Raw genomic sequence first — 455,678 nt, 5'->3', positions numbered from 1 at the left:
TCGGACTCCTCCAAGAGGATGTCGCGACTGCGCTGGACATCCCCAGGGCGAGCGTGTCGGCGATCGAGTCCGGAAAGCGTCGCGTCTCGTCGCTTGAGCTCAGGCGTCTCGGCCGTCTGTATCGCCGGCCGGTGGCGTGGCTGCTCGGAGAGGAGGGTGCTGGGGTCGATATGGATGCGCCCCTGTATCGGGCGACAGCGGCCCTGTCAGATCAAGACAAGGAGCAGGTCTTGCGCTTCGCTGAGTTCCTCGCCGGGGCGGGACGACCCGGGGCCACCCGAGCTGAGCCAACGGAGTAGCCCGTGCCTTCCGAACACACGCGACGACTCATGGCTGCAAGCTCTGCTAACCGGCTCTTGAACGAGGCGGGCGTGGATCAGGCGCGCCAGGTGGACGTGTTCGGTTTGGTCGAAAGCCTCGGGTTGTGGCTCGCTTTTTTTCCGCTCGATGGGCTCTTGGGGGCGTATCTGCCAGAGGGCACAGGCGGCATCCTCATCACTACCGAACGTCCAACGACAATCCAGCGGTACACGGCGGCGCATGAGCTCGGTCACTGGCGACTCGATGATGGGCACGATGCTGCACTCGATACGGAAGTGGACGTGCTGGGACGCTCTGAGATAGAGCGGGAGGCTCTAGCGCAGGTATTCGCTGGGGCTCTGCTGATGCCACCCCCGCTCATTCACAGCACCCTGTCGCGCCGCAATGCAACGTCACTGGGCCCGTTGGACGTCTACACCGTCGCCCGTGAAGCAGGCGCCAGCTATGAGGCAGCTGCGAGGCAGTTGTACCACCTCGACCGGATCACGCAGCACGAACTGCGGGAGCTGCTCAAGGTGCAGCCGCTAAAGGTCAAACAGACGATTGGCGCCGGACGCCGACCTGTCGTCGGCATTGCGGACGTTTGGCCGGTCGACATGGCTTGGCGCGACCAACAACTCAACGTCCGGACCGGTGACGAGATCATCATTTCGTTGCCCGAAGACCGCAGCACCGGCTACAGGTGGTCGATTCCAGGTACCGGCCCAAATCCACGACGCTCCGCGACACAGCCGCCTCCCCCCTTTGCCGACGGCGAACTCTTGGGCCGGGCAAAGATAGCGATGGCTGTACCGAAGGCGGAGTCACGTCGCAAGCCCCCAAGCCAAGCCGTCAACAGAGCGCGTCAACCCTCGCCCGCGGAGAAACCGGAGCCACTTCCCATTGCCGGTGGGCGAGCAACCGTGGTCGGTGATGTCTACATTGCGGATGGCACCTCTCAGGTGATGACCGGCGCTGCCATCCGAAGTCGCCGTCTCGCAAGACTAGGTGCCTCCGAAGCTTGGGAAGCCGTGCAGCAGGTCCGCAACGAGGATTTTGTCGTGGGTGCGGTGGGCCGCCGAGTCTTTGGCATTCGGTTGGATGAACCCGGCAAGACGGAGCTCCGGCTGGTGCTGCGCAACGAGTACGGAGATGCCGATCCGGTCGACGAGTATCGAATCACGGCGGCCGTCGAAGCGCGGCGAGAGGCGTTCACCATCGATCAGATCAGCGATGGCGATGACGGCTGGGCGGACGCAGCGAGGGATCGCTGGCGCTCGGCCGCCGCAGCATCAGTAGATGAACACCGCTAGGCGATGGCCGGGTACGACGCAAGGCGGCAGCGCAGCTTGGATCGGCCACCAGTCGATTTGAGACCGATGTTCGCGCCCGCGATCGACCAAGGAACCCGACCACTCTGTATCCCCATCGTGGTGACTGCCGCACATGAAGCATGTCGCACGCAGCCTCCCGAACCACTCGCACCCGATGCCTTGTGGTCAAGCTGCGTCGCAAGCGGCACAGCATCTCGTGAAGGCACAACACTGGAAGCGGTCGCCGACGCCCTCCGGACAGATGGCCAGCCCAGTTTGGCGGACTGGCCATTCAATTCTGTGATCATCCACGAAGCCGATCAGATCCCGTTAGCGGCTCAGGCGTCTATTTGGCACCAAGCCGATCTGTCCTCCGTGCCGGTCGCCAACGACGGCATCGAAGATGGCATCGAAGACCAGTTGGAGTTCGGCCTCGCTGTTGCGTTGATAGTTGAAGTCACAACGGAGTTCGAGCAAGCCACGTCCAATGGCACTATCGAAGTGCCTCCGTTGACGGCTCCGCAGGGTTCCTACCACGCAGTATTGGCGGTTGGAGCTCGAACGAGCGAACGGGCCCGAACTCTCCTAGTACGCAACAGCTGGGGTCCCGGATGGGGAGCGGGCGGGTACGGCTGGCTGCCGCTGGACTATCTCATCGCGTTCGGGGCACGCGCTGGCGCGATAGATCCCACGAGCCTCACAAGTAGCCCACAACCAAGCACATGGGGGACCGACACCTGATGACGCACGAATCACTCACCCTTGCCGAGTACCAGCGCCGATCCCAACGAACAGATCACTTCCCGCATCTCAGCGACGACGAAATCGACCCGCTGCTAGGTCCGTTGCTCGGACTCGCGGGTGAAACCGGAACGTTGCTCGCCGGCTACAAGAAGCGGCTTCGAGATGGGGCCGCGTATGAGCTGTTTGAGGACAACGTTGCAGAAGAACTCGGGGACATCCTTTGGTACACGGCAAACGTCGCCGAGAAGGCCGGCCTCTCGCTCGACGAGATCGCCCGACGCAACCTGGCCAAGACTTCCGATCGATGGGCGGCTTGCGGCAGCGAATCGCCGAGGCGCCGGCAACCATCAGACCACTTCGACGCAGGGCTACCCCGGCGACATCAGCTTCCCCGCAAGTTCACCGTAACGATTCGACCAATACCCAGCGACGGACCCGAACCGCTGATCGAAGTGATCTGGAATGGGAAACCCGTCGCCAACAAACTTGGAGACAACACCTACGACGGCAGTGGCTACCGGTACCACGATGCATTCCACCTGGCCAACGCCGCAGTCCTGGGTTGGTCGCCCGTGGCCCGGAGCAGGATCTTCAAGCGCAAGCGTCCAAAGGGAACAATGGCTGATGCCATCGAGGACGGCGGTCGGGCAATCGTGATCGAAGAGGCGATCGCCGCATTCATGTTCGCGTACGCCCGCGAGCACAATTTTCTCAACAACGTGCGCCACCTCGACTACCACGCACTCAAGACATTTCAGACCTTCACAGCTGGCCTTGAGGTTGCACAGCGCCATCTCTGGGAGGTCGAGCAAGCCGTGCTCCAAGGTTTCGCCGCATGGCGGCAACTCCGTGAGAACGACGGCGGTGTTCTGCGGGGTGACCTTGCTGCCAGAAAGCTCAGCTACGTGCCGTTGGCGTAGACGTGAGTTGGCACGCGCTACCGCGAGCACTCTCGCCGAGCTAGTTCGCTTCTTGCATGATACCTGTGTTGGTTAGCAGCTGATGTCCACCGATAGAGCTTGCCCACGTTTTCGCGGCACTATTTTGCTGCGGTCGCCTGGTGCTCAGTCGCGGAGGTCGTGGTCGATGTCGTCGAGAAGTATCGGGTGTGGGGCGATCGGGATTTCCAGGACGCCTTGTTGAACTCCGTTGACGCTTGTTGACGTCGCAGACCACGCAATTGGGAGATGGTTCGAATCATGCGGGGAGTCCACGAGGATGCACAGCTCGGCGGAATCGACTGATCCCATCGGTCGCAGGTGTCCCGCATCCCACACAACCTCAACGGTGCCCTCGAGCTGGGTGATGGAGAACTCGGGCTGGTCGAAAGGTGTAGCGAAGTCGACTCTCGGCATCAGAATGGCCTGGTTGAAGTCCCCAAAATCGAGCAGGCTGGTGCCTGTGCCGAACGGCCTGGGCCTTTTTGGCAACTCGACTGCTTCGGGTCGAAGATCGTCCTCTACCCGAACTCCCTCGATACGTAGCCGCGCTTCGACGCTTGCGAAGTTCTGATCGGTCAGGTTGCGCAGCCGCAGCGAGTAGATTCCATGACCAGCGAGCATGTAGTTCTCGACCCAGTGCTGCGGTGCGTTGTGGGTCCAGTTCGCATGCCATTCGTCCACCTCGGACTTGTACTCATCAAGCGAGCGCTGTTCTTCTCTGTACACATTGGCGAACGCGCGACGCACGGTTTGTGCAAGGGCGATCTCTGGTTGGCCTCTTGTGCTGTAGCCGCGAGCGTGTTCGAGTTGGGAATCTTGTGAACTGTCCGCGATGCGCGTGATCTCAGCCTCGACCGCGGTGCGGTCGAACCAACTCATGGTCTCCGCTCCGATGAGCAGCAGGTCGAGATCAAGACGGGCGCCCTTGGCGCGTTGGACGAGGTTTACGACATCTTGATCATCAGCGCGGTGGGTCTTGCCGTTCTTCCTGACGAAGATCGTGCCTCGCTGAAAGCCGTCACACTCCTTGCGGAGAGTGTGAACAGGATCGCCAGGCCGAGGAGGGACGACTTCGATGACGGCAATGGTCTTGTCGTCAACCGTCACGTAGCGAGGCTGCCAGGCGGGGCCTATCGCGCCAATGTAGGGATCAATCCAATCATGAAGTTGAGCAGGATCCACGGGGTTCACGCCCACGATTGACCCCGGCTCCGCTCCAACGAGAATGTATCCGTATCCTCCGAGATTGCGAAGTGCGATCTCGGGCATACGATTCGCCATGCCAAGCACATTCTTGGCCAACGGGAATCGACCCCCGTCAGTTGAGAAATCAAGCGAGCGCTTCCACTCCACCCAATCGGTCTCGGCAGCTATTGCCCCATCTCGGATCTCTTCTGCCAGCGCTCTGATCTGAGCGTCACTCAATGCCTCATGTTGCATCTGAGCATCCTCCCATTGGCCGGTCACCTCGGTTTAGGGGTAGCCATGCCATTGATGGAGAGGGACAGGATGCCCGTCCACAGCCGAATGGACCAAAAAACGGGATCCGGTCAATTCCATATCGACATAGCCGTGTCAATCTGAATGGTCGACGATCGCCCGAGCGTGGTCTTGAATCGCCTTTGCAATTGCTTTTGCGTCTTTGCTCTCCGCAGAGCCGCTGGTCGTCACAACCGGCTTGCGCATGAACACGCGCCCTTTGGCCAACTCTGGCCCGCCAAATTCGTAGGATCTGCTACGGGGAAGCCCCGCAATCCCCCTCCATCTGATCTTCACCGAAACACCTGCCATCAAGTGTCTTTCTCTGATTCCATCGCAGGAGTACTTTTGCCCTGGACCCATATCAGCCAGCCCCCACTTCCAAGTGCCCTCAGGCAGAGCAAGGTCGGAATTGGAGAACGGTTCGTCGCACCTCATCTCAACGGTGACCTGACGGGCCGTAGTTCGGCTGAGGTTTTCTATTTCAAGATCCATGAGACTTCTCAGCCGGAGTCGGGCTGCCACCAGCGGCATCCTCGCCCATCCGAATGCGCCGAGCGCTCCCACGACTGCGATTATCTGGAACAGAGCGCTCCATGCCTCAGACCGCATTCGCGATACCTCCTGTCCAGTGCTTCAGGCGGGTTCTCTTGCCCATATCCGCATTCTAAGGAAGGGGAATGACACTTCCGTCTGACTTGGAGACAAGGTCAGGCCTGCCGTCACCCCTGCATGGAGCGAATCTTGGGATGGGGCGCGGGCGTGTGGTTTGGGCTGAAATGGGGGGTGATGATCACGGGGGAGTTGAAGAGCAGGATCGATGCTGTCTGGAATGACTTCTGGTCGGGGGGGATATCGAATCCGCTGGAGGTGATGGAGCAGCTCACCTACTTGCTGTTCATCAAGGCGCTGGACGAGCGGCAGACGCTGGCTGAGAACAAGGCGAACCGGACTGGGGAGCCGATTGACGAGGTCATTTTCCCGGAGGGGGAGTACTTCCATCCTGAGGGGCGGGCCAGGGGGCGGCCGTATGGCGGTCTGCGCTGGTCGAGGTTCAAGAACATGGCGGCTGCGGAGATGTACGAGGTGGTTGACCAGTACGTATTTCCGTTTCTTGAAGACCGGGCAGAGGACAGCACGCATGCCAAGCACATGGGCGGGGCCCGGCTTTCGATTCCCACTCCGGCGTTGTTGCAGAAGGCGGTGGACGGCCTCGATGCCATCGCGATGGAGGACCGCGACACCAAGGGCGACGTCTATGAGTACATGCTCTCCAAGATCGCCACCGCGGGGCAGAACGGGCAGTTCCGGACGCCGCGGCACATCATCCGGCTCATGGTTGAGATGGTGGCGCCCCAGCCGGATGACACCATCTGCGATCCCGCCAGCGGGACGTGCGGGTTCTTGGTGGCGGCTGGGGAGTACGTCCGCGACAATCATCCGACCGCATTGACGGATGACGCGCAGTCGAAGCACTTCCACAACGGGATGTTCTCCGGGTACGACTTCGACAACACGATGCTTCGCATCGGGTCGATGAACATGCAGCTCCACGGGGTGCAGAACCCGGACGTCAGCTATCGGGATTCGTTAGCTGAGGACCACTCCGGCGACGTAGAGGGATACAGCCTGATCCTCGCCAATCCGCCCTTCGCAGGGTCACTGGACTACGAGGGGACGGCGAAAGACCTTTTGCAGATGGTCAAAACCAAGAAGACCGAGTTGCTGTTCTTGGCGTTATTCCTGCGGCTTCTCAAGCCGGGTGGCAGGGCGGCGGTGATCGTGCCCGATGGAGTGCTGTTCGGCTCGACCAAGGCCCACAAGGAGCTTCGACGGATCCTGGTTGAGGAGCAGAAGCTGGACGGGATCGTCTCGTTACCTTCAGGCGTGTTCAAGCCCTACGCCGGCGTTTCCACCGCGATTTTGTTGTTCACCAAGACCAACTCCGGTGGGACCGACCACGTCTGGTTCTACGACCTCGAAGCGGACGGCTACAGCCTCGACGATAAGCGCACCCCTCTTCTGCATGAGGACAAGCTGGGGCTTGGACCCGAGCTGCACAGCGATGAAGAGCATGAAAAGAACAACCTGCCCGACGCTCTTGCCCGATGGCGGGCGCGGGATGGCGCGGAGCTGAAGCGTACTCGAACTGAGCAGTCCTTCTGCGTACCGAAGGACGACATCGTCATCAGCGACTACGACCTCAGCATCAACCGGTACAAAGAGGTCGTCTACGACGAGGTGGACTATGCCTCACCGACTGAGATCCTGGATGAGCTCGCTGCGCTGGAAGAGGGTATTCAGAAGGGAATCGAGGACCTAAGGATGATGCTCCTGTGACATTCCAGAGGGTAAAGCTGGGCGAGGTAGCCACTATTGATCGAAGGACTGTATCGCCAGGCGAGATCCAGGGGCAGGAGCAGTATGTCGGTTTGGATAACATCACTAGTGGTGGAGATTTCCAAAGAATATCTACCTCTGGCGAATCTGGATTGAAGAGCAACAAGTTTGCATTCACCGGTGGCCACATTCTCTATGGGAAACTCCGCCCATACCTTGCAAAGATCGCTGCTCCTGACTTTGAAGGTATCTGCAGCACAGACATATTGCCGATCCGGCCGGGTCCCAATCTAGATCGACGCTACTTGCTGCACTACTTGCGGACACCAGAAATGATCGCCAGTGCATCGAGCAAAACTGTGGGTATCAATCTCCCGCGTCTAAGCCCGAAAGTCTTGGAGGTATTTCAGATCCCCCTTCCCCGAGTCGAGGAGCAGCGGCGGATTGCGGGGGTGCTGGATGCTGCCGAGGCGCTCCGGGCGAAGCGCCATCAGGCCCTGGAGAGGCTCGACTCCCTGACCCAAGCCATCTTCATCGAAATGTTTGGCGATCCTGTCTCCAACCCTTGGGGATGGAGGGATGATCGGGTATTGGCCGATGTCTCCGAAGTCCGGTCTGGAATCACCAAGGGCCGCAAGACCGGTAGCGATACATTGACTGCTGTTCCCTATCTCGCTGTTGCAAATGTCCAAGATGGTTTCATCCAACTCGAACCGTTGAAATCGATCGAGGCCACAGGAGCGGAAATCAGCAAATACTCCTTGCAGATTGGTGACATCGTGCTGACAGAGGGCGGTGACCCGGACAAACTTGGCCGAGGTGCCGTGTGGAACGGACAAGTTGATCCTTGCATTCACCAGAATCATGTGTTTCGTGTACGGCTCATTGATGACAGCATGACGCCAGAATTCCTGAGTCGCCTCCTAGGAAGTCATCGTGGCAAGCGGTACTTCCTTCGCATGGCGAAGCAGACCACTGGCATTGCTTCGATCAACATGACGCAACTTCGGGCATTCCCTCTTTTAGAGCCACCGCGTGCCGCCCAAGACGAATTTCTCAGTCGGCTTCTACGCATCCAAGAGGTTGAAGCGACTATCCAGCATTCGAGAAAGCAGCTTGATGTGCTATTTGCCTCGCTTCAGCAGCGGGCATTTCGAGGCGAGCTGTGAGCGGGTCGCAGTTCTCGTTTCTTGAGGCTGAGTTCCTCGATGAGTTCGAGATGGCGGCGTGGGCGGAGGGGCATGCGTTGTCTGATCCGGGGCCGGCGGTGATTTATGCGCGGAAGTGCTTGGAGTCGGGGGTCAGGTGGGTGTTTCGGCATGATGGGTCGTTGCCTCAGCCGTATGAGGAAAAGCTGAACGCGTATCTGAATGAGCCGGGGTTCAAGGCGTTGGCTGATGGCCGGGTGTTTGATGTGGCGAGGAAGATCCAGCGGGCGGGGAATCGGGCGGTGCATGAGTCGAAGGCGCCGTCGAAGTTGGAGGCGGTGGAGATCGTTTCGGCGCTGTTCCAGTTCTGTTTCTGGTTGGCGTTCGCCTATGGGCGGTCTTCCAAGCCTGATGCGTCGTTGCGGTTCGATCCGCACAGGCTGGTGGACGCGGGGCGGGTGGAGCGGGCGTCGCTTCGGGAGCGGCGGGAGCTTGAGGATCGGCTTGATCGGGAGGCCGCCGACCTTGAGCAGGCCCGCCAGCGGTTGGCGGAGGCCTCCCGGACCGCTGAGGAGCTTGAGGACGAGTTGGCCGAGCTGCGCCGGCAGGTGGCAGTCGCGAAGAAGGCGGCTGAGTCGATTCCGGCTGAGGCCCATGATTGGTCGGAGGCCGACACTCGCCGGTTCAAGATCGATGCGCTGTTGGCCGAGGCGGGGTGGTCGGGATTCGTCGAGGGCCGTGACGTCGAGTACGAGGTGCAGGGGATGCCGTCGGGCTCGGGGGTCGGCTATGTGGACTATGTGCTCTGGGGTGCTGATGGGTTGCCGTTGGCGGTGGTGGAGGCGAAGAGGGCCCTGGTCGATCCCAAGGTGGGACAGCAGCAGGCCAGGCTGTATGCCGATTGTTTGGAGGCGGAGTTCGGCCGGCGCCCGGCGGTGTTCTGCTCCAACGGCTATGAGCACTGGCTGTGGGACGACACCCAGTACCCGCCTCGGCGGGTGCAGGGCTTCTACACCAGCGACGAGTTGGATCTGCTGATTCAGCGCCGGGAGTCCCGCTACGAGCTGTCGTCGCTGGACGCGGGCGAGGGAATCGTGGATCGCCACTATCAGCAGCGGGCGATCCGGTCGATTTCCGAGCACTTCGACCGCGATAAGCAGCGAAAGGCGCTGTTGGTGATGGCCACCGGGGCGGGCAAGACCCGCACGGTGATCGCGCTGGTCGATTTGTTGATGCGGGCCGGCTGGGTGAAGCGGGTGCTGTTTTTGGCCGATCGAACGGCGCTGGTGAACCAGGCGGTGAACGCGTTCAAGGCCCACCTGCCGGATTCCGCTCCGGTGAATCTGGTGACCGAGGGCACCGAGGACGGGCGGGTGTGTGTGTCGACCTATCAGACGATGGTCAACAAGATCGACGAGTACCGGGCCGACGGCACCCGCCGGTTCGGCGTCGGGCACTTCGATCTGGTGGTGATCGACGAGGCGCACCGGTCGGTGTACCGCAAGTACCGGGGCATCTTCGACTACTTCGACTCGCTTTTGGTGGGGCTGACCGCTACCCCCAAAGACGAGGTGGACAAGAACACCTACGACCTGTTCGACCTGGAGACCGGCGTGCCCACCGACGCCTACTCGCTCGACGACGCCATCAAAGACGGCTTTCTGGTGCCGCCCCGGGGCGTGTCGGTGCCGTTGAGGTTCGTGCGCGAGGGCATCCGCTACGACGAGCTGTCCGAAGACGAGAAGGACGAGTGGGACGAGCTCGACTGGGGCGAGGACGACGATGGCCAGCCGCTCGATCCGCCCGATGAGGTGGATGCCGCCAAGCTGAACAAGTGGCTGTTCAACAAAGACACCGTCGACCGGGTTCTTGAGCACCTCATGGCTGAGGGCATCAAGGTGGCCGGGGGCGACCGGTTGGGCAAGACGATCATCTTCGCCAAGAACCAGCTCCATGCCGACTTCATCAAAGAGCGGTTCGACGCCAACTATCCGGCGCTCGATGCCGGGAACTTCGCCCGGGTGATCACCCACCAGGTGAACTACGCCCAGAGCCTGATCGACGACTTCTCCAACAAACACAAGGCACCCCACATCGCCATCTCGGTGGACATGCTCGACACCGGCATCGACGTGCCCGAGGTGGTCAACCTGGTGTACTTCAAGCTGGTCCGGTCCAAGACCAAGTTCTGGCAGATGCTGGGGCGCGGCACCCGGCTGTGCGAGAACCTGTTCGGGCCCGACGACCACAAGACCTGCTTCAAAGTGTTCGACTTCTGCCAGAACCTCGAGTACTTCAGCCAAGAGCTCGACTCTGCCGAGCCATCCGGCACCAGGCCGCTGAGCGAGGTCTTGTTCACCGCGCGCCTGGAGCTGCTCGAAGCCCTCGACGGCATCGAGGCTCTCAGCGGAGAGCGGGCGGACGTGGCTGCTGTGCTGCAAGAGACCGTGGCGTCGATGAACGAGAACAACTTCCTGGTGCGCCCCCACCTGGAGCTGGTGGAGCGCTTCCGCACGCCAGATGCGTGGGAGAAGGTGACGCTGGCAGACCTAGCGGCGCTCAGAGAACGGGTGGCCAAGCTGCCCGACCAACTCGAGCCCGAACACGAGGAAGCCAAGCGGTTCGACGTGGTGATGCTCAACGCCGAGCTGGGCCTGCTCCGCCACGAGCCCTTCGAGCGCCAGCGCAACCGCATCATCAACATCGCATCCGCGCTCGAAGACCTCGGGACCGCGATTCCGGCAGTAGCGGAGCAACAGGAGCTGATCGCCGGCATCCAAACCGACGAGTGGTGGGCCGACGTCAGCTACCCCATGCTCGAAGACGCCCGCAAGCGACTGCGCAACCTCGTACCCCTCATCGAGCGCACCCGCAAGAACGTCCTGTACTCAGACTTCACCGACGAGCTCGAAGAGAGCACTGAGGTCGACCTACCCGGAACCGGCGGCAGCGTCGTCGGCAACGAGTTTGAGCAGTTCCACAAAAAGGCCCGCCGCTTCCTCAACGAGCACCTCGCCGACAACATCGTGGCCAAAGTCCGAAGCGGCGAGCCGATCACCGCCGCCGACATGGACGAGCTCCAGCGAGTGCTCGTAGCCGCCGGCATCGGCGACACCGACACCTTCGCCCAAGCCTCACAACGCGCCGGCAGCTTCGGCCTGTTCATCCGCTCCATCGTCGGCCTCGACCGAGCCGCCGCCAAACAAGCCTTCGCCAATTTCCTCGACGACAAGCGCCACACCCGCAACCAGATCGAATTCGTCAACCTCGTCATCGACTACCTCACCCAACACGGCGCCATCGACCCCGGCCGCATCTACCAATCCCCCTTCACCGCCGTCGCCCCCCAAGGCCCCGAAGCCATCTTCCCCGCCCCCGACCTCGACGAGTTCTTCAACATCGTCCAACACCTCCACGACACAGCCGCGGCGTGACCGGCCGCTAAACGCCTTCGGCCAAGCGGTTCTCGGTCCAGTCGATTTGTAGCTCGCGGACGGCAATGCGCCAGCCCTCGTCGAGGCGGACGAACTGGTCGTGATAGCGGATGAACATGATGAAGTCGATGGTCGGGGTCCCGTCGTCGGGAACCGTCAGGTGATGGGCTATGCAGTAGGTCTCGCCGGTGGCGGTGTCGCCGGTGATCTCGGTCTGCTGCTGGCCCAGGAAGTGGAAGGTGGCGTTGTAGCTCATCCGGGAGATGGCCCGAGCGATCTCCTCTCGGCCCGTTCTCTCGCTGAGTATCGTTCCCCCGCTGGACAGGTCGACACGGCGGAGAACTCCGTCGGGGGCGAAACAGGCCGCAACCCCCTCGGGATCCCCCCGGTCCACACAGCGGGCGTAGTCAGCGGCCAGGTCGGCCAAAGCAGCTCGATCAGACATGGCCCCATGTTGGCACCTTTTCGACACCCTTGGCGATGGGGATAGGCTGGCGGCTATGGCTGTAATCGATGCTGTTGATCTGGACGTGCGCCGGGTAGCGGGAGCGCTGGGCGCCGAGGTGCGGGGTCTGTCGCTGGCCTCCGTGTCCGATGCTGAGTTCGCCCTCATCCAAGAGCTGCTCGACGAGCATTTGGTGCTGTTCTTCCCCGACCAGCACCTCACCCCCGACGAGCACCGGGCTTTCGCCGTTCGCTTCGGCGAGCCCGAGATCCACCCCTACATCCCCAAGCTGGATGAGGACCACCCCGAGATCGTGGTGCTGAGGGGCGAGTCGGGCTACGTGGCCGACGTGTGGCACACCGACTGCACCTTCGAGCAGTCCCCGCCCATCTGCTCGGTGCTCAACGCCATGGTCATGCCCCCCGCGGGCGGCGACACCATGTGGTCGAACATGTACAAGGCCTATGAGACGCTGGCCGAGCCCACGAAGCAGATGATCAACGGGCTCACCGCCATCCACACCGCGGCCAACTACGGGCAGCCCGATCACAAGGCCGAGCATCCCATTGTCCGCCACCACCCCCGCACCGGCCGCCCGTCGCTGTACGTGAACAAGCAGTTCACCCGGCGCATCCCCCAGCTCAGCCGAGACGAGTCCGAGTCGCTGCTAGAGATGCTCACCGCCCACGCCTCCAAGACCGACTTCACGTGCCGCTATAGCTGGAGCGAGGGCACCATCGGCATCTGGGACAACCGGGCCACCCAGCACTTCGCGGTGAACGACTTCGACGGCAACCGGGCCATCAGCCGGGTCACCATCCTGGGCGACCACCCCGAACCGGCCTTCGACACAACCCAGTGGGCCCCCTATAAGTACGAGAGGGTCTCCGCCGCCGCCTACGGCCTCGACCGCGACTAGCGGAAATCCCCACCTCTCACCTCGAATAAGACGACCTCTATTTGTCTCGCCGCATCTCGTCCAGCGATCCTGACCGGACCCCGTTTTTTGGTCCATCTGTTATGAGAGTTTGTTTGGGTTGTTTTTCGCCCATTGGTCTGCGTATTCGGCTGGTGTGAGCATGCCGAGCGCGGAGTGGGGGCGGTAGTAGTTGTAGTCGTCTCTCCAGTCGGCGACAAGTACTTGGGCCTCCAGGAGGCTGTCGAATTGCTCGATGGCCAGCAGCTCGTCGCGCATTCGGCTGCCGTAGGACTCGACCCACGGGTTCTGCCAGGGCGACCCGGGCTCGATGTAGCTGGTCTTTGTGCTGGTGAACCGGCACCAGTCCCGCAGCGCGTTCGCGGTGAGCTCGGGCCCGTTGTCGCACCGGAGGAACTCCGGGCCCTGGCCCCTGGCGGAGGTGGCCTTGTCCAAGCAGGCCACCGTGGCGTCGGCGTCGATGCTGTGGTCGACGACGTCGGCGAGCGACTCGCGGGTGAACTCGTCTAGGACGTGCAGGATCTTGATCTTGCGGCCTGCGGCGGTGACGTCGAACTGGTAGTCCAGCGCCCACACGTGGTCGGGGCGCTCGGCTTTGAGCAGGCCGGCTTCGGCGTCGGAGTCGCCCGTGCGCTGGCGCTTGCGCTTTTTGGGCGGGACCCGCAGGCCCTCCTCGCGCCAGATGCGCTGGATTTTCTTGCGGTTCACCGCCCACCCCCGCCGCTGCAAGACTGCGTGCGCCCGCCGGTATCCCCATCGGGAGTGGTTCTTCGCGAACTCGCGCAGCTCGGCCCGCAGAGCCCGGTCCGGGTCCGCCGCAGCCGGCTCGTAGCGCTGCGTGGAGCGGTGCTGTCCGACGATCTGACAAGCCCGCCGCTGCGACACCCCGAGCCGCTCCTGGAGCAGCTCGACGGCTCTGCGCCGCTGCGGCGGGCCTACCATTTTGCCCGGCTGATCTCCCGCAAAGCGTCGATCTCCAGCTCCTTGTCGGCCACGATCCGCTTCAGCCGCGCGTTCTCGGCCTCCAGCGACTTGAGCCGCTTCACGTCGTCGGCCTTCAAACCGCCGTACTGGTTGCGCCACCGGTGAAACGTGGCCTCCGACACCTCCAGGTGCCGGGCCACATCCGCGATCGATGCGCCCTCGGCCAACAGCCGGTCAGCCTCCCGGAGCTTGCGGACAATCTGCTCGGGCGTGTGCCTCCGCCTAGCCATACTCGTGATCCTCCTCCATCCAGCAATACTGGACAACGGACTCTCACAACAGGTGGACCAATCTCAGGGGGTCACGCCAATCCCTCCCATTGCAGCTTCCCCCGTAGTCTGCGAATGCGCGCTTGGTAGCGAATTCGCACCAGCAACCTGAGTGCTTCTTTCGCGTCAATAGGGAGAGGACGGTAAGACACGATCGTCTTTCTCATCGTCGGACTACTTGCTGCCAGCCTACGCTGCATGGCCGATGGGGAAGCAGTGAGGGGGTGAGCCGGTGAGCGAGAAGGTCAACCATGTCGGGTTGGCGGTGGCCGATCTGGATGCTGAGGCCGAGTTTTGGACCGGGGCGCTGGACTTTGAACGGGTAGGGGCGCTGGATGCTGACGACGGTGCTACCGGGCAGCTTCTGCAAATGGAGCGGCCCGGGCTGCGGGCGTTGTATCTGCGCCGGGGCGAGTTCGTGCTCGAGCTGTTGCAGTTCCGCGGCACCGGGCTAGTCGAGCGGCCGACCCGGGTGATGAACGAGCCTGGCCTCACCCATCTATCGCTGAACGTCTCCAATATGGATGCCGCGCTTGAGCGGGTGAAAGCCCATGGGGGCGAAGTGCTGGACGACACCCGCCTGTGGGATGTTGCGGTGATGATCCGCACCCCGGCTGGACAATTGGTAGAGCTGCTGGTGGGCTTCGAAACCCCGACCAACGACCTGGGAGAATGACCCGGTGATAGGAAATCCCAGAACTTATTGGGAGGCGATCGAGGCCCGGGCCGCCGCTTCCCCCGACTCCCCGCTCACCATCGAGCCCGACGGCACGGTGATGACCTTTGCCGGGTTCCGGGATTCCGCCGAGCGGGCCGCCGCCGGGCTGGCCGACATGGGCATTGCCGCCGGCTCCCGGGTGTCGTGGCAGCTTCCCAATGGCCGGGCGTCGCTCATCTTGTCGGCTGCTCTGGCCCGGCTGGGGGCCGTCCAGAATCCGATCATCCCCATCTACCGGGAGCGGGAGGTGGGCTTTGTGGCCCGCCAAACCGGGGCCCGGCTGCTGGTGGTGCCGTCGGTGTGGCGGGGCTTCGACTACCAGGCCATGGCCGAGGCCGTGGTGGCCACCACCGAGAACTGCGACGTGCTGGTGTGCGACGGCGACCTGCCCGAAGGCGATCCCGCCACGCTGGCCCCGTTCGAGGCGCCTTTGGACGACGACGGACGGCTGCCGGTGCGGTGGATCTACTACACGTCGGGCACCACCGCTGACCCCAAAGGGGCCAAGCACGGCGACGACTCGGTGATCGCCGCCGCCCGCCACGTGTGGGAGAACCTGGACCTGCGGGCCGACGATGTGTGGCCGCTGGCCTTCCCGTACACCCACATCGGCGGCATCAGCCTGCTCATCGCCACTCTGGTGTGCGGCACTCCCATGTTGATGGTGGAGAGCTTCAGTCCCGAAGCCGATACCCGCTTCTTCCGGGAGCACGGTCTGACTTTGGCCGGCTCGGGCACCCCATTTTTCATCGCTTTTCTGGCCGAGCAGCGCAAGACCCCCGACCAGCCGATCTTCCCCAAGATGCGGGCGGCCATCGGCGGGGGCGCCCCCAAGCCGGCTGGGCTGCACATGGAGGTCAAGAACGAGATGGGCGGTGTGGGGATCATCTCCAGCTACGGGCTCACCGAGTGCCCCATCGTCACCTACTGCTTCCTCGATGATCCCGACGGCAAGCTGGCCACCACCGAGGGTCGGATTCTGGACGACACAAACTGGAAGCTGATCGACGGGGAGCTGCTGTTGAAGGGCCCGACCCTGTGCCGGGGCTATCTGGACGACGCGCTGAACGAGGCCGCTTTCGACGATGAGGGGTTCTTCTTCACCGGCGACCTGGCCGAGATCGACGACGAGGGGTTTGTGACCATCGTCGGGCGCAAAAAGGATGTGATCATCCGCAAGGGGGAGAACATCTCGGCCAAGGAGGTGGAGGACGTGTTGTTCTCCCACCCCAAAGTGGGCGATGTGGCCGTCATCGGGCTGCCCGACGCGGTGTCGGGAGAGCGGTGCTGCGCCGTGGTCGCTCCCAAGGCCGGGGAGGCGTTCGGCTTCGTCGAAATGGTGGAGCATTGCAAAGACGTCGGGCTGATGAACCAGAAGATCCCCGAGCAACTGGAGATCGTCGACGAACTGCCCCGCAACCCGGTGGGCAAGGTGCTCAAAAAACAGCTCCGGGAAACCTACGGAGGGTGACCGCGATGGCGTCACAACAGCCCAACATCTTGCTGATCGTGTCCGACGAGGAGCGGCGCAACCCGTGGCTGGACGGCATGGTCGATATGCCCGCCCACGACCGGCTGCGCGGCGACGGCTTGGACTTCAACCGCTACTACACCCATTCCTCGCCGTGCTCGCCGTCTCGGGCCAGCCTGTACACCGGCAGCTACCTGGCCGAGCACGGCGTGGTGGACAACGTGAGCTTCCCAGCCCACACCGCGCTCGATCCGGCCATTCCCACCGTGGGACGGCTGATGCGCGACGTCGGCTACGAATCGGCCTACCTGGGGAAATACCACCTGACCCATGAGCCGATGCCCGACATGGAAGCGTTCGGCTACAGCGGCTGGCAGGGCGATGACCGCCACTACATCGGCGGGCCGTGGACCGGGCGGCACTTCGACCCGATTATCGCCGATCAGGCGGTGGACTGGCTGCAAACCCACGGTGCCGACCCTTCCATCGGCCCGTGGTTTCTGACCGTGGCGTTGGTGAACCCCCACGACGTGATGTGGTACCCGCTGGACCAGCCGTCATTCCAGGAGTCCAACCCCGACTTGATGGGCGTGTTCAACTTCCTCCACGAGCACATGCTGGGCGGCAAAGTCGATCTCGAACCCCTCGATGAGATCTACCCCCGCCGCTTCACCCGGCTGCCCGACAACTTCGACGACGATCTCCACACCAAGCCCGAGGTGCAGCGGGCCTGGCGACATGTCCGAAACCGGGAGCACATGGTGGGCCACATGGCCCTCGACGACGTGGACTCCTGGCTGCGCCAACTCGACTACTACGCCTGGCTCCACGAGCTGCTGGACCACAGCATCGCCTCGATTCTGGGCGCTCTCGACGACATCGGGGCATACGAAGACACCGTGGTCATCTACACCTCCGACCACGGCGACGCCTGCGGGTCGCACGGGCTTCGGGCCAAGCTGCCCTGTGTGTACGAGGAGGTCATGGGGGTGCCGCTCATCGTCAAGGCCCCCGGACTCACCCCGCAGGGAGCAGCCACCGACGCGCTGGCCACCCACGTGGACTTGGCCGCCACCGTCGCTGCGCTCGGCGGGGTGGACATCGACAACGCCCCCACCCTGTCGGGGAAGGATCTCTCCCCGTCGCTGGCCGATCCGTCGACGTCGGTGCGGGACTACGTGCTGTTCAGCCAGGACAGTGCCCAGTCGGAGCTGCTCCGCCACAGCCGGTATGCGGTGCGGGGTTTCTTCGACGGAGAGACCAAGTACGCCCGCTACTACGGCGTGGGCGGGGGCATCGACCGCACCGGCAACCTCGCCCCCGAACCGAAGCTGTTCGACACAGACGCCGACTTCGACGACCACGACCACGAGTGGTACTCCCTGGCCGACGACCCCCACGAGGTGGTCAACCTGGCCAACGACCGCTCCCGCCGGTCCGAGCTGCGCGATCTGTTCGGCCGACTTCTGGAATACGAGGCCGCCGAGCTGGGCGGCTAGCAGGAGACTCTCGCTCATTGCGGCCTCGCCCGGGTAGGGTGGCCGTCTGACGGTTGCCACCTCCTTTGTTCCCAAGCCGGTTTTCCGGGGCTGGTCCCACGCGCTGGCCGCGGTGGCCGCCACCGTGCTCTGCCCCATTGTCGTCGCCTTGGGCCCGGGGGGCGCCGACCGGGCCATCGTGGCGGTCTATGCCATCGCCGTGGTCTTCATCTTCGCAGTGAGCGCGGCCTACCACGCGGGCAACTGGACCCCGAAGGTGAAGGAGATGTTCCGCCGCCTGGACCATTCGATGATCTTTGTGTTCATCGCGGCCAGCTACACCCCGGTGGGCTTCTTCGCGCTGGGAACCGGTTCAGCAACCCTTGTCCTGAGCGTGGTGTGGTCGGGTGCCGCCCTGGGCATCATCGGCCGGGTCGCGTGGCTCCACGCTCCCCGTTGGGTGTTGGTCGCCCCCTACCCGATTGTCGGGTGGGCCGCGCTGCTGGTCATTGGCGACATCTGGCGGGGATTGGGCGTAGCGGGCTCGACGCTGCTGTTCATCGGCGGAGGCTTATACACCCTGGGCGCCCTCATCTATGCCTTCCGGCGTCCCGATCCATGGCCCCGCTGGTTCGGCTACCACGAGATCTTCCATTTGCTGGTCATCGCCGCGGTGGCTGTCCATTACGTGGCCATCGCCTTTTTCGCCCTGCCGCTGGCCTAGCCGTTTACTCCCGCTTCCAGCCGCCGGACTGAATCTGATTCCAGAATTCGGCGTCGCGCTCATCGGCGGGACGGCCGACCCGGGTCACCACATCCACATCGGGCGACTCGGTCCGCAGGGCCGCCGCGGTACACATCTTCGGCGGGCGGTGGGCGAAGGGGTCGAACCGGTAGTGGCGCATGGCGTTCTGGTGGGTGATCTTGGCCACCACGTCGGCGGGCAGATCGCCCATCAGCTTGGCCACATACTCGGGGGACTGGGGCCAAGTGCCGTCGGAGTGGGGGTAGTCGGACTCCCAGCACAGGTTGTCCACGTTAAATTCGTCCAGCAGCTTCACCCCGATGCGGTCGTTGATGAAGCAGCACAGGATGTGGTTGCGAAACACGCCGGTGGGGCTGCCGTCGACACCGAACTCATGCTTGGTCCAGCCCGAGTGGCGGTCTTGCACGTGCTCGGCCCGCCACAGGAAGTAGGGGATCCAGCCGATGTCGCCCTCGGTGAGCGAGAACTTGAGGTCGGGGAAGCGATCCCAGAACTCGGCCCACACCAACTCCACCAGCGTCGAGATGGTTAGGGCCGACGAGAGGGTCATCGGCACACTGGCCGGGGCATCGGGCGAGGCGCCCATCGACCGAGACGACGATCCCAGATGGCAGCACAGCACCGTGCCCAGGTCGCTGCACGCCGCGAACAGCGGGTCCCAAGCCCCGGAGTGGATCGACGGCATGCCCAGCATGGCCGGGTTCTCCGAGAAGGTCACTGCATGGCAGCCCTTGTCGGCCAGCCGCTTGACCTCGGCTACTGCCCGGTCGATGTCGTACAGCGGGAGGATGCCGCAGGGGATGAACCGGTCGGGATAGGCCCCGACCCACTCGTCGATATGCCAGTCGTTGTAGGCCTTGATCATGATGTCGTTGAGGTCGGGATCGGGGCCTTCATTGAGTACCTGGCCGGAGAATCCGGTCCAGTTGGGGAAGTTCAACCCGGCCAACTGCCCGCCGGCGTTCATGTCCCGCACCCGCTCGTGTACGTTGTAGCAGCCGGGCCGCATCTCGTCGTAGCGGCTGGCGTCGATGTTGTAGTGCTCCCGGGGCTTGCCGGCCACTGCGTTCAACCCCAGATTCCGGCCGGGCAGCTTGCCGTAATACCACTGCTCCCGCCCGTTCTCGTCGGTGACCACCTTTGGGGCGTGCTCCTTGTACTTGTCGGGCACATGAGCCTCGAACATGTCGGCCGGCTCGGCGATGTGGTCGTCAACGCTGATCAAGATGAGATCGTCGGGGTTCATGGGGGTTCCTCTGAGGTGATTCCTAGGACTTTCTAAGGTTCAACGGTAATGGAGACGGCCTTGTGGCTGCACCTAGGACACCTATGGCCCTGACCACTAGGTTTGGCCCCGCCGCCAGCCCTTCGGCATCCCTTCACCCCCTACTCCTAAGGTCATCGTGCTCGCCTCCTATGCCTGCGCCAGCTTCCGCCACCCGTGGCGGGCCGTGCTCGTTGGCATGGTCGTTTTGGCCGCCATGTTGGCCGCCATCGGGGTCATCGGCTCGTCGTTCGACAGCCAGCGAGAGATCCCTTCCACCGAGAGCGGAGATGGGTTCGACATCCTCGAAGCGCACTTTGAGGAGTTTGGCTCCGGCCTGACCGGCTCGATCGTCTTCGAGGCCGAGGCGGGAGCTCGCGACCCCAGGGTCGAAGCGGCCATGTCGGCGCTGTTCGAGGATGTGCGGGCCCTCGACGATGTGACCCTCGTCTCCCCCTATGAGCCCCAGGGCTTCCGCCTCGTCTCGTCCGCCGGCAATGCTCCCGGCACCATCGCCTACGCCCCGATCACCCTCGACCCCAGCGTCGACGACAACGAATCGGGCGATATTGGCGCCGAGATCCGAGCCCTGATCGACGATGCCGGGCTGAACGACACCCCTGGATTGCGAGTGGAGATCGGAGGGAATGCCCTCGCCGGGTTCGACCCTCCCGAGGCCGAGACCATCGGGCTGGCCTTCGCCATAGTCGTGCTGATTCTGGCGCTCGGATCGGTCGTGGCCATGGGCACCACTGTCTTTGTTGCGGTGCTGGGGGTGGGCGCGGGGATCGGGCTGATGATCTTGTTGACCAACGTCGTGCAGATCCCCGATCTGGCGCCAACCCTCGGCCTGATGATCGGCCTCGGGGCCGGTATCGACTACGCGCTGTTCATCGTGACCCGCTACCGGGAGTCGCGCGGCCAGGGACTCGATGCCGAGTCGGCCGCCGTTGTGGCGCTCGACACCGCGGGGCGCTCGGTGGTTTTCGCCGGCATGACCGTGGTCATCTCGCTGCTCGGGCTCTCTTTCATCGGCGTGAAGTTCATTGCCGGGGTCGGGCTGGTGGCCTCGGTAACCGTGGCCATGGTGGTCATCGGCTCGATCACGCTGCTGCCAGCCGTGCTGTCGCTGCTGGGGGACCGGATCGACGTCACCCGATGGCGGGGCATCGCGGTAGCTGGCCTAGTAGCTGTCGCGCTACTAGGCGTCGGGTTCGGGTTCCGCCCCTTGCTGGTGGGCTTGCCTATCGCCTTGGTGGTCGCCGTCCTCGGCTCGATTCGCACCCGACGCAACCCCCTGCGCCGACCGCTGGCGCCGCCTGCGCCGAAACCGCTGCGCCAGACCCTGTGGTACCGCCTCAGCCGGACGGTGCAGAACCGCCCCTGGTCGTTCGCCATCGGGGGAGCGGCCCTCCTTTTGCTCTTGGCGTCGCCGGTGCTCGACCTCCGCCTCGGCTTTTCCGACGAGGGCAATTTGGCTGAGGACACGTCGGCCCGGCAGGCCTATGACCTTCTCGCCGAGGGGTTCGGTCCGGGGGCCAATGGCCCCGTGCTCATCGTGGCCGAGGTGGACGGCCCCGCCGATCTGGAGGTCCTCAACCGGCTGTCGGGAGACTTGAACCAGGCCCCGGGCGTAGCGTTTGCGTCGCCTCCCCGACCCAGCAGCGATGGCGCGGCGGCATTGTTGCTGGTCCAGCCCGCGACTGCGCCTCAAGATGTCGAAACCGAAGCTCTCGTAAATGCCCTGCGAGACGAGGTTGTGCCGAGCGCAGTGGCGGGCTCGACTCTCCGGCCACTGGTGACGGGGGCAGTGGCCGCCGACATCGACTTCTCCGACTATCTGGGAGGTCGGCTCATCGTGTTCTTCTTGGCCGTGCTGACCCTGTCATTCCTCCTGCTGATGATGGTCTTCCGGTCTTTGGTGGTCCCCCTCAAGGCGGTGATCATGAACATGCTGTCGATAGGCGCGGCGTATGGCGTCATGGTCATGGTGTTCCAGTGGGGCTGGGGCGGCTGGCTGATCGGCGTGGACTCCGGACCGATCGAGCCGTTCATCCCGATGATGCTGTTCGCGGTGGTCTTCGGGCTGTCGATGGACTACGAGGTGTTCCTGCTGTCTCGGATCAAGGAGGAGTACGACCGAACGGGCGATCCCGTGAACTCCGTGGCCGACGGCCTCGCCGTCACTGCGCGGGTCATCACCGCGGCGGCCGCCATCATGGTGGTGGTGTTCCTCAGCTTCGTGCTGGAGGACGATCGCGTTCCCAAGGTTTTCGGGCTGGGCCTGGCCACCGCGGTGTTCATCGACGCCACCTTCGTGCGCATGCTCATCGTGCCGTCGACCATGGAGCTGCTCGGCGCCCGCAACTGGTGGCTGCCGGGGTGGCTCGACCGTCTGCTGCCCAATCTCTCCATCGAAGGAACCCGCCAGCCGGCAGAGACAGACGGCTGAGTAGACCGCTCCCGCAAGAGGATCAACCGATGCCGAGCCCACATCCAAGCTGGCCTCTTTCCCGTCGCCTGCACCCTAGGCACCAACTTCCGCCCCGCCCTCCTCCACCCCGTCCAAGAAGTAACCGCCTACAACCACTGGAACCCGGATTGGGAGTAGCTACCGCCTGAAGATTTGCCCAATGGAGTGTGATGTAGCGCGGTCAGTCTGGTTCGACGAAGTTGACGATCAGGGGGCCAACTTCGGCTGTGTCGGCATTGAACCACAGGGCAATGGCGTCTCGGGCGGTTGCCTCGATCTTGTGGCGGTACCGTGCCTGTGAATGACAGCCGGGGAGGTTGACTGCCTTGATCGCCCACCATTTGCCGGAGCGGACGACAGTTAGGTGGTGGGTGTCACTCACTGATGGGTGAGCATCAGTGTGGCGTGCTACCGACATGGTCGCTCCTTTTGCGCGTCCTTGATCAGCCCTTCAGCGGTGAACCGAGAAATCTCCCTATGACGGGGGATCGTCAGTGTGGTGTCGCCCAAGCGCCAGACTTCATGTTTGGCTCCTTTGCGCCGCAGTTCAAGCATATGCCCTTTATCTTGGGCAATTCGTCTGAGTTCCTTCAAGAGGTCCACCCTCTTCACAGCACGCACATTAGTGCGTTGTAACTAGTGCTATGTTATCTCAATCACTATTATAGTATAACAAAATGAAGGTCTCCTGGATCTAGCGCCAGGTGATGTGGGTGGGGAGGTCGCTGTAGGCGAGGTTGGCGGGGAGGGGTGGGTACTCGAAACCGTCCACCGGGGTTAGAGCGGCCACCCGGTCGAGCAGGGTTTCGATGGCGGTGACTCCTTCGAGGCGGGCCAGGCTGGCGCCGGGGCAGACGTGGGCGCCGGCGCCGAAGGCCACGTGGTTGAGGGGGTCGGGGCGGTCGAGGCGGAAGTCCTCGGGGTCGTCGTACTGCTGCTCATCCCGATTGGCCGAGGCCAGGCCCACCTCCACCCAGTCGCCCTGTTGCATCTCCACTCCGCCCAGGGCTGTGTCCTTCAAGCACCGCCGGGCCACTCGGGGGGCGGGCGAGTCGTGGCGCAGCGACTCCTCCACGAACACCGGGATCAGCTCCCGGTCGGCCTCCAAAGCGGCCCAGGTGTCGGGCTCGACAATGAGCCGGTGCATGGAGTGGGCCAAAAGGCCCCGGGTGGTGTGTACCCCGCCCAACACCATGGTCTGGAGTTGGTGGGCGATCACCGTGTCCCTGAGGGGCTCGCCTTCGATCTCGGCGTCCAAGAACACCTTGTAGGTGTGTGAGCTGGGCTCGTCGGCTAGGCGCTCTTGGGCCACCAAGTCCCGCAAGTAGCCGGTGATGGGCGGGCCGTCGGGGGCGTACTGGGGGCACACGGCCCGGAACATGACCGAGCCGTCCGACGACCACACCTTCAACTTGTCGGCGCCGCCTTCGGGGAGCCCGATGATGTGGGCGATCACCTCGCAAGGAATGGGCACGGCGTAATCGGCGTGCAGGTCGACGGGATCCCCGCCCGCCAGCGCGTCGAGCAGCGCCTCACAGGTATCGCGCACGAAAGGCTGAATCCTCATGGTGCGGTGGGGCCCCAGCGCCGAGTTGTACAGCCGGCGGATCTGCCCGTGGACCGGCTCGTCGATCTCAGGCAAGAACAATTGCTCTTGGGGGACTTCCTCCACGCCACCGAGCCCGGTGCCCGGCGTCATGTCGGAGCCGTAGGTGTCCACCGCATACAGCAGCTCGTCGGCCTCTAGGCGACGGGTCAGGTAGTAGCCCAGCGGCGTCTTGGCCACCGGTCCTTGCTGGCGCAGCTCGGCCAAAAGGTCGAAGGGCAGGCCAGTCTCGAAGTACTCGGGATTGTGGGGGTCGAACGGGGGCAGGGTGTCGGTCACGGCTCTGTCCTCCGCTATTCCTCGAAAGAATCCCGCCACGGGCCGGCCAGGTGCCCGCCGTCGATCACAAACTGGGCACCGGTTATGTAGCCGGCCTCGTCGCTGGCCAAGAACAGGGCCAGCGAGGCGATTTCGTCGGGCTCGCCCATGCGCTTGATGGGCTGCATGTCCATGAGCCGGTCGAGCCGGGCCCGGGTCTCGGGCGGGGCCTCCTGCACCATGGGGCTGTTGATCACGCCCGGATGGATGGAGTTGACCCGCACCCCCAGCGGCCCAAGCTCGATGGCCGCCGAGCGGGTCATGCCGGTGACCGCGAACTTGCTGCCCGAGTAGCTGGTCATGCCCAGCACGCCGACTATGCCGTCGATGGAGGAGATGTTCACGATGGCCCCGTTGCCGGTGGCCACCAGCGCGGCCTTGGCCACCCGCATACCCAGATACACGCCGTGGAGATTGACGTCGATCATCTCGTGGTGGGTCTTCAGGTCGAGTCCCTCCAGCGTGCCGAACGCCCCGATACCCGCGTTGTTCACCAAGATGTCCAGCTTGCCGAACCGCTCCACCGTGGCGACCACCGCGGCGTCCCAGTCGTCCTCCCGAGTCACGTCGAGTTGCTGATAGAACGTGTCGGGCCCCAATTCGGCGGCCAGTTGTTCGCCCAGCACGTCCCGCAGGTCGGTGATGGCCACCTTGGCCCCCTCGGCCACAAACCGGCGGGCCTCAGCCTTACCCTGCCCTCGGGCGCTGCCAGTGATGAGCGCCACCTTCCCTTCCAGTCGTCCGCTCATTGCCGATGCCTCCTGTGGGTCCGGGTGCTGTTTGTTGCTCTGGCCGGGTTCAGTCCGCCAGGGCTGCGGCCTCGTAGGCATCCTCGTCGATGGCCGCGGTCTGGTCCTTGAAGGTGGTCATGTTGTGGGGCCACTGGGTGACGATGCGGCCGCTGGGGCTGCGGTAGTAGCCGTTGCAGCTGGCGTGCCAGGGTTCGATGCCGGCGATGCCCTCCTGGACCCACTCGTTGTACTGGGCCATGGGCTCGGCCTTCACGTCCACCCAGGCCAGGCGCTGGGAGGCCAGGCGCTGGATGTGGGCCAGGGCGTATTCCACCTGGTACTCGATCATGGTGATGATTGAGCCGTTGTTGGTGTTGGGGCCGTACAGCATGAACAGGTTGGGGAACCCGGTGGTGGTGATGCCCATGTAGGCGGTGGCGCCGTCGTTCCAGGCGTCCTCGATGTCCAGGCCACCTCGGCCGATCACCTCGATGGCCGACAGGTACTTGGTGGTGGAGAACCCGGTGGCCAGCACCATGGTGTCCATCACCCGCTCGGTGCCGTCGGCGGTGAGCACCCCCTTGGGGGTGATCCGCTCGATGGCGTCGGTCACCAGCTCCACGTTCGGGCGGTTGTAGGTGGCGTAGTACTCATTGTGGAACAGCGGACGCTTGCAGCCCCACATGTGGGTGGGGGTGAGCTTGGCCCGCAGCTCGGGGTCGGCCACCTCCTCAAGGGCACGAACGCCCAATGCCTCCATCTCGGCTCGCCGGTTGGGGTCTTTGAACGCCATGCCGGTGTCCACCTGCTCGAACAGCTCGTCACGGCGGGCCACCACGATGCCGGGGTCGGCCTGGCGGGCGGCCATCTCCTCGGGGGTGTAGGGCTCGTCCTCTTTGGGCAGCACCCAGTTAGCGGTGCGCTGGAACACCTGGAGATGGCCCACCTCTAAGGCGATCTCCGGAACAAGCTGCACCGCGCTGGCCGCCGAGCCGATCACTCCCACGGTCTCCCCGGCGAGGTCGTGGTCCCAGTCCCAGCGGGCCGAGTGGATGGTGGTGCCCTCAAAGGAGTCCAAGCCCTCGATGCCGGGCAGGGGCACGTCGTTGAACATGCCCAGCGCGCTGATCACCACGTCGGCTTCAACCTCGGCGCCCGACTCGGTGGTCAGTGTCCACGCGGCGGAGTCGTCATCCCAGCGGGCCGACTTAACCGCGTCGTTGAACCGGCAGTGGGGGAGCACCCCGTACTTTTCGGCGCAGTGCTCCATGTAGCTCAGGATCTCGGGCTGGCGGGCATAGGGGCGGGTCCAGGTGGTGTTGATCTCGAAGGAGAACGAGTAGAGCTCCGACTGGATGTCGCAGGCACAGCCGGGATAGCGGTTGTGGTACCAGGTGCCGCCCACGCCGCCGCTCTTCTCCAGAACGGTGAAGTTCTCGAAGCCCGACTGGCGCAGCCGGATGGCGGCGCACAGCCCGCCCGGTCCGGCGCCGATGATGGCGATCCGCAGGTCTCTGGCGCCGTTGCCGCTGGCTGCCTCAGCATGCTGTGTGCTCATGTCCACCCCTCTGCGTGCGTTCGGAAAACGCTACCCTCAGTGCTGCCCTCAATAGAAGACGGAGGAATCATGGGACGCTTGGACAACAAGGTTGCGTTTGTCTCCGGTGCAGCCCGGGGGATGGGACAGTCCCACTGCCGGGTGTTCGCCGCCGAGGGGGCCAAGGTGGTGGTGGCCGAAGTTCTCGACGACGAGGGCGCCGCCGTGGCCGCCGACATCGGTGCAAACGCGGTTTACCAGCACTTGGACGTGACCAACGAGGACGAGTGGGCCACCGCCATGGACATGGTGATGGACACTTTCGGGCGATTGGACGTGCTGGTCAACAACGCCGGAATCGCCGAGCCATCCCCTCTGGCCGACCTGACGCTGGAGAGCTACCGCAAGGTGACCGAGGTGAACCAGACCGGCGTTTTCTTGGGGATGCGGGCCGCCATAAGGCCGATGACCGAGTCGGGCGGCGGGTCGATCATCAACATCTCCTCCATTGACGGGCTGATAGGCATGAACAACCTCACCTCGTACATCGCCAGCAAATGGGCGGTACGGGGGATGACCAAGACTGCGGCCATGGAGCTGGGCCCCGTGGGCATCCGGGTGAACTCCATCCACCCCGGATTCATTCGAACCCATATGGGTTCGAGCGATGTGATGTCTCCCGAGGAGGTACACGAGCACCTCGAGGAGTACTCGGCTCGGATGGCCCCCATGGGGAGGGCCGGAGGACCGGAGGAGATTTCCCGGTTGGCGCTGTTCTTGGCCTCCGATGAGAGCTCGTACTCCACCGGGTCGGAATTCGTGTCCGACGGCGGGTACACCGCCGGCTACCCCTCGCCGGGGGTCCAGCCCATCTAGGGGATCTGGAATCTCGTAGTTGCCCGGCTGGCAGGCACAACGCACATCAGGGATTCCAGCCCATCTAGGGAATCTCGAGTTGGATGGCGGCCCGGTCGGTGATGGCCGGGCGGATGACGTCGAAGACAATCCGCTGGTGCTCGGGATGGTCGCGGTAGGTCTTGTAGGCGGCCTGGTCGGCGAAATCCCCGACAACCGCAAAGTCGAAGTTGCCCTCGGCCAGGCCCAGGTCAGGGCCGATGGCGTAGGCCTCGGTCACGCCAGTGGCCTCCGGCATGGTGGCGATGGCGTCGTGTACCGCTTGACGTTGGTCGGCGTCGGCGTCGTCTCGGAACTTGAACATCACAACATGTCGGATCATCTCTGTTTCCTTTCGCCTATTGCAGTCCAGCGCAGAGTCCGCCATCCACTGGCAGCGCTGCTCCGGTAATGAACCTGGCGTGCTCGGAGCACAAGAAGGCGGCGATTCGTCCGAAGTCGGAGGGGTCGCCTACCGAGCCGGTAGCAGCCGTTGACTCCAGGTCGGCCATGCGTTCTCCAAAGAGCTGCCGGAGCCGATCGGTGGCGTGGTAACCGGGCTGGAGGGAATTGACGGTCACCCCGTCGGCCGCCACCTGGTTGGCCATGGTCTTGAGGTAGCCGGTGACCCCGGCCCTGGCAGTGTTCGACAAGATGAGCATGTCGAGTGGCTGGCGCACTGACACCGAGGTGATGGCCAGCACCCGGCCCCAGCCCTGGGCTTGCATGTCCGGCACGGCCGCCTTGGTCATGGCCACCACCGACATCAGGCTCAGGTCTAGCGCGGCCGGATACAGGTCGGTGTCGGTGTCGACCCAGTTCCCTCCGGGCGGGCCGCCGGCGTTGGTGACCAGGATGTCGATGCCGCCCAAAGCCTCGGTGGCGGCGTCGGCCAGCGCAGCAGCACCGGCGGCGTCGGACACGTCGCCGACGATGGGAATGGCACCCGGCACGCTGCCGGCCGCGTCGTTGAGTCGGTCGGAGTCGCGCCCGTTCATCGCCACCTGGCATCCCTCTTCGGCCAGCGCCACTGCGGTGGCCAATCCCAACCCCGCCGAAGAGGCGGCCACCAAGGCCCGACGTCCGCTGATTCCTAAATCCACGGGGCGAGGTTAGTGGCTACTCGACCGGAGTCAGGCTGCCGTCGTTCACGTCGTAGATGTAGCCCTCCAAGCGGGTGGTATCCACCAGCGGTGACGCCTTGAGTTGCTCCATGGCGATCCGGGCCCGCTGAAGCGGGTTGCCCACCGGCACCACGTCCCAATTTGGCGAAACCCCAGTGCCGGTTTCCACCATGGCCCGGTAATCCTCGGCGGTCTTTTCGGAGGCTCGGCAGTCGGTGTGGTGAAGTACCACCACCCGGCGAGTTCCGGCGAGCTGCTGCGACAGGCACAACGACCGGATGGCGTCGTCGGTGAGGTAGCCCCCGGCGTTTCGGACCACATGGGCTTCGCGTGGTTCGAGCCCGAGGATGGGGAGTGGGTCCAAACGGTGGTCCATGCAGGTCAACACCGACGTCAGTAATTCAGAAGGTTCGCTCATGATTCCTCTAGCCGGGAAGGCCGTGTCCGATTGGCTTGGTCACCCCGACATCGTGCAGTCGGGTGATTTCCTCGTCATTGATACCAAGTTCACTCAAGATTTCCTTCGTGGCCCAACCCAGGGGGAGTGCAGGGGCCAAAGGGGTGGGGGCAGACGAGAATTGCATGGTTGGCGCGGCTCGCCAGTAGGCACCAAGCCCGTCTTGTTCAGCCTCAACGGCCGCGCCGCTTGTCCTCATGTGGCTTTCGTTCAGCATATTGTGCAAGAAGTCTCCCCGGTCGGCTTGGGCCGCGGGTATCCCGGCGGCCAGCAACCGAGTCTCCCAAGCCTCGGCTGCGTCCTCCCGGAACAATTTGGCCAGGTGGTCCGCAGTTTCGGCGGTCGGCGTCTCGGGAAGCTCACTCCCCAGTGCCGCGCCCAGAGCCCGGCGCGCGCGGTCCTCATGCGCATCCAAAACCAGCCAGCCCTCAGCGGTTTCATAGAGCCGCTGGTAGGCGTGGAAACCGTATTGCCCAGAATCCACCGCGGGCGCCTGGGGGCCCGTGTGCTGGATACCCCATTCGGCCACGGCGTAGGCGGTGGCGGTGAGCATGGTGGTCTCCAGCTTTTGGCCCCGCCCGGTGCGACGGCAGGCCAGAACGCCGGCCATGATGGCCGCCGCGGTGGCCAAGGCGGCGGTGGGATCGCCGTAGGTGCGGTTGCGGGGCGGGTTCTGGTCACCCGACTCCACCACGCCGGCCCCGGCGATGGCATTGGGGGACGAGTGGAACCCGGCCTTGTGGGCCCACGGCCCCCGGCTCCCGAAGCATGAGGCATACACGTAGAGCAGGCGGGGGTTGCGGGCCATCACTGTGTCGGAGTCGATGCCCAGCCGCTCGGGGGTTCCCGGCCGGAAGTTGTGCAGGAACACATCAGCCTGGTCGACAAGCCGATACAAGATGTCGAGCCCCTCGGTGGTCTTGAGGTCTAAGACGATGGATTCCTTGCCCACCTGCGACTTCACGTAGTCGGTGGTCCAGTTGCGACGTCCGGGATCGCCGGTGGGCGGCTCCACTTTGATAACCCGAGCCCCCGCCTCAGCCAGCAGTGTGGCCGCGAACGGGCAGGCGTAGAAATAGCCGACATCCAAGATGGTCACATCGGCCAGGGGCAATCCATCGGTGGGGTCGGGTCGGCCGGTGCTGCGGGCGGGGGAGGCAGCAGACGGCCAGTTGCCCAGCACTTCGCCGGTGTGCTCGCCGAGGCGGGGAGCGGGCGACCCGACCACCGACGGCGTGTTGGAGTAAAGCCCGAGCGGGCCGATCTGCACCGTTGGGCCCAGTTCGGCGTCCAGCACTTCTTGGCGGCGGCCGTTGTCGATGCACTGGGGATGATCCAGGAACTCCCGGGGCGCCAGGAACGGATCGCCGCCTATGTCCTTGGCGGAGAAGACATCCATCCACTCATTGGCGGTACGCTTTTTCATTCCGGCCTCGATGGCATCGATGGCCTCGGCCAGCCGCTCTTCGCTGGGCCACAGGTCGGGGGCATTGGCCAGGTCAGGGTCGTCTAGCAGCGCCTCAAGGCCCAACTCGGCCAGCCACCGGCGGTAGTGGCGGGCTTGGCGGCTGCACATCTGGATGAAGCGGCCGTCTTTGGTGGGCGCGGTCATGAACGGCACCCGCATGATTCCGTAGACCCTTCCCGGCTCCGGCGGAATGTTGGTGCGGTTCCCGTGACCGCTGGTCATGTCGTACACGCTCAAGGCGTGGAGCAGGCTGGTGTGGACCCGCTGGCCACGGCCCGAGCGGGCCCGGGCCGAGATACCGGCCATCAAGCCCACTGCGGCCAGCATCCCCGCCCCGAAAGCGGCGATGGGCACCGGGGTGAACACCGGTCCGGGGCGCACCCCTTCGTAGGTGGTCATGCGCCCGCTCTTGGCCGCCACAATCTGCTCGTAGCCGGGCAGGTCCCGCCACGGCCCGGTCTCGCCGAACCCGGTGATGGAGGCGTACACAAGTTGGTCGTTCAGCCGGTGCAGGGTCTCATAGTCGACGCCGAGCCGTTCGGCTGTCGACGGGCGGAACGCCTCGATAACCCCGTCGGCCACTTGGGCTAATGCGCAGAATCGCTCCCGGTCACCGGCGTCCGACAGATCAAGCACGATGCTCTTCTTGCCTCGATGCCAGACAGCGAATCCGGGTTGCCCCCGACAGGGGTCGCCGCGTGGTGGCTCGATCTTGACTACCTCTGCCCCGTTCTCAGCTAGGACCATGCCCGCCACACCCGCGGCTGCTCCCGAGCCCAGTTCAAGAACCCGCAAACCTTCCAGTGCAGTGGCCATGGCTAGATCTTGGTACCTGCCACCCCTTGAGGCCTATCGGGGCGCCAACGAGTCAAGCCCGGCCACCTGGCCGAGATAGCGTCGGGCCATGCCGCCGAGAGCCATCGATTGCTGGGTAAACGTGAACATGGGCGACTATGAGCCCCCCGAGCACCTGATCCGGGTGAAGGAGGACTACCTCCACGGCGGGGCCGACTTCTTCCGCAGCTTCACCCCCGAGGAGCTGATGCCGCTCATGGACGAGCTGGGAGTGGAGAAGGCCCTAATTCAGGTGTCTGTTGGCGAGGACAACCCCCGGCCCTTCGATTTCGTGGAGCGGTACCCTGAGCGGTTTGCCCTGGCCGTCCACGTCGACCCCCGGGGAATGATGCCGGTGCTGTGGAAGCTGGAGGAGATGGTCAAGCAGTATCCGGTGGCGCTGGCCCGGGTGGTGCCCTTCGGGGTGGATGTGCCCCCCAGCGACCCGGTGTACTACCCCCTCTATGCCAAGTGTACCGAGCTGGATCTGCCGCTCTCCATCAACACCGGCATCCCCGGCCCGCCCATGCCCGGCGAGGGCCAAGACCCGATGCTGCTGGATCGGATCTGCCTGCGCTTTCCCGACCTGAAGCTATGCATGGCCCACGGGGCCGACCCGTGGTGGGGAGTGGCTATGCGGCTGATGATCAAGTACAAGAACCTGCACCTGATGACCTCGGCCTATAGCCCCAAGCGGCTCCCGGCTGAGTTCGTCCACTTCATGAACACCCGGGGCCAGGACAAGGTGATCTTCGCCTCCGACCACCCGGCCCTCGACATGCGCCGCTGCATCACCGAGGCCTGGGACCTGGACCTGCGCGACGGTGTGCTCGACAAATACCTCTACGCCAACGCCGACCGCCTGTTCTTCGGCCCCCGCAATCCCCGCTACTGAGATCGCTTGACGGCTAGGCCCCTGCGTCTGCGTAGGAGTCAGGCAGGTCTTCCGGGCTCAGCTTGGTGATGCGCTCGGGGGTGAACATAAGCCCGTCGGAGTAGCTGTCCTCTCCGGTGAGCTTGCCGTCGTCGTCGTAGGGCCAGAACAGCACCAGCCGCATGGTCAGGGCGTAAGGGCTGGACGGATCGTCCACCTCGAGGCCCCTGTCGACCAGCACCCGCCCCGGGTACACCTGGTGGAACACCCCCTCGGTCACGACGCAGTAGTCGTCCACCACGATCCGCTCGATGTCGTACTGGACGGTGTTGCGGCCCTCTTCATAGAGCTGGGTGTAGTGGGCAGTAACCGCGTCGTAGCCCTTGGGACCGGCATCGAATCCGGCATCGGGAATCCAGAAGTGGTACTGGGGATCGTCCGACAAGGTGGACACCAGCCGGTCAAAGTCCTTGGTGGCCTCCGCTTCCAGATGGTCCAGTAGCACTTGCAGGAGCTGGCGGTGTCGGGGGCTGTCGGTGGACGCCAAACGTTCCTCGACGGCCGCCCAGCTGCGAGTGGGATCGATCTTCATGTTGCCCTTTCTGGTCGGTCTTACGGGGTCAGCTATCGCTGATGGCTATGGCCCGCTCGTCGGTGCCGAGGTAGCTGGCGATCACCAGGGGGTCATTGCGAACCTCCGAGGGCGACCCTTCGGCGATGACCCTGCCGGCTTCCAGGCAGTACACCCGGTCGCTGATGCTCATGATGAGGGGCATGTCGTGCTCGATGATCAGCATGGCCGCGCCCAGTTCCCGGCGGATATTGACGATGAGCGGGCCAAAGGCCTCGGTCTCCCGCTGGGCCACCCCAGCGGTCGGCTCGTCAAGGCACAGCACCCGGGCGCCCAGAGCCAAAAGCCCGGTGATCTCCACGATGCGCCGGGTACCGGTGGACAGGTCGCTGATATAGGAGTCGGCGTAGCGGCCCAACCCGAGGTAATCAATCAGCTCGTCGGCCTCAGACCGCCGCCGCCGCTCCAGGAAGAATGTGTGGGGAAGGTGCAAGGCAGTGCTGATGATCGGCGTCCTTCCCCGGGCCTCCAGGGCCACCTGCACGGTTTCTCGCACCGAGAGCTCGGCGAACAGGGCCGCGGCCTGGAACGTGCGGCCCATTCCAGCTCGGGCCCGTCGGGGCGCAGAAAGCCGGGTGATGTCGGCGCCGAGCAACTCCACCTGGCCGGTGGATGGCACATAGCCGCCCACTGCGTTCATGAAGGTGGACTTGCCCGCCCCGTTGGTGCCGATGAGGCCGACGATCTCATCGGGGCGCACAAGCACGGTGGCTTTTGACACCGCCTCTACGCCGCCGAACCGCACGCTGATTTCGCGGCCGGCGAGTATGGGGTCGGTGGCCGGCCGGGGATCGTCCGGCCGAGTCAGGCTGACCGGCGCGGCCTGAACGGTCTTGCCGCCGGGATCGGGTCCTAGTCGCCGCTCGGCCACCCCGATGAGGGCATTGCGGGCGCTGTAGCCGATCTGCACCAGTCCGCCGGGGAAGTACATGAGCACCAAGAGCAGCCCGATGCTCGAGGAGAACAGGGCCACGGTTTCGGCGCTGTCGAACAGGTTGGGAAGGCCGTATACCCAGATTGCCCCCAGCACGGCGCCCACCGAGGAGCCGAGCCCTCCGATAACCACCATGCCGATGAGGTCCAATGAGTCGCCCACCTGGAAGAACCGCTCGCTGATCGGGACGTTCTGCACCAGTCCGGCCAACAGCGCTCCGCCCAGTCCGGCGATGCCCCCCCCCAGTGCGAAAGCCGAGAGCTTCGAGCGCACCGGCCCCACCGTGTAGCCCGAAGCGGAGTCGGCGTTGTCGCGAACTGCGATGATGGAGCGGCCGACGCCTGAGCGTCGAAGTCGGCTCACGATGATCACCACGATCAACAAGAAGACCAGGCAGACGTAGTAGTAGGCCTTTTGCGACCTGAGCTCGAGGCCGAACAGCTCGCCGCGGCGAAACGACACCGACGAGGAGCTGCCTCCGGTGAAGAACGGCCGCCGGTAGAGGTACTGCTGGGCGCCCAGGGCGAACACAAACGTGGTCACCGCCAGGTAGAGGCCGCGGACCCGAAGCGACCCAACTCCGATCACTGCTGCTATCAGCGCTGAGAACAGCGCGGCCAGCGGTATGGCCACCAGGAACGGGATTCCGCTGGTCTCGAACCGGATGTCGAAGAAGTCGTACGAGAGGGCGTCGCCGGGCAGAAACCCGGTGCCCACGGTGAAGTCCATGGACAGTCCCCGCTTGAGACCGGCGGCGAACAAGGCGCCCATGCCGGCAAAGGTCATCTGGGCCAAGGAGAGTTGACCGGCCCAGCCGGTGATAATGGTGACCGACACGCCGCATACCGCAAAGCACAACACGGTGGCGTACAACAGTTGGCGAGACGGCAGGTCGGTGATTCCGGGGAGCTGCACCAAGATGGCGCCGAGAACCAACAGCGCTACGAGCGCGATCCGAGACAGATGTCGCAACCACCACACTTGTCGCAGCCGCTCGGGGATCGGCCGTACCTTGGGGGTGAACGAGAAGACCCCGGTTTCGCCCTGACTGCGGCTTTGGAAGTAAACGGCCACCAGCACGGCCAAGAAGATGACGAAGTCGATGAGCCCGGTTTCAGTGAAGAAGTTGAACCTAAACAGGGCGTCGAGGACGCCGATCAGCACCCCGGCCAACATGGCCCGGGGGAAGGAGACCATGGCGGCCAGCACCGCGGCCACCATCGCCTTGCCCAGTGTCTGCGGCCCCAGGTTGGCCAGCCCGGCCACTTGCCCGCTAGACCCCGAGAGCATGATCATCGACACCGAGGCCAACAACCCGGCCATCACCCACACGAAGGTGGACACCGTCTTGGGGTTGATGCCCGACAGGCGGGAGAGGTCGCGATTGTTGGCCGAAGCGGCCACCGACTTTCCGAACGCAGTCCGGTTCATCAGCCAGCCCAGCAGCAGGGCCAGCAGCGGTACCGCTATGAGGATGGTGAGCTGCGGGCCCCGCACTCGGATCTCGGTAAACCAGACGTCATGCCAGTCCCTGCCGACGGGTACCGGGTATTTCTTGCCGGCGGCCTTGATGTCGGGGAGTTGGGAGACCACCAGCTGGGCAAGCTGGGCAATGCCCACGGTGGCCACCAGCACGATCACCCGGGGCGAGGTGAACAGGCGGCGGATCACGGTCAGCTCCACCGCGGCGGCGAACAAAACACCCAGTGCCAGCGAGAGCACCAGAGCCAGCCAGAACCCCCAGCCGTAGTTCAGCATCAGCAGCGCCATCATCGAGGCCGCGATGATGCCCATGTTGCCCACCGCGAAGTTGATGACCCGGGTGGACCGGTAGATCAGCACGATCCCCATGGCCACCAGGCCCGTCACCAGGCCGTTGACCACCCCGTCGAACACCAACTGCTGGGTAACCCATGTTCCCAGCACCGAGACGGGGGCAGAACCCATTAGCCGCCCTCAGTGCCTAGGAACACTGCCCGGGCCAGGTCATCGCGCTCAGCCAGTTCTTGGGCCGGGCCCTCGAAACGCACCTGCCCCTTCTCCAGAAACACGGCGCGGTCGGAGATGGCCAAAGCCACATTCAGCGACTGCTCCACGATGATCATGGTCTGGCCCTGCTCTTTGAGTTCCTCGATGGTCTCCAGCAAAGATTGAACCACCACCGGGGCCAGTCCCAGAGAGAGCTCGTCGATCATCAGCACTTCGGGTTCGTGCAGCATCACCCGGGCCAACGCCAACATCTGCTGTTGCCCGCCCGACAGGTTGCCAGCCCGTTCCTTGGGCCGCTTGGCCAACTCGGGGAACATGTCGAACACCTTCTCGATGCGCCGGTCCCGGTCGTCGGGGTCCTTGCGGTAGGCGTAGGCCCCCATGAGCAGGTTGTCGCTGATCGCCAGGTCGCTCCACACCCCGGCCCCGCCGGGCAGCATGTGCAATCCCATGGCCGCCCGCTGCTCGGGGGTGGCGAAGGTGATGGTCTGGCCGTGCAGGCGCACCACGCCCCGCTCGGGGGTAACCAGGCCGGTGATCACCTTGAGCGCGGTGGACTTGCCCGCGCCGTTGGTGCCCAACAGGGCCAGAGTCTCTTGTTTGCGCACATTGAAGCCGAGATCGAACAGCACCTGCACCTGCCCATAGCTGAAGTCGACATGGGCCACCTGGATGGCCGGAATATCGTCGGGATCGCTTTCGGCTTGGCGACGCTCTTCGTCTTGTTCCTCTCTCAATTCGCCAACGACCAGTGAGAGATCGCGCCGTAACCGACCAGCTCCCCGGAGCACGAAGTAGGCGCCTATGGGCATGGCTACCGCAGTGATGATGGTGATGGCAGCCTGTTCGCCGATTTCGTTCTGGAGGAAGCCGGCAATGATGCTGCCCCCAACTCCGCCCACCATGACCATGAAAAAGGTCAAGATGGCGGTGCCCATGCCTCGCAGGCGGTAGGGGAACACCGCTTGGATGGCCGGTTGCACCATGGCGAAGGCCCCGCCCAAGAGCGTGGAATTGATCGCGGAGAACACCATGAACAAAGCCAGGTTGGGCATGGCGTACTGGATGGGCACCAGCACCCCGATGGGCACCAACAGCACGCCTATGAGCAGCAGCGCCCGGTTGGGATCTTTGCGGAAAGTGGCGTCGAACCGGCGTCCGACGAAAGGAAGGAACAGCAACAGGCCGACCCCCGCTGGTGCCACCGCCAACCCGCGCCCCAAGGCGTCGAGACCGAACTCTTCCTCCAAGAAGAACGACTGAATCGAGCCGGCTGGGAAGAGGGCGAAGCCCATGGCCGCGAACGCGATGGTCATGTTGCGAATGGAGTCGATGTTCCAGATGCGGGTGAAGGCGGCCTCCACTGAGATGGGCATCTTGTTGTCCTGTTTGAGCCCGGCGCCCAGCACGTGCTTTTGTTCCCACTGGCCCCGGGGCGGCTCCCGCAAGAAGAAGGCGAAGAAAGCCAATGCCGCGGTGGGAAGCCCGAGCAGATAGAACGCCCACCGCCAGCCGTCGTCGCCGCCGATCCACACCGCGATGCCTCCGGCGAGGATTGGGCTGACTGCGGCGAAGACGCGCCCCACGCCAGCATTGGTGGCGTACATGCGGCCCCGGGTCTGAAGCGGATAGGTGTCGGCCAGAATGCTCGGATGCACGGTGATGGTGTTGGCCTTGGACATGCCGGCGAAGAACCGCATGAAGAAGAACATCAGGGCGTTGACCGCGGCGCCCGACAGGGCGCTGAAGGCGGCGAATGCCCCGCTGGCGATGCCCACGATGGGGCCCCGGCGGAAGCGGTCGGCCAGCCATCCCATCGGGCCGGCACCGAGCACGAAGAACATGAGCGATGCGGTGCTGATGGCGGTGATGGCCCCGTCGCTCACCCCGAAGCTCTCGCCGATGTCGGGCCCCAGGATGGCCACCGCGCTGTTCTCCAACTCGTCGAGGCTGTTCAGCGCCAGCAGAACGATGAAGGTTTGGAAGCCGCCCTTGCGCAGGCCCTCCTTGAGGGTGGTCTGCTCGCCGCCCACACCGGGCAGCAGATCGTCGGGGAACAACACGTCGGCCTTTTGGGCGTCACGCCGAGCGGCCTCGCCCTCGAGCACCGTTGTTGCCAGCGCGTCCATGGACTCTCTCTGTGTCTGCTCGTTGTCCACGGGTCCCCCGTTTGCCCGAGGCCTATTCTGCCTGCGCTGGCCCATGAGAGTAGCGTGAGTGGCTCGAAGAGATGCCAGAGGCTAGGCAGGAGATGTGATGAGCGCACCGTCCAATGTCGCGGTGGTCCTGTTGGACTCGCTGAACCGGCACATGCTGGGCAGCTATGGGGGCACCGAGTTCGAGACGCCGAATTTGGATCGGTTTGCGGCCGAGCGGGCCACTCGGTTCACCCGCCATGTGACGGGGTCGCTGCCGTGCATGCCGGCCCGCCACGACATCCTGTGTGGAGCATTGGACTTTCTGTGGAAGCCGTGGGGATCGGTCGAGCTGTGGGAGGAGACCATCACCCGGGCGTTGCGCCGCCAAGGCGTGACCACCGCGCTGGTCACCGACCACCCCCATCTGTTTGAGACCGGCGGCGAGAACTACCACACCGATTTCGGTTGCTGGGACTACCTGCGGGGCCACGAGGGCGATCCGTGGCGCACCTATTACGACCCCTCCTGGACCGGCACGCCGACAATGCCGGCCCGAAAGGGCGGCTGGTGGTGGTCGAAGATGTGGGGGATCAAGGAGATGGATCGGGCCTACGACCGGTCGCGCACCTTCTTCCGGGCCGAGGAGGACTATCCGGGGCCGATGACGATGAGCTCGGCAGCCCGGTTCTTGGCTGAGGACACCCCCCATCACGACCGTTGGTTCATGTTCGTGGACGAGTTCGATCCCCACGAGCCGTTCGACACGCCGGCGCCGTGGGCCGGCCGCTATCACGACGAGCCGTGGGATGATGAGTGGATCATCTGGCCCCCCTACATCGACGGGGGCATCGCCTCAGGGAACTTCTCGGAGAGGGAGGCCCGCCATTTGCGAGGCAACTACGGGGCCAAGCTGTCGATGATCGACCACTGGTTCGGGCAGATCCTGAACCGGTTCGACGAGCAGAACCTGTGGGACGACACCGCGCTGATCGTTTGCACCGACCACGGCCACTACCTGGGCGACGAGCGGGAGGGCCGCGACATCTGGGGCAAGCCCGGCGTTCCCCAGTACGAGCCGTTGGGGCATACACCGCTTTTGATGTCGTGGCCCGGCAAACCCGGCGGAGAGGTGTGCGACGCTCTGACCACCAACGTGGACATCTTCGCCACCGTCGCCGACATCTTCGATGCCGAGGTGATGCAGACCACCCATGGCCGGTCGGTGGTGCCCCTGCTCGCGGGCGAGGCCGAGTCCATTCGGGAATGGGCGCTGGGCGGGGTGTTCGGCGGCTGGGTGCAGGTCAACGACGGCCAGCGCAAGTACGCCCGGGGGGCAAGCGGGGAGAATTTCCCGCTGTCGATGTGGTCCAACCGGTGGTCCACCATGCCGTTCGGCGACATCGGCATGCCGGGCTTGCCCGCCCCCGATCACCGGGCCTGGCTCGACCGGATGCCGGGCTCGGAGATCCCGGTGATCCGCCAGCCCTATCAGCCGGGCGACACGCTGCCGCTGTGGGCGACGACGAATGCCTGCAACGACCGCCACTTCTTGTTCGACCTCGACGTCGACCCCAACGAGCAGGAGAACCGCAGCAGCGAGACATCAGCCGATGAGATGCTCGACCTGCTTCACACCGCGCTCAACGAGGTGGACGCCCCCGATGACCAATTCGCCCGGTTGGGGCTCAAATGACGTACCTTCGCCTATCCGGCCACAACATTGGAGAAAGAGCATGACCGGAACGAATAGGGGTTCCAAGGCCGTGAGGAGAGGGTGGTGGCTGCTCGTCGCTCTGGCGTTGGTGGCCGCGGCCTGCGGCGGCAACGACGATGACGGCGCGGCCGACACCGCTGAGCCGGCCGCGGCCGAAGAGCCAACGGCTGCTCCTGCCGAGGCACCCGCCGAAGCACCGGCGGAGGAGTCCGGCGATGCCCCCGCGCAGCAGCCTGCCGACCAACCGGCGGAGGAGCCCGCGCAGCAGCCTGCCGGCGAACCGGCTGAAGAATCGGCCGAGGCCCCCGCAGAGCCGACTCCGACTCCCACCCCGGTTGTGTTGACCAACAGCTACCAGGGGGTAACGGAAACCGAGATCGCCATCGGGGTGGCCGCCATCGATCCGGTGCAGATCAATGAGATGTTCGGCATCGACCTCGGCATCTTCCCGGTGCAGGACCTATATGCCGCCATGTCCGCAGATCTGAATGAGCAAGGTGGCATCCACGGCAGAAACGTCGCAGTCCATGTGGTCCCGTTCCTGCCCATCGGGTCCACCGACAGCGAGCGGGTGTGTACCGAGTTGATCGAGGACAAGAAGGTGTTCGTGGTGATCGGCCAGTTCCTCGAGGACAACGCCCTGTGCATCACCGAGCTGCACGGGCATCCCTATGTGGGCCATTTCGGGGAGAACACCGAGCGCCAGGAGCGGTCCAACGGCCTGTTCTTCGCTACTGAGATGAAGCAGACCCGACAGCGGGTCGGCGGGACCACCGAGATGATCCGGGCCGGCGATCTCGACGGCTACAACGTGGGCGTTTACTACGAGGCGCCCCCCGACAAGGAGTATGCCGATGCTGTGCAACCGTTGCTGGAGGAGGCGGGCATCAACGTCGTCGGCGTCTATTCCCCGGGTGCGACCACCACTGACACCGTTCAGAACGAGCAGAATACCGACGCCATCTCCACGCGAATGGAGGCCGACGGGGTTGATCTGATCCTCAACTTGTCCAACGTTTACGGCATCATCTCGTCGGCGCAGCGCATTGGCTGGGAGGTGCGCATTGCCCACACCAATGGTCAGGCGGCCGACCGCTTGGACATTGCCAACGATCAAGGCATTGAAGACGAGTACATGGCCCGCACTTTTGCGGTAACCACCAACAAGCCGACCAGCGAAGAAGCGCTGGCCGATCCCGGCGTGCAGCAATGCCTTGCCATATTTGAGGAGAGATCCAGCGACGAGCCTCTCGACCTCACCGACGACGACATAGTCAACGGCGTGGTCAACCACTGCCGGGCTTTCGCTCTCACCGTGAAGATCCTGGAGGCAGCCGGCGGCAACATCACCCCGGAGACATTCAAGGCCGCGGCTGAGGGGCTCGGGACGTTCGACCTTCCCGCCATGATGGGCGCCACCCTCTCGCCCGATAAGCACTCGGCTGGCTCTTTGGTGCGCCGCTACGAGTACTTCCCCGAAGTCAGAACCTATCTGCCGGTCGGCGAGCCAATTCCGACCCAGCCTGTTGAGTAAAAGGAGTTTCCGCTATGACAATGATCACCGTCCTTGGCGATGAGGTTGCCACTGCTTCAGGAGAGTGGGTTGATGGCCGCCCGCTTGTCGAGCCAGGTGGCCTGTCGGCCGCAATCGGGTGGACGCTCAAGCCCGAAGGGCTGTGCCGCGACGATCAGTGTGTGCTGGTGGGAGACGGCTCGGCCATCCGGGTGGGCGACAAGCTTGATCTGGCCGCGGTGGCCAATGTCCTGGACCGGCCCACCGTGGTTGATCCCGACGCCGGCATCGTGGTGCTGGGCCAGCCCAACGGCACTCGCCGGGCTGCCCTGCAAGATCGTCAGGCACCCGACTTCACCCTCGCCGATCTCAACGGTGTGGACCGGCGCCTGTCGGATTACGCCGGCAAGAAGCGGCTGCTGGTCGCCTTCTCCAGTTGGTGAGGATGCGCCTTCGACCTGCCCGGGTGGCAGGAACTGCACGATGAGCTGGCCGATGACGGCTTCGGGGTGATCGCGGTGGCCATCGACGAGGCCATCGATGAGGTACGGGTTCTGGCCGAGGGCATCACGTATCCGGTGCTCATGGATCCCGACCACACCCTTACCGAGTCGTACGCCATCAGCAACGTGCCTGCGGTGGTGTGGATCGACGAGCACGGTCGCATCGCCCGCCCCAACGCCAATGAGTTCGGCACCGACATGTTCAGCGAATTCACCGGCCGCACTCGCGAGGGTCATTTCGATCAGATTCGCGCCTGGGTCCGGGAAGGCGTGGTTCCCGATGACGCCAGCAGCGAGATCGCCGACCTCGACGACGACGAGTTGGCCGCCCGCTTGCACTTCCGCCTCGCCGCCCACCTTCGGCGCGCCGGCGACGAAGAAGGCGCCGCTCGCCACTTCGACGCCGCCGCGCAGTTGGCACCGCTGGATTTCACCATCGTCCGGGCAGCCATGCCGCTTCGGGGTGAGAGCCCCTTCGGCGAGGAGTTCTTCAAGTTGCTCGAGGAGTATCAAGAAGCCGGCAGCCCGTTCCACGGAATCACCCCTGCTCCCTAAAACCCAGTGATTGTCCACTCCAGCCCGCTTCCCGATGAGCCCCTGAGCTCGCAGCCGGTCACCGGATTCGTGCTGGAGCGGGCCGCAGAGCTGGCCGACCAGCCCGCGGTGATCGACGGGCCGGGGGAGTGGTCGCTCACCTTCGGCCAACTGGCCCAGTCGGTACACGCCCTGGCCGGGGGCATAGCCGCCGGGGGATTTCAGCGGGGCGATGTCGCCGCCCTCATCGCGCCCAACTCCCCGTGGTATCCGGTGGTGTTCCACGCGGTGGCGGTGGCCGGCGGTGCGGTCACCACGGTCAACCCCACCTACGGACCAGAGGAGATCGCCTATCAGCTCACCGACTCGGGGGCGAAGGTGGTTTTGGCCGCCGAGGGGTTCGCGGCCCAAGCCCGACAGGCCATGGGCCAAGCCGGGGTGGCGGGCGATGTTGTGGTGATCGACGCCGACAGCCCATCGCAAGGCGTGCCCATGCAATCGCTGATGGGCGAGCCGATCACCCAGGTCGAGGTCGACCCCCACGACGACGTGGTGGTGTTGCCCTATTCCTCGGGGACCACCGGCCTGCCCAAGGGGGTGATGCTCACCCACGCCAACCTGGTGAACAACATCGAGCAGTGCGCCTCGTCGATCGCCTCCCAGTCCGGCGATGTGGTGTTGGCGGTGCTGCCGTTCTTCCACATCTATGGGATGCAGGTGCTCATGAACGACCAGCTTCACCACGGGGCCACGCTGGTGACCATGCCCCGCTTCGACTTGGCCCAGGTGCTGTCGCTCATCGAGCGCCACCAGGTGACCCGGTTCTTCGCCGTGCCCCCCATCGTGCTGGCGCTGGCCAAGCACCCGGCGGTGGCCGACTTCGACCTCTCGTCGCTGCGCCAGGTTCTTTCGGGCGCGGCACCGCTGGGGGCCGAGGTGGCCGCAGAGGCGGCGGGGCGTGTCGGCTGCGAGGTGGTGCAGGGCTACGGGATGACCGAGCTCAGCCCGATCACCCACGCCACCCCGCCGGGGAACTCCAAGCCGGGGTCGGTGGGCCTTACGGTGGCCAACACCGAGGCCAGAATCGTCGACCCCGACTCGGGAGAAGGTCAGCCCACCAATGTCGAGGGCGAGCTGTGGATCCGCGGTCCCCAGGTGATGAAGGGCTACCTCAACAACCCCGAGGCCACCGCCGAGACCCTCGACGGCGACGGCTGGCTTCACACCGGCGACATCGCCCGCATAGATGGCGACGGCCACGTATACATCGTCGACCGGTTGAAGGAGCTCATCAAGGTCAAGGGCTTCCAAGTGGCCCCCGCCGAACTGGAGGCGCTGTTGGTAGAGCACCCCCAGATTGCCGATGCCGCCGTGGTGGGATTGCCTGACGACGAGAGCGGTGAGGTGCCGTTGGCGTTCGTGGTCGCCGCTCCCGATGCCGCTATCGACGAAGAGGCGGTCAAGGCCTTCGTCGCCAAGCAGGTGGCCACTTACAAGCAGCTCGGCGAGGTCCGATTCACCGAAGCCATCCCCAAGTCGGCCTCGGGCAAGATCTTGCGCCGCGATCTGCGGGCATCGATGGAAGGAAGCGATGGCTGACAACAAAGCCAAGCCCACGGTGCGGATGTCGACCGAGGAGTGCTGGGAGATGCTGGAGACCTCGGTGAATGGGACCCTCACCACGCTGCGGGCCAACGGCCAGCCGATATCGCTCCCCGTCTGGTATGTGGTGCTGGATCAGAAGATCTACATGGTGACCAGGGGCAAGAAGGTGGTGCGGGTTCGCAACGATCAGCGATGCTCGTTCTTGGTGGAATCGGGCGAGCGGTGGGCCGAGCTGCGGGCGGTGCATGTGGAGTGCGTCGGCCGGATCATCGAGCCCACAGAGGAGTTGGCCCAGCGGATCGCCCAGGCTCTCGACGAGAAGTACGCCCCGTACCGAACCGCCCGCGACGCGATGCCCGAGCAGACTCGGGACTACTACGAGAAGAACCTCAACTTCACCATCGAGCTCACCCCGGTGGGCAAGATCCTCAATTGGGACAACGCCAAGCTCTTTTGAGGCCCCTCGCCGTCCACCGCTAGAGCTGGTCGATCTTGTCGGGCGTTTTGTCCTTGGAGGCGTGGGCTTACGCAGACATGAGCTCTGCCTCGCGTCGAAGCGCCCATTCCATCTGGAATCGTCGGCTAACGAGAGGGCCTCTTGTTGGTCAGGGAGCAGCAGCAGGAGGCATGAAGGTGAACATGACGCCGGTGTTCGCCTTCCAGCTTCGTCTCTCCCGCAGGATCAACCCTGCCTTGGCCAGCCGGTTGAGGTCCCGGCTCAGAGTCCGGGGGCCGGTATTGGCGTAATGGGCAGCCAGGGCCGGGGTTAGGACAGTTAGATCCTCGCGAGGCATGGCAGTGTTCGGGGGCATGGCCAAGACCAGGTCGCGTTGGCGGTTGCTGGCTTGGCTGGTGGGGAACTGGTCCATAACCTCATTTACGTAGTTGGTCCAAGAGACTTCCATTTGCTGTTCGCGGACCAACTCGATTTGCTCTCGTAACCCGTCCAACAGTCCTTGAGTGGCGTATGCCACAAAGCGGTGGGTCAAGCGTGATCGGCTGGCGGCCTCCAATTCTCTGAAGTACTGGTCGCGGGTGAGGTTGTAGTGGTTGGACAGCAGATGTGCGGCCAACAGGGGCATCTGCCCCGATCGGGCCAAGAGCATGAATTCCAGCAACCGGGCGGTACGCCCGTTGCCGTCTCCAAACGGATGGATCCAGGCAATGTAGAGATGGGCGTAGATAGCTTGAATGACAGTGAGCGCGAATTCGGTCTCAGGGTCATCGGAGCGAAACATGTCACTTTCCAACCACTCGGCCAGACGGCGGATCAGGTATTGGCAGTCTTCGGCTGGTGCCCCCCGGTAGTTGCCCACCACGACTGAATGATCTCGCAGTTCACCTGGTCTGGCATCGGGTGCGTGTTCGGTGGCGTTGAGAACCAGATGGTTGTAGTCGCAGATCAATTCGGCGGTGAGGTGTTCTAGGGTCCCGTTTCTTGCCTGTTCGTCAATATCGGTGAGAGCGTCGAGAACGTTGCGTACCTCCCGTTCTTGGTATGCCCGCGAAGGGGGCGCGGTGTACTCCCCGCGGTGGATGCCTGCGACTTGCTCCTGGTTGAGCGTGTTGCCCTCGATGGCAGTCGTGGCTTGTGCCCCCTTGATCAGTGCGACCTCGTTCAGGTGTTCGGCAATGCCCGGCTTCAACGGGGTGTTGGTGACTTGTTGGCAGATTGCCCGAGCCTCCCCCAGGAGCATCCATGTTCGCGGCGGCAGGTCTTTGATGTCTGAGGCCCTGAACGTGATCCACGGATGAGACTCCTCGTAGGCCTTCATCAGCTGAACCGTACTTATAGGCATCTATTCTGTCCACTAGAGTGTCCAATAAATTGTCCACGCTCCTGTCCGTCAGCGGGCTGAGTGCGCCGTCACTTTAATCATTGAGCGGCAGAGAACTCGCCGCCCTGTCAAGGTGTTCGACGGCAGCGGCTGCATGGTCGTCTTGCGCGCCTAAAGAGCCTGCTGGTCCACACAGCCAACCTTTCTGCGATTAGGGGGAAGCTCGGATTGGGGGCTGGCGGTTCGTTGCTATTGCCACTTGTATTCGGGGTCGCGCCTTTCCATGTGGAGGTCGGACACTGGCTGCTCCAAGCTGACGGTCAGGCCGCGGTGAGACGAGCAAAGCGGCCGGAGTGCTGGAGACCTCGGTGAACGGCACCTTGACGACGCTGCGGGCCAACGGCCAGCCGATCTCGCTGCCGGTGTGGTATGTGGTGCTGGATCAGAAGATCTACATGGTTACCCGGGGCAAGAAGGTGGTGCGGGTGCGCAACGACCAGCGGTGCTCCTTTTTGGTGGAATCGGGCGAGCGGTGGGCCGAGCTGCGGGCGGTGCATGTGGAGTGCGTCGGCCGGATCATCGAGCCCACAGAGGAGTTGGCCCAGCGGATCGCCCAGGCTCTCGACGAGAAGTACGCCCCGTACCGAACCGCCCGCGACGCGATGCCCGAGCAGACTCGGGACTACTACGAGAAGAACCCCAACTTCACCATCGAGCTCACCCCGGTGGGCAAGATCCTCAATTGGGACAACAGCAAGCTCTTCTGAGGCTCTGCGTAGGTACGGTGATCCACCCCTGGGCGACAGCGAAGGCCACGCCTTGGGCAGTGGTCTCCACGCCGAACTGATACCATGTGTCGGCCAGGATTCGTTATTTTTTGGTAATGGAAGAGATGCAATGGTCCTTGAAATAGACGACAATCAAGCGTCAAATAAATTGGCTCATTGTCACTGGGGAGTGTGCCAAAAAATTACTGGCTATAAGACGAACTCAGATATAGTCTAAAGATGAGAAATTCATAATAGGCCAATGGCACTAGTAAATTACCGCAAGAGAATTGTTTTCGCTGTGGTAGCTGTGGGGCTAATATTTCTAGGAATAATTTTGGTAGCTCGCCTTAGAGATAGAGGCTTTGAAGTTCGCGGAGATGGGAGGGGAATTGTTGAGTCGTTGGACGTTCTATCAATCGATGGGGATAGTGGTCGTCCTACATCGCCAGAGTTGGCTGAACTATTCGATGCAAGAGATTCAATGCTCAAACTCGAACAATTTGGCTGTCAGGTTGTTGTTTCGTCACAGGTTCAACAGCTAATTTATAGTCGTGGCACAAGTTGTCCTGTAATGGTCGTCAACGAATTGCCACAGTATGACTTGCTCATCGCCTTTTACGATAGCGTTTGCAAATATCCTCCAAGACTCATTGTAGACAAAGTTGATGGCCGATATCGATTCGCGATAGAGGACAAGAGCAACCGAGGCGGATGTGATAACGTTGCCGTGCCAAATGCAATTGGCATTCGCTTTGCCGATTCATATACAGAAACTGGGGAAGGTCAAGACAGCGTTGGGCTTCCAGTAGTTGGCACACAGCCTGTAGTCACGGTTGATGTGGCGCAGTTGGGTTGGAGGCTTATCGAAGAGTATGACTGCGAGCAGCAGCAGGAGGATGGTTACCGATGGGATGTCGAGTTGGGTTATGGACCTCTTAGTACGGCGTCTATTGTGACGGCGACGAGAGCTGAAAGAGATAGTTTTGTGGCGGGGTTGTACAGCGGTGAGCACCGGGAGCCGTTGGATGAGGGGTGGCTCACCTCGGCGCGGTCGCCTCATTTTCGGGTGGAGACGCTTCCCGATCGCAGCCTGCTTGTCGTCGAGGGGGTGCCTGGTGCCGCGGTGGATCAGCGGGTCCGGCAAGACAGCCCTGAATTGGCCACGTTGGATGTGCTGTGTTGGTGGCAACGCTGGGACCGCCGGGTAACCGGGGATGAATTGTCTGACGTGGACGTCTTGTACGGGGATGCTGCGTTGGTGCGCCTGGTTCGAGACCGGGCTGCGGGTGTGGGACTGGTGGCCGATGCCCGACATTCCAATATCTACCGATATACCAGCGGCGATGAGGATGTTGTGCTCATGGACCTGAGGCCGCGGGCAGTCGTCATGCTGACTGCTTATCATGAGCATCCGCTTCCAGAACCAGAAAAGCTTATCGAACTCGTAACCGGGTGATTCCCACATCTTCAACTATCGAACTGATGGGCTGTTGGCTCGTTGCTATTGCCACTTGTATTCGGGGTCGCGCTTCTCGCGGAAGGCGCGGCGGGCTTCTCGGGAGTCGTCGAAGCGCATCAGGCGGGCGGTGTAGTCCTGTTCGGTTCGGTAGGCCTCGCGGAGGGGGAGGTCTTCGATCCGGTTCATGGACTCCTTGGCCAGCCGCATGGCGATCGGGCTTTTGGCGGCCAGCTCTTGGGCCAGTTCGAGCGCGGCATCCATGAGCTTGCCGGGGGCGGTCACCTCTCGGACGGCGCCGATGCGGTGCATCTCCTGGGCGGAAACCTGTTCGCCGGTCAAGAACATCTCCCGGGCCTTGTGGCGGCCCATCATCAACGAGAGATGGGCGCTGGCCCCTAAGAGGCCGACGTTGATCTCCGGCGTGCCGAAGCGGGCGTTCTCCGAGGCCACCAGAATGTCGCAGCAGGCGGCATAGGCCAGCCCCGCGCCCAGCGCGTAGCCGTTGACGGCCCCGATAACCGGGACGGCGCAGTCGATGATGGCCCACATGGCCTCTCGGGCTACCAAGCCGGGATCGGTGAGCTCGGTGGGAGGCCGCTGGTCGCGGGGCCCGGTTCCTGGGGTCTTCAGGTCGACGCCCGCTACGAACGACTTGTGGCCGGCGCCGGTCAAGATGGCGACCCGCACGTCGCGGTCGTCGCCCAGCGTGGCGAACACGTCTCGGATCTCGGCCATGGTCGCGGTGGTGACCGCGTTCACCGGGGGCCGGTCGATGGTGACGGTCACGACGTGGTTGCGCTTTTCTACCTGGAGGTCCGACACTGGCTGCTCCTAGTCGAGGGTCAGTCTCACAGTACAGGGGGAGGGGGTCGATCAGCGCAGGCGGGTTTTGGCCTGCTTTTTGAAGGCGGCGAGCTGGATGCGCTCTTCCTTTTGGTTGTAGAAGTCGTCCAGCGGGTAGCAGCCTGAGATCAGGCCGTTGCGGGGGGCGGTGGTGCAGTCGGAGAAGGTGCGGCAGATGAGCCGCCGGTCGAGTTCTCGGCCGTCCAGCACGGTGGCGGGCATCTCGGGATACGACAGGGCCATGCGGCCCAGCCCGATGGCATCGGCCATGCCCCGAGCCACGAGGGCCTGGCCGACATTGGGCAGCCAATCCTGGAGGTACGACAGGCCGGCGGCTACCACGGCCATGTCTGGGTGCCGGCGGGTTATCTCGGCGGTAGCGGCAATCAGCCGGGCAACTCCAGCCAAGGGATCCTCCGGCGGTTGGTAGCCGTCGGAGGGGGGGAAGTAGGCGGGCCGCTGGATATGGTGCACGTAGTACGGGCTGCCCGCGGAGGCGCACACCAGACCCACGCCCAGATTGCCCAGCATCTCCAGCAACCGGTGGGCTTCGTCGAGGTCGAATCCAAGGCCCGACCCGTCGCCCCCGAAGGCCAAGCGGTAGGGGCCGGGAGCCTCGGGAACCCCGACGCCTCCTTCACCGGCGGTATGGGGGACAAAGTCGAACAGCGACAGACGGACCGCCACCCCCAGGCTGGGCGACTTTGCGCGGATCCCGCCAATGATGGATCGAAGAAAGTGGGTGCGTCCTCCCAGGTCGCCGCCGTAAGGGCCGGGGCGGTCGACCGCCGACAGGAACTCGTGGCCCAGATAACCGTGACACGCCTTGACGTCAACGAAGTCGAACCCGGCTTGGTGGGCCAGCACCGCCCGATCGACGAATTGCTCGACCAACTCGTCGATATCGTCGTCGGCCAGCACCTCGGAGGCGCCCGAACCCGCACGGGCATCCAACAGCGGGTGTTGGTACACCGTCTTGGGGGCCGGTCCGGCGACGGTGGGCCGGGCATAGCGGCCGGAGTGGGTGAGCTGGAGCACCGTCACCTGTGCTGGGTCCAGTCGATTTCGCAGCGCGGCGAGGTCATCAACAGTGGTTCGGTCGAGCACCAGTTGACGGGGGTTGGCCCGGCCGTCAGGCCGAACCGCGGTGGCCTCGCCCCACACCAGCCCGGCCCCGCTGGCCGCGAACCGGTCCCACCGGCGGCGGACCAGATCGGACGGCCGCCCGTCATCCTCGCCGTCCCAGCCCTCCATGGGCAGCACTGCCCAGCGGTTGGGCGAGGTTTTGGTCCCGGCGGTGCCGTCGGCGATCACCATTGGCTGGGCCAGCTCACCTGCGGGGTCCACTTCGTCGTCTATGGGGATCTCCACCCCGAGGTCTTCTAGGCAGTTGCGCAGCGCGGCCACACTGGTCAGGTTCTTCACCTGCTTCCACCGGGGCATCAGCTACACCACTCCTAGCCGCTCGCCGATGTCGCGCAGCACGGCGCGGTCACTGTCGAGCAGCTGGAGGTAGCCGGTGTCCATGATAACTGCGGGGGTGAGTCCCGCCTCCCACCAGCACGTGGTTCCCAGCATTTCCATGTTCTAGGTGTATCAACGGGGTGAGGTCGCGGCAACTGTGGGGGTGGAGACCGTCGGCGTCTGCGGGTTAGTGTTGTGGGGCTGGTGTTCCCGGTTCGCCGGGGTCCGGCGAAGATCCAGCGAGGGAAGAGGAACTATGTGGAGCTCAGCGAGTCGCTCGAAGGTCGGGGGGGGGGGGGGCTTAGGGGCCTTTTGACGGTGGCGGTGTTGGCTGCGTTGTTGGCTGTGTCGCCGTCGTCGCCTGTGGGGGCGCAGTCGCCGACTTCGCTGGTGAGCAATCTCGGTCTGACGGCCAGTGCCTTTGGTGGCCCGGGCGCCAGGGATTATGCCCAGGCGTTTACTACGGGCGGCAACGCGTTGGGTTACTCGTTGAGCAGTGTTGATGTGCATTTCGCGGGGTTGACGGATGCTGGTTGGGCTTCGAAGCTGACGGTCACGGTGAATGCTGCTGCGTCCGGGAGTCCGGGCGCGGTTCTCGGGACTTTGACGCCGTCGTCAACCGGCACGTTCTCTACCGCCCAGAATTTGAGATTCGCGGCGCCGGGGAGCGGCATCAGCCTCGCGGCGGACACCACCTATTTCGTTGTGCTCGACAGCATTGCCGGATGGATCGGCACAAACAACCTGCGGACCACCAATGAGGACGGCGAGGATGCCGGCGGGGCACCGGGTTGGAGCATCGCCGACACGAGCCTGAACCGCTGGAGGCAGACGTCCGTTGGCTGGGCGTTCACAAGCAATGATTCCCTCAGGATCGGGGTGAACGGGTCGGTGAATGAGGTGTCGGATCTGTTGGTGTCTGCGCCTTCGGTGGTGTTTGTGGGTGAGGGTGAGACGGTGTCTGTGCGTTTGGATTTGGCTAAGGAGGTGACTTCGCGGGTGCCGGTGACGGCTGCGTCGTCTGATCCGTCGCGTTTTTTGGTGAATCATCCTGAGGCCTTGTTCATGGGCCGCAAGTATGTGAATGGCCACAACGGACGCAATGGTGTTGTGGGCGAGAAGGTGCAGGATGGTTTTGTCGGGGGCCCTGGTCGTCTGCATGAAAAGACTACCGGTACTGGGGTTAGCAGAGAGTGGGTGTTTACCGAGAGGCGTGCGCGGTCCGAGTCGGTCAGTTTCGATTTCACTGCTGCGGACTGGGCGGGCTATAGGTCTATTGAGGAGCCTGCGCTGCATAAGGGCTTTCGGGTGGTGGAGGTGACTGGTGTGGCTTCTGGCGCGGGTGGCCTGCCGGCGAATGGGCCTGATGCGAAGTTCCAGTTGTTGTTGTCGTCGTCTGATGCGTCGGTGGCGTTCGCGCCGGTCACGGTGGTGGTGAAGCGCTCGCGGGGGTTGGATCCGGTGTTCGACCCTGATCCGCGTTTCAGTTTCCATTGTCGCGAGCGGGAGTGTCTGCGCGTCGGGGAGGGCGGTTCGGTTTCCTACACGGTGCGGAACTCCAACGTTCCGGCGCCGGGGTCGCCGTTGACGATCACCCCGGTGGGCGAGGGGCTGTCGTTCGACCCGGCGGTGGTGTCGTGGACGCACCGGGACCACGACGAGGTGCGGACGGTGACGGTGACTGCCGCTCATGATGATGATGTGAGGTCTGATACCCGCATCATCCGTCATGTGTTCAGCGAGAACTGGGACACGTCGGGGTCGCTGTCGAAGCTTTTGCGGCGCAGCGAGTCCAAGGCTCAGGCGGAGTCGGACTTCAACATGGCGGTCGCGGTCGTCGACGACGATCTGAGGAGCTTCGATGCTGTGGGCGCCGATGGGGCGGTGATCGGTCAGGTCAGCGTGTTGAGCCGTGCGGGCGAGACCCGTTCGGGGCTGGGAAGGTTCTGGCTCAGGGTCGACGGGCCGCCCGACTGCACGACGGGCTACGGCCGGTCTGCGGGGTTGTGCTGGGATACGTTGCGCATCCGGCTGCGCACCGGCCGCCCCGACGGGTCGTGGGACAACGCGCCGGTGACCGCGACTGTGCATCGCGCCGATCAGGCGGGTTCCGGCCCGTCGTCGTACACAAAGGTCGCGGGGCCCAGGCACTGGTTCGCCATGCATATCAAGCCGGGCCACTGGGACAGGCTGTTGCGGGTCGATTTGACGCTGGACCCGGCGTTGTACGGTTCCACCGGCACCTATGACATCTCGATGAGCCTGGAGCGCGACAACGGCGAGCCGTCAGCGCACCGCCGCCTCACGGTCAGCTACGGGCCGAACCTGGAGACCTCTCCCAGCGTCGACGACAACAGCGACCCGGTGTCCGACGGCCAGCAAGCACCCCCCCACGACCAGGACGGGGCCGACCAGCAGCAGGCCCTCCCCGACGCGGACAGCGGCGACGGCGCGGGCATCTCGCCGGCGCTGGTCGCGGAGGTCGAAGCGCACATCGCGTCGTTCAGGGCGCGCCGCCACCAAGCAGGGGTGCGCGACTGGACAGCGGTGCTCGACCGGCTCGAGGGCCGCAGCGGCGGCATGGGCGACGAGGACATAGCGGCGTGGCTCGCCCGGTCGCGCCGTCACGGCTGGGCCGACGGCGTCGGCACGCTCCCCAAAGTGCAGGCAGCCCTCACCGCCCAGGCAGCCGCCCAAGCCCAGCAGCAGCAGGATCCCCCGCCGGTCGTAGTGCCTTCGGTGACCGTCAGCGCCGGCGGCGACGTTACTGAGGGCGACCCGGCGACGTTCACCGTCACCGCGGATGCTGCGCCGGCAGCGGACCTGGCTGTGAGGGTCACGGTTGCGGCGTCGGGCGACTACGGCGTCGCTGCCGGTTCTAGGACGGTCACGATCCCCGCAGGCGCTACCGACAAGGTCCTGTCCGTGTCCACGACCGGCGACTCGGTCGACGAGGCTGACGGGTCGGTCACCGCGACCGTCGCCAACGGCGACGGCTACGACGTGGGCACCGCCAACTCGGCGACAGTGGTCGTCGCAGACGACGACGACCCGCCGCCGATCGCGCCCGACACCGGCACAGCCGACAGCGACACCGGCACAACCGGTTCGTATGCCGCGGACCCGCAGGTCGTCGCGGCGGTGCAGTACCTGGCGTCTCAGACCCACCACGGCTTCGCCCACGTCAACCGCTGGCAGCGGGCGCTCGCCGCGATCGGCGCACTGGATCCCGCCGACGTCGCCGGCGGCGCGCTCACCCTCGCCGAAGCGAGGCAGAACGCCCAGAGATACAGCAGCCCCGTGTGGGACCAGGTAGTCGCCGAGATCGAAGCCAAACAAGCCCACGACACATAGCAACAGCAGCCCCAACAGCAGGTGCCCCGACAACCACATCAGCCGCAGACGCGGCAGCCTGCCGGTGCCGGTGGTTGTCACCCCGGTGGTGAGCATCAGCGCGGGCAGTGGTGTCGCCGTGGCCGACGACGACGATCCCCCGCCGCCGCAGACCACGGCGGCCATAACGGTGGAGGACGCATCGGGCCCCGAGGGCGGAAAGGTGGTGTTCCGGGTTACCCTCTCTGAGGCGTCAAGCCACGAGGTCGCGGTGAACTGGGTTCCCATGACCGCCTGGCACCTGATGGACGCCCGGGCCCACTCGACCGACTACTTCTACGGGGGCGGCACGCTGGTGTTCGCGCCGGGAGAAACCGCCAAGACCGCAGAGGTATGGCTGCGACAAGACAGCGACGACGAGCCGGACGAGTACTTCGCAGTCGAGGCCCACTTCCCCGACAGGTTCTTCGAAAGCAGAACCCAGGGAACCATGACCATCATCGACGACGACTAACCCGCCGCAACCGCAAAGCCCGAACCGCCCCTGGCCCAGGGCGGTCGCGCCCAGCGAACTTGAGGTTTTTCACCTGCTTCCAGCGGGGCATCAGCTACAGCACTCCTAGCCGCTCGCCGATGTCGCGCAGCACGGCGCGGTCGCTTTCGGGGCGGGTGGGCACGCTGGCGGGCACCGCCGAGCTGTCAACCCATCCCCGCATTTGCAAGAACATGGCCGCGCTGTGGCGGTAGGCCGGCACCGGTGGCCGGAACGTGAACTGGCCCAGGTACTGGAGAGTGTCGTTTAACTGGTGGAAGCCGGGGTCGCCGGTGGCCCACAGGCGGTCGCGCTCGGCAAACTTGTCCGGCGCGAATGTGGAGAGGCCCAGCAGGTAGTCGGCGCCGTACATCACCATGTCGATGGCCAGGTCGTTGCCGGTCAGCACCAGGAAGTCGGGGCGCACCTCATCGCGCAGCGCCAGACGATCCCACTCCAGCATCCGGTTGAGCGATGAGTGCTTGGCCCCGATGCACTGGGGGATGTCCAGCAACCCCCGGTAGGTGTCCAGCGACACGATGCGGCCGTAGGGCACGAACATGGGGCCGAGCTCGAACCCGAGGAACCGGTCGATGTGTTCGGCCAGTCGGCCGTGGGCGTCGAGCCAGGCGGCGTCGCCGTGGCCGTTCAGCCCGTGCGAGGGGAACACCACCGGCAGGCCGCCCCGGGCGGTGACCTCGGAGGCGGCTCGCCGGTAGGCGTCGAGGTCGAACACCGCCCCCGGCTCGTCGGCCACAAACGCCCCCGCCACGAAATCGCCGCCGGTGATGGCGGCCGCCCGGTCGAGCACTTTCGTCCGGCTGTCTTTATCGAGCAACTGGACGTAGCCGGTGTCCATGTTAACTGCCGGGGTGAGCCCGGCCTCGTGGGTGCGGGCGATGTGGGTGTCGAGCGAGGCCCAGTCCACCGTGGTCGGGTTGAGGTGGGGCAGCAAGATGGCCGACATCCCGACAATGGTCCGACCGGGCAGTATCTGCATCAATCGCCGACTCCGAGGCTCTCACGCACGTCTTTGGGGATCCCCGAGAGGCCGGTGGGCATGTGCTCGACTTGGTGGCGCTTTTGCAGCGTTGCCGCCGCGCTGGCCCGGCCGGTGGTTTCGAGGCGCTCGAGGTACTCGGGCAGGTGGCCCTTGCAGTGGAAGGGGCCGCCCTCGGCCAGCACGATCTTGAGGGGATCAACAGGGGAGTAGCTGCGGGTCATCTGGTCTTCGGTCCATGACGCGAGCTTGTCCCGGCCGTCGGCCAGCGCCGAGGGGGCCCGTTCGGCCAGATCGGCGGTCTGGTGGGGGTCGGCGCCGATGTCGAACAGCATCTCGTCGTTCCAGTCGGCGTGGTAGCCGTCGTGCCAGGTCCGCAGGTAGAGATGGTCGCCCCAGCGGACGCCCCGCTGCACCGACCACGCCCCCTGCGACAGCACCAGGAACTCCCGACCGCCGTGGTGGCCGGTGCCGATGTCTTCGGCCACCGACATGCCGTCCCAATTGAGGGGGATGTCGATGCCAGCCATGTCCACCACGGTGGCGCCCACGTCGAGGTGGTAGAGCAGCCCCCCATGCACCTGGGGCTCGATCCCCGGCCACCGCAGCACCGAGGGGATGTGGCAGGTGCTCTCGTCGGCGGCCTGGTGGTCGGCGTACACGCCCAGTTCGCCGAAGGCCTCGCCGTGGTCGGAGGAGACCAAGATGGCGGTATCGTCCAGCACGCCGCGGTCGGCCAGCTTGTTCATCAGCGTGCCCACCGCGTCGTCGGCGTAGCGGATGCCGGTGTCGTAGCCGTCGAAGGTCTGCTTGACCTCGTCCATGGTCGACAGGTTCCACGGCTGGCGGGGCGGGGGAGGGCCCCACTCATCGGGCTTGAACCCCCAGGGCTCCTGGGCCGAGTGGGGGCCGGCCAGGGTCCAGTTGTGGGCCCGCACTTCCTCGGTGTGCCAGGCTGGCGCGGGGTCGCCTTCGAACGGATTCCCGTAGTCGTCCGGCGCGTTGTAGGGGGTGTGGGGATCCCACAGGTGGACGTGGAAGAACCAGTTTTCCTGGTTGGCATTGTCGTCCAGCCAGCGCAGTGCTCCGGGCAGCACCTCGTCGGCCCTCTCCCCGCCGAATCCCCGCATGAGGTTCATGTTCTCCATGAACCCGCTGGTCCACCAGGAGGCCGAGTGGCGGAACGGGAAGCTGGAGACCGAGGCGGTGTGGTACCCCGACCAGTAGAAGCGCGACGCCCAGGAGTTGGCCGCGATCGCAGAGAAGAAGCTGCGATCAGCGCCTTGGGGCCTCAGGTCGGCCGCCATGCCCCCGTGGTTGGCCACCCCGTTGCGGATCCCGAACATGCCGGTGCTGAGGGCGGTGCGGCTGGGCAGGCAGGGAACATCGGAGGCGTATACGTTGGCGAACCGCACTCCTTCAGCGGCCAGGGCGTCGATGTTCGGGGTGGTGTTGCGGTGATACCCCGCGCACCCCAGGTGATCGGCCCGGAGGGTGTCGATATCGATATAGAGGATCCGCATCGGGAGCGTCCTTTCGAGAGGCGGTTCCAGTATGGGCGCTCGGTGGCCTAGTCGTCTGATTCAACAACGAACCCGGCCACCGGCTCAGGGCCTCGCCGGTAGCCGAGGCAGTGGGCGATGACCTTGATTTTGGTACGGTCGGGGTGATGCATGTGGCCGACCCGCCGATTCTGCTGACCGACGTGCTCGACGACGTGGGCGCCGCGGTCAAACTGCTGGCCCAGGAGGCCCCCTATGCGCCGTTGGGCGGTTGGTACAACCCCGGCGCTGATCCCCACGCCCGCACCCGTCCGCTGTGGTTCCGGGACGACTGGGTGAACGAGACCATCGCCGTTGCGGGTTCAGAGGTGTTTCTGCACCATCCGGCGTATATCGAATCGGCCAAGGCCTACTACAGCGCTGAGATCGTCGAGCCCCACAGCGTGTATGTGAACCAGATGATGGCCATTCCCGAGGCGGGGCCGGCCCACACCGACAATCCCCGGTTTGCGGGCCGCGACCGCACCAACACTCCGATGTGGCTGCTGCGGGCCATGCTGTGGTCGGGCCTGTTCGACGACCTGTCGTTCCCGCAGGCCACCGCCATCTGGTGGCTCAACGACGTGGAGGGCGGCGGAATCCGCTACTGGCCCCACGGACCAGATCAGCCGCCCGAAGAACATGTGGGCAACATGGCCAACACCGCGCTGATGGGCGACAACCACGGCATGTTCCACCAGGTCAACGCCATCGGCCCCTTCGACATCGGCACCCCCCGGGTCACCCCCATGGCCCAGTTGGCCCCGGCGGGCAGCCCCGATGGCGATTGGGTGGTCACCGACCACGGCGAAGAGGTGTACCGCACGCCGCTGGCCGCCATCCGCATCAGCGTGCTGTGGAAGGCCGACGTGTACATCGACGCCGACCACAAGAACCGTCTGGCTTCCAACCCCATGAGCCGCGACGACATAGCGGCCCGATTCAACGCCGACCTCGAACAGCGGGGGATCGACCTTCGCTTCGATCCCAACCGCGTCGACGACCCCGACCACGCGGCGCAGATCAGCGAGCACTTTCCCGAGGCCCGCCCCGTGGAGGCACTGCCCTCGGTCTTCGACTACTGATCAGCCACTGATCTCGCGTCAGCCCAAGTCGGAAAGGCGCACCAGCTTCGTCACGATCTCAGGAATCGACTCGTGCTCGACGAAGCGCAAGCCCATCACGCCGTGGTCGCGGCCCGCGGTGTCCACCCAGGTTCCCGACGTCGGTTTCTCGGCCGCCACCACCAGCAGCACCACTCCGTCGGCGTCGGCCTGCACGTCTTGGGACGATGCGTAGCCCTGGCCGGTGAAGTAGTTGGCCAGGTTCTCCATCCAGTGGTTGCACAACTGGAAGTTCCAGTGGCGGCACACCGGGGGTTTGAACTCCACCACCAGCGCCTCGCCGTCGCCGATGCGCCAGTAGCCGAACTCGAAGTGGCGGTCATCGGGGGAGCCGCCCACTCGGAGGTAGTGCTCGGTGGTGAGCTGCAACTGGTTCTCGGCTTTCGCCAGCGTGTCGGTCCAGTCGGCGTAGTCGGACTGCACCGAAAGCACCATCTGGGCCGCGATGGCCAGCCGTTTCGACATGTCGGCCGCGTCCGGCGTGTGAATCACCGGGGTGGGCTCGAGTGGCTCGATCACCAGCCGAGGCGACGACTGCGCGTCGCGGTCGTCATAGACGATTCGCATCATCAGCTCCCGGGTCTCCGGTGCGACCGGCATCCAGTTGTCGACCCCGGGATTGTCCGCTGAGAGCACGAAATCGACGTTTCCGGCGCCGTCGGTGAACTCGTCGAGCAGGGCGGTGAACGGCGTCTGCGACCAACTCGGATTGAACTCTTCCAGCACCGCTACGGCCCGGTCGCCCACCGAGTCGACCCCAACCCAATCGGGCACCTTCGGCGTCCACGCCGACATGTGGACATAGGGGGCGGAACCCCTTTGGCCTGTGACTCGGTACCGCTTGGCCGCGTCGATGGGCTGCACCACATGATCCTGGTCGGGCGACTGCACCCCCTGGCCGCCCTTCATGGGTGGCGGGATCACCCAAATCGACCTCTTCTCCATCGGGGGGAGGTTCTCGATGCAGCGCATATAGGCCATCAACGACATGCGGGTCAGATAGCGGAACCCCTCCACCCGATCTTGCTCGTCGGCGTCGGGGGTGCGGTCGATCACCACCTGCCCGGCCGCTCGCATCGTGTCGCAGAAGTCGTTCCACGCCTCTCCGGCCATCAAGCGCTCGCGTGCGGCTGCATTGTCCGTCATGGCAAACCCTTCCTCAAGTTCCCGCCCACTCTAAGCGGCCCGATAGCGATAGTAAGAAGCATCGAGGGCACCCCATGAAGGATCAGATTCGCAGCTGTTGAAACAAGCTGAATGTCACCGTCGGGCGTCGACGACTCGGGCGGGGCCGCTCCAGGCGATCATTTCGGCGTCGATGGTCACCAACTGGCTGTTGGTTAGTAGGGCAGTGGCCATGATGAAGCGGTCCGCGGGGTCACTGTCGGCCCATTCGCTGCGGAGTTGCACGGCTCGGGCGGCGATGTTCCCGTCTATGGGGATGGTGATTATTCGGTCATCCTTAAGTCCATCCAAGAATGCGGCATAATCGACTTGGATCCTTCCCTTGGCGGCTTGTTCCCCGATCTCCCAAATGGTGGCTGCGCTGATGGCAGCCTCACCTCGTCGCTGAGCGTCTACCACGAAGTCCTTGGCCCCTTGCGAGACTTCATCTACACCCCAATTGGCCGATACGCGCAGAATCACATTGGTGTCTAGGATGAGCACGTCAGGTGGTCGCCGGCTTTTCGGCGGTAACTGGGGGCCAAACACCTTCAGAACGAGCCCAGCTGGCGTCCATCTGCTCCTCCCAGTCGTCGTCAAAGGCGCTTAGGTTGTCAAGGTCGACTCCGTCGGGAATGCGAATGATGTCCTTGAGAGAGCCTTCGAATGACGGCACCAGGTATTTGGGGGGGAGGATGTGGGCAATGACCTTGCCGTTATTGGTGAGGGTGATCTCCTTGTAGTCCTCCCCGAGGTCGTCGAGCATTTGGGAGATGTTGGCCCTGAACTTGCTCACTGGGACGCTGAGCACCTCGATCATGAATTTCGAGGTTTCAGCCTGGTTAGTGAAATCGCTATCCATAAGCCAAATTGTACAACGTGTACATACTTGCAACAGCTTGGTTTTCTCCCGGTGCCGGATCACCGGGTAAGGAAGGTCGTTAGGTACAGTCCCAAGCGTGCCTGAGGCTGGAGCGATCACCGATGAGGCCATTGCCCGGTTGCGGGGGCGGATCGGGATTGCTCAGCCGCATCCACAGCGTCCGTGGTATCGCGAGCCCAACACCGATGCGTTCCGGCAGGTGGCAGAGGCATTTGGCGACGACAATCCGCTGTGGTGCGATCCCGACTACGGGGCGGGCACGGTGTGGGGAGGGCCGATCGCCTCGCCGAACATGAACGGGGGCGACACCCTCATCGGGGAGAACGAGGTTCAGAAGCTCGACGCCGAGACCAAGGCGCTGCTCAAAGGCGATCCGCTCAAGGGTGCCCACGCCTACTACTCGGGGAGCTATCGGGAGTGGTGGGCACCGCTGCGTCCGGGGATGCGGGTCACCAGGCGGAATGCTCTGGTGGGCGTTCACGACAAGAAGAGCGAGTTCGCGGCCCGCACTGTTCACGAGTGGACGGCAGAGGTGTTCGCCACCGTAGGCGCCGTGCTGTCGGCCCAGTATCGGCTGATGATCCGCACCGACCGGGGGGCGGTGGAACGCAGGGCCGACGAGGGTGCGGGAAAGTACGACGACATCGTGATCGAGCCCTACACCGAAGAGCAGATTGCTGAGATCACCGAGGCGGTGAGCACCGAGGCCGAGCGCCGCCGGGGGGCTGAGCCCCGCTGGTGGGAGGACGTCGAAGAGGGCGACGAGTTGCCTCCGCTGGTCAAGGGGCCCATGCGGGTGACCGACATGGTGGTGTGGCACACCGGCATGGGCATGGGCCTCTACGGGGTCAAGGCGCTTCGGCTCGGGGTGCAGCAGCGCCAGCGGGTGCCGGGATTCTTCCGTCCCGACGACCTCAACATCCCCGATGTCCAACAGCGGGTCCACTGGGATCCCGAGTGGGCTCGGCGGGCGGGCAACCCGGCTATCTACGACTATGGCCGGATGCGCGAGACCTGGTTGGTACACCTGTGTACCGACTGGATGGGCGACGACGCCTGGCTGGCCGCCCTCGATGTGGAGTTCCGCCGGTTCAACTACGTGGGCGACACCCACTGGATGCGGGGCACGGTGACCCGCAAGTACCTCACCGACGAGGGCGCGCCGGCGGTCGACCTCGACATCTGCGGCGAGAACCAGCGGGGCGAGACCACCTGTCCTGGGCACGCCACGATCTTGTTGCCCAGCCGAGAGCATGGCCCAGTGCGACTGCCTACGCCGCCGGGAGGGGCGACGACCGCCGCTGAAGCACTCGACGCGCTGGTGGCGCGGTTCGAGAATATGTCGGCGGAATGACTTCTGACCGCCTCCGGATCGACTCCTCTAGCAGCGATGAGGAAATTCGCACTGCCGTGTCAGCATGGGTAGCCGAACACGTCCCTCTGGCGTGGCGCGACGCGGCACCCCGTGGGCGGCGGGCCATCCGAGAGGTGCGACCGCGAGCCGACTACGAGGCCTGGTATCCCACCTTCGCCGCCTCGGGGCTGGCGGTAGCCACCTGGCCAATCGAATACAGCGGCCTCGACCTCCCTCCGGCCAAGGCCCGGATGGCCGAGGCAGTGCTCGCCCCGCTCAACCTGGGGCGGCTGAACCCCTTGGGGCTGCACAACACGGCCCCGGCACTGTTCGCCCACGGCACCGAGGAACAGAGGATGCGCTTCCTGCCCCCCATGGTGGCCAACCAAGAGCGATGGTGCCAGATGTTCAGCGAGCCCGGCGCCGGCTCCGATCTGGCCTCGCTGGCCATGCGGGCCGAGAGCGACGGCGACGAGTGGATTCTCACCGGCCAGAAGGTGTGGAGCACCTGGGCCCATGAGTCTGAATTCGCCATCTGCCTGGCCCGCACCGACCCCACCGTCCCCAAGCGCCGGGGCATCACCTATTTCCTGGTCGATTTATCGTCGCCGGGAGTCGAGGTGCGACCCTTGCGCCACATCGGCGGCGAGGTCGACTTCAACGAGGTGTGGCTTGAAGAGGTACGAGTACCCGATTTCCATCGGGTTGGGGCCGCGGGCGACGGGTGGCGGGTGGCCGCGGCCACCCTGGCCGGGGAGCGCCAGATGGTGGCCGGGTCGGGATCGGGAGGTGTCGACCGCATCGGGGGAGGGGGAATCGAGAGCCTGCTCCAACAGGCCCGCCAGATTGGCATCGATGGCGTCGGGCGCGACCGGCTCATGCGCCTATATTGCCAGGAGATGGTGAGGGGCTGGACCAACGAGCGGGTTAGGGCCACGGTCAAAGCAGGGGGAACGACGGGACCGGCCGCATCCATCGGCAAGGTGCAACAAAGCCAGCTCAACCAGGCCCTTCAGTTGGCCGCCGCCGATTTCATGGGCATGGCGTCGGTGGCGTGGATGCCGGGAGAGCCTGCCCTTGGGCAAGACTCCATCGAAGCCTGGGCCGCGGCCATGCCCTATGCCGCCAAGGGCATGCTGCGGAGCCGGGCCAACACCATCGAGGGGGGAACCACCGAGGTCAACAAGAACGTGATCGGCGAGAAGGTGCTCGGCCTGCCCCGCGAGCCCGACCCCTACCGCGACATGGCATGGCAAGAAGTTCCGAGATAGCCAGGGGCTAGAAGCGAAAGGAGCCACACCCATGTTCGAGCTCAACCAGAAGACGGCGCTGGTAACCGGTGCAGGCCAGAACGTTGGCGCAGGGATCGCCCGCGCGCTGGCGTCCCAGGGCGCCCGCGTCCTGGTCAACGACATCGTCGCCGACCGGGCTGGTGAAGTGGCCGACCAGATTGCGGCTGACGGCCACTCCGCAGATGCGCTGCCCTTCGACGTCACCGACGGCGACGAGGTGCGGGCGGCGATCGCTGATCGGCCCATCGACATTTTGGTCAACAACGCCGGCAACGGGGGGGCCGAGATGATGCAGGTCAAGCCCTTTGCGGAGACCGAGCCAGCCGACTGGGCCGGACCCCTGGCCGTCAACCTCGATGGCGTCATGAACTGCACACACGCTGTTCTGCCCGGGATGATCGAGCGGGGCTGGGGCCGCGTCATCGGCGTCGTCTCGGGGGCGGGCACCGTGGGAGTGAACATCGGCGTGGCGGCATACTCAGCGGGCAAGGGCGGCGCGGCAGGGCTGCTCCGCTCAGTGGCGCTTGAGGTGGCCAAAACGGGGGTTACGGTGAACTCCATCGCCCTTGGCCTGATGTCGAACACCGGCGCCACCGGCGTCACCGACCACCTGGCCAGGGCCATCCCGACCCGGCGGTTGGGCACCCCCGAAGACGTCGCCGCCCTGTGCGCCTACCTCGCCTCCGAGGAGGCCTCCTGGATGACCGCCCAGACCATCCCCCTCGCCGGCGGCTCCATCACTAGCTAAGGCTCGCTACGGGCCCGGGGTGGTGTGGTCTGACGGGATCGGCGCCGCTCTGCGGTCATCCTCACCGCCCGGGTAGCTCGAAGGCAACGAGGGCGGCGTCGGTGCCGCGGCCGGTGGCGATGACCACGAGCTGCTGCCCGGATTGCGTTTGGTAGGTCATCGGGTTGGCGTTGGTTGGGAACGGCGTTGCGCCCCGCCAGAGTTCGGCGCCGGTGACGCTGTCGAAGGCATACAGGTAGGGGTCGCCGCCGCCGAGGAATACCAGTCCGCCCTTGGTCACCAACGGGCCGGAGTTGCCGAGCGTGCCCAGACGCTCCGGCAGGTCGACGCCGCGAAGCAACGGGTGGGTGCGGATCTCGTCGCTGCCTTGGCCGAACGGCGCCTTCCAGACGATTTCGCCCGCGTTGAGGTCGATGGCCACCAAGTGCGCGTAGGGCGGTTTGGTGAGCGGTATCGGGCCGAGTTCGCTCTCCAGGGGATCCACTGTGCCCGGTCCTCCGGCCTCCCGGAACATGACCCGGGTGGCGCCATAGGGGCAGTTGTTGCTGTATTCGACGTCGACGCGGGGGTCGTCGCCCAAGTTCTGACAGACCTGGTTTGTGTCGGCTTCCTCCGACGTTCTCACGTAAAGAATCCCGGTCTCGGGGTCGAACGCCGCCCCTCCCCAGTTGGCGCCGCCGCTGGCGCCCGGGCGCTGGAGTGTTCCTTGAAGGCTCGGCGGGGTAAAGAGCGGCCCCAGCCGGAACCGCTCCATCTCCGCTGTCGCCAGCGCATGAATCTCGGGAGTCAGATCGTTGGCGTCTTCAAGCGATACCCCCTGGCGGGCGAACGGCGGGGGCTTCGTCGGGAATGGCTGGGTGGGATACGGCTCCTCGCCGGGGACGTCGGTGACCGTGTCCACGGAGCGCTCGGTGATCGGCCACACCGGTTCGCCCGTCACCCGGTCGAACACGAACGTGAAGCCATGCTTGGAGACCTGCGCCACCGCGTCGACCTCCTGGCCGTCCACCTTGATCGTCACCAGGTTGGGCGCGGCCGAGAGGTCGTAGTCCCACAAGCCGTGATGCACCGTCTGGAAGTGCCATCGCCGCTCGCCGGTGCGGGCGTCGAGACTCACCAACGACTCGGCAAACAGGTTCGCCCCCTTGCGGCGTCCACCCCAATAGTCGCTACTCGGCGTGCTCGTGGGCACATAGAGGAGGCCCCGCTCGGCATCGAGCGACATCAAACCCCACACGTTGGCGTGGCCGGTGATGCGCCACGACTCGTCCTCCCAGGTGTTGGCCCCGACCTCGTCGCCCGACTGCGGGACGGTGAAGAACACCCAGCGCCGCTCACCCGTTCGGGTGTCGAATGCCTGAACCGTGCCGGGAGGGTCGAATTCACGCTGCACCCCGTCGGGGATGCGGCTCCCGACGATCACCAAATCCTGGAACACCACCGGCGGGGAGGTCTGGTCGAACTCGAAGCGGCTGACCGGGCGGCCGTGCCCCTCGGTTAGCAACACACTCCCGCTCTCGCCGAAATCGGCGTCGAGCTCACTGGTGGCGGCGTCGATCGCGAAGAGCCGGTCGCGGCTGTTGAGGAAGATGCGGGCGTCGTCCCCTTCGCTCCAATAGGCGACTCCCCGGTGCTTGAAGCCAGTCGGCCCCGCGCCGACCGGTCCGCCCTCGTAGGCCTTCGGGTCGAACGTCCATATCTCTGCGCCTGTTTCGGCGTTTAGCGCCACCACCCGCGTGTACATGGTGGAGAGGTAGAGGACGCCGTCGACCATGATGGGAGTGGCCTGGAAAGGACCCGGCTGCGTGTCGAACTCCTCGAGGGGGGTCTCGTTCGGCGCCCATTTCCAGGCGATCTCCAGTTCGCCCACGTTGGCGGCCGTGATTTCCTCGGCCGTCGAGTACTTGGTGTGGGCCTGGTCGGAGCCGACGAACGGCCAGCCGGTTGTGGTGCCCGTCCCTTGGCCGCATGCCAATGCGACCAATGCCAATGCAGCCGTGGCAACAAGAGTCTTCACGAACCGGGTTCTTGGCATCAGCCGCTGCTCTCGACCTGCACCGTCACGATGTCCACTCCGTGGTACTTCTGGTGGCGCACCGCGGAGGCGTGGAAGCGCAGCAGTCGCAGTGAGAGATCATCGACTGATGGCACGGCAACCTCTTCGGCCAAGAACGCCAGTTGGTCCTCGATGTTCTCCTGGCGTGTGGTGGCGACGAACTCCAGTTCCACCATCGTTCCCTGCGGTCGCGCCGTGATGTTCAGGCGGGGCCGCTTCGAGCCCTCTGCATCGTCGTCTTGCGCCAGCAGGCTGGCCAGTGTCTCCTCTCCCGCTGATCGCAGCCGAAGCGTTGATGCCTCATTCCATCCGAGTTTGGAAGCCAATCGAGCAAGGAAATCGTCGATCACCGGTATCGAGGCTGTGTCGAGCGTGACTTCCAGGCGCGATCGGCGCATGCTCAACGCTTCGACCAGCAGTGTCATGGCAATGGCGGCGATGGCGCCGATTGTGACGCCGCTTCCGAGCAGTTCGCCGTACTCTTCGCCGAAGAGGACCCGGGTGAGATGGTGCCTGTGCAATCCCAAGCCCAGTGCAATGGCTAGCGCAACCACCAGCATGCGCCGAGAGTCCAAGCCGTCGCGCAGCACTGTCTGACATCCGCTCACGAAGAGCATGCCCATGGCGAGCATGAGGTTGGCACCCAACACCGGTCCGGGAATTGTCAGCAATACAGCGGTGAACTTGGAGAACAACGCCAGAGTAAACGCGGTGATGGCCACGCCAACTCCCACACGGCGAGCCGCGACACCGGTGAGTTTCACCAGTGAGAGGCTGTATGAGGAAATTGCCATTGAGGGCAGCGTGCCCGCGAGGCCGGCGAGCGCCATGCCGACTCCGTTGACGCTCACCATGCCCTGGATCCGGCGGAAGTCGATTGCCCGAGGCCGGCGGCGGGAGCCCTGCTGAATCGCCACACCGTCACTGATCGTCTTGAGCCCGAGCACCAGGGTGAGGATCGCGAACGATGGCAAGAGCGCCCAGAACTCCTTGCTCGGCGTGAGGTCGATGCTGAGGGCCGGCACATCGGGGACGCCAAACCAGCCGGCGCTGGCGATATGGTCGCCGTCGAGCACGCCGAATGCCGCGCCGACCGCGCATCCGGCCAGGATGCTGCTGAACGGCGCGATCAGTCGCCAGCGTCCGCTGGCCCGCAGCGCTGCTATCACCGCGACCAGCAATGTTGCTCCTGCGATCACCGGTCCGGCCGCCCTTGGTGCGTTGGCTGGCAGGTTTTCGACAGAGTCGAACGCGATGGGCAGCACGCTGATCGCGATAAGCATCGTTACCGTGCCCGAGACAGTCGGCGTGACGATTCGCCTCAGCGTAGGCAGCCACCAGGCGAGCGCTACCTGAACCAAGCTGCATACGATCATCAGGCTTGCGAACGTCTCCAGTCCAGCCGCTGAGATCGTCGTCACCATGATGGCGATGAACATTGCCGCCGGCCAGGACAGCACGATATGGCCGGCCCCGAAAAACCGCAGCCGCAACGCCTGCAACGCTGTGATGCCGCCGCAGATCACCATGGAGGAGAACACGCCCCAGGTGAGATAGCTGTCGTCTAGTCCCGAGGATCGAATGGCGATTGCTGTATTCAGCACCGTTGGCGCCAGCAGCAGCACAGCCCCCTGAAACCCGGCCAGCAGCGCAATGGGTGGAGGACAGGACTCCTCAGGCTCAAATCGAATGGGCTGTTCTCTGCTGCCGGAAGTCACTAGTCAGCCAATCTCCCACAACGAGCCTATTTCCACCCGCCTCCCAGAGCGGCCTTTCGCCGCTGAGGAGGCTCTTGAACTCCTACTGATGGTTATAGGGAAGCTCACGATCGTATACGGGGGGTAGAACGTATACGGGGGGTAGAATTATTGCACTCGGATGAGAGGTCCGGTGCTCTTATGGCAGGGATTGCAAAGGTGGCTCACTGGCTCCGGCTGGGCGACCCCGACCCTGATGTCGGGTTCTGGTGTTCTCGTCCTGCCGCCGAGCGGATCGCACACGTTCGAGAATTGCAAGCGTGCTATTACGGCTCGAATGGCGAGGGGAGGCAGCCAATGCTGCTGGGGAAGGACCTGCACGAATTCACCTCGCTGTGCCTGGAGCACGGGGTTCGGTTCCTAGTGGTGGGTGGATATGCGGTGGCCGCACACGGCCATCCCCGCTTAACCAAAGACTTGGACGTCTGGGTTTGGGTCGAACCCGAGAACGCCGCCCGGTTGGTCGGGGCATTGCAAGAGTTTGGCTTCGGTTCGCTGGGATTGGCCGCAGAAGACTTTCTTGAGGAGGGCCAAGTGGTGCAGTTGGGGTATCCGCCGAACCGCATCGATATCTTGACCAGCATTGCCGGCGTCGATTTCGAGTCGTGCTGGGATCGGCGAGCTGAGATATTGCTGGACTCATTGGCGGTTCCCTTCATCGGGTTGGAAGATCTTGAGAAGAACAAACTGGCCGCTGGCCGAGCCCAAGATCTCGCCGACGTGGAGGGTCTCCGCCGCAGCCGCTCGACGTAGCTCCGCTGAGTGCCCGGGGTGGGGATTATTTCGGGTTCTTGGCTGGTCTCATTACTTGCCGAAAGTTCTGACAAACCGTATTTGACCTGGGATTTGCTGGCTTGGGTGTTGCTGCCCGGTATCGTCCATTGCAGTTCAGAAAGTGATACGGGAGGTGGTTATGCCACGTCCCAAAACCCTCAGCGCGGCTGCCCCGGCGTCGTACCTCAGAAAAGCCGTGCGCAGCAAGAATGCGGCAAACCTCCCGCCCGGAGAGGACGCGCAAACTAGCCAACCGCGACCTCGATTTGGGTCACATAGATCTCCTCGCTCAGCCGCCGCTCGACCTCTTCGGCAGATGCACTGGACAGATCGTCGGCCTCGGGTATCGGCAGTCCCTTCAGCCGGTAGCCCAGAGATGGATGGTCGTGGCACAACAACACGTCGGTCGGCCCCTGGTTGATGGCCCGCTCGGCATCTGAGGCAGACGGGACCTCGGCGGCTGGGAACCGGTCGTGGCCCGGCGTGCGCGCCATGTGGTCCACGCTGAACGCCCCGCCCAGTGCCCGGAACCGCACCCTGTGCCATTGCCACACACAGCCTCGCGGCAAGTACCAGAGGCTGGGAAGCATCTCCACCGGATCGACACGGCCGCGCTCGTCGAGACACAAACGCCGTGCCATACTGAAACCTCCACCGGTCGGTTGCGTTGCATGCTGAACGGCCATCATGGCCGATCTGACGCAACCACCGGTGGAGTTCGCCCTCCATCGCTGTTCGATTGACCCAAAACGCCGGAGTACCGAACACGTCATAGTTGCCCCACTCGACTTCCCATGACTCTCCATTCACCGTGAAGCCGATTCGGTCGTAGGTGCTGCGCCCGCAGTGAGGATCACGCACTGGTTCCAACGATGTCGCTTCCGCCACGGCCGCAACAATATCCCTGATTGTTCATGTGAATTCCTGACAGTCCCTAGGCCGGGTCAAACCAGACGGTTCAGTGCCGGATTCCATATCGCCTTGGCGAGGTCCAGGTAGAGTTCTTGGCGGGACTTGATGTCGGCCTTTGTGAAGGAATCTGGGTAAGCCTGGAATGCGAGGCCGTGGGTTTCACGTAGTCGGCGAAAACTTGGGTTGTTCTCGTATGCCCTCGGGTGTAGTGACTGGGCTAGCGGGTTCTGCGCGTGGTAGTGCTCGACTTTCTTCTCGTACGGCATGTCGCCGTAGCTGGCGTTGAAGTCCTTCGGCAGGAGCACAAGGCCACCAAGTTTGTTTCGCTGTTCCTGGAATTCGAAGCTGTTGGAGAACTCATCGGTGTGCCGATCGAATTTGTCGGCCCAGATGTGCTCGACCTCGAATGGGTGTCTTCTCGACCTGTCCAGATAGTCGGTGAGCGTCACACCGGTTCCCAGTTCGCTGTCAAGCCATGCCGTCATCCGGGCCAGGATGTAGTGGATGTATCTTCGGTTTCGCTGCGTGAGGCTGTATGTCCTGATCCCGTCGAGCTGTTCATGTTCTCTCGCAAGCCAGTCAGCTAGAGCGGGCCGGATTTCGTCGACAGGTTGGTTGCGTACTTCCTTGATCAGGTTGAACATTGTGTAAACGACTGTCGAGTAGCCGAAGTTGCGGTAGTTCACCATCCTCCGCACGACGTAGATGTCGAGGGCTCCGGCAACTAGAGCAGCCTTCTGTTCGAATGTTGCGTCGTCGTCATCGGGCGTGATCGCAGCGAGGATCACCGGGATCTGGAGCGTGAAGCCGGTTCTGGCGTTGCAGTAGACGGCTTCGAGCCCAGTCTGGAGCTCGTCTGATGCGTGGAGCAGTTGGAGGTAGCGCCTGCTGAGCTCGAGGAACTCCACCTCCACAAAGCGGCGGTATTCGCTTTCGTGCTCGAGTCCGATGGCGCCTGCGTTGTCGCGTACCCACTTGTGGAAGGCAGTACCGATGATGTCGAAGTCGCCCGGCGCCGCGTTGGCCTTGCGCTCTCGCTGGGTTTGTGCGTAGTTGCCCCGAAGCCATGCCTTGACAAACTCGGCATCAGCATTTTTTTCGGCATCGACCAGTTCGGTGACTCGTCTGCGCCAGGAGTCATTGAGATCGCAGATGACATCTTCGCCCCCGACGCGTGCGAGAAGATAGCTCTTGAGCATGTCGGTGTTGCTCAGACGAAGACCCCGGTCATTCATCGTCTCAAAGATCTCTAGGGCCATGTCCTGGTTGGGAGCGCCGATGTCCACGAGGACGACCCGGTGCTGTAGCCAGTCGGCGAAGTAGGGCAGCGTTTCACCTTGGAGGTCGCTGGGAAACCGCTCGACGATCGTCTGGTACCTGTTCCAGAGGTTGCGGACAGAGTCTGGTTGGCCGCTTGGGTCGAACTCTTTGCCCTCATAGATGGCGTCCATGCATCCCTGTCGCTCTTCAACGTCGATGTTGAATGTCTTCCTTCCGTATGCCGTCGAGAAGATCAGCGAGTTGAGGGCCTCCGCGTCCTCTCGGAAGTCCTCATCCAGCAGTTGGCGGACGTAGATCAACAACAGGCTGAGGGTCGTGATGCGCTGCTGGCCGTCCACCAAGTACCGGATGCCATCTCGGTGGGCAGTAACGATCGGCCCAAGGAAGTAGGGCCGGTATGAGTTGACCAATGACCGCTCGCGGGACGAATCGAACTCGTCCAGGAAACGGCCGGCAAGGTCGTCAATCAACTCGCCGACCTGGGCGTCTTCCCAGCTGTATTCCCGCTGGTAGAAGTCAAGACCATAACGCCTGTTCGCCAGAAGCTGAATCACAGGCTGAGCAATCCCGGTGATCTGTTGCACATCGACATCCACTACACGATCCCCAATCTGTCCGACCTGAATGACCGGACCCACTGACTCGGCCCGCACACTGTACCCAGACTCAACAACACCGGATCTTCTCCTAGCTGCCGCTTCATGGATCGACGCGGCACTGAACGGCCCTGATATGGCTGGAGGGTTTGGCGGTCCTCGGGTCTGGGCTGCAGGCACACACCGAAACCCCCGTGCCTTTTTCGTCCTGGGGTGGATGGCGTCAGCTCAGGATTGAACTGCGTCCGAATGCGTCGATTGTCTGTCTGACGAATTGGGGAGTGGGCGCATTCCTCACGCGGTATACCGGCTGTCCCGCACGGCGCCCCACGGTCTCGATGTCAGTGGACTCCACCGGCGCTTGGGCATGACCGCTGAAATAGACTTCAAGAACATGCATTCGCCGACCGCTGGGTGGTCGACGGCAACCTGGTCACCGGCCAAAACCAGAATGCCGCCCCCATGGTGGCCCGCGAGATGATGCAGCCCGTCGCCAAAATGCACAGCGGAGCCTGATGTCGGATTCGCCTCTCTAGCAACAGCAATAGGTGGAACTCTCACTCGAGACGAGCAATAGGCGACCGGTCTAACTCATCGAGGTGGATACTGATTCTGGTCCTCGATGACTTCACCCCAAACGCTTCGCGAGTGAACTCCCGGCGCGCTGTGATCAGGCCGTAGTGTTTCAATTCCCTCATTGCACGCTGCCTGAGGTACGGGCTGATTGCGTACTTCTTCGATGTCTGACCCTCCGACAGACACACGGCGTCAGCCTTCGCACCATTGTTCGACTCGTCCATTAGGACGAGCCAGAAAGCCAGCGCCCGCCCGCTCATGGCGGCCAGCCATGCGTTCGTCCACCATGAAGATTGGAGCCGGCGGTACGTCGGCGCTTTACCCTTGGCAGTCCGCGACGATGGCTTGGCGTATGGCGCTCCCAGCCCAGACTCATGCAGAACAATGACTGTCGACGGACGGCCAGGCCTCTCCTGCTTCTCGATGAAGCGGTGAGTTGCGAGCCAACTGAGAGCTTCGTACACACGCCGCTTGCCGTTGGTCGAGTATCGGGGTAGTCCCAGAAGCTGGGCCCAGTCGGTCGCCACGAACTCCGTGTCGTGATTCCCGCCGGGGCTTGCCCATAGGAGCGACAGGTACAGCTTGAGGCGCACGTCGCCGCCGCGACCGCCGCCAGAGCCAAGCATCACCATCATCGGAGGCACGGCGTCTCGTTCGCTTCTGCGCCGAAGGAACTCTGTGCGGATCGGGCAGTCGCGGAGGTTGCGGTTCCTACGACTCAATCGCTGCGCCAGGTTGGCGCTCGCTGATTGTGCGAGTTCCAGCTGCCGCTGATCATCTGTCGACAGATAGGGATTCGGAGACTGATCATCAAGTTGAAGCTTCATCTCACCCGGATTCTTGGTCGCCTGCGTTGGTCGGGCCAGGGCTCATACCGCAGTGAAACATGAGTCATTACGTTAACCATTACACAAGCCCAAGCCTGTACCCGGGGTGCAAACGACGCACTCAGGACCAAAGCAAACGTTTCGGTTGGCCAATAGCCTAGTGTAGCACCCGCAAGCGTTCCATGGCATAGTTGGGTCCCCACCGACCTCTTCCCCACGATTGCCAGGATGCCACCTGTGTGCCCACCATCCCCCGACACCAACCCAAACAATCCTGTACCGAGCGGTCTGCTCGATACGACGTACCTCGTCTACGTTGATGACTCGGGAGACGAGACCCAGGACCTCCTCACCGCGCTGGCGATCCCCACCCCAGTGTGGGCGAAAACACTGCAAGACTGGAAGAAGTACAGGCGCTGGGTTGCGCGGGGCTTTGACATCCCGACCAACACCGAGCTTCACGCCCTGGACCTTGGCACCAACTCCAATGCGGGACGGGACAGGCTGTCTGCGCTCCGACCGGGCGATCGAAACAAGATCACGACGGCCGCCTTCAGCATGATCGGGTCGATTGCGGAACTGCGAGTCCTGACTGTGTTCGCGCCAGTCCCGGAGGGATCGGGGAAGCTCTACCCGCAGCTCGTCGCATTCGTCGAGGAGTTCTGCGCGTTCCACCACTCACATGCCGTTATCTGGTACGACGGCACAGCAGAGAACCTGGCTCGATCTACCCGAGCCGCCCACCGAGCTCTCCCGTACTCACGCCGAGTGCTCGAAGATCCGAGGGGCTATGCCAGCTCCGAGAGCCATCTGATTCAGATGACAGACTTCATTGCCCACTGAGCGCACCACGCGGTGCTCAACGACCGTGGAATCGGCCCCGCAGACTCATACCTACGCCAACGTGCCTACTCCAAACTGCTGCCCGCAGACGGCGCCCCAGGCCACGTCTGGCCTGGCGGCATCGATGCCGCCGGCTTCCCGTGCTTCACACACAAGCTTGGTATCCGCGGCTACCCCTAAAAGCACGATGAGCCCCCAATGATGGGGGCCCTCGCAAGCTACTTTCGTAGCTCAGACCACCGGTATGAGCACTTGGTGCTCCGGTGACCTCAACGAAAAGAAGGATACACGAAGCACCGACAAAAGCACAAGCGATTCACCACGGGCATTGCGCGGCCCCTGGGAGGTTCCCATGTCCCGCGACATCACACAGTGCCCGGGGTGGGAGTCGAACCCACACGCCCCCTTGGGGGCTGGGGGGTTTAAGCCCCCTGCGTCTGCCTATTCCGCCACCCGGGCTAGGCCCTCACGGTACCGGGCGGGGCGGGGGGCGGCTTCGCAATTGCTGCCGCGGCCCTAGACCACGCGAAATACTGCTGAGCCGGTGGTGATGGTGCGGTCGTCACGGCCCTCGTCGAACAGGGTGAGGTTGACGTTGATGCGCCCGCTGCGGCTGCTGACGGCCTCGGCCTCGCAGCGGAATGGGCCGATGAGGCCGGGTTTCACGAACATCACGTACCAATTCTCCACCTGGACGCGGTCGGTGCCCGCCGCGTGGGCGGCCAGTTCGTGGGCTGTGACGTCGAACACGATGTGGATGGGGCCGATGTGCAGGGCGGCGTGGGGAGCGGAGAACTCCTTGGTGAGCACGGGGAGCCGATACCAGCCGTCGTCGCCCTTGGCGGCGCCGAACACCTCGTGCAGCCGGGGCATGTCGGGGGAGTCCTCCACCGGGATGGGCGGGTTGTCGACCGCCTCGTAGCCGTCGGGCACATCGCCCAGGCTCACCCCCATACCGGCGGAGGTGGCGATCACCCGCGAGTGGTCGGCAGCGTCCACCACCGTCGATCGGGTGAACCCCATCTGGCGGCCGAAGTTGATCACCTCGCGGATCACCTCGATCCGGCTCACTCCCCGGGCATCGTCGAGGATCTGGGTGAACGACACCACCGGGGCGGGCACCACCAGGTCGTCGTTCCAACTCGGCTCGGGGCATCCGATGGCCAGCGGGGCGGCCATGATCCCGCCGTGGGCGTTGCGCATGTCGTGGCGCAGCGGCATCGACTCCAGCTCGTCATCGTCGAATCCGATGTCCAGCGACGGGGTGGTCTTGTTGAGATACCGGTACGACATGAGCCCGGTCCAGACCTCCTCGAACGTCTCCCAATGCTCCTCGGAGCCCACATCTCGGATGTCTTGCACCATGGGCAGCAACTCTAGGACAGGTGAAAGCAGAGCGAAGTCACTAGCCCTGATTGTTCATGAGAATTGAATAGTCCCGGGTTGGGACTGTCAGGAATTTTGTGTATCGGGCGTGATCTGAGGGTCCGCGGTTTGGTGCTGCGGGCCGGGAAGGATCATGTCTGTGACTGATCAGGATATGCCGGCTGTGCCGGCGAACGAGGCCGCCGGTGAGGCGGCGATGCAGGACTGGGCCGAGCTGTTGGTCGAGCGTGCCCGCGCCGAGGGCGTGGAGCTGACCGGCGACGGCGGGCTGTTGACGGGGCTGGTACGCCAGGTCCTCCAGACCGGGTTGGAGGTCGAGATGGCCGGCCATTTGGGCTATGAGCGCCACGCTCCGGAGGGCCGCGGGTCGGGGAACTCGCGCAACGGCTCTTCGCCCAAGCGGGTCACCACCGAGATCGGCGAGATCGACCTTCGGGTGCCCCGTGACCGGGCGGGGACTTTCGAGCCCGTCGCGGTGCCCAAGCACAAGCGCCGCTTGGACGGCCTGTCGGGCAACGTGATCAGCCTCTACGCGAAGGGGCTCACCACCGGCGAGATCCAGGCGCACCTCGAAGAGATCTACGACACGTCGGTGAGCCGGGAGACGATCTCCAAGATCACCGACGAGATCGTCTCCGACATGGCCGTTTGGCAGAACCGGCCCCTCGACGCGGTGTACCCGGTTCTGCTGATCGACGCGATAGTGGTCAAGGTCCGCGACTCGCAGGTCGCGAACCGGCCCGTCTATGTCGCCATCGGCGTGGATCTGGCTGGCGAGCGAGACGTTTTGGGCCTGTGGCTGGGCCCATCGGGAGGCGAGGGCGCCAAACAGTGGGCGGCGATGCTGGGCGAGCTCCGCAACCGGGGCCTGGCCGACGCGTTGATCGTGTGCTGCGACGGGCTGAGGGGCCTGCCGGAGTCGATCCGCATGACCTGGCCCGAGGCGACGGTGCAGACCTGCGTGGTGCACATGGTCCGCAACAGCCTGCGCTACGCGGCCAAGACGCACTGGGGGCCGATCACCCGATCAATGCGGGAGATCTACACCGCCCCCACCGTCGGGGCCGCCGAGGCCCGCTTCGAGGCGTTCGCCCAAGACTGGGAGGACACCTACCCGGCCATGATCCGAGCCTGGCGCAACAGCTGGGACGAGTTCACACCGTTCCTGGAGTTCCCCGCCGAGCTGCGCCGGGTGGTCTACACCACGGATGCAATTGTCAAGCAGGGGGTGCGGGTTTTTGGGGCTGCCAGTGGGAGACGAGGACCTCGTAGGCCCGCTCTTGTTGCTCGACGAGGGCTTTCTCGGCGTCTCGCAGCTCTTTGATGTGGTAGTCCCGCGACGGCCCGGCGGTCGGCCCGCGGCGGGATTCGGATCCGGCGGCGAGCTCGAGGCCGCGGCGCTTGTGCGCGACCAGGCTGGGGCGGGCGAACGCGTAGTCCTCGCCTTTGGTGACCAGGTGCCAGCACAGCACCGCCATTTTTCGGGCGGTGGCGACGGTGGCGATTTGGAAGCCGCGGCGCTGATGGATGCGCCGGTGGAACGCCCGCAGCGGCCCGGGGGCTCGCGCCGCGGAGAACGCTGCCTCGACCAGCATGCCTCGGGCCTGGCCGCGTCCGGCTTTGGTGATCCGCCCGTGGGCGGCCGGGCTGTTTCCCGACTGGGACACCCTCGGGTTCAACCCGAGGTAGGACACCAGGCGGTCCGGCGACTCGAACCGTGAGAAGTCGCCGACCGCGGCAACAATCGACATCGCCGCGGTCACGTTGATCCCCGGCACCGTCATCAGCCGGGCGATCACCGGATCATCCAGGGCGTCGGCGGCGATGTCCTGCTCAACCTCGGTGAGCTCTGCGCCATGGAAGTCGATCTGGCGCAAGAGCGCCTCGACGCTGCGCCGCTCGTCGCCCGGCAGGTCCTGGCCGGCGAGCCAGCGGCGGCCGGCGCTTCCGAACAGATCAGAGTGCGGGCACGTCGCCACCAGGTTCCGCGACAGGATCGCATGCACCCTGTTCTTCAGCCTGGTCCGCTGCTTCACCAGATTTGTCCGCTGGGCGACCAGACGCCGGCGGCGGCGGGTCCGGTCGTCGGCCACCCACGTCTCCGGCAAGAAATCCGCCGCCAACAGCTGCGCAAGGATGCGGGCATCCACCTTGTCGGTCTTGACTTTCGCCTCCGCTATCGCCCGAGTCTTGCGCGGGTTCGACACCACCACCCGGGCCACGACCCCGCGCAGCATCACCGCGATCGCGTCCGAGTTCGTCGTCGCCTCCAAAGCCACCTCGTCGCCAGGCTCCAAGAACTCCTCCGCCCAAGCCCGCAGGTCCTCCGGACGCACACCGATCCTCCCCTCGTCGCGGCACACCCCCGCTTCGACGACGGCGATCTGCGCAAACGAACGATGCACGTCCATCCCAATCCACCGCATATGACAGCTCCTCTCAGACATCAATGAGGAACCGCCGGGCGGACACGACAAAAACGGATTCGCGCTCACAGCGCAGCCGGGCCAGTCGCAGGGGCGGCCAAGTACTAACACGAGCTCGCAGCTCACTGTGTAAGGACGGCCTGCCCTAGCTGTTCCTCCTCAGCACCCCGAACCCGGCAACCCAGACCCTACCGGCCAAAGCAGCAAGCGCCCGAGACGCCGCAGATTTCATACCCGATACCAACGCCGTAGAGAGCCTCAACGCCAGGTTCCGACGAGCGGTACGCCACCGAGGGCACTTCCCCAACGAGCAGGCCGCCATGAAAATCCTCTACCTTGTCGCCACCACCAAACGAAAGAACCGCAGCAACCTCACCGGCAAGACCAACGGCTGGAAAGCCATACTGAACACACTGACCATCCACTACGGCGACCGGATCGCCGACCACATCAAATGAAAACCATCACGACCTGTTACACAAAAAAACTGACAGACCCGAACTTCGCGCCCAGCGCAGCCAGTGTGTCAGAGCCCACGCCATCCTCATTGAAGGGCAGTAGGTCTCCTTCCGCGGGCCGCTGACCCTGCTTAGCGGAAAATTCCCGTTCGGTGCCTATGTGGCTCTACGCGTCTGAGCGGGGACGGCCTACTTGCCCCAGAAGGCAGGCGAGGTGGCGTCTTTGGGGATGTCGGTGATCTGGGCTTCCCTCTGTTGGCTGGACACTTGTTTTGTGCTTGCTGCACATTTATCTATGCTTCTCGTATGCATATTGGTTTCAGAACTTCAGGTGGTGGGCGCGGCGAGTACGAGCTTGTAGGCCATCATGGATCACTCGGTGCAGCAGATCTTGTCGGTTGGGATGTGAAATGGGATTTGCCGGGTATTGGAGAGTGTGAAACTGGAATTTGGATAGATTCAGGTGCTAGCGGAAAACCACGTCTTCGTAGCAGAATACTACATGACCGACCACAAGTAGGGCGCCAAATTGCCGCTATTCTCCTCCTGCCTCGGCCCGTAAGAGAGAGAAATAGTCTTGGTGTTGGTTTCCCTATACTTGGGGATCGGGAGTACTTTCTAGCGAAGATAGGGTTTAAGGGTAGCAGCACCTTTGATGAAGACCTCAAAGTGATCGTCATGAAACCAGCTTATATAGCGGTGGAAAATGAGACTGATAATGATATCATGTATTTTGATTCAAGATGGGATAGAGTCAGAAGAATCCATGATTCACATATGGTCGATGAAAACTATAGGGCCTTATTGTCCATTCTTCAAGAACATCAAGACAGTCTTGAAGGTCGAGACATTTCTCGCTCGAGTGTTGCTTCTGCTGAAAAATTGACCAAATATTTCAATGAAAAAGGTGATGCCGTCCCAATTATTGAAGATACGTTTGGTATCATTGTTGAAGATTCTTCGATTCTGACTTTGGAAGACATTGAGGACGACGACATCGAAATGCGTGTAATCTCTACTTCTAGAATGCGTAAGCTTAGAGCGAGGCCGTCTTCATCCAGAGAATTTTCTCCTGACGTTCGTAAAGCATGGAGGCACACCTGTGCGTTTTGTGGCTTGAAATTGCCTGGTCAGAAAGGAAGTATAGATTCGGGGGTTGATGCTGCTCATATATTGCCATGGGCGGAATATGACTTAGACAATACTCGGAACGGAATTAGCCTGTGCAAGATTCATCATTGGGCATTTGACCAGGCCGTGCTCATATTGCGTTGTGAGGGGCAGCAGTACTTCATTGAGCCTTCTTCTCGAATGGATGCATTTGAAGCTTCGACTCAAAATAAATTGCGAACGGCCGTTGGGCCCATTCCAGAAGATCGATTGCCTATTAATGCCGGTGATCGCCCGAGTCCTCAATATATAGAAAAACTTAATACTGATATCGATGTATCCAAGTTGGCTTCTTGACAGATTACCTAAATTGATCTTGCCTAGGAAGTCAGATAGCAAAGTGAATTCTCTCGCCAATCCACTTTGCTACTGGTACGGAAACGGCGTTGCCACAAGCATGATAGCGGGCACTGTCAATTTTGTCTGTATCTCCACTATGACGTTTTGGAAATGTCCAGTTGTCTGGAAATCCTTGCAATCGTTCAGTCTCAATAGGAGTGAGGCGTCTCACACGTCCATCTGGATAAGAGACGTAGTTTCTTGACCAATCTGTGCCAGTATGTCTAGCTGATTCTGCATAGAGACAATGTGCAAGCTTCTTTACGTATCCTTTGACAGAATCTCCAGTGCAGACCTTAAAGGGGGAAAGAGGTTTCTGCCCATTCTGTCGACCCTTCTCAGAATCCCTGTCGCCGCGTTCGGACTCAAAAAGTACCGATCCGGCACTGGAGCTTCCTCTAAGAGATCCGATAATGAAGACTCTTGAACGCGACTGGGGGATGCCGAAGTATCGACTGTCAAGCACTCGCCAGGCGATGCCATACCCGAGTTCGGCCAACGACCGTATGACGATTGCGAAATCTCTTCCCTCGTTGGAAGAGAGAAGAGCCGCAACGTTTTCGATGACAATAACAGAGGGGCGACGCGCCTCAATGAGGTTGACAAAGACGTGGAGGAGTCCTGACTGTCGTCCTCGCAACCCTTTTCGAGGGCCCATCCTGGCGAGGCTGACGTCTTGGCAGGGGAATCCTCCGGCCCAAATATCTGCTTCTGGGATTTCATTTGGTTCCACTTCCTCTATATCCGAAACACGGGGAACGTGTGGCCAATGCTGTTCCAAAATGTCTTGACAGAAAGGGTTGATTTCGCATTGCCATACTGTTTCTAGCCCAGCACGTTCAAAGCCGAGATCAAAACCACCGATTCCAGCGAAAAAGCTGGCAAGGCGAACTGGAAAAGCGGCGGGTGACTGCTCTAGCAGGTCCACTATGCCACCTTAGACCTTTGACGTTGCCGAGTTGTGCATGGTCGCCGATGGTAAATGACATGAGTGACAGTTTGCGAAGGAGGGCTCTTTGGTAGAGCCAAAACCAGGCGGCGGCCTACTTGCCCCAGAAGGCGGGGGAGGTGGCGTCTTTGGGGATGTCGGTGAGGGGCTCGGCGATCTCGGCCACGGTGGGGCCGTGATCGGCGGCCAACGGGGCCAGGGCGTCGAGGTCGAAGCCGTACACGTCGGCGGCGTTGCCGGCCAGGATGCGGCGCATCGACTCCTCGTCGCGGTCGTGGAGGGCGTAGCGGATGCCCTCGCGGCTATAAGGGTAGGTGCCCTCCACGTGGGGGTAGTCGGATCCCCACATCACCTTGTGGTCGCCCACCCTGTCGAGCAGGCGCATCTCGTTGGGGCCGGGGAAGCTGATGCCGATCCAGATGTTGCGCTCGAAGTAGAAGCTGGGCTTCTCGGGCAGCACCGAGTCGGCGGAGAAGCCCAACTCGCCGCTGCGCCCGGTCATCGACATCTGGGCGTGGAGCCCGTCTAGGCGGCGCAGGATGTCGGGCACCCAGCCGAAGCCCTGCTCGGTGAACACCGCTTTGAGGCCGGGGTACCGCTCGAACACCCCGCCCATGATGAGATGCCACATGGAGCGGTTGGAGAAGAACGGGGTCTCGATCACGAACATCGGCCCGGCGGCGGGGGAGTCGCCGTAGTCGGGCATCCCGGTTCCGCCTGAGTGCAGGGTCATAACCACCTCGTGCTCCTCGCAGGCAGCCCACACCGGGTCGTAGCGGGGGTGGAACAGCGGGGGCAGATCGGAGTTGGGGGCGATGCTGGGGATCAGCGCCCCGCCCCGCAGGTTGTGCTCGGCGATCCAGGCCACATCGGCCACCGCCTCGTCGATGTCGTTCAGGAATATCTGGCCGATGCCCGCCCGGCGCTCGGGATACTCGGCGCAGAAGTCGGCCAGCCAGCGGTTGTGTGCCCGAATCCCGGCCAGGCGGCGGGGGAGGTCGTTGTCGGTGGGCTGGGGGGCGATGAGGGTGCCGGTGGGGAAGAACGGGGGCACGGTGTTGGGGAAGGTGATCTCGGCCACCACGCCGTCGGTGTGCTGCTCGGAGATGCGTCGGTCGTTGTCCCAGTTGCGCGAGCGGCCGTCGTCTTGCAGGTCGCGGAACGGGTTGCGGTACTTGCCCCGCCATGCATCGAACTCGTCATGCCAACTCGACTCCAAGTATTCCCTATACGTCTTGTGGTTGGCCCCGGCGTGGCAGTCGGAGGAGATGATGGTGTAGCGGTCGGCGGTGGCGGTGGTCATACGCTGGTGATCCTACCGGCCTCTGCCACCCCCCAGCCTGCCTACCCGGTTTCTCCAACTGCCCTTGGGCTATGGGTTAGGAGTTCGTCGCGGACTTGGCGCTTGAGGTATTTGCCCGACGCGTTGCGGGGGAGGGGGGTTTGGGGGAACCAGATGTGGGCGGGGATCTTGTAGGGGGCCAGGCGGCCGTCAAGGTGGGCTCTCAGGCTCTCGGCGTCGAGGATGCGGCCGGGGCGCAGCACCACCGCGGCGCCGGGCACCTCGCCGAGGCGCTCGTCGGGCACGGCGAACACGATGGCCTCGGCCACCGCGTCGTGCTGGTAGATGGCGTTTTCCACTTCGGCGCAGGCGATGTTCTCTCCGCCCCGGATCACCTGGTCTTTGGCCCGGTCTACGATGGCGATGAACCCATCCCCGTCGATGGTGGCGATGTCTCCGGTGTGCAGCCAGCCGTCGGCAATGGCCGCAGCGGTGGCCTCGGGCTTGTTGAGGTAGCCCCGGATGACGATGGGGGATCGGATCAGCAGCTCTCCCGGCTCACCGGACGGCAGCTCAGCGCCGTTGTCGTCCACCACCTTCGCTTCGACGGTGGGGAGCGGCTGGCCCACGGTGGTGGGCTTGTCCACGTAGATCCGCCCGACGTTCATGGCGACCACCCCGCTGGTCTCGGTCAGGCCGTAGCCGGTGCCGGGGTTTCCGCTGGGGATCGACCGGGCGATCTTGTCCACCAAGTCGGGGTGCAGCGGCGAACCCCCGCCGCCCAGCGAGCCCAGGCTGGAGGTGTCGTAGCGGTCGAAGTCGGGGTGCAGCACTATTTCCCGCGACATGGCCGGCACCGCGGCGAGGGTGCTGGGCCGCTCGGCGTGGATCAGCTTCAGCGCCTCGGTGGCGTCCCAGCGGTACATGAGCACCAGCTTTCCGCCCACCGCGGTGGTGGGGTGCAGGTAGCAGTTGCAACCGGTGACATGGAACAGCGGCACGCATACCAGCCCGGCCGGCTGGTCCCGCTGGTCTTTGGGCACGAGCCCGCTCTCGTTGAGCATTCCCAGTGCTGTCGAGTAGAAGGCCATGTTCATCACGTTGTGTACCGCGGACCGATGGGTCATCACCGCACCCTTGGGGAACCCGGTGGTGCCCGAGGTGTAGAACACGCACAGGTCGTCGTCGGGGCCGATGGCGACGTCGGGCAGCTCGGGCGGGTCGGGGTCGCCTGCCGCGTCGGCCCAGCGGGTCGCCTCGTGGGGCCGCGCCTCGTCGCTGCGGGTGACGACCACGGGGATCTGCGGGCGATCGTGGAGCGAGGCCAGGCGCTCCCCGCGCTCGCCGTCCACCACCAGGGCGTTCGGGGCGCTGTCGTCCAAGCCGTAGGCCATCTCCGCCGCCGTCCACCAGGCGTTCAGCCCCACCACCACCGCGCCCATCGACACCACTGCCCAGTAGGCGATGATCCACTCGGGGTAGTTGCGCATGGAGATGGCCACGCGGTCGCCCTGAACGACGCCGTTTCGGGCCAGCCAACCGGCCAGGGATCTCACCTGGCGGTGGGCCTCGGCATAGGACAGGCGCTCATCGCGGAATACCAGGTAATCGGCCTCCCCGTGGGCCGCGGTGCCGGCGAAAAAGTCCCGCATGGAGTCGGGCGCATTGTCGAAAATCCGCAGGGGGACGTCGTTCACCTCGCGAACCGACCAGGAGAAGGGCTGGCTTGGCGCGGTGATCTGCGCCGCGGCCTCATTCCAGGCGGCTAGGGACATTACGAGGCCAGTCCCCAGCTCTCCATCACGATTGGGAGCAGATCCTCGAACAGTTCGTCCATGTCGGGATCGGGGTGCAGAAGGTTGGCCGACGCCGCCAGCGTCAAGTCCAACTCGGGGAAGTAGGCCACTCTGGAGCGGAAGCCGGGGACGCCGCCGCCGTGGCTGAAGAACCTCTGTCCGCCGGCATCGCCCAAACCCACGCCGAGGCCGTAGCCGAGGTTGACGCTTGGGGTGGTCATCTCGGCCATGGATGCGTCGCTCAGCAGCCCCCCGGCGAACAGGCCCCGGAAGAGCCGGGGGACGTCTCCTATCTGGGCCTCTAGCCCGCCGCCGGTCCAGCCGGCCGACTGCAAGAACTCCTGGGGGTAGCTCAGCGTGGCGATGTATTCGCTGCCCATGAAGTTGGCGCGGGCCTCGTCGGGGACTCTGGTCAGCGACTCGAATGCCGAGGCCAGAATGCCCCGGTTGTAGCCCTCGGTCACCGGTTCGGGCGGAAGCTCGCCCGGCGTCAGGTAGGTGTTGTGTACCCCGAGCGGCTCCAGGATGCGAGATCGGATCTCGGCGTGGGCGGCGTTGCCGGTAACCGCCTCGATGATCATTCCGGCCACCACGTGCCCGGCTGTGCTGTAGTTGTAATCGTCGCCGAATTCGGCCACCGGGCCGTAGGCGGTGGTGAACCGCACAATCTCGTCGGGAGCGATGGGCACCCCCAGCCGGGCGGCGCCCAGGATGAAGAACCCCGGGTCGAAGGCGTACTCCACAAATCCGGCGGTGTGGCCCATGAGGTGTCGGAGGGTGATGTCGGGGCCGTGCTCGTAGGTGCCGTACCAGTCGTCGCCCAGATAGGCGGTGACCGGGGTGTCCAGGTTGAGGAGTCCTTCCTCTACCAGCGACAGCACGGCGGCGGTGGTGACCGATTTGGTGATGGAGCCGATGCGAACGTAATCGTCGGGGGTCATGGGCTCGCCGGTGGCGAGGTTGCGCTCGCCCCAGCCGAATGTCCAGGGCTGCTCGTTGTCCTGGGCCGCGGCCAGCACCAGGCCGGGCACCCGGGCCTTTTCCATCCAATCGGCCACTGCGGCTTCAACGGCGTCGATGTCCAGCCCCGATGGATGGGGCTCAGATTCGGTGGGTTCTAGGGTGGCTTCTTCGGTTGGCTCTGGTTCGGGGGCGGTTTCGGGGCCCGCGGCCTCGGTGGGGGCGGGGGTTGGGATTTCGGTGGGTTTCGGGGTGGCTTCTTCGGTTGGCTCTGGTTCGGGGGCGGCTTCGGGGACCGCGGCTCCGGTGGGGGCGGGGGCAGCCTCGGCAGTCGTTGGCGCCGGTTCGGCGGTGTCGCCGCCGCCGTTGCCGCAGGCCGCGGCCACTAGGGCCAGCACCAGCAAAAGCGCCCAGAGAAGCTTGGCGGCAGAGGATCGTGTCATCGCTTCAGGCTACGCTGCGGCATGCCCAAGATGCGCTTCAACCACATGGAGCTGACGCTTCCCCTGTGGACCCTGACCGACGACTACCGGGCCGAGGTGCGCGAGTTCTACGGCGATGTGTTCGGGTGGACGGCTGTCGACACCCAGATCCTCAAGCAGACTGCGCTGCTGTTGTCCACCGATCCCGCTACCAGCCAGTTCATATTGCTGGCCGAGCACAGCGAGCCCATGGCCCCGCCGCCATTCGACCACCTGGGCCTGCTGTTCGACACCCGGGAAGAGGTGGACGCCGCGCTGGCCAAATGCGAGGCCTGGCAGGAGAAGGATCCCCGGGTGGAGATCAAGCGCTACAGCGATCTGGTGATGCCCACCGTGGTAGTCCACGCCTTCTACGTCCGCCATCTGCTGCCCATCCACTTGGACGTTCAGTGCCAGGAGCGCCCCGAGGGCGTGGCCGCGCCGAAGGGGCGTTGGGTTTGGGTTGAGGACTGACCGGCCTGTTGCCCCCGACGGCAGAGTGCCGGCCCCAATTGTTTTGAGAAGGAGAAATGATGGCTGACGAGCGGATTTCTGATCTGATCGGGGTGGACGCCCCGGAGGCTGCGCTGGAGGTGACCGACCGGATCTGGATGGCGGTCGGCACGGCCAACGCCTACAAGGTGGCCACGCCCGAAGGCAGCGTGATGATCGACGCCGGACTGGCCGGCGACGCTCGTCGCTTCCACCACCAGCTTTCGGCCGTTCCCGGCAATCCGGTGCGGTACATCGTTTTGACCCACGCCCACGAGGACCATATCGGCGGTCACCGGCGCTGGGCGCGGGAGGGCGCCCAAGTGGTGGCCCACCGCCTGTGCATCCAGCGAGATGAGCAATACCGCCAGCTCACCCAGTTCCGGGTGGATCGGGCCAAGATCCTGTGGGGGGCGGCCATGAACCTCCGCACCGATTCCGGCCGAGTGGAGCCCACCCCGCCCATCGAGGCCGACATCGTGGTCGACCGCCGCCACACCCTCGAGGTGGGCGACCTCACCTTCGAGGTGATGCACACCCCCGGCGCCGAGGGCCCCGACGGGCTCACGGTTTGGGTTCCCGAGCTGAGGGCCGCTTTTGTGGGCGACCTGTGGGGCCCGATCATCGACGCCTTCCCCAACCTGTTCACCCTGCGCGGCGAGCCCTACCGCGACGCCCAGCAATACCTGGAGTCGCTGCGCGAGGTTCGCGACCTGGAGCCCGAGATCGCCCTGGCCGGCCATTTCGAGCCGGTGGTGGGCAAAGAAGAGGTTAGAGGGGTGCTCACTCGGATGCACGACGGCGTGGAGTGGGTATGGGACCGGGTGGTTGAGGGCATGAACGAGGGCAAAGACCCGTACACGCTGATGAAGGAGGTCAGCCTGCCCGAGGACTCCCCCCTCCACGAGATGTACGGCAGGGTGGACTGGGGTGTCAGGGCCATGTGGGAGGGATTGGCCGGCTGGTTCACCTATCGGTCAACGCTGGATCTCTACCCCACGCCGCCGGCGGCGGTCTATCCCGACGTGGTGGATCTAGCCGGGGCTGAGGCCTTATTGGCCCGGGCTGAAGAGCGGCTGGCCGCAGGCGACCGCTTGGAGGCGCTGCATCTCGTCGAGATGGTTCTGGTCGCCGACGCCGGCCATGCCGGTGCGCTGGCTGCCAAGCTGGCCGCCCTTGGGTCGCTGTTCGATGAGTACGGTCAGCGCAACTTCCAGGAGGCAGGGTGGTACCGGGCCGAGATAGCCCGAGTCGAGAAAGAGCTGGAGGGGGCGGAGTCCTGAGGCGGCGGTATAGACGCGCGTCGGCGATTCGCCCCTAACCTGTCACCGTGGATTTCGGCGATACTCCCGCGCAAGCAGCGTTTCGGGCCGAGGCCCGGGCCTGGCTGGACGCCAACGCGCCGTCCAAAGGCTCCCCCGAGGCGTTCGACCAGATGAGCAGCCCGGGGCGAAGCGCGCAGGAGGAGCAAGAGCTGGCCGGTCGGGCCCGGGCCTGGCAGGCACGGCTGGCCGCAGACGGCTGGGCCTGTCTGGACTGGCCGCCGGAGTACGGAGGGCGTGGCGCCTCCGCGGTGGAGGCGATCATCTTCGATGAGGAGCAGAGCCGTTACGGCGTGTCGATGTCGATTTTCATGGCTGCGCTGTCGATGGCCGCCCCCACGCTCATGGCATGGGGCACCGGCGAGCAAAAGCAGCGGTTTTTGAACCCGATCCGCCGGGGGGAGATGGTGTTCGCCCAGTTGTTCAGCGAGCCCAATGCCGGTTCCGATCTGGCCGGGCTTCAGACCAGGGCGGTGCGAGACGGTGACGAGTTCGTGGTGAACGGCCAGAAGGTCTGGAACTCCTACGCCCATATGGCCGACTGGGGCATCCTGTTGGCCAGAACTGATTCCGATGTTCCCAAGCATCAGGGGCTCACCTATTTCCTCGTCGAGATGCACAGCGAGGGCTTGGACCCGCGGCCGCTGCGCCAGATGACCGGAGGGGCTGAGTTCAACGAGACTTTCCTAGACGACGTGCGCATACCGGCGGAGAACGCCATCGGCGGGGTCAACAATGGGTGGGCGGTGGCCCAGACCACCTTGAACAGCGAGCGCGCCGCGGTTGGCGCCCAGTCGTCGGCAGTGGACGTCGGTGCCTTGGTGGACCTGGCCCGCCACCAGGGCCGATGCGGCGACCCTGCGGTCCGCCAGGCTCTGGCCGAGGCGTGGATCAGATCTGAGGTGCTTCGGTATCTGGGCATGCGGGTGTACACCGCGCTGAGCCGGGGAACGGAGATCGGCCCGGAGGCCTCGATCATGAAGATCCTGACCGGGGACCACATCAGAGACACCAGCCAGACGGCCATGGAGTTGCTGGGCCCCGGCGGAATGCTGAGCGACGACAGTTGGGTGTCGCTCATGGTCAGCCATTTCGCGCACAAGATCGGCGGGGGCACTCCTGAGATCCAGCGCAACGTGATCGGCGAGCGCATACTCGGCCTGCCCCGCGAGCCGCGAGCCGACAAAGGCGTTCCCTTCCGCGAACTCAAAGTGTGATGAGGCCGCCCGGCATCCGGCCGGTGTTGCTGGTCGCATCGGTGCTGGTGGCCTGTGCCGGGTGCGGCCTGTTCAGCGGGGGGACGGTGGTCAGCCCCGCGCCGCCCACCGACGATGAGGGGAAGCCGTTGGCCGAGAGCTCCCCGTTGCCCACAGCCACTCCAGACGGTGTGCCCCTGCCCGCTGATGCCGTCGTGGTCGGCGCCCTGATGGCCACATCCGGGTTTCTGGCCGATTTCGACGAGCCCGCCCTGGTCGCCGCCCGGAATCGGATCGACGCCTTGAACGAAGCCGGCGGACTGCTGGGACGGCCGGTGGTGCTCCGCCACATCGACAGCCACACCGAGCTGTCCTCCATGCGCAACGGTGCCGATCGCCTTCTGCTGGACGGTGTTGACCTGGTGCTGATGACATGCGACGCCGCTTATGCGGCACCGGCCCTCAGTGTGCTGGAGGGCGCGGGGACCCTGGTGATCAGCCCCTGTGGAACCGACGACGCCTGGATCACCGGAGAGCTGGGCCAACGGGTCTTCTCCATGGCCACACCGGTGAGCACCGAGGCAAAGCTCCTGATCTCAGTGCTGGCCGATCGGGGCTTCACCTCCGCAGCGGTGGTCATCGACCAAACCAGCTCAGAAGCGGTGGCAGTGTGCGAAGCCTTCGCCCGGGGATTCGAGGCCTCAGGGGGCCGGGTGTCGGGCCTGTACCGATATCAGCCGGCCGACCCAGGCCTTCTTGAGCCCATCTTGGACGGGTTGGGCGATGCCGGCACCAAGTCCATCGTGTTATGCGCCACCCGGCTGGTTGCCCCCGAGGAGATCCTGGCTCCGATTCGCGCCGCGGGCCATCTCCAGCCCATTGTTGCCAGCTCCACCATGGACGGCGACCATTGGATAGGCAAGGTTCGCGGCATCGGCGACTTCACCATGCTCTCGTATGCCTCGGTTTACACCGACTCCCCCGATCCCAGCCCTGAAGTGCGACAGGTGCTGGCCGACTATCTGGCCACCACCGGACACATAGCCAGAGACGGCCGGGCGGTTACCGGGGCTGACGCCGTCGAGGCCTACATCAGGGCGGTCGAGCGGGCCGGCACCCTTGAGCCCGGGGCGGTGGCCGCGCAATTGGAGCGGTTCGACGGCGAGGAGCTGATCGTCGGCCCCATCACTTTCGGCCCCGACGTCCACGCCGCGGTCGACCGCCCCATGAGGGTGATCACCATCGAGGATCCATACGCCCGGTACGACCGCACCATCAGCCCGTAGACCGCGGCCCTGCGCCGGTCAATAGCCCAGGTCGACGTCCACGGGGCCGAGCAGCTCCTCATCGGCGATGTAGCGGCGGACGTTCTCAGCAACCCGGCGGGCGAGGAGCTCCAGCCCCATCTCAGGGGTGTTTCCCACATGGGGGGTGATGAGGCAGTTATCCATGCTCCACAGAGGGTGTCGGTCGGGGAGGGGCTCGGGATCGGTCACGTCTAAGGCGGCGCCGCCGATGGTCCCGGTGGTCAGCGCTTCCACCAGGTCGTCGGTGGCCACGTGTCCGCCCCGGCCCACGTTGACAAGCCAAGCATGGGGCGCCATGGCGCCTAGCGCGTCGGCGTCGATTATGCCGGCCGTGTGGGGAGTCAGCGCCAGGGCCACCACCACCACATCGGCGTCGCCCAAAGCCTGGTGCAGCCTCTCTGGGCCGACGACTAGGTCGACGCCGACCATCGACTGGGGATGGCGGCGCATGACCGTGATCCGGCAGTCCCACGGCGCCAGCAGCCGCACCAGAGACCCGGTGATACCGCCGCCGCCCAGCACGGTAACCCGGCTGCCGAGCAGGTTGCGGCCCTGGGGCGGCGACCAGTGGCGGGCTCGGGCGAAGCTCCCCATTCCCCTCAGTCCGGCAAGGGCCAGCATCAGCGCATGCTCGGCCACCGGCTCGGCGTAGACCCCCTTGCCGCAGGTCCAGCGGTGGTGGCGATCTAGCAGGTGGGCCAGGTTCTCGATGCCGGCGTAGGGGAGTTGCACCCACTCGATGCCCGGTCCTGCGGCCAGCACCTCGGGCAGCCGATCAGGGGCGGCGGGCTCGGCCCAAACCAGGGCCTCGGCTTCGGACGGGCCGCCCACCCGTCCCCCGCCGGCTTCGACGGCGTCGACCAGCGCCGGCCGGCGCCAGCAAACCGGTTCCACTGCGATGCAAGGCGGCTCCATACCGCCGGGTAGTTTATGGGCGTGGAGGTCAAGGGGAAGCAGATCATCGGGCCGATCGGCAACGAGGAGTAGCTTAGGCCCGTGGAGGTCGCAGACTCGATCCTCGATCTCATCGGCAACACTCCGCTGGTGCGGATGAAGCGCATCGCCGATGGGGCGTCGTGTGAGGTCTTGGCCAAACTGGAAATGCTGAACCCGGGCGGCAGCGTGAAGGACCGTCCCGCGGTGGCCATGATCGACGCGGCCGAGCAGGAGGGGCTGCTGAAGCCCGGCGGGACCATCGTCGAGCCCACCTCGGGCAACACCGGGGTGGGTTTGGCCCTCGTGGCGGCCCAGAGGGACTACCGGTGCATCTTCGTCATGACCGACAAGGTGAGCGATGAGAAGGTGCAGCTCCTGCGGGCGTACGGGGCCGAGGTGGTGGTGTGCCCGGTAGCGGTGGACCCTGAAGACCCCGAGTCGTACTACTCCACCGCCGAGCGGCTGGTGGCCGAGACTCCCGGCGCCTACCGGCCCAACCAGTACTTCAACCAGGTGAATCCCCTTTCGCACGAGCTGAGCACCGGTCCCGAGCTGTGGAAGCAGACCGGCGGGCGCATCACGCATTTCGTGGCCGGGGCGGGCACCGGGGGCACCCTCAACGGGGTGGGCCGCTTCCTGAAGCAGCAGAACCCTGAGATCCAGATCGTTGCCGGCGACCCCGAGGGGTCGGTGTTCAGCGGCGGATCGGGACGGCCCTACCTCGTGGAGGGGATCGGCGAGGACTTCTGGCCCGAGACCTACGATCCCGGGGTGGTCGACCGGGTGATCCCCATCTCCGACCAGGATTCCTTCGACATGGCCCGTTTGGTGACCCGGCGGGAGGGCCTGTTGATAGGAGGCTCGGGCGGTACCGCGGTGTGCGCCGCCTTGGAAGTGGCCCGAGACTGCGGGCCAGACGACGTGGTGGTGGTGATGTTGCCCGATGCCGGCCGGGGCTATCTCTCAAAGGTGTTCAACGACGACTGGATGGCCTCGTATGGCTTTTTGATCGGCGACCACCCTTGCGTGAAAGACGTGCTCGATGCCAAGGGAGGGGCGCTGCCCCCGCTGGTGTATGTCAACCCCGAGGATCCGGTTGGCCTGGCCGTGACGCAGATGCGCGACCACGGGGTGAGCCAGCTTCCGGTGGCCAAGGGGGAGATGCCCTTGGCGGCGGCCGAGGTCATGGGGTCGGTACACGAGCTTCAGCTCATGGCCCTGGCCTTCAGCGGCGACCTGCTGGGCCAGCCGGTGGAGAACGTGATGAGCCGCCCCCTGGAGCAGATCGGCATTGGGGAACCGGTGGCGCTGGCGGTTACCAAGCTGGAGCGCTCACCGGCGCTGCTGGTGCTCGACGGCGGTCGTCCCCGGGCGGTCATGACCAGCACCGACGTGCTGGGCTTTTTGTCTTCGGGCCCCGCCGGCCCAGAGTCATGAGCGGCGCTGATCCCGGCGAGTGGGGATTCGACACCAGGGCCATCCACGTCGGCCAAGAGCCTGATGAGGCTACCGGCGCCATCACCGTGCCCATCCATCTGGCCACCACCTTTGTGCAGGAGGCACCGGGCCGGCACCGGGGCTTCGAGTATGCCCGCACCTCCAACCCGACCCGAGTGGCGCTGGAGCGGTGCGTGGCCGGGCTGGAGGGGGCCGAACACGGAATGGCGTTCGCCAGCGGCATGGCCGCAGAGGATGCTTTGATCGGACTGATGCGCCCCGGCGACCACGTGGTTCTGGGCACCGACGCCTACGGGGGGACGTTCCGGCTCATCGCCGGGGTGTACGGCGAGTGGGGTATCGATTGGTCGGCGGTGGATCTGACCGATATGGCCGCCTTGGCCGCAGCCATTCGCCCGGAGACCCGCCAGGTGTGGGTGGAGACGCCCACCAACCCGATGCTGACCGTGGTGGACATAGCCGCGGTGGCCGAGGTGGCCCACGCCGCGGGCGCCGATGTGGTGGTGGACAACACCTTTGCCACGCCGTACCTCCAGAACCCGCTCGAGTTGGGCGCCGACGCGGTGGTTCATTCCACCACCAAGTACCTGGGCGGCCATTCCGACGTGGTGGGCGGGTTCGTCGCGGTGAACCGGGACGACCTGGCCGAGCGGCTGTCTTTCGTTCAGAACGCGGTGGGGGCGGTGCCCGGCCCGTTCGACTGCTATCTGCTGTTGCGGGGGATAAAGACGCTGGGGGTGCGCATGGACCGCCACTGCGACAACGCCCAGGCGGTGGCTGAGTTCTTGGCCGGCCATCCTGCGGTGGAGCGGGTGCTGTTTCCCGGGCTGCCCAGCCACCCCGGCCACCAAGTGGCGGTTGCCCAGATGCGCCGGCCGGGCGGCATGGTGTCTTTCATCCACGCGGGGGGTGAAGCGGCTGCGGTGGCCGCGGCGGGCGCCACTCGGGTGTTCCGCCTGGCCGAATCGCTGGGCGCGGTGGAATCGCTGATAGAGCAGCCATCCACGATGACCCACCTGTCGGTGGCCGACTCCCCGTTGGCGGTGGACCCTGGGCTGGTGCGGCTGTCGGTGGGCATCGAGACGGCAGAAGACCTGCTGGCCGACTTGGACCAGGCCCTCGGCTAGTCCTGCAAGGCGAGGAGGTCATCAGCCAGGGCTTCGATTTCCTCCCCCCAGTGGGGCGGCTCGCCCAGGGGCATGACCACGAACTTGGAGGCGCCGGTCTCGATGAAGGCCTCGATCCTGGACCGCAGCTCCCGGCGGCTCGACGCCACCAGGTCGCCGGGGTTCTTGTCGGGCTGGCGAAGTTTGATGAGCTCGAGGAACCGGTCGGGCAGCGGGCCGTCGGTGTAGGTCAGCAGCGCCCCGTAGTGCTCGGGGTCGATGTGCCGCCCGGCTTCGCCGGCATGCCGGGTGACGGCCGCGATTCCCGAGCGCACGTCGTCGGGGGTGACGAACGAGGGCAGCCAGCCGTCGCTCAACCGGCCGACCCGACGGAGTTCTGAGGGGGCAATGCCCCCCATCCACACGTCTAGGGGCTGCTGCACTGGCTTGACGTCCACCCGGGCGGCGTCGAGGTGGAAGCGGGGGCCGTGGTGCTCCACCACGTCTTCGGCCCACAGCCGGCGCATGAGCGGCAGGGCTTCGTTGAACCAGGCCGCCCGGTCCATGCGGGCCACTCCGAAGGCCTGGTGCTCGGCGGCGTCGGCCACGCCGAGTCCGAATGCGGGCAGCAGCCGGCCGTTGGAGATGCGATCCAGGCTGGCCATGGCCTTGGCCAACAGCACCGGGTTGCGGCCGGGCAGCACCATCACGCTGGGCCCGAACTTGAGGCGAGTGGTTCGAGCCGCGGCGAAGCTCATGGCCACCACCGGGTCTAGCGCCGGCCCCGCGGCCCGCTCGGCCACCCACAGCGAGTCGAACCCCAGCCGCTCCAAACCGTCTACCACCGCGGCGAACGCCTCGGGGTCGCCCGAGGCCACCCCGCCTCCCACGCCAACGCCGATTCGGATCTTCATGGCTTCTGCTACGCGAGCTTGGCGATCTGGGGAGACTCGTCGGGGTCGGGCTCGGTGTCCAAGAAGGCGCTGATCATCTCGGCGGCCACTTCGGCAGACACCAGGCGCAGGCTCATGGCCAAGACGTTGGCGTCGTTCCAGCGGCGGGCGCCGCGGGCGGTCTCCGCATCGGTACACAGCGCGGCCCGCACGCCGGGCACCTTGTTGGCGGCGATCGACACCCCGGTGCCGGTCCAGCAGCACACCACCCCCACCTCGGCGCTGTCGCCGACCACCGCCTCGCCCACCGCTTGGCCTACGTCGGGCCACGGCGCACCTTCTGCGGCCGCCTCCACCACAGCGTGGCCCCCGTCGGCTAGGAGCTGTTTGATCGCCTCGGTAAGGGGAGTGGGCTCGTCGGTCCCGAACGCTATTCGCATGGCGTCATTCCGGTGGATCGGCCTCGAGGAGCGCGAGGTCGAAGCCGTAGAGGGAGGCGCAGTTGTCCCGAAGGATCATCTGCTGCTCGTCGGCCGGCACGCCGGCCAGGGTTTCGGCCACCACCTCCCGGGAGCGGGGGAAGGTGGACTCGGTGTGGGGGTAGTCGGAGCCCCACATGAGGGCGTGGGTGCCGAAGGTGTCTCGCACCCTCACGCCCACCGCGTCCTCCTGGAAGCTCACGAAGCAGTTGGAGCTGAAGTAGTGGCTGGGGCGGGCGTCGGGATCGGCGAAGCGGTGCCAATCGCCTCGCAGCGGCCGGTCGGTGTAGCAGTAGTCCATCTGGAACAGCCAGAACGGGATCCAGCCCACCTCGTGCTCCACCGATCCCACCTTGAGGTTCGGGTGGCGCTCGAACACTCCGGCGAAGATCATCTCGCCCAGCGACTTCCGCACGAAGTGGTCTTGCAGGTAGAACGCCGCCTCTGTCACCGCCCGGATGTCGTTCTTGGCCTGGCCGCCGGCGCTGGTAAGCGCCCGGCCGGTGGCCACGTGCATCGACAGGGGCACGTCGAGGTCGACCGCGGCCGACCAGAAGGGCTCGTAGCGGGGGTTGTCGTAGCCCTGGTCGGCGGGGGGCATCACGCTGATCATCGCCCCGGCCAGTCCCATGTTGCGGCACCGGGTCAGCTCGGCGATGGCCTCGTCGATGTGGTCCACGTTGATGAGGGCGATGCCTTTGAGCCTCTCAGGGTCGTGGGCGCAGAACTCGGCGATGAAGTCGTTGTAGGCGGCCATGGTCGCCGAGCACAGTTCGGAATCGGCGATGCTGTAGGCCAACAGCGCCTCGCTGGGGTAGATGACCGAGGCGGCCACCCCGTCGGTGCGGTTGTCGGCGATGAACTTCTCCGGGTCGTAGGCACCGGGGCGCACCTCGTCGAACGACGCCTCGATGCGGAGCTTGGTGGGGTCTTGGTCGAACCGGTTGCCGGCTTGGAACCCCAGAAACGACATGGAGCGCTGGCCGTCGATGTACCACCAGTCGCCTCCCGGCTCGCGGCGCACCTGCGGGACCCGCTCGGCCATCGGCCCGGTGGCTACCCGCTCGGTCCACAAGTCGGGCGGCTCGATGATGTGGGAATCAGACGAGATCATCATGTTGGTGGGGCTCATGGGGCTCCTTTGGTCTTGTTCCTCTTGCAGTCAGTGGCCATCAGTCCTCGAATGGCAGGTGCAGCATCTTGATGGCGTTGCCCCGCATGATCTTGTAGATCACCTCGTCGGACAGCCCTTCGCACAGCTTCTCGGCGATCTCCTTGGTGTGGGGCCAGGTGCTGTCGGAGTGGGGGTAGTCGGTTTCGAAGGTCACGTTGTTCACCCCGATGGCGTCGAGGTTGGCCAGCCCGAAGCGGTCGTCGAAGAAACACCCGTACACATGGTCGGCGAAGTAACTGCTGGGCGGCTCGGGGATCACCCCCCACACCCGGTTCCAGCCCCGGTTGTGCTCCCACACCACATCGGCCCGCTCCAAGATGTAGGGGATCCAGCCGATCTGGCCCTCGCTGTAGGCGATCTTGATGTCGGGATAGCGGATGAACGCCCCGGAGAACAGCCAGTCGGCCAGCGACCCCATGGTGTTGTTGAACGTGAGCGTGGAGGGCACCGCGGGCGGGGCATCGGGCGAGGTGGACGGCATGCGAGATCCCGAGCCGATGTGCATGCACAAAACGGTGGCCGTCTCCTCGCAGGCCGCGAACAACGGCGCCCAGTGGCCGTCGGCGTCGTGGATGGACGGCAGCCCCAGATTGGTGGGCAGCTCGGTGAAGGCCACCGCATGGGTTCCCCGGTCGGCGTTGCGGCGCACCTCGGCGGCGGCCAGTTGGGGATCCCACAGGGGGATGAGCGGCAGCGGGATGAGTCGGCTTCCGGTGCCGCCGCACCACTCCTCGATCATCCAGTCGTTATAGGCCTGCACGCACAACAGGGCCAGTTCCTTGTCGTTGGCCTCCATGAATGTCTGTCCGCAGAAGCGGGGGAACATCGGGAAGCACATGGCGGCCTCGACGTGGTTGAGATCCATGTCGTCGAGGCGGGCCTTTTGCTGCCAGCAGCCGGGGCGCATCTCCTCGTAGTTGATGGGCCGGGCGTCTACCTCCTCTCTGGGATAGCCGGAGGCCGCGCTCAGCCGGGTGAGGGCGCGCTTGAGATCCTCGTAGAGCCAGAAGTCCACCGTCCGCTCCATGTCGCTGTCCACCCACACCGGCTCGTGGTCGTGGATTACCAAGTCTTTCCGAACGGTCTCGCGCACCACCCGGGGCCCGATGTCGAGGTATTTGCGGGGCAGGCGGTCGGTCCACAGCGTTGGGGGCTCCACTATGTGGTCGTCTACCGAGATGATCCGGGGGATCTCAGGCATGGGCCGAGCGTACTCTGCGGCAGGGCAGCGACGGCCTGCTGTGGGGCTTGTCAGAGGCGTGGCCTAACCTGTGCCCATGCTTGATCTGATCATCAAAGGCGGCACCGTGGTGGACGGCACCGGATCGCCGGGGTTCGTCGCCGATGTGGGCATCAGCGACGGGAGGATCACGTCCGTCGGGGCGGTCGATGGGGCCGCAGCCCAGGTGATCGACGCCGATGGGCTGGTGGTGGCGCCGGGATTCATCGACGCCCACACCCACTACGACGCCCAACTGTTCTGGGATCCGCTGGCCTCCCCCTCCAATGAGCACGGGGTGACCACCGTGCTGGGCGGCAACTGCGGGTTCACGCTGGCCCCCCTCAAGGCCGACGACGCCGACTACATACGCCAGATGATGGCCAAGGTGGAGGGGATGCCCCTGCCCGCCCTGGAGCAGGGCCTGCCGTGGAGCTGGTCGAGTTTCGCCCAGTACCTGGATGCCCTTGATGGGCGCATCGGGGTGAACGCCGGGTTCCTGGTGGGCCACTCGGCGCTGCGCCGTTATGTGATGGGGGCCGAGGGCACCGGCAATGCGGCCTCGGGCGAGCAGGTGGCCGAGATGGTGCGGGTGCTGCACGAGGCGTTGGCGGCCGGAGGGCTGGGGTTCTCCTCGTCGCAGTCCACCACCCACTCCGACGGCAACAACGACCCGGTGCCGTCGTATTTCGCCGACCGCGACGAGATGCTGGCCTTGTGCGGGGCAGTGTCTGAGCATCCCGGCACCTGGCTGGAGTTCATCATCACCGGCTGCAATGCCTTCTTCAGCGACGAAGAGATCGACTTGATGACCCAGATGTCGGTGCAGGCCCAGCGGCCGCTCAACTGGAACGTGCTCTCGCACGCCTCCACCATGATGGACCGCACCCGCCATCAGCTCAGCGCGTCGGATGCGGCTGCTGAGGCCGGGGGGCGCATCGTGGCCCTGTCGATGCCGTCCATCGGCGGGCTGAAGATGAGCTTCGCCAGCTATTGCGCCCTGTATCTGCTGCCCAACTGGGGCGACGTGTTGTATCTGGACCACGACGAGAAGAAGGCCAAGCTGGCCGACCCCGCAGTGCGGCGGTGGCTGGATGAGCAGGCCCGCAGCTCGGAGGGTCCGTTCCAGTTCATCTCCACCTGGGCCAACATGGAGATCGGCGACACCTACGCCCCGGAGAACGCGGGGCTCACCGGGCGCAAGGTGGGCGACATCGCCGCGGAGCGGGGGATCGATCCGTTCGACGCCCTGCTCGACATCGTGGTGGCCGACGACCTGCGGACCGCGCTGTGGCCCCAGTCGTCCGACGACATCGACCTGGCCTGGCAGCAGCGGGCCGATCTGTGGCGGGACCAGCGGGTGCTGGTGGGCGGCTCCGACGCCGGCGCCCACCTCGACCGCATGTGCGGTGCCCGCTTCCCCACCGAGATGCTGGCCATCGCAGTGCGCGACCGGGGACTGCTGTCGATGGAGGAGTGCGTGCAGCTTCTGACCGACGAGCCCGCCCGCCTGTTCGGCCTCAAGGATCGGGGCCGGGTGGCCGAGGGGTACTGCGCTGATGTGGTGGTGTTCAACCCCGACACCGTGGCCTCTGAGCCCATCGTGGAGCGCACCGACCTCCCCGGCGGCTGCGAGCGCCTCTACGCCGGCGCCGTGGGCGTAGAGCACGTCCTGGTCAACGGCACCGAGATCATCACCGCAGGCGACCCCACAGGAGCCACCCCCGGCACCCTCCTCCGCTCCGGCCGCGACACCGAAACCGTGCTGCCGTAGGGGGTGTCGATGTCGATTGGAGTGTCTGGGATGGTGATCTCGCTACGGTGATGATGCTAGGCCTCGTCTGGATCGAGGAGCCGCAGTATGGGGAGGCCGTTGAAAATGGAGTCCTCAGTGGCGAGTGGGAGTTCTCCGGCAATGGCGACAGCGGCGACCCATCGGTCAGCTTCGTGGCTCTTGGTGCTCAGACCATGTCCATTGCGAACACTCCAGGTTCGCAGGTTGACATATGCGTCAGTGATGTCTTCAAGCGGGGGCATTACTCCGGTGCGCGCTATCACATGCTCCAGCCTCGCTCGGCGTCGGGGACCCCATCCGGCGACCTCAGCCCCGAAGCGCATTTCGGCAACGACTACGAAGGGAAGTACCCACAGAGCCTGCGTCAGAACCTTCAACCAGCGAACCTGGCGCTCTACTTGACGGTTGGCGAGCCAAGCACTGGCCACCATGGTGTCAACCACTACTTGCTGGGGCATGCAGTCAGAGGTCTTCGATGATGGCGAAAAACGCGTCCTCTTCCTCGAGGGTCAAGTCCCCGATAGCGAACTGACTCGGATCGCCCATTGGCTCCAAGTCGCGGGTGATCTCTGTGATCGTGGTTGGGACAGGCACGCTTGGCACTTGGTTTGCTGTGCTGTCGGACATAATCACCTCCACGAGTGGGCAGGATCCCAGACTACCCTGCCTAGAGGCCTGATTCGTCACCCCATTTCCACTCTGAATTGAACAAGCTGTCCACTGACCGCTGATTGCGCGGCCTCGTGGGTACCCTTGCCCCTTTTTGTCCAAGCAGTAATGCTATTTTTGTCTGCCACCTGATGCGTGTTTTGTCCCAGTGCCGTTGGGTCAGAATGAAGCCAACCCCGCCGGGGTGAGCAGCCCCGGCCCGACGGCCCCGACCCCGGTCGGGGCCGTTTCGCGCTGGGAAGATCGTGGGCCGGGCAGTTCATGGCGCAAAAAAAGGGACCCCGTGCGTTCCGGGGTCCCGTCGCCGCGATATGTCGGCTGCATTCGGCTTACACCTACTAACCGGACCGCAGGCAATGGCCAATGTACCGATGCCGCTACGGGGATGTCAACGGTTTTTCAGGTCAGAGTGATCCTGTTGACATTGGACCTAAATTCGTGGATGGCGGCGGCTGTGTCTTGAGACAGTGCGTGGACGGCAGTAACGGCGTCCCTCTGAGCGGCTCTTTCCTATGTCTCCTTGTTCTCGGTGCCTAGAGTGAGAGCGCGGAGCTCGCGGGCGATGGTGTCGATTTCCAGGTGTTCTGTGGCAACGCGGAGCACCAAATCCACAGCGTCAGATGACGTGATGTGGCTGGTTGAGTATCCAACTCGGGTGAGAAAAGCCGTTGCAGCGAGCCAGCCCAGTCGTTTGTTGCCGTCAACTAGTGGGTGGTTTGAAACGATTGTTCTGAGCAGCACAGCGGCCTTGTCCCAGGGACTGGGGTAGGCGTCTTCACCGAAAACCGTGACATAGGGCTGGGCAGCCGCGGACTCCAAGAGGCCGATTTCACGTATCGGCAATGGTGATCCAAAGTACTCCTCGGCGATGGCCAGCAGTTTCGGGAGGTTGAGGGGGCCGGGTGGGCTGGTCATTCTCCAAGGAGTCGCAGGGTCTCCGCGTGGTCGGCAACATTTTGACGAGCGGCCGCACGCCATTGCTCCAAGTCTTGCTGCTCGACGAAGGCTTCGATGGCTAGGTGAACCGTCTCATCCACGGTACACCCCGCTTGTTGGGCAGCGGACCGCAACGCCGCTTCGCAGTCAGGGCTTAGGTCTAGTTCCACGACCATGCGACAACTCTACTGGTAGCCCCCTAGTTTCGGTAGGCCCATTTCGCCAGGGGATTTGTCACGGGGCGCGCCTACTGTGGGGGGCATGTTTGATTTGGTGATTCGGGGCGGCACGGTTGTGGATGGGACCGGGGTGGCTCCCGTGGTGGCTGATGTGGCTATTTCTGACGGGCGCATCGCGGAGATCGGGCAGGTGGACGGGGCGGCGGCCCGGACGGTGGATGCCAACGGGCTGGTGGTGGCTCCGGGGTTCATCGATCCCCACACCCACTATGACGCCCAATTGTTCTGGGATCCGGCGGCCACTCCGTCGCCGATGCACGGGGTGACCACAGTGCTGGGGGGCAACTGCGGGTTCTCGCTGGCTCCGGTGAATCCCGACGACGCCAGGTACCTGCAAGAGATGATGGCCATGGTGGAGGGGATGCCCCTGCCGGCGCTGGAGCAGGGGTTGCCGTGGGATTGGGAGACGTTCGGAGAATTCCTCGACCGCCTCGACGGCCGCACCGCGGTCAACGCGGGATTCCTGGTGGGCCACTCGGCCCTGCGCCGCTATGTGATGGGTCCCGACGCCGATAAGCCGGCAAGCCCTGACCAACTCGGCCAAATGGTGAATGCCCTCCACGAAGGGCTGGCCGCCGGGGGACTGGGGTTCTCCACATCGCTGTCCAGCACCCACTGGGACGGCGACAACGAGCCCGTGCCCAGCCGGTTCTCCTCCACCGAGGAAGTACTGGCCCTGGCCGGGGCAGTGTCCGACCACCCTGGCACCTGGCTGGAGTTCATCACCTCTGGATGCCTGAGCACCTTCAGCGACGAGGAGATCGAGCTGATGAGCCAGATGTCGGCCCGGGCCCAGCGGCCCCTCAATTGGAACGTGCTGACGGTGAGCGCCGACACCAAAGACCGGACCAACCACCAACTCGGGGCAGCCGATGCCGCGGCCGAGGTGGGTGGGCGCATCGTGGCGTTGTCGATGCCCACCATCGGCGGGCTGAAGCTGTGCTTTGCCACCTATTGCCCGCTGTACAACATGCCGGGGTGGAAGGACACCATGAACCTTCCCCACGCAGAGAAGATGGCCGCGCTGTCCGACCCGGAGAAGCGGCGGTGGCTCAACGAGCAGGCCCAGACCGGCAGCGGTGGCTTCTACCACATGGCCCAGTGGGAGAACATGGAGATCGGCACCACTTTCGCCCCTGAGAACGAAGGGCTGACCGGACGGCGAGTGGGCGACATCGCTGCTGAGCGGGGCCAGGAACCGTTTGACACCCTCTGCGACATCGTTCTGGCCGACGATCTGCGCACCGACTTGTGGCCCATAAATGCCGACGACTCTGCCGAGAGTTGGGCCCACCGGACCGAGCATTGGCGGGACCCCCGGGTGATCGTGGGCGGCTCCGATGCCGGGGCCCATCTCGATCGCATGTGCGGCACCCGATACTTCACCATCATCTTGGGCGACATCGTGCGCAATCGGGGGCTGCTTCCGCTGGAGGAGGCGGTACGGCTGATGACCGACGTGCCTGCCCGTCTGTTCGGGCTGAAGGATCGGGGTCGGGTGTCTGAAGGCTGGCACGCCGATCTGGTGGTATTCGATCCGGCCACGGTGGCCTCTGACCCCATTGAGGCCCGCACTGACCTGCCCGGCGAATGCATGCGTCTTTTTGCCGGCGCCCAGGGCGTCCACCGGGTGCTGGTGGGCGGCACCGACATTGTGGTCGATGGCCAGGTGACCGGCACGGCTCCCGGCACTGTGTTGCGGTCTGGCCGCGACACTGAGACCGTCCTGCCCTGACCCGACTCAACGCCCCGCAGGGCGAAGGGGCCACCAGGGGCCCGGCCACGGTGATGGGCGCCCTGCCACCCCCGGCCGCGCGGGGGTTGATCGGCATTGCCATCGCCGCGGGGAGCAACGCCCCTGCCACCCCCGGCCGCGCGGGGGTTGACGCGGCCGGGGACGGAGGGTGGGGTGGTCAGGCGGCGAAATGACCTTGGCGGGAGCGGTAGAGCTCGGCTAGGCCGGACAGAGCAGGGTGACGCAGCTCTGAGGGACGGAACCGTACTGCCTCGCCGATGCGGTAGGCGGGCACGATGCCGTCGTTGATGCCTTGCAGCAAGCCGTGAAGGTCAATGCCAAGGATCTGGCAGGCACCGGCCGGGCCGACAAGGTTTTCCGCAGGGTAGTTCATGAGTGTGCTCCTTCCTCTTTGCCCCGCCTGAGCCATGGGCCATGGCACTGGCGGAGATGGGGCAGGCATTCTCGCGAGTGAAACTCTCAAATAGTTCCCACCTGATCGGGATCTCAGGTGGGAATTTGCGGGTAGCTTCTCCCCGTCTCTGCACTTCTAGCCTGTGTATATCTCAAATCATGCAGCTGACCTGCGACTTTGGAATGGTGCATTGTGGAAAACAATGTGGAGAAAGGGGTGCCAAGATTTGTTGGAAATTTTCGGAAATCTCGCGGAATGGCGGGCCTTGGAACAGCAGGAGTAGCACCCTGCGGCCAAGATCGGGGTATCACCACCGGATCGGCATGTCACGCCACGGGCGCCCCTACCCTGGTTGAGCCATGTCTGCCCCGCCTGTCCTCGGTGACTTCATGCCCGATGGGGGCGATCCCGATGAGTTGCTGGGCGCCCTCTGCGATTGGGCGGAGGCAGCCGGGCTGGAGCTGTACCCCCATCAGGAGGAGGCGGTGCTGCGGTTGCTTTCGGGCGACAACGTGGTGCTGGCCACCCCCACCGGGTCGGGAAAGTCGCTGGTGGCGCTGGCCGGTACGTTCGCCGCGCTGGCCCAGGGCCGGCGGGCGGTGTACACCGCGCCGATCAAGGCGCTGGTCAGCGAGAAGTTCTTCGAGCTGATGGCCGCCTTCGGGGCCGAGCGGGTGGGGATGGTCACCGGTGACGCCACCGTGAACGGGAATGCGCCGGTGATCGCCTGCACGGCCGAGATATTGGCCCAGCGGGTCCTGCGGTCGGGAAGCGACGCCGAAGCCGACCTCGTGGTGATGGACGAGTTCCACTACTACGGCGACCGGGACCGGGGCTGGGCCTGGCAGGTGCCGCTGCTGGAGCTGAGCCGCCCCCAGTTCCTTTTGATGTCGGCCACCCTGGGCGACACCACTGCCCTGCGCCGGGATCTCAGCCAGCGCAACGGACGACCCATTGCGCTGGTGGCGTCAGCGCAGCGGCCAGTGCCGCTGGACGTCGAGTACCGGGAGACGGCGCTGCACGTGTCCATCGCCGAGTTGCTGGCCGTCGACAAGGCGCCGGTTTACATTGTCCACTTCACCCAGCGGGAGGCCACCGCCCAGGCCCAGAGCCTCACCAGCCTCGACGTGCTGGATCCTCACGCCAAAGCGGATGTGAAGGAGGCGATCGGCGGATTCCGCTTCGACACCCCGTTCGGCAAGGACCTGCGCCGCTTCGTGCTGGCCGGGGTGGGGGTACACCACGCCGGGCTTTTGCCCAAATACCGGCTGCTGGTGGAGAAGCTGGCCCAACAGGGGCATCTGAAGCTGATCTGCGGCACCGACACTTTGGGCGTGGGGGTGAACGTGCCCATCCGCACCGTGCTGTTCACCCGCCTGTACAAATACGACGGCCGCCGCACCCGGGTGCTGTCGGTGCGGGATTTCCAGCAGATCGCGGGCCGGGCCGGACGGCGGGGGTTCGACGAGGAGGGCAGTGTGTGGGTTCAGGCGCCCGAGCACATCATCGAGAACCGCCGGGCCGAGGCCAAGGCCGCTTCCGATCCGGTCAAACGCCGCAAGCTGAGGAAGAAATCGCCGCCCGATCACAACTATGCCCACTACGACGGCGACACCTTGAACCGGCTGTGGCATGGGCGCCCGGAGACCCTGGAGTCGAGCTTCGCGGTGACCCACTCCATGATGCTCAACGTGCTCGACCGGCCCGGCGACGGCTGTGCGGCCATGAAGCGCCTGTTGACCGACAACCACGAGCCCCGCGCCCGCCAGCGGGCCCACATCCGCCGGGCGGTGGGGGTATTCAGATCGCTGATCGACTCCGAGATCGTGGAGGTGCTGGATGCCCCCGATGGCCGGGGCCGCCCGGTGCGGGTGAACCTCGACCTGCAAGACGAGTTCCGGCTCAACCAGCCCCTCGGGCTGTTCGCGGTGGAGGCGCTTGACGCGCTCGAAATGGACGCTCCCGACTATCACTTCCAGGCCCTCAGCGTGGTGGAGTCGGTGTTGGAGGATCCCTCGCCGGTGCTGTTGGCCCAGCGGGACAAAGCCCGCGACGACCTCATGGCGCAACTGAAGGCCGAGCGGGTGACCTACGAGGAGCGCTTGGAGCGGTTGTCGGAGGTCACCTGGCCCCGCCCCGAGGCCGGGTTCATCGAGCCGGCCTTCGCGGTGTTCGCCCGCTACCACCCCTGGGTAGGCCACCACCGCCCCAGCCCCAAGTCGGTGGCCCGCGACCTCATGGAAGTAGGCGACACCTTCAACCAGTACGTCTCCCGATACGGCATCAAGCGCTCCGAGGGCGTGCTATTGCGCTACTTGTCCGACTGCTGCAAGGCCCTGGTCCAGACCGTTCCCCCTGCTGCCGTCAATGACGCCCTCGCCAGCCTCACCGACGAGCTCCGCAACCTGGTGCGCTCCACCGACTCCAGCCTTCTCGACGAATGGGAGCATCTGCGCGAGGGATGAGTTGGCGACCGGTAGCCCGGAGGCTGTTCAAGGCCGGGCAGCACACGGCTACCGCAGCGGCACGATCTCCAAGCGGCCGGTTTGGTCCGCCCACGCTCGTATTCGGTGGTCGGCGGTGGCCAAGGGGAGGTTCGCGCTCAGTGCGGTGGCCACGATCATCTGGTCCATCGGATCATCGTGGAAGCCGCTGTCAGAGAGTTCGATGCCATTTATGAGGATGTCGCCCGTGAGCGGAATCTCACGCAGCCCGCTGCGCAGCAGGTCTTGTCGAAGCCCGGCAATCGGAGGCAGCGCGACCGCCGGATTGCTCTTGCGGCGCGCGTGTCTCATCTCCCAGAACGTTATTGCTGAAACTGCGGCATCGCCGGTGGACACCCGAGCATCGATCTCTGCTTGCACTTCACGGCTGACTTTGGACGTGTCGCCGATAACGCTCCACAACAGGGCGTTGGTGTCGAGAATCATTCGGTGTCGTCTGCCCCGGCGCTGTCGATGATGTCGGCCCACTCTGTGGCGGTGAATGCCTTGGGAAGCCCTTCGTCGGGTATCCGCACCCTGTCTTTGTAGCGGCCGCAGATGCCGGGAGCTTCCGATGTGACCGGCATCAAGATCGACACGGGCCTGCCCCGCTTGGTGATGAGGATCGATTCACCGGTCTGATCCACCTCATCCATGAGCTGGAGGCACTTGGCTTTGAACTCTCCCGCAGGAACAACCCGGGCAGCATTTGTCGGTGTCACGGCCAACAGACTAGCAGTGTTGACCATAGACAGCGACTATGGTCGAATAGGATCGTCTTCGGGACTAGTGCTTCAGTGGCTCTCAATAGCCCATGGTGAGAGGAGGATGTGCTCCTCTCCATAGGCTTGACCCTGGTTGTACTGCTCGATTGCCTCGTAGACATTGGCTGGCATGTCCTTGTGGCCGTTCACCCAGGCTTTGCGGAGATACCGATGAGCAGCTTTCGTTGCAGAGGTCTCGTCGTGGAACAAGTGAAGGTTGGCACCATCACGTATGTCCCGCTCGACCAGAAGGACCCAGACGCGGTGGTGATCATCAACGGCGGTGGTCATAGGGCTCAATTGTGCCTTAGCCCGCCGCTGGGAAGGTGGCACACTGTAGCGGTGATCGCCGATCGGATTGTGTGTGTGGACTGCGGGGGGCAGTGCCACCGGATCACGCACTGGCCCGAGGATGACCCGCCTTTGCCCGGTGACTCGGTGGCCTACCGCTGCTCAGACTGCGGCGACCGCTGGGACATGGTGCTGGACCCCGAGGATTTCGACGATTGATCGTCTTGGTTGCCTCGTCACTGGTAATTCGTATGATCTAGTGTCGAGTTCAGTTACACTTTTGGTTACAGGTGATCATATGCCGGGCAGCACGCCTCCATTCCCCAACCCGCCTCTGGTCCTGACCGTGCTGGAGATCCGCTATCCCGAGATTGCAGACGGGCTGGGAGACAGCGAGCGAGCGGGCCTCAAGAGCGCACTTAACGAGTATCTGCCCCTGATGGAGTCCCAGATCGAGGAGCAGTTCGCGGTGGCGGTCGGGGCGTCGGCCCCGGCGTCTGTTCAGCGCCGGATGTTCCCGCGGTTCGGCACTCGGGATCGGACCACAGCCCTGCTGGTCAAGCAGGATGCACTCGTGTTGGAGACCACGGCCTATGCGGGTTGGGAGGAGCACTTCCGCCCCCTCGTGAGCGAAGCGATTGTCGCACTGGAGCGGGTGAGCCGACCAGACGGTGTGCTGAGAGTTGGACTTCGCTATATCGACGAGATCCGAGTTCCCGGCATCGAGTCAGCGCCTGGCGATTGGCGGGGCTACATCGACAAACATCTGTTGGCAGGGGCTGCCCCCGAATTCATCCCCGAACACATGCGACCATCCGTTTGGCAGGGAGTCGCGCAGTACCAGACGACGGCCGGCTCGACGCTGGTCGTCCGCTACGGTCCACAAGAGGGCTACGCAGTGGATCCCCAGATTCCGACACGCCGCAAGAACCCGTCTCGTTCGGGACTCTTCTTTCTGCTGGACTCAGATTCATTCTGGCTGGGGGAGGAGCAAGTGCCGGAGTTCAACGCAGACTGGATTCTTGAGCGTTGCGACCTGCTGCATGCACCGGTTCGAGAGTTTTTCCAGATCGCAGTTACCGACAAGCTGCGCGATGAGGTGTTTAGCCGACTAGAGGGGGATGAGCAATGGGAAAAGCTGACTTGATCGGGCAGTCACCGACTGGTGCATCGATCGGCCGCTACTGGGACATCGATCCTCCTACTCGAACGATCAGCGATGTGGCCGAAGAGGCTGGCCATCTCAGGAACCGGACGAAGATGTTGGCTGACGACACGAGCCAACTGCACTTGTCTGTAGATGTGCTGCATTCTGATGCGTTGGCGGTCGAGTTGCAGGCTTCAGCCAATCAGCGGGCCAGGGAAGATCTAACCAGGCTGCTTCAGGAACTGAACGGGTTGGGGTTCTCGTGGCGGGCGATCGCCCGTGTTGCCCAAGTATCAGTCCCTGCTCTGCGAAAGTGGCGCATGGGATCGCCTGCTACTGGCGAGAACCGCAGGCGGGTCGCCCAGATGGTGGCCCTCTGCCAAATAGCCAGTGACAAATATCTGATTGAGGACGTTGCTGGTTGGCTGGAAACGCCTTTGCATGCTGACGCACCGACCACAGGGTTGGATCTGCTGGCAGGAGATCGTTCAGACCTTGTGCTGCGGTTGGCCTGCAACCGTGGGGAGAACCCCTCGCAAGTATTGGATGAGTTCGAGCCGGGGTGGCGAGGTCGCTACGCGTCAGCAGTCGAAGTGTTCACCGCGCCTGATGGTTTGCCAGGAATGCGGCTTGTCGAGCAAGAGAGTTGAAGGAGCGAGTTGTCACAGGAGGAACTCGAGTGCCCAGCCTCAGCTTCAGACCTCTACCTCGCCGCATCGCCAGAAGAGGTGGAGGCTGCCCGCCCTGTGCTGACAGGTGATGTCTTTCCCGGTGTTACCGTGCCGGGAGCGGATGGCGAGGGTCTTGCGATCGTGCTGACCCACCCCTGCTCCATGAGAGTGGACGGCGTGAGGCTGACGAAGCGGCTAATCATGGTCCGGGTAGCACCCGGCGAGGAGATTCGCTTCAATAGGTGGAGGACGGGCTATTTCAAAGTAATGCCCTTGCCTGGATTGACGGGCGCGCATCACTCGGCGCGCTTTGACGAGATGGGGCTGGTGGAATCGGCGGCATTGCCAACGACAGAGCGGGTGGCCTGTATGACGCCGTATGGTGTCAACCTTTTGCAGCAGCGGTTCATCTGGTATCTCACCAGGTTTCTTGTGCCTACGTATCGGTTGGGCGAGGCTTCCGATGCAGTCTTCGAAGAGGCCGACATGGAAGAGGAATGGGTGGCACACGCCATTGACAAAGGCGAAGACCCAGGCAAGGCAGCCCAAGCGTTCCATGATTGGATTCGGTCTTCAGATGAATCAGGGGCAAATCGACAACATCAGATCAAGGCACCGCAGCGGCGGGCCGGTTTACGGCGGCAGATGAGGAGTCATCTGCGGGACTAGGACAGCAGCGAGGCGATCCAGGTGTCGATGCAGGCGGCGTGGACTTTGGCCATCCCATAGCCTCATCGGCTGCTTCTGTCTGGTTGGGTGGCGGCGTGTCGCCGGCAGTTTCGCCTCGTGACCCCGCACTAGGCGGTACTACCTTGCAGGCTTCGTGGGCGATGATGCCATTTTCTACCTGGACGGCGGCGCCGTTGTCCCCACCATCAAGGCCCAGGGGCCGTGGGATCCCGGCGTTCAGCACGGCGGCGCGGTGGCCGGGGTGCTGGCCCGGGCCGTAGAGCAGGTGCCCACGCCGGTGCCCATGCGAGTGACCCGCTTCACCCTCGACATGCTGCGCCGGGTGCCGTTGAAGCCGCTGGCCGTCTCCACTGAGGTGCTCCGCACTGGCAAGCGGATCCAAACTGTGAGGGCCGAACTTCACGATGGAGACCTGCTGGTGGCCTCGGCGATGGCGGTTTCGGTGCGCACCGGAGCTGAGATCGAGGTCTCGTCCGACCGCCAGCCCGACGCACCGCTGCCCCCTCCGCCGGGCAGCTCCGAGCGGCCCCTGGCATTCAACCCCCGGGCGGTGATGCCCGATGGCTTTCCCCACGTGGTGGAGTTTGACCGGGTTGTAGGCAGTCCACTTGGAGGCACCCCCAGCAAGACATGGGTTCGCCTCTTGGTGCCCTTCATGCGGGGCGAGGAGACATCGCCGCTGGTCAACCTGATGGCCATGTCCGACTTCACCAGCGGTTTGGGCTCGTTCTTGCCCTTCGATCAATTCGTGTCGATAAACACCGATTTGAGCATCCACGTGCTGCGCTATCCGACCAGCAGCCGGATCGGCATCGACGCGGAAACCTGGGCCGACGCCGACGGAATCGGCCAATCCCGAGCCCGGCTGTTCGATGAGGCCGGCCTCTGCGCCCTCAGCAACGCCTCCCTGTTCATCGAGTCCCGCAGCCGCTACTGAGCGGGTTGCACCATCAGGGTCAGGGGCCGCCGAGGGCGGTGATGTCGTCGAAGCCGACCACGTGGCCGCTCCAATCTCCGGGCTGGCGGATCATCCAGTCGTCGCACTGTGCGGTGTGCTCCGGGGTTTTCAGGGTCTCGAGGCCGGCCCCGCCGGTGGCGATCTCGGCGCCTTGGGTGTTGTAGACGTGCCACCACCCCTCGGTGGACACGATGGTGTCCACCCGCAGCACGTTGAACGCTACTCCCCGGCCGCCCAGTTCCAGGTGCATGGATGCGTTCCACCGCTCCATGGCCTGCTTGGAGGTGGAATACAGGGCAAGGTTCGGGCTGATGGCGGTGGCCGACCCCGAGCTCACGCTGAGCACCCGGCCCGAACCCCGCTCCAGCATCCCCGGCACGAAGCCCTGGCAGAGCTGCATCGGCCCCACCACCTGCACCCGGAAGGCCCGCTCCCAGCGCGACCAGGGCACCTCGATGATCGGCCCGTTGGAGGTGTAGCCCGCATTGTTCACCAGAATGTCGCAGCCGCCGTACCACTCCAGGGTTTGGTCCACGATTCGGGCGGTTTCGTCGGACGAGGTCAGGTTGGCCTGCACGCTGCGGGCCTCGATCCCCTCGGTGCCCAGAGCAGCCACCACTTCGGGCAGCGATCCCGGCAGTATGGCGTCGGGATCGTCGGTCCCGGTACGGCCCACCACCAACAGTCGGGCGCCGGCCCGGCCCAACCGGAAGGCGATTTGGCGGCCGATGCCTCGGGTGGCCCCGGTGACCACGGCCACGGAGCCTTCGATGGAAAACGACATGCCCGGACACTAGCGGTGTGCCTGCGAAGTGGCAGTACGGCGAGATTTAGGAGGTCAGCCGGTGTCGGAACGAGCTGCGTCTCCGCCGACCGACGCCATGGCCGCACCGACTATCCCGGCGTTGTTCCTCATCTCGGCAACCACGAATTCAGTGTCAATGTCCAGCAACGGGCCCCACACGTCGAAGTTCTTGCTGATTCCCCCGCCGAGTATGAACAGGCCGGGCGAGATGATCTTCTCAAGATGCTCCAAGTACTCCTGCACTCGACCCACCCACGCTGGCCAGTCCAAATCATCCCGTTTGCGGACCCTGGCCGCCGTGTACGACTCCACGTCGTCTGCATGACCAGCGAGATAGAGGTGGCCGAACTCGGTGTTGGGCACCAGGCGCCCGTTCACGAACACCGAACTGCCGATCCCCGTGCCGAAAGCGGTGAAGCACACCGTCCCCGGCCGGCCCACCCCGGCGCCGTGGGTCATCTCGGCGACCCCCGCGGCGTCGGCGTCGTTGATGATCGTCACTGGGGCGCCGATCCGGACGCTCATCGTCTTGGCGACATCGACGCCGGCCCATGAATCGTCCAAGTGGGCCACCCACTTGACGGTGCCCCCGGTAATGGGCGCGGGAAAGGCGCAGCCCACCGGTCCATCCCACCCGAATGATGTCACCAGCTCAGCCACCACCTCGGCCACCTCGCCGGGAGTGCCAGGTTTGGGAGTGGGAATCCGGTAACGCTTGTCGAGCAACTCGCCGGTGTCCACATCCACCGGCGCGGCCTTCATGCCGCTTCCCCCTATGTCGATGCCGAATGCTGCGCTCATTGCCGTCACCGGTCTCCCGCCCGACGAAAATACCAGCGACCCTCCTCAGCAGGGGAGTCGAGCGCGGGTTGCGCGAAGCTGGAGAGAACAGAGCTGATGGTTGGGACACACCTGAAGCCGATCGCGGGGACGGAGGAAGAGCAATGGCCGACATGCTTGCTGGACGGGTGGCGCTGGTGTCGGGCATCGGGCCCGGTCTGGGTATCGAGATCGCCCGGATGTTCGCCCGGGAGGGGGCCGACATCGTTTTGGGCGCCCGCCGCACCGAGTTGATGGAGTCGCTGGCTGCCGAGATCGAGGCGATGGGCCGGCGTACCGTGTGGCAGTCCACCGACATAACCGACCCCGACCAGTGCCAGGCGCTGGCCGATGCCGCGGTGGAGGGGCTGGGGCGTTTGGACATCTGTGTGAACAACGCCTTCAACGACGGCTTTCCCGTTGTCAACGTGGAGGACGCCGACATGGACCGCTGGCGGAGCGTGTTCGACGTGAACTTCTTCGGATCGCTGAACATGACCCGGGCTTGCATTCCTGCGTTGCGGGATACCGGGGCCGGGCGGGTGATTTTCGTCAACACCATGTCGATCCGCATACGGCAGGCGGGCTGGGGGGCCTACAGCAGCTCCAAGGCCGCCTTGGAGAACATCACCAAGATTCTGGCCAAGGAACTGGGGCCCGACGGCATCCGGGTGAACAGCGTTCTGCCCGGCTACATCTTCGCCGACGCGGTCCGCAACTTCCTTCAGTCCCAGGCCGACGCCCGGGGGGTGGACTACCAGGTGGTCTACGACGAGACCGCCGGCGAGACCGCGCTCAAGTACCTCCCCGACGCCGCCGAGATCGCGGGGGCGGCCCTGTTCTTCGCCTCCGACCTGGCGCTGCCCATTACCGGGGCGTCTCTGGACGTGAACGCCGGGCACTGGATCGGCGGTTCATGATCGGCGAGCGATTGTTCTCCGTCCTATGAGCGACGGCACTCCCGCCGGCATCGCCATCGCCGAGGTGCTGGCCGACGCCGGCATCACCCATGTGTTCGGGGTGCCGGGGGGCTATTCGATCAAGGTGTTCGACGGGCTGCGGTCGGTGGCGAGCCGAGTGCAGAGCGTGAGGGCGGCCCATGAGCACCAGGCCTCGGTTATGGCCGACATGTACGGCCGGCTCACCGGGCGACCCGGCGTTTTCACCGGCCAGGGGCCGTTCGCCGCCTCGTCGGGCGGGTTCGGCCTCATGGAGGGGTACCTGTCGGGCACCCCCATGCTGGTGCTCACCGAGATGACCGACCACGGCATCCCCCAGCACGCTCCCACCCAGGGCACCACCGGCGACCACGGGTCGGTGGATCTGCCCCGCATCCTGTCGGGGATGACCAAGTACATGAGCGTGGCCACCACCCCCAACGAGGCGGTGCATGCGGTGGAGCTGGCCATCCACCACGCCACCTCGGGCCGTCCCGGCCCCGCGGCCGTGGTTTTCCGCCTCGACGCCATCTTCCGGCGCACTGATGACTCTCGCCATCCCCGCCTCTACCGGCGGTCCCGGGTGGCTTCGGCCTCCCCACCGCGGCCCGATCCTTCGGCGGTGGCTGCGGTGGCCGATCTTTTGGCCACGGCTCGGCGTCCGGTGGTTGTGGCCGGCAACGGCATCCACCAGGCCCAGGCCTACGACCACTTGGACGCCCTGGCCCGCCGGGCCGCCGCACCGGTGGTTACCACGGCCAAGGCCCGCGGGGTCATCGCTGATGACCACCCGTGGGCAGGAGGACCGCTCAGCCCGTTCGGCTGGCAGGGGGCATTCGAGCTGCTGGCCCGAGCCGACGCTGTGGTGGTGTTGGGCTCGCGCCTCAATCCCCACGACACCCTGGTGGAATCTCCCACTTGGCTGGACGCCGACCGCCAGCGCATCGTGCAGGTGGACATCGAGGCCGCCAACTTGGGGGTTAGCTACCCGGTGGAGTTGGGGGTTCACGCCGAGTTGGGCGCCCTGCTGGGCGAGCTCGTTCCCGCGGTGGGCGTTCACGAGGATCTGGCCGCCGACCGATGGGCCGATTTGGCCGACATCAAGTCGAGGGCCGAAGAGCCCCCAGTGCTGCACGAGTCAGCCCAACCGGTGCCACCCCAGCGGGTGATGCAGGTGCTGAACGAGATGTGGCCGGCCGATGGCCGGATCACCCTGGATGCGGGCAACAACCGGATCTTCGCCTACCACTTCCTCAAGGCCCGCACCCCCGGACGCCTGCACCTGCCCGGCGGGCACCTGGGCATGGGCTGGGGTCCGCCCGCGGCGCTGGCCGCTGCCATGGTTCATCCCGGCGAGCGGGTGCTGTCGATCAGCGGCGACGGCGGGTTCCTCATGTCGCTGCACAACCTGGCCACCGCGGTCGAACACAGCCTGCCGGTCACGTTTCTGGTGCTCAACAACCAGATGCTGGGCAACGTCTACGACTTCCAGGGCCCGGATCGCCGAACCGCAGTGGACATCGCCGACCACGACTTCGCCGCGGTGGCCCGAGCCTTCGCCATGGAGGGCCATCGGGTGGACGACGACGCTGCGCTGGCCGACGCCCTGGCTTCCTCGCTTGCCGCCGACGGCCCAGTGCTCATCGAAGTGGCCACCGACCACGACCACTCCTCGGATCTGGTGCGGGTCAAGGACTCTCATCGGCCGTGAGCGTCACCCTCGAAGCGGAGATCAGTCCGGGAATGAGCACCGCTGACGCGGTGGGGCTGGCCCGGCTGGCCGAGGAGGCCGGGTTTGCCCGGCTGGGCATCTCCGATGTGGTGTATTGGCCGGATTGCTTCATGCTCCAGGCCCTGTGCGCACAGGGCACCCGCCGAATCGCGGTGGGGGCCATGGTGACCAACCCCTACACCCGACATCCGGTGGTATTGGCCGGGGCCTTGGCCACATTGGACGACATCGCCCCCGGCCGGGCGTTCTGCGGGTTGGGGGTAGGGGCAGGGCTGGAGTCGCTGGGGATCGACTACCCCAAGCCGGTGGCTGCCCTTCGCCAAGCAGTGGCCGACATCCGCACCCTGTTGGATGGGGGAGAGGTGGGTGGTGAGCGGCTGATACGCCCCGCCGCCAATCCGGTGCCCATTTCCATTGGCACCCGCAGCCCCCAGGTGATGCGCCTAGCCGGCGAGGTGGCCGATATCGCCCTGGTCGGAGGTCGCTTTCTTTCCGCTGATCTAGCTGACACCTACCGGACGTGGCTGGCTGAAGGTGCGGCTGGGGCCGGGCGCACTCTGGACGACTTCGAGACCGCCCCCCGGCTTACGTTGTGCTGCTCACCCGACGGCGACCTGGCTCGGCGCAGCGTCAAGCGCTACGCCGCTCACTATCTGACCATCATCCGCCCACCCGAACTGGATGTGGCCTCCGACCGCATGACTGCCATTGAGGCTGCGTTGGCCCGCAGCCGGGGCTGGTACTTTGACCACAACCGTTTCGACGATCCCGCGCTCGACGATCTGATCGACGATCGGCTGGTGCAGGCGTTCACCATCGTCGGCACCCCGGACGAGTGCGCCGACCAGCTTGGTGGCGTACTGGACATGGGGTTCACCAGTGCAAGCCTCAACTTGGCGGCCACCGCCCGCTCCAGTGCTGCTGAGGGATTGGCCGAGACCATCACCAGTTTCGCCCCGGTGGTGGCCTCGATCAGCCGCCGATCAACCGGCTGAAGGCCTGGCGGTAGAAGCCCAGGGCAACCCCGCAGGGGTGCGGGTCACCTGCCAACGCGGCGAAGGGCAGCGACGCACCGGTGAATGCAGTGTCGTTCCAGAACGGGTCGCCCGGATCAACTGGCCCCCATGGCCCCACATACAGATAGGGCTCGGGATGGGCTGCGTCTCCGGTCGACGCCCCGTAGGTGGCCCGGGTGATCCGCTCGGACTGGGCATCTCCGATCTCCACTGCAATGTCGAAGTGGCCCGGCCACAGCTGCACCCGACTGGGATCGGGTGCGCCCGGAGTGCAGCGCAGTTCCTCTAGCGCCGCGGTGGCCATGCCGAACCAGTCGCCGATGAACGCCACCAACTCCTCGTCAACGGTCAGCGGGCGGTCCAAGTCGCCCAGCGCCACGGTGTCGTGTTCGGCCTGGTCGCTGGTGGCCTCGACGCCCAGGAACTCGGCCGCGTCTCGCAGCGTGGTGATCGGCCGGCTGTCCACGCGACTTCCCTGCTGGATCACCAGCAGGCGGCCTTCTACCCGCACCTGGGTGTCATCACCGAAGAACGGGGTTCCGAAGCCGCCCATCGTCCAGCGCAGCCCGAACTTGCCGTTGGCTTCCTTGCGGGCGTTGGACACCACCCCGTAGGCCAAGCGGTGCAGGTCGTCTCGCCGCACCGGATAGTGGTCGGGCACCGATAAAAGAGACCGGTAGTTGGCCAGCCATCGGGGCTGGCAGAAGGCGGCCACCGTCTCGTCTGCGGAGGCAAGATCAGCCCAGCGAAGATCACCGGCGCTGGTCGGGGTCACCACCCGTTCAGTCGCCTGGTCGGAGTTGCCTACCGCAACAGGGTCGTCGGCAAACCATGGACCAGAGTGGACGGCGGGCGGAGACGGCTCCAGCACCCTGGTGGATAGACCGCCGCCCACAATGGCGTCGGCCTCAGTTTGTGGGTTTCGGTATCGGGGTGCCATGGTGCCAAACTGAAATTTATCTGCGAATAGCAGCAATCACACCACTACTCGAACAGTCGGCAGTGCCTTGCCGGCGACCACGACGAGGAGGACATGCTCATGGGAAGACTGGACGGCAAAGTGGCCCTGGTAACTGGAGGCGGCGGGGGGCTGGGAACGGCCATTAGCGTCTTGTTCGCCGGCGAGGGCGCCAAGGTGGTGGTGCAAGACCTGAACGAGGCCGCCGCGGCGGCCACTGCCGATCAGGTGATTGCCAACGGGGGCGAGGCCATGAGCGCGACCTGCGACGTGTCTGACAGCAAGGCCATCGAGGCCATGTTCGCCGACATCGACGCCCGCTTCGGGCCGGTCACCGTGTTGGTGAACAACGCCGGGGTGGACAGCACCCCCGGCGACGGCTCCGGCGAGGGCAACACCGGCGGCGATCGCCAGATCGTGGACATGAGCGACGACGGCTGGCAGCGGATGCTCGACATCCACCTCAACGGCGCCTTCTACTGCACTCGGGCCATGTTGTCCCGGATCATCGACACCGATCTGAAGGGTTCAGTCGTCTGCATGTCGTCAATCGCCGGTCTGGCCGGTTGGGGGCCAGTGCATTACGCCACCGCAAAAGCCGGGCTCTTGGGATTCATGCGGGCGATGGCCCGGTTCTGCGCCCCCCACGGCATCCGGGCCAACGCAGTGTGCCCCGGCGTGATCGACACCCCCATGGTGGCCGGAGTGGACACCGCCATGATCGAGGGCCTCAAGATGATCACCCCCGCCGGCCGCATCGGCGTCCCCAACGACATCGCCTATGCCGCCCTCTACCTGGCCTCCGACGAGAGCGACTTCGTCACCGGCGAAACCATCACCCCCAACGGAGGCCTCGTCATCGGCTGACCGACGTGGCCAGCTGAGGCCATCTGGAAAATGTCGACACCCCTAGTCCAAGAGGCGCTGGGTACAGTAGGAGCATGAGCGTGGTCTTTGACCTGTCTGAGGAAGCAGTCAAGCGGCTCCGGGAAGAAGCCTCGCGTCAGAACTGTTGGCAGAGGATTTCGACCGGTTCTTGGGGCAGAGCAACTTGGCCAGCGGGGAGTCGCCTAGGCAGGCTCAACGGGTTCTTAAGGCAAATCTAGAGGCTGATCGCCTCAAGACCGAAATGCCGAAGATCTGGGATCGGATGCTCAAAGAACCTGACAACGAGCTGGTGGAGCTGATCAGCAGGCGGGTATACGACAAGGTAAGCATCCGCCCGAGCAACGAGCAGGTTATGGCGGTACTGAGTGATCAGCCTGTGCCGCTCGTCGCATCTCCGACCGCAGAACAGTCAACCCGCCAATTTGGCAGCAGAGGAACGCACAAACGGTTGGCTCCCTCGCCAGTGGTCCAGCCCACAGCGGTCGTACTGTGGTGCAGCCGACATGCGGTGGGATCGCACGCCGACGTCCTTCGCACCGCCGCCGATCAGCTCTACGCGCGACACGCAGACAACTTGAGCCTTCGCGGAAGAACCCCCATTCGGTGAGATGAGGGCCGGTGATGCGGTTCAAGGCGGTCACCATGTCCTAGCCGGGAACCGGCTTCACATCTGGGATATGGTCGAAACATGAATGCGGAGTTCCAGTCCAGCGCGAGTCGGCAAGGCCGAGCGTTCGAGATCCAAGCCCGTTCCTACACGTCCGCCCAGTATCTCAGCGGAGCCTGATGCCTGGGACTAGCTCTTCTGTCGGTTGGTGGAGATGGTTTGCAGGCAATCGGATGCTCTTTGCTTGAGCCGATCTTTGAATAGTTCGAGCGCGCCAGTGGTGGGGACGCCGGAGGGCAGTGCGCTGATCTCACTTTCCGTGGCCGTGACGACTCCTGAGGCGATCTCTTCGGCGCGGTTGATTGTCTCGTCCAGCGGGATCATCAGATATGCGGCCAGGCTGGCCAGCGAGTCTTTGGCCCCGGCTCGGTAGACGGTGAAGTCCGACCCGAAGCGCATGGCCATCTCCAACGAACCGATTCTCTTGTTGGCGAATGGCAGGGCCGAGCTGATGTCGTAGAGGGGAGCGAGTTTGATGCTCCTTGAGTCAATGGTGATGCTGTAGTTGCGGGCATGGCCGTCGCGGTTCACGATTATCCAGTAGTAGAGCAGTGCGTCGCGGAATCTGCGGAGGTCGGCGTCGGGATCGGCTGAGAACCGCTGGATGGCATCGCCGATAGGCGCAATGCCCGGTCCACCGTGCTTCTCATACTTCTGCTGCGGAGAGCCGCCCAAGGCTTGGCACATATCCTCCTGGTGGACACGCTCCCAGCCGGTGTCAGTCTGTACCCGGTCATAGCGGGTGACGATGGCTGTCGGGTGCTCGGCGTAGACGGCGATTTCTGACTCAGCAGCGTGCAGCCCAAGCCGCCGGGCAACCGCCAAGCAGAGATGCTCTGCAACCGCCTGATCGGGCCGTCCTGCGGGCGAGGGTTTGAGTATGTGCGTCGTGGGGATGTTCCCATACGGTCTTGCCCACCCGTCGGCCAGCCAGTGCAAGGCAGTCTTCGCTTGGAATCCTCCGAGGCTGAAGTAGGCGCTCTCATCGTCGGGCAGCAGGCTGTCGATCCACCGCATTGTTGCTTCCGAGGAGAATGGTTGATCGCGAAACGGCAGGGACATGGACAGAGGGACTGATGCTCTGTTGAGCAGATAGTCGTAGTCGTAGCAGAACTCGGCACGGCCAGTGCCGGTGACGTGCAGCTTCCCGGCGGGGACACCGTTGAGCAGCACCGTGAGTGCTTCAATGGTGTTGCTCATCTGTTGGGCTCTGGTGGGCGGTCGAAGCGCAACTCCAACCCCAGGGAACGCACCACTCGCATGAGGTTTCCCAGTTCGCCGCCCCCGTGCCCTCTTTCGGCGAGGCTGATCCATCGGCGGGATACCCCAGCTTGTTCTGCCAGCTCAGCCTGAGTCAGGCCTGCGGTCATTCTGAGTCGGCGCAGCTCCATTCCGAGATGCCCAATTGTGCTGAATCCTCGGAAGAACTCCGGTTCCATTCCCCAAGCATAGGATGTAACGGAACCGCGCCACGAAGAATTTGAGAAGAAACCCTCACATCAGATGCGTGTAAGGATATCCTAGCTTTCGGGCAGGGGCACCTCTAGGGCGCCCATTTCGACTAGGCGGTTGACTTCGGCGGGGTCCATGGCGAGTTCTTCGATGCAGATTTGGCGGGTGTGCTCGCCGAGCAGGGGGGCGGCGTGGACGGGGGGTGTGGGCATCTCGCTGCCGTAGAAGCAGGGGCCCTCGAGCACGAGGTTGCCGGCGCCGGGCTGGAAGACCTCCAACGGGAAGCCTCGCTGGGTTAGTTGGGGATCGGTCATGTGGTCGAGGGCCGTGAGCATGGCCGCGCCAGGGACGCCGACGGCTTGACAGGCGTCTTGGACTTCGAGGGGCGAGAGGTCGGCGGTCCATTGGGCCACCCCGGCATTGACTGCCTCTCGGGCGGCCATGCGGCCCGCTGAGGTGTCGTAGGCCGGGTTGTCGGCCCACGGCGGGTTGCCCATGGCCTGTTTCAGCGCAGCCCAGTCGGCGTCGTTGCGCACGCACACCACGCTCCACTGCTGGTCGCCGCCACACTGGAACACTCCCCACGGGGTGCCCTGGTCGGAGTCGTTGCCCACCGGCTGCACCGATCCGGGGCTGAGCGACTCGGCCATGAACAGGTCGCCCAGGGTGTTGACCAGCGCCTCGGCCTGGCTGATCTCGGCATGAGCCCCTTCGCCGCCCCGGCGCTCCCGGCTCAGCAGTCCGGCCAGGGCGCCCAGCGCGCACAGCCGGCCGGCCAGGTGGTCGGGGTGGATGGCGTTGGAGCCCGGTGGCGGGTCGCCGTCGGTGAAGTTCCACAGGTACTTGATGCCCCCCACCGTCTGGATGGTGGGCCCGTAGCCGATCCAGTCGGCGTAAGCCCCAGTCGAGCCCATGAGCTGGCTGCTGGCCATGCACACACCGGGGTTGATCTCTTTGAGGGTCTCATATCCCACCCCCATGGCATCCATGGTGCCGGTGGAGTTGTTCTCGATCACTATGTCGGCCGTCTTCACCAGTTCCTTCAGCACGGCTAGGCCCTCGGGGATCTTGGAGTTGACCCCGAAGCTGCGCTTGGTGCGGCTCGAGGAGGCGAATGATGCCGTCATCTCCGTGCCGGTCACCAGCCGCATGAAATCTGGGTAGGTGCGGGTCTCGATCTTGATGACGTCGGCGCCGTACTCGGCCAGCATCCGCCCGCCCTCAACGCCCACACCGCCGTGGCCGAAGTCGAGCACCCGCAACCCCGCCAGCGGCTGGCCGGCCTCGGAGGCTGCCGGGACCGGGTCGCGAGGCTCGGCTGCCGCCGATTCGGCCAGTACTTCGGCGCTGTGCTCGCCCACCGCAGGCGCTTCGAACCGAAATCCTTGGCGCTGGCGGTTGATCTCCATGAACCCCGAGGCCACCTCGGCCTCAGTACCAGGGGCAACCTCCACCGGTACGAACGTTGAACGCGACACATAGTGCTCGTTCACCAGGATGTCGGATGGCTTGAGCATCGGGGTGACAACCACGCCGCGGCGCTGGGCCTCGGCCGCGGCCTCCTCCATCAGCATGGGGGCGAAGTGCTCGGCGATCACCGGGTTGAGCACATCCCCGTTCATCATGCGGGTGAGGGTCTGGCCCCACATCTCGTCGGCAAACGCCTCGGGGCGGCCCATCCACTCCCACATGGCGGACCACTGGCGGGGGCTGAGGATCACCATAGTGATGAAGCCGTCGGCCGTCTTGAACAGGGGATACACCACGGTGGTGCCCGACCGGACGACGGGCGGGTCGAGCCCGGCGTCCAGGGTGGGCTGCATGTTGGCCAGCTGCCAGGTGTTGAGGTGGATGGCCGCCTCCAGCACGGAGAAGTCGAGGTGCTGGCCCCGCCCGGTGCGCTGCTTGGCCACCAGGCCGATCAGCACCGCCAGCGCGCCCACCACTCCAGCGGCGTCGTAGGCGAAGGCGCCGGGGATGAGCAGAGGGGGCTTCTCGGGAATGCCCGAGGCGGCCAAATGCCCGCTCATGGCCTGGATGACCTCGTCGGTGGCCTCGAACTGGGCGTAGGGGCCTTGTTGGCCGAAGTCGGTGACCGACAGCACCAAGAGGTGCTCGAATTCAGCCGATACCGCCTTTGGGTCCAGCCCGAACGGGGCCAGCGCCCCGGGCTTGGCCGACTCGATCCACACATCGGCGCCGGCCAGCAGCCCTCTCAACTGGGCCTGACCCTCGGAGGTGGCCGCGTCTACGGTGATGCCCCGCTTGTTGAAGTTGCGGAATGCGAAATAAAGGCTGGTTGCGCCACCAGGGGCGAACGGGGGCATGAGACGCGATGCGCCCCCGCCGGGTGGCTCCACCCGGATCACATCGGCGCCGAGGTCGGCCAAGAGCCGCCCGGCCAGCTCGCCCTTGACGTCGGCCATGTCGATGACCCGGATGCCGCTCAGCGGCAGTTCATTTGAAGACACGGTTCGCGACACTACCGCCAGCGTTCACATGGATTCGAAGAACGTGGTCAACTGGTGGCATGAGCGCGCAAAGCAACCTGGAAATCCTCCGGTCGGTGTTCGACGCCATGGGCGACGCCGATGCGGTGGTGGCCCATTACACCGACGACTATGTGCTGGAGCTGCCCTACTTCCGCCCCGAGGGGCCCGATCGGGTGGAGGGCAAAGAAGTGGTGCGGGAGCGCCTGGTGCAGGCCTTCAAGATTCTCAGCTTCACCTTGCACATCACCGAGGTGTATCCCTGCACCGACCCCGACCTGGTGATCGCCGAATACACAAGTCAGGGTGAGGTGCTCCCCGCCGGACGCCACTACTCCAATCGCTATATCGGCCTTTGGCGCTTCCGCGACGGCAAGGTCTGCTTCACCCGGGAGTACCTCAACCCGGAAATCATCCGGGCTGCGCTAGCGCCGCCTGCTGAGGACTAGAACCGCCTGCCGCCTAAGCCCCCGCCACCCAAGCCTCGCATCAGGGGCCCCTGGGACCGCTCATGGAAGGTGTCGTTTATGCCGGAGCTCTCGAAGCCCATGGGCACCTGGCCGGTGGTGGCGTAGAGGTAGAGGGCCATCTGGAAGATGGCGGTGAGCGTGCTGATGATCACCGAGACAAAGGCGATCCATGTCAGTCCGACCGCGATCCCTATCACCGCCCCGGCTGAGCCTGCGGATGCTCCGATGACGGCGATGAGGATGCCCGGAATAGCAGCCACCAAGCCGATTATGCCGAAGCCCACCTGGGCGATGAGGTTCTCGCCCCAAGTATTTCTCAGCAGATCGCCCGAGCGCTTCAACGAGTTGAACGGCCCGGTCTGCTCCACCACCAGGATGGGCACCACCAGGAAGGTCAGCACTCCCCAGGCCATGTTGAGGAGGCTGCCCACAATTCGGGCGACGATGTTGTCGGAACTCTGGATGGCCCGCAGGATCATGCCGACGGTTAGGGCCAATATCGCCCAGGGCACGATCACGTGCAGGCGGGAAAACGCCCCCTTGATGGCGCTGGAGATGGTCGGGTCGCCGCCGCTGAACCGCTCTCGTGCTCCCGACACAACTGCGGCGTTGAAGAACACGGTGATGACGGTGATGGCGAACAAGATGATGATTCCGCCGATCCACAGCATGGGCTCGCTGCCGGTGCTGCTGCCGCCGTCGTCGATCCCGTCGGTTGACAGCCAGATGGGAATGCCGATCGCGGCAATCACCGCAAGCGAGGACAACGCCCCCAGAATCGGCAGAACCGCCAACTCCCTATCGTGCTGCAAAACCGCCCAAGAAGCCTTGGCAGTGTCCAATGTCCGGCGAAATCGACCCATAGCCCAAACGCTACCAGCGAATGCCGAAAGTCTTGCGTCGATGGGATCGGGGCCTATTGAGCCGGCATCACCGACGGCAATTCGCAGGCCTGGTCGAGGCCGATCTCCGCGGTGACGTGGCCGTTTCCGTGGGGGCCGGCGCCCCAGGATGGCATGACGGAGGAGTACAGGCCGGTGCCTCCGGCCACCAGGATGAGCAGGGCCTCGGGGCTGCTCAGGGCGTGTACGACCAAGTCCGGGTCATCGCCTTGGCTGCGCAGGTGGCGGTTGATGCCTGAGCCCCGGGCCCGCACGGTGGACAGCTCCGACCAGGAGCGCTTGGCCCGCTGGTGGAGCGCCTCGGCGATGGTGGCGCGGTCGTAGCCCACATCGGCCAGGGCGACGGCGTGGTCGGGGTTGAGCACCAAAACCTGGGTGCCCCGGGCGAAGTGGGTGTTGTTGGCGCCCAGCCCCGACAGCGAGGCAGCCAGCACGTTCAGCAGGTGGTCGGCATACACCTCGGGGTCGTCGTCGGGGAAGCAGAGCACCGAGTGCGGCCCCTCGGTGCAGGCCACCGTCACCGTGCTCTGTTCGATGTCGTAGCCCAGTGAGGTGTGCAGCGGCGGCCAGGGGCTGGCCTCCTCGTCCTCGCCCAGACAGAAGGTGAACTTGCCAGGATGACCGAGCAGGGCCATGTCGGAGGTGCCCGGTCGCCCGCCGCCGATGTTGATCATGGCCAAGCGCACTGCTCGCCCGATGGAGGCGTTGGCCCGGTGGCCGGGACCCAGCGCGCCGAAGCCCGAGGCCACTCCACAAGCGCTCACCGCCGGGCCGTTCACGATGAGCAGGGGCCCCAGGTTATGGGTGGTCGACTGCACCTCGGTCATGTCCAATCGGGGATCGCACACCGCCCGCACCGCGGCCACCGCCACTGGGAAGTAGTCGGGCAGACAGCCGGCCATCACCGCGGCGACGGCCGCCTTCTCCACGGTGGCCTCGCCCAGGTTGGGGCCGATTTGCCCCAGCGACGCATCGGCGTCGAGGCCCGAGGCCAGCACCATCCGCTCCACCCGGGCCGGGGTGGGTACCACCACCGGGAGCCCGTCGGTGCAACCGTCGGCGTGGAGCTGCTCGAGGGCGACCTCCTCGGAGAGGGCCGAGAGCCGTGGGCTCATCCGGCGGCGCCCAGCGCCCGAAGCACTTCGTCGGCGATGTCGTCGGCCACCATTTTCATGGCCTTCTCCCCGGTGCCGGCCACCGGGTGGGGGAGGATCACCCGGGGGATGTCGGGCATGCCCGCCGATCGGGACACAAAGTCGCCCTGGGGGGAGAACTTGGCGGTTACCAGGGCCACCGCCGGTGTGTCCCGGCGGGCGGCTGCGATGGCGTCACGCACGGTGCCGCTGGTGCAGCTTCCTCAATGTCCGTAGGCGGCCACCACCGCGTCGCAGCCGTCGGTGATCTCGCCTATGAGCTGTTCGTTGGCCACCATCGAGGCATTGCCCTTGTTCCAGGCCCGCACCTCGAGGCCGGGGCGCACTCGGCGCAGACTCTCGCCCACCGCCTCAAGGAACGGTACTGAGTCGGGAAAACCATTGGCCAACAGCCCGATGGTGAGGGCGTCACCGCCAGCCGACAGGTCGTAAGGAGTCACCGATTCGGCCGGTTCAGCCCGTGGGTCCAGATATTCGATCGCCATGGCTCTACGGTAGTGCAAGTGCAAGCGTGGAGAATATGGGCGGCGACCGCGGCAGTGGCCGCAGCAGTCGGGGTGCTCGCGGTGGTGATAGCGGTGTCAGCCGACGTGCGGTTCTTCGGCGACTCCGATACCGAGCTGACCACCTCTCCGGTCTCCAGTCCCTTGCCATCCACCGCCGCCCCGACCCTCACCGCAACACCGCCGCCCAGCCCCACCGCCGCCCCGACCCCTGTTGCCCCTCCCTCCCCCACCCCGACCCCGGCGCCCATCCCCACGCCCACGCCCTATCCGGGGTGGGTGGACCCCACCACTGTCGGTCAGCCGCACGGCTCAGTCGCCGGCCTGCTCACCTTCCGGGGGAACCCCACCCGCACCTTCTACGGCACTGGGCCCGCCCCTCTGACACCCGAGGTGCTGTGGCGGTTCACCGGCGCCCCTGAGCGAGACCTGTGCTCGCTCACCTCGTGGGCCGCGGGCACCACCACATGGTGCGGCACTGGCTGGACCGGCCAGCCCGCGGTGGTCGAGTGGGACGATCGCACATGGGTGGTGGTGGGCTCGTTCGCCCCCGCGGTCCATTTCCTGGATGCCGATACCGGTGAGCGCCTGCGGCCCGACTTCGTGGTGGGCGACCTTGTCAAGGGCTCGGTTACCGTCGACCCCGACGGCTATCCCCTGGTGTACTTCGGCTCGCGGGACGACTACTTCCGGATCCTCGCCTTCGACCGGGACGAGCCCGTCGAGCTGTGGTCGTTGCACGCCTACGCGGTGTCTCCGGTGCGCTGGAACAACGACTGGGACGGGGCGGCCCTCGTGCTGGACGACTACCTGTTCCAGGGCGGGGAGAACAGCCATCTCCACATTGTGAAGCTGAACCGCCGCTATGGCCCTGACGGGCTGGTGACGATCGACCCCGAGCTGGTGTTCAGCGCCCCCGGCTGGGACGACGAACTGCTCGCCGCGGTGCCCGACGGCAACGTGTCCATCGAGGGTGGCATCACCGTGGTGGGCAACACCCTGTACTTCGGCAACTCCGGCGGCCTGGTGCAGGGGTGGGACATAAGCGGGCTGGCCGACGGGCAGGATCCCGTGCGGGTGTTCCGCTACTGGGCAGGCGATGATGTGGACGCCACCGTGGTGGCCGACGCGGAGGGCTATCTGTACGTGGGGGTGGAATACGAGCGGGAGACGGTCCGCAGCCAGGAGACGGGCCAGGTCATCAAGCTCGACCCCACCGCCGACGATCCCCTGGTTTGGGGGGCCCAAATCCGCAACGCCCTTCCCGACGGGGTATGGGCCACCCCGGCGCTCACCGAGCAGATGGTGTACGCGCCCACCAACGCCGGCTACCTGTACGCTCTTCGCCGCGACACCGGCGAGGTGGTGTGGTCCAAGCGGATCACCGCCCCGGTGTGGGCATCGCCGGTGGTGATCGACGATGTGTTGATCCAGGCCGACTGCGGCGGGGCGATTCGGGGCTACGACATCTCCGACCCCTTTGTGGAGCCCCCCGAGCTGTGGCGGGTGACCCTGGGGGCCTGCGTGGAGTCCACCGCCGCAGTGTGGGACGGCATCATGTACGTCGGCGCCCGCGACGGCGGCTTCTACGCCATCGGCGACCGCTGACCGGGCGAGCAGGAGGCAGATCAGCAATGACCCGACTGGGAATAATCGGACTGGGCGACATGGGCGGCGCCATCGCCGAGGGCGTACTGGCCGGCGAGTGGGATGACGACGTGGTTGTGGTGGGCTACGACATCTCCGAGGAGGCCATGGCCCGGTTTGCCGAATTGGGGGGCACCCCAGCGGGCTCGGCGGGGGAGTTGGCCCGACAGGTGGATGTGGTGGCGGTGGTGGTGATCGATGATGCCCAGGTTGGCCAGGTGTGCATGGGCGACGACGGGGCCATCGCCGGGGCCGCCGAGTCGGGCGCGCTGGTGGCCATCCACTCCACCGTGTTGCCCGCCACCGTGATCGAGTTGGCCGCCAGGGCGGCCGAAGTCGGTGTGACGGTGATCGACGCCCCGGTCACCGGCGGAGCCGCGGCGGCCAAAAGCCGGGATCTGGTGGTGTTCTGCGGGGGCGATGAAGTCCACACCGAGCGCGGTCGACCTCACTTTGAGCGCTATGGCGGCTTGGTGGTCAACGTCGGACCGCTGGGGGCCGGGCTTCAGGCGAAGGTGGTCCGCAACCTCATCAGCTACGCCGAATTTGCCGTGGCCTACGAGGCCATCGCGTTGGCCGCAGCCGCCGGAGTGGATCTGAAAGCGTTCGCCGACATCGTGAGCTATTCCGACCGCAACATCGGGCCCCACATGGGCGTCTTCAGTCGTCCGATCGTCTATCCGCCCCCGGCGTTCGGCGGTAGCTTCACCCGCATCGCCCACAAAGACCTGGGCGGCGCGCTCGCTTTGGGCGAGCAGCTAGGCGTCGACTTGCCCATCACCGCGCTGGTCGATCAGCACATCGACGCCGCTTTCGGCGAATAGCCGCGGCGCTGCTCTTGGTATTGGGCTATCGCCCTACGATTATTCGTAGGCCACAGTTCCAGCGTCGAGCACCACCCGATCGCCCACCCGGGTCTGGAACCGGGCCGACCCGCCACCTTCGTCCCAGATGTGGACGTCGAGGGTCTCGCCGGGCAGCACCGGGGAGGAGAATCGCCCGTGCATGGCCTTGAAACGGGCTGGATCGCTGTCGCACAGGGTGTGGAGCAACGCCCGACCGGTGAAGCCGTAAGTACACAGGCCGTGCAGGATCGGGGTGTCGAATCCACCGGCCGCGGCGAACGACGGGTCGGAGTGCAGCGGGTTGCGGTCGCCGTTCAGACGGTACAAAAGCGCCTGATCGGAGCGGGTGGCGTAGGTGACAACATGGTCGGCACCGCGCTCGGGCACTTTCGACGGGCCGGACGGCCCCCGGTCGCCTCCCCAGCCGCCTTCGCCCCGGATGAACAGGGAGGTGGTAGTGGTGAACAGGGGCTGGTCGTCGGCGGTGTCGGTGGCATTGCTCTCTAGCACCACCAATGCGGCCTTGCCCTTGTCGTAGATGCCGGTGATGCGGCTCACCGAGCTGACCGTGGCCTCCACCGGCAGCGGCTTGTGGAGGGCGAATCCCTGCTCACCGTGAACCAGAAGAGCCGGGTTGTAGGTGCCGATCTTGGCCATCGGGCTGTCGGGACCGGCGCCCACGCCGCCGCCCAGCACCACGCACATGGTGGGCAGGGCCTTCTGCTCGACGCCCTTGGTGTTCTCGGTGGTGTACTCCAGCTCAAAGCCGGTTGGGTCGGTCACGCCGGCGCCGACGCCCAGCGCGTAGAGAAGGGCGTCCTTCGAGCGCCAACTGGAGGTATGCGCGGCGCTCTCAGCGCCGACGGCAGTGGGGTCGAGGGGCATGGGGGCTCCTAGGGGGGTATGGGTACTTGGACGCCTGGTTGCGCCGTGATGCTGTTTGCACCATACCGTTGCCGTCGTGGCCCATATCAATCAGCCGGACGGCCCATTCCAGCCCATCGACCATCCGGCGGTGGCCGGTCGGGAGCGGGAGCTGAGGTCACTGGCCGACGCGGTGCGCCGACTGGTGGCCGCCACCGCCACCAACATGGCGTCGCCCGCCGAGACCGCCGCTTTGGCCGCAGAGGCCCATGGGTTGGCCGACCGCCTCGAAGCCCATGTTCCCGCCGAGCCTCCTCCCCGCTACGGCCCCGACATCCCCCGCTTCGAGGGACCGCCCATAACCCACAAGCGGGCGCCTTTCGACCTGGTTACCGGCATTTACAACCCCGCCGCGCTGCCCGTGGAGATGGTGGTGGACAACGATGCCGACCCTCCGGTGTCCAGGGGACGAGCAGTGTTCACCACCGTCTATGAGGGTCCGCCCGGCTGCGTCCACGGGGCTGCCATCGCGTCGGCGTTCGACATGGTGTTCACCAGCGCCTGCTCGGCCAGCAACGCCAGCGGTCCCACCATGATGCTGTCGGTGCAATATCGCAGGCCCACGCTGTTGGGGGTGGAGACTGTTTTCGAGGGGTGGGTGGAGAAATTCGACGGCGAGATCACCGAGGTCAAAGGCCAAGCACGGCAAAACGACCATGTCACCGCCCGAGCCGATGGCGTATTCCGCCACCTCGACCTCGACGACATCCGCAGGCTCTCCGAACAAGGCAGCTAACGAGAAACGGCCTAGCCGGCGCGGCCCAATGGCGGTCTAAGCCGATGCGCCCACCATCCTCGTCGGTGTGAACTCGGCGGGCAGGTGCTTGATGCCGTGGATGAAACCCGACGAGAGCGGTACGGGCTCGCCGGTGGCGTGGATGTCGCCGATGCGACTGAACAGCTCTCCGAACATCACCTTGATCTGCCTCCGGGCCAGGTGGGCGCCGAGACAGAAATGCGGGCCCGGACCGCCGAAGCCGATATGGGGATTCGGGTCGCGCAATACATTGAATTCGTCGGGGTTGTCGAATACCGAATCATCCCGGTTGGCGCAAATGTAACTCATTGCCACCATGTCGCCTTCGTCGATCTTTTGACCTTCGAGTTCGGTGTCGCAAAGAGCGGTGCGGCGCATATAGGAAACGGGGCTGGCCAACCTGACTATCTCTTCCACCGCGCTGGCGGCCACCCCGTCGAAATCCTCTGTCCAAATGCGTCGTTGGTCGGGATAGTCGGTGAGGTAAACCAGTCCCCAGCTGGTGGAGTTCCGGGTGGTCTCGTTGCCGGCCACCACCAATAGGACGAAAAAGCTGGCCAACTCGGCACGGGTGAGCCGTTCGCCGTCTACTTCGGCGTTGACGAGAATGCTGGTCAAATCGCCAGTGTCCACTCCCACCTTCGACTCGGCCACCTCGTCCATCAGCTCGGTCAGGGCCGCGCCGGCCTCGAGAATGGCGGTGACCAGGTCGGTCGCCTCGGGCACGTACTCTTCATCGGCTGCTCCGAGGATCACGTTCGTTTGGTCGAACACGAAGTCGTGCTCGGATGCAGGGATTCCCATGAGGTCGCACACGATCCGAAGCGGCAGCCGGGCCGCGACATCAGTGACAAAGTCGCATTTGCCCTGCTCGCACACTTCGTCCACGATGAGCTTGGCCTGTTCATGGATCGAGTTCTCCAGACGGTCGAGCATCCGGGGGGTGAAGCCCGCCGACACGAGCCGCCTCAGGCGGGCATGGCGGGGATCGTCCATGGCGATGATCGAGTTGAAGTATTCGTTGAACTCCGGCGGGAAGTCGTTGATGGTTACCCCCGATGAAGAGGAGAAGACCTGCGGGTTGCGCGACACCTCGAGGATCGTCGCATGCCGGGTTACGAGCCATGCGCCCGGGGTTCGGACACTTTCCAGCTCGCCGGTGAATTCGAACCCGGGATAGAAGGTGAGCGGCCGGGGGCAAACCTGCTTCAGATTGGCATCCACCACTTTTCGGTCACGTCTCCAAAAGGCGTTGTGCAGCGGGTTGGCGGGGTCTGCCTCCGTTGCCGGCGGCGGTTTGGCGACAGTATTGGCAACGGTTTCGGAATCGGGCGTGACGGCGACCATGGAAGCAATCTAGTGGTTCCAAGACGGATTGGGTTCCGGTGGAGCAGCCTTTGCCCCGAGAGTTCTATTGGAAGGATACGAATACTGGGGTGGGGGTGAGTTCCAGTACTTGTTCTGGGGTGGCGTTGGGGTGGTCTTCGTCATAGAAGTTCTTCCAGCCCCAGTGGAACTGGCCGGCGTCGGACAGGCTGGTCAGGGAGTTCCAGGAGGCGTACTTGGCCCTCATGGAGCCTTGGCCGTCCATTTGGATCAGCACCGCCAATTCGGGGGGAGTGTCGATGAGCTTGCGGTTGGTGATCATGGAGGTTTGGAATTGGTGGACGATCAGCAGCTTCTGGGGGAGGGCGTTCTCGCGGACGACGCCGGCCAGCCAGTACACAACCTGGTTGACCTCAGCCGCGTCCACGGTGCCGACTTGGCCCAGGTGGACCTGGTGGGGCTTGAGCCTCCACTCCGGATCGAGCGCTAGTCCGACATGGGGCAGGCGGAGGAACTCCTCGTAGACCTTCGCCTGCGCCAAGAAGTCGGTTCGCCCCGGCTGGAGGTCGAGCACCACGTACATGTCGTTGGCCGCCGCGGTCTCTACCCAGGGCCGGATGGCATCCCGAGCGGTCATGGCCGAATAGTCGCCGTCGGCGCCGGCGCCGGCCGACGCAACCGTGGCAATGATCTCGAAGGTGGGCAACACCACCGAACCGTCGGCGCGGTATCCGAGAGCAGCGGATTGGAGGCGCTTGACACCTCCAATGGGACCCTGTTCTCCCAGCACGCCGAGGCCCGATGTGGATGGATGCCCGTATAGGGCCACCAACCGGCGGTCAAAGCCTGAGTCGAACATGAGCAAGCCGCCCCCGGGAATCTGGTGTCCCCGGCGAATCGCCTCCAATTGCCAGCTTGCGCTTTCGCCGAGGCCCGGGTCCACTTCCACCTCAGTGGCGCTGAAGATCGCTTCCCGGGCCGCGGGGGGGAGGGCTCGGAGGTCGCCGGGCACAACTATCACCCGCTCTCCGGCTTGGTGGCCGAGGGCCGTCGAATTCGAGGCCGGTTCCCCATCCGCGACAAGCCAAACGCGATATTGCGCCGCCTCTGGAGGTGGGGATGCCACAGGTTCCACTGCGACCTGCTCGGAGTTGGCATAGGCCAGGGCAGCCCGGGAGGCGGCAGACGAAGAAGTTGTGCCGATGTGGTTCCCAGTTACGTCTTCGACTGGGAGGGACGCGTAAGTGCTCGTCGATGCTGTGCCGACCGGGAGGCACGACGATGCGGCCGCAGCTAGCGCGACAGCACCGACGAGCCGGGCTGCACGGCAACCGGCCCTGCTCTGGGAATCGGGGGTTTTCGTACCCCTCAGGCGTCCCAAACCCCAAGGGTTGGGACGAGGGCGAATAGGCAACTAGGGCTCCTTGATATACCACCAGGCATTGGCGCCAATACAGCGCAATGCCTGCCTTGATATCCGCGTGCCCTAGTCCAAACCCGACTCGACGGATCAGAACCCCTACATGGCGGCAGCCCACATGCTAGCCAAGCAACCGCCCTCTCGGGTAATTTGCGAGATCTCGACCGCCCGATCGGCATTCGGCTCGAACGGGCCAAATGAGCAGCCCCGTCGGAATGAACCGCCCAGCCATATGGGCTGGGAGCGCTGAACTGATGAGCCTTACTTCAGCGAGAAGGGGGGATAGCGGTCGGTGATTAGCAGCCACATGTAGGCCCAAACCCGCAGCCCCCAGCGGTTTACGCCGACCACGAAGTCGAAGAGACTGCGCGGGTAGCGGCCGGTGAAGATGATCGCGAACCACGCGATCACAACGCTCAGTATGGCTCCGATGCCCAGGATGGCCAGAACGATGTAGTGCGGGATGGCCAGAATCCATTTGACCAGGGGCAGCCAGCGATTGAGGTCGCGGGACGCGTCGGGGTAGTCCAAGTCGAGGCGGACGGCCTGTTCCTCATCGGTTGAGGGGTATTCCTCTCGCAGTAGCCCCAAGTAGGCCCCCACACGGGTGGTGAATCTCGTGAGTTCGAAGTTCCAGTCGAACCACCACCGCGGATACTTGCGGCGGAACAGGAGCATCAGCAGTGTGGGCAGGAACAGAGCGCCCCCGACCAGCCCCCGCCAGCTCTCGCTATCGTCCAGCCCGATGCCGCCGATCTGGCCGGTGACCAGTCCGGCCACGATCGCGATGGGGATGATAAGCACGATGCGAAACAGCGTCTTCACCCGGTTGAGGCCCGATTCGGGGTACTCGATGTCCAACCGCGCCGGGTAACCGGATTCGGTTCCGCCTGCCATCTCTTGTGTATCTGACATGTCTGCCTCCTAGAGAACTCGCCTGCCGAGGACGATCCTCCGCCCGATCTCAGCGGGCCGCCCGAAGCTGGCAGTGATCGTAACAGGCAGAGCGCAACACGGCCGCGAGAAAGCTGTGAGCCAACGCCCGGTGAGAACAGCCCCGATACAGGTGCTCGCACTTGCCGGCTGCGGATAGGGAGTCGGGGGTTCCCCAAGGGATCCCCGCGGGGCGGACTAGACCAGCGTTGAAAGGTTCTGGTCGGGGGCGGGGCCGGGGTTGGCCTTCTTGCCTGGGGTCCAGGCCACGGGGAGGTGCTTGACGCCGCCGATGAAGTTGGAGCGCAGCCACTCGGGCTCGCCCACCCGGTGGATGTCGGGCATGCGCTCGATGATCTCCTGGAAGATCAGGCGCAGCTCCATCTTGGCCAAGTTGGCACCCAGGCAATAGTGGGCCCCGCCTCCGCCGAAGGCGATCTGCTCGTTGGGTGTGCGGTTCACGTCGAAGGTGAACGGCTCGTCGAACACCTCCTCGTCCCGGTTGGCCGAGACGTGCCACATGACAACCTTGTCGCCTTTGTCGATGTGCTGGCCCCTTATCTCGGTGTCGGTGGTGGCGGTTCGGCGGAAGTGCAGCACCGGGGTGGCCCAGCGGAGGATCTCGTCGATGTGGGTGTCGGTCACCCCATCGGAGGAGCTCTTGATGATGTCGAACTGCTCGGGGTGGTCCATCAGCGCCAGCATCCCGTGGGCGGTGGCGTTGCGGGTGGTTTCGTTGCCGGCCACGGTGAGCAGCAGCATGAACATGTCGAACTCCAGCTCGCTCAACTTGTCGCCGTCGATCTCGGCGTTGATGAGCTTGGTTACGATGTCGTCGCGGGGGTTCACCGCCCGATCCTTGGCCAGCTGGTTGGTGTAGGCGTACAGCTCCATGGCGGCAACCGTGCCCTCATCGCTTTTTTCGGCGTATTCGGGGTCGTCGATGCCGATCAGTCGGTTGGACCACTCGAAGAGCATCATGCGGTCTTCCTGGGGTACGCCCATTATCTCGGCGATGGCCTGGAGGGGCAGTTCAGAGGCGATGTCCACAACGAAATCAGCCTCGCCCTTCTCGATCACGTTGTCCACGATCAGGACGGCTCGGTGCCGCAAGTACTGTTCGATCAGGCCGATCATGCGCGGAGTGAAGCCCTTGTTCACCAGCCTCCGATAGCGAGTGTGCTTGGGAGGGTCGGTGGTGAGCATCATCACGCCGCGGGTGTCCATAGCCCCCTCGTCGGTGCGGTTCTCATAGTCGGGGATGGAGGTGCCGCCTATCTCCGAGGAGTAGCGCTCGGCGTCGCGGTTCACGTCCACCAGATCGGCATGCTTGACCACGTTCCAGAACGCCGCTCCATTGGGGTCTTGGTGAAGCATGACGGGCTCCTGCTCCCTCAGCACCTTGAACATCTCATGGTGCTCTTGGCGCACAAATCGGTCGGGGTCGAGCAAGTTGACTTCGGTGAGCTTCACGGTGACTTTCCTTTGCTGCTATCGCTTGTCGGGTGTGGGCCAGTGTACGGGAACCTCGGATGCGACAATATATCGGGGTGCCAAACGACCGAGTTGCGGTGGGAAAGCGATGAATGCGGGACCAAACCAGGGTGTAGATAGGGCCCAAGGCGATAGCGCGAGCGAGGGCGTTCTCATGCAGGCATCAGCTCTGGCCGGATTCCGGGTGGTGGACTTCTCCACCGGGGTGCCCGGCCCCTATGTCACCAAGCTCTTGGCCGACGCCGGGGCCGACGTGGTCAAAGTCGAGGGGCCTGAAGGCGATCCGGTTCGCCGCTGGTCGGCCACCAGGGCCGACTTCGAGGGCGACAGCGCACTGTTCCAGCTGCTCAATGCCGCCAAGCGCGGCGTTGTCGGCCAGCCGGGCGATCCCGAGATCGAGGAGTTGGTAGCCACCGCCGACGCCGTGGTGGAGTCGTTCCCAGCCGGCTCGGGCATCGGTCGGGCCTGGGCCGAGCGGCATCGGCACCTTGTGGTGCTGTCGGTAACGCCCTATGGGCAGGACGGGCCGCTGGCCCAGCATCCGTCTACGGAGTACACCGTACAGGCACAGTGCGGGGCCATCGCCTGTCGGGGGCGGCCCGACCAGCCCCCGATCCACGCCGGAGGGGCCATCGCCGAGTGGACCGCGGGGGCCTACGCCGGCCCCGCGTTGCTGTCGGCAATGCTGCGGGCTCGGCGCACCGGGCGCGGCGAGCACATCGATTTGGCGGTGGCCGACGTGATGGGCATCGCCGCCACCACGTTCAGCGATCTCGCCCACTCCATGAGAGGCGGAGGCCACGACTTCGACCGGGTGGCCCGGTCGGTGGAGGCACCCTCGATCGAGCCCGCCCTCGACGGCTGGGTGGGGTTCAACACCAACACCGCCCTGCAATACCAGGGCTTTGTGCTGATGATCGAGCGTCCCGACCTGATCGACACCGAGTGGAGCCAGATCGGGGAGCGGGCCAATCGGTTGGACGAGTGGAATGCCATGGTCCGTCCGTGGACCTCCCGCCACACCGTGGCCGAGATCATCAAGGCGGCCTCCGACCTGCGGGTGCCGGTGGCCGAAGTGAACGACGGTCGCAGCGTGCTCGACAATGAGCAGTTCGCCGCTCGGGGGGCATTTGTGAGCAACCCCGGTGGGTTCCTCCAGCCCCGGCCGCCCTATCTGATGGACGACGACGGCGAGCGGCGCCCGGCCACGCCCGCGCCCCGGCTGGGCGAGCACACCGGCACGGTGGAGTCTCGCCCTCAGCCCGTGCCGTCGTCTCCCGGTGCCGACCCTGATCTGCCGCTGGCCGGCATCAAGGTGGTGGACCTGACCAGTTGGTGGGCCGGGCCGTCGGCCACCGGAACGCTGGCCATGCTGGGCGCCGATGTGGTTCACATCGAGTCCACCGGCCACCCCGACGGGATGCGCATGACCGGGTTCATGTTCGGCGCCGAGGACTGGTGGGAGTGGGGGTCGATGTTCGTGGCCATCAACCACAACAAGCGGGACCTGACGCTCGACTTGGACACCGAGGCGGGCATGGACCTGCTGTGGCGGCTCATCGGGGAGGCCGACGTGATTGTGGAGAACTTCTCCCCCCGGGTGGTGGAGAAGTGGGGCCTCAGTTGGGAGGCCGTCTCAGCCCGCAATCCCCGGGCGGTGTTCACCCGGATGCCCGCGTTCGGGCTGAGCGGGCCGTGGCGGGATCGGGTGGGGTTCGCCCAGACCATGGAGCAGCTCACCGGCATGGCCTGGGTCACCGGGCATCCCTACGACCAGCCCCGCATCATGCGAGGCCCGTGCGACCCCATCGCCGGGATGCACGGCGCATATGCCGCGATATTGGGCTTGGCGGTGCGGGAGCGCACCGGGCGAGGGGTGTTTGTGGAGTCCACCATGGTGGAGGCCGCGCTGAACTGCGCGGCCGAGCAGATCGTGGAGTACACCGCCTACGGCAACGTGATGGAGCGGGCCGGCAACCGGAGCCCTTACGCCGCACCACAGGGGCTGTATCCCTGCCGGGGCTATGAGCAATGGCTGGCGTTGGCCGTGGCCACCGACGAGCAGTGGCAGGCGCTGGTGGAGGTGCTGGGGTCTCCCGAGTGGGCCGACCGGCCGGAGTATGCCACCGACGACGGCCGCCGGATGGGCCACGACGCCATCGACGAGGGGCTATATGCCTGGGCTGCCCAGCAGGACCTGGATGAGGCCGTAGCCCGGCTGGTGGGAGGGGGTGTTCCTGCCGCCCCGGCGTGGGATCCCCGCCTCCAGCACGAGAATCCCCAACACGCCCATCGGGGCCTGTTCGAGATGGTCGAGCATCCCGCGGTGGGCACCCACCCCATGCCGGGCATGCCCTATCGGTTCGCCTCGGTGGACCGCTGGATTACCTCGCCGTCGCCCACCCTGGGCCAGCACAACCACGAGATTCTGGGCGAGCTGGGCCTGCCGGGCGACGAGATTGCTGCCCTCGAGGCCAACGGCGTCATCGGCACCCGTCCCAAAGGGCTCTGATCCTGGCCTGCTCCGCCGGCCGCAGGGAAAGCGCTGCCTGCGACCACTCTGAATGTAGCCGTCTGTGGACATCAGGGCTGTTGTAAACGTTTCTATTCAAAATTGTTGTTATTGTATTTTGAATAGGAACATATACAGTGATGTCATGCGCAGACACTCCCAACTCCGGTCGCCCGGCCAAATCGGACGCATTCTCCGCGAGCGCCGCGCGGAGTTAGGATTTTCCCAGGACGAGGTCGCTCGTCGGGCCGGGGTATCGCGTCCATGGCTGAGCGCGGTGGAGAACGGCAAGACGTCTTCGCAGATCAATGAACTGTTACGCCTTGCCCATGCCCTGGGACTCGCCTGGGAACTGGCTCCTCGGAGGATGACCTCGATCGAGCAGGCAGAAGCCCAGCGCAGGGCCGCGTTCGCCCAAGCTGGGGCAGCGGTGGCGAAGAAGACCCGTTCACGCAGGCGACAACGACGGTCTGAGCAATACACCGCACCTGAAGGGATGCCCATTGGTTGAAAGCGATGAATTGGCCGTGCTCTTGCACGACGTGGAGATCGGACGACTATTTCGCGCCATAGACGGTGCTGGGTTTGCCTACAACAGCAATTACATGGATGAGGGAGAGGTCCCGCTGTCGCTGTCTATGCCGCTACGCGGCGAACCGCCCAGCACGGCAAAGGCAACTGCCTGGATGAAGGGACTGTTGCCCGACAATCCCGACACTCGGGAGATCATGCGCCGCGAGACGGGGGCGCGCTCGTCGGAACCGTTCGACCTGCTGGCAACCCGAGCAGGGCACGACTGCGCGGGAGCGGTCCAATTCTGCCACCCCGAGGAGATCAGCAGCCTTAGCGGGCGGGGGCGGGCGGTGGCATGGCTGTCGAGTGGTGAGATGGCAGAGATTATGGACCTGCTTGTAGCCGGACGTGCGCTCCCCAATAGCCTGCCGGGAACCAGGGAGTTCACTTTGGCGGGATTCCAGTCGAAGATCGCTCTTTGCTGGGACGCGGAGAAGGGTTGGGGGATGCCGCTGCGGGGACAGCCGAGCACCCACATCCTGAAGCCGACCATCCCTCGGGCTTATCTGCCCGACCAGGCCGTCGTGGAGCACCTGACCCAGAGGGCCGCAGACGCACTGGGCATCGCGTCGGCATTCACCGAGATCGAGGAATTCGGAGACGTCGTCGCGATCGTCGTCACCCGGTTCGACCGCCGACAGTCCGAGGGCTGTATCGCCCGTCTCCACCAGGAGGACATGTGCCAGGCGATGGGCTTGCCGCCCGAACTGCGCCGCGAGGCAGCCAATGGTCCGAGTCCTCAGCAGATTGCCAACCTCATCTGGGCCAACAGCCGACAAGCCAACCATGATGTGGAGCAGTTCTTCATGGCGCTTGCCTACAACTGGGTGATCGTCGGTACTGATGCCCACGCCAAGAACTACGGGATGCTGCTGGACGATACTGGTGCGGCACTGGCCCCGATGTACGACATGTGTGCATGGCTGCCATTCGAGCGGGACGGCTTCAATGAGTGGGATTCTGTGGAGATGATGATGCGCATCGGCCACGACTTCACGGTCGGCGCGGCGTCGGGAGAACGGGCGTGGGCCGAAATGGGCGAGCGGATGGGACTGGATGGAGACGAAGCCGTGGACATCGTTCTAGACATCGCCGACGACGTGGCCGCGGCGTTCGATGAGGCAGCCCGACAACTCCCTTCGGAGTTCCGCCGGCTGGCCACCGTTCAGCGGCTGTTGGACCGAGTGGAGGACAGGGGCCGGCAGTGCGGATTGCAGGTAGGCGAGGGCGGCACGGACGCGGGACCAGGCGAATGGAGAGATGAGGATCGCGGCAACCTGACCGAATCGACTGTATCACCGGCTTCGCCAACCGCGCTGAGCGAGTGTGGGCGTATCGTGGAGCACTCTGGAGAGCCTTGCCGCCTGCTGCAAGGCCATGAAGGGGCTTGCAGCAGCACGAGCCGAGCGGGTTGGTGAGCGCGGGTCGTTCAATATGGCCGTCGATGCGGTCAACCCGCTATCGGGAGGTATTAGTGGGATGATGACGTGATGAGAGCAGTGCGATGTGTCGACGGCCGGCCTACGACGGTTGAGGTAGCGGCCCCCGAAGGCGAGGGAGTGCGCATCAAGATGGCCTCGGCGGGGGTGTGCGGCTCCGATCTGCACATGCTCGAGTTGGGGATGCTCAACACCTTCACCATTGGCCACGAGTTCGCCGGCTGGCTGGACGACGGCCGCCCAGTGGCCATCGAGCCCATCCACGGCTGTGGCACCTGCGAGATCTGCCTGGCCGGCGACTACAACCGCTGCCCCATCACCCTGACCGACATCGCCGGCATCTCCCGGGATGGGGGAATGGCCGACGAGGTGCTCATGTGGCCCGAGGCCATCGTTCCTCTGCCGTCGGGGGCGGATGCCCGGGACGCCTGCCTGGTGGAGCCGCTGGGCATCGCGGTACACGGTTTCCGCTTGGCCGGATTGCGGGGCGACATGCGGGTGGCCGTCATCGGCGGGGGTGCTGTGGGCCAGACCGCTCTGGCCGTGTCCCGCTTGGCCGGGTGCGATACCGCAATCTCAGCCCGCCACGACGCCCAAAAGGAGGCCGCCGAGCGCTTGGGGGCCTCCCCTCTGACCGATGAGCCCTACGACATCGTGGTGGAAGCTGCTGGTACCGCGTCAGCTCTGGCCGACGCCGCCAAGAAGTGCCGCCCCGGCGGCAAAATCGTCATCCTCGGCAGCTACTGGGAACCGGTGGAGCTGCCCGGTATAGAGCTGAGCATGAAGGAGATAACCGTGGTGCCCTCCTCAATGTACGGCCGCTACGGCCCCACCCGCGACATGGATGTTGCCGCCGCCGCCCTTGCCCAGATCCCCAGGCTCCCCGACGCCGTAATCACCCACCGCTTCCCCCTAGACGCCCCCGCCGAAGCCTTCGCCACCGCGGCCAACCGCGCCTCCGGCGCCATCAAGGTGGTGCTTGAGCCGTAGTGATGCTTGGACTCTAGACCTGGGGCATTTGCCACTCAGCGTGGATGGTGCAGGCTAAGAGATTGATTTGGGACTTATATCCGGTCTTAGCCACAGCGGGAACACCCAAAAATAGTTTAGAAATATATGATATATGCTGATAATAAACTGTCACGCCTGCCGGTACGATATGAGCATGGAGTACCTGACATCGGAGAAGTCGAAGAGCCACAGAGCGCCGGGGAGAGCCGAGCGCAGCGGCATCACCGTCATGGACGCGGTGCAGATGTTCGACACCGAGGACAAGGCCGAGGCGTGGTTCGTGGCCCAGCGCTGGCCGGGCGGCATGTACTGTCCGCACTGCGGATCTAAGAGCGTCGCGGACGTGAAGAACCGCAAGCCCCAGCCGTGGCGCCGCGGGGACTGCCGCAAGCACTTCTCTGTGAAGACCTGGACGATGATGGATTCAAGCAACATTCCCCTGTCGAAGTGGGCCATGTGCGTCTACCTGTACAGCACGAATCTCAATGGGGTTTCGTCTATGAAGCTGCACAGGGATTTGGGGATCGGCCAGAAGGCGGCGTGGTACATGGCAAATAGGATCAGACAGGCGCGGGATCAGCGCGAAGAGCCGTTTGTAGGCCCGGTTGAGGGGGATGAGACATTCGTGGGCGGCGAGGAGGCCAACAAGCACGAGTCGAAGAAGCTCCGTGCAGGGCGCGGGTCAGTCGGAAAGACAGCGGTGGTCGGTGTCAAGGACCGCGAGACGGGCAGGGTTCACGCCGAAGTGGTGGAGCACGCCGACGCTCCCACTCTGACCGGCATTGTCTCCGACAGCGCCGAGGAAGGGGCTACGGTGTTCACCGACGAGTGGAAGGGCTACAGGCCGTTGGGGAAAATGGGATTCGATCACGGCAAGGTGCAGCACTCCGTCGGCCAGTGGGTTGACGGCCAGGCCCATACGAACGGGATTGAGTCGTTCTGGTCGATGCTGAAACGCGGGTACCACGGCACGTACCACCAGATGTCGAGAGAACACCTTAACCGCTATGTGGCCGAGTTCCGGGGAAGGCACAACCAGCGCCCGCTTGACGCGCTGGCGCAGATGTCGGAGATGGTCCGGGGCGGCGACGGCAAGCAGACCACCTATGGGGAGTTGATCGCTGGTGGCGTTCGCGCCAACAAGATGAGGGGGGTGGCGGCGTGAGCGCCCTAAGGCTGGTCGAACCTGTCGCCAAGCGAAGCGCCGTACTGCGTTATCCGGGGTCGAAGTGGTCCATAGCGGTCAAGATTGTCTCCTGTTTCGGGGAGCATTACCACTATTTAGAGCCGTACTTCGGGAGCGGCGCTGTGTTCTTCACGAAGCCGGAATCTCCCCACGAGATCGTGAACGACTCGAACGGACTGGTGGTCAACTTCTTCCGAGTTCTGCGGGACCGCACCGATGATCTTTGCTGGGCGCTGGATGCGACTCCGTGGGCGCGCGATGAGTACGACGAGTCCGATGCAGTCACAGGTGATTGTCTTGAAGATGCTAGGCGGTTCGTGGTCAGGATTTGGCAAGCCCACGCCAGCGACTTGGCCAAGAAAACCGGCTGGAAGAACCGTGGTTCAAGGCAGCGTGCGCGCGGCATGTCGGATCGCTGGCAGCGAGTCCCCAACGAGCTAGCGGATGTGGCACTGAGATTGAAGAACGCCGAGATAGAGAACCGTCCAGCGTTGGATGTCATGCGGCGCTTCAATGCCGAAGACTGCCTGATCTACGCTGATCCTCCCTATCTGCCGTCAACCCGCACTCAGAAGATGTACGGCCAGGAGATGACCGAGGAAGAGCACAAGGAAATGCTTGAAGTGCTGTTGGGCCACGAAGGACCGGCGGTGCTCAGCGGATATGACAACGATCTCTACAACGATGTCCTGTCGGATTGGGAGAGGGTGTCGGTGAAGCCGCCGAAGGTGGAGAAGGCCGCTGTCAGGACAGAGATGCTATGGGTGAAGCGATGACCACTTTCCTGGGAAGTACTCTTCCACTTTCTCCAAGATGGTCTTCACCGGGGGAGTTTCCAGCGCGAATCTCGCTGACGACCACTCGGTCCATTCCAACGGCGGGTAGTACTTCAACTGCCCTCCCGATCCTTGGAAAAGCTGCCAGAGCCGATGGCGGCGACCCCCGTGTTGGATATATCCGGCCACTGTGCTCGGACCCTTGCCCTCACTGCACCACTCAACGTCGGCGTATGGATCGGCAATCACCAAGCTCAGCGGATAGCAGTGAAGCTGGAACTCTCTCCACTTGCTGTCGTGCGAGAGAACGAGATAGCGGCTGCTGGCGAGATCGAATTGCCGTGACTCCCGCTGGTGCCAGTTCGACACCAGTTCCACGACCGCTGGCCCTGCGTACTCAGGCTCAGTTCGCCAGTCCACTCCCAGGCTGTCGAACTCGTCTTGGAACGTCTTGTGCGCGTTGGATAACTCCATGAAGCCCGCCGTCTTCTTTTCGGTTGACATCTTGCACGAGATTCCGAACGGAAGCCCGTCCGGTGTCGGCACGACGACATCGAATATCGCCTTGCTCTCGGCGCTGTCTCCCCCGCACACGAGAGCCGTGACCCTCTCGAAGTCGCGGTAGTCCGGCATGTATTCCTCTATCGACTTCACGAACTGCCCGCTCCCGTCGCGGAACGTGCTGAGCGCCAAGCGCATGTTCTCGATCTCGAAAACAGTCATAGGGCGGTCTTTGATAGGCTGCGAGCGGCCTGGAACCGAGTCCATAAGGTGCCCTCATACTGGCACACAGCGGTATCGGCGTAGCGGACCTGCGTTTGGTTCGCCATGAGCCGCAGGAAGCTCCCGCCGAAGATAGACGCTCCCCGGAGCAGACAGCAGCGGCCATGTTCCGCTCTGACCTGCCAGAGCGGGACGAGCGCGCTCACGAGTGTTCATCGTGCTGCGTTGAACTCGCCTACCCCGACACGCTCCATAACGACGGACTGTGCTGTGACTGTCGTGGATGACAGTGCTCGGTTAAAACCGGATATAAGTCCCTTCTGATTGATGGCACCACCCGCTCCCGTCCCAACTTCACTCTAAATGCCAGTCATGAGTGGCTGAGCAGCAACTCATGACTGCGCCTCTGGGCAATTGAATGCTTACAACTCGATGATGGGTCGCTCGTCTACGGACGTCTCAAGAAGGTCGAGTATGTCGTCAAGGGGAAGGTGGGCATAGTTCACAAGTGATTCGACAGATACGCCAGCCTCAATCTCAGCTCTTCGCACCGAGCGTTCTAAGAGGATAGGGGCCTCTGGTGCTCCCATCTCGCGATCTCCAGGCTCTTGTGTACGCCATCCTTTGGAGGACATGTATCGCATGGCCGACTGGTAGGTGTCCGTGGAAATCATGCGTAGTGTGCGAGCCCGAAATAGCAGTGCGGCCATCGACATGCCCCAAGTGCGCTTTGCTTCGGCCAACTGCGACCAACCAGCGGCATCCAGCCGGGAAGGTAGTTCTATGCGAGCGCTATCTTCGGGAAGTAGAAAGGACGAGGCAAACTCCTGAGCTTGACGCTCCACCTCCTTTGTCCCTGGCTCCACCGGTTGATGCATGACGAGATGTCCTAACTCGTGACTGGCATCAAGCCTTGAGCGAACATAGTTGTCGTGCTTGTCATCTGTCAGGAAAACGAGAGGCCGGTGCCCAACCCGAGTAGAAAAGGCGTCGACGGCGGTGTTGCCCAGGGTAAGCCGAGCCACTGCGACTCCATGACGCTCCAGTTCCCGCACAACATGGGGGATTGGGTCGCTACCCAATTCCCACAATTGTCGAATATGCCTAGCAGAGTGCTCGATCTCGTCCCTCCCGGCATCCAGTGCACAGGGGAGGCTAGGTACTGATACCTCGGGGAGTCTGACAAATTGTTCCAATGCTGCGATGAAGTTGCTAAGGATCAGAGCTTGGGCTCCTGCCCGCCGGCGGTCCCTTGCGCTGGTAGAGCGGAGGTCACGAAAGTACGTGGCCGATTGGTTTTCTGAAGGCCACTGGGCCATGAAGAAAGACTGCGGTACATTGAGTGTGGCGGAGAGTTGTTTGACCACGGTATCGGAGGGCCTGAATTTGCCGGCTTCGATCTGACTGAGCGCAGGCGAAGAGATGGAGCCACCCAACTCGGCCACAACTTGCTGCTGTGTGAGCCCGCGAAGATCACGCGCCAGTCGGATGCGGCTTGGAATCACTGGGGTGGCCGGGGGGTCCGGATCGGTGCTCAACCTGTCTCCTCGAATGCAGTAGTTGTGGAAGAATGTAGCCTCTATTCGCAGAAACGACAATAAATTAAGTAATAAACGCTGATTTCGTTGAATGTATAATCGACCCCATGATACCCTGCGGGCGTACCGAGCGATAGCAAGATCATCTGATGGGAAGTCCAATGGATCATTGCACTCACAACATTCCAGAAACGAAGAAGGGCATCGGCCCCTGCCGCATTGAGGCCGAGGTCAAGAAGCGTAACGGTAAGCCCAACTGGTGGTGTCGCACACACGGACTTGAGGCAGCAGGGCCGGACGGTGCTCCTCTCGATCGTTGCTCGGGGGCATGGTTCGACCCCGTTCCTGACGAAATGCAGATCGACATCGATCTCTTGGTAGGCGAGGTGGCGGTCTGGGGCGAATTAACCCCTGCTATCGCAATTGGGAAGATTCCCGACCAGCCTGGTGGCGTGCATGTCCATCGTCGCCAGAATGCCGCTAGCGCGAAGGACATTGATAGCTCTTATGACATCGTCGCAGTGCGCAGGGGTGGAGTCACTGAGACGATCGAAGGGATGGCGGCCCGGGCTTTTGCCATTAGCGAACTGACCCAGCAGGAGGTGCAGCCCCTTACATGCCCTCACTGTGACGAGGTGCATATTGACGAACTGAAGTTTGCAACTCAACCCCACCGCAAACATCTCTGTAACTCCTGCGGCAGAAATTTCCGCCGGACGCCATCAATCTCGAATCCGTTAGGTGGTCTCCAGGCCCGCCTTGGCCTGCCAGAACCACCGCCAGCTCAACAAGTCGATCGTCGGCTTGACATCTCATCTCAAGATCATGCAGGTCTCGCTCTTTGGCCCTCCAACAAAGCCATCTTCTCAACGATGACCCGCCCCGAAGACAAGGGCATCCATGTGCATGCCTGGTCTGACGCATGCGAGATGGTGATTGACGAGACCTACTCTCCGGTCGTTCTTGACGGAGAGATCATCGACGAGCAAGCGTTTCGAATGTTGGCTGTTCAACGGGCTCTTTCGGCTGACGGGAGTATCCCCATTGTAGCCATGGCCTGCATTGGGTGCGGCCACTCGATCCTAAGCCCGACCGAGGGCTGGATTGAACCCTCTACTCGGCATGCCTGCAATGCCTGTGGAACTGAGAACCGCACCCGTCGAAAGTCGTTTCTAAACCCTCTCGCCCATAAGCATGTCTAGAGATCAGGTGGGGACAGCGCCTGTGGGCACATTCACTTCTTTCTCGGATGGCCAGGCTTAAGGGGCAAGTATCGATGGTAAGGGACTAAGGGGCCACGCGGATAGGCGCTGACCTGCGGAAACATCTGAACCCCGGACTACGGCTTCAGTTCCTTGACCTGCGGTCTTGCTGGGGCCCATCGCGGTCCGAACGAAATCCACCGAGATCCGTGTCGCCTATCCGCGCAGCCTCTAAGCCTGAATCACCTGAGGTTCCCCCCCCCCCCCCCCCTTTTTGTGGAGAGGTGCTCTATAAGGAGGAGCTATGTCTAGACCACGAAGAAGCTTTGGCCGGGAGTTCCGGGATGGGGCTGTTCGGATCGTCCGGGAGACCGGTCGTCCGGTCACGGTGGCCCACATTGCCCGGGAGCTCGGTATCAACGAGGGCACGCTCGGGAACTGGGTGCGCCGAGACCAGGCCGAACTGGCCCGGCTCCGCAAGCGGGTCGCCGAGCTGGAAATGGAGCGTGATGTGCTCAAACGATCCGCAATCGTTTGGGTCGCGAGGGGGTCTGTCGGAGGCTCCCTTGTCAAGCGGCGTGTGCGAGGGGTTGTTTTCGGGTTTGTTCGTCGCGCCGCATTCGGCGTATGACGCGGTTGGCGAGGTGGCGTTTGTGGGCTCGGCGGGCTTCTCGTCGGGTTTTGCCTTCTGTGGCTTTGCGGGCGAGGTAGGCGGCGGCTTGGGGATGGCTGCGCTGTTGGGTGACCGACGCGATGTGCAGCACGCTGTTGACGCGCCGGTTGCCCCTGAAGTCGAGCCGGTGCTTGATTGGGTTGCCTGTGCCTTCGTCCGATGAGAGCGCGACGGTGCCGGTGCCGCACCAGCGGGCGAATTCGGGGCTCGCTGCCGAACCGGTGGGGGTCTCCGACCTCGCACACCAGGGTGGCGGCTGAGATGGGGCCGATGCCCGGTTCGTCGCGCAGGGTCGTGCCGTGGCGGTCGAGCAGGTCGTCGATGAGCCGTTCCAATCGGCGGATCTCGCGGCGCGCGGCTCGGTCTTGGTCGATGAAGTTCTGGAGCCATTTGAGCCGGTGCGCGCCTGCGGGGGTCGTGCATGTGTCGGGGTCGATGTGTTCGAGGCGGCGCAGCCGGCCTTCGATCTTGCCGCCGGTGTCGAGCTGGTCGCGGACCTCGGTGGGGAGCTTGGAGATCTGGTCGGCGACGTGGTGCAGCATGAGTGTTATGGCTGCTACCAGGGCTCGGCGGTGCTCGAGCACCGCCTCGATCTCGGCCACCAGCGGGTCGTAGGCCTCCAGCGCCTGGACGGGCCCGAGGGTGGGCTCGGCCAACAGCGCGCGGGCCGAGGCGACCGCGTCGACGGCGTCGGTCTTTTCCAGACGCCGCGAGCGGCGCTGGGCCGCTGAGCGCGACGCGGGCACCTCGCGTGCGTCGAACCCGGCCGCCGACAGAGCGATCGCGATGTGGGCCCCCCACTTCGCAGAGCCCTCGACCCCGACCTGGCGGACGGCGTGAGAGTCGAGCAAATCGATCGCCTCGCCGTAGCCGGCCGCGGAGTTCGAGAAAGTCTCACAGACGGCCTCGACGCCGTGGCGGTCGACGATGCCGACGGTGAATGTGTCTTGGTGGGGGTCGATTCCCCCGACTGGTGGTGTCATGCTGTTCTCCTGCTGGAATCGATGCTCCGGTGGTCCGGGAACGGCAGGGGCGCTTCGTCACAACCGAGTCGAGATGATCAGGCTCCCTTCAAGACAAAAGCGCTCCTGCCGGCCCCACACCCGACGCGACACGTCTGACAACAGGCACAAGGCCAGAATTCTGAGGAGTCAACGCCGAGCGCAGGACCGGACCGTAACCCCCCGGCTGGAGGCCCCGGCAGACCCAACAGTGACACTCGGATTTTTTGTGTATGCGGGCGTGATGGTTTTCATTTGATGTGGTCGGCGATCCGGTCGCCGTAGTGGACGGTCAGCGTGTTCAGTATGGCTTTCCAGCCGTTGGTCTTGCCGGTGAGGTTGTCGCGGCCTTTGCGCTTGGCGGTGGCGACAAGGTAGAGGATCTTCATGGCGGCCTGCTCGTTGGGGAAGTGCCCTCGGTGGCGCACCGCTCTTCGGAACCTGGCGTTGAGGCTGTCTGCGGCGTTGGTGGTATAGACCACCCGGCGCAGCTTTGCGGGGAACTCCAAAAACGGTGTGAACTCGTCCCAGGACTGTCGCCAGGACCGGATCATGGCCGGGTAGGTGCCTTCCCAGTCTTGGGCGAAGGCCTCGAAGAGCGCCTCGGCGGCCCCGACGGTGGGGGCGGTGTAGATGGCCCGCATGGACTTGGTGATCGGGCCCCAGTGCGTCTTGGAGGCGTATCTGAGGCTGTTTCGCACCATGTGCACCACGCAGGTCTGCACCGTCGCATCAGGCCAGGTCATGCGGATCGACTCGGGCAGGCCTCTTAGCCCGTCGCAGCGCACGATCAACGCGTCGGCCAGGCCCCAGTTGCGGAGCTCGCCCAGCATCGCCGCCCACTGCTTGGCGCCCTCGCCGCCGGTGGGGCCCAGCCACAGGCCCAAGACGTCGCGTTCTCCTTGGAGATCGACGCCGATGGCGACATAGACGGGCCGGTTCGCGACCTGCGAGTCGCGGACCTTGACCACTATCGCGTCGATCAGCAGAACCGGGTACACCGCGTCGAGGGGCCGGTTCTGCCACACAGCCATGTCGGAGACGATCTCGTCGGTGATCTTCGAGATCGTCTCCCTGCTCACCGATGTGTCGTAGATCTCCTCGAGGTGCGCCTGGATCTCGCCGGTGGTGAGCCCGGTGGCGTACAGCGAGATCACGTTGCCCGACAGGCCGTCCAAGCGGCGCTGGTGCTCAGGCGCCCGTGACGGGCTCGAAGGTACCCGCCCGGTCGCGCGGCACCGCCAGATCGATCTGGCCGATCTCGGTGGTGACCCGCTTGGGCGACGAGCCGTTGCGCGAGTTCCCCGACCCGCGGCCCTCCGGGGCACAGCGCTCATAGCCCAAATGGTCGGCCATCCCGGCCCTCCAACCCGGTCTGGAGGACCTGGCGGACCAGCCCCGTCAACAAACCGCCGTCGCCGGTCAGCTCCACGCCATCGGCGCGGGCCCGCTCCACCAACAGCTCGGCCCAGTCCTGCATCGCCGCCTCACCGGCGGCCCCGCCCGCCGGCACAGCCGGCATATCCTGATCACCCACAGACATGATCCTTCCCGGCCCACAGCACCCGGCCGCGGACCCTCAGATCACACCCGACACACAAAATTCCGACAGACCCACCTCACCTCACCTCACCGTCTTTAGGGTGGCTACATGTGTGAAGCGGTCAAGAGACGGGTGCCCGATGTGTGCCTTGGCAATTTGGGGTGCGAAAGGGCTAGGGCAGGGCAGCGTGGCCCCGAGCAGATATAGCGAGTATGCTATGTCGGCGTGGGAGGTAGAGCTTGAGCCGGAAGTCCGGGATTGGTACTGGGCCCTTGATGAGGAGTTCCAGGGAAGGGTCGATTTCCGCATTGATCAGCTGGCGGACAAGGGATCGCTGTTGGGTGAGCCGCTTTCTCGGCAGCTTCATGGGAAGTTGCGGGAATTGCGCTTTTATCTGGGTGGTCGGCCTACTCGGATCACTTACTGGATCGCGCCAGGTCGCAGGATCATCTTGTTGACTGTGTTCGCGAAGAGTCGACGCCGGGAACGCCGCCAGGTTGAGCGGGCAAAGAGGGCGATGGAACGCTGCATGGCAGAAGGGCACAGGGTGGAGGATGGCGATGGGTGAGCGGGTTTCGTGGAAGGATGTGAGGGGCCTGAGGTCGGAAGAGGCAGATAGGGCCTATGAGGACGAGGCCCGGATCAGCGAGTTCCAGGGGTTGGTCTACCGGCTGCGCACCGAGGCGGGATTGACCCAGGCGGAGCTGGCTGAGCGCATGGGAACCACCCAGTCGGCGGTGGCGCGGATGGAAGGGGGCGGGACTCGGCCGACGCTGGAGACTCTCGAAAAGCTGGCTGTGGCAGTAGACCAAGAGCTGGTAGTGGGCTTTGGCGAAGACCTGAGACGGAACCGCTCGATTGCCAAGCTTGTGGTTGATGGCCACGCGGTCATTCGCCCGGTTGCTTGAGGAGCAGTGGTATAGGTCGAAGACCCGGCGCGTCGCTTCCGGTTCCCCCTCGATGCCGCCGCTGATTGGTCGTATGGCTGGTTCACTCGGCTACTCGGCGCTCGATTAGATCGGCGTAGGTGGGGTTCAACTCGATTCCTACCCAGTTGCGGCCGAGTTCCTGGGCGGCAAGCAGGGTGGTGCCAGAGCCGGCGTAGGGATCGAGGACGGTGTCGCCCGGCTGGCTCGTGATCTGGATGCAGCGGCGAGCCAGAGTAATCGGCATGACGGCTGGGTGGTCTTCGACGCCGCCAGCGTGTCTTTTTCGGGGTTCGGTGTTGATGTCCCACATGGTTCGGAGCCGGCGGCCGTTGGGGCCTTTTACCGCGGCTGTGTCGTAGTAGTAGTCCTGGTTCTTGGAGAGCAAGAACACCGTCTCATGAGATTTCGTTGGGCGGTCGGAGACAGACTCGGGGTGGGCGTTGGGCTTGTACCAGATGACTTCTGAGCGCAGCCACCAGCCGGCACCCTGGAGGGCGAATGCTAACCGCCATGGAACGCCGATCAGGTCTTTCGGCTTCAAGCCCTCTGGAGTGGGAGGCCGAACCGCCATAGCCCGAGCCCGATTCTTGCGGTCAGGCGCCCGATATCTGCGATTTCCCGAGGTATAGGAGTCGCCCACGTTCAGCCATACCGTGCCATCGTCGGTCAGCACCCTGCGCACCTGGTCGAACGCCATGACGATGCTCTTGACATATTCCCCCAAGGCATCGTCGCGCCCGATCTGCCCCTCGGCCGAGTAATCCCGCAGCGACCAGTAAGGCGGCGATGTCACCACCGTCTGCACACACCCATCTGGGAGCAATCCCAAGGCTTCGATCGCTGGGCCGCACACCAACAGGGGGCCACTCAGCTCATCCAGCGGCCCATCAACCCCCACATCCAGTTGAGCATGCAGACCTAGCTGGAGATTTGGCGGAATGGCAGCGGATTCGTTTCCAGGAAGAGGAATCTGGTGACCCTCAGTGCCCTCGGAGTTGCCTACTGAGCCCACAACACGACCCTACTTCCGGGCAGTGACAAATTCGGGGAATCCTGGAAGCCGCTTAGCAACCGCCCGCAGATGTGCGGAAGCCCCGGCTCCCGTCCTAGTCGACCCTCTCTCTGTAGGTCCTCGGCCTGGCACTCTGGGGCTTACGTCTACTCACTGGACCAGTACCAGTGGACACGTTCATTTTTCTGGGATGACATCCAAAACTACTTGAAACTCATATGATCTGCAAGTAATGTTCCCTGGTGTGGAGAATACAGGTCACCGGCCACTTCGAGGTCTGGTGGAATTCGCTCTCGGACAAAGACCAGGATCGGCTTCGAGGTGCCTTGGGGGTGCTGTCGCAGCGGGGTCCGGGGATGGGGCGCCCACTCGTCGAGACGCTGTCTGCCAGCCGTTACCCGAATATGAAGGAACTGCGTGTTGGGACCATGCGCGTCCTGTTTGCTTTCAACCCATTGCGACATGCAGTACTGCTTCTCGGCGGGAACAAGCGCGGCCGATGGAATCTTTGGTACAGGCAGGCGATTCCCAGGGCAGATGATCTCTATAACGAGCACTTGAACGAACTTCGAAACCAAGGACTAATCCCATGAACACCAAGGACTTCGATGAACTAGCCGCACCAATTGACTCTGATCCTGTCCGACGCTCCAGATCTGAGGGGTTCAAGCAGAAGGTTGAGGCGAAGCTCTTCGCCTTTCATCTGGCAGAGTTGCGCCGTGAGCTCGGCGTCAATCAGGTTGATCTGGCCGAAGGGCTAGGTATCACCCAGGGTGGGGTTTCGAGGCTGGAGCGGTCAGCTGATCCCAAGCTGTCCACTTTGTGCAAGCTCACCTCTGCTCTCGGTGGGACGCTCAGCATCGAAATCAGTGTTGGCGACCGCTCGGTCAATTTCACCTACCCATCGTTGCCGGAGTCGTCTTCTCTCGAAGGGCGAGATCGCACAAGAAGTTAGACGGTCTCGGTTCCTACTGCGAGAAGGTCTGATTAGTTGGAAAGCTAAGGTCGGTGAGTGATGGGGCGGCAGGAGGGTTTAGCGGGGCTCAACGGTGCTGAAGTAGTGGCCATGCTGGGGTTGGAGCCGCTGGCGGAAGAAGGGGGGATGTGGCGGGAGGTTTGGCGGGATGAGCGGAGCACGGCCATCTATTTCTTGATTCAGCCGGGGGACTTTTCAGCTATGCATCGGTTGGATCGGCCGGAGCTGTGGCACTACTACTGCGGGGCGGGGGTGAAGATGCTGTTACTGGGGCCAGATGGAGCGGTGGATAGGCCGGTGCTGGGTGTTGACCTAGCGGCGGGGGAGCGGCCTTGTGTGGTGGTCCCGGCTCATACCTGGATGGGGGCTTCGACTCGGGGTGAGTGGTCGCTGGTGGGGACCACGATGGCGCCGCCCTATCACCACGAAGGCTTCGAGTTGGGCGACGCCGACCAGCTCATCGAGCAGTATCCAGGGGCGGCAGCGGAGATTGCTGGACTGGTGCGGTCGTGACGGCATTGCCTGCTGACTTGTTGGACCTCACCGGCAAGGTAGTGGTGGTCACCGGTGCGGGCGGAGGTATTGGGGCAGGCATCGTTCGGCGCATGGCCGCGGACGGGGCCTCGGTGGTGGCCCACACTCGGTCGTCGGCGGTTGACCTGAGTGGGGGAGAGGCGATTGAGGTGCGTGCCGACCTCACTGCTGAAGATGGCCCTGCGACGGTAGTGAGCGCGGCCCGAGAGCACTTCGGCCGCATCGACGCGCTGGTCAACAACGCCGGGATCCAGCCGGTGGCTCCGTTCACCGAGCTCGACGACCAGCAGTGGGCCGAGATGATCGACACCAACCTCACCGCGGTGCATCGGTTGACCCGGGCGGCGGCCTCGGCCATGGCGGACCAGGGGACCGGCGGATCCATCGTCCACGTCGCCTCGATTGAGGCCCGCCACCCCACTCCGGTTCACGGCCACTACGCCACCGCCAAGGCTGGTCTGGTGATGCACGCCAAAGCCGCCGCTCTGGCCTGGGGCCCGCATGGCATCAGGGCCAACTCGGTGTCGCCGGGGCTGATCAACCGCCCGGGATTGGCCGAAGACTGGCCAGAGGGCGTGGGCCGCTGGATGGCCGCCGTCCCGCTGGGGAGGATGGGTACCCCCGAAGATGTCGGCGACGCCTGTGTGTTCTTGTGCTCCGATCTGGCCCGGTGGATCACCGGCGCCGACCTGGTGGTGGACGGCGGCATTCTCACCAACCCCACCTGGTGACCGGAGCCACCTCGCAGTCATTGGCTGAATCGGCCGAATCGGTTGAGTACGCCATCGAGCACGAACTCCTCGTGGATGATGAGGCGGTGGTGGTCGAACGCAGCTTGGAGCGTTGGATCCCACGGGGTTGGGCCGCATTCCTTGGGATCCGACATGAGCTGCACATCGGACTCCTTGGCCTGCCTGATGGCGTCGGCGTAGTCGCGGGCATCCATCATCCACGGGGAGCAGCCGAATTCGTGCATTCGGCGGCAGATGGCTATGCCCGGCGAGTCGAAGTCGCCGTGATACCAGAGGGATGCATCGGCTTGCTGGAGTTGGCGCAGCAGGGTGGTGACCGCGGTGGAGGGGTTGCCGTTGGAAGAGATCACGCAGGCTGGGAGGCTGCGCTCGGCTGCGGCCTCGACCAGTCTCGGATTCTCAACGACGAGCACGGGGGTGCCTGCATCGACGGAGATGGGGTGCCGTCGCAGGGCGAACAAGCTGATGTGAAGGGGCAGCCCGGCATGAAGGGCAAACCGGACGTGAACGTCCAAAGGGGAGGTGCCGGCGACCGGGAGCGACCAGACAAGTGCTGGGGCTGAGACTCGGTCGGGCAGGATGCCAGCCGCCTCCCAAAGTTCGCGCTCGACGAGCGGGCCGTTGCGACAGCGCAGGGCGTGGGTCACCGCGCTGGCTCGCCTTGTGCCCGAGTCGAGTGCGTGAGCTGACCCGTAGAGGGCGGCGGCAATCTCGGTGCGGCTGGAGGGGGAGAGTTGGTGGTGCTCGAGATGGTCGAGCAGGCGGCGAACATCATTGGCGAGACGGGCGGCGTTGCCACCGTCGAAATCTCGCAGCAGTCCGGCTCCCACAACCGCATCGGCCCAGGCCGCGGCCCACGGCTCGTCCCAGACTGTGATGGCGCAGTGCAATGACTCTCGGGCTTTCTGAGCGCGGGCTCGCTCGGACCGCCGATGGGCGGCTTCAGCCGATGGGGGGTGGCCGAGGCGGGTAAGCGCATCACAGAGATCGCGGCCTATGGCACGGGCCACCAGTGCCGCCTCCAACTCTTGGAGATCCAGACGCTTGGCCGGTTTTCGCCCTAGCAGCGATTCCATGGCCAGGGTGCTCGCCGGGTCGAGCGCCGGGCTGGCGATGGATCCCCGCCGCTGGGGTCCGTAGCGGTCGAGTCGGTGGCGGGCGGCGGACCAGACCTCGCCCAAGCCAGGGGAGAGCAGCGACTCTGGGACGGGGCGGGAACTCAAAGCAGCGACTCTTGTTGGTATTGGACGTCTATCGAGTACCGCCAGGCAGGTGGCAGCAGCCAGACCACATCGCCGTCCACCTCGGCCAGGCGGTGGTCGCAGAGCAGATCGAGGACATCGCCGGTGAGGCGTTCAGGGTTGTCGGCATCCTGTGACCAGTAGCGGCGGTGCTCAGCAGCCAGGCTGGCCACCACGTCGATGATATCGGTACGGAAGAACGGGATGCGGCCCGCCTCGACCGGGTCGCGGCCGTCGTCAGTCCGACTGTCGGGCGGCACTTCGGCTGGAGTTTGGTCTAGGTGGACAAGCCGGTCGATGAGCATCAGCGCGGCGTGGCCGAGGGTCCCGCCCCGCGGGAAGCGACTGTCGGTCAGTTCGTTCTCGGGGTCGATGACCATGATGCCCTCAGCGCGGGATTCGAGGTGCAGCCCGAACATGTCGTCGAAAAAGGCGGCTTCTTCTCCTAGCCGTTGTCGGAGCTCGGACCACTCGCGGTCGACGAGGTCGGTGCGAAAGAGCACCGGCTCTTCCAGCAAGACCGAGCGCATCCACGCCCGTGACGACAGCCGCTGATCGGACCGGTCAAGTACCTGCTCGGCAGTCTCCGATCGGGCCAGTGCCGGAAGCGGCAGCAGCGCGACGCGGTCGGGGCGGACGCTCAGCACGGCATCGGCGGCCTCGTCGGTGACATAGCGGTCGACATGATCGTGCATCTCATGCCCAATGCCGTTTTGGATCATCCACTTCAGGGCGGTGACCAGGGCGCGGCGGTCGGTCAATTCCTCGGTGAGGGTGATGTCGGCATCAGCCGCCGCTGAGCGGACTTCGTGAATCAGATCGCGCAGGCTGATCACACTCGGTCCGGCGGCAACCGCGGCCAGGGCTAGGGCGAGCATTGTGTACTCGCGCTGAGAAAACGGTCGTCCTTGGCTGGTTGCGGTCAGCAGCGGGCGCCGGTGGGCGACCGCCGATGATTTGAACAGGCGGGCGGTGTCGGCGGTCACTTGAAGGCGGTATCCGAACCGCTGGGTGAACAAACGATCGAGTGTTCGTTCGTGGCGGCGGATCAACAGGAGCATCTCCGGGTCGTTTTCGGCCAGCACGAGGGGATGTCGGACGAGATGCCGGGCCGCGGTGCGGATATCCAGCTTCTGCTGGGGGTCGGCCAAATTTGTTGGAGCAGACGCGGGGGTCATGGGGATGCCGAATTGGCAGCGCTGGTCTCTGCTGCCGGGGTGATGGTGACGATGAGTCCGTGCATCGAGAGCTTGCCCTCTGGACAGTGGACGACGGTGCGGGCGCCTTCGATCCGTTGTACCTCGCAACAGATTCCGACCTCGGTTGCAAAACGGCGGTCGGAGTCGATGCCGACCCGCAATCCCGAACGGCTGACGAGGTCGCGCAGCATCGAGAACGAGGCAGCCGACAACCGGGCACCGTTGATCTGGCCGTCATCGCCCGCACAGGCCAGCAGATCAGCTGCTGCGGTCTCGCGAGCGACGCGGTTGAGTTCTCGGCGGCGGCGCAACAGTTCTCGCTCATGCCTTCTATCTGTGATCGGCGTCGCCAGGCCACGCGTGGCGGTCTCCCCGCGCTCCCGCATTGCCACCGGGACGACGGCGCGGGGCGCATCCTTCCAAGGTGTGATTGTGGGAGCGGGGTCGTCCGAGTCGGTGGACAGATCCCCCAATCGACGGCACGAACCGAGTCCGAACGCAGCCGCCGCTATCTGATGGGCCTCGTTGGAGGAAGCGGCCTGGTCGAAGAAGCCCGCCAGTCGCACGAAGTCAGACCGCCTTGACGCCGCACCTAGTCCGACCCGCGACAGCCGGGTCACGTTGGCGGTAAGGGTGCGCACCGCGGCTACAGCCTGTCGAGTCAGCCCATCGAGCCTTGACGCCTGCCCCGGCTGTGCGGAGAACCATGCCTCAAGGTGCTTCCAGTCGGCAACCTCCGTGCCCGGAAGCCGCCGCACAGTCACGTTCTGGGCCAGTCCAGCCTCCTCCACCCGCACGGCCAAGCCGGATTGCAGCGCAGGAAGCAGGGCCGCAACCTCTGGGAGGATCTCCTCCAGTGTCCGGGCAATCGGCCGGGTCATGCGCTCGATCTCGGTGAGCTGTTCGTGGACGTAATCCACCAGCACGCCGGCGAAGAACTGGACCTCGTCGGCATTGAGGTCATAGCGGCTCTGCCATTGGTTGAGTTCGGTGAAGAACTGCGTCAGCTCGTTGGCGAACGCTTTGTGGAGATCGAACACCTTCCGAACCGCATCGGCCAGGTCTTGGCTGTCGACGCGGTCAAAGCCGACCTTGCTGTGCTCATTCAGCGCTTGGAGAGCGTGATGAAGATCGCGCAGGCGACCGGCCTGCACATCGCCGATCTCATCTGCTTTGGCTAGAACCTGCTCGACTAGCTCGAACACCTCCTGCCCGGCGCGGGTGATGAGGTAGCGGTTGCGCTTGCGGTAGTAGTCGTCGAGGTTCGAGGGGTTGCCCACTGATGATGACACCGTGAGGTTGCCCCAGCGGCGGAGGCTCTCCATCCGGTCGGCAACCACAGATGCATCGATGCCGACGGGGGCAACCGCCGACTCCACCTCCTGGGGGGTGAACTCGGCGAAGAACGTGCTGGCGAACACCTTGAGGATTGCCCGGTACTCAGGCCACTCGTCACCGCCCAGGTAGCGGAACAGGTGCCGGGCTTGAGCCGGATCGCCGCTGGGGCCGCTCAAACGGGCGGTGTCGGTCATGCAGTGTCCCGGCGCTCAAGGGTGGTGCCGTCCCATCGGAAGTGCTCGAGGAGGATCGCGTTGAGGGCCACATCCCGCACGACTTCGGTGATCGCCAGTTCGGGGATGCTTCGGTGCGTGCCCCACAGCCGCTCACTGGTGGCGATCAGGTCGAGGTCCAAGTTGACGAGAAGCCCGAACAACGCGTCATGGTTGTCTTCAGACACCTTGGAGAACGCGTCGTCAAGCAGGATGAACCGGGCGATGTCCGGTGGCGCGTCGCTGGGTGAGCCGCCCCGCTCAGCCAGGGCGTCGTAGGATGCCGCCACGGCAGCGAACAGCGGCAGGTAGGTGACCAGCTTCTTCTCGCCCTCTGACAGCGGGGTGTTGCGCCCGAGCTTGACGTCATTGCTGCCCGGTCGGCTCAGCATCACCGACAGTTCATGCCATTTCTTGTAGTCGAGAGTGTCGGCGATGAGCTGTCGATAGGGTACGTCGGGCTGTAGCGACCGGGCCTCGTCCAGCCGGTCGGACAGCGTGCGGCGCAGTTCCTGCTCGTCGTCGTCGGTTCGCAAGTCGGGGAGGGTCGCAAGCAGATCGACCATGCGGGCCGTCGCCTCGTCGAGTTCGGGGGAGCGCCGCCACCGCAGCCGCACTCCTACACGGTGGGCGGTCGTCACTGTGCCCAACCGCTGATTCATGAGCTCTACCAGCCGCTCAGCCCCGTGGACTTTCTCCGCCACCTCGCTGGCGACCAGCCCCTGCAACAGCTCGCGAAGGGCGGTGTCTTGCTTATGGCTGAGCAGGCCCGCGAGTCGTTGGTGCTGCTCAGCCACCGTCTGTGCTGCCTCGGCTAGCGGTGATTTGCCCAGTGGGCCGGTCACCTCTATGGAGAGCGGCTGTTTGGGATCGGGCTGGCGGGTATCTGCATCCCAGCCAGCGCCTAGTGCGTCTCTGCGCTGTCTCAGCGACTGCCGGACACCGTCGGCTGTGACCACGGCAATGTCGGCCTTGTCGGCAGACGCGGGGTCTTGTGACTGTGGCGAAGGGGATGAGGATGCCGCTGTAGCATCGTCGGCCGGATCGAAGGCCAGCAGGTCTTCGACCGTCTCGATCTGCTCGCCCAGACCCTCGCTGCCGGTCGCAGTCGAGGCAACCGGCCTGGCAGCCGGATGGTGGGGTCCGGCAACGGCAGCACGAAGTCCTGGCACCGACAATGTCGCGGCCAGTGATTGACGCATTTCCTCGCACGCCTGCTCGGCCGCGACTCGTCGGTCGGCGGCGGTGCTGGCTGCGGCTCGCGCGTCCGCTTGTCGTCCGACGGCTTCGTCGCGCTCATTTCGGATGGTTGGCAAGTGGGCTTCCGCCTCTTCCAGCTTGCTTCGACGGAGATCGCGGGCTTTCAAGACATCGGCGTACTTGGCACCGATGCTCTTCTCAATGGTGGTCAGGCGGGTGTGCTCTCGGTGGTATCTGGCCTGGATGGCGCGCTCCTCGGTTTTCTCGGCATCGAGGTCGTCGACTTCTGTCCGCCAACGGGTGACCGCATGGCGCCAGCCTTCGACTGAACGCCCCAGAGCGTCGAGCAGGGCACCGCACCGGTCCAAGGCCGTCTGAAGATCACCTAGCTCGGTGGAGACCTGAGCCAGGCCGCCGCGGTCTGCGGGCAGTGCCAACGTTGTCGCCGTTTGTTGCAGGGCATTTGATGCGCGGATCGAGCGGTCTTCGGCATCGGCAGCCCGCTTGGCTGCCGCGCCCCGTTCGCTCTCAGCCTTGTCGGACGCGGCGGTGGCGGCATCGACTTGAGCGGATGCGGCAACGATCTCGCTTGTGGGCGGGACACTTGACAGGTGCCGCCGAGCTTGGTCGAGCGACGCCTGGCACTCGGCCTTCTTAGCCTCGCTGGCGGAGACCACAGCCTGGGCTTGAGCTAAGTGATCGCCGGCTTCCCGGCGGGCGCGGCCCAGAGCAGCGCGGCGGGCAGTCACTCCGACGAATTCGGCTTGCTTCTTGGTATGGCGACCGCGGAGCGACCCCACCCAGAAGGCGCCGTTGAGAGAAATGGCGGTGGGAGCGTTGCTTGACAGATCGCATGAGATGGATTCGAGCAGCTTGGTAACCAAGCCCTCATCCACCTCTCCGATCAGCCGGTCGGGCACGGTCACCGTGAGATGCTCGCTGAGCGGGTGGGAAACGCCCCCGGCGATGAGGGCAACCAACTCGCCGTTGGCCAGCTCCACCGCGGAGTCGTCGCCCAGACTGGCTGAGAGCAGCCCGGAGGCGTAGAGAGCGGCTTCGAGAGATGCCTGCTCGCGTTCGTCGAGATGGGGCGCGAAATCGATCAGGTCGGCGAGGCAGTGATCGGCGCCAGTTTGCCACTCCAGCCGGGGTGGCTCGGGCTCGGATCGAGCGGCAAGCTCGTCGAACTGCGCCTGTGCCTCCTCGAGAGCCGCCCATTCGACGAGGAGCCGCTGATCGACCGCCGCCACTGCATCGCGCCAGTGGCCGACGAGAGCCTCGGCTTCGGCCAGCAGGACGGTTCGCTCGGCCTCTCGGACGTCTGTTTCTGGGCTGCTCGTTTCTGGTCCAACGCCGGAGGTCCCCACCGGATCGGATTGGCGGTCAACGGCAGTCGATTCGCGGTCGTCGGCACCGGACGAGGCAAACGCGGCGATAGTTGGAGCGTTGATACTGGCCTTGTCCAAAAGCGGCTGAATCGCGACCGCCCATTGCCGGGTTTGGACAGTCCACTCCCGCCGGGTATCGCCGAGGCGCTGATGCTGTTCCGCCAGGTACTGGGACGCGGCTTCGGACGCATTGGCCGCCATTTGCAAGGCCGATTCCGCATGGCTGAGCTGCTGCTCAGCGGACTCGAGGCCGGCTAGGGCCGCGTCAACTTTTTCGACATCGGCCCGCCGATTGAGCACCGATCCGTTGGCGGTGGCAATTAGGCGGCCGATCGCCTCGGGATCGAAGTTCTCGGTCGGATAAGACAAGTCGGCACCGTCCAGATCGGTTTCATCCAGTGCAACCGGGCCGGGTGGTTGCCGGTCGATCCGGCAGCGCTGTCCCAACCCGGTCGCGGTGGCCAATTCGGCGTTGAGCTTTTTGGCGTCGTCTCGGCCTTGCTGTCGGGCTTGGGTAAGCTCGTGGACGGCGCGTTCGACTCTCCGAGCGTGGGCGGCGATCCGCGTCGCAGCCCTCGCTTGCTGGTTTCCGAGGTTGGCTACGAGTTGGCGGAGGGCGTCGAGTTCTTGGCCGTCGCGGTAGATCTGCGATTCCTCTAGGGCTGCGATCTCACTGTTCAGCTGCCGGACATCGTCCTCCAGTCTGGAGATTTCATCATCGAGCCGGCCTACTTTTGCCTGGGCGGATGCCACCTCTTGTTGCGCTCCGGCCTCTTCTTGCGAGCGGTTCTGCTTGATATCGAGTCGGTTGTTGCCGTCGGCCACCCGTTGGCTGAGCTCGGTCACGCAATAGGCCCGGTACACGTCGAGCAGACCGCGGACCGACTTCAGCGTTCGGTCCAACTCGGCGACGTTGCCGCGGTGCTCCTCAAGGTCGTCGAGTGGCTGGGCGGCTTCGGCCAATGCCTGCTCGGACAACTGCGGTAGCGCATCGATTAGGTGTTGGGGGAGATCTACGTCGATGCGGTCGCCGACCCGGGGGTTGCGGACCACGTTGATGAGACCGATGTGCTGATCGATGGATGCCCCGTTGAACAGGCGGCGCTCAACTTCGGCTCGGTAGTCGCGGCGCTGGCGGTGGTTGAACACCAAGTCCCCGTCGAGGGCGGCTCGCAGTCCCTCGGCTGGTAGGGGGAGGTTCTGTTCGACCAGCCGGAAGTCGATGCCCGGCCGCTTGGGGGTGATGAACCACCAGGTGGTTACCGTGTCCGAGGATCGGCTGGCCTTGATGCCGCAGCCGCACACGAGGAATTTGCCCAGCCTTTTGAACTCGATCCACAGATAGCCGACCGGCTGGGCATCGTCACGGCCGTTCAGCATCCATGACTTGAGCATGCCGCTCTGCTCCCCGGCTGCGTCGATGCGGCCTAGCCGGGCGGTGAGCAGGAACGGCAGGAGCATGTTCATCGCGGTTGACTTGCCAGAGCCGTTCACCCCGCGCAGAAGCAGCCGACCGCCTCCGAAATCCAGCACTTCGTCTTGGTATTGGTACACGTTGACGATGCCGGCGCGGTTCAGCTGCCAACGCCGTTGGATTGCGTCAATGCCCGCAGAGGATTCGCCCACTACTCGCGTCCCTGCATCGGCCACACCGGGCAAGTTAGTGGAAAGGGGTGACAATTAGGCCAGGGCAAAGATATCTACCCGGTCTTCTATTGCCGAAGTGAGTTGGCATAATTAGTCTAGTCATCGGACTAAGTCATGTCCACAAGTGCAAACTACCAGGCAGGAGGATCAATCATGACCGCGATGGTCAATGTTCATGAGGCGAAGACCCATTTGTCGAGGCTGTTGGAACGAGCCCATAGCGGCGAAGAGATCATTTTGGCCAAAGCGGGCAAGCCCTATGCCCGGCTTATGCCATTGGCACCTCGCGAGCGCCGGCGTTTAGGGCAGCTAGCCGGCCTTGAGTTGGGCCCGGAGTTTTTTGAGCCCCTGCCAGAAGAGGAGCTTGCGGCGTGGGAGGGTGCGTACTCAGGTGAGTGACCTGTTGCTGGATACCCATGCACTTCTTTGGTGCTGGTCGGATAATCCGGTATTACCGCATTCAGTCAGAGATGCCGTCACCGATCCCGACAACGACGTTTTCGTTAGCGCGGCGAGCGCGTGGGAAGTGGCCACCAAGTTTCGGCTCGGCCGGCTGCCTGAATATGAAGGCGCTGTGTTGCGATTCAACGAGTTCGTGATAGACGCATCGATGCGGCATCTGCCGGTCACCTACCAGCACGGACTGCGCGCTGGCAGCTATACAGCCCATCGCCGGGACCCGTTCGACCGGATACTGGCAGCCCAAGCGGAGTTGGAATCACTTGTGTTAGTGACCAGAGATGCCGCGTTCCAAGAGTTCCCCGTCCAGGTTCTTTGGTGAACGCATGTCTCCAGCGATGACGACGAAAACCATTGGGGTAGTAGGTACAGGGGTAATCGGCTCGGGATGGGCGGTACGGGTGCTGGCCCGGGGGTGCGACGTGGTGGCCTGGGATCCAGCCGACGGGGCCGAGGACCGACTGCGAGAGGCGATCGAGCGGGCTTGGCCGGCGGCCACCGAACTGGGGTTGTTCCCGGGGGCTGATCCGGACCGGGTGCGGTGGGCCGAATCCCCTGAGGAGATCGCCGCAGCTGCCGACTGGATACAGGAAAGTGCCCCCGAGGACGAAGCGCTCAAGCGCTCGCTGCTGCACCGGCTGGACCTAGTGGCCCCGCCCCACACGGTGATCGCCAGCAGCTCCTCGGGGCTTTTGCCCACCCGCTTGGCCGAGGGCTGCGACCACCCGGAGCGAATGCTCGTCGGCCATCCGTTCAACCCGGTGTATCTGCTGCCGCTGGTGGAGGTGGTGGCCGGAGAGGCCACCAGTGCCGAAGCAGTGGCAGCGGCGGTGGAGCACTACGACGACTTGGTCATGCACCCCCTCGTGGTGCGCACCGAGATCGAGGGCTACCTGTCCGACCGGCTCCAAGAGGCGCTGTGGCGCGAGGTGCTGCACTTGGTGAACGACGGGGTGGCCACCACTGCCGAGCTGGACGACGCCGTGGTGTACGGCCCCGGCCTGCGCTGGGCGGCCATGGGCACCAATCTCACGTTTCATCTGGCCGGCGGCGACGGGGGAATGCGCCACATGCTGAGCCAGTTCGGCCCTGCGCTGAAGCTGCCCTGGACCCACATGGAGGCCCCCGAGCTCACCGGTGAGCTAATCGAGGCCATGGCCTCGGGCACCGAAGCCCAGGCGACCGGGCGTACGGTGGCTGAGTTGGAGCGCCAGCGAGACCAGAGCCTGCTGGGGGTGATGCGGGCGCTAGGCGAAACCGGGATCGGTGCCGGCCAGTTGATCACCGAAAGAGATGACCGAATCCAGGCCGCGAACCGGGTAGCCGACGACTGCTAGTTCACGACAGCCGCCTTCTCCCGCAGGCGGTACTCGGGCACCAGCACGGCCAGCAGCACGGCCAGTGCTGTTACCGGGATGGTCCACCAATAGACATCCGCTATGGCGTTGGCGAACGATTCGACGATGCCATCGCGCACTGCTGCGGGCTCGATGGCGCCGATTTGGGTCGGCACGGCGATGAGGGTCTCGATATCGAGTTGATCGCCACTCGGCACCAGCCGAGGGAGGTAGTGGTCAAGCCGGGCAGTGAATAGGACCCCCATTACCGCGGACCCGAAAGTCTGACCCAAGGAGCGGAAGAAGTTGGACGCCGACGTGGCCGCCCCCAAGTCGTCATGGGGAACGATGTTCTGTACCGCCACCAAGAGAACCTGCATGATGGCCCCCACCCCGCAGCCCATCGTGAACAGAAAGGCCATGGCCGTCAACGTCGACGTCTCGCTATTCAAGGTCGACATCAGCCACACACCCAGGGTGAGCACGGCAGCACCGACGATCGGCACCGGCTTGTAGCGCCCGGTGCGGGTGAGCACCTGCCCGGCGCCCACCGAGGTGAGAAGCATCCCCAACATCATGGGTACCAGCAGCAGACCCGAACGGGTGGCGTTCACATCGGTGACCACTTGGAGGAACAGTGGCCCGAAAATGCCCGCGCTGAGCATGGCCGCGCCCGCGATGAACTGGATCACGCACGAGATGTTGAACAGCCGCAGCCGGAACAGCCGGGGCGGCAGAATGGCTTCGGTTGCCCGTCGCTGCTGGGCGATGAATAGGGCCGCCCCGCCGACTCCCACCGCCAGCAGCCCGATCGACGGGGCCGACGCCCAGTCCCAGGAGTCTCCCCCCAACTCCATGGCCAAAATAATGGCGATCACCCACACCAGCAGCAGGCCCGCACCGGTGTAGTCCACCCGGGCCTCCCGCCGGGAGAAGGCCAGCTCGAGATGGGTGACCGACATCACCAGTGAGAATCCTCCGAGCGGCAAAACCATGAAGAAGACCCATCGCCAGTGGGCGTAGTCCACCAATAGGCCCCCGGCCAGCGGACCCAAGATGGTGGCCAGAGCAAATATCCCGCCCATGTATCCCTGGTACCGACCCCGCTCCCGGGGCGAAAGCACATCGGCCAAGATGGCCATCGACAGAGTGAACAGCCCGCCGGCCCCCAGGCCCTGGACGGCTCGAAGCACAATCAGCATGGTCATGTTCGACGAGACACCGGCCAATGCCGACCCAACCATGAAGATCACGATGGCGGTTTGGTAGAGGCCCTTGCGGCCCCAGAGGTCTGAGAGCTTTCCCCACAAGGGAGTAGACGAGGTTGATGCGATGAAATAAGAGGTGAAAACCCAGGTGTACAGATCCCGCCGACCCAGGTCTCCGATGATCGTGGGCAGCGCGGTGGACACCACCGTGCCCTCGATGGCCGCCATCATCTGGGCCAGCATCAGCGTGAGTATGATGACCAGTACTTGGCGTTTGGGCAGGTTGTCGCCCTCCGATGGGGGACTATCACTTATAGGGATGGATTTATCAAAACTATTCATATAGGATATCGTGACGGGCGCTATTCGGGCGTCTAACTTCTTGTATGGAAAGCAAGCGGATCACTAGGCAATTGCTTGGCGATCCGGTTGTGGAAGCAATAGCCAAACGGAAAATGCCCCCGGACTAGAACGGGAGGCAATGGGTGGAGATGGCAATGGAGCCTCGTCCTTGGTGGATGGAAAACGCGAACTGCAAAGGGAAGAGCGAACTGTTCTTCCCTCCGGCCGGCGAGCGCCCGTCGGCTCGTGAGCGGCGGGAGAACGCAGCCCGCCGCATCTGCGGTGAGTGCGTCGTGATTAGGGCGTGCCGCAGTTGGGCCCGCGACCAGCGCGAGCTCGGGTTCTGGGGCGGAGAGTCGGAGATCGAGCGGGCAGAGGCGGGCTTCGCCCCCTCCACTCCGGTCATCGGTCTGCGGCGCCACCGCACCGAGCGGGAATCGGCCTGAGCCGACTGCGCTGATCGGGTGCCGGGTTCAGCCGGTGCCGTCAATCTTCTCACTCCACAACGCGCCGAACGAAGGCCGCGAGGGCCTCGGTTCCCGCTATCGCCTCGGGGTAGTTGGGGTACATGATCTGGAAGTCGTGGATCATTCCCGGCCAGATGCGGTGATCCACCTCGACGCCCGCTGACGCCAGCGCGGCGGCAAATGCTGTGGCATCGTCCAGCAGCACCTCATGGTCTCCGGCATGGACCAGCATGGGCGGCATTCCCTCCCAGTCGCCGAAGAGCGGCGAGGCCAGCGGATCACGGGGATCGTGACCGTCCAGATACCAACGGGCCGCGGTCACCGCATCGTTGTGGCCGAACATCACGTCCAACTCGTCGCGCTCGGTGTGGCTCACCGAGGTGTTGGTCAGATCAACCCACGGCGACAGGCACACCCCTGCGCCGGGCAGCGGCCATCGGCGGTTGCGGGCGCCCAGCATGACCGCGCCGACCAAGCCCCCACCGGCGGAGTCGCCGATGAACGCGATGCGACCCGGAGCCATCCCGGTGTCCAGCATCCAGCGGTAGGCGGCCAGGCAGTCGTCGACCGCGGCGGGAAACGGATTCTCGGGGGCCAGGCGGTAGTCGATCAGTAGGATCCGGGCTGGGATCAGCGAGGCCAGGTGGGATCCGAAGCCCTGGTGCGAGATTATGGATCCCACTCGGTAACCGCCCCCGTGGAAGAACAGCAGCGCAGGCAGGCTCTCCAGATCATGGCCTTCGGGGTTCAGCCAGGCGGCGCCGGGCACACCGGCGATCTCGACGTCTTGTTTGACCACCCCATCGGCCAGCGGCGTGGCTGCGGCGTTGTCGTCCAACCGAGCTCGGCGCTGCGCCGCGGTCTCAGAGGGGTCGGGCTTGGGTGCGGACGCCAGCATGGCCCGCACGGCTTCGAATTCTGGACTTGGCATCCCCGGAGACTAACCCTTGCCCCGGAGGCTCACGGGTCTTGGAACGGGCAGAAAGCCATATCGGCTCGGGTTCCTAGCTGAGCTGAACCGGCGTTAGCCTGGGCGGGCGATGACCGGCGAACTTCGAATGCTCACCATTCACGCCCATCCCGACGATGAGTCGTCAAAGGGGTCGGCGACGGTGGCGATGTACACCGACAATGGGGTGGCGGCCTCTCTGGTGTGCTGCACCGGCGGTGAGGAGGGCGACATCTTGAACCCGGAGATGGATCGCCCGGAAGTGCGGGACAATCTGGACCAAGTCCGCCGCGACGAACTGGCCGAGGCGGCTGATGTGCTCGGCTACAGCAGCGTGTACTGGCTGGGCTACCGGGATTCCGGGATGCCCAAGAGCGAGGCCAATGCCGATCCCAGCAGCTTTGCCCAAGCCCCTCTCGAGGAGGCCGTCGGGCGCTTGGTGGCCATCTTCCGCACCGAGCGCCCCCATGTGGTGGTCACCTACGGAGAAGACCAGCAGGGCTATCGGCATCCCGACCACCTGAGGGTGGCCGAGATCAGCGAACCGGCCTTCGACGCCTCCGGCAGCCCCGACGCCTTTCCCGACGCCGGCGAGCCGTGGCAACCGCTGAAGATGTACTACGTGACGTGGTCTCGGAACCGGATCACCGCCCTGCACGAGAAGTTCGGCGAGCTGGGTCTGGAGTCGCCCTATGACGAGCGATGGTTCAGCCGGCCGTCCAACGACGACGCCATCACCACCCGGATCCAGTGCTCCGACTATTTCGACCGCCGTTCCAAGGCCCTGCTGGCCCACCGCACCCAAGTAGACCCCGACTCCAAGTTCTGGTTCGGCCTGCCCGATCACCATATGGCTGATGCCTATCCGTGGGAGGACTACGTGCTGGGGCGCAGTCTGGTGGACACCGATCTGCCCGAGACCGACCTGTTTGCGGGCATCGCCTAGCGATGATGGAGCGGGCCCGGTTCCTCAGCGAGAACTGGTTCGGGCTGAACCTGGAGGCCGCGTCAGGCTGGCCGGAGCGGCCAGGAGTGGACTGCTCGGCCAACATCGAGGTGACCGGCACACCTGACGGCAAGTTTCGCTACCACACCGTCATCCGCGACGGCCGTTTGGCGGAGATGGCCTCGGGCAGGCTGGCTGACGCCGAGGTGGGCATCGTCTACACCTACGCCGACGCCCGGGCCGAGGTGGCCCGCGGCGAGCACCCCGATCTGGCCTTCATGTCGGGCCGGATGAAGCTGGAGGGGGAATACGCCCGCTGGGTCTTCGGCCTGAGGCCGCTGCTGGACTCAGCGGAGTACGACGCCTTTAGATCGACTGTGGCCGAGTTCACGGATTTCTAGCGCCAGGCAGGCTTTGTCAGCTCCGGCGCTGGGCGTCGCGGAGGTCGGCGTAGCTCAGCAGCCGTGCGCCAGAGCGGTCGATGGCGGTGCGCAGCGAGGGATCGTGGGCCACCAGCAGGTATTGCTCCACTCGGCTGAGCCAGCCCGGATCCATCTCTCTCAACTCGGGGGTGTCGATGGCTGGCGACACCACCAACTCGGTCACCCCGGGGGCCAGGTTCTCCACCGCGTCCTCCAGCGTTCGCCGAGCAGGGCGGCCTCGGATCTGCACCAGGTGGTCGGGGGCCAGCACCCCCGCGTCTGCGGCCAAGCGGCGGAATGGAAACCCGGCCCGCCGCTCTTGGTCGCTTCCCCCCAGGCGCATAGGCAGCGCCATCTCGGCGGCCAACTCCAAGTACACGTCGAAGAACTCGGGGCGCATCAGCAGGGTGTGCAGGTGGGTGCTCAGGTGGGTCAGGTCGCAACCCCACTGGCCGGCCCGCTCGATTTGGGCCCGGCACTCCCGGTGGGCCTCGTCGAGATCGCTGTGGTCCCAGGAATCGGTCGGGGTGCGGGGGAAGCCGCCATCGCCGTCCAACAGCGACGGCGCCTGGGTGATCGGGCCCCATCTATAGTTGTCGAACTCGGCGTTGAGGGTGAGGTCGACCCCCACCGGAGTGGGGGTGAACCGTCCGGCAGCGTCCCGGGCCCATGGGCACGGCACCATCAGGCCGGTCGCGGTGGCCGCTCCGATGTCCAAGCACTCGGCAATGGCCGCGTTGGCCGCATGAGACTGACCCAGGTTGTCGCAGGTGATGATGAGGGCTCGATCCCGGGGGGAGCCGCCCAAGCGCTCCAGTAGTTCGCTCACTACTCGAAAGCTACCGCCCCCAACACCCAGAGGCGGTCACTGAAGGGCCACGTCGGCGCTGCCGCAGGCGCCCCACAGTCCCAATCCCTGGCCGCGGGCCGCGGCCGCGGCCGCGTGGAAGGCTTCGGCGTAGATGGTATTGGGCTCGATGACAAGTGCCTCGCCATAGCCGCGGGCGGCGATGTCGAGGTTGACGAACAGGCCGTCGCCTGCCCTGTACACGTAGGCGAGCAGGCGGTTGTAGCGGTCGCGGGCCTCGGTGTCTCGGGTGAGGTATACCCCGGTGCCTGGCGGCAGGAGCGATTTGGTGAAAGCACTGGCCTCGTCGCCGTAGCACTCTGCGGGCAAGAACCCGCCGGTGGCCTCGGGAGTGTCGATGCCGATCAGGCGCACCCGCTCGGTGCGGCCGGCCACCTCCAATACCACCGTGTCCCCGTCAACCACCTCCTTCACGATTGCGGCTGCGCCCGCCGGCCCCGCGGCCGCCTCGTTGGAATCGGCCGACTGGCTGGCGAGCCCACTTGAGCTCGGCGAGCAGCCGCCGGCCGCGAGCATCCAGCAGGCCAGCAATCCACAGGCCAGCAATCCGCCCGTCCCCCACAGGGGCGCCCGCACCTTGTTGGAGGTGGCAGTCTGCGGTTTCACGCAGCACGGGGAACGTTGTCGGAGGGCATAGGTGAGGGCCGGGCTGCGGGGGAGTGGCCCCGCAAAGCCGCTCGGGCCTGAGCTAGGCCCCGACGCCCGATCTCCTTGGTGCGCTCATCGATACGCCAGTCTGGCGGTGCGTCTAAAAGCGTGAGCTGTTGCTTCATGCTTCCAGTATCCCGGTGGGAGTGACAGTTTGGGCCGGAAGGGGGAGAATTGCTCCAGATTTTGCCTCTGAAGTGGGAAAAGGCGCGTTCTAGCTGACCTTGCCGCCGCCGGTCATGCTGCGGTACACCTCCAACAGAGCCGCCTTCTGCTCGTCGGAGAGGCTTGCGTCAGACCGAATGGTTGCCTCTGTGTCAGTGAAGCCTTCGGGGGCCTCGCCATTGGCGGCATCAATGCCGGCAGCCTGGGCTAGCAGGGTCTCGGCCGACAAGTTCAGCGCTTTGGCCAGCGACTTGATCACTCGCACCGACGGCTGGTGCATGCCTCGCTCCAGCTGGCTGAGGTAGGGGTTGGACACCTGGGCGAGATCAGACAGCTCCCGCAGAGTCAGCTGGGCCAGCTTGCGCTGGCTGCGCAGATAGTTCCCAAATGCTTCGATGGGGGATTGATCCATGGCTGTGCCTCAGTCGTACTCGTAGAATCCCTTGCCCGACTTCCGCCCCAGATGCCCGGCGGCCACCATTCGGCGCAGCAGCGGCGGCGGAGCGTTGTGGGAGCCCTTGAACTCCTCGTAGAGCACCTCGGCCACCGCCTCGATGGTGTCCAGTCCGATCAGGTCGCACAGCGTCAGCGGGCCCATGGGGTGCCCGCAGCCGTACATCATCCCGCTGTCGATGTCGGCTGCGCTCACCTTGCCCTCGTCGAACATGCGGATGGCATCGAGCAGGTAGGGGACCAGCAGCCGGTTCACCACGAACCCGGCTCGGTCGCGACAGCGGATGACCCGCTTGCCCAGAACCTCCACTGCGAAGCGGTCGACTCGGTCGATGGTCTCCAGGGAGGTGCCCAGCGAGCGCACCAGTTCCACTAAGGGTTGTATCGGGGCCGGGTTGAAGAAGTGCATGCCAAGCACCATGTCCGACCGACTGGTGATGGAGCCCAGGGTGATGATGGGAATGGAAGAGGTGTTGGTGGCGATGATGGCGTTAGGGGCCATCACCTTGTCCATGGCCCGAAATACCGACAGCTTTTCCTCCAGCGACTCGATGACCGCCTCAATGGCCAGATCCCGGTCGGCCAGGTCGCCCATGTCAGTGCTGAAGCTGAGCGAGTCCAAGGCCAGGTCTCGAGTTGCCGCCGGTACCTTGTTGCGGGACACCGCCTTGTTCAGGGAGTTCTCGATCGACTCCCGGGCGATGCTGACTGCGGTGTCGTCCACCTCGATTACCAGGGTGTCCAAGCCTGCTCGGGCGCACACCTCGGCGATGCCCGATCCCATTATCCCGCCGCCGACCACTCCGACCTTGTTGATCGGCTCTGCTGGCGATTCGAACTCTTGTGGCGGCAGCGCGCCAGCTTCCGTGCTCATTATTCCCTCCCACCGCCGGAAACCGACGGCCCCTAGTGGCTGTTCAGAATACTACGCAAGCGATAGAAAAATAAAACGGGGCCGGTCTAAGACCGGCCCCGTTTGCAGAGAAGAACTGAGGGGGGAATCAGCTCTTCTTGACGACTGGCTTGGCTGGGGTCGCCCCATTGGGGGCCGCCGCGGCCAGAAGGCTCTGGGCGAATTCCTTCTGGGTGTTGAGCAGTGCCTCGGCGAATCCGAAGCTGGCGTCCATCAACTCCTTGGGGTCGGGCAGGGCGTCGAGGCCGGGGATGGCCTCTGTCTTCAGGCTCTCGGGGGTGATGCTGCCCACCGTGTCGGTGAAGGTGCGGACACCTTCGACGATGGCGGTCTGGCTCACCTTGAGGGCGCTGAGAACCTGTTCTTGCATGGCTTCGGTGATTTCTTTGACTTCGGTCATGTTGCTTACTTTACTTAGCAACAGCTTGAAAGGCAACTCAAGGAAAGATTTTCTTGTGACCGCAGGCAGAATGCCCTCACACTGCGGCGGCGTCGCCAGGGCGCATCTTCACGTAGAGGCCCGGCGAGTCTTCCAATGGGGCGTATGCCCTGCTGCCCAACTGCTTGGGGGCATCCGTCTTTTCCCCAGCCCGCTCGCCGATCCACCGGGCCCAGTCCTCCCACCACGTCTGCTGGTGCTTCTCAGCGCCCCCCAGCCACTGCTCGGGTGTCTCCGCGATGTGGTCGTTGGTCCAGTGGCGGGCCTTGGGGCCGGGCGGGTTGACGATGCCGGCGATGTGCCCCGAAGTGCTGAGCACGAACCGGTTGTGTCCGCCCAACAGGGTGGCCGTGCGGTAGGCGGCGGTCCACGGGACGATGTGGTCGTCGATGGCCGACAGCACGTAGCTGTCCTGCTTGACGTCGGCGGGGTGCAGCACGGTGCCGTCAACCTCGAAGGCATCGTTGGCGAACTGATTCTGGAGATAGCACCGGCGCAGGTAGCTGCTGTGCATGCGGGCCGGCATCCGGGTGCTGTCGTTGTTCCAGGCCAGCAGATCGAACGCCGGGGGATCCTCACCCAGCAGCCAGTTGTTCACCACGTACTGGAAGATCAGGTCGTTGGCTCGGATGGCGTCGAAGGTGCGGGCCATCTCGCTGGCTTCCAGGTACCCCTGGTCGGCCATCTTCCGCTCCAGCCCGGCCACAGTGGGCTCGTCGGTGAACGCCCCCAGCACGCCGGGGTCGGAGAAGTCGGTCAGGGTGTTCAAGAACGTGGCGGAACCTATGGGCTGGTCGCCGGTGGCCGCGCCGTGGGCCATGGCGATGGCGGTGAGTGTGCCCCCCAGGCACACGTTGACGGTGTTCACCTTCTCCTGCCCGGTGATCTCCTGCACCACTCTGACGGCGTCGAGCGGTCCCTGGCGGAGGTAGTCCTCGAAACCGGTATCGCGCATTGACCCGTCGGGGTTGCGATAGCTGATGGCGAAGCAGGTGTGGCCGTGCTGCACCGCCCACTCGATCAGGCTCTTCTGGGGGGCTAAGTCCATGATGTAGTACTTGTTGATCCACGGCGGGCAGAACAGCAGCGGGGTCTCATATACCTGCTCGGTTTGGGGCTCGTACTGGATCAGCTCGATCAGGTCGCTGCGATACACCACTTTGCCAGGGGTCATGGCCATGTTCAGCCCCGGCTCGAACCCCGAGTCGTCCACTTTCGACGGCCATCCGTCGTTGTGGCGCAGATCGTGGAGCATGTTGGAGGCCCCCTTCACCACGCTGGCCCCGCCGGTGGCCGCCGCCTTGGCCAGAGCGTCGGGGTTGGTGAGCAGCATGTTGGTGGGCGCCAGGGCGTCGAAGGCGAAGGAGGCCGCGAAGGAGGCCTTGCGGTGGTCGGCCTCGCCAAGGTTGGCGGCACAGATGAGGTCGTCGGCCAGGTTCTTGGACAGCAGGTAAGTCTGCTGGAGGCCGAAGAAATAAGGGTTGTCCTGCCAGGCTGGCGATGACCAGCGGTGGTCCTTGGGCTGGGGCTGGACAGGGGCGGGGGCTTCGGGGTCGGCGGTCTTGGTCGCCTTGGCCATCGTGGCTGCCCCCACCTTCATGGCCCCGGCGGCTGCTTTCAACAAAGCGGTGCCCACCCCCACCGGGTTGGCCGCGGCTCTCATGCCCGCGTTGACCAGGGTGCGGGCGAAATAAACCGGGTCGAGCGAGTCGAGCACTTGCTCTCCGACCCAATTGGGGTCCAGGACATCGGACTCGCCTGCGGTAGCCCCGATAGATCCTGCTTCTACGTCGTCGCTCACGGTTGGGAACTTTACCAAGCAGGACACCATCGAGCGTCACCGTGGGGTCATAGAGTGGCGGGATGGCTTCACGACGTGACGGGATGACTGTTCCCCTGTTCGGCCCTCTGGATCAGCAGGCCGCGCGGATGGCTGAGCTGGTCGACCTGGGATACACCGATGTGTGGTCGTCGGAGTCCAACTCCCACGATGCCTTCACCCCGCTGGTGCTGGCGTCGCAGTGGGCGCCGTCGCTGCGGCTGGGCACCGCCATCGTTCCGGCCTACACCCGGGGTCCGGCGCTGGTGGCCCAGTCGGCGGCCACCTTGTCCTCGCTGGCGCCGGGCCGGTTCCTTCTCGGGGTGGGCAGCTCCTCGGATGTGATCGTGGAGCGGTGGAACTCTATTCCGTTCGAGGCGCCCTACCAGCGGGTGCGCGATCTGGTGCGGTTCCTCAAGCCGGCCCTGGCCGGAGAGAAGGTGAGCGGCGATTTCGAGACCTTCTCCGTGCAGGGATTCCGGCTGGGAATGGCACCCCCCGAACCGCCCCCCATCCTGGTGGCTGCGCTGCGATCCCAGATGCTGGCTCTGGCCGGGAAGGAGGCCGACGGGGCCATCATCAACTGGCTGTCGGCCGAAGACACCGCCCGGGTGAGCGAGATCGTCCACGCCCAAGGGCCGGGCAAAGAGGTGGTGGCCCGCATCTTCGTGTGTCCCAACCCCGACCGGGAGACGGTGATCGCCCAAGGGCGGCGGGCGGTGGCCGGCTACCTGAACGTACCGGTTTACCGGGCCTTCCACGAGTGGCTGGGCCGGGGAGAGCTGCTGGCCGAGCACTGGGAGCGGTGGGCGGCCGGTGACAGGGCCGGGTCGCTTGAGGCCATACCCGAGCAGGTGGTGGACGACCTGCTCGTACACGGCGCCCCCGAGGAGTGCCGAAAGCACATTGACCGCTATTTCGACAACGGCGTCACCACCTCGTCGCTCATGGTGATGCCGCTGGGCGGGATCGACCCCTGGGAGGCGGTCAGGTCGCTAGCGCCGCGGCCTGCCGGAGATGGCTGACGTAGTCGGCGAGCCGATAGCCGGCGGCCGCCCCGCTGGTGGAGGGCATGACGTACACCGGGCAACCGCCCAGTTCCCGGGACTGAGGGCCGGCCTGGGCTTTTCGGTCCACCGCGGCCCGCCAGCCGGCTAGCCCCACAAAGCACACTGCGGCAGGCTTGAGCCAACCCGCCAGCCAGCTAAGCCGGTCTAGGCCCTGGCGGTATTCCCTGCTGGTGAGAGCGTCGGCTCGAGGGGTGGCCCGCTTCACCAGGTCGGTCATGCCCATGCCGTGGTCGATGAGTGCCCGCCGGGGACTCCGGTCAGTGCTCACCAGGCCGGCGGCCAGCGCCGCGGGCCAGAACCGATTGCCGGGGCGGGCGAACCCCGCTCCCGCGTCGGCCGCATAAACGCTGGGGTTCAAGCCGCAGACCAGCAGGCGCATATCCGGTCCCACGGTGTCGGGCAGGGTCTGGGCTCTGCGGCCCCTTACGACGAGCGTGGCCGCTTTAGGGGGCCGCCCCATCCGCTCCATGCCGTCGAGGGCGAACCCGGCGCCTTCCATGAGGGGCGCGATCCAGTCTCGGGGCCACTGGGAGAAGCGGCGCCCCGGGAAGTCGTCGTCGGAGAAGGGCTCGAAATCGGCATCTCCCTCGAAAACGTGGAGCTCCACGGGGGCGCCGGGGGCCAGGGCTCGATGCAGGTCGGCCAGAGCCAGTGGGACATGGCGGCGGTCGAGGTGGACATAGCTGCGCGACGCCCATGCTCCGGCCAGTGACCCGGCAGCCAAGGGCAGCGCGGCCAGATCAGCCCGGCATCGCAGGGCATCCGGCGCATGATCGGAGACCATTTCCAGCATGGATCGGGCCGCGTCGACGGCCAGCGCCGGCTGGGGCAGGACCGAGGTGTGCCAGCCGGGCCCGCAGCCCAGATCAGCAGTGATCCCGGCGGGGCGGTCGAGGGCGGCGAACGCCTCAACCGCCGCGGAGGATTTGGGCCCTCGCTCGGCTCGCCACTGGGCAGCACGCTGTTCGTAGACGCTGACGGTGGCTTGATCGGCCATCAGCAGCGCATCTCAGCGAAGGGGCCAGATCTTCTTGACCAGTCGGGCGATCACTGCGCCCACCAGGGCGCCGACCATCACGTCGGAGGCGTGGTGGATGCGCACATGCACCCGGCTGGCGGCCACAACTGAGGCCGCGGCCCAGAAGGGCCAGCACCGGCGTCGGGACTCCGACAACAGCGCAGCGGCCACCACCGCCGCGCTGGCATGGCCGCTGGGGAAGCTGCTGGTGAGGGGCTGGCGCAACCGGTGGGGGTGGTCGTGTTCGGCCAGCGGGCGGGAGCGGTTGAAGGCCGACTTGATCGGTCCGTTGACCAGCGCCGACTCCACCGCCAAGGCCGCCGACACCCGCAAGGCCCGTCGGCGGCCCCGCTTGGATGTGGCCCCGGCCCAGGCCAAGGCATGCCACAGGATGCTGAAATTGCCCAGCTCCGAAGCGGTGTAGAACACCCGGTCGGCCACCGGATTGCCCCGCAAACGGGCGAAGGCCTGCTCAACGGCCTCGTCGAAGGCCTCTGCGGCAGCCCCCGACTGGGTCACTGCTGGGCAGTCCGGATCGTCTTGTAGGCCACGCCCACCTCGTGGTTGGCGTCGTTCAGCACCTTGTAGCCGGTCTCGTCGCGGATGTGGTCGAAGTTCTCGGCCACATCCTCGACGGTGAGGTCGGGGTTGTAGTAGCCCGGAGTCCGGCCGATGAAGAACCGGGCCACGGTGCCGCCGGCCGCGGAGTACACCTCGCCGGAGGCCGGGCAGTCCTCATGGGCCAAAAAGCACACCACCGGTGTGACCAGCGCCGGGTCCATGGCCTCTCGAATCTCCTCGCCGAAGATGGCCTCGGTCATGCGGGTGGTGGCCACCGGGGCGATGCAGTTGGCCTTGATGTTGTACTTGGCCCCCTCCAGCGCCAACGTGTTGGTGAGCCCCACCAGCCCCATCTTGGCCGCGCTGTAGTTGGACTGGCCGAAATTGCCCAGCACCCCGGCGTTGGACGTGGCGCACACGATGCGGCCATAACCCTGCTCTCGCATCTGCATGAAGGCCGGCCGGGTGACGTTGAACGCCCCTCGAAGATGCACTGCCAGCACCGGGTGAAGCTGCTCGTCCTCCAGTTTGTGGAAGGTCCTGTCCCGCAGGATGCCGGCGTTGTTGATCACGACGTCCACCCGGCCGAACGCATCCATGGCGGTAGCAGTGATGGCCGCCCCGCCTTCGGAGGTGGCCACCGAGTTGGTGTCGGCCACCGCCTCGCCGCCGCCGCCGTTGATCTCGTTGGCCACCAACTGGGCCGGCCCCTCGCTGGCCCCGGTGCCGTCGGCCGCCCCGCCCAAGTCGTTCACCACCAACCGGGCCCCCCGCCGGGCCAGTTCCAGGGCGTAAAGCCGCCCTAGCCCGCCTCCCGCCCCGGTGACGATCGCAACCCGGTTGTCAAAACTCAATGCCATGGCCTGAAGGTTAGGGCCAGCGGGCCGCGGTCGGCACCGTCAGCGATATGCCCCGGGGGTGGTGAGGGGTCTGCGGCGCCAGCGGCGGGGGGTGGTGATGATCGACCGGGGGTAGTCCTCGAAGAGCCAGCGTGCGAAGTTGCGCCGGGTCCAGGGGGTGAGGCCGGCGATGCGCACCGCGCCCCGGGCGCCGGGGCGGGTGGCCAGAACGCGGCCCAGCCGGCGGGCCATGCGGTGGTCGGCGAACAGCTCTCGGCGCACGAAGCGGCGGTATCCGGCCATCACCTGATCGGCGCCGTCGCCATCGAGCACGGCGTTGGCCGCGCCGATGCCGGTGAGCAGGGCCTGGGCGATGCCCTCGCCGCTCATGGGGTCGGTGGCCGCGGCGGCGTCGCCCACGAACATGGTTCGCCGGGCAGTCAGCGGGACTTTGTCGATGCGGGCCGGGATGGGCCAAGCCCGGTGGGAGGTCTCGGGGGCTGCGCTGTGGCCCAGCACGGCCCGGATGTGGTCTCGCTCCAGCAACTCCCGCCAAAGCCTGCCCATTTCACCTACTGCCACCGGACCGCCGCGGCGCACACCGAAGCCCACATTGGCCCGGCCGTCGGGAAGCGGAAACGACCAGGCGTAGCCCGGCAGGATCTCCTCCTCAAACCACACCCACAGGGCCCTACTGGCCGAGGAGTCTACTCCCGACCAGTACTGGCGGAACGCGTGCCAGTCACCCCGGTATCCTTCGGGCGCCAACCCCAGGAACTTGCGAGTCGGCGACCACATTCCGTCGGCGGCGACGGCGAACCGCGCCGTCATGGTGCCGTGGTCGTTCACCTCTAGCGCCACATGGCCGTCGTCTTCGACAACTCCCCGGCATGGGGCGCCCTCGACCAGCATCGCTCCCTCGGCCCTTGCCTGCTCAACCAAGGCGTTGTCCAACTCCGCCCGGGGCACCACCGCGGCGAACTGGCCCCCTCCCCGGGGCAGGGGGAACTCGACGGTGCGGCCGGAGGGCGACCGGATGCAGACGTCTTCCACCGGCATCCACGTCGAGATGGGGGTCGGGTCCAGCCCCAAGCCCTCCAAGAGCCGCAGCGCCCCGGCGGTGAGGCCGTCGCCGCACGCCTTGGGACGGGGAAAGCGAGCCCGGTCAACCATCACAACCCGCTGTCCGGCCCGGGCCAGGGTTATGGCCGCCGCACAGCCGGCCGGCCCGGCACCCACGATGGCGGTGTCCCACTCAACGGTCATTGGTTCGACTGGATCATGCGCTTTGGTCTCGCTCGGGGTCTAAAGCCTGGGTCTGCCCCGGTGTTGTCTCGGGGTCTTGAGGCGGAGTCGCCTCGGGCGTGGGCTCTTCAGGGGCGGCGTCCCCCGGCTCGCCCTCCTTGGGGCCAGTCTCGCCCGGCTCACCCTCTTCGGCCGGCGGCGGGATCGAGCAGAGATCGGGTCTGTTGTCCTCGTCGACGTCAATCGGCGCGTGGGTTCCGATGCAGTCTTCGGGGCTGACGCACTCCTGGTGCAGTCCCTCGTCGTCGAACTCCGCCTCGCCGTCGCCGTCGCCGTCCAACGGCAGCACCGAGGAGGTGCACACCCCGTCGCAGTTGATGCCCTCACGGGGCTGGTAGAGCGCGATCGCCGAGTCTCGCAGCACGGTGCCATCGGAGTAGGTTCGGCTGCGCTCGGTGGTTCGCAGGGTGCAGAACCGGCGCGGGGTGTCATAGCGATTGGTCCACTCCACCTCGGCATAAGCAGTGGAGTACACGCTCACGGTGATGCTGTCGTCGTTAACCGTGGGCCACAGCAGCACCGCGTAGGGATTGGGGTTGCGGAACTTGAAGTCGGGTTTCGGCCAGGAGATGGTGGCGTCCACCCCCTCCCGGTAGCGGGAGATGTCGATGCTGTGGGCTTGGTATTCGGGGAACTCCATCCCCGCGTTGAAGGCCGCGGTGAACAGGGTGGTTATGAACTGGGAGATGCCCCCGCCCACATCTGAGCTGTACACCCCGTCGTAGATCACGCCTGCGTCCACGAACCCCTTTTCCTCGGTGCGCTCGCCCACGAATTCGTTGACCGAGAACGTCTCGCCCGGATAGACCACCGCCCCCTGGATCAACTCGGCGATGCGATGGATGTTGGAGACCCGGTCTTGACCCGCCGTGTAGTAGGTGGTGAACCGCCCGGTCAGCTCCACAATGCCCCGATCGGCCAGCCAGCTCTGGTCGTTGATCTTGTCGGATTCCCGCAGCCCCAATTCCACAGCAGGCAGTCGGGTCTTCAGGGCCTTGAGCACCTCGCGGTATGCCGACTCATCGCAGCAGATTAGGGCGGGCACTTCGCTGACGAGTACCGGCGTATCGTCGGTCACCGTGAGCACTGGCTCGGACGCCACGGTGGCGACCTCGACGAATAGCTCGGCCAGGTCGTCTTCCAGCTTCTTCCGGTCGATGTCGTAGCTCCACTCGTTGTTGACGTTATAGAGGATCACCCACGATCGAAGCTGGGCTGGCTGCACCCTTTTGGTGACCTCCTCGACCGTGACCAAAAGGCCCTGAGCGGTGCGCTGATTCATCCAGTCGGCGGTCACGGCCATCGCCGACTCGGCAACCTCGGGCGGGATGAGTCTTACGTCGGCTTCAGCCATCAAGGGGCTGGCCCCACGGTTCGCCGCCCCCAGCAATTGGGGAAGCGCCCCGGACAGGTCCGCGACCTCGCCAGGCGTACCGGGGGTCACTTGGAATATGCCGTTTTCCAGAACGATGGAGGGGTCGACCGGCGGCTGGTGCAGTTCGGCTTCCAGCTTCGCCAGTTGGCTGGCGTCGGTTGACGCCTCGAACAAAAGCTCTGACTGAGAGTTCTCGAAAAATGACGCGGTCCAACCGATGGGGTTGCTTGCGTCGCCGTCCAGGGCCATGATCGCGGCGACGGTGCCCTCCACGTCAACCGCCAGTCCGATCTCCTGGGCGTTGAATGTGACGACCCGGCTGGGGGTGGTGATCTCTACCGGGGTTTGCTGAAAGCGCTCGGCCAATTCCGCCACCACTTCGGCGACGTCATTCTCGCTCAGTCCTCCGATGTCGATGCTGACGTCGGGGATGGCCGCACTTTCCAGCTTCAGCCCTCGGGGGGTCTTGTCGTCGTTGCTGGAGGAGTCAACCAGCCAGGAGATCAGCCAGATGGCCAAGAGAGCGACTGGGGCGACCATGAGGGCCCAGACCCAGAGGGGGCGGGGGGGTCGGCGCAGGCGGAGTGGGGAATGCGGATCCATGCCGGTTATCGGATGGTAGTGGGACCGGGTCGCCGACCGGGTTCAGGCTGGGGAGCGAGCATGGCCGGGTTCAGAACAGCTTGGCCTGGTTGGGCTCGATGCCTCGGAGCAGGTCGTAGTCGATCTCTGCACACTCGATGCCCCGGTCGGCGCTCAAAGCCCGGGCCTGAGGGCGGATGACTTGGGCAGCAAGCATGCCCCGCACCGGTGCTAGCGCCGGATCCTGGTTCAAGAACTGGAGATAGCGGGTGAGCTGTTCCACCCCGGCGATCTCCCCGCGCCGCTTCACCTCAACCGCGACGACGCGGCCGTCGGCGTCTCGGCACAGCAGATCCACCGGACCGATGTCGGTGGGGTACTCCCGCCGCACCAGCAGGAACCCGTCTTCCAGCACCTCGGGCGTAGCGGCCAGCAGCTCCTGAAGATGGGCCTCCACCCCGTCTTTGTCCAGCCCGGGGTCGTGGCCCAGCTCGTGGGCGGTGTCGGAGATCAGCTCGTGGATGGTGATGGTCAGCTTCTCGCCAGCCGGGTTGACCACCGTCCAGACACCGTCTTCCTCCGACAGCCGATTGGGGGCGTTCATCCAGTTCAGCGGCTTGTAGGCCCCGCCGTCGGCATGGATGGCCACGCAGCCGTCGGCTTTGATCATGATGAGCCGAACGGACTCGGGCAGACGCGCGGCCAACCGGCCGTCGTAGTCCACCGAGCAGCGGGCGATCACCAATCTCACAGCAGCTCCCAATCTACGGGGGGACGGCGGCGAAAATCACCGGGTGATGACGGCCGAGGCGAAATCGGGGTGGCAGATCACGAAATCGGACACGTAAGTGTCGGATTGGTTGAACCGCACCTCTGACCCATCTAAGTGGGAGACGTGCAGCCCGGCGGCGGCGGCCACCGCAGCGGGAGCGCACAAGTCCCATTCGTGCAGCCCCGACGCGTGGGCATACACCTCGGCCTCGCCGCCTATGACGGCGGCGGCTTTGGCCCCGGCCGAGCCGAGCTGGACGATTTCGGCCCCGATGGCATCGGCGATGCGGCGGGATAGGCGGCCGGGACGGCTTCTGCTGGTGATGACCCGGGGCGGGACAGCGGCCTCCGGTGTGGGCGGGGCCGGCTTGGTGGACAGGGTGATCCCCTGGGCGGGGAGGGCCACCGCGGCGGCGACAGGCGTGCCGTCGGCGACCAGGGCCACATGGACCGCCCAATCAGTGCGGCCCGGAGTGGAGAACTCCCGGGTGCCGTCCAGCGGGTCCACGATCCACACCCGGCGATGCTGAAGCCGGCGGCGGTCGTCCAGCGACTCCTCCGACAGCACCATGTCGTCGGGACGGTGCTCGTTGAGGGCGTCTTCGATAAACTCATGGGCGACGGCGTCGCCTCGCGCTCCCACAGCGAACGGGGCCAGGCGCTGTCCGCTCATCTCGGCCCGCAGCCCCACCAGCCGCTCTCCGGCCTCGGTGGCCAGCGAGGTGGCCAGTTGGTGGTCGTTCATCGCTTTTTCCCAGGTGAATGCGTTTCGAGCCGCCGAAACACGTTCACCGCTTTGAACGGATGCCGAGCAGGTCCATCACCTGATCGCTGAGGCCGGGGGCAACCGCGATGAAGCCGCCCATCAGCGGGTCGGCCCGGTTGAACCCCACATCGGCGCCGTCGGCCCCGAAAACCCGCCCGCCGCCGGCTCTTACCAGCGCGGCCCCGCCGGCCACATCCCACTCGTTCTTGGGCACCAGCGTCCACGTGGCGTCGGCCAGCCCGGCCCCCACCAGGCTCAGCTTGTAGGCCACCGAGCCCATGTTGCGCACCGCGATGGGTGCGGAGAAGAAACGCTCCCACTCTCCCCGCCGCACCTCGCTGCGGGAGGCCAGCACCAGCGCGCCCCGCAGGTCGGTGGTGGGCGTCGTCTTGGCCACGGCGCCGTTGCACACCACACCGGTCTCGTCCGATCCGATGATGAGGTGGCCGTTGGGCGGGCTCAGCACGCCGCCGGCCACCGGCACGCCGTCTTCCACCAGCCCCACCGACACGCACCATTCGGGGATGCCGTCGATGAACTCCCGGGTTCCGTCGATCGGATCCACCACCCACACCCTCCGCCGGTCCAACCGGTCGCCGACATCGGCGCTTTCCTCCGACAGCCAACCCTCGTCGCCCCCCCGCAGCGACTCGGCCAGCACCTCGTTCACCGCGGTGTCAGCCGCGGTCAGCGGATCGCCCCCGTCCTTCAACTCGGCCTCGACCTCGCCTGGCGTGAACCGCTCCAGCACTTCGGCAGCCGCAGCCAGAGCGTCGGCTATCCGGGCCAGATCTTCGGAGCGGGACATAAGAGCGGTCTAGCCGGTCGGATTGCCGGAGCGGGACATAGGAGCGGTCTAGCCGATCTGATTGTCGGAGCGCAGCATCCCGGTTGCCGGGCTATTCGAGATATCCCTCGGCCACCAGGTGGTCGACGATGGTCTGAGCCGCCTCATCGGGCGTCTGATCCACGGTGGGCAGCAAGATATCGGCGTCGATGGGCTCCTCGTAGGGGTCGGAGATGCCGGTGAACTCCTTGATGATGCCCGCCCGGGCTTTGGCGTACAGGCCCTTGCGGTCCCGCTGTTCGCACACTTCCAGCGGGGTGGACACATGCACCAGCACGTAGCCGCCGTTGGCCGAGATTGCCTCCCTATTGCGGCGCCGGGGCTCGGCGTAGGGGGCGATCGGCGCGCAGATGGCGATGCCGCCGTGCTTGGTGATCTCCGAGGCCACGTACCCGATGCGGGTGATGTTGATGTCGCGGTGCTCTTTGGAGAAACCCAGCTCCGATGACAGGTTGGTGCGCACCACGTCGCCGTCCAGCAGCGTTACCGGCCGCCCGCCCCGCTCCAGCAGCTTGGACATGAGGGCGTTGGCGATGGTTGACTTGCCCGAGCCGCTGAGCCCGGTGAAGAACACGGTGAAGCCCTGCTTCGACTTCTGGGGATGGGTCCGGCGCAGCTCGGCCACCACCTCGGGATAGCTGAACCACTCGGGGATGTCGTCGCCCGATGCCAACCGGTCGCGCAGCTCGGTGCCGCTGATGCTGAGGGTGGCCGTTCCCTCGTCCACCTCGTCGATCGGGTGGTAGTTGTCGCTGTCGGGGACGTACACCATCATCTTGAACGGCACCATGGCCACGCCCAGCTCGTCGGTGTAGTCCTGGAGCATGTCTTGGGCGTCGTAGGGGCCGTAGAAGGGCGTGCCCGACGCGTCGGCGCCAGGACCGGCGTGGTCGCGGCCCACGATGAAGTGGGACACGCCGTGGTTCTTGCGGATGATGGCGTGCCACACCGCTTCTCGGGGGCCGCCCATGCGCATGGCCAGCGGCAGCATGGCCAGCATGGCCGAGTCCTCGGGGTAGCGCATGATGATGTGCTGGTACACCCGGCCCCGGGTGTAGTGGTCCACGTCGCCGGGTTTGGTCATGCCCACCACCGGGTGGATAAGCAGGTTGGCGTCGGCCTCCACCGCGGCCCTCCTGGTGAGCTCCACATGGGCCCGGTGCATCGGGTTGCGGGTTTGGAAGGCCACCACCCGGCTCCATCCCGCCGCATCGAACGCGGCCCGCAGCTGGCCCGGGGTGCTCCGCAGTTCGGTGAAGTCGTAGTGGACGGGGAGTTGCAAACCCTGCACCGATCCGCCGAGATAAACCGGGGCGTTGCTCCGCATTAGGTGGCCAACGCCGGGGTGATCGGGGTCGGAGCTGGCGAACACTGCCTCGGCCTCCGACTGGACATCGGGTCGCCACGCGTCGCTCACCGTGAGCACAGCCAGCATGACCCCCTCCACGTCGCGCAGCGCCAGCCGACCGGCAGCCTGGGCCGCCTCAGCGGTCTTGGCATCCACATCCAGGGTTATGGGCATCGGCCACAGTGTCCCGTCGGCCAGCCGCATTTCGGAGCACACCCGGTCGTAGTCGCTTTGGCCCATGAATCCCCGCAGGGGGGAGAAGCCGCCATTCAGCAGAAGTTCCAAGTCGCACAGGTGTCGGGGTTGGAGGGTACACGACGGCAGGTCGCGCGATGTTGCTGTGAGTTCTTCGGCGGTGTCGTCGTCGACCAGCAGGTCGACCAGCTCGCCGCCGTGGGGTTGGATCAAGTTTGAGGCCACGGGGGTATTTAATATCGCAGGACGGCCGCGTTTGAGCCATCAAGCCGCCAATCCACCCCGCCAATTCACAGGAGGACCCCTAGCATCTAATTGGATGGATGGCGACGCGGTGCTCACCGTCGCGGTGTTGGCAGTAATGGGTGCTGGGCTCATCAGCAACCGGCTCTCACCCGCTGCTGGCTTGCTGGGAGCTGTCGGGGGGCTGTTTCTGCTTGGAGTCATCGGCGCCGACGCGGCTTTCAGCGGGTTCAGCAACCCAGCGCCCATCACCATCGGCGCGCTTTACGTGGTGGCCGGCGCGGTGACAAAGACCAACGCCTTGCAGCCGATTGTGGCCCGGGTGCTGGATCGGGGCTCAGGGAATCGGGCCGCGCTGATCCGGTTGCTGGCGCCGGCCAGCGCGGCATCGGCTTTCTTGGCCAACACCCCTATCGTGGCCATGCTGGTACCCGCAGTGCGGAGCTGGGCCGAGCGCTACGGCCGAGCCGCCTCCCGGTTTCTGATCCCGCTGTCTTACGCCACCATCCTGGGAGGGGCCATCACCGCCATCGGCACCAGCACCAACCTGGTGCTGGGCGGCCTGCTGCAATCGGTGGGCGAAGACGAGCTGGAGATGTTCGAGCTGGCCCGCTTCGGCCTGCCGCTGGCCGGTGCCGGGTTGGTGCTGATCGTGGTGGCCGCTCCCTGGCTGCTGCCCGACCGCCGGGATCCTGAGGCCACCGGCGAGGGGCGCTCCTACCTGGTGTCGATGGAGGTGGTCGAGCAGGGGGCCTTCGACGGGCAGTCCGTGGAGGCCGGGGGACTGCGCCATCTTCAAGGGGTGTTCTTGGTAGAGGTGGAACGGCAGGGAACGGTCATCGCCCCGGTGGCCCCCACGTTCGTACTTCGGGGCGGCGACCGGCTCACCTTCGCGGGGCGGGTCGACCTGGTTGTCGACCTCCAAGCCATGGCCGGGCTGGCATCCGCCGAGGATCCCCATCTGGAGGCGGTGGACTCCGACGACCACACCTTCTTCGAGGCGGTGGTGGGAGCGGCCTCGCCCCTCAGCGGGCGCACGCTGGCCGAGGCCGGGTTCCGGAGCCGCTACCAGGCTGCGGTGGTGGGCATCCACCGCTCCGGCGCCCCGGTGGAGGCCAAGTTCGGCCAGGTGCGGCTGAGGGTTGGCGACACGCTGCTGGTGCTGGCCGCCGACGGGTTCGACCAGCGGTGGAGCAACCACAGCGACTTCTTGCTGGTGTCCCGGTTGGGCGGATCGCCGCCCCGGGCCACTCGGCGGGCGCCGGTGGCGCTGGCTGCGGTGGTGGCGTTGGTGGTGCTGCCCGCGGCCGGTGTGTTGAGCGTGCTGGAGGCGGCGCTGATCGCCGCGGGAGCGGTGGTTGTGGGCGGGGTGCTCACCCCCCGCGAGGCCCGAGAGGCGGTGGACTTCAGCGTGCTGATCACCATCGGCGCGGCGTTCGGGCTGGGGGCCGCGCTGGACGAGGCAGGTTTGGCCGAAAACCTGGCCGATGGCATCGTCACCGGCTTCGACTTTCTGGGCGACGCCGGGGTGGTGCTGGGCATCGTGATCGCCGCCATGCTGCTGACCGAGCTGATCACCAACGTGGCCGCGGTGGCCCTGGTGTTCCCGGTGGCGCTGGAGGCGGCCGCTCAGGCCGGCTTGGATCCCCGCACCCTGGCGCTCGGCGTGGCCGTGGCCGCCTCGGCCTCGTTCCTCACCCCCATCGGCTACCAGACCAACACTATGGTCTACGGCCCCGGCCGCTACCGCTTCACCGACTACCTCCGACTCGGAGTGCCCATGTCGATCCTCACTCTGGCGCTGCTCACCACCCTGGTGGCCGCTGCCGCCTGACCTCGACGGATCTACAGCACCCCGGCAGCCATGTCGGCGGCGTGGGCCAGCATGGCGTCTACTCGGCGGGCGATGTCATCGACGTCGCCGGTGGTTCCCATGCCGCCGGTCATGCCCTTCAGGCGGCGGGCGTAGGCCCCTTCAACGATGCAGGCCTGCTTCCACCAGCTGAACACGGCGTAGTAGCCGAGGTCGGACAGGTCGAAGCCCGACTGGGTGGCGTAGCGCTCGGCCACCTCGGCGCGGCGGGCAAAGCAGTCCAGCACGGTGGGGGGATCGGTGAGGAAGCTCATCTCGTCGCCGGGGTCGGCCCAGTACTGGAGCGACCAGGCGAAGTCGGCGATGGGATTCCCGGTGGTACACAGCTCCCAGTCGAGCACTGCGGCGATGCGCCACTGGTCGTCGAGCACGGTGTTGTCGAAGCGGTAATCGCCGTGGGCCAGCGCGGCGGGGGCAACCTCGGCGGGCTTGGCCGCGCTCAGCCGCTCGTGCAACTCGATGAGCAGGGGCACCTCCCGCACGCCTGCGGCCTCCACCTGGCGGCGCCACCGCTTGAGCTGGCGGCCGACATAGTCCTCCCGGCGGCCCAAGTCGCCCAACCCCACCTCGTCGAGGTCGAGGGTGTGGAAGGCGATCTGCACATCCAGCAGGCTCTGGGTGGCGATCTCGGCCTGCTCGGGGGTAATGTCGGCAGCCGAGTCCTTGTCTCTGAGGATGCGCCCTTCCACGAAGCCCATCACGTAGAAGTCGGCCCCGCTCACCGAGTGGTCGTCGCAGAAGGCCACCATCTCGGGCACCGGCACATCGCCGGCCTCGCCCAAAGCCGCCATGATGCGCCACTCCCGGCCCATGTCGTGGGCGGTGGCCAGCGCCGACCCCACTGGGGGCCGTCGCAGCGCCCACTGCCGGCCCCCAGAGTCAGACAGACGGAAGGTGAGGTTCGACCCGCCCGCCGCGATCAGATCGAAGGCGAACGGGGGCTCGCAGTCGGCGATGCTGCCGGTCAGCCAGGCGGTGACCGCTTCTGCATCAATGCCTGGAAGGTCGGTGCTCGGGGACTCCCGCTCATTCATGAGATCTGGCTTTCACTGCACAAAGACTCCACCGCCTCAGTCTGGTATTCCGCTACGGTCAGTGCCATGTCTCCGACTGCGCTGCTGACCCGCAACGATTTCGCCCCATCTGAAGCCGATGACTTCGGGGTTGCCCTGGGGTCTCTGGACACGCCGATAGGTCAACTGAACTTGGCGGCCACACCGCAAGGGGTGGTGAGAATCGGCTTCGGCTACATGGAAGCCAGGGAGGACATGATGTCCGAGCTGGCCGAACTGCCGTGTTCGACAGGCCAGGGCGACCCCGCTTGGGTGGACGAGCCCATCGCCCAGCTTCGCGAGTATTTCGAGGGCCGCCGCCGACGGTTCGAGCTGGCCTTGGACTGGCGGCTGAGCCACGGGTTCTATCGCCGGGTTCTGGACGAACTTATGACAGTGGATTACGGCACCACCGTGTCGTATGGGGAGTTGGCCCGCATGGCGGGCTCTTCGAGAGCGGCACGAGCGGTAGGCACGGCCATGTCCACCAACCCCTTCCCGCTGATCGTGCCCTGTCACCGAGTAGTGCGAAGCGACGGCTCGGTAGGGGAGTACGGAGGCCGTCCCGAGGTCAAGACCTGGCTGATCGAGCACGAGCGCTCTCACTGCGGCTGATGGCCCGTCTCGGCAAGCTGGCAACAGGGATCGGGCGGGTGGACGTCCGGGGAAAGGGCTGATGGCCCGTCTCAGCAAGCTGGACCGCTCGGTGGCCGGGCGGGTGGCGGTGGTCACCGGCGCGGCCTCGGGCATGGGCCGGGCCACCGCGTGGCTGCTGGCCGACGAGGGGGCCAAGGTGGCTGCGCTCGATGTCAACCGTGATGGGTTGGACGCAACGGTTGATGCCATCATCGGCGCGGGCGGCACCGCATTGGCGTCGGTGTGCGACATGGCCGATCCCGGGGCCATCGAGGAGGCGGTGGCCTGGGTGCGGGCCGAGTTGGGGCCGATAGACATCCTCGTCAACAACGCGGGCGTGGCCACCGGCGCCCCAGTGGACGCTGCCGAGTACGAGGATGTGTGGGCCGCGGTCTTAGAGGTGAACCTGGTCGCCCAGATGCGCATGGTGCGGGCCTGTCTGGACGACCTGAAGCGCAACGGGGACGGGCGCATCGTCAACGTGGCCTCCACTGAGGGGATCATGGCCACCCCCGACAACTCGCCCTACACCGTGAGCAAGCACGGGGTGGTGGGCTTCACCCGGGCGCTGGCCGTGGAACTGGGCCGCTTCGGGGTGACCGCCAACGCGGTTTGCCCGGGCCCTATCCGCACCGGGATGACTGCCTCCATCCCCAATGAGGCCAAGGAGAAATATGCACGACGTAGAGTGCCGCTCCGCCGTTACGGCGATCCCGAGGAAGTAGCCCAGATCACCCTGTCATTGGTGCTGCCCGCCGCCTCGTTCATCAACGGCGCCGTGGTGCTGGTAGACGGCGGCCTCCACGCCAAGTCGAACTGATCAGCAGGATCAGGCGGTTTTGCGCCGCCTCCGGCTCCAGAAGACTTCCTCGATCTCGAACTCGTCGACCTCATTGAGAATCACATCGCCTTCGGTGTCCCAGAAGGAATGGCTCTCCACGAAGGCGGGGTACTCGGCCAGCTGCCTCGGGTCGGGGAGGTCGGGGACGTTGCGGAAGCGGCCGAACAGGTCTTGGCCTACACCGGAGGCGCGCAGAAGATAGGCGCCGAGCAAATGCACGACGAGATAAGCCCCTAACGCGATCCCGAGTGTCATGCTGTGCATGGCACTATAGATATGATCTGCGCTGCCCACAACTGGGTTCACCAGTAAATCCACTATTTGGCTCAGCCCATTCCATATACTTGCCGCCCACCCCCGGACTGGTCGGCTCGATGCGGTTTTGTGAGCAGGCATTTCAGGTTGAACGCGAGCCTCATGGCTGAACCCCGATGAGCACAACTGGGCTGGGTCGCAAACCCTGCTGGAACCCGTTGTAGGCTGCCGGATCGATGTTGGAGATCGAAGACCACGGTCGGGTGCGGTTGCTCAGGCTGAACCGGCCCGACGCCCTCAATGCCTTCAACGAGGCCCTGTACGACGCCACCGCCCAAGCGCTGATCGACGCCGCCGCCGACCCCGATGTGGCGGTAGTGGTGCTCACCGGCAACGGGCGGGCGTTCTGTGCCGGCACCGACTTGGTGGAGATGGGCGCTCGGAACCCCGGCGGCGGCGGCATCGAGTCCGGCGTGCACGGATTCGCCGGAATGCTCGACCAGATGGACTCATTTCCCAAGCCGTTCATCTGCGCGGTGAACGGCCTGGCCATCGGAGTGGGAACCACCATGCTGGGGTTCGCCGATCTGTCTTTCATGTCTACCGAAGCCCGGCTGCGGTGCCCGTTCTCCAGCCTGGGGGTGGCCCCCGAAGCGGCCAGCAGCTACACCTTCCCGCTGCTTCTGGGCCGACAGCAGGCCATGTGGACCCTGCTCAGCTCCGAGTGGATCAGCGCCGACGAGGCCAAGGTGATGGGCTTGGTATGGAAGGTGTGCCCGCCTGAGGAGCTGATGGAAATGACAATGGCCCACGCCCAGAAGCTGGCCGGGCTGCCGGTGTCGTCTCTGGTTGAATCGAAGGCGCTTATCACGCACGGATGGCACGACGGGGTGGCCGCGGCCCGCGAGCGGGAGAACGCCGCCTTCAGCCGACTTATGGGGGCGCCCGCCAACGTCGAGGCCATCACCGCATTCATGGAGAAGCGTCCCCCCGACTTCACCGGCCTATAGCCACGGTTTCGGCCTTTCATCTGCCTGCGCCTACCATCCTCCAAGCACTCACGCCGACTGGAGGACGCATGGCTGATACCGACGTGCTGGGGTTCTGGAAGATCGCCGAGGCTGACCCGCAGCGTTTGGCGGTAGTCGACCCCCATTACAACGAGATCACCTACGGGGAGCTAGCCGAGCTGACCAACCGCATCGTCCACGGCCTGCGGGCCGCGGGTCTCTCCACCGGCGACCAGGTAACCACCGTGCTGCCCAACGGGATCGAGCAGGTGGCCGCTTCGATGGCCGCCTACCAGGGGGGTTACTACCTCACCACCGTGAACTGGCACCTGGCCGGCCCGGAGATCGCCTACATCGTCAACGACAGCGAGACCAAGGCCTTCATCGTCCACGAGGACTTCGTCGACCAGGCCCTCAGAGTGTTGGAGGACAGCGACGTGCCCGCTGCCAACCGGTTCTCAGTGGGCAGCATCGACGGCTTCCGCCCCCTCTCAGAGTTGGTCGACGCCCAACCTGCCACCCGGCCCGACGATCTCACCACCGGCTCCTTTATGTTCTACACGTCGGGCACCACCGGGCGGCCCAAGGGGGTACGGCGGGCGCTCCCCGGCGTTCACCCCGACGAATCAGCCGCCGGATCCGGAGGGCTGTTCATGCTGCTGGGCATCATGCCCCACCAGGAAAATGTCCATATCACCCAGGCTCCGCTTTACCACACCGCGGTGAACATCTGGTGTACGACCTCGCTGCACATGGGACATCCCGCGGTGGTGATGGGCCGCTGGAACGCCGAGGGGGCGCTTGAGCGCATCGACCGCTACAAGGTCACCCAAAGCCACATGGTCCCCACCATGTTCCACCGCCTGCTCCAACTCCCCGACGAGGTGAAGGAGCGCTACGACGTGTCGTCGCTGCGGCGGATGATTCACGCCGCAGCCCCCTGCCCGGTCGAGACCAAGCAGAAGATGCTCGACTGGTGGGGCGACTGCATCTGGGAGTACTACGCGGCCACCGAGGGGGGCGGCACCTACATACCACCCGAGGAGTGGCGCCAGTACCCCGGCACGGTGGGCCGGCCCTGGCCGGGGTCGGAGGTCATCGTGGTGGACGAGGACGGCAACCGCCTGCCGCCCGGCGCCAGCGGAACCATCTACATGAAGATGCCCACCGGTCAGACATTCGAGTACTACAAGGACAAGGACAAGACCGACAAGGCCCGACTGGGGGAGGAGTTCTTCACCGTGGGCGACGTGGGCTACTTCAACGACGACGGCTACCTGTTTCTCAACGACCGGGCCAACGACATGATCATCGTGGGCGGGATGAACATCTATCCCGCCGAGATCGAGGGGGCGCTGCTCCAGAGTTCGTTGGTGGGCGATGCCGCGGTGTTCGGGATCCCCAACGAGGACACCGGCGAGGAGATCAAAGCGGTGATCGAGCCGGCTGCGGGGGTAGCTGCCGACGATGACACACGGGGAGCCATCATGGAGTTCCTCCGCGACCAGATCGCCAAGCAGAAGTGGCCCCGCTCCATCGACTTCACCGACGAGATGCCCCGCGACCCCAACGGCAAGCTCTACAAGCGACGGCTGCGCGACCCCTACTGGGAAGGCAAGACCCGAGCCATCTAGGCGGTGGACGGGTTGATCTGCTGGGCCGGATGAGATGAGGGCCCGCCTGTTCAATCCCGAGTTGGTGGAGGCGGAGGAACTCGCCCCCCGCCAGGTCCACATAATCATGATCGCCCTGATGACCGGAATGTTCCTGGCCGCGCTGGACAACTCGGTGCTGGCCACCGCGGTGCCCACCATCGCCGGCGAGCTGGGCGGCCAAGACCAAGTGGCCTGGGTCATCACCTCCTATCTGCTCACCGGCACCATCTCCACCCCGCTCATCGGCAAGCTCAGCGACCTCTACGGCCGCAAGCTGGTGTTCCAGATCACCATCGGCTTCTTCATCATCACCTCGGCGTTGGCTGGCCTGTCGCAGACCATGTTGCAGCTCGTGTTGTTCCGGGCATTGCAGGGGTTGGCCGGCGGCGGCCTTTTGGCCCTGCCCATGGCCATCGTGGGCGACATCGTCGCCCCCAACGAGCGGGGGCGCTACCAGGGCTATATCGCGGGCACCTTCGGCACGGCCAGCGTCGCCGGTCCGCTCATCGGCGGGTTCTTCGTCGACCATCTGAGCTGGCGCTGGGTGTTCTACGTGAACATCCCCGTGGGCCTGATCTCGATGGCGGCCATTGCCCTGCTGTTCAACGTGCGCCTCGACGTGGTGTCCCGCCCCATCGACTGGCTGGGCGCCGGGCTGCTCATCGCCGGATTCACCCCGCTGCTGATCGCTCTCAGCCTGGGGGGCAACCAGCTGGCTTGGTCGTCACCGACGATGGTCCTCATATTCATCATTTCAGCCGTCTTGCTGCCCGCGTTCTTCTGGTGGGAGACCCGAGCGGAGGATCCGATCCTTCCCCCTCGTCTGTATTCCAACGACGTCGTGCGCTGGTCGATGGTGGTCATGATGCTCATCGGGCTGGTCATGTTCGGGGCCACCCTGTTCATCCCGGTGTTCTTGCAGGTGGTGTCGGGGGTGAGCGCCACCGGCTCGGGGCTCAACATGATGCCCATGTTCATCGGCATCATCTTCACGTCGGTCGTGTCGGGGCGACTGCTCACCCTGTACGGGCACTACAAGGGGTTCTTGGTGCTCGGTACCGCGTTGATGACTACCGGGATGTTGCTGCTGGCACTGTTCTTGGACCAGGGCATCACCCAGGTTCAGGTGGGGCTCATGGTGTTCGTCATCGGCCTGGGGCTGGGCATGACCATGCCGGTGCTGGTGCTGGTGGTGCAGAACGCCAGCCCCCATCGCGACATCGGCATGGTGAGCGCGGCCACCAACTTTGTGCGGTCTCTGGGCGGCACCATCGGGGCGGCGGTCATGGGCGCCATCTATGCCGCCGGGCTCAACTCCTCCCTGGAGTCCAAGGTGACCCCTGACCAGTTGGCCACGCTGCCCGATCCCGAGAAGCTGCTGGGCAGCCCCCAGCAGATCCGGGCCATCCAGGATCCCTCCATCATCAACGCTGTGCTGGAGTCTTTCTCAGTGGGGGTGCAGCGCTGTTTCACGGTGGGCGCGCCAGTTATCGCCTTGGGCATTCTGGCTGCTCTGTTCATCCGCCAGATCCCGCTGCGCCAACAGATCCGCTCCGAGGAGGAGCGCGCCGAGGCGGCCGCCAATCGAGAAGCGCCTTCTTCTGGCCTGTGAGCAGAGCGCTGATGCTCCAGGGGACGGCTTCGGGCGTCGGCAAGTCTCTGCTCACTGCTGGGCTGTGCCGCCTACTGGCCCGCTCGGGTGTTTCCGTCGCCCCATTCAAGCCGCAGAACATGAGCAACGCCTCTGCTGCTTGTCCTTCGGGAGGCGAGATCGGCCGGGCCCAAGCCCTGCAAGCGTTTGCCAGTGGCCTTGAGCCGACGGTCGACATGAACCCGGTGCTCCTCAAACCCGAAGCCGACCGAAAGGCCCAGCTGGTGGTCTCCGGTCAAGTACGGGGGACGCTGTTGGCCAACCGGTTTCGGGAGGATCGAGAGGGGCTCTTGCCCGAAGTGCTCGCTGCCTTTAACCGCTTGTGCGAGGAGTACGACTTCGTGTTGGTCGAAGGAGCAGGCTCGCCGTCTGAACCCAATCTGAGGATTGGGGACATCGCCAACATGGGCTTCGCCCAGGCCGCAGAGGTGCCGGTTTGGCTGATCGGCGATATCGACCGCGGCGGCGTATTCGCGTCCTTGCACGGCACGATGGACGCGCTCGATCCGCCTGATCGCCGATTGGTCAAGGCCCTGGTGATCAATCGATTTCGGGGCGAAGCCTCTTTGCTGGGCGACGCGTGCGACTGGCTTACCGAGCGGACTCAGCGACCTCTGTTGGGCTGTGTGCCCTATCTTCACGATCTGGCGCTGCCGGAAGAAGATGCCCCGTATTCCTTTCTAGGGGGACGAGGCAGACATCACAGCGACGAGGCCTCTTCGAAGTTGAGGGTAGGGGGAGTCTTCTACCCGAGGGCCAGCAACACCTCCGACTTGGATCCGATTGCAGACGATCCCAGAATCGACTTCTGCTGGTTGGCCGATCCCGATTCTCTATCTGGACTCGACTTGGCGGTGCTGCCTGGCTCCAAGGCGGTGGCCGGCGATTTGTCGTGGCTTCGCCAGAACGGCTGGGTGGAGGCGCTAGAGCGCCATGTGCGCTACGGCGGTCGGGTCCTCGGTCTGTGCGGGGGATTGCAGATGCTCGGCCAGCGTATTCTCGACCCTCTTGGCATCGAGGGGCCCGCAAATACCGACGGGCTGGGTTGGCTGCCGGTGGAAGCCGAGCTCAAGCAGGAAAAACTCGTCCGCACTGTCTCTGGGCAGGCCCGGTGGCCAGATAAGTGTGAATTCGCCGGGTACGAGATTCGCCACGGCGAGAGCCCGCAAGATCCGATGCTCTATCCCTTCGCCGCCCGGTCGGAGGACGGCCGGGTGATGGGAACCTATGTGCACGGGCTCTTCGACCTAGCCGAATATCGCCATGCAGTGCTGGAGGAGTGGCTGGGATGGAAGGCAGACCCCGGTGAGGACCAGCATGGCCGTTGGTTGCGCGACTTGGATCGGCTGGCCGACTCCCTACGCGAGAGCCTTGATCTCCGTATGCTTGAGGAGCAGGTTGGAAGGCTGTCCTGACTGCTCTGGCCACATCTCTCTACTTGATGGCCACCGGGTTGACCGGTGATCCCAGCCCGCCGACGAACGGCTGCGGCGAAGCCTCCAGGAAGAAGTCGTATTGGCCGTCAGCGGCGCAGTCGGCGGCCAACTCCTCGAGGTCCCAGTTCTGGCCTTGGGTGAGGCCCATGTCCACCAGGTTGAGGCAGTGGATGGCGATGATCGCCCCCTCAAAGGCCGGGTCGAAGGGCAGCACTTCGAACACGATGTTGTCGGTGGCCACCGCGGCGATGTTGTGGTCGTAGAACCACTCACAGGCCGTCACCCCGATGCCGGCGGAGCGCACAACCCCCAACTCGGGAATGGGCTCGCCGTAGTAGTTGTCGAGGTCGCCGGCCTTGGCGTAGGCGAACAGCCCGGTGCGCACCAGGATGATGTCGCCGGTGTGGATCTCCACCCCTTGGGCTTCAGCCGCGTTGGTCAGGTCGTCGTAGCCGACGGCATGGCCCGGCTCCAGCACGTCCACCCCGTGGAGCTTGGCGATGTCGAGCAGCACGCCTCGCCCGGTGAGGCTTTTGACTTGCTCGATTCCGCACACCGACGCCCCCCACTCGGTGATGGTGGAGGCGTCGTGGCCGTTGTAGAGCTTGCCCCGGTACATGGCGTGGCACAGCCCGTCCCAGTGGGTGGCGCATTGCAGGCCCATGGTGACCACGTCGTCGCTAGTGTGGAACATGTCGGGGTCGCCCAGCATGGATGAGTTGAGCGACACCATGGTCTTGAGCGGGTTGACCCGACCGGGGATGACGCCGGTTTGGAGGCCGTCTTTGTGCAGGGGATAGGCCAGAGAGATGCGCTTGCCGGTGCGGATGCACTGCGCGGCCTCCTTCACCACCTCGTCGGTGAGGAAGTTGAGCGTGCCGATCTGATCGTCTTCTCCCCATCGTCCCCAGTTGTTGATGCGGGCGGCGATGTCCAGGACTGATTGCGGGTATGGCATGGCTGTGAACACTACTGCTAGCCGCAGTGAGCTGATCGGCTAGAACATCTGCCATGGGATGTCTTGACGGACGAGTGGCGATCATTACCGGGGCGGCTCGGGGACAGGGCGAGGCCGAGGCCCGAAAGTTCATTGCCGAGGGCGCATTCGTGGTGATGGGCGATGTGCTCGACGAGCAGGGGGAGGCGGTGGCCGCTGATATGGGGGACCAGGCTCTGTACCTGCACCATGATGTGTCCTCGCCTGATGACTGGGCTCGGGTGGTAGCCGCCGCGGTGGAGCGGGGGCCGCTGCGGGCACTGGTGAACAATGCGGCCATCCACTGGACCGCCCCTTTGATGGACGAGACCCCGGAGAGCTTGCACCGAATCTGGCAGGTGAATTACCTAGGCACGTTCCTGGGCATCCAAAGCGTGGTCAATCCCATGGCCGAGGCAGGAGGCGGAGGTATCGTCAACATCTCATCAATCGCCGGAATGGCGGGTATTGCCCAACACGCGGCTTACGGAGGCACCAAGTGGGCGGTTCGGGGCCTGTCCAAGGTGGCGGCCATCGAACTGGGTCCCAAAGGGATCAGGGTTAATTCCATCCATCCCGGCCCGATCGAGACCGCCATGTTGTCGGCCGATCGTCACGGCCGCCCCGAGTTGTTCGGCCATGTGCCGCTGCGCCGGGCCGGAGTGGCCGCCGAGGTGGCCGATCTAGCCTGCTATCTGGTGTCGGACGCGGCGTCTTACCAGACAGGCCACGAGTACATCATCGACGGGGGCTCCACCGCGGGCATCCCCTTGCGGACGGAGACAACATGAGCGTTGAGGGATTCGACCATCTGGCCATCACCGTGGCCGACGTGGAGGCCACCGTGGCCTTCTACTGCAAGGTGCTGGGGGCTGAGCCCATGTACCTAGAGGAGTTCCGGGCCGGGAAAATGCCGATCGTGATGATGCAGATGGGGGCCAATCGCATCAACGTGCATCCCGGCGCCTCCCCGGCCTCCCCCCACGCCCGACTGCCCACCCCCGGCTCGGTAGACCTGTGCTTCCGCTGGGGCGCAACCATTGCCGAAGCCCAAGCCCATCTGGCCGAACACGGCATCGAGGTCATCGAAGGCCCCGCCCCCCGCCCCGCCAGCAACGGCGAGCGCGGCCAGTCCGTCTACTTCCGCGACCCCGACGGCAACCTCCTCGAACTCCTCACCATCAAGGGCTGAAAAATATCGACAAGGGTGAGAAAAAGTAGTCTAAGTGAGAATTGGCAGCGTTCCGAGGTCTACCAAGTGCTTACGGTCTCCCGTAGGGAGGCGATGTCTAGCTTCCGGTCGTGGCACCACCACCAGGCGTAACTGCGGCAGGCGGCGTCGGTCAGGTCGTAAGCATCGGTGGCTTGCCTGAGGTGGTGGACAGAGAGGAACGCCTCGGTGTGGGCGTAGATGATCACTCCGAGATCCCAGCGGTCTTGATCGGAGCTGGCCCACTCCCAGGCATGGGCATAGGTGGCTGCTGCGAGGCCCCTCGCCGCGGGAATGACGCTCTCGTTCCAGTCGCGCAGAGCGGCAGCCACCTGGTCGGTCTCCGCAACGGTCGGGTCGGGGAGATTCGGGTTGTCACGAGCAGATAGGAAGGCATGCAGCTTGGCGGTGTATTCGTCTTGACTCAACAGCGCGGAATCAAGGGCCTCGCTCAAGGTGCGCCGGGCCGAAGCCAAGGCAGATGGAGCATCAGGAGGCGGCCATTCCACTGGGACCGGAGCAGCGTGAGCCAATCCGAGGCCAGTAGAGCTGTAGGCCGAGGCATGGTGGGCGAACTCCATCACCGCGTGGCTGGCGTAATGCAGTCCTGAGGGCCAGGGAGGTCCGTCCTTGCAGGCTTCTGACAGTCGAATGCTGTGGTCATACAGAATCTGATCCGGTGCTTCCGGCATGTCGGGGTCATTGGCACATTCGTCAAGAGCCAAGTCCCACAAGACGGGATATGCACTGCGACACATCTCGTCGTGTTCAGACGAGAATGACAATTTGCCGACCATCTCCCCCAGCAATTCCCCGGCCAAGGCCACGTTGAACTCATCGCCCGCCGGTCCCGCCTCAAGGCGGCGGGCCGACTTCGGGTCGCAAATCAGCGGATGGTTGTCAGATGCTTGGGTAGCCAGTGCCTGCATCTTGTCGCAAGCGTATGCAACCTTGTCGGGCCACTCTGTCCTGCCGTAGTCGGCGAATGAAGCCGAGGCGGCTTCTTTTGCAGCCTCGACCAACCACTTCGGCCGAGACGGCGAGTCAAATGTTGGGAGGATTCTTGGTGCGGTCTTGATCATCCCCCCACCCTAAGCAGGGGGTGTGACAGTTTCGGTCGGAGCAGCCTCAGCAGCTACTCCACCGTGTCAGAGGGGTCGGAGCCGTGACTGTAGTGCTGTCTCGAAGCGCTCTCGACTAACGGTTTCGGCGGCTTGGAGGCGTTTGTTGGAGTCTTCCAAGGTGAGCACCTCCCAGTGGTCTCGGGCTAGCTGCCAGGATCCAGCGGCTGCTCGTTCTAGACGTGTGACGAGCCAGATGATGTCGCTGATGTGAAGTCCTGTCCGAACCACTCGGCTATCCCGTATCGGGTTTTCAGCTCGTTGGGCATCGGGAGGATCGCTGGTTATCTGAAGACGGCTCGTCGGGTGATTACGAGTTCGGATATCTGGGCGTGGTGGGTGTTCTTCATGACAAATTCGACGGCGTGGAATCCGTACTCTGCAATGAGTTCGGCGATTTCCGGCGAGCGGTCGTAGGTCATCAGGAAGTCCACTGGAGTCTCGGCCAGGGTCTTGAATAACCGCCGGTGATCGATCTGGTGGTGGGTGTAGAGCCGGTTGCCGGCGCGCTTGCCGCCAGCGGTATAGGGGGGGTCGATGAAGGCCACCGTTCCGGGGGCTTCGGCAACCACCTCTAGGAGTTCTAGGCCGTCGGCCTCGCAGAAGGTGATCTGTGGGGCGTGGGCCTCGATGGTCTGCAATCGCTGGATGAGGGTGTCGGGATACCAGCGAGACGAAAGGCCCTTGTTGTTCTCGCCCGACTTTGTCAGAGCAGCGCCAGGGGCGAGGATGCCGCCGCGTCGGGTGCGGTTGAGCACCAGAGTTTGAAACCCGTGCTCTAGCAGGCTTCGAGGGGCCTGGTTGGCCAGATTGGAGACGGCTTCGCGTGTGGGCTCGAACGCTGACACGAGGTGGCATAGATCAGTGTTCTGGCGCAGTGCTGTGTGCCAAAAGGCAGCCACATCGTGGTCGAGTTCGGCCATGATGCTCTTCTCAACCAGGTCCTCACATACCGCGGTGAGCGCTACTGTTCCCCCGCCGCAGAACGGTTCGATGAGCGTCCTCGGTCTGGGATGTATGGGCGCGAGCCAAGCCCGTATGTGGGGAATGAGCCAGGTCTTGCCGCCTGGGTAACGCAGAGGTGAGCGCTGGGGGACTGAAGCGACGTTGACGGCAGGGATGGGGGAGACAGGGAAGTCTGGGCCGTAGTCGGGCACAGTCGATTCGGTCTCGGTTGGCTCCCTTTGCGCCATCATGGCGTTCGCGGCCTTGAACGAGTCGCCCTTCGCCTTTGCACTGCTAACCAGCATGTCACGAGGGCGATCCTCATCGGTGGACCTTCCAGCGTCGTGGAGGGCACTGCGATGTGGCTCTGCCGTCCAGGCTGAAATCTGCATTTGCTCGATCCTCGGATTTTTGTTCATCGTCCGAGAGTACGGATGGGTGTGACAGTTTCAGTCCGGAGGGCTGACTCCGATCACCTCGCCGTTTATCCAGGCCCAGAAGCCGTCGGGTTGGGCGGCCCACTGGCGGAAGGCGTCGGAGATCTCTTGTAGCTCATCGCGGGTGGCGAATCCGTTGCTCATCGCATGGTTGGCGAAGTCGCTATCGATCACCCGCACTGCCCACATCTGGCCCCACACAGTCCGACCCTCGTGGTCGGTGTGGGCGGTGGTGGTGGCGGTGGTCTCGATATCGGTGAAACCGGCTTCGGTCACCCACGACAGTAGGTATCGCCCGGCGTCTGCCTCGCCGCCATTGGCCGTAGCAACCTGGTGGTAGAGGTCTCGCCAGCGCTCGATGGCCGGGAACACAGGGGCGTGGACCATGGTTTCGTAGTCGGAGTCCCGCACCGCCACGAGTCCGCCTGGCCGCAGTACTCGCCGGGCCTCCTTCAAGGCCTGGACTGGATCGGAGAGGTGCTGGAGCACTTGATGGGCGTACACCACGTCGAAGCTGTTATCGCCCCACGGCAGCTCGTAAACCGAGCCCACCTCGAACGATGCGTTGGACAGACCGCAGTCGTCAGCGTGGGCCCGGGCTGCGTCCACCACGTCAGCCGACATGTCCAAACCCACCACCCGGCTAGCGCGGCGGGCCAGGCCAGTGGTGATGGTGCCCGAGCCGCAACCGATGTCGAGCACCTCGGCATCGGGCCGCAGTCGGGGTAGCAAGAAGGCGGCGCATGCCTCGGCAGTGCGCCGTGAGTGCCACCCCACGATTACTTGGTGGTATCCGTGGGTGTAGCGCTCTCCGCCGGAGCGGGCAATGTCTGAGATTGGCTGGCTGTCCGTCATGCCTGCGTCCACGGGTTCAAGACCTGAAGACTGTCGAAGCGCTCGAAGTCGCTGGAGTTGCGAGTGACGACGGCCATTCCGTTGGCCATGGCCGTTGCCGCAATCAGCGAATCGTTGACGGGAGCAGGGTTGGGGACATGAAGCGCTGCGGCCAATCGGGCGACCGTGGCGTCGATGGGCAGGATCCGCTGCTCGAATGCGCCGTATACGTCATTGTCGAGCCAGTTTCGCAGCGTTGACCCTGCGGCTGGGTCACGGCGCTCAGTCAAGAGCACGCCGTGCTCCAATTCTTGAATGGTGATGGCCGATATATAAGTGAGACCTGTTGCTACCCGGCGGGTCCATGCTGCAACCCCTGGATCGGCCTTTCCGGTTTTGATCTTGCGAATTTCGGAGACGATGTTGGTGTCGAGCACGTACATCAGTCGAAGACGGCGGGCTTGCCCGAATCGTCAAGCTTGGGAATCTCCAATTCGATGTCGCCTACTCCGGGGGTGAGGCTCAACAAGTCGACGAGGCTTGGTTGATCGTCGAGAAGCTGCTGGTAGTGGTCGTAGCTCATAAGCACGAAGGCGGGTCGGCCTCGGTCAGTAATGTAGACCGGCCCGTTGTACGCCGCTTTCTTGGCATTCCCCGTGCCCTGGTTGAACTCTCGACTGCTCATGGTGGTTGCAGCGGGGGGCATCAGCCGGACCTCCTCATTTGTAACAACGTTACTACATTATAGCCTGCTCAGTACCAGGCTGGTTGCCTTTGTTTAGTCAGCGGATTCCGGGGTCAAGTACGCGTCGAGGCGGTGGGGTCCGTTGGCCCAGAACACCGGGGTCTTCTTGCGGACGCAGCCGGGAGCCAGCTCGGCGGTTGCCACTCGGTCCAAGAACACCTCTAGTGCCACCCGGCCCTCGAGGCGGGCCAGGCTGGCGCCCGGGCAGATGTGGGGGCCGCCGCCGAAGGCGATGTGGTCTTTGGGGCGGTCCCGGTCGAGCCGGAATGCGTCGGGGTCTTCGAAATAGTCCTCGTCCCGGTTGGCCGACGACACGCCGAACACGATCTTGTCGCCTTCGCGCATGGGGGCGCCGAACACGTCGGTGTCGGCGGTGCAGTCTCGGATGAGCATGTGGGCGGGGGAGTCGATGCGCAGCGACTCCTCCACCGCCCGCTCGCACAGTTCCCGGTCGGCCTTGAGGGTGGCGAACAGCTCGGGGTCGCCGATGATGCGCCACAGCAGGTTGCCGATCAGGTGCCGGGTGGTCTCGTTGCCCGACATTATTAGGAAGGCCAACTGGGTGCGGATCTCCACGTCGGTGAGCCGGTGGCCCTCGATCTCGGTGGTGATCAGCCGGGTGACCAGGTCGTCGGGAGCATGATCGCTGGCCCGCCGCTCGGCGATCAGGGCGTCGATGTAGGCGCAGAACTCGGGGTGGGCGCCGGCCAGGCCCTCGCCCCGCTCGTTGCGGTTGGTGCGGGGGTAGTCGCCCAGCACCACCTCGTCGGTCCAGATGTGGAACTGCTCCCAGTCCTCGGCGGGCACCCCGATGAGGTGGGAGATCACGTTGATGGGCACCGGGGTTATGAACTCGGCCACCAACTCGCCGTGGCCCCGCTCCAAGATTGGGTCGAGGTATTGGTGGCACAGATCCCGCACGAATGGTTCGGCCCGCATCGACTTGTGATGGGCCACGGTGGCGTTGATGATCCGCCGCACTTTGCCGTGGCGTGGTTCGGGGATCTCGCTGATGAGCTTCTCCTCCTCGGGCACCACCACGCCGGGATCGCGGAAGCTGGACACGAAGGTCTCCACATCTCTGGTCGCGGCCAGCACATGGTCGAATTTGGTCAGATACCAGCCGGTGGGGGTGCGGGCCACCGGGCACTCGGCCCGAAGCTCATTCAGCGTGTCGTGGGGGACTTCTTCGGGATAGGCGAAGGGGTCGAACGCCTTGCCTTCTTCGGTATCGGGGAGCGGGTCGGACGTCAAGCTCATGGCCCTATGGTGCCACGTTGCCATTAGCCAGGCTCAAGAGTCCGGCGGCTCCGCTCACACGGCGGCGAAAACGGCGATGCGGGTCCACTGGTCGGGGTCGTCCTCGTCTGCTTCGCTATAGATAGGCCGCAACCTGAATTCAAGCTCCGCGATATGGCCGTCCGACCGCCGCTGCTCCAACCAATGGTCGAAGCCGAACTCCTCGAAGTGAGCCGAGTTGATCCCCAGCGCGAAACGAGCTCCGGGGCTGGCCGCCCGAAGCAGTTCCAAAATCGTCTCCGGTCCGAGGACTCCATGGGTGAACGCTCCCGAGCTCACGATGCCGGCGTAGGCGCCATCGGCCAGCCCGGTCCGACCGGTGAGATCGGCTTCGACGAGCTGCCGGTACACAGGGCGGCCGTTGTGAGTCTTGGCCGCTGCTTCGGCCAGCATTTCCGGCGAGATGTCGATGCCGTCGATGACTGAAACGCCCAACTTGGCCATTTCACCTCCGACCACGCCGGTTCCGCAGCCCACATCCAGCACTGGCCCGTTGAGCTCAGAGAAGCTGTCGCAGAAGACCTTGACCACCTCCTGGTGGTACACGTAACCGCTGTCGACCATGAAGCCCGACTCGTACGTTGGAGCCCACGATGCGTACAGCTCTCGGTTGGCCTCCGGACCCTTGGTCGCATAGGCCCTTTCGAGCGCGACCTCTGCATCCGATTTCTTGCTCATTGCCCCACCGATTGTCTCGCCATTCGGATCTGAAGCTAGTGGTCGCAGTGAGCACAGGCCGGATCGGTGCTTGTCGCCCGGTAGTGTGCCCGGCGATGGAGTTGGTGATCGGCTCGGTGTTCGACAATGCGGCGGCCACGGTGCCTGCTCGCCTGGCGGCGGTCTTGGGCGAGCGGACGCTCACTTACGGGGAGCTGAGTCACCAGGCCAACCAAATGGGCCATGTGCTGGCCAAACTCGGGGTGAGCCGGGGCGACCGGGTGGTCACATGGAGCGATAACAACCTGGAGTCAGTGGCGCTGTTTGTCGCTTTGGCCCGAGCCGGGGCGGTGTTCGCCCCGGCCAATGCCCGGCTATCGCCTGACGAGGCTGCCGAGATGGTAGGGCTGGCCCGTCCCAAGCTGCTGGTGACCGATTCTGGTCACGCGGAGGCTGGCCAAGGTGTAGCTGAGGCAGTGGGGGTGCCGCTGGTCCGGCTGGGGGGAACCGGGCCTGGGCTCGACTTGGTAGCCGAGGCCGAATCAGCTTCCCCGGCGGTGCAGTCCCCGTCGGGCGTGGGGGAGACCGATCCCCACGTTGTGTTCTTCACCAGCGGAAGCACCGGGAAGTCGAAGGGCGTGGTGCTGTCGCACCGGTGCAACTGGCTGCGCACCCGCACGCCGGCGCTTCTCGAGCCCCGAGGCGCCACGGTGTGCATGTACCCGATGTTCCACATGGGGGCGTGGACCATTGCCCTTCAGGCCTGGCAGGCCCGGGGATTGGTGGTATTCACCGACCGGGCCGAGGCCGATGTGTTGATCAACGCAGTGCAGGCCCATCAGGCCGCCTACATGAACTGCATCCCCGCAGTGTGGCGCCGAGTGCTGGAGGCCAACCGGCACCAAGACATGGCGTCGCTGCGGTTCGCCACATCGGGCACTTCGGCCACCCCGCCGGAGTTGCTGGCCGACTTGAAGGCCGCGTTCCCCAACGCTCATCGGCGGGTGTTCTACGGATCCACCGAAGCCGGATCGGTGGCCATGTTGGACGACGCTGACATGGAGTACCGGCCGGGAAGCTGCGGCCAGGCCCATACGGGTGTCAAGGTGCGCCTCGACCGGGGGGAGCTGCAAACCCGATCTCCGTTCATGTTCGACGGCTACTTCGACAATCCCGAAGCCACCGCGGAGGCGTTCACCGACGACGGCTGGTTCCGCACCGGCGATCTGGCCGAGGTGGACGGCGACGGCTTCTACTCCATCACCGGGCGGGTCAAAGACGTGATACGCACCGGCGGGGAGACGGTGTCGCCCGCTGAGGTCGAGGGCCATCTGGCCGACTTTCCCGGTGCGGCCGAGGTAGCGGTGGTGGGCATCCCCGACGACCGCTGGGGCGAGGTGGTGTGTGCCGTCTTCGTGCTGGCCCCGGGCGCGGCCCTGCCCGCTCTCGACGATGTGCGGAACCACCTGAGCGATCGACTGGCCCGGTACAAGCACCCCCGTCGCATCGAGTCCTTGGACGCCATCCCCCGAACCCCGGCTACCCTCCAAGTCCGCCGCCGCGACGTGGTGACGGCAATCATGTCAACCGACCTCCCGTAGCAGCCCTATTTCTTATGTCGTCTGACAAGTGACAGGCGACGCTATACACTTGAACTGTGATCCAATCCTTCAAGCATCGGGGCTTGAGGGAACTCTATGAGGGCAAAAGGGGTCGGCGGGTCATACCTGAGCATGTCCAAAAGCTGCGCCGCATCCTTGCCGTCCTCGACCAGAGTCGAAATGCGATGGATATGGATCTGCCTGGATTTCGATTGCATGCGCTGTCGGGTCAACTGAAAGGCCACTACGCCGTATCAGTTTCAGCGAACTGGCGTGTGGTTTTCAGGTTCGAAGACGGACATGCAACGGACGTCGACTACACCGACTACCACTAGGAGAGTGAACAGATGCCTATGAACAATCCTCCACATCCAGGAGAAATGATCAAGTCAGAATGCCTGGAAGCTCTTGGGTTGTCGATTACCCGAGCAGCCCAGGGTTTGGGAGTAACCCGTCAGGCGCTCTCCGATCTTGTCAACCAGAAGGCTGGCATTTCGATTGAGATGTCGTTTCGATTGTCGCAGGCGTTCGGTTCCACCCCGGAGACATGGCTGGGAATGCAGCAGGCCTATGACCTCTGGCAGGCGCGGGAGCAGGCCGAAGGGATTGAGGTTGAGAGGTTTGCTGTTCCCGGCAAGGTGTAGGCCATAGGCGACATCCATAGCCGCAATCCCGAGCTAGTACTCCTCGTCGGGGTTGACAATCCCATAGAGGGGGAGGCTGGCGAGGCGGCGTTTAATGTTGTCGGCGAAGGGGGCCATGAGCAGGTGCCAGGAGTCGGGCATGCACCAGGAGACGTGGGCGCTGACCCGCACCTGGGGGTGGCTGTAGAGCCAGTGGCCCTCGGGCAGAGGCTCGGGCTCCACGGTGTCCAGCGAGGCCCGGGCGATGTGCCCGTCGTCGAGCGCGGCCCGCAGGGCGTCCTGGTCGATGAGGTCGCCCCGGGCGATGTTGACGATGTGGGCCCCCGGCTTGGCCTCGGCCAGGGCGTCGGCGTCCAGCAGATGGCGGGTGGCCGCAGTGGCCGGCGCGGCCACCACGATGTGGTCGGAGCGGGCCAGCAGCTCAGTCAGCGAGCTGACAATCTCCACCCCCTCCATTGGAGAGGGCGCGGCGGTGCGGCGAATGGCGAGCACCGACATGTCGAAGGCCAGCGCCCGGCGGGCCACCGCGGTGCCGATGCCACCCAGGCCAATGAGACCCAGTGTCTTGCCGTAGAGCGCCCCCAGATCGGCGGTAAACCACCGCTCAGGCGGGCGATCCAGCCACACGCTGGGCAGGTCCTTCTCAAAGGCCAGCAACATGGCTAGACACCATTCCGATATGGCGATGGCCCCGGCGCCCCGGGAGCAAGTCATCACCCTGTTGCCCAAAAGCTCGAGTGGGAACCCGTCGATCCCGGTGCTGGTCACATGCACCCAATCCACGCCCCGATCCAATAGCTCAGCCAGGTTGGGATAGTCCCGGGGGATGGTCAGCAGGACGTCGCCGAACGCATCCTCAGGGATGTCGCCCTGGCGGGGCACATACACGAAATCCACGTCTTCGAATTGGTCGATGAGTGGGTCAAGCCGTTCGTCTTCCATGTGGTGTAGCACTTGCACGGCCAGAAGCCTATGGATTGTCGAGCGGGGCCGCGTAAGGTCTGGCCGTGAAATCTGAGGCTTTGTCGCATATCCGCATCTGCGATTTCACCGGGCAGCTGGCCGGAGCGGGGGCCACCCGGTGGATGGCCGCCTTCGGCGCTGAGATCATCCGCATCGAGGACCCGGTGCGCCTGGGCAAGTGGGATGTGCTTCGGGGAACGTCACCGTTCGTTGACGAACGCCGGGGCCACGAGTTCGGCGGCTGCTTCAACAACCACAACGTGGAGAAGCTGGGGGTCACCCTCAACCTCCGCACCGAGCGGGGCAAAGAGCTGCTGACAGAGGTCATCGCGGTGAGCGACGCAGTTACCGAGAACTTCGCCGCCGGGGTTCTGGAACGACTCGGCTTCGGTTACGACCGCCTGCGGGAGATCAAGCCCGACATCTTGTATGTGTCCAACTGCGGGTTCGGCCACGTCGGCCCCTACCGCAAGTACAAGACTTGGGGTCCGATCGTGCAGGCCTGCTGCGGCCTCACGTTCACCTCCGGGCTTCCCGACATGCCCTCGGCCGGGTGGGGCTACTCCTACATGGACCACCACGGCGGCAACTTCATGGCCATGGCCATCATGGCCGGGCTCATTCACCGCAGCCGCACCGGTGAAGGCCAGTGGATCGACATGTCGTGTACCGACGCCGGGGCCACCATGCTCGGCCCGGCGGTGCTGGACTACACCGCGAACGGCCGTCCACTGCGGCGCGACGGAATGCCATACTCCAATCGCAGCCAGTTCCCGGCCATGGCTCCCCACGGCATCTACGAGGCCGACGGCCACGACGCCTGGCTGGCTCTGGCCGCCCGTGACGACCGCGACTGGCAGGCCATCGCCGGGATCATGGCCATCGACGACCGCCGGTTCGACGACCTGGCCGGACGGCTGGCCCATGAGGACGATCTGGACGATGCTGTTCGGGCGTGGACGTCGGGCCGGGACCGGTTCAAAGCGGCAGCCGAACTGCAAGCCGTGGGCGTGCCCGCTACCGGAGTGGCAAAGCCGGTGGACCGGATAGACGACGACCCCAACACCGAAGCCTGGGGGTTGTGGCCCACCGTCACCCACGGGGAGATGGGCCGGGTCCGAGTCGACGGAATCCCCGCCCATTTTTCGGAAACCGACTGGGTGCTGGAACAAGGCGGCCCTCTGTTGGGCCAGCACAACCGACAAGTACTCGGCGGCCTGCTCGGTCATTCCGACGCCGAGTTGACCGACCTGGCCGCAGAGGGGGTGATCTGATGGCCGGTAATGACCTTCCCGGTGCGTTAGCTGGTATCCGAGTGGTGGAGCTGGCCGGGGAAGCCTCGGCGTTCGCCGGGCAGATGCTGGCCGGAATGGGGGCTGAGGTCATCTTGGTGGAGCCACCCGGCGGTCATCACACCCGGGATTTCGAGCCCTTCTTGGCTGACGAACCCGGACCAGAGCGCAGCCTGTGGTGGTGGCACTACAACTCCTCCAAGCTGGGGGTGACCCTGGATTTGGAGAAAGAAGCCGACCAGGAGCGATTCAGCTCGCTGGTTGCAACCGCCGACGTGGTGCTGGAGTCAGAACGTCCGGGCCGGTTGTCCGACTTGGGCATCGACCATGACATGTTGCGGGCCGATCATCCTGAATTGATTTGGGTGTCGCTGACCCCGTTCGGCCGCAGCGGGCCGCGGTCTCAAGAGGAGAGCATCGACCTGACCGTTTTGGCCGCGGGCGGGCCGGTGTGGAGCTGCGGTTACGACGACCATGCCATCTCGCCCCAGCGGGGTGGCGGCAACCAGGGGTACCAGACTGGCTCAATATTTGCCGTGCTCTCGGCCCAGACCGCGCTGTTGGCTCGAGACCGCACCGGCCAGGGGCAGTTCGTGGATGTGAGCCTGCATGCCGCCGCCAACGTGACCACTGAGTTCGGCTCGGTGCAATGGCTGGTGGCGGGCGACGAGGTGCAGCGCCAGACCGGGCGCCACGCCGCCGTCGAGCCCACTACGTTCACCCGCGCGCTATCGGCAGACGGCATCGACGTGAACACCGGCTTCCCGCCCCGATCAGCCCGGGACTTCTCCGTAGTAGTGGAGTGGATGGAGAGCCTGGGGTTGAAGGACCAATTTGAAGAGTTCTTCTTCTTGGAGATGGGCGCCCAACTCGAAGAAGACCTGCACCTGTCCCAGGTGGGCCAAGATCCCGAGGTGACCGCCATGTTCGGCGCCGCCCGGGAGGCAGTCCGTTTCATCGCCCAGAACATCACCGCCTATGAGTTCTTCATCGGCGCCCAGGAGAGGGGTCTGGCGGTGGGGATCATCTACTCACCCGAAGAAGTGCTGGCCGATCCTCATTTCAAGGAACGGGGCTTTCCCGTTGAGGTGGAGCACGAGGATCTGGGCCGCAGTTTCACCTACGTGGGTGCGCCTTATATCGCCCCCAAGTCCCCCTATCGCATCCGTCACCGGGCCCCCCACGTGGGCGAGCACAACCAGATCCTCGAAGCTCTCAGCTAATGGCTTCCCGACTCCCGGTCATCTGCGGCATCGGTCTCAGCGATTATCCAGTGGTGCCGCATTTGAACTCGGTGCAACACCATGCGCTGGCCGCCCGCCGGGCCATCGCCGACTGCGGCATTGAGAAGTCGGCCATCGACGGATACGTGAGCACCAGCGGCGGGGGACCAGGCCAAGGCGACGACGCCGCGTCTATGGCCGAATACCTGGGGGTGAGCCACCGCTACATCGACGGGACCATGGTGGGGGGCTCCTCGTTCGAGTTCCATGTGCAGCACGCTGCCGCGGCCATCCGCCAAGGGCTGTGCGACACCGTGCTGGTCTCCTACGGCTCCGACCAGCTCACCCGTATGGGCCGGGTTCTGGGCACCGGCGGGTTTCAGCGCGACGCCCAGCCGGTGACGGGAGCCATGCAGATGGCCACGCCCTACGGCCTGCCCCTGGTGGGGGCCTACGCCCTGGCCGCCCGCCGCCACATGCACCAGTTCGGCACCACCCCAGAGCAGTTGGCCGAGATCGCAGTAGGGGTTCGGGAGTTCGCCGGGCTGAATCCCGATGCCCGCTACCGCGACCCGATAACGGTGGAAGATGTGGTGAACAGCCGCATGATTGCTGATCCGCTCCACAAGCTGGACTGCTGCGTGATCACCGACGGCGGCGGGGCGCTGGTGATGACCACCGAGGAAATCGCCCGCGACCTGCGCCAGCCCCCTGCTTATGTGCTGGGGGCGGCGGGAACCCAGACCCACTGGAACATCCACCAGATGCCCGATTTCACCGAGATGGGGGCGGCCATCTGCGGCCCAGAGGCATTCGCCCAGGCCGGGGTTGCACCGGCCGACATCGACACCGCCCAGCTCTACGACAGCTTCACCATCACCGTGCTGTTGATGCTGGAGGGCCTGGGTTTCTGCGGCCGGGGCGAGGGTGGGGCTTTTGTGGAGGAGGGCCTTCTGCGCCGGGGCGGGTCGATGCCCACCAACACCGACGGCGGTGGACTGTCGTCCAACCATCCGGGGATGCGGGGCATCTTCTTGCTGATCGAGGCGGTACGCCAGCTCCGGGGCGACGCCGGCGAGGCCCAGGTGCCTGATGCCGAGGTGGCTCTGGCCTGCGGCTCCGGCGGCTGGCTCTCGGCCATCGGCACCGTCATCTTGGGTAAGGATCGACCGTCATGAAAGTTGTGCGCGATCTTGAGTGGCAGGGGCCGGTCCCCGCCGGCGAAGGGGAGTATGGCCAGTTCTTTGCCGCCGCGGCCGAGGGCCGCCTGCTCATCCAGCAGTGCCCCGAATGCGGCCATCGCCAGCACTATCCCCGAGCGCTCTGCACCGCCTGCGCGGCTGAGCCCGAGTGGATGGAGGCCGACGGCACCGGCACCGTCTACACCTTCACCGTGGTCCGCCAGTACGGGGTACCGGCGTTTGCCGAGCTGCCCTACATTCTGGCCATGGTCGACCTCCCCGAGGGAGTGAGAATGTTCGGCGGCCTCACCGGCATCGACCCCGAAGCCGTCGATATAGGCATGCCCGTGGTCGCCTATGCCCGCACCTACGACGACACCCACGCCATGGTGTTCTGGGAACCCGCCTGAGCCTTCCGTAGTTCGGTTCTCAATCCTCCCTGAGCGCGGGCCATGATGGGGCCATGCATGATGACATCTTGGCGGCGTTTGACATTTCCAACCAGGTGGCAGTGGTCACCGGGGCGGCCTCGGGTATTGGCCGGGGGACGGCGGTAACGCTGGCCAAGGCCGGTGCTTCGGTGGTGCTGGGTGACGTGGACGCCGATGGGATGGGCGAGACCGGCGGCGAGCTGGATGCGCTGGGAGCGGCTTGGTCGGCGGTTCCCACCGACGTGAGCGACAAGGCGGCGGTGGACGCGCTGGTGGCCGATGCGGTGAACCGGCACGGGAGGCTGGACATCATGGTCAACAACGCCGGGATCATCACCGACAGCCTCATCATGGACACCACCCCCGAGCAGCTCGACAGGGTGATGAACGTGAACATAAAGGGCGTGTACTGGGGCACCGCCGCGGCAGGCCGGGCCATGGCCGACCAGAAGTCGGGGTCCATCGTCAACTTGTCGTCAGCCGGGGCCGACATGCCCGCACCGATGATCTCGGTGTATGCCCTCACCAAGGCGGCGGTGAAGATGATCACCCGCACCGCCGCAGTGGAGATGGCCCCCATCCGGGTGAATGCGGTGGCTCCCGGTTCCATCGAGACGCCCATCTACGACCGCCACTTCCTCAACGACGACGGCAAAGTCGACCCCGAGCGTCAGAGGAGCCACTTCGACACCATCGCCCAAATGAACCCGCTGGGCTATGTGGGCGACCCCAACGACATTGCCTACGCCATCTTGTACCTGTGCTCCGAGGCCGGGCGGTTCGTTACCGGCCAGACCATGCGGCCCAACGGCGGCGTGGTGATGCCGCTGTAGCCAGCCCGTAGCCTGTGGTCATGAATTCGAAGCGCCCCGTTCGCCGAGTTGTAGCGCTGACTGCCACTGTCCTGCTGTTGGCGACAGCCTGTGGCGCCGGCGATGATGCTGCTCCGGATCCGGCCTCGGCCGCTTCGCCCACAGCCACCGAGCAGTCCACGCCATTGGAGACTCCCACGGCCACTGGGCAGCCCACACCTGCCGCAACATCCGCAGCTACCGAGGTTCCCACCGCGGTCGAGGTTGCCCCGGTGCAGGTGGTCGGACAACCGCTTGGTCCGATTGGGGATTCACCTGATGCCGATCCAGCATTCCGCCAACCGGTGCCCGCCCTAAATGGCACTGCCATAGACGGCTCGCCTCTGGAATGGATACCAGGAGAGCGGCCTGCTGCCATCGTGTTCCTGGCCCACTGGTGCCCAGCTTGCCAGGCCGAAGTAGCTGAGCTGACCGAATGGCTGGCCGAAGGCAATAACTTGCCTGAAGGGGTGGACCTTCTCAGCGTGGTCACTTTGGTGGACTCCGGCAGGGACAACTATCCGCCCAGCCAATGGCTGGCCGACGAGGGTTGGCCATTCCCCGTTCTGGTGGACAGCGCCGACAATGAGGTGGCCGTCGCCTTTGGTCAGGCGGGCACCCCGTTCTGGGTTCTCGTGTTTGGGGACGGGACGTTGGCCCTAAGAGGAAGCGGCCGGATTCCCCCCGAGGGTTTGGCCGAGCTCTTCGACCAACTACTGGCTCCAGGCGACGGGTAGGGTTTTCGCCCGTGACTGGATATCTCGAAGGCAAGAACATCGTCGTCACTGGAGCGGGCAACGGCATCGGCCGGGCCATCGCCATGGGCTGTGCTGCGGCGGGCGCCAACGTGGTGGTGGCCGACTACGGCGTGTCGCTGGCGGGCGCTGATCCCTCCTCGGAAGTGGCCGATGCGGTGGTGGCTGAGATCGAGGCGGCTGGTGGGACCGCCCTGGCACTGGCCTCCGACATAAGCACCATGGAGGGCGGCTCGGCCGCCGTTCAGGCCGCAGTGGACACTTGGGGCTCGATCGACGGCGCGGTGTGCGTGGCCGGCATCCTGCGCGAGCGGATGATCTTCAACATGACCGAAGAAGAGTTCGACGACGTGATCCAGGTGCATCTCAAGGGCCACTTCACGGTGTACAAGCACGCCTCGGCCATCATGCGCAAGCAGGAGACCGGCGGCTCGCTGGTGGGCATCACCTCGGGGGCATTCACCGGGTCGACTTCCCAGTGCAACTACTCGGCGGCCAAGGGGGGAATCATCTCGCTCACCAAGAGCGCGGCGCTGGCCCTGAAGCGCTATGGGATAAACGCCAATTGCATCGCCCCCAGCGCCAAGACCCGCATGTCGGAGAACGTTCCGTTCGAGATCGAGGCCGGTGAGCCCGAGGACGTGGCACCCTTGGCCGTGTACTTGCTCAGTGACCAGGCCAGGGGCATAACCGCTCAGGTCTACACCGTGGTCGGTCCCCGAATTTCCGTTTGGGCCCAGTTCGGCGAGCTCCGTTCCATGTTCGCTCCCGGCAGCAGTTGGACACCGGAGGGCATCGAAGAGGCGCTGCCCCGCACTGTCGGCACCGAGGAGCACCCCACCATGGCCATGCTGGAAGCGCAGGCAGCTCAGCGCCAGGCGGCAGCCCAAAGCAGCAGTTGATGTTGAGCGGCGCGCTGGATGGGCGAATCGCCATCATCACCGGGGCCGGTCGGGGAATCGGTCGCCACTATGCCCTGCTGTTTGCCGCCGAAGGAGCCAAGGTGGTGGTCAACGACTTGGGTTGCGAAGCCGACGGCACTGGTGCCGACCCGGCCGTGGCCAAGGCGGTGGTAGGCGAAATCACCGCCGCCGGTGGAACCGCGGTGGCCAACAGCGACGACATGGCCGAGATGGCCGGAGCCGAGTCTCTGCTGGCCCAGACCCTGGATGCCTTCGGGGGAGTGGACGTGCTGGTGAACAACGCCGGCATCCTGCGGGACAAGATGTTCGCCTCCATGAGCGAAAATGACTGGGACTCAGTGATACGCGGCCACCTCAAGACCACGTTCTGCATGACCCGGGTATGCGCCGGCTGGTGGCGCGACCAGGTCAAATCCGGCGCAGAGGTAAACGCCTCGGTGGTCAACATCAGCTCCACTTCGGGGCTGATCGGCACCGTGGGCCAGTCCAACTACGGGGCGGCCAAGTCGGCCATCGCCGGCATGACGGTGATCATCGCCCAAGAATTGGGGCGCTACGGCGTGCGGGTGAACTGCGTCACCCCTGCGGGCCGCACCCGCATGACCGAAGGGGCGCCCGGAGTGGCCGAGATGGTGGCCAAGCCCGCCGAGGGCTTCGATGTTTTCCATCCCTTCCATCCCGCTCCGGTGGTGGGATGGCTGGCCACGGCCGACTGCGACGTGACCGGGCGAGTGTTCATGGCCAAGGGCGGCGATGTCCGCTGGTACACCCCGTGGCTGCGCCAGGACTTCCTCGATGATGAGCGGGAGTGGACCATTGCCGATTTGGCCGAGGCTATGAAGGATCTGCCGCCGGTTCCGGTGTCGCCGTGAGCCGAGACGTGCCCCCCGAGCCGCCGGGCCGAGGGCTGCTAGAAGGCAAGACGGTGGTTGTGACTGCCGCGGCTGGCACCGGACTCGGCTTCGCTGCTGCTCGCCGGTGCATGGCCGAAGGCGCCCAGGTTCTGATCAGCGACATCCATGGGCGCCGGATGGACGAGGCCGCCAACCGTTTGGCCGAAGAATTCGGTGTGCCCCCCGCCATACAACTGTGCGATGTGACGGAGGAGGAAGAGGTCCAAGTACTGATCGATGCCGCGGTGGCCGAGTTGGGCCATGTGGACGTGATGATCAACAACGCCGGTCTGGGAGGCACCGCCAACCTGGTGGACATGACCGACGAGCAGTGGAATGTGGTGGTCGACGTGACCCTCAACGGCACGATGCGCACCACCCGGGCCGCCCTGCGCCACATGATGCCGCGGGGTTCGGGGGTCATCGTAAACAACGCCTCGGTCATGGGATGGCGGGCCCAGGCGGGCCAGAGCCATTACGCCGCGGCCAAAGCAGGAGTGATGGCCCTGACCCGCTGCGCGGCCATGGAAGCGGCCGAAGCCGGGGTGCGGGTCAACTGCGTGGCCCCAAGCCTGGCCATGCACCCCTTTTTGGCCAAGGTGTCCAGCCAAGAGTTCCTCGACGACCTGATCTCGTTGGAGGCCTTCGACCGGGCCGCCGAGCCGTGGGAAGTGGCCAACGTGATGGTGTTCCTGGCCAGCGATTACTCCACCTACATGACCGGCGAGATCGTCTCCGTCAGCTCCCAACACCCCTAGCGGTGTTCTAGATTGCAGGGCCAGAGGGAAGACGGGAACAGAGGCAATGAACCATCAAAGACGCATTCCGCTGGACGGGTGCGTGAACTTCCGGGACTTGGGCGGTTACGCCAGCACATTGGGCGGCACAACCAAGTGGGGAGTGCTGTTTCGGGCCGACTCCATGCACCGGCTCAGCCCCGCCGATGGCACAGTGGTCATCGGTCGATTGGGCATCCGCACCGCCGTGGACTTGCGGGCAAGCGACGAGCGAGAGCGGGTTGGAGTGCTCGATCCAACACTGGGCATTGTCGAGCACCACATCGGCACGACCGATCGCGCCATGCACACCTATGAGCGCCCCGATCCCGACCTGATGAGCCGCTCCTTCGGACAGCTCTACGAGAACATGATCAGCAGCGGGGGAGAGCGGTTTGCTGCCGCCGTCGAGCTGGTGGCCGATCCCGATCGGTGGCCGACCGCCTTTTTCTGCATGGCCGGCAAGGACCGCACCGGCTGTCTGGCCGCGATGATTTTGGGATTGGTCGGAGTAGACCGCCAGGACATTGTGGGCGACTATGCGGCCACCGCACCTGCGGCTCCCCTTATCCGGGAACGGGGGCTGGCCGAGCTGCCCGATATGGCCAAAGTTTGGGAAAAGCTGCCCGACGACATCACCACGGCCCCCATTAGCGCCATGTCTGATCTGCTGGACATCGTCGATGTTCGTTGGAGCGGCCCCGAGGGCTACGCCCTTGAATTCGGCGTCAAGCCCCAGACCATCGAGCGCCTACGAGAGTCGTTCTTGGTCTAAATCACCAAATCAATCGAACATAGTCATATAAAGATGACTATAGTGGGTACATGGAAACACCGGATAGCGCGACGTTGGCAGGTCGCATTGTGCCAGCAGGGGAGTTTAAGACGAACTGCCTGCGGCTGATGGACGAAGTGCAAGAGACTGGCGCAGAGATCGTGGTCACCAAACATCGCCGACCGGTGGTGCGGGTCAGCCCGTTTCGTGAGGACCAGCCCAAGTTGGTGGGATCGTGCGTCGGACAGCTTCGGATCTTGGCCGACATTGATGCCGAGCCGCCTATCCCCTTGGATGACTGGGATGTTGTCGCCCGTCCTGAGCGGATCCTCAATCCTGAGGGCGGAGCGTGACCATTTTGTTGGACACCAACGTCTTGCTGAGGTTGGTCGCCGACAGTTCAGAAATCAGCAAGTCGTTCAAGGCGGAGGTGGAGTCTGAGCTGGGTGAAGGCAGGGTAGCCGTCTCGTCCACCACATTCATGGAGACCACGCGCCTCCACCACCATCAGCGTATCGACTTGGGCTGCCATCCCTCCGTGTGGCGCCAACAGCGCTTGCAATCGGGACTCAGAGAGATCCCAGTCGACGGCGATGTGGCGGTAGAGTCGGTTCTCTTGATGAATTCGGGCTTCCACCGGGATCCAGCCGACCAGCTGATCGTTGCCACGGCAATGCTGGGCGGCATGACCTTGGCGACCATGGACATGCAGATCATCGATTGGGCCGACCAGACCCGCTTGGTCCCCCTGATCGACCCCTCCATCTAGGGCTCGACGACAACCTTCAGAGTGGGGGTGTCGCTAGCGGCCAGGGCGAAGGCTTCGCCGGCGCCGTCGAGGGGGAATCGCTGGGTGATCATGGCCTCGGCGATCTCGGGGCGATGGGCCAGCAGGGCGGCGGCGGAGTCGAAGGCCCGACCGGCACCGTGGTGGCCGTAGAACGTTCCCCACACCGCGGTCAGCTCCTTAAGCACCCAGGGCAGTACCTCGAACAGCTTATTCTGGTAGTAGCCGGCCACCAGCAGCACTGTTCCGCCGGGGCGGGCCACCTCGGCGGAGCGGGTGATGGAGCGCTCCGAGCCGTCGCCCTCGATGACCACGTCGTAGGTGCCCGACAGTCCCACGCCGAGGCCCATCTGCTCGGCGGCTGAGGCATGAAGGTCGTTGTCGGGCTCGACGTCCACCACACAGCCCCGCCAGCGGGCCGCGGCCCCGCCCAACAGGCCGAATCCGGTGATGCCGGGGCCCACCACGGCCACCCGGTGTCGGCTCTCCAGCCGTCCCAGCATCAGGCTGTGGATGTTCACGGCCAGCGGCTCGCACAAACAGGCGTTGGCCACGTCCAAGCCGTGGGGAAGACGAACCAGGCACCGCTCGGGGAGCAATATCTCGTCGGCCATGCCGCCGTCGAAGGCCACTCCGGCGATCATCTCGTGCGACTTCTCGCACCAGTGGTAGTCGCCCATTCCGCAGAACTCGCACACCTCGCAGGGCACCATCGGCTCAATCGCCACCGGGGTTCCGTCGTCCAAAACACCGGCGAACTCGTGGCCGAAAGTCATCTCCCTGGGCCCGAAGCAGACCATGTTCAGGTCGGTCTGGCAGATGCCCACCGAGCGGGGCCGTATCCGCACCCCTTCTCCATTGCCGACGGCCACAGAGGTGGGCGCCGGCACCTCCACCGGGCGGATGCCTTCGGGGGTGTGGCGCACCGCTCTCACGCCGACAGGCCCCGCTTTTTGAACTCGCTTTGGGCGTACACGATGCCGCCCCGGTGGTCGTTGGCGTCGGGTGAGGTGGCCAACCAGGCCACCACCGCGCCGATGGTGGCCGGCTCGCCGCCGGGGAAGGGGAATGCCCCCGCAGTGTTTCGAGCCCTGGCGGCCTCGGTGATCACGTAACCGGGGTCGATGCTGAAGCAGCGGATGCCGTCGGGGCCGTGCTCCACATGGATGTGAGGGGTCATGCGGCTGAACGCCCCCTTGCTCATGGCGTAGGCCATGCCCCAGCCTCCCTTTCCGATGGGGCCGGGCGGGTCGGTGTAGGCCGAGGCCGAGATCATGTTCACGATGGTGCCCGAGCCCTGCTCCACCATGGCGGCCAGCACCCGCTCGGTGATCGCCATTTGGGCGAATACGTTCCCCTCGAACAGCCGATGGACTTCGGGCTCCTCTAAGTCGAGAAACGGGGTCATGCTCACCTTGCCCTGGTAGATGGCGTTGTTCACCAGCACGTCTAGGTGGCCGAAGCTCTCCAACGTGCCGTCGACGCATGCGTCCACGCTGGCTCGGTCCAGCAAGTCCATGGCCAGGGCAAAACCCTGCTGGCCTTCGGCCTCGATGGCGCCCACCGTGGTGTCGAGCCCGCCGGGAATGGCGAGATCGGGGTCGTACATGTCCCGGCCTGCTCCGTCCACCAGGGTGCGGGCCGACACGGCCACGTCGAACCCGGCCCGGGCCAGGGCGATGGCGCTGGCCTTTCCGATGCCCCGGCTGGCTCCGGTGACCAGGGCGGTCTTTCGTTCGGTGGCGCTCATCGGTGTCGCTCCGCCTTTCGGTTGTCGCAGTTCGCAGGCATACCGTAGGGCCATGGGTCCATTGAGGGGAATGCGCATCGTCGAGTTGGCCGGGATCGGCCCGACACCGTTTGCTGGAATGATGCTGTCGGACATGGGCGTCGAGGTCATCCGAGTCGACCGGGTGGGCGGCTCGGGCAACCCGGTGGCCTCGCAATCGGGTCCCATGGAGCGGGGCAAGCGCACGGTGGCCTTCGACCTCAAGCAGCCTGAGGGAGTGGAGGCGGTGCTTCGGTTGGCCGAGGCTTCCGACGGCTTGTTCGAGGGCTTCCGGGCCGGGGTGGCCGAGCGCCTCGGAGTCGGGCCTGATGCCTGCCTGGCCCGCAACCCCAAACTGGTCTACGGGCGAATGACCGGTTGGGGCCAAAGCGGCCCGCTGGCCGACCGGGCCGGCCACGACATCAACTACATCTCCCTGGCCGGCCCGCTGGCCCACATCGGGCGGACGGGACAACCGCCGTCGGTGCCCCTCAACCTCATCGGCGACTTCGGGGGCGGTTCGGTGTTCCTGGTGCTGGGCATGGTGGCCGCCCTTTTGGAGGTGGCCCGTGGTGGCGACGGCCAAGTGGTGGACGCGGCCATGGTGGACGGCGCGGCCTATTTGCTGTCTCCGCTGTATGCCGCCCATGCCAGCGGGTTTTGGACCGACGAATACGGGGCCAACTTCTTGGACTCCGGGGCGTATTTCTACGAGGTGTACGGCACCGCCGACGGCCGATGGCTGGCGGTGGGGGCCATCGAGCCCCAGTTCCACGCCGAGTTCATGGCCGGCATCGGCCTGGCCGGCGCCGACGACCTGCCCGAGCAGATGGACCGCATCCGGTGGCCGGAGATGAAACAGCGGGTGGGCAAGATCATCGCTGCCCGCACTCTGGATGAGTGGATGGTCACCTTCGACGGCACCGACGCCTGCGTCACCCCAGTGCTGACCATGGGACAGACCCCGGCCCATCCCCACGCCTTGGCCCGTGATTCGTTCTTCGACTTCAGCGGGGCAACCCAGCCCCGGCCTGCTCCCCGCTTCGAGGGCACGCCTTCGGCGCCGGCTCAGGAGTCGCAGCCCCCGGGGGCCGACACCGACGCGGTGCTCCTTGAGGTGGGGTATTCGGTTGACGAGGTCAAGAGACTCCGATTGTCGGGCGCAGTGGCCTGAGGTCCGCCGATGTCGTTGGAACCTCAAATAGGTTTGGGCCGTCGTAGTAGCCGAGACCATCGGCTGAATCGGGAGGTGTCAGGATGAGCAGGACAATTCTGAAAGGGGTGATTGCGCTCATAGTGCTGGTGGGCGCCGCTTGCTCCAGCGGCAGTAATGATGACGGCTCAGCGGCACCGACTGGTGACTCACCGGCTCCACAATCAGCCTCCCAAACCCCAGAGCCCGCCGTGTCTACCGAGGCCGCATTGTCTGCTGCCGACGAAGGGGCCCAGGGGGCCTTGGCCGATGCCATCCTCTCGATTCTGGTCTCTGATCCTCAAAGACCGGGATTCCCAACTGATGAGGAGTTGGGCTGTTTGGCCAACGGCGTGGCGGGGGCGTTCGCTGACGATCGAATCAGCCAGTTAGGCCTAGACGAGGCGTCCCTTAGCTCAGCTTATGCCGACAGCGGATCCCTCCTGCTGGGAGATCGCTTTGGGGCCAGCCCATCCGAAATCGAGAACCTTCTGGATAAGGCGCTTGCCTGCACCGACTGGCGGCGGGTTCTGGCCGTGACTATGGAAAGGGACGGCGCGTCAGCCGAACAGGCCGCGTGTTTCAGCTCCGAGACATCTGATGAGGGGTTAAGAGCCCAGGTTGGCGGGCTTCTGGTATCAACAGAAGGGCTGCTCGACGGCAGCGGTGAACAGGTTGGCCAGGAGTTTGTGCGGCTTATGAGTGTCTGTCTGGACTTCCGCATGTTGATGTACGACAGCCTTGTGCAGGGCAGCGGCATCTCGGAGGAGAGCGCCCAATGCGTGGTGGACAACATGTCCGATGAGCTAGTCGATGGGTACTTTGAGGCCATCTCCGCAGGCGAGGAGGCCGTGATGGCCGCGATTATCGCCGAACTAACAGATATCCAAGGCCGGTGTCTGACTCCGGAGGAATTCCAGATGATGGGAGGGTTTGGAGCCGGGGACGATGACTTTGCTGAAGCGACCGACTTCCAATCGAACGAGTGTCCGCCTGCGGACGGATCAGGACCGACGGTTCTGGATTTCGCCGGCCCTCAGCCGATGTGTTTGGACCCTGCAAAGCAGTACACCGCGGTATTCAACACCACCGCGGGGCAGATGCGGGTTGCGCTAGACATGGCCAACACACCGATCACTGCCAACAACTTCGCTGTTTTGGCCCAGTACCACTACTACGACGACACTCTGTTGTTCCGCACTGATCCAAGTATCGGAATCATTCAGGGCGGGGCGCCCCACACCAATTCGCCGAGCGACCCAGGACCGGGCTACACCATTGCCGACGAGGGTTCGGGTTTCGCCTACGAGCCGGGTCAGATCGTGATGGCTCGCACCGGGGCGCCCAACAGCGCCAGCGCCCAGTTCTTCTTTGCCGTCAACGAGAACACCGCCCTGCTCAACAGCCAGGGCACCTACGTGGTGTTCGGCCAGATGGACAACGACAGCTTGGCGGTGGCCGAGGCCATCTTGGCCAGCCACGTCGACGAGCCCGACAACCCACTGGGCGGAGGCCCCGAACCCCCGGTAACCGTCAACTCGGTCACCATAGAGGAAACCGGCTAGCCCCGGTAGTAGACCGCCTCGGCGATCGCTTCGCCGTCGGTGCCCACCCGGCCGTCGCCGCACATGGCGATTAGGTGGGCCAGCACGGAGCGGGCCGCAGGCTCATGCAGTTCTGGGGCTACGTCGGCGTACATCACCTCCACCATCTCGGCGATGGTCTGCGGCCCGGCGGCCAGGCACTCCAGGATTTGGCGCTCCCGGTCCAGACGGTGGGCGTAGAGGGCCTCCACCAGCAAATGGGGTTCGGTGACCGGGGGTCCATGGGTGGGCCAGTACACCTGGTCATCAGGACAGTCGGCCAAGAGCCGCAGGCTGGCCAAGTAGTCGGTCATGCTGCCGTCGGGCGGGGGGATGATGGTGGTGGACCACCCCATGACGTGATCGCCGGTGAACACCCCGGCCGCTTCCCGCCAGCGGTAGGCAATGTGGTTGGAGATGTGGCCCGGAGTGTGAAGGCACTCGAAGCTCCACCCGGGTCCCTCGATCACATCGCCGTGGACCACGGCCATATCGGGGGCGAAGTCGATGTCTCCCCGTTCTTCGCTCTTGCCGTCGTCGCGGTCGGCGTCCGGATGGGGGCCGAACCCGTAAGCGGTAGCGCCGGTGGCCTCGGCCACCGACCGGGACGCGGGGGAGTGGTCCCGGTGGGTGTGGGTGATGAGCAGGGCCTCCACCTGTTCGCCGTCCACCGCGGCCAGCACCGCGGCGATGTGGTCGGCATCGTCGGGGCCGGGGTCGACGATGGCCACCCGGCCTCGGCCCACGATGTAGGTCCCGGTGCCCCGGTAGGTGAACTTGCTCGGGTTATTGGCCATCACCCGGCGCAGGCCGGGGGCCATCTCCACCACCGCGCCGTAGTCCACCGCCAACTCAGTCAGAAAGGGGATGCTCACCGCCATCGTGGGGCGATCAGCTTTCTTCAGCGGCCACCTCGCCGGTGGAGACGCCCAGATAGGCCGGCTTCTCCCCGCCGCCGTGGACCTTGATGTTGGCCCCCGACATCCACCGGGCCATGGGTGATGCCAAGAACAAGCACACGTCGGCTACGTCGTCCGGTTGGCCCATACGGCCCAGGGCGATGGTTTCGCCCACCGCGGCGATGCCGGCGTCGTCGCCGTAGTACAAATGGGCGTCCTCGGTCACGATCAGCCCGACCGTCACGGTAAGCACCCGTATCTTCGGTCCCCACTCCACCGCCAGGGTCTCGCTCAGGTTCAACAGCCCGGCCTTGGCCGCCCCGTAGGCGATGCCCATCGGGTTGGGCCGGATGCCCGACACCGAGGAGATGTTGAGGATCACCCCGCCGCTGTCCTGGTTCTGCATCACCGGGTACACCGCCTGGCTGAACGCCATTGGGGCCATCAGGTTCAGGGCCACGATCTTCTCGTTGAACCGAGGCGACACCGTGGCCGAGTCGGCCGGAGGGGCTCCGCCCGCGTTGTTGATGAGGGTGTCCACCCGCCCGGTGCGCTCCACCGCGGCTTCGACCACACCGGCGACCTGCTCAGGGTCTCGCACGTCGGCGGCTGCGAACACGGCCTCCCGGCCGTCGGCGGCCACCGGCTCTTCGGGCGGGCGGCGGGCGCAGATCACCACGTCGGCGCCCGCGGTCAGAAAACGGGTGGCCATGCCTCGGCCCAGTCCCTTGGTGCCGCCGGTGATTATGGCGGTCTTGCCGGTGAAATCGAGGTCTTCCATTGCTGCCAGTGTGCCCCATGAGGGCCGTGGAGGGCATCCCACCGGTTCACAGAGACCATCGCTGCCAGTGTGGGCCGGGTCTCAGGCGCGGGCTATCGTCGCCGCCATGGTCGACAAGCGGATGACCGAAGACGAAGTTGTCGCCGAATTGAAAGACGGCATGACCATCGGCATCGGAGGCTGGGGATCACGCCGCAAACCCATGTCGCTGGTGCGGGCGATCCTGCGCTCTGATCTCAAAGATCTGACCTTGGTGGCCTACGGCGGTCCTGATATCGGGCTGTTGTGCGCCGCCGGGAAGCTGCGCCGGGCGGTGTACGGGTTCGTGTCGCTCGACTCCATACCGTTGGAGCCCCACTTCCGCCAGGCCCGCCAGAGCGGGGCCATAGAGTTCACCGAGTTGGATGAGGGGGCCTTTTACCTGGGGCTTTTGGCCGCGGCCCACCGGGTGCCGTTCTACCCCACCCGGGCTGGCCTGGGCTCCGACATGTTGACCATGAACCCCGAACTGCGCACAGTGACCTCTCCCTACGACGATGGGGAGGAGCTGGTGGCCATCCCCGCCTTCAAGCTGGATGCCGCGCTGATCCACATGAACCGGGCCGACGCCGCGGGCAACGGCCAATTCCTGGGTCCCGATCTCTATTTCGACGACCTGTTCGCCATGGCCGCCGACAAGACCTATCTGAGCACCGAGAAGATCGTGCCCACCGAGAGCCTGCTGGACGAGGGGTCGGTACACACTCTGCGCATCCAGCGCATCTTCACCGACGGCGTGGTTGAGGCGCCCCAGGGGGCGCACTTCACCGAGTGCCCGCCCGATTACGGTCGCGACGAAGCTTTCCAACGGGAATATGCGGCCACCGCCCGCGACCCCGAGGCGTGGGAGGCCTTTCGCGGGACCTACCTCGACGCTCCCTCCCATGGCGAGTACCGCAAAGCGCTGGAGGCCCGGTCATGAGCGCGAAGCGAGCGGACAGTCTGGAGGCCCGGTCATGAGCGCGATGGCAGAAGCAACCATCGACGAGATCTGCGTGGTGGCCTGCGCCGAGGCTTTCCGGGGCGACGGCGAGATCCTGTGCAATCCCATCGGCACCGTGCCCATCGTGGGCGGCCGGATGGCACGGGCCACCTTCGAACCCGATTTGGTGTACACCGACACTGTTTCGGTGCTGCCCGCCAACGACTTCCCGGTGGGTAATCCCGATGCCCCCAAGGTGGTGGAGTCGTGGGTGCCGTACCGCACCGTGTTCGACATCGTGTGGTCGGGCAAGCGCCACGTGATGATGGGGGCCAGCCAGATCGACCAATGGGGCAACCAGAACATCGCCGCCATCGGCGACTTCCGCCAGCCCAAAGCCCAGCTCCTCGGTTTGCGGGGCGCACCTGGCAACCTGATCAACCACCCCACCAGCTACTGGGTGCCGAACCACTCCACCCGCTCCTTCGTGGCCTCGGTGGACGTGGTGTCGGGGCCGGGATACGACCGGATGCGGGAGCTGGGAGCGCCGGGAAACCGCTTCCACGAAGTGCGCCGGGTGGTGTCCAACCTGGGGGTGTTCGACTTCCAAACCGACGACAACCGCATGAGGATCGCCTCGCTCCACCCCGGAGTGACGGTGGATCAGGTGGTGGAGGCCACCGCCTTCGAGTTGGCCGGAACCGACGAAGTGGCCGAAACCCGGCAGCCCACCGCTGAAGAGCTGCACCTGATCCGCGAGGTGCTCGACCCCGGCGGCGCCCGCAAAGCCGAGTTCCGCTGAGCTCCGGATGAGCGCTGGCCCCAGTATTCGATTCAAGGGGTTTCTCTGGTGACATCTGATCCCCGCCTTCAGACCCGGCTGTGCGAGTTGTTCGGGGTGGAGCACCCCATAGTGCAAACCGGCATGGGCTGGGTTTCCGGAGCCCGGCTGACCGCGGCCACGTCCAACGCCGGCGGCCTGGGCATCATCGCCGCCGCGCCGTTGACCTTCGACCAGATGGTGGAGACCATCAGCGCAGTGGCCGCCGCCACCGACCGCCCATTCGGGGTGAATCTCCGCACAGATGCCGCCGACATCGACCAACGGGTTGACCACATCATCGCTGCGGGGATTCCGGTGGCCAGCTTCGCCCAGGCCCCCGGCGAAGCCATCGTCAAGAAACTGAAGGACGCTGGGGTGGTGGTGGTTCCTACTATCGGCGCTCCCCGCCACGCCGAGAAGGTGGCCGAGTGGGGGGTCGACGCGGTGATCGCCCAAGGCGCCGAGGGCGGGGGTCATACCGGCCCCATCGCCACCTCCTTGCTGCTGCCTGCCGTCGTCGACACGGTGGATATCCCGGTCATTGCCGCCGGGGGCATGGCGGACGGACGCTCGCTGGCCGCCGCCCTGGCCTTCGGGGCCGACGGGGTTGCCATGGGCACCCGATTCCTCTTGTCGTCCGACAGCGACGTCCCCGACCATGTGAAGGCCGTCTATCTGGACACCAAGCTCACCGGCACTGTGGTCACCACCGCGGTCGATGGAGTTCCCCAGCGGGTGATCAACACCGACGTGGTCTCCCGGCTGGAGCGCTCGGGACCGCTGTCGTTCATCCGGGCCGCCCGCAACGCGCTCAAGTTCCGGGCCCTCACCGGAGTGGGCTACCGCCAGCTGCTCTCTGAAGGACTGGCCATGCGCCGCAGCCTGGGCCTCACCTGGGCTCAGATGGCCATGGCCGCCAACGCCCCCATGATGACCAAGGCCGCCATGGTGGACGGCCACCCCGAAGTCGGCATCCTGCCCACCGGCCAAGTGGTGGGCAACATCGATGCCCTTCCCAGCTGCGGTGAGATCATCGACTCGATCATCGCCGAGGCCATCGAGGTCTTAGACCGCCTGGCCGGCTAGCGTACAATTCGATAACGAGAAGTTGTACACTTCTGAACATGGATGTGGCAGTTGCTGAGCTTCGGGCCAATCTGAGGCACTGGCTGAGTCGGGCTCGAGATGGCGACGAGGTTGTCGTGACTGAGCGGGGGATACCGGTGGTCAAGATCGTCGGGTTGGAAAGCGCCTCTGCAATTGAGTCTCTCATCCAGCAGGGGGTCATTGCCCGGCCATCCTCACAGAATCGTCCCGTTGCCACCGGCCGCCAGCGACCTCGGTCCCATAGTCCGGTCTCCGATCTGGTTGCTGAACAGCGCGATTGATCTGTGGCTGTCGTCTATTTTGATGCCAGCGCCCTGGTGAAACTTGTGGTCGACGAGTTGGGGAGTGACATCGCGGCCGCGCTATGGGATGGATGTGATGCGGCCGTGTCGAGTCGCCTTGCCTATCCGGAGGTACGGGCGGCATTGGCCGCGGCGGGGCGCAACCACGTCTTAGACGAAACCAGCCTTGCACGGTGTGAGAATGACTGGGAAGGGTTCTGGGCCGCAATGCGCCCGGTTGAGCTCACTCGCAACGTGCAGATGGCCGCCGGCCAGCTGGCTAAGAGGCACAGCCTGCGCGGTGCCGATGCCGTCCACCTGGCCAGCGCCTTGGAACTGGGCGTTTCTGATCTGGTGATGGCCGTGTGGGATCGCCGCCTTCATGACGGTGCCGTGGCTGAGAATCTGGCCGTTGCCCCGTCCAGCGTATGAGGGGGCAACCAGGCATCGCCTCAGCCGGTCTCTTGGCTCTAGAGTTCTGCGCTGATGGATCTGTCGTTCACTCCGGTCGAAGCGGAGTTCCGAGACGAAGCTCGCACCTGGCTGGCCGAGAATGTGCCCGCCGACCCGCTGGCGTCGATGGACACTCCCGGTGGGTTCGAGGAGCACCGGGCGTGGGAGCACATATTGTTCGATGCCGGGTGGGCGGTGGTGTCGTGGCCCGAGCGCTTTGGCGGCCGGGAGGCCTCTCTGGCGGAGTGGCTTATCTTCGAAGAGGAGTACTGGGCGTCGGGGGCGCCGGGACGGGTGTCGTCCAACGGGGTGAGCCTGTTGGCCCCCACCATCTTCGACTTCGGCACCCCCGAACAGCAAGACCGCTTTCTGCGGCCCATGGCCCGGGGCGACGAGATCTGGGCCCAGGGCTGGTCGGAGCCTGACGCCGGGTCGGACCTGGCCGGGATCAAAACCAAGGCCCGGCGCGACGGTGAGCACTTCGTGATCGACGGCCAGAAGACTTGGTGCTCGCGGGGGGCGTTCGCCGACTGGTTTTTCTGTTTGGTGCGCTCCGACCCGGAATCCGAGCGCCACGCCGGGCTTAGCTACCTGCTGGTCCCCGCTGACACTGAGGGTTTGGAGGCTAGGGCCATCGGCCGCTTGGACGGCGAGCCCGGCTTCGCCGAGTTGTTCTTCGACGGCGCTCGGGTACACGAGCGCCACCTGCTGGGCGGCGAGGGCGAGGGCTGGGCGGTGGCCATGGCCACCACCGGCAGCGAGCGGGGGCTGAATCTGCGGGCGCCGGGCCGGTTCATGGCCGCCGCCGACCGGCTGGTAGCCCTGTACCAGGAGATGGCCGAGAGCCGGGGACCCGATCTGGACCGCCGCGACCAGGTGGTGGGCGCCTGGATGGGCGCCCAGGCCTACCGCTGGCAGACCTATGCCACCGAGGCCCGCCTGCGAGGGGGCGCTCCTATCGGCTCGGAGGCCAGCTTCATGAAGGTGCTCTGGTCGGAGCTCGACATGGAACTGCACGCCACGGCCCTGCGGCTGCTGGGCCGCGACGGGGAGCGGGCCGACAGCTCGTGGATGGACGGGTATGTGTTCGCGCTGTCGGGTCCGATCTACGCCGGCACCAACGAGATCCAGCGGAACATCATCTCCGAGCGGGTTCTGGGGCTTCCGAGGCGATGACCATGGCAGTTTCACTCAAGCTCGGGCTTCCTCCCTCCAGGGTTGCGAGGCGCTAGGCGTGGAATTCTCGTTCAGCGACGACCAGATCCTGTTCCAGGAGGCGGTGCGGGACTTTCTGGCCAACGAGTGCCCCCCCGAAGTGGTGAGGTCGGCCTGGGAGAACAACACCGGCCGCGCCGACGGCCTGTGGGCCGCGTTGGCGGAAATGGGCGTTGTGGGCATGACTGCCCCCGAGTCGGTCGGCGGGCTGGGCATGGACGAAACCGACTTGGTGCTGTTGCTGGAGGAGTCCGGCCGGGCTGCCCTGCCCGAGCCGTTGCTGGAGCACACTGCGGTGGGGATCCCCACGCTGGCTGAAGCCGGGGGGCCCATAGCCGAAGCCTGGCTGGAGCGGGCCGCAGCCGGGGAGGCAACGCTGGGCGCGGGTCCCGACGACGGCTACACGGTGGGAGCGGCAACGAGCGATCTGCTGCTGCTGATCGGCGATCACGTCCGGGCTGTTTCGGCAGACGAGGCAACGCTGGTCGAGCACCGATCGGTGGACGGCTCTCGGCGGCTCTTCGAGGTGGGCGGAGAAGCTGTGGTGCTCGATGCCGATCCCGCGCTGGCCTTCGACCGAGCCGCCGGAGCGGCCGCGGCCCAGTGCGTCGGCGTGGCCCAGCACCTGCTGGACGCCACTGTGGAGTACGTGGCCCAGCGCTATCAGTTCGGCAAGCCGGTCGGCACGTATCAGGCGGTGAAGCACCATCTGGCCAACGCCGCCCTCAAGATCGAGTTCGCCCGCCCCGCGGCCCGACACGCCGCCTGGTGCATCGCGGTCGGCGACCCCGACCGCAGCCGCGACGTTTCGCTGGCCAAGGCCTTGGCCTCCGAGGCGGCGGACCTGGCCGCCCGCACTGCCCTCCAGTGCCACGGTGCCATCGGCTACACGTTCGAGCACGACCTGCACTTGTGGATGAAGCGGGGCTGGGCACTCTCCGCCGCTTGGGGCGACGCCGCCTGGCACCGCAACCGCATCGGCGAGGCATTGGGGATCTGAGCTTTCGGCACCGTCCTGGCAAGGCCCAGCCGGTTGTGCCTGCCCGCGGTGGAGTAGCGTGGCCGAGATGAGCACAGAGGGGGCCACAGCGGTGGCTGAGCGTCCTGCCGGTTCGGATCAGCCCCTTCTGGCGGTTGAGGGGGTTACCGTGCGTTTCGGCGGCGTGGTGGCGGTGGACAACGTGTCCATGTCGGTGCCGTCCGGCCAGGTCCGAGGCCTCATCGGGCCCAACGGCGCCGGCAAGACCACCCTGTTCGACAGCATCACCGGAGTGAACACTCCGGCAGCCGGGTCGATCCAGCTGGAGGGCGCCGACATCACCGACCGCCCAGCCACCTGGCGGGCTCGCCAGGGCATCCGCCGCACGTTCCAACGCCAACAGCCCTTCGGCTGGCTGTCGGTGGCCGACAACGTGCTGTCTGCACTGGAGTGGGAAGGCGGCGGGGGCGGCATCGCCGCCGACCTGGTTGGGTGGCCCGCCCGCCGCCGCATTGAGGCTCGGCGCCGCCAACGGGTGGGCGAGGTGCTGGAGCTGTGCGGCCTAACCGACATTAGCGACACTCCGGCGGGGGAGCTCCCTATCGCTCGGGCCCGCATGGTGGAGCTCGGCCGGGCCATTGTGTCCCGCCCCAAGCTCCTGCTGCTGGACGAGCCCACCTCGGGCATCGAGCACGATGAGGCCGACCAGCTCGGCGAGATCATCCAAACCATCCGGTCTGAAGACCAGTGCTCGGTGCTGCTGGTGGAACACGACGTGGCGTTCGTCATGGCCCAGTGCGACCTGATCACCGTGTTGAACCTGGGACAGGTGATCGGCGAGGGGTCTCCTGAAGAAGTCCGCAACAACTCGGCCGTGCGCGACGCCTATCTGGGTTAGCCCTGTTCGCTCATGCAGACCATTTCCTCATCCACGCCGATCGCCGCCCCCCAACAGGTGGCTTGGGAGGTCATGACCGAACACGAGCTGTATGCCCGATGGGTGCCGCGCTCCCAGGTCAGCCTGGAGGTCGAGGGCTCGCCTGAACGCAACGGCGTCGGCGCGATCCGGGTCTTCCACATCGGCCCCGTGCGCACCCGCGAGGAGATGACTGCCTTCGACCCGCCCCAGCGCATGGCTTACCGGGTGCTGACAATTCCGCTGCCGGTTCGCAATTGCCGCTCCGATCTGCTGTTGGTGGCCGACGACGACGGCAGCGGCTGCACGCTGCACTGGGACTCCTGGTTCGAGACCGTCATTCCGCTGACCGGTGGGATCATGCGCCAGATTATGGGCTCGGTGACGGCCAAGATGGCTGCCGGCATCGCCGAGGAGGCGCAGCTCCGAGCCCAATCGGCGTGAGTGCGCCGAGGCAGCTCCGAGCCCCTGTCCTGTTGCCCCCCGCACTTGATGTGAGCTACGACATCGACGAATTCGGTCGTCCCACCGTGACTGCGGTGGTGAACCTGGGTGACGATTATCAGGGTCCTACCGGCAGCGTCCATGGCGGGTACATGGCCGCCATGTTCGACAACCTGCTGGGGGTGCTGCCCTACAAGATGACTGGGCGCAGGGGGGCGTTCACCGGCCGGTTGACCGTGCGATACCGGGCACTCACCCCTCTGGACACCGAGCTGGTGCTCACCGGGTGGGTGACCGATGCCCGCAGTCGGCGGGTCACCGCCGCGGGTCAGTGCCATGCCGGCGGCGTGCTCACCGCGGAGGCTGAGGCCCTGTTTGTGCGCCCCGCGGCTGATCGGCCATGACTGGTTCTGAGCACCGACCGGTGGTGGTGATGCTGTGTACCGGCAACGCCGCTCGCTCGGTGATGGCAACCGTCATCGGTCGGGCTCGCACCGACGCGGTTCGGTTCGTCGGCGCTGGCAGTCACAGCATTGAGGGGCTGCCCATGAGCGGACGGACCCGGCGGGCGCTGGAGGGATTGGGCCTAGCCGACGGTGCCCATCGCAGCCACCAGCTCACCGCCGCCGATGCTCGGGGTGCCGACCTCATCGTGGCCTTCGCCCCTGAGCATGTGGACTACGTGCGCCGGGTCCACCCCGAGGCCGCGGCCCGAACCGCCACCATCAAGCGCCTGGTGGCCGAGTTGAGGCCCGGCCCCGAGCCGCTGGTCCAGCGGGTGGCCGCCCTCAAGCTGGCCGACGCCAAGGTGCCCCGCGACGAGGAGGTGGTCGATCCCGGCGGCGGTGAGGATGAGGAGTTCATCGCCTGTGCCCGCGAGATAGACGCTCTGATGGATCAACTACTGCCGCTCCTCTGAGGGTAGATACCATCGCTGCCGATGGACATTCGATTCACTGCGGACGAGCTGGCGTTCCGCGACGAGCTGCGCGCCTGGCTCGCCGGCGTGCTGCCCACGCTGGGCGACCCGCCGGACAGCGACGATTGGGCTGCCCGCCGGGAGTGGGACACCGGCTGGCAGCGGATGCTGTATGACGCCGGCTATGCGGGCATCAACTGGCCCTCGGAGTTCGGCGGCCGGGGGTCCACCCCCACCGAGCACCTGATCTTCCTGGAGGAGACCACCCGGATGGGCGCCCCTTATGTGGGGATGAACTTCGTGGGTCAACTCCATGCCGGCCCCACCCTCATCCTGGAGGCCTCCCCGGCCCAGCAGGCCCGCCACCTGCCCGCCATGTTGAAGGGCGAGGAGGTGTGGTGCCAGGGATTCTCGGAGCCCAACGCGGGCTCCGATTTGGCCTCGCTGTCCACCCGGGCCATTCGCGACGGCGACCACTACGTGGTTACCGGCCAGAAGATCTGGACCTCGTTCGGCCATGTGGCCGACTACTGCGAGCTGCTGGTGCGCACCGACGCCGAGGCGCCGAAGCACCGGGGCATCACCTGGCTGATCTGCCCCATGGACCTGCCCGGCATCGAAGTGAGGCCCATCACCACCGTGGCGGGCTCCAGCGAGTTCTGCGAGGTGTTCTTCGACGAGGTCCGCATCCCGGCGGAGAACCGGGTGGGCGACGAGAACGATGGCTGGCGGGTGGCCATGGTCACCTTCAGCTTCGAGCGGGGCACCGCCTTCATCAGCGAGCTGTTGGGCACAATGAACCAACTGGCCGATATGGCTGAAATCGCTCGCAGCGTTCCTCGCAACGGTTCAACTGCTTGGGACGACGACGAAATTCGCCGGGAGGTCGGCCGCCTCCAAGCCGAATACGACGCCCTGTGGGCGCTCACCAAGCGGGTGGTGTCGCAAGCTCAGCGCACGGGGATGCCCGGCCCGGGAGGGTCGGTGTTCAAGCTCTACTACGCCGAGGTCAAAAAGCGCATGGCCGACTTGGCCCACCGCATGCTGGAGCGGGAGGCCCTAGTGCTGGCCGACGGCGCCGGCGACGAGCAAACCGGCGGCGACATGGTGGCCAGCCGGCTCTACGTGCTCAGCCTGTCGATTGCGGCCGGCACCTCTGAGATCCAGCGGAACATCATCGGCGAGCGCATCCTGGGCTTGCCCAAGGAGCGATAAATGGACTTCGAGCTGACCGACGACCAGATCGCCCTGAGCGACGGCATCCGCGATCTGTGCCAGGGCCGCTTCGACATCGACACCGTAAGGGGCCTGGCCGACTGCGGCGGGGTGGACCGCCGACTGTGGGGTGAGCTGGCCGACACCGGTGTGTTCTCGCTGATGGTGCCCGAAGAATACGGCGGGGTCGGCTTGGGCTGGGCCGAGGCCGGGCTGGTGTTCGAGCAGTTGGGCCGGGCCCTGGTGCCGGGGCCGCTGGTGGGCACCCTGTTGGCCGCCGGGGTGATCGATGACGCCGTGGTCGGCTTCATCGAGCGACCCATCGGGCCTGCCCTGGTGGAATACCCCGACGTGATCGATGCCTTGCTGGTCCTAGACGAAGGCGGGGTCTGGCGGGTGGACGCTGCCGAATTGTCGTTCGATGCGGCTCATTCGGTGGATCCGCTCACCCCGGTGGGCCGGGTGGCCGAACTGCCCCAGGGCGAAGCGGTGGACGGCTGCTACGGGTGGGCCAATCGGGCGGTGTTCCTGTGCTCAGCCCTCCAAGTTGGCCTGGCCACCGGGGCGCGGGAGCTGGCCGTGGCCTACGCCCAGGAGCGCCAGCAGTTCGGCAAGCCGATCGGCCAGTTCCAGGCCGTCAAACACAAGTGCGCCGACATGTACAGCCGTGAGGAGGTGGCCCGAGCCGCCCTGTACTACGCCGGCTGCGTAATGGACGCCACCCTCGGCCCCGGCCTGCCCGCGAACCCCGGTGACTATCTGTACTTCGAGGGTTGCACGATTAATCTTGGCGACGCGCGAGGCGATAGCGAGCACCAGGTGATGGTGCGGGCGATATCGGGCGCCCGCATCCTGGCCGCGGAGGCCGCCGACCACAACGGCAAAGACTGCGTGCAGGTTCACGGCGGCATGGGCTTCACTTGGGAGATCGACGCCCATCTCTACCTCAAACGGGCTTGGGCGCTCACTCCGTGCTTCGGATCGCTCGACGAGCACGCCGAGCGCATCGCCGCGATGGTTTGAGCAGGGCCTGATCTCCCGAACGGGCCGCCTATTCGTGGGCTTCGGTTGAGGCGGGCGACTGCGGTGAGAACCGGTAGACGACGCTTTGCCGGGAGGCTTCGGGATTCTCGGGATCGCGGTGCTCGATGATGGAGATCTTCCCTGTTCCGCAGTCGCCGAAACCGTCGCAGGAGATTTCTCCGATGATGCCCTGGTAGTTGGCAACATAGTCGAGGTACTGGCGGATTCCCGCCCGGTAGATAACCAGATCACCGCCTTCGACGCGAGAGGCCGCGGCCACCGCATCGAGCAACAGCGTAGTGGCGTCGTACGCGTGGGCCCAGAACGCCCGCACGGGAGGCGCCCCTGTCTTGTCGGTGAAGCGCTCAGCCACCTGCTCAGCATTCATGCCGGTGGCTTGGTTGGCGCGGTTGGCGAAGTCAAGGTCTGGCCCGGCGATATAGGCGCCCGCGGTAGAGGGCAGGCCCAAGAACGTGTTGTAGAGCACTGCGTCGGCCGAAACCAGCACCGTGTCGCCGAAGGCCCCGTGTTGCCTCACGCCTTGGACGAACCCGGCCGCGGTCTCCTGGCCCAGCGGGAAGAACAGCGCATCGGGATCCTCGGCGGCTAATTGGCCCAGAACCTCGTCCAAATCCGTGGTGCCGGAGTCGATCTCGATGAAGTTGGTGATGGTACCGCCATGGCGCTCGAACGCATCCCGGAACGCCTGGGCCAGCCCCAGCGTGTAGGCGTCGCCCTCGTGGACAACCGCCACATCCTGGGGGCCGAGCCTGTCGTGAAGGAAGGCCGACACCGCCTCTCCCTGGTGCAGGTCGTTGTGGGCCGTGCGGTAGTACCCCGGCTGGTGGTGCTCGCTCGGCGTGCCTGACAGATTGGAGGTGAGCAGCGGCGATGTGTTGGAAAACGAGATCATCGCCAGCCCGGCCGCGGTCACCGGCTGGGAGATGACCGCAGAGGTTGCCGAACAAGAGGGGCCGATCAGACCCACCGCGCTCCTGTCGGCCAGCACCGCCTCGGCCATCTGGGGGCCGTGTTCTGCGTCGCACAGGTCTTCGATCATCTCGCCGGCTTCAAAGGTGAAGCTGCCGTGGATCGGCCCGTAGTCCTCGATGGCCAGGTCGACGATGTGGGCGTAGTCCAGCGCCTCGGGGCCGACATCTTGGATCAAGCTCATCTTGAGGATCCTGATGGGGTCGCCCTGCTTGACGGTTACGACCCCTAGCGAAGTGTCACTGAGGGGGTTTGCATCGTCATCGCTGCACGCTGACGCCAACAGGGCTGCGACCAGCAGGACCGAGACGGCTGCGGAGCGTTGGCGTATCTTCATGCTCAGTGTCTAGCCGATGGATCGAGCGTCTCCCACCCCACCTCGACCCCGAGTTGGTGGAGGGCGGCGATGCCCGCAACGTGGTGGACGCTTACCGATTCTGGCGCCACGAGGCCATCGTGGCCGATCTCGATGCCCGCAGCCACGGGTTCCATGTGGCGGTGGAGAACTGGCAGCACGATCTCAACATCGGGACCATGGTCCGCAACGCCAACGCCTTTGGAGCGGCCGCAGTACACATCTTGGGCCGCCGGCGCTGGAACCGCCGGGGCGCAATGGTCACCGACCGCTACCTGCACGTCCTGCACCACCCCGAACTGCACGACTTGGTGGCCTGGGCCGCTGAGGCCGAACTGCCGATCCTGGGCATCGACAACGGCCCCGGCACCGAGCCCATCGAGGGCTGCTCGCTGCCCGAGCGCTGTGTGCTGCTGTTCGGCCAGGAAGGCCCCGGCCTGTCGCCCGAGGCGGTGGCTGCCTGTGAGGCCGTGCTGGCCATCACCCAGTTCGGGTCCACCCGCTCCATCAACGCCGGCGTGGCCTCGGGCATCGCCATGCACCGCTGGGTGTGCCAGCACGCCCTCTGAGCGCTTGAGCGGGCTGGTCCAGCCCGCCCTCAGGGCCGGGGCAGCAGGTTGCGGGGGAACAGGTGGTCGAGCTCGTCGAGGGTCCAGGGGTCGACCTGGGAGTGGTCGCCCCGGTAGATGGCCCGCTCCTCCCGCAGCTCGTTGAACACCGCCACCTGGCCGCCGGCGGCGTGTACCACCTGCCCGCTCACGTAGTCGGCCGCGTCGGTACACAGCCACACCACCGCGGGGGCCACGTACTCGGGCGGGGGAGTGGTGAGGTAGCTCTGCCACATCTCGTCGTCGATGATGCCCTGCTCGTGCCAGGCCTTGAAGTCGTCGTGCGATTTGGCGTGCAGCCGGGTGGCCGCCCCCGGCGCCAGGCAGTTCACGGTGACCCCGGTGCCCGCGGTCTCGGTGGCCAGCGCCTTGGTCATGGAGATCACCCCGCCCATGGCCGCGGCGAACGCCGGCTGGCCCAGATCTCCCAGCGCCCCGTGCGAGGTGGTGTTCACCACCCGGCCCCAGCCCTGGGCCGCCATCAGCGGCACGGCGTGGCGGGCGATGTACCACTTCTGCGACATCTGCAAGGCGATGGTCTTGTGGTACAGCTCCGGCGCCATCTCATAGATCGACCCCTCGATGGCCGCCCCCGCGCAGTTCACCGCGATGTCGACGCGCCCATAGGCGTCCACGGTCTGCTGCACCACCGCCCCGGCGCCCTCGAAAGTGGCCACGTCGCTGTGGTTGGCCACCGCCGTGCCCCCGGCCGCCTCGATGTCGGCCACCGTCCGGGCCGCATGGGAGGCATCAGCCCCGTCGCCCCCCTCGTCGGTCCCCAGATCGTTGACCACCACCTGCGCTCCATGGTCGGCCAACAGCAGCGCAATGGCCCGCCCGATCCCATTGCCTGCCCCTGTGACCATCGCCGCTTTGCCGTCAAGCCTTCTGCTCATGGCCGCAGGGTAGCGTGGCCCGGATGCCTGGCCTGGAGTTCGACGACCTCACCGCCGGAAAGCGGCTTTCAGGTGTGGTGGCCGACGGCGACGTGACCGTGGTGGCTCTAGAGGTTCACGGCCCCGGATCGGCCACCCTCACCTACCGCTCGGCTGGCGGCAGCCTCGGCGAGCGCATCATCACGTTGGATGATCTGGCCCGGATCCAAGCAGTCTCCGAGCAGCGTTGGAGCTTCGATGCCGACGGGGCCGCTTTCCGGCTGGCCTCGGAGGCCCGCCGCATGAAGTCCGCTCACCTGGCCGATCCTTACGCCGCAGTGGACACCTCCAACATCGAGCCCTACCCCCACCAGATCGACGCCGTCTACAACCGCTTCTTGGAGCAGCGCCCGCTCAAGTTCCTGCTGGCCGACGATCCCGGCGCGGGCAAGACCATCATGTCGGGGCTGTTGATCCGCGAGCTGATGCTGAGGGGCGATGTGGCCCGCTGCCTCATCGTCGCCCCCGGAAGCCTGGTGGAACAGTGGCAAGACGAGCTATGGGACAAGTTCGGCCTCAGCTTCGATCTGATGTCCCGCTCGGCGGTGGAGGCGTCGCGCACCGGCAACCCGTTTCTGGAGAAGAACCTGCTGGTGGCCCGCATCGACCAGTTGTCGCGGGCCGAGGACCTCATCGAGAAGCTGAAGGTGGCCGACTGGGACCTGGCGATCGTCGACGAGGCCCACAAGATGTCGGCCCACCTGTACGGCGACGAGCTGCGAAAGACCAAGCGCTTCGAGCTGGGCGAGGTGCTGCGCGAGCGCACCCGCCACTTCCTGCTGCTGTCGGCCACTCCCCACAACGGCAAGAACGAGGACTTTCTGGCCTTCATGACCCTCATCGACCCCGAGCGGTTCGCCGGACGGCTGCGCGACGACGAGATGCCTGAAACCGACGACGTGATGCGCCGGAAAGTCAAGGAGAATTTGACCACCTTCGAGGGTCGGCGCCTGTTTCCCCAGCGGTTCGCCCACAGCCTCAATTTCGAGCTGTCGGAACCGGAGCAAGAGCTGTACGAAGCGGTCACCGAATACGTGCGCAGCGGCATGGACCGCGCCAGGAGAATGCAGGAAGAGGGGGACCGCCGGAGGGGGATCATCTTCGGGTTCGCCCTCGCCGCGCTTCAGCGCCGCCTGGCTTCGTCACCGGCAGCCATCTACCACTCACTGCGCCGTCGGAGGGACCGGCTGGCCGACCAAGCCGCCGAGTTGCGCCGCCTGACCGCCGACGGCAAGCCCGTGTCGGTGGCAGACCTGCCCAAGGGAGTGCGGTTTGCCGATCTGGAGGATTTCGACTTCGACAACTTTGACGATGTGGAACTGGAGGAGCTCGAGGACCACGTCATCGACGCCGCCACCGCGTCGGCCACCGCCGAGGAGGTCGAGGCCGAGGTGGTTGAACTGGAAGGACTGGTGGAACTGGCCGACGCCGTGCGCACCAGCGGTGACGACACCAAGTGGAACCAGCTTCGGGGCCTTCTGCGATCAGAGCAGTTCCGAACCGGCAAAGCAGAGAACCCCGACGGCGACGACGCGCCATCCGGCCCAAGGAAGCTGATCATCTTCTCCGAGCACAAGGACACGCTCGACTACGTGGCCGAGCGAGTCACCGCCGAGCTGGGCCGGCCCGAGGCGGTGGCTGTCATCCACGGCGGCATCAAGCGCCACGACCGCCGGGCCATCCAAGACCGATTCCGGGTCGACCCTGCGGTGAGGGTGCTGGTGGCCACCGATGCCGCGGGCGAGGGCGTGAACCTCCAAGTGGCCAACATGATGGTCAACTACGACCTGCCGTGGAACCCGAACCGCATCGAACAGCGGTTCGGCCGCATCCACCGCATCGGCCAGCAGAGGCCCTGCCACCTGTGGAACATGGTCGCCCACGAGACCCGAGAAGGTGTGGTGTTCACCCGCTTGTTCGAGAAGATCGAGCAGCAGCGGGGCGTCTACGGCGACCAGGTGTACGACGTGTTGGGCGACTCCCACATCAACACTTCCCTCCAAGAACTGCTTCTCAAGGCCATCACCGCCGACGACGATCCCGCCCACCTCGAATACATGCAAGAAGTGATTGAGGGCGACATCGGCAATCAACTGGTGGATGTGCTGGAAAAACGGGCTCTGGTCAGCGGTCTTGCCGATCCCGTGGCCAACGACAAGATCCGACAAGACATGGAGCGGGCTCGGGCCCGCAAGCTGCAACCGTGGTTCGTGCATGCCTTCTTCTCCGAGGCCCTCCGCCAGTATGGCGGGCGCATCACCGGACGGGAACGAGGCCGCTACGAGATCACCCGAATCCCGGCGGCGATCCGATCTCATGCCGACCCAGCCCTCGGCCCGGTGCATGACCGCTATGAGCGGGTCACCTTCGACAAAGCCTGTATCCAAATCGATGGAGGCGACCGGGCCGAACTGATCTCACCGGGCACGCCACTGTTGACCGCGGTCACCAACAAGGTGCTTGCCGACCACGAGCACACGCTGATTCGCGGTGCAACCCTGGTTGACCCCGAGGACCGCTCTACCGATCCCCGCTTGCTGGTCTATCTGGATCATTCCGTAACCGACGGGCGACAAGTCCACGGCCATCGCCAGGTGGTGTCTCGTCGGTTCCAGTACGTGGAGATCGACCGACAAGGCAACGCCAAGAGCGCAGGGAACGAGCCCTACATCGGCTATGCCCCGCTGGCCGAAGAAGACCGAGCGCTACTAGAAGGCCATCTCGACTTGGACTGGGCCGACCACACCGCCGAGGAGACGGCCAAGAGCTGGGCCATAGAACACCTCTCCCAGCCGCACTTCGAGGAGATCGCTCGTGTAACTGAAGCTCGAGTGGCGAAGGTCAAAGAGGCAGTGCGGGAACGCCTCGAAGCCGAAATCCGCTACTGGGACCAGCGAGCCGAGGAGTTGAAGAAACAGGAGCTCGCCGGCCAAAAGCCCCGCCTCAACTCGGGCCGTGCCCGCGCCAGAGCCGACGATCTAGCTGCCCGGCTAGCCCGCCGTCGCTTGGAGCTGGACCGAGAGGACGACCTCCACAACAGCCCGCCCACCATCGTCGGCGCGGCCATCGTCGTGCCTCAAGGCCTCATCGACCTGCTTCGAGGCCTGCCACCCGACCCCGAAGAAACCGCCGACAAGATGGAGACCGACCGCCGAGCCGTCGCCGCCGTCCTCCAAGCCGAGCGAGCCCTCGGACGCAATCCCGAGGCCCAGGCTCACAGCAACCCCGGCTACGACGTCCTCTCCATCGACCCCGAAACCGGCACCCACTACTTCATCGAGGTCAAAGGCCACCTCCCCCGCACCACCGAGATCCACATCAGCGCCCAGCAGGTCAGCAAGGCCAAATCCCTCCCCGACCACTGGCGCCTCGCCGTCGTCTCCGTCCCCGACAACCCCGCCGAGCCGCCCACCGTCCACTACCTCCTCAACCCCTTCAGCGATTACACCCTCTACTTTGCCCAAACCGGCCTGCCCCTCAACGTCGCCGATCTCTTGGCCACCGCCCAAGCCCCTTGCTGAGCAGCGGCTAGCCAGCATTTGTGGGCACCCAGAAAAGAAAGACCCGGCACTCGAAAGCACCGGGTGGGTACGGCAAATGTACCGGGGCAGCGGCGGTGTTGCAAGCACCTATTGGCGGGTGCTTGTTCCGCGAGCTGGCTACCAGCCTGGTGGCCAGCGGTGCCCGCCGACGATCTTGGGGAGTTGGCAGGCGAAAAAATCGTCGGAGGTGAGGGAGTACCACCAGTGGCCGCCGGTTCCGTCGTTGGGGCGGCCTCGCAAGGCCTGGGCTGTCGGGGTGCCTCTGGGGTTGACGGTACCCAGCGGCAGATGTTCCCGGGCGTGTTGGGCGGGTAGGCGCAAGTCGCTGTCGTTGGCGATCAACACGGCAGCGTCGATCTGGTCGGTGTGGAGGTCGATCAGAAGATGGGAGGCCACGTTCACGTCGGAGCCTTTTTCTTCGTACACCTTGATTGTCATTCGCACTCCGCCCGTTGTGGTTTGCCCGCTTACATGCCGGGCAACGAAAGTTCCCTCCTCCACCACGATGCGGCCAGTGGCTCGCAGTGCTGCGAGATAGGTCTCTTGCTGGTGGCGTGTGCTGAAGTTCTCCTCGCCGACAAAGATCGCTGTGCAGTACACGATGCGGTGTGCCGCCGCTTCTTGCGCCGCCCATCTGGGATTCCGGCTGATCAGGCGGTTGGCTAGGGCTGAAACGTCATGCCAGCGCCAGCCGCGCTCATAGCCCCCGCAGAGATGCTGACCCCCGTAGTAGAGGTTGAGTCCGTCGATATAGACTCCTACACGCACTGCCGACAGTATATGGTGGAATATCAGAAATCAGTGTAAAAAGTGGAAAGATTCTGAAATGGGTGAAAAACGTTTGGTGACGAAGAACCGTTACGGAAAGTGGGAGGTTCGGGCCCCCAGCGTCGTGCATCCTGACTCGACGCATGAGACTCGCGAAGAGGCTGAGAGCGCTGCCATGGAATTCGTGGAGAAGGCCGGCGGCGGCTATGTCGACGTCATTCTTTAACCCGCGGAGTGGAGCAGTCTCCGGGCACCCGGACATGGGCCCAGCCCAAGCGCACTGTTCCCATTCCGCCAGAGACCACCGCAACACACCGCTCTACTCTCCACGAGCGCATCGAGGCACCCCGCCGCGACCCTGAGTTTCAGGAGCGGCTGAAGCAGAATCTCAACTGCCACAAGGAGGCTTGGACAGGCTGGCCAACTGCTGACGCGAAATCATGTCTGACGACATGCCACTGGGATCAGTCTGGAGGTTGAGCCTGTTCGTTGTGTGGCGCTTCTTGAGTCGGTCACCCCTACACCCAAAGGCCGCCTCAGGCAGCTCCCACCTTTACATTCTTGCGGCCCGGATAACGCTGGGAAGCGTTATCCGGGTCAGTGGCCTTTACAAGGCCGTGTTTATCTGCGTATCTGCCAAAGGCCTAGCTTCGGTCCCTCAGCATCTCGCTCCAGGGATGTTTGTCGGTTTCTGTCGGGCCAATATAGGACCGGGCGGTGGCATCAAGGAGGATGACATCGTTGTTGTCAAGGGCGTAGGCCGCGCTGGCGGCGACCCATCGAGGGTTGGCGGCCCAGTCGTTATCCGGCGGCATGAGGTCTTTGGCGGCTAGGGCAGTCCAAAAGATCGTTACCCCTGCTTCTGCGAGCCGTTCGACCGTTTCGTCGCGGTGCGCGAGCAGCGCGGCGGGTCCGCCGACGGCGACCGACGGATCTTTGGCGATGGTGATGCCCCGCTGGTTCTTCCACTCGAAGTCGCTGCTGCGAGTGAGGCCGAGCAGGTTGTGGAGCCGCTCGATTGGGACGTATCCGATGGTTTCTCGATCGGCGGAATGGTCTCTGTTGGTTCCGGTTCCGGCGTATAGGGCTGCGGCGGCGAACAGGTCGCATGGCGGTTGCACCGACTGGCTCGACCAGGAGCCTGGTTCGGAGAAGGCTTGTGCCCATGCCGGGTCTTCGGGGTGGGAGGCTAGGAGCACGTTGTGGACGTCAGGCGATTTGGGCATCTCGAAATCGCGCCAGTCTTTACCCTCGGCCCAGTCTCGTATTTCGGTGAGCTTGTCCTCAGGGATCAGGTAGCCGCAGATTTGCAGGCGGACCCAGACTTTGGGTGGGCGGAGTGCCTTGTGCTCGGGGGCCAGTGGTTCCTTCCAGTCGGCGTATGTTTCGAGGACGAGCCATGGTTCGCTGTTCTGGTCTGTCACGGCAATCAGGTCGAGGGGGTCGGGAATCCCTTCGACGTCGGTCGGCTCTTTCCCGGTCTTTTTCGGATCGAAGGCTGCCTGTTTCGGCGAGAACCACGGTGTTGGTGGGCCGGTCTCGGGCTTTCGGGCGAGGACAGTGGGGTCGATGTCGCGGTAGACCATCTGTTCAGCGTGGCTGTACGCCATCACCGGGCTGTTGCGCCATTCTCGTATCGCATAGTTGTCGGCTAGGCGTCCCAGCAGTTCGTAGAGTGCGATCCTCTGGTATTTCTTGCCGACACGCTCAACGGCGTGGTCGGTCCTTGACCCAGAAGGCAGTCTTCTGTCTGTTTCTTGGAAGGCTTCCGGGGTCCAGCCAAGGTCAAGGACCCGACCGAAAATCGTCAGCTGCGCCAGGGTGATCTGTCGTTCCATGTCTTCGACCTCGAAGTGGCCAAGAGCTGGGGTCAAGACGTATTTTCCAAAATCGCCGTCAGAACGATGGAGGGAGTGCCAAATTGATCCGTAGTTATAGTCGGGCGGTCCGGCCATGGTTTCGACCTGGTCGGTGGTATGGGCGGGCACTGGAAGCTTTGCCCCGTAAGGCGGTCCGCTGTATGGATGCCCGTCTGGATCGCCTCCTTCAGGTGGACTCCAGCCGGTGCTCAGTGCGAGTTGAAATATGCGGTGGGCGTAGTCGCGCGTGAGCAAATGAGCGGGCCACTCGTCTCCGAGCATGCCAGCGGTTCCGAAGGCGAGCTTGTGTTGGGCTGAGGTGTCGGGTGAGCGCATAGCGGCTCCACAGGCTGCGGCGGCGAGGCGCTCGAGCACATAGGGGTCGTTTACCCCACGAAATAACTGTAGGACTTCTTCGGCTGTGTCGGATGCTGGCTCGAAGAGCGCGACCAGAGACTTGGTCGCTTGATCTCTGACGCGGTTGTCGGAGGTTGCCAGCATCCATCCAAACATCAGCCCCGCCAGTCGCCTGACTTCCGATTCGGCAGCGCCGCTGTTGTCTCGCACCCAGTTGATCAAGCGCCGTACGGGTGTCTGGTACTCCGTCTGGTCGACGAGGAAGAGGGACCATTGCGTGTCGCGCTCAGCCAGCTCTTGATCAATCAGCCATGCATGGAACTGGTCGGCATTGAGAGGATGTCCAGCAACGCAGGACAGCCGCACGAGCTGATCAAATAGCGGCCCCCGCAGGTCATCGTCACCTAGCAATTGCCTCACGATCCCGACGGTCTTTGGGCTGACTGCCCCCGCAGACCGCAGTACCAGGCTGTCCACGAACGGATCGAGTTGATCGCGGCTGACCCTTCTGTCATCGTCGGCGAGTATTTCGATGAGTTCTACGCCTCTTGTCTCGGGGAGCATGACGGCAAGCGCTCCGAGAACTCCCCTCTGGCTCCATCTGGGGTTGTCTGCCCACTGCCTGATTTCCTCGTCGGTTTTCTTGCAGTGCAGAGCGGCTTGGGCGATGTCGCCGAGCCGCTGGTATCCAAAGCCGATCCCGGTTTGAGTCTTGATAAGGACTCCCTCATCGATCAGGCCCTTGAGGAGAGACTTGGACCACCCAGCGGAAGGGTGGATGTCTTGGAGCAGTTGTTCCGCTGTTTCCCAGTCAATTGGCGGGCCTTCGGAGGTTTCAGCGGCTTCGGCCAGCGCGCGAACCGCTTGCCGCACGAGGTGGCGTACCGGATCGAAGTCGCAGCGCTTGCGGTGGGAGAGACGCTCGTTGACTGCTTGTAGGAAGGCGTCGCAGACCGTCGTGAGCCCGGCAGAGTCCAGCTGGAAACTGTCGCGGCCCAGCGTCTTCAGCGCCTCGCAAGCCAGCCGCAGGAATAGCGGATTGGAGAACTCGGGGTTCAGCACCGGGAAGCTCACCGACCCAATGTCGTAGTGCTGGGCATACCGCACGATCGCTGCTTCAGTGTCCTCGCCGAAGCCTTCGTGCTCGACCTTTGGCATCGCTGTATCACCTACTGCCTCTGACACGAACTCGGAGCGGCAGCTCACCGCTAAGGCAACCTGCTTGTGCCGGGCGACAATTTGCTGGAGCACCCGCAAATTGTCTTTCCACCCCTCAGGCCACTCACTCTCGTTCAAAGCATCGATCATCAACAGCCCCATCACACCCGACGCCTCAGCAGCCGCAGCGAGCGCCGCCACCTCCTCCTCGACAGACCCATCGAATGACGTCAACTCGGGGATCTGGAGGTGAGGTGCCCGGCGGTCGAAGTCCTGGCCCATGACCAAAACGGTGGGACTTCCCGCATCAACCCGCACTTTGGCGATGTCGCAGAGCAGATGGGTCTTTCCCGTGCCTGCCTTGCCAGCTATCAGCGCTTCTCCTGCCCGCGCTGCCTGGGTAGATGTCGAGACGGCGAGTTCTGCGAGGTTGTCGAGCGCGCTCAACGCCCGATTCGCGTCATGGTGCAAGAAGGCCGCGTCGCCCATGCAGAAGCCGCTATTCGACAGATGGTTGGAATGCAGCAACCCGACCAAGTTCCAGATCTCTTCTTGGGCAACTCGAATCTGGTCATCCGGGGCGGGCAGATCGCCGTAACCACCAAGTGCCGAAATGAGCGAGCTAACAGCGCGGTCAGCCTCTTCAATAGCCGCTTTGCAGGTAGACAGCGCTTCAGCAAATTCTCCCGTGTCGCCCTCCGGCGTTCTCCAGTGCCCAGAGCGGCTCTCCTGGAGTGCAGCCAGAAATTCTCGCCACTCTGCGGTGAACCGATCTGTGCGGCCCAGCCCCTCCAAGGCTTGCGCTGCTTCCACTCCAATATGGACTTTAGGGGAGTAGCGGGGACCCGCTTTCTTGATCGCCTCGTTAAGCCGGTCATGGAACCAGGGACCATCCATGAACGGTTCGTCGAACCAGTAGCGCAACCGCCCCGCTTGTCCGGGGTTTGTCAGCGCCTTTACAAGTTCATGCTTGCCAACAAACGCAAACTCAACCGATCTGCCCGATGCTTGTGCCAATTCTTCCCATTCTCCGACCTTGTTTTCCCAGCGTGTACGAGCCGACATGCCCCTTGGTGTGTCGCCTGCCGGCAGGTCGATTGGGAGCGCCACTAGATATCGGCACAACGCCGGCTCATTTTGGAGCACCCGTTCAATCGACTGCTCGATTTGACTGGTGACCGACGCGTCAAGGCGGAACAGGTATTTGGCCTGCCAAGCACAGACCGTGCCGTCGGGCAGAGTTGCCCTGCCCTCGCGGCCCCCGTCGGGATCGCCGAAGCGGGCGAACACTGTGCCGTCGGGCCACTCGCTGACCGCTTCCTCGATCAAGGTGCAGGCAAATTCCTCGAACCCGCCTGCCCGCGATGCAGGGGAGCCGTAGGGTCGGATGCGCTGGAAGTCGATGTCGGGCAATAGGGGGCTCATTGGCATACCCGACGATTGGGTGCCTCCGGCCAGTCCAAGTTCACACAGCAGTAGGCGACAGTGTCCCAGTCGCCGCTCCTTTTGGTGCCAGAGGGGAGTTCTCGCAGGGATTAGGGCATGGCGTTTACAGATGCCCCTTGATTTCGGCGTCGCGCGACTGGTCTTCATGGACGTTCTCTTGGTCCTTTGTCTGCGGCATGTTTGTCCAATCAGATCATGGCGCTAGCTAATCCGCTGATGGGACCTCTCCTTCTATCATGCTTGTAATTTGCCCGCAAGAGTGTTTCGAAGTGTCCGGAGGGATGCCTCCCCTGGGGCCATCCGACATTTCGCGCAGCAGCATCAACGTCTTCTGATCCAAATGGCAAGGCCATTTGCCAGGGGACTCGACAACCTCGCCATTTCCAAGATCCCTACCGCCCGTTACCTCATCGGCCTCTTTAGTGACTTCAACCTCCACTTCACCCAAACCGGCCTGCTCCTCAACGTCGCCGCCCCCTTCCAAGTCACCCCCTGAGCAGTAAACAGCAATCTACAAGCCAGTTTCGTATAAGTCTGACTAAATCAGATACGAAATTGCTATCGTGTGGCTGGGAGGACTCTGCCATGTTGCTGCGATTCCAGGTTTCCAATCACCGCTCGATCCTCGATCCTGTGGAGTTGTCGATGATTGCCGTGGACGACGACCGTCCCGCCACCCGCGGCTTTGACCGCTTGTCGGAGCGCGTCCTGACGACCACCGGTATCTACGGCCCTAATGCCTCAGGCAAGTCCAACGTGCTGGATGCTCTCCATTGGCTGTCGTGTGCCGTGGCCACCTCCTTACTGGCAGGTGGGGACTCCATTGCTCGAGACCCTCACCGCTTTGGCAAGGGGCCCGATCAGCCCTCGACTTTCGAACTGGATTTCGTTTTAGATGGCGTTCGTCATGGTTATCAGCTTGAAGTCGACGACTCTGCCGTGCGGTACGAGAGTCTGTGCAGCTACCCCGAGCGGAGACGACGGATGCTCTTCGAGAGGGAAGGCGATGAGGTCCACTTCCGTCGCGGACTGAGCGGCACCGGCGGAACCAAGGAGCTGCTCACACCTACGACGCTGGTCCTATCGGCAGGCAAACGTGTAGGCGATCCTGCAATCAAGGCCGCAGGCCGCGCGGTTTCTGGGATAGCCGAAATCAATGCCCGCGGATTCAATCGGAGAAGAGGCCGATCGCCCATCAAGTTTGCCATCGTTGCCTCGGACACTTACTCACAATTTGAAGACGCGGGCATACGCGAGCAGCAGGTCTTCGGTTCCGTTACGCGTGGTGAGGCGGCTATGGGGTTGCTGCGTCTTGCTGATCCGGGGATCACGGATTTCGACATCGTTGAATTAGAAGATCGAACAACCGGCGACACCCATGAACAGTTGGTCTTTGTGCATCACGATGGAGACAGGGCCGTCAAGTTCTGGCCCAACGAGGAATCAGCAGGCACTCAGATGCTGTTCAGCCTCTTAGGACCAGCGCTTGAAGCACTGAGGCAGGGCCAGGTTCTCTTGTTCGATGAAGCTGATGCAAGCCTGCACCCCCGATTGTCGGCCCGTCTCGTCGAACTGTTCCAAGATCGGCAGACCAACCCCCACGGCGCCCAACTCATCTTGGCCACCCACGACACGTCCCTGCTCAGCACGCTCAATCGCGATGAGGTCTGGCTCACCGAGAAGGGGTCCAATGGTGCAACTAGCCTCGTTGCCCTTGCAGAATTCGGCGGCGACAAGGTGAGGCGGTCGCTAAATCTTGAGCGGGCCTATTTGCAGGGTCGGTTTGGTGCAGTTCCCGAAATCGATCACATCGACGTGCGTCAAGCTTTCGGCCTTGCCGGCCAAGCAACCTGATGGCTCGATCATCACGAGGCAAGAAAGGAAAGGACAAGTCGCTTCGCCGCAAAATCGCCACCCGCTCTCCCAAGCGCACGGTCCGCGCGTTTTGTGAAGGAAAGAGGACTGAGGTCGACTACCTCAAAGCGCTGAGGCGGCAGCCTGAGGTGCGCGATATCGCCTCGGTCGCCATTGAGATAGACGAGACCGTCGCTGGTTTCGACCCCCTGGCACTGGTGAGAAAGGCCGCTGCTGCCCAAAAGGATGCCAAGGACGAGATGAGCGAGATCGATGAGGTCTGGTGCATCTTCGATGTCGAGCAGCCGAAAAGACACTCCAGGCTGAATGATGCCGTGGCTCTTGCCAGAGAGCGGGGGATCCAGGTTGCGGTATCGAATCCATGCTTCGAACTGTGGCTCATGTTGCACTTTCAGGAGCAGTCCGCGTGGCTCGACACTAACGATGCTAAGCATCAGCTCAAACAGCATGATGGCAACGAGGGCAAGGGCTTGGATGGTGCGATGTACATGCCGAGACGTGATGAGGCGGCACGCCGTGCTAGGAGGCTGCTGATTTATTGGTTGGGGAAAGGCTCGCGTTTTGGGTTGGGGTGGGCGAGACTGGGGGTGGGGTCTGTCAGTTTTTTTGTGTAACAGGTCGTGATGGTTTTCATTTGATGTGGTCGGCGATCCGGTCGCCGTAGTGGATGGTCAGTGTGTTCAGTATGGCTTTCCAGCCGTTGGTCTTGCCGGTGAGGTTGCTGCGGTTCTTTCGTTTGGTGGTGGCGACAAGGTAGAGGATTTTCATGGCGGCCTGCTCGTTGGGGAAGTGCCCTCGGTGGCGTACCGCTCGTCGGAACCTGGCGTTGAGGCTCTCTACGGCGTTGGTATCGGGTATGAAATCTGCGGCGTCTCGGGCGCTTGCTGCTTTGGCCGGTAGGGTCTGGGTTGCCGGGTTCGGGGTGCTGAGGAGGAACAGCTAGGGCAGGCCGTCCTTACACAGTGAGCTGCGAGCTCGTGTTAGTACTTGGCCGCCCCTGCGACTGGCCCGGCTGCGCTGTGAGCGCGAATCCGTTTTTGTCGTGTCCGCCCGGCGGTTCCTCATTGATGTCTGAGAGGAGCTGTCATATGCGGTGGATTGGGATGGACGTGCATCGTTCGTTTGCGCAGATCGCCGTCGTCGAAGCGGGGGTGTGCCGCGACGAGGGGAGGATCGGTGTGCGTCCGGAGGACCTGCGGGCTTGGGCGGAGGAGTTCTTGGAGCCTGGCGACGAGGTGGCTTTGGAGGCGACGACGAACTCGGACGCGATCGCGGTGATGCTGCGCGGGGTCGTGGCCCGGGTGGTGGTGTCGAACCCGCGCAAGACTCGGGCGATAGCGGAGGCGAAAGTCAAGACCGACAAGGTGGATGCCCGCATCCTTGCGCAGCTGTTGGCGGCGGATTTCTTGCCGGAGACGTGGGTGGCCGACGACCGGACCCGCCGCCGCCGGCGTCTGGTCGCCCAGCGGACAAATCTGGTGAAGCAGCGGACCAGGCTGAAGAACAGGGTGCATGCGATCCTGTCGCGGAACCTGGTGGCGACGTGCCCGCACTCTGATCTGTTCGGAAGCGCCGGCCGCCGCTGGCTCGCCGGCCAGGACCTGCCGGGCGACGAGCGGCGCAGCGTCGAGGCGCTCTTGCGCCAGATCGACTTCCATGGCGCAGAGCTCACCGAGGTTGAGCAGGACATCGCCGCCGACGCCCTGGATGATCCGGTGATCGCCCGGCTGATGACGGTGCCGGGGATCAACGTGACCGCGGCGATGTCGATTGTTGCCGCGGTCGGCGACTTCTCACGGTTCGAGTCGCCGGACCGCCTGGTGTCCTACCTCGGGTTGAACCCGAGGGTGTCCCAGTCGGGAAACAGCCCGGCCGCCCACGGGCGGATCACCAAAGCCGGACGCGGCCAGGCCCGAGGCATGCTGGTCGAGGCAGCGTTCTCCGCGGCGCGAGCCCCCGGGCCGCTGCGGGCGTTCCACCGGCGCATCCATCAGCGCCGCGGCTTCCAAATCGCCACCGTCGCCACCGCCCGAAAAATGGCGGTGCTGTGCTGGCACCTGGTCACCAAAGGCGAGGACTACGCGTTCGCCCGCCCCAGCCTGGTCGCGCACAAGCGCCGCGGCCTCGAGCTCGCCGCCGGATCCGAATCCCGCCGCGGGCCGACCGCCGGGCCGTCGCGGGACTACCACATCAAAGAGCTGCGAGACGCCGAGAAAGCCCTCGTCGAGCAACAAGAGCGGGCCTACGAGGTCCTCGTCTCCCACTGGCAGCCCCAAAAACCCGCACCCCCTGCTTGACAATTGCATCCGTGGTGTAGACCACCCGGCGCAGCTCGGCGGGGAACTCCAGGAACGGTGTGAACTCGTCCCAGCTGTTGCGCCAGGCTCGGATCATGGCCGGGTAGGTGTCCTCCCAGTCTTGGGCGAACGCCTCGAAGCGGGCCTCGGCGGCCCCGACGGTGGGGGCGGTGTAGATCTCCCGCATTGATCGGGTGATCGGCCCCCAGTGCGTCTTGGCCGCGTAGCGCAGGCTGTTGCGGACCATGTGCACCACGCAGGTCTGCACCGTCGCCTCGGGCCAGGTCATGCGGATCGACTCCGGCAGGCCCCTCAGCCCGTCGCAGCACACGATCAACGCGTCGGCCAGGCCCCGGTTGCGGAGCTCGCCCAGCATCGCCGCCCACTGTTTGGCGCCCTCGCCTCCCGATGGGCCCAGCCACAGGCCCAAAACGTCTCGCTCGCCGCCCAGATCCACGCCGATGGCGACATAGACGGGCCGGTTCGCGACCTGCGAGTCGCGGACCTTGACCACTATCGCGTCGATCAGCAGAACCGGGTACACCGCGTCGAGGGGCCGGTTCTGCCAAACGGCCATGTCGGAGACGATCTCGTCGGTGATCTTGGAGATCGTCTCCCGGCTCACCGACGTGTCGTAGATCTCTTCGAGGTGCGCCTGGATCTCGCCGGTGGTGAGCCCCTTCGCGTAGAGGCTGATCACGTTGCCCGACAGGCCGTCCAAGCGGCGCTTGTGCTTGGGCACCGCGACGGGCTCGAAAGTCCCCGCCCGGTCACGGGGCACCCGAAGGTCGATCTCGCCGATCTCGGTGGTGACCCGCTTGGGCGAAGAGCCGTTGCGCGAGTTCCCCGACCCGCGGCCCTCCGGAGCGTGGCGCTCATAGCCCAAATGGCCGGCCATCTCGACCTCCAACCCGGTCTGGAGGACCTGGCGTACCAGCCCCGTCAACAGCCCGCCGTCGCCGGTCAGCTCCACGCCCTCGGCGCGGGCACGCTCGACCAACAGCTCGGCCCAGTCCTGCATCGCCGCCTCACCGGCGGCCTCGTTCGCCGGCACAGCCGGCATATCCTGATCAGTCACAGACATGATCCTTCCCGGCCCGCAGCACCAAACCGCGGACCCTCAGATCACGCCCGATACACAAAATTCCTAACAGTCCCGGAATTCTCATGAACAATCAGGGCTTGTGGTGGGCGCGGCGGCCGCTGGCGGCGGCTAGGGCGGTGATTTGGGCGTCGCTGGTGGACGATCCATCGGGGGACGAGTCGCTGACTCCTGAGGAGCAGGATGCCGAGCGGCAAAGGCTGTTTGGCATCCTTGAGCGGCTGGTGAAATGGGAGAACTCCAACAACCCAGAGGTGCTGGCTGAGGCACGAGCAGAGATCGACCGCTGCTTCCCGGACGGACCGCCGCCGATCCTCGATCCGTTCGCCGGGGGTGGGGCCATTCCGCTGGAGGCGCAGCGGCTGGGGCTCAAGGCGCTGGCGGGCGACTTGAATCCGGTGGCGGTGCTGATCAACAAGGCGATGATCGAGATACCGCCCCGCTTTGCCGGGATGCCGCCGGTACACCCGGATATCGACAAGACGCTCACGACTTGGGATCGGGCGCAGGGGCTGGCTGCGGATGTGGAGGCGTATGGGCGGTGGATGCGAGACGAGGCCAAGCGGCGCATCGGACACTTGTACCCGGATGCCACCGGGCCTAACGGCGGGAAGCTCACCCCCATCGCCTGGATTTGGGCCCGGACGGTGGAGTCCCCTGATCCGAGTTGGTCGGGCCATGTGCCGCTGGTGTCGTCGTGGACTTTGGCGAAGCGACCGGGCAAGCCCAAGATTTGGGTTGAGCCGATCATCGACCGGGACTCGCAGACCATTCGTTATGAGGTACGAGAGGGTGGGGAGCCGAAGCATGAGCGAACCATCATTCGGGGCAACGGCGCTTGCATCGCTACAGGTGCCGTCGTTCCAGGGCAAACGATTGACGACGAAGCGTCGGCAGGCCGGTTGGGTCAAGTGCTTATGGCCGTCGTTACTGAGGGCGAGTCAGGCCGGCGATACCTGTCATCTGGACAAGTTGATTTGAGTGTATTTGACCAATCATCTGAAGAGTGCCAGAAGATCGCATCAGATAAATTACCGAGAGGCGCTACTCGTGGAACCTTTGGTGGTAATGCTCAAGGGCGATTCTATGGTTTTTTTGAGTTTAGTGACTACTTCTTGGACAGACAGCTTGTTGCGTTAGCGAGTTTTTCAGATCTTCTGGCCGAAGTCCAAGGGCGTGTGATTAAAGATGCTCTTGCTGTTGGAATGGAAGAGGATGGAGTGCGGATTCGGGACGGTGGGCGAGGTGCAGTGGCCTACGCGGATGCAGTGGTCACTTATCTGGCATTTGCTGTTGACAAGTGTGCTGACTATTGGTCGACGATCAGCACATGGAGCAATTCGGGAGAATTTATTCGAAATACCTTCGGACGTCAAGCGATCCCAATGACTTGGGACTTTGCAGAAAGTAATCCATTTTCGGCATCCACAGGAAATTGGATGTCTATGGTCGGTTGGATCAACAAAGCGTTGACACATTTCCCAGCGATTGTCCCAGGTGGCGATGTTGCACAGCGTGATGCTCGTGCCCGTATTCAAGAGTATAAAGGGGTTATCATATCTACTGATCCTCCCTATTATGACAACATTTCTTATGCTGATCTTTCGGACTTCTTCTATGTATGGCTGAGAAAGAATCTGTCGGATGTCTGGCCGAATGAGTGCTCCACTCTACTTGCTCCAAAGGCAGAGGAACTGATTGCCAATCGATACCGGGCAGGATCGAAGAAGGATGCAGAAGAGCACTTTGAGTCAGGTATGGCCGGGTTCATGGCTGAAGTCGCTCGAAACCAGCCAGCCGATTCTCCAGCAACAGTCTATTACGCCTACAAAGCGACGGAGACCAGGGATGGAGAGGTCCGCACAACCGGCTGGGATACTTTTCTGACAGCAGTGATTGATGCAGGACTTCAGATAAACGCCACATGGCCCTTGCGAACCGAAAGGCAAGGGCGAATGGTGTCGGTTGGTGCGAACTCGCTTGCATCCTCCATTGTGCTGGCCTGTCGTCCACGAGCGATCTCGGCTTCGCTCGCCACACGGGGGGAGTTCATTGCAGCACTTCGGGCTGAGCTTCCCGATGCCGTGCGCATCCTCCAGTCGGGCAATATCGCCCCGGTGGACATGGCGCAGTCCACCATCGAGCCGGGGATCAAGGTGTTCTCGCGGTATGCCAAGGTGGTGGAGGCTGATGGATCGTCGATGCCGGTGTCGGCGGCGTTGGCGATCATCAACGATGTGCTGGGCGAGGTGCTCGACGGGGAGGAGGCCGAGTTGGACTCCGACACCCGGTTTGCGCTCACTTGGTTCTCCGAGTTCGGCTATAACTCTGGCCCCGCCGGAGACGCCGACAGCGTGGCCAATGCCAAGAACACGTCGCTGGCCGGCATTGAGGAGGCTGGCATCGGCGAGGCTCGGGCGGGGAAGTTTCGGCTCTATGAGCGCTCAGAGCTTTCACCGGGCTATTCGCCCATCGACGATCTTCGGCGCACGGTGTGGGAGTCGGTGCAGCATCTGATCGCCGCCTTGGAGCGGTCGGAGTCGGAGGCGGCTGAGCTGCTGCACACCCTCGGCGGCTACGGCGAGCGGGCCCGCCAACTGGCCTACCTCCTCTACCAGAAGGCCAACGACAAGGGATGGGCCACCGAGGCTGGCGCCTACAACACCCTCATCACCGCCTGGCCCAGCCTCCGGTCCGGCGTTGTTTCCATCGAAACCCTAGCCAATACCCCCGACCAACAGGCTCTGTTGTAACTGCTGGCGGTACGCCCACTGTCACTGACCCGGTCTAGGCTGGAAACACGCGGGGACTTCCGACATGCTTGATGGTGCCATTCAAGTTCTGCGGGCGGACGCATAGGAGGTGGCAATATGACTGCTCGGCTTGTTTTGCGTCTCACCGGGGACAATGCCCGGCTTGGAGAGGTCTATGCGTCTGATCTAGCCCCTCTGCTCGGCGGTGTCGACCGTGCCGTCAACCGGACCGCTGCTCAGATCGCCGGGCGAGCCCCTGGCAGGGGGGGACGACTCCCTCAGACGATCGTTGGTGCCACGAAATTGCGTCTAACTGCCATCAAGGAGGGAAGCCTGGTGCTTGAGTTTGCACCTCCCGATTTGCCATCCGACCAAGAGGCGCTGGATCTGGATGACATGCAGCTTGCAGATTCGGCAATCCGTACCGTCATCGATGTACTTGAGGGGTCCGAAACCGGCTTCCCTGAGGCCACCGCCGTGCTAAGTCAGCTTGCCGAGGCCCTGGACATCGGCAAGCGCTATGAGACGTTAGCCCTAACTCAGCCTGGAGACGTGCCACGCGAGGCGGTTTTGGACACCACAGCCCGCAGGCGGTTGTCTGTTGCCGCTGAACTGCGTACCCGCAGCGACGACAGCGGGACGTTGGTCGGGCTTCTATACGAGGCCGACTTCGAGAAGAACACAGCCCGACTGAGGACTCCGCTCGGCGACTCGGTCACTGTCCGCTTCGACGACAGCCACGCCCAGAGCATCAAGGAGGCCCTGCGAGAACAGGCTCAACTCCGAGGAAGTGTCACCTACAACGAGGCGACAGCAGCAATCGTCTCGGTCGAACTCGGCAACATCGCGTCAGCGATGCAGATGGGGTTAATGCCGGATCTAGAGGACTTTTGGATGTCGCAATCCTTGGAGGAATTGGCCGAGTCGCAAGGAGTCAGCACAATCGACCGGATCGAAGTTCTCCAGGACGACACCATCTCCGAAAAGGAAGCAGAAGACTTCCTTGCTGCGCTCGAGTTGTGAGCGGCGTCTTCAGAAAGATTGCTCGTAGACACCGATGTGCTCTCCTTCATTGCATGGGAGCGACGCCAGGCCGAATCCTTCGCCCCACTCCTGCTGGGCAAATTGCTGTATGTCTCATTCGTGACAGCGGGTGAAATGTACTTCGGTGCCGAAAAGGCGAATTGGGGCGAATCGCGGGTCGCCAAGATGGAGGCGATAATCAGGCGCTACACGGTGATACCGGGTACCTATGAAGTCGCCAAGCAATACGGCTGTGTCAAGAGAGCCTTCCGAGATCAGGTGGATGAGAATGATATGTGGATCGCCGCGACCGCTCTTGAGCGCGGCCTTCCTATCGTCACCAACAATCTGGCGCACTTCGAGCCGATGAGCGACCGACTCGGTTTCAGTCTCGTTCATCCCGACCATCCGTAGAGCGGATTGAACCGGAGCAGGCGAACATGGTGGTGGCCAACACGGAGCGCATTTCCAGGGGGCTCGATCTGCTGCGCGATGGGCTGCGGCCGAAGTGCGAGGATACTTGGCGGGGGTTCTACGGCGACGGCTGGCTCGATTCAGCCTTAGCGGAGCTCTTGTCTGCGGGCCTCTGAGATGATGATGGGGTCTGGTGCGTAGTCGGCCCATTCGTCTTCGAACTCGCCATCGTCGGGTTTGGTGCCGGCCCGGTCGGCGGCCGTCAGGTCGCTGCGATCCAACACGAGCCCACTTCTATCAGCTTGAAAAATGAAAAGCAATGAAAATACTCGTACTGGCGTGACCCCCTGAGATTGGTCCACCTGTTGTGAGAGTCCGTTGTCCAGTATTGCTGGATGGAGGAGGATCACGAGTATGGCTAGGCGGAGGCACACGCCCGAGCAGATTGTCCGCAAGCTCCGGGAGGCTGACCGGCTGTTGGCCGAGGGCGCATCGATCGCGGATGTGGCCCGGCACCTGGAGGTGTCGGAGGCCACGTTTCACCGGTGGCGCAACCAGTACGGCGGTTTGAAGGCCGACGACGTGAAGCGGCTCAAGTCGCTGGAGGCCGAGAACGCGCGGCTGAAGCGGATCGTGGCCGACAAGGAGCTGGAGATCGACGCTTTGCGGGAGATCAGCCGGGCAAAATGGGGCTCTACGCGTTGAAGCTGGGACGTCGGGTTCTGATTTTTGTGGCGGGTTGAGTTTCGCGTGGTTTTTGTCCGGCTGCCAGCAGGATTCTGAGCCGGTAGTTGGTGAAGTTGCGGAAGCCTCTGGCTGAGCGTTTTATGTCTTTGATTTTGGCGTTGGCTGCTTCGGTTCGCCCGTTGTGGGCTCGGGTTGCGATGCTGGTGTGGATTTCTGTTTGCCAGCTTTTGAGGGTGCGGGCGAGGCGGTGCAGCTCGGGGGCCGCTTCGGGGGCTTGGCACCAGGAGATTGCGTCATCTAGCCGGGCGGCGGCTTGGTCGGGGCCGGCGGTTTTGAACACGGCCCGGACTTTTTCTTTGGCCTCCCAGCAGTCGGCGACCTCGTCGTAGGGGTCGCCCGCGTCGAGGGCTGCTCGCAGCCGGTCCCAGCCGGTGGCATCGAGGCGCTCTTGGCCCGTCAACAGCAGTTTGCGGGCCCCGTAGAGGGGGTCGCCTTTGCGGCCCCGGTGGCCGGTTGTGTCGTTTTGGGTGCGGCGGCGGCACCGGTCAACAGCCTGGTTCGCCAAGCGCACGACGTGGAACGGATCCACCGCGATCTGGGTGCCGGCCCGCAGGCGATCACCGCGCAGCGACCTGATGGCGCTGCGGTAGCCCTCGTGGGGGTCGATGCAAACCACCTCGACGGCCCGTACCCATTCCCGCGCCTGCTTGGACACCCATTTACGGAGGTCAGCGGAGTCTCGGCCCTCGAACACGTCGACGACCCGCCCGGTGTCGGCATCAACCGCGGCGGTGATGAACCGGCGGCGGCGGCGCCGCGAGGCCGAGGCCATCACCGTCTCGTCGAATCCGAGCTTGGCAACCGGCCCAACCCGTCTGCTGCTGGCCGCAGCCTGCTCGGCGGCAGAGGCGATGTGGGACCACATCGTGTGCCAGGCGACACCGAGCTGGCGGGCCAAAGACGCCACCGACCCCTCCACAGCTGCCAGCCTGCCCACAGCCCACCTCGCGGCTCTTTCGGTCAATACCCGCCGCGGCCCCGCCAGCTCGGACCGCTCGGTCCAAGACCCCTTCGCGCAGTGGGCGTCGGGGCACACCCAGACCCGCTTGTTCCACACCACCTGCTGCGGGCGCCCGCCGCTGAAAGGAGCGTCCCTCAACACCACCTCCCGCCGCCCCTTGGAGCGGGCCCGGCGCCCGCAACCATCGCAGAACACCGCCTGGCCGTCCGGGGACTGGACCCGCACAACCACCTCGCCGCCCACCTCTTCAACGCCGGTCACCTCCAACCCGAGCGCGCCGAACTCAACCGCTGAACTATCTTGAACCACCAGGGGCCTCCTGACTCTTGGACTGTGTCAGTCACAAGAATCGGCGAGGCCCCCTACCCAGTGGCGGACCCCCACAAACACCCCAGTCCCCGCTTCCACGCGAAGAGCCCAAAATGGTAGGCCCGCCGCAGCGGCGCAGAGCCGTCGAGCTGCTCCAGGAGCGGCTCGGGGTGTCGCAGCGGCGGGCTTGTCAGATCGTCGGACAGCACCGCTCCACGCAGCGCTACGAGCCGGCTGCGGCGGACCCGGACCGGGCTCTGCGGGCCGAGCTGCGCGAGTTCGCGAAGAACCACTCCCGATGGGGATACCGGCGGGCGCACGCAGTCTTGCAGCGGCGGGGGTGGGCGGTGAACCGCAAGAAAATCCAGCGCATCTGGCGCGAGGAGGGCCTGCGGGTCCCGCCCAAAAAGCGCAAGCGCCAGCGCACGGGCGACTCCGACGCCGAAGCCGGCCTGCTCAAAGCCGAGCGCCCCGACCACGTGTGGGCGCTGGACTACCAGTTCGACGTCACCGCCGCAGGCCGCAAGATCAAGATCCTGCACGTCCTAGACGAGTTCACCCGCGAGTCGCTCGCCGACGTCGTCGACCACAGCATCGACGCCGACGCCACGGTGGCCTGCTTGGACAAGGCCACCTCCGCCAGGGGCCGGGGCCCGGAGTTCCTCCGGTGCGACAACGGGCCCGAGCTCACCGCGAACGCGCTGCGGGACTGGTGCCGGTTCACCAGCACAAAGACCAGCTACATCGAGCCCGGGTCGCCCTGGCAGAACCCGTGGGTCGAGTCCTACGGCAGCCGAATGCGCGACGAGCTGCTGGCCATCGAGCAATTCGACAGCCTCCTGGAGGCCCAAGTACTTGTCGCCGACTGGAGAGACGACTACAACTACTACCGCCCCCACTCCGCGCTCGGCATGCTCACACCAGCCGAATACGCAGACCAATGGGCGAAAAACAACCCAAACAAACTCTCATAACAGATGGACCAAAAAACGGGGTCCGGTCAGTACCTCAATACCCAGGCGAACGGCTTGCTCCCTCAGTGAGCGGACCAGTTCTGGGCTCAGGCGGCTAAGGAGGTCGGGGATCATCTCGCTTAGGGCCTTGCCTCCCAGCGTCTGTCGCTGGTACGAGGTTGTCTCGGTGTTAGAGAGCAGGTGGGCTAGGAGTCGGGCGGTGGGCTCGGGGTGCGTTTCGAGGTGGTCAATCCGCTCCGGCTGATCGTTGGGGCGGCATAGCCTGATAATCACCTTCGAGTGTTCTGCAACCGATGCCCTGTGCTCGCAGGCAAGATCCACCGCTTCGGGGAACCGGCTTCCGAGGCTTACCGTCCAGTCGGCCAGGGCAGTGGCCTCTTCGTCGGTTAGGGCTCGGGGTTTACTGGCTAGCCGATCGCTCCAGTACTGGCACATCCACGCGTCCCACTGGCCGTCGGCATCGCTACTCGAAAGACGGGACAGCGCAGAGGAGACGCAGCGAATCCACTCGACACGGCCTTCTCCGCTGGCAGCAGCCGTGAATTGGTCGAGCCAGCCATGTTCCATGGGGTTGATGCCGGAGAACAGCGCCACTTCGGCCAAGCGTTGGGCGTAGAGCCTGTTGTAGTTCTCGCTTCCGGCTCCTAGATGCTGGGCCATGGCTGCATAATGGGGGAGTAAATCGGATTCCAGCAGCCTTGCTGGCCCGATTCCTCCCATCAGATAGCCGTCCCAGCAACGGATAGCACGGTCTAGGTTGATCTTCGGATCGACCAGGGGAAGTACAGTGCCGCGGCACCACTGCTCGTCGATGGCGAATAGAAGACCGAGCCTGCTGGTCAGCACCACCTGAGCGTGTCGCGAGGCCTGGTTGCTCCCGTCGGCCATTGCTTCCATAACGGCTTTGGTCGGACCGGTCAATCCGGTCCAGCCTTCTCCGGCAACTTGGTATTCCCGATGCACCAAGCCCAGTACGACATCAGCCAGATATCCAGCCCAGCGGTTGATTGCGTGATTCAGCGGGCCGTTGTTGCTTTCTGTGATGCCGGTATCCCTTGTCCATCGAGCGGTGCCTGTGGCCCAAATGGCCGGGAGCCTCTCAGTGGCGGCCTGGCTGAGGGCATCATCGAGATCAGCCTTAGTCCACGCCCCGAATGCTGCTTTCGCCAGTTCCTCGCAGGCAGGGGGATCGTCAGGTGCATCCACGCCTGTGAGCACGTCGATGATCTTGATTCCAACCGCGGGGTGCTCCTCCAATGTGCCGTGCAACCAGCCAAGAGCATCCCACCACCTTGGTTCATCCCACTGGGCATCCTCATTCCTGGGGAAGCTCAACAGGTGCCTGACGGCTGCTGCGGGGTCGTCTTCGATCCTTTGGCGCAGGTCTTCGGGGCTGCCCAGATTTGACGGCACTACCGTCTCCGACCAACCCCAGCTCAAGAAGTCTGGGTGGTCAGACGGAGCCCACTCGGGATGTCTCGCCTGAATGGCAGCCAACGCTTGTTCGGCGGCCGTCGCCGATGGTGCGTGTTGAGCGATCCATCCAAGCCACACATAGGCCCGCCATTCGGAGCGCTCATCCCCCTCCTGCAACCCAGCTTCGACGTGATCGACCAGGTTGTCGATGCGTTTTAGCGACGCGTCTGGCAGGGCAACAGCAGCCAGCCTCATCGCCTCATGCCTCAAGAGGCCATCAGACACCCAATCTGAGCTGCACAACTTGGCGATCTTTTCGTCGGCGGCGACATCTTGGCGCTCCGCCCATCCGTGGATGGCCACCCGCCGAAGCACCGGCATCTGCGTGTTGTCCCACGAACGCATGTAGTGCTCGGCAAGTTCCGGGCGATGTTGAAGCAACGCCTCCATCGTGTCTCTTGCCATGTCGATCAGAAGTCCGATTCTCTCGTGTCGAGATGCCTCGTCCTGCTCATGGTCTTCAACGGCGCTTCTGGAATAGCTGAGCCCCACCCACTCTCGGTTGGTGTCGCCATTTGACGCAGCGATCATGTGGGCGGCACGTAGATGCCGATCGAGAATCACAGCCACGCTTGACGCAAGCGTCTCGTCTGACAAGTTGGGACGCAGGCTGTTGCTCCAGTAATTCCAGAGAGTCCAGGAGTCTCCATCGAGGCTGGGTTCCAGTCTTGCTTCTTTCCCAAAATACGCGTATAGAGACCAAACTGGTTGAGGCTCAAGCAACTTGTCGAGAAGGAGCAGCATTGCGTGCTGGTCGCGCTCGGGACCGAGATCGTCGAGCAGCCATTCCAGGCGTTGCTTGCCGCCTTCAGGAACATGCTGGATCAACAGAGGCAGCCACCTTTTGGCGTCCCTGGCGGCATCTCCTCCGTCTTTCAGGGGCCTGCCAGCCGACCATGCCACCTCCGTCCAGAGGCTGGGACTGAAACTGCCCCAGTGGTGGAGGAAGACGGACAAAGCCTCTTGGCGCAACTCAGGGTCGTCGCCCACTGCGTAATGCTCAACGAACCATTGAATCCAGAGGTCATTCGGCCGGAGTTCGGCTCGGAGGTCGAAGATGCTCTGGAATTCGGGCAGGTCTGCCGCCCATCTGAGCCACGCCGCTCCACGGGCGCTCTCGGTGAAAAAGCGCAGGCGCTCGGGGATACTCACTGCTTCTTGAAGGTACGACTCATCTTCGCGCGACAGCGGCGGCAACCCTCGAAGGATGGCCTCAACTCGCCGGCGGTGGTCAAGGATTCCCATTTGGGCGCGCTTAGCCCACTTCCGAAGCAGTTCGGGAAGCACCTTGTGGGTGCCATAGTTGATGGGCTCGATTCCCCGCTGCCGCCAGAGATCGCTGTCGGCCTCCTCCTGGCAGCACAGGGCAAACCTGCTCGTCTTCTCGGCAGGCAGTGAGCGGGCCAGATACTCCATGAGGGTGTCGTCGTGGCTGTAGCCGATGAACAGCACGGTGGAGCTTTGGAACACCCGGACGACGAGAATGGTCACCTGGAGCCCTCCGGCGGGTAGCCGATGAACAGCACGGTGGAGCTTTGGAACACCCCGCTCAGGAACTGGGCCGCGGTCCACGGCGCTTCCAGATACGCCTTCCCGAAGTCGGCGTCGGTGACCACCAGATGCTTGGCGGGCTCTTTGACCGAGCCGTGCAGGTACACGATGCCGGTGAAGCCATCCCGCTGGGGGAACGCCAAGGAGGGGTACTCGTCGAAGTCGTCGCCCAGATGCTCCTTCAGGCAGGTGGACAGGTGGCGGTCGTAGTTGGTGGTCACGATTCGATGCTTCTCGCCTGATGCCAAGCCGGCAATGGCCCTGTGCAGGTCGTTGGGCTCTGAGCCAGGGTTCCCGATGATGTCCTTGACCCTCTGGTGGACATCCACGCCCTTCCTTTTCAAGTCGCCCAGCACTTTGTCGAGAGCGACGCCATGCACGGGCGGAGGCTCCTGGCTTTCCTCGCACACCCGCTCGGCCAGCCCCTGAAACATCGGCAAGTCCGACGGGGAGTCCACCGACGCCCCCGCTCCCACAAACAGCACCAAGCGCCCATCGGAATGGGCCGAGATCAGCTTGTCGGGAACCTCCACTCCCCGATCGCCCGATAGACCAAACCACATCGCTGTAAGGATAGGGGACTAGGTGCCAAAAGCGGCCCCGGCCGGCGGGTAACACGACTGCTAGGCTTGTTCTGCGTCTCACCGGGGACAATGCCAGGCTCGGCGAGGTTTATGTGTCTGACCTCGCCCATCTGCTTGAAGGGGTAGACCGCTGATGCCGGATCTTGAGAACTTTTGGATGTCTCAATCCTTGGAGGAATTGGCCGAGTCCCAGGGAGTCAGCGCTATCGACCGGATCGAAGTTCTTCAGGACCACTCCATTTCCGAAGAGGAAGCAGAGGACTTCCTTGCTGCGCTCGAGCTGTGAGCGGTGTCTACAGAAGGATTGCTCGTCGACACGAACGAGGAGTACTCGTCGAGGCTGCCGACACTGCTCTGGTAGCACATGCGTCTTGATGCCAGGTACTTGCAACGCCTGGGACGTGCAGTTATACGGGCCAGTGGTCGAGCGGGTCTTGCCTTACTGCGACATGTCGAAGACGCTGACATCGTGGGCGTAGGCGGCTAGGGCCTTGAGATCCTTGATGTCGCTGGTGAAGACAGTCCCTCCGGGTTCGGCCATGGCGACTACCACCGCGTCAACGGCAGAGCCGCGGCCAGCCTTCGCCCTCAAAGAACCTGCTCGACGCGCCAGGCTAGTGACTGCCCCGGAGTCCAAGACGAGGGTGTTCAACGTCTGTTCTTCTTCTTTAGGTGTTCCTCGATGGGTCGCCACCAGGCTTCGGCGCGGGCCATCTCCTCGGGGGATGGCTCCCCGATCTCTTCAAAGAGCTCGGCGAGGTACCGGTCAAGTTCTTTGCGGAGCTCTTGTTTGCGGACCTCTGAGATGACTATGGGGTCGGGTACGTAGTCGGCCCACTCGTCTCGGATCTCGTTCTTTTCCTCTTCGGTAAGCGCCTGGATGTCGCTCACCGTGTCTTTGCGATCCAACACAGGCCCACTTCTATCAGTCCGCAGCATGAAAATCAATGAAAATACTCATACCTCAATACCCGAGCGGACGGCCTGCTCCCTCAGCAGCGTGTGAGCAAATCGGACTCCAGCAGCTTGGCTGGCCCAATGCCTCTCGCAATCAGAGCTGCCCAACAGCGGGGGGCAACCCTCATTTGGTCATGTCAAGATAAAACGCCCAACCGGCGACCCTATGAAATACTGGAAAATCTGAATATATTCCCTGTTCAGAGGCTATATTCGTAGGGCAATTGTCACCGGCAGTTGGTAGAGTACATGCATGGAGTTCTCATCTGCTCTAGCAGGCCAAACCGGGGTCGGTAGCCCGGTTGACGGCGGTTGCGGGGCCGCGGTCTGCGTCGACCGTATGGACGTGGCCGGCTTGTCTGATGACGGCTTGCGGCGGCGGCTGGGCGTTTTGGGCGAGGCTGGGTCGAGGTTGGAGTCGCTGCGGTCAGAGGCGTTGGCCGAGTTGTCGCGCCGCCACGATACTGCCGGGGCGAAGCGGGTAGCCCGTGAGGTACTGCGCTCGTCTCCGGCTGCGGCTCATCGTGATGTGAAGGCGGCTGAGCGGATGTCCAAGCTGGCGGAGACATCTGATGCCCTGGCTTCGGGTCAGATTCCTGCCGATCATGCGCGGCTGATTGCTCGGGCGTCGTCTGAGGGGCCGATCTTGGAAGAGGAGCTATTGGATGCGGCTAGGACGCAGAGCTTCGACGAGTTCTCAAAGACGGTCAAAAGGCAGCAGCACGAGCTGTCGGGCGATGACGGCGAGTCAGCGTTCGATCGGCAGCGGAAGCACCGCCGTGCTCGTTTGTTCAAGAATCCTGAAACCGATATGTACGTGCTCAACGCCGAGTTCGATTTGCTCACCGGCGCGCATTTTGCCGGAGTTGTGACGGAGAAAGAGCGGGAGCTGTGGCGTGGAGAGGATCCCAAGTCGCGCCGCACCCCCCAGCAGCGTTTGGCGGACGCACTCGCAGAGGTGGTCCTGCATCCCGAGAAAGGCAAGGCCAGCGGCATCGCCTTGGTTCTCGTAGCCGATTACGACGTTGCTCACAAGGAGCTAGTCGACGCCCGCATTTGCGACGGCACCCCGCTTCCAGCCAAGGAACTCGTGAAGTTGGCGTGCGACGCTGACATCTTCCCGGCAGTGTTCAACGCCAGAACCCAGGATTTGTGGCTTGGCCGGCGTCGCCGCTGCGCTTCAGATGCCCAGCGCATCGCCTTGATGGTTAGAGACAAGGCCTGCGTGGGGTGTGGGTCTGACGCCAACCGCAGCTTCTACCACCACATCCAGCACTGGAAGAACGGCGGCAAAACCGATTACCCCAACCTGGTCACCGTGTGCAACGACTGCCACCACGACATCCACGAGCGCCAATTCCTAGTTGAGACCGACTCCCGAACCGGTAGACACAGCGTGGTGCCGCCACCAGAGGCGTTCCCCGACAATGGTTCAACCACCTGGCAGCCCAAACATCTCAACCCTGTGCTCAGAAACTGATTTCGAATTCTCGCCTGCAAGCTGATCCGCATGCCGAATCTAAAGCCGAATCTAAAACTGTCACTGCAAGCCAATAGCTTTGCCTACGTGGCAGCTACACATTGCAGGGGAGCGCAGCGAACATGGTGATGGCCAACACGGAGCGCATTTCCAGGGCGCTCGATCTGCTGCGCGATGGGCTGCGGCCGAAGTGCGAGGACACTTGGCGGGGGTTCTACGGCGACGGCTGGCTCGATTCGGTGAACGGACGGCTGCACACGCCGGAGCGCAGCCCCTCGGTTGACGACGCGGCTTTTCTCTTCAAGGGGATGAAGGCCACTTGGAGCGAGGTGTTCGGCCACGGCTTCCCGCCCGCGGTGAGGGCGCTGGTTTTCGAGGTGGCCGACGCACGCAACAGCTGGGCGCACCAGCAGGCGCTGTCCACCGACGACACGGTACGGGCGCTCGACTCGATGGAGCGGCTGCTGGAGGCGTTTGGCAACCTGGACGAGCGCCAGCAGATCCGGGATTTGCGCCGCGACCTGATGCGCCAGATGGTGGATGAGGAGTCGCGGGCCCAACGGCGCAAGACGGCGGCCAAGCCCACCGAGGGCCACCCCACGGCGGGGTTGACCCCGTGGCGCGACATCATCACGCCGCATACCGATGTGGCCCAGGGGAACTTCGAGCAAGCCGAGTTCGCCGCCGACCTATACGAGGTGCTCCAAGGCAACGCCGAGCCGGAGTACCAGGACCCGAGAGAGTTCTTCGCCCGCACCTATATCACCCAAGGATTGGGGGACCTGTTGGTTGGGGCCACACGGCGGTTGTCGGGGAGCGGCGGCGATCCGGTGATCGAGCTTCAGACCAACTTCGGCGGCGGCAAGACCCACTGCTTGATCGCCCTTTACCACTTGGCGTCGGGTGTGCCGGCCAAGGACTTGCCCGGCGTCGGTGAGATGCTCACCGAGGAAGGGCTGCTGTTGCCCGATGAGGTGTCTCGGGCCGTGCTGGTCGGCCAGATGGTTTCTCCGTCGAAACCCGAACAGGTTGAAGACGGCGTGGTGCTGCACACGCTGTGGGGCCAGATGGCCTACCAATTGGGGGGCCGGGACGCCTACGAGTTGGTAAGGGCTGACGATGAGGCGGGGACCAATCCGGGAGCAGCCATGCGGACGCTGTTTGAGCAGTGCGGCCCGGCGGTGGTGCTGATCGACGAGTGGGTGGCCTACGCCCGGCAACTGCGCGACGGCGGCGACGGGCCCCGCCTTGTGGGGGGCGACTTCGACACCCAGTTCACCTTCGCCCAGGCGCTCACCGAGGCAGCGGCGGCTGTGCCCAATGTGGTGGTGCTGGTGTCGATTCCCGCTTCCGACATCGAGGTGGGCGGCGAGCGGGGTCGCACGGCGCTGGAGAAGCTGAAGAACGTGGTCACCCGCAAAGCCGCCCAGTGGCAGCCGGCGTCGCCCGATGAGTCCTTCGAGATCGTTCGCCGGCGCCTGTTCGACCCAGTTCCTATCGAGAAGGCCAAAGTGCGCGACGGGGTCATCCGAGCCTTCAGCGACATGTACCGCGACCAGGGCAAGGAGTACCCCTCGGGAGTGGGGGAGGCCGAATACCGCAAGCGGATGGAGATGTCCTATCCGATCCATCCCGAGCTGTTCGACCGGCTGTTCGACGACTGGTCGGCACTCGACAAGTTCCAGCGCACCCGCGGCGTGCTGCGGCTCATGGCGCTGGCCATCTCCCAGCTCTGGCAGCGGGGCGACCAGTCGCTGCTGATCATGCCGGGCAACCTGCCGATGGACTCGGGCGCGCTGGTGAGCGAGATGAAGAAGTACCTGGCAGAAGCCTGGGACCCGGTCATCAAATCTGATGTGGACGGGGCCAACGCCCTGCCGCTGCGAATTGACAACGAGTTTTCCCACTTCGGACGCCTCTCTGCCACGAGACGGGCGGCTCGGACCGTGTACATGGGCTCGGCGCCCCGGCCCGACGGCAAGCGGGGAGTGGATCTGAAATCAGTGGTGCTGGGCTGCGTGCAACCCGGCGAGCCGGTGGGCCAGTTTGCCGATGCGCTGCGGCGCCTGTCGGGCGAGGCAACCCACCTATATGTGGACGGCGCCCAGTACTGGTACTCGCTCCAGCCCAACGTCACCCGGATGGCCGCTGACCGGGCGGCGTCGAATTACACCGACGATCACGCTGACGATGAGGTCAAGGCCCGGCTTGCCGGCCAGCGCGATCGAGGTGATTTCGCTGCGGTACAAGTATTCGCCGAAGGACCGGGCGACGTGCCCGACGATGATGATGGCGTGCGGCTCGTTGTGCTGGCCCCCGACGCAACCCATTCGGCCAATGACGAGCACTCACCAGCAGTGGCGTTGGCTCAGAGCATCTTGGACCAAAGACACGGAGGCCCCCGGCTTAACCGCAATCTGCTGGTATTCGCGGCGGCCGCGGCCAACCGGTTGAGCGAACTGCGGGCCGCAGCCCGGTTGCATTTGGCTTGGCGATCGATCGCCGACGAACACGAGGCCCTCGACTTGACCCCCCACCAGAAGGGCCAGGCCGAGAGCAAGGTCAAAGAAATCTCCCAACAAGTGGACAGCCTCATCTCGGAGACCTTCACCCAGGTAATCACCCCCAGCCAGGAGGCGGGCACCTCGGAGATCGTGTGGCTGACCACCAGGGTTGGTACCAGCGGGGACATTGGCGCCCGGGTGTCCAAGAAGCTGGCCACCGAGGAGAAGATCATCGCCAACTACAGCGGAGTGCGGGTGCGCATGGACATCGACCGGCGCGACCTGTGGACAGAACAGGGCGATGTGACGGTCGGAAAGCTCCGCGAGGTCTACGCCCGCTACCCCCACATGCCCAGGCTGTCGTCGCCGCAGGTACTCGACGCCGCCATCAGCGCGGGGACGGCCAGCACCGATTGGGCCCAGGAGACATTCGCCTACGCCGAGGCCCACGATGGATCGACCTGGGTCGGCATCCAAACCGGCCAGCACGTCAACCCGACCCCAAGCGGCCTACTCGTTCACCCCGACCGTATGCCCGAACCCGTGCCCTCAGAGACAAGTGAGGAAGCCACCCTCGATGCTCAACCGCTGACTGTCCAAGCCGGCGTTTCCCAGGCAGAACTCCAGGTCGCCGGACCAAGCCCCGGCCCATCCCAGTTCTACGCCCAGTTTAACCTTGACCCCGTACGCTGCATCAAGCAGCTAGGAGAGATCGCCGACCACGTGAGCTCCCACCTCGGCCCAGAGATCGAGCTCGTCTTAGAAGTCCGAGCCACCAACCCCGACGGCTTCAAAGAATCCACCCAACGCACCGTCTCCGAGAACGCCACCAACCTCGGTGCCGTATCGTTGGAGTTCGAGTAACTCTGGCTAGGCGCTCAGCGTCTTCGATGTGCGAATCAGCTTCGGGCAAAGATCAGAAGCTGGCTGATTTCTCCGGCATCGGCGTCTTGCAATGCAGACTGGTAGGCCCGTCGGAGGTCGCTGGTAGCAAGTCTGAGCAAGCGGCCCCAGGTGAAGGCCTCGGTGCCAAGGGCGCGAGCAAGGTAGTCGGCGGCGACACGGCCATGACGTCCGTTGCCGTTGCGGAACGGGTGGATGGCAACGAGACGATGGTGGAATCGCACGGCGGTTTCGTCGATTTCGAATGTTTCAGCACCGATCCACCAGGTGACGTCGTCGATGAGCGAGCGCACGGCGACGGCGATCTGGGTTGGTTCTATGCCGATGTTCGTTTCACGCATTCGGTATTGGCCCGCCCAATTCCAGACTTGGCCGAACATCGCGTTATGCAGGTCGCGGAGGTATTTGTCGTCGAGCAGTTCCTCTGTTTGTGGGGGGCGGCGGAGCAGCGCTTGGGAGATGTTTCGTTGTTCAGCGTCGAATAGCTCGCCGCGGGTTGCGATATAGGTCGGGATCAATCCTTCATGGTCCTCAGGAGACAGTTCAGTATGGCCGTCACCTATCGGCAGGAGGGCGTCGGTCACGATGAAATGGTCGGCTCGGCCCACAGGCCGCGACGGCTGGCGAGGAGAGCAGCCAACTCGTCGATTTGGGTAGATAGTTCATTGTCGCCCACCGCTTGGTCCTCAAGTCGGCTGTGGTGGGCAACTGACTCCAAGTGCTGGATTGCCTTGCGTCTTGCCTGAGCATTGACGGTTTCTTCGAGGGTGGAGTCGGGGACGAGCGCGTAGACCAGTCGGCAGTTCATGGCTTGGGCCGCTCGCTCAAGGGTTTTCAGTTGGATGGTGTCGTGCTGTTCGCTGCGTTCTATGTCGCTGATGGTCTGCTGGCGGACTCCCATTCGGGAGGCCAATTCGCCGGTGGTCATGCCCAGAGCGTCGCGGATTGCTCGGATCCACCCTTTGTGGGGACGCGTGAACTTGCCTGAGGGGGGAAGAGTCTTGAAGCGGTCGTCAAGTCGGTTGCGGGCCAGGTCGGAGTTCTGCACAAGTATAAGATTACAGGTCAAAACCTGTTCTGTCAATCATAGAATACAGGTGATAACCTGTATTCCTGCACGAACGATGCCACGAGCGGCATAGCCGTTACTGCCTGCGCAGGTAAACAGTCCAGTTGGCGAGGCCGACGAGGGCGCCGCCGATGATGTTGCCCAGGGTCACGGCCACCAGGTTGTGCAGGATCCAGCCGAAGTTCAGGCGGTCGATCTGCTCGGTGGTGAGGCTGGCCGCGGCTAGGGCGTCGGCGTCGGCGGACACCAGCCAGCCCAGGGGCAGGAAGAACATGTTGGCGATGCTGTGCTCGAAGCCGGCGGCCACGAAGGCGGTGATGGGTAGCAAGATGCCGATCATCTTGTCGACCAGGGAGCGACCCGCCACCGCCATCCACACCGCCAGGCACACCAGCATGTTGGCCAGCAGCCCCCGCACAAAGGCGGTGCCGAACGACAAGTTGACCTTGTCGTTGGCGATCTGGATGGTCCGCACCGAGAACGAGTAGTCGCCCTGGGCCCACCACCGGCTGAAATACAACAAGAACACGATCACCAGTGCCCCGATGAGGTTGGCCACGAAAGCCAGCCCCCAGTTGCGGGTCAGCTCGGGTCCGCTGATGCGGCGGCTGAAGAAGCTGGCCACCATCAGGTTGTTGCCGGTGAACAGCTCCGACCCGGTAACCACCACCAAGAACAGCCCCAGCGAGAAGCCCGCCCCGATGAGCAGCCGGGCCGGCCCGGTTCCCAACTCCGGGCTGACCGCGATGGTGAGGGCGAACACGCCGCCGAGAGCGATGAACGCCCCGGCCATGATCCCGAGAATGGAGGTCTGGGTGAAGTCGAACTTGGCCTTGCCGATGCCGGCCCGCTTGATCTTCCGAGCAATCTCCTCCGGGGTCAAGGCTTCTGACATGTTCCCACTCCCACATCCCTGCTTCTGATTGGATCAAACCGTACTATTTCGGCTCCCCTCGGGTGGCGCGCCCAACAGACGGCATGGGAGACAGCATGATGCCGCCTCGCTCTGCCCATATCTCTTGGCAGTTCCAACTACCGTGTAGGCCATGGCTGAACCGGAAGCAGGCATGGAGCGCTCCGCCGGAGGCGTCGTCACCGACTCCCGATACTATGCCGGAGCGGTCGAGGCCCTGCGCAGTGCCTGTGCTCATATCGGGGAGGCGGCTGACGCGGCCCAGCGGGCCAGGTTCTTCTCCGACATCACCGGTTGGAATGACGAGGCTGACGCATCGGCCCACGATGCCGACAAGGCCGCGGTGATGGCCATGGCCGAGGCTTTGAGGGCCAAGGGGACGGTTGCCGCTTACGCCGATGCCGCCCGCAGCACGCTGTCGGAGGTCACTGTGGCCTTCGCCGCGCCCGATACCCCCAGCAGCGCCATCGTGGGCGCGGGGGCCGGCGACGCCAATGCCGCAGATGGGAGCGCAGACGAAGACAGTGTGTTCTCCGGCCATCTGGCCCGAGCCCTGGTTGCCCTGGTGGAGGAGCGGGAAAGGGAGATTGATCTGGACACCGACGAGGCCGGCTACGTCAAGATGGCCAACACCCTGTCGGTGCTGGCGGGGGCCCGGTCGGCATATCGAGCGGTTGATGAGGCGCTGATCCTTTTGGCCAACGCCCGACACGCCTATCTGAAGGAGTCGCTGGCCGCCGCGCAAACCGCGCTGGCCGCCGACTTGAAGGCCGCAGTGGCCGACGACATCCGGGCCAAGTCCATTGGCGAGTTCCGCTCGGCGTTGACCACCCTTGCGGTTACCCGCACCGCCTACAACGCCGAGATAGCCGACGAACTGTGGGGGGCCTTGGCCGAGGCCCGAACCAACTTGGCCGCCGCCACCGCCACCGTCTTCGAGATCCAGGCCGCCGCCGGCGACCGTGGCCACGCCGGCGACGTCCATTCGGCATCGGCCCTGGCCTATTCGTTCAGCGACTCCGAGACCCCAGACGACATCTATGACGCCGCCCGAGACGTGGTCATCGAGGCCAAGGAGTTTCGGCGCAGGGCCCAGGTGGCCTGCGACGCGGTGGATTCCCTGCTGGTTGAGAACCGAGCGGTGGCCGCCGACGCCTTGATCGAGGCCCGAGCGGTGGTGGGTTCGGCGGCCCTGGTGGAGATCCGGGCCGCCTACGAGATGGCCAGCGCCGCGATGGACTCCCTGTTCGGGGCTCGGGCCGCCTTCGAGGTGGGGTTCGACCTCACCGTCCCTGAGATATTCGGAGACTTCGAGTTCTGAAACCGGGGTGGGTGAGGGCGTCGGGGCTCTAGAGGGCCACGCCCACCAGCACGGCGCCGATCGAGGCCAGGCCCGACAGCGAGCCCATCATGGCGATGCGGCGGCGGTCGGTGGCCTTGGTGTGCAGCCATGCGGCTACACCGGTGGCCACCACCAGCACCAGCTTTATGGTGAGGGTGATGTGATAGCTGTTGGCGGCGTCTTCGAAGTCCACCTCGAGCAGGTTCCACAGGCCCGACAGCACGGCCAAGGCGAAGAACGGCCACGCCACCCGGGCGAACTGCTGAGCCGCCGCCTGGGTGGCCTCGGGGCCGATCCGCCTGAGTGCGGGCACCAGGGCAGCCACCACCACCTGGCCTCCCACCCACACCGCCGCGCCCAGGATATGGAGAAACACCCGGAGGGTGTCCACGTCCCAATTGGCTTCGATCATGGCCTCAATCTAGTGGTCTATATGGCCGGTGTTGGTACCGTCGTGCCATGAGCATCGACCGAGCCGTCTACACGCAAGCCCTCAAGGCCGACGGCGAGGCCATCGCCGAAGCCGGGAGGCGAGACATCAATGCTGCGGTGCCGTCGTGTCCCGATTGGACAATGCACAAGCTGTTGGCCCACGTCGGCCGGGTGTACTGGTCGGTGGGGCGGCATGTGGCCGAGCGGGCCACCGAGATGATTCCCGCCGACGAGATCCCCTGTCCCCCCGAGGGCGCCGCCATCGTGGGGTGGTTCGAGGAAGCGCACCGCTTCGTGCAGGAAGCGCTTGACGGCGCCGATCCCGACGAGGCGGTGTGGAGCTGGGCCGGCCAGAACACCATGGCCTTCTACTTCCGGCGCATGGCCCATGAGACCGCAGTACACCGCTGGGATGCGCAGGCCGCCTTCGGGGAGCCCGGCCCGATCGACTCCGACTTGGCGGCCGACGGGGTTAGCGAGCTTTTCGAGGTGGTGCTGCCGTTCGCGGTCGCCAACTGGAACATGGCCCTGCCCGACGCCAGCTTGCATCTGCACCGCACCGACGGCGAAGGGGAGTGGCTGCTGGTCAACGACGGAGGCAGCATCAAGATGAGCCGCGAGCACGCCAAGGGCGATGCCGCGGTGCGGGCCGGCGGCACCGATCTGCTGCTGCTGTCGTGGGAGCGCATCGGGTTGGATGGCCCCGGCGTGGAGACTTTCGGCAACGCCGACGCCGCCCGAGCCTGGTTCGCGCTGTCCCGGTAGGGCCGTCCAGCCACCTAGTAAGCCGACCTGCCCATGACCGACGACACACCCTGCCCACCGCCTACCCCCTCGGCCCCCACCCGGGCCGACGTGTTCGACCAGTACATGCCCATCGTGCTGTTCTTGGTGCTCAACAGCGTGGGAGGGCTGGTCTGGGCCATCGGGGCCATGACGCTGTGGGCTGTCAAAGCCCAGATCAGCCGGTACCGCCGGGGTCTGCCGCTCGGCCGGGTGATGCCCGTCGTCGTGGTGTACCTGCTGATCCGGGGCACGCTGGGCATCATCTACGACAGCGAGGAGGTGTACTTCGGCATCGGCATCTCTGCCAAGGGTCTGGCTGCGCTGGCCCTGCTGGCATCGGCGGCCATGAGGCGCAACGGCGTCGGCTACGCCCTGCCCTTCCTGGTGCCGATAGACCGCGCCACCAAGTCCCACCCCGTCTATCGGTCGGCAACCCGCCGCATCTCCGTCGCGGTGTCCTTGATTGTGTTGGCCAGCGTCGGATTCGACACCTGGCTGCTCGGGCACGCCTCGATCAACGAGTTCGTGCTCATCCGCTTGGGGGTGAACTGGGGGCTGTCGATACTCACGCTGTTGATGATCGGCCTGTACCTCGACCGCCGCCTCCGCCCCATACCCGGCTTCGGCGGCCTGATGCCCCTGCTGGAGAGGCGCATGACAGACATGGGCATGAGGCCACCCGACAAATCAGCCTGATAGCAGGTTTCGGCGTTGCAAGAATGTGATGGGGGGCTATGCTTTGTGCATCCCGATGGCTCCCCCTGTTCTATGGGTTGAGGCATCAGGTGTCTCCTCCTGAGGGGAGATTCATGCATGGCTCCTAATTGAGGAGTCGAAGGGGGACCCGAAAGGGTCCCCTATTTTTGTCTCATGGTCGAGGGTAAATGGACCGATTTGCGGTTTTCGTAGACGCAGGCCATCTCTACGCAGAAGGAGGGAAGCTCTGCTGCGGTAGCTGGGTCCGAAAGGACTTTCAGTTCAACACCGAGGAGTTCAGCAAATGGCTATGCGAACATGCGAAGCGGGCCTGTGGTCTGGCACTGCTTCGAACCTACTGGTATGACGGGGCTCGAGACGCTTTCCCAACGCCCGAGCATCAGCGGATGGCGGCGCTGTCCAACGTGAAGCTCCGGCTGGGTCGCCTCAACACCCGAAACCAGCAGAAGGGAGTGGACTCGCTCATCTATCGCGATCTCACCACATTGGCACGCGAGCGGGCTATCAGCGATGCCTATCTGCTGTCAGGAGACGAGGATTTGAGGGAAGGCGTGAAAGCTGCTCAAGACATGGGCGTGCGGGTGACCCTCGTCGGAGTGTCCACAGTGGGCGATGGGTGGAACCAGTCAAGGGAACTTGTCGATGAAGCTGATGAGGCGATGACGCTCTCCAAGCAAGACTTGGCACTCTTTATCAAGTGCTCGCCGACAGTAGACAAACCCACTGAATCCAGCAGCGACTCTGCTATTGGCAGCCGCCCCGGAGTCGAGATGAACGTGCGGCGGAACAAGTCGCCCGGCAGTGGCGGTGATCCTATGCCGACAGTGCAAACGGCAGCAGCAAGGTTTGCCGGGGAATGGCTTGACGGAGCGACTCCCGATGACGTGGCTTCGGTCTTGCAAGGAAAGCCTCTGCTTCCTGCTGACCTGGATTCCGCCTTGTTGCGCTCGTTGGAACAAGGCGCGGGTGGAATCCTCTATGAGCAGCAATACGAGTACCTGAGACGAGCGGCTCGCGGCGCGTTCTTGCTACGGGTAAAGCAGTGGGCTTCGTCAAGGTCCGACGCCGAAAACTAGAGTTTCCGCCATGGCAGAGAACAACTGGGGAAGATGGGGCGACGAGGATGAGCGGGGGGCGTTGAATTTGCTGACCCCCGAGGTGGTTAGAGATGCCAGTGCGTCGATCACCACCGGCAAGGTGTATCCGCTGGGCATCCCCATCGCGTCGCAGGGCGTGCCCATCATGGACTACCGGGGCACCCCGATGCGGCTCACCCTCCAAAATGCCTCTGATGAGGGCATCTACGAGGCTTACGGCTGCCACGCCGGCACCGGGGCCCACGAGGACGTTCTGGTGTTCGCCTCCCACACCACCAGCCACATGGACGCCCTATGCCATGTGTACGGCCAAGACCAGCACTACAACGGCTTCTCCAAGGAGGCCATGAAAACCCACACCGGGGCCTCCCGGCTGGGCATCGAGAAGGTGGGCGCCATCGCCGGACGGGCTGTGCTGCTCGACATGGTGGCCCACACCGGGGCCGACGGCTGGCTGGAGGCCGGCACCCCGATCAGCGGTGCCGACATGGCCGCCTGCGCCGACGCCCAGGGCACCCCGGTGCGGGCGGGAGACATCGTGCTGATCCGCACCGGCTACCTCGACATGTGGTGGTCGATCAACGCCGACCCTGGTGCCGAGCAGCCCTTCGCCCAGCCCGGCATCAACAACGACGGGGCCGAATGGCTGATGGCCAACGACGTGGTGGCCGTGGGGTCCGACAACGCGGCCATCGAGGTCATCCCGTTCGACGAGAACGACTTCCTCACCGTCCACAAGATCCTGCTGGTGGGCGCGGGCATCTACATGCTGGAGTTCTTGAACTTCTCTGAGATGGCCGCCGACGGATGCCACGCGGGATTCATGACCGTGTCACCGCTGAACGTGACCGGGGCCACCGGCAGCCCCATCAACCCGGTCGTCATCGGCTAGCTGCCGGTCGGACCCTGAGGCCCCGGCGCAGAGATGAGCGGCAAGCTGCTGGGCACCCCTGACGGGGCGGTGCTCGACCAGGTGCGGGTGCTGGAGGTCACCCGTACTATCGGTGGGGCCTACACCGGGAAATTGTTTGCCGACGCCGGCGCCGAGGTGGTCAAAGTTGAGCCTCCCGGCGGCGACCCTCTGCGGTTGTGGTCGGCATCGGGATCGCCGGCCGGAGGCGATGCCGGCGACGGTGCCTTCTTCCAGTTCCTCAACGCCGGCAAGCGCAGCGCGGTTATCGACTTGGACGACCCGCAGGGCCGAAGCCGCTTTCTGGAGTTGGCCGCCACCGCCGATCTGGTGGTGGAGGACTTGGGCGCCGGAGTTGTGGAATCGATGGGCCTGGGCCACGCCGAGCTGGCCGAGCAGAACCCCGCGTTGGTGCTGCTGTCTATTTCTCCGTGGGGCCGGGGCGGGCCCTGGGACCGCCGTCCGGCCAACGAGTTCACCCTCCAGGCCTGGGTGGGCTCCACCCACAGCCGGGGCATTCCCGGCGAGAAGCCCATTGGCGTGGGGGGCAAGCTGGGAGAGTTCTTGGTGGCCGCCAACGCCGGCGCCCTGGGTCTGGCTGCGGTGATGGCCGCTCGGCGGGAGAAAACTCCCGGCGAGCACGTGGACGTGTCGGCCTATGAGGCCATGACCACCAGCTTCGTGGTGTACGCCCATCTCTACGCGGCCTACGCCTCCGATGCCCGCACCGGGGCCACCCGCTCCATCGAGATTCCCTCGGTGGAGCCGGCCAAAGACGGCTGGGTGGGCTTTTGCACCATCACCGGCCAGCAGTTCAAAGACTTCTGTGTGGTTATCGACGACCCCGACATGGCCGAAGATCCCGCTTTGGCCAGCGGTGACGGGCGAATGGACCACCGAGACGAGGTGTGGGCCCGCATCGCCGCCTATACCCAGGCCCACACCGTGGATGAGATCGTGGACAAGGCCACCCTGATGCGGGTGCCGGTGGCCCCCATCGGCGACGGCAGCCGGGTGGCCCAGATCGATCATTTCGCCGAGCGAGGGGTGTATGTTCAGAACCCCGGCGGGTTCACCCAGCCCCGGGTGCCCTACTCGCTGAGCCGCCGACCTCCCCGCCCAGTGCAGCCCGCTCCCGCATTGGGCGAGGCCGACGAGGAGCTCTTGGTCGCAGGGGCCGGTTCGGCACCGGCGCAAAGCCGAGGCTCGCCCCGAACGGAACCCTCGCTGCCGCTGGCGGGGCTCAGGGTGTGCGACCTGGCCACGTTCTGGGCCGGTCCGGTGGCCTCGTGTCTGTTCTCGGCACTGGGGGCCGACGTCGTCAAGGTGGAGTCCATCCAGCGGCCCGACGGGATGCGCTTTGCCAGCGGACTCCAGCGCGACGACCTCTGGGAGTGGAGCCCGGTAACCCACGGGGCCAACACCGGCAAGCGCTCGGTGACGCTCGATCTGTCGAGCGACAACGGACTGGCCCAGGTGAAGCGGCTGGTGGAGATGTCCGACATCGTGATCGAGAACTATTCCCCCCGGGTAGTGGAGAACTTCGGTTTGGACTGGCAGGAGGTCCACCGGCTCAACCCCGCCGCCATCATGGTGCGGATGCCGGCCTTCGGCCTGACCGGGCCGTGGCGCGACCGCACCGGCTTCGCCATGACCATCGAGCAGGCCAGCGGCCTTGCCTTCCTCACCGGCGATCCCGACGGCCGCCCGCTGGTGCCCCGGGGGATGTGCGACCAGCTCGGGGGGATGCACGCGGTGTTCGCCGCTCTGCTGGCCCTGGAGCACCGGGCCCAGACCGGCGAGGGCCTGCTGGTGGAGGTGCCGCTCATCGAGGCCGGGCTGAACGCGGCGGCCGAGCAGGTGATCGAGTGGACCGCCTACGGCCACCTCCTCCAGCGCCAGGGCAACCGCTCGCCCTACGCCGCCCCCCAGGGCATCTACGCTGCGACCGGTGAAGATCGCTGGGTGGTGATCTCGGTGGACGACGACGCCCAGTGGCCCGCACTGGCGGCTCTGATCGGGCGCCAAGACTGGGCGGGGTGGGCCAGCCGGGACGAGCGCCATGCCCATCACGATGAGATCGACGCTGCCATCGGCGGTTGGGCGGCCGATAGGGAGCGCGACGACGCGGTAGATGAGCTCTTGGCCGCCGGTGTGCCCGCCGCTCCGGTGATCACCGGCCGAGAGTCGATCGAAAACCCCCAACTCGCGGCCCGGGGCCACCAGCAGTGGATGGACCACGTAGTGGTCGGCCCAGTGCCGTACCCCAGCTTCCCCGGCCGGTTCAACGGCCAATACCACCGCTTGGGCCGCCCCGCCCCCACTCTGGGAGAGCACAACGAGGAAATCCTGCGCGACGTGCTCGGCCTCGACGACGCCGAGATCGCCCGCCTAGCCGAAGCCCAGGTGATCGGCACCCGCCCCGCCCTCTGGGGCTGACCGACCCACCCGGCTGAGGCTCGGAGATTCGACAGTAATAGGGTTGCCGTCGATGCTCCTTGCCCTCACCGACAGCCAGCTAGAGCTGCAAGCCACCCTGCGCAATTACTTCGAGAACCTGATGACGCCCGAGCGGCGCGACGCCCTGGGCGGCGAGCACGGGGGGCCGGTGTACAAGGAGACCGTCCGCCAGATGGGCAAGGACGGCTGGCTGGGGGTGGGGTGGCCCACCGAGTGGGGCGGGCAGGGCTACACCCCGCTGGAGCAGCTCATCTTCTTCGAGGAGTCCAACCGGGCCGGCGCGCCCCTGCCGTTCGTGACCCTCAACACCGTGGGGCCTGCCCTCAACGTGTACGGCACCGATGAGCAGAAGGCGTTCTTCCTGCCCAAGATCCTGGCCGGGGAGCTGCACTTCGCCATCGGCTACTCCGAGCCCACTGCGGGTACCGACCTGGCCTCGCTCAAGACCAGGGCGGTGCGCGACGGCGACGAGTGGATCATCAACGGCCAGAAGATCTGGACCACCGGGGGCCACGAGGCCGACTGGGTGTGGCTGGCCACCCGCACCGACCCCGATGTACCCAAGCACAAGGGCATCACCATCTTCGCGGTGGACACCACCCTGGACGGTTTCAGCCACACCCCCATATGGCTGTTGGGCGGGGGCCACACCAACGCCACCTACTACAACGACATGCAAGTGCCCGACTGGGCCCGCATCGGCGAGGTGAACGGGGGCTGGAAGCTCATCACCGCCCAGCTAAACCACGAGCGGGTGGGCCTGGCCCCGGCGGGCAACATCGACGGCCCGCTGCGCCGGGTGGTCGACTGGGCCCGCCACACCACCCTGGACGACGGGCGACGGGTGATCGACCAGGAGTGGGTGCGCCTGGCCCTGGCCGAGGTGTACGCCCGCAACGAGGCGCTGAAGATGTACAACTGGAAGGTGGCCGCCGCCCTGGAGGACACCGAGCTGAAACCGGCCGACGCCTCGGCCATGAAGGTGTTCGGAACGGAGCTGAAGGTGAGGTCGTTCCAGTCCCTCATGGAGGTGTTGGGCCAGCGGTCATACCTGGTGAAGGGAGCGCCGGAAGCGGTGCTCGCGGGGGAACTGGAGCGCGCCTATCGGGGTGCGCCAGTGGGAACCTTCGGCGGTGGCGTGAACGAGGTCCAGCGGGACATCATCGCCACTGCCGGGATGGGATTGCCGAGATCGCCGCGTTAGCGCTCTAGAACCGCTCTAGAAAGTTGTTGTTTGGCCGCCGTTGGAGCGGAAGATGTTTCCGGTAGTGAATTTTCCGGCGTCGGAGGCGAGGTAGAGCATCAGGTAGGCCTGGTCTAGGGCTTCGCCGAGGGCGCCGATGGGGGAGAGGTCTCGGGCGTAGTCCAAGAACTCGTCGTAGGCCTCTTGGTTCAAAGTGCCGTCCTCGTTGTGCAGGCGCCAGGTGGTGAAGTTGGTGAGCGTGCTGCCGGGGGCCAGGGTGCATACCCGGATCCCGTAGCGGCCCACCTCCAGCGCCAGAGTGCGGCCCAGCATGGCCACCGCCGCTTTGGTGAAGGCGTACACGCCGATGCCCTCGTAGGCTAGGTCGATGGCGCCCGACGACACGTTGAGGATCACCCCGCCGCCGTCGTCTTTCATGGCCCTGATGGCGGCCTGGCAGCCGTAGAGCACGCCTTTGAGGTTGAGGTCGATGCCCCGGTCGATGTCCTGGTCGGACAGGTCCTCGATGAGGCCGGGGAACATGGCGCCGGCGATATTGGCGATGATATCCAATCCGCCGTAAGCCGAAACCGCCCGTTCCACCAGGGCGTCCACCTCTGAACGGGAGGTCACGTTGCAGGCCTGGGCGGTGGCCTCGCCCCCGTCCTCGCGGATGGCCTTGGCGGTGGACTCGGCCCCCTCGCCGTCCAAATCGCCGCACACCACCTTGGCCCCGGCGGCGGCGAACAGCTCCGCAGTGGCCTCGCCGATGCCCGAGGCCGCTCCGGTGACAACCGCGACCTTGCCGTCCAGCCGGAATGCGTCCAGCGCGTCTGCCTTCATCAGATCCTCCTGTTACCTTTGCGGCTGCTGAGATCAATCAACCGCACAAGACAAACAGCCTTGTGCGATTCATCAGGGAGCAATCATGGCAGATGGCGTGATGGGATACGGAGTGCTGGTGACCGGTGGCGGAACCGGCATCGGCCATGCCTGCGCGGCGGCGCTGGCCGCCGACGGCGCCGCGGTGACCATTTGCGGGCGTACCGAAGCGAAGTTGGCCGATTCGGCCGAGCGCTTGGAGAAGGCAGCCGCCAACGGAGGCAGCGTGGCCTATGTGGTGGCCGACGTGACCGACGAGGCCTCGGTGGCCGCCGCTGTCGCCGCCGCAGCCGAGCCCACCGGGACGCTGAACGGTGTGGTGGCCAACGCCGGCGGGGGCGGGGGCATGGGCCCCTACCACGTGCAGGACACCGACGAGTTCCTCCGGGTGCTGCATCTAAACGTGTTGGGCACCATGCTCTCCATCAAGCACTCGGTGCCATTGATGCGGGCCGCCGGGGGCGGTTCGTTCGTGGGGATGTCATCCATCGCCGGTCAGATCACCCACCCGTACTTCGGGGCCTACACCCCTGGCAAGGCGGGCATCGAGGCCATGATGCGCAACGCGGCCGATGAGTACGGTGCGGCCAACATCCGGTTCAACGCCATCCGCCCCGGGTTCATCGCCACCGAGATCATGGAGGGCATCCCCCGAGATGGCGACGTGTACGAGAGCTACATCGTCAACACCCCCATGGCCGACGTGGGCCTGCCCGAGGATGTGGGACATCTGGCCCGCTTCCTGATCGGCCCCGAGTCGCGGTGGATCACCGGGCAGTGCATCAATGTCGACGGCGGACACAGTCTGCGGCGGGGGCCGGACTTCTCGCCGTTCATCGCTCCAGCGCTGGGCCCCGACGTGATGCTGGGCGCCCTGCCGGAATCCTGATCGGCCAAGGCATGACCGATTGCACGACAAGAGGACAGGACCTGTGAAGTACTACGCCGCGGTGATGTTCGAGGAAACCGACCAACTGGTGGACATCGCCCGGGCCGCCGAGGCCGAAGGATTCACCGGGGTGGCCCTAGCCGACCATGTGGCAGTGCCCGAAGGGTTCGCCTCGGTCCACCCGTCGGGGGAGAACCCCTTCAGCCACACCTCGCCGTTCCCCGACCCGCTAATCACCGCGTCGGCCATGCTGAGCGCCACCACAGCGCTGGAGGTACTCACCTATGTGTACATCCTGCCCATGCGCGACCCGTTCTCGGTGGCCAGCCAGGTGGCCACTTTGTCGTTGCTTTCCAACGACCGGTTCCGCCTCGGCGTGGGTGTGGGCTGGCTGCGGGAGGAGATCGAGCTGATGGGCGCCGACCCCCGCACCAGGGGGCGGCGCACTGACGAGATGATCGAGATCTGCCGCCGCTTCTGGCGAGACGGCACCGCCGAGTTCCACGGCGAGTTCTTCGACTTCGGCTCCACCGGGGTGTATCCCCAGCCCGAGGCGCCGGTCTCGATCTGGGTGGGGGGCAAGTCGGAGGCCGCATTGGCCCGGGCGGTCCGCAACGACGGCTGGCTGGGCATGAACTATGACCTGTCCGAGATCCACCAACTGCTCGACCGCCTCGGTGAGCTGCGTAATGAGGCCGACAAAGAAGACGGCCCGTTCGAGACCATGGTGATCCCCAACGCCGAGCCCTCCCCCCGTTTGCACGACAAGATGAACGAGCACGGGGTCACCTCCACCATCGCCATGCCCTGGTACCCCGGTGACCCTTCTCACGCCTCCATCGAGGCCAAACGCGACGCCCTAGGCCGCTTCGCCGACGCATTCATCCGGCGCTAGACCTGTGGCCGAGAGCTCCGCACCGCCGCTGGCCAACGGCTCGGTATCGCTGCGGCTGTACCCCCACGACGGCCCGGCCGCCGAGCAGCTCGACGAGCTGCGCAAGCTGGCCATACTGGCAGTAGGGGTGGGCTATGACGGGGTCATGGTGTCGGAGCACCACGCCGGCTTTCCAGGGTATTTCCCCAACCCCCAGCAGATGGCCGGATATCTGCTGGCTGCCATGCCATCGGGGTGGGCCGCGCCCTGCCCGCTGCTTTTGCCGATGAAGCCCTATGCCCTGGTCGCAGAAGAGGTGGCCTGGCTGGCCGCCGCCTTTCCCGACCGGGTGGGAGCAGGGTTCGCGTCGGGGGCTCTGCCGGTGGACTTCGAACTGGCCGAGGTCCCGTTCGACGAGATCGGCCCCCGGTTCAAGGAGGCTCTCCCCAGGGTGGTGGCCGCGCTGCGGGGCGAGGCCGACGGCTCGCTGGCCGACGACCGGGCCATCGCGGCGTGCGCCGACCACCCGGTGCCGATGGTGGCCGCCGCCCAGTCGTTGGCCGCCGTCCGTCGAGCGGCCGGTTTGGGGCTGGGCATCCTCTACGACAGCCTTCAAGCCGTCGACCACGTACGGCGGCTGTCAGACGCCTTCGACGAGGCTGGCGGCACGGGACCCAAAATCCTGATCCGCCGAGTCTGGATCGGCGGCCCACCCGGTGAGGCTGTCGACAACCAACTCGACATCTACCGGAGCTACGCCGCCCAGGGGACGATGGCCCGCTGGGACCAAGGAGCCAACACCGTGCTGGCCGCCGACGGCGCCGAGGCCGCCGAACAACTGCATGCCGAGATGACCGCCACCGGAACCGACACCATCAATATCCGCATCCACGTGGTCGGCCTGTCTCCGACCTACATCCGCGACCAGCTCGATCTACACGGCGAGCTCGTGGAACCCCTGAAGGATGTGATCTCCAGTTCCTAGTGCTCACCCCAAGCGGCCGGCAAAAGGGACTAGCTGTCCGACGGATATGGTGGCTGGCGGATGGGCTTGAACCGATCATGTGGGTCGTGGACGACGGCGGTCTTGAGCATCTTGTCCCACACCGTCTGATTTAGATCGTTGTTCAGCAACACAATGCCATTGACGATTAACCAGATGATGCCCAAGAGGAAGATGGAGGCAAAGAAGAAGATGGCCACAGCCTTCAACACCAGGTCGCGCAAGGCCATACATCCCCAACCGGCAGCCTGATGGTCTTGAAGCCGGATCACCCTCATCTTCAGAACTTGCTTGGCTGGCGACTGGCCTCGGGAGTAGACGATCAGCGACCAGATCAGCCAGCCGATCAAAAGGGTGACGATGGCCAGCAGGAGTTCAAGGAATAGGGCCCCGACACGCCTACCCCGGGAGGCCAACATTGGCGACAGGTCAGGGTGCTCGGTGCTTGGGCCGCTATCAGAGTCTTCAGGATGCAGGCCGGGTGCCGTCGGTGGTGGGGGTGGGGGTGGGGGCGCCTCTAGGGGGAGCCCAGCTTCGGCGGTACTGACGGGGTCAACGGTCTGGATGCCGTCGTCGGCCACTTGGTCTGTCCATTGCTCGCCGTCCCACCAGCGGTATTGGTGACGGCCGGTGGGGTCGGGCTCCCAGGACGAAACTGTCATAGCGCAATCAGACTAGCGGGGGAAGGTTTGAGAGCACTCGCCAAATCCTGGGTTGGCTACCTGGGTTGCCTCACCACCACGAGAGTGTCGCCGACCATGTCGTGCCAACCCCTAGCTCTTTGCCCCAGGTGAGCGAGAGACTGCAAAACAGCGTCGCCAGCAACCCGACGAATGGGATCAGCAACAACAGTCCGGGTATGGCCCACCGCCGGATCGATCGGATAGGTCCTGGTCTGTCTCCGTTGTCTTTGCGGATGACATGGATTCCAGTGGCTATCTTCCCCAGGGTTCGACCACCAGCCGAGATCATCGTGACCTCGTAGAGCAAGCCAACAAGGAACACGGGTGCAATTAAGAGCCAATAGATTGATGTCCCAGGCCAAGATTCGCTTCCCCAGAAGTACAAGGCTTCGAAAGCGAAGGAAATGGGGACAACCAGGGTAAGGGCAATCCAGAACACCATCATGAACGACAAGTCGATGAGCCGGGCACCGAGGCGGGCACCGGGAGTGGCCAGCAGCACTGTTTGGCCAGATGTTAAGCGAGCCCATTCTGCTTTGGGAGAGGCAGCACGGTTTACCTTTACGACCATGGTGCCCGCGGCCAGGTCGTGCCATCCCCGACGATCGCGGTGCCAAGTCAATGCGAGATAGCAGAGAATGCTCAAGAGCCACCCGGCGAACGGGACGAACCCCAACAGGCTGGGGACAAACCAGCGGCGCAGCGCCATTCCGACAGTGGGGATGCTGCCGTCCTTGACGCTCACCATCTTGATCCCCGCGGCCATCTTGCCCAGGGTCTGGCCCTTCGTCGCGGTGAACGCGACTTCATACACAATGGCGATGAACAGGGTAACCCCGAAGGCGATCCACTCTTCGATGGGTGGCGGAGACACGAAGATGCCCCCGAGGTCTCGCCAACCGAAATCTTCCTCCTCGGTAAAAAACGCCGGGGCAAGAAATGGAGTGGAAACGAGAAAGGAGTCGATAATCCTGGCCCCGAGCCGGGCGCCTGGTCTGGCCAGCGTCACACTGCGGCCGTCGCCGAACTCGGCCATCCGGCCGCCGAAATGAAATTGTCCGGCTTCAGTGGTCTCTGTGTCTGAAAGGGTGGGCAGGGTGTCGAGGCCGGTGACCGGGTCGCTGGTTGCCACGCCGTCGTCGGCGACATGGTGCGTCCATCGTTCGCCGTCCCACCAGCGGTACTGATGGCGACCAGCGGGATCAGGTTGCCAGGCCGGGGTGGTCACAGCTCAGATAGGGACGGGCAATAGTCCAACTAATCGACTGTCGCAGTCTGCTACTTGCGGCGGCGCTTGTAGAGATCGTTGGGGTCGTGAACCACAACTGTATCCACCATCATGTTCCACAGGGCCTGTCTCCGACTGTTGGAAACCAAGACGATTCCGTTTATCATAATCCAAGCAAGGCTCAAGCCGGAGACGAAGAAGTCGAGAGCAAAACTAATCAGAGCGCCCAGATCACGTAGCCGATGCCCAGGGTGACGACTGTCAGCGGAAACTCAAGAAGAAAGGCGCCAAAGCGCCGCCTTCTCAATGAGAGCATCGAGAATGGGTCGGGGGCATTGATTCAGAGTCCGGCATCGATGCCCCCGGGCTGAGCCCGGAGGCGGGGGCGGCAAAGGAGGCGTGTCGCGGGGAAGGCCCGCCTCGGTGATGCTGATCGGATCAACCGACTGGACGCCGTCATCGGCCACTTGGTCGGTCCATCGCTCGCCGTCCCACCAGCGATATTGGTGGCGACCGGTTGGGTCGGGTTCCCAGGACGAAACTGCCATAGCGAACTCAGGCTAGCGGGAGCCTTGTGCCGGAGTGCTCCTAGTCGAGGTGTACGGAGGTGCAGATCCCGTCGTCAACACGTAGGTACCTGCAAACCTGTCATGCCAGCCTTGGCGATTGCGGCCCCATAGCGGGGAGAGGTAGCAGAGGAATCCTAAGAACAGGATGAGAAGGAGAAGGTAGGGAAGGGCACATCGTTTGAACGATCTTCTCCATCCCGGAAGAATGCCGTTGTCGGCTCGTAAGACGGTTATGCCCATGAGCATCTTGCCGAGGGTTTGACCCTTCACGGCAACCAACGCAACCTCGTAGATCATCCCGATTGCCAAGAGGGTAAGCGTGAACAAAACGATGTCAACGATTGGGGCGTCGGCGGCGGCGAGTGATCCCCAGTTGGAGCGCTCGATCAGGGTCACAGGGATGCCAATAATGAACCCGTCAATGACTCGAGCTGCCAAACGGTGGCTGCGACGGGCCAGCGGCAATGGTTCGCTTGCGTATCGCGCCTGGCCATCAACCGTATCGAGGGTTGAGTCGTCGGTCATTTGATCGCGATACTAGACCTTGAGGCCGATTGGCGGTCTACGGCGAATTCAAACAAAGTGATGTCGATGACGGGCTATGACGAGTTCTCCATGCTGGGCGATAACGCCGCTGAGGTGGGGCTGGACTGGATTGGGGCGCCGCCGGTGGAGCGCCGCCGAGTGGAGTTGCCCAGTGGGCTCGGGTTGAGCGCCATTGTGTGGGGAGACGATCCGGCCCGGGTGGTATTCCTCCACGGGGGAGCCCAGAACGCCCACACCTGGGACACGGTTGTGCTGGCCCTGGGGGAGCCCGCGGTATCCATAGATTTGCCTGGCCATGGGCACTCCGACTGGCGCCCCGAGCACGACTACTGGCCACCGTCTATGGCCGACGACGTGGCGGTGGCCATCCGGGAGCTGGCCCCGCAGGCCGAGTTGGTGGTGGGCATGTCGCTGGGCGGGCTGACTGCTATCTGCCTGGGGGCCCGCTACCCGGAGCTGGTGCCGTTCCTAGGGGTGGTGGACGTGACTCCTGGCACCGACCATGCCAAAGCCGAGCCCATCGTGGAGTTCATCTCCGGTCCTCAGACCTTCGAGAGTTTTGACGACATTTTGGGCCGCACCATGGAGTTCAACCCCACCCGCAGCGAGTCGTCGCTGCGGCGGGGGATCATCCACAACGCCTTCGAACAGGACGACGGAAGCTGGACCTGGCGATGGGACCCGGTGCGGGACTGGAAGCTCACCGACCCGGCCAAGCCGGGAGGTGGAAGCCCTGAGTTCTCCGATCTGTGGACCGCGGTGGACGCGCTGGTGTGCCCAGTTGCGCTGTACCGGGGTGCCGATTCAGGTGTGGTGGGCGATGAGGACGTGGAAGAACTCTTGCGCCGCCAGCCCGACGCTGAGGTGCTGGTAGTGGCCGACGCCGGCCACAGCATCCAGGGCGACCAGCCGCTAGAGCTGGCCCGCTTGCTGGCAGGCCGCTTGGGTTGAGCAGCTACAGACGGCTGACGGATCTCACGGCTTGGCCAAAACGAATGTGTTTGCCACTTTGTCGTGCCATCCCTGGCGCTCTCGGTCCCACGTCAGAGAGAGATAGCAAACCAGAGCGAGCGGCCATCCAATGAAAGGTACAAATCCCACAATGCTGGGCAGGCCCCATCGGAGAAGTGATCGTCCCCAACTGGGGGGTCGGCCTAGCTCGGCCTGAAAGAGATCGTCGGCCCGAACCACCATAATCCTGGTAGCCATTTTTCCAAGGGTCTGGCCCCTCGTCGCAGTCAGGGCGATTTCGTAGATTGCGGCTGCCGCGAAGAGGAACCAGATCACCGCGCCGAGGCTCTCGTAGTAGGCCTCATAGGCATCAAGGTCGATCGAATCCTCAATCGGGATGGGTTTGACGTCGGTAAAGTGGAGGACGCTCAGCACGCAAAACATGAATGCGAAAAGGACGACAAAGTCGATGAATCGGGCGCCGAATCGGGCGGCTCGGGACGCCAATTGCATCGGCTGGCCAAAGGCAGACATGGACTGATCGGCTGCCTCTGCGTGTTCGCGGGAAGTTGGAGCGGGTCGGTCCTTCGGGGGCCCGAGCCTTTCCGCGCCGGTCAGGGGATCGAGGGATTGGACCCCGTCGTCAGCCACGTAATCGGTCCACCTCTCGCCATCCCACCAGCGGTACTCATGGCGAGTCGTCGGGTCGGACTCCCATGCGGGGGTGCTCACTAGTGGTACCGCGCGTAAGTCATTGTGATTTACGCGGCTTGTAGTGGTCGTCCGTCGTGGGTCCATCGGAATGGGGCGGCGGTGCGGTTGTGGTTCTCGATGAAGGCGGTGACTTGGTGGGCGAGGTCGTCTACGGAGTCGAACTCGCCGTAGCGCAGCAGGCGGCGTTGCAGGATCGAGAAGAACAGCTCGATCTGGTTGAGCCACGATGCGTGGGTGGGGGTGTTGTGCAGGAACACGTGGGGGTGTTCGTCCAAGAACTCCTCGACTGCTTTGGTCGAGTGGGTGGCGAGGTTGTCGGCCACGCAGTGCAGCTCGAGGCCGGCGGGGGTGAGCTCCGCGAGGTCGGACAGGAACTCGACGAAGTTGGTCGAGCGGGTGGAGTCGGCGACCCAGCCGGCGACCTCTCCGTTGTGCACGTTCAGCCCGGCGAACAGCACCGCTGTACCGTGGCGGCGGTACTCGAACTCTTGGAGGTTGGGGGTCCCGGGGCGGGCCCGGCGGGTCGGGTTCACCCTCGATTTGGCCTGCATCCCCGACTTCTCGTCGACCGACCAGACCACCGCGTTGGCGGGCGGGTCCAGGTACAGGCCGCACACGTCGGACGCCTTCTCCCAGAACCGGGGGTCGCAGCTGGTCATCCACGACCGGGTCTGCCACGGCTTGAGGTCCAGCCCGTCGAAGATCCGCCACACCTGCGACGCCGAGACGTCCACGCCGCTTTCGGCCATGGCCCCAGCCACCGCCCCGCAGGTCCAGCGCGACGCCCCCTCGGGCGCCTCGGTGGTGACCAGGCGCACCATCTCCAAAACGTCGTCGTGGCCGTACACCGGCGGCCTCCCCGGCCGCGGCCGGTCGTCTAGGCCCGCGATCCCGCCGGCCTCGTAGCGCCGCCGCCACACCCCCACCTGGTTGTGGTGCATGCCCACCGCCCTCCCGACCGCCCGGTTCGACTCGCCGGCGGCGGCCATCAGCACCAGCCGGGCCCGCTGCCGGTCCCGGGCGTCGACCGTCCGCGACCGCACCCGAGCCTCCAACAACTCGCGGTCCCCATCACCGACAACAAGCGGAGCCAAACGCATACCCCACCATATCACATCACTGTTATTTACGCGACAGTGCACTAGTCGTTGCCGTAGGCCGCGGTGAGGCGCTCGGCCCCGCCGATGCCGGGGGCGGGCTGGCCGCCGGGGTAGCGGGTGTCGTAGACCCCGGCCAAACCGTCACGCCAGCTCACTTGGCACGGCCCGGTGAGGGTTATGCGCTTGGCCGGGTCGGCCCCGCTGCCGGGCTGTGAGCCCGGGAAGGTGTCGTAGACGACCTCAGGCATCTTGTCCGAGAGTTCGCCCAGGAGCATCACCCAGTCCTCGGCTTTGACGTGCTCGTCGCCGCCCCAGTTGACCACTGTGGCCGGCACCGACGCGGCGGCCAGAAGCGGCTCCACTTGGGCGTTCATGTCGTCTTGGTGAATGGGGGAGTAGGGCGACGGCGCCGGGGCCCGCAGCCGGATCGGCAGGTCGTTCATCAGCCAGTCCATGTGGTACACGGGCAACCCGCCGTTGGGCCCGTAGCTGGCGTTGATGCGGGCGACGGTGGTGGGCAGGTTGAGGGCGCGGGCCATGGTGCGGGCCACCGCCTCCCCGCCGATCTTCGACATCGAGTAGGTGGGGGCGTGGACCGCGTTGCAGTCGCCGAGGCGGTCGGTCTCGGTGTAGGGGTGCCATGGGTCGGGGTGGGGGTGGTACACCGAGCAGGTGGAGGCGATGAGCGCGGCCTTGGCCTTGCGGCAGTGGGCCATGAGCAGGCCGGTGCCCTCGGCATTGACCCGGATGGCCCAGTCGTAGTCCAGGCCCTGCCCCTGGAAGGCCGCCATGTGGACGAGGTAGTCGAAGTCGCCGGGCAGCATCGAGAAGTCCCCGTCGGCCACGTCCACCACCTCGGTGTGGACCCCAGACGCCTCCACCATCTCCCGGCTGCCCTCGGCGCTGAATCGGGCAATGCCCCACACCTCGTTGTTCTCGGCCAGATACGCGGCCATGGGGAAGGCGATCTGGCCGGTCATGCCGGTGATGAGGATCTTCTGGTCTTGCAGCATTAGAACTCCTTTGCCAGTCTCATCTCTAGCAGATCTCAGAGATCGTCGATCAGCTTGAACAGCTCGGCGGAGGCCAGACCGGCTTCTGCTCCCGATTCGGCCAATTTGTCGGCCACCCAGGTGTGGAGCCGGGCCAAATCAGCATCGTCGGGCTCGGGAGGCAGCGAGAGGGTGGTCTCGTACTGGCTGGTGAAAGACTCCAGAGCAGTTGCCTTGGCCGCCTCGAAACCCGCGGTGTCCTCGGCGTGGTCGGGCTCGTCGGCCTCAAACAGCAGCAGGGCATAGGGACGGTGGGGGGCCAGGCCCAGCTCAGGGAAGAAGTGGGGATCGCGGGCGGCCACGATGCCGTCGACGGTCAGCCAGCCGGCGTGGCGGTGATCGGGGTGCAGCCGCCACCGCCGCCACGGGTCGTGGCCCAGCACCATGTCGGGGCGCAGGGTCCTGATCCACGAGGCCACCTGCCGGCGGGGTTCCGGCCCCGATTCCAGCTCCCCGTCGATCCAGCCCAAGAACACCAATTCGCCGGAAGCACCCAAGCGCCGGGCCGACTCGCGTTGCTCGTCTTGGCGCACGGCTACCAGCTCGTCCAGATCGGCATCGGGATTCCAGGTTCCCTTGGAGCCGTCGGTGCACACCAGCAGGCTCACTTCGCAGCCCTGGGCGGCCCACTTGGCCAGCGTGGCCCCCGCATTCAGCTCGATGTCATCGGGGTGGGCACCGATGGCCAACGCCCGCTCGGGGACTCTTGAGTTCTTCGACTTCACGACGTCACTGCCAGATCACTGCCAGTTCGTCCAGGTCGGCGGGCAGATCGATGTCGAGCCCCAAAGCGGGGTCGCGCAGGATGCGCAGGCTGCACCTCAGGCGCTGAGCCTCGGTGAGATGGCGGTCGAACGAGCCCCGCCCGTATGAGAACCCGAACGGGCAGTCGCTGGGCAGGGCGATGACGTTGGTGCCGTCGCTGTGGCGGTCGGGCACCAGGGTGATGCCGGGCCATTCGCCCAGCGGGGCCAGCGGCCCGGCCCGCGGCAGATCGCCGTGGGCCACGATCACCCGGTCGTATCCGGCATCCCTCAGATGCTCCACGCCGCTGGCTACTGCGCCGTTCAGCCCGGTACCGGGGCGCCACACCACCTCGGCGCCGACGGAGAGCGCCCAGTCCCGCACATGTCCGTCGTCGCACACCACCGCCACCGGCAGCGGTGGGGACGACTCAACCACGTGGGTGGCCATATCGCGGGCCAGAGCGGCCCGCTCCGCGGTCCCGAGTGCGGGTGCCAGGCGGAGCTTGGCCTCGGCGAATGCCTTCACCGGGATCAACACGGCGATGGCAGGCTCTGGGCTCACCCCCGGGAGTCTACGACCATCAACGAATGCCCCCTGCTGCTGCGCTCGGTCTGCTGCTGCGTTCGGTCATTTTGCCCCCGGCCCGTCTACGCTCGATGCCTATGTCCAGCCGGGTTGCGGTCATTGGCGGGGGTTCGTGGGGCACCACGGTTGCCCATCTGGCCGCGCACAACGAGCCCACCGTGCTGTGGTGCCGCGACCCCAAGACGGTCGCGGCGGTGAACGAGCACCACGCCAACCCCCGCTATTTGGACGGATTCGAACTGCACCCCCTCCTGCGGGCCACCACCAATATGGAGCAGGCGGTGGCTGAAGCCGAAGTGGTGGTGATGGGGGTCCCGTCGTCGGCCTTCCGGGCAGTGATGGAGAAGGCGGCTCCTCATCTGCCACCGTGGGTGCCGGTGGTGAGCCTCACCAAGGGGTTGGAGATGGGCACACGGCTGCGCATGACCGAGATCATCAACCAGGTGGCCCCAGCCCATCCAGCGGGCATCTTGACCGGCCCCAACCTGGCCAAGGAGATCCTGGCCGGGCACGCAGCTACTTCGGTAATCGCCATGGCCGACGACACGGTGGCCACCGCCCTCCAGAGGGTGCTGACCACCGACCTCTTCCGGGTTTACACCAACGACGATGTGATCGGCTGCGAGCTGGGCGGCACTCTCAAGAACGTGATCGCCCTGGCATCGGGAATGGTCGACGGGCTCGGCGCTGGTGACAACACCCGAGCGGCCGTGATAACCCGCGGTCTGGCGGAGATGGGCCGGCTGGGCACCGCAATGGGCGGCCGGGCCGACACTCTTGCCGGGCTGGCCGGGATGGGCGACCTGCTGGCCACGTGCATGAGCCCCCAGAGCCGCAACCGCCATGTGGGCGAGCAGCTCGGCCGGGGCCGCAAGGCCAAAGAGGTTGTAGCCGAGATGGACCAGGTGGCCGAGGGAGTGTTCGCCTCAGGCGTGGTGGTGGAGCTGGCGGCTGAGCACGGCGTGGAGATGCCCATCAGCGCCGAGGTGCATGCGGTGGTGCGGGGCAGGCGGACTGCGGCCGAGGCATCCACGGTGCTCATGGGGCGCCAGAGCCGCCCCGAGCCGGAGGCGGCCAGGGCCTCTCGTTTTCGCCGGTTGTGGCCGGAGAAGGCGGAATCCAAGGGATCCCGGCTGCGCCGAGTTTGGCAATTCGCCAGACGCTCTCCTCGATGAGCAGAGCTTGATGATGAGCAGAACTGGTCGACGAGCAGTGCTTGGTGAGCAGCGCTTGATGGTGGCAAAACCCCTGGATGTTCTGGGGGCTTCCGGTTGGGGAGAGGTGGATGCCTGCGGGTTGATCCGACCCGGCACGGGAGAATGGGCGCTGGACTGGTGGGTGGGGGCTTCAGACCGCTGGCACCAGGCGTCGCAGGAGGCGGCCGTGCGCCAGAGCGACGCCGGGGCTGGCGCAGTAGTGGAGACCCGCATGAAGGTGCCCGATGGCGATGCGGTGCAGCGGGTTTGGGCGGTGGCCGCTGGCGGGGGACCGGCGGTCGCGGTGGTGGAGGTGGGCAACGATGCCGCCACTGCGTTTGCCGTCGCACTGGTGGTGGAGGCGCCGGGAGCGATGCTGTCGGTAGGCCGAGCGGGGGTCGCAGTCGGCGGGCAGGCGGTGCTGGCGTGGGACCGGCCACCGGCGACTGTCGCAGTTGGTCGAGAAGCGGTGGATGCGGTGCTCGGCGCTGAGGCCAGAGCAGGGGCGGGCATGCCGATATCGGAAAGCAAGGGCCGCGACGTCGCCGCCTTGGCCTGGCCGCTGCCCCACACCGCCCGGCTGGCGGTGAGCGCTTCGCTGGGCCGGGGCGCCCCCCCGCCCCCATCTGATCTGCCCGACGCCGATGCGGTTGGGCGTGGTTGGCAGGCCCACTTGGATCGGGGCACCAGACTCGAGGTTCCCGATGAGGGGCTGGCCCGGCGCATCGACGGCAATCGGCGCCGCTGGCTGGGCCGCACTGGGCGCATGGAGACGGCCGAGATCGCCGAGCTCTGCGAGCTTGCCGTGCGCCTCGCCCACCACGGCTACCACGACGACGCCGAACTGGTGCTCGATGAGATCGCCGCCCGGTGGACCACCGAGGCGCCGGCAGAGCGGCTGGCGGCTTTCACTGTCCACCATGACCTGACCGGAGACGAAAGGGCCGCGGCCCGCTACACCGAGGCGGTGGCCGAGGCTCTCGAGACCGCGGCCCGAAGCGGGGCCGCCGTGCCGGTGGCGCCGGTTGAGCGCCTTCTGGTTGCCGCTGGCCAGGAGCGGGCCGCTCGAGATCTGCGCCGCCTCGACTTGCGCCCGGCTGAACCCCCTGCCGAGGGGCTGCGGGCAGAGCTGGTGGCCGACCACGGCGATGATCTGGTGTTGGCGCCCGGCTTTCGCCCGGCATGGCGGGGAGGCCCCCTGGCGGTCTACGGGCTGCCCACCCGGTTCGGCCCGGTGTCGTATGCGGTGCGCTGGCACGGTGCCCGCCCCGCCCTGCTGTGGGAGTTGGACCCCCGCCCCGGCCAGGGGGCGGTCACGGTGAGGGCATCGGCCCTGGACAAGAGTTGGTCGAGCGATCAGGCTTCCGGAGAAGCGCTGCTCGCCGCCCCTGCCAATTCACAGACCGACCACTAGCTATCGTTGGAGGATGAGGGCGGCGTTGAAGTCCGCTGCCCCCACCCTGGCTGTCGAACGCCGCCTGTGGGCTGAAGGCCGCGAGGTGGTGGTGGGCATGGACGAAGTGGGCAAGGGAGCGTGGGCCGGTCCCCTCACTCTGGTTGCCGCGGTTCTGCCCCGGGATCGGCGGGTATACCGGGTCCGAGACTCCAAGCTGTTGACCGAGGCGGAGCGGGAGGGGCTCTACGACCGAATCGCCGACTGGTGCGTGGCTTGGTCGGCGGGCCACGCCAGCAACGACGAGTGCGATGGTCTGGGCATGTCGGCGGCCCAGCGACTAGCGGCTGGCCGGGCGTTGGACGGGCTGGGCCTGGATGCCGACGCGGTGCTGGTGGACGGCCGGTGGGATTTCGTGGGCAACGGCAAAACCCGAGCGCTGGTGAAGGGCGATGTCACCTGCCTGTCCATCGCGGCCGCCTCCATCCTGGCCAAGGTAACCCGCGACCGCCTCATGCGGGCCGCGGCCGGCGACTACCCCGACTTCAACTTCGACAGCAACAAGGGCTACCCCTGCCCTCGCCACCGAGCCGCCCTGTCCGCCCACGGCCCCACCCCGCTGCACCGCCGCTCGTGGGCCTTCATGGACAACCTCGGCTGGTCCCACCTCCGCACCCGCCCCGGCTCGCCTCTGCCATTCTGAAAGACAACGGCTGAAGGGCAATGGCAGTGAAATCGTTGGGAGAGGTACCCGACGCCGCGACGGTGGCATCGCCAACCAGGCTGGGCGCCCGGCAAAAGCGCCAGAGTCGTGCTATTGAGTCGTGTTATTTCAGTGTTGTTTCAACAGCAGGGGGCTCGACTCAGTTGGGCGACAGTTGTTCGTGCCGGTGTCGGGGAAGGGATCAGGTCCCGGGGAAAAGCCGCGGTGTCCGCCTGCCGGAACTCTCTTGGCGGGCCTTTTGCCGCCTGCCGCGGGCTTCTTCTGTTGGCTAGCGTTCTTTGAGGTTTCTCGCTTCAAGGCGCCTCGGTGAGAGTGGTCCGGGCCGAGGTCGGGGTGCTCCGGTTCGGGTGGCGGTCGTAGGTGGTTAGGTGCCGTTCTGTCGTTTGTGTACCGTCCAGCCGTCGTCGTGGATGCTGTGGTGGCAGGGGGTGCAGACCAGAACGAGGTTGTCGATGTCGGTGGGCCCGCCTCGGGACCACTCGACGATGTGGTGAACCTCGCACCAGGCCGCGGTGCGCCCGCAGCCGATGCAGTGCTTGTCTCGAATGATGAGGGCGGTTCGCTGAGCTTCGGTGGCCGACCGGTACTTGCGGCCAACCCATAGCCGTTGGCCCTCGGTGTCGAACATTCCAGGGAGAATGTCGGCGTCGCAGGCCAGCCTCAGGGCCTCCGACATCGGCAGCGGCGTTCCGTCAAGTAGGCGGCAATCAAGCATTTTCTGGGTCAGCGCGTCCCAGTCTGCGGTCAGCACCAGCGTGGTGCCCTGCGGCTTGCTGTCGTCGCGATCGGCGCAGATCAAGTTTTCCAGGGCGTCGGCCATTCGTTGGTCGAAAGCCGTTTGATCACCAGCGTCGCTGTTGTTGCGCAGGCGGCGTTCTTCGTCGGCCAGCGCAGCTTCCATCCGGTTCCCCGCCACCGGGTCGAACCTGCCATTGATGATGAACATGCCGTCGTCGGGCGACTTGAAGAAGCTCAACTTTCGGCGCTCGCGCTGCTTGGAAAGCAAAGACTTGCCGTCGTCGTTCGACATCTCATGCAGATGGTCTCGCAATGTGCGGGAGAAAGTGCCGAAGTCTTCGCGCCGGGCTGCATCCACTAGCACTGTCTCGTCAACCGGCCCCTGGGATGCGGCCTTGGCGATCTGCTCGGCGTGCTTGGCAGGAATATCCCCGGAACCTAGAGCGCCAAGGGTCTCGGGAACTTGGGAGAACTGCGAGGCGGTTTCCACTTCGCGGCGGGCCTGTTGCTTCGAGGCCTGTAGTTCCTCGAGGGCCACTCGGCGGGCGAGGCCATCGCCTCCTCGGTCAGCGTAGGCGGCCAGCGTTTCCACCTTCATTGCGGCCAGGCGTGCCTCAGCTCTCTTGATCAGGCCTAACCGTTGCCGCAATTCTGAGAGCGACAAGCAGGCGACATCAACCGCCTCTGGCCAAGCCGGAACACACGACTGGCTGTCGCTACGTTTACCCTGTTCAAGGACTCCAAACTTCATAAATACAAGTATACCGACCCCAGTGACAACAACCATCTGAATATCTGTAAACACAATAAATTAGATATAACATCATTGATAACAAGCTAAACATTAGAAACATAATCCAAATCACATTTAACCCCTAGGTCCAGAGCAATCTCCAAGCCCCCCTCAATCCCCAAAGCTCACCGCACAATCCTGAATATCGAAATCGCGCACCCGTCGATGCTTGCTTGGTACAGCAAACCACGGCTGGCGGCGTTCCCTAGGCTGACCTCCCGGCAAGCGGTGCCAACAGCCCGCCTTCTAGAGTGACAGGGGATTGAAGGCGAGGGGTGCCAGTGCTGTTGGATCCATGGGGAAGGCCGGACGACGCCCTGGGCTGCTACATAGCCGAGGAGTCGGAGAAGACTCTCAACTCGTACAGGGAGCAAGAAGCTCTGGTTGAGGAGCACGCCAGACTGGAGCAGGACACAGCACAGGGCGGCTACCAACATCGACAGCTCTATGAGTTGATTCAGAACAGTGCGGATTCGCTGTGGCCTACCGACGGTGCTGACGGAGCCGGTGGCTTGGCTAGAGCTCCTTATCCTGGACGCATTGAGGTGCGGCTAACCAAGAGTTGCCTTTACTGCGCCGATGACGGCGACCCCATCGACCGTGATGGGGTGAGGGCGCTGATGTTCTCACACATGTCCACCAAGCGGGGCAGCGATCAAATCGGCACCTTCGGCCTCGGCTTCAAGGCTGTCCTGGGTGTTTGCGACTCGCCTGAGTTCTACAGCCAGTCGGGTTCGTTTTGGTTTGACCGCAAGCGGGCTCACGACAGGATCAGAAAAGTTGTGCCAAGCGCAAGCCTCTGTCCGGTTCTGCGGCTGCCGGAGCCGGTCGACCCGGTTGAGTGCTCAGAGCAGGACGATGTCTTGCGCGATCTAATGGCCTGGGCGACGAACATCGTGCGGTTGCCGCTCAAGGCTGGAGCACACGACGAACTACGCGAGCAGATGCTCGACTTTCCCCCCGAGTTCATACTCTTCGTACCGCATTTTGGTAGGCTCATGATCACCGATGGTTCAGAGGCATTGGCCCGGACGGTGGAGTTGGATGGGGAAGGCAGCGACCATCTCCTCTCTTGTGGTGGCGAGACGACCCATTGGAAGCTGTTCCAGTGCAGCCGCCGGCTGACGGAAAATGCCCGCAGCGACCGTCGTCCAGGCGACGGCCGCGACGAGGTGCCTGTCTTTTGGGCCGTGCCAATTGACTCTCTGGACCAGCCCGGAAAGTTCTGGGCTTACTCTCCCACCACCACCTCATGCCTTGTTCCGGGCATCTTAAATGCGCCGTGGAAAACCAATGAAGACAGATGGCATCTGCTTCCAGGCGCATACAATACTGAGCTGATCGAAGCTGCGGCGGCGATGATCGCCGATGCTCTGCCAGAGCTCTCAAGTGCAGACAATCCCTCGCGACATTTGGACGCACTACCGCGTCGGCGAGAGACGGGCGATGAGGATCACGCTGAACGCCTCCGACAATCTCTATTCAGCATTCTTCACAACCGCAAAATTATCCCTGATCAGGAGGGGGACTTGAAGAGGCGAGAGGAACTCAGATATCCGCCACAGGTGCTCACGCGAGATATCAAGAAGAGCCAAGCCGCCCTGGACCACTGGGCATCGTACCCAGATCGTCCAGTGGATTGGCTTCATCACAGTGCTTTCACTCGCGGACGGTTGGCGAAGATTGATCGTCTATTCCATCCCGAGGGCGAGGATTCGCGGCTCGAATTAGAAAAGGCACCACGAACAAGCCTCGCTGAATGGCTGGAAGCCCTCACGACAACCGTGGACTCAGAGGATCATGGAAGCGCGGTTCGGGCATCGAAGACAGCACTCCAGGTTGTCTCGCACATCCCTAAGGACAAGCGATTCTACAAAGATCTTGGCAAGATCGTGCTGATTACTGCTGGCGCTTGGCAGTCACCCGATCCAGGCGAGATTTTTCTGCCATACGATTCATCTTCCGCCGTCAGCACAGGTGAGTCCATGTCTATCGTCCATCCTGATTTGGTGAACGATGCAAATGCTCTTGCAGTGCTTAAGGAGCTTGGATTGAAACAGCCATCGCCCGAGAGCCGATTCAAGAAGGCAATGGAGCAGGTAGATGCGACCTGGTGGCGTCAACCATATGTTCCTGAATTCATCGAGACGTTTTGGAAAACATCCCGAGCCCTGGACACAAGTGAAGCGGCCGCAATAGTCAAGAAGTATCGTAACTGGTGGAGGCTACTGCGTGTTCGAACATGTGCTGGCAATTGGAAAGATCTCCACTCAGTCTTGATGCCAGGCAAAATTGTCCCTGGCGATGGAAGTCGCGATAGCGAGGTGACAGTTGACATTGGCTTTCATAAGCCTGATCGCCTGCTGCTCCAAGAGCTTGGAGTCGTAGACGAACCAACCAACCCGTATGAACTGAAACTTGAGGGTGCGTTTAAGCGGTACCAAGATTCGCAGAGGGAAGAATATCGAAGTCGCGATGACTTGCCAAGCATGCCGCGTGCTAACCTAATGGAGTTTGTTAGTTATGGGAAAGTGGGACCTCTGGACGTTCTCTCTGGTCTATCAGAGCTAGGTAGAGCATTCTACACAGAATCTCTGTTAAGCATGGATGCCTGCTACGAGCCATGGATGATGCGACATAAGACTCGGGGTAAGTATCCGAAAGTAAATCTTGAGTCGCTCCAGATTAATTTGCTCAGAGAATATGGACGAGTTCAAACGCAAGACGGAGTAGTGCCACTTGCCGATGCCCTCGGACATCAACCGAAGAATCTGGCAGCTCTGCATGCGCTTTTACGACACCCGAATGCTAACAAGATCAAGGAAGCTTTCGACCTCCCCGAACCGGATCCGGAGTTCTTCGGCGAGGGGGAGCCTGTTCCGCTGACTGATATATGGCCGGGGCTGGAAGGCTGGCTTTCACCAGATATGGTTGTGAGTTGTCTTGTGCCCTGCGAGCGAATCGATGTCATTGGCCGGAGAACGGGGTGCATTTTCCAACCTCCCAACATCTATCTTGCGATTGGCGTTGATGATAACGAGTACAGGGCGTTGAAGCTCGTGGCGGACTCGCTGGAACTTAGGCTTTCAGACTCAGACGTCAAAGATATCTTGCAACGCAGAACCCCGGCAGAAGTCAAAGCTCGGCGCATAGCGGTTCGCCAGTGTGTCACCGACTCAGAGCGTCTTCTTGCGGCCGTAGGCGAAGAACGCCTGCGTTCGAGTCTCCCGCCCTCGCTGTTGGCTGTGTTGCAGGATGAGCAGGGGCCTCTTACAGGGCTCGACATCGCGGAAGCAACGATCGCGACTTACCACACCGATGCCCTCAGGCAATTCAGGGCGGGCTTGGGTCATCTTGGTCCGCCGCGACAGTGGGCTGGGAGGCGAACCGAACTGGAGTTCGTTCGCTCGCTCGGGTTCTCTGACGAGTGGGCTGGAGAGCGGAAGAGGCACCGCCCGCCGTTCATGGAGGTTGAGGGCCCCCGATCACTACCAGAGTTGCACCCCTATCAGAAAACGGTTGCAGCGAATCTGCGAGAGATGCTTCTCTCGGGCCAGAACGAGAGTGCTGAGCGGCGCGGGATGATCAGCATGCCGACCGGCTCGGGGAAAACTCGGGTTGCGGTGCAGGGAGTTGTCGAGGCCATCCGCGACGGGGACTTTCCCAGTGGGGTTCTTTGGGTTGCCGACCGCGACGAACTGTGCGAGCAAGCGGTGGAGGCATGGGAGGAAGTGTGGAGAAGTGAAGGGATTGAGGCAGAGCAGTTGAGAATTTCAAGGCTATGGAGAGGACAGCCCGCGCCTCTACCCACCAGCGACTTGCATGTAGTTGTCGCCTCAGTCCAGACGCTCCATTCGCGGCTCACCGACAGGAGCGAGGAGTATGAGTTTCTGAAGAACTTCAAGCTAGTGGTTTTTGACGAGGCCCACCGGTCGATCTCGCCGACATCCACCTCGGTAATACGAGAGATCGGGTTGACGTATCGGCAGGGAGCGAGGGAGCCCTGTCTGCTCGGCCTTACCGCCACGCCCTACCGCGGTCACGACCATGCTGAAACGAGGTGGCTGGCGAGACGTTATGGGGAGAATCGGTTAGATAGGGGAGCGTTCAGGAGCGATGATCCGCAGGGGGTCATCCGAGAGTTGCAGGACGATGGAGTGCTGGCTCGCGCCGATCACGAGTTGATCGAAGGCGGGACATTCGAACTGACTGACAGCGACTGGGAAGAGATGCGAAAGTTCGTGCCAGAGTCTGAGCAGAGGGGATCTTGGAGGGGCTGGCTGCCTCAGAATGTTGAAGATCGAATTGCTGCCAACACCGAGCGTACAAGACACATCATCGAGGCGTACGAGGAACACATCGAGCCCGACTGGCCGACATTGATCTTTGCCACCTCAGTGGAGCACGCGCAGACCTTGGCCGCTCTGCTCAATCGCAGTGGGATCACTGCTCGGCCAGTGAGCGGAACGACTGAACCGGCCACACGCCGACGTGTGGTTGAGGAGTTCCGCAGCGGGGAAATAAGGGCGCTTGTCAACTACGCCGTGTTCCGCGAGGGCTTCGACGCCCCAAAGACTCGGGCCATCATCGTGGCCAGGCCGGTGTACAGCCCCAACCTCTACTTCCAGATGATCGGACGAGGTCTCCGAGGCCCGAAGAACGGGGGTGACGAGCGCTGTCTCATCCTGAACGTCCGCGACAATATCGAGGGCTTCGGTGAGGAACTTGCTTTCTCGGAGTTGGATTGGCTCTGGGATCTCTGACTGCATCCATACCTGTCAGCGTTCTGTGGCCACAGGCTTCGTCCGCTTACCCACCCCGGGTACTGAATCACCCGGCTGCGTCTGAACACGCCGCGGCCCTCATGGCCGAGTGGTTTCGCTTCCCCAACGTCGTAGCTCTGAATCCGGGCGGGCAGCACCTGGCGATTTTCCGCAACATGCTGGCGGTCGCCAGTCTTGGTGCCAACCTCGTCGCCGATGCTCACATCGCGTCCCTCGCCATCGAGAACCAGACCGCACTCTATTCTAACGATTCTGACTTTTACCGCTTCCCCGGCCTGCGCTGGCGCAATCCGCTCTGACCGCGAGTGAACAGAAATTGCCGCGTAGGCGCGCCGTCGCTGTCGCTCTTGTGCCCTATTCGACGTCGCTTGGACGCGGGCACCGGATTTGACCCGGCCTTGGCCCCTGATTGCCAATGGGGTTGCAGACACCGGGTACCATCCTGGGTCGTATGGGACAGCCGGTGACTGTTGTGGAGAGGGCGACGAGTCGTCCGGGGGTGATCCGCTATGAGATCAACCGGAGCATCACCGGCACTGGTCATGAGCACTATGCCGTCGGGCGGGATATCGCCGGAGAGAGGCCGGTGGATGAGTTGGCCCGCCGCCTGTTCGACCGGGGCGGCATCGACGCCGTCCATGTGAACAGCAACGTCATCACCGTCGATTTGGCCAAAGGCGGCACACGAGACGGCCTCGACGATCTGATCGCCAACCTGTTCATCTACTACGGCCCCGGTGTCGAGGTGCCCACCATTCCCGAAGGGGACTGACGGGCGGCAGAGGCGATGACCTCTCGCCGCGAGGCCGTTGAACGCTGGTTCATCCGGCGGGGTGTTCCCCACGTAATCCACGACTACCGGGCCAGCACCGATGTGTTCACTCGGGCCGTGCCGTTCTTGGCCCTGGTGTTCTTGGCCGAGGTCTTCACTTCCTTCGGCGACCGGTTCGACGGATGGGCCCAGTTCGGAGTGTTCTGCGCAGGCGTGGCTATTGCCCTGGGCGCGGTGGGCGCGGTCAACCGGCTCAGGGGGCGACGGCTGTTTCAGCTCCCCGACCGGGTGGGAGCCATCGAACTGGCCCTGTTCGTGCTGATTCCCCCGGTGCTGCCCGCCCTGTTCTCCGATGACCGGCTGTCTGATACCGCAGGCCTGGCGCTGATCAACATCGCCTTGCTCGTGGGTGCCTATGTGGTGGTGAGTTTCGGTTTGCTCCCGATGCTGGTCTGGGCCGGGGCCTATTCGGTAAATCAGATCGCCCTGATCGGTCGATTGGTGGGGCGGATTCTGCCGCTGCTCCTGCTGTTCAGCGCGTTCTTGTTCCTGAACGCCGAGGTGTGGCAGGTGGCCCACGACTTCACATGGCCCTACTACGCCATCGTGGTGGGGGTGATCGGCATTATCGGCCTCGGCTCGGTGGCAGTGCGCATCCCCTCTGAGCTGGTAGGCCTGGCCCGATTCGAAAGCTGGGAGCAGGCATGCGAGTTGATCAACAGGTGCGATTCGCCTCTAGCGCCGGCCAAGCCACCCGCCGACCACTTGGTGTCTGACACCCCGGCGCTCGGCCGCTTGGATCGGGTGAACCTCGGGCTGCTGATGTTCGTCGCCCAAGCCGTTCGAGTGCTGCTGGTTGGCCTTATCGTCGGGGTGTTCTATGTGGCGTTCGGCCTGCTGACGGTGCGGGAGTCCACCATCGTGTCGTGGGTGGCGTCAGACGAAATCGATCCTATGGCCCGCTTTGGACTGTTCGGCCAAGACCTTGTGCTCACTTGGGAGCTGTTGGCGGTGGCTGGTTTCATCGCCATCTTGTCTGCTCTCCAGTTCGCGGTGTCCTCAGTGACCGACCAGGCTTACCGGGAGCACTTCTTCGACGATATGGCCCACGAAGCACGCGAGGTGCTGGCCACGAGGGCGCTCTACCTGGCCGAGCTCAGCCAGGAGAGGAAATAGAGCGGCGGTCAGCCAACGGCGCCGTTGCGCAGGAATTCGCCGGGCAGCGCGCCAGTGGACCGGTCGTCGGCCCAAGTGGGCACGCCGTTGACCACGGTGGCCCTATAGCCGGCCGGCTTTCGGCTGTAGCGCCAGCTGCCGGTGGGGAGGTCGTTTACCCGCACCTCGGCGCCCAGATTGATCTCGTCCAAGGCGAATACAGCCAGATCAGCAGCCCTTCCCTCGGCCACCACGCCCCGGTCCCGCAAACCGAAGAACGCAGCCTGCTTGCCGGTCACCGAGCACACCGCCTCCTCGACGGTGAGCAGACCCTGGTCGCGCACCATCTCGGTGAGGAAGAAGGTGGCGTCGCCCGCGCCGACGAACATCTGGATGTGGGCACCGGCGTCAGACGCCCCGTTCACCGTCAACGGCGACCGGGCCATGGCGGCCAGCGTCTCATAGGCCACCGGCTGGGGCTGGGTCTTCAGATGAGTGCCCATGTTGTTGTCCAGCAGCCAGTCGGCCACCGCGTCCGACAGGTGTACCCCTCGAGCGTTGGCCAAATCGGCGATTGAGCGTCCGGCCCACTCGGTGTTGCGGGGCTCGTCGGAAGCCAAAAGGATCATGTGGGGGCGGTTGATGGGGGCCAGGGTGTAGGTGCAGGCGTCCCAGTCGTGTCGGGCCCGTTCCCGCCAGGCCTCGTCTCGCAGCATGGCCATCTTGGCCTCGTCTCCGTCGACGTTGCACAGCTCGTGCCACGCCTCCACCCCACTCCACATGATCGACCGCTCGAAGTGCAGGTTCACATAGCCAGGACGGGCGGAGTACAGGGTGGCGATCTGGGCACCCTCGGCATTGAGCTGGTCGACCAGCTCCAAGGAGATCTCGCGCTCTTTGGCTCGGTTCTCCTGAGCGAAGAAGCCGCCCCAATTGGCCCGGATTCCTCGATCCCGGCACAGCGCAGCCATGCGCTGCATGTCGCCGGGGAAGTGCTCGAACTCGAAGGCCCGGGGCACGAACTGGAAGGTGGCGCCGGGGTGGGCCGCCACCACGTCGAGCAGGCCGCCCCACTCCTGGTCGTCGGCCATGCGGCTGGGCACCAGCCGGTTGTGGCGGTCCAAGTCCATCAGCGAGGTCGATAGGCCGAAGGCCCCGGCCGCCAGCCCTTCGTCGAGCAACTGGGCCATCTCGGCCCGCTCGGCCTCGGTGGCGGCCCGCTCCCACGCCTCGGGGCCCATGACCCACATGCGCAGGGTCTGGTGGGGGAAGAAGGCGGCCACGTTGAGCGCTGTCGGGTGCTCGTCATTGGCGGCCTGGTACTCGGGCCAGGTCTCCCAAGACCAGGGGATGGCCGTCTCGAAGGCATCGGTGGGCAGATCCTCGATGAAGCACATCAGCTCGATGAGCTGGTCGCGGTCGGCTTCCCGCAGCGGGGCCAAGCCCAGCCCGCAGTTGGCCAGCACCACGCTGGTGGTGCCGTGCGACGGCATGGGGTCGATGTGAGGGTCCCACCACAGCGATCCGTCGTAGTGGGTGTGGGGCTCGATGAACCCCGGCGTCACCAGGGCACCGCCGGCGTCCACCTCGGGCTCGCCGTCGGGCCGCAGCCCCGGTCCCACCTCGGCGATGACGCCCGACCGCACTCGCACGTCGGCCTCGAAGGCCGAAGCGCCGGTGCCGTCCACCACCGTCCCCCCGCGAACCAGCAAATCTCCCGTAGCCATGGATGAAACTTAGTGCGAGTTCATGCGCCGGCCCGACTCGGCCCGCGGGGGAGAATTGACCAGACTGGCCTGCACTATCTGATGCGGTGTTGATGGGCCGGGATTGCCATAGTGGAGTTTGATGGCTGAGCCAGAACAACTGGTGGTCGAGGCCCAGCGGCAGGCGGTGGCCGCGACCACCCTGGAAGAACTGAGCGCGGTGCGGACCGCGGTGAGTGGCAAGCGGTCCCCGCTGGTGGCGGCTCGCAAGGCCCTGGGGGCCCTCGACCCCGAGGCCCGCCGGGAGGCAGGCCTGGCGTTGAATGCGGCGAAAGCAGCCATCGAGGAGATCCTCCATGCCCGAGAGGCGGAGCTTGCCGCCGCGGCCCGAGCCGAGACGCTGGCTGCTGAGCGGCTCGACCTCACCGAGGTGATCGACCGGCAGGCCGATGGCCATCTCCACATCATCACCCAGACCTGGCAGGAACTGGAGGACGTTTTCGTGGGCATGGGCTACCGGGTGGCCGAGGGTCCGGAGATCGAGAGCGAGTGGTACAACTTCGGCGCTCTCAACTTCCCCCTTGGGCATCCGGCTCGGGACATGTACGACACGCTGTATGTGGACTACGGCGAGCAGGGAAGCACGCTGTTGCGCACCCATACCTCCCCGGTGCAGGCCCGGGTGATGGAGAACCAGGCGCCTCCCATCTATGTGGTGGCGCCGGGCCGGTGCTTCCGCCAAGACACCGCCGATGCCACCCACATGCCGGTGTTCCACCAGATCGAGGGCCTCGTGGTGGACCGCGACACCACCCTGGGCGATCTGGCCGGGACCATCGAGGCGTTCACCGCCGCCTACTTCGGACCGGGCTTCACCTCGAGGCTGCGGCCCTCCTACTTCCCGTTCACCGAGCCCTCGGCCGAGTTCGACATTCAACGGCCCGACGGCACCTGGCTGGAGTTGGGGGGCTGTGGCATGGTGCACCCCAACGTGTTCGAGGCCTGTGGAATCGACCCCGAGCAGTGGCAGGGGTTCGCCTTCGGCTTCGGCATCGACCGCTTGGCCCTGATCCGGTTCGGCATCGACGACCTGCGCGAGCTGTGGACCAACGACATCCGCTTCCTGGAACAGTTCTGATGGAATGCGCTCCGATACTTGAGGCCCTCCACTCCAACGCCCCTCCCGCCACAGACGCGGCAACAGTTCTGATGGGCCTCGATCTGTTGCTTGAGGCGGCGGCGCAATGAAGGTCCTGCTGAGCTGGCTGCGGGAGTTCGCCCCCGACATCGAAGGCGACCCCGAGAACTTGGCCGAGACCCTGTCTGATCTGGGCCTGGCTGTCGAGGAGCTGGCCCACACTGGGCGAGGCTTGGAGGGCATAGTGGTGGCCGAGGTGTTGGCCACCCGACCCCATCCCGATGCCGACCGCATCCAGTTGGTGGATGTGGACGTCGGCGACGGAGATGCGCTCCAAGTGTGCTGCGGGGCCTTCAACATGGCGGTGGGCGACCGGGTGCCGCTGGCTGTTGTGGGGGCCACCATGCCCGGCGGCATGGAGATCGCCCGCCGCAAGATGAGGGGCCAATGGAGCAATGGGATGCTGTGCTCGGGGGCCGAGATCGGCATGGGCGACGACCACGAGGGCATCATGCTCTTGGACCGGGGACTGTCTCTGGGGGTGCCTCTGGCAGAGGCGCTGGGCATACAGCCCGACGTGCTGTTCGACTTGGAGGTGAACCCCAACCGGCCCGACGCCATGTCGGTGCTGGGGGTGGCCCGCGACCTGGCCGCCCGCCTCGGGGTGCCCTTCTCGGTAGCTGTCCCCCGAGTTGACGAGGCCGGCCCGCCCGCGGTCGAGCGGGCGTCGGTGACCATTGCCGCCCCCGACCTGTGCGGCCGCTTTGGGGTGCGGGTGCTCGACCGCGTGCCCTCGGGCCCGTCGCCCCGGTGGATGGCCAACCGCCTGTTGGCTGTGGGTCAGCGTCCCATCAGCGCGGTGGTGGATCTTTCCAACTATGTGATGTTCGAGCTGGGCCAGCCCAACCACACCTACGACTTAGATCTGGTGCCCGGCGGCGAGCTAGGCGTGCGGATGGCCCGTCCCGGCGAGAAGCTGATCACCCTGGACGGCGCAGAGCGCACCCTCACCGAAGCCGACGGCGTGATCGTCAACCGCGACGATGAGGCCATCGGCCTTGCCGGCGTCATGGGCGGGGCCTCTACCGAGATATCCGACGACACCCAATCGGTGCTGCTGGAGGCGGCCTGGTGGGATCCGATGACCATTGCCCGCACCGCCCGTCGCCTGGGCCTGCGCAGCGAGGCCTCCGCCCGCTTCGAGCGGGGTGCCGACCCCGAAATCATCCCTCTGGCCCTCGACCGCTTCGCCGAGTTGGCCGCCTCGCTCGGTTCAGCCGCCGCCCCCGGCATGATCGACGCCATCGGCAATCGGCCCGAGCCTATCACCGTTCGAGTGCGCCCCCCCCGGGTCAACTCCATCCTGGGTACCGACCTCAGCGCCGAGGAGATGGCCAGCCTGCTAGCGCCCATAGGATTCGCCTGCGATTCAGGAGGGGATGGCCAAGACCTCGAGGTCGCCATCCCGTCTTGGCGGCTAGATTCGGCCACCGAGATCGATGTGATCGAGGAAGTCGGCCGGCTGCACGGTTTCTCCCAGATCGCCCGCACGGTTCCAGTGACCGAGCAGGCCGGCGCGCTCACCTCCCTCCAGCAGGATCGCCGCCGGATCCGGGCGCTCCTTAACGGCATGGGTATCACCGAGGCCATGCCCCTGCCCTTTTTGGCCCCCGGCGATCTGGCCCGAGCGGGTCTGGGCGACGACGGCATCATCGTGGCCAACCCTCTGGTGGCCGAGGAGTCGATCATGCGAACCTCGCTGCGCCCGGGCCTGCTGAACGCGGTGGCCTACAACGCGGCCCGGCGAGCCACCGGGGTGTCGCTGTTCGAGATCGGCCGGGTGAATCCCGGCGGGGGAGCCGACCTCCCCGATGAGCACGAGCACCTGGCCGTGATCCTGGCCGGCCAAGAGGCCACCGCGGCCACCGCCCTGTGGCGCCGCTTGGCCCGTAATCTGGCGGTCACCAATCCTGGAGTGGCCAACGAGCCAGTAAGCGGGCTCCATCCCAGCCGGTGCGGGAGGGTGCTGGCCGACGGCCACCCGGTGGGTGCGCTGGGAGAGATCGACCCCCAAGTGCTCGATGCCTATGAGGTTGCCGAGCGGGTGGCCTGGCTGGAGGTGGACCTCGGCGCCTTGCTGGGAGCCAGCCGAGGTCTTGCGCCGTATCGAGCCCCCAGCCGCTATCCGTCCAGCGACATCGACCTGGCCTTTGCCGTTCCCGACGAAGTCACGGCCGACGAAGTAGCCGCCACCATTGCCCAGGCCGGAGGCGAGCTACTGGCCTCCGTGGCCTTGTTCGACGTATTCCGCTCCGAGCAACTCGGCGAGGGCCGCCGCAGCCTGGCCTTCACCCTCCGGTTCGAAGCCGCCGACCGCACCCTCAACGACGCCGAGGTGGCCGCCGCCCGCCAAGTCTGCATCAACGCCGTCACCACTGCCCACAACGCCGTCCTCCGCGGCTGAGCCGTTAGCTGGGTGCTGCCGCGAAGTCTACTTCGGGAAGGCGAGAGCGGAGTTCTGGGCGTCGCAGCGCCTCGGCGACGTAGATCTCGGCGTAGGCGAGGATCGTCTCCACATAGCTGATGTACCAGTAGCCGTTGGTCTCGGTGACAATGACAAAGACCTCGTCTAGGCCGTAGGGCAGGACCCCTTGGGGCAGGCATTCGTTGAATTCGGCGAATCCGCTAGAGCCCGGGTTCAAGGGGTAATCGAAGCCCGCGAAGCCTCGAGCGCAGAGTCCTTCCCAAGTGGCTTCGAGTTGGAAGAAGACAGATTCGTCTGAAGCCTGATTAGAGAGCAGAATATGTGTGCTGATCGACCCAGACTCGAGATAGACGGTGGACTTTTCGTCGTCGATGGGCACCTCGCGGGTCGTCACTGAAAGGGACACATCTCCCTCCAACTCGATGTTCTCCAGCATTTCGGTAGCGGCTTCAACGCCGAGCCCGAGCCCATCGTCGGCCAGCCACTCCTCCATCTGATCGACAAGGGCGTTGTACGCCGGGGCGTAGTCGAGGAGAGCGCCGAGTTCGTCGGGGGGCGAGAAAACGTTGAAGGGCTCGAATACACCATCGGGATCGCCAGACAGGATTGCATCCCAATGCTCTTCGATGCTGCGGCTGTTGACCATTTCCACCAGGTCGTCGATGACCCCCGAAGGGGTTGTCGCGCCGCTTGCCGCGTTGTCGCGAGACGCTGAGAAGTCGGCTGGCGGAAGGTCGAGAATCTGCCGCCCATACTCCGCGGCAGTGTATGAAGCACTGACGAACCACTTTCCGTCGTGTTTCACCGTCATCACAAACAACTCGTCAGGCGCTCGGAGGGTGAACGGAAAGTCGCCGATCTCGGCATTGGCATCCCAGATAGCGCTGCTGAGCTGTCGGTGTGCTTCTTGAAGGGTGATCGACCCGTGGAGGCTGTCGGTATCCGTGAAGAGCGGGTCGGCGGTCGCGGGGTCGAGCGTGAGGGCAAACTCGCCTCGGGCAAGGCCCACGAGCGCCACATCGGGATGCAGGACCGTGGTGCTCATCTCAAGGTCTTCGGCTTCGAAATCAATGCCCGCCAGCCAGTTGGCGTCCTCGATGATGTCGGCGGCCACGGCCAAGTCGACGGCTCTGGGGTAGAGGTCGGCTGATGTCCCGACCTCGAACGGCGCCATCACACTCATGACTCCGATGACGTCTTCTCGGCTCATAGCATCAAACAGCAGTTCGACTGCGCCCTCAGGAGTTCCCGTCCCCCGTTTGCTCCCCGTCATGCTCGACACCGCGCTGTACACCACCAAGCCGACGAAGGCGAGACCGAACAGGATTCCGGCGAGGCGCCCTTTTGAGAAATTTCCCATAACCGTGGTCAAACATAACAGCGGAAGTACGCGGATTGGCACCGCGACCTAGAGGTCTTGTGGCCCTGAATCAGCCCTGTTCAGCCGGCCCACCGCGCCTCCCGAGCCGATCAGCAATCCCCCGGCTAGGGCGAGCAACGGGCCCAGCCGAGGCCCTTGGGAGAGCATGTACAGCCCGACGCCCAGCACGACCGCCGCCCCCATCCAAACATGGGCTGAAGACGCGGTCGGCGGCTTGCGACGGAAGAGGCCTAGCCAGCACCCGCCGGCCGATAGCGGCAGCAAATACCAGACAGCCCCCACCCATGACGGGGGCACCCCTTCCACGTCGCCGCCGAAGTCGCCGATCAACTCGGCGAGGCGAAAGCCGGTCAGCTCCGACCCGAACGCATCCACCCAAACCGCGAAGCCCGAGGCGGCCAAAAGGACAGCCCCCAAACCCACTGCCACAGCCCCCAGCACCCTGAACAATGATCCGTCTGCCACTATCGACTCGGCCTCTTTCAAGCGGACCATCAGCCGCTAACGACAAAACGGACCTTGCGAGATTTCATCCTGGCCACCCAGCGGTGCCGGCCTCTCGGCGTCGGCTGCTCTTGGCGCTCGTCAAGAGCCTAATGGGCTGGTCTTTCATGCCCGCGGTGCGACCAGGCGATTCTGAGACCTCCGAATCGAGTTGCATGAGTATGCAATCTGATGAATAATATTGTCCATGGACAAGATTCCTGTTGGGATCATCGGGGCGTCGGGGTATGTGGGCGCGGAGTTGATGCGGCTGCTGGCCCACCACGATGGTTTCGACTTGCGCTTCGTCACCGGCGATACCCAGGCAGGCCAGTTGGTTGGCGACCTCTACCCCCATCTGGCCGCCATCGGCGCCGGCCGGGAGTTCGTCAAGTACGACCCCGAGCTATTGGATGAAGCCTCTATGGCTTTCCTGGCCCTGCCCCACGGCCAGTCCATGGCCATGGCCGCCGACATCTTGGATCGGGGCAAGGTTGCCGTCGATTTGGCGGCCGATTTCCGGCTGACCGATGCCGGGCAATATCAGCAGTGGTACGGGGAGCAGCATCAGGCCCCCGAGCTGCTCGGACAGTTCTCCTACGGCCTGCTCGAGTTGTTCAGAGACGAGATCGCCGACGCCGACGCGGTAGCAGTGCCCGGCTGCTATCCCACTGCTGCGGCGCTGGCCGTGGCCCCGCTCATCCGCTTGGGCCTCATCGAGGCCGATGGGGTCATCGTGGACGCGGCCAGCGGGGTATCCGGTGCGGGTCGGCCCCCCAAGGCCCACACCACCTTCTGCGCGGTCGACGAGGATTTCACCGCCTACGGGCTGCTCGACCACCGCCATACCCCCGAGATCGAGCAGGCCGCCGGCGCGTCGGTGCTGTTCACCCCTCACCTGGCCCCGATGAACCGGGGGATCCTGGCCACTTGCTACGCCAAGCCCGCGGCGGAGGTATCCACCGATTCGCTGCTGGTGGCGTTGTCCGAGTTCTACGCCGACGAGCCGTTCATCGTCGTGTCCGAGCGTCCGCCGTCCACCAAGGCCACGCTGGGCTCCAACGCCGCCCACCTCACCGTCTGCTTCGACGCCCGCACGCAAACGGTGGTGGCGCTGTGCGCCATCGACAACCTGGTGAAGGGGGCGGCGGGGCAAGCCGTGCAGTGCGCCAACCTCATCAGCGGATTGGACGAGACCGCCGGCCTGACCGCAGTGGGGGTGTATCCATGAGCGTTACCGAAGTTCCCGGGTTTACCGCCGCGGGGGTGACCTGCGGGATCAAGCTCGGCGGCCAGCCCGACCTCGCCCTGGTGGCTACCGCCGACGGCGCGCCGGTGAGCGCGGCCGGGGTGTTCACCTCCAACAAGATGACCGCCGCCCCGGTGCTGGTGTGCCGGGAGCACCTGGCCGCCACCGGGGGACAGGCCGCCGCGGTAGTTCTCAACAGCGGCAACGCCAACGCGGCCACGGGTGCTCAGGGCATGATCGACGCCCGCCGAATGTGTGCGGAGACCGCGGCTGCCCTCGGGGTGGCCCCCGAGGATGTGCTGGTGTGCTCCACCGGGCTGATCGGATACACCCTTCCCATGGACGCCGTGTCGGCCGGCATTGCTGCCGCCGCTCAGTCCCTCTCTGCCACCGACGGCCGCCAAGCGGCCGAGGCCATCATGACCACCGACACCGTGCCCAAGCAGGCGCTCATCGCCGGCGACGGGTTCACCGTGGGGGGCATGGCCAAGGGTGCGGCCATGCTGGAGCCCAACATGGCCACCATGCTGGCGGTGCTGGTCACCGACGCGGCCGCCGATCCCCATATCCTTCAACAGGCCCTGCGAGAAGGGGTGGCCGGCACGTTCAACACCCTTACCGTGGACGGCGCCGAGTCCACCAACGACACCGTGCTTATTTTGGCCAACGGCCAGGGGGGGCCGGTCGATCCCGACGCACTCACCGAAGCAGTGGCCGCCGCGTGTGAGAGCCTGGCCCTCCAGATGGCCGACGACGCCGAGGGCTCCACCAAAACGGTGTTCCTCCAAGTCACCGGTGCGGCCTCCGACGCCGAGGCGGCCAAGGCGGCCCGGGACACGGCCAACTGCCAGCTAGTGAAGTGCTCCTGGTATGGCCAGGATCCCTACTGGGGACGCATTGCCTCGGAGATGGGGGCGGCCGGGGTGGCCTTCGACCACACCAAGCTGACCATCGCCTACGGGCCCCATGTGGTGTACTACCGCGGCGAGCCCGCCCACCCCCCCGAACTGGCCCAGTACATGACCGGGCGGCGTCTCGATCTGCGCGTCGATCTGGGCATGGGCGACGGCTCGGCCCGGATCATCACCACCGACCTCACCCATGCCTACATCGACGAGAACATGGGAACGTCATGAACCTCACCCCTGAAGCCACCGCGGCAGTGCTCACCCAAGCCCTGCCCTACATTCAGCGCTTCTCGGGCGCCACGGTGGTAGTCAAGTACGGCGGCAGTGCGATGGACAGAGATCACCTGGCCGGGTTCGCGGGCGACATCGTGCTGATGCACTCGGTGGGGATTCGTCCCGTCGTGGTCCACGGCGGCGGCCCCCAGATCGGCGAGATGATGGGACGGCTCGGGTTGGAGCCCCGCTTCGTCGACGGACTGCGGGTCACCGATGCCGAAACCCTCGACATCGCCCGCATGGTGCTGGTGGGCCGGGTCAATCGCGACATCGTCTCAGCCATCAACGTGCGCGGCCCCATGGCGGTGGGCGTGTCCGGCGAGGACGCCGGGTTGATCCAGGCCCGGGCCGACAACCCCGAACTGGGCTACGTGGGCACGGTGGACGCGGTCAACACCACGATCATCGACCGGCTGCTGGACGAGAATCTGATCCCAGTGGTGTCCACCATCGGCGCCGATGCCACCGGTCAGGCGCTCAACATCAACGCCGACACCGTGGCCGGAATCCTGGCCGGGGCGCTGGGGGCGGCCAAGGCCGTGTTCCTGACCGATGTCGAGGGCCTGTACGACGATCCCGACGACCCGTCCACCCTCATCAGCGCGACCACCCCCGCTGCCCTCGATCAGATGATCGCGGCCGGATCGGTGGGCGGGGGCATGATTCCCAAAGCCGAAGCCGCCGTGCACGCGGTGCGCCACGGGGTGGCTTCAGCCCACATGGTGAACGGAACAACTCCCCACGTGCTGCTGCTTGAGCTGTTCACCGATGCCGGGGCGGGCACCATGGTCTGTCCCGATTCCGCCGACCTCATCGAGGAGCCTGCCCCATGACAACCCATCCCGACGCAGTGGGCGCCGACACCGGGCCCTGTCCACTGATGCCCACCTACGGCCCGCCGTCGGTCATGTTCGTGCGGGGCCAGGGATGCTGGCTGTGGGACCGCGACGGCACCCGCTATCTGGACTTCCTCAGCGGCATCGCGGTGTGCAGCCTGGGCCACTCCCATCCCAGAGTGGCCGAAGCAGTGGCCGAGCAGGCCGCCACGCTGTGCCATGTGTCCAACCTGTACGCCACCGAGCCCCAGATGCACGTGGCCCGCACCATCGACCGCCTAGTCGGCGGACCTCCCGGCCAGGTGTTCTTCGCCAACAGCGGGGCAGAGTCCAACGAATGCGCCATCAAGCTGGCCCGCAAATGGGGCGGGCCCGGCCGCCACACCGTTATCAGCGCGGGCCGGTCGTTTCACGGGCGGACGCTGGCCACGCTGCACGCCACCGGTCAGGCCGAAAAGCACGAGGCCTTCCAGCCCTTGCCCGAGGGCTTCCGACATGTCCCCTGGGACGATATCGCCGAACTGGAGCAGGCCATCGACGACACTGCCGCCGCCGTGCTGTTGGAGCCCATCCAGGGGGAGGGCGGCATCAATGTGCCCTCCGCCGGATACCTGGCCGCGGTACGCGAACTGTGCGATGACCGGGACCTGCTGTTCATGCTCGATGAAGTGCAGACCGGCTTGGCTCGCACCGGCCGCTGGTTTGCCCACCACCACGACGGGGTCGAGCCCGACGTGGTGACCATGGCCAAGGCCCTGGGCAACGGCATGCCCATCGGGGCCTGCTGGGCCCGGGCTGAGGTGGCCGCGGCCTTCAAGCCCGGCGACCATGCCACCACCTTCGGCGGTCAGCCCCTGGCTGCTTCGGCGGCCAAGGCCACCTTGGAGGTCATGGAGGAGTTGGACCTGCCACACCGGGCCGCTCAGGCTGGCGAGACGATGAGGGCGGCCGTTGGGGCGCTCGACGGCGTAGCCGGCGTGCGAGGCCGGGGCCTGCTGCTGGGGGTGGAGCTGACCGGTGAACGGCCTGCCGCCGAGGTGCTGACCGCGGCGATGGCCGAAGGCCTGGTGCTGGGCACCGCCGGTGCCACCTCGTTGCGTATCGCGCCGCCCCTGATCATCAGCGACGACGAGATCGCCCACGGCGTGGCCGTGCTCGACAAGGTGTTGAGGTCATGAAGCCGGTCCGCCACCTGCTGGAGGTCGACGATCTCAACTCCGGTGAACTGGGCCAGGTGCTGGAGCTTTCCGCCTACCCCGCCCTTTCGCGGGCGTTGGAAGGCCAGGGAATGGCCTTGTTGTTCGAGAAGCCCTCGGCCCGTACCCGGCACTCCATGGAGATGGCCGTGGTGCAGTTGGGCGGCCACCCGGTGTCCATCGCCGGCGCCGAGGTGGGCATCGACGAGCGAGAGTCAGCCGAGGACATCACCCGCACCCTGGCCTGCTATCACGCGGCCATCGGTGCCCGAGTGTTCGACCACGCCGTGGTGGAGCGCATGGCCGCCGTCAGCCCGGTTCCGGTGGTCAACATGTTGAGCGACCAGGCCCACCCCTTGCAGGCCATGGCCGACATATTGACCGTGAAGCAGGCGTTCGGGGAGATCAGCGGCTGTCGCATCGCCTATGTGGGCGATCCCAACAACGTGTCCCGGTCGCTGGGCATTGCCGCTGGACTTGCCGGAGCGGAATTCGTCATCGCCAGTCCTGCTGGCTACCGATTCGACGAGGCCGACCTAAACCGTATCGCCAACAGCGGAGCAGCCGCCCAGGTGGTGGACGATCCCGTCCGTGCGGTGGACGGCGCCCACGTCGTGTACACCGACGTATGGGTCTCCATGGGCCAGGAGGCCGAGGCTTCCGAGAAGATGGACGCATTTTCCGATCGCTACACCGTGGACGAGCAGCTGATGGGTCGGGCGGCACCCGATGCCATCTTCCTGCACTGCCTGCCCGCCCGCCCCGGCCTGGAGGTCACCCCCGAGGTGCTCTACGGCCCCCAGAGCCGGATATGGCAACAGGCCGAAAACCGGATGCACGCCGCCCGCGGCCTGCTCGCATTTCTGTTGGGGGCGCCATGAGGCTGGGAAAGAACCAGCGCCAGCACCGGATCGCCCAGATCCTGAAGCGGGAGTCGGTGTCCAGCCAGGATCACCTGGTGGACTTGCTGGTAGCCGAGGGAGTGGTGGCCACCCAGGCCACCGTGTCGCGCGACCTCGACGACCTGGGCGCGGTAAAGGTTCCCACCGGCGGCGGGTCGGTGTACGCCATTCCCGAGCTGCCCTCCGAGCAGGTCACCTCTGGCGACCACCTCCGGCGGGTGCTGGGGGAGTGGGTGGTGGCCGTGGGCTGCTCTGGAAACCTGATCGTGCTGAGCACGCCTCCGGGATCGGCCCATGTGGTGGGCTCGGCCGTCGACCGCTCGGCGGTCGACGGGGTTCTGGGCACCGTGGCCGGCGACGACACCGTGCTGGTGGTGGCCACAGAGGCCGTCGGCGGCCACCGGGTAGCCGACTTGTTCCGCTCCCTGGCCGGGTTGCTCAATCCGGTTGAACCTGCCCTACAAGAGGAGGCTTAGTGAATTCTCCGCACCGAGATTTGAACAAGATCGTGCTGGCCTATTCCGGCGGGCTCGACACCTCGGTGATCCTGCGCTGGTTGCAGGACACCTACGGCTGCGAGGTGGTCACCTTCACCGCTGATCTGGGCCAGGGCGAGGAGCTGGAACCGGCCCGGGCCAAAGCCGAGGCCATGGGTGTCAAGGAGATCTACATCGAAGACCTGCGCGAGGAGTTCACCGCCGACTTTGTGTACCCCATGTTCCGGGCCAACGCCGTCTACGAGGGGGAATACCTGCTGGGCACCTCCATCGCCCGCCCGCTCATCGCCAAGCGGCTGGTGGAGATAGCGGCCGAGGCGGGCGCCGACGCGGTGTCCCACGGCGCCACCGGCAAGGGGAACGACCAGGTGCGCTTCGAGCTGGGGGCCTATGCCCTGAACCCCGACATCTCGGTGGTGGCTCCCTGGCGCATCTGGGACCTCAGCTCCCGGGAGAAGCTGATGGCCTATGCCGCCGAGCATGGCATCCCCATCGAGGCCGAGCGGGAAGGGGGCTCCCCGTTCTCCATGGACGCCAACCTGCTCCACATCTCCTATGAGGGCGGCCCGCTGGAAGACCCGTGGTTCGAGCCCCCCGAGGATATGTGGCGCTGGACGACTGCTCCCGAGGATGCCCCCGGCACCCCGACCGAGATCGAGCTCGCCTTCCGGGGCGGCGACATCGTGGCCATCGACGGCCAGCCTCTCAGCCCGGCCACCGTTTTGGCCGAGCTGAACCGCATCGGCGGGGCCAACGGCATCGGCCGGCTCGACTTGGTGGAGAACCGCTATGTGGGCATGAAGTCGCGGGGCTGCTACGAGACCCCCGGCGGCACCATCATGCTCAAGGCCCACCGGGCCATGGAGAGCCTCACCCTCGACCGGGAGGTGGCCCACCTCAAAGACGAGCTGATGCCCCGATACGCCCAGTTGGTGTACAGCGGCTATTGGTGGAGCCCCGAGCGCCACATGCTCCAGACCGCCATCGATCATTCCCAGGCTCGGGTGAACGGCACCGTTCGGCTCAAGCTGTACCGGGGCAATGTGACCGTCACCGGGCGGCAGTCCGACGACAGCCTGTTCGACGAAGCGGTGGTCACGTTCGAGGAGGACCAGGGGGCCTATGACCAGGCCGACGCCGAGGGGTTCATCAAACTGCATGCCCTGCGGCTCCGCACCCTGGCCCAGCGGGCAGGCAAGCCATGAGCACGCTTTGGCACGGAAGGTTCGACGGCGATCCCGCCGGGGAGTTGATGGCCTATACCGCCAGCATCGGATTCGATGTGAGGCTGGCGCCCGATGACATCGCCGGATCGCGGGCCCACGTCAGGATGCTGGGCCGCGTCGGCCTGCTCTCCGAGGCGGAGGCGGCCGAGGTGCTGGGCGCGCTCGACCAAACTGAGGCCGAGCTCGCCTCCGGCGATTTCGCGTTCGCGCCCGGCGACGAGGACATCCACACCGCCATCGAGCGCCGGGTCACCGAGCTAGCCGGGGTGGCTGGGGCCAGGCTCCACACCGGCCGCAGCCGCAACGATCAGGTGGCCACCGCCTTGCGCCTGTTCGCCAAGCGGGAACTGGCCGCCATCGCCGCCGACGTGATCGCCCTCCAACAGGTGCTGCTGGAACGGGCCATCGGGGCCGGCAATGCCTACCTTCCGGGTTATACCCATCTTCAGCGGGCACAGCCGGTGCTGTTGGCCCACCACCTGCTGGCCCACGGCTGGGCGCTGGCCCGGGATGTGGACCGGCTGGCCGATGCCCGCGCCCGCATGGACGTGAGCCCGCTGGGGGCGGGCGCGGTGGCCGGGTCGTCGCTGCCGCTCGATCCCGACATGACCGCCGCTGAGCTTGGTTTCGCCGCCCGGTTCGAGAACTCCATCGACGCGGTGTCCGATCGGGACTTCGCCGCTGAGAGCCTGTTCGCGTTGACCATGCTGGCCGTCCACCTGTCGCGGCTCGGCGAGGAGATCGTGTTCTGGACCTCCGAGGAGGCCGGATTCGCCGCTCTCGACGACGCCTATGCCACCGGCAGCTCCATGCTGCCCCAGAAGAAGAATCCCGATATCGCCGAGTTGGCCCGGGCCAAGGCCGGTAGGCTCATCGGCAACCTCACCGGCCTGCTGGCCACTCTCAAGGGCCTGCCGCTGGCCTACAACCGCGACCTCCAAGAAGACAAGGAGCCCCTGTTCGACGCGGTCGATCAGGTGCGCCTCGGCGTGAGGGCCATGGCCGGGTTGATGTCCACCATCGCATTCAACACCGAAGCCATGGCCGCAGCCGCCGATGCTCCCACCGCGGCGGCCACCGACCTAGCTGAGCATCTGGTGGCCAACGGAATGCCGTTCCGCGACGCCCACGCCATAGTCGGCGGCCTCGTGCGCCGCTCTTTGGACGGCGAGGGATCGCTGGCTGATCTCGTGCGGGGCGACCCCCGCCTAGGAGCAGCCGCCGCCGAGCTGCTGGCCCCCGGCGTCCCCGTCACCCGCCGCACCACCCCCGGCGGCGCAGGCCCCCACTCGGTGAGGGCCCAGATCGCCCGCTTCCGAACCCGCCTCACTGCCGACGCCGACCGATTTGAGCCCGGCTCATAGATTGCGTCCTCATAGATTGCGCCTCAGCGGCAGTTGCGTTCTGACCCGGTGGCTCGCAGTTCGCGCCTCAGCGGCAGCTATGTTCTGACCCGGTGGCTCGGTGATGAGGTTGAAGCGGGACTTCTACGCTCGCGATCCGCGGAATGTGGCTCCTGACCTGCTGAACAAGGTGCTGGTGGCCGGAGAATGCCGAGGCCGGATCGTGGAGGTGGAGGCCTACGCGGGCGCCGACGACCCTGGTAGCCACGGCTATCGGGGTATGACCCCCCGCACCGAGGTCATGTTCGGCCCTCCGGGGAAGCTGTACGTGTATTTCACCTACGGCATGCACTGGTGCGCCAACGTGGTGTGCGGCGCCGACGGGGAGTGCGCCGCGGTGCTGCTGCGAGCGCTGACCCCTCTGGCCGGCCTCGATGAGATGAGAGAGCGCCGGCCCAAGGCCCGCCGCGACCGGGACCTGTGCAGCGGGCCGGCCAAGCTCACCGCCGCGCTGGGCATCGACGGCACAGCCAACGGCGCCGATCTGGTGGTTGCCGATTCGGGAATCGAGCTGCTTGACGACGGGGTTGCGCCCTCCGCGCAGCCGGGTCGCTCGGTTCGCGTCGGGCTCAGCGCCGGCGCCGATCTCCCGTGGCGCTGGTACGTTCCTGGCTGCCCCGATCTTTCTCGGAGGGGATGATGAGCGGCGCAAGAGAGAAGGACTGGTTGGAAGCAGGGCACCCCTTGCTGGCGCCCACCAAAGACTTGGGCGTGGCCCGAGAGATGCTGACCGGGTTCGACGATGATCTGGGCGACCGCTACCGAACGCTGATCGACGACCATCCCGATGCCGCCGAGCGAACGTGCTGGCCCGGCCACCTCACCGGATCGGCGCTGGTCGTGGACGGCGCTGGGACGAACACCCTGCTGATGCTCCACGCCAAGCTCGGCCGCTGGCTTCAGCCGGGAGGCCACGCCGACGGCGATGCCAACCTGGCCGCGGTGGCATTGCAGGAGGCAACCGAGGAAACCGGCATTGAGAACCTGCTCATCTGGCCCCAGCCCCTGCATCTGGACATACACCAGGTGGATCCCCCCGGCGAGGACCCCCACCTGCACTACGACGTCAGGTTCCTGGTGCAGGCCCCAGCCGATGCCCAACCCCAGGGCAACCACGAGTCTCGGGGCTTGCGCTGGGTGCCGCTTCGGGGTCTTGGCGACTTCGGCTGCGACTCTGGCCTGGTGCAGCTTGGTGAAATTGGATCTGAGGCCCTGAAGACCCTTCCCCGGCTCTAGCCGATGTCCAGCGGGTCGCCGCAGGAGGGCATCCGATTGCGATCGGCGAAGGCGTCCAACAGGGCGTCAACCCCTTCTCCCCGCTCCACACTCACCCGGAACTGGCGGTCTTCTCCGGCCCTCAGGGCCTCGGCGTGGACCTGCCGGTCGCCGAGGTACTGGTCCCAGCTTCCCAGCCACAGCCCCAACAGCTCACCGTCATCGCCGCTAGGGGTTGAAACGGCCAAATCGGCAGTCATTTGCGCCAGCACATCGGTTGCAGTTTCGATCTGATCGGCTCGGTCGACCAAGTCCACCGCGTCGCGAGCTTGGGGAAGCCGGTCGAGCGCGTCCCGGGCCTCGGCGCATCGGGCCTCGGCACCGGCCACCCACTCCCGGTCTTGCAGGCGGTCGGGGTTCTCGTCGCCGAAAAGCAAGATCGTGGCCCCGATCCAGAACGCGGCGAATAGCACGACGACCGCGATTCCCACCACCCCGGCGACTCGTCGGCCCGTCACCTACTCATTCTCCCTCGGCGTTCTGCTCCCGTAGCATTCGCCCGGTGCTTGAAGAACTCGAATCCCGCGGCTTGGTGCAAGACACCACCGACCGAGATCTGCTGGACAAACGGCTGGGCGACGGCTCGGTCGGGGTGTACCACGGCATCGACCCTACGGCCAGCTCGCTGCACTTGGGCAACCTCATCGGGGTGCTGGTGCTGCGGAGGTTCCAAGAAGCCGGCCACCGGCCCATCGCCCTGGTGGGCGGGGCCACCGGCATGGTGGGCGATCCCAGCGGCCGATCTGATGAGCGAAATCTGCTGGACGACGACATCTTGGCCGCCAACCTGGCGGGCATCCGAGGGCAGCTTGAGAAGCTGCTGGACTTCGACGGCCACGCCGAGCTGGTCAACAACTACGACTGGACCCGCGACCTCACGCTGATCGAGTTCTTGCGGGATACCGGCAAGCACGCCACCGTGAACCAGATGGCGGCCAAGCACTCGGTGCGCAGCCGCATGGAGAGCGAATCGGGCATCTCCTACACCGAGTTCACCTACATGCTGTTGCAGGCCTACGACTTCTGGTGGTTGCACACCCACCACCACTGCGATCTCCAGATCGGCGGCTCCGACCAGTGGGGCAACATCACCGCCGGGGTGGATCTCATTCGCCGCCGCACAGGGACCCAGGCCCACGGCCTCACCTGGCCGCTTCTCACCCGGTCTGACGGCGCCAAATTCGGCAAGACGGCCGAGGGGGCGATCTGGCTCGATCCCCAGCGCACCAGTCCCTATCGGTTCCACCAGTACTTCATCCAGGTCTCCGACGAGGACGTGGAGCGCGGCCTGCTCCAGTTCACCATGCTTCCTGTGGGGGAGATCGCCGAGGTGGTTGAGGCCCATCAGCGCGATCCCGGACGGAGAGAGGCCCAGGGCATTCTGGCCAACGAGGTCACCTCGCTGGTCCACAGCCGGCCTGCCGCGGCTGCGGCCGAACAAGCAGCCCGAATCCTGTTCGGCTCTCCGGTGGACGATATCGACGAGGCCGCGTTGGATGCAGTAGCGGCCGAGGTGCCCACCTCCGATGTCCCCGACGGCGGGTTCGATGCTGCCTCAAACAGCTTCGACCTCGTGGAATTGCTGACTTCAACAGGGCTGGCCACCTCAAAGGGCGATGCTCGTCGGGGGCTGTCAGAGGGGTCGGTGTACGTTAACAATGAGCGGATTTCCGGCGAGGCGCCGGCGGTGGCTGCCGACCGCCTGCTGCACAGTCGCTACCTCCTGCTTCGGCGGGGCAAGCGCCGCCACCACCTTGTGCGAGTGCGGGGAAGCGAATCCCCGGGATGAGTTGACGTTGCCGGCCGAGGCCGGTAGCGTGACCATTCGCCTCTGAAACGGGTTTCCCCCGGGTTTCCCGCAGAGGCAGAGCACGGTCCGGTTTGTCTGGACCGATGCGGTTCTCCCGCAAGGGTCACCGCCTCACGCTCCTTGAAAACGGAAGAGAGGACGGAAAAGCCAGTGCGGGCGACGGCTTGGCGCACCTCGCGTCGAAGTCGTCGACCTAACACAATTCCAAGGAAACCAAGTCGGGAAGGGTTTCGGCCCTTTTGACTTTCCGAAATCGCTCCGTTTCGCCGAGGCAATTTAGCGAGACGAGCAACCGATTCGAAGGCAGTGATCCCCTTTGGGGCAGACCTGCTGGAGATTTTGACGGAGAGTTTGATCCTGGCTCAGGACGAACGCTGGCGGCGTGCCTAACACATGCAAGTCGAACGAGGTCGCCTTCGGGCAATGACCAAGTGGCGAACGGGTGCGTAACACGTGAGGAACCTGCCCCGAAGACTGGGACAACCACGGGAAACTGTGGCTAATACCAGATGCCCTCCGCCGATCGCATGATCGGCAGAGGAAATGCTCCGGCGCTTCGGGAGGGTCTCGCGGCCTATCAGCTTGTTGGTGAGGTAACGGCTCACCAAGGCATCGACGGGTAGCTGGTCTGAGAGGACGATCAGCCACACTGGGACTGAGACACGGCCCAGACTCCTGCGGGAGGCAGCAGTGGGGAATCTTGCGCAATGGGCGAAAGCCTGACGCAGCAACGCCGCGTGGGGGATGAAGGCCCTCGGGTTGTAAACCCCTTTCAGCAGGGACGAAATTGACGGTACCTGCAGAAGAAGCCCCGGCCAACTACGTGCCAGCAGCCGCGGTAACACGTAGGGGGCGAGCGTTGTCCGGAATTATTGGGCGTAAAGAGCTCGTAGGCGGTTTGGTAAGTCAGATGTGAAAGGTTAGGGCTCAACCCTAAGATTGCATCCGATACTGCTATGACTAGAGTCCGGTAGAGGAGTGTGGAATTCCTGGTGTAGCGGTGAAATGCGCAGATATCAGGAGGAACACCGACGGCGAAGGCAGCACTCTGGGCCGGTACTGACGCTGAGGAGCGAAAGCGTGGGTAGCAAACAGGATTAGATACCCTGGTAGTCCACGCCGTAAACGTTGGGCACTAGGTGTGGGGCCTTATCAACGGGTTCCGTGCCGTAGCTAACGCATTAAGTGCCCCGCCTGGGGAGTACGGCCGCAAGGCTAAAACTCAAAGGAATTGACGGGGGCCCGCACAAGCGGCGGAGCATGTTGCTTAATTCGAGGCAACGCGAAGAACCTTACCTGGGTTTGACATGTACGGAAAAGCCATAGAGATATGGTGTCCTTCGGGGCCGTACACAGGTGGTGCATGGCTGTCGTCAGCTCGTGTCGTGAGATGTTGGGTTAAGTCCCGCAACGAGCGCAACCCTCGTCCTATGTTGCCAGCACGTTAAGGTGGGGACTCGTAGGAGACCGCCGGGGTCAACTCGGAGGAAGGTGGGGACGACGTCAAGTCATCATGCCCCTTATATCCAGGGCTGCAAACATGCTACAATGGCCGGTACAACGGGCAGCGACACCGCGAGGTGAAGCGAATCCCTGAAAACCGGTCTCAGTTCGGATTGGAGTCTGCAACTCGACTCCATGAAGTCGGAGTCGCTAGTAATCCCGGATCAGCAACGCCGGGGTGAATACGTTCCCGGGCCTTGTACACACCGCCCGTCACACCACGAAAGTCGGCAACACCCGAAGTCAGTGGCCTAACTCTTATGAGGGGGAGCTGCCGAAGGTGGGGTTGGCGATTGGGGTGAAGTCGTAACAAGGTAGCCGTACCGGAAGGTGCGGCTGGATCACCTCCTTTCTAAGGAGTTCCGTTTCCGCTCGATAGGCCGAACGGCGTTATCGAGTTCGGACACTCCCAGTTGGTGCACTGGTTGCTCTTGTCCTCTCTTCCGTTTTGAGGGAGCGTGATATCCACGCTCGAGGCTCTGCCTAGACGGTCTAACTGTTGATTCGGCAACCTCCTGTGCTCTTTGAGAACTGCATAGCGAGCACGAGCATCTGATCGAAATTAGAGTTCTTCGATGTATGAATCTTCCAAGCTACGAAGAGCCAACGGTGGATGCCTTGGTGCCTACAACCGATGAAGGACGTGAGAGGCTGCGATAAGCCTCGGGGAGCTGCCGACTGAGCTTCGATCCGGGGATGTCCGAATGGGGAAACCTGATACCTGTAAAGGGGTATCACTCCGGTGTGAACACATAGCACCGGCAGAGGGAACCAGGTGAACTGAAACATCTAAGTAACCTGTAGGAAAGGAAAGCAACCGCGATTCCCTTAGTAGCGGCGAGCGAAATGGGAATAGCCTAAACCGTGCCGGTGGAATAGCCTGGTGGCGTTGCCGGTTCGGTGTTGTGGGGCCTCAGAGGAGGAGCGCCAGATCCTCCACGAAGTTACAAATGTGCGTGGTAGTGGAATCGTTCTGGAAAGGCGAGCCGCAGGGGGTAAGAGCCCCGTACACGAAACTGCTGCACACTTCGCTGAGTGTCCCCGAGTAGCGCCGTTGCCGTGTAATTCGGCGTGAATCTGCGAGGACCACCTCGTAAGGCTAAGTATATGTAGGCAACCGATAGTGAACTAGTACCGTGAGGGAAAGGTGAAAAGTACCCCGGGAGGGGAGTGAAATAGTACCTGAAACCGTTGGTTTACAAGCAGTCAGAGCGTCGTCTCAACCCGATGATCTTCGGATCGTCAATCTGAGATCGCGATGGCGTGCCTTTTGAAGAATGAGCCAACGAGTTACGGTATGTGGCGAGATTAACCTGTGAAGGGAAGTCGGAGCGAAAGCGAGTCTTAACTGGGCGTACAGTCGCATGCCGTAGACCCGAAGCCGGGTGATCTATTCATGGGCAGTGTGAAGCGGGGGTAAGACTCCGTGGAGGCGCGAACCGACCTAGGTTGAAAACTGGGCGGATGACCTGTGAATAGGGGTGAAAGGCCAAACAAACCCGGAGATAGCTGGTTCTCCGCGAAATGCATTTAGGTGCAGCGTTGTGCGTTCAACCATGGAGGTAGAGCACTGGATGGGCTAGGGGGCCGACAAGCTTACTGACCTCAGCCAAACTCCGAATGCCATGGTTCCAGAGCACAGCAGTGAGACCCCGGGGGATGAGCTTCGGGGTCGAAAGGGAAACAGCCCAGACCGCCAACTAAGGTCCCTAATTTCTAGCTAAGTGGTAAACGATGTGGGATTGCACAGACAGCCAAGAGGTTGGCTTAGAAGCAGCCATCCTTGAAAGAGTGCGTAACAGCTCACTGGTCGAGTGATCCTGCGCGGACAATGTAACGGGGCTAAAGCTAGAAACCGAAGTTGCGGATTTCTGCCATCAGGCAGGAGTGGTAGCGGAGCGTCGGGCTTGGAGTGAAGCGGCAGCGTGAGCTGCTGTGGACCGAGTCCGAGTGAGAATGTTGGTATGAGTAGCGAGAGAGGGGTGAGAAACCTTTCCGCCGAAAGCCCAAGGGTTCCTGGGGAAGGCTAATCCTCCCAGGGTGAGTCGGGAGCTAAGGCGAGGCCGACAGGCGTAGTCGATGCACAACCGGTTGATATTCCGGTACCGCTGTGAACGCGTCCAGGCTTAACTGGTGTTGCTAAGGGGATGCCTGTCCCGCAAAGGGGCAGGAGAAACCGACCCACACCGGAGCGGCCAGCAACGCGGGGACGCAGAGAGGTAGGTGAACCCAGGCGACGGTAGTTCCTGGGGTAAGCGTGTAGGGTGGGGCCCAGGTAAGTCCGGTCCCCATGAAGCCTGAGGCGTGATACCGAACCGCATGAGGTGAAGTCACTGATCCTGTACTGCCAAGAAAAGCCGCTAGCGAGCTTTCACGGCGCCCGTACCCCAAACCAACACAGGTGGGCAGGTAGAGAATACCAAGGCGATTGGGAGAACTATGGTTAAGGAACTCGGCAAATTACATCCGTAACTTTGGGATAAGGATGACCCCAGTAAAGTGATGGACTTCGCGTCCGGAGCTTGAGCGGGTGGCACAAACCAGGGGAAAGCGACTGTTTACTAAAAACACAGCAGCGTGCGAAGTCGTAAGACGCTGTATACGCTGTGACGCCTGCCCGGTGCTGGAAGGTTACGGGGAGGGGTTAGCCGCAAGGCGAAGCTCTGAACCTAAGCCCCAGTAAACGGCGGCCGTAACTATAACGGTCCTAAGGTAGCGAAATTCCTTGTCGGGTAAGTTCCGACCTGCACGAATGGCGTAACGACTTTCCCACTGTCTCAACCATAGACCCAGCGAAATTGAAGTACGAGTAAAGATGCTCGTTAGCTACAGAAGGACGGAAAGACCCCGTGGACCTTTACTACAGCTTGATATTGGTGTTTGGTATGTGTTGTGCAGGATAGGTGGGAGACTTGGAAGCATGGACGCTAGTCTGTGTGGAGTCAACCTTGAAATACCACTCTGCTCATGCTGGGCATCTAACTTAGGCCCGTTATCCGGGTTGAGGACAGTGTCAGGTGGGTAGTTTGACTGGGGCGGTCGCCTCCCAAAGAGTAACGGAGGCGCCCAAAGGTTCCCTCAGCCTGGTTGGCAATCAGGCGTCGAGTGTAATGGCACAAGGGAGCTTGACTGCGAGACCGACGGGTCGAGCAGAAACGAAAGTTGGGCATAGTGATCCGGCGGTTGCGTGTGGAAGCGCCGTCGCTCAACGGATAAAAGGTACCCCGGGGATAACAGGCTCATCTTCCCCAAGAGTCCATATCGACGGGAAGGTTTGGCACCTCGATGTCGGCTCATCGCATCCTGGGGCTGAAGCAGGTCCCAAGGGTTGGGCTGTTCGCCCATTAAAGCGGTACGCGAGCTGGGTTTAGAACGTCGTGAGACAGTTCGGTCCCTATCCTCTGTAGCCGAAGGTGATTTGAGGAAGGCTGTCCCTAGTACGAGAGGACCGGGACGGACGCAGCTCTCGTGTGCCAGTTGTCCTGCCAAGGGCATGGCTGGTTAGCGACCTGCGGAAAGGATAACCGCTGAAAGCATCTAAGTGGGAAGCCTGTTCCAAGATGAGATCACCCACCGGGTAAACCGGGTAAGGCCCGTGGCAGAACACCACGTTGATAGGCCGGAAGTGTACGCATGGCAACATGTTCAGCTGACCGGTACTAATCGGCCGAGGGCTTGGTTCTACATCATTAACTTGATTTCGAATCGATGCTCGTGCTCGCTGTGGAGTTCTTGAAGCACTGCCTCTTTGACAAGAACATAAAGGTTTCGGTGGCGATGGCGGTGGGGTCACACCCGTTCCCATTCCGAACACGGAAGTTAAGCCCACCAGCGCCGATGGTACTTGGGCGGAGACGCCCTGGGAGAGTAGGTCGCCGCCGGATTTCGCATAAAGTGGGGAGCCATTTGGCTCCCCACTTTCGTTAACCCTGATTGTTCATGGGGGTGTGGTGTTGGGGGGTGCGCGTCCGCGGAAAAGCCCCTCTGGTGTGGGACGATGTGTGTTGTTAGGCACGTTTTGGTTCCACAGAGAGGGGCATCTCCGGGATGCAGGTTAGCAGCACGCGCGATGTGAGGGTGGCGGGCGGCGGCGGTCAGGTGGCGGCGCATTCGGGTTTGTTCGCTTTGGGGCGTTTCGCCGATGGTTTGGGTCTGGGGGAGGCGTTGTCGGCGGCGGTGCCCCGGGGCGGGGAGCGGGCGCCGGTTCATGACCGGGGCAAGGTGCTGGCGCATTCGTTGTTGATGTTGGCCGGTGGCGGTGAGGCTTGCAGCGACATCGAGCATCTGCGGGCGCAGCCGGTGCTGTTCGGCGAGGTGGCTTCTGACTCGACTCTGTACCGGACGCTGCGCGGTTTGGGCCCCGGCGCGACAGAGGCTGTGTTGGGGGCGGTGGCCGGTGTGCGGGCCGGTGTGTGGGAGCGCCGCGGCGACGCTGCGGGCCCGGTGGTTTTGGACATCGACTCGACTTTGGTGGAGGTCCACTCCGAGAACAAGCAGCAAGCGGCTGCGCACTTCAAGGGCGGGTTCGGGTTCCACCCGATGCTGTGCGCCACAGACGAGGGGGAGCCTTTGTCGATAAAGCTGCGGGCGGGCAACGCCGCGGCCAACCACATCTTGGACCACATAGAGGTCATGGACGCCGCCATCGCGCAGCTGCCCGCCGCCGTCGCCAGGGGCCATCGCCCAGGCGACGGGCATGCGCCCTTGGGGGAGGTGCACCTGCGGGTCGACGCGGCGGGCTGCTCTGTCGGCATCGCCGAGGCCTGCCGGGACCGCAACATCGGGTTCTTCATGACAGCCCGCTCAAACTTCGAGGTCACAGCGGCGATAGACCGCGTCCGCTTCGACGCCGGGAAGTGGCAGCCGGCGCTCGGCGCCGACGGCGAGCCCTCGAGGCGGGCCCAGGTCGCCGACCTCACCGGCAGCGTCGATCTGGCCGGCTGGCCCGAGCGCACCCGCTTCATCGCCCGCCGAGAGCCGCTGCACCCCGGAGCGCAGCGCACCCTGTTCGACTCCGGCAACTGGCGCTACCGCGGGTTCTACACCGACGCCGCAGGCGACCCCGCCCAACTCGACGCCCACATGAGAGGCCACGCCCGCATTGAGAACACCATCTCAGACCTCAAAGACTCCGGCCTCAAACGCATGCCCTTCACCGACTTCGACGCCAACGCCGCCTGGACACAGCTCGTCGCGCTCAGCCTGGCTCTCGTGAGATGGTTCCAACAACTCCGCCTCACCGGACCCCTAGCCCAAGCAGCCCCCAAACGCCTCAGATGGCAGCTATGGCACGCACCCGCCCGCCTCGTCCGCTCCTCCCGCAAATGGACCCTGCGCCTGCTCGACTGGTGGCCCACAACCCCCCAACTCCTCCACGCCTGCCAACCCCACGGCCCATAGCCCCACGCCCCGCTCCCACCCCGACCCCGGCCCCAAACCCCGACCCGACGCGCCCCAAACCCCCCACCAGACCCCCCGACCACCAGAGGAATTCACCAACCCCCCAACCCCAACACCGAAACCACACGAAAACACACAAACCCCACCCGCCCAAAGAACAGAGCCCCCACGAAACCCGGGACTATTCAATTCTCATGAACAATCAGGGCTAATCGCTGCTAACGGCATCCGTCTCGGTAGACTCAGGCGGTGTCTTCTGGTGGAGGGTCTGCCCGCAAGCCTCCCAATCGCAGGAGGCCTCCTCAGCAGAGGACCCATCAGAGCAAGGGCAGATCCGGTCCGCCTAGAGGCCGAAAGACGGCAAATCGAGGGCCTGATGGGCGGGGTAGGTCTGATCGGCGGGATTCTGATGGGCGGGGTAGGTCTGATCGGCGGGATTCTGATGGGCGGGGTAGGTCTGATCGGCGGGATTCTGATGGCCGGGGTAGGTCTGATCGGCGGGATTCTGATGGGCGGGGTAGGTCTGATCGGCGGGATTCTGATGGGCGAGGTAGGTCTGATCGGCGGGATTCTGATGGGCGAGGTAGGTCTGATCGGCGGGGGCCTCCGCGCCGGGGAGGATCTGATCGCCGGAGACCGCAGAGCCGGGGAAGGACCGAGTCGCCCCCGCCCAAGGGGCCGAGGGGAATGGGATCTGTGGCCCGCAAGGGTGCGGCCAAGGTGGTGGAGCCGCCTCTAGAAACCGAGAAAGATGCACCTTCAGAGGTCGTCGAAGAAACTCCCGAGGAGGCTGAAGAGGCCCGTATGCGGGCCGAGCGCCGGGAGACACGCCAAGCCCGGACTAAGCAGCTGCGCGCCGAGGCCAAAGAAGCTGTACAGCGGGGCAACCTGAGCGAGGAGTCCGCCGGCCCGCCTAACAAGCGACAGCGGGGGCGAAGGCGCGCTCCGTTGCCCGAGGGTGGCCCGTCGCCCGAAGCCCAGGATATGGAAAGGGCGGTGGGGCGCAGAGATGCTCCTCGTTACCGGCAGCGGCTTGATCGAGCCGAGGCGGCCTATGAACAAGGCGATTACCACAAAGCGTGGGGAGCCTTGGACGGGATGGCCAAAGACGCTCCCCGCGTGCCCGAAGTGAGGGAGTTGACCGGCTTGACTCTCTACCGACTGGGGCGCTGGGAGTTGGCCGCCCGGGAGCTCGAGGCCTTCCGAGGGCTCACCGGTCGCCTCGACCTCCACCCCGTTCTGGCCGACTGCTATCGGGCCCAACAGAGGTGGGCCGATGTCGATGAGCTTTGGGCTGAGCTGAGGGCCTCCGGTGAGAGCGCTGCGGTGCTTGCTGAGGGGAGAATTGTGGCTGCTGGCGCGTTGGGCGATCGCGGTGACATCAACGAAGCGGTTCAACTGCTGTCTGCTGATTTCCAGCGTCCTCGACGGGCCGAAGAGCACCACTTGCGGCAGGCATATGCCCTAGCCGATCTGTACGAGCGAGCCGGCGAGATTCCCCGGGCGAGGGAGCTGTTCGGCTGGTTGGTTGGCCAGGATGAGCTCTACGTAGACGTGGCCGAGAGGCTGGCTTCTCTTCGGTAGCGAATACTCCCGGGTAATGCCCCCGAAGGTTTCGGAGCGCCGCTATCGTGAGGACGACCGGCGCCTGGTTCAAAGGAGAGGCAGATCGTGGACTTTGAAACACTGTTGGGCGACGAGGCCGAATCTCTCTTGTCGCACGAATCCAAGACCATCCCCCGAGACGACCTGCACCTCCCAGGCCCTGATTTCGTCGACCGGGTAATGGCCGCTACCGACCGCTCCCCCCAGGTGCTGCGCAATCTCCAATCCCTGTTCGACCACGGTCGGCTGGGCGGTACCGGTTACGTGTCCATCCTGCCGGTGGACCAGGGCATCGAGCACTCGGGAGCGGCCTCTTTCGCCCCCAACCCCCGGTACTTCGACCCTGCTGGCATTGTGGAACTGGCCTTGGAAGGGGGCTGCAACGCGGTTGCCTCAACCTTCGGCGTGCTGGGGGCCACATCCCGCCGCTTCGCCCACCGCATTCCCTTCATCGTGAAGCTCAACCACAACGAGCTGCTCACCTATCCCAACAAGTTCGACCAGGTGATGTTCGGGTCGGTGGAGCAGGCTTACGACCTGGGCGCCGCCGGCGTGGGGGCCACCATCTATTTCGGCTCTGATGAGTCCACTCGCCAGATCCAGGAGGTGGCCGAGGCCTTCCACCGGGCCCATGAGCTCGGAATGTTCACCGTTTTGTGGTGCTACCTGCGGAACTCCGGCTTCAAGGTGGACGGCGCCGACTATCACGCGGCGGCCGACCTCACTGCTCAGGCCAACCACATCGGGGTCACCATAGAGGCCGACATCATCAAGCAGAAGCTCCCCGAGAACAACGGCGGCTACACCGCCCTGGGGTTCGGCAAAACCCACCGGTTGGTGTATGACGAGTTGACCACCGACCACCCGATCGACCTAACCCGCTGGCAGGTGGCCAACTGCTACATGGGCCGCATCGGCCTCATCAACTCCGGAGGGGCGTCGTCTGGGGCCAGCGACATGGCCGAGGCCGTGCGCACCGCGGTCATAAACAAAAGGGCCGGCGGCCTGGGCCTCATCAGCGGCCGCAAAGCCTTCCAGCGCCCTGTCGCCGAGGGCGTGGAGCTTCTAAACGCCATCCAAGACGTCTACCTCTCCGACTCAGTTACCGTCGCGTAACCCCGGAGACTCCGCCACTCAGCGAATAAGAGCGAAAAGACGAATAAGAACGAAAAAACAAATCGGGGCGATGACGAGTTGCACGATGTGGACCGAGACGATGTGCGCAACGTCGCGTCCGCTGTTCAGATCGTCGCTCGCCGTCGTCAGAGGCCGATAGCCTTTGCTGCGGCTGCACTGCCATTCATTGAGGACACACATCTGGCCGATGCCAATATGACCTTCCTTCAGCGCTGCGCTCGAGCCCGGCTTGGCCCACTTGACGAGGAAGAGACAAGGGTGGCCCTGCGGCAACCCATCCTTGACAGCGGTAGCGCCATAGACGACGATGCCCTCGCTGAGGCTGCTGCATTGACACTCGGCTATCCCTACATGATCCAGCTTGTCGGTTTTCACGCCTGGCAGATGCGCGAAGATCCCAGCGCCCCCATCAACCTCGTCAACGTGCGGGCGGGAGCGGCAGAAGCCGAGTTGATCATGGTGGATCAGATAGCCGGACCCACATGGAATCGGCTGTCGCCAATGGACAGACGCTTTTTGATTGAGATGCTTCCTGACGAACCCGACTCATCCCTGGCCGATATCGCGACGAGACTGGGGCGCTCCCTCCAATATGCTCGCACCTACCGTCGGCGCCTGATCGCCGCCGGTGCAGTCAGGTCGTCTTCCAAGGGCAGAGTCCGCTTCCTACACCATGCGTTCCGGTCTCGGGCCGCGGCGGCGGTCCGGCAGGAGTGAGGATTGGGAGCGATCCGGTACCTTCGAAGCTGCTCGAAAAGTGTGCCGTCACAGTAGGGCTTGCTCTACGACTCTTCATACTGGTGACCGGACCCCGTTTTTGGCCACGTTGTCCGAACACAGGGGGTCACGCCAGAGCCGCAGGCCGATGTCGGTTTCGGTTTCTTCGGGTTGTATTAGGCGCTGGGTGCCGTCGGTGTTGAGGCGGACGGCGAGCTCGGCAACTCCGTGAGCATGGGCAGAGGATCGACTGGCAAGCCGATAACCGGCGCTCGGATACGGCTGCGGGCTGCCATGGCCGATTCCGGGTCGATGAGGATCTCGCTGGACAGTCCAAGCGGCTTCTGGCGAGGATGTGCCACTTGAGCGGGCGCGCTGGGTAGTCTCGGTTTCCGGCACCGCGCAAGCGAGGGGCCATCGGGGATCAAGGAGGATTCCGTGACTGACACCGTGCCGCGTACCGTCGGGACGCGCGAGCTGAGCCGGCTGGTGGTTCGATTCGCGGGTGACTCCGGCGATGGAATGCAGCTCACCGGCGACCGGTTCACCAGTGCCAGCGCGCTGTTCGGCAACGACCTGGCCACACTGCCGGAATTCCCCGCTGAGATCCGGGCGCCTCAGGGGACCCTGGCCGGCGTGTCGGCCTTCCAAGTTCAGGTATCCGACCACAACATCACCACACCGGGCGACGCTCCCAGCGTTCTGGTGGCCATGAACCCGGCGGCGCTGCGCAAGGAGTTGATCCACCTGGAGATGGGCGGGACGGTAATCGTCAACCAGGATGCCTTTGTGGAGCGCAACCTGGCCAAAGCCGGCTACGACAGCGACCCGCTGGAAGACGGCAGCCTCGACAACTACACGCTATTCAAGGTTCCGATGACCACCATCACCAAGGAGGTCTGCAAGGACTTGGGGGTGAAGCCCCGAGACGCCGAGCGGTCCAAGAACTTCTTCGCCCTGGGACTGCTCTCCTGGCTCTACAGCCGTCCGGCCCAGCCAACGCTGGATTGGATCTCGGCCAAGTTCAAGCGCCAGCAGCTCATCGCCGACGCCAACACCGCGGCGTTCAAGGCAGGCATGGCCTTCGGCGAGACCGCCGAGCTCTTCGACTTCACCTATGAGGTGAAGCCGGCCGCCCTGGCCCCGGGGACATACACCAACGTGAACGGCAACACCGCGCTGTCGTGGGGCCTGGTGGCCGCCAGCCAGCAGGCCAAGGTCCCCTTGTTTTTGGGCTCATATCCCATTACCCCGGCCAGCGACATCCTCCACGAGCTGAGCCAGCGCAAGAACTTCGGCGTGCGAACCCTTCAGGCCGAAGACGAGATCGCCGCGGTGTGCGCCGCGCTGGGAGCGTCTTTCGGCGGGCACTTGGGAATCACCACCACCAGCGGGCCGGGCGTCGCCCTCAAAGGCGAGACCATTGGGCTCGCGGTCAGCCTTGAGCTGCCCCTTTTGGTGATCAACATCCAGCGGGGCGGGCCTTCAACCGGGCTGCCGACCAAGACCGAGAGCGCCGACCTCATGCAGGCCATGTACGGGCGCCACGGCGAGTCGCCGGTGCCCATCGTGGCCGCCTACTCCCCGTCGCAGTGCTTCTTCGCCGCCATCGAGGCGGCTCGCATCGCCCTCAAGTACCGCACGCCGGTGATCTTGCTGTCCGACGGCTATCTAGCCAACGGCAGCGAGCCCTGGCTTTTGCCCGACGTGTCGACGCTGCCCGATTTGACGGTGGAGTTCGCCACCGGGCCCAACCACACCGAAGACGACGGCACCGAGGTGTACTGGCCCTACCTGCGCGACCCCGAGACCATGGCCCGCCCGTGGGCGGTTCCGGGCACTCCCGGCCTCACCCACCGCATCGGCGGCATCGAGAAGGAAGACGGCACCGGCAACATCAACTACGAGGCCGCCAACCACGGGTACATGGTGAAGCTGCGCGAGGAGCGCGTTGCCCACATTGCCAACGACATCCCCCTCACCATGCTTGACGGCGACACCGACGATGCCGATCTGCTGGTGCTGGGCTGGGGCTCCACGTGGGGAGCGATCACCAGCGCGGTCATGCGGGCCCGGGCCGAGGGGCGCAAGGTGGCCCATGCCCATGTCACCCATCTGAACCCGCTGCCCAGAGACTTGGGCGACATCGTGCGCCGCTACCCCAAGGTGCTGGTCCCGGAGATGAACCTGGGACAGTTCTGCCGCATCATCCGAGCCGAGTTCCTGGTCGATGCCCAATCGGTTTGCAAGGTGGAAGGGATACCCTTCACCGCCGCCGAGCTCCACTCGCACATCAACGGAGCCTTTGATGACTGACGTTCCCACCACCACCAAAGCCGACTGGACCAGCGACCAAGAAGTTCGCTGGTGCCCCGGCTGTGGGGACTACTCCATTTTGACCGCGGTTCAGATGCTGATGCCCGACCTCGGCGTGCGCCGGGAGGACACGGTGTTCGTCTCGGGGATCGGCTGCGCGGCCCGGTTCCCCTACTACATGAACACCTACGGGATGCACGGCATCCACGGGCGGGCCCCTGCTCTGGCCACCGGTTTGGCCATGGCCCGGCCCGAGCTTCACGTGTGGGTTGTGGGCGGGGACGGCGACATGCTGTCCATCGGAGGCAATCACCTTCTGCACGCCCTGCGCCGCAACGTGAACCTCAACATATTGTTGTTCAACAACCAGATCTACGGGCTGACCAAGGGCCAGTACTCGCCCACCAGCGAGATCGGCAAGGTCACCAAGTCCACCCCGGCGGGCAGCATCGACGAGCCCTTCAACCCCGTGTCGGTGGCCATCGGGGCCGAGGCCAGCTTCGTGGCCCGCACCCACGACATGGACCGCCAGCACATGATGGACATGTTCCGGCGGGCCCACGACTTTCCCGGCGCCTCATTCGTGGAGGTGTTCCAGAACTGCAACGTGTTCAACGACGGGGCGTTCGGGGCCATCACCAAAAAGGACAAGCGGGCGTCCATGCTCATACCGCTTGAGCACGGAAAGCCCATCCGCTTCGGCGAAGGCAACGAGAAGGGCGTGGTGATAAACCCCCTGGGCAGCGCCGAGGTGGTGAATGTGGCCGATGTCGGCGAGTCGGCTTTGCTGGTCCACGATGAGACCCGCCAGGACCCCAGCCTGGCCTTCGCCCTCTCCCGGCTCTCAGCCGGCCCCTTCGAGCCCACTCCCATCGGGGTGTACCGGGCGGTTGAGCGGGCAGAGTACGCCGGCGAGGCCAGCAAGCAGCTCGCCATGGCCCAGGAACAGTCTGGCCCCGGCGACCTTGAGGCCTTGCTCCATTCCCGACCCACCTGGGAAGTCTCCTGAGCAACCCTCACCCTTCGTCCGGTCATCGCGCCCTTCGGGGTTGGGTGCTCGATCTGGACGGAGTGATCTGGGTAGGCGGAACCCCGGTGCCCGGTGCCGCGGAGGCCGTCGAGCGCTTGCAGCGATCAAGCGCCCCCGTGGTGTTCGTCACCAACATGTCTGCGCTGACGGTGGCCGACCAGGAGGCCAAGCTGGCCGGCTGCGGGATCGACGCCGCCGGATCGGTGATCACCTCGGCCACCGCGGCGGGCCGGCTCATCAACCCCGGCGAGCGGGTGCTGGTGGTGGGGGGTCCCGGCATCGACGAGGCGGTGGAGTTGGCGAACGCCGAGGTCTGCACCTCGGGCCCTGCTGAAGCGGTGGTTGTGGGCATGGATCCCGGATTCGACTACGACACCCTCAGCCGGGCCATGCGAGCGGTGCGCGGCGGCGCTCGGCTAATCGGCACCAACCACGACCCCAGCTACCCCACCGAGCGCGGTCTGGAGCCGGGGGGCGGGTCTCTCCTCGCCGCGGTGGCGACCGCCGCCGAGGCGGTGCCCACCATGGCGGGCAAGCCCAACCAGCCCATCGTGGATTGCGTGCGCAGCAGAATCGGCGAATCCGGTGTGGTGGTGGGGGACCGGCCCGATTCAGACGGCCTATTCGCTCAGGCACTGGGCTATGAGTTCGCCCTCGTGCTGAGCGGGGTGGTCGGCGAAGACGACCTGCCGGTGACCCCGGAACCGCAACACTGTGCTTCCGATCTGGCTGCCTTGGTCGATCAGATGGGTGTAGAACCGGTGGGATGAAAGCGTCGCGCCGGAGGCTGGACGTAGAGCTGATCCGCCGCGGCTTGGTTGCGAGCCGGGATCGGGCCCGAGAGGCAGTGGCCTCGGGCCGGGTCACGGTGAACGGGGCGGTGGCCCAAAAGGCGGCTCGTCTAGTGTTGCCCGGCGACGCCGTGGAGGTGTCGGGCCCTCCGAACCGACATGTGAGCCGGGGCGGAGAGAAGTTGGAGGGCGCGCTGGCGGCATTCAATCTGGATGTCGTCGGGATGCGGTGCTGTGACGTGGGTGCGTCCACCGGCGGGTTCACCGACTGCCTGCTGCAAAACGGCGCCGCCGGTGTTGTGGCCGTTGATGTGGGCCGGGCCCAGATGCACGAGCGTCTGACTGGCGACTCCCGGGTGACCGTCTACGAGCGCACGGACGTCCGCGAAGTCGAGCCAGTGGCCATCGGGTCACCATTTGACCTGGTGACCGCCGATGTGTCCTTCATCTCCCTGACTTCGGTTATGACATCTTTGGCCGAACTGGCCGCACCAAGTGCTCCAGTAGTGGTATTGGTCAAACCCCAGTTCGAAGTGGGACGACTGGAGGCCAGCCGGGGTCGGGGCGTTATCCGCGACCCCGAGCTATGGCAGGCCGCGCTCGACCGGGCGACAGAGTCGGCAATCCTTGCGGGCCTCGCCCCCCAAGCCGCCATTCCGTCCCCGTTGAAGGGCGCCCAGGGAAACGTCGAGTTCTTTCTACATCTGAAAAAGGGCGGCGTGCCTTCAACGGTGGATTCTGCCCAACTGGCGGCCGAAGTTGTCACCAACGGCGGATAACCTGACCGCCGTAGCATTCGCTGCCGAGCTTCCCCCCAACCTGAAGAGCCGGTGGCTGATTCATGAAGAAGCAGGCTTTGATGCGGCGTCTTCGCGGGATTGCGAGGGATAGGAACGTCGATCTGCGACTGTTGAGGCAGGGACGGCATGAGGTTTGGCAATTCGGGGAGGAGCGGCTGGTGATCCCTCGTCATTCGGAAATCGATGAGCACACGGCGAGAGGTATATTGAGACGAGCACAGGAGTCGTCCGGGAGCAGCAATGGCTGACATTCCAACCCCAGGTAGCACGTTCAGGGTGGTAGCCCGCGAAGGTGACGAATGGTGGGGCATCCAAGTGCGAGAGCTGGATTGGGTATTCTCCCAAGCCCACCGCCTCCATGATGTGGAGGAAGCCGTTCGGGATGCCATAGCTGCATATTTCGATGTGCCCGCCAGCGAAGTGGGTCCCATTGTGATCGACGAGGTGATAGCAGCTGGCACTAGCTTCTCCCCGAGCGGCATCCAGCCGGTTGCTTCGTAGCTCTATGGCTGCAATTGCCCTTTTTGTTCACGCTGACCGGCCGGAAGCCCTGAAGTTGGCAGCCGACCTGATCGACCGTTTGGACGGCGACGGTCATCAAGTTCGCCTAGCGCTCGAGTCTGCTGAGGCGGTGGGCCGCACCGACCTTGCCCATCTAGATGAACACATCGGCGAGAAGTTGGACTTGGCGGTGAGCTTGGGGGGAGACGGCTCAATGCTTCGGGCGGTCACCTCGGTAGCCGATGAAGGGGTGCCAGTGCTAGGGGTCAACTACGGCTCACTGGGCTACCTCACCGGCGTTCAGCCGGAAGCCGCCCCAAAAGCAATTGAGCAGTTTCTGGCCGGGGACTACATCATCGAAGAGCGCATCCGGCTGCGTTGTCGACTGGGAGACGGCACCGAGGTGAGCGCTCTTAATGAGGCCATCGTGGAAAAAGTGGACAGCGGCCGCACCGTCAATCTGGCCGTCCACATAGACGGAGAGTTCTTCACCAGCTACGCCGCCGATGGGTTGATCGCGTCCACTCCTACCGGTTCGACGGCCTACTCCTTGTCGGCAGGTGGACCCATCTTGGCCCCGACCATGCACGCGGTGATCTTGACCCCGGTGGCTCCCCACACGCTGTTCGATCGCAGCCTGGTGTTGCTTCCGTCCAGCGAGCTGGTTATCGAGGTGCTGGGCGACCGTCCGGCCGCGGTGGCAGTGGACGGCCGCTCGCTGGGGGAGCTGGGGGATGGAGGTTGCCTTACCGTCTCGGTTTCCGAAAAGCCCGCACGCCTCGTAGCTCTCGGCCAACGAGGGTTCCACCAAGCCCTCAAGTCTTCCTTCGGCTTGTCCGACCGCTAACCGGGATCCGAGACAGTGTTGACTGAGCTGGCCGTAGAGAACCTGGGGGTCATTGAGCGGCTCAATCTGGTGCTGGGCCCGGGCATGACCGCGCTGACCGGGGAGACGGGGGCGGGAAAAACCCTGGTGGTGACCGCTGTTGACCTGCTCTTGGGCGGCAGGGCCGACCCCCAACTGGTGCGGTTCGGCGCCGATGAGGCCACCGTCGAAGGCCGGTTCGACCACCAAGGGGAGGAGGTCGTGCTTCGGCGGGTGGTGCCCGCCGACGGTCGGGCTCGGGCCTACGTAGACGGTCGGTTGGCGTCGGCTGCCACCTTGTCGGAGTTGGGACGGGAGATGGTGGATCTGCACGGCCAGCACGCCCACCAGTCGCTGTTGCGCCGCGTCCATCAACGGGCCGCGCTGGATCGATTCGGCGATGTGGACTTGGCGCCCCTCATGGAGGCTCGGGCCGCGCTGGCCGATCTGAATCGCCGGCGAGCCGAGTTGGGTGGTGACGAGCGATCTAGGGCTCGGGAAATCGAGTTATGCCGTTTTCAGCTGTCCGAGCTTGATCAGGCTGGCCTGGAAGACCCTGAAGAGGGAGAGGCGCTCAAGGCCGAGGAGGCCGCGCTGGCCGACGCTGCGGCTAGCCGGGATGCGGCCCGCCAGGCTGCTTCGATCTTGGGCACCGACGGAGCAGTCGGTGCCGGGCTGGCTCGGATCACCGCATCGTTGGAGAGCCGCCCGCCATTGGAGAGCCATCACGAGCGGCTGGTTGGCCTGGCCGCCGAGGCAGCCGACCTGTCGACCGAGTTGCGCCGAGCGTCCGAGTCGATCGACGAGAATCCGGCTCGTCTGGCTGAGATCCGACAGCGCCGGGAGCTGATCGTGGATCTCCGCCGCAAGTACGGGGAGACCTTGGCCGAGGTCATGGAGTTCCACAGCGGTCTTTCGGCTCGCCTCGCAGAACTGGAGGACTTCGACCGTTTGGCCAAAGATCTGGATGGGGAGCATCAGCGGCGTACTGCGACCGCGGCCGAAGCCGGGACCGCAGTGGGCGCGGCTCGGCGGCAGGCGTCCCAAGGGTTGGGCCAAGAAGTTACGTCCCACCTGAGAGAGTTGGCCATGGCCCGGGCCGAGGTGCAGGTGGCCGTGGGCGGCGACCCCGGCGACGAGGTGGACATCTTGTTGGCCGCCAACAGCGGCGCGCCCGGCCTGCCGCTCACGTCGGCCGCATCAGGGGGAGAGCTGGCCCGGGTCATGCTGGCCCTGCGCCTGGTGATCAGCGCCGGTCCTCCGGTGCTGGTGTTCGACGAGGTGGACGCCGGCATCGGCGGCCAAGTGGCCCAGACCGTGGGCCGGGCGCTTTCCCGCCTGGCTGCCGATCACCAGGTGCTGGTGGTCACCCACTTGCCCCAAGTAGCCGCCTGCGCCGACCGCCAGGTGAGCATCGCCAAACACGACGATGGTGCTTCTACCACGGTGTTGGCAGAGCCTTTGGAAGGCGAGGACCGGATCGTCGAATTGTCCCGCATGCTCTCAGGCTCGCCCGACAGCGACAGCGCCCGCCGCCACGCTTCCGAGCTCTTGGACGTGTCCAAGAGCGGCGGTTATGCGCAATAGCCGGATTGCGGGTCCGCAAGTTGTCGCAGTCGGCCGCTAAGCTTGGTGGGCGTGACCAAACACATCTTTGTCACCGGCGGGGTGGCGAGTTCGCTGGGCAAAGGGCTTACGGCCGCATCGCTGGGGCGTTTGCTCAAGCAGCGGGGTCTGCGGGTGACCATGCAGAAGCTGGACCCGTACATCAATGTGGACCCGGGCACCATGAACCCCTTCGAGCACGGGGAGGTGTTCGTCACCGACGACGGCGGGGAGACCGATCTGGATCTCGGCCACTACGAGCGGTTCATCGACGAGGGCCTCACCAAGCTCTCCAACGCCACCACCGGCTCCATCTACTCCTCGGTCATCGCATCGGAGCGCCAGGGGGAGTATCTGGGCAAGACCGTGCAGGTTATCCCCCACGTCACCAACGAGATCAAGAACCGCATCTCCAGCCTGGTGGCCGACGATGTAGATGTGGTGATCACCGAGATCGGCGGCACCGTCGGCGATATCGAGATCCTCCCCTTCTTGGAGGCTATTCGCCAGGTGCGCCTCGACGTGGGGCGGAGCAACGTCTGCTACGTCCACGTCACGCTGGTGCCCTTCATCGGCCCGACGGGCGAGCAGAAGACCAAGCCCACCCAGCACTCGGTGACCGAGCTCCGCAGCCGGGGCGTTCAGCCCGATGCCATCGTATGCCGCAGCGAGTCGCCCATCTCCGATGAGTTGAAGCGCAAAATCTCGAGCCTGTGCGACGTTGACGTGTCGGCGGTGGTCAACGCGGCCGATGCCGACAGCATCTACGAGATCCCCCTGGTGCTCCACGACGAGGGCCTCGACGGCGTGGTGTGCGACATCTTGCGCCTAGAGGTTCCCGAGCCTGATCTGGCCGGCTGGCAGGTGCTGAATCAGCGGATCTCCCTGGCCCAGAGAACCGCTCGCATCGGCCTCATCGGCAAGTACGTGACGCTGCAAGACGCGTATCTGTCGGTGGTGGAGGCGCTGAACCACGCGGCCATACATCACGGCGCGTCGGTGGAGATCGAATGGATTCAGGCCGAGAGCGTGGAGGGCCTGATGGTCGACAGCCTTTTGAGCGGATTGGACGGCATTGTGATCCCCGGCGGGTTCGGCGAGCGGGGCATCGAGGGCAAGATCAATGCGGCCTCCCACGCTCGGGAGAACAACATCCCCTGCCTGGGCTTATGCCTGGGCTTGCAGGTGATGACCATCGACTACGCCCGCAACGTTTTGGGCTTGGCCAACGCCCATTCCAGCGAATTCGACCCCCGCACCCCGTGGCCGGTCATCGACCTGATGGAATCGCAGCGCGGCATCACCGACAAGGGCGGCACCATGCGACTGGGGGCATGCATGGCCAGGCTTCGACCGGGCACCAAAGTTGCCGAGGTATACGGCGCCGAAGTGGTCTCGGAGCGCCACCGCCACCGCTATGAGTTCAACCCCAAGCTCCGCAGCCGCTTCGAGGGCACCGACTTCGTGCTCGCCGGGGAGTCGCCCGACGGGCTCCTGGTGGAGTTCATCGAGCTGAAAAGCCATCCCTGGTGGGTGGGAACCCAGGCCCATCCCGAATTCAAGAGCCGCCCCGATCGACCGGCCCCGCTGTTCTGCGGCTTGGTGAAAGCCGCCCTGGACCGCAAGGACACCAGCGTGACTGCCGATCAGGGCGGATTGTCCCGATCGGGGGCAGAAAACGGGCAGGCCCCAGAGCAGGTCGAGGCGGTGGCCGATGCCTCGCCCGCAGCCCATCGCTGAGAGGCAGCGCGACGGTGGCCGATGGGAGCCGCTTCACGCCGGTCGGAGAACGCCAGGGGTGGCAGGGGCGGGTGGTGTCGCTGGCCGTTGCGGAGATCAGGGCGCCCGACGGGTCAATCCATGAGAGGGAGATCATCCGCCATCCTGGAGCTGCGGTGATCGTGCCCCTCGACGGCGAAGAGGTCATCATGATCCGCCAGTATCGAGCGGCGGTGAACCGGGAGATGCTGGAAATCCCCGCCGGGAAGCTGGACAGCCGGGATGAGCCCCCCGCGCACACCGCGCGACGGGAGCTCGAAGAGGAGATCGGCAAACGAGCCGGCCATCTTGAGCTGCTGGCCGTGTTCCACAACTCGCCGGGGTTCTGCGACGAGGAAACCCATTGCTACCTGGCCACCGAGTTGATCGACGCCGACCGCCATCCCCACGGTATTGAGGAGGAGCACATGGCCATCGAGCGCATAAGGCTGGCCGACGTTCCCGACCTCGTGGCCTCCGGCGAGCTGATCGATGCCAAGTCGATCATCGGCCTGATGCTGGCCCGCGAGCGGCTGGGGTGAGCAACCTGTGCCGCCGTCGGTGAGCGCAGGGAGCGGGGTTGAGGAGTTCTTGGATTGGCTGGTGCTGGAAAGAGGCCGCGCCCCCCGCACCTGTGAGGCCTACCGTCGAGACCTGAGCGGCTACTGCGAGGTATTGGCCACCCGGGGTCGCAGCCCCGAGACGGCCGGCGAGGAAGACGTCTTGGCTCATTTGCGCCATCTGCAAAGCCGGGGGATGGCCCCGGCATCGGTGAAGAGGACTATGACCGCGGTGCGGACGTTTCACCAGTTTCTGGTGGTGGATGGTTTGCGGGACGATGATCCCTGCTCCCATGTGGAGCTCCCCAGGGTGCCCACCGGTGTGCCGAAGGCGCTCAGCGAGGCTGAAGTGGACGCCATTATGGACGCCGTGAACGGCATCGACCGGGTGTCTCGAAGGGATCGGGCCATATTGGAGGTGCTCTATGGCACAGGCATGCGCATCAGCGAGCTAGTGGGAATGTCGCTGAGCGATCTGGATATGGGCGAGTCCATGGTGGGGGTTGTGGGCAAGGGGCAAAGGGAGCGAATCCTGCCGGTTGGCCGGTGTGCCCATGAGGCGCTGACCGCATGGCTGGTCCCCGTTGGACGGGGGGAGATGGAACCTGAGCGCTGGGCATCTCGTCACGATCAGGAAGCGGTCTGGCTCAACCAGCGGGGACGCCGCCTGTCGCGGCAAGGGGCCTGGGGGATAGTGAAGAAGAGGGCTCAGCAGGTGGGGCTGGGCGCCAAGGTCTCCCCCCATGTTTTTCGCCACTCCTGTGCCACCCACATGCTGGACCACGGGGCCGACATCCGAGCGGTGCAGGAGCTCTTGGGCCATGCCTCAATCAGCACCACGCAGGTATACACGATGGTATCCACCGAGAAGCTGTGGGAGGCCTATCAGGCCGCTCACCCCCGGGCGGTGCTCAACCGGTGAGCGCCGGCGCCCATCTGGTTCGGCGCTTCTCGCAATCGCTTGCCGATCGAGGCCCCGACCCCGCAGGAGAGGCCTGGTTGCTGGGGTTGCTCAACGATGCAGAGGCGCAGCTCTATCGCCAGATGAGTGCGGCCGACCGCAGCCACTCACTGCGCTCGGCCAAATGCCCCGCGCTGGCCGGCGATGACCAGCGGGTGGCCGCGGCCCTCCACGATGTGGGAAAGATCCAGGCTGGCCTGGGAACCTGGGCCCGCGTGGGCGCAACGCTTGTGGGGGCGCTCTTTCCCAGTGCCCTCCTGGGCCGGTGGGCCAACTATCGGGAACACCCCCGCCTGGGTGCGGCAATGCTGCGCGAGGCGGGCAGCGCCGAGCTGGCGGTGGTGTGGGCGGCGGAGCACCACCTTGCGCCCAGAAATTCCTCCCTGCCCGGTGAGGTGGCCGCTGCTTTGGCTGCCGCAGACTGAATATCGGGCCAGTAGGCTTCTCTCCGTGCGCACCGAGATTCCCAAGATCATCAGCGTGGACGACCACTTGGTGGAGCCCGCGCACTTGTGGCAGAGCTGGCTGCCGGAGCGGTTCAAAGAGCGAGGGCCGCGGGTGGACCGCCGCCGAGTGGGGCCGATCACCTATATCGGCGGGGCCAAGATGTACACCTATGAGCTGGACGCAGAAGACGGTCCATGGGGCGATGTCTGGTTCTACGAGGATCTGGTGTACCCCAACAAGCGCCATGTGGCCGCGGTGGGCTTCGACCGCGACGACATGGAGGCCGTGCCCATAACCTTCGACGAGATGCGGCCGGGGTGCTACGACCCCAAGGCCCGGGTGGCGGACATGGAGATGAACCATGTGGAGGCGTCGCTGTCGTTCCCCACGTTCCCCCGATTCTGCGGCCAGACCTTCCTCGAAGCCGACGACAGGGAACTGGCCCTGGCCTGCGTGCAGGCCTACAACGACTTCATGGTCGAGGAGTGGTGCGGCGACTCCGGCGGGGCGCTCATCCCATTGGCCATCATCCCGCTGTGGGATGTGGAGCTGGCCAAAGCCGAGGTGGAGCGCAACGCCGCCCGGGGCTGCCATGCGGTGTGCTTCAGCGAGATCGCCCCCAATCTGGGCCTGCCCAGCATCCATACCGGATACTGGGACCCGTTCTTCGCCGCCTGTCAGGACACCGCCACCGCGGTGTGCATGCACATCGGCTCCTCGTCGGTCATGCCCGCGGCCTCGCCCGACGCCCCGCCGGCGGTGGCCGCCTCGCTCAGCTTCAACAACGCCATTGCGTCGATGAGCGATTTCCTGTTCTCCGGGGTGCTGGTGCGCTTCCCCCGGCTCAAGCTGGCCTACTCCGAGGGCCAGATCGGGTGGATCCCCTACATCCTGGAGCGCTGCGACGACGTCTGGTCGGAGCACCGGGCCTGGGGCGGGGTGAGGGACATCGTGCCCGAGCCGCCGTCCACCTACTACTACCGGCAGATCTTCGGGTGCTTCTTCCGCGACAACCACGGTTTGAAATCGCTGGACGAGGTGGGCGTGGACAACGTGACCTTTGAGACCGACTACCCCCACACCGACACAACGTGGCCCCACACCAAGAAAGTGGCCGAGGACATGATGGGCCACCTGCCCCCCGATGTGGTTTACAAACTGGTGCGGGGCAACGCCGCCCGCCTCCTCAATCTGAATATCGACTGACGAGGGCCCCGCGCTCTCAGCTTGGAGCTCGGCGGGCTCCTCCCACTGGTGCCCCTGGGCAGGAACGACGGTGCCAGGGGCGTAGGGGCGCGGTGGCGGCTGTTGGCGGTGCTGTTGCCTGTGGTGGTGCTGGTCGCCGGGCTGGTGTTGCGCTGCCCGACAATACGCCGACCGCTGAGGCCCACCAACTCGACTGTGAGCCACACGACTAAGGCTGTCACGGCTACAACTACGTCCATACCCACCCGATCATCACTATTTCCGGGGGCCGCGCTTGAAGCCCTGGGTAGCAATCTGAGCCCAGGAGGTGGACATACCGAGCGCATTTCCGATCTCTTTGAGAGTCCGCCCCTGGCGGCGCAACCGGATGGCTTCGGCCACCTTCTCACCCTTCGAGGAAACTCTGTCGGTCATCTGTCGGGTCGGATCATCTGGTGCCACACCGGGCGTCTCCGTCTGCTCAGCGGCAGCTTTAAACACATCCAACATGTCGGGGGCCTCGAACAGCTCGCGGCCGCGTTGCTTGCCGCGCAGCGGCGCGACTATTCCTGCGGCTACGAGCCGGTCGGTGGCCCGGTAAGCAGTTGGGAGAGGAATGCCCAGCTGGGCAGCCATGCCCTGCACGGTGAACACGGGCATCTCGGGTAGGTGTTCTGCAATCCTTCGGGGAGCTGATCCCCTGCGGCTTCTGAGCTTCTTGTCCCATCTGCTGGTAACCGTGTCGATCCGCGTTATGAGCCCCTCTGCGTAGTCGCAGGAGGATTCCGCTGTGGAGGAAAAGAGCGACACCCACGAATCAAGCGACTCTGTTTGAGCGAGCGATCCCGCCGCACCCTCGAAGCGGGACGCGGCGAGGGCATCAATGTACTCGTCTCGGTTGAATGCGAGGACGGCGCTGATCGGCGGGGTGGTGTAGCGAGTGATGCCGCCTTTGCGGAGGATGGTCTGGACTAGAGCTCGGCCGGCTCTGCCATTCCCATCACGGAACGGGTGAATCGACTCGAACTGGACGTGGGCAACCGCTGCCGCGGTGGTCGGTGGTGTTGATGTACTCGAGCAGGTCGTCCATCAGCTCAGGGACTTTCTCAGCGGGAGGGGCGACATACTTGGGCGGGGGGTAACCGCCAAGCACCCCGCCGATGCGGATCCAGTTCGGCCGTAGATGCCCGCCCAATTCGGGCTTGGACGTGTGGTCCATCAAGGTGGAGTGAATCGAGAGCAGATCGTCCAAGGTGATCGGCCTCTTTGCATCCCCGATCTCGGTGGCGAGACGGGTGGCAGCGATGTTCCCGAGGGCCTCGTTGGCGGGGTCGTCGTGGGGGTCTCCGCCGTTTCGGATTACCGCCTCGGCCCTAGCCACCCTCCGCAAGGATGGGTTCACGTCCTCAATGGTGCTGGAGCCGACACTCTCGGACCTTTGGAGCACCCAGCCGACGCGAGAAGCGGAATCCCCGTGCTGCTGCTCGAGCTCGTTGATCGCGGCCTCAGCTGCGCGGGCAGCGCTGTCCCAGTGGGGGAGAGTGGCCAAACCGGGAGTGAGGAGCGGATCGGGATGGTATGCGGCGAAACTCCCAGGGGGATGTTCCAGCTTCCGGGCAGCGTTCTTGGACAGCGGAGGGATTTCCTCCGTTGGTATCTGATGGATGGTGTAGCGGCCCACGACCTCATGGTATCCCGCCCATCAAGTGAGAAAATTGGAAATAGTTTTCTCACTTGATCCCGTCGAGATTTTGGGACAGAAATCCGCCCTCTCGCTGCCATGTGACACCGGCGGCAGTTCCCGCGCTCAAACAGACACTGGAAAGGGCTCAAGAACACAGTCCGCAAGGGAGAAAATTGGAAGTAATCTTCTCACTTGTTGATCAACACTGCGCTCCCCACAGATCGCGACAGAGAAACCGATGGGAAACCATCGCAGATCGTCATTGGCGATCAGCGCAACATTGATTGGCAGAGTTTCCCCTGGATATCGGGATTCTTGACGGGCTGTCTCCACCAGCCGCGCAATGGGACGCCCCCGTCGGCATACGGCCGCGCCCGCCAATAGCGCCGGATGCTTTGCGGCGCAGCTGGAGTGAGTTTTGGGAGCCGACTTGGCACCCGAGCGCCCCGCCGAGGGGGCGTAGCACCTCTCTCCGTTTGCTGTGGTCCCAGTGCCGAGCCTCGCTTATCTGCTCGGCCCCTAGCCGTTGAATAGATGAATCGTCCGGGCGACGAGCTCTGACTGCTCTTGGGCATGCACGGCGGCGCTGCCGGTGGCCGGGCTGGACGACTCGCTGCGACTGGCCCCGATGATCTCGAACCGGTCGTCCAGAGCGTCGTGGAGATGCCCTTTGGCGTAGTTCCAGGGCCCCATGTTCTGGGGCTCTTCTTGAAGCCAGGCAATCTTGTCGGCGTTGGGATACCGGCTCAGGGCATCGGCCAGGGCGTCGGCCGGCCATGGGTAGAGCTGCTCCGCTCTCAACACGGCGACGGCGGCGCCCGCACGGTCGCGCTCGGCCAGCGCTTCGTGGCAGATCTTGCCGCTGGCCAGCACGACACCGGTCACCTGATCGGGCGGTGGGCCGCCGGGGTCGCCCAGCAGCGGCGAGAACTGGCCGCCGGTTAGCTCTGAGACCGGCGACCGGGCATCTCGGTGGCGTAGCAGCGATTTGGGGGCGAACAGCACCAGAGGATTGCGAGGCCGGCGTTTGGCCTGGTCTCGGAGCAGATGGAAGTACTGGGCCGAGTTCGACAGGTTGGCCACCCGGATGTTGTTCTCGGCCACCGACTGAAGGAACCGCTCGATGCGCCCCGAGGAGTGCTCCGGGCCTTGGCCCTCGAAGCCGTGGGGCAACAACATGACCAGCCCGGAGCGCTGGCCCCACTTGTCCTCAGCCGACACCACGAATTGGTCGAGGATGATCTGCGCTCCGTTGACGAAGTCGCCGAACTGGGCCTCCCACAGCACTAGGGCCTCGGAGTCGCCCACCGAATAGCCGTACTCGAAGCCCAAGGCCGCGTACTCCGACAGAAGCGAGTCGTACACCCACAGCCTGGTGCCGCCGCGGCCCAGCTCGGCCAACGGGCAGTGCTCCCGAAATGATTCGCTGCACACAAGGGTGCTGTGTCGGTGCGAGAACGTCCCCGGCGCGAGTCCTGGCCGGCCAGGCGGATCGACGTGCCGTCCTCCAGCAGGCTTCCGAACGCCAGCGCCTCCGCCAGCCCCCAATCCACGATGCCTTGGGCCATCATGGCGTCTCGTGCCTCGAACTGCCGGGCCAGCTTGGGGTGCAAGACGAACCCCTCGGGCACCGACGCCAGCGTGTCGAACACCCTTTTGACCTGCTCGTTCGACACGGCGGTGGGCACAGGAGGAGCCGTTGGCGGAGTGGGGCCCGACAGGTCCCCCGAAATGGACAGATGGAGCCGCCTGGCGCCTGCGGGATCGGTTCCGGCGCCAGCTTCGGGGGGAGCGCTCGGGGTTTGCTCCCTCGTCTCCTCCAGCGCCTGCTGGAGCTTGGAGCGGAAGTCGTCCATGGACTGTTCGGCCTCTTCGAGGGTGATGGTCCCGCGCTTGACCAGCGATTCCACATACCGCTTGCGTACCGAGCGGTGGCTTTCGATCAAGCGGTACATCTCTGGCTGGGTGTAGCTGGGGTCGTCGGCCTCGTTGTGCCCTTGGCGGCGGAAGCACCACATGTCGATCACCACGTCCTTGTGGAAGTGGTTGCGGTAGTCCAGCGCCAGTCGGGCTACTCGAGCGCAGGCTTCGGGGTCGTCGCCGTTGACGTGGAAGATGGGCGCCTGGATCATCTTGGCCACGTCGGTGCAGTAGTAGCTCGAGCGAGCCGCGGCTGCGGTGGTGGTGAACCCCACCTGGTTGTTGATCACCAGGTGTACTGTGCCCCCGGTCAAATAGCCCTGGATCAGCGACAGGTTCAGAGTCTCGCTCACCACTCCCTGCCCGGCGAACGCGGCATCGCCGTGGACCAGCAGCGGCAGCACCGGGTAGCGGTTGTCCGAGTCGGCGGCCTGGCCTCTGACCAGCCCGCTCACCGGGCTGTGCTCGCTGTGCTCGTGGCCGATTCGATCGAGGCGGGCCCGGACCATGCCCTCGACCACCGGGTTCACCGCCTCCAAGTGCGAGGGGTTGGCGGCCAGCTCCACCGGGATGCGGTTCCCGGCCATGCTCTCGAACTCAGAGGTCATCCCCAGGTGGTACTTCACATCGCCCGACCCCTGGGTGGACGACTCGTCCAGGTTCCCCTCGAACTCGCCGAAAAGCTGCCGGTAGTCCTTTCCCACGATGTTGACCAGCACATTGAGCCGTCCCCGGTGGGCCATTCCCATGATCGCCGATGCCATGCCCAAGTCGGCGGCCCGGCCCAGCACCGCGTCGAGCACCACAATGGCGCTCTCGGCCCCCTCTATGCCGAAGCGCTTCTGGCCCACGTACTTGGTGTCCAAGAAGCGCTCCAGGGCCTCGGCCGCGTTCAGCCGATCTAGAATGTGCAGCTTCTCGTCGAGCACCGGGGCGAAGCTGAACCCCTCCACCTGTTCTTGGAGCCAGCGCTTCTCCTCCGGTTCCTGGATGTGCATGTACTCCACGCCCACTGTGCGGCAGTAGGCGTTGCGCAACACCCGCAGGATCTCTCCCAGCGGCATCTTGCCGTCCGGCTGGCCCAGGTCGAGGCCGCCCAGCCCGGTGGTGAGGAACTCCCGCTCGAGATCCCAGATGGTGAGGCCGTAAGTGGCGGGGTCGAGCTCGGCGTGCATCTCGGGTTCTTTGGCCGAGAGCGGATCCAGATCGGCGATGAGATGGCCCCGCACACGGTGCATGTTGACGAGGGCGCTCACCTGCATCTGCTTGGTGATTCCGGCACTCTCCCGGTCGAGGGGCAAGAAGTCGGGCCGCCAGCGCACCGCTTCGTAGGGCACGCCCGCCTGTTTGAATATGTCCTCGTAGAAGTTGTGCTTGCCCAGCAGAAGATCGTGGAGGGCGCCCAAGAACATGCCCGACTCCGCACCCTGGATTATGCGGTGGTCATAGGTGGAGGACACGGTGATGACCTTGGACACCCCCAGGTCGGCGAGTGTGCGGGAGTCGGCGGCCTGATAGGCGGTGGGGTAGTCGATGGTGCCCACGCCCACTATCACCCCTTGGCCGGGCATGAGCCGGGGCACCGACTGCACGGTGCCCAAGGTGCCGGGGTTGGTGATGCTCACCGTGACTCCGGCGAAGTCGTCGGGGCTCAGGTCGTTGGTCCGCACTTTTCGGACCATGGTGGCGTACAACTCGACGAATTCGGGGAAGGTCAAAGTGTCGGCCTCCGGGATGCACGGCACCAACAGCGAGCGGGACCCGTCGGTTTTCGCCACGTCCACCGCGATTCCCAGGCCGATATGGTCGTGTCGCACTAGCCGAGGGCCGCTTTCGTCGGCGAGGTAGGAGGAGTTCATCGCCGGCATGTGGTTGGCGATGGCCTGCACCACCGCGTAGGCGATCAGGTGGGTGTAGGAGACCTTGCGTCCATCGGTGCGCCCCAGATAGCCGTTGATCACCTGGCGGTTCACGTCGAGCAGCTTGGCCGGGATCTCCCGGAAGCTGGTGGCGGTGGGAATGGCCAGACTGGCTTCCATGTTCAGGGCGATTCGGGCGGAGGCCCCCCTCATCGGCCGGCCGGGCAGAGGCTCGGGGGCTTCGGGCTCTTGGGGAACGGCTCTAAGCCGGGGCGCCGACGCCCCGGCGTCGGCAAGAGCCCGGTCGGGACGGTAGTCGGAGAAGAAGTCCTGCCAGCTCTCGCTCACCGATGCTGGATCGGCCAGGAATTGGCGGTGCATCTCATCTACCAGCCACGCGTTCTGGCCAACGAGGGTTTCAGCATCAGGCTCCATAGGGCGAGAGTATAAGGACCCCGGGGTCTCCTGGGCCGTTCCCCTTCGGCCAGGGCCCCCATCGCGGGCCTCGGCCATTCGATGAGGCCGCAGCCACCACACCGCCATCGACGGCACACCCTCGTCGCGCGTACACAACCTCTATGGGTATTACATGCGTGTCAACTAGGGTCTCCCCAATGCGGCTGGCCACCTGGAACGTGAACTCGCTCAACGCACGCCTGCCCCGAGTGCAGGAGTGGCTGGAGCTGGCCGACCCCGACGTTGTGTGCATGCAGGAGACCAAGATGGCCGAGGATGCCTTTCCCGGCCTGGCCTTCGAGGCAATGGGATACCAGTGGGCCCATCACGGGCAGGGGCGCTGGAACGGGGTGGCCATCTTGAGCCGGGTGGGGCTGGCCGACCCCGGCAATGGCTTCGCCGACGGTCGGGAGGCCGACCCCGATGCCCGCATCGTGTGGGCCACCTGCGCCGGGGTGCGGGTGGCCAGCGCCTACATCCCCAACGGCCGGGAGCTGGGCCACGACCACTACCGCTACAAGCTCGACTGGCTGGGCCGGCTCCGGTCTCATCTGGAGGCCACTGCTGATGCCGCCGAGCCGGTGGTGGTGGCCGGAGACTTCAACGTGGCCCCAGCCGACAACGATGTGTGGGACATTGCCGCCTTCGAGGGGCTCACCCATGTGAGCGCGCCCGAGCGGGAGGCGCTGGCCGCGGTGGTGGATTGGGGCCTGGTGGACGTGTTCCGCCGACGGTGGCCCGACGACGGCCTGTACACCTTCTGGGACTATCAGGCGGGGCGGTTCCACAAGCGCCAGGGGATGCGCATCGACATGGTGATGGCCTCCGAGCCGCTGGCCCAGAGGGTGACCACGGTGCTCATGGACCGCAATGCCCGCAAAGGGCAAAAGCCGTCGGACCATGCCCCGGTGGTGGTGGACTTCGATTGGGAAGAAGCCGCCGAGAGCGGATGAGGATGCGGCCGGTGGTTTGGGAGTTTGAGGGGTGATGGGGATGTGGTCGACGGTGGCCGCCACGGATCCGGCAGGCCACGGCCATGACTTGCTGGTCTTTTGGGTGAACATCCTGGTGCTGGTGGCCGCCTCCCATCTCTTCGGTCTGGTGATGAGAAAAGTGGGGCTGCCCTCGGTGGTGGGGGCGCTGCTGGCCGGGCTGGTGCTGGGGCCGTCGGTTTTCGGGGTGGTGTGGGAGTCGGGCTTCGAGTGGTTCTTGCCGGAGATCGGACAGGGCGTGCAATGGACCTTGCTGGCCGCGGTGAGCTGGGTGGGGGTGGCTCTTTTGTTGGTGGTGACCGGGTTCGAGACTGATTTGGGGCTCATCACCAAGCTGGGGCGGTCGGCGCTGCTGGTCACCGCGGGCAGCCTGGTGGTGCCGCTGATCGGCGGCGTGGTGGTCGGCCTGTTGCTGCCCTCCCTGTTCTTGGGCGAGGATGCCGAGCGGCTCACGTTCATGCTGTTCGTGGCCCTGGCGCTCGCCGTGTCGTCCCTGGCGGTGGTGGCCAAGATCCTCAGCGAACTGGGGCTGATGCGCCGGGACTTCGGCCAGATCACTGTGGCCGCGGGCATGGCCAACGACGTGATCGGCTGGATCATGCTGGGCGTTTTCACCGGCTTGGCCACCTCAGGCGGAGTGTCGGCTGGGCAGGTGTTGGCCACGCTGGGGGGGATCGCGGCCTTCGGGGTGTTGGCCCTGACTGTGGGCCAGCGGCTGGTGGACCTGCTGTTGCGGCAGGTGCGGCGCACCGGGGGCAGCCTGGCCGCTGCGCTGGCTGTGGCCGTAGTGACCATGCTGGTGTTCGGAGTGGCCACCGAGTGGCTGAAGGTGGAAGCGGTATTGGGGGCGTTTGTGGCCGGGGTGGTGCTGCACCGGTCCCGGTTCCAGCACGAGGATGTCATCCACCACCTGGAGGGTCTGACCAACGCCCTGTTCGCGCCGGTGTTCTTCGCCACTGCCGGCTTGCAGGTAGATCTCCGCTTGTTGAACAACGCCGAGGCCCTCTGGTGGGCCCTGGTCGTGCTCGCGGTGGCCATCGTCTTCAAGTTTGCCGGGGCCTACGGCGGCGCCCGCCTCGCCGGCCGCACCCACCGGGCGGGACTGGCTCTGGGGGCCGGGTTGAACGCCCGGGGAACGTTGGAGATCGTCATCGCCACGGTGGGATTGAGCGTCGGGGTGTTCAGCCCCACCGCCTTCTCGGTGATCGTGCTGGTGCCGGTGCTCACCTCGCTGTTCGCCTCGGCCACCCTGCGGGGAGTGGTGAACAACTGGCAGGGCACCCCCGACGAGCAGGAACGGCTGGGGCGGGAGCAAGCGCTGAGCCGCAACCTGGTGGTGCGGACGTCGCGGCTGCTGCTGCCCAGCCGTGGGGGTCCCGAGTCGATTGCCGCGGCCCAGGTTCTGCATTTCGCCTGGCCGATCGAAGCCGGGGCAACCGTGCTCTCGGTGGGCGACCGAGACGCCGAAGTGGATATCACGCCACTGCGCAACGTGCTGCACGACCGGGCCTTGGAGCACCGGCGGGTGCGCGGAGAAGATCCGGTGCGGGCCATAATCGATGAGAGTCGGCTGGGGTTCGGCGTCATCGGGCTGGGTGCTCAGGACTACGCCGACACCATTCAGGTGATCTCGCCCCTGGTGGACGGGGTTTTGTCAGAGAGCCCCATCCCGGTGGTGGTGGTGCGCCGGGCGAGAGACCAGGACCGGCCTCTGCCGGGGGCGTTTAGCCGGGCTGTGGTGCCGGTAACCGGCAGTCCAGTATCGCGTGCCGCTCAGGAGGTGGCCTTCAACCTCAGTGTCCAACTCGGCACTGAACTACACCTAACCCACATCAACACCGTAAGGAGCGAACCCGCGGGGCTGCCGTCGCTGTTCAGCCGCCGGATGATTGCCCGCAGCGGCTCCATCGTGGGCGTGCAGATGGTAGCCCAGGCCGAGATGCTCGCCATTGAGTTGGGGGCAACAACCCGGACGGTAGTAATGGACGGCACCTCTCCGGCCGAAGAGATTTTGAAGCTGTCACGGGACATCGAAGCTGATCTGGTGGTCATGGGGGCCAACCTCCGCCGAGTTGGAGATCGCCCGTTCTTGGGTCACCGGGTGGAGCAGGTGCTTCGCGATTGCGATGCCACCGTGGTGGTCGTGCTCATCCCGTTTGATCTCTAGGCGGCGTTGAGGATGGCGTTCAGGTAGGGGGAGGGGGAGCGGGCGACTGTTCGGTCGGTGAAGGACCGCTCCGCCGCCCAGTGGCAGTGCAGCTCTCGCTCGGCCCTGGTGATGGCTACATAGAGCAGCCGCCGCTCCTCTGCGACCTCGGCCGGCGTCTGAGCCCGGCTGATGGGCACCAGGCCCTGCTCCAGGCCTGCCAAGTGGACGATGGGCCACTCCAGCCCCTTGGCGGCGTGAAAAGTAGCAACATCCACTGCATCAGCTCCATTGGCCAGGCCGTTTCCGGCGTCGGACCCGCTGTTGTGCAGGTCGATGCGAACCCTGTAGGGGATCTCTCTATGGCGGAGTGCTGCGGTCAGCTTGACGGTCTGGGCATTGGTTCGGGCCAACACCGCCATCGACGACCAAGCCGTCTCCGGACCCTTGTCGGCCCGCAAAGCCCGGGCGATGGCTGAGGCCTCGTCGGTGTCGTTGGCGTGGGTGGTCACCGTTGGCTGAGGCCCGTCTCGGCAACGGGAGACCAGCGTGGCCGCTCCCGCGGGGAGAACGGCGCGGCCAGCGGCCAGAATCTGCGGAGTAGAGCGGTAGTTGTCCACCAGGTTGAGCAAGTTTGCGCCTGGGAGCCAGTGGTCGAACCGCTCGATGTAGTCGGCTTCGGCGCCGTTCCATCGGTAGATTGCCTGGTTGGGATCGCCCACCGCGCACAGGTCGTTGCGCTCCCCCAGCCAGGCTCGCAACAGGTCGAATTGGAGCCGGTTCACGTCCTGGAACTCGTCCACCAACAAGTGCCGGAACCGCCAGCGGCGGGCTTCGGCGAAATCGGCGTCTTCATTCAGATCCCGCAAGGCCAGGATCAAGATGTCGTCGAAGTCCACCACCCGCCGCTCGGTCTTCTCTTCCTCGTATCGCTGGTAGAGGTCGGCGACCAGTGCGGGTGCCAGGGCCGACCGGCGACGCATCCGCCCGGCATCCCCCCCATAGCTCTCCGGGGGTATGCGCCGGGCTTTGGCCCACTCGATTTCTGCGATCGCGTCGGTCAACTCGGCCTTGCCCAGCCGTGTTCCGGATTTCTTGGCCGCCCGGGCCACCAGCCCCCGCTTGTCGTGAAGCAGCTCGGGAGGACGAACCCCCCGTTCTGCCCAGCGGGTGCGCAACTGAGCCAATGCCGTGCTGTGGAAGGTGCCGGCGCTCACCGTGCCCCGCAACCCCAGCCGGGCCAAGCGATCTCGCAGCTCGCTGCCCGCCTTGCGGGTGAACGTCAGCGCCAGCGTGTGCTTGGGGTCGATGGCCCCGCCGCCGGCCTGATAGGCGATCCGGCGGGTGAGCACCCTGGTCTTGCCGGTGCCCGCCCCCGCTCTGATGCAAAGCGGAGTCTCCGGTACCTCCACGGCCGCCCGCTGCCGCTCGTTCAGCCCCTCCAAGAGCCCTTCCAACACGCTCACTCCACCAAACTACCGACGGATGTGACAATTGCTTTCGGCGAGGCCAGGAGGTTCCGTTGTTGTGGGAGGATGGCGGAAATGGTTGAGGTGTCCCGGGAGCGGTTCGAGGAGTTGGTGGGGCACGCTCTGGACACGATTCCCGATGATCTGGGCGAGCTGATGGAGAACGTGGCGGTGCTGGTGGAGGACGAGGGCGAAGATCCCGACATCTGGGGGCTGTATGACGGGGTGCCGCTCACCGATCGGGGCGACTACGGCGGGGGTGGGATGGTGCTGCCCGACCGCATCTATATCTACCGGCTGCCGATCTGCGAGGGGTGCGGCAGCGAGTCCGAGGTGGTAGAGCAGGTGGGCATCACCGTCGTCCATGAAGTGGCCCACCACTTCGGCATCGAAGACGACCGCCTCGACGAGCTGGGTTGGGGCTGAAAGCTCGATCAAGGACGGGAATCCTGGGCTGCCCGGTTTATGGAGATTGCGGGTACTGTCCCAGCGGTGGAGAGTTCAGGAGGCAGCATGGGACCGCTCAAAGGCATTCGCGTGGTGGAGATCGCCGGCATCGGGCCGGGGCCGTTCGCCGCCATGATGTTGGCCGACCTGGGCGCTGATGTGGTGCGGGTCGACCGTGCCGACCGGGTGCGCGGCGAGATTCCCGACACTCCGCATCCCGATTTGCTGAACCGGGGGCGCCGGAGCGTGGGCGTCGACCTGAAACACCCAGATGGCGCCGAGGCGGTGCTGAAGCTGGCGGAGGGCGCCGACGGGCTGATCGAGGGGTTCCGCCCCGGGGTGGCCGAGCGCTTGGGCATCGGCCCCGACCACTGCCTGGCCCGCAACCCCAGGCTGGTGTACGGGCGCATGACGGGATGGGGCCAAGACGGCCCCTATGCGTCGATGGCCGGCCACGACATCAACTACATCGCCCTGTCGGGTGTGTTGGGGGCCATCGGCCGGGAAGGGGAGGCCCCGGTGCCCCCGGTGAATTTGGCCGGAGACTTCGGCGGGGGAGGGATGCTGCTGGCTCTCGGCATGTTGGCCGGGATGCTGGAAACCCGCACCTCGGGCCGGGGCCAGGTGGTGGACGCCTCCATGGTGGAGGGCTCCGCCCTGCTCATCACCATGGTTTACGGCCTGCACGGAATGGGGGTCTGGGGGCCGCGGGGCACCAATCTGCTGGACACCGGGGCCTGGTTCTACGACGTCTACGAGTGCGCCGACGGGGAGTACATCTCGCTGGGCTCGCTAGAGCCGCAGTTCTTCGCCGAGATGACCGAGAAGGTGGGCATAGACACCGACGGGATCGACCAGAACGACCGCTCCACTTGGCCGGAGATGCGAGCACGGCTGGCCGCAGCGGTCAAGGCCAAGACCCGCGACCAGTGGTGTGAGATCCTCGACGGCTCCGATGTCTGCTTCGCCCCGGTGCTCAGCCTGGCCGACGCGCCCGAACATCCCCACAACGCGGCCCGGGGCACGTTCGTAGAAGTGGGGGGCGCCGTTCAGCCCGGCCCCGCGCCCCGCTTCAGCCGCACCCCGGCTGAGATCGCCCGTCCCGCCCCCAACCCCGGCCAGCACACCGCTGAGGTGCTGGCCGACTGGGGCTTTGACGCCGCCGCGGTGGCCGCCCTTCGGGAATCGGGGGCTGTCAAGTAGATGGCCACCATGGTCAACTTCCACGCCCATCCCGACGACGAGGCCATCGCCACCTCGGGCACCATGATGAAGGCGTCCGACGAGGGCCACCGAGTGGTGCTGGTGGTGGCCACCAGAGGGGAGCAAGGCGAGGCGGCGCCCGACGCGCTGAGCCCGGGCGAGACCCTGGGCGAGCGGCGATCAGCGGAGACCCTTGACGCCGCCGGGATCATCGGCGCCCACCGGGTGGAGTTCTTGGGCTATGAGGACTCCGGCATGGCCGGGGAGGAGGCCAACGACAATCCGGCCTGCTTCTGGCAAGCCGATTTCGACGAAGCAGTGGAGCGATTGGCCCGGATTCTGGTCGAGGAATCCGCCGACGTGCTCACCGTGTACGACGACCACGGCGGCTACGGCCACCCCGACCACATCCAAGTCCATCGAGTGGGGGTGTACGCGGCCCGCAGAGCCGGGGTTGAGAGAGTGTTCCACGTCACCATGAACCGCACCCAGATCCTGCGGCAGATGGCCGAGGTGGAGGCCTTTGCCGAGGCGATTGAGGAGATCGACGCCGAGCGGGCCGAGCGGTTCACGGAGCAAGATTTCGGCACCGATGAGGCGGAGATCACCCATGCTGTGGATGTGAGCGCCTACTTGGAGCGCAAGCGGGCGGCCATGTTGGCCCACGCCAGCCAGATCACCGCCGATTCCTTCTTCGGATCTATGACCGACGAGCAGTTCGCCGACGCCTTCGGCACCGAGTGGTTCGTGGCCCCGGGGCCGCCCCGGACAGGCGGCTTCGCCACCGACTTGTTCAGGTGAGCGCCACCTCGGTTCTCGCCGCCACGCCGCTGGCCGGCTTCCACGACTGGTTCTCCTGGGTGGTGATGCTGGCCAATGCCGCGGCCGGGGGATGGGCGCTGGGGGCCCACTTCCGCCCCAGGTTTCGAGGTTGGCCGCTGTGGGTGTTGATCGCTGTTGCCCAGGTCGCAATCTTCGCCCAGGTGATTGTGGGCGTGGTGCTGGAGAACCGGACTGGCGCCGATCCCGGCGACCTGCACCGCCTCTACGGCTTCGCGGCCATCGCCGCAGTGGCCATCGTCTACGCCTATCGAATTCAGCTCGCCAACCGCCGCGAGCTGCTCTACGCCGGCGGCAGCTTCTTTCTGGCCGGCCTGGCCATCCGGGCCATGATCCTCAATTAGCCGAGGATCGCGACCGGGCTCAAAGGTTGACCACCGGGCAGGTGAGGGTCCGGGTGATGCCCTCCACCATCTGGATCTGGCTCACAACCAACCGGCCTAGCTGGTCCATGGACTCGGCCTCGGCCTTGGCGATGACGTCGTAGGGGCCGGTCATGATCTCAGAGATCACCACGCCTTCGATCTCGCGGATGGCCTCGGCCACCTGCCGGGCCTTGTCCATTTCGGTTTGGATCAAAACATATGAGCTGACACCCACGAGACTGCACCTCCGGTCGGTTTTCCCGCATCGTACTCAAAGAAGCGCTCCAGTGGGCTAGCGGGCTGGACGAGGCGTCAAGATGTAGGCCCATGAACCGCGCCCCCGCCAATCCATATCTGGCCCGTTCCTCCTACGCCATCGCCCACGGGCGTTGCGACCAGCAGGACAACGTGCCCTGGCGAGGGCCTGAAGGCCCCACTGAGGTGCTCGACGAGGCGGTCGACATTCAGTACGCGTGGCTCGGCCCGTGCCACTTCGGCCACCTGACATCGGGTCCGTACCCCGACGGCCGAAGGGTGGTGTGGACCAACGGGCGCCAGAACATCGCCAAGCTCGACTATGGGACGCTTGAGGTTCTGGCCGACCACGAGATCGTCGGCGGCGAGGGCCGCACCCCCACCCCCGAACTGGAGTCCAACCTCCGCGGCCTCGACGACAAGGACGGGTGGGAGGCCATCGAGCACGCCATCGAGCTGTCGATGAAGTTCATGTCTGGCATCGACGGGGTATATGCGCTGCTGGATTGCGACCACACCCTGTTCCTCGGCCGCGAGGACCACGCGGTGGCCTACGTGGAGACCGATCCGTCCGACCCGGCATCGCCCATCGTGGAGCGTGACCGGTGGGACAAGCCCGACCAGATCGAGGGCTTCTTCGTGGGTATGAACATGACCTTCGACGGCAAGCTGGTCCTGTCCACCGATCACGGCTGGGTTGTCGTGCTCGAGCGCGACTTCAGCGCCTACCACGCGCTCCAGATTCCCGGCGGGGCCGAGGTCGCTGCCGAGTACTGCGCCCGCCGGGAGGCCGAGCGGGGCAACACCGGCTACGGCTGGGTGCGTACCAGCATCTGCGTCGACAGCGACAACGGCATCTATGTGTCGTCCAATGACCACCACCACAAGCTGCGCTGGACGGGAACCGAGCTCTCCGACGACCCCGCCCACGGATGTTGGAGGGTGCCCTACCGAAACGGCGGCGGCCACGGCTCTGGGACTACGCCATCGCTCATGGGATTCGGCGCCGATGAGGACAAGTTCGTGGTGATCGGCGACGGCGACGAGGTGGTGAACATCACCCTGTTGTGGCGCGATGAGATTCCCGACGACTGGGAGCAGCTGCCCGGCGCGCCGGATCGCCGCATTGCCGGCATCGGGCCGGCCAACATGGGAAATCCTGATCTGGCCGAGATCAAAACCGAGCAGTCGATCACCGTGTCGGGCTACGGGGCGATGACGGTGAACAACGAGCCGGCTTCCATCCCCGACGGCTTCCCCCGACGAGCGGCCCGGATGCTGTGCTTCATGCTCGGCCACAAGCCCGAATACCAGCCCCGCGGCCTCCACAAATACGAGTGGGATCCGGTGGCCCGAGAACTGAAGGAGGCGTGGGTCAACCTCGACGTCTCCTCGCCCAACTCGGTTCCCTTCGTGGCCGAGGAGAGCGGCCTGATCTACACCTGCGGGGTGCGCGACGGGCGCTGGACGATCGAGGCGGCCGACTGGGCCACCGGGGAGTCCCGATTCCACTACGTGCTGGGCGGCTCCAAGTTCAACACCATCGGCGCGGGGGTCACCGTGGACGATGACGGCCGGCTGTTGTTCGGCTCGATGTACGGCAAGACCCGCATCCTGCGAGGTCCGGGATAACGGCAATGTGTGCCGATTCCACCGCGGCACACCGCTAACGTGCCGCACATGGCGTCGGTGCTGGTTACCGGGGGAGCGGGCTACATCGGCAGCCACACCTGTGTCGCCCTGCTGGGGGCGGGATACGAGGTGGCGGTGCTGGACAGCCTGGCCAACTCCTCAGCCGCGGCCGTGGATGCAGTGGGGGAAATCGCCGGCCGCCATCCCCGGCTCGACGTAGTCGACTGTCGGGACGAATCCGCCGTGGAGAAGGTGTTCGCTGAAGTCCGCCCCGACGCGGTTCTGCACTTCGCAGGGCTCAAATCAGTGCCCGAGTCGGTGGCCGATCCGATCGGTTACTACCGGCACAACCTGGAGTCTGCGGCCGTGTTGCTCGCAGTGATGCAGCGCTGCGGAGTGCGCCGGATTGTGTTCTCCTCCTCGGCCACTGTCTACGGGGAGCCAGACTTGCTGCCGGTGGCAGAGACCGCGGCAACCCGGCCGGCCAACCCGTACGGCTCCACCAAACTGATGATCGAGCAGATGATCGCCGACGTGGTTCGAGCTGATCCCCGCTGGTCGGCGGCGCTGCTGCGCTACTTCAACCCGGCGGGGGCCCATCCCAGTGGATTGATCGGCGAAGATCCCGACGGGGTGCCCGGGAACCTGATGCCCTTCCTGCTCCAGGTGGCGGTGGGCCGCCGCCCCGAGGTCCCGCTCTACGGGACCGACTATCCCACCCCGGACGGCACCGCTTTGCGCGACTACATCCACGTGATGGACCTAGCCGACGGCCACTTGGCCGCCTTGGAGCATCTGGAGTCATCCCCCGGGCAGGCGCAGAGCTACAACCTGGGCACCGGCCGGGGAGCGTCGGTTCTGGAAGTCATCGCTGCCATGCAGGAGGCCACCGGCCGCCCCGTGCCCCACAAGGAGCATGACCGCCGCCCCGGCGATGTGCCCGAACTTTGGGCCGACCCCGGCAAAGCCCGTCGGGAACTGGGCTGGTCGGCAGTCCGGTCCCTGGGTGACATGTGCCGGGATGGGTGGGCCTGGCAGTCGGCCCATCCTCAGGGGTATCGCAGCAGCAGCCTTGGCTAGAGCATCGCCTTTATGCCCAACGAGGCGTAGTCCTGTTCCTCGAAGTTCTTGCGGAACAGATCGCGAAGTCTAACCGCGGCCTCGTCGTAGGCGTAGGGATCGCTCCAGGTGTTGCGGGGATTCAACACCTCGTCGGGAACCCCGGGGCACGACACCGGGATTCGCAGCCCCAAAATGGGGCTCCTGACGGTGTCCACAGTGTCGAGGTCTCCGGAGAGAGCGGCGTTGAGCAATGCTCGGGTGTAGGCGATGGACATGCGGTCACCCACCCCGTAGGGCCCTCCCGACCATCCGGTGTTCAAGAGGATGCAGCGAGCCGAGTGGGCATCCATGCGATGGGCCAGCAACTCGGCGTACACCGAGGGCTTGTGCGACATGAACGGCGCTCCGAAACAAGCGCTGAATGTGGCCTGCGGCGCCACCACGCCCACCTCGGTGCCGGCCAGCTTGGAGGTGAAGCCCATCACGAAGTGATACATCACCTCTTCTCGGTCCAGGGTTGCCACCGGCGGCAGCACGCCGAAGGCATCCGCGGTCAACAGCACGATGGTGCGAGGGTGAGGCCCTTTGGCGCCGGGGGCAACATGGGGGTTGCACGACAGCGGATAGGCGAATCGGGTGTTCTCGGTGATGGAGTCGTCGGCGAGGTCGAGCTCTTGGGGGTCGGTGTCGGCCAGATCCCTGCCGGGAAGGGCGGGAACGTTCTCGATGAGGGTTCCCCCCCTCGACAAGGCGGAGGCGATGATGGGCTCGGCCTCCTTGTCCAAGTCGATGAGCTTGGCGTAGCATCCGTCCTCGAAATTGGCGATCCCCGATTCGGTCCACACGTGCTCGTCGTCGCCGATCAGACTGCGGTTGGGATCGGCCGACAGGGTGGTCTTCCCAGTGCCGGACAGGCCGAACAAGATGGCGCTGTTGCCGTTGTCGTCCACGTTGGCCGAGCAGTGCATGGTGAGCTGCTTGGCATCGGGCAGCACGAAGTTCATCACTGTGAACATGGTTTTCTTGACGACGCCGCAGTAGTCGGCCCGCCCCAGCACCAGCCCCAGCCGGTTGCGCAGATCCATGATGACGGCTCGGTCGGTGCGGGTGCCGTCGCGATCGGGATCGCACCGGAAGCTGGGGACGTTGATCATGGTCCAACCGTCGGACCCGCGGTCGGCGTCGTCGCGCACTTCCTTGGGGAACATGATGTTGGCAAAGTAGGCGTGGGTGGCGTACTCGCTGACCAGCCGATAGGGGATGGCGAACTCGGGATCCCAGCCGCAGAACACTTCGGCGGTGTACAGCGTGGCCGCACGCTCGTTCAGATGGGCCAGCACTCGCTCCAGCAGTCCCGAGAAGTGGCTGCTGTCCAACTGGCTGAAGTCCGATTTCCACCACACATCGTCCACCACTTCGGGCCAGGCCACCGCGAACGTGTCCTGCACCGGCCGGCCGGTGCAGGTGGGATCGGAATAGAAGATCAGCGGCCCATCTGAGCCCAAGGCCGTGGCGAATGCCTTCTGGTCGGCCTCACCGCCGCCGATGCGGGTGCGGCCCCGGTCTCCGGCGATGGCCGCGTCGAACAACTCGTCTTGGTTCAGCCCCGCCCGGACGTCCACCGAGTCCAGGCCGAAGCGGATGCGAAGCTGATCGGCAACCGAGCGGCTCACGCGGGCTCCGAATCACCGGCGGTGGTGAGGAACGACGGTGTGCCCATGTCCACTTCCGAGCCCAACCGCAGACGGGTGGCTTCACTCCCTTCCAAGTCGAACAGCACGCGCTGACCCTGGCGCAGCATCCGGAACACCGATCCCTCCAGCGCATCGGGGGCCAAGTCGAATTCGGCCAAGTCGGTATCGCGCACGACAACGCCGATGCCAGTTGATGGGTCGTAAGCCTTGATCACGCCCTGCACGGAGACTCTTTCTGCCAGTGATCGGGGTTAGTGCAGGGTAACGGCTGGTCTAGGCGGTTCGCGAGTCGGGCAGGTCTGACTAACTACCATCGCGGGGCATGACGGCAGACCGTCTTGGAGCTGAGGGGTTGCGGGCCACGATGGAGTGGTTCCGCGACGCCTTGGCGCTGCACCGCGACGTCATCAACCAACTCAACGTGTACCCGGTGCCCGACGGCGACACCGGAACCAACATGGCGCTCACCCTGGAGACGGTGGTAGCCGAGGTGTCCGCCGCCGGGGATCAGATGGCCGAGGTTTGCCACGCCATCAGCCACGGCTCGCTGATGGGCGCCCGGGGCAATTCCGGTGTGATCCTGTCGCAGATCTTGCGGGGCATGGCCGACGCGGTGGCCACCGCCGGCCATGTCGATCCGCCGGTGTTGGCCGGTGCTTTGAAGCAGGCGTCGGCCGCGGCCGACGAAGCGGTGTCGGCACCGGTGGAGGGAACCATTCTGACTGTGGTGCGCGACGTGGCAACTGCGGCTGCCGAAGCGGTTGAGCAGGGCGTCGATGAGCTCATCGTTCTGGTAGAGGGGTGTCAGCAGGCAGGGCGGGCCTCGCTGGAGCGCACTCCGGAGCTGCTGCCCCAACTGGCCCAGGCCAACGTGGTGGACGCCGGGGGAGCGGGGTTCCTGCTGTTCTTGGACGCGGTGGCCACCGCGGTGGACGGACGTGCGCTGCCCGACCCGCCGCCGGTGGACCCGACGGCAGGAGTGGGTGCGGCCGCGGCCGGCGCCCAAGATGCTCACGGTGTCGGCGACGATGCCGGCGGCACCCGCTATGAGGTGATGTTCTTCTTGGAGGCCGAAGACCACCGCATCGGGGAGTTCCGGGCAGCTTGGGATGCCTTGGGCGATTCCATTGTGGTGGCGGGCGGCGATGGCCTGTGGAACTGCCACATCCACAGCAACGACATCGGGGGCAGCATAGAGGCGGGGATCGGCGTCGGCCGGCCGTTCGACATCCGGGTGACCGATTTATTCGAGCAGGTGGAGCACGTCGAGTCTTTGAACCCGTTCGGGCCCGGAGCACCGGAGCACGCTTCTGCCGCTTCCGAGATCGGAGGGACAGTCTCCACCGTGGCCGGAGAGCCGGTTCGCACCGCGGTGGTGGCTGTGTCGGTGGGAGCGGGCGTGCGTCGCCTCTTCGAGTCGCTGGGGGTGCGGGCCATCATCGCCGGGGGGCAGACCATGAACCCCTCTACCGAGCACTTCGTGCAGGCAGTCGAGCGGCTTGACGCCGACGAGATCGTGCTTCTGCCCAACAACAAGAACATCGTGCCGGTGGCTGAGCAGGTGGACGACTGCGCCGAGGCCACCGTGCGAGTGGTGCCCACCCGCGGGATCGCCGAAGGGCTGGCCGCGTTGATGGCCTACGACCCATCTGCCACTGCCGATCAGAACCAGTCGGCCATGGCTGAAGCGGCCGAAGACGTGGCAACCGGCGAGGTTACCCAGGCGGTTCGCGACACCGAGAGCGAGCTGGGCTCCATTGTCGCCGGCCAGTGGCTGGGGCTCGACCGCCGAGGGTTGCGGGTGGTGGCCCACAGCGCAGCCGGGGCGGCCACCGCGCTCTTGGCCGAGCTCGTCGACGCCGGCCACGAGCTGGTGACGGTTATCGCCGGGGCCGACGCCACGGCTGGCGATGTTGAAGAGGTGGCCGCCTGGCTGGCCGAGCACCATCCCGAGGTCGAGTTGGAGGTCCACGAGGGCAACCAGCCGCTCTATCCGTTCTACTTCGGGGTGGAATGAATGGCTCTCAACCACGATCCGGCGTCTCGTTTCCTCGGGGTGGGATGACCGACGCCAACCGGCCTTCGCTCGCCATGGCCGACTTCCACAAGATGAGCGTGGAGGTGCTGAGCGGGGTGGGCCGGGCCAAGGCCAGGGCTCTGGCCTCTGTCGAGGTGGAATCGGTGCTGGATCTGCTGACCTACTACCCCCGCCGCTACATCGACCGGACCAACCAGGCGGCGATCAGCGACCTGGAAGACGGCGTGGAGGCCATGGTGATGGCCCGGGTGGACAGCGTGTTCTCCAAGAACCTCCGCGGCAGCCGCTCGATGGTGGCTGTGGGCGTCAGCGACCAGACCGGTCGGCTGCGGCTGGTCTTCTTCAACCAGCCGTGGCGGGATCGCCAGCTTTCCCAGGGCCAGGAGGTGGTGGTGTTCGGGAAGCTGGACCGATACCGGGGCCAGCACCAGATGACCAACCCCATCGTGGATCTGGTGGGTGATGAGACCGGCCGCATCGTGCCGGTGTACCCCCAATCGGGCAAAGCCGGAATCCAGACCCGGGAGATCAGGCGCTGGGTAGACGAGGCGCTGCGGCGCTCAGAGCAGCGAGGCATCAGCGACCCGGTCCCCGAATACCTGCGGCAGCGCCACCACCTGATCGGCCGCCACCAGGCCATCGACGGCGTCCACCGCCCCGAGACGATGGACGTCCAGTACACCGCCCGGAATCGGCTGGTGTTCGACGAGCTGCTGCGGCTTCAGCTCAAGCTGATCATGCGCAAGCGGGCTGTGGAGCGGGCCGCGGTCGGAATCTGCCACGACGCCGGCGGGGAGCTCGTCGACCGCTTCACCAACTCGCTGGGGTTTCCCCTGACCAGCGCCCAACGCCGGGTGATCGGAGAGGTGGCGGCCGACATGGCCCGGTCGGTGCCCATGCACCGCCTCTTGCAGGGCGATGTCGGGGCGGGCAAAACCGTGGTCGCGGTGGCCGCGATGCTCACTGCGGTGCAGGGAGGCCACCAGGGAGCGCTGATGGCGCCCACCGAGGTGCTGGCCACCCAGCACTACTTGGGAGTTGCCTCGCTGCTGGGCGGCCTGGATGTGTCTGCGCCCGAATCGCTGATGGCCGAGCGGCCTCTGCGGGTGGCGCTGCTCACCAATCAAACCACCGGGGCCGAGCGGACCCAGACCCAGCATTCGCTGGCCTCAGGGGCGATCGACATCGTCATAGGCACCCATGCCCTGATTCAGGAGGGGGTGGAATTCAACTCATTGGGGATGGTGGTGGTTGACGAGCAGCACCGCTTCGGTGTGGAGCAGCGGGCCGCGTTGCGGGCCAAGGGATCTCAGGCCGCGTCCCCCGATGTGCTGGTGATGACGGCCACGCCCATCCCCCGCACTGCGGCGATGACCGTGTACGGCGACCTGGACGTGTCCACGCTGGACGAGATGCCCCCGGGGCGAACCCCGATTGCCACCCGATGGGCCCAGACCGCAGTCGAGGAGGCAGAGGTCTGGGAAATGGTCAGGGCTGAAGTGGCCAATGGCCGCCAGGCCTATGTGGTGTGCCCGCTGATCGAGGAGTCCGACACCATCGAGGCCCGGTCGGTCACCGAGACCTACGAGCGCCTGCAAGCCGAGGAGCTGGCCGGGCTGCGGATAGGGCTGCTCCATGGCCAGCTCACGCCGGCGGAGAAGGAGTCGGTGATGGCCCTGTTCCGCAGCGGGGCGATCGACGTGCTGGTGGCCACCACCGTGATCGAAGTGGGGGTGGATGTGCCCAATGCCACTGTCATGGTGATCGTAGACGCTGACCGATTCGGGATTGCCCAGCTTCACCAGCTCAGAGGCCGAGTGGGCCGGGGCGACCAAGAGTCGATGTGCTGCCTGTTGGCCTCCGACGCGGTGGGGGTTGCCGCTGAGCGGCTCCGGGCCTTGGTGGCGACCACCGATGGATTCGAGCTGGCCGAGGCCGACTTGGAGCTGCGGGGAGAGGGAACCATCTTGGGCGAGCGCCAGAAGGGCCGGAACGACTTGCAGCTGGCCTCCCTGCGCCGGGACAGGGATTGGGTGGTGTGGGCCCGCCAAGCCGCCGGCGAGATGCTGGACGACGACCCCGACTTGCAGCGGCACGCAGAGCTGCGGGCCGAGGTGGAGCTGCTCTTGGTGGACGATGATGCCGACTACCTGATGAAGAGCTGACATCCTGGTAGACGCCGTGTTGGAGATCGTGCGAATGGGCCTGGAGAGGCGAGATCGGGTCGCGGCGATCTGGGCCGATGCATTCGAACACGACCCGCTGATGATGTGGGTGTTCCCCGATCAAACCGCCCGCTTGGAGTCGCTGAGGCGGTGGTGGGGATTCTCGCTGGACCACATGCCCCCCGGCGCCGAACTCCACGGAACCCGGGCCGACGGCTGCGTCGCCTACTGGCAGCCGCCCCGCGAGCAAAACGCCTCGTCAACGGGAGTCGAAGAGGCTGGTCGAGAGGAGTCTGAAGGCCAAAGGGCGTTTGTCGCCTTGATGGCCGAGCTGCTGGGGGAGCTGGCGCCGTCTCGGATAGAGGCTTTGGGCAAGATGCACCAGGCTCGCCTGCCCGAGCCCCACTGGTACCTGGCGGTGCTGGGCACGTCGCCCGACCAGCAGGGCAAAGGACTGGGCGGCAAGGTGCTGGCGCCGATGCTGGAGCGGTGCGACCGCATCGGAATGCCGGCCTACCTGGAGTCCAGCAACCCGGCCAACGTGGGCTTCTACCGTCGTCATGGATTCGAGCCGCTCGACGGGTTCATATTGGGCGATGGGGTGCTCATCACCCCGATGTCCCGCGAGCCCCGTCCACCGCTGGGCTGAGCGGCCATGGTGCTGCGGATCATCGCCGGTGAGGCCCGGGGTCGTCGGCTGAGCTCTCCGGAGGGCATGGACGTGCGCCCGACGGCCGGCCGGGTCCGGGAGGCGGTGTTCAACTCACTGCACAGCCTGGGCTGCTTGGAAGGGGCCGATGTGCTGGATTTGTTCGCCGGGACGGGGGCGTTGGGGCTGGAAGCCGTGTCGCGGGGCGCGGCCTCGGCCACCTTCGTGGAATCGGCCCCGCCGGCATTGGCCGCTTTGAGGGCCAACATCGACATCACCGGGTTCAACGACCGCTGCCGGTTGGTGCCCGGCGCGGTCATGGCCGAGCTGCCCCGGCTCGATGGCGGCTACGACGTGGCCCTGTGCGATCCGCCCTACCGGTTCGACGCCTGGCCAGAACTGCTGGGCCGCCTCCCTGCCGACACCGTTGTGGCTGAGTCCGATCAGGCGGTGGTTCCCGGTGTTGGCTGGCATGTCCTCAAACAGCAGCGCTACGCGGGTACCGTTGTGGTGATTGCCAGCCGGCGATAGCAACGACAAGCCCCAGGAGACTCCGCAGTGACGCGTGTCCTGTTCCCCGGATCGTTCGACCCCGTACACAATGGGCACATGGAGATCGTGGAGACCGCGGCGCGCCTGTTCGAAGAGGTGATCGTGGCGACGGTGCGCAACCCCCAGAAGACCCCTCTGTTCGAGTTGGAGGAGCGCAAGGCGATGTTGGAGGAGTCCTTTGCCCATCTGCCCAATGTGCGGACCACCATGTTCGCCAAGCTGGTGGTGGACGTGGCCCAAGATGAAGGGGTCGATTTCATCGTGAAGGGCCTCCGCGCCGTTTCCGATTTCGAGAATGAGCTTCAGATGGCCCAGATGAACCAGGCCATTTCCGGCGTACACACACTGTTCATCCCCTCAGCCAGCAAGCACTCGTTCTTGGCTTCCAAGCTGATCCGCGAACTGGCCCGCTTCGGGCAGCAGATTGACTCCATGGTCCCCCCACCGGTGGCCAAACGACTTATCGAGAGGTATCGAGATGACTGACGCCGATCCCAACACCACCGCTGCTCACCGCTCGGCCGCCGGGACGTTCGTGGATCCCGAGTTCGACCTGCTGCTGCGTCGGGCAATCGAGTTGGTGGACGCGGCCCGACCCATGCCGCTGTCGGCGTCCTCCATGATCAACAAGGATGAGGTCTTGGAGCTGCTTCAGAGCTGCCTGAACCGGCTGCCCGAGGAGATGCGGGCAGCCCGCTGGCTGTTGAAGGAGCGAGAGGATTTCTTGAAGAGGGTCCATCGGGAGGGCGACGAGATACTGGTGGCCGCCCGATCGCAGGCTGAGGCCATGGTGCAGCGCACGGAGGTGGTCAAGGCGGCCGAGCAGCGGGCCCGGCGCATGGTGGAAGAAGCCGAAACCACCGCCCGCCGGCTGCGACTCGAAACCGAAGACTATTGCGATACCAAGCTGGGCAGCTTTGAGAACGCCCTCGAGCGCATTCTGAATACGGTGAAGGAGGCCCGGACCCGGCTTCAAGGCGATCCGCTGGCCGACCTGGTCCGGTCCTATGGCCCTGAGCCGTCCCCCGAGCCCGATGACGGCTTTTTCGACCAGGACACTACGGGGTAGGGACACCAAGGCTGGTGAGCCTAGATCGAGGGGGCCGACATGTCGCGGAGCAGTAGCCAGACCAGCCCGCTGGTCGTTTTGGTGGCGGAGTTGTTGCGCCGCCCCGGCTCGCACCGCACGCTGTCATTGCAGGTCGATTTCGACGGCCTGTCAACCTCCGATGCCGCAGTTAGCGGCCTGGTCGATCTTCAGATGCGGCTGGAATCGGTTGTGGGCGGTCTCGAGGCATCCGGTTCCTTGTCAGCGGGCTGGAAGGGATCATGCCGGAGGTGCTTGGAGCCCATCGAGCAGACGGTGGAGCAGGATCTGCAGGAGATGTTCGCCAATGCACCGGCCGATGGCGAGACGTATCTGATCCACGACGGTGAGGTGGACATGACTCCGATGGTCCGCGACTGCCTTGTTCTCGCTCTGCCGATCGCTCCGCTGTGCTCAGAGGATTGCGCCGGGCCGGCGCCTGATGCCTATCCGATGAATCAGCCCGAAACCCCCGCAGAAGACCGCCCAAGAGATCCCCGCTGGGCTGCGTTAGACGCGCTGCGAACTGGCCAGTAGATTCATGGGCTGCGCCCGCGCCGTTTCCGCTCGTGGCGCGGCATTCTCCTCCCACCCTAGGACTGTCCGATGGCTGTACCCAAGAAGAAAACATCCAAGGCCAAAGGCCGCAGCCGCCGGGCATCGGCTTGGCGGGTGTCCGCGCCGGCGCAAAGCACCTGCCCTCGGTGCGGATCGGTCAAGCGGCCGCACCGGGTGTGCAGAGTATGCGGCTGGTACGCAGGGCGCGAAGCCGTTGAGGTGGCATAAGCCGCCCTGTCCGAACCCTCCGAGGGGCGCCCTTTGGAATTGCTTCCGGTTGCAGTAGACGCAATGGGGGGTGACGATGCCCCCCGATCGGTGCTTGCCGGCGCCCGCCTCGCCGCCGGGCGGGGCATTCCCATCTTGCTGGTGGGCCAACCCGAGCAGCTTGCCGATGTCGACGACTTCGAGGTGGTTCCCGCGTCGCAGGTCATTGCCATGGGCGCCGAGGCGGCAACCAGTGTGCGCAAGATGAAGGACTCTTCGGTGGTGCGAGCGGCCGAGGCGGTGCGTGACGGACGGGCCTCGGCCATGGTCAGCGCCGGCAACACCGGAGCGGCCATGGCGGCCTCGCTGCTGAGGATGGGGCGAATCCGGGGGGTGGCCCGTCCCGCCATTGCCACTCCCATCTTTGTGCCCGGTCGGGCTTGGCCCAACGTGATGTTGGACGCGGGGGCGAACACGGAGTGCAACCCCGAGTGGCTGGTGCAGTTTGCCCAGATGGGTGCGGTGTATTGCCGGGACCGCTGGGGGGTTCGAGAGCCCCGGGTGGGGCTGTTGTCCAACGGGGAAGAGGCCGGCAAGGGCTCACCCCTGGTGAAGCAGGCATTCGAGCTCTTGGGCGATTGGGGCTGGCAGACTCGCACCGGCGCGGTGTTCGCCGGCAACGTGGAGGGACGGGATCTGCTGGCCGACCGAGTGGATGTGATCGTCACCGACGGATTCACCGGCAATATTGCCCTGAAGACCGCCGAAGGGGTGGCCAAGCAGCTGATCGGCGCGCTGTTGCGGGCATTCGAGTCCTCCAAGGATGCCCAGGAGGGGGCCAGGCTCCTGGCGCCGGTGCTGGCCCCGCTCTACGACGAGTTCAGCCCCGACTCCGTGGGAGGGGCCATCCTCTTGGGGGTAAGCGGTGTCAGCATCATCAGCCACGGAGCTTCATCGCCCGAAGCGCTGGCCAACGCTATTCAGGTGGCCTACGAGCTGGCCCAACGCGACACCGTGGGCTCCCTGCGCCGAGTTCTGCACATCGAATAGGAATCCCCGCCCCGGTCATCTGTGCGTTCGGTGGGTAGGAATGGAAAGAAGCTGGCGTATACTTTTCGGGCGCCATTTGCTGAACAGCCCCGGAGAAGCCGTGCCGTCCGAAACCCATGTCGAACAGAACCCGCTGGACCGCGAAGGAGTTTTGGGCCTTGTCCGGGAGTGCTTGGCCGACATCTTGGAGATCTCCCCCGACCGCATCGCGGAAGGCCAGGCCTTTGCCGGTGACCTCGATGCCGACTCTCTAGCCCTGATCGAGCTGGTGGAAACCCTGGAAGAGGAGTTGAGCGAGAGGGCGGTGGGGTTCAGCATCGACGACGAGGACCTGGAAGATCTCAAGACGGTGCGCGATGCCGTCGACTATGTCCACGGCCGGCTGAGCCGAAGCTCCTGACTGCCGAAGCCGACACCGCAGCACTGGCCGAGCGGCTGGGCTATGCATTCGCACAGCCCAGCCTGCTTGTCGAGGCGCTGACCCATCGCTCATGGTGCGCCGACCACGCGGGCGCCTCGTCCAACGAGCGGCTGGAGTTCTTGGGCGATGCCGTGCTGGCCTTGGTGGTTACCGACCACATATACGGCGCCTATCCGGAAATGGCCGAGGGACAGCTGGCCCCGCTGCGAGCCGAGGTGGTCCGATCCGAGGCGCTGGCTGATCTGGCCATTGAGCTGCGGTTGGGGGAGGCCCTGCGGCTGGGGCGCGGTGAGGACAGTTCTGGCGGTCGGGAGAAGCCGTCGATCCTCTGCGACGCCATGGAGGCGGTGATCGGCGCGGTTTACCTGGATGCCCCGTGGGAGGTTCTGGTTGAACTGGTCACAGGGTGGCTGGCCGGCCGGATGGCGGTTGCCGCCCAAGGGCCCGGCGTCCGGGATTTCAAGACCCGGCTTCAGGAGTACTGCGCCCGGAACCGGCAAGAACCGCCCGTGTATTGCCTCACCGAGAAGGGCCCCGATCACGCCAAACAGTTTCTCGCCGTCGTTCGTGTGGACGGCGTGGAGAGCGGTCGGGGCGAGGGCCGATCGAAAAAACAGGCTGAGCAGGCCGCGGCCGCCTCAGCTTGGCAGACTCTGTCTGCCGCGACGACGAGAACTGCCCTATGACCCCATTGACAGGAGCAATCCAATGATCGCCTTGCCGGAGATCGAGACCATCCGCCGCGATCTGGACAGGGAGCTGTCCAGTCTGCGCATCAAATCGGTGGAGGTGACCGACACCCGGCTGGCAAAGCGGTCGGGCGGGGCGAAGAAGTTATCCGGCCGCCTGGAGAAGGTGAAGATCACCGGTGTGCGTCGTCGTGGACTGCACCTGATCATGGGCTTGGACAGCGACGATGTGATGGTGGCCCACTTGGGAACCGGAGGGCAGTTGCGGCGTCACGCCAACCGCGATCAAGTGGAGCCCGACACCGTGCTGTCCATCACGTTCACCAAGAGCGGTCAGCTTCGGCTGGTAGATGGGGTCGGCGACGCCGAACTGTACTTGGCCAGTGCCGAGAAGTTGACAGAGGAGGTCCCCGAACTGGAAGGACTGGGCATCGACCCTCTTGATCAGCCGGTGCCGTGGCGGATGTTCGGCCAGATACTCCTGGCCCAGGAGGCCAAGCTGAAGGCGGTGCTGACCGATGACCGGGTGGTGGTCGGACTGGGCGAGGTGTATTCCGACGAGATCCTGTTCACCGCCGGTTTGCGGTACGACCGTCTGACCACCTCGTTGGGCCCCCAGGAAGTTCGCCGGCTGCACCGGGCGATGGTCGAGACCCTGCACGATGCGGCCAAGCATCGAGGCGCCACGCTGGCCGACGGGCTCTACGTGGATGTACACGGTCAGCCGGGGGGGTATGGCGAGTACCTCAACGTGTTCAAGCAGGCGGGGAGGAACGGGCGCCCCTGCACCCGCTGCCACCGCCCGATCCAGAAGTACCGCTTCCGCCGCCGCTATACGTACTACTGCGAGCAGTGCCAGATCTGATTCCCGACACGCGGTCGGGGAACTGGCAGTAGTTCCACAAATCGCGTCCCTGCGCTGGGTAGGGTCGCATAGGTGTTCTTGAAGGCGTTGACCCTCAAAGGGTTCAAATCCTTTGCCGACCCCACCACGCTGGTCTTCGAGCCGGGCGTGACGGTGATTGTGGGTCCGAATGGCAGCGGCAAGTCCAATGTGGTGGACGCGGTGGCCTGGTCTCTGGGTGCCCAGGCGCCCACCGCGGTGCGCTCGGCCAAGATGGACGATGTCATCTTCGCGGGAACCGCCTCCCGGCCGGGGTTGGGCAGGGCAGAGGTATCGCTGAGCATCGACAACTCCGCTCATCTTCTGCCCATCGAATTCGAAGAGGTAACCATCACCCGCACGCTGTTCCGCAGCGGGGACAGCACCTATGCCATCAACGGGGTGCCCTGTCGCCTGCTCGACATCCAAGAGTTGCTGAGCGATACCGGCGTTGGCCGCCAACAGCATGTGATCATCTCCCAGCGCCAGATCGAGGGAGTGTTGAGTGCCAGGCCCGAGGATCGCCGGGCGGTGATCGAGGAGGCTGCCGGCGTGCTGAAGTATCGCCGCCGCAAGGAGAAATCCGAGAGGCGGCTGGTGGCGACCGAGGCCAACCTCACTCGGTTGTCCGATGTGGTGCGGGAGATTCGCCGCCAGCTGCGGCCGTTGGAGCGCCAAGCCGAGGCCGCCCGGCGCCACGGCGGTCTGCTGGCTGAGCTGAGCAGTCTTCGCCGGTACCTGGCCGGACAGGAGATAGAGCAGTTTCGCCTCAGGGTTGGACATCTCACCCAGGACCAAGCCGCAAATCGTCAAGAGGCACAGAAGCTGTCGGTGCAGGCAGAGGCCCTGGATCGAGACGTGGCCGTTGCCGAGGCCCGGCTTTCAGCCGCAGACGGACAGGACATCAGCAGCGCCCTGATGAGGTTCGAGGGACTCAACGAGCGCCTTCGGGGGCTGGACGCGCTGCTGATGGAGCGACGCCTGCGCTTGCAGCGCGACCGCAGCGCCGGAGTGGACGAAGACGTGGTGGCCACGTTGGAGGCCGAGTCGAGCCGACTGGCTGAAGAGCTCGGCGAGGTGGAAGTCGAGGTCGCCGCTTTGGGGCCTGATGCCACCGCGGCTGCCGATGCCGAGCAGAAGTTGGAGCAGCTTCGGCTGTCTTTCGACGAGCAGTGGGGCGGCCAGGCCCTGCCTGCTTCCGGATCTGATGCCCCTCGGTTGAGAGGCGAGATGAGGGCATTGGAGGCATCGATCCAGCGCGACAAGGCCGAGGCCGACCGACTGGGCCGGAGTCTGGAGGAGTTGGCGTCGCGCCGCCAAGAGCTGGTCGAGGAGCTAGACCGATCATGGGCCGAGGCCGCTGCCGCCGAGACGGCTCAGAACATCCGGCAACGGGAGCTCGAGGCTGCCGAGCAGAATCGCGAGGAGGCCCGGGAAGCACGAGAGCGGTCGCGGGCGGCGCTGGCCGATGCCGTGGGACACCATCAGGCTTGGGGGGCTCGGCGGGAGGCGCTGTCGTTGGCACTGGACGAGGCGCGAGACCGATCCGGCGCCCAGCGGCTGGCCGGAATCGAGGGTGTTGTCGGTACCTTGCTGGAGATTGTGGACATAGATCGAGGCTGGGAGGCGGCATTTGAGGCGGCGGTTGGCGAAGCAATGGCCGCGGTGGTGGCCGCCGACACCGAAGTCGCCGTGCAGGCCATCGCCGCGCTGGAGGCGGAAAACGTGGGTGGCGCGGTATTGGCCCTCGACGCGTTGGGCGCGCCGCAGACCGCCCCAGAAGCCGGCGTGCCTCTTCGCTCCCATGTGCGATCTTCGATTGCGGGAGCAGATCGCCTGCTGGATGTCTTGGTTGGCCGGGTCGGGGTGGTGGACACCACCGGGCAGGCAGTCACCGCGGCGGTCGCCGATCCGTCTTCGGTGGTCGTCACCCGCCGAGGTGATCGGTTCTCCCCTTTAGGCTGGCGGGTGGGCGTCCGCCATTCTGGGGTCACGAAGGGATTGCTTGAAGAGGCTGAGGCGGAGTCGGCCCGGGCTGCTTGCCGAGTCGATGCCGCCGAGCAGGAACAGCGCGTGGCTGATGGCCGGCTTGATCAGGCCGTGCAGGAGTCGGCCCGGGTCAGACAAGCCGCTCAGTCGCAGTCTGGGGCAGTGGCTGACGTCCGGAGCAGGGCGGATGCTGCGGAACGAAAGCTGCGCGACGCCGAGGTGGAGATTGCCGCGCTGGGTCCTCGTCGGGCTGAGTTGGAGAACAAGATCGCCGAGGGCCGGCGGCGGGTCGACCAGCTCCGCCGAGAGCTGCCTCAGCACGAAGCCCGGGAAGCAGAGCAGGTTGAGCAGGCCGAGAGCATGAATCAGGCCCGCGACGAGCTTTCCCGGCAGTCGCAGGCGGCAAGCAGCCTTCGCTCCGGGCTGCAAGTAAGGACCGCCGGGCTACAGGAGCGGCGCCGGCTGCTGTCCGCTCAGCGCGGCGAAATCGAGCGTCGGCTGAGCAGGATGGCAGAAGCCCGGGTTGAGGCCGCCTCCCGTCGAGAGGGCCTCGACACCCGGCTGGCTGTAATCGACGAGTTGGCCGGGTGGGCAGCCGACGGGCTCGAAGCGGTGGGGAGCCAGCTTGAGAATCTGCGCCGCCGCCGGGCCGAGGAATCCGAAGCTGCTGCTGCGGCTGTGCGGCAACTGGAGGACCTGCGAAGCCGGCGGGCTCAGGCCGAGGCCAGGCTGGGGCAGTGCCAGGAACGGGACCGCAACGCGGAGATCGAGTTGGCCGAGGCGGGGATCAGGCTGGAGGCCGCGGTCGACCGGTGCCGCCGCGAACTCGACTGCGAGCCCGGTGAAGCGGTGGCCGCCGAATGCCCGCCGCTCGAGCCGGGCGTTGCTCCCGCCGACCGCATAAGGGCGTTGGAGCAGGAGCTTCGCATCATGGGGCCGGTGAACCCATTGGCTCTGGAGGAGTACGAGGCGCTGTTGGAGCGCCACGACTTCACCCAGGGTCAGATTGACGACATCCGCCAGAGTCGCCGAGAGCTCCGCAAAGTGATCCGCAAGATCGACGAGGAGATCGTGAGCGTGTTCTCGGCCGCCTTTGCCGACGTGGAGCGAAACTTTGCCGGTTTGTTCCAGACGCTGTTCCCCGGTGGTGAGGGCAAGCTTCAGCTCACCCAGCCCGATGCGCTGTTGGACACCGGGGTGGAGATCGAGGCCCGCCCATCGGGCAAGAACATCCGGCGCCTGAGCCTCTTGTCGGGAGGGGAGCGCTCGCTCACCGCGCTCGCTTTCCTGTTCGCGGTGTTCCGCAGCCGGCCGTCGCCGTTCTACGTCATGGACGAGGTTGAGGCTGCGCTCGACGACGTGAACTTGCACCGCTTCCTCCAGCTCATCGATGAGTTCCGAGCCGATGCCCAACTGCTGATCGTGAGCCACCAGAAGCGCACCATGGAGGCAGCCGATTGCCTCTACGGCGTGTCTATGAAACCGGGGGGAAGCTCCAAGGTGCTTTCCGAAAAAGTGGTGGTAACCTCGGAGTCGAAGGTACTTCTCCAACAGAGCTGAGGACTCAGCGCACACGATGAGCAACGAGCCCGACGAACCCCGGTCGGAGTGGGATCCCTTGGGATGGGAGTTGGAAGCCTCGGCCGGGCAATCCGACAACCTGCCCGTGCCCCGCTCGGCGGAAGTGGTTGCTTGGGCACCGCCGGATGAACGGCCGCATCCATCTCGCAATCCCGCGGTAACCATGCTGGTGGCATCAGTGCTGCTGGCCGTGTTCGGGCTAGTGGGCATCGGCATCGGCGTTGGCAGCGTTTTCTTCAATCGAGACGCCCCTCCACCCGAAGTTGTGGTGGTCTCCGGGCCGCAGGTGGTGAGCGCATCTACGGGGCAGTCGCCGACTCTCCCGGCCCCGCCGGTCGGGCCTCCCGCAGTTCAGGCCGCGCCCGATGGTCCCAATGAGTTGGCCGCTTCCGTCGATCCCGTTGTCGAGGTGGCCCGGGCAGTTGCTCCCTCGGTGGTGCTCATCGAGGCCATATTCAATGGAGAGGATGCCGAGACTCTCGAGTCTGATCCCCCAGAGTCAACTCCCAGAGGTGACCTGCCTCCCGAGGTCGAATCGGAGGAGCCGCCCGGGGAAGGGCCTGATGGACTTGAGGGTCGGCCGCGGATCATCGGGCAGGGGTCGGGCATCATCTACGACGCGTCCGGCCACATCCTGACCAACGCCCATGTGGTGGGCGAGGCCGAGGCCGTGAGGGTGCAGCTAGCCGACGGCACTCGGGCAAGCGGCGTGGTGGTGGGCACCGCCCCGGCCATCGATGTGGCGTTGGTGAAGGTCGAAACCGATGTGGCGCTCACGCCTGCCGTGTTCGCCGACCGGTCCACGATTGAGGTGGGGCAGTTAGCGGTTGCAGTGGGCAGCCCGTTCGGATTGCAGCAGTCGGTCACCTCGGGGATTGTCAGCGCCGTGGGTCGCGCCATCAGGGAGGGGGCGGGCGACAGCGCCTTCGTGGAGATGATCCAAACCGATGCACCCATCAACCCCGGCAACTCAGGCGGCGCCCTCGCCAATCGGTTTGGCCAGGTCATCGGCATGAACACCCTCATCCAGACCGACGGCTCGATTGGCAACATCGGCTTGGGCTTCGCCATTCCATCCGACATCGCCTTGAACATCGCCCTGCGCATCTTGAGCGGGATGAGCACCGAGCTGGGGTTTCTGGGCGTTTTGGGAACCGATCCCGAGATGGGCCATCCGGGCGCCTTGATCATAGAAGTGAGTGAGGGCACCCCCGCTGATCGTGCCGGGTTGATGGCTGGGGACTTGATCGTGCTCATCGACGATGAGGTGGTGTCGACGTTCACCGAACTGGCTGCCAAGGTTCAGTTTCGGGCACCGGGCACTGAGGTGGATCTGGAGGTGGTACGCGACGACGAGCACATCACGCTCACCGTGATCATCGGATCCCTGTCGGTTGAATAGCCCGATGGCAGTTGAAGTCTGCGCGGATTCTTAGGGGTTAGCGGTGCGTCGTCGGAAATTGCGGAAGAAGGATCGCCTCGAACTTCCCGAGGAGCAAGAAGAGGCCGGGTCGGAGGTTGATGCTGAGCAGCCCAAAGAGCCGGAGGACTGGCCCTCGCCCCCCGTAGAGCAATCCGATGCTGAGCAGCCCAAAGAGCCGGAGGACTGGCCCTCGCCCCCCGTAGAGCAATCCGATGCTGAGCAGCCCAAAGAGCCGGAGGACTGGCCCTCGCCCCCCGTAGAGCAATCCGATGCTGAGCAGGATTCCGAGCGGGCCGGCTTGCGAAACCGACTGTCGTCGGCTCGGGGTGCGCTATCGGGATTCCTGGCCTCGGTGGTTTCCCGGGGGGTGGACGATGCCACCTGGGAGGAACTGGAGGAGGCGTTGATATTGGCCGACGCGGGGGTGGGCGCCACCACCGCTCTGCTCGATCGTCTGAAGGAGCAGGCCAAGGCCGACAAGGTCACCGACTCCGATGGGCTGGTGGCTCTGCTCAAGGCCCAGGTGGCCGAAGGCCTGAGCGGTCGGGATCTGGAACTGCGGGCTGAGGGCAACCCCGCGGTGTGGCTGTTCGTGGGCGTGAACGGCGCGGGCAAGACCACCACAATTGGCAAGCTGGCCGCTCGTCAGGTGCGAGATGGCCGCAGGGTGGTGCTGGCCGCAGGCGACACCTTTCGAGCGGCGGCCGTCGAGCAGCTTGGCCAATGGGCCGACCGGTCGGGCGCAGAGCTGGTGCGGGGGGCCGAGGGCGCTGACCCCAGTTCCGTTGTCTTCGATGCCATCGAGCACGCCTCAGCGGCGGGAGCGCCTCTGGTCATGGCGGACACCGCGGGCCGCTTGCCCACCCGCACCAACCTCATGGATGAGCTGGCCAAGATTTACCGGGTGGCCGGCAAGGGGCCCGGCGTTGTCGCCGAAGTGCTGTTGGTGATCGACGCCAGCACCGGTCAGAACGGCCTGGCCCAAGCCCGCCGGTTCACCGAGTCGGCGGAGTTGACCGGAGTTGTGCTGACCAAGCTCGACGGGTCGGCCAAGGGCGGCATTGTGATGGCCGTGCAGAATGAGCTGGATGTCCCGGTGAAGCTGGTGGGGCTCGGGGAGGGCCTCGACGACTTGGTGGAATTCGATGCCGTCGAGTTCGCCGAGGCTCTGTTCTCCTGACCTCCCGATGATCGAAATCCAAACCGGGCCATTAGGGTAGGCAGCCCATGTTCGACACGCTGAGCAACCGGTTCGAGGGCATATTCAAGCGCTTGCGGGGTTTGGGAACGCTGCGGGAGGGCGATGTCGACGAGGTGCTGCGGGAGATCCGCCTCGCCCTTCTGGAGGCCGACGTCAACCTCCATGTGGTTCGCGGCTTCCAAGAGAGAGTCCGCCAGCAGTGCATAGGCGCCGAGGTCCATAAGGCGCTGAATCCGGTCCAGCAAGTGATCAAGTTCGTCCACGAGGAGCTGATCGCCACACTAGGCGGCGAGACCTTGGAGATTTCCCATCCGGCCAAGCCCCCGACGGTGGTGCTTTTGGCCGGACTCCAGGGAGCGGGCAAGACCACCAATGCGGCCAAGCTCGCCTCGTGGTTCAAGCAGCAGGGCCGCAACCCCATGCTGGTGGGCGCCGATTTGCAGCGTCCGGCGGCGGTTGAACAGCTCCGCACCCTCGGTGCGGCCATCGGGGTTCCGGTGTTCAGCGAGCCCTCCGATCCGATTGCCGCGGCCAGGCGAGGTGTGGCCGAGGCTGTGGCCTCCAGCCGGGATGTGGTGATCTGCGACACTGCCGGGCGGCTGGCCATCGATGACGAGATGATGGATCAGGTCGGGCGGATATCCGACGCCATAGAACCCCACTACACCTTCTTGGTGGTCGACGCCATGACCGGCCAGGACGCGGTGAACACAGCCGAGTCGTTCCATGCCGTTCTCGGGCTCGACGGGGTGATTCTCACCAAGGTGGACGGGGACGCCCGCGGGGGCGCGGCGCTGTCGGTGAAAGAAGTGGTGGGCCGGCCGATCGCCTTCTCATCCACCGGCGAGAAGATCGACGAATTCGAGTTGTTCCACCCCGATCGGGTGGCCAGCCGGATACTCGGCATGGGCGATGTGCTCACCCTGATCGAGAAGGCCGAGCATGTGTACGAGGAGGCCGAGGCGGAAGCGGCCGCGGCCAAGCTGCTCGAGGGAGAGTTCACCCTGGACGACTTCTTGGAGCAGATGCGCCAACTCAAGAAGATGGGGTCGCTTCAAAACCTGGTGGGGATGCTCCCCGGGGTGCCTCCCGAGTTGCGCAAGGCCGAGATCGAGGACGAGCGAATCGCCCGGGTGGAGGCCATCATCTGCTCGATGACCCCCCAAGAGCGCGCTGCCCCTCGCCTGATCGACGGCTCTCGCCGCCAGCGGATAGCCGCCGGCTCGGGAGTCCGTCCCTCAGAGGTCTCCCAGCTTCTGAGGCAGTTCAGCGAAGTTCAGCGGATGATGAAGAAAATGGGCGGCGGCAAGGGGCCGGCTTCGGGTCGGAGAAAGCCCAAGAAAGGCCGCAAGGGGAGCCGGGTGACCCCGCCGGGCAGCCAGCACAAGAAGCCGGGCAAGCCCAAGCTGACCTTGCCGGGCTTGGAGGACGGGCAATTCGATCTCTCCTCCCTGAGGTAGCCCACAGGGATTGCCGGCGGGTAGAGTTCCCCTATTCCGGTGGCCGGCGCCGGTTCGTGCCTGCACGGGCACTGATGAGGGGCCAATTGGGCTCAGGACGATGGAAGGGCTGACTGGCTCGTGGCAGTAAGACTCCGGTTGATGCGGATGGGCAAGAAGAAGCAGCCCACCTACCGCGTCGTAGCCGCTGATTCCCGCAAGGCCCGCAATGGGCGGTTCATTGAGATCTTGGGCACCTACAACCCCCGCATGGAACCGTCGCAGGTTGAGATCGACAACGAGCGAGCGCTGCACTGGCTGCGCCATGGCGCCCAGCCAAGCGAGCGGGTGCAGAAGCTGTTGGCTATCTCCGGCGCGTGGGCGGAGTTCACCGGTGGTGGAGGGTCGGCCCAAGAGGTTGACCAGCGCCCGGCGATGGTGACAACGGCGGCCTCAGCAGAAGCCGAAACGACCACCGGCGATGCCGGGGATTCTGTGGCGGAAACAGACGAACCCGGCGATGTCCAATCGGCGAATGCCGGTGAGGACGCTGGGGATTCTGTGACGGACAAAGACCAAGCTGCGGAGCAAGACACCGAGAAAGCCGAGGGCGGGGAAACGTGAGCGATGCCGACTTGAGAGTTGAGGACGACGAATTCGAGGACGACGGCTACGACGATAATTTCGACGAAGACGGCGACATCAACACCATCGAAGTCCCAACTGCCCGCAATGTTCTGGAGTACCTGGTGAAGTCGGTGGTGGAAAATCCCGACGAAGTCGAGGTCGAGGTGGTCGAACGGCAGGGCTCGGTGGCGTTGGAGGTAACGGTGGCCGAAGGCGACATGGGCCGAGTCATCGGTCGCCGCGGCCGAGTCGCCAACTCCATCCGCACCATTGTGCGGGCCGCAGCCAGCAGAGACGGCAGCTTCGTCGACGTCGAGTTCGTCGACTGATCGCTCGAGGGCGCCGGGCGTGCCTCCTCTGCTAGAGGTTGGCCGCATCGACCGGGCTCATGGGATCCGGGGGGAGACGGTGGTCGCGCTGTGGACCAATCGCGCCGAGCGGCTAGAGGCTGGGTCGGTGCTCTGCACCGATTCCGGCTCGCTCACGGTGGCCGAGGCCCGGGCATTTCGGCAGCGTTGGATTGTGCGGTTCGCCGAGGTCGTCGACCGAAGCGCGGCTGAGTCCCTGCGGGGTCTGGTGCTCAGGGCCGAGCCCATTACCGATCCCGACGAGCTATGGGTTCATGAGCTGATCGGCACAATGGTGCGCGAAATCGACGGCACGGAGCGGGGGAGGGTCGAGGCGGTGCAGGCCAACCCGGCCAGCGATCTGCTGGTCTTGGAATCCGGGGCCCTTGTGCCCCTTGCCTTTCTGGTGGAGCGGTCGGGAGACCTGCTGGTCGTTGAAGTGCCGGACGGGCTGTTCGGCGACCACGGATGACCCATAGGCAGAAGACCCCGTGAGAGTTGACGTTTTCACCATCTTCCCGTCCTTGTTGGATGAGTTCTTGGGCTATGGGGTGATCGGAAGGGCAGTCGAGCAGGGCCGCCTATCGGTGCAGATCCACGACCTCAGAAAGGGTGCGGGCGATCCCCATCGCTCAGTGGACGATTCGCCGTTTGGGGGCGGTGCGGGGATGGTGATGATGCCTGAGCCCTTGTTCAACGCCATTGAGCAGGCAGACCCCCCCCGGCCTCTCTTCCTGCTGGGTCCCGCTGGGCGCCGATTCGATCAGGACATCGCCCGGGAAATGGCCGAAGGAGACGGGTTCTCGCTGCTGTGCGGCCGCTATGAGGGCGTGGACCAGCGAGTGGGCGATCACGCAGTAGACGGCGAGCTGTCACTGGGAGATTTTGTCCTGGCCGGCGGCGAGGTTGGCGCGATGGCGATCATCGAGACGGTGGGACGGCTGGTTCCGGGCGTTCTGGGCAACGAGCTGTCGGTCGCCGAGGAGTCGTTCAGCGATGGGCTCTTGGAGTATCCCCATTTCACCCGTCCGGCTGAGTTCCGGGGCTGGGCGGTGCCCGAAGTGCTGCGCTCAGGAGATCACGGTCGTGTGGAGCGCTGGCGAAGGGCCCAGTCGCTGGCCCGAACGGCCGCCTTGCGGCCCGACCTCATCGAGGCCCGCGGCGGCCTCACTGCCAAAGAGCATGCCCTGCTGGAAGAGTTCGGCCTTGCCTGATCGGGCCGGGTATAGTTTTTCGGCCGCGCCCCAATGCCTGACTTGGGCGCCGAAGAACTCACAAGAGGCGTGCTATGAACCCCACCGATATCGTTGACCGCGGCACCAGGCGCACTGACATTCCAGGGTTCGGCCCCGGTGACGCGGTGAAGGTGCATGTGCGGGTGGTGGAGGGGAGTCGCGAGCGGGTCCAGGTATTCGAGGGTGTGGTCATCCGCCGCCAGGGCAGCGGCATACGTGAGACCTTCACCGTTAGGAAGGTGAGTTTCGGGGTGGGAGTGGAGCGAACATTCCCGGCCCATTCACCCATCATCGCCAAGGTGGAGGTCGGGGCCCGCGGCGATGTGCGCCGGGCCAAGCTCTATTACCTGCGCGACCGCATCGGCCGGGCTGCCCGCGTCAAAGAGAAGCGCTTCTAGGGGGAGTTGTCACCCACCCCGCCTACGGTGGGGCGATGGCATACAAACAGGCGTTGGGCCGTTGGGGCGAGGACCGTGCTGTCCGCTGGTATCGCCGCCATGGCTTTCAGGTGTTGGACCGCAATTGGCGGTGCAGTCGGGGCGAGTTGGATGTGATCGCGCAACGCGGGTCAGTGGTCGTGGTATGCGAGGTGAAAACCCGGTCTTCGCTGGCTTTCGGGTTTCCCGCGGAGGCAGTGGGCCCCGACAAACAGCGTCGGATACGGAGGTTGGCCGCCGAATGGCTGGCCGAGCAGGGGCGCAAGGGGCCGGTGCAGATTCGGTTCGATGTGGCCGAGGTGGTGGGCCGAGAGATCAGGGTGATCGAGGCAGCGTTCTAGGGGTCCTTCTGCATCAACCCAGCACGGCCCACAGAATCAGCCCGGCGCAGACCAGCAGCCCCAGGGCGACGTACCAGTAGTCGAAGCGGGTGCGCCGATGCTTTCGCGTGGGGTCGAAGCCCATGCGTACCAGTATCGTCCCGAAGGTGGCAGTCAGCGAAGCTGGGATTGCTCTGCGGTCGATCTCAATTGCCCTTTGCGTGGTGGTGGCCGCGGGCTGCGGGCCGGGTACGTCTCCCGGGGTGGGAGTGGGGCCAGGCGGAACCCCTGATCCTGGGCTGGTGGCCGGACGGGCAGTGTTCATCGACCGCTGCTCGTCCTGCCATGACGCCGACGGCAGCGGGACTGCCGATGGCCCGCGGCTGAATCAGGGCCGGCTTGTCCAGGTATATTCCGATCTCGGCGATGCCGCGGCCGTGGTGGCTGAGGGCCGAGACCGCATGCCCGCTTTCGGGGGGCTGTTGACCGCCGGCGAGATAGAAGCCGCGATCCGCTACATCAGCGAAGTCCTTTGAGGATTGACCCCTTGGGGGTCGGATGGGGCGCAGGTTCCCCGGCTGGCTCACAGTTGTCACTGCCCATCGCTATGGTCTAGGGCACGCTCGTGGTCGGCGTGATGGCCACCCCCCAGGCACGAGGAGTCATCCTCGGGAAAGCGCTAACCGTGCTTGCCACCATTCCCGCCTCCGTTCTCGCCGGCATCACCGGACATCCGGTTTCGGTGGAGGTCCACGTCTCCTCGGGTTTGCCCACCTTCACCGTGGTGGGCCTGCCCGACGCCGCCTGTCGGGAGGCCCGCGACCGGGTCCGGGCCGCTCTGCTGTCCAGCGGCGTCGATTGGCCCCCAGGACGCATAACCGTGAACCTGGCCCCCTCAGGTATCCGCAAAGAAGGCCCAGGACTCGACTTGGCTATCGCCATCGGTGTGATGGTCGCCGATGAAAAACTCAGTTCTGAGATTGTGGCCGGTACGGCCTTTCTGGCCGAACTGGGCCTTGACGGCCACCTCCGGGCGGTACCCGGAGTGCTACCCCAAGTGCGCTGTCTGGACACCGCCGCAGTGGTGGTTGCCCCGGAGAGCGCCGCGGAGGCAGCCTTGGCCAATGGCCCCGAGATTCGGGCGCCGGACACCCTCAAGCACTTGATCGCAGCGCTCCGAGGCGAAGATGTCTGGCCCGATCTGCCCGCGCCGGAATCGGGGCGCCAGTGGGACGAGTCGGTGGACCTGTCTGATGTGAGAGGTCAGCACATGGCTCGCCTGGGTTTGGAGATAGCCGCGGCCGGCGGGCATCACCTGTTGATGATCGGTCCGCCCGGCGCCGGCAAGACCATGCTGGCGCGTCGGCTCCCCGGACTTCTTCCACCGTTGGATGAGGCCACCGCCATCGAGGCCACCATGGTTCGCTCTGCCGCCGGCCTGGAGCTGCCCTCCTCCGGTCTAGTTCACCGGGCCCCGTGGCAAGCGCCCCATCACTCGGCTTCGATGGTCTCACTGGTGGGCGGCGGTAGCCGGGGGTTGCGACCCGGTGCGATCAGCTGCGCTCACGGCGGGGTGCTGTTCTTGGACGAGATGGGTGAGTTCGCCCCCCAAGCCCTGGATTCGCTGCGCCAGCCTCTCGAAGAGGGAATCATCCGGGTGAACCGGGCGGCCGCTGTGGCGTCGTTTCCTGCTCGGTTTCTCCTGGTGGGGGCGATGAACCCGTGCCCGTGCGGAGACCTCGGACAGCCCGGAATGTGCCGATGCACTCCCTTGGCCCGTCTGCGCTATGCCCGGCGACTGAGCGGCCCGCTGCTGGACCGGTTCGACCTGAGGATCCACGTAGGACGCCCTGATGCCGGCGATCTGTTCGATGCCCCTGCCGGGGAGTCGTCGGCTGAAGTCAAATGCAGGGTCGACCAAGCGCGAGCTGCGGCGCGCCACCGAGGGGTGGCGGCCAACAGCGAACTGCAAGACAGCGCATTGGACACGCTGGCGCCGCTCGACCCCGAGGCCAAGAACCTGCTGTGCCAGGCCATCGGGGAGGGCCGGCTCACCGCCAGAGGGCTCCAACGAGTACGGCGCGTGGCCCTGACTCTGACCGACTTGGCTGGAGGGGAGCCCCCACTGACCGGGGAAGTCGTGGCCCAAGCACTGTTCTTGCGCTCCGAACCGGTCACCGTGGCCCACGATCCCTGGAGCTTCGCCAATGCCCGGTGAGCAAAAAGGGTCGGAGGCAGCTCCGGGCGAAGATGTCGAAAAGCTGCCGGTGGAAGCATGGCTGGTGGCGCTGGCATCGCTGCCAGCAGTCGGGCCGGCACGGTTGCGGGCGCTGCTCGCCCTCGGCGGGCCTGCCGAGGTCTGGGCCCGCATCGTTGGGCCGTTCGACCACGAACTGGTTCAAGTGGCCGGAAAGCAGGATCGGTACGAGCAATGGCGCAGGAATGCGGCCGCTCTCGATGTAGTGGGGCTTTGGTCTCGCCACCGGTCCCATGGTGTGGGGGTGGCCGCTCTGGGAGCTCCCGGGTACCTGCCTGCGTTGTCCGACGACTTGGATCCGCCGGCAGTGGTGTTCCACAAGGGGGATCCCGAGGTTGTTCGCGGCCCTCGGGTGGCCATCGTCGGCACCCGCCGATGCACCCGTTATGGCAGCGATCTGGCCTTCGAGCTGGGCCGCGATCTGGCCTCGGCCGGGGTGGGCGTCGTGTCGGGCTTGGCCTTGGGCATCGACGCCGCCGGCCATGCCGGCGCTCTTGAGGCAGGGAGCGCTCCACCCATCGCGGTGGTGGGCAATGGGATGGACAGGGTTTACCCCGAGCGCAATCGGGCTCTGTGGCGGGCGGTGGCCGATCGAGGGGTGCTGCTGGGAGAGGCGCCGCTGGGGGCGCCGCCCGAACGGTGGAGGTTCCCGGCCCGCAATCGCATAATCGCGGCCCTGGCCGACGTTGTGGTTGTGGTGGAGTCCCACGCAAGCGGAGGGGCCATGCACACGGTGGCTGAGGCCGCAGCCCGGGATAGGGCGGTCTTGGCAGTTCCCGGGCCGGTTCGCAGCTCGGCTTCGGACGGCTGCTTCGAATTGCTGGCCGACGGCTGCGCTCCTTGCCGCGGCGCCGAAGATGTGCTGATTGCGCTGGGCTTGTCGGGCGCTGAGGCGAGGTCTGCCGATACCCGCACAAACCCTGGCGCTGCCGGCCGACGGGTGCTTGACGCGCTGGGCTGGCAGCCCGCGGACGCCGAGCAGATCGGGGCGCGCTCTGGGCTCGACATGGCCCAGGTGGCTGCCGCGGTGGAAGGGCTGCGAGCCACGGGCTGGGTGGCGGTCTCGGGACGCTGGATCGAGCGGGTGGGCACACCCCGATGAGGTTTGCACCGGGAAAGCCCCGCTCATCGGTAGTCTTGAGCATTGATGGGATGGGATCTGGACGACTTTGCGACATCGGTGGCGTCGGTCAGCGAGGACACCGCGGCGATGTACTGCCGAGAAGTGGCCGCGCTCGCCGAGTGGCTCGGGCAATCCCGCAACGATGCCTTTCCGGCCTCCCCCCGCGATACGGGTCCCGACGATGTCGATCTCCGCACCATCCGGAGGTATTTGGCCCATCTGAGCGCCCAGGGCTACGCCCGAACGACAATGGCCCGGAAGGCCTCGTCGCTGCGCCGCTATTTCAGATGGGCAGAGCGCACCGGCCGGGTTGCCGCCGACCCGACGGTGGGCGCCATGGTTCCCATCCGGCAGCGGCGACTGCCCCGAGTGCTGCGCTCTGAGGAATTGGGGGCCCTATTGGACCAGCCGCGCGCCGCGGTCGCCGACGACGACCGCGCTCGCGCCCAGCGCGACGCCGCGGTGTTGGAGTTGCTGTACGGCAGCGGCCTGCGGGTCGGCGAAGTGTGCGCCATCCGCGCCGGCGATATCGACTGGGAGCGTCGACGCCTCACGGTCAACGGCAAGGGTTCCAAACAGCGGATGGTGCCGTTGAGCGAACCGGCCGCAGCCGCTCTGACAGAGTGGATGACCGATGGCCGGGGGGAGATGGCCGACCCGTCTGTGGCAGAAGACGCGGTGTTCGTGAACCTGCACGGACGCCCGATGAACACCCAGGCTGTCCGTAGGCTGGTGGATCGCCGGGCCAGCGCCCATACCAACCCCCATGCACTGCGCCACACCTTCGCCACCCATCTGCTTGACGGTGGGGCCGACTTGAGGCAGGTGCAGGAGTTGTTGGGCCATGCCGACCTGGGATCCACGCAGATATACACCCATGTGAGTCGGGAACGGCTCCGAAAAGTGGTGGAAGACAGCCATCCTCGGGCTTGATAGCCTGTTTGCCACTTCCCCCTCCGGTTGATGTTCATGAGGAAGCACCATGGTGTGGGGATTGCGGATTGGTTGGGCGACCGTGGCAGGGCTGGCAATTCTGGGCAGCCCGTCGGTACAGGGGCAGGCACCGCCATCACAGAGCGATTCTGTGCTGCAAGCCGAGGCGCCGGAGGAGTATCCAGAAAAGTATCGGCCTCCAGTTGATGCCGAGGTGGTGGATCGCTTTCGAAGGCCGGCCCACGTGGGGGCGCCGGGCAATCGAGGCTTGGAGTACGACCCCGAGCCAGGTCAGCCGGTGCGGGCTTCCGCGGCAGGCGAGGTTGTGTTCGCCGGCTCTGTTGCCTACAACCGGTTTGTCACCGTGCTGCACCGCGACGGGCTTCGCACCGCTTACGGCTATCTGGGCTGGATCGCCGTCGCGGAGGGCGACTGGGTGGCAGCCGGTCAGTTGTTGGGTACCACCACTGAGCGGTTCTTCTTCAGTGTGAGGGAAGGAGATGCCTATCTCGATCCGGGTTTGGTCTTGACCGCCGGCCGTGTGCGGCTGGTACCCCATCACAGCCTTGACGGCTGAAGTCTCCTTCTTGCCTATGGCAATGGAGGGTGAAGCGGCTATCGTTTGACCCGGCTGGGAAGCGTTTCCCGGCTGAATGCAATCACCGCCCGGGGCATCCCACGGTCGCCGTCAGGTGCTGACCCCGGGTTTCGCTGAACCGCTGGGAGAGGAGAATCACCATGGCGCCTGTCGTGACCATGCGTCAGCTGCTCGATGCCGGGGTCCACTTCGGACACCAGACCCGCCGATGGAATCCGAAGATGCAGCGCTTCATCTTCGGAGAGCGCGACGGCATCTACATCATCGACCTGACCCAGACGCTTGCCTACATCGAGTCGGCCTACACCTATGTGCGCGATCTGGTGGCCAAGGGCGGCCAAGTGCTGTTCGTGGGCACCAAGAAGCAGGCTCAAGACAGCGTCCAAAGCTACGCAGAACGGGTGGGCATGCCCTACGTGAACGAGCGCTGGCTGGGGGGTCTCCTGACCAATTTCGAGACCATTTCCAAGCGCATGGGCAAGATGAAGGAGTTCCAGCGGATGCGCAGTTCCGGCGAGTTGGACATGATGCCCAAGAAAGAGGCCCTCCTCATCACTCGGGAGCTGGCCAAGCTGGAGCGCAACCTCAACGGCATTCGGGACTTGACCCGACCGCCCGAGGCGGTGTTTGTGCTCGACACCAAAAAGGAGCACATCGCTGTTGCGGAGGCCAACAAGCTGAAGCTGCCGGTTATCGCGGTGGTCGACACGAATTGCGATCCGGATGTTATCCAATACGTGATTCCGGGAAATGACGATGCCATCCGCTCTGGCGAGCTGATGTGCCGGATCATCAGCGATGCCGTTCTAGAGGGTCGATTCATCGCTCAGCGGGGTGCCATCGCAAAACCCCAACCCGATGCTGCGGCCCCGACTGCCGCGGAGGCGCCGGTGGCAGAAGAGACGGCCCCGACTGCCGCGGAGGCGCCGGTGGTGAAAGAGACGGCCTCGGCGCAAGCCCCAGAACCGCCTGCTGCCGACGAGGCACCCGAACCCCAAGAGCAGGTGCCCGCCGGGGTTGAGACAGCCGAACCGCAGGAGCAGGCACCCGCCGGGGTTGAGGCAGCAGAGCCGCAGGAGCAGGCGTGAGCTCATTTACAGCCCAAGACGTCAAAGCTCTGCGCCAAGCCACTGGTGCCGGGATGATGGACTGCAAACGCGCGCTCACCGAGAGCGATGGCGACATGGAGGCGGCAACCCAGCGGCTGCGCGAGAAGGGCATGGCCAAAGCTGCCGCCCGAGCCGACAGGGCCAGCGACCAGGGCGCGGTGGCCCTCGCAGTGGACGGCGATGTCGCAGCCATTGTGGAGCTGCGCTGTGAAACCGACTTCTCAGCGAAGGCCGGCGACTTCACGGCCTTGGCCGACGAACTGGCCAAGCTGGTTCTGGCCGAGGGTCCAGAGGCCGTGAGCGGCCGCCAAGCAGCCATCGAAGACCTGGGCCTGGCCAAAAAGGAGAACATCCAGTTGGGCAAAGTGGTCTGGGTGCAGGCCGCCGAGGGCAACATCGTGGACAGCTATCTGCACACCCAGGACGGTCGGGGCACCAGCGCGGTCGTGGTCGAGGCTCGCGGCATCAGCCAAGAGCTGGCCCATGAAGTGGCCCTCCACATTGCCTTTGCCAAGCCGGCGGTTTTGCACCGCGACGACGTCGACGCCGAGGAGGTTGAGCGGGAGCGGGTTGCGCTAACCGAGTTGACCAGGGCCGAGGGCAAGCCGGAGCAGGCTTGGGACAAGATCGTCGCCGGCCGCCTGCGGGCGTGGTATGCCGAGCGAGTGCTGCTGGAACAGGGCATGTTCGGGGAGAAGGAGACCGTGCAGTCCCGGTTGGGAGACGGCGCCATTGTCCGGTTCGAGTTGGCGGCCATCGGCAGTTAGCGGTGATCGACGGCGGCGGAAACAGGCGTTCGGGGAGGTGGGACCGGATCGTTTTGAAGCTCTCCGGAGAGGCTTTCGCCGGTGAGAGCAGCTACGGCATCGACGGGGAGATCGCCGTTCAGATCGCGACCGAGATCGTCAAAGTCAGGTCGGAGTTTGCGGTGGATGTGGCCATCGTGGTGGGCGGGGGCAACATCTGGCGGGGAATGACCGGAGCGGGCGCGGGCATGGACCGGGCCCAAGCCGACTACATGGGGATGCTGGCTACGGTTATCAACGCCCTCGCCCTTCAAGACACCCTGGAACGGCTGGGGCAGCCCACCCGGGTGCAAACGGCCATTGGCATGGCCCAAGTGGCCGAGCCGTATATCCGCAGAAGGGCTGTCCGCCACCTGGAGAAGGGCCGGGTGGTCATATTCGCCGCCGGAACCGGCAACCCGTTCTTCACCACCGACACTGCGGCTGCCCTGCGGGCGGTGGAGATAGAGGCCGGCGTTCTGCTGAAGGGCACCCACAGCGGCACAGACGGGATATACACCGCTGACCCTCGGGCTGATCCCGATGCCGAGAAACTGGACGAGGTCCGATACCTCGATGTGCTGTCCCAGGGATTGAAGGCTATGGACAGCACCGCGGTTTCGCTGTGCATGGACAACGAATTGCCTATCGTGGTGTTCGATCTCATGGCACCGGGAAACGTTCTTGCCATACTCGACGGCCACTCCATAGGTACTCTGGTGTCGTGAGGGGTCTCTAGGAGTGCTGCTGGAATGACGACCGGCGATGAGTTGACCGATCTGGTGGTGGCCGAGGCCGGAGGGCGCATGGACTCCGCTGTCCACCACGCCCGTCAGCAATTCGCCACCGTCAGAACCGGCCGAGCTTCTCCTGCGCTGTTCGAGAGGTTCCTCGTGGACTACTACGGCACCGAGGTGCCGCTGCAACAGTTGGCCAGCTTCAGCGTCCCAGAGGCACAGCTTCTTGTGATCTCCCCCTTCGACAAGGGTTCCATCTCAGCGATAGAGCGGGCCATAATCCAGGGTGACCTCGGCCTCAATCCCAGCAATGACGGGAACGTTGTGCGTCTCACCTTCCCCCCGCTGACCGAAGAGCGCCGCCGCGAATTGGTCAGAGTGGTCAAGCAGATGGCCGAAGAGGGACGAGTGGCAATTCGGAACACTCGCCGCAGCGGTCGCCACGAAGTCGACCAGCTCAGCAAGGGGGGCGACATATCAGAGGACGTAGCGGCCCGAGCCAACAAAGAACTCGACCATCTAACCCACGACCACGAGCAGCTCGTCAACGATGCACTGAGCGTCAAAGAGCAAGAGCTGCTTGAGATCTAGGCTGCCTAACACATGGAGGGGCCAGTGGACGACGACAATCCTTTCCAAACACCGAAAGACCGCTCTGATGAGCCGCCCGACGGCGAGCAGGCCATGTTCTTGGACGATCTGACCTCATTGTTCGATGAGGAGGAAGAAGCCGGCCTGCCTCGTTGGGAAGAGTCCGCAGACGATGAGGCAGCCGTGGATCAGGGCTGGGAAAGCCTGGCCGGCGCAGCACCCCGATGGCGTGACGACTCTGATGACTCCCCCTACGAAGACCAGCCGGAAATGGCCTCGGCCATCCAGCCGGCCGAGAGTTCTAGCGTCTTCGAGGATCCTGAGCCCACAGAGGCAGTGGAGTTTCCCTCGGTCGACCGGGTAGACGAGGTCCTTTCCCTGGACACCCCAGAATCTCCTGATGGGCCCGGTTTCCCCGAACCCTCGGCCACGCTGCTGTCCTCGCCGGCCTCTCCGATGGCAGAAGCGCGGGCTTCCGCCCGGGAGGGGAATACGCTCACCGCCATCGTGGTGGGTTTGCTGCTGGGCGGAATTGTTCTCGGTGCGATCGCCGGGGGTGAGGAGGCCACCCTCGCCGTTCTCGGCGTTGCCCTGCTGTTGGCCGCGGCGGAATGGTTCACCAGCTTGCGGCACGCCGGCTACCATCCGCCATCGCTCTTGGGCTTTGCCGCAATAATCGCCATGCCGCTGGCTGCCTATTGGCGAGGTGCCGACGGCATCGTGCTGGTGCTGGTGTTCGCCCTGTTCGGCGCTGGGCTGTGGTATGTGGGCGGCGTGGGGCGCGATCGCCCGCTGTCCAACCTCGGGGTCACCTTTTTCGGGATTGTCTATATCGGGGTGGCCGGGGCTTTCGGCGGGCTGCTTTTAGACATGCCCGACGGCCCCGAGCTGGTGCTGGGCGCGGTGGTCTTGACCGCGGCCCATGATGTGGGCGCCTTCGCCGTCGGACGGGCCGCGGGCCGCACCCCGCTGTCCAAGGCCAGTCCGAGCAAAACGGTCGAGGGTCTTATCGGCGGCACTATTGCCACCCTCGCAGCCGCATTGGTGTTCATCTCCATTCTGGAGATCGGCCCCTTCGGCGACGGATCTGGAACTCGCTCCGACGGCGTGGTCTTGGGCATCGTGGTTGCCGTTGTGGCTCCGCTGGCCGATCTCATGGAATCGGCCATAAAGCGGGACCTCGGGATCAAAGACATGGGTTCTCTGCTCCCCGGCCATGGCGGGATGCTGGATCGCATCGATGCCCTGCTGCTCGTGCTGCCGGCCACGTATTTCACTGCCCTCATGCTCGAGGTCGTCTGAGCCTTCGGGCGACCCCTGCGCCATGAGATCATGACCTCTTTGTCGCTGCTTGGCTCTACCGGCTCGATCGGCGTCCAGACCTTGGATGTGGTGCGGGCAGAGCCCGGCGCCTGGGACGTGGCGGCCTTGGGGGCAGGCCGCTCGGTTGACCAGTTGATCGCCCAAGCTCAGGAGTTTCGCCCTCGTCTCGTGGTGATGGAGGGCGCCGACAGGGTTCCCGAGGTGCGCGATGCGCTGCCGGGAGTCTGCGTGGCCAGCGGCCCTGCGGCCCTCGCCGAGGCCGCTGCTATGGGAGAAGTGGTGGTCAACGGGGTAGTCGGGTTTGCCGGACTGCCGGTCACGCTGGCGGCACTGGAGGCTGGCCGGCGGCTGGCCTTGGCCAACAAGGAGTCGCTGATCGCCGCCGGGCCGGTGGTCCAGAGGGCCCGCCGGACTCCAGGCGCTGAACTCCTCCCGGTCGACAGCGAGCACTGCGCGGTCCACCAATGCCTGCGGGCCAACGACGTGTTCACCTCCGAAGCGGGCATGGAGCGCGTGAACCGCATTGTGCTCACGGCCAGCGGGGGGCCGTTTCGGGGGCGGACTCTCAACGAGTTGGCCGATGTGACGGTGGAGCATGCGCTGGCCCATCCCACCTGGAGCATGGGACCCAAGATAACGGTGGACTCCTCCACGCTGATGAACAAGGGCTTGGAGGTCATCGAGGCCAACGAGCTCTTCGGTATGGGTTATGACCGCATCGAGGTAGTGGTCCATCCCCAGTCGGTGGTGCACTCCATGGTGGAGTACTCCGACGGTGCCACCATCGCCCAGCTCTCCCTGCCCGATATGCGCCTGTGCATCGGATATGCCCTGGCCTATCCCGACCGCATATCCACCCCGTTTGGACGCATCGACTGGGCCGAGTTGCGCCGCTTGGACTTCGAGCCCCCCGACACCGAGGCGTTTCCCTGCCTAGAGCTGGCCTACGCTGCTGGACACATGGGCGAGACCGCGCCTGCCCTTCTGAATGCGGCCAACGAGGTGGCCGTGCAGGCTTTTCTCGACGAGCGGATACGATGGACGGCAATCCCAGAGGTTTTGGAGACAGTCCTAGGCGGCCACGACGGCACCGAGGCCGACTCCCTGGAGGCGGTTATGGAGATCGACGGCAAAGCCCGAGCCGAGGCTGGGCACGTCATCGGCCGCCAATTCGACCTCCGCTGAGCAATGCCCTCGCACCCCTCTCAGGGAGAGCGGCCTGTGGACTCCACCCTCGCCGGCTTGCAGGCCATACGAGAGCGCTGGGGAGGCCTTGTGCTGGTGGCCGGCCTGCTCGTTGTGGTGCGGGTGGCTTGGGGGCTGCCGATGCTGATTGTGGTGCTGGCTGTGATCGGCATGATCTTCCTGCACGAGTTGGGCCACTTCCTCACTGCCCGGGCCGCGGGCATGAAAGTAACCGAGTTCTTCTTGGGGTTCGGGCCCCGGTTGTGGTCACTGCGCCGAGGGGAGACGGTCTACGGCCTCAAGGCAATCCCCGTCGGCGCCTATGTTCGGGTAATCGGGATGAACAACCTCGAGGAAGTTCCGCCGGCTGATGAGCACCGCACTTATCGCAGCAAGCCCTACTGGCGGCGGATGTCTGTGGCAGTGGCCGGATCGACGGTGCACTTCCTGTTGGCGCTGGCACTGATCTTCTCCTTCCTAGTGGCCGTCGGGAGGACTGAGAGCGTCCCCTCTCCGGATTGGTCGGTTACCGTCGTAGCGCCCGATTCCCCTGCTGCGCGAACTGGTCTATTGCCTGGTGACCGCATTGTGTCTATAGATGGCAGCCGAGTGGCCACCATGGACGACATGGTGGCGGCTTTGCCTGGGCCAGGGACGCCAGTGAGCTTGGGGATTCAGCGAGGCAGCGAAGAGGTGGTTCGAGCGCTTGTGCTCGACAGCCATCCCCAAGATGCCAGTCGAGGGTATGTCGGCATCGCCTCTCGGTCGGCATGGTCCAACCAGTCGGTAGACGTCGGGTTGATCAAGGCAATTCCTGACACCTTCGAGGAATTCGGATTCCTGGTCAAGGAATCAGTGTTGGGCATCGGCCGATTTTTCTCCCCCAGCGGACTCAACGGCTTTTTCCGAGATGTATCCGACCAACCCGCCCGACAAAGTGTTGCCCCCGTCGATGGCGGCATCACCACTGCGGTCCCGTCCGACAACCAAGACCGCGTGATATCGATCTTCGGCGCATTGCGAATCGGTGCAGATCTCACTGAGAACGGCGTCGGGAATCTGCTGCTGTTCTTGGCGCTGTTGAACGTGTTTATCGGAGTCTTCAACATGATTCCCCTTCTTCCCTTCGACGGAGGCCATGTGGTGATCGCTACCTACGAGCGCCTCCGTTCGTGGCGAGGCCGTCGTTACACCGCCGACGTTTCCAAGATGGTTCCGGTGGCCTACGCCGTGATCTTGGTTCTGGGCTTTGTCTTCCTTGGGTCCGTTTATCTGGACTTCACCGACCCAGTGAGACTTCCGAACTAGCAACAGCAATTGGTAATCACGGGACCCGTCCATCTGGCTCTTCGGACTCGTCATGGTTCTAGGTGATGAATAATTGTCTACTCCGCACAGACTCAACTATTAAAGGGGAACACAAAACCATGCTTTCATGCTTTAGGTATTCATTATTTCGGTGTTCATTCAGGCACGACTATGGCGTTAGAACGGCCAGTATATTTTAGGTCATGGGTCAGTAATGCGAATTTGTGAATTTGTGGACAGCAATTACAAGGCGACAATGCGCCTTTTGAATTGAAAAACTGAGTTGAGCAGTGATTTCTAGTGTGCTGATTTCTTTGATTGGAATTCGAAGACGGTAAGCCTGATATGCCAAGCTGAGATCGTGGAAGTCCAGGCAGCCTTCGAGCGCCGGCCAACTCGGCGGATCCACGTGGGGGATGTGGCGGTCGGCGGGGGTGCGCCCATAACCGTCCAGTCGATGACCACCACCCGCACCGCGGATGTGGAGGGCACGCTTCAGCAGATATATGCCTTGGCCGCGGCGGGTGCCGACATCGTGCGCTGCACCTGCAACGAGATCGAGGCCGCCGAGGGGCTGGCCCAGATCGTGCCCCGCTCTCCGGTGCCCATAGTGGCCGACATCCACCACCAGTACCGCATGGCGCTGGCCGCGTTGGATGCCGGAGTGCAGTGCCTGAGGCTGAACCCCGGCAACATCCGCAAACCCGAGCACATCCAGGCGGTGGCCTCGGAGTGCCGCGACCGGGGGGTGCCCATCCGCATCGGGGTGAACGGGGGATCGCTGCACCCCGACCTGTACCGCAAATACGGCGACCGGGTCACCCCCGAGGCCATGGTGGAGTCGGCCCAGATGGAGCTCGAGTACTTCGCAGATGTGGACTTCGACGACGTCAAGATCTCGGTGAAGGCGTCCAGCGTGCCCCTGATGATTGAGGCATACCGCCGGCTTGCCGAGGTAACCGACCATCCTCTGCACCTGGGGGTGACCGAGGCGGGTCCGCCCCCGGTGGGGTTGATCAAGTCCACCGCGGGCATCGGCACGCTGTTGGCCGAGGGCATCGGCGACACCATCCGCTACAGCCTCACCGCCGACCCGGTGCAAGAGGCGAAAGCAGGCCGCCAGCTTCTGGAGTCGATGGGCCTGCGGGAGCGCAAGAACGTCGACCTCATAGCCTGTCCGAGCTGCGGTCGGGCGGAGATCGACGTGTATGCCGTGGCCGAGCAGGCCATGGAGGCGTTCGGCGACCGGGAGATCCCCCTACAGGTGGCGGTCATGGGCTGTGTGGTCAACGGGCCCGGCGAGGCCCGCGACGCCGACATCGGCATCGCCGCCGGCAACAAGCGGGGCCACCTGTTCGTGAAGGGCCGCAATGTGGCCGTGGTGGCCGAGGAGGACATGGTGTCTTCCCTGGTGGAGTGGGCCGAGTTGATCCACGAGCATGGCCCCGAGGCTACCCTGGCCCGGGCCGATACGGTGGCCGCCGCCCGGGAGGCCGAACGCGACCGGAGCCGCCTGCTGGCCGAGCAGGGCGATGATGCCAACCAGGCAGGGGAGAAAATAGAGATGATCCGCAGGAGAGCGTGACGATGGCGAGAAAGGGGGTGCTCACCCCCCAGCACGACGACTTTCCCCGCTGGTATCAGGACGTTCTAAACAAAGCTGAGCTGGCCGACAACGGCCCGGTGCGGGGCACCATGGTGATCCGGCCCTACGGGTACGCCCTCTGGGAGCGGATGCAGGCCGAGGTGGACCAGCGCATCAAGGCGGCCGGGGCCGACAACGCCTATTTCCCGCTGTTCATTCCCGAGAGCTACCTGAACCGGGAGTCCGACCATGTGGAGGGCTTCAGCCCCGAATTGGCAGTGGTCACCCAGGGCGGGGGCCGGGAGCTGGCCGAGCCGGTGGTGGTGCGCCCCACCAGCGAGACCATCATCAACGCCTACTTCTCCAAATGGGTGCAGAGCCATCGCGACTTGCCGCTTTTGATCAACCAGTGGGCCAACGTGGTGCGCTGGGAGATGCGCCCTCGGATATTCCTGCGGACCACGGAGTTCCTGTGGCAGGAAGGCCACACCGCCCACGCCACCCGCCAAGAGGCCCGAGACTACGCCGCCCGGATCCTGCACGAGGTGTATCTGGAGTTCATGGAGTCGGTGCTGGCCATACCGGTGCTCATCGGCTACAAGACCGAAGCCGAGCGGTTCCCCGGGGCCATCAACTCCATGTGCCTCGAAGCCATGATGCGCGACGGCAAGGCCCTCCAGATGGGTACGTCCCATGAGCTGGGGCAGAGCTTCGCCACCATGTTCGACATCACCTACCTGGATGCCGAAGGGAACCAGGCCCTGGTGTGGCAGACATCCTGGGGGGTGTCGTCTCGCATGGTGGGCGGGCTGATCATGGCGCACGGCGACGATCAGGGGCTGGTGGTCCCGCCCCGGCTGGCGCCCATACAGGCCGCGGTCATCGCGGTTCGAGAAGCCGACGGGGTCGTGGATTCCTGCCACCGGCTGGCCGACGCTCTGGCTGGCGCCGGAATCCGGGCCAGGGTGGACGACCGGACCGAAACCGGGTTCGGACGCCGAGCCACCGACTGGGAGCTGAAGGGTGTGCCCGTCCGGGTGGAGATCGGACCTCGGGATCTAGAGCAGGGACAGGCCACCCTGGTTTCCCGTATCGGCGGCGACGAGCAGGGCGCAAAGCAGACGGTCGGCCTCTCTCAGGCGCCAAAGGCAGTGGAATCGCTGCTGGATGACATTCAGGGGCGAATTCTTGGCGGTGCGACCGCCTGGCGGGACTCGCAGATTTCCGAGGCGGCCACCCTCGCCGAGGTGCGCGAGGCGGCAGCCACCGGTTTCGCCCGGATTCCGTGGGCACAACTCGGCCCAGAGGGCGAGGCCTCCCTGGCCGAGGATGCGGTCACGGTGCGCTGTTTGCAGCGCCCCGACGGATCCCTGCCCCAAAGCGGCGAGGAGTCCGACCTGATCGCGGTCTGCGGACGCAGCTACTGAGAAACGCCTTGCCCCTGTAGCGACATAGCTGTTTCGACCGGGTAAGATCGGCTGTGTATCGTCCATCTCTTTTGCCGGGTGAGGCGTGGGCAGCGGCCCACGCCTTCTGACTTTGGGGAGCGATGAGACAACCAGTTCGACACCGGCACGGGAAAGGGGTGAGCGATATGTCAGTGGCAGACGATGCGCATGACTTGCTTGCCCCTCTGTTGCGGGGAAGGGGCTTGGAGGTGTACGACCTGACCTACGGAGGCGGGGTGCTGCGAATTATCGTGGAAAAGCCCGGCGGAGTCAGCTTGGACGAGGTGGCCGACGCCTCCAAAGTGGCCTCCCGATTGTTGGACGATCACGACACGGTGCCGGGCCGGTACACCCTGGAGTTATCCAGCCCCGGTTTGGAGCGCCCGCTGCGCCGGCCTGAGCACTACGCCCGGGCCGTGGGTGAGACGGTGGGCATCAAGCTCGGCCCCCACATCGATGGAGTGCGCCGGATCCAAGGCGTGCTGATGGGCAGCGACGACGACGGGATAACCGTCGACGTAGGCGGGGCGCCCCGTCGAGTCGACTATGGCGATATTGCCAAGGCCAAGACCGTATTTGAGTGGGGTCCGACGTCAGAGAAGAAAGTGAAGGAGAAGAGCAGCCGATGAACCCCGACATGCTAGAAGCCCTCCAAGCGCTGGCCACCGACAAGGGCATCTCGGTAGATGCTCTGCTGGCCGCGCTGGCCGATGCCCTCGAGTCGGCCTACAAGCGCATGCCCGACAGCGAGGAGTACGCCTGGGTCACCATCAACCCCGAGACAGCCGACATCGAGGTGTTCGCCCAGAAGCTGGATGAGTTCGGAGAGCCAATCGGGGAGCCGTTTGACGTCACGCCGGATGGCTTTGGCCGTATAGCGGCGCAGACCGCCAAACAGGTCATGATGCAGCGGATCCGCGAGGTGGAGCGGGAGTTGAAATATGAGGAGTACGCCGGCCGGGAGGGCGACATCGTCACCGGCATCATCCAACAGAACGATGCCCGCTACACACTGTTGGATCTGGGACGGGTAGAGGCTCTTTTGCCCCAGGCTGAACAGGTGCCCTTTGAGCGTCCCGATGCCAACAGCCGCCTCAAGGCTTATATTGTGGAGGTGCGGAAGACAGCCAAGGGACCCCAAATCGTGGTCAGCCGCACTCATCCGGGGCTTATCAAGCGGCTGTTCGAGTTGGAAGTGCCCGAGATAGCCGATGGAGTGGTGGAGATCAGAGCCTGCGCTCGGGAGCCTGGTCATCGCACCAAAATCGCAGTGTTGTCCAACGATTCCAACGTAGACCCGGTGGGTGCTTGTGTGGGCGCTCGGGGCGCTCGGGTGCGCATGGTGGTCAATGAACTGCGGGGGGAGAAGATCGACATTGTTCCCTTCGCCGAGGATCCGTCTGATTTTGTGGCCAAGGCGCTGTCTCCGGCCAAGATCAAAGAGGTCAATATCGATGAGGAAACCGGTGTGGCCGAGGTGGTTGTGCCCGACTACCAGCTTTCGCTGGCTATCGGCAAGGAAGGCCAGAATGCCCGGCTTTCCGCTCGGCTGACCGGGTGGCGGATCGACATCAAAAGCGAGACTCAACTGGCCCAAGAAGCCGCTTACGAAGAAATGGAGTGGGCTGAGGGCGAATGGGTGGTGGACGAGGCAACTGGCGAGCAGGTGTGGCGTCCTGCTGAGGGGGGGCCAGAACTGTCGGCTGAGCAGTGGGCTGCGGAAGGCAGCGAGAGAACCCCGAACGAGGAGGTGAAGGGAGCTTCAGAGAGCGTTCCTTCCCTGGAGTAATGGCCCTTGCCTCAGATTGACTTCGAAATCTGAGGGCTGGGCGTGAGAAAATGGAAATCCAGCCCAAATGGGTTGGCCGCGCATCGCGGACAGACCAAGAAAGAGCTTTTTGCCAGCGAAAATTCGGGTTTACGAGCTTGCTCGTGAGCTTGGCCTCACAAACAAGGAAACGCTTGATCTCTGTGTGCGGTTGGGGATCGGCGTCAACAGCCACTCATCGAGCATCGTGGATGCTCAAGCGGATCGCGTCCGTCGTCGAGCACATCGTGATGGCCTGATTCGACCGCCCGAGCCGGAGCCGGTTGCAGTGGAGCCCGAACCGGTGCCCGAGCCGGAGCCGGTTGCAGTGGAGCCCGAACCGGTGCCCGAGCCGGTTGCAGTGGAGCCCGAACCGGTGCCCGAGCCGGAGCCGGTTGCAGTCGAGCCCGAACCCGAGCCGAAGCCGGCGCGGGTGGTCACCTCCAGCGGGGAGATGCCTCCTCGGCCCCGCCCGCCTGCGCCATCGGCAGAGCCCCCGGTGCCCTATGCCCCCCTGCCTCCGCCTCGTCCTGCACCAAGACCGGCCGCCGAGCCGCCTGCGGTCCAGCCCGCCGCTTCGGCGCCATCCAGTCCGCCGCTGTCCCGCTCGGGCAAGCCCATCCCACCCCCTCCCGGCCAGCCTCCGGTGTCTTCTTCGGGCAAGCCCATCCCGCCCCCTCCGGGCCGGGGCGGACGGGGTCCGACCCCCAGTCCTCGAAGGGGTCCCCGCAGTCCTGTTCGGCCAGCCGGTGGTTCTCATGGGCCAGGCACGAGCTCACCGGGCCGAGCCCCCGCACCAATAGGAGCACGCGGCCCCGCCGGAGCGCTCGGTGGGCCTCCCAGCGGTCCTGGAGGCCCGGGCGGGCGGGGCCGTGGCGGCCCTCAGCGTCCTCAGCAGAGACGTCGCAAGAGCCGGCGTCGGCGGCGGGTGGCCGAAGACCTCCAGCCCATGAACGTCCCGGACTACACCCCAACGGATGCCGCCGCGCCCGCAGGAGTGGTGGTGATAGAGCGATCCTCCACGCCGTTGGAGGTGGGGCCAAAGCTGAACCAGACGGCCGCTGATGTGGTCCGGTTTCTCATGCAGCAAGGCGAGATGGTCACGGCAACCCAATCGCTAACCGACGATATGATCGAGCTCTTCGCGGCAGAGATCGGCGCCGAGCTCCGTCTGGTGGATCCCGGTGAAGAGCAGGAGAACGAACTGCTGAAGCTGCTCGAGGCCGACTTCGAAGAGGATGAATCCGAAGACGCCTATCCGGTTCGGCCGCCAGTCATCACCGTTATGGGCCATGTTGACCACGGCAAGACCAAGCTGTTGGATCAGATCCGCAGCGCCAATGTGGCCGAAGGCGAGGCTGGTGGCATCACCCAGCACATCGGGGCCTACCAGGTTGACAAAGAAGGTCGGACCCTGACCTTTATCGACACGCCGGGCCACGCGGCTTTCACGGCGATGCGGGCTCGGGGTGCCGATGCCACCGACATTGTGATTCTGGTGGTGGCGGCCGATGACGGGGTGATGCCCCAGACCCTGGAGGCCATCAACCACGCCCGGGCCGCCGATGTGCCCATCGTGGTCGCGGTCAACAAGATCGACCGCAACAATGCCGATCCCACTCGGGCCATGCAGCAGCTTTCCGAGCACGAGCTGGTGCCCGAGCAATGGGGCGGCGACACCATCATGGTGGAGATGTCCGCCCTTCAGAACCTGGGCATCGACGATCTGCTCGAGCAGCTTGCGGTGGTGGCCGAGGTGGAGGATCTGCGGGCCGACCCGGAAGGTCGGGCCCGGGGCGTGGTCCTGGAGTCCAATCTGGACATCGGCCGGGGTCCGGTGGCCACCCTGTTGGTTCAGCACGGAACCCTCAAGCGGGGCGATCCGGTGGTTGCCGGCGCATCCTGGGGCCGTGTCAGGGCATTGCTCGACGACCGCGGCAACCAGATCCAGGAGGCCCCGCCGTCGAAGCCGGTGCAAGTGCTGGGGCTGTCCGACGTGGCCAACGCCGGAGATGCCTTCGTTGTGGCCCCCAACGAGAAGGTGGCCGCGAAGGTTGCCCAAACCCGCGAGCACTCCCAGCGGATCGCCAGCCTGGGCCGGGACGCCGCCGCCACCGCAGGCGGGGCCCGCTTGGAAGACATCTTCACCCAGATCCAGGCCGGCCAGACAGCAACGTTGAACCTCATAGTGAAGGCAGACGTGAACGGGTCGCTAGAGGCAGTGGTGGACAGCCTCCAGCGCTTGGGGCGCGAAGAGGTGAAGCTGGCCTTTGTCCATCGAGGGGTGGGAGGAGTGACGGCCAACGACATCCAGCTCGCCGCCGCGTCCAATGCCACCATCATCGGCTTCAACGTCCGACCCGACCGCAAGGCCCGAGAGCTGGCCGAGCTCGAGAAAGTGGAAATCCGCACCTACGAGATCATCTACAACCTGATCGAAGACGTGGAGAACGCCATGGTGGGGATGCTCGCCCCCGAGTTCACCGAGGTGGTCACCGGCGACGCCGAGGTGCGGGAGGTGTTCCGAATTCCCCGAGTGGGGGCAGTGGCCGGCTGCTATGTGCTCAACGGGGCCATCACCCGGGGCTCCAAAGTCCGGTTCTTGCGGGATGGCACCGTCATCTGGAGGGGCACGGTGTCGTCTCTCAAGCGCTTCAAAGAAGACGTGCGCGAAGTGCAGTCCGGCTACGAGTGCGGTATCGGTCTGTCCGACTTCCAAGATCTCAAACCGGGCGACGTCATCGAGACCTTCGAGGAGCGAGAAGTCGCCAGAGTCTGATCGAGATGATGCACGCTCTCGCCGTGACCCACTATCGAGGGGGTCTGCCGACTGTCACCAGACGGCGGGGCTGATGCACGTTCTCGCCGTGGTCTATGACTTGCACATCCCCGGTAGCAGGTCGCTGAAAGAGCGCCGCTCAGTGCTGCGGCCGGTGGTTTCGGGCGTATCCCGGCGGTTCGGCGTCTCGGTGGCGGAGACCGGTCGCACCGATCTTTGGCAAAGAGCAGAGATAGGCGTCGCTGTGGTGTCGGGGCAGTCCAGCCAATGCCTGACGCTGGCCGACGAGGTGGATCGGTACATGTGGTCGATTCCCGAGATCGAGGTGGTGAGCTCCTCGAACCACTGGCTCAACACGGAGGAATAGTCGTGTCTCGCAATCGGGCATCGCGCCCCTCCCGCTATTCGCGATCAGCTCGGCTCGGCGAGCTGCTGCGAGAGATCGTGGCCTCAGAGCTGTCCCGCTTGGACGATGACCGCCTGGAGTTGGCCAGCATCACCGGAGTGGAGACCAGCGTGGAGCTGAGTCGGGCAACGGTGTACATAAGCGCTTTGGACGACGAAGCGGCCGCTTCGGCCCTAGAGGCATTGGAAGACCATCGTGTCGGGCTCAAACAGGCGGTGGCCCGGTCGTCTTCGATCCGAAAGGTTCCCGACCTGGCTTTCGCCCTCGATCCCTCTATTGCGGCCGGCGAGCGAGTCGACAAGATCTTGCGCCACTTGGCCGACGAGGCGGAATGATTGGCGAAGGCGGGGAGATCGAGGCCGACGGTTTGGCGGTGGTCGACAAGGAGGCCGGGTGGACCTCCCATGATGTGGTGGCCAAGGCCCGGGGCGTTTTCGGAACCCGCAAAGTGGGCCACGCCGGCACCCTGGACCCCGATGCCACCGGGGTGCTATTGCTGGGGGTGGGCCGGGCAACCCGCCTGCTGCGGTTTCTCACCCCGCTGAGGAAGAAGTATGTGGGCGAGTTGGTCTTGGGCACCGAGACCACCACGCTGGATGCCGCTGGTGAGATCACCGCGGTCCACGACATGTCCGACGTCACCCCCGAGCAGGTGGCTGAGGCCGCATCCGGGTTTGTCGGCCACATCATGCAGGTTCCGCCAATGGTGTCGGCGGTCAAAGTAGGGGGGCGCCGGCTCTACGAGCTGGCCCGCCAGGGAGTCGAGGTGGAGCGAGAGGCCCGACCGGTGAATGTGTACGACCTGGCCGTCGCACCGGCAAACGACCCCGGGGTGTACCGAATTGAGGTGAGCTGCTCCTCAGGAACGTATATTCGCTCTCTGGCCGCCGATATCGGCTCTGCGTTGGGGGGAGGAGGGCACCTGCGGGCTTTGCGGCGGACGGCCATCGGATCGTTCGCGGTGGACGAGGCCCGACCGGTCGGCTCTTCCGTGCTGATGTCTATGGCCGAGGCTCTGCGCGACTATCCCGCAGTGTCGGTCGACGAGTCGCTGGGGCGAAGGGTGGGCAGCGGTCAGGTGATGGCGGCCGGCGATCTGGCCGTCGAGGGCGAGGGCCCATGGGCGGTGCTCGGGCCACAGGGCCGGCTCTTGGCTGTCTATGAGACCCATTCCCCAGGGTTGGTCAAACCGGCGGTGGTCATCCCCCGGTGAGCGATCGGCCGGCTGGCGCCGGGGGCCGGGATCGTCGAGTCGACCGGGATTGTCCAGTTGGCGGCTGCGGCCGCTACCGTGCAGCGCGGTGCAGGTCATCGAGGATTTCGGCCGTCTGCAAGGCAGGGAGGAGACCGCAGCCAGCATCGGGGTGTACGACGGCGTCCATGTAGGGCATCAGGCCGTGATCCATCAGCTGCTTTCGGAGGCGAAACGGCTGGGCGTGGCACCCGCAGTGGTGACGTTCGACCGCCATCCGGCGCTGGTGTTGCGGCCCGAGAACGCTCCCAAGCTGCTCAACTCGCTCAGCCAGAAGCTGGAGCTGCTGGAGGCGGCCGGCATCGAATACGTGTACCTGATTGAGTTCTCCCCCGATCGGGCCCACACGATGCCCGAAGACTTCGTGCGCCAGGTTTTCGTTGACAGATTGAAGGTGCGAAGCGTGGTGGTGGGGGAGGACTTCCACTTCGGGCGTGCTCGGCTGGGGAACATCGACACGCTGCGGGAGTTCGGCCAGGGGATGGGCTTCGAAGTCCGAGCGGTGACGCTCCTGCACCACGACCAGAAATGGCCCGAGCCGGTTTCCTCCACTGCGGTGCGCCGGGCACTGGCCGGCGGGGATGTCCGCACCGCGGCTGCCATGCTGGGGCGATACCACGAGATCAGGGGCAAGGTGGTCTTGGGCGATCGGCGGGGGATGACCATCGGGTTCCCCACCGCCAACATCCCGGTTTCCATGGTCATGGCCTGGCCGGCCGATGCGGTTTACGCCGGCTGGTACACCCGGGCCGACGGATCGCGGCATATGGCGGCCATCAACATCGGTCGACGCCCCACCTTCTACCAGCACGCCCAGCAATCGCTGTTGGAGGCGCATCTCCTCGACTTCGAGGGCGACCTGTACGGCGAGGAGGCCAGAGTGGAGTTCGTGGAGCTTTTGAGAAGCGAGCACCGCTTCGACGGCATCGACTCCCTGGTGAAGCAACTCCAAATCGACGTTGCCCTGACTCGGGAGATCTTGACCGCGGAGTCATCCCACTAGCCGGCATGGAGTTCGCTCTCTTCTCTGAGATCCCGGTGCCCAGGCCCTGGCATCCCAACAGCGAGCAGCTTCGATACCGCGAGCTGATACAACAAGCCGTGCTGGCCGACCGGCTTGGGTATCACAGCTTCTGGACAGTTGAGCACCACTTCCTGGAAGAGATGTCGCACAGTTCCAATCCGGAAGTGCTCTACGGCGCGGTGGCCGCGCTAACCGAGAATCTGAGGCTGGGCTATGGCGTGCGCTTGACGCCCGATCCGTACAACCATCCCGTCCGCAGCGCAGAGTCGGCGGCCACCCTGGATGTGATCAGCGGGGGTCGGGTGGAGTTCGGCACCGGCCGATCAACCACCCGGGCGGAGCTGGAGGGGTTCGGCATCGACCCTCGGGAGACCAGGGCGATGTGGGCCGAGGCGGTGGAGCACATCGCGGGCTGTTGGCTGAACGACGTGTACGAGTTCGAGGGCCAACACTGGTCGATGCCCGGTCGCCGGGTATTGCCCAAACCAGTCCAGAAGCCCCACCCGCCGCTGTGGGCGGCCACTGGCAGCCGGGAGACCCATCAGCTAGTGGGAGAGATGGGGATGGGCCTCCTGTCGTTCAGCGCCGGGGTGTCGCTGGAAGAGCTCGCTCTGCGGATCAAGCTATACCGCGAGGCAGTGGGGGCCTGCGAGAACCCGGTGGGCGGATTTGTGAACGACCGGGTGGCCACCTTCGCCATGTTCCACTGCGCTCCCACCACCGCCGAAGCCTACGAGAACGCCCGGGAGTCGTTCTGGTGGTATCCCACCGTGGCGTTCAAGCTGGTGGCCAGCGTGGCCGAGATGCTCCACGAGGAGGGCGCCGAGCTGGGCGACTGGGACTACCTCCGGTATTTGCCGGGAATGACCCGCGAGGCCGATTGGGACACCACCTTCAGCGTGGAAGACCTCGTGGCCCAAGGCGTGGCCGTCGCCGGAGACCCCGACCAGTGCGTCGAGCTCTGCCAGGGATTCGCCGATCTGGGCGTCGACCTGCTCTTGTGCATGATGAACCCCTATGCCATCCCCCACGACAAGGTAATGGAGAGCATCCGCCTCACTGCCGCCCACGTCATGCCCGCCCTCACCCCATGACCCCTGGCAGCGGCGGCCGTCGCTGGGAGCCCCGCCTAGGAGCCCCGACTCAGGGTCTGTACCCCTGCTCGCGGCGGCCGTCGAGCAGGGAATCGACCGCGGCCCGGGTGGGCATGGACGGCTGGGCGCCGGGCGTTGCCACCGCCAGGGCGCCGGCGGCGTTGGCGAAGCGGGCAGCCTCGATCAGGGGGCGCCCCTCAGCCAGAGCGACCCCCAAAGCACCGCAGAAGGCATCGCCGGCGCCGGTGGGGTCGACCACCTCGGCGGGGAGGGGGGGAACCACCACCTCGCCAACCTGGGCGCCCCGGCCGCCCAGGGTTATCACCGTCTCGCAGTGGCCCGTCTCCGGGCCGATCGCCGCTACCTGGGCCTGCTCGGCCCGGTTCATCACCAAAACGTCGGTCAGCGGCGCCACCGCTTCCACCAGAAACGGGTCGACGGGTGCGGGGTTGAACACCACCGTGGTCCCGCCCGAGCGGGCGGCCTGGGCTGCTCGCCGAGCACCCGCCGCGGCTACTTCGCCCTGCAACAGCAGCACATCGGCGGCGGCGATGATCTCCGCGGCCCCCTCAGCATCGGCAATCCCAGTGCTGGCGTTGGCCCCGGCGACGATGACGATGGAGACGTCTTCGGGGGCGATCAGCGGGACTGCGGTGCCGGTGGGCGTCTCGGTGATCCGAACACGGCTGGTGTCCACCCCGCTGGCGCTCAGAACATCGAGCAGCCAGCGGCCCCGGTCGTCGTCGCCCACACAGCCCACCATGTGCGCCTGGGCCCCGAGTCGGGCCGCGGCGGTTGCCTGGTTGGCGCCCTTGCCCCCGGAGAACGCCTCGATGCGCCGGGCCCGCAGCGTCTCGTCGGGGCCGGGAAGCCGGTCGAGCCAGATGGCCAAGTCGTAGTTGAGGCTCCCGAAGGACACGACCTTCACCATTTCAGTATCCCCCAATAGCTCTCAGGTAGGTGTTTGGGTCTTGCAGGTGGTAGTTTGACGGGGTCCCCCGGGCAAAAGCACAGCCTCAGACATCATGGTGCAGTGCTGACGCCCGTTTTCTGACCGACGGACACACTGAGTAGGGATGGCCGAGAATCTAGCGTTCAAAACCGCGACTATCGAAAAGCACCGCCTGCATGACACCGATACAGGCTCACCTGAGGTGCAGATCGCTCTTCTGACTGAGCGGATCAACCACCTCACCGAGCATCTGAAAGTGCATGTCAAGGATCACCACAGCAGGCGAGGCCTGCTGATGATGGTGGGCCGCAGGCGAAGGCTGCTCGACTACGTCAAGGACAACGATGTGGAGCGCTACCGCGGCATCATCGCCGAACTTGGACTTCGCCGCTGAGAAGCGGGCATCGCCCTGGGCGATACATGGAAAACCAATAAGCGGGCCACAAGAGAGGCCAGCTGCCAGTTGAAGGGGCCTAGTTGCGCTGGGCCTCTCCAACTGGGAACTGGCTCCGTCCCGGCCTGCTCGGGCCGCGCGTGGTCCGGAGAGGAGCAAGAAAATGGCGGAAGCCATCACCGTTTCAGCCGCTGTCAGCGGCGCGGAAAGCAAAACCCTGTCCTTTGAGACAGGTCGTTTGGCCGGACAGGCCGACGGAGCCGTTGTGGTCCGCATGGGCGACACCACCATCTTGGTGACCGCAACCGCGGCCCGCCGAGTGCGGGAGGGAGCAGACTTCTTCCCCCTCACCGTCGATATCGAAGAGCGGATGTATGCCGCGGGCAAGATCCCCGGCTCGTTCTTCCGGCGGGAGGGCCGGGCCCCGGAGTCGGCCATTTTGACGTGCCGCTTGATCGACCGGCCGCTGCGCCCCTCGTTCCCCGACGGGTTCCGCAACGAGATCCACGTCGTCGGAACCGTCTTGGGCGCCGATCAGGAGAACCCCTATGACGTGATCGCCATCAACGGCGCATCGGCTGCTCTGAGCATTTCGGGCATCCCGTTCGCCGGCCCGATCGGGGCGGTGCGGGTAGCCCACAGTGCCGATGGGGAGTGGATTCCCCATCCAACCTATGCCGAGGGCGCCGAATCCACTTTCGAGATGGTGGTGGCCGGACGGGTTCTCGACGACGGCGACGTGGCCATCATGATGGTGGAGGCCAACGGCACCGAGGCCGGCTGGGAGCTCTACAGCAGCGGAACCCCCAAGGTGGACGAAGCCGCCCTGGCCGAGGGTCTGGAGCGGTCCAAGGAGTGGATCAAAGAAGCGGTGGGCCTCCAGCGCCGGCTGATCGCCACCGCCGGGGTGAAACCCCCCATGGAATACGAGCTCCAGTCGGACTACACCGGCGAGGTCGAAGCAGCCGTGGCCGAGGTAGGCGCCGATAAGCTGGCCGCGGCCATGTCCATCGCCGACAAGGCAGAGCGCCAGGAGGCCGAATCGCAGGCCAAAGAGGAGATCGCTGCGGCGCTGGCCGACCGGTTCTCCGAAATCGAGGGGGCAGACAAGCAGATATCGGCTGCCGTCCGCTCGCTCACCAAGGGCATCGTCCGCACCCGGATCGTGCAAGACGGCGTGCGCATCGACGGCCGGGGGGCGGCCGACATCCGCCCGCTCGCTTCTGCGGTAGGGGTGGTGGACACCGCCCATGGCTCCGGGCTGTTCGAGCGGGGTGAGACCCAAGTGCTGAACATCGCCACGCTGGGCACGGCGAGAATGGACCAGATGATCGACGGGATCGACCCCGTCGACAAGAAGCGGTACATCCACCACTACAACTTCCCTCCGTACTCAACGGGGGAGACCGGCTTCATGCGAGGGCCGAAGCGGCGGGAGATCGGACACGGGGCATTGGCCGAGAAGGCTCTGGTCCCGGTGGTCCCCGGCATGGACGAGTTCCCGTACACGCTGCGCCTCGTGTCGGAGGTGCTCTCCTCCAACGGCTCCACGTCTATGGGCTCGGTGTGCTCGTCCACCCTGTCGCTCATGGACGCCGGAGTGCCCATCAAAGCTCCGGTGGCCGGCATCGCCATGGGCCTGGTGTTCCACGAGGGCCGCTATATAACGCTCACCGACATTTTGGGCGCCGAGGATGCGTTCGGCGACATGGACTTCAAAGTGGCGGGCACGGCCGACTTTGTGACCGCTCTCCAACTCGACACCAAGATCGACGGCCTGCCCGCCGATGTCTTGGCGGATGCGCTGAACCAGGCCCGAGACGCCCGGCTCAGCATCTTGGAGGTTATGGCGGGGGCCATCGACGCACCCCGGGATGACGTTCGGCCCACCGCTCCCAAGATCATCAAGTTCGAGATCCCGCTGGACAAGATCGGCGAGGTAATCGGACCCAAGGGCAAGGTCATCAACTCCATTCAGGCTGAGACCGGGGCCGAGGTCAATGTGGATGACGCCCAGGACGCCGGCATCGTCACCATCTCCTCGCCCAACCGAGACTGCGTGGGAGAGGCCGAGCGTCAAATCCGCTTGATCCTAGACCCGCCCACCGCCGATGTGGGCGAGGTGTACAGCGGGAAAGTGGTGAACATCACATCGTTCGGGGCATTTGTTAACATCCTTCCGGGCCGCGACGGTTTGGTTCACATATCCAAGCTCGGACGAGGCCGTCGCATCGATCGGGTCGAAGATGTCGTGTCGCTGGGCGATGACCTCGATGTCGTCGTGGAGGACATCGACCCCAACGGCAAGATCAGCCTCAAGCTGACCGGAGACGACAGCGGTCGCGACAGCAGTTCGGAGCGCCGTTCTGAGGATCGGGGCGGTCGGGACCGCGACGACCGTCGGGATCGCCGGGACCGCGACGACCGCCGTTCTGAGGATCGGGGAGGCCGGGATCGCCGGGACCGCGACGAGCGCCGTTTCGACGACCGGGGCGGCCGGGATCGCCGGGACCGCGACGAGCGGGGCGGCCGGGATGATCGCCGGGGCCGTGACAATCGCCGTTCTGAGGATCGGGGCGGCCGGGATCGCCGGGATCGCGACGAGCGGGGCGGCCGGGATGATCGCCGGGGCCGTGACAATCGCCGTTCTGAGGATCGGGGCGGCCGGGACCGCGGCGACTGGGGAGCGCCTGCTGAGGCGGCTTCCTTTGAGGCCGACTTTGAGGCCCAGCTGCGCGATGAGTTTGGCGACCTCGGACCAAGCGGGGGATCACCCCGTCGAGGTCCAGGGGGCCGCGACCGTGACCGGGACCGCACACGTCGGTAATTCAGCCGTCTGCTTCGTCTGGCAAGAAATTCCCGAAGCCGTATTGCTGTGGCCGGGCCTATATCGTCTCGTTCATGCTGCGGATAGGGGTTTTCGGGGCCGGAGGCAGGATGGGCGCCACTGTGTGCGAGGCGGTGGCTGCCGACCCTGAGCTGGAGCTCGTGGCTGCCGTCGACCCCAACCGAGCGGGCGCGGCCGCAGGAGGCGCCGTCGCGGTTGCCGACCGCCAAGCGGTGGTTGATGCCCGGGCTGATGTGGTGGTGGATTTCACTGTCGCCGAGGCAGCCCGCGACAACCTGGTCTGGCTGGCAGGGCAGCGAATCCACGCTGTGGTGGGAACGACGGGGTTTGCCGATGAAGACCTCGCGAGGTTCGATGCCGTGTTCGCTGGTGCTGAGCGGGCCTGCATCATCGCCCCCAACTTCGCCATCAGCGCGGTGCTGATGATGCGGTTTGCCGAGTTGGCCGCCCCCTATTTCGACACCGCCGAGGTGATCGAGCTTCACCACGACGCCAAGATCGACGCCCCGTCGGGCACAGCCCGGCTCACGGTGGAGAAGATGGCGGCCGCATCGGGTGATTGGGCCCCCGATCCCACCGAGCACGAGATGTTGCCCGGAGTGCGGGGTGCTGAGGGTTCCGCTGGTATCCGGGTGCATGCCGTTCGTATGAGGGGGATGGTGGCCCACCACGAGGTGATCTTCGGCGCCGAGGGGCAAACGCTCACCATCCGCCAAGACTCCACCGATCGGTCTTCGTTCATGCCCGGGGTGCTGGCTGCGGTGAAGGCCGCCTCGGGTCGCTCCGGGCTCGTCGTAGGCCTCGATGCCCTGCTGGACATCTAGCCGCCGCTCCCAGTCGTGTCGCTCCGGCGCCTGCTGCTGAACATCGCGGTGTTGCTGGCGGTGGCCGCCATGGTCACCGCGGGGTTCTGGCAGCTCCACCGGCTGTCGGAGCGCCGGGAGCGCAACAGCACCATTGCCGGTCGCGGCGAGATGCCTGTAGCCGAGGTGGAAGACCTGGTGGGGATGGGCGATGCCTACGACGCCGGTGGCGAGATCGAGTTCCGCTTGGTCCGGGCAGTTGGGGTCTACCAGCCTGAGGGGCAGGTGTTGATCCGCAACCGCACCCACCAGGGTTCGGCAGGATTTTGGGCCCTAACCCCTCTTCGGCTTCGAACCGGCGCAGCAGTGGCGGTCAACCGAGGCTGGATTCCCTTCGGTGTCGGCACCGGAGACTCCCAGGCTCAATTCGCCCCGGCATCTGGAGAAGTAGAGGTGGTCGGATTGGTGCGGGCCACGGTGACCGCCGCCGGACTCCAGCAAGCCGACCCGCCTGGGGGAGTCCTCGACGAGATGGCACGTCCCGACTTGGCTCGTCTAGCCGAGCAGCTCGACGCCGGTCTGCTGCCGGTCTACCTCCAACTCCAGGACCAATCGCCGCCTGGCGGCGATCTCCCCATCCCAGTGCCTCCCCCCGACCTAGGAGAGGGTTCGCATCTGGCCTATGCCGTGCAGTGGTTCATGTTTGCCGTCATCGCCGCTGTCGGCTACCCCCTGATCTTGCGCCGCAGCACCCCACGCGGCTGACGCTGGAAAGGCCTGTTGCTCAGGGTCGGTTTCGGCCTCAGGGCTTTGAAGGGTCTTGAGGTATTGGGCGGCGGGGGTGTGTTGGGCTGCGAGGCGGCGGGTGTAGTGGGTGGGGGTGGTTTGGGATGTCCAGCGGCCTGCGAGCATGAGGCCGTGTGTGGGTGTGCCTTTGGCGGTGAGGTCTTGGGCCAGCCCGACGCGAAGCGAGTGGCTGGAGATGTTGGCGGGGTCGAGCCCTGCGGCTTCGGCTGCGGCTTTGATGCGGCGGTTTAGGGTGCTGGCGCTGAAGTTGAAGATGCGGTCGCCGGGTTGGGCGTTGGGGGGTTTGATTCGGATGAGTGCCTGGTAGGCGATTGCGGATATGGGTGCGGCTGCGCCTTTGCCGGTTTGGTCGGTTTTGGATCGGCGGATCCACACGGTGGCGCATTCCCTGTCTTCTGAGAGTTTTATGTCGTCCCAGGTGAGGGCGAGGAGCTCCCAGCAGCGCAGAGCGGCGTTGTGGGCGACGGTGACCATGGCGATTCCGATTTTGGCGCGTTGTTGGGCTTGTTGGGGCGTTTCTAGTCGCCCGCCGGGCTGGTTATTGCGGGGGATGTAGGCGGATTTGAGGATCGCGCAGATGCAGTCCCAACGCAGAGGGGCGGCTTGTTTTGGGGTGACCCCGTCGGCGACGGCCATTTGGGACAGCCCGGAAAGCAGTACGCGGACTTCGGGGTCGTGGGCAGGGTTGTGACCGGCGATTTCGCGGTGAACGTAGGACACGGCTGCGAGATAGGTCTGAAGCGTAGTGGGCCTCTTGCCATCGCGGAACAGGGTAGCCAGCCAGCCCTGGAGATGCCAGGGATCGGCGGGAAGGGTGGAGTGGCCTCTTTCGCTGGCCCAGTGGGCCCAGCTGTTCCATCCGGTGCGGTAGGTCTTGCGGGTGTTCTCCGCAATGGCTGCCTCTTTTGCATGGGCTATGAGCAACTCCAGTTCCTCCGGGTCGGGCCCGCTCTTAGGCCTAGATGTGGCTCGAGCGCTTACTCCGTTCTGGGGCCTGACCGGGTCGTTGGTGGGGTCTTTTTCACCGTTCATGGCCATGGTCTAGCCGTTATATGGGAATAGCAGGAAATTGTAGGACTACAAATAATTAGAAATGAAATAGTTTATATATGATGAATAATTGTCTTTATTGGTTAGTTGAGGGGTGAATGCTCTGTCAACTATTTCGGGGATCGGCTTGGGGCGGAGATGGGCCGCTTCGGTCAAAAAAGGGTGTTGAGCAGGGGAAACGCTGGTAGGCCTGCCTAGCTTGGGTCGAGGGGTTGTTGTTCCCAGCAGCTTGTTCCTGGGGGGTGCGGCACTGTCCGCGGCCGAGCAGACGGCCCCTCGACCTCTCGTCGCGTCCGGGGACCGAGCCCCGCCGGGCGCGTTGCGGGTTGCTGGCAACCCCTGGTCGGGAGCGGCTCTTCGGGCCGCGGCCGCTACGGCGATCGCCTCCCCGGGCGAGTTCGCACGCGACGGATAAAGACAATTATCCGCCGCGTACCGAACGGGGAACCGAACCCATGACACGACACACAGCCCTCATCTCCGATTTCTTCGGCTCTGTGGCCGCCAAGCTGCGCTGTGCCCGGTGCGCCCCTAGCGGCTCAGCGCCCGTCCCCGGCGCGGCGAGGCGGCTGTTGTTGCTGTTCGTGGCGTTGGCCGTGTTCGCGGCGTCGCTGATGTTCGCGGGCCCGTCGTCGGCCCACGAGGTGCCCCCAGAATATTCGTGCAGCATCGGGAAGCTCGTTGGCGACCAGTGCCTGCAATCCGCTGATCCCGAGTACAGTTGCTCGTCGGGGATGCCCGAGGGCAGCAGGTGCAAGGTGACTGCTGATCCCGAGTACAGGTGTTCGTCGGGGAAGCCCGAGGGCGACATCTGCCGGCAAACGGCCGCGCCCATGTGGACCTGTTCGTCGGGGGCGCCCACCGGTACCCAGTGTGTGGAAACCGCCGTTCCCACCTATAGCTGCACCGCCGGGACGCTGTCCGGTTCGCAGTGCTTGCATTCCGCCGATCCCGTCTATAGCTGCACCGCCGGGACGCCGACCGGTACCCAGTGTGTGGAGACCGCCGTTCCCACCTACAGCTGTATATCGGGGACGCTGACCGGCTCCCAGTGCCAGCAAACGGCCGCGCCCATGTGGTCGTGTTCGTCGGGGGCGCCGACCGGCTCCCAGTGTGTGGAAACCGCCGTTCCCTCCTATAGCTGCACCGCCGGGACGCTGTCCGGTTCCCGGTGCCTGCATTCCGCCGATCCGGTTTACAGTTGCTCGTCGGGGGCGCTGTCGGGTTCCCGGTGCCTGCATTCCGCCGACCCGGTTTACAGTTGCCCGTCGGGGATGCTGAGGGGCACCAGCTGCGTTTTGACCCATGAGCCCGTCTGCACGCTCAACAACGATTTCGCCACCTGCGACACTCCGGGGGTCGCCTACCACTGCTCACCCGGGTACACCCTCTCGGGCACCCTGTGCACCAAGACCACCGCCGCCGAAGCCGGCTGCCCCTCCGGATATCTGACGGGGGCATTCGGCATCTGCTACAAGTACACCGCGGCCAGTGCCGAGTGCCCGGCCGGATACCCGCCCCCGTCCCAGGGCCTCTGCCTGAGATACACCGCCGCGCAAGCCGGCTGCCCTGCCGGGTTTGCGCTCTCTGGGGGCCAGTGCACCAAGACTACTGCCGCTGCTGCCGGCTGCCCGGCGGGATACGAGCTGGGCACCTTCGACCTCGAGGGCACCACTGTCACCTTCTGCTACAAGAACACCCCCGCCCAAGCCGACTGCGAAACCGGATATGCCCTCATAGACGGCCAGTGCACCAAGTACACCGCGGCCAGTGCCGAGTGCCCGGCCGGATACCCGCCCCCGTCCCAGGGCCTCTGCCTGAGATACACCGCCGCGCAAGCCGGCTGCCCTGCCGGGTTTGCGCTCTCTGGGGGCCAGTGCACCAAGACTACTGCCGCTGCTGCCGGCTGCCCGGCGGGATACGAGCTGGGCACCTTCGACCTCGAGGGCACCACTGTCACCTTCTGCTACAAGAACACCCCCGCCCGAGCCGACTGCGAAACCGGATATGCCCTCATAGACGGCCAGTGCACCAAGTACACCGCGGCCAGCTCCAGCTGCCCCTCGGGATACCCGCCCCCGTCCCAGGGCCTCTGCCTGAGATACACCCCCGTCCAAGCCGGCTGCCCTACGGGCTATACCCTCTCAGGCGCCAACTGCGACCATGCCCACACCGCCATCACCGGCCTCGAGGCCACCGCCACAACAGCGGCTGGCGTCGCTTACTCCGACGACTTCACCGTCACACCGGCGGCCTCGGCCGTCTCGGTGTCCGGCGACGGTTGCGCCCTGTCGCCCGCTTCCAGCTCCGGTACCCACACCCTCACCGCCACCCGCCCCGACGCCGGAACCCGCACTTGCACAGTCACCGCGGGAACGGCCACCGCCACCGCCACCATAACCTTCACCCCCGCACCCACGCCGACGCCGACCCCCGCGCCTACGTCCACTCCCACACCGACTCCGACTCCGCGCCCTATGCCGGTGCCGGTGCCGTTGGTGGTGCCTGGGGGTTTCGGGTGCTTGTGGTTGGCGGAGGGCGATGATCGGGTGGTTTGCACATGGGACGGGGTGCAGGGCGCTGCCGGCGGCTACGCGGTGAAATACGAGCTCACCGCGAGCATCCGGGGAACCACCAGGAAGTTCCTCCAAGAAACGACAACAAACGGCCCAGCCGTTTCCGTCGGCATGAACAGATACGTGACAGAGGCCAGGTTCCGAGTGGCCACCATCGGCCCCTACAGGACCGGACCGTTCACCGCCTGGGTCGCCGCCGTCAGGCCTGTGCCGTGCCCGCAGGACTCGGCGCTGTTGGGCCGGGCGGGTATGGGCAGCCACCGGCACGGCCAAGGTGCCTGTCACGTCCACGAGGTTGGGGAACCCTCGTGCAGCGCATCTGAGGACCGCGCCTACACCGTGCACGCCCAGGCGCCCAACGCTCCTGAGCCTGCCCACCGCCACGGCGTGGTGCTGGCCTGCCACCCCGGCCGCGGCCAGGGAGTGGTCTCCCCCCAGCCGCTGAGCGTCGCCTGCACAGCCGACGGCAGGGTCACCGCCGGGTGGGCGTGGCCCTCCACACCCGGGGGTGCGCGCCGGATCACCGCATCCAAGGAGCGGTTCGAGGTGGAGGGCGACCTGGCCCACTTCAGCCGGTGGAGCCGCGCCGGCGACCAAACCAGCGATGAGCTGCTCACCCACACCTGGGACAACGCCGCCCCTTCGGCTGTCTACACCATCAGGGTCCGCATGGTGTGGGCACAAGAGGGCGAGCCGCCCATCGAAGGCCCCTGGACCGTGCGCAGCACAACCACATGCCCCGACCGCTTCAAACCCCGAAACGTCCAAGCCGAATGCAACAGCCACGGCGTGGTCAAGGTCTCGTGGGATCGAACAAATGGGGCGACGAAATACCGGCTGGCCGGGCTGGACTACGAGGGCCCCGGCAGCGCCGACGGCGCCGGCAGGCTGGCGGTGTACGCCCAGAAAAACGAGGGACGGGGCTATGTGTTCGCCGTCAGCGCCTGGACCGCCGGAGCTTGGAGCAGCCCGTCGGACCGGGCTCCGGCCACCTGCGGCGGCCTCGACCCCCGCAACCCCGGCGGGACACCTGATAACGCCTACGAGCCCGACTGGACAAGCCCCAACGCGACGAAGACCTACGAGGGGGGTGATTTGTACACATGGGAGAATCCCAACGTGGCCAGGCTGGTGGCCGACGAGGCCACCAAGCACCTCGGCGCCCAGAATTGCGGCGATACCGGGCCCAAGACTGGCGGTGGCTGGACCCGCACCTGCACCTTTGTGTGGACCGAGCCGCTCAACGTCGGCCTCACTGACGAGTTGGTGCGGAGCTTCGACCACGGCAACCGCCACGCCCATGATGGCCAAGGCCAGTTCTGGCACACCTACAAGAACGACGAAGGCCACGCCGCCAACGCCTTGCACCGCCACTGCCTTGTCCACGACGCCAATGGCGACGGCGACACCACAGACCCAGAGGACAACGACGGAACATGCCCACACACAGACACCGACCTGCCCGACCTGCCCTGGCACCCCGCACTGCCCAACAAGAACGACCCATTCTGGAAAGACGCCTTAAGGGAGGGCCTCGTTTCCGGCACGATTGGCGCATCCTTGGGGACAGTCGGTGGACCATCTATCGCCGCGGTTATGGCAAGACTCGGCCTCGTTGCAGGGGGAACCGCTGCGGGCCCCATTGGGGCTGTGGTGGGAGTCCTGGTCGGCGCAGGGGTAGGCGTGTTGCTTGCGTGGCTCAAAGACGACAAGCCCATTATCACCATTGCCGGGCACACCGGCTGCCTCGACCCGCCCTCTGGAGTGGATTGGCACGCAGACCGGTGGCAACTGGTCACCAATAGCTTCACAGAGACCAAACAGGCCCACGGCTACGAAACCGTCTACAAGCACGTCATCTACTCCTGCGATAAAGTCGAAGCCAAATGAGCAGCCCAGCCGACACAAACCAACACGACGACACTCAGGTAGCCGTCACCATCCGCGGCCGAGCCATCACCATGAGCAAACGAACCAGCGCTGTCATTGTCTGGACTGTCGTAGTAGCTGGTGTTGCCTGCGGCGCGGCGGCCACTAGTGTGATAGGTCACTACCTCGGTTGGTGGGTATCGATCCTGCTTGTGGCATCTGTAGCGGCGTTCGCTATCTCCTATACCGAAAGAACCAACCGGGAGATAAGGATCAGAGAAGCCGACAAGGAAGTTGTCGGGAGCAAGGCGTCGAACGCGGAGGCCAAGACCGACGACATCTAGTTGTAGTGCCCACGGAGGTTGTTAGCTCCGCTATGAGGTGAGCCTCCGATGCCAGTGTGGTGGTTGCGAGCTACTGCCGGGATATCAGCGCCAAACAATGATTAATTCTGAGAGGGCAATATCTGATACGCCTCTGCACCTGCGAGTGGGTGCCAAGAAGAACGGCGGACTCCATCGGTGGAGCCCACATAAGCGAATCCTTACGCGGTGGGCTGAGCTGTGGAGCATTGGTCGGGTTCTGGCCAGCCGAGTTGTTGGCGGTTTGTGCATCCTATGCCACTGGTTTCGATGGTTTGCTCGTTATCGCATGTTGGCATGCGGATATTGTCCATGAGCGAACAGTCGCGGGGGTGTCCGAAGCCGAATAGAGAGTGTCCCAATTCGTGGGCAATAACAGTGAAGTATTGAGAATAAGCCAAAGTGCGACAACTCTTGTCTCTTGTTTGTTCACGCACGCGTTCGGATAAAGGCTCAAACGTGCATCCAGGGATGGAGGTAAAATGCTTTTCGACAGTAGCTGAAACTGCCCAATCGCCAACTATCGGTGCATAGCCAGAAGCTCCGTTGCCAGGAGATATATCTACTAAAATCAAGTTATTCGGGTTATTTGACTTCTGAACCTCAAGCCAACATGGGTTGTAGCTGTCGGTATACCAGTCTCCTATGAGTGAATTGTCCCAGTCGATGTCTGGAGAGACGATATCACCCAACATGAAGTTAACATCTACCAGGCTGGATGATTGTTCTGCGTAAAATGAGCCCACCACCCGATTGAGCCTATCGATTTCATAGAGCAGATCTTCTTCTGTGTAGTCTGCATTTTCCGAAGCGCAATAGTGTACATGCACATCGATGTCCCCGGTGACCGGTCGCACGTACCTTCCCCAGCACTCCACAGTTTCGTCGGCCCTCAACCCGCAAGAGTGCCAGGTTCCGGCAGAAACAGCCGTGAATCGACCGCCGGGGGCGTTGGATTGGCTGTCGTCGTTGTTGCCCCAGCACTCGACGGCGCCGTTTTCCCGAAGTCCGCACGAATGCAGCTCTCCCGCCGAGACGGCGATGAACGGTCCTGTCGGCGCGGCCAGCCTTTCTCCGCGCCTGTCACCCCAGCATTCGAGGGCGCCGTTTTCCCGGATGCCGCACGAATGGGCCCAGCCCGCGGACACCGAGGTGAATTGGCCCTCGGGGGTGTTGAGCTGTCCAGCCCAGTTGTTGCCCCAGCATTCGAGGGCGCCGTTTTCCCGGATGCCGCACGAATGGGCCCAGCCCGCCGACACCGAGGTGAATTTCCCGCCGGGCGTGTCGGCCTGCCCATCGTCGTCTCTGCCCCAGCACTCGACGGTGCCGCTTTCAAGGAGGCCGCACGAATGCCAGGTACCGGCGGTGACCGCGGTGAACTGGCCCTCGGGTGCGGTCGACTGACCGTCGTTGTCGTTGCCCCAGCATACGATCGCGCCACCGCCTCGGAGGCCGCAGGAGTGGTGGCCGCCGGTGGACACGGCCAGGATCGGGCCGTCGGGAACTTGTAGCTGGCCGTAGAAGTCAGACCCCCAGCACAGAACGGTCTGGTCGGCCCGCAGGCCGCATGAATGGGTCTGTCCGGCAGAAACGGGGCTGTGCTGGGCATTGGGCTCGGGTGCGGGCGGGGGCATGGACGCGCCCCAGCATTGGGCGGTGTTGTCGTCTCGGATGCCGCAGGTGTGGCGGGCGCCGGAGGCGATGGCGGTGAATCGGCCGTCGGGGGTGTCAGTTTGGCCGTCGTTGTTGTTGCCCCAGCATTGGGCGGTGTTGTCGTCTCGGATGCCGCAGGTGTGCCAGCTGCCGGCGGAAACAGCGGCGAACTGGCCGTTGGGGGTGGTTGACTGTCCGTAGCGGTTAGAGCCCCAGCATTGGGCGGTGTTGTCGTCTCGAATGCCGCAGGTGTGCTGGGCGCCGGCGGCGATGGCGGTGAATCGGCCGTTGGGGGTGGTTGACTGTCCGTAGCGGTTAGAGCCCCAGCATTGGGCGGTGTTGTCGTCTCGGATGCCGCAGGTGTGCTGGGCGCCGGCGGCGATGGCGGTGAATCGGCCGTTGGGGGTGGTTGACTGTCCGTAGCGGTTAGAGCCCCAGCATTGGGCGGTGTTGTCGTCTCGGATGCCGCAGGTGTGGCGGGCGCCGGCGGCGATGGCGGTGAATCGGCCGTTGAGGGCATCGGTTTGGCTGTCGTTGTTGTTGCCCCAGCATTGGGCGGCGCCGTTCTGGCGGAGTCCGCAGGTGTGGCGGCTGCCGGCGGCGATGGCGGTGAACTGGCCGTTGGGGGTGGTTGACTGTCCGTAGCGGTCGGAGCCCCAGCATTGGGCGGCGCCGTCTTTCTGCAAACGGCATGAGTGCTCGGCCCCGACGGCTATTGGGCTGTAGTGGTCCTGAAGCCTCGCCGGCGCATCCATCTGGCCGTAGAAGTTGTTGCCCCAGCATTGGGCGGCGCCGTCTTGGCGGAGTCCGCAGGTGTGGTAGCCACCGGCGGCGATGGCGGTGAATTGGCCGTCGGGCGCGTTCGCCTGCCCGTCGTTGTTGTGGCCCCAGCATTTGATGGTGTCGTCGGTTTGGCGCCCGCAGGTGTGGGCCCATCCGGCGGCGATGGCGGTGAATTGGCCGTCGGGCGCGTTCGCCTGCCCGTCGTCGTTGTGGCCCCAGCATTTGATGGTGTCGTCGGTTTGGCGCCCGCAGGTGTGGGCCCATCCGGCGGCGATGGCGGTGAATTGGCCGTCGGGGGCGTTGAGCTGTCCGGCCCAGTTGTGGCCCCAGCATTTGATGGTGTCGTCGGTTTGGCGCCCGCAGGTGTGGGCCCATCCGGCGGCGATGGCGGTGAATTGGCCATCGGGAGCATCGGTTTGGCTGTGGTCGTTGTGGCCCCAGCATTCGACGGCGCCTGCGGCCCGGATGGCGCACGAGTGCCAGGCGCCGGCGGCGATGGCGGTGAATTGGCCGTCGGGGGCATCGGCTTGGCCGCGGAAAGCGCTCGTCCCGCTGGTGTTGCTTCCCCAGCATTTGACGGCGCCGTCGGTTTTCAGGCCGCAGGTGTGGGCGCTGCCGGCGGCGATGGCGGTGAATTGGCCGTCGGGGGCGTTGAGCTGTCCGGCCCAGTTGTGGCCCCAGCATTCGACGGCGCCGGCGGCCCGGATGGCGCACGAGTGCCAGGTGCCGGCCGCCAGGGGGATCGGCTGGATCTCAAGCTCGGGCTCAGAGGTGCGCTCTGCCGCGTCGGCTCGCAGCACGGTAGTGGCCTGGTTGTTGAGCACCAGGTAGCACGCCCCGGTGTCGTTGGGCAGCCATCTGATGTAGGCCAGCACCCCAGCTCCATCGGCAGTTTTTGCCACCGGGACCGGGGTTGCCCCGAACTGGTGGACCTCCGAGCACCGCTGGGATACGGGATCGACAGGCCCGGTCGGGAGGGTGAAGGCAACGGCATCGGCTCGGAGAATGGTGACGGCGGTCTGGTCGAGGAACAGATAGCAGCCTATGGACGGGTCGTAGCCCCACTCGACATGGGCCAGCACCGCGGCGCCGTCAGCGGTCTTGGCCACCGGCACCGGGGAGGCGCCGAACTCATGGACCGCAGAGCATCTGTCGGACGCCGGGCTAGCGGATGCTGGACCAGCGGACAGAACGGCCACTCCGGCCAACGCCATCAGCCCCGCGAGGGCCATCGCCAAAACGCCGGCAGCCACGACAGCGATCAGCGGCTTCGCATACTTGGTCATCCCTGCCCTTTGACTTCTGCCTCTTGGGTAGCAGGGGAACGCTAGCTTGCCGCCTCACCGGATTGCTGTCTGCTGGGGGCCAGAACGGTTTGCAGGTCGAATATGAGGGCGGGAAGGGCGCTGGGGGCTGGGGTAGGGTGAGAAAGTGAGCCGTTTGCCGGGGGCATCTGATCTGGTGATGCGGACGCTCCATGCTCTGCGGACCAAGGGAATGGCCGACGAGGAGGCAGTTGCCCAGGCCGCAGGGGTGGGCACTGAGCAGGCTGGTGCGGTGCTGGCCGAACTGGCCGAGCATGAATGGGTGCGCTATCGGGATGGCCAGCGGGCCAAGGGGTGGATGCTTTTGGGCGCCGGCCGGGCAGAGGGCGAGAGGCTGGTGGCCGCCGAGGTGGACGCTTCCGGAGCGCGGGCCCAGATCCATGGGTTGTACCGGTCGTTTCTGGTGTTGGACCCCGAGTTGAAGGCGGCTTGCACCGACTTCCAGGTACGGAGCGACCAGACGCTGAACGACCATACCGACCCGGACTACGACAACGGGGTCATCAGCCGCCTGGCCGATGTCAACCGGCGCGTCCAGCCCGTCATCGCCCAGTTGTCCGAGGCCTTGGACCGCTTCGGCCACTACGGAGGGCGGCTCCAGAGCGCCTTGGATCGGGTGTTGGGCGGCGACACCGACTGGTTCACGAAGCCGTCTTTGGATTCCTACCATGAGGTGTGGTTCGAGCTGCACGAAGATCTCCTGGCTACCTTGGGAATCGACCGGGCAGCCGAGCAGGCCGCCGAGGTCTAAGGAGGGATCATGGCTCGATTCGGCAAGGTGTTGACCGCCATGGTCACGCCATTTCGCGACGACGGCTCGCTTGACCTGGACGCGGCCGCCCAGATGGCCCGGTGGCTGGCGGACAATGGAAACGACGGCCTCGTGGTGGCAGGCACCACCGGCGAGGCGCCGACCCTCACCCACGACGAGCAGATCGAGCTCATCGGCGCAGTCGCCGCGGCGGTGGACATCCCGGTGGTGGCGGGGACGGGCAGCAACGACACCGCCGCCGCAGTCGAGCTCACCGAACGGGCCACCGGGGCCGGGGCCGACGGCGTCCTGCTGGTGGCGCCGTACTACAACCGGCCCTCTCAAGCCGGTCTGGCCCGACACTTCCGGTCGGTGGCCGCGGCCACCAGCCTTCCGGTTGTCATCTACGACATACCCGTCCGCACCGGGCGCAAGGTGGACACCGCTACCCTGCTGGAACTGGCCCATGGAGTGGACAACATCGTCGGCCTCAAAGACGCGGCAGGCGATCCGGCAGAGACGGCCAAGTTCATTGCCATGGCCCCCGACGGCTTCGAGGTGTACAGCGGCGACGACAGCCTCAACCTGGCGTTGCTGGCGGTAGGCGCCGTGGGGTTCATCAGCGTGGCCGCGCACTGGAGCGGTGCCGAGCACACGGAGATGATCGCGGCCTTTGAGAGCGGCGACGTCGCGGCTGCCCGCCGGATCAACGCCGGCCTGATCCCGTCGTATGACTACGAGACGGGGCCGGTCGCCCCCAATCCCATTCCGGCCAAGGCCATGATGAGGCTCATCGGGCTGTCGGTTGGCCGGTGCCGCCCGCCGCTGGACGTCGAGCCCGACGGCTTGGCCGAGGCCGCGGCGAGCGTTCTGGCCGGCACCCGACTGGGGGCCCATGTTTGAGCCGTTCCGGATCGCCTGCGGGTCTCCGGCGGCGATGAGCAGGATCTGAGCCAGTGGCCGAGTCAGTGAAGATCACCTTCTTGGGGGGGTTGGGCGACATCGGGAGGAACTGCGCGGTCATCGAGTGCGGCGGGGAGGTGCTCCTTTTGGATTGCGGAGTGCTGTTTCCCGACGAGGACATGCCCGGCGCCGATTTCGTGCTGCCCGACTTGGAGTATCTGCGCGACCGGGCCGATCGCATCGTGGGCTGCATCTGCACCCACGGCCATGAGGACCACATCGGAGCGCTGTCCCACGCGCTGGACTGGCTGTCGTTCCCGATTTACGCCTCGCCGTTCACCCTGGGATTGATCCGCCACCGGCTCGAGGAGCGGGGGGTTGTCGACCGCACCACCCTCATCCCCATCGGCGATCACCACCGCGTGCCGATCGGGTCGTTCGACTGCGAGTTCATACCCGTCACCCACTCGGTTCCCTCCGGGCTGATCTCGGCCATCCGAACCCCTCAGGGGGTGATCCTGCATTCCAGCGACTTCAAGCTCGACCTCAACCCGGTTGACGGCCGACGAACCGACCTCGCCCGCATCGGGGCCATCGCCCACGACGAGGGGGTGCGGCTCCTGCTGTGCGATTCCACCAACTCGGAGATACCCGGCAGTTCCCGCTCAGAGTCAGAGGTGGGAGAGGTGCTGCGAGGGGTGTTCGCCGCCCATCCCGATCAGCGGCTGATAGTGGCCGCGTTCGCCAGCCACATTCACCGGGTCCAGCAGGTGGCGGACGGGGCAGTGGGATCGGGGCGCAAGGTGGCCACGCTGGGACTCTCCATGAAGCGCAACTTCGCCCTGGCCCGGGAGTTGGGCCTGCTCCGGCTGCCCGACCACGCGGTGATCGACGTGTCTGAAGCCGAGCGCTATCCGCCCGGGCAGGTTTGCGTGGTGGCCACCGGGTCGCAGGGAGAGACCCGCTCGGCCCTGGCCATGGCCGCCACCGGCGACAGCCGCTGGATCGACATCGGCGCCAACGACACTGTGGTTTTGAGCTCCAGCCCGATTCCCGGCAACGAGGCCCGGGTCGCCCGCATGATCAACAATCTGGTGCGCCGGGGGGCTGATGTGGTGCACAGCGGCCAGCTGGAAGTCCACACCAGCGGCCACGGCAAACAAGACGAGCTGCGCACCTTGCACACCGTGGCCGACCCCGAGTACTTCGTGCCGGTCCACGGCGAGAGCCGCCACCTCGCGGCCCACGCCGCGCTGGCTACCGAGATGGGCATGCCCTCAGATCGGGTGATTCTGGCCCGCGACGGCGAGCAGGTGGAGTTGAGCGACCGCGGCCTGGCCAACCGGGGGCAGGTCACCTCGGGGGACTACTACTACGTGAGCGGGAGGCTGATCGAGAGCGGCCGGGAGCTGTTTGGCGAGCGATTCATCCTTGGAGGCCAGGGAGTGGTCAACGTGGTGGTGGTGGTGAGCCGCGCCGAGGGTCGATTGCTGGCTCGCCCCGCCTTCGAGAGCAAGGGTTGGGTCGGGGCCGACCGCGTCTCGGATCTGGAGCAAGCCGGCGCCGACGAAGTGGCGGTTGCGGTGGCCAAGCACCTGGCCTCGGGAGAGGCCGACGGCTTGGAGCGGGTGGTGCGGCGGGCGGCGGGCCAGTTCGTCAACCACAACACCGGCCGCCGCCCGGTGATCGTTCCCGTCGTGATCGAGCTCTGAGCGCGCCGGCCCCAATCAGCGCACGGTTCAAGCCGCTATCCCGATGGATGGGGTTGGCGGTCAGCGCGGCGTTCTGAGCGCGCCGGCCCCAATCAGCGCATGGTTCAAATGCAAACCATTGGTTGCTGGTGTTGTCAGTGGTACGTTTGTGGTTGTTGTGGCTGCTCGAACCGCTCGCAAACCCTCTCCCAAGGCCGGCGCGAAGACTGGCGCCAAAGCCAAGACCGCTGCTCGCAAGAAGACGGAGTCCAAGCCTGACGGCAGGTTGAGGCAGGCGTCGGCCGCGGTCTGGGCCAGCCATCGCGGCGATATAACCGCGGTGGGATTCGTCCTCGCCGGGTTGCTGGCCGCTTGCGGCATCTGGGCGGATGTGGCCGGCCCATTCGGCGAGGGGCTGCGAATTGCGGCCAGCGCGCTGATCGGCTCGGTGCGAGTGGTGGCCCCTATAGCGCTGGTGGGGATCGGCGTAATGCTGCTGCGGGGCCCCCGGCCCGGCGATGCCGCCGCCGAAGACGCCCACGACAGCCCGATCGTCGACGCCGGCGGCAATTCTGCCCGGTCCGAGCTCGTGCTGGCCGTGCGACTGGGTATCGGCACTGCCCTGATGCTTTTTTCCACCACCAGCCTCCTGCACATCACCCTGGGGCGCCCCGGCATCGCCGACTTCGACGACTTGGCGGGCGCGGGCGGGGCGCTGGGCTTGGCCGCCGGGGGCACTTTGGCCGCCGCGATGGGCGAGTGGGGAGCAGGCCTGGTGATGGGCGCACTGGGATTGCTGGGCGCGGTGGTGCTCACCCGGGTGTCGTTGCGGACCTGGGCCCGCCGGATAGACGGCGCCAAGCTCAAGGCCGGCCTGGGCCGGATCATCTGCTCCTTCTCGACCAGAGGCCCAGCGCCGGCGGCGTCTGGCGATGCAATTGCCGGCCCCGGGGAGTCCGAGCCGCCCCCCGTTGAGGAAGTGGCTGCCCCCGCCTCGCTCCCCGAGCCCGAGCCGGCGCCCGATGCTGCGTTCTCGCCGCCGGCACCCGAGCCGGCCCCTGAGCCGACGCCCACTTTGCCTGCCTCCGATTCCGAGTGGCAAGCGCCGACCATCGTTGGCGACAAGGCGCCCCGGTCATCGAAGTGGAAGCTCCCTTCCCTCGATCTCTTGGCCGGGACCGGCCCCCAGCAGATCGACCAGCAGCAGGCTGCCCAGATGGGCACCGCGTTGGAGAGGGCCTTGGCCGACCACGACGTGGGAACCAAACTGGTGGGAATGGTGGTGGGCCCCACCGTGACCCGCTACGAACTGGAGCTGGCCCCGGGGGTCAAGGTGAGCCGGGTCACCAGCTTGAGCAAGGACATCGCCTACGCCATGGCCTCGCCCGACGTCCGCATCCTGGCGCCGATCCCCGGTCGGCAGGCCATCGGCGTGGAGGTGCCCAACCGCGACCGCCAGGTGGTGTCGCTGGGCGGCATTCTGGGATCGGACGAAGCCGGCAAGTCCACCCATCCCCTAGAGGTGGCCATCGGGAGGGACATCAATGCCAAGCCGGTGATGATGGACCTTTCTCGGATGCCCCACATCCTGATCGCCGGCGCCACCGGGGCGGGTAAGTCCTCTTGCATCAACTCCATGATCACCTCGGTGCTAATGCGCTCCACCCCCGACCAGGTCCGCATGATATTGGTCGACCCGAAAATGGTGGAGATGACCCAATACGAGCATGTGCCCCACCTGCTCACCCAGCCGGTGACCGACCCCAAAAAAGCGGCCAACGCCCTGGCCTGGGCGTGTCGGGAGATGGACCGCCGCTACGAGATCCTGGCCTCGGTGGGTGTCCGCGACATAGACGGCTACAACGATGCCTGCGACCGGGGCGTCTTCGAGAACGACCGCCGATTGGGAATCGACGAATCCGAGCCCAAAGAGCGGATGCCGCTCATCTTGGTGGTGGTGGACGAGCTGTCCGATCTGATGATGGTGGCCCCCCGCGACGTTGAGGATTCCATCTGCCGAATTGCCCAGAAAGCCCGGGCAGTGGGCATCCACCTGGTTATCGCCACCCAACGGCCGTCCATCAACGTGATCACCGGCGTGATCAAGGCCAACATCCCGGCCCGGCTGGCCTTCGCGGTGTCCAGCCAGACCGACAGCCGGGTGATCCTCGACCAACAAGGTGCTGAGCGCCTGGTGGGCCAGGGCGACATGCTGCTGCTCAGCCCCACCTCCACCTCAGCCCAGCGCATCCAGGGCGCCTGGGTGACCGAGGCCGAGGTCCGCGGCGTGGTGGCCTTCTGGAGGCGCCAGGCCGCAGCCATGGGGCACAACAGCACACCCGCGCCGATTACCTCCGACGGGGGAGACGGCGACGACGATCCCTTGGCGCCGGCGCCGTCAACCGCTTCTGGCGGCGGTGGCGATGACGATGACGAGCTCTTGGCTCAAGCGATGAGGCTGGTGGTGGCGAGCCAGCTGGGCTCCACGTCGATGCTCCAGCGCAAGCTCCGGGTGGGGTTCGCCCGAGCCGGTCGGCTGATGGACCTGCTGGAGCAGCGGGGCGTGGTGGGCCCATCGGAGGGGTCCAAGGCCCGAGAGGTGCTGATGGCCCCCGATGAGCTTCCCTGAATCATCCCGCTGAAGCGTCGGTAGTCTCTTCTTGTGACATTGGCCGCGGTGTTTTTGGCGGGGGGCCTCCTCGTGCTGGCTGTTGGCGCCGACCAGCTGGTTGTCGGCGCGTCCCGGCTGGCGTTTGCCCGGGGCATCTCACCGATTGTGATCGGAGCGCTGGTCATCGGCTTCGGCACCAGCGCACCCGAGATGCTGGTTTCCGGCTTGGCCGCAGCCGACGGAGACGTGGATTTGGGGGTGGGCAATATCGTCGGGTCCAACGTGGCCAACCTGAGCCTGGTGCTGGGCGTCTCCGCGCTGGTGGCCGTTTTGGCTGTCGGGGGACGTCACATCAGGGTGGCCAACAGCACCCTGTGGCGAGAGGGAACGGTGTCGATTGCCGCTGCCCTGCTGTTCTGGTTGCTGGTCCAGGATGGATTGGAACGCTGGGAGGGCATCGTCTTGCTGGCGGCGTTTGTGCTGGCCATGGCCGTCATTTTGTGGCGACCGGCCCATGTCGCCGACGCGGCGGAAGTCCTCCCCACCGATAAGCCGATCAACCAGCCCTCCGAGCTGGTTCGCACCGTGCTGGGGCTGGCGGCCACGGTGGTCGGTGCTCAGCTGGCGGTGACCGGCGCGGTGGACATCGCCCACGAGGTTGGCCTGGGCTCTGGGTTCGTCGGGCTGTCGCTGGTGGCATTCGGCACATCGCTGCCCGAGCTGATCACCGGGGTGCAGGCTGCCCGCCGAGGGGAGGCCGATCTCTTGGTGGGGAACATCTTGGGCTCCAACACGTTCAACAGCCTGCTGGTGAGCGCGGTGGTGGCGCTGGTCGGACCTGGGCCGCTGGTGGACGGAAACCTCTCGGGGCTGGCGGTGTGGATCATGGTGGGCATCTCCGTCAGCGCATGGCTGCTCATGTTCGGCGGAGACGGCTTGCAGCGGTGGTGGGAGGGGGCGTTCTTGCTGGCTGTCTACCTGGTGTCGATGCCGTTCTTGATCTCCGGCAGCCCAGATGAAGCAGGAATTGCCGCACCTAGCGAGACCGCGGTTGAGGCGGTGGTGCCAGTCTGGGACGCTGATGGCTTGGGCTTCGACTCCGCGTAGTCTGAGCGTGGTGCGCCGGTTTTGGGTTGAGACGCTGGGATGTCCCAAGAATCAGGTGGATTCCGAAAAGGTCGCAGGTCTGCTGGTTCGCGATGGCATGACCGCCGCCGCGACCCCCGAAGAGGCCGACCTCGTGGTGGTGAACACCTGCGCCTTCATCGAGGAGGCCCGCCAAGAGTCGGTGGACACGGTGCTGGCGCTGCGCTCGGCGGCGGCCGATGCCGAGTTGGTGGTCACCGGATGCATGGCCGAGCGCTACGGCGCCGAATTGTCCGATGCCTTGCCGGAGGCCGACCGGGTGGCCGGATTCGGCGTGCCGGTTGCCATCGGGGCCAAGCCATCGGCTGATTCTCCACCAACAGACGAGCTCCCGTCCTTCGACCTGCTGAATCTGCCCCGGCCGCCGGCCGACGCGCCGTGGGCCTACGTGAAGATCGCCGAAGGATGCGACCGCCGCTGCGGGTACTGCGCCATCCCCAGCTTCCGGGGGCCGCAGCGCTCCCGTACGGCGGAGGCCATCGTGGCCGAGGTGGAAGGGCTCGGGGTGCGTGAAGCGGTGCTGGTGGCCCAGGATCTGGCCTCCTACGGGCGCGACCAGGGCCGGGGAGAGCGGGGGATCATCCCGCTGGTGGAGTCGCTTTGCCGCCGGGTCGACTGGGTGCGCCTGCTGTACCTGTATCCGTCCGACCTAACCGACTCGCTCACCGACGCCATCTGCGCCACCGGCGTGCCCTACTTCGACCTTTCGTTGCAGCACGTTTCCCGCCCGCTTCTGGCCCGAATGCGCCGTTGGGGCGACGGCGACCGCTTTGCCGCTCGCATCTCGGGCATCCGCCAGCGCCAGCCCGAGGCGGTCTTCCGGTCGAATTTCATCGTGGGCTATCCCGGTGAGACCGAGGCCGACCACGATGCCCTCCTCGATTTCGTTGCCGACGTGGGCCTCGACTGGTGTGGGTTCTTCACCTATTCCGCGGAGGCGGGCACCCACGCCACCACCTTGGATGGAGAGGTTCCTCCCGAGCTGGCCGCCGAACGCCGCCGGGAGCTGGCCGAAGTCCAGGACGAGATCACCGCGGCCAAGCGTGACCAACTCATCGGCCGCGAGGTCGAAGTACTGGTGGACGCCCCCGGCATGGCCCGCAGCTATCGAGAAGCTCCCGAGATCGACGGGATCATCTCCGTGCCCGATCGCTTGAGCGTCGGCCAATTCCACACCGTGCGGGTGGCTGGGGCAATGGGCACCGACCTGATGGCCGAGGCAGTGGCGCCATGACGCAGGTGGGCGCCTATTCCTGGGCCGATCTGCGGTTGACGGCCAACTTGATCACGCTGGGGCGCATCGTGCTTTCGCCGCTGCTGTTTGTACTGATTTTGGCCGCGTCCGACAGCGGGGGCACATCATGGGCCGTGGTGACGGTGGGCTGGGTGCTGGGGGCCAGCGACTACTACGACGGCTGGGTCGCCCGTTCGTCGGGCAGTGTGAGCCGTTGGGGAGCCTTTTTGGATCCGCTGGCCGACAAGGTGATGATCTTGGGGGCTTGCTGGTGCTTTGTGGCTGTGGATCGGTTGTTCTGGGTGCCGGTGATGGTCATCACCTTGCGGGAGCTGCTGGTGAGCGCCGCCCGCACTCGGTGGGCCCGAGACGGTCTCTCGCTGCCGGCCCGTCGCTTGGCCAAGCTGAAGACTCTGGTGCAGGGCGGGGCCCTCACCGTGGCCGCCCTGCCACCGCTTGAGCAGCACGACTGGACACCTTCGCTGGCCATTTGGCTGGCGGTGGTCATCACCGTCTATTCCGGCTGGCGCTACCTGGCCGACGGACGGGCCGGGGCTATTGCCGCCTCCAACCGGTAACGGCCGCCCTGCATTTGCGGTTTTGGCGAATCACATAATGCTGCCACCAACCAGTAGGCGGCCGTTGGCGGGGGTATAGCCTCCGGGCGTGAATTGTGAGGTCATCGCGGTGGGAACCGAGCTCTTGCTCGGACAGATTGTGGACACCAACTCGTCGTGGATCGGCGAGCAGCTAGCGCTGGCCGGTATCGATTCGCACCACCAGGTCAAGGTGGGCGACAACTTCGAGCGCATGAGGGCGGTGTTGGAACAGGCCTTGGACCGCAGCGACTCGGCCATCATGTGCGGCGGGTTGGGCCCCACCCAAGACGACATCACCCGAGATGTGATCGCCGCCGCGCTGGGAGTGGATCTGGTGCGGCGCGACGACATCGTGGAGCGCATCTCGTCTGTCTTCGGGGGCCGAGGGCGGCCAATGCCGGAGAACAACCTGCGCCAAGCCGACATTCCCGACGGCGCCGAGGTGCTGCCCGTGATGCCCGGCACCGCGGCGGGCTTCAAGATCGAGAGCGGCGGCAAGGCGGTGTATGCCGTGCCCGGCGTGCCTTGGGAGATGCAGCAGATGGTGGGGGAGTGCGTGCTTCCCGACCTCAAGGCGCGGGCCGGGATCACCGCGGTGATCAAGAGCCTCACGCTGCGCACCTGGGGCAACTCAGAGTCGGGGCTGGCTGAGAAGCTCCACCAAGAGATCGAGCGGCTCGACGAGACCGGCGAATGCACCATCGCCTTTTTGGCCTCCGGCATGGAGGGACTCAAGGTTCGGCTCACCGCCAAGGCTGCGAGTGAGGCCGATGTGGATGAGATCTTGGCCAACGAGGAGCAGATCGTGCGGGGCATCATCGGCGACATCGTGTTCGGGGTCGACGACGAGACCATGGAGTCCGCGGTGCTCGACGCCCTGCGGGGCCGGGGGTGGACGCTGGCGCTGGCCGAGTCGCTCACCGGCGGGCTCATCGGTTCCCGGCTCACCGCCGTGCCAGGGGCCAGCGATGTTTTCCGGGGCGGGCTGGTGTCCTACGCCAGCGACGTGAAGTTCGACTTGCTGGAAGTGCCCGAGGGTCCGGTGGTGAGCGAAGCGGCCGTGACCGCCATGGCCCGCGGCGCCGCTGGGCTGCTGGGCGCCGACTGCGCCATCGCCGTCACCGGCGTGGCCGGCCCCGGCCCCCTCGACGGCGAGGATCCCGGCACCGTCTGGATGGCCACCCTGGTGAACGGCGAAGTCGAGGCCACCCGGGTCAAGTTCCCCTTCGACCGCGAGCGCACCCGCCAGTTCACCACCGTCTCGATTCTCAACAACCTCCGCATGAGGGTCCTCGCTGGGCGGTAGACGCCCTCTTGGCGCAGTGAGAGCGGGCCGGTTGGCCTAGACCTCGGGGTTGACGACCCCCGACAGCATTCCGCCGTCGGCGATGAACTCCGACCCGGTGCTGTAGGAGGAGTCGTCGGAGGCCAAGTAGGCGGCCAGGCGGGCGATCTCGACGGGCTGGGCAGCCCGGCCGAGGGGAAGCATGGCATAGACCTGATCCCGAGCCTCGTCGGTGATGGCGTCGCCCAGGGTCTCGGGGGCGGTCATGGGGGTCTCCACCCCGCCGGGGTGGATGGAGTTGACCCGGATGCCGTGCTTGCCCAGCTCCAAAGCGGCGTTCTTGGTCATTCCCCGCACCGCGAACTTGGAGGCGGTGTAGGCCACGGTGCCGCCGTAGCCGGTAATGCCGTTGGTGGAGCTGATGTTCACGATCGAACCGGCCCCGCCCTCGATCATGGCCGGGACGGTGTACTTCATGCCCAGGAAGACGCCCACCTGGTTGATGTTGATGACCCTCATGTAGTCCTCAAGGGTGGTGTCCACCATGGACACGCCGAACAGGAGCACCCCGGCGTTGTTCACCAGCACGTTGGGCGGGCCGTAGCGACGGGTGGTCTCGGCTACCGCGGCCTGCCACGCCTTCGGGTCGGTCACGTCCAAGGGAAGGTAGTGGGCATCGGGGCCCACATCGGCGGCTACCGCCTCACCCTGGTCGTGGAGCACGTCGCCGAACACCACCTTGGCCCCCTCGGCGGTGAAAAGCCGCACCTCGGCCTCGCCTTGGCCCCGGGCGCCGCCGGAGATGATGGCCACCTTTCCATCGAGCCTTCCCATTTCAGCTCTCCTCTCCCACGAGATCGCGGTCGAGCCGCAGCGAGGCCGAGTTCATGCAGTAGCGCTCGCCGGTGGGGTGGGGGCCGTCGGGAAAGATGTGGCCCAGGTGGGCGCCGCACGCTCCGCACACCGCCTCGGTGCGGACCATGCCATGGCTCTGGTCGGTGTGGCGGTCTACCTTGCCTCCGGCCATCTCCTCGTAGAACGACGGCCAGCCGGTGCCCGAGTCGTACTTGGTGTCCGACGAGAACAGCGGCTCGTCGCACACCCGGCAGCGGTACATGCCCTCGTCTTTGCAGTCCCAGTACTCGCCGGTGAAGGCCCGCTCGGTACCGGCTTGCTGGGTTATGTGGTACTGCTCGGCGGTCAGCCGCCGACGCAGTTCCTCGTCGGTGAAGGTTTGCTCTGCCATGGCGCTCACCGTATCCGATTCCTGCGGCAAACAGGCAGGTGGGGGCGGCAGGGGTTGCCCACGGCGGTTTGGCATGGCTGCGGATTGTTGCGGCAAACAGGCAGTTGGGGGCGGCAGGGTACTTGTGGAATTGACTTGTCGAAACTACGCTTATGTCATTCATCGGGGTCAAACTGTCACCGGTCGTCTTTAGAGTGTGGCTCGACATTCCCCCACAAGTTCGCAGCCGCGATACCCACAACCTGAAGGAGGAGATGTGGAGCGAGAAAAGGCACTAGAGATGGCCCTCGGCCAGATCGAGAAGCAATTCGGACAAGGCGCCGTCATGAAGATGGGCGAGAAGGGCACCATGGCCATCGAGACCACCCCCACCGGGGCGCTCGCCCTCGACTTGGCGCTGGGCGTCGGAGGGCTGCCCCGGGGCCGGGTGGTGGAGATCTTCGGCCCGGAGTCCTCGGGCAAGACCACCCTGGCGCTGCATGCGGTGGCCGAGGCCCAGCGGAATGGGGGGATCTGCGCGTTCGTCGACGCCGAGCACGCCCTCGACCCGGTGTACGCCAAGGCCATCGGAGTGGATGTAGATGAGCTGCTCATCTCGCAGCCCGACACCGGTGAGCAGGCCCTGGAGATCACCGACATGTTGATCCGGTCGAGCGCGCTCGACGTGATCGTCATCGACTCGGTGGCCGCCCTCACCCCCCGGGCCGAGATCGAGGGGGACATGGGCGACACCCACGTGGGCCTCCAGGCCCGCCTTATGTCGCAGGCCCTGCGCAAGCTAACCGCCAACCTCAACAGGTCCAAGACGGTGTGCATCTTCATCAACCAGCTTCGGGAGAAGATCGGCGTGATGTTCGGTTCGCCCGAGACCACGCCGGGCGGCCGGGCGCTGAAGTTCTACTCGTCGGTCCGCCTCGACATCCGTCGCATCGAATCCCTCAAGCAGGGGGTGGATGTGATCGGCAACCGCACCCGGGTGAAGGTGGTCAAGAACAAGGTGGCACCGCCGTTCCGGCAGGCCGAGTTCGACATCATGTACTCCAAGGGCATCAGCCGGGAAGGCTCGCTGCTCGACGTTGGGGTCGATCTGGGCTTCGTCGAGAAGTCCGGGGCCTGGTTCACCTACGAGGGCGAGCACCTCGGCCAGGGCCGGGAGAAGGCCAAGGCGTTTTTGGCCGAGCATCCCGAGATCATGGTGGAGATCACCGACCGGGTGTGGAACACCGTCAAACCTCCGGTCGAAGAGGAGGCGGCGGAAATCGAGGCGCCGGCTGCGCAAACCGGCTAGTGGGCCAACAGCAGTCGACGGGTAGCCTGGCGGGGTGAGCCGCAGCTATTTCATCCGCACCTACGGGTGCCAGATGAACGAGCACGACACCGAGCGCATCGCCGGGCTTCTGGAGGACGAGGGTATGACGTCGTCCGACACCATGGAATCGGCCGACGTCATCGTGCTCAACACCTGCTGCATCCGTGAGAACGCCGACAACAAGCTGTACGGCCAGCTAGGCCAGCTCAAGAGGCTAAAGCAGGGCCGTCCCGACGTGCAGATCGCGGTGGCCGGCTGCCTGGCCCAAAAAGACCGCGGCCTTATTCGGGAGCGGGCCGACCACGTGGACGTGGTCTTCGGCACCCACAACGTGTACCGGGCCGCCGAACTGATCGGCGCCGCGGCCGACGGCCCGATCGTGGAGATCCTGGAAGAAGCGGTCGAAGACGACCGCGACAGCTTTCCCTCCGCGTTGCCGGTGCGCCGCGAAGCCCCCTACGCCGCGTGGATGACAATCCAGGTGGGCTGCGACAACGCGTGCGCCTTTTGCATCGTGCCCTCAGTGCGAGGAGCAGAGATCAGCCGACCGCTGGAGATGCTGGTAGCCGAGGCCGCCGATCTGGTGGCCGGCGGAGTCACCGAGATCACCCTTTTGGGCCAGAACGTCAACTCTTACGGCCGCGATCTCCAGCGTGAGCGCCGCAAGGCCGGCGAGCATGTGCCGCTTCGCCCCCTGTTCGCCGACTTGCTGCGGGCCATCGGCGCGGTGGACGGCATTGAGCGAATCCGGTTCACCAGCCCCCATCCCAAAGACCTGCGCCCTGAGACCATCGAGGCCATGGCCGAGGTTCCCGCGGTGTGCGAGCACCTGCACCTTCCTCTGCAATCGGGCAGCGACCGGGTGCTGGCCGCCATGCACCGGGGCTACTCCGCCGAGCGATACCTGGAGCGGCTGCGGGCGGCTCGCGACGCGGTGGACGATCTAGCGGTGTCCACCGACATCATCGTGGGCTTCCCCGGCGAGACCGAAGACGACTTCGAGCAGACCCTGCTGGTGGCTGCCGAAGCCGAATACGACTCGGCGTTCACCTTCGTCTTCTCTCCCCGCCCGGGGACCGAGGCGGCCGAGATGGCCGACCGGTTCTGCGACCCCGACGAGGTCAAGGACCGCTTTGAGCGGCTCCGAACCGTCGTGGACCGCTCCAGCCGCCGGGGCAACCAGAACCGCATCGGCCGCCGCGAGGAGGTGGTGGTGGAAGGACCGTCCAAACGAGACCCCGATATGCTCACCGGCAGGACCCGCCAGAACCGCCTGGTCCACTTCCCCTCCCCGCAGAGTCTGAAGCCGGGAACGTTCGCCGCGGTGGATGTGACCACGGCCGGCGCCCACCATCTGCGAGGAGACTTGGCCGAGGTCACCGCGCCTGCCCGCTGGCGCATCCGCATCCCGGTGGCGGCGCTCTGAGCGGCTCGCCGGGCACCGACCAGGGCGGCATGCCGCCGGCACTGGCCATCGTAGGGGTCACCGCTTGCGGCAAGTCGGCGCTGGCGCTGGACGTGGCCCGTCGGCTGGGCGATGCAGAGATAATCTCGGTGGACTCAATGCAGGTGTACCGGGAGATGGACATCGGCACCGCCAAGCCCACCGATGCGGAGCGGGATGAAGTGCGCCACCACCTCATCGACGTGGCCGATCCGTCGCAGGACTACTCCTTGACCATGTTCCAACAAGCGGCCCGCCAAGCTCGGTCTGAGATTGCCGACCGCGGCCGGGCAGCGGTGCTGGTAGGGGGCACTGGGCTCTACCTCCGGGCGGTGATCGACGACCTAGAGATCCCCGGCCGCTTTCCCGAGACGGAGGCTGTCCTGGAAGAGGAGCCCGACACCGAGGCCCTGCACCGCCGACTGGGCGAGCTCGACCCGGTGGCCGCGGCCCGCATGGCGCCCACCAACCGGCGGCGGATCATTCGGGCTCTGGAGGTGACGGTGGGCAGCGGCCGCCCGTTCTCGTCGTATGGGCCGGGGCTGAGCACCTACCCGCCTCGCGACACCCTCCAGATCGGCCTGCGGCTGTCCCGGGCCGAGATCGACCGCCGGATCGAACAGCGCTGTCGCCAGCAGATGGCCGACGGCTTCTTGGCCGAGGCAGAGGCGCTGGCCAGTCGCCGGCCGCCGCTCTCGCGCACCGCGTCGCAGGCTTTGGGGTACAGGGAGCTGCTGGCCCATCTCAACGGCCAGATGTCTCTGGACGAGGCGGTGGCGCTGGCCGTCACCCGCACCCGGCGGTTCGCCCGGCGCCAGGAGCGGTGGTTCCGCCGCGACCCCCGCATCATCTGGTTGGACGCCGACGCCGAGTCGTTGGCCGGGCAGGTCATTTCCCGATGCTCCCCACACCTCGCCCGAACATGACTCTTGGAAATGGGTGCGCGGACCGAGGGTCGGGAGTTGCCAGACTGGAGCCTATGCAGCTGACCAAGCATCACGGCTTGGGGAACGATTTTCTGGTTGCGCTGCCCGAAGCGCTGCCCGCTGACGCGCCCGCTATGGCCCAGGCGATGTGCCACCGCACTCGGGGCGTGGGCGCCGATGGCCTGATTCTGGGCTTGCCCGGCGATCCTGTCTCGGGCACTGATGTCACCATGGTTTTGTTCAACGCCGACGGGAGCCGGGCCGAGATGAGCGGCAACGGCATCCGCTGCCTGGCCCAGGCGTATGTGCTGCAAGGCGGCCGGGGCCGTGCCCGGGGGGGGCTGGAACTGCGGATCGGCACCGATGCCGGTGTGCGCACCGTTCAGGTGGATCCTGCCCACGACCCCGCGGCGATCCAGGCTCGAGTGGACATGGGGCCGGTGAGTGCCGGTCCCGGGCCGGAGAGCATCGGCTATCCCGATGGCCTGCGGTGCGCGACCGCGGATGTGGGCAATCCCCATCTGGTGATCCAGGTGCCCGATGCCCGGGGCGTGGACGCAGCTCTAGACGGCGCCGAGCTGTCGCGCCGTGCCGGCGGTGTCAACGTGGAGTTCATCAGCCCGCATGCCGATGGCCGCGGCATCGACCTGAGGGTGTGGGAGCGGGGCGTGGGAGCGACCGAGGCGTGCGGGACCGGGGCGTGTGCTGCCGCTCAGGCGGCCCACAACTGGGGGCTGGTCGGTTCGGTGGTCGCGGTGTCCATGCCCGGCGGCGATGTGGTGGTGGAACTGGGCGACACCGCAGTATTGGTCGGTCCTGCGGTCTTCATTGCGACGGTTGACTGTGGCTGACAACGGCAACCGCGCCCGGAGACGCCCCGACCTCGGCTTCGAAGCCGATACCCACAGAGGCGGGTTCGGAACCCATGGCGGGGAGTCGGGAACGTTCATCGAGCGGGTTTTTCGGGAGCGGATCGTGTTGGTGGGGATGACCCTTGGCGGTGCTGACGCGGCCTGCACCGACGCCGGTCTGGACGAGCTGGCCAACCTGGTCGACACTGCGGGGGCCGACGAGGTGGGGAGGGTGGTCCAGCGCCGCCGCGCTCCTGATCCGTCCACCTATATCGGCAAGGGCAAGGCCGATGAGCTCGTCGGCATATGCGAGCACCTCGACGCCGACACCGTGGTGTTCGACGACGAGCTGAGCCCGGCCCAGCAGTTCAACTTGGAGAAGCTCCTCGGCCGCACAGCCATCGACCGCACCGCGGTGATCCTGGACATCTTCGCCCAGAATGCCAGCAGCCAGGAGGGACAAGCCCAGGTGGAGCTGGCCCAGCTCCGCTACCGGCTGCCCCGTTTGCGCCGAGGAGGCGGGTTCAGCCAGCAAGCCGGGGGGATCGGCACCCGGGGACCGGGCGAGACCCAGCTTGAGGTGGACCGCCGTCGCATCCAGCGCCGCATCCACAAGCTGGAGGCCCAGCTCCGCGGCATCGCCAAGAACCGCAGCGTGCAGAGCCGGGGTCGGCGGAGATCGGCGCAGAGCGCGGTGGCCATCGTCGGCTACACCAACGCGGGCAAGTCCCGGCTGCTCAACCGGCTCACCAACTCGGATGTGCTGGTGGAGAACCGGCTGTTCGCCACCCTCGATGCTGCTACCCGCCGCCTAGAGCTCCCAGGAGGAGAGCGGGTGCTGTTGACCGACACCGTCGGCTTTATCCAGAAGCTGCCCCACCAGCTAGTGGAGGCGTTCAAGACGACGCTCGACGTGGTGGCTGAGGCCGACCTGCTGGTGCATGTGGTGGACGCCGCCAGCCCCGACCCCGACGTCCATATCGCCGCGGTGCGCCAGGTGCTGAGGGAGATCGGCGCGGGGGCGGTTCCCGAGTTGCTGGTGTACAACAAGTGCGATCTGCCGGCTACCGAGGACATGCCCCTCGGTGCCGGCAAGGACGCCTTCATGGTCTCGGCGGCCACCGGCGAGGGAACCGGCAAACTGCTGGCAGCTTTGGCCGACGAGCTGCGCTCCAACGCGGTCGTCGTCGAGTTGTTGGTGCCCTACGCCCGGGGCGAGGTGCTGGCCGCGGTGCGGCGGGCCGGGCAGGTGCTGGCCACCGATACCGACGATGTCGGGTATAGGATCAGGGCCCGACTGGATCCGGTGTCGGCTGCCCGGCTGTCGGAGTGGGCGGTGGGGTAATGGCCGGATTCGTACCCCCGCCCTATCCCTACGATCGCCTCGACGATCTGCGGGCGGTGGCCGATGGCTTTGACGGCGGTTGTGTCGACCTGTCCGTGGGGGCGCCGTCGGACTCGCCCCCTTCTGCGGTGGTTGAGGCGCTGTCGGCCTCCGGCGCCGAGCGGGGCTATCCGGCGTCGCTGGGCTCTGGCGCCTACCGGGAGGCGGCGATGGGCTGGCTGGCCCGCCGGTTCGACATCGACACCTCTGAGGTCGCCATAGCCGGCTGCGTGGGCACCAAGGAGTTCGTGGCCTCGCTGCCCCATTACCTGAAGCTGCGGGATCCCAGCCGGGACACTGTGCTGTACCCCGCCATCTCATATCCCTCATATGCCATGGGGGCCGTTCTGGCCGGCTGCCGGGCGATCCCGGTGCCGGTGGACGCCCAGTGGCGCCTCGACCTCGATGGGGTGGACTCAAGCGATGCCGCCCGCGCCCTGTGCTTATGGGTCAACACTCCGGGCAACCCCGCAGGCGGGCTTGAGGCTCTGGCGGCCGTCGCCCAATGGGGGAGGGATCACCGGGTGCCGGTGTTCAGCGATGAGTGCTACATCGAGTACACCTGGGGCGCCGGCCGCGGCGCCAGCATCCTGCATCACGGTGTTCGGGGAGCGATGGCGGTTCACTCCCTCTCGAAGCGGTCGAACATGGCCGGAATCCGGGCGGGGTTCTATGCCGGCGATCCCGAGTTGGCGGGCTATCTGTCCGAGGTTCGCAAGCACGCCGGGATGATGATTCCCGGCCCCGCGCAGGCCGCCGCGGTGGCCGCGTTCAACGACGACGCCCATGTCGATGCCCAGCGGGTTGTCTACACGTCTCGCCTCAACCGTCTGCGGGCGCTCTTCTCGGCCTATGACCCGGAGGTGGCCCTGCCCGGCGGCGGACTGTATCTGTGGGTGGCGTCTCCCGACGGAAATGGGTGGACACTGGCCCGCCGAGTGGCCGAGGAGTTGGGGGCGCTGGTCAGCCCGGGCGAGTTCTACGGCCCGGCAGGGGCCGGCCACGTCAGGGTGGCCGCGGTGGCCCCCGACGCCCGCTTAGACCTGCTTGAACAGCGAATGGCGCCCTGATGCGAGGATACCGTGGGGCCATTGGCAACCGCCGGCAACGGCGATGCCGGACGACGATGAACGAGACCATTGCGAGGTTGAGCGAATGAGCGATCTGCAAGCCCGGATCGAGGCACTATGGGCTGACCCGACCCCGATCACCGATGGCGATCCCGATGCCCGGGCCGCGGTCACCAGCGCTATCGACCTGCTGGACAACGGGGCCGCCCGGGTGGCTGAAGTGGGCGACAGCGGTGATGTCGTGGTCCACCAGTGGCTCAAGCAGGCCATTCTGCTGCTTTTCTCCATGGCCCAGATGGAGACCATGGAGTTGGGGCCGTTCGAGTATGCCGACAAGATTCCCCTCAAGTCCGACTACCAGGCTGCTGGTGTGCGGGTGGTGCCCGGGGCGTCGGCCCGCTGGGGATCGTTTCTGGACCGGGGCGTGATAATGATGCCCAGCTATGTGAACATCGGCGCCCGGGTGGGGGCCAACACCATGGTCGACACCTGGGCCACTGTGGGATCGTGCGCCCAGATCGGGGCCAACGTCCACCTGTCCGGCGGGGTGGGCATCGGCGGGGTGCTGGAACCCCCCCAGGCAGTGCCCGTATTGGTGGGCGACGACTGCCTGGTGGGCAGCCGCTGCATCGTGGCCGATGGTGCTCGGCTAGGCGACGGGGTGGTCTTGGGCGCGGGGTGCGTGCTCACCGGATCGATCCCGGTGATCGACGCCGCCACCGGCGAGGAGTTGGGCCGCGGCTTGGTCCCCGACTGGACGGTCGCAGTGTCGGCCACCCGGCCCCGGGAATTCGCCGGCGGGACGTTCGGCATGCCCTGCGTCTTGGTGATCAAGCATCTTGAGCCTGGCGAGCGCCATGACAAGGCCCAGCTGAATGCCGTGCTCCGCGACCACGGAGCGGCGACGTAGTGGTGTTTCGTCCTCAGGCTGTCGGTTCTGGGCGTCCAGCGGGCACCGGCCTGTCGAAGATCTTCGACGGAGTGCGGCGATGAGCGCTGATCTGTCGGCCAAGGGTTGTCGAGTGCGGCGATGAGCGCTGATCTGCTGGTCGAAACGGCCGAGTTGATCGATGTGGCATCGGTGTCCTACGAGGAGGGCGCGATCGCCGACCTCATCGAGGCTCGGCTGAGGGCCGTGCCAGGGCTCACCGTGGATCGTGTGGGCGACAACGTGGTGGCCCGAACCGATCTAGGGCGGCCCCGGCGGGTGCTGATCGGTGGCCACAGCGACACTGTGCCTGCCAACAACAACGCGGTGGCCCGCATCGACGGCGATGTGGTGTGGGGTCTGGGGGCCGCGGACATGAAGGCGGCTCTAGCGGTCATGCTGGATTTGGCCGCGAGGGTCGCCGAGCCTTCGGTCGATGTCACATGGCTGTTCTATGCCCGCGAAGAAGTGCGAATTGCCGACAGCGGGCTTCGGGAGGTTTTCGACGCCCGCCCCGACCTGCTGGCGGCCGACGCGGCCCTCTTGGGCGAGCCCACCGGTGGAGCGGTGGAGGCGGGCTGCCAGGGGTCGATGCGGGCAGTGGTGACATTGACCGGCGCTCGGGCCCACACCGCCCGACCTTGGATGGGGGTCAACGCCATTCACCGGTTGGGCACACTGTTGAGGCTGGTGGAGGCGCACGAGCCTCGTACTCCGGTGATCGACGGGTGCCAATATCGGGAGTCGCTTCAGGCAGTGGCCGTCAGCGGCGGGGTAGCCGGCAATGTGGTGCCTGACCGCGCCGAGGTCACCCTGGGCTATCGATACGCTCCCGACTTGGACGGTGCTGCCGCCGAAACCGCCCTGCGAGCACTGTTGGCTCCGGTGCTGGACGACGACGACCACTTCGAGGTGACCGAGCATGCGCCGGGCGCCCCGCCGGGCTTGGGCCATCCGGTGCTGCAACGACTGGTCAGGGACAACAACCTGGAGATCAGGGCCAAGCTGGGGTGGACCGATGTGGCCTTCTTCGCCGAGCAGGGCATTCCTGCGGCCAATTGCGGGCCTGGCGACCCGACGCTGGCCCACACTGCTGAAGAGCGGGTGGATCGAGCTGCGGTCGAGTCGTATCGGCTCTGTTTGGAAAACCTTCTCACCGCGGGCTGAAGCTCTCCGCTGAAATTTCCAAAACGCCAGCTTGACAGGCACATTTGACCTGCTGGCCGACAAACTGTCACCGCGGTCTGGACAATGGTCTCATGGCTTTACCCATGTTTGATCAACCATTGGCCCGTCCCGCATTGGCGTTGGCGCCCGACTACCGCCCTGAGCTGCCGGCATCCCGGCGATTGCCGGCCAAGGTGTACTGGTTTCGGCGAGCGCTGACCGTGTCCGCCTTGTTTCTCGTGCTGTGGGCCAGTTCGCTCCTAGCCGCCAAGCTCCACTGGTCGCTGTCCCCCGAGGTGCCGGCCGCGGGGCTGTCCCAGTCAGAGCCGGCTTATGTGATCGTGGGCGACACCGCCCTGCCGGTCAGCTCCCGCGGCCGCTGATCAGCCGGGTGCGGTGGGAATGGGGGCCGATCAATGAGCGAGATAGCGCAAGAACAGGGTGTGGCCCTGGGCCAGCACCCGCACCAGCTTGAGCCGGTCGATCCGGGGAGGGGCGCCTTGCGTCATGCGAGGGGTATCGCCACCGGCCAGCGTTGGCGAGATCGTCCAGCACATCTCGTCCAACACCCCTGCGGCCAAGATCTGGCCGTTGAGACTGGGCCCGCCCTCGGCCAGCACAACCCGGGCGCCCGATTGGCCTATCCGGCGCAACACCTCGGGCAAGTCCACGCGGTGGGTGCCCAGCCGATGGACTGCCGCTGCCGCCTCGGCCCGGGCCAGGCGATCAGGGGGCGGGTCGGCCACGGTGAACAGCATCGGCGGGGGGTGGTCGTCGAACAGCGGGGCGGTGAAGTCAAGATCCAGCGAGCGGCTCACCACGGCCACGCGCGGCCTCGGCGATTGGCCCCGGCTTGCTCTGGCCTCGGCCGCCTCCGGGCAGGTCTTGGGCGGCCCATAGCCCTCGCGCCGCACGGTCTCTGCCGCGACCAGTATCACGTCGGACACTGCCCGGATAGCCGCGAAAACCTCGCGATCCTCCGGGCTCGACAAGCCGCCCGACACGCCGCTGGCCGATGTCGCGCCGTCTGCGGAGGTGACCATGTTCAACATCAGCCATGGGCGGTCGGGGTGCGGGTCGCGGCTGTCAGACGCATACAGAGCGACCGGGTTGACGTCGGAGACAAACCGAGGGAGCAGCTGATCCACCTGCTGCCGACCGTAGCAGGCGTCTCGGTTCGGCGAGTCTCCGGATATTCACCTGAAATCCACAGGGAATCCCTATTCTCCTCCTTACTGTCCACAGGCTTCATGCTCTACGGTGGTTTTCTGCTGCGGTGTGAGGGGCCGGAATGGTGGCTGGCGCCGACGACCATAGTGGGGTTCAGGCGACTCCTTGAGGGGTCCAGCCCGGCGCTTGAGCGGGCTGGCAGGTCTCATGATGAGGCTCCTTTGACCTGGCCGCTCACGCCGCAGCCTCAAGCGTCACCGCTAGAATATGAGGGGGGAATGCGCTTATCAGGGCCGCATTCCTTGGAGGAGTGCTGATGGCTCTGGCATCTGACCGCACCAGGATCGGCCTGAGCCGCTACTACAGCCGTGCCGACAGCCATCCCTACGACGACGTGGTCTGGCGCCGCCGCGATGCCAGAATCACCGGTGCCGATGGCGAGGTCGCCTTCGAGCAGGCGAATGTGGAGTTTCCGGTCGACTGGTCGGTCAATGCGGGCAACATCGTGACCCAGAAGTACTTCCGAGGCGGATTGGGAACCCCGGAGCGGGAGACTTCCCTGCGCCAGGTAATCGACCGGGTGGTGGACACGCTGGTGGCGTGGGGCACCGAGTCGGGGCATTTGGCCGAGTCCGAGGAAGCCGAGGCGTTCGCCGACGAGCTTCGCTGGCTGCTGGTCCATCAGCGTGCGGCGTTCAACTCGCCGGTTTGGTTCAACCTCGGGGTTCCCGGCGCGGTGCCGCAGTCATCCGCCTGTTTCATCCTGGCGGTAGACGACACCATGGAGTCGATCCTCGACTGGTATGGGGAGGAGGGTCGCATTTTCAAAGGCGGGTCGGGGGCGGGCGTCAACTTGAGCCGCATCCGTTCCCGGCGGGAGAAGATGAGCGGCGGGGGTGCCCCCAGCGGCCCAGTGAGCTTCATGCGGGGGGCCGATGCGTCGGCCGGCACCATCAAGTCGGGGGGCAAGACCCGGCGGGCAGCCAAGATGGTGGTGCTGGACGCCGACCACCCCGATGTGGCCGAGTTCATCTGGTGCAAGGCCGTTGAAGAGCGCAAGGCCAGGGCACTTCGAGACGCCGGGTTCGACATGGGTCTCGACGGCGCCGATGTCCACTCCATCCAATATCAGAACGCCAACAACTCGGTTCGGTTGAGCGACGAGTTCATGTCTGCGGTGGTAGATGACGGGGAGTGGCATCTCACCGCTCGCACCACCGGCGAAATAGTTGAGAAGGTGTCGGCTCGAGGCTTGCTGGCTCAGATCGCGGACGCCGCCTGGGAGTGCGCCGACCCCGGGGTGCAGTTCGAGACCACCATCAATCGATGGAATACGGCGGCCAACTCCGGGCGGATCACCGCCAGCAACCCCTGTTCGGAATACCTCCACTTGGACAACTCCGCCTGCAACCTGGCCAGCTTGAACCTGCTGTCTTTCTTCGACGCCGACGGTGGGTTCGACGTGGAGGGCTTCAGCGCTGCGGTTCGGGTGATGACCGTGGCTCAGGAGATCTTGGTCGGCCCATCGCACTATCCCACTGAGCGGATCGGGGCCAACACCCGTCGGTTCCGCCAACTGGGCTTGGGCTATGCCAATCTGGGCGCCGCGCTCATGGCCTTGGGCCTGGCCTATGACTCTGACGAGGGCCGGGGACTGGGCGCCTCGGTCACCGCGCTGATGACCGGTGTGGCCTACGAGATCTCAGGCCGCATGGCCGCCCGCCTCGGCCCGTTCGAGGGATTCGCCGAGAATCGGGAATCAACCCAGCGGGTGTTGCGGATGCACCGGGACGCGCTGAGCCGACTGGAAGGCGAGCCGGTGCCCCAAGACGTGCTCGACGCGGCTCGGGCCGCGTGGGATGCCGCGGTGGAGTGGGGGGACACAGCAGGCGTCCGCAACTCTCAGGCCACCGTGCTGGCGCCCACCGGCACCATCTCGTTCATGATGGACTGCGACACCACTGGCATCGAGCCCGATTTGGGCCTGGTGAAGACCAAGAAGCTGGTGGGCGGCGGCACCGTGTCAATCGTCAACCAGACGGTCGGCCGGGCGCTGCATCGACTGGGCTACAGCCCCGCGCAGGTCGCCGACATCGAGGCCCACGTTCAAGAGCGGGGCACGGTGGTGGGAGCGCCCCATCTGGATGAGGCCCACTTGCCGGTGTTCGCCTGCTCCATGGGCGACAACGCCATCTCACCCAACGGCCATGTCGCCATGATGGCCGCGGTGCAGCCCTGGCTCTCGGGGGGCATAAGCAAGACGGTCAACGTCCCCGAGGACACCTCAGCGGCAGAGGTGAAGCAGCTGTTCGTGGATGCTTGGCATATGGGGGTCAAGGCCCTGGCTGTGTACCGGGACAACTGCAAGCTGGGACAGCCGCTGTCGGTAGCCGGCGCCTCGGCCGCCCAGCCCGATCAGGCCTCGGGTTCGGCAGTGGAGCCGCAGTCGGCACAGCCTGAGCGCCGTCGGCTGCCCCGGTCCCGCTCCAGTCGTACTTTCGAGTTCCGGGTGGCCGACTGCAAGGGGTTCGCCACCGTAGGTGAGTACGAGGACGGCCGCCCCGGCGAGATCTTCATCCGGGTGTCCAAGCAGGGCTCCACGCTGGCCGGGGTCATGGACGCGTTCGCCATGGCGGTGAGCCACGGCCTGCAATACGGGGTGCCGCTGCGGGCCTATGTGGATGCCTTCACCGGCATGCGCTTCGAGCCGGCCGGGATGACCGACGACCCCGAGGTCCGCATCGCCACCAGCCTGATCGACTATCTCTTCCGCAAGCTGGCGGTGGAGTACCTCGAGCCCGAGGAGCGATTCGGCTTGGGCATCTACACCACCGACGAGCGCATCCAACCCACCCTGCCCGGCGTGGAGGAGCAGGTTCCGGTCACTGTGTCCGGCCATGTTGTGGAGCCCGACCCGCCGTCGCCGTTCACCCGGCAAGCCCCTCGGGACGCGGCTGCCCCGGTCTGCTTCGATTGCGGCGTCCTCATGGTCCGGGCCGGAAGCTGCCACGCCTGCCCCGGCTGCGGCACCACCTCCGGCTGCTCCTAGCCGGCCGGTTTTCCCTGAAACATCTTGCTAACCCACAGCCGCAGCCGGCTTTGAGCTCTCGGCCAGAATCCTCGACAGGTCGACACAGCGATCAATTTCTGCAAGCAGGTCCTCCATCCCATAGTGAACCGGCTGGATTGCAGAGCGCAGGCCCCTCGCTGGCCATCTTTGGCTGAGCTGCTTGAGGAGGTCGAGAAACGGCTTGGTCTCAGTGACCCGTTCGGCGCTTCCGCTCGGCAGCTGCGCCAGCCATCCAAGAAGGGCTCTTCGAAGCACGAGTGGCCGCAAAGGGGTGCGGTCGTACATGTTCCATACGTTGGTGACCAGCCCTCCGAATGTCTCCCCTGCGTCGGCGTGGCTCTGCTCGGCCAGCCAGGTGCATCTCGCCCAGTGGTCGGCCTTTCTGGGTTTACGGGCCCGGATGGGCGTACCGACCGCAGGTTCAAGGGGTGGTCGCAAGTCACCCCAGCGAGCTTCAAAACTCCCGTCATGTCGAATGGCCATGGCCGCTTTGTTGGCCAAAACCTCCCAAATGAAGTCTGGATCTTCGCCCATGAGGGATTCGTCTTCCAGAATCCTGGAATCACGGAACGCCTTGCCGATAACCCATGCCTTGGTGAATGCCGCAGGGATGCTTGCATGGGACGTTGATGAGCCTTGCTCAGCTGCTTGGTCCAGCACAGAGTCGATCCGGCGATCGAGGTTGTCGGCTGCTGCGAAGTGGTGGGGCAATCCCGAATGACGACCGCGGGTGAACACCTGAGCCAGAAGATCGCCGTTTGACGACCGGTATCGCAATATCCCGGGCATCATGCCCTCATCGTCCCCGGGTCAGTCGAGCGACTTCCACCATTAGGGCAGCCATGTCCCGTTGGGCTTGGCCATACCCTAGAGGGTCATTCTCAGCTTCCTTTGCAATCAAGCGCTCGACCCGATCCTCGAATTGTTCCCCCAACTCAGGGCTTGATGCCAGAATTCTAGCTGATACCAGGCGAATTCGGCCTTCATCAGCGGAGTGCCGTAGTTCCTGCACCGCCCAGTCGATGAGAGCTTCGGCAATGATCTCCCCAAGATACTCCTCTTGCGGTGGTCTAGACATGCCTCGAGAAGGCCGGCGAGCATTGCGGACCACGTTGTAAACCGGATTTGCTGCTGACCAAAGCAGCGTATGCGGATCGCCCGGTTGTCCGGGATGCTCTAACCGCCAACGCGGGGCTAGTGGTTCCTCCACTTGAGTGACGACGAACGGAATGTCCCCGGCCTGGTCCTCATCTGGTGGGGTTCCCACCCATATCAAGGCTCTTGCCGTTGCCAGGGTCTCACCTGTTTGCTCCAGTGAAGCTTGTACCGCGTATCGACCGTCGGCAAGGGGCAGGACAATTTCGGTCAGATGTTCAGGTCCCGTTTGCTGAGAACGGACCGAGCTGTCCCAATCGAGAGGGAGGGCCCCATCGCGCGGGGCGCCTTGGTGAATCCTGGCCGAGCCGTCCCGAGTCAGGATCTGCGGTTGATCTCCAACCGCAATCCGGTCAAGTTCGGCGGCGTCTCTTAGGAGAAGATGCTCATCTAAGGCGATGGCTAGAACTCCTTCTACCGATGTCTGGCCCCGGTTTCTGATCGTTGCCTCCCAGCGGAGTTCTCCGTCCTGGGGGATGACCTTGCTCCCATCTTCAGGATTGAAGGCTCGAAGCTGGATGGTTACAGGATTGATTGCTGGCTCAGGAGGGTCGCAGGCCACATAGAACGAGCACTTGCCCGTGGTGACGGCTTCACCTCGGTTGGTGCAAGTCACCTTGATTGAATACCGGCCCGATTCGGTGAAGGGTGAATCCGGCCGCCCGGGATGGTTGACCTGAAGTTCGCCGAAGTTGACCCCGGCCGTGGACTCCTCATCTGATCGGCTTCTCATGTTCTGACTGCGCCGAGCAAAAGCGCTTGCTTCCGACCCATCCGGCCTTATGAGCGCAGCTTCGAATGTGATGGGCTCGCCGTCGGCGGAAGGACGCCGGTAGCAGGTGCTGTCTAACCGGATGGCATCTCCCCAGTTGGCATGGGCGATTGCCGGGTCGGGGTAGGCGGCGTTTACCTGGCAGCGCCACTCGGCCGGTGAAGGGGTGTGCCTTCCTGATTCGGGGGCAACGAACAGCCGGGCAAACTCTTGGACGAGGGTGTCGAACCTCGGGTCTGGAGCGACATCCTCGGAGTCGTGCCATCCTCGCTGGATTGCGAACTCTTTGACTGCGTTGCGAATTTCCTGGACGATCTCTTGGTAGATCCCCTTTCTCCGGTTGTAGCCGTCGTGGGCTGGGTTCTCGATCTCGCGCAGCGCGCGGTCGAGGCGGCGGTCGAACTCCACGAAGCCCCGGAATCCCCCGCGGTGTTCTTTGGGGATCCAGTCTGAGAACTCGCTCATCTCCAGCGTGACGATCCACTGGCCACCACGGAGCAGCTGTACCCCGTTGATTTGGGCGGGCCCCTCGATGTCTTCGCTGGCCAGGCCACTGTCGTGAAACAGAACCACGCGCTTGATGATGCGGGGGTCGTCCTGGTTGTGGCTCGGCAACTTGATCTGCTCATGGGTGCGAGAGCGCGTGTTGTGGGTGTTCCAGGGTTGGCTCTGCCAGAAGTCCGGGACCCCGATGGTGCGAGTCAAGCCGTCACTGCCAGTGACGGTAATTTCCAACTCTTCCTTTTGGATGGGGCGCCACCACTCCACTTGCAGCCAATGGGCCAGTTCTCCGCTTTCAACGGCTTCAACAGCTTCCTTGGAGAGGAAGGGGATGATGACTCTGGTGCCGGGCTCCGACAGCGGTTTCAAATTGAGCGGGATGGAGAAGTGGTCATCATCGTATGAAGTGGCGATGATTCGGCGGGCCTCATCGCCAAGAAATGGCGGTTCGACGACTTTGGAGGAAGGGTTGTGGTATCGGACACCGAGGCGGTATTCCCCGTTGGGCAGCAACGTGTCGTAGAGGATGACCACTCGCCCGGCGTGCTTCGGCAGACCAGTCGATGCCCCCGGTGGATGGTGCAGCGAGTGGTACAAGTAGGCGTACTTGCCTTGGCCACGGCTGCCGAGGCTGTCCTCCCCGGATTTGGTGTATCGCATCGCCTCCCAAGCGGCCCAGTTCTCACCAGATTGGATGACGAGCTGCCCTTGGTCCTGCTCCCGCTCTGCTAAGTCATCGGCAGTGAGGATGGGGCCGTCTAGGCCGGTGGTGCCCCGGTCGGCAATGGTCATGATCCGTAGCTGGTCTCCGTTCTCATTACGGCGGAGCAAGACTTGGTAGGCGACATGGACCGTCTGACCATCGCGCCGGGCGTCCATCGAGTTTTGCGGCGGATCCTGGGCCAAGGCTCGGATCGGCCCGCAGGTGTAGTTGTCGATGGCACTGATGACGTCTTGGACATTGTTGTCGGCGGTTGCCCTGGCCGTCCGCTCAGCCACGGCAGTTCTCATCTCTGGGTAGGTTCGCAAGGCGTAGCTTGGTTCGTACAGGTTCGGCCATGCCGGTCACAATAGGAACTGGCAGTGACACTTTGTCTTTGGCCTATTGGTCGGATGGCAATCCGATAGATGGTCAAAGGTCAGAAGAAAAAGGGGAAGCGATGAGAGCAGCGCTGTTTTTGGATGGTCAAGACGATCTGGTGGTGGACGAAGTGGATGTCGCCGCGCCGGTCGGCAATGAGGTGCTGGTGCAGACCGCGGCCTCGGGGCTGTGCCACAGCGACCTGCACTTCATGGAGACCGAGGGCTGGGTGGTGCCCCGTCCCATCGTGCTCGGCCACGAGGCCGCCGGGGTGGTGGAAGCGGTGGGACCCGATGTGCGGGAGGTGCAGCCCGGCGATCACGTCATCTGCTGTTTGTCGGTGTTCTGCGGGCGCTGCGAGGTGTGCTTGAGCGGCCAGCCGTACTTGTGCCTGAGAAGTCGGGTCGAGTGCGTTCGCTCCCCGGAAGAGCCCGCCCGGCTCAGCCGCGGCGGCCAGGAGGTGTTCCAGTTCGCCAACTTGTCGTCATTCGCCGAGCAGATGCTGGTACACGAGAACGCGGTGGTGAAGGTTCGCGGCGACATGCCGATGGACCGGGCCGCGCTCATCGGCTGCGGGGTAACCACCGGCACCGGCGCGGTGTTCCGCACCGCCGGAGTGGAGCCCGGTTCGTCGGTGGCGGTGATCGGCTGCGGCGGGGTGGGCATGTCGTCGATCCAAGCCGCCCGCATCTCCGGGGCGACCACGATCATCGCAGTAGACCTCGAAGCCCGAAAGTTGGACACCGCCCTGCGGCTGGGCGCCACCCACGCCGTCAATCCCGCCGTCGGCGACCCGGTGGAGCAGGTCTTGGAGCTGACCGGCGGCGGTGTGGACTACTCCTTTGAGGCCATTGGCCTGGCCCTCACCGCCCAGCAAGCGTTCGGGATGATCCGCCGAGGGGGAACGGCCACCGTGATGGGCATGATTCCCCCCGGAACCAAGGTGGAGATCGAGGGGCAGGAACTGTTCATGTCGGACAAGCGGCTTCAGGGGTCGCTGATGGGCTCCAACGTGTTCCGGGTGGACATGCCCCGCCTCGTCGACCTCTACCTCGACGGCCGCCTGATGCTCGATGAGATGGTGTCGGCCACCATCACCCTCGACGACGTGAACGAGGGCTTCGAAGCCATGAAGGCCGGCGACGTGGTGCGCAGCGTCATCGCCTTCAACTGACAAGCCCATCTCCCGGACGGACAGGAACTCTTGAGCATGGCCCAAAGCAGCCTTCGCTGGTGGGACCGCGAGGTGGGTTACGAGGTGTACATCCGCTCGTTCGCCGACGGCAACAGCGACGGAGTGGGCGATCTGCCCGGCCTCACCGAGAGGCTGGAATACCTGGCCTGGCTAGGGGTCGGCATCGTGTGGATCACCCCCTTCTACCCGTCGCCCATGCGCGATTTCGGCTATGACGTGGCCGACTACACCGGGGTCGACCCGCTGTTCGGCACATTGGGCGACTTCGACGCCTGCATCGCCGAGGCCCATCGGCTGGGGCTGCGGGTGCTCATCGACCTTGTTCCCAATCACTCCTCCGACCAGCACCCGTGGTTCCAGGCCTCCAGGGCCGACCCCGACCGCCCCATGCGGGGCTACTACCACTGGCGGGACCCGGCTCTGGGGGGCGGCCCCCCCAACAACTGGATATCGCACTTCGGCGGGCCGGCCTGGACCTTCGACGAGGCCACCGAGCAGTACTACCTGCATCTGTTCTTGCCCGAGCAGCCCGACCTGAACTGGTCCAACCCCGAACTGGTTCGGGAGTTCGACCAGGTGCTGGAGTTCTGGCTGGATCGCGGTGCGGACGGCTTCCGGGTGGACGTGGCCCATGGCATGGTCAAGAACATGCTCATGCCCGACAACCCGCAGCGGTTCCCGGTCACCCCCGACATGAGTCCCCGCCAGGCGTTCGGCTGCTTCGACCATCGCTACGACCTCGACCAAGCGGGCAACGCTGCCATCTACCGCCGCTGGAGGGCCATCGCTGAGCGCTATGACGCCCTGTTGTTGGGGGAGGTCTACCTGAGGGACAACAACCCCAATCGGGTGAGCCGGTACGTGGCCAACCAGGACGGGCTGCACCGGGCCTTCTATTTCGCCCCCATGCACACCCCCTGGGAACCGTCGGCCATGTGGTCCACGTTCCGAGATGCGCTCGACGCCGCCCCCCGGGACTTGTCGTGGGCCATCAGCAGCCATGATGACCCCCGCGCCCCGTCCCGGCTGGGTGGCGGTGAGCTTGGCCAGTCACGGGCGCTGGCCTATTGCGTGCTGCTGTTCGCCCTGCCCGGCTTGCCGTTCCTCTACCAGGGCGACGAGCTGGGCCTCGAAGAGGTGGACGTGCCCCGGGAGCAGCGCCAGGATCCGGTGGCCACCCGCAATCAGAACCCCGCCGACGGCCGCGACGGATGCCGCACGCCCATGCCGTGGTCGCCGGGGTCGGCGGGCGGGTTCACCGATGGCGCCGAGCCGTGGCTGCCGATTGGCCGGAACGACGAGGAAACCGTGGCCGCCCAGCGCGACGACCCGGGTTCGATCCTCCACAAGTACCGGGAGCTGTTGGCGGTGCGCCATGGGCTCGAAGACCTCCACTCCGGCGAACTGGAATGGCTGACCGACCGGACGGCGCCGGTGATCGGCTTTCGGCGGGGCGATTGCGTGTGCGCCCTCAACGTGGGCAATGTTGCCACCGACTTTCAGCTCCCGCCGGGCCAGTGGCGGCTGGCCTTCTCATCACAGCGCTCTGCGGGGGAAGTGGCCGAGTCGGCCGTCGGACTCGACGCCCCCGAGGGTGTCCTCCTGGTTCCGGTGCCCTGACGCGATCTGGGCTCAGTCCAGCCCCAGCATCGCCCGAGTCTGGCCGACGGTAGCCAACTCGGCCCCCGCGTCAGCCACGCAGCCGGCCAGCGCAGCCACGATGTCGGCGTTGGTGGGGGCGCCCAGCTCCAGATAGGGATAGTCGCCCAGCCCGGCGACGAGATGACCGCCGCGGGCGATCACCTCCGGCGCCAACTTCCGCAGATCGGCCCCGTAGGCCAGACAACCCCACACAGCTCGGCCGTCGTCGGGGAGGAAGCGGGTCATGGCATCCAATCCGTCCACCGTGGCCGGGTGCCCCGACAGCCACGAGTCCGACAGCGTCACCTCGCCATAGGCGGGCGCGGCCACATCCCCGGTGTCCAGAAACGCCGCCAGCAGCCGGGCCGACCCCACCGTCCACAGCGCGCCCATCGGCCTCATGCCGGCCTCGGCGACGGCGGCCACCATCTCCCTCAGTGCCCGCAGCGGGGTCACGTACACGATGTCGGGATTGCCGAAGGCACCAGCCCTCGGGTCGTAGGGATCGATGTTGAAGCTGCCCAGGTCGATGGGGGCCAACTCGGGCCGGGTAACCGGATCGGCGGCCATCTCCAGCACGGGGGCCAGCCGGGCGTGGGGGTCGGGCACGGTGGAGGCCCCCAGGGTGGGCATCAAGATGAGATCGCACGCCTCGCGCACCCCGGCGACCACCGAGCCCAGGGTATCGGCATCCCACACCGGCGCCCCGGTGGCCGGATCTCTCCCGTGGAAGTGGTAGACCGAAGCTCCAGCCTCGGCGCAGGCCACCGCATCGGCGATCAGCTCGTTGATCGACCAGGGGACGTTGGGGTTGGCGTCTCGGCCGGTGTACTCGTTGGCCCGGACTTCGATGAACACCGGTGACATGGGCGACAACCCGCCTAGAGAGTGGTGGAGTAGCCGCCGTCCACCGGGATGACCGCCCCGGTGAGATACGACCCGCCCCGTCCCGCCAGGAATATGGCCGCCCCGGCCATGTCCTCTGGCTGCCCCAGCCGTCCCAAAGCGGTGGCCGCCGCGATCTCATCGCCGAAATTGTCCAGGGTGTGGGCCATCATCTTGGTGTAGAAAGCCCCCGGGGCGATGGCGTTGACCGTGATGTGGCTGGAACCCAGCTTCTTGGCCAAGACCCGGGTCATGTGGTGGACCGCGGCCTTGCTGGCCGAATACGAGTAATTCTCGATGTCGGGGGCTTGGAGCCCTTGAATCGAACCCAGGTTTATCACCCGGGCGGGATAATCGGGGGTGGCCGCCGCTTCCAGCAAGGGGAGCAGAGCCACGGTCAACTGGAATACCCCCTTCACATTCAGGTTCAGCACTTTGTCCCAGGCCGAGTCGGGGAACTCCCGCATCGGCGCCCCCCAGGTGGCCCCGGCGTTGTTGACCAGGATGTCCAGACGCTCAGTGCGCTCGCCCACGGCCTGGGCCAGGCTCTTGCAGCCCTGCTCGGTGGAGCAGTCGGCGGCGATGGCCTCCACTGGGCCGATGCCCGACAGCTCTGCCGCCGCCTCGTCGAGTTGGTCTTGGCGGCGGGAGGAGATGATCACCCGGGCTCCGGCGCCCAAAAGACCCTCGGCGATCATGGCGCCGATGCCTCGCCCGCCCCCGGTGACCAGGGCGACCTTGCCGTCGAGTCCGAACAGGTTGGTGGGGGTGAGTTCGGTCATTGGAGCCCCTTGCCGGCAATCGAGCCGGCCGCCAGCCTCACAGCTCCAGCTCGAACAGCAGGTGGCGGCTGAGGTCGCCGAGTTGGTCCACCAGCATGATGCGGGTGTCGAACCACCAAACGCCGTCGATGCGGTGGAAGGTGTCGTGGTAGCGGCCGGTGATGATGGGCTGGAGCGGGAAGTCGTCGAGCTGTTGGAAGACGGTGTAGTAGGAGCGGGCCGAAGCGGTGCCGGCATCGTCGTCGGCGGAGATGATGGCGTTGGTGGTGACGTGCTTTGTTTTGGGCGTGCCGCAGGGGTAGAGGCGGGTGGAGCCTTGGTACATGCCCAGCACCTCGTCGCGACCGGCCACAACGGTTTCCATCGGGGCGTCGGGGGTGGCCACGATGCGCCCGTGGCTGAAGAGTTCGGCCACCCCCTCGAGGTTGCCGGCGTCGATTCGCTCGGCGTAGGTGTAGAGGAGGTTCTCGATCAATCGTGCGCTGTCGCTCATGGGGTGCAATCTAATCCGATCAAGCAGGCAGCTCGCAGCCTGGGATAAGTCATCGGGGCTGGGGCGTGGCAGAGTGGAGCGGTGATGCCAGCATCGATTCCCAGTCCCGGCGCCGACAGCCTGGAGATCGGCTCTTTGGATCTGCGGGCCTACGGCCTGATGATCGCCCTCGGTGTATTGGCCGCGGCCTGGCTGTTCACCCGGCTGTTCACCCGGCGGGGCCATTCCCCCGAGCTGGCCAGCTCGGTCACCGTGTGGGCGGTGGTCGCCGGGCTCATCGGCGCCCGGATCTACCACGTGATCACCGATTGGAAGTCCTATCAAGGCAATTGGGGCGATGCCTGGCAGATCTGGGAGGGCGGACTGGGCATTCCCGGCGGAGTCATCGCCGCGGCAATCGTCTTGTGGGTGTTCGCCCGCCAAAGGGGCATCCCCCTGTCGGACATCGCCGACTCGATGGCGCCCGCCCTCCCGCTGGGACAGGCCATCGGGCGGTGGGGTAACTGGTTCAACCAGGAGTTGTACGGGCGGCCCACCGACCTGCCGTGGGCTCTGGAGATCGACCCCGAACACCGGCGGTTGCAATACCTCGACGACGAGATCTTCCACCCTGCGTTCTTGTACGAGTGCATATGGAATCTGGCGCTGGTCGGGTTTCTGCTGTGGGCAGGCAAGCGCTTCACTCTGAAGCCCGGCCGACTGTTCGGTCTGTACGTGCTGGGTTACTCGCTGGGGCGGCTGTGGATAGAGACCATTCGGGTGGACTTCGCCAGCGAATTGGCGGGGGTGCGGGTCAATATATGGGTGATGCTGGCCCTGATCGTCGGCTCGGTGGCCTACCTGTTGTGGGGCCGAGGCGGCGACGGCGATCCCGTGTCCGACGATCCTGATGCTGAAAACATCTCCTTGGAGTCCTAGAGCCGGTATCATTGGCGTGCGGGTTGACGATCAATTTCGCTTCCTTCCGTAGCCCGCACCATAGATGACAGAAGAATTCCGCTTTTTGGGCGTGGCCTCAGATTTGGTGGCGTCGCTCAAAGAACGGGGCATCCAAGCCCCGTTCCCCATTCAAACCCTTACCATCCCCGACGCGCTCGCGGGCCGAGACGTGTGCGGCAAGGCGAAAACCGGGTCGGGCAAGACCTTGGCCTTCGGCCTTCCCATGGTGGAGAACCTCTCCCATGCCGCCTCCCACTGGGTGCGGGGATTGGTCTTGGTCCCCACGAGAGAGCTAGCCGTCCAGGTGGCCGAGGAGTTGCGCCCGCTGGCCCGGCACCGGGACTTGACCTTGGATCCGATCTACGGCGGGGCCCCCATGGAGGCCCAGATCAAAAAGATCAAGGACGGCCTCGACATCATGGTGGCCACCCCCGGTCGGCTGATCGACCTTATCGACCGAAAGGCGGTGTCGGTGGCCAAGCTGGAGATCGTGGTGGTCGACGAGGCAGATCGCATGGCCGACATGGGCTTTTTGCCCCAGGTGGAGTGGATCCTTCGCCATGTGGAGTCCCGCCACCAGACCCTGCTGTTCTCCGCCACCCTGGACGGGGCGGTGGACGCCCTGGTGCGCCGCTATCAAAGCGATCCGGTCCGCCACGAGGTCCAATCCCGGCAGGTGACGGTGGACGAGATGCAGCACCGTTTTGTGGCCGTCCATGAGATGGACAAGGTCAAAGTGGCTGCGGCCATTATCCGGGCTTCCAAGCGCACCCTGGTGTTCTCCGCCACCCGCCATGGGTGCGACCGTCTGGCTCGGAAGTTCAAGTCCGAGAACGTGCAGGCCGAGCCCATCCACGGCGACCTTCGCCAGCAGGCTCGGGAGCGCTCTCTGGCCCGGTTCGCGTCTGGTGAGATTCAGGCGCTGGTGGCCACCGACGTGGCCGCCCGGGGTTTGCACATCGATGACGTGGACGTGGTGATCCACTACGACCCGCCGCCCGACCACAAGACTTATCTGCACCGTTCGGGCCGCACCGCCCGGGCCGGGGAGTCGGGCATGGCCGTGACCTTGTCGCTGTGGAACGAGGAGCTGGTGGTCAAGCGGCTCCAGCGCCGGCTGTCGCTGGACGTCCCCATCGTGGAGATGTTCTCCAACGATGATCGCCTGGACGCCCTCGACCGCTGGGACCCGGTGGCCGAGGCCGTCTGACCCGCAGAAACAGCAAAGGGTTGAGCCTGAGATCATGCCCCCGCTAGCCTGGTGGGGTACATCAAGAGCGGCTCGCCGCCTGGGACAGCGTGCTCGGGCGGGGGGTCCAGCAACCTGGGAGGGACACCCAAGGTGCTCGCCCGCTTCGGCGGGGGATGTGGCCCCTGGTTCGGCCGGGGCAACCAAGTGTCCGTGCGTGAACGCTGTGGAGACAGTGGCCCTCCCCTAGACAGGCGAAGGGAGAACCATGCCGGCAGACGAGAACCCCAGCCGCGACCCGCGTCCTCCCGCCGAATCGGACGACAGCGAGATCGGTGCGCGCCATCCACGGGAGCTCGAGTCTGTTCCGGGCCCGGGGGACCGGGGCGCGATCGGTGCGCGCCATCCACGGGGCTACAGCGCAGATCTGCCGGTGACCGGGGCGTGGCTGCCCGGCGATCCCCCGGGCAACCGCCAGTTCTTCACCCTCGACCGCCCTCACTCCTTCGAGTTGGAGGGCGGCGGGGCACTGCGGGAAGTGACCGTGGCCTATGAGACGTGGGGGCAGCTGGCCTCCGACAGATCCAACGCCGTGCTGATCTGCCACGCCCTGACCGGCGATTCCCACGTGTCGGGCGGGGCAGGCTACGGCCATCCCACCCCCGGCTGGTGGGGGGAGATGGTCGGGCCGGGCAAGGCCATCGACACCAACGAGCTGTTCGTGGTGTGCGCCAACGTGCTGGGCGGCTGTCAGGGCACCACCGGCCCGGCGTCGCCCGACCCCGACACCGGCCTGCCCTACGGCTCGTCGTTTCCCACGGTGACGGTGCGCGACATCGTGCGCTCCCAGCGCCGGCTGGCCGACCATCTGGGCGTCAGGCGGTGGCTGACGGTGGTGGGGGGCTCCATGGGGGCCATGCAGGCCCTGGAGTGGGGGGTAATGTTCCCCGACTGGGTGAGCTCGGTGTGCTCGCTGGCCGGTTGCATGGCGGCCAGCGCCCAGCAGATCGGCTGGTCGGCGGTGGGCCGCACCGCCTTGGCGCTGGACCCCAACTGGCGGGGGGGCGACTACTACGACAACCCGCCCGGCCAAGGCCCCCATGCCGGTCTGGCCATCGCCCGCTCGCTGGCTCAGATCACCTACCGATCCGACGAGGTGTTCGAGGACCGCTTCGGCCGGGAGTTGTTCGACACCCACTCGGTGTACGGCGCCTGGGACCGGTTCCAAGTGGAGTCATACCTCGACTATCACGGGGAGAAGCTGGTCCGCCGGTTCGACGCCAACACTTATCTGGTGCTCAACCGGGCGATGGACTTGCACGACATAGGCCGAGACCGGGGCGGCATCGCCGCGGCCGTCTCCCGGATCACCTCGCCGGTGCTGTCGCTGAGCATCACCAGCGACACGCTGTATCCCCCTCGCCAGCAGGTCGAGCTCCACGATGCGTTGGTCGGGGCCGGCGGGCGGTGCGTGTACTCCTTGGTGGACAGCCCCCACGGCCACGACGGGTTCCTGCTCGAAGTCGAAGCGGTGGGCCAGGCCATCAAGGATTTCTTGGAGAAGGTGGGGAGCAGTGTCGCCTGAGCCAGGCTGGGGTGCGGCGGCCGACAGCAGCAAAGCAGTGGCCGCGCCCGACCCCGCAGGGTTCTCCCACCCCGACACCCTGGCCGTGTTGGCCGGCCGGCGCTCGGGCGGTGCCGAGTTGGCCCCTTCGCTGCACCCCACCACCACGTTCCGCATACCGTCGCTTGAGGCTGGTCGGCGCATGGCGCTCGATCCCACCGAGAGCTGCTACTACACCCGCAACGGCAATCCCACCGTGCGGGCTTTCGAGGAGGCCATGGCCGAGCTGGAGGGGGCTGAGGCCGCCCGGGCCTTCGCGTCGGGCATGGGCGCGGTGAGCTGCGTGATCCTGGGCCTGTGCTCGTCGGGCGACCACATCGTCGCCCAGCGCCAGCTTTATTCCGGCACTCAGTTCCTGCTCCAGGCGGTGTGCCCCCGCTTCGGCATCGACGTGACCTTTGTGGACGGCACCGAGCCGGGGGCGTTTCGAGCCGCGGTGCGACCGGGCCGGACCATGCTGGTGTTCGCCGAGACCCCGGCCAACCCCCGCCTCGACTTGGTCGATTTGGAGGAACTGGGGGCGATCCGGGGTCCGCTGAAAGCGGTGGACGCCACCTTCGCCCCGCCGAGCATCACCCGGCCGCTGGACTATGGCATAGACCTGAGCATCCACTCGGCCACCAAAGGACTCGGTGGCCACAATGACGCCACACTGGGGGTGGTGTCGGGCAGCGGGGAGTTGATTGCCTCGCTGTGGGCGTTCGCCATCTTGCAGGGGGCCAACGCCGCCCCGTTCGACGCCATGAACGGCCTGAGGGGACTGCGCACTCTGGGAGTTCGAATGGAACGCCAGAGCGCAACCGCCCTGCAACTGGCCGAAGCGCTGTCAGGCCACCCCGGGGTCGCAGCAGTGCGCTATCCCGGGCTGGTCTCCCATCCCCAGCACGAGCTGGCCAAGCGGCAAATGAGGATGTTCGGCGGATTGCTGGCCTTCGACCTGGCCGGGGGAAACGAGGCGGGGGAGCGGTTTGTCGAAGC

409 protein-coding genes, 1 tRNA gene, 3 rRNA genes and 9 pseudogenes (2 of these 422 only partly in view) are annotated in these 455,678 nt (G+C 65.0%); 265 read left to right on the top strand and 157 right to left on the bottom strand.

All coding sequences use genetic code 11. From position 1 onward, the window contains the following. The 4 genes from ACOGXA_RS09910 to ACOGXA_RS09895 form a co-directional block, all read left to right on the top strand. On the top strand, positions 1 to 299 hold the 3' portion of the coding sequence (locus tag ACOGXA_RS09910; protein WP_419923717.1) for a helix-turn-helix transcriptional regulator. The gene continues 79 nt to the left of window position 1, outside the view; only the last 299 of its 378 coding nucleotides appear in the window; its start codon lies beyond the left edge, outside the window; the stop codon is at positions 297 to 299. Positions 300 to 371: 72 nt separating this feature from the next. After that, complete coding sequence (locus ACOGXA_RS09905) at positions 372 to 1,613, top strand: ImmA/IrrE family metallo-endopeptidase (RefSeq protein ID WP_419923716.1); 1,242 nt, start codon at positions 372 to 374, stop codon at positions 1,611 to 1,613. A 3-nt stretch (positions 1,614 to 1,616) separates the two neighbouring features. Beyond that, the gene (locus tag ACOGXA_RS09900) at positions 1,617 to 2,354 is read left to right on the top strand and encodes a C1 family peptidase (RefSeq protein ID WP_419923715.1); all 738 of its coding nucleotides are present in this window, start codon (positions 1,617 to 1,619) and stop codon (positions 2,352 to 2,354) included. Further along, positions 2,354 to 3,277 carry a MazG nucleotide pyrophosphohydrolase domain-containing protein gene (locus ACOGXA_RS09895; protein WP_419923714.1) on the top strand — a complete coding sequence of 308 codons (924 nt, stop codon included), beginning with the start codon at positions 2,354 to 2,356 and terminating at the stop codon, positions 3,275 to 3,277. Before ACOGXA_RS09900 ends, ACOGXA_RS09895 begins: the two co-directional genes overlap by 1 nt. Positions 3,278 to 3,421: 144 nt before the next feature. Here the strand turns inward: ACOGXA_RS09895 and ACOGXA_RS09890 are convergent, their stop codons facing one another. Together ACOGXA_RS09890 and ACOGXA_RS09885 are read right to left on the bottom strand one after the other, a co-directional pair. After that, positions 3,422 to 4,738 (bottom strand): helix-turn-helix domain-containing protein, encoded by a 1,317-nt coding sequence (locus ACOGXA_RS09890; RefSeq protein ID WP_419923713.1) that lies wholly within the window; start codon positions 4,736 to 4,738, stop codon positions 3,422 to 3,424. 135 nt (positions 4,739 to 4,873) lie between these two features. Then, positions 4,874 to 5,302 (bottom strand): hypothetical protein, encoded by a 429-nt coding sequence (locus ACOGXA_RS09885; RefSeq protein WP_419923712.1) that lies wholly within the window; start codon positions 5,300 to 5,302, stop codon positions 4,874 to 4,876. Positions 5,303 to 5,566: 264 nt separating this feature from the next. Between ACOGXA_RS09885 and ACOGXA_RS09880 the strand changes: the two genes are divergently transcribed. The 3 genes from ACOGXA_RS09880 to ACOGXA_RS09870 are packed head-to-tail and all read left to right on the top strand — an operon-like array spanning position 5,567 to position 11,699. Further along, positions 5,567 to 7,117, top strand: coding sequence for a type I restriction-modification system subunit M (locus ACOGXA_RS09880; RefSeq protein ID WP_419926967.1), 1,551 nt, complete (start codon positions 5,567 to 5,569; stop codon positions 7,115 to 7,117). Next, positions 7,114 to 8,286: a restriction endonuclease subunit S gene (locus ACOGXA_RS09875; RefSeq protein ID WP_419923711.1), complete on the top strand. Its 1,173-nt coding sequence runs from the start codon at positions 7,114 to 7,116 to the stop codon at positions 8,284 to 8,286. Before ACOGXA_RS09880 ends, ACOGXA_RS09875 begins: the two co-directional genes overlap by 4 nt. Then, complete coding sequence (locus ACOGXA_RS09870; RefSeq protein ID WP_419923710.1) at positions 8,283 to 11,699, top strand: DEAD/DEAH box helicase family protein; 3,417 nt, start codon at positions 8,283 to 8,285, stop codon at positions 11,697 to 11,699. Before ACOGXA_RS09875 ends, ACOGXA_RS09870 begins: the two co-directional genes overlap by 4 nt. Positions 11,700 to 11,706: 7 nt before the next feature. On the opposite strand, the gene ACOGXA_RS09865 is transcribed toward ACOGXA_RS09870, so the two are convergent. Then, entirely contained in the window at positions 11,707 to 12,144 is a 438-nt protein-coding gene (locus ACOGXA_RS09865) for a nuclear transport factor 2 family protein (protein ID WP_419923709.1), read from the bottom strand. Positions 12,145 to 12,199: 55 nt separating this feature from the next. On the opposite strand from ACOGXA_RS09865, the gene ACOGXA_RS09860 reads away from it, so the two are divergent. Next, entirely contained in the window at positions 12,200 to 13,063 is an 864-nt protein-coding gene (locus ACOGXA_RS09860; RefSeq protein WP_419923708.1) for a TauD/TfdA dioxygenase family protein, read from the top strand. A gap of 99 nt (positions 13,064 to 13,162) precedes the next feature. Here the strand turns inward: ACOGXA_RS09860 and ACOGXA_RS09855 are convergent. Then, a protein-coding gene (locus tag ACOGXA_RS09855; protein ID WP_419923707.1) for an IS3 family transposase occupies positions 13,163 to 14,295 on the bottom strand; the annotation gives its coding sequence in 2 pieces (ribosomal slippage) (positions 13,163 to 14,037 and positions 14,037 to 14,295; 1,134 coding nt in all). Positions 14,296 to 14,566: 271 nt separating this feature from the next. Here ACOGXA_RS09855 and ACOGXA_RS09850 point away from each other — a divergent pair. Genes ACOGXA_RS09850 through trhA form a run of 4 tightly spaced genes read left to right on the top strand, consistent with a single transcriptional unit; the run spans position 14,567 to position 18,725 of the window. After that, the gene (locus tag ACOGXA_RS09850) at positions 14,567 to 15,010 is read left to right on the top strand and encodes a VOC family protein (RefSeq protein WP_419923706.1); all 444 of its coding nucleotides are present in this window, start codon (positions 14,567 to 14,569) and stop codon (positions 15,008 to 15,010) included. A gap of 4 nt (positions 15,011 to 15,014) precedes the next feature. Next, on the top strand, positions 15,015 to 16,523 hold the full coding sequence (locus tag ACOGXA_RS09845; protein ID WP_419923705.1) for an AMP-binding protein: 1,509 nt from the start codon (positions 15,015 to 15,017) through the stop codon (positions 16,521 to 16,523). 5 nt (positions 16,524 to 16,528) lie between these two features. Further along, positions 16,529 to 18,022: a sulfatase-like hydrolase/transferase gene (locus ACOGXA_RS09840; protein ID WP_419923704.1), complete on the top strand. Its 1,494-nt coding sequence runs from the start codon at positions 16,529 to 16,531 to the stop codon at positions 18,020 to 18,022. Positions 18,023 to 18,068: 46 nt separating this feature from the next. Then, a complete protein-coding gene (gene trhA, locus ACOGXA_RS09835; protein WP_419926966.1) occupies positions 18,069 to 18,725 on the top strand; it encodes a PAQR family membrane homeostasis protein TrhA in 657 nt (218 codons plus the stop codon). A gap of 4 nt (positions 18,726 to 18,729) precedes the next feature. Here trhA and ACOGXA_RS09830 read toward each other — a convergent pair whose 3' ends face one another. Then, complete coding sequence (locus ACOGXA_RS09830; RefSeq protein WP_419923703.1) at positions 18,730 to 20,013, bottom strand: amidohydrolase family protein; 1,284 nt, start codon at positions 20,011 to 20,013, stop codon at positions 18,730 to 18,732. A gap of 157 nt (positions 20,014 to 20,170) precedes the next feature. On the opposite strand from ACOGXA_RS09830, the gene ACOGXA_RS09825 reads away from it, so the two are divergent. Further along, positions 20,171 to 22,483 (top strand): MMPL family transporter, encoded by a 2,313-nt coding sequence (locus ACOGXA_RS09825; protein ID WP_419923702.1) that lies wholly within the window; start codon positions 20,171 to 20,173, stop codon positions 22,481 to 22,483. Positions 22,484 to 22,685: 202 nt separating this feature from the next. On the opposite strand, the gene ACOGXA_RS09820 is transcribed toward ACOGXA_RS09825, so the two are convergent. From ACOGXA_RS09820 to ACOGXA_RS09805, 4 genes are all read right to left on the bottom strand, one after another. Then, positions 22,686 to 22,886 carry a hypothetical protein gene (locus tag ACOGXA_RS09820; protein ID WP_419923701.1) on the bottom strand — a complete coding sequence of 67 codons (201 nt, stop codon included), beginning with the start codon at positions 22,884 to 22,886 and terminating at the stop codon, positions 22,686 to 22,688. Positions 22,887 to 23,198: 312 nt separating this feature from the next. Beyond that, positions 23,199 to 24,389 carry a cytochrome P450 gene (locus ACOGXA_RS09815; RefSeq protein WP_419923700.1) on the bottom strand — a complete coding sequence of 397 codons (1,191 nt, stop codon included), beginning with the start codon at positions 24,387 to 24,389 and terminating at the stop codon, positions 23,199 to 23,201. A 14-nt stretch (positions 24,390 to 24,403) separates the two neighbouring features. Beyond that, positions 24,404 to 25,177, bottom strand: coding sequence for an SDR family NAD(P)-dependent oxidoreductase (locus ACOGXA_RS09810; RefSeq protein ID WP_419923699.1), 774 nt, complete (start codon positions 25,175 to 25,177; stop codon positions 24,404 to 24,406). 49 nt (positions 25,178 to 25,226) lie between these two features. Next, positions 25,227 to 26,717 carry a flavin-containing monooxygenase gene (locus tag ACOGXA_RS09805; protein WP_419923698.1) on the bottom strand — a complete coding sequence of 497 codons (1,491 nt, stop codon included), beginning with the start codon at positions 26,715 to 26,717 and terminating at the stop codon, positions 25,227 to 25,229. A gap of 69 nt (positions 26,718 to 26,786) precedes the next feature. Between ACOGXA_RS09805 and ACOGXA_RS09800 the strand changes: the two genes are divergently transcribed. Then, entirely contained in the window at positions 26,787 to 27,572 is a 786-nt protein-coding gene (locus ACOGXA_RS09800) for a glucose 1-dehydrogenase (RefSeq protein ID WP_419923697.1), read from the top strand. A gap of 64 nt (positions 27,573 to 27,636) precedes the next feature. Here ACOGXA_RS09800 and ACOGXA_RS09795 read toward each other — a convergent pair whose 3' ends face one another. Genes ACOGXA_RS09795 through ACOGXA_RS09780 form a run of 4 tightly spaced genes read right to left on the bottom strand, consistent with a single transcriptional unit; the run spans position 27,637 to position 31,455 of the window. After that, on the bottom strand, positions 27,637 to 27,933 hold the full coding sequence (locus ACOGXA_RS09795) for a Dabb family protein (RefSeq protein ID WP_419923696.1): 297 nt from the start codon (positions 27,931 to 27,933) through the stop codon (positions 27,637 to 27,639). 16 nt (positions 27,934 to 27,949) lie between these two features. Next, positions 27,950 to 28,693, bottom strand: a complete 744-nt coding sequence (locus ACOGXA_RS09790) for an SDR family oxidoreductase (protein ID WP_419923695.1) — start codon at positions 28,691 to 28,693, stop codon at positions 27,950 to 27,952. Positions 28,694 to 28,709: 16 nt separating this feature from the next. Beyond that, positions 28,710 to 29,132, bottom strand: a complete 423-nt coding sequence (locus ACOGXA_RS09785) for a beta-class carbonic anhydrase (protein WP_419923694.1) — start codon at positions 29,130 to 29,132, stop codon at positions 28,710 to 28,712. A gap of 7 nt (positions 29,133 to 29,139) precedes the next feature. Further along, a complete protein-coding gene (locus tag ACOGXA_RS09780) occupies positions 29,140 to 31,455 on the bottom strand; it encodes a CoA transferase (RefSeq protein ID WP_419923693.1) in 2,316 nt (771 codons plus the stop codon). A gap of 88 nt (positions 31,456 to 31,543) precedes the next feature. On the opposite strand from ACOGXA_RS09780, the gene ACOGXA_RS09775 reads away from it, so the two are divergent. Continuing rightward, positions 31,544 to 32,368 carry an amidohydrolase family protein gene (locus tag ACOGXA_RS09775; protein WP_419923692.1) on the top strand — a complete coding sequence of 275 codons (825 nt, stop codon included), beginning with the start codon at positions 31,544 to 31,546 and terminating at the stop codon, positions 32,366 to 32,368. A gap of 13 nt (positions 32,369 to 32,381) precedes the next feature. Here the strand turns inward: ACOGXA_RS09775 and ACOGXA_RS09770 are convergent, their stop codons facing one another. From ACOGXA_RS09770 to ACOGXA_RS09760, 3 genes are read right to left on the bottom strand one after another with little or no spacing between them, the layout of a single operon-like run. Next, on the bottom strand, positions 32,382 to 32,939 hold the full coding sequence (locus ACOGXA_RS09770) for a nuclear transport factor 2 family protein (RefSeq protein ID WP_419923691.1): 558 nt from the start codon (positions 32,937 to 32,939) through the stop codon (positions 32,382 to 32,384). A gap of 28 nt (positions 32,940 to 32,967) precedes the next feature. Further along, positions 32,968 to 35,859, bottom strand: a complete 2,892-nt coding sequence (locus ACOGXA_RS09765; RefSeq protein WP_419923690.1) for an ABC transporter permease subunit — start codon at positions 35,857 to 35,859, stop codon at positions 32,968 to 32,970. Then, positions 35,859 to 38,060 (bottom strand): MFS transporter, encoded by a 2,202-nt coding sequence (locus tag ACOGXA_RS09760; RefSeq protein ID WP_419923689.1) that lies wholly within the window; start codon positions 38,058 to 38,060, stop codon positions 35,859 to 35,861. Before ACOGXA_RS09760 ends, ACOGXA_RS09765 begins: the two co-directional genes overlap by 1 nt. 97 nt (positions 38,061 to 38,157) lie before the next feature. Here ACOGXA_RS09760 and ACOGXA_RS09755 point away from each other — a divergent pair, with 97 nt between their 5' ends. From ACOGXA_RS09755 to ACOGXA_RS09735, 5 genes are read left to right on the top strand one after another with little or no spacing between them, the layout of a single operon-like run. After that, positions 38,158 to 39,732 carry a sulfatase gene (locus ACOGXA_RS09755; protein ID WP_419923688.1) on the top strand — a complete coding sequence of 525 codons (1,575 nt, stop codon included), beginning with the start codon at positions 38,158 to 38,160 and terminating at the stop codon, positions 39,730 to 39,732. A 40-nt stretch (positions 39,733 to 39,772) separates the two neighbouring features. Then, positions 39,773 to 41,287: a hypothetical protein gene (locus ACOGXA_RS09750; RefSeq protein ID WP_419923687.1), complete on the top strand. Its 1,515-nt coding sequence runs from the start codon at positions 39,773 to 39,775 to the stop codon at positions 41,285 to 41,287. A gap of 20 nt (positions 41,288 to 41,307) precedes the next feature. Then, entirely contained in the window at positions 41,308 to 42,324 is a 1,017-nt protein-coding gene (locus tag ACOGXA_RS09745; RefSeq protein WP_419926965.1) for a peroxiredoxin family protein, read from the top strand. Between the two features lie 6 nt (positions 42,325 to 42,330). Then, on the top strand, positions 42,331 to 43,902 hold the full coding sequence (locus ACOGXA_RS09740; protein ID WP_419923686.1) for an AMP-binding protein: 1,572 nt from the start codon (positions 42,331 to 42,333) through the stop codon (positions 43,900 to 43,902). Beyond that, a complete protein-coding gene (locus ACOGXA_RS09735) occupies positions 43,895 to 44,365 on the top strand; it encodes a pyridoxamine 5'-phosphate oxidase family protein (protein ID WP_419923685.1) in 471 nt (156 codons plus the stop codon). Before ACOGXA_RS09740 ends, ACOGXA_RS09735 begins: the two co-directional genes overlap by 8 nt. A 148-nt stretch (positions 44,366 to 44,513) precedes the next feature. Here the strand turns inward: ACOGXA_RS09735 and ACOGXA_RS09730 are convergent, their stop codons facing one another. Then, positions 44,514 to 45,683: a Fic family protein gene (locus ACOGXA_RS09730; protein ID WP_419923684.1), complete on the bottom strand. Its 1,170-nt coding sequence runs from the start codon at positions 45,681 to 45,683 to the stop codon at positions 44,514 to 44,516. A 356-nt stretch (positions 45,684 to 46,039) separates the two neighbouring features. Between ACOGXA_RS09730 and ACOGXA_RS09725 the strand changes: the two genes are divergently transcribed. Together ACOGXA_RS09725 and ACOGXA_RS09720 are read left to right on the top strand one after the other, a co-directional pair. Continuing rightward, positions 46,040 to 46,453: a pyridoxamine 5'-phosphate oxidase family protein gene (locus ACOGXA_RS09725; protein ID WP_419923683.1), complete on the top strand. Its 414-nt coding sequence runs from the start codon at positions 46,040 to 46,042 to the stop codon at positions 46,451 to 46,453. Positions 46,454 to 46,907: 454 nt separating this feature from the next. After that, positions 46,908 to 47,912, top strand: a complete 1,005-nt coding sequence (locus ACOGXA_RS09720) for a hypothetical protein (RefSeq protein WP_419923682.1) — start codon at positions 46,908 to 46,910, stop codon at positions 47,910 to 47,912. A gap of 45 nt (positions 47,913 to 47,957) precedes the next feature. On the opposite strand, the gene ACOGXA_RS09715 is transcribed toward ACOGXA_RS09720, so the two are convergent. Genes ACOGXA_RS09715 through ACOGXA_RS09705 form a run of 3 tightly spaced genes read right to left on the bottom strand, consistent with a single transcriptional unit; the run spans position 47,958 to position 50,336 of the window. Then, a complete protein-coding gene (locus ACOGXA_RS09715; RefSeq protein ID WP_419923681.1) occupies positions 47,958 to 48,737 on the bottom strand; it encodes an enoyl-CoA hydratase-related protein in 780 nt (259 codons plus the stop codon). A gap of 51 nt (positions 48,738 to 48,788) precedes the next feature. Further along, positions 48,789 to 50,201, bottom strand: a complete 1,413-nt coding sequence (locus ACOGXA_RS09710) for an NADH:flavin oxidoreductase (protein ID WP_419923680.1) — start codon at positions 50,199 to 50,201, stop codon at positions 48,789 to 48,791. A gap of 3 nt (positions 50,202 to 50,204) precedes the next feature. Continuing rightward, complete coding sequence (locus ACOGXA_RS09705; RefSeq protein WP_419923679.1) at positions 50,205 to 50,336, bottom strand: hypothetical protein; 132 nt, start codon at positions 50,334 to 50,336, stop codon at positions 50,205 to 50,207. Positions 50,337 to 50,417: 81 nt separating this feature from the next. On the opposite strand from ACOGXA_RS09705, the gene ACOGXA_RS09700 reads away from it, so the two are divergent. Together ACOGXA_RS09700 and ACOGXA_RS09695 are read left to right on the top strand one after the other, a co-directional pair. Next, the gene (locus ACOGXA_RS09700; protein WP_419923678.1) at positions 50,418 to 53,576 is read left to right on the top strand and encodes a choice-of-anchor R domain-containing protein; all 3,159 of its coding nucleotides are present in this window, start codon (positions 50,418 to 50,420) and stop codon (positions 53,574 to 53,576) included. Positions 53,577 to 53,646: 70 nt separating this feature from the next. Then, positions 53,647 to 54,069, top strand: a complete 423-nt coding sequence (locus tag ACOGXA_RS09695) for a Calx-beta domain-containing protein (RefSeq protein ID WP_419923677.1) — start codon at positions 53,647 to 53,649, stop codon at positions 54,067 to 54,069. Between the two features lie 94 nt (positions 54,070 to 54,163). On the opposite strand, the gene ACOGXA_RS09690 is transcribed toward ACOGXA_RS09695, so the two are convergent. Next, the gene (locus ACOGXA_RS09690) at positions 54,164 to 55,087 is read right to left on the bottom strand and encodes a dihydrodipicolinate synthase family protein (RefSeq protein ID WP_419923676.1); all 924 of its coding nucleotides are present in this window, start codon (positions 55,085 to 55,087) and stop codon (positions 54,164 to 54,166) included. Then, positions 55,087 to 56,610: a sulfatase gene (locus ACOGXA_RS09685; RefSeq protein WP_419923675.1), complete on the bottom strand. Its 1,524-nt coding sequence runs from the start codon at positions 56,608 to 56,610 to the stop codon at positions 55,087 to 55,089. Before ACOGXA_RS09685 ends, ACOGXA_RS09690 begins: the two co-directional genes overlap by 1 nt. Positions 56,611 to 56,720: 110 nt before the next feature. On the opposite strand from ACOGXA_RS09685, the gene ACOGXA_RS09680 reads away from it, so the two are divergent. Beyond that, positions 56,721 to 57,713: a hypothetical protein gene (locus ACOGXA_RS09680; RefSeq protein ID WP_419923674.1), complete on the top strand. Its 993-nt coding sequence runs from the start codon at positions 56,721 to 56,723 to the stop codon at positions 57,711 to 57,713. Positions 57,714 to 57,731: 18 nt separating this feature from the next. Here the strand turns inward: ACOGXA_RS09680 and ACOGXA_RS09675 are convergent, their stop codons facing one another. The 3 genes from ACOGXA_RS09675 to ACOGXA_RS09665 all read right to left on the bottom strand — a co-directional run bounded on the left by ACOGXA_RS09675 (position 57,732) and on the right by ACOGXA_RS09665 (position 59,778). Further along, on the bottom strand, positions 57,732 to 58,898 hold the full coding sequence (locus ACOGXA_RS09675; RefSeq protein ID WP_419923673.1) for a hypothetical protein: 1,167 nt from the start codon (positions 58,896 to 58,898) through the stop codon (positions 57,732 to 57,734). A 114-nt stretch (positions 58,899 to 59,012) separates the two neighbouring features. Then, a complete protein-coding gene (locus ACOGXA_RS09670) occupies positions 59,013 to 59,420 on the bottom strand; it encodes a type II toxin-antitoxin system VapC family toxin (protein ID WP_419923672.1) in 408 nt (135 codons plus the stop codon). A 1-nt stretch (position 59,421) separates the two neighbouring features. Continuing rightward, positions 59,422 to 59,778 (bottom strand): hypothetical protein, encoded by a 357-nt coding sequence (locus ACOGXA_RS09665; RefSeq protein WP_419923671.1) that lies wholly within the window; start codon positions 59,776 to 59,778, stop codon positions 59,422 to 59,424. Between the two features lie 97 nt (positions 59,779 to 59,875). On the opposite strand from ACOGXA_RS09665, the gene ACOGXA_RS09660 reads away from it, so the two are divergent. Genes ACOGXA_RS09660 through ACOGXA_RS09650 form a run of 3 tightly spaced genes read left to right on the top strand, consistent with a single transcriptional unit; the run spans position 59,876 to position 63,193 of the window. Further along, positions 59,876 to 61,153 (top strand): hypothetical protein, encoded by a 1,278-nt coding sequence (locus tag ACOGXA_RS09660; RefSeq protein ID WP_419923670.1) that lies wholly within the window; start codon positions 59,876 to 59,878, stop codon positions 61,151 to 61,153. Further along, a complete protein-coding gene (locus ACOGXA_RS09655; protein WP_419923669.1) occupies positions 61,150 to 62,424 on the top strand; it encodes an acyl-CoA dehydrogenase family protein in 1,275 nt (424 codons plus the stop codon). Before ACOGXA_RS09660 ends, ACOGXA_RS09655 begins: the two co-directional genes overlap by 4 nt. 31 nt (positions 62,425 to 62,455) lie before the next feature. Further along, positions 62,456 to 63,193, top strand: a complete 738-nt coding sequence (locus tag ACOGXA_RS09650) for an SDR family NAD(P)-dependent oxidoreductase (protein ID WP_419923668.1) — start codon at positions 62,456 to 62,458, stop codon at positions 63,191 to 63,193. A gap of 61 nt (positions 63,194 to 63,254) precedes the next feature. Here the strand turns inward: ACOGXA_RS09650 and ACOGXA_RS09645 are convergent, their stop codons facing one another. Together ACOGXA_RS09645 and ACOGXA_RS09640 are read right to left on the bottom strand one after the other, a co-directional pair. Beyond that, on the bottom strand, positions 63,255 to 65,228 hold the full coding sequence (locus ACOGXA_RS09645) for a pyrroloquinoline quinone-dependent dehydrogenase (protein ID WP_419923667.1): 1,974 nt from the start codon (positions 65,226 to 65,228) through the stop codon (positions 63,255 to 63,257). After that, the gene (locus tag ACOGXA_RS09640; protein WP_419923666.1) at positions 65,228 to 66,967 is read right to left on the bottom strand and encodes a uracil-xanthine permease family protein; all 1,740 of its coding nucleotides are present in this window, start codon (positions 66,965 to 66,967) and stop codon (positions 65,228 to 65,230) included. Before ACOGXA_RS09640 ends, ACOGXA_RS09645 begins: the two co-directional genes overlap by 1 nt. Before the next feature lie 336 nt (positions 66,968 to 67,303). On the opposite strand from ACOGXA_RS09640, the gene ACOGXA_RS09635 reads away from it, so the two are divergent. Continuing rightward, on the top strand, positions 67,304 to 67,759 hold the full coding sequence (locus ACOGXA_RS09635) for a hypothetical protein (RefSeq protein ID WP_419923665.1): 456 nt from the start codon (positions 67,304 to 67,306) through the stop codon (positions 67,757 to 67,759). Between the two features lie 266 nt (positions 67,760 to 68,025). On the opposite strand, the gene ACOGXA_RS09630 is transcribed toward ACOGXA_RS09635, so the two are convergent. The 3 genes from ACOGXA_RS09630 to ACOGXA_RS09620 form a co-directional block, all read right to left on the bottom strand. Continuing rightward, entirely contained in the window at positions 68,026 to 68,421 is a 396-nt protein-coding gene (locus ACOGXA_RS09630; RefSeq protein ID WP_419923664.1) for a hypothetical protein, read from the bottom strand. A 303-nt stretch (positions 68,422 to 68,724) separates the two neighbouring features. Continuing rightward, entirely contained in the window at positions 68,725 to 70,569 is a 1,845-nt protein-coding gene (locus ACOGXA_RS09625; RefSeq protein ID WP_419923663.1) for a DUF262 domain-containing protein, read from the bottom strand. A 557-nt stretch (positions 70,570 to 71,126) separates the two neighbouring features. Then, a complete protein-coding gene (locus ACOGXA_RS09620) occupies positions 71,127 to 71,972 on the bottom strand; it encodes a hypothetical protein (protein ID WP_419923662.1) in 846 nt (281 codons plus the stop codon). Positions 71,973 to 72,209: 237 nt separating this feature from the next. Between ACOGXA_RS09620 and ACOGXA_RS09615 the strand changes: the two genes are divergently transcribed. After that, positions 72,210 to 72,815: a hypothetical protein gene (locus ACOGXA_RS09615; protein ID WP_419923661.1), complete on the top strand. Its 606-nt coding sequence runs from the start codon at positions 72,210 to 72,212 to the stop codon at positions 72,813 to 72,815. Positions 72,816 to 73,188: 373 nt separating this feature from the next. Here the strand turns inward: ACOGXA_RS09615 and ACOGXA_RS09610 are convergent. After that, positions 73,189 to 73,274: transfer RNA gene (locus ACOGXA_RS09610), tRNA-Leu, on the bottom strand. Positions 73,275 to 73,331: 57 nt separating this feature from the next. After that, positions 73,332 to 74,180 (bottom strand): hypothetical protein, encoded by an 849-nt coding sequence (locus ACOGXA_RS09605; protein WP_419923660.1) that lies wholly within the window; start codon positions 74,178 to 74,180, stop codon positions 73,332 to 73,334. Between the two features lie 175 nt (positions 74,181 to 74,355). Here ACOGXA_RS09605 and ACOGXA_RS09600 point away from each other — a divergent pair. Then, positions 74,356 to 75,465 (top strand): annotated as a pseudogene (locus ACOGXA_RS09600) (IS256 family transposase); the annotation flags it as partial. On the opposite strand, the gene ACOGXA_RS09595 reads toward ACOGXA_RS09600, so the two are convergent. After that, entirely contained in the window at positions 75,419 to 76,612 is a 1,194-nt protein-coding gene (locus ACOGXA_RS09595; protein WP_419926946.1) for an IS110 family transposase, read from the bottom strand. The pseudogene ACOGXA_RS09600 and the gene ACOGXA_RS09595 sit on opposite strands and share 47 nt — an antisense overlap. Before the next feature lie 254 nt (positions 76,613 to 76,866). Here ACOGXA_RS09595 and ACOGXA_RS09590 point away from each other — a divergent pair. Both ACOGXA_RS09590 and ACOGXA_RS09585 read left to right on the top strand, forming a co-directional pair. Beyond that, positions 76,867 to 77,085 (top strand): annotated as a pseudogene (locus ACOGXA_RS09590) (transposase); the annotation flags it as partial. Positions 77,086 to 77,391: 306 nt separating this feature from the next. Beyond that, positions 77,392 to 78,552 (top strand): HNH endonuclease, encoded by a 1,161-nt coding sequence (locus ACOGXA_RS09585; protein WP_419923659.1) that lies wholly within the window; start codon positions 77,392 to 77,394, stop codon positions 78,550 to 78,552. A 31-nt stretch (positions 78,553 to 78,583) separates the two neighbouring features. On the opposite strand, the gene ACOGXA_RS09580 is transcribed toward ACOGXA_RS09585, so the two are convergent. The 4 genes from ACOGXA_RS09580 to ACOGXA_RS09565 form a co-directional block, all read right to left on the bottom strand. Beyond that, positions 78,584 to 79,522: a DNA cytosine methyltransferase gene (locus tag ACOGXA_RS09580; RefSeq protein ID WP_419923658.1), complete on the bottom strand. Its 939-nt coding sequence runs from the start codon at positions 79,520 to 79,522 to the stop codon at positions 78,584 to 78,586. A 115-nt stretch (positions 79,523 to 79,637) separates the two neighbouring features. Then, a complete protein-coding gene (locus tag ACOGXA_RS09575) occupies positions 79,638 to 80,846 on the bottom strand; it encodes an amidohydrolase family protein (protein ID WP_419923657.1) in 1,209 nt (402 codons plus the stop codon). A gap of 41 nt (positions 80,847 to 80,887) precedes the next feature. Beyond that, entirely contained in the window at positions 80,888 to 82,600 is a 1,713-nt protein-coding gene (locus tag ACOGXA_RS09570) for a class I adenylate-forming enzyme family protein (protein WP_419923656.1), read from the bottom strand. After that, positions 82,600 to 84,024, bottom strand: coding sequence for a serine hydrolase (locus tag ACOGXA_RS09565; RefSeq protein WP_419923655.1), 1,425 nt, complete (start codon positions 84,022 to 84,024; stop codon positions 82,600 to 82,602). Before ACOGXA_RS09565 ends, ACOGXA_RS09570 begins: the two co-directional genes overlap by 1 nt. Positions 84,025 to 84,045: 21 nt before the next feature. Here ACOGXA_RS09565 and ACOGXA_RS09560 point away from each other — a divergent pair, with 21 nt between their 5' ends. Genes ACOGXA_RS09560 through ACOGXA_RS09545 form a run of 4 tightly spaced genes read left to right on the top strand, consistent with a single transcriptional unit; the run spans position 84,046 to position 88,338 of the window. After that, entirely contained in the window at positions 84,046 to 84,516 is a 471-nt protein-coding gene (locus ACOGXA_RS09560; RefSeq protein WP_419923654.1) for a VOC family protein, read from the top strand. A gap of 59 nt (positions 84,517 to 84,575) precedes the next feature. Beyond that, a complete protein-coding gene (locus ACOGXA_RS09555; RefSeq protein WP_419923653.1) occupies positions 84,576 to 85,817 on the top strand; it encodes an MBL fold metallo-hydrolase in 1,242 nt (413 codons plus the stop codon). A gap of 47 nt (positions 85,818 to 85,864) precedes the next feature. Beyond that, positions 85,865 to 87,073, top strand: coding sequence for an acyl-CoA dehydrogenase family protein (locus ACOGXA_RS09550; protein ID WP_419923652.1), 1,209 nt, complete (start codon positions 85,865 to 85,867; stop codon positions 87,071 to 87,073). Positions 87,074 to 87,096: 23 nt separating this feature from the next. Next, positions 87,097 to 88,338: an ABC transporter substrate-binding protein gene (locus ACOGXA_RS09545; RefSeq protein WP_419923651.1), complete on the top strand. Its 1,242-nt coding sequence runs from the start codon at positions 87,097 to 87,099 to the stop codon at positions 88,336 to 88,338. Positions 88,339 to 88,356: 18 nt separating this feature from the next. On the opposite strand, the gene ACOGXA_RS09540 is transcribed toward ACOGXA_RS09545, so the two are convergent. Continuing rightward, positions 88,357 to 89,274, bottom strand: coding sequence for a D-isomer specific 2-hydroxyacid dehydrogenase family protein (locus ACOGXA_RS09540; RefSeq protein WP_419923650.1), 918 nt, complete (start codon positions 89,272 to 89,274; stop codon positions 88,357 to 88,359). 81 nt (positions 89,275 to 89,355) lie between these two features. Here ACOGXA_RS09540 and ACOGXA_RS09535 point away from each other — a divergent pair, with 81 nt between their 5' ends. Next, positions 89,356 to 90,732, top strand: coding sequence for a cystathionine beta-synthase (locus ACOGXA_RS09535; RefSeq protein WP_419923649.1), 1,377 nt, complete (start codon positions 89,356 to 89,358; stop codon positions 90,730 to 90,732). Further along, positions 90,729 to 91,880 carry a cystathionine gamma-synthase gene (locus ACOGXA_RS09530; protein WP_419923648.1) on the top strand — a complete coding sequence of 384 codons (1,152 nt, stop codon included), beginning with the start codon at positions 90,729 to 90,731 and terminating at the stop codon, positions 91,878 to 91,880. The genes ACOGXA_RS09535 and ACOGXA_RS09530 overlap by 4 nt, the downstream gene beginning before the upstream one ends. On the opposite strand, the gene ACOGXA_RS09525 is transcribed toward ACOGXA_RS09530, so the two are convergent. The 4 genes from ACOGXA_RS09525 to ACOGXA_RS09510 are packed head-to-tail and all read right to left on the bottom strand — an operon-like array spanning position 91,877 to position 95,606. Beyond that, positions 91,877 to 92,773: an LLM class flavin-dependent oxidoreductase gene (locus ACOGXA_RS09525; RefSeq protein ID WP_419923647.1), complete on the bottom strand. Its 897-nt coding sequence runs from the start codon at positions 92,771 to 92,773 to the stop codon at positions 91,877 to 91,879. The genes ACOGXA_RS09530 and ACOGXA_RS09525 overlap by 4 nt on opposite strands. 8 nt (positions 92,774 to 92,781) lie before the next feature. Further along, entirely contained in the window at positions 92,782 to 93,192 is a 411-nt protein-coding gene (locus ACOGXA_RS09520; protein ID WP_419923646.1) for an RpiB/LacA/LacB family sugar-phosphate isomerase, read from the bottom strand. 4 nt (positions 93,193 to 93,196) lie between these two features. Beyond that, the gene (locus ACOGXA_RS09515) at positions 93,197 to 94,363 is read right to left on the bottom strand and encodes an amidohydrolase family protein (RefSeq protein ID WP_419923645.1); all 1,167 of its coding nucleotides are present in this window, start codon (positions 94,361 to 94,363) and stop codon (positions 93,197 to 93,199) included. 40 nt (positions 94,364 to 94,403) lie between these two features. Next, entirely contained in the window at positions 94,404 to 95,606 is a 1,203-nt protein-coding gene (locus tag ACOGXA_RS09510) for an amidohydrolase family protein (protein ID WP_419923644.1), read from the bottom strand. A 76-nt stretch (positions 95,607 to 95,682) separates the two neighbouring features. Between ACOGXA_RS09510 and ACOGXA_RS09505 the strand changes: the two genes are divergently transcribed. After that, entirely contained in the window at positions 95,683 to 97,398 is a 1,716-nt protein-coding gene (locus ACOGXA_RS09505; RefSeq protein ID WP_419923643.1) for an N-acyl-D-amino-acid deacylase family protein, read from the top strand. A 56-nt stretch (positions 97,399 to 97,454) separates the two neighbouring features. Here the strand turns inward: ACOGXA_RS09505 and ACOGXA_RS09500 are convergent, their stop codons facing one another. The 4 genes from ACOGXA_RS09500 to ACOGXA_RS09485 form a co-directional block, all read right to left on the bottom strand. Next, positions 97,455 to 97,877 (bottom strand): PIN domain-containing protein, encoded by a 423-nt coding sequence (locus ACOGXA_RS09500; protein ID WP_419923642.1) that lies wholly within the window; start codon positions 97,875 to 97,877, stop codon positions 97,455 to 97,457. Positions 97,878 to 97,881: 4 nt separating this feature from the next. Continuing rightward, complete coding sequence (locus tag ACOGXA_RS09495; protein WP_419923641.1) at positions 97,882 to 98,013, bottom strand: hypothetical protein; 132 nt, start codon at positions 98,011 to 98,013, stop codon at positions 97,882 to 97,884. Positions 98,014 to 98,598: 585 nt separating this feature from the next. Next, a complete protein-coding gene (locus ACOGXA_RS09490; RefSeq protein ID WP_419923640.1) occupies positions 98,599 to 99,003 on the bottom strand; it encodes a type II toxin-antitoxin system death-on-curing family toxin in 405 nt (134 codons plus the stop codon). After that, positions 99,000 to 99,200, bottom strand: coding sequence for a hypothetical protein (locus ACOGXA_RS09485; RefSeq protein ID WP_419923639.1), 201 nt, complete (start codon positions 99,198 to 99,200; stop codon positions 99,000 to 99,002). The genes ACOGXA_RS09490 and ACOGXA_RS09485 overlap by 4 nt, the downstream gene beginning before the upstream one ends. A gap of 85 nt (positions 99,201 to 99,285) precedes the next feature. Here ACOGXA_RS09485 and ACOGXA_RS09480 point away from each other — a divergent pair, with 85 nt between their 5' ends. Continuing rightward, positions 99,286 to 100,998: an N-acyl-D-amino-acid deacylase family protein gene (locus ACOGXA_RS09480; RefSeq protein ID WP_419923638.1), complete on the top strand. Its 1,713-nt coding sequence runs from the start codon at positions 99,286 to 99,288 to the stop codon at positions 100,996 to 100,998. Positions 100,999 to 101,176: 178 nt separating this feature from the next. Here the strand turns inward: ACOGXA_RS09480 and ACOGXA_RS09475 are convergent, their stop codons facing one another. After that, the gene (locus ACOGXA_RS09475) at positions 101,177 to 101,392 is read right to left on the bottom strand and encodes a helix-turn-helix domain-containing protein (protein ID WP_419923637.1); all 216 of its coding nucleotides are present in this window, start codon (positions 101,390 to 101,392) and stop codon (positions 101,177 to 101,179) included. A gap of 380 nt (positions 101,393 to 101,772) precedes the next feature. Between ACOGXA_RS09475 and ACOGXA_RS09470 the strand changes: the two genes are divergently transcribed. Then, positions 101,773 to 103,878: a DEAD/DEAH box helicase gene (locus ACOGXA_RS09470; RefSeq protein ID WP_419923636.1), complete on the top strand. Its 2,106-nt coding sequence runs from the start codon at positions 101,773 to 101,775 to the stop codon at positions 103,876 to 103,878. Positions 103,879 to 103,926: 48 nt separating this feature from the next. On the opposite strand, the gene ACOGXA_RS09465 is transcribed toward ACOGXA_RS09470, so the two are convergent. The 3 genes from ACOGXA_RS09465 to ACOGXA_RS09455 form a co-directional block, all read right to left on the bottom strand. Next, complete coding sequence (locus ACOGXA_RS09465; protein ID WP_419923635.1) at positions 103,927 to 104,343, bottom strand: type II toxin-antitoxin system VapC family toxin; 417 nt, start codon at positions 104,341 to 104,343, stop codon at positions 103,927 to 103,929. Then, the gene (locus tag ACOGXA_RS09460; RefSeq protein WP_419923634.1) at positions 104,340 to 104,618 is read right to left on the bottom strand and encodes a type II toxin-antitoxin system Phd/YefM family antitoxin; all 279 of its coding nucleotides are present in this window, start codon (positions 104,616 to 104,618) and stop codon (positions 104,340 to 104,342) included. The genes ACOGXA_RS09465 and ACOGXA_RS09460 overlap by 4 nt, the downstream gene beginning before the upstream one ends. A gap of 72 nt (positions 104,619 to 104,690) precedes the next feature. Beyond that, on the bottom strand, positions 104,691 to 104,951 hold the full coding sequence (locus ACOGXA_RS09455) for a hypothetical protein (RefSeq protein ID WP_419923633.1): 261 nt from the start codon (positions 104,949 to 104,951) through the stop codon (positions 104,691 to 104,693). A gap of 51 nt (positions 104,952 to 105,002) precedes the next feature. Between ACOGXA_RS09455 and ACOGXA_RS09450 the strand changes: the two genes are divergently transcribed. From ACOGXA_RS09450 to ACOGXA_RS09430, 5 genes are all read left to right on the top strand, one after another. Continuing rightward, a complete protein-coding gene (locus ACOGXA_RS09450; RefSeq protein WP_419923632.1) occupies positions 105,003 to 105,170 on the top strand; it encodes a hypothetical protein in 168 nt (55 codons plus the stop codon). 79 nt (positions 105,171 to 105,249) lie between these two features. After that, on the top strand, positions 105,250 to 106,098 hold the full coding sequence (locus ACOGXA_RS09445) for a TIGR04255 family protein (RefSeq protein WP_419923631.1): 849 nt from the start codon (positions 105,250 to 105,252) through the stop codon (positions 106,096 to 106,098). After that, entirely contained in the window at positions 106,080 to 106,748 is a 669-nt protein-coding gene (locus ACOGXA_RS09440) for a transcriptional regulator (RefSeq protein WP_419923630.1), read from the top strand. The genes ACOGXA_RS09445 and ACOGXA_RS09440 overlap by 19 nt, the downstream gene beginning before the upstream one ends. Before the next feature lie 78 nt (positions 106,749 to 106,826). Next, a complete protein-coding gene (locus ACOGXA_RS09435) occupies positions 106,827 to 107,438 on the top strand; it encodes a hypothetical protein (protein WP_419923629.1) in 612 nt (203 codons plus the stop codon). 154 nt (positions 107,439 to 107,592) lie between these two features. Then, positions 107,593 to 108,396: a thioesterase family protein gene (locus tag ACOGXA_RS09430; RefSeq protein ID WP_419923628.1), complete on the top strand. Its 804-nt coding sequence runs from the start codon at positions 107,593 to 107,595 to the stop codon at positions 108,394 to 108,396. A 19-nt stretch (positions 108,397 to 108,415) separates the two neighbouring features. Here ACOGXA_RS09430 and ACOGXA_RS09425 read toward each other — a convergent pair whose 3' ends face one another. Together ACOGXA_RS09425 and ppgK are read right to left on the bottom strand one after the other, a co-directional pair. Beyond that, the gene (locus ACOGXA_RS09425) at positions 108,416 to 109,201 is read right to left on the bottom strand and encodes an SDR family NAD(P)-dependent oxidoreductase (RefSeq protein WP_419923627.1); all 786 of its coding nucleotides are present in this window, start codon (positions 109,199 to 109,201) and stop codon (positions 108,416 to 108,418) included. A gap of 54 nt (positions 109,202 to 109,255) precedes the next feature. Then, entirely contained in the window at positions 109,256 to 110,023 is a 768-nt protein-coding gene (ppgK, locus tag ACOGXA_RS09420) for a polyphosphate--glucose phosphotransferase (protein ID WP_419923626.1), read from the bottom strand. A gap of 143 nt (positions 110,024 to 110,166) precedes the next feature. On the opposite strand from ppgK, the gene ACOGXA_RS09415 reads away from it, so the two are divergent. The 3 genes from ACOGXA_RS09415 to ACOGXA_RS09405 are packed head-to-tail and all read left to right on the top strand — an operon-like array spanning position 110,167 to position 113,706. Next, a complete protein-coding gene (locus tag ACOGXA_RS09415) occupies positions 110,167 to 110,961 on the top strand; it encodes an SDR family NAD(P)-dependent oxidoreductase (RefSeq protein ID WP_419923625.1) in 795 nt (264 codons plus the stop codon). A 25-nt stretch (positions 110,962 to 110,986) separates the two neighbouring features. Next, the gene (locus ACOGXA_RS09410; protein WP_419923624.1) at positions 110,987 to 112,690 is read left to right on the top strand and encodes a thiamine pyrophosphate-binding protein; all 1,704 of its coding nucleotides are present in this window, start codon (positions 110,987 to 110,989) and stop codon (positions 112,688 to 112,690) included. Further along, positions 112,687 to 113,706 (top strand): LLM class flavin-dependent oxidoreductase, encoded by a 1,020-nt coding sequence (locus tag ACOGXA_RS09405; protein ID WP_419923623.1) that lies wholly within the window; start codon positions 112,687 to 112,689, stop codon positions 113,704 to 113,706. Before ACOGXA_RS09410 ends, ACOGXA_RS09405 begins: the two co-directional genes overlap by 4 nt. On the opposite strand, the gene ACOGXA_RS09400 is transcribed toward ACOGXA_RS09405, so the two are convergent. Further along, positions 113,684 to 114,667 carry a hypothetical protein gene (locus tag ACOGXA_RS09400; RefSeq protein WP_419923622.1) on the bottom strand — a complete coding sequence of 328 codons (984 nt, stop codon included), beginning with the start codon at positions 114,665 to 114,667 and terminating at the stop codon, positions 113,684 to 113,686. The two genes, ACOGXA_RS09405 and ACOGXA_RS09400, sit on opposite strands and share 23 nt — an antisense overlap. Before the next feature lie 99 nt (positions 114,668 to 114,766). Between ACOGXA_RS09400 and ACOGXA_RS09395 the strand changes: the two genes are divergently transcribed. Continuing rightward, on the top strand, positions 114,767 to 115,552 hold the full coding sequence (locus tag ACOGXA_RS09395; RefSeq protein WP_419923621.1) for an SDR family NAD(P)-dependent oxidoreductase: 786 nt from the start codon (positions 114,767 to 114,769) through the stop codon (positions 115,550 to 115,552). An 817-nt stretch (positions 115,553 to 116,369) separates the two neighbouring features. On the opposite strand, the gene ACOGXA_RS09390 is transcribed toward ACOGXA_RS09395, so the two are convergent. From ACOGXA_RS09390 to ACOGXA_RS09380, 3 genes are all read right to left on the bottom strand, one after another. Continuing rightward, positions 116,370 to 117,440 carry a HipA domain-containing protein gene (locus tag ACOGXA_RS09390; RefSeq protein WP_419923620.1) on the bottom strand — a complete coding sequence of 357 codons (1,071 nt, stop codon included), beginning with the start codon at positions 117,438 to 117,440 and terminating at the stop codon, positions 116,370 to 116,372. After that, entirely contained in the window at positions 117,437 to 117,631 is a 195-nt protein-coding gene (locus ACOGXA_RS09385) for a helix-turn-helix domain-containing protein (RefSeq protein WP_419926964.1), read from the bottom strand. Before ACOGXA_RS09385 ends, ACOGXA_RS09390 begins: the two co-directional genes overlap by 4 nt. 129 nt (positions 117,632 to 117,760) lie before the next feature. Then, positions 117,761 to 120,163: a CaiB/BaiF CoA transferase family protein gene (locus ACOGXA_RS09380; RefSeq protein WP_419923619.1), complete on the bottom strand. Its 2,403-nt coding sequence runs from the start codon at positions 120,161 to 120,163 to the stop codon at positions 117,761 to 117,763. A gap of 59 nt (positions 120,164 to 120,222) precedes the next feature. On the opposite strand from ACOGXA_RS09380, the gene ACOGXA_RS09375 reads away from it, so the two are divergent. Continuing rightward, entirely contained in the window at positions 120,223 to 120,630 is a 408-nt protein-coding gene (locus ACOGXA_RS09375) for a nuclear transport factor 2 family protein (protein WP_419923618.1), read from the top strand. Here ACOGXA_RS09375 and ACOGXA_RS09370 read toward each other — a convergent pair. From ACOGXA_RS09370 to ACOGXA_RS09360, 3 genes are read right to left on the bottom strand one after another with little or no spacing between them, the layout of a single operon-like run. Next, positions 120,627 to 121,514: a DUF6159 family protein gene (locus tag ACOGXA_RS09370; RefSeq protein ID WP_419923617.1), complete on the bottom strand. Its 888-nt coding sequence runs from the start codon at positions 121,512 to 121,514 to the stop codon at positions 120,627 to 120,629. The two genes, ACOGXA_RS09375 and ACOGXA_RS09370, sit on opposite strands and share 4 nt — an antisense overlap. Before the next feature lie 53 nt (positions 121,515 to 121,567). After that, entirely contained in the window at positions 121,568 to 122,668 is a 1,101-nt protein-coding gene (locus ACOGXA_RS09365; protein ID WP_419923616.1) for a hypothetical protein, read from the bottom strand. After that, positions 122,665 to 123,192 (bottom strand): UGSC family (seleno)protein, encoded by a 528-nt coding sequence (locus ACOGXA_RS09360; protein ID WP_419923615.1) that lies wholly within the window; start codon positions 123,190 to 123,192, stop codon positions 122,665 to 122,667. Before ACOGXA_RS09360 ends, ACOGXA_RS09365 begins: the two co-directional genes overlap by 4 nt. A gap of 18 nt (positions 123,193 to 123,210) precedes the next feature. Here ACOGXA_RS09360 and ACOGXA_RS09355 point away from each other — a divergent pair, with 18 nt between their 5' ends. Further along, positions 123,211 to 124,818 (top strand): PQQ-binding-like beta-propeller repeat protein, encoded by a 1,608-nt coding sequence (locus tag ACOGXA_RS09355; RefSeq protein WP_419923614.1) that lies wholly within the window; start codon positions 123,211 to 123,213, stop codon positions 124,816 to 124,818. Between the two features lie 26 nt (positions 124,819 to 124,844). Continuing rightward, positions 124,845 to 125,681, top strand: coding sequence for an NAD(P)-dependent oxidoreductase (locus ACOGXA_RS09350; protein WP_419923613.1), 837 nt, complete (start codon positions 124,845 to 124,847; stop codon positions 125,679 to 125,681). Positions 125,682 to 125,720: 39 nt separating this feature from the next. Here the strand turns inward: ACOGXA_RS09350 and ACOGXA_RS09345 are convergent, their stop codons facing one another. After that, positions 125,721 to 126,587: a MaoC/PaaZ C-terminal domain-containing protein gene (locus tag ACOGXA_RS09345; protein WP_419923612.1), complete on the bottom strand. Its 867-nt coding sequence runs from the start codon at positions 126,585 to 126,587 to the stop codon at positions 125,721 to 125,723. Positions 126,588 to 126,663: 76 nt separating this feature from the next. Between ACOGXA_RS09345 and ACOGXA_RS09340 the strand changes: the two genes are divergently transcribed. Further along, complete coding sequence (locus ACOGXA_RS09340) at positions 126,664 to 127,362, top strand: PaaI family thioesterase (protein WP_419923611.1); 699 nt, start codon at positions 126,664 to 126,666, stop codon at positions 127,360 to 127,362. A 36-nt stretch (positions 127,363 to 127,398) separates the two neighbouring features. On the opposite strand, the gene ACOGXA_RS09335 is transcribed toward ACOGXA_RS09340, so the two are convergent. From ACOGXA_RS09335 to ACOGXA_RS09320, 4 genes are all read right to left on the bottom strand, one after another. Next, positions 127,399 to 128,730, bottom strand: a complete 1,332-nt coding sequence (locus tag ACOGXA_RS09335) for a cytochrome P450 (protein ID WP_419923610.1) — start codon at positions 128,728 to 128,730, stop codon at positions 127,399 to 127,401. Between the two features lie 64 nt (positions 128,731 to 128,794). Then, positions 128,795 to 129,721, bottom strand: a complete 927-nt coding sequence (locus ACOGXA_RS09330; RefSeq protein WP_419923609.1) for a hypothetical protein — start codon at positions 129,719 to 129,721, stop codon at positions 128,795 to 128,797. A gap of 669 nt (positions 129,722 to 130,390) precedes the next feature. After that, positions 130,391 to 131,044 (bottom strand): DUF4389 domain-containing protein, encoded by a 654-nt coding sequence (locus ACOGXA_RS09325; RefSeq protein ID WP_419923608.1) that lies wholly within the window; start codon positions 131,042 to 131,044, stop codon positions 130,391 to 130,393. 216 nt (positions 131,045 to 131,260) lie between these two features. Continuing rightward, on the bottom strand, positions 131,261 to 132,535 hold the full coding sequence (locus tag ACOGXA_RS09320) for a cytochrome P450 (RefSeq protein ID WP_419923607.1): 1,275 nt from the start codon (positions 132,533 to 132,535) through the stop codon (positions 131,261 to 131,263). Positions 132,536 to 132,710: 175 nt separating this feature from the next. Here ACOGXA_RS09320 and ACOGXA_RS09315 point away from each other — a divergent pair, with 175 nt between their 5' ends. The 6 genes from ACOGXA_RS09315 to ACOGXA_RS09290 all read left to right on the top strand — a co-directional run bounded on the left by ACOGXA_RS09315 (position 132,711) and on the right by ACOGXA_RS09290 (position 140,053). Further along, on the top strand, positions 132,711 to 135,068 hold the full coding sequence (locus ACOGXA_RS09315; protein WP_419923606.1) for a CaiB/BaiF CoA transferase family protein: 2,358 nt from the start codon (positions 132,711 to 132,713) through the stop codon (positions 135,066 to 135,068). A 145-nt stretch (positions 135,069 to 135,213) separates the two neighbouring features. Further along, on the top strand, positions 135,214 to 135,579 hold the full coding sequence (locus ACOGXA_RS09310) for a helix-turn-helix transcriptional regulator (RefSeq protein ID WP_419923605.1): 366 nt from the start codon (positions 135,214 to 135,216) through the stop codon (positions 135,577 to 135,579). After that, positions 135,572 to 137,059, top strand: a complete 1,488-nt coding sequence (locus ACOGXA_RS09305) for a HipA domain-containing protein (RefSeq protein ID WP_419923604.1) — start codon at positions 135,572 to 135,574, stop codon at positions 137,057 to 137,059. The genes ACOGXA_RS09310 and ACOGXA_RS09305 overlap by 8 nt, the downstream gene beginning before the upstream one ends. Positions 137,060 to 137,131: 72 nt before the next feature. Further along, entirely contained in the window at positions 137,132 to 138,070 is a 939-nt protein-coding gene (locus tag ACOGXA_RS09300) for a zinc-dependent alcohol dehydrogenase (protein ID WP_419923603.1), read from the top strand. 133 nt (positions 138,071 to 138,203) lie between these two features. Next, on the top strand, positions 138,204 to 139,256 hold the full coding sequence (locus ACOGXA_RS09295) for an IS1595 family transposase (RefSeq protein WP_419923602.1): 1,053 nt from the start codon (positions 138,204 to 138,206) through the stop codon (positions 139,254 to 139,256). Next, the gene (locus ACOGXA_RS09290; protein WP_419923601.1) at positions 139,253 to 140,053 is read left to right on the top strand and encodes a DNA adenine methylase; all 801 of its coding nucleotides are present in this window, start codon (positions 139,253 to 139,255) and stop codon (positions 140,051 to 140,053) included. The genes ACOGXA_RS09295 and ACOGXA_RS09290 overlap by 4 nt, the downstream gene beginning before the upstream one ends. Here ACOGXA_RS09290 and ACOGXA_RS09285 read toward each other — a convergent pair. Both ACOGXA_RS09285 and ACOGXA_RS09280 read right to left on the bottom strand, forming a co-directional pair. Continuing rightward, on the bottom strand, positions 140,036 to 140,776 hold the full coding sequence (locus ACOGXA_RS09285) for a hypothetical protein (protein WP_419923600.1): 741 nt from the start codon (positions 140,774 to 140,776) through the stop codon (positions 140,036 to 140,038). The genes ACOGXA_RS09290 and ACOGXA_RS09285 overlap by 18 nt on opposite strands. Positions 140,777 to 141,198: 422 nt before the next feature. Beyond that, positions 141,199 to 142,314: a helix-turn-helix domain-containing protein gene (locus tag ACOGXA_RS09280; RefSeq protein ID WP_419923599.1), complete on the bottom strand. Its 1,116-nt coding sequence runs from the start codon at positions 142,312 to 142,314 to the stop codon at positions 141,199 to 141,201. Between the two features lie 149 nt (positions 142,315 to 142,463). On the opposite strand from ACOGXA_RS09280, the gene ACOGXA_RS09275 reads away from it, so the two are divergent. The 3 genes from ACOGXA_RS09275 (at position 142,464) to ACOGXA_RS09265 (ending at position 144,352) form a co-directional block, all read left to right on the top strand. Beyond that, a complete protein-coding gene (locus ACOGXA_RS09275) occupies positions 142,464 to 143,516 on the top strand; it encodes a hypothetical protein (protein ID WP_419923598.1) in 1,053 nt (350 codons plus the stop codon). A 304-nt stretch (positions 143,517 to 143,820) separates the two neighbouring features. Beyond that, positions 143,821 to 144,147 carry a transposase gene (locus tag ACOGXA_RS09270; RefSeq protein ID WP_419923597.1) on the top strand — a complete coding sequence of 109 codons (327 nt, stop codon included), beginning with the start codon at positions 143,821 to 143,823 and terminating at the stop codon, positions 144,145 to 144,147. Continuing rightward, on the top strand, positions 144,083 to 144,352 hold the full coding sequence (locus ACOGXA_RS09265) for a hypothetical protein (protein ID WP_419927055.1): 270 nt from the start codon (positions 144,083 to 144,085) through the stop codon (positions 144,350 to 144,352). Before ACOGXA_RS09270 ends, ACOGXA_RS09265 begins: the two co-directional genes overlap by 65 nt. A gap of 46 nt (positions 144,353 to 144,398) precedes the next feature. Here ACOGXA_RS09265 and ACOGXA_RS09260 read toward each other — a convergent pair. Further along, positions 144,399 to 145,172, bottom strand: a pseudogene (locus ACOGXA_RS09260) (IS110 family transposase); the annotation flags it as partial. A 269-nt stretch (positions 145,173 to 145,441) separates the two neighbouring features. Beyond that, a pseudogene (locus ACOGXA_RS09255) lies at positions 145,442 to 146,712 on the bottom strand (IS256 family transposase). Positions 146,713 to 146,950: 238 nt separating this feature from the next. On the opposite strand from ACOGXA_RS09255, the gene ACOGXA_RS09250 reads away from it, so the two are divergent. Next, entirely contained in the window at positions 146,951 to 147,301 is a 351-nt protein-coding gene (locus tag ACOGXA_RS09250; protein ID WP_419923596.1) for a type II toxin-antitoxin system RelE/ParE family toxin, read from the top strand. Continuing rightward, the gene (locus ACOGXA_RS09245) at positions 147,294 to 147,641 is read left to right on the top strand and encodes a helix-turn-helix domain-containing protein (protein WP_419923595.1); all 348 of its coding nucleotides are present in this window, start codon (positions 147,294 to 147,296) and stop codon (positions 147,639 to 147,641) included. The genes ACOGXA_RS09250 and ACOGXA_RS09245 overlap by 8 nt, the downstream gene beginning before the upstream one ends. A gap of 82 nt (positions 147,642 to 147,723) precedes the next feature. Here ACOGXA_RS09245 and ACOGXA_RS09240 read toward each other — a convergent pair whose 3' ends face one another. After that, the gene (locus tag ACOGXA_RS09240) at positions 147,724 to 148,560 is read right to left on the bottom strand and encodes a DNA-methyltransferase (protein WP_419923594.1); all 837 of its coding nucleotides are present in this window, start codon (positions 148,558 to 148,560) and stop codon (positions 147,724 to 147,726) included. 356 nt (positions 148,561 to 148,916) lie between these two features. Here ACOGXA_RS09240 and ACOGXA_RS09235 point away from each other — a divergent pair, with 356 nt between their 5' ends. Genes ACOGXA_RS09235 through ACOGXA_RS09220 form a run of 4 tightly spaced genes read left to right on the top strand, consistent with a single transcriptional unit; the run spans position 148,917 to position 150,915 of the window. Next, complete coding sequence (locus ACOGXA_RS09235; protein WP_419923593.1) at positions 148,917 to 149,267, top strand: type II toxin-antitoxin system RelE/ParE family toxin; 351 nt, start codon at positions 148,917 to 148,919, stop codon at positions 149,265 to 149,267. Next, positions 149,264 to 149,629 carry a helix-turn-helix domain-containing protein gene (locus ACOGXA_RS09230; protein ID WP_419923592.1) on the top strand — a complete coding sequence of 122 codons (366 nt, stop codon included), beginning with the start codon at positions 149,264 to 149,266 and terminating at the stop codon, positions 149,627 to 149,629. Before ACOGXA_RS09235 ends, ACOGXA_RS09230 begins: the two co-directional genes overlap by 4 nt. A 60-nt stretch (positions 149,630 to 149,689) precedes the next feature. Next, positions 149,690 to 150,163, top strand: coding sequence for a cupin domain-containing protein (locus tag ACOGXA_RS09225; RefSeq protein WP_419926963.1), 474 nt, complete (start codon positions 149,690 to 149,692; stop codon positions 150,161 to 150,163). Beyond that, positions 150,160 to 150,915, top strand: coding sequence for an SDR family NAD(P)-dependent oxidoreductase (locus ACOGXA_RS09220; RefSeq protein WP_419923591.1), 756 nt, complete (start codon positions 150,160 to 150,162; stop codon positions 150,913 to 150,915). Before ACOGXA_RS09225 ends, ACOGXA_RS09220 begins: the two co-directional genes overlap by 4 nt. 17 nt (positions 150,916 to 150,932) lie before the next feature. On the opposite strand, the gene ACOGXA_RS09215 is transcribed toward ACOGXA_RS09220, so the two are convergent. The 4 genes from ACOGXA_RS09215 to ACOGXA_RS09200 are packed head-to-tail and all read right to left on the bottom strand — an operon-like array spanning position 150,933 to position 159,164. Then, positions 150,933 to 152,159: a TIGR02679 family protein gene (locus ACOGXA_RS09215; RefSeq protein WP_419923590.1), complete on the bottom strand. Its 1,227-nt coding sequence runs from the start codon at positions 152,157 to 152,159 to the stop codon at positions 150,933 to 150,935. Next, a complete protein-coding gene (locus ACOGXA_RS09210) occupies positions 152,156 to 153,355 on the bottom strand; it encodes a TIGR02678 family protein (RefSeq protein WP_419923589.1) in 1,200 nt (399 codons plus the stop codon). The genes ACOGXA_RS09215 and ACOGXA_RS09210 overlap by 4 nt, the downstream gene beginning before the upstream one ends. After that, positions 153,352 to 154,908 carry a TIGR02677 family protein gene (locus tag ACOGXA_RS09205; RefSeq protein ID WP_419923588.1) on the bottom strand — a complete coding sequence of 519 codons (1,557 nt, stop codon included), beginning with the start codon at positions 154,906 to 154,908 and terminating at the stop codon, positions 153,352 to 153,354. Before ACOGXA_RS09205 ends, ACOGXA_RS09210 begins: the two co-directional genes overlap by 4 nt. Then, entirely contained in the window at positions 154,905 to 159,164 is a 4,260-nt protein-coding gene (locus tag ACOGXA_RS09200; protein ID WP_419923587.1) for a TIGR02680 family protein, read from the bottom strand. The genes ACOGXA_RS09205 and ACOGXA_RS09200 overlap by 4 nt, the downstream gene beginning before the upstream one ends. Before the next feature lie 150 nt (positions 159,165 to 159,314). On the opposite strand from ACOGXA_RS09200, the gene ACOGXA_RS09195 reads away from it, so the two are divergent. Genes ACOGXA_RS09195 through ACOGXA_RS09185 form a run of 3 tightly spaced genes read left to right on the top strand, consistent with a single transcriptional unit; the run spans position 159,315 to position 160,957 of the window. After that, positions 159,315 to 159,560 (top strand): type II toxin-antitoxin system Phd/YefM family antitoxin, encoded by a 246-nt coding sequence (locus ACOGXA_RS09195; RefSeq protein ID WP_419923586.1) that lies wholly within the window; start codon positions 159,315 to 159,317, stop codon positions 159,558 to 159,560. After that, positions 159,553 to 159,942 carry a type II toxin-antitoxin system VapC family toxin gene (locus ACOGXA_RS09190; RefSeq protein WP_419923585.1) on the top strand — a complete coding sequence of 130 codons (390 nt, stop codon included), beginning with the start codon at positions 159,553 to 159,555 and terminating at the stop codon, positions 159,940 to 159,942. The genes ACOGXA_RS09195 and ACOGXA_RS09190 overlap by 8 nt, the downstream gene beginning before the upstream one ends. Before the next feature lie 4 nt (positions 159,943 to 159,946). After that, the gene (locus ACOGXA_RS09185) at positions 159,947 to 160,957 is read left to right on the top strand and encodes an L-carnitine dehydrogenase (RefSeq protein ID WP_419923584.1); all 1,011 of its coding nucleotides are present in this window, start codon (positions 159,947 to 159,949) and stop codon (positions 160,955 to 160,957) included. Here ACOGXA_RS09185 and ACOGXA_RS09180 read toward each other — a convergent pair. Next, positions 160,954 to 162,507 carry an MDR family MFS transporter gene (locus ACOGXA_RS09180; protein WP_419923583.1) on the bottom strand — a complete coding sequence of 518 codons (1,554 nt, stop codon included), beginning with the start codon at positions 162,505 to 162,507 and terminating at the stop codon, positions 160,954 to 160,956. The genes ACOGXA_RS09185 and ACOGXA_RS09180 overlap by 4 nt on opposite strands. A 155-nt stretch (positions 162,508 to 162,662) precedes the next feature. Here ACOGXA_RS09180 and ACOGXA_RS09175 point away from each other — a divergent pair, with 155 nt between their 5' ends. Next, positions 162,663 to 162,953, top strand: coding sequence for a WhiB family transcriptional regulator (locus ACOGXA_RS09175; RefSeq protein ID WP_419923582.1), 291 nt, complete (start codon positions 162,663 to 162,665; stop codon positions 162,951 to 162,953). A gap of 49 nt (positions 162,954 to 163,002) precedes the next feature. Here ACOGXA_RS09175 and ACOGXA_RS09170 read toward each other — a convergent pair whose 3' ends face one another. Continuing rightward, positions 163,003 to 163,905, bottom strand: a complete 903-nt coding sequence (locus ACOGXA_RS09170; RefSeq protein WP_419923581.1) for an alpha/beta hydrolase — start codon at positions 163,903 to 163,905, stop codon at positions 163,003 to 163,005. A 109-nt stretch (positions 163,906 to 164,014) separates the two neighbouring features. Between ACOGXA_RS09170 and mca the strand changes: the two genes are divergently transcribed. Both mca and ACOGXA_RS09160 read left to right on the top strand, forming a co-directional pair. Beyond that, complete coding sequence (mca, locus tag ACOGXA_RS09165; protein WP_419923580.1) at positions 164,015 to 164,869, top strand: mycothiol conjugate amidase Mca; 855 nt, start codon at positions 164,015 to 164,017, stop codon at positions 164,867 to 164,869. Between the two features lie 5 nt (positions 164,870 to 164,874). Next, positions 164,875 to 165,270 carry a hypothetical protein gene (locus ACOGXA_RS09160; protein ID WP_419923579.1) on the top strand — a complete coding sequence of 132 codons (396 nt, stop codon included), beginning with the start codon at positions 164,875 to 164,877 and terminating at the stop codon, positions 165,268 to 165,270. A gap of 16 nt (positions 165,271 to 165,286) precedes the next feature. Here ACOGXA_RS09160 and ACOGXA_RS09155 read toward each other — a convergent pair whose 3' ends face one another. The 7 genes from ACOGXA_RS09155 to ACOGXA_RS09125 form a co-directional block, all read right to left on the bottom strand. Beyond that, positions 165,287 to 166,120, bottom strand: coding sequence for a ChbG/HpnK family deacetylase (locus ACOGXA_RS09155; protein ID WP_419923578.1), 834 nt, complete (start codon positions 166,118 to 166,120; stop codon positions 165,287 to 165,289). Between the two features lie 36 nt (positions 166,121 to 166,156). Continuing rightward, positions 166,157 to 166,765 (bottom strand): thermonuclease family protein, encoded by a 609-nt coding sequence (locus ACOGXA_RS09150; RefSeq protein WP_419923577.1) that lies wholly within the window; start codon positions 166,763 to 166,765, stop codon positions 166,157 to 166,159. Then, entirely contained in the window at positions 166,762 to 166,932 is a 171-nt protein-coding gene (locus tag ACOGXA_RS09145) for a hypothetical protein (protein ID WP_419923576.1), read from the bottom strand. Before ACOGXA_RS09145 ends, ACOGXA_RS09150 begins: the two co-directional genes overlap by 4 nt. Positions 166,933 to 167,021: 89 nt before the next feature. Further along, positions 167,022 to 167,384, bottom strand: coding sequence for a helix-turn-helix domain-containing protein (locus ACOGXA_RS09140; RefSeq protein WP_419923575.1), 363 nt, complete (start codon positions 167,382 to 167,384; stop codon positions 167,022 to 167,024). A gap of 9 nt (positions 167,385 to 167,393) precedes the next feature. After that, positions 167,394 to 168,299, bottom strand: a complete 906-nt coding sequence (locus ACOGXA_RS09135) for a 3-hydroxybutyryl-CoA dehydrogenase (RefSeq protein ID WP_419923574.1) — start codon at positions 168,297 to 168,299, stop codon at positions 167,394 to 167,396. Positions 168,300 to 168,426: 127 nt separating this feature from the next. Beyond that, positions 168,427 to 168,738, bottom strand: a complete 312-nt coding sequence (locus ACOGXA_RS09130; protein WP_419923573.1) for a hypothetical protein — start codon at positions 168,736 to 168,738, stop codon at positions 168,427 to 168,429. 76 nt (positions 168,739 to 168,814) lie between these two features. Further along, on the bottom strand, positions 168,815 to 170,578 hold the full coding sequence (locus ACOGXA_RS09125; RefSeq protein ID WP_419926944.1) for a PHA/PHB synthase family protein: 1,764 nt from the start codon (positions 170,576 to 170,578) through the stop codon (positions 168,815 to 168,817). A gap of 62 nt (positions 170,579 to 170,640) precedes the next feature. Between ACOGXA_RS09125 and ACOGXA_RS09120 the strand changes: the two genes are divergently transcribed. Further along, complete coding sequence (locus ACOGXA_RS09120) at positions 170,641 to 171,621, top strand: LLM class F420-dependent oxidoreductase (RefSeq protein ID WP_419926943.1); 981 nt, start codon at positions 170,641 to 170,643, stop codon at positions 171,619 to 171,621. On the opposite strand, the gene ACOGXA_RS09115 is transcribed toward ACOGXA_RS09120, so the two are convergent. From ACOGXA_RS09115 to ACOGXA_RS09075, 9 genes are all read right to left on the bottom strand, one after another. Continuing rightward, complete coding sequence (locus ACOGXA_RS09115; protein WP_419926942.1) at positions 171,584 to 172,663, bottom strand: uracil-DNA glycosylase family protein; 1,080 nt, start codon at positions 172,661 to 172,663, stop codon at positions 171,584 to 171,586. The two genes, ACOGXA_RS09120 and ACOGXA_RS09115, sit on opposite strands and share 38 nt — an antisense overlap. Before the next feature lie 12 nt (positions 172,664 to 172,675). Further along, on the bottom strand, positions 172,676 to 173,203 hold the full coding sequence (locus ACOGXA_RS09110) for a phosphatase PAP2 family protein (RefSeq protein WP_419926941.1): 528 nt from the start codon (positions 173,201 to 173,203) through the stop codon (positions 172,676 to 172,678). Further along, positions 173,200 to 174,105 (bottom strand): SDR family oxidoreductase, encoded by a 906-nt coding sequence (locus ACOGXA_RS09105; protein ID WP_419926940.1) that lies wholly within the window; start codon positions 174,103 to 174,105, stop codon positions 173,200 to 173,202. Before ACOGXA_RS09105 ends, ACOGXA_RS09110 begins: the two co-directional genes overlap by 4 nt. A 39-nt stretch (positions 174,106 to 174,144) precedes the next feature. After that, positions 174,145 to 175,350 carry a geranylgeranyl reductase family protein gene (locus tag ACOGXA_RS09100; RefSeq protein ID WP_419926939.1) on the bottom strand — a complete coding sequence of 402 codons (1,206 nt, stop codon included), beginning with the start codon at positions 175,348 to 175,350 and terminating at the stop codon, positions 174,145 to 174,147. A 13-nt stretch (positions 175,351 to 175,363) separates the two neighbouring features. Further along, the gene (locus tag ACOGXA_RS09095; RefSeq protein WP_419926938.1) at positions 175,364 to 177,367 is read right to left on the bottom strand and encodes a VanW family protein; all 2,004 of its coding nucleotides are present in this window, start codon (positions 177,365 to 177,367) and stop codon (positions 175,364 to 175,366) included. Between the two features lie 70 nt (positions 177,368 to 177,437). After that, the gene (gene nucS, locus ACOGXA_RS09090) at positions 177,438 to 178,097 is read right to left on the bottom strand and encodes an endonuclease NucS (RefSeq protein WP_419926937.1); all 660 of its coding nucleotides are present in this window, start codon (positions 178,095 to 178,097) and stop codon (positions 177,438 to 177,440) included. A gap of 36 nt (positions 178,098 to 178,133) precedes the next feature. Continuing rightward, positions 178,134 to 178,862, bottom strand: a complete 729-nt coding sequence (locus ACOGXA_RS09085; RefSeq protein ID WP_419926936.1) for an inositol monophosphatase family protein — start codon at positions 178,860 to 178,862, stop codon at positions 178,134 to 178,136. A 43-nt stretch (positions 178,863 to 178,905) separates the two neighbouring features. After that, positions 178,906 to 179,691, bottom strand: a complete 786-nt coding sequence (locus ACOGXA_RS09080; protein WP_419926935.1) for a 3'(2'),5'-bisphosphate nucleotidase CysQ — start codon at positions 179,689 to 179,691, stop codon at positions 178,906 to 178,908. A gap of 91 nt (positions 179,692 to 179,782) precedes the next feature. Further along, the gene (locus ACOGXA_RS09075) at positions 179,783 to 181,498 is read right to left on the bottom strand and encodes a bifunctional sulfate adenylyltransferase/adenylylsulfate kinase (RefSeq protein ID WP_419926934.1); all 1,716 of its coding nucleotides are present in this window, start codon (positions 181,496 to 181,498) and stop codon (positions 179,783 to 179,785) included. 94 nt (positions 181,499 to 181,592) lie between these two features. Between ACOGXA_RS09075 and ACOGXA_RS09070 the strand changes: the two genes are divergently transcribed. Further along, complete coding sequence (locus ACOGXA_RS09070) at positions 181,593 to 183,350, top strand: SLC13 family permease (protein ID WP_419926933.1); 1,758 nt, start codon at positions 181,593 to 181,595, stop codon at positions 183,348 to 183,350. A gap of 11 nt (positions 183,351 to 183,361) precedes the next feature. On the opposite strand, the gene ACOGXA_RS09065 is transcribed toward ACOGXA_RS09070, so the two are convergent. Continuing rightward, positions 183,362 to 184,423, bottom strand: coding sequence for a phosphotransferase family protein (locus tag ACOGXA_RS09065; RefSeq protein ID WP_419926932.1), 1,062 nt, complete (start codon positions 184,421 to 184,423; stop codon positions 183,362 to 183,364). Between the two features lie 66 nt (positions 184,424 to 184,489). Here ACOGXA_RS09065 and ACOGXA_RS09060 point away from each other — a divergent pair, with 66 nt between their 5' ends. Together ACOGXA_RS09060 and ACOGXA_RS09055 are read left to right on the top strand one after the other, a co-directional pair. Continuing rightward, a complete protein-coding gene (locus tag ACOGXA_RS09060; protein WP_419926931.1) occupies positions 184,490 to 185,056 on the top strand; it encodes a methylated-DNA--[protein]-cysteine S-methyltransferase in 567 nt (188 codons plus the stop codon). 61 nt (positions 185,057 to 185,117) lie between these two features. Further along, entirely contained in the window at positions 185,118 to 185,897 is a 780-nt protein-coding gene (locus tag ACOGXA_RS09055) for an SDR family NAD(P)-dependent oxidoreductase (protein WP_419926930.1), read from the top strand. 9 nt (positions 185,898 to 185,906) lie between these two features. On the opposite strand, the gene ACOGXA_RS09050 is transcribed toward ACOGXA_RS09055, so the two are convergent. Next, on the bottom strand, positions 185,907 to 186,173 hold the full coding sequence (locus ACOGXA_RS09050; protein WP_419926929.1) for a hypothetical protein: 267 nt from the start codon (positions 186,171 to 186,173) through the stop codon (positions 185,907 to 185,909). A 236-nt stretch (positions 186,174 to 186,409) separates the two neighbouring features. Here ACOGXA_RS09050 and ACOGXA_RS09045 point away from each other — a divergent pair, with 236 nt between their 5' ends. The 4 genes from ACOGXA_RS09045 (at position 186,410) to ACOGXA_RS09030 (ending at position 191,904) form a co-directional block, all read left to right on the top strand. After that, a complete protein-coding gene (locus ACOGXA_RS09045; protein ID WP_419926928.1) occupies positions 186,410 to 187,183 on the top strand; it encodes an enoyl-CoA hydratase/isomerase family protein in 774 nt (257 codons plus the stop codon). 68 nt (positions 187,184 to 187,251) lie between these two features. Further along, entirely contained in the window at positions 187,252 to 188,817 is a 1,566-nt protein-coding gene (locus tag ACOGXA_RS09040) for an acyl-CoA synthetase (protein WP_419926927.1), read from the top strand. 34 nt (positions 188,818 to 188,851) lie between these two features. Then, positions 188,852 to 190,450, top strand: a complete 1,599-nt coding sequence (locus tag ACOGXA_RS09035; RefSeq protein ID WP_419926926.1) for an MDR family MFS transporter — start codon at positions 188,852 to 188,854, stop codon at positions 190,448 to 190,450. 11 nt (positions 190,451 to 190,461) lie between these two features. Beyond that, the gene (locus tag ACOGXA_RS09030) at positions 190,462 to 191,904 is read left to right on the top strand and encodes a cobyric acid synthase (protein WP_419926925.1); all 1,443 of its coding nucleotides are present in this window, start codon (positions 190,462 to 190,464) and stop codon (positions 191,902 to 191,904) included. Positions 191,905 to 191,923: 19 nt separating this feature from the next. Here ACOGXA_RS09030 and ACOGXA_RS09025 read toward each other — a convergent pair whose 3' ends face one another. Further along, the gene (locus ACOGXA_RS09025; protein WP_419926924.1) at positions 191,924 to 192,883 is read right to left on the bottom strand and encodes a cyclase family protein; all 960 of its coding nucleotides are present in this window, start codon (positions 192,881 to 192,883) and stop codon (positions 191,924 to 191,926) included. A 53-nt stretch (positions 192,884 to 192,936) separates the two neighbouring features. Here ACOGXA_RS09025 and ACOGXA_RS09020 point away from each other — a divergent pair, with 53 nt between their 5' ends. After that, a complete protein-coding gene (locus tag ACOGXA_RS09020; protein ID WP_419926923.1) occupies positions 192,937 to 193,692 on the top strand; it encodes an SDR family oxidoreductase in 756 nt (251 codons plus the stop codon). Beyond that, entirely contained in the window at positions 193,689 to 194,093 is a 405-nt protein-coding gene (locus ACOGXA_RS09015; RefSeq protein ID WP_419926922.1) for a VOC family protein, read from the top strand. The genes ACOGXA_RS09020 and ACOGXA_RS09015 overlap by 4 nt, the downstream gene beginning before the upstream one ends. 59 nt (positions 194,094 to 194,152) lie before the next feature. Here ACOGXA_RS09015 and ACOGXA_RS09010 read toward each other — a convergent pair whose 3' ends face one another. The 7 genes from ACOGXA_RS09010 to ACOGXA_RS08980 form a co-directional block, all read right to left on the bottom strand. Then, positions 194,153 to 195,040, bottom strand: a complete 888-nt coding sequence (locus tag ACOGXA_RS09010; protein ID WP_419926921.1) for a hypothetical protein — start codon at positions 195,038 to 195,040, stop codon at positions 194,153 to 194,155. 476 nt (positions 195,041 to 195,516) lie between these two features. Further along, positions 195,517 to 196,482, bottom strand: coding sequence for a DNA adenine methylase (locus ACOGXA_RS09005; RefSeq protein ID WP_419926920.1), 966 nt, complete (start codon positions 196,480 to 196,482; stop codon positions 195,517 to 195,519). A gap of 144 nt (positions 196,483 to 196,626) precedes the next feature. Beyond that, entirely contained in the window at positions 196,627 to 197,469 is an 843-nt protein-coding gene (locus tag ACOGXA_RS09000) for a class I SAM-dependent methyltransferase (RefSeq protein WP_419926919.1), read from the bottom strand. After that, complete coding sequence (locus ACOGXA_RS08995; RefSeq protein ID WP_419926918.1) at positions 197,466 to 197,891, bottom strand: type II toxin-antitoxin system VapC family toxin; 426 nt, start codon at positions 197,889 to 197,891, stop codon at positions 197,466 to 197,468. Before ACOGXA_RS08995 ends, ACOGXA_RS09000 begins: the two co-directional genes overlap by 4 nt. Beyond that, on the bottom strand, positions 197,891 to 198,154 hold the full coding sequence (locus tag ACOGXA_RS08990) for a type II toxin-antitoxin system Phd/YefM family antitoxin (RefSeq protein ID WP_419926917.1): 264 nt from the start codon (positions 198,152 to 198,154) through the stop codon (positions 197,891 to 197,893). Before ACOGXA_RS08990 ends, ACOGXA_RS08995 begins: the two co-directional genes overlap by 1 nt. Positions 198,155 to 198,226: 72 nt before the next feature. Beyond that, positions 198,227 to 199,453, bottom strand: a complete 1,227-nt coding sequence (locus ACOGXA_RS08985; RefSeq protein WP_419926916.1) for a cytochrome P450 — start codon at positions 199,451 to 199,453, stop codon at positions 198,227 to 198,229. Positions 199,454 to 199,507: 54 nt separating this feature from the next. Then, positions 199,508 to 200,170, bottom strand: a complete 663-nt coding sequence (locus tag ACOGXA_RS08980) for a class I SAM-dependent DNA methyltransferase (protein WP_419926915.1) — start codon at positions 200,168 to 200,170, stop codon at positions 199,508 to 199,510. Between the two features lie 95 nt (positions 200,171 to 200,265). Here ACOGXA_RS08980 and ACOGXA_RS08975 point away from each other — a divergent pair, with 95 nt between their 5' ends. The 3 genes from ACOGXA_RS08975 to ACOGXA_RS08965 are packed head-to-tail and all read left to right on the top strand — an operon-like array spanning position 200,266 to position 202,394. Beyond that, positions 200,266 to 201,750, top strand: a complete 1,485-nt coding sequence (locus ACOGXA_RS08975) for a class I adenylate-forming enzyme family protein (RefSeq protein WP_419926914.1) — start codon at positions 200,266 to 200,268, stop codon at positions 201,748 to 201,750. Between the two features lie 56 nt (positions 201,751 to 201,806). Continuing rightward, complete coding sequence (locus ACOGXA_RS08970; protein WP_419926913.1) at positions 201,807 to 202,085, top strand: type II toxin-antitoxin system RelE/ParE family toxin; 279 nt, start codon at positions 201,807 to 201,809, stop codon at positions 202,083 to 202,085. A 12-nt stretch (positions 202,086 to 202,097) separates the two neighbouring features. After that, positions 202,098 to 202,394 carry a HigA family addiction module antitoxin gene (locus ACOGXA_RS08965; RefSeq protein ID WP_419926912.1) on the top strand — a complete coding sequence of 99 codons (297 nt, stop codon included), beginning with the start codon at positions 202,098 to 202,100 and terminating at the stop codon, positions 202,392 to 202,394. A 33-nt stretch (positions 202,395 to 202,427) separates the two neighbouring features. Here ACOGXA_RS08965 and ACOGXA_RS08960 read toward each other — a convergent pair whose 3' ends face one another. Further along, entirely contained in the window at positions 202,428 to 203,354 is a 927-nt protein-coding gene (locus tag ACOGXA_RS08960) for an NAD(P)-dependent oxidoreductase (RefSeq protein ID WP_419926911.1), read from the bottom strand. A 47-nt stretch (positions 203,355 to 203,401) separates the two neighbouring features. On the opposite strand from ACOGXA_RS08960, the gene ACOGXA_RS08955 reads away from it, so the two are divergent. From ACOGXA_RS08955 to ACOGXA_RS08900, 12 genes are all read left to right on the top strand, one after another. Next, on the top strand, positions 203,402 to 204,631 hold the full coding sequence (locus ACOGXA_RS08955; RefSeq protein ID WP_419926910.1) for a CaiB/BaiF CoA transferase family protein: 1,230 nt from the start codon (positions 203,402 to 203,404) through the stop codon (positions 204,629 to 204,631). After that, positions 204,631 to 205,872: a CaiB/BaiF CoA transferase family protein gene (locus tag ACOGXA_RS08950; RefSeq protein WP_419926909.1), complete on the top strand. Its 1,242-nt coding sequence runs from the start codon at positions 204,631 to 204,633 to the stop codon at positions 205,870 to 205,872. The genes ACOGXA_RS08955 and ACOGXA_RS08950 overlap by 1 nt, the downstream gene beginning before the upstream one ends. Further along, a complete protein-coding gene (locus tag ACOGXA_RS08945) occupies positions 205,872 to 207,050 on the top strand; it encodes an acetyl-CoA acetyltransferase (protein ID WP_419926908.1) in 1,179 nt (392 codons plus the stop codon). The genes ACOGXA_RS08950 and ACOGXA_RS08945 overlap by 1 nt, the downstream gene beginning before the upstream one ends. Next, on the top strand, positions 207,047 to 207,463 hold the full coding sequence (locus tag ACOGXA_RS08940) for a Zn-ribbon domain-containing OB-fold protein (RefSeq protein WP_419926907.1): 417 nt from the start codon (positions 207,047 to 207,049) through the stop codon (positions 207,461 to 207,463). The genes ACOGXA_RS08945 and ACOGXA_RS08940 overlap by 4 nt, the downstream gene beginning before the upstream one ends. Positions 207,464 to 207,516: 53 nt before the next feature. Further along, positions 207,517 to 208,317, top strand: coding sequence for an SDR family NAD(P)-dependent oxidoreductase (locus tag ACOGXA_RS08935; RefSeq protein ID WP_419926906.1), 801 nt, complete (start codon positions 207,517 to 207,519; stop codon positions 208,315 to 208,317). Between the two features lie 20 nt (positions 208,318 to 208,337). Beyond that, the gene (locus tag ACOGXA_RS08930; RefSeq protein ID WP_419926905.1) at positions 208,338 to 209,072 is read left to right on the top strand and encodes a redoxin domain-containing protein; all 735 of its coding nucleotides are present in this window, start codon (positions 208,338 to 208,340) and stop codon (positions 209,070 to 209,072) included. Between the two features lie 11 nt (positions 209,073 to 209,083). Beyond that, on the top strand, positions 209,084 to 209,992 hold the full coding sequence (locus ACOGXA_RS08925) for an SDR family oxidoreductase (RefSeq protein ID WP_419926904.1): 909 nt from the start codon (positions 209,084 to 209,086) through the stop codon (positions 209,990 to 209,992). Continuing rightward, positions 209,992 to 210,885 (top strand): SDR family oxidoreductase, encoded by an 894-nt coding sequence (locus tag ACOGXA_RS08920; protein WP_419926903.1) that lies wholly within the window; start codon positions 209,992 to 209,994, stop codon positions 210,883 to 210,885. Before ACOGXA_RS08925 ends, ACOGXA_RS08920 begins: the two co-directional genes overlap by 1 nt. Continuing rightward, entirely contained in the window at positions 210,882 to 211,664 is a 783-nt protein-coding gene (locus tag ACOGXA_RS08915) for an SDR family oxidoreductase (protein ID WP_419926902.1), read from the top strand. The genes ACOGXA_RS08920 and ACOGXA_RS08915 overlap by 4 nt, the downstream gene beginning before the upstream one ends. Before the next feature lie 46 nt (positions 211,665 to 211,710). Beyond that, a complete protein-coding gene (locus tag ACOGXA_RS08910) occupies positions 211,711 to 212,457 on the top strand; it encodes a tyrosine-protein phosphatase (protein WP_419926901.1) in 747 nt (248 codons plus the stop codon). Positions 212,458 to 212,585: 128 nt separating this feature from the next. After that, the gene (locus tag ACOGXA_RS08905; protein WP_419926900.1) at positions 212,586 to 212,810 is read left to right on the top strand and encodes a type II toxin-antitoxin system Phd/YefM family antitoxin; all 225 of its coding nucleotides are present in this window, start codon (positions 212,586 to 212,588) and stop codon (positions 212,808 to 212,810) included. Then, positions 212,807 to 213,226, top strand: a complete 420-nt coding sequence (locus tag ACOGXA_RS08900; RefSeq protein WP_419926899.1) for a type II toxin-antitoxin system VapC family toxin — start codon at positions 212,807 to 212,809, stop codon at positions 213,224 to 213,226. Before ACOGXA_RS08905 ends, ACOGXA_RS08900 begins: the two co-directional genes overlap by 4 nt. On the opposite strand, the gene ACOGXA_RS08895 is transcribed toward ACOGXA_RS08900, so the two are convergent. Together ACOGXA_RS08895 and ACOGXA_RS08890 are read right to left on the bottom strand one after the other, a co-directional pair. Beyond that, complete coding sequence (locus ACOGXA_RS08895) at positions 213,223 to 214,179, bottom strand: zinc-dependent alcohol dehydrogenase (RefSeq protein ID WP_419926898.1); 957 nt, start codon at positions 214,177 to 214,179, stop codon at positions 213,223 to 213,225. The two genes, ACOGXA_RS08900 and ACOGXA_RS08895, sit on opposite strands and share 4 nt — an antisense overlap. Next, positions 214,176 to 214,994: an SDR family NAD(P)-dependent oxidoreductase gene (locus tag ACOGXA_RS08890; RefSeq protein WP_419926897.1), complete on the bottom strand. Its 819-nt coding sequence runs from the start codon at positions 214,992 to 214,994 to the stop codon at positions 214,176 to 214,178. Before ACOGXA_RS08890 ends, ACOGXA_RS08895 begins: the two co-directional genes overlap by 4 nt. Positions 214,995 to 215,046: 52 nt before the next feature. On the opposite strand from ACOGXA_RS08890, the gene ACOGXA_RS08885 reads away from it, so the two are divergent. Both ACOGXA_RS08885 and ACOGXA_RS08880 read left to right on the top strand, forming a co-directional pair. Then, positions 215,047 to 216,186, top strand: a complete 1,140-nt coding sequence (locus ACOGXA_RS08885) for a CaiB/BaiF CoA transferase family protein (RefSeq protein ID WP_419926896.1) — start codon at positions 215,047 to 215,049, stop codon at positions 216,184 to 216,186. 248 nt (positions 216,187 to 216,434) lie between these two features. Further along, positions 216,435 to 217,769 (top strand): peptidylprolyl isomerase, encoded by a 1,335-nt coding sequence (locus ACOGXA_RS08880; RefSeq protein WP_419926895.1) that lies wholly within the window; start codon positions 216,435 to 216,437, stop codon positions 217,767 to 217,769. Here ACOGXA_RS08880 and ACOGXA_RS08875 read toward each other — a convergent pair. Together ACOGXA_RS08875 and ACOGXA_RS08870 are read right to left on the bottom strand one after the other, a co-directional pair. Then, positions 217,766 to 218,668, bottom strand: a complete 903-nt coding sequence (locus tag ACOGXA_RS08875; RefSeq protein ID WP_419926894.1) for an MBL fold metallo-hydrolase — start codon at positions 218,666 to 218,668, stop codon at positions 217,766 to 217,768. The genes ACOGXA_RS08880 and ACOGXA_RS08875 overlap by 4 nt on opposite strands. 10 nt (positions 218,669 to 218,678) lie before the next feature. Next, positions 218,679 to 219,467, bottom strand: coding sequence for an SDR family oxidoreductase (locus ACOGXA_RS08870; protein WP_419926893.1), 789 nt, complete (start codon positions 219,465 to 219,467; stop codon positions 218,679 to 218,681). 106 nt (positions 219,468 to 219,573) lie between these two features. Between ACOGXA_RS08870 and ACOGXA_RS08865 the strand changes: the two genes are divergently transcribed. From ACOGXA_RS08865 to ACOGXA_RS08805, 13 genes are all read left to right on the top strand, one after another. Next, positions 219,574 to 220,428, top strand: a complete 855-nt coding sequence (locus tag ACOGXA_RS08865; protein ID WP_419926892.1) for a CoA transferase subunit A — start codon at positions 219,574 to 219,576, stop codon at positions 220,426 to 220,428. A gap of 43 nt (positions 220,429 to 220,471) precedes the next feature. After that, positions 220,472 to 221,230, top strand: a complete 759-nt coding sequence (locus tag ACOGXA_RS08860; protein WP_419926962.1) for a CoA-transferase subunit beta — start codon at positions 220,472 to 220,474, stop codon at positions 221,228 to 221,230. Positions 221,231 to 221,275: 45 nt separating this feature from the next. Next, positions 221,276 to 222,337, top strand: coding sequence for an NAD(P)H-dependent flavin oxidoreductase (locus ACOGXA_RS08855; protein WP_419926961.1), 1,062 nt, complete (start codon positions 221,276 to 221,278; stop codon positions 222,335 to 222,337). Between the two features lie 38 nt (positions 222,338 to 222,375). Then, entirely contained in the window at positions 222,376 to 222,639 is a 264-nt protein-coding gene (locus tag ACOGXA_RS08850) for a type II toxin-antitoxin system Phd/YefM family antitoxin (protein WP_419926891.1), read from the top strand. A 3-nt stretch (positions 222,640 to 222,642) separates the two neighbouring features. Beyond that, positions 222,643 to 223,071, top strand: coding sequence for a type II toxin-antitoxin system VapC family toxin (locus ACOGXA_RS08845; protein ID WP_419926890.1), 429 nt, complete (start codon positions 222,643 to 222,645; stop codon positions 223,069 to 223,071). Positions 223,072 to 223,125: 54 nt separating this feature from the next. Further along, a complete protein-coding gene (locus ACOGXA_RS08840; protein WP_419926889.1) occupies positions 223,126 to 224,268 on the top strand; it encodes an acyl-CoA dehydrogenase family protein in 1,143 nt (380 codons plus the stop codon). A gap of 58 nt (positions 224,269 to 224,326) precedes the next feature. Beyond that, positions 224,327 to 225,307, top strand: a complete 981-nt coding sequence (locus ACOGXA_RS08835; RefSeq protein WP_419926888.1) for an acyl-CoA dehydrogenase family protein — start codon at positions 224,327 to 224,329, stop codon at positions 225,305 to 225,307. 67 nt (positions 225,308 to 225,374) lie between these two features. Next, positions 225,375 to 226,184, top strand: a complete 810-nt coding sequence (locus tag ACOGXA_RS08830; RefSeq protein WP_419926887.1) for an ABC transporter ATP-binding protein — start codon at positions 225,375 to 225,377, stop codon at positions 226,182 to 226,184. 12 nt (positions 226,185 to 226,196) lie between these two features. Further along, the gene (locus ACOGXA_RS08825; RefSeq protein ID WP_419926886.1) at positions 226,197 to 226,646 is read left to right on the top strand and encodes an SRPBCC family protein; all 450 of its coding nucleotides are present in this window, start codon (positions 226,197 to 226,199) and stop codon (positions 226,644 to 226,646) included. 32 nt (positions 226,647 to 226,678) lie between these two features. Further along, positions 226,679 to 227,050, top strand: a complete 372-nt coding sequence (locus tag ACOGXA_RS08820) for a PaaI family thioesterase (protein WP_419926885.1) — start codon at positions 226,679 to 226,681, stop codon at positions 227,048 to 227,050. Continuing rightward, the gene (locus ACOGXA_RS08815; protein WP_419926884.1) at positions 227,047 to 227,565 is read left to right on the top strand and encodes a hypothetical protein; all 519 of its coding nucleotides are present in this window, start codon (positions 227,047 to 227,049) and stop codon (positions 227,563 to 227,565) included. Before ACOGXA_RS08820 ends, ACOGXA_RS08815 begins: the two co-directional genes overlap by 4 nt. 21 nt (positions 227,566 to 227,586) lie before the next feature. Next, positions 227,587 to 228,780, top strand: a complete 1,194-nt coding sequence (locus ACOGXA_RS08810; RefSeq protein ID WP_419926883.1) for an acyl-CoA dehydrogenase family protein — start codon at positions 227,587 to 227,589, stop codon at positions 228,778 to 228,780. Continuing rightward, positions 228,781 to 229,803, top strand: coding sequence for an acyl-CoA dehydrogenase family protein (locus tag ACOGXA_RS08805; RefSeq protein WP_419926882.1), 1,023 nt, complete (start codon positions 228,781 to 228,783; stop codon positions 229,801 to 229,803). Positions 229,804 to 229,831: 28 nt separating this feature from the next. Here the strand turns inward: ACOGXA_RS08805 and ACOGXA_RS08800 are convergent, their stop codons facing one another. Further along, complete coding sequence (locus ACOGXA_RS08800; protein ID WP_419926881.1) at positions 229,832 to 231,130, bottom strand: branched-chain amino acid ABC transporter substrate-binding protein; 1,299 nt, start codon at positions 231,128 to 231,130, stop codon at positions 229,832 to 229,834. Between ACOGXA_RS08800 and ACOGXA_RS08795 the strand changes: the two genes are divergently transcribed. Then, positions 231,106 to 231,717 carry a TrmH family RNA methyltransferase gene (locus tag ACOGXA_RS08795; RefSeq protein WP_419926960.1) on the top strand — a complete coding sequence of 204 codons (612 nt, stop codon included), beginning with the start codon at positions 231,106 to 231,108 and terminating at the stop codon, positions 231,715 to 231,717. The genes ACOGXA_RS08800 and ACOGXA_RS08795 overlap by 25 nt on opposite strands. 29 nt (positions 231,718 to 231,746) lie before the next feature. Here ACOGXA_RS08795 and ACOGXA_RS08790 read toward each other — a convergent pair whose 3' ends face one another. Beyond that, positions 231,747 to 232,652 carry an SDR family NAD(P)-dependent oxidoreductase gene (locus ACOGXA_RS08790; RefSeq protein ID WP_419926880.1) on the bottom strand — a complete coding sequence of 302 codons (906 nt, stop codon included), beginning with the start codon at positions 232,650 to 232,652 and terminating at the stop codon, positions 231,747 to 231,749. A 23-nt stretch (positions 232,653 to 232,675) separates the two neighbouring features. Between ACOGXA_RS08790 and ACOGXA_RS08785 the strand changes: the two genes are divergently transcribed. Next, complete coding sequence (locus ACOGXA_RS08785) at positions 232,676 to 236,212, top strand: helicase-related protein (protein ID WP_419926879.1); 3,537 nt, start codon at positions 232,676 to 232,678, stop codon at positions 236,210 to 236,212. A 138-nt stretch (positions 236,213 to 236,350) separates the two neighbouring features. Here the strand turns inward: ACOGXA_RS08785 and ACOGXA_RS08780 are convergent, their stop codons facing one another. Continuing rightward, a complete protein-coding gene (locus ACOGXA_RS08780) occupies positions 236,351 to 237,001 on the bottom strand; it encodes an NYN domain-containing protein (RefSeq protein WP_419926878.1) in 651 nt (216 codons plus the stop codon). Positions 237,002 to 237,059: 58 nt separating this feature from the next. Here ACOGXA_RS08780 and ACOGXA_RS08775 point away from each other — a divergent pair, with 58 nt between their 5' ends. After that, complete coding sequence (locus ACOGXA_RS08775; protein WP_419926877.1) at positions 237,060 to 237,227, top strand: DUF2188 domain-containing protein; 168 nt, start codon at positions 237,060 to 237,062, stop codon at positions 237,225 to 237,227. 418 nt (positions 237,228 to 237,645) lie between these two features. Here ACOGXA_RS08775 and ACOGXA_RS08770 read toward each other — a convergent pair whose 3' ends face one another. Continuing rightward, positions 237,646 to 241,788 (bottom strand): hypothetical protein, encoded by a 4,143-nt coding sequence (locus tag ACOGXA_RS08770; protein ID WP_419926876.1) that lies wholly within the window; start codon positions 241,786 to 241,788, stop codon positions 237,646 to 237,648. 373 nt (positions 241,789 to 242,161) lie between these two features. On the opposite strand from ACOGXA_RS08770, the gene ACOGXA_RS08765 reads away from it, so the two are divergent. The 3 genes from ACOGXA_RS08765 (at position 242,162) to ACOGXA_RS08755 (ending at position 244,310) form a co-directional block, all read left to right on the top strand. Continuing rightward, positions 242,162 to 242,317, top strand: coding sequence for a hypothetical protein (locus tag ACOGXA_RS08765; protein WP_419926875.1), 156 nt, complete (start codon positions 242,162 to 242,164; stop codon positions 242,315 to 242,317). A gap of 89 nt (positions 242,318 to 242,406) precedes the next feature. Further along, positions 242,407 to 243,675: an AAA family ATPase gene (locus ACOGXA_RS08760; protein ID WP_419926874.1), complete on the top strand. Its 1,269-nt coding sequence runs from the start codon at positions 242,407 to 242,409 to the stop codon at positions 243,673 to 243,675. Further along, the gene (locus tag ACOGXA_RS08755; RefSeq protein WP_419926873.1) at positions 243,675 to 244,310 is read left to right on the top strand and encodes an RloB family protein; all 636 of its coding nucleotides are present in this window, start codon (positions 243,675 to 243,677) and stop codon (positions 244,308 to 244,310) included. The genes ACOGXA_RS08760 and ACOGXA_RS08755 overlap by 1 nt, the downstream gene beginning before the upstream one ends. Positions 244,311 to 244,326: 16 nt before the next feature. Here ACOGXA_RS08755 and ACOGXA_RS08750 read toward each other — a convergent pair. Beyond that, a pseudogene (locus tag ACOGXA_RS08750) lies at positions 244,327 to 244,545 on the bottom strand (transposase); the annotation flags it as partial. A 254-nt stretch (positions 244,546 to 244,799) separates the two neighbouring features. Here ACOGXA_RS08750 and ACOGXA_RS08745 point away from each other — a divergent pair. Continuing rightward, positions 244,800 to 245,993, top strand: coding sequence for an IS110 family transposase (locus tag ACOGXA_RS08745; RefSeq protein WP_419926946.1), 1,194 nt, complete (start codon positions 244,800 to 244,802; stop codon positions 245,991 to 245,993). Here the strand turns inward: ACOGXA_RS08745 and ACOGXA_RS08740 are convergent. Next, positions 245,947 to 247,056, bottom strand: a pseudogene (locus tag ACOGXA_RS08740) (IS256 family transposase); the annotation flags it as partial. The gene ACOGXA_RS08745 and the pseudogene ACOGXA_RS08740 overlap by 47 nt on opposite strands. A 104-nt stretch (positions 247,057 to 247,160) precedes the next feature. Here ACOGXA_RS08740 and ACOGXA_RS08735 point away from each other — a divergent pair. The 3 genes from ACOGXA_RS08735 to ACOGXA_RS08725 all read left to right on the top strand — a co-directional run bounded on the left by ACOGXA_RS08735 (position 247,161) and on the right by ACOGXA_RS08725 (position 251,285). Beyond that, positions 247,161 to 249,848, top strand: a complete 2,688-nt coding sequence (locus tag ACOGXA_RS08735) for a DUF1156 domain-containing protein (RefSeq protein ID WP_419926872.1) — start codon at positions 247,161 to 247,163, stop codon at positions 249,846 to 249,848. 117 nt (positions 249,849 to 249,965) lie between these two features. Then, entirely contained in the window at positions 249,966 to 250,871 is a 906-nt protein-coding gene (locus tag ACOGXA_RS08730; RefSeq protein WP_419926871.1) for a hypothetical protein, read from the top strand. An 18-nt stretch (positions 250,872 to 250,889) separates the two neighbouring features. Beyond that, on the top strand, positions 250,890 to 251,285 hold the full coding sequence (locus tag ACOGXA_RS08725) for a PIN domain-containing protein (protein ID WP_419926870.1): 396 nt from the start codon (positions 250,890 to 250,892) through the stop codon (positions 251,283 to 251,285). 146 nt (positions 251,286 to 251,431) lie between these two features. Here the strand turns inward: ACOGXA_RS08725 and ACOGXA_RS08720 are convergent, their stop codons facing one another. Continuing rightward, the gene (locus ACOGXA_RS08720) at positions 251,432 to 251,569 is read right to left on the bottom strand and encodes a hypothetical protein (protein ID WP_419926869.1); all 138 of its coding nucleotides are present in this window, start codon (positions 251,567 to 251,569) and stop codon (positions 251,432 to 251,434) included. A gap of 130 nt (positions 251,570 to 251,699) precedes the next feature. On the opposite strand from ACOGXA_RS08720, the pseudogene ACOGXA_RS08715 reads away from it, so the two are divergent. After that, a pseudogene (locus ACOGXA_RS08715) lies at positions 251,700 to 251,972 on the top strand (transposase); the annotation flags it as partial. Between the two features lie 7 nt (positions 251,973 to 251,979). Here the strand turns inward: ACOGXA_RS08715 and ACOGXA_RS08710 are convergent. Beyond that, a complete protein-coding gene (locus ACOGXA_RS08710) occupies positions 251,980 to 253,302 on the bottom strand; it encodes an ISL3 family transposase (RefSeq protein WP_419923858.1) in 1,323 nt (440 codons plus the stop codon). Positions 253,303 to 253,415: 113 nt separating this feature from the next. Here ACOGXA_RS08710 and ACOGXA_RS08705 point away from each other — a divergent pair, with 113 nt between their 5' ends. Continuing rightward, positions 253,416 to 254,276: an IS3 family transposase gene (locus ACOGXA_RS08705; protein WP_419926868.1), complete on the top strand. Its 861-nt coding sequence runs from the start codon at positions 253,416 to 253,418 to the stop codon at positions 254,274 to 254,276. Here the strand turns inward: ACOGXA_RS08705 and ACOGXA_RS08700 are convergent. Beyond that, positions 254,271 to 257,243 (bottom strand): DUF4020 domain-containing protein, encoded by a 2,973-nt coding sequence (locus ACOGXA_RS08700; RefSeq protein WP_419926867.1) that lies wholly within the window; start codon positions 257,241 to 257,243, stop codon positions 254,271 to 254,273. The genes ACOGXA_RS08705 and ACOGXA_RS08700 overlap by 6 nt on opposite strands. Next, complete coding sequence (locus ACOGXA_RS08695) at positions 257,240 to 257,866, bottom strand: SIR2 family protein (RefSeq protein WP_419926866.1); 627 nt, start codon at positions 257,864 to 257,866, stop codon at positions 257,240 to 257,242. The genes ACOGXA_RS08700 and ACOGXA_RS08695 overlap by 4 nt, the downstream gene beginning before the upstream one ends. 178 nt (positions 257,867 to 258,044) lie before the next feature. Here ACOGXA_RS08695 and ACOGXA_RS08690 point away from each other — a divergent pair, with 178 nt between their 5' ends. After that, positions 258,045 to 258,173: a hypothetical protein gene (locus ACOGXA_RS08690; RefSeq protein ID WP_419926865.1), complete on the top strand. Its 129-nt coding sequence runs from the start codon at positions 258,045 to 258,047 to the stop codon at positions 258,171 to 258,173. A 153-nt stretch (positions 258,174 to 258,326) separates the two neighbouring features. Here the strand turns inward: ACOGXA_RS08690 and ACOGXA_RS08685 are convergent, their stop codons facing one another. Next, complete coding sequence (locus ACOGXA_RS08685; RefSeq protein WP_419926864.1) at positions 258,327 to 258,479, bottom strand: hypothetical protein; 153 nt, start codon at positions 258,477 to 258,479, stop codon at positions 258,327 to 258,329. Positions 258,480 to 258,535: 56 nt separating this feature from the next. Then, on the bottom strand, positions 258,536 to 258,799 hold the full coding sequence (locus ACOGXA_RS08680) for a hypothetical protein (RefSeq protein WP_419926863.1): 264 nt from the start codon (positions 258,797 to 258,799) through the stop codon (positions 258,536 to 258,538). A 298-nt stretch (positions 258,800 to 259,097) separates the two neighbouring features. Here ACOGXA_RS08680 and ACOGXA_RS08675 point away from each other — a divergent pair, with 298 nt between their 5' ends. Together ACOGXA_RS08675 and ACOGXA_RS08670 are read left to right on the top strand one after the other, a co-directional pair. After that, on the top strand, positions 259,098 to 260,324 hold the full coding sequence (locus ACOGXA_RS08675; protein ID WP_419926862.1) for a DUF222 domain-containing protein: 1,227 nt from the start codon (positions 259,098 to 259,100) through the stop codon (positions 260,322 to 260,324). 128 nt (positions 260,325 to 260,452) lie between these two features. Then, complete coding sequence (locus ACOGXA_RS08670) at positions 260,453 to 263,692, top strand: DUF499 domain-containing protein (RefSeq protein ID WP_419926861.1); 3,240 nt, start codon at positions 260,453 to 260,455, stop codon at positions 263,690 to 263,692. 35 nt (positions 263,693 to 263,727) lie between these two features. On the opposite strand, the gene ACOGXA_RS08665 is transcribed toward ACOGXA_RS08670, so the two are convergent. From ACOGXA_RS08665 to ACOGXA_RS08655, 3 genes are all read right to left on the bottom strand, one after another. Continuing rightward, positions 263,728 to 264,315 carry a mobile mystery protein B gene (locus ACOGXA_RS08665; RefSeq protein ID WP_419926860.1) on the bottom strand — a complete coding sequence of 196 codons (588 nt, stop codon included), beginning with the start codon at positions 264,313 to 264,315 and terminating at the stop codon, positions 263,728 to 263,730. After that, positions 264,312 to 264,779, bottom strand: coding sequence for a mobile mystery protein A (locus ACOGXA_RS08660; RefSeq protein ID WP_419926859.1), 468 nt, complete (start codon positions 264,777 to 264,779; stop codon positions 264,312 to 264,314). The genes ACOGXA_RS08665 and ACOGXA_RS08660 overlap by 4 nt, the downstream gene beginning before the upstream one ends. Before the next feature lie 97 nt (positions 264,780 to 264,876). Further along, on the bottom strand, positions 264,877 to 265,695 hold the full coding sequence (locus ACOGXA_RS08655; RefSeq protein WP_419926858.1) for a formate/nitrite transporter family protein: 819 nt from the start codon (positions 265,693 to 265,695) through the stop codon (positions 264,877 to 264,879). A 151-nt stretch (positions 265,696 to 265,846) separates the two neighbouring features. On the opposite strand from ACOGXA_RS08655, the gene ACOGXA_RS08650 reads away from it, so the two are divergent. Continuing rightward, positions 265,847 to 267,034 carry a hypothetical protein gene (locus ACOGXA_RS08650; RefSeq protein ID WP_419926857.1) on the top strand — a complete coding sequence of 396 codons (1,188 nt, stop codon included), beginning with the start codon at positions 265,847 to 265,849 and terminating at the stop codon, positions 267,032 to 267,034. Positions 267,035 to 267,062: 28 nt separating this feature from the next. Here ACOGXA_RS08650 and ACOGXA_RS08645 read toward each other — a convergent pair whose 3' ends face one another. Then, positions 267,063 to 267,467: a CopD family protein gene (locus tag ACOGXA_RS08645; protein WP_419926856.1), complete on the bottom strand. Its 405-nt coding sequence runs from the start codon at positions 267,465 to 267,467 to the stop codon at positions 267,063 to 267,065. Between the two features lie 47 nt (positions 267,468 to 267,514). Here ACOGXA_RS08645 and ACOGXA_RS08640 point away from each other — a divergent pair, with 47 nt between their 5' ends. From ACOGXA_RS08640 to ACOGXA_RS08615, 6 genes are all read left to right on the top strand, one after another. Next, positions 267,515 to 268,252 carry a maleylpyruvate isomerase family mycothiol-dependent enzyme gene (locus ACOGXA_RS08640; protein WP_419926855.1) on the top strand — a complete coding sequence of 246 codons (738 nt, stop codon included), beginning with the start codon at positions 267,515 to 267,517 and terminating at the stop codon, positions 268,250 to 268,252. A 33-nt stretch (positions 268,253 to 268,285) separates the two neighbouring features. Then, positions 268,286 to 268,969, top strand: a complete 684-nt coding sequence (locus tag ACOGXA_RS08635; RefSeq protein WP_419926854.1) for a hypothetical protein — start codon at positions 268,286 to 268,288, stop codon at positions 268,967 to 268,969. A gap of 188 nt (positions 268,970 to 269,157) precedes the next feature. Next, a complete protein-coding gene (locus ACOGXA_RS08630; protein WP_419926853.1) occupies positions 269,158 to 270,066 on the top strand; it encodes an NYN domain-containing protein in 909 nt (302 codons plus the stop codon). A gap of 10 nt (positions 270,067 to 270,076) precedes the next feature. Beyond that, positions 270,077 to 270,979 carry a cyclase family protein gene (locus ACOGXA_RS08625; RefSeq protein ID WP_419926852.1) on the top strand — a complete coding sequence of 301 codons (903 nt, stop codon included), beginning with the start codon at positions 270,077 to 270,079 and terminating at the stop codon, positions 270,977 to 270,979. Positions 270,980 to 271,012: 33 nt separating this feature from the next. Then, positions 271,013 to 273,436: a CaiB/BaiF CoA transferase family protein gene (locus tag ACOGXA_RS08620; RefSeq protein ID WP_419926851.1), complete on the top strand. Its 2,424-nt coding sequence runs from the start codon at positions 271,013 to 271,015 to the stop codon at positions 273,434 to 273,436. Between the two features lie 52 nt (positions 273,437 to 273,488). Beyond that, complete coding sequence (locus ACOGXA_RS08615) at positions 273,489 to 274,661, top strand: acyl-CoA dehydrogenase family protein (RefSeq protein WP_419926850.1); 1,173 nt, start codon at positions 273,489 to 273,491, stop codon at positions 274,659 to 274,661. Positions 274,662 to 274,676: 15 nt separating this feature from the next. Here ACOGXA_RS08615 and ACOGXA_RS08610 read toward each other — a convergent pair whose 3' ends face one another. Beyond that, positions 274,677 to 275,483, bottom strand: coding sequence for an SDR family NAD(P)-dependent oxidoreductase (locus ACOGXA_RS08610; protein ID WP_419926849.1), 807 nt, complete (start codon positions 275,481 to 275,483; stop codon positions 274,677 to 274,679). Between the two features lie 85 nt (positions 275,484 to 275,568). Here ACOGXA_RS08610 and ACOGXA_RS08605 point away from each other — a divergent pair, with 85 nt between their 5' ends. Genes ACOGXA_RS08605 through ACOGXA_RS08595 form a run of 3 tightly spaced genes read left to right on the top strand, consistent with a single transcriptional unit; the run spans position 275,569 to position 278,270 of the window. Further along, positions 275,569 to 276,411, top strand: a complete 843-nt coding sequence (locus ACOGXA_RS08605; protein ID WP_419926848.1) for an SDR family oxidoreductase — start codon at positions 275,569 to 275,571, stop codon at positions 276,409 to 276,411. Between the two features lie 43 nt (positions 276,412 to 276,454). Further along, positions 276,455 to 277,306, top strand: a complete 852-nt coding sequence (locus tag ACOGXA_RS08600) for a TIGR03619 family F420-dependent LLM class oxidoreductase (protein ID WP_419926847.1) — start codon at positions 276,455 to 276,457, stop codon at positions 277,304 to 277,306. Positions 277,307 to 277,310: 4 nt separating this feature from the next. Continuing rightward, complete coding sequence (locus ACOGXA_RS08595) at positions 277,311 to 278,270, top strand: LLM class flavin-dependent oxidoreductase (RefSeq protein ID WP_419926846.1); 960 nt, start codon at positions 277,311 to 277,313, stop codon at positions 278,268 to 278,270. Between the two features lie 29 nt (positions 278,271 to 278,299). Here the strand turns inward: ACOGXA_RS08595 and ACOGXA_RS08590 are convergent, their stop codons facing one another. The 4 genes from ACOGXA_RS08590 to ACOGXA_RS08575 all read right to left on the bottom strand — a co-directional run bounded on the left by ACOGXA_RS08590 (position 278,300) and on the right by ACOGXA_RS08575 (position 281,293). Continuing rightward, positions 278,300 to 278,950, bottom strand: coding sequence for an RDD family protein (locus ACOGXA_RS08590; RefSeq protein ID WP_419926845.1), 651 nt, complete (start codon positions 278,948 to 278,950; stop codon positions 278,300 to 278,302). Between the two features lie 70 nt (positions 278,951 to 279,020). Then, complete coding sequence (locus ACOGXA_RS08585; protein WP_419926844.1) at positions 279,021 to 280,199, bottom strand: RDD family protein; 1,179 nt, start codon at positions 280,197 to 280,199, stop codon at positions 279,021 to 279,023. A gap of 272 nt (positions 280,200 to 280,471) precedes the next feature. Beyond that, positions 280,472 to 280,747, bottom strand: a complete 276-nt coding sequence (locus tag ACOGXA_RS08580; RefSeq protein ID WP_419926843.1) for a DUF2510 domain-containing protein — start codon at positions 280,745 to 280,747, stop codon at positions 280,472 to 280,474. Between the two features lie 12 nt (positions 280,748 to 280,759). Next, positions 280,760 to 281,293 carry an RDD family protein gene (locus tag ACOGXA_RS08575; RefSeq protein ID WP_419926842.1) on the bottom strand — a complete coding sequence of 178 codons (534 nt, stop codon included), beginning with the start codon at positions 281,291 to 281,293 and terminating at the stop codon, positions 280,760 to 280,762. 66 nt (positions 281,294 to 281,359) lie between these two features. Between ACOGXA_RS08575 and ACOGXA_RS08570 the strand changes: the two genes are divergently transcribed. Continuing rightward, on the top strand, positions 281,360 to 282,265 hold the full coding sequence (locus ACOGXA_RS08570; protein WP_419926841.1) for an alpha/beta fold hydrolase: 906 nt from the start codon (positions 281,360 to 281,362) through the stop codon (positions 282,263 to 282,265). Between the two features lie 24 nt (positions 282,266 to 282,289). Here ACOGXA_RS08570 and ACOGXA_RS08565 read toward each other — a convergent pair whose 3' ends face one another. Genes ACOGXA_RS08565 through cofC form a run of 5 tightly spaced genes read right to left on the bottom strand, consistent with a single transcriptional unit; the run spans position 282,290 to position 286,439 of the window. Beyond that, positions 282,290 to 282,997 (bottom strand): RDD family protein, encoded by a 708-nt coding sequence (locus ACOGXA_RS08565; RefSeq protein ID WP_419926840.1) that lies wholly within the window; start codon positions 282,995 to 282,997, stop codon positions 282,290 to 282,292. Positions 282,998 to 283,026: 29 nt separating this feature from the next. Continuing rightward, a complete protein-coding gene (locus ACOGXA_RS08560) occupies positions 283,027 to 284,073 on the bottom strand; it encodes an IS630 family transposase (RefSeq protein ID WP_419926839.1) in 1,047 nt (348 codons plus the stop codon). A 47-nt stretch (positions 284,074 to 284,120) separates the two neighbouring features. Next, the gene (locus tag ACOGXA_RS08555; protein WP_419926838.1) at positions 284,121 to 285,092 is read right to left on the bottom strand and encodes an NAD-dependent epimerase/dehydratase family protein; all 972 of its coding nucleotides are present in this window, start codon (positions 285,090 to 285,092) and stop codon (positions 284,121 to 284,123) included. Between the two features lie 35 nt (positions 285,093 to 285,127). After that, the gene (locus tag ACOGXA_RS08550) at positions 285,128 to 285,856 is read right to left on the bottom strand and encodes a PIG-L deacetylase family protein (RefSeq protein ID WP_419926837.1); all 729 of its coding nucleotides are present in this window, start codon (positions 285,854 to 285,856) and stop codon (positions 285,128 to 285,130) included. Between the two features lie 4 nt (positions 285,857 to 285,860). Then, the gene (cofC, locus tag ACOGXA_RS08545) at positions 285,861 to 286,439 is read right to left on the bottom strand and encodes a 2-phospho-L-lactate guanylyltransferase (protein ID WP_419926836.1); all 579 of its coding nucleotides are present in this window, start codon (positions 286,437 to 286,439) and stop codon (positions 285,861 to 285,863) included. Positions 286,440 to 286,540: 101 nt separating this feature from the next. Between cofC and ACOGXA_RS08540 the strand changes: the two genes are divergently transcribed. The 3 genes from ACOGXA_RS08540 to ACOGXA_RS08530 are packed head-to-tail and all read left to right on the top strand — an operon-like array spanning position 286,541 to position 289,755. Further along, on the top strand, positions 286,541 to 287,638 hold the full coding sequence (locus ACOGXA_RS08540; protein ID WP_419926835.1) for an NAD(P)H-dependent glycerol-3-phosphate dehydrogenase: 1,098 nt from the start codon (positions 286,541 to 286,543) through the stop codon (positions 287,636 to 287,638). A 58-nt stretch (positions 287,639 to 287,696) separates the two neighbouring features. After that, positions 287,697 to 289,073 carry a hypothetical protein gene (locus tag ACOGXA_RS08535; RefSeq protein ID WP_419926834.1) on the top strand — a complete coding sequence of 459 codons (1,377 nt, stop codon included), beginning with the start codon at positions 287,697 to 287,699 and terminating at the stop codon, positions 289,071 to 289,073. A 13-nt stretch (positions 289,074 to 289,086) separates the two neighbouring features. Continuing rightward, a complete protein-coding gene (locus tag ACOGXA_RS08530) occupies positions 289,087 to 289,755 on the top strand; it encodes a ribonuclease HII (protein WP_419926833.1) in 669 nt (222 codons plus the stop codon). Between the two features lie 385 nt (positions 289,756 to 290,140). On the opposite strand, the gene ACOGXA_RS08525 is transcribed toward ACOGXA_RS08530, so the two are convergent. Then, the gene (locus ACOGXA_RS08525; RefSeq protein WP_419926832.1) at positions 290,141 to 291,265 is read right to left on the bottom strand and encodes a DUF222 domain-containing protein; all 1,125 of its coding nucleotides are present in this window, start codon (positions 291,263 to 291,265) and stop codon (positions 290,141 to 290,143) included. A gap of 323 nt (positions 291,266 to 291,588) precedes the next feature. On the opposite strand from ACOGXA_RS08525, the gene ACOGXA_RS08520 reads away from it, so the two are divergent. The 4 genes from ACOGXA_RS08520 to ACOGXA_RS08505 all read left to right on the top strand — a co-directional run bounded on the left by ACOGXA_RS08520 (position 291,589) and on the right by ACOGXA_RS08505 (position 298,039). Next, on the top strand, positions 291,589 to 296,070 hold the full coding sequence (locus tag ACOGXA_RS08520; RefSeq protein WP_419926831.1) for a DEAD/DEAH box helicase: 4,482 nt from the start codon (positions 291,589 to 291,591) through the stop codon (positions 296,068 to 296,070). A 101-nt stretch (positions 296,071 to 296,171) separates the two neighbouring features. Further along, positions 296,172 to 296,390, top strand: a complete 219-nt coding sequence (locus tag ACOGXA_RS08515; RefSeq protein WP_419926830.1) for a hypothetical protein — start codon at positions 296,172 to 296,174, stop codon at positions 296,388 to 296,390. Positions 296,391 to 296,542: 152 nt separating this feature from the next. Beyond that, entirely contained in the window at positions 296,543 to 296,863 is a 321-nt protein-coding gene (locus ACOGXA_RS08510; RefSeq protein ID WP_419926829.1) for a hypothetical protein, read from the top strand. Between the two features lie 15 nt (positions 296,864 to 296,878). After that, positions 296,879 to 298,039: a hypothetical protein gene (locus tag ACOGXA_RS08505; RefSeq protein ID WP_419926828.1), complete on the top strand. Its 1,161-nt coding sequence runs from the start codon at positions 296,879 to 296,881 to the stop codon at positions 298,037 to 298,039. Positions 298,040 to 298,047: 8 nt separating this feature from the next. Here the strand turns inward: ACOGXA_RS08505 and ACOGXA_RS08500 are convergent, their stop codons facing one another. Next, complete coding sequence (locus ACOGXA_RS08500) at positions 298,048 to 299,745, bottom strand: N-acyl-D-amino-acid deacylase family protein (RefSeq protein WP_419926827.1); 1,698 nt, start codon at positions 299,743 to 299,745, stop codon at positions 298,048 to 298,050. A gap of 121 nt (positions 299,746 to 299,866) precedes the next feature. On the opposite strand from ACOGXA_RS08500, the gene pheS reads away from it, so the two are divergent. Together pheS and pheT are read left to right on the top strand one after the other, a co-directional pair. Then, the gene (pheS, locus tag ACOGXA_RS08495; protein WP_419926826.1) at positions 299,867 to 300,862 is read left to right on the top strand and encodes a phenylalanine--tRNA ligase subunit alpha; all 996 of its coding nucleotides are present in this window, start codon (positions 299,867 to 299,869) and stop codon (positions 300,860 to 300,862) included. A 106-nt stretch (positions 300,863 to 300,968) separates the two neighbouring features. After that, positions 300,969 to 303,326 carry a phenylalanine--tRNA ligase subunit beta gene (gene pheT, locus ACOGXA_RS08490; RefSeq protein WP_419926825.1) on the top strand — a complete coding sequence of 786 codons (2,358 nt, stop codon included), beginning with the start codon at positions 300,969 to 300,971 and terminating at the stop codon, positions 303,324 to 303,326. 4 nt (positions 303,327 to 303,330) lie between these two features. Here pheT and ACOGXA_RS08485 read toward each other — a convergent pair whose 3' ends face one another. Together ACOGXA_RS08485 and ACOGXA_RS08480 are read right to left on the bottom strand one after the other, a co-directional pair. Continuing rightward, positions 303,331 to 304,707 carry a hypothetical protein gene (locus ACOGXA_RS08485; protein ID WP_419926824.1) on the bottom strand — a complete coding sequence of 459 codons (1,377 nt, stop codon included), beginning with the start codon at positions 304,705 to 304,707 and terminating at the stop codon, positions 303,331 to 303,333. A gap of 48 nt (positions 304,708 to 304,755) precedes the next feature. Then, positions 304,756 to 305,223 (bottom strand): hypothetical protein, encoded by a 468-nt coding sequence (locus ACOGXA_RS08480; protein WP_419926823.1) that lies wholly within the window; start codon positions 305,221 to 305,223, stop codon positions 304,756 to 304,758. A gap of 196 nt (positions 305,224 to 305,419) precedes the next feature. Between ACOGXA_RS08480 and argC the strand changes: the two genes are divergently transcribed. The 10 genes from argC to ACOGXA_RS08430 all read left to right on the top strand — a co-directional run bounded on the left by argC (position 305,420) and on the right by ACOGXA_RS08430 (position 314,940). After that, positions 305,420 to 306,442: an N-acetyl-gamma-glutamyl-phosphate reductase gene (argC, locus tag ACOGXA_RS08475; protein WP_419926822.1), complete on the top strand. Its 1,023-nt coding sequence runs from the start codon at positions 305,420 to 305,422 to the stop codon at positions 306,440 to 306,442. Then, complete coding sequence (gene argJ / locus ACOGXA_RS08470) at positions 306,439 to 307,596, top strand: bifunctional glutamate N-acetyltransferase/amino-acid acetyltransferase ArgJ (protein WP_419926821.1); 1,158 nt, start codon at positions 306,439 to 306,441, stop codon at positions 307,594 to 307,596. Before argC ends, argJ begins: the two co-directional genes overlap by 4 nt. Continuing rightward, positions 307,593 to 308,477, top strand: coding sequence for an acetylglutamate kinase (argB, locus tag ACOGXA_RS08465; RefSeq protein ID WP_419926820.1), 885 nt, complete (start codon positions 307,593 to 307,595; stop codon positions 308,475 to 308,477). Before argJ ends, argB begins: the two co-directional genes overlap by 4 nt. Further along, positions 308,474 to 309,658, top strand: a complete 1,185-nt coding sequence (locus tag ACOGXA_RS08460) for an acetylornithine transaminase (protein WP_419926819.1) — start codon at positions 308,474 to 308,476, stop codon at positions 309,656 to 309,658. Before argB ends, ACOGXA_RS08460 begins: the two co-directional genes overlap by 4 nt. Next, positions 309,655 to 310,557: an ornithine carbamoyltransferase gene (gene argF / locus ACOGXA_RS08455; protein WP_419926818.1), complete on the top strand. Its 903-nt coding sequence runs from the start codon at positions 309,655 to 309,657 to the stop codon at positions 310,555 to 310,557. Before ACOGXA_RS08460 ends, argF begins: the two co-directional genes overlap by 4 nt. Further along, positions 310,554 to 311,054, top strand: a complete 501-nt coding sequence (gene argR, locus ACOGXA_RS08450; protein ID WP_419926817.1) for an arginine repressor — start codon at positions 310,554 to 310,556, stop codon at positions 311,052 to 311,054. The genes argF and argR overlap by 4 nt, the downstream gene beginning before the upstream one ends. After that, positions 311,054 to 312,280, top strand: a complete 1,227-nt coding sequence (locus ACOGXA_RS08445; protein ID WP_419926816.1) for an argininosuccinate synthase — start codon at positions 311,054 to 311,056, stop codon at positions 312,278 to 312,280. The genes argR and ACOGXA_RS08445 overlap by 1 nt, the downstream gene beginning before the upstream one ends. Continuing rightward, positions 312,277 to 313,665 (top strand): argininosuccinate lyase, encoded by a 1,389-nt coding sequence (gene argH, locus ACOGXA_RS08440; RefSeq protein ID WP_419926815.1) that lies wholly within the window; start codon positions 312,277 to 312,279, stop codon positions 313,663 to 313,665. The genes ACOGXA_RS08445 and argH overlap by 4 nt, the downstream gene beginning before the upstream one ends. Positions 313,666 to 313,768: 103 nt before the next feature. Continuing rightward, a complete protein-coding gene (locus tag ACOGXA_RS08435) occupies positions 313,769 to 314,344 on the top strand; it encodes a DNA-3-methyladenine glycosylase (RefSeq protein ID WP_419926814.1) in 576 nt (191 codons plus the stop codon). Continuing rightward, positions 314,344 to 314,940 carry an NUDIX hydrolase gene (locus tag ACOGXA_RS08430; RefSeq protein WP_419926813.1) on the top strand — a complete coding sequence of 199 codons (597 nt, stop codon included), beginning with the start codon at positions 314,344 to 314,346 and terminating at the stop codon, positions 314,938 to 314,940. The genes ACOGXA_RS08435 and ACOGXA_RS08430 overlap by 1 nt, the downstream gene beginning before the upstream one ends. On the opposite strand, the gene ACOGXA_RS08425 is transcribed toward ACOGXA_RS08430, so the two are convergent. After that, positions 314,937 to 315,437 carry a hypothetical protein gene (locus ACOGXA_RS08425; protein WP_419926812.1) on the bottom strand — a complete coding sequence of 167 codons (501 nt, stop codon included), beginning with the start codon at positions 315,435 to 315,437 and terminating at the stop codon, positions 314,937 to 314,939. The two genes, ACOGXA_RS08430 and ACOGXA_RS08425, sit on opposite strands and share 4 nt — an antisense overlap. A 44-nt stretch (positions 315,438 to 315,481) precedes the next feature. Between ACOGXA_RS08425 and tyrS the strand changes: the two genes are divergently transcribed. The 8 genes from tyrS to ACOGXA_RS08385 all read left to right on the top strand — a co-directional run bounded on the left by tyrS (position 315,482) and on the right by ACOGXA_RS08385 (position 326,413). Continuing rightward, positions 315,482 to 316,768, top strand: a complete 1,287-nt coding sequence (tyrS, locus tag ACOGXA_RS08420; protein WP_419926811.1) for a tyrosine--tRNA ligase — start codon at positions 315,482 to 315,484, stop codon at positions 316,766 to 316,768. A 360-nt stretch (positions 316,769 to 317,128) separates the two neighbouring features. Next, positions 317,129 to 318,644 (top strand): 16S ribosomal RNA (locus ACOGXA_RS08415). 234 nt (positions 318,645 to 318,878) lie between these two features. Then, positions 318,879 to 321,975: ribosomal RNA gene (locus ACOGXA_RS08410) — 23S ribosomal RNA — on the top strand. Positions 321,976 to 322,059: 84 nt separating this feature from the next. After that, a 5S ribosomal RNA gene (rrf, locus tag ACOGXA_RS08405) occupies positions 322,060 to 322,176 on the top strand. Together the 16S, 23S and 5S rRNA genes form the textbook arrangement of a ribosomal RNA operon. 163 nt (positions 322,177 to 322,339) lie before the next feature. Further along, on the top strand, positions 322,340 to 323,692 hold the full coding sequence (locus tag ACOGXA_RS08400) for an IS1380 family transposase (protein ID WP_419924313.1): 1,353 nt from the start codon (positions 322,340 to 322,342) through the stop codon (positions 323,690 to 323,692). Between the two features lie 376 nt (positions 323,693 to 324,068). Then, positions 324,069 to 324,431, top strand: coding sequence for a hypothetical protein (locus tag ACOGXA_RS08395; protein ID WP_419926810.1), 363 nt, complete (start codon positions 324,069 to 324,071; stop codon positions 324,429 to 324,431). Beyond that, entirely contained in the window at positions 324,380 to 325,276 is an 897-nt protein-coding gene (locus ACOGXA_RS08390) for a tetratricopeptide repeat protein (RefSeq protein ID WP_419926809.1), read from the top strand. The genes ACOGXA_RS08395 and ACOGXA_RS08390 overlap by 52 nt, the downstream gene beginning before the upstream one ends. Positions 325,277 to 325,363: 87 nt before the next feature. Then, a complete protein-coding gene (locus ACOGXA_RS08385) occupies positions 325,364 to 326,413 on the top strand; it encodes a class I fructose-bisphosphate aldolase (protein ID WP_419926808.1) in 1,050 nt (349 codons plus the stop codon). 18 nt (positions 326,414 to 326,431) lie between these two features. Here the strand turns inward: ACOGXA_RS08385 and ACOGXA_RS08380 are convergent, their stop codons facing one another. Next, positions 326,432 to 326,809 carry a hypothetical protein gene (locus ACOGXA_RS08380; RefSeq protein ID WP_419926807.1) on the bottom strand — a complete coding sequence of 126 codons (378 nt, stop codon included), beginning with the start codon at positions 326,807 to 326,809 and terminating at the stop codon, positions 326,432 to 326,434. A 9-nt stretch (positions 326,810 to 326,818) separates the two neighbouring features. On the opposite strand from ACOGXA_RS08380, the gene ACOGXA_RS08375 reads away from it, so the two are divergent. From ACOGXA_RS08375 to ACOGXA_RS08315, 13 genes are all read left to right on the top strand, one after another. Continuing rightward, positions 326,819 to 327,151 carry a hypothetical protein gene (locus tag ACOGXA_RS08375; protein ID WP_419926806.1) on the top strand — a complete coding sequence of 111 codons (333 nt, stop codon included), beginning with the start codon at positions 326,819 to 326,821 and terminating at the stop codon, positions 327,149 to 327,151. A gap of 423 nt (positions 327,152 to 327,574) precedes the next feature. Then, positions 327,575 to 329,467 (top strand): 2-oxoacid:acceptor oxidoreductase subunit alpha, encoded by a 1,893-nt coding sequence (locus ACOGXA_RS08370; protein ID WP_419926959.1) that lies wholly within the window; start codon positions 327,575 to 327,577, stop codon positions 329,465 to 329,467. After that, a complete protein-coding gene (locus tag ACOGXA_RS08365; protein ID WP_419926805.1) occupies positions 329,460 to 330,476 on the top strand; it encodes a 2-oxoacid:ferredoxin oxidoreductase subunit beta in 1,017 nt (338 codons plus the stop codon). The genes ACOGXA_RS08370 and ACOGXA_RS08365 overlap by 8 nt, the downstream gene beginning before the upstream one ends. Before the next feature lie 44 nt (positions 330,477 to 330,520). Continuing rightward, positions 330,521 to 331,267 carry an HAD-IIA family hydrolase gene (locus ACOGXA_RS08360; RefSeq protein ID WP_419926804.1) on the top strand — a complete coding sequence of 249 codons (747 nt, stop codon included), beginning with the start codon at positions 330,521 to 330,523 and terminating at the stop codon, positions 331,265 to 331,267. Beyond that, positions 331,264 to 332,067 (top strand): TlyA family RNA methyltransferase, encoded by an 804-nt coding sequence (locus tag ACOGXA_RS08355; protein WP_419926803.1) that lies wholly within the window; start codon positions 331,264 to 331,266, stop codon positions 332,065 to 332,067. The genes ACOGXA_RS08360 and ACOGXA_RS08355 overlap by 4 nt, the downstream gene beginning before the upstream one ends. A 261-nt stretch (positions 332,068 to 332,328) precedes the next feature. Continuing rightward, positions 332,329 to 332,589 carry a hypothetical protein gene (locus tag ACOGXA_RS08350; protein ID WP_419926802.1) on the top strand — a complete coding sequence of 87 codons (261 nt, stop codon included), beginning with the start codon at positions 332,329 to 332,331 and terminating at the stop codon, positions 332,587 to 332,589. A gap of 4 nt (positions 332,590 to 332,593) precedes the next feature. Further along, positions 332,594 to 333,436 (top strand): NAD(+)/NADH kinase, encoded by an 843-nt coding sequence (locus ACOGXA_RS08345; protein WP_419926801.1) that lies wholly within the window; start codon positions 332,594 to 332,596, stop codon positions 333,434 to 333,436. Between the two features lie 15 nt (positions 333,437 to 333,451). Beyond that, positions 333,452 to 335,041, top strand: coding sequence for a DNA repair protein RecN (recN, locus tag ACOGXA_RS08340; protein WP_419926800.1), 1,590 nt, complete (start codon positions 333,452 to 333,454; stop codon positions 335,039 to 335,041). Between the two features lie 51 nt (positions 335,042 to 335,092). Next, positions 335,093 to 336,799 (top strand): CTP synthase, encoded by a 1,707-nt coding sequence (locus ACOGXA_RS08335; protein ID WP_419926799.1) that lies wholly within the window; start codon positions 335,093 to 335,095, stop codon positions 336,797 to 336,799. Between the two features lie 14 nt (positions 336,800 to 336,813). Beyond that, a complete protein-coding gene (locus ACOGXA_RS08330; protein WP_419926798.1) occupies positions 336,814 to 337,359 on the top strand; it encodes an NUDIX hydrolase in 546 nt (181 codons plus the stop codon). 19 nt (positions 337,360 to 337,378) lie between these two features. Further along, positions 337,379 to 338,299 (top strand): site-specific tyrosine recombinase, encoded by a 921-nt coding sequence (locus ACOGXA_RS08325; RefSeq protein WP_419926797.1) that lies wholly within the window; start codon positions 337,379 to 337,381, stop codon positions 338,297 to 338,299. After that, the gene (locus tag ACOGXA_RS08320; protein WP_419926796.1) at positions 338,296 to 338,763 is read left to right on the top strand and encodes an HD domain-containing protein; all 468 of its coding nucleotides are present in this window, start codon (positions 338,296 to 338,298) and stop codon (positions 338,761 to 338,763) included. The genes ACOGXA_RS08325 and ACOGXA_RS08320 overlap by 4 nt, the downstream gene beginning before the upstream one ends. A 25-nt stretch (positions 338,764 to 338,788) precedes the next feature. Further along, a complete protein-coding gene (locus ACOGXA_RS08315) occupies positions 338,789 to 339,991 on the top strand; it encodes an amidohydrolase family protein (RefSeq protein ID WP_419926795.1) in 1,203 nt (400 codons plus the stop codon). Positions 339,992 to 340,246: 255 nt separating this feature from the next. Here ACOGXA_RS08315 and ACOGXA_RS08310 read toward each other — a convergent pair whose 3' ends face one another. The 4 genes and pseudogenes from ACOGXA_RS08310 to ACOGXA_RS08295 form a co-directional block, all read right to left on the bottom strand. Beyond that, the gene (locus tag ACOGXA_RS08310; protein WP_419926958.1) at positions 340,247 to 340,987 is read right to left on the bottom strand and encodes a Fic family protein; all 741 of its coding nucleotides are present in this window, start codon (positions 340,985 to 340,987) and stop codon (positions 340,247 to 340,249) included. Next, a complete protein-coding gene (locus ACOGXA_RS08305; protein ID WP_419926794.1) occupies positions 340,971 to 341,651 on the bottom strand; it encodes a Fic family protein in 681 nt (226 codons plus the stop codon). Before ACOGXA_RS08305 ends, ACOGXA_RS08310 begins: the two co-directional genes overlap by 17 nt. Before the next feature lie 522 nt (positions 341,652 to 342,173). Next, positions 342,174 to 343,088, bottom strand: a complete 915-nt coding sequence (locus tag ACOGXA_RS08300; RefSeq protein WP_419926793.1) for a hypothetical protein — start codon at positions 343,086 to 343,088, stop codon at positions 342,174 to 342,176. Between the two features lie 86 nt (positions 343,089 to 343,174). Next, positions 343,175 to 345,814, bottom strand: a pseudogene (locus ACOGXA_RS08295) (multifunctional oxoglutarate decarboxylase/oxoglutarate dehydrogenase thiamine pyrophosphate-binding subunit/dihydrolipoyllysine-residue succinyltransferase subunit); the annotation flags it as partial. A gap of 233 nt (positions 345,815 to 346,047) precedes the next feature. On the opposite strand from ACOGXA_RS08295, the gene ACOGXA_RS08290 reads away from it, so the two are divergent. After that, the gene (locus ACOGXA_RS08290; RefSeq protein WP_419926792.1) at positions 346,048 to 346,842 is read left to right on the top strand and encodes an exodeoxyribonuclease III; all 795 of its coding nucleotides are present in this window, start codon (positions 346,048 to 346,050) and stop codon (positions 346,840 to 346,842) included. Between the two features lie 34 nt (positions 346,843 to 346,876). Continuing rightward, positions 346,877 to 349,048: a cation:proton antiporter gene (locus ACOGXA_RS08285; protein ID WP_419926791.1), complete on the top strand. Its 2,172-nt coding sequence runs from the start codon at positions 346,877 to 346,879 to the stop codon at positions 349,046 to 349,048. On the opposite strand, the gene ACOGXA_RS08280 is transcribed toward ACOGXA_RS08285, so the two are convergent. Then, entirely contained in the window at positions 349,045 to 350,493 is a 1,449-nt protein-coding gene (locus tag ACOGXA_RS08280) for an ATP-dependent helicase (RefSeq protein ID WP_419926790.1), read from the bottom strand. The genes ACOGXA_RS08285 and ACOGXA_RS08280 overlap by 4 nt on opposite strands. A gap of 78 nt (positions 350,494 to 350,571) precedes the next feature. Between ACOGXA_RS08280 and ACOGXA_RS08275 the strand changes: the two genes are divergently transcribed. From ACOGXA_RS08275 to ACOGXA_RS08260, 4 genes are all read left to right on the top strand, one after another. Continuing rightward, the gene (locus ACOGXA_RS08275) at positions 350,572 to 350,922 is read left to right on the top strand and encodes a metallopeptidase family protein (protein WP_419926789.1); all 351 of its coding nucleotides are present in this window, start codon (positions 350,572 to 350,574) and stop codon (positions 350,920 to 350,922) included. Positions 350,923 to 351,009: 87 nt separating this feature from the next. Beyond that, positions 351,010 to 352,146 (top strand): CaiB/BaiF CoA transferase family protein, encoded by a 1,137-nt coding sequence (locus tag ACOGXA_RS08270; RefSeq protein WP_419926788.1) that lies wholly within the window; start codon positions 351,010 to 351,012, stop codon positions 352,144 to 352,146. Beyond that, positions 352,147 to 352,947 (top strand): PIG-L family deacetylase, encoded by an 801-nt coding sequence (locus ACOGXA_RS08265; protein ID WP_419926787.1) that lies wholly within the window; start codon positions 352,147 to 352,149, stop codon positions 352,945 to 352,947. Next, positions 352,944 to 353,330: a hypothetical protein gene (locus ACOGXA_RS08260; protein ID WP_419926786.1), complete on the top strand. Its 387-nt coding sequence runs from the start codon at positions 352,944 to 352,946 to the stop codon at positions 353,328 to 353,330. The genes ACOGXA_RS08265 and ACOGXA_RS08260 overlap by 4 nt, the downstream gene beginning before the upstream one ends. 19 nt (positions 353,331 to 353,349) lie before the next feature. Here the strand turns inward: ACOGXA_RS08260 and ACOGXA_RS08255 are convergent, their stop codons facing one another. Then, complete coding sequence (locus tag ACOGXA_RS08255) at positions 353,350 to 353,586, bottom strand: Lrp/AsnC family transcriptional regulator (protein WP_419926785.1); 237 nt, start codon at positions 353,584 to 353,586, stop codon at positions 353,350 to 353,352. A gap of 92 nt (positions 353,587 to 353,678) precedes the next feature. Here ACOGXA_RS08255 and ACOGXA_RS08250 point away from each other — a divergent pair, with 92 nt between their 5' ends. Together ACOGXA_RS08250 and galE are read left to right on the top strand one after the other, a co-directional pair. After that, positions 353,679 to 355,238 (top strand): hypothetical protein, encoded by a 1,560-nt coding sequence (locus ACOGXA_RS08250; RefSeq protein WP_419926784.1) that lies wholly within the window; start codon positions 353,679 to 353,681, stop codon positions 355,236 to 355,238. A gap of 48 nt (positions 355,239 to 355,286) precedes the next feature. Further along, a complete protein-coding gene (gene galE / locus ACOGXA_RS08245; RefSeq protein ID WP_419926783.1) occupies positions 355,287 to 356,318 on the top strand; it encodes a UDP-glucose 4-epimerase GalE in 1,032 nt (343 codons plus the stop codon). Here the strand turns inward: galE and ACOGXA_RS08240 are convergent. Both ACOGXA_RS08240 and ACOGXA_RS08235 read right to left on the bottom strand, forming a co-directional pair. Continuing rightward, positions 356,315 to 357,973 carry a phosphoenolpyruvate carboxykinase (ATP) gene (locus tag ACOGXA_RS08240; protein ID WP_419926782.1) on the bottom strand — a complete coding sequence of 553 codons (1,659 nt, stop codon included), beginning with the start codon at positions 357,971 to 357,973 and terminating at the stop codon, positions 356,315 to 356,317. The two genes, galE and ACOGXA_RS08240, sit on opposite strands and share 4 nt — an antisense overlap. Then, positions 357,970 to 358,218, bottom strand: coding sequence for a hypothetical protein (locus ACOGXA_RS08235; RefSeq protein ID WP_419926781.1), 249 nt, complete (start codon positions 358,216 to 358,218; stop codon positions 357,970 to 357,972). The genes ACOGXA_RS08240 and ACOGXA_RS08235 overlap by 4 nt, the downstream gene beginning before the upstream one ends. Before the next feature lie 98 nt (positions 358,219 to 358,316). Here ACOGXA_RS08235 and ACOGXA_RS08230 point away from each other — a divergent pair, with 98 nt between their 5' ends. The 45 genes and pseudogenes from ACOGXA_RS08230 to ACOGXA_RS08010 all read left to right on the top strand — a co-directional run bounded on the left by ACOGXA_RS08230 (position 358,317) and on the right by ACOGXA_RS08010 (position 402,236). Then, positions 358,317 to 360,011 (top strand): DAK2 domain-containing protein, encoded by a 1,695-nt coding sequence (locus tag ACOGXA_RS08230; protein ID WP_419926780.1) that lies wholly within the window; start codon positions 358,317 to 358,319, stop codon positions 360,009 to 360,011. Positions 360,012 to 360,055: 44 nt separating this feature from the next. Next, positions 360,056 to 362,197: an ATP-dependent DNA helicase RecG gene (gene recG / locus ACOGXA_RS08225; protein ID WP_419926779.1), complete on the top strand. Its 2,142-nt coding sequence runs from the start codon at positions 360,056 to 360,058 to the stop codon at positions 362,195 to 362,197. Between the two features lie 16 nt (positions 362,198 to 362,213). Further along, positions 362,214 to 362,846 (top strand): GNAT family N-acetyltransferase, encoded by a 633-nt coding sequence (locus ACOGXA_RS08220; protein WP_419926778.1) that lies wholly within the window; start codon positions 362,214 to 362,216, stop codon positions 362,844 to 362,846. A gap of 6 nt (positions 362,847 to 362,852) precedes the next feature. Further along, positions 362,853 to 363,377 carry an RsmD family RNA methyltransferase gene (locus ACOGXA_RS08215; protein ID WP_419926777.1) on the top strand — a complete coding sequence of 175 codons (525 nt, stop codon included), beginning with the start codon at positions 362,853 to 362,855 and terminating at the stop codon, positions 363,375 to 363,377. Between the two features lie 27 nt (positions 363,378 to 363,404). Then, the gene (coaD, locus tag ACOGXA_RS08210; RefSeq protein ID WP_419926776.1) at positions 363,405 to 363,884 is read left to right on the top strand and encodes a pantetheine-phosphate adenylyltransferase; all 480 of its coding nucleotides are present in this window, start codon (positions 363,405 to 363,407) and stop codon (positions 363,882 to 363,884) included. Next, positions 363,877 to 364,467, top strand: coding sequence for a hypothetical protein (locus ACOGXA_RS08205; protein ID WP_419926775.1), 591 nt, complete (start codon positions 363,877 to 363,879; stop codon positions 364,465 to 364,467). The genes coaD and ACOGXA_RS08205 overlap by 8 nt, the downstream gene beginning before the upstream one ends. A 39-nt stretch (positions 364,468 to 364,506) precedes the next feature. Beyond that, positions 364,507 to 365,022, top strand: coding sequence for a YceD family protein (locus ACOGXA_RS08200; protein WP_419926774.1), 516 nt, complete (start codon positions 364,507 to 364,509; stop codon positions 365,020 to 365,022). 69 nt (positions 365,023 to 365,091) lie between these two features. Next, positions 365,092 to 365,271 carry a 50S ribosomal protein L32 gene (rpmF, locus tag ACOGXA_RS08195; protein WP_419926773.1) on the top strand — a complete coding sequence of 60 codons (180 nt, stop codon included), beginning with the start codon at positions 365,092 to 365,094 and terminating at the stop codon, positions 365,269 to 365,271. A 33-nt stretch (positions 365,272 to 365,304) separates the two neighbouring features. Continuing rightward, on the top strand, positions 365,305 to 366,300 hold the full coding sequence (gene plsX / locus ACOGXA_RS08190) for a phosphate acyltransferase PlsX (RefSeq protein WP_419926772.1): 996 nt from the start codon (positions 365,305 to 365,307) through the stop codon (positions 366,298 to 366,300). Positions 366,301 to 366,400: 100 nt separating this feature from the next. Beyond that, positions 366,401 to 366,700 carry an acyl carrier protein gene (locus ACOGXA_RS08185; RefSeq protein WP_419926771.1) on the top strand — a complete coding sequence of 100 codons (300 nt, stop codon included), beginning with the start codon at positions 366,401 to 366,403 and terminating at the stop codon, positions 366,698 to 366,700. Beyond that, positions 366,697 to 367,407 carry a ribonuclease III gene (gene rnc, locus ACOGXA_RS08180; protein ID WP_419926957.1) on the top strand — a complete coding sequence of 237 codons (711 nt, stop codon included), beginning with the start codon at positions 366,697 to 366,699 and terminating at the stop codon, positions 367,405 to 367,407. The genes ACOGXA_RS08185 and rnc overlap by 4 nt, the downstream gene beginning before the upstream one ends. Before the next feature lie 22 nt (positions 367,408 to 367,429). Beyond that, positions 367,430 to 368,275, top strand: a complete 846-nt coding sequence (locus ACOGXA_RS08175) for an Fpg/Nei family DNA glycosylase (protein ID WP_419926770.1) — start codon at positions 367,430 to 367,432, stop codon at positions 368,273 to 368,275. Between the two features lie 72 nt (positions 368,276 to 368,347). After that, positions 368,348 to 371,842, top strand: a complete 3,495-nt coding sequence (gene smc / locus ACOGXA_RS08170; RefSeq protein WP_419926769.1) for a chromosome segregation protein SMC — start codon at positions 368,348 to 368,350, stop codon at positions 371,840 to 371,842. Positions 371,843 to 371,858: 16 nt separating this feature from the next. Continuing rightward, entirely contained in the window at positions 371,859 to 373,265 is a 1,407-nt protein-coding gene (locus ACOGXA_RS08165) for a S1C family serine protease (RefSeq protein ID WP_419926768.1), read from the top strand. Between the two features lie 43 nt (positions 373,266 to 373,308). Continuing rightward, positions 373,309 to 374,466, top strand: a complete 1,158-nt coding sequence (ftsY, locus tag ACOGXA_RS08160; RefSeq protein WP_419926767.1) for a signal recognition particle-docking protein FtsY — start codon at positions 373,309 to 373,311, stop codon at positions 374,464 to 374,466. A gap of 47 nt (positions 374,467 to 374,513) precedes the next feature. Next, entirely contained in the window at positions 374,514 to 375,947 is a 1,434-nt protein-coding gene (gene ffh / locus ACOGXA_RS08155; protein ID WP_419926766.1) for a signal recognition particle protein, read from the top strand. Between the two features lie 141 nt (positions 375,948 to 376,088). Next, positions 376,089 to 376,550 (top strand): 30S ribosomal protein S16, encoded by a 462-nt coding sequence (gene rpsP, locus ACOGXA_RS08150; protein ID WP_419926765.1) that lies wholly within the window; start codon positions 376,089 to 376,091, stop codon positions 376,548 to 376,550. Further along, positions 376,547 to 376,882, top strand: coding sequence for a KH domain-containing protein (locus ACOGXA_RS08145; RefSeq protein WP_419926764.1), 336 nt, complete (start codon positions 376,547 to 376,549; stop codon positions 376,880 to 376,882). Before rpsP ends, ACOGXA_RS08145 begins: the two co-directional genes overlap by 4 nt. 19 nt (positions 376,883 to 376,901) lie before the next feature. Continuing rightward, complete coding sequence (rimM, locus tag ACOGXA_RS08140; protein WP_419926763.1) at positions 376,902 to 377,372, top strand: ribosome maturation factor RimM; 471 nt, start codon at positions 376,902 to 376,904, stop codon at positions 377,370 to 377,372. A 19-nt stretch (positions 377,373 to 377,391) separates the two neighbouring features. Beyond that, a complete protein-coding gene (trmD, locus tag ACOGXA_RS08135; RefSeq protein WP_419926762.1) occupies positions 377,392 to 378,114 on the top strand; it encodes a tRNA (guanosine(37)-N1)-methyltransferase TrmD in 723 nt (240 codons plus the stop codon). Positions 378,115 to 378,188: 74 nt separating this feature from the next. Beyond that, the gene (rplS, locus tag ACOGXA_RS08130; RefSeq protein ID WP_419926761.1) at positions 378,189 to 378,533 is read left to right on the top strand and encodes a 50S ribosomal protein L19; all 345 of its coding nucleotides are present in this window, start codon (positions 378,189 to 378,191) and stop codon (positions 378,531 to 378,533) included. A 35-nt stretch (positions 378,534 to 378,568) separates the two neighbouring features. Then, positions 378,569 to 378,913, top strand: a complete 345-nt coding sequence (locus ACOGXA_RS08125; protein WP_419926760.1) for a YraN family protein — start codon at positions 378,569 to 378,571, stop codon at positions 378,911 to 378,913. A gap of 146 nt (positions 378,914 to 379,059) precedes the next feature. Next, entirely contained in the window at positions 379,060 to 379,428 is a 369-nt protein-coding gene (locus tag ACOGXA_RS08120; protein ID WP_419926759.1) for a c-type cytochrome, read from the top strand. An 89-nt stretch (positions 379,429 to 379,517) separates the two neighbouring features. Beyond that, on the top strand, positions 379,518 to 381,110 hold the full coding sequence (locus tag ACOGXA_RS08115; RefSeq protein WP_419926758.1) for a YifB family Mg chelatase-like AAA ATPase: 1,593 nt from the start codon (positions 379,518 to 379,520) through the stop codon (positions 381,108 to 381,110). After that, entirely contained in the window at positions 381,100 to 382,251 is a 1,152-nt protein-coding gene (locus ACOGXA_RS08110; protein ID WP_419926757.1) for a DNA-processing protein DprA, read from the top strand. The genes ACOGXA_RS08115 and ACOGXA_RS08110 overlap by 11 nt, the downstream gene beginning before the upstream one ends. Before the next feature lie 45 nt (positions 382,252 to 382,296). Beyond that, positions 382,297 to 383,205 carry a tyrosine-type recombinase/integrase gene (locus ACOGXA_RS08105; protein WP_419926756.1) on the top strand — a complete coding sequence of 303 codons (909 nt, stop codon included), beginning with the start codon at positions 382,297 to 382,299 and terminating at the stop codon, positions 383,203 to 383,205. 82 nt (positions 383,206 to 383,287) lie between these two features. After that, complete coding sequence (locus ACOGXA_RS08100; protein WP_419926755.1) at positions 383,288 to 383,782, top strand: murein hydrolase activator EnvC family protein; 495 nt, start codon at positions 383,288 to 383,290, stop codon at positions 383,780 to 383,782. Between the two features lie 161 nt (positions 383,783 to 383,943). Continuing rightward, positions 383,944 to 384,891 (top strand): 30S ribosomal protein S2, encoded by a 948-nt coding sequence (gene rpsB, locus ACOGXA_RS08095; protein ID WP_419926754.1) that lies wholly within the window; start codon positions 383,944 to 383,946, stop codon positions 384,889 to 384,891. Next, complete coding sequence (gene tsf / locus ACOGXA_RS08090) at positions 384,888 to 385,679, top strand: translation elongation factor Ts (RefSeq protein WP_419926753.1); 792 nt, start codon at positions 384,888 to 384,890, stop codon at positions 385,677 to 385,679. Before rpsB ends, tsf begins: the two co-directional genes overlap by 4 nt. 2 nt (positions 385,680 to 385,681) lie before the next feature. Next, entirely contained in the window at positions 385,682 to 386,425 is a 744-nt protein-coding gene (pyrH, locus tag ACOGXA_RS08085) for a UMP kinase (RefSeq protein WP_419926752.1), read from the top strand. A gap of 24 nt (positions 386,426 to 386,449) precedes the next feature. Next, entirely contained in the window at positions 386,450 to 387,025 is a 576-nt protein-coding gene (frr, locus tag ACOGXA_RS08080) for a ribosome recycling factor (RefSeq protein ID WP_419926751.1), read from the top strand. Between the two features lie 12 nt (positions 387,026 to 387,037). Then, the gene (locus ACOGXA_RS08075; protein WP_419926750.1) at positions 387,038 to 388,327 is read left to right on the top strand and encodes a phosphatidate cytidylyltransferase; all 1,290 of its coding nucleotides are present in this window, start codon (positions 387,038 to 387,040) and stop codon (positions 388,325 to 388,327) included. Positions 388,328 to 388,357: 30 nt separating this feature from the next. Next, complete coding sequence (gene dxr, locus ACOGXA_RS08070; RefSeq protein ID WP_419926749.1) at positions 388,358 to 389,533, top strand: 1-deoxy-D-xylulose-5-phosphate reductoisomerase; 1,176 nt, start codon at positions 388,358 to 388,360, stop codon at positions 389,531 to 389,533. Between the two features lie 36 nt (positions 389,534 to 389,569). Beyond that, positions 389,570 to 390,841: a M50 family metallopeptidase gene (locus tag ACOGXA_RS08065; RefSeq protein WP_419926748.1), complete on the top strand. Its 1,272-nt coding sequence runs from the start codon at positions 389,570 to 389,572 to the stop codon at positions 390,839 to 390,841. A 361-nt stretch (positions 390,842 to 391,202) separates the two neighbouring features. Further along, positions 391,203 to 392,426, top strand: coding sequence for a flavodoxin-dependent (E)-4-hydroxy-3-methylbut-2-enyl-diphosphate synthase (gene ispG, locus ACOGXA_RS08060; RefSeq protein WP_419926747.1), 1,224 nt, complete (start codon positions 391,203 to 391,205; stop codon positions 392,424 to 392,426). 2 nt (positions 392,427 to 392,428) lie between these two features. Beyond that, a complete protein-coding gene (proS, locus tag ACOGXA_RS08055; protein ID WP_419926746.1) occupies positions 392,429 to 393,853 on the top strand; it encodes a proline--tRNA ligase in 1,425 nt (474 codons plus the stop codon). Positions 393,854 to 394,020: 167 nt separating this feature from the next. After that, the gene (gene rimP / locus ACOGXA_RS08050) at positions 394,021 to 394,503 is read left to right on the top strand and encodes a ribosome maturation factor RimP (protein ID WP_419926745.1); all 483 of its coding nucleotides are present in this window, start codon (positions 394,021 to 394,023) and stop codon (positions 394,501 to 394,503) included. Further along, positions 394,500 to 395,663: a transcription termination factor NusA gene (gene nusA / locus ACOGXA_RS08045; RefSeq protein WP_419926744.1), complete on the top strand. Its 1,164-nt coding sequence runs from the start codon at positions 394,500 to 394,502 to the stop codon at positions 395,661 to 395,663. The genes rimP and nusA overlap by 4 nt, the downstream gene beginning before the upstream one ends. A gap of 67 nt (positions 395,664 to 395,730) precedes the next feature. Next, positions 395,731 to 395,895 (top strand): annotated as a pseudogene (locus tag ACOGXA_RS08040) (translation initiation factor IF-2 N-terminal domain-containing protein); the annotation flags it as partial. Positions 395,896 to 396,609: 714 nt separating this feature from the next. Further along, positions 396,610 to 398,460, top strand: a complete 1,851-nt coding sequence (infB, locus tag ACOGXA_RS08035) for a translation initiation factor IF-2 (protein WP_419926956.1) — start codon at positions 396,610 to 396,612, stop codon at positions 398,458 to 398,460. A 73-nt stretch (positions 398,461 to 398,533) separates the two neighbouring features. After that, positions 398,534 to 398,827, top strand: coding sequence for a DUF503 domain-containing protein (locus tag ACOGXA_RS08030; RefSeq protein ID WP_419926743.1), 294 nt, complete (start codon positions 398,534 to 398,536; stop codon positions 398,825 to 398,827). A 2-nt stretch (positions 398,828 to 398,829) separates the two neighbouring features. Next, complete coding sequence (gene rbfA / locus ACOGXA_RS08025; RefSeq protein WP_419926742.1) at positions 398,830 to 399,201, top strand: 30S ribosome-binding factor RbfA; 372 nt, start codon at positions 398,830 to 398,832, stop codon at positions 399,199 to 399,201. Continuing rightward, the gene (gene truB, locus ACOGXA_RS08020; protein WP_419926741.1) at positions 399,198 to 400,079 is read left to right on the top strand and encodes a tRNA pseudouridine(55) synthase TruB; all 882 of its coding nucleotides are present in this window, start codon (positions 399,198 to 399,200) and stop codon (positions 400,077 to 400,079) included. Before rbfA ends, truB begins: the two co-directional genes overlap by 4 nt. Positions 400,080 to 400,167: 88 nt before the next feature. Beyond that, complete coding sequence (locus tag ACOGXA_RS08015) at positions 400,168 to 401,121, top strand: bifunctional riboflavin kinase/FAD synthetase (RefSeq protein ID WP_419926740.1); 954 nt, start codon at positions 400,168 to 400,170, stop codon at positions 401,119 to 401,121. A 5-nt stretch (positions 401,122 to 401,126) separates the two neighbouring features. After that, positions 401,127 to 402,236: an LLM class flavin-dependent oxidoreductase gene (locus tag ACOGXA_RS08010; protein WP_419926739.1), complete on the top strand. Its 1,110-nt coding sequence runs from the start codon at positions 401,127 to 401,129 to the stop codon at positions 402,234 to 402,236. A 49-nt stretch (positions 402,237 to 402,285) separates the two neighbouring features. On the opposite strand, the gene ACOGXA_RS08005 is transcribed toward ACOGXA_RS08010, so the two are convergent. Continuing rightward, on the bottom strand, positions 402,286 to 403,164 hold the full coding sequence (locus ACOGXA_RS08005) for a ribokinase (protein WP_419926738.1): 879 nt from the start codon (positions 403,162 to 403,164) through the stop codon (positions 402,286 to 402,288). Positions 403,165 to 403,312: 148 nt separating this feature from the next. Between ACOGXA_RS08005 and rpsO the strand changes: the two genes are divergently transcribed. The 4 genes from rpsO to ACOGXA_RS07985 all read left to right on the top strand — a co-directional run bounded on the left by rpsO (position 403,313) and on the right by ACOGXA_RS07985 (position 407,998). Next, positions 403,313 to 403,582 carry a 30S ribosomal protein S15 gene (gene rpsO, locus ACOGXA_RS08000; protein ID WP_419926737.1) on the top strand — a complete coding sequence of 90 codons (270 nt, stop codon included), beginning with the start codon at positions 403,313 to 403,315 and terminating at the stop codon, positions 403,580 to 403,582. Positions 403,583 to 403,745: 163 nt separating this feature from the next. Continuing rightward, positions 403,746 to 406,409, top strand: coding sequence for a polyribonucleotide nucleotidyltransferase (locus ACOGXA_RS07995; protein ID WP_419926736.1), 2,664 nt, complete (start codon positions 403,746 to 403,748; stop codon positions 406,407 to 406,409). 74 nt (positions 406,410 to 406,483) lie between these two features. Continuing rightward, positions 406,484 to 407,254 (top strand): 4-hydroxy-tetrahydrodipicolinate reductase, encoded by a 771-nt coding sequence (gene dapB / locus ACOGXA_RS07990; protein WP_419926735.1) that lies wholly within the window; start codon positions 406,484 to 406,486, stop codon positions 407,252 to 407,254. Positions 407,255 to 407,269: 15 nt separating this feature from the next. Next, positions 407,270 to 407,998 carry an SURF1 family protein gene (locus ACOGXA_RS07985; protein ID WP_419926734.1) on the top strand — a complete coding sequence of 243 codons (729 nt, stop codon included), beginning with the start codon at positions 407,270 to 407,272 and terminating at the stop codon, positions 407,996 to 407,998. Here ACOGXA_RS07985 and ACOGXA_RS07980 read toward each other — a convergent pair. Further along, the gene (locus ACOGXA_RS07980) at positions 407,891 to 409,072 is read right to left on the bottom strand and encodes a tyrosine-type recombinase/integrase (protein WP_419926733.1); all 1,182 of its coding nucleotides are present in this window, start codon (positions 409,070 to 409,072) and stop codon (positions 407,891 to 407,893) included. The two genes, ACOGXA_RS07985 and ACOGXA_RS07980, sit on opposite strands and share 108 nt — an antisense overlap. Before the next feature lie 473 nt (positions 409,073 to 409,545). Here ACOGXA_RS07980 and ACOGXA_RS07975 point away from each other — a divergent pair, with 473 nt between their 5' ends. Together ACOGXA_RS07975 and ACOGXA_RS07970 are read left to right on the top strand one after the other, a co-directional pair. Beyond that, a complete protein-coding gene (locus tag ACOGXA_RS07975) occupies positions 409,546 to 413,556 on the top strand; it encodes a hypothetical protein (protein WP_419926732.1) in 4,011 nt (1,336 codons plus the stop codon). Next, positions 413,553 to 413,879 (top strand): hypothetical protein, encoded by a 327-nt coding sequence (locus tag ACOGXA_RS07970; protein WP_419926731.1) that lies wholly within the window; start codon positions 413,553 to 413,555, stop codon positions 413,877 to 413,879. Before ACOGXA_RS07975 ends, ACOGXA_RS07970 begins: the two co-directional genes overlap by 4 nt. A 200-nt stretch (positions 413,880 to 414,079) precedes the next feature. Here the strand turns inward: ACOGXA_RS07970 and ACOGXA_RS07965 are convergent, their stop codons facing one another. Next, positions 414,080 to 417,619: an RCC1 domain-containing protein gene (locus tag ACOGXA_RS07965; protein WP_419926730.1), complete on the bottom strand. Its 3,540-nt coding sequence runs from the start codon at positions 417,617 to 417,619 to the stop codon at positions 414,080 to 414,082. A 145-nt stretch (positions 417,620 to 417,764) separates the two neighbouring features. Between ACOGXA_RS07965 and ACOGXA_RS07960 the strand changes: the two genes are divergently transcribed. From ACOGXA_RS07960 to ACOGXA_RS07925, 8 genes are all read left to right on the top strand, one after another. Then, on the top strand, positions 417,765 to 418,409 hold the full coding sequence (locus ACOGXA_RS07960; RefSeq protein ID WP_419926729.1) for a transcriptional regulator: 645 nt from the start codon (positions 417,765 to 417,767) through the stop codon (positions 418,407 to 418,409). Between the two features lie 9 nt (positions 418,410 to 418,418). Continuing rightward, positions 418,419 to 419,312 carry a 4-hydroxy-tetrahydrodipicolinate synthase gene (gene dapA / locus ACOGXA_RS07955; RefSeq protein ID WP_419926728.1) on the top strand — a complete coding sequence of 298 codons (894 nt, stop codon included), beginning with the start codon at positions 418,419 to 418,421 and terminating at the stop codon, positions 419,310 to 419,312. A gap of 53 nt (positions 419,313 to 419,365) precedes the next feature. Further along, entirely contained in the window at positions 419,366 to 421,024 is a 1,659-nt protein-coding gene (locus ACOGXA_RS07950) for a ribonuclease J (RefSeq protein ID WP_419926727.1), read from the top strand. 157 nt (positions 421,025 to 421,181) lie between these two features. Continuing rightward, entirely contained in the window at positions 421,182 to 423,632 is a 2,451-nt protein-coding gene (locus tag ACOGXA_RS07945) for a DNA translocase FtsK (RefSeq protein ID WP_419926726.1), read from the top strand. A gap of 33 nt (positions 423,633 to 423,665) precedes the next feature. Next, positions 423,666 to 424,721, top strand: a complete 1,056-nt coding sequence (locus tag ACOGXA_RS07940) for a sodium:calcium antiporter (protein ID WP_419926725.1) — start codon at positions 423,666 to 423,668, stop codon at positions 424,719 to 424,721. Further along, entirely contained in the window at positions 424,696 to 425,994 is a 1,299-nt protein-coding gene (gene rimO / locus ACOGXA_RS07935) for a 30S ribosomal protein S12 methylthiotransferase RimO (protein ID WP_419926724.1), read from the top strand. Before ACOGXA_RS07940 ends, rimO begins: the two co-directional genes overlap by 26 nt. Then, positions 425,991 to 426,572 carry a CDP-alcohol phosphatidyltransferase family protein gene (locus ACOGXA_RS07930; RefSeq protein WP_419926723.1) on the top strand — a complete coding sequence of 194 codons (582 nt, stop codon included), beginning with the start codon at positions 425,991 to 425,993 and terminating at the stop codon, positions 426,570 to 426,572. Before rimO ends, ACOGXA_RS07930 begins: the two co-directional genes overlap by 4 nt. Positions 426,573 to 426,660: 88 nt before the next feature. Continuing rightward, positions 426,661 to 427,899: a competence/damage-inducible protein A gene (locus tag ACOGXA_RS07925; protein ID WP_419926722.1), complete on the top strand. Its 1,239-nt coding sequence runs from the start codon at positions 426,661 to 426,663 to the stop codon at positions 427,897 to 427,899. Positions 427,900 to 427,935: 36 nt separating this feature from the next. On the opposite strand, the gene ACOGXA_RS07920 is transcribed toward ACOGXA_RS07925, so the two are convergent. Next, positions 427,936 to 428,712: a glucose 1-dehydrogenase gene (locus ACOGXA_RS07920; protein WP_419926721.1), complete on the bottom strand. Its 777-nt coding sequence runs from the start codon at positions 428,710 to 428,712 to the stop codon at positions 427,936 to 427,938. 1 nt (position 428,713) lies between these two features. Further along, the gene (gene msrB / locus ACOGXA_RS07915) at positions 428,714 to 429,124 is read right to left on the bottom strand and encodes a peptide-methionine (R)-S-oxide reductase MsrB (protein ID WP_419926720.1); all 411 of its coding nucleotides are present in this window, start codon (positions 429,122 to 429,124) and stop codon (positions 428,714 to 428,716) included. A 280-nt stretch (positions 429,125 to 429,404) separates the two neighbouring features. Here msrB and recA point away from each other — a divergent pair, with 280 nt between their 5' ends. The 9 genes from recA (at position 429,405) to ACOGXA_RS07870 (ending at position 438,586) form a co-directional block, all read left to right on the top strand. Beyond that, positions 429,405 to 430,412: a recombinase RecA gene (recA, locus tag ACOGXA_RS07910; protein WP_419926955.1), complete on the top strand. Its 1,008-nt coding sequence runs from the start codon at positions 429,405 to 429,407 to the stop codon at positions 430,410 to 430,412. A 34-nt stretch (positions 430,413 to 430,446) separates the two neighbouring features. Beyond that, positions 430,447 to 431,859 carry a tRNA (N6-isopentenyl adenosine(37)-C2)-methylthiotransferase MiaB gene (miaB, locus tag ACOGXA_RS07905; RefSeq protein WP_419926719.1) on the top strand — a complete coding sequence of 471 codons (1,413 nt, stop codon included), beginning with the start codon at positions 430,447 to 430,449 and terminating at the stop codon, positions 431,857 to 431,859. A 29-nt stretch (positions 431,860 to 431,888) separates the two neighbouring features. Next, positions 431,889 to 432,803 (top strand): tRNA (adenosine(37)-N6)-dimethylallyltransferase MiaA, encoded by a 915-nt coding sequence (miaA, locus tag ACOGXA_RS07900; protein WP_419926718.1) that lies wholly within the window; start codon positions 431,889 to 431,891, stop codon positions 432,801 to 432,803. A gap of 53 nt (positions 432,804 to 432,856) precedes the next feature. Beyond that, positions 432,857 to 433,654 (top strand): diaminopimelate epimerase, encoded by a 798-nt coding sequence (gene dapF, locus ACOGXA_RS07895; protein ID WP_419926717.1) that lies wholly within the window; start codon positions 432,857 to 432,859, stop codon positions 433,652 to 433,654. After that, a complete protein-coding gene (gene hflX, locus ACOGXA_RS07890; RefSeq protein WP_419926716.1) occupies positions 433,647 to 434,999 on the top strand; it encodes a GTPase HflX in 1,353 nt (450 codons plus the stop codon). Before dapF ends, hflX begins: the two co-directional genes overlap by 8 nt. After that, complete coding sequence (locus ACOGXA_RS07885) at positions 434,999 to 436,108, top strand: aminotransferase class I/II-fold pyridoxal phosphate-dependent enzyme (protein ID WP_419926715.1); 1,110 nt, start codon at positions 434,999 to 435,001, stop codon at positions 436,106 to 436,108. The genes hflX and ACOGXA_RS07885 overlap by 1 nt, the downstream gene beginning before the upstream one ends. Positions 436,109 to 436,193: 85 nt before the next feature. Further along, complete coding sequence (locus ACOGXA_RS07880; protein ID WP_419926714.1) at positions 436,194 to 437,018, top strand: 2,3,4,5-tetrahydropyridine-2,6-dicarboxylate N-succinyltransferase; 825 nt, start codon at positions 436,194 to 436,196, stop codon at positions 437,016 to 437,018. Between the two features lie 120 nt (positions 437,019 to 437,138). After that, positions 437,139 to 438,203 (top strand): succinyl-diaminopimelate desuccinylase, encoded by a 1,065-nt coding sequence (gene dapE, locus ACOGXA_RS07875; protein WP_419926713.1) that lies wholly within the window; start codon positions 437,139 to 437,141, stop codon positions 438,201 to 438,203. A gap of 104 nt (positions 438,204 to 438,307) precedes the next feature. Then, positions 438,308 to 438,586, top strand: coding sequence for a hypothetical protein (locus tag ACOGXA_RS07870; protein WP_419926712.1), 279 nt, complete (start codon positions 438,308 to 438,310; stop codon positions 438,584 to 438,586). 30 nt (positions 438,587 to 438,616) lie between these two features. On the opposite strand, the gene ACOGXA_RS07865 is transcribed toward ACOGXA_RS07870, so the two are convergent. Next, a complete protein-coding gene (locus ACOGXA_RS07865; protein ID WP_419926711.1) occupies positions 438,617 to 439,351 on the bottom strand; it encodes a dihydrofolate reductase family protein in 735 nt (244 codons plus the stop codon). A gap of 338 nt (positions 439,352 to 439,689) precedes the next feature. Here ACOGXA_RS07865 and ACOGXA_RS07860 point away from each other — a divergent pair, with 338 nt between their 5' ends. Next, positions 439,690 to 442,422 carry a vitamin B12-dependent ribonucleotide reductase gene (locus tag ACOGXA_RS07860; protein WP_419926710.1) on the top strand — a complete coding sequence of 911 codons (2,733 nt, stop codon included), beginning with the start codon at positions 439,690 to 439,692 and terminating at the stop codon, positions 442,420 to 442,422. A gap of 27 nt (positions 442,423 to 442,449) precedes the next feature. Here the strand turns inward: ACOGXA_RS07860 and ACOGXA_RS07855 are convergent, their stop codons facing one another. Both ACOGXA_RS07855 and ACOGXA_RS07850 read right to left on the bottom strand, forming a co-directional pair. Beyond that, positions 442,450 to 443,232: a hypothetical protein gene (locus ACOGXA_RS07855; protein WP_419926709.1), complete on the bottom strand. Its 783-nt coding sequence runs from the start codon at positions 443,230 to 443,232 to the stop codon at positions 442,450 to 442,452. Between the two features lie 7 nt (positions 443,233 to 443,239). After that, entirely contained in the window at positions 443,240 to 445,870 is a 2,631-nt protein-coding gene (locus ACOGXA_RS07850) for a hypothetical protein (RefSeq protein ID WP_419926708.1), read from the bottom strand. Positions 445,871 to 446,031: 161 nt separating this feature from the next. On the opposite strand from ACOGXA_RS07850, the gene ACOGXA_RS07845 reads away from it, so the two are divergent. Both ACOGXA_RS07845 and ACOGXA_RS07840 read left to right on the top strand, forming a co-directional pair. Beyond that, on the top strand, positions 446,032 to 447,126 hold the full coding sequence (locus tag ACOGXA_RS07845) for a Zn-dependent alcohol dehydrogenase (RefSeq protein ID WP_419926707.1): 1,095 nt from the start codon (positions 446,032 to 446,034) through the stop codon (positions 447,124 to 447,126). Between the two features lie 36 nt (positions 447,127 to 447,162). After that, a complete protein-coding gene (locus tag ACOGXA_RS07840) occupies positions 447,163 to 448,767 on the top strand; it encodes an alpha-amylase family glycosyl hydrolase (RefSeq protein ID WP_419926706.1) in 1,605 nt (534 codons plus the stop codon). Between the two features lie 12 nt (positions 448,768 to 448,779). Here ACOGXA_RS07840 and ACOGXA_RS07835 read toward each other — a convergent pair whose 3' ends face one another. From ACOGXA_RS07835 to ACOGXA_RS07825, 3 genes are read right to left on the bottom strand one after another with little or no spacing between them, the layout of a single operon-like run. Continuing rightward, on the bottom strand, positions 448,780 to 449,655 hold the full coding sequence (locus ACOGXA_RS07835; RefSeq protein WP_419926705.1) for a 3-keto-5-aminohexanoate cleavage protein: 876 nt from the start codon (positions 449,653 to 449,655) through the stop codon (positions 448,780 to 448,782). A 14-nt stretch (positions 449,656 to 449,669) separates the two neighbouring features. Further along, on the bottom strand, positions 449,670 to 450,455 hold the full coding sequence (locus ACOGXA_RS07830; protein WP_419926704.1) for an SDR family oxidoreductase: 786 nt from the start codon (positions 450,453 to 450,455) through the stop codon (positions 449,670 to 449,672). 37 nt (positions 450,456 to 450,492) lie between these two features. After that, positions 450,493 to 450,948, bottom strand: a complete 456-nt coding sequence (locus tag ACOGXA_RS07825; protein ID WP_419926703.1) for a nuclear transport factor 2 family protein — start codon at positions 450,946 to 450,948, stop codon at positions 450,493 to 450,495. 84 nt (positions 450,949 to 451,032) lie between these two features. Here ACOGXA_RS07825 and lgt point away from each other — a divergent pair, with 84 nt between their 5' ends. The 4 genes from lgt to ACOGXA_RS07805 form a co-directional block, all read left to right on the top strand. Beyond that, a complete protein-coding gene (gene lgt, locus ACOGXA_RS07820) occupies positions 451,033 to 451,866 on the top strand; it encodes a prolipoprotein diacylglyceryl transferase (protein WP_419926702.1) in 834 nt (277 codons plus the stop codon). Between the two features lie 64 nt (positions 451,867 to 451,930). Next, positions 451,931 to 453,097, top strand: a complete 1,167-nt coding sequence (locus ACOGXA_RS07815; protein WP_419926701.1) for a DEAD/DEAH box helicase — start codon at positions 451,931 to 451,933, stop codon at positions 453,095 to 453,097. Between the two features lie 412 nt (positions 453,098 to 453,509). Further along, positions 453,510 to 454,661 carry a homoserine O-acetyltransferase MetX gene (metX, locus tag ACOGXA_RS07810; protein WP_419926700.1) on the top strand — a complete coding sequence of 384 codons (1,152 nt, stop codon included), beginning with the start codon at positions 453,510 to 453,512 and terminating at the stop codon, positions 454,659 to 454,661. Beyond that, on the top strand, positions 454,651 to 455,678 hold the 5' portion of the coding sequence (locus tag ACOGXA_RS07805; RefSeq protein WP_419926699.1) for a trans-sulfuration enzyme family protein. Its footprint extends 217 nt past the window's final position; only the first 1,028 of its 1,245 coding nucleotides appear in the window; it begins with the start codon at positions 454,651 to 454,653; the stop codon falls past the right edge of the window. Before metX ends, ACOGXA_RS07805 begins: the two co-directional genes overlap by 11 nt.

Origin of the sequence: Candidatus Poriferisocius sp. (genome assembly GCF_965208475.1) — a bacterium.
Lineage (GTDB): Bacteria > Actinomycetota > Acidimicrobiia > Acidimicrobiales > Bin134 > Poriferisocius.
The sequence above is the reverse complement of the archived record's forward strand: the minus strand, read 5'-3'. Positions and strand labels throughout refer to the sequence as shown.

Excerpts from the sequence above, each read along its gene's own strand:
- rimO (WP_419926724.1), top strand. The coding sequence starts at position 424,696 with ATGGCTTGGGCTTCGACTCCGCGTAGTCTGAGCGTGGTGCGCCGGTTT.
- ACOGXA_RS07975 (WP_419926732.1), top strand. The coding sequence starts at position 409,546 with ATGACACGACACACAGCCCTCATCTCCGATTTCTTCGGCTCTGTGGCC.
- ACOGXA_RS08030 (WP_419926743.1), top strand. The coding sequence starts at position 398,534 with ATGCACGTTCTCGCCGTGGTCTATGACTTGCACATCCCCGGTAGCAGG.
- ACOGXA_RS09780 (WP_419923693.1), bottom strand. The coding sequence starts at position 31,455 with ATGGCCACTGCACTGGAAGGTTTGCGGGTTCTTGAACTGGGCTCGGGA.
- ACOGXA_RS09245 (WP_419923595.1), top strand. The coding sequence starts at position 147,294 with ATGGGTGAGCGGGTTTCGTGGAAGGATGTGAGGGGCCTGAGGTCGGAA.
- ACOGXA_RS08515 (WP_419926830.1), top strand. The coding sequence starts at position 296,172 with ATGGCCGAGTGGTTTCGCTTCCCCAACGTCGTAGCTCTGAATCCGGGC.
- ACOGXA_RS09045 (WP_419926928.1), top strand. The coding sequence starts at position 186,410 with ATGTTGGAGATCGAAGACCACGGTCGGGTGCGGTTGCTCAGGCTGAAC.
- ACOGXA_RS08010 (WP_419926739.1), top strand. The coding sequence starts at position 401,127 with ATGGAGTTCGCTCTCTTCTCTGAGATCCCGGTGCCCAGGCCCTGGCAT.
- ACOGXA_RS08395 (WP_419926810.1), top strand. The coding sequence starts at position 324,069 with ATGGGCGGGGTAGGTCTGATCGGCGGGATTCTGATGGGCGGGGTAGGT.
- ACOGXA_RS08930 (WP_419926905.1), top strand. The coding sequence starts at position 208,338 with ATGAATTCGAAGCGCCCCGTTCGCCGAGTTGTAGCGCTGACTGCCACT.
- ACOGXA_RS08580 (WP_419926843.1), bottom strand. The coding sequence starts at position 280,747 with ATGGCAGTTTCGTCCTGGGAACCCGACCCAACCGGTCGCCACCAATAT.
- ACOGXA_RS09775 (WP_419923692.1), top strand. The coding sequence starts at position 31,544 with ATGCCGCCGAGAGCCATCGATTGCTGGGTAAACGTGAACATGGGCGAC.
- ACOGXA_RS09345 (WP_419923612.1), bottom strand. The coding sequence starts at position 126,587 with ATGCCCCTCGACCCCACTGCCGTCGGCGCTGAGAGCGCCGCGCATACC.
- ACOGXA_RS08570 (WP_419926841.1), top strand. The coding sequence starts at position 281,360 with ATGACGGGCTATGACGAGTTCTCCATGCTGGGCGATAACGCCGCTGAG.
- argR (WP_419926817.1), top strand. The coding sequence starts at position 310,554 with ATGAGGCTGGGAAAGAACCAGCGCCAGCACCGGATCGCCCAGATCCTG.
- ACOGXA_RS09900 (WP_419923715.1), top strand. The coding sequence starts at position 1,617 with ATGGCCGGGTACGACGCAAGGCGGCAGCGCAGCTTGGATCGGCCACCA.
- ACOGXA_RS08635 (WP_419926854.1), top strand. The coding sequence starts at position 268,286 with ATGACCGACGACACACCCTGCCCACCGCCTACCCCCTCGGCCCCCACC.
- rpsB (WP_419926754.1), top strand. The coding sequence starts at position 383,944 with ATGGCGCCTGTCGTGACCATGCGTCAGCTGCTCGATGCCGGGGTCCAC.
- ACOGXA_RS08950 (WP_419926909.1), top strand. The coding sequence starts at position 204,631 with ATGGCCGGTAATGACCTTCCCGGTGCGTTAGCTGGTATCCGAGTGGTG.
- ACOGXA_RS09060 (WP_419926931.1), top strand. The coding sequence starts at position 184,490 with ATGTCTCCGACTGCGCTGCTGACCCGCAACGATTTCGCCCCATCTGAA.
- ACOGXA_RS09350 (WP_419923613.1), top strand. The coding sequence starts at position 124,845 with ATGACCCGACTGGGAATAATCGGACTGGGCGACATGGGCGGCGCCATC.
- ACOGXA_RS09185 (WP_419923584.1), top strand. The coding sequence starts at position 159,947 with ATGTCTCCAGCGATGACGACGAAAACCATTGGGGTAGTAGGTACAGGG.
- ACOGXA_RS09810 (WP_419923699.1), bottom strand. The coding sequence starts at position 25,177 with ATGAGCGGACGACTGGAAGGGAAGGTGGCGCTCATCACTGGCAGCGCC.
- rimP (WP_419926745.1), top strand. The coding sequence starts at position 394,021 with ATGTCAGTGGCAGACGATGCGCATGACTTGCTTGCCCCTCTGTTGCGG.
- mca (WP_419923580.1), top strand. The coding sequence starts at position 164,015 with ATGACCGGCGAACTTCGAATGCTCACCATTCACGCCCATCCCGACGAT.
- ACOGXA_RS09105 (WP_419926940.1), bottom strand. The coding sequence starts at position 174,105 with ATGGCATTGAGTTTTGACAACCGGGTTGCGATCGTCACCGGGGCGGGA.
- ACOGXA_RS08390 (WP_419926809.1), top strand. The coding sequence starts at position 324,380 with ATGGGATCTGTGGCCCGCAAGGGTGCGGCCAAGGTGGTGGAGCCGCCT.
- argH (WP_419926815.1), top strand. The coding sequence starts at position 312,277 with ATGAGCACGCTTTGGCACGGAAGGTTCGACGGCGATCCCGCCGGGGAG.
- dxr (WP_419926749.1), top strand. The coding sequence starts at position 388,358 with ATGACCTCTTTGTCGCTGCTTGGCTCTACCGGCTCGATCGGCGTCCAG.
- ACOGXA_RS08800 (WP_419926881.1), bottom strand. The coding sequence starts at position 231,130 with ATGAAGATACGCCAACGCTCCGCAGCCGTCTCGGTCCTGCTGGTCGCA.
- ACOGXA_RS09310 (WP_419923605.1), top strand. The coding sequence starts at position 135,214 with ATGCGCAGACACTCCCAACTCCGGTCGCCCGGCCAAATCGGACGCATT.
- recA (WP_419926955.1), top strand. The coding sequence starts at position 429,405 with ATGGCCCTCGGCCAGATCGAGAAGCAATTCGGACAAGGCGCCGTCATG.
- ACOGXA_RS09510 (WP_419923644.1), bottom strand. The coding sequence starts at position 95,606 with ATGCCTGAGATCCCCCGGATCATCTCGGTAGACGACCACATAGTGGAG.
- ACOGXA_RS07830 (WP_419926704.1), bottom strand. The coding sequence starts at position 450,455 with ATGACCGAACTCACCCCCACCAACCTGTTCGGACTCGACGGCAAGGTC.
- recG (WP_419926779.1), top strand. The coding sequence starts at position 360,056 with ATGACCGACGCCAACCGGCCTTCGCTCGCCATGGCCGACTTCCACAAG.
- ACOGXA_RS09335 (WP_419923610.1), bottom strand. The coding sequence starts at position 128,730 with ATGGTCGCCGTCACGCCCGATTCCGAAACCGTTGCCAATACTGTCGCC.
- ACOGXA_RS09055 (WP_419926930.1), top strand. The coding sequence starts at position 185,118 with ATGGCCCGTCTCAGCAAGCTGGACCGCTCGGTGGCCGGGCGGGTGGCG.
- ACOGXA_RS08695 (WP_419926866.1), bottom strand. The coding sequence starts at position 257,866 with ATGTGGTTTGGTCTATCGGGCGATCGGGGAGTGGAGGTTCCCGACAAG.
- pheS (WP_419926826.1), top strand. The coding sequence starts at position 299,867 with ATGGCTGAGCCAGAACAACTGGTGGTCGAGGCCCAGCGGCAGGCGGTG.
- ACOGXA_RS08805 (WP_419926882.1), top strand. The coding sequence starts at position 228,781 with ATGGACTTCGAGCTGACCGACGACCAGATCGCCCTGAGCGACGGCATC.
- ACOGXA_RS08435 (WP_419926814.1), top strand. The coding sequence starts at position 313,769 with ATGAGGTTGAAGCGGGACTTCTACGCTCGCGATCCGCGGAATGTGGCT.
- ACOGXA_RS08610 (WP_419926849.1), bottom strand. The coding sequence starts at position 275,483 with ATGAAGGCAGACGCGCTGGACGCATTCCGGCTGGACGGCAAGGTCGCG.
- ACOGXA_RS09025 (WP_419926924.1), bottom strand. The coding sequence starts at position 192,883 with ATGCCATACCCGCAATCAGTCCTGGACATCGCCGCCCGCATCAACAAC.
- ACOGXA_RS07995 (WP_419926736.1), top strand. The coding sequence starts at position 403,746 with ATGGCGGAAGCCATCACCGTTTCAGCCGCTGTCAGCGGCGCGGAAAGC.
- ACOGXA_RS08265 (WP_419926787.1), top strand. The coding sequence starts at position 352,147 with ATGGCCACCATGGTCAACTTCCACGCCCATCCCGACGACGAGGCCATC.
- ACOGXA_RS08940 (WP_419926907.1), top strand. The coding sequence starts at position 207,047 with ATGAAAGTTGTGCGCGATCTTGAGTGGCAGGGGCCGGTCCCCGCCGGC.
- ACOGXA_RS07825 (WP_419926703.1), bottom strand. The coding sequence starts at position 450,948 with ATGAGCGACAGCGCACGATTGATCGAGAACCTCCTCTACACCTACGCC.
- ACOGXA_RS09390 (WP_419923620.1), bottom strand. The coding sequence starts at position 117,440 with ATGAGCAACACCATTGAAGCACTCACGGTGCTGCTCAACGGTGTCCCC.
- ACOGXA_RS09755 (WP_419923688.1), top strand. The coding sequence starts at position 38,158 with ATGAGCGCACCGTCCAATGTCGCGGTGGTCCTGTTGGACTCGCTGAAC.
- ACOGXA_RS09285 (WP_419923600.1), bottom strand. The coding sequence starts at position 140,776 with ATGACTGTTTTCGAGATCGAGAACATGCGCTTGGCGCTCAGCACGTTC.
- ACOGXA_RS07930 (WP_419926723.1), top strand. The coding sequence starts at position 425,991 with ATGACGCAGGTGGGCGCCTATTCCTGGGCCGATCTGCGGTTGACGGCC.
- ACOGXA_RS09650 (WP_419923668.1), top strand. The coding sequence starts at position 62,456 with ATGTTCGAGCTCAACCAGAAGACGGCGCTGGTAACCGGTGCAGGCCAG.
- ACOGXA_RS09530 (WP_419923648.1), top strand. The coding sequence starts at position 90,729 with ATGAGCGGCGCTGATCCCGGCGAGTGGGGATTCGACACCAGGGCCATC.
- ACOGXA_RS08655 (WP_419926858.1), bottom strand. The coding sequence starts at position 265,695 with ATGTCAGAAGCCTTGACCCCGGAGGAGATTGCTCGGAAGATCAAGCGG.
- truB (WP_419926741.1), top strand. The coding sequence starts at position 399,198 with ATGATTGGCGAAGGCGGGGAGATCGAGGCCGACGGTTTGGCGGTGGTC.
- lgt (WP_419926702.1), top strand. The coding sequence starts at position 451,033 with ATGCCAGCATCGATTCCCAGTCCCGGCGCCGACAGCCTGGAGATCGGC.
- ACOGXA_RS09170 (WP_419923581.1), bottom strand. The coding sequence starts at position 163,905 with ATGCCAAGTCCAGAATTCGAAGCCGTGCGGGCCATGCTGGCGTCCGCA.
- pheT (WP_419926825.1), top strand. The coding sequence starts at position 300,969 with ATGAAGGTCCTGCTGAGCTGGCTGCGGGAGTTCGCCCCCGACATCGAA.
- ACOGXA_RS08990 (WP_419926917.1), bottom strand. The coding sequence starts at position 198,154 with ATGCCCCCCGCTGCAACCACCATGAGCAGTCGAGAGTTCAACCAGGGC.
- ACOGXA_RS08735 (WP_419926872.1), top strand. The coding sequence starts at position 247,161 with ATGAACAATCAGGGCTTGTGGTGGGCGCGGCGGCCGCTGGCGGCGGCT.
- ACOGXA_RS08525 (WP_419926832.1), bottom strand. The coding sequence starts at position 291,265 with ATGAAGTTTGGAGTCCTTGAACAGGGTAAACGTAGCGACAGCCAGTCG.
- ACOGXA_RS07980 (WP_419926733.1), bottom strand. The coding sequence starts at position 409,072 with ATGAACGGTGAAAAAGACCCCACCAACGACCCGGTCAGGCCCCAGAAC.
- ACOGXA_RS09655 (WP_419923669.1), top strand. The coding sequence starts at position 61,150 with ATGACTTCTGACCGCCTCCGGATCGACTCCTCTAGCAGCGATGAGGAA.
- rpsO (WP_419926737.1), top strand. The coding sequence starts at position 403,313 with ATGGCCGAGAATCTAGCGTTCAAAACCGCGACTATCGAAAAGCACCGC.
- ACOGXA_RS08765 (WP_419926875.1), top strand. The coding sequence starts at position 242,162 with ATGGCAAGGCCATTTGCCAGGGGACTCGACAACCTCGCCATTTCCAAG.
- ACOGXA_RS09140 (WP_419923575.1), bottom strand. The coding sequence starts at position 167,384 with ATGGATCAATCCCCCATCGAAGCATTTGGGAACTATCTGCGCAGCCAG.
- ACOGXA_RS08945 (WP_419926908.1), top strand. The coding sequence starts at position 205,872 with ATGGCTTCCCGACTCCCGGTCATCTGCGGCATCGGTCTCAGCGATTAT.
- rplS (WP_419926761.1), top strand. The coding sequence starts at position 378,189 with ATGAACCCCACCGATATCGTTGACCGCGGCACCAGGCGCACTGACATT.
- ACOGXA_RS09225 (WP_419926963.1), top strand. The coding sequence starts at position 149,690 with ATGGGGCGGCAGGAGGGTTTAGCGGGGCTCAACGGTGCTGAAGTAGTG.
- ACOGXA_RS07860 (WP_419926710.1), top strand. The coding sequence starts at position 439,690 with ATGGCTCTGGCATCTGACCGCACCAGGATCGGCCTGAGCCGCTACTAC.
- ACOGXA_RS09145 (WP_419923576.1), bottom strand. The coding sequence starts at position 166,932 with ATGAAGCAACAGCTCACGCTTTTAGACGCACCGCCAGACTGGCGTATC.
- ACOGXA_RS08270 (WP_419926788.1), top strand. The coding sequence starts at position 351,010 with ATGGGACCGCTCAAAGGCATTCGCGTGGTGGAGATCGCCGGCATCGGG.
- ACOGXA_RS09375 (WP_419923618.1), top strand. The coding sequence starts at position 120,223 with ATGAGCGCGCAAAGCAACCTGGAAATCCTCCGGTCGGTGTTCGACGCC.
- ACOGXA_RS09035 (WP_419926926.1), top strand. The coding sequence starts at position 188,852 with ATGAGGGCCCGCCTGTTCAATCCCGAGTTGGTGGAGGCGGAGGAACTC.
- ACOGXA_RS08275 (WP_419926789.1), top strand. The coding sequence starts at position 350,572 with ATGGTTGAGGTGTCCCGGGAGCGGTTCGAGGAGTTGGTGGGGCACGCT.
- ACOGXA_RS09605 (WP_419923660.1), bottom strand. The coding sequence starts at position 74,180 with ATGGTGCAAGACATCCGAGATGTGGGCTCCGAGGAGCATTGGGAGACG.
- ACOGXA_RS09575 (WP_419923657.1), bottom strand. The coding sequence starts at position 80,846 with ATGACCACCGCCACCGCCGACCGCTACACCATCATCTCCTCCGACTGC.
- ACOGXA_RS08290 (WP_419926792.1), top strand. The coding sequence starts at position 346,048 with ATGCGGCTGGCCACCTGGAACGTGAACTCGCTCAACGCACGCCTGCCC.
- ACOGXA_RS07840 (WP_419926706.1), top strand. The coding sequence starts at position 447,163 with ATGGCCCAAAGCAGCCTTCGCTGGTGGGACCGCGAGGTGGGTTACGAG.
- ACOGXA_RS09015 (WP_419926922.1), top strand. The coding sequence starts at position 193,689 with ATGAGCGTTGAGGGATTCGACCATCTGGCCATCACCGTGGCCGACGTG.
- galE (WP_419926783.1), top strand. The coding sequence starts at position 355,287 with ATGGCGTCGGTGCTGGTTACCGGGGGAGCGGGCTACATCGGCAGCCAC.
- ACOGXA_RS08650 (WP_419926857.1), top strand. The coding sequence starts at position 265,847 with ATGGCTGAACCGGAAGCAGGCATGGAGCGCTCCGCCGGAGGCGTCGTC.
- ACOGXA_RS08830 (WP_419926887.1), top strand. The coding sequence starts at position 225,375 with ATGAGCACAGAGGGGGCCACAGCGGTGGCTGAGCGTCCTGCCGGTTCG.
- ACOGXA_RS09100 (WP_419926939.1), bottom strand. The coding sequence starts at position 175,350 with ATGACCGTTGAGTGGGACACCGCCATCGTGGGTGCCGGGCCGGCCGGC.
- ACOGXA_RS07870 (WP_419926712.1), top strand. The coding sequence starts at position 438,308 with ATGTTTGATCAACCATTGGCCCGTCCCGCATTGGCGTTGGCGCCCGAC.
- ACOGXA_RS09370 (WP_419923617.1), bottom strand. The coding sequence starts at position 121,514 with ATGGGTCGATTTCGCCGGACATTGGACACTGCCAAGGCTTCTTGGGCG.
- ACOGXA_RS08705 (WP_419926868.1), top strand. The coding sequence starts at position 253,416 with ATGGTAGGCCCGCCGCAGCGGCGCAGAGCCGTCGAGCTGCTCCAGGAG.
- proS (WP_419926746.1), top strand. The coding sequence starts at position 392,429 with ATGGCGAGAAAGGGGGTGCTCACCCCCCAGCACGACGACTTTCCCCGC.
- ACOGXA_RS09250 (WP_419923596.1), top strand. The coding sequence starts at position 146,951 with ATGTCGGCGTGGGAGGTAGAGCTTGAGCCGGAAGTCCGGGATTGGTAC.
- ACOGXA_RS08430 (WP_419926813.1), top strand. The coding sequence starts at position 314,344 with ATGAGCGGCGCAAGAGAGAAGGACTGGTTGGAAGCAGGGCACCCCTTG.
- ACOGXA_RS08205 (WP_419926775.1), top strand. The coding sequence starts at position 363,877 with ATGACTGACGCCGATCCCAACACCACCGCTGCTCACCGCTCGGCCGCC.
- ACOGXA_RS09515 (WP_419923645.1), bottom strand. The coding sequence starts at position 94,363 with ATGAGCCCCACCAACATGATGATCTCGTCTGATTCCCACATCATCGAG.
- ACOGXA_RS08815 (WP_419926884.1), top strand. The coding sequence starts at position 227,047 with ATGACTGGTTCTGAGCACCGACCGGTGGTGGTGATGCTGTGTACCGGC.
- ACOGXA_RS08690 (WP_419926865.1), top strand. The coding sequence starts at position 258,045 with ATGTCTCAATCCTTGGAGGAATTGGCCGAGTCCCAGGGAGTCAGCGCT.
- ACOGXA_RS07965 (WP_419926730.1), bottom strand. The coding sequence starts at position 417,619 with ATGACCAAGTATGCGAAGCCGCTGATCGCTGTCGTGGCTGCCGGCGTT.
- ACOGXA_RS09475 (WP_419923637.1), bottom strand. The coding sequence starts at position 101,392 with ATGAACTACCCTGCGGAAAACCTTGTCGGCCCGGCCGGTGCCTGCCAG.
- ppgK (WP_419923626.1), bottom strand. The coding sequence starts at position 110,023 with ATGAGCGCAGCATTCGGCATCGACATAGGGGGAAGCGGCATGAAGGCC.
- argF (WP_419926818.1), top strand. The coding sequence starts at position 309,655 with ATGAAGCCGGTCCGCCACCTGCTGGAGGTCGACGATCTCAACTCCGGT.
- ACOGXA_RS09295 (WP_419923602.1), top strand. The coding sequence starts at position 138,204 with ATGCTGATAATAAACTGTCACGCCTGCCGGTACGATATGAGCATGGAG.
- ACOGXA_RS09505 (WP_419923643.1), top strand. The coding sequence starts at position 95,683 with ATGCTTGATCTGATCATCAAAGGCGGCACCGTGGTGGACGGCACCGGA.
- ACOGXA_RS08485 (WP_419926824.1), bottom strand. The coding sequence starts at position 304,707 with ATGGGAAATTTCTCAAAAGGGCGCCTCGCCGGAATCCTGTTCGGTCTC.
- ACOGXA_RS08200 (WP_419926774.1), top strand. The coding sequence starts at position 364,507 with ATGTCGCGGAGCAGTAGCCAGACCAGCCCGCTGGTCGTTTTGGTGGCG.
- ACOGXA_RS09800 (WP_419923697.1), top strand. The coding sequence starts at position 26,787 with ATGGGACGCTTGGACAACAAGGTTGCGTTTGTCTCCGGTGCAGCCCGG.
- ACOGXA_RS09705 (WP_419923679.1), bottom strand. The coding sequence starts at position 50,336 with ATGCTGGGAACCACGTGCTGGTGGGAGGCGGGACTCACCCCCGCAGTT.
- ACOGXA_RS09130 (WP_419923573.1), bottom strand. The coding sequence starts at position 168,738 with ATGACCGAAGTCAAAGAAATCACCGAAGCCATGCAAGAACAGGTTCTC.
- ACOGXA_RS09065 (WP_419926932.1), bottom strand. The coding sequence starts at position 184,423 with ATGAATGAGCGGGAGTCCCCGAGCACCGACCTTCCAGGCATTGATGCA.
- ACOGXA_RS09085 (WP_419926936.1), bottom strand. The coding sequence starts at position 178,862 with ATGAACGACCACCAACTGGCCACCTCGCTGGCCACCGAGGCCGGAGAG.
- ACOGXA_RS09410 (WP_419923624.1), top strand. The coding sequence starts at position 110,987 with ATGAGCGACGGCACTCCCGCCGGCATCGCCATCGCCGAGGTGCTGGCC.
- ACOGXA_RS09765 (WP_419923690.1), bottom strand. The coding sequence starts at position 35,859 with ATGGGTTCTGCCCCCGTCTCGGTGCTGGGAACATGGGTTACCCAGCAG.
- ACOGXA_RS09565 (WP_419923655.1), bottom strand. The coding sequence starts at position 84,024 with ATGACACGATCCTCTGCCGCCAAGCTTCTCTGGGCGCTTTTGCTGGTG.
- ACOGXA_RS08535 (WP_419926834.1), top strand. The coding sequence starts at position 287,697 with ATGGTGGCAAAACCCCTGGATGTTCTGGGGGCTTCCGGTTGGGGAGAG.
- ACOGXA_RS08575 (WP_419926842.1), bottom strand. The coding sequence starts at position 281,293 with ATGACCGACGACTCAACCCTCGATACGGTTGATGGCCAGGCGCGATAC.
- ACOGXA_RS08215 (WP_419926777.1), top strand. The coding sequence starts at position 362,853 with ATGGTGCTGCGGATCATCGCCGGTGAGGCCCGGGGTCGTCGGCTGAGC.
- ACOGXA_RS08505 (WP_419926828.1), top strand. The coding sequence starts at position 296,879 with ATGACCTCTCGCCGCGAGGCCGTTGAACGCTGGTTCATCCGGCGGGGT.
- dapB (WP_419926735.1), top strand. The coding sequence starts at position 406,484 with ATGCTGCGGATAGGGGTTTTCGGGGCCGGAGGCAGGATGGGCGCCACT.
- ACOGXA_RS09585 (WP_419923659.1), top strand. The coding sequence starts at position 77,392 with ATGCATATTGGTTTCAGAACTTCAGGTGGTGGGCGCGGCGAGTACGAG.
- ACOGXA_RS09040 (WP_419926927.1), top strand. The coding sequence starts at position 187,252 with ATGGCTGATACCGACGTGCTGGGGTTCTGGAAGATCGCCGAGGCTGAC.
- ACOGXA_RS09690 (WP_419923676.1), bottom strand. The coding sequence starts at position 55,087 with ATGCAGATACTGCCCGGTCGGACCATTGTCGGGATGTCGGCCATCTTG.
- ACOGXA_RS09685 (WP_419923675.1), bottom strand. The coding sequence starts at position 56,610 with ATGCGGATCCTCTATATCGATATCGACACCCTCCGGGCCGATCACCTG.
- ACOGXA_RS09400 (WP_419923622.1), bottom strand. The coding sequence starts at position 114,667 with ATGGCACCCCGATACCGAAACCCACAAACTGAGGCCGACGCCATTGTG.
- argJ (WP_419926821.1), top strand. The coding sequence starts at position 306,439 with ATGAGCGTTACCGAAGTTCCCGGGTTTACCGCCGCGGGGGTGACCTGC.
- ACOGXA_RS09445 (WP_419923631.1), top strand. The coding sequence starts at position 105,250 with ATGCCGGGCAGCACGCCTCCATTCCCCAACCCGCCTCTGGTCCTGACC.
- ACOGXA_RS08645 (WP_419926856.1), bottom strand. The coding sequence starts at position 267,467 with ATGATCGAAGCCAATTGGGACGTGGACACCCTCCGGGTGTTTCTCCAT.
- ACOGXA_RS09805 (WP_419923698.1), bottom strand. The coding sequence starts at position 26,717 with ATGAGCACACAGCATGCTGAGGCAGCCAGCGGCAACGGCGCCAGAGAC.
- ACOGXA_RS09325 (WP_419923608.1), bottom strand. The coding sequence starts at position 131,044 with ATGTCAGATACACAAGAGATGGCAGGCGGAACCGAATCCGGTTACCCG.
- ACOGXA_RS09440 (WP_419923630.1), top strand. The coding sequence starts at position 106,080 with ATGGGAAAAGCTGACTTGATCGGGCAGTCACCGACTGGTGCATCGATC.
- ACOGXA_RS07815 (WP_419926701.1), top strand. The coding sequence starts at position 451,931 with ATGACAGAAGAATTCCGCTTTTTGGGCGTGGCCTCAGATTTGGTGGCG.
- ACOGXA_RS08905 (WP_419926900.1), top strand. The coding sequence starts at position 212,586 with ATGGACGAAGTGCAAGAGACTGGCGCAGAGATCGTGGTCACCAAACAT.
- ACOGXA_RS08730 (WP_419926871.1), top strand. The coding sequence starts at position 249,966 with ATGACTGCTCGGCTTGTTTTGCGTCTCACCGGGGACAATGCCCGGCTT.
- ACOGXA_RS08480 (WP_419926823.1), bottom strand. The coding sequence starts at position 305,223 with ATGGTCCGCTTGAAAGAGGCCGAGTCGATAGTGGCAGACGGATCATTG.
- ACOGXA_RS09770 (WP_419923691.1), bottom strand. The coding sequence starts at position 32,939 with ATGAAGATCGATCCCACTCGCAGCTGGGCGGCCGTCGAGGAACGTTTG.
- ACOGXA_RS08540 (WP_419926835.1), top strand. The coding sequence starts at position 286,541 with ATGTCCAGCCGGGTTGCGGTCATTGGCGGGGGTTCGTGGGGCACCACG.
- ACOGXA_RS09030 (WP_419926925.1), top strand. The coding sequence starts at position 190,462 with ATGCTCCAGGGGACGGCTTCGGGCGTCGGCAAGTCTCTGCTCACTGCT.
- ACOGXA_RS08250 (WP_419926784.1), top strand. The coding sequence starts at position 353,679 with ATGAACCGCGCCCCCGCCAATCCATATCTGGCCCGTTCCTCCTACGCC.
- ACOGXA_RS08375 (WP_419926806.1), top strand. The coding sequence starts at position 326,819 with ATGCGCGAAGATCCCAGCGCCCCCATCAACCTCGTCAACGTGCGGGCG.
- ACOGXA_RS09730 (WP_419923684.1), bottom strand. The coding sequence starts at position 45,683 with ATGAAGGCCTACGAGGAGTCTCATCCGTGGATCACGTTCAGGGCCTCA.
- ACOGXA_RS09230 (WP_419923592.1), top strand. The coding sequence starts at position 149,264 with ATGAACACCAAGGACTTCGATGAACTAGCCGCACCAATTGACTCTGAT.
- ACOGXA_RS08285 (WP_419926791.1), top strand. The coding sequence starts at position 346,877 with ATGGGGATGTGGTCGACGGTGGCCGCCACGGATCCGGCAGGCCACGGC.
- miaA (WP_419926718.1), top strand. The coding sequence starts at position 431,889 with ATGCCGCCGGCACTGGCCATCGTAGGGGTCACCGCTTGCGGCAAGTCG.
- ACOGXA_RS08605 (WP_419926848.1), top strand. The coding sequence starts at position 275,569 with ATGGCAGATGGCGTGATGGGATACGGAGTGCTGGTGACCGGTGGCGGA.
- ACOGXA_RS08530 (WP_419926833.1), top strand. The coding sequence starts at position 289,087 with ATGAGGGCGGCGTTGAAGTCCGCTGCCCCCACCCTGGCTGTCGAACGC.
- ACOGXA_RS08995 (WP_419926918.1), bottom strand. The coding sequence starts at position 197,891 with ATGTACGTGCTCGACACCAACATCGTCTCCGAAATTCGCAAGATCAAA.
- ACOGXA_RS09315 (WP_419923606.1), top strand. The coding sequence starts at position 132,711 with ATGCAGGCATCAGCTCTGGCCGGATTCCGGGTGGTGGACTTCTCCACC.
- ACOGXA_RS09795 (WP_419923696.1), bottom strand. The coding sequence starts at position 27,933 with ATGATCCGACATGTTGTGATGTTCAAGTTCCGAGACGACGCCGACGCC.
- ACOGXA_RS09890 (WP_419923713.1), bottom strand. The coding sequence starts at position 4,738 with ATGCAACATGAGGCATTGAGTGACGCTCAGATCAGAGCGCTGGCAGAA.
- ACOGXA_RS08675 (WP_419926862.1), top strand. The coding sequence starts at position 259,098 with ATGGAGTTCTCATCTGCTCTAGCAGGCCAAACCGGGGTCGGTAGCCCG.
- ACOGXA_RS08625 (WP_419926852.1), top strand. The coding sequence starts at position 270,077 with ATGGCAGAGAACAACTGGGGAAGATGGGGCGACGAGGATGAGCGGGGG.
- msrB (WP_419926720.1), bottom strand. The coding sequence starts at position 429,124 with ATGGCAGAGCAAACCTTCACCGACGAGGAACTGCGTCGGCGGCTGACC.
- ACOGXA_RS08785 (WP_419926879.1), top strand. The coding sequence starts at position 232,676 with ATGCCTGGCCTGGAGTTCGACGACCTCACCGCCGGAAAGCGGCTTTCA.
- rpmF (WP_419926773.1), top strand. The coding sequence starts at position 365,092 with ATGGCTGTACCCAAGAAGAAAACATCCAAGGCCAAAGGCCGCAGCCGC.
- ACOGXA_RS09010 (WP_419926921.1), bottom strand. The coding sequence starts at position 195,040 with ATGCAGGCACTGGCTACCCAAGCATCTGACAACCATCCGCTGATTTGC.
- ACOGXA_RS08755 (WP_419926873.1), top strand. The coding sequence starts at position 243,675 with ATGGCTCGATCATCACGAGGCAAGAAAGGAAAGGACAAGTCGCTTCGC.
- ACOGXA_RS09160 (WP_419923579.1), top strand. The coding sequence starts at position 164,875 with ATGGAGCGGGCCCGGTTCCTCAGCGAGAACTGGTTCGGGCTGAACCTG.
- ACOGXA_RS09500 (WP_419923642.1), bottom strand. The coding sequence starts at position 97,877 with ATGCCCCAGCAAGTAGTGGTTGACACCATGGTGGCCAGTGCTTGGCTC.
- ACOGXA_RS07855 (WP_419926709.1), bottom strand. The coding sequence starts at position 443,232 with ATGCCCGGGATATTGCGATACCGGTCGTCAAACGGCGATCTTCTGGCT.
- ACOGXA_RS08345 (WP_419926801.1), top strand. The coding sequence starts at position 332,594 with ATGGCTGCAATTGCCCTTTTTGTTCACGCTGACCGGCCGGAAGCCCTG.
- ACOGXA_RS08110 (WP_419926757.1), top strand. The coding sequence starts at position 381,100 with ATGCCCGGTGAGCAAAAAGGGTCGGAGGCAGCTCCGGGCGAAGATGTC.
- ACOGXA_RS09050 (WP_419926929.1), bottom strand. The coding sequence starts at position 186,173 with ATGACACTCGGGATCGCGTTAGGGGCTTATCTCGTCGTGCATTTGCTC.
- ACOGXA_RS08860 (WP_419926962.1), top strand. The coding sequence starts at position 220,472 with ATGGCAGAAGCAACCATCGACGAGATCTGCGTGGTGGCCTGCGCCGAG.
- ACOGXA_RS09205 (WP_419923588.1), bottom strand. The coding sequence starts at position 154,908 with ATGACCGACACCGCCCGTTTGAGCGGCCCCAGCGGCGATCCGGCTCAA.
- ACOGXA_RS09275 (WP_419923598.1), top strand. The coding sequence starts at position 142,464 with ATGGGAAGTCCAATGGATCATTGCACTCACAACATTCCAGAAACGAAG.
- ACOGXA_RS09270 (WP_419923597.1), top strand. The coding sequence starts at position 143,821 with ATGTCTAGACCACGAAGAAGCTTTGGCCGGGAGTTCCGGGATGGGGCT.
- ACOGXA_RS09135 (WP_419923574.1), bottom strand. The coding sequence starts at position 168,299 with ATGAGCACGGAAGCTGGCGCGCTGCCGCCACAAGAGTTCGAATCGCCA.
- ACOGXA_RS09210 (WP_419923589.1), bottom strand. The coding sequence starts at position 153,355 with ATGACCCCCGCGTCTGCTCCAACAAATTTGGCCGACCCCCAGCAGAAG.
- ACOGXA_RS08980 (WP_419926915.1), bottom strand. The coding sequence starts at position 200,170 with ATGAGCAAGAAATCGGATGCAGAGGTCGCGCTCGAAAGGGCCTATGCG.
- ACOGXA_RS09540 (WP_419923650.1), bottom strand. The coding sequence starts at position 89,274 with ATGGAGCCGCCTTGCATCGCAGTGGAACCGGTTTGCTGGCGCCGGCCG.
- ACOGXA_RS08105 (WP_419926756.1), top strand. The coding sequence starts at position 382,297 with ATGGGATGGGATCTGGACGACTTTGCGACATCGGTGGCGTCGGTCAGC.
- ACOGXA_RS08615 (WP_419926850.1), top strand. The coding sequence starts at position 273,489 with ATGCTCCTTGCCCTCACCGACAGCCAGCTAGAGCTGCAAGCCACCCTG.
- ACOGXA_RS07885 (WP_419926715.1), top strand. The coding sequence starts at position 434,999 with ATGGCCGGATTCGTACCCCCGCCCTATCCCTACGATCGCCTCGACGAT.
- ACOGXA_RS08965 (WP_419926912.1), top strand. The coding sequence starts at position 202,098 with ATGCCTATGAACAATCCTCCACATCCAGGAGAAATGATCAAGTCAGAA.
- rpsP (WP_419926765.1), top strand. The coding sequence starts at position 376,089 with ATGCGGATGGGCAAGAAGAAGCAGCCCACCTACCGCGTCGTAGCCGCT.
- ACOGXA_RS08460 (WP_419926819.1), top strand. The coding sequence starts at position 308,474 with ATGACAACCCATCCCGACGCAGTGGGCGCCGACACCGGGCCCTGTCCA.
- ACOGXA_RS09880 (WP_419926967.1), top strand. The coding sequence starts at position 5,567 with ATGATCACGGGGGAGTTGAAGAGCAGGATCGATGCTGTCTGGAATGAC.
- ACOGXA_RS08810 (WP_419926883.1), top strand. The coding sequence starts at position 227,587 with ATGGACATTCGATTCACTGCGGACGAGCTGGCGTTCCGCGACGAGCTG.
- ACOGXA_RS09000 (WP_419926919.1), bottom strand. The coding sequence starts at position 197,469 with ATGACGGACAGCCAGCCAATCTCAGACATTGCCCGCTCCGGCGGAGAG.
- ACOGXA_RS09485 (WP_419923639.1), bottom strand. The coding sequence starts at position 99,200 with ATGGTCGTGGAACTAGACCTAAGCCCTGACTGCGAAGCGGCGTTGCGG.
- ACOGXA_RS09865 (WP_419923709.1), bottom strand. The coding sequence starts at position 12,144 with ATGTCTGATCGAGCTGCTTTGGCCGACCTGGCCGCTGACTACGCCCGC.
- ACOGXA_RS09525 (WP_419923647.1), bottom strand. The coding sequence starts at position 92,773 with ATGAAGATCCGAATCGGCGTTGGCGTGGGAGGCGGGGTGGCCTCGGGC.
- ACOGXA_RS08920 (WP_419926903.1), top strand. The coding sequence starts at position 209,992 with ATGTTGAGCGGCGCGCTGGATGGGCGAATCGCCATCATCACCGGGGCC.
- ACOGXA_RS09175 (WP_419923582.1), top strand. The coding sequence starts at position 162,663 with ATGGAGCCTCGTCCTTGGTGGATGGAAAACGCGAACTGCAAAGGGAAG.
- dapF (WP_419926717.1), top strand. The coding sequence starts at position 432,857 with ATGCAGCTGACCAAGCATCACGGCTTGGGGAACGATTTTCTGGTTGCG.
- ACOGXA_RS09560 (WP_419923654.1), top strand. The coding sequence starts at position 84,046 with ATGCCCAAGATGCGCTTCAACCACATGGAGCTGACGCTTCCCCTGTGG.
- ACOGXA_RS08840 (WP_419926889.1), top strand. The coding sequence starts at position 223,126 with ATGGATCTGTCGTTCACTCCGGTCGAAGCGGAGTTCCGAGACGAAGCT.
- ACOGXA_RS09115 (WP_419926942.1), bottom strand. The coding sequence starts at position 172,663 with ATGGCCGATCAAGCCACCGTCAGCGTCTACGAACAGCGTGCTGCCCAG.
- ACOGXA_RS09095 (WP_419926938.1), bottom strand. The coding sequence starts at position 177,367 with ATGGATCCGCATTCCCCACTCCGCCTGCGCCGACCCCCCCGCCCCCTC.
- ACOGXA_RS08745 (WP_419926946.1), top strand. The coding sequence starts at position 244,800 with ATGGACGTGCATCGTTCGTTTGCGCAGATCGCCGTCGTCGAAGCGGGG.
- dapE (WP_419926713.1), top strand. The coding sequence starts at position 437,139 with ATGAGCGCTGATCTGCTGGTCGAAACGGCCGAGTTGATCGATGTGGCA.
- ACOGXA_RS09635 (WP_419923665.1), top strand. The coding sequence starts at position 67,304 with ATGCTGCTGGGGAAGGACCTGCACGAATTCACCTCGCTGTGCCTGGAG.
- ACOGXA_RS09365 (WP_419923616.1), bottom strand. The coding sequence starts at position 122,668 with ATGAGCCCACGGCTCTCGGCCCTCTCCGAGGAGGTCGCCCTCGAGCAG.
- ACOGXA_RS09840 (WP_419923704.1), top strand. The coding sequence starts at position 16,529 with ATGGCGTCACAACAGCCCAACATCTTGCTGATCGTGTCCGACGAGGAG.
- ACOGXA_RS08555 (WP_419926838.1), bottom strand. The coding sequence starts at position 285,092 with ATGCTGCAAGACCAGAAGATCCTCATCACCGGCATGACCGGCCAGATC.
- ACOGXA_RS08630 (WP_419926853.1), top strand. The coding sequence starts at position 269,158 with ATGGACCGATTTGCGGTTTTCGTAGACGCAGGCCATCTCTACGCAGAA.
- argB (WP_419926820.1), top strand. The coding sequence starts at position 307,593 with ATGAACCTCACCCCTGAAGCCACCGCGGCAGTGCTCACCCAAGCCCTG.
- ACOGXA_RS08975 (WP_419926914.1), top strand. The coding sequence starts at position 200,266 with ATGGAGTTGGTGATCGGCTCGGTGTTCGACAATGCGGCGGCCACGGTG.
- ACOGXA_RS09490 (WP_419923640.1), bottom strand. The coding sequence starts at position 99,003 with ATGACCAGCCCACCCGGCCCCCTCAACCTCCCGAAACTGCTGGCCATC.
- ACOGXA_RS07970 (WP_419926731.1), top strand. The coding sequence starts at position 413,553 with ATGAGCAGCCCAGCCGACACAAACCAACACGACGACACTCAGGTAGCC.
- ACOGXA_RS08165 (WP_419926768.1), top strand. The coding sequence starts at position 371,859 with ATGAGCAACGAGCCCGACGAACCCCGGTCGGAGTGGGATCCCTTGGGA.
- ACOGXA_RS09080 (WP_419926935.1), bottom strand. The coding sequence starts at position 179,691 with ATGTCCCGCTCCGAAGATCTGGCCCGGATAGCCGACGCTCTGGCTGCG.
- ACOGXA_RS08890 (WP_419926897.1), bottom strand. The coding sequence starts at position 214,994 with ATGAGCGCCACCGAACGAAAGACCGCCCTGGTCACCGGAGCCAGCCGG.
- ACOGXA_RS08350 (WP_419926802.1), top strand. The coding sequence starts at position 332,329 with ATGGCTGACATTCCAACCCCAGGTAGCACGTTCAGGGTGGTAGCCCGC.
- ACOGXA_RS09455 (WP_419923633.1), bottom strand. The coding sequence starts at position 104,951 with ATGACCACCGCCGTTGATGATCACCACCGCGTCTGGGTCCTTCTGGTC.
- ffh (WP_419926766.1), top strand. The coding sequence starts at position 374,514 with ATGTTCGACACGCTGAGCAACCGGTTCGAGGGCATATTCAAGCGCTTG.
- ACOGXA_RS08935 (WP_419926906.1), top strand. The coding sequence starts at position 207,517 with ATGCATGATGACATCTTGGCGGCGTTTGACATTTCCAACCAGGTGGCA.
- ACOGXA_RS08125 (WP_419926760.1), top strand. The coding sequence starts at position 378,569 with ATGGCATACAAACAGGCGTTGGGCCGTTGGGGCGAGGACCGTGCTGTC.
- ACOGXA_RS07880 (WP_419926714.1), top strand. The coding sequence starts at position 436,194 with ATGAGCGATCTGCAAGCCCGGATCGAGGCACTATGGGCTGACCCGACC.
- ACOGXA_RS09675 (WP_419923673.1), bottom strand. The coding sequence starts at position 58,898 with ATGACGGACAATGCAGCCGCACGCGAGCGCTTGATGGCCGGAGAGGCG.
- ACOGXA_RS08790 (WP_419926880.1), bottom strand. The coding sequence starts at position 232,652 with ATGAGCAGAAGGCTTGACGGCAAAGCGGCGATGGTCACAGGGGCAGGC.
- ACOGXA_RS08640 (WP_419926855.1), top strand. The coding sequence starts at position 267,515 with ATGAGCATCGACCGAGCCGTCTACACGCAAGCCCTCAAGGCCGACGGC.
- ACOGXA_RS08825 (WP_419926886.1), top strand. The coding sequence starts at position 226,197 with ATGCAGACCATTTCCTCATCCACGCCGATCGCCGCCCCCCAACAGGTG.
- nusA (WP_419926744.1), top strand. The coding sequence starts at position 394,500 with ATGAACCCCGACATGCTAGAAGCCCTCCAAGCGCTGGCCACCGACAAG.
- ACOGXA_RS09120 (WP_419926943.1), top strand. The coding sequence starts at position 170,641 with ATGGCTTCACGACGTGACGGGATGACTGTTCCCCTGTTCGGCCCTCTG.
- ACOGXA_RS09395 (WP_419923621.1), top strand. The coding sequence starts at position 114,767 with ATGGGAAGACTGGACGGCAAAGTGGCCCTGGTAACTGGAGGCGGCGGG.
- ACOGXA_RS09555 (WP_419923653.1), top strand. The coding sequence starts at position 84,576 with ATGGCTGACGAGCGGATTTCTGATCTGATCGGGGTGGACGCCCCGGAG.
- ACOGXA_RS08510 (WP_419926829.1), top strand. The coding sequence starts at position 296,543 with ATGGGACAGCCGGTGACTGTTGTGGAGAGGGCGACGAGTCGTCCGGGG.
- ACOGXA_RS09195 (WP_419923586.1), top strand. The coding sequence starts at position 159,315 with ATGACCGCGATGGTCAATGTTCATGAGGCGAAGACCCATTTGTCGAGG.
- ACOGXA_RS09465 (WP_419923635.1), bottom strand. The coding sequence starts at position 104,343 with ATGATTCTCGACACCAACGCCCTGTTGTGGAGCGTTATCGGCGACACG.
- ACOGXA_RS09665 (WP_419923671.1), bottom strand. The coding sequence starts at position 59,778 with ATGGATAGCGATTTCACTAACCAGGCTGAAACCTCGAAATTCATGATC.
- ACOGXA_RS09470 (WP_419923636.1), top strand. The coding sequence starts at position 101,773 with ATGTCTGCCCCGCCTGTCCTCGGTGACTTCATGCCCGATGGGGGCGAT.
- ACOGXA_RS09570 (WP_419923656.1), bottom strand. The coding sequence starts at position 82,600 with ATGTCCCTAGCCGCCTGGAATGAGGCCGCGGCGCAGATCACCGCGCCA.
- ACOGXA_RS08075 (WP_419926750.1), top strand. The coding sequence starts at position 387,038 with ATGGAGGGGCCAGTGGACGACGACAATCCTTTCCAAACACCGAAAGAC.
- ACOGXA_RS08760 (WP_419926874.1), top strand. The coding sequence starts at position 242,407 with ATGTTGCTGCGATTCCAGGTTTCCAATCACCGCTCGATCCTCGATCCT.
- ACOGXA_RS09645 (WP_419923667.1), bottom strand. The coding sequence starts at position 65,228 with ATGCCAAGAACCCGGTTCGTGAAGACTCTTGTTGCCACGGCTGCATTG.
- ACOGXA_RS07835 (WP_419926705.1), bottom strand. The coding sequence starts at position 449,655 with ATGTCACCGGTGTTCATCGAAGTCCGGGCCAACGAGTACACCGGCCGA.
- ACOGXA_RS09005 (WP_419926920.1), bottom strand. The coding sequence starts at position 196,482 with ATGCTGGTTAGCAGTGCAAAGGCGAAGGGCGACTCGTTCAAGGCCGCG.
- ACOGXA_RS08500 (WP_419926827.1), bottom strand. The coding sequence starts at position 299,745 with ATGGCTACGGGAGATTTGCTGGTTCGCGGGGGGACGGTGGTGGACGGC.
- ACOGXA_RS08875 (WP_419926894.1), bottom strand. The coding sequence starts at position 218,668 with ATGGCGGTGAGCATCCCCTTTCTGACTGAGTTGGCGGTGGACTACGGC.
- dapA (WP_419926728.1), top strand. The coding sequence starts at position 418,419 with ATGGCTCGATTCGGCAAGGTGTTGACCGCCATGGTCACGCCATTTCGC.
- ACOGXA_RS09595 (WP_419926946.1), bottom strand. The coding sequence starts at position 76,612 with ATGGACGTGCATCGTTCGTTTGCGCAGATCGCCGTCGTCGAAGCGGGG.
- ACOGXA_RS09020 (WP_419926923.1), top strand. The coding sequence starts at position 192,937 with ATGGGATGTCTTGACGGACGAGTGGCGATCATTACCGGGGCGGCTCGG.
- ACOGXA_RS09180 (WP_419923583.1), bottom strand. The coding sequence starts at position 162,507 with ATGAATAGTTTTGATAAATCCATCCCTATAAGTGATAGTCCCCCATCG.
- ACOGXA_RS08775 (WP_419926877.1), top strand. The coding sequence starts at position 237,060 with ATGGGTGAAAAACGTTTGGTGACGAAGAACCGTTACGGAAAGTGGGAG.
- ACOGXA_RS08400 (WP_419924313.1), top strand. The coding sequence starts at position 322,340 with ATGCAGGTTAGCAGCACGCGCGATGTGAGGGTGGCGGGCGGCGGCGGT.
- argC (WP_419926822.1), top strand. The coding sequence starts at position 305,420 with ATGGACAAGATTCCTGTTGGGATCATCGGGGCGTCGGGGTATGTGGGC.
- ACOGXA_RS09860 (WP_419923708.1), top strand. The coding sequence starts at position 12,200 with ATGGCTGTAATCGATGCTGTTGATCTGGACGTGCGCCGGGTAGCGGGA.
- ACOGXA_RS09735 (WP_419923685.1), top strand. The coding sequence starts at position 43,895 with ATGGCTGACAACAAAGCCAAGCCCACGGTGCGGATGTCGACCGAGGAG.
- ACOGXA_RS08590 (WP_419926845.1), bottom strand. The coding sequence starts at position 278,950 with ATGACAGTTTCGTCCTGGGAGCCCGACCCCACCGGCCGTCACCAATAC.
- ACOGXA_RS07920 (WP_419926721.1), bottom strand. The coding sequence starts at position 428,712 with ATGGGAAGGCTCGATGGAAAGGTGGCCATCATCTCCGGCGGCGCCCGG.
- ACOGXA_RS09620 (WP_419923662.1), bottom strand. The coding sequence starts at position 71,972 with ATGAAGCTTCAACTTGATGATCAGTCTCCGAATCCCTATCTGTCGACA.
- ACOGXA_RS08670 (WP_419926861.1), top strand. The coding sequence starts at position 260,453 with ATGGCCAACACGGAGCGCATTTCCAGGGCGCTCGATCTGCTGCGCGAT.
- ACOGXA_RS09520 (WP_419923646.1), bottom strand. The coding sequence starts at position 93,192 with ATGCGAATAGCGTTCGGGACCGACGAGCCCACTCCCCTTACCGAGGCG.
- ACOGXA_RS08620 (WP_419926851.1), top strand. The coding sequence starts at position 271,013 with ATGAGCGGCAAGCTGCTGGGCACCCCTGACGGGGCGGTGCTCGACCAG.
- ACOGXA_RS09630 (WP_419923664.1), bottom strand. The coding sequence starts at position 68,421 with ATGGCACGGCGTTTGTGTCTCGACGAGCGCGGCCGTGTCGATCCGGTG.
- ACOGXA_RS08885 (WP_419926896.1), top strand. The coding sequence starts at position 215,047 with ATGGGTCCATTGAGGGGAATGCGCATCGTCGAGTTGGCCGGGATCGGC.
- ACOGXA_RS08910 (WP_419926901.1), top strand. The coding sequence starts at position 211,711 with ATGAACCATCAAAGACGCATTCCGCTGGACGGGTGCGTGAACTTCCGG.
- ACOGXA_RS08175 (WP_419926770.1), top strand. The coding sequence starts at position 367,430 with ATGATCGCCTTGCCGGAGATCGAGACCATCCGCCGCGATCTGGACAGG.
- ACOGXA_RS09830 (WP_419923703.1), bottom strand. The coding sequence starts at position 20,013 with ATGAACCCCGACGATCTCATCTTGATCAGCGTTGACGACCACATCGCC.
- ACOGXA_RS09750 (WP_419923687.1), top strand. The coding sequence starts at position 39,773 with ATGACCGGAACGAATAGGGGTTCCAAGGCCGTGAGGAGAGGGTGGTGG.
- ACOGXA_RS08870 (WP_419926893.1), bottom strand. The coding sequence starts at position 219,467 with ATGGAAGACCTCGATTTCACCGGCAAGACCGCCATAATCACCGGCGGC.
- ACOGXA_RS08850 (WP_419926891.1), top strand. The coding sequence starts at position 222,376 with ATGGATGTGGCAGTTGCTGAGCTTCGGGCCAATCTGAGGCACTGGCTG.
- ACOGXA_RS09070 (WP_419926933.1), top strand. The coding sequence starts at position 181,593 with ATGGATGGCGACGCGGTGCTCACCGTCGCGGTGTTGGCAGTAATGGGT.
- ACOGXA_RS08355 (WP_419926803.1), top strand. The coding sequence starts at position 331,264 with ATGAAAGCGTCGCGCCGGAGGCTGGACGTAGAGCTGATCCGCCGCGGC.
- ACOGXA_RS09480 (WP_419923638.1), top strand. The coding sequence starts at position 99,286 with ATGTTTGATTTGGTGATTCGGGGCGGCACGGTTGTGGATGGGACCGGG.
- ACOGXA_RS09785 (WP_419923694.1), bottom strand. The coding sequence starts at position 29,132 with ATGAGCGAACCTTCTGAATTACTGACGTCGGTGTTGACCTGCATGGAC.
- ACOGXA_RS08985 (WP_419926916.1), bottom strand. The coding sequence starts at position 199,453 with ATGAGCTTGACGTCCGACCCGCTCCCCGATACCGAAGAAGGCAAGGCG.
- ACOGXA_RS08865 (WP_419926892.1), top strand. The coding sequence starts at position 219,574 with ATGGTCGACAAGCGGATGACCGAAGACGAAGTTGTCGCCGAATTGAAA.
- ACOGXA_RS08230 (WP_419926780.1), top strand. The coding sequence starts at position 358,317 with ATGACGGCAGACCGTCTTGGAGCTGAGGGGTTGCGGGCCACGATGGAG.
- ACOGXA_RS09425 (WP_419923627.1), bottom strand. The coding sequence starts at position 109,201 with ATGTCGTTTTCCATCGAAGGCTCCGTGGCCGTGGTCACCGGGGCCACC.
- ACOGXA_RS09300 (WP_419923603.1), top strand. The coding sequence starts at position 137,132 with ATGAGAGCAGTGCGATGTGTCGACGGCCGGCCTACGACGGTTGAGGTA.
- ACOGXA_RS09415 (WP_419923625.1), top strand. The coding sequence starts at position 110,167 with ATGGCCGACATGCTTGCTGGACGGGTGGCGCTGGTGTCGGGCATCGGG.
- ACOGXA_RS08365 (WP_419926805.1), top strand. The coding sequence starts at position 329,460 with ATGACTGACGTTCCCACCACCACCAAAGCCGACTGGACCAGCGACCAA.
- frr (WP_419926751.1), top strand. The coding sequence starts at position 386,450 with ATGACGACCGGCGATGAGTTGACCGATCTGGTGGTGGCCGAGGCCGGA.
- ACOGXA_RS09710 (WP_419923680.1), bottom strand. The coding sequence starts at position 50,201 with ATGCCCCGGTGGAAGCAGGTGAAGAACCTGACCAGTGTGGCCGCGCTG.
- ACOGXA_RS09895 (WP_419923714.1), top strand. The coding sequence starts at position 2,354 with ATGACGCACGAATCACTCACCCTTGCCGAGTACCAGCGCCGATCCCAA.
- ACOGXA_RS09385 (WP_419926964.1), bottom strand. The coding sequence starts at position 117,631 with ATGGAGCTGCGCCGACTCAGAATGACCGCAGGCCTGACTCAGGCTGAG.
- ACOGXA_RS07845 (WP_419926707.1), top strand. The coding sequence starts at position 446,032 with ATGAGAGCAGCGCTGTTTTTGGATGGTCAAGACGATCTGGTGGTGGAC.